General features: G+C 62.9%; 453 protein-coding genes and 3 pseudogenes (2 of these 456 only partly in view). 239 read left to right on the top strand and 217 right to left on the bottom strand.

All coding sequences use genetic code 11. The features are described 5' to 3' along the window. Together LMTR3_RS11950 and LMTR3_RS11945 are read right to left on the bottom strand one after the other, a co-directional pair. Window positions 1-3,015, bottom strand: partial view of a multidrug efflux RND transporter permease subunit gene (locus LMTR3_RS11950; RefSeq protein ID WP_065745216.1) — the 5' portion only. The gene continues 132 nt to the left of window position 1, outside the view; 3,015 of the gene's 3,147 nt are visible here — the first part of the coding sequence; the start codon lies at window positions 3,013-3,015; its stop codon lies off the left edge, out of view. Further along, window positions 3,012-4,184 carry an efflux RND transporter periplasmic adaptor subunit gene (locus LMTR3_RS11945; RefSeq protein ID WP_065745215.1) on the bottom strand — a complete coding sequence of 391 codons (1,173 nt, stop codon included), beginning with the start codon at window positions 4,182-4,184 and terminating at the stop codon, window positions 3,012-3,014. The genes LMTR3_RS11950 and LMTR3_RS11945 overlap by 4 nt, the downstream gene beginning before the upstream one ends. A gap of 357 nt (window positions 4,185-4,541) precedes the next feature. Between LMTR3_RS11945 and LMTR3_RS11940 the strand changes: the two are divergent. The 4 genes and pseudogenes from LMTR3_RS11940 to LMTR3_RS11925 all read left to right on the top strand — a co-directional run. After that, window positions 4,542-4,867: pseudogene (locus tag LMTR3_RS11940) on the top strand (PKHD-type hydroxylase); the annotation flags it as partial. Between the two features lie 5 nt (window positions 4,868-4,872). Beyond that, window positions 4,873-5,829 carry a tonB-system energizer ExbB gene (gene exbB / locus LMTR3_RS11935; protein ID WP_141686561.1) on the top strand — a complete coding sequence of 319 codons (957 nt, stop codon included), beginning with the start codon at window positions 4,873-4,875 and terminating at the stop codon, window positions 5,827-5,829. Window positions 5,830-5,832: 3 nt separating this feature from the next. Beyond that, window positions 5,833-6,300: a TonB system transport protein ExbD gene (exbD, locus tag LMTR3_RS11930; RefSeq protein WP_065745213.1), complete on the top strand. Its 468-nt coding sequence runs from the start codon at window positions 5,833-5,835 to the stop codon at window positions 6,298-6,300. Then, the gene (locus LMTR3_RS11925; RefSeq protein WP_065745212.1) at window positions 6,297-7,088 is read left to right on the top strand and encodes a TonB family protein; all 792 of its coding nucleotides are present in this window, start codon (window positions 6,297-6,299) and stop codon (window positions 7,086-7,088) included. The genes exbD and LMTR3_RS11925 overlap by 4 nt, the downstream gene beginning before the upstream one ends. A gap of 181 nt (window positions 7,089-7,269) precedes the next feature. Here the strand turns inward: LMTR3_RS11925 and LMTR3_RS11920 are convergent, their stop codons facing one another. From LMTR3_RS11920 to LMTR3_RS11895, 6 genes are read right to left on the bottom strand one after another with little or no spacing between them, the layout of a single operon-like run. Further along, the gene (locus LMTR3_RS11920) at window positions 7,270-8,721 is read right to left on the bottom strand and encodes an aldehyde dehydrogenase (RefSeq protein WP_065745211.1); all 1,452 of its coding nucleotides are present in this window, start codon (window positions 8,719-8,721) and stop codon (window positions 7,270-7,272) included. Window positions 8,722-8,741: 20 nt separating this feature from the next. Further along, a complete protein-coding gene (locus LMTR3_RS11915; protein ID WP_065745210.1) occupies window positions 8,742-9,476 on the bottom strand; it encodes an ABC transporter ATP-binding protein in 735 nt (244 codons plus the stop codon). Then, window positions 9,469-10,218, bottom strand: a complete 750-nt coding sequence (locus LMTR3_RS11910; RefSeq protein WP_065745209.1) for an ABC transporter ATP-binding protein — start codon at window positions 10,216-10,218, stop codon at window positions 9,469-9,471. Before LMTR3_RS11910 ends, LMTR3_RS11915 begins: the two co-directional genes overlap by 8 nt. Beyond that, window positions 10,215-11,159, bottom strand: coding sequence for a branched-chain amino acid ABC transporter permease (locus LMTR3_RS11905; protein ID WP_065745208.1), 945 nt, complete (start codon window positions 11,157-11,159; stop codon window positions 10,215-10,217). Before LMTR3_RS11905 ends, LMTR3_RS11910 begins: the two co-directional genes overlap by 4 nt. After that, window positions 11,156-12,025: a branched-chain amino acid ABC transporter permease gene (locus LMTR3_RS11900; protein ID WP_245319831.1), complete on the bottom strand. Its 870-nt coding sequence runs from the start codon at window positions 12,023-12,025 to the stop codon at window positions 11,156-11,158. The genes LMTR3_RS11905 and LMTR3_RS11900 overlap by 4 nt, the downstream gene beginning before the upstream one ends. Before the next feature lie 30 nt (window positions 12,026-12,055). After that, the gene (locus LMTR3_RS11895) at window positions 12,056-13,282 is read right to left on the bottom strand and encodes an amino acid ABC transporter substrate-binding protein (protein ID WP_065745619.1); all 1,227 of its coding nucleotides are present in this window, start codon (window positions 13,280-13,282) and stop codon (window positions 12,056-12,058) included. 185 nt (window positions 13,283-13,467) lie between these two features. Here LMTR3_RS11895 and LMTR3_RS11890 point away from each other — a divergent pair, with 185 nt between their 5' ends. Further along, complete coding sequence (locus tag LMTR3_RS11890; RefSeq protein ID WP_065745207.1) at window positions 13,468-14,376, top strand: helix-turn-helix domain-containing protein; 909 nt, start codon at window positions 13,468-13,470, stop codon at window positions 14,374-14,376. Between the two features lie 94 nt (window positions 14,377-14,470). Here LMTR3_RS11890 and LMTR3_RS11885 read toward each other — a convergent pair whose 3' ends face one another. From LMTR3_RS11885 to LMTR3_RS11875, 3 genes are read right to left on the bottom strand one after another with little or no spacing between them, the layout of a single operon-like run. Then, the gene (locus LMTR3_RS11885) at window positions 14,471-14,905 is read right to left on the bottom strand and encodes a hypothetical protein (protein ID WP_084029543.1); all 435 of its coding nucleotides are present in this window, start codon (window positions 14,903-14,905) and stop codon (window positions 14,471-14,473) included. A 34-nt stretch (window positions 14,906-14,939) separates the two neighbouring features. Then, window positions 14,940-15,620, bottom strand: a complete 681-nt coding sequence (locus LMTR3_RS11880) for a site-2 protease family protein (protein ID WP_065745206.1) — start codon at window positions 15,618-15,620, stop codon at window positions 14,940-14,942. 10 nt (window positions 15,621-15,630) lie between these two features. After that, window positions 15,631-16,542 carry a LysR family transcriptional regulator gene (locus LMTR3_RS11875; protein WP_084029542.1) on the bottom strand — a complete coding sequence of 304 codons (912 nt, stop codon included), beginning with the start codon at window positions 16,540-16,542 and terminating at the stop codon, window positions 15,631-15,633. A gap of 92 nt (window positions 16,543-16,634) precedes the next feature. Between LMTR3_RS11875 and LMTR3_RS11870 the strand changes: the two genes are divergently transcribed. Next, a complete protein-coding gene (locus tag LMTR3_RS11870) occupies window positions 16,635-17,549 on the top strand; it encodes a DMT family transporter (protein WP_065745205.1) in 915 nt (304 codons plus the stop codon). On the opposite strand, the gene LMTR3_RS11865 is transcribed toward LMTR3_RS11870, so the two are convergent. From LMTR3_RS11865 to gntR, 4 genes are all read right to left on the bottom strand, one after another. Further along, window positions 17,546-18,292, bottom strand: a complete 747-nt coding sequence (locus LMTR3_RS11865) for an SDR family NAD(P)-dependent oxidoreductase (protein ID WP_065745204.1) — start codon at window positions 18,290-18,292, stop codon at window positions 17,546-17,548. The genes LMTR3_RS11870 and LMTR3_RS11865 overlap by 4 nt on opposite strands. Window positions 18,293-18,426: 134 nt before the next feature. Further along, window positions 18,427-19,161, bottom strand: a complete 735-nt coding sequence (locus LMTR3_RS11860; protein WP_065745617.1) for an SDR family oxidoreductase — start codon at window positions 19,159-19,161, stop codon at window positions 18,427-18,429. Between the two features lie 123 nt (window positions 19,162-19,284). After that, window positions 19,285-21,102, bottom strand: coding sequence for an IlvD/Edd family dehydratase (locus tag LMTR3_RS11855; RefSeq protein WP_065745203.1), 1,818 nt, complete (start codon window positions 21,100-21,102; stop codon window positions 19,285-19,287). 160 nt (window positions 21,103-21,262) lie between these two features. After that, window positions 21,263-22,321, bottom strand: coding sequence for an HTH-type transcriptional regulator GntR (gntR, locus tag LMTR3_RS11850; RefSeq protein ID WP_065745202.1), 1,059 nt, complete (start codon window positions 22,319-22,321; stop codon window positions 21,263-21,265). A gap of 193 nt (window positions 22,322-22,514) precedes the next feature. Between gntR and LMTR3_RS11845 the strand changes: the two genes are divergently transcribed. From LMTR3_RS11845 to LMTR3_RS11785, 13 genes are all read left to right on the top strand, one after another. Continuing rightward, window positions 22,515-23,582: an ABC transporter ATP-binding protein gene (locus LMTR3_RS11845; protein WP_065745201.1), complete on the top strand. Its 1,068-nt coding sequence runs from the start codon at window positions 22,515-22,517 to the stop codon at window positions 23,580-23,582. A 57-nt stretch (window positions 23,583-23,639) separates the two neighbouring features. After that, window positions 23,640-24,959 (top strand): ABC transporter substrate-binding protein, encoded by a 1,320-nt coding sequence (locus tag LMTR3_RS11840; RefSeq protein ID WP_065745200.1) that lies wholly within the window; start codon window positions 23,640-23,642, stop codon window positions 24,957-24,959. 122 nt (window positions 24,960-25,081) lie between these two features. Then, window positions 25,082-26,041, top strand: a complete 960-nt coding sequence (locus LMTR3_RS11835; protein WP_065745199.1) for a carbohydrate ABC transporter permease — start codon at window positions 25,082-25,084, stop codon at window positions 26,039-26,041. Further along, on the top strand, window positions 26,034-26,969 hold the full coding sequence (locus tag LMTR3_RS11830; protein WP_057846281.1) for a carbohydrate ABC transporter permease: 936 nt from the start codon (window positions 26,034-26,036) through the stop codon (window positions 26,967-26,969). Before LMTR3_RS11835 ends, LMTR3_RS11830 begins: the two co-directional genes overlap by 8 nt. Before the next feature lie 46 nt (window positions 26,970-27,015). Then, the gene (denD, locus tag LMTR3_RS11825; protein WP_065745198.1) at window positions 27,016-27,999 is read left to right on the top strand and encodes a D-erythronate dehydrogenase; all 984 of its coding nucleotides are present in this window, start codon (window positions 27,016-27,018) and stop codon (window positions 27,997-27,999) included. A 33-nt stretch (window positions 28,000-28,032) separates the two neighbouring features. Then, entirely contained in the window at window positions 28,033-28,992 is a 960-nt protein-coding gene (locus LMTR3_RS11820) for a sugar kinase (protein WP_065745197.1), read from the top strand. Beyond that, complete coding sequence (gene eda / locus LMTR3_RS11815; protein WP_065745196.1) at window positions 28,989-29,639, top strand: bifunctional 4-hydroxy-2-oxoglutarate aldolase/2-dehydro-3-deoxy-phosphogluconate aldolase; 651 nt, start codon at window positions 28,989-28,991, stop codon at window positions 29,637-29,639. The genes LMTR3_RS11820 and eda overlap by 4 nt, the downstream gene beginning before the upstream one ends. 56 nt (window positions 29,640-29,695) lie before the next feature. Further along, a complete protein-coding gene (locus LMTR3_RS11810) occupies window positions 29,696-30,865 on the top strand; it encodes an acetyl-CoA acetyltransferase (RefSeq protein ID WP_065745195.1) in 1,170 nt (389 codons plus the stop codon). 132 nt (window positions 30,866-30,997) lie between these two features. Further along, window positions 30,998-31,198 (top strand): hypothetical protein, encoded by a 201-nt coding sequence (locus tag LMTR3_RS11805; protein WP_065745194.1) that lies wholly within the window; start codon window positions 30,998-31,000, stop codon window positions 31,196-31,198. Window positions 31,199-31,457: 259 nt separating this feature from the next. Beyond that, window positions 31,458-32,660 (top strand): CaiB/BaiF CoA transferase family protein, encoded by a 1,203-nt coding sequence (locus LMTR3_RS11800; protein ID WP_065745193.1) that lies wholly within the window; start codon window positions 31,458-31,460, stop codon window positions 32,658-32,660. Between the two features lie 9 nt (window positions 32,661-32,669). Continuing rightward, window positions 32,670-33,836: an acyl-CoA dehydrogenase family protein gene (locus LMTR3_RS11795; protein WP_065745192.1), complete on the top strand. Its 1,167-nt coding sequence runs from the start codon at window positions 32,670-32,672 to the stop codon at window positions 33,834-33,836. 127 nt (window positions 33,837-33,963) lie between these two features. Further along, window positions 33,964-35,100: a thiolase family protein gene (locus LMTR3_RS11790; protein ID WP_065745191.1), complete on the top strand. Its 1,137-nt coding sequence runs from the start codon at window positions 33,964-33,966 to the stop codon at window positions 35,098-35,100. Beyond that, window positions 35,097-35,456 carry a Zn-ribbon domain-containing OB-fold protein gene (locus LMTR3_RS11785; protein ID WP_065745190.1) on the top strand — a complete coding sequence of 120 codons (360 nt, stop codon included), beginning with the start codon at window positions 35,097-35,099 and terminating at the stop codon, window positions 35,454-35,456. The genes LMTR3_RS11790 and LMTR3_RS11785 overlap by 4 nt, the downstream gene beginning before the upstream one ends. Before the next feature lie 85 nt (window positions 35,457-35,541). Here the strand turns inward: LMTR3_RS11785 and LMTR3_RS39780 are convergent, their stop codons facing one another. Then, the gene (locus LMTR3_RS39780; protein WP_283809278.1) at window positions 35,542-35,667 is read right to left on the bottom strand and encodes a hypothetical protein; all 126 of its coding nucleotides are present in this window, start codon (window positions 35,665-35,667) and stop codon (window positions 35,542-35,544) included. 313 nt (window positions 35,668-35,980) lie between these two features. Here LMTR3_RS39780 and LMTR3_RS11780 point away from each other — a divergent pair, with 313 nt between their 5' ends. After that, entirely contained in the window at window positions 35,981-36,508 is a 528-nt protein-coding gene (locus tag LMTR3_RS11780; protein ID WP_065745189.1) for a carboxymuconolactone decarboxylase family protein, read from the top strand. A gap of 28 nt (window positions 36,509-36,536) precedes the next feature. Here LMTR3_RS11780 and LMTR3_RS11775 read toward each other — a convergent pair whose 3' ends face one another. After that, entirely contained in the window at window positions 36,537-37,793 is a 1,257-nt protein-coding gene (locus LMTR3_RS11775; RefSeq protein WP_065745188.1) for an Hsp70 family protein, read from the bottom strand. Between the two features lie 226 nt (window positions 37,794-38,019). Here LMTR3_RS11775 and LMTR3_RS11770 point away from each other — a divergent pair, with 226 nt between their 5' ends. Then, complete coding sequence (locus tag LMTR3_RS11770) at window positions 38,020-40,356, top strand: Tex family protein (protein ID WP_065745187.1); 2,337 nt, start codon at window positions 38,020-38,022, stop codon at window positions 40,354-40,356. 172 nt (window positions 40,357-40,528) lie between these two features. Here LMTR3_RS11770 and glsA read toward each other — a convergent pair whose 3' ends face one another. From glsA to LMTR3_RS11750, 4 genes are all read right to left on the bottom strand, one after another. Next, complete coding sequence (glsA, locus tag LMTR3_RS11765; protein WP_065745186.1) at window positions 40,529-42,388, bottom strand: glutaminase A; 1,860 nt, start codon at window positions 42,386-42,388, stop codon at window positions 40,529-40,531. 22 nt (window positions 42,389-42,410) lie between these two features. Continuing rightward, a complete protein-coding gene (locus LMTR3_RS11760; RefSeq protein ID WP_065745616.1) occupies window positions 42,411-44,477 on the bottom strand; it encodes a TRAP transporter permease in 2,067 nt (688 codons plus the stop codon). 51 nt (window positions 44,478-44,528) lie between these two features. Next, a complete protein-coding gene (locus LMTR3_RS11755; protein ID WP_065745185.1) occupies window positions 44,529-45,692 on the bottom strand; it encodes a TAXI family TRAP transporter solute-binding subunit in 1,164 nt (387 codons plus the stop codon). Window positions 45,693-45,853: 161 nt separating this feature from the next. Continuing rightward, window positions 45,854-46,075: an acyl-CoA carboxylase biotin carboxyl carrier protein subunit gene (locus LMTR3_RS11750; protein WP_057846297.1), complete on the bottom strand. Its 222-nt coding sequence runs from the start codon at window positions 46,073-46,075 to the stop codon at window positions 45,854-45,856. 140 nt (window positions 46,076-46,215) lie between these two features. Between LMTR3_RS11750 and LMTR3_RS11745 the strand changes: the two genes are divergently transcribed. Together LMTR3_RS11745 and LMTR3_RS11740 are read left to right on the top strand one after the other, a co-directional pair. Continuing rightward, window positions 46,216-47,193, top strand: a complete 978-nt coding sequence (locus tag LMTR3_RS11745) for an IclR family transcriptional regulator (protein ID WP_065745184.1) — start codon at window positions 46,216-46,218, stop codon at window positions 47,191-47,193. Then, a complete protein-coding gene (locus LMTR3_RS11740; RefSeq protein ID WP_065745183.1) occupies window positions 47,123-48,682 on the top strand; it encodes an acyl-CoA carboxylase subunit beta in 1,560 nt (519 codons plus the stop codon). The genes LMTR3_RS11745 and LMTR3_RS11740 overlap by 71 nt, the downstream gene beginning before the upstream one ends. Before the next feature lie 101 nt (window positions 48,683-48,783). On the opposite strand, the gene LMTR3_RS11735 is transcribed toward LMTR3_RS11740, so the two are convergent. Together LMTR3_RS11735 and LMTR3_RS11730 are read right to left on the bottom strand one after the other, a co-directional pair. Further along, window positions 48,784-50,064: an MFS transporter gene (locus tag LMTR3_RS11735; RefSeq protein WP_065745182.1), complete on the bottom strand. Its 1,281-nt coding sequence runs from the start codon at window positions 50,062-50,064 to the stop codon at window positions 48,784-48,786. Between the two features lie 183 nt (window positions 50,065-50,247). Then, complete coding sequence (locus LMTR3_RS11730; RefSeq protein ID WP_065745181.1) at window positions 50,248-51,018, bottom strand: enoyl-CoA hydratase; 771 nt, start codon at window positions 51,016-51,018, stop codon at window positions 50,248-50,250. Between the two features lie 135 nt (window positions 51,019-51,153). Here LMTR3_RS11730 and LMTR3_RS11725 point away from each other — a divergent pair, with 135 nt between their 5' ends. Together LMTR3_RS11725 and LMTR3_RS11720 are read left to right on the top strand one after the other, a co-directional pair. Continuing rightward, window positions 51,154-51,690, top strand: coding sequence for a PaaI family thioesterase (locus LMTR3_RS11725; protein WP_065745180.1), 537 nt, complete (start codon window positions 51,154-51,156; stop codon window positions 51,688-51,690). 62 nt (window positions 51,691-51,752) lie between these two features. Next, complete coding sequence (locus tag LMTR3_RS11720) at window positions 51,753-52,370, top strand: TetR/AcrR family transcriptional regulator (protein ID WP_065745179.1); 618 nt, start codon at window positions 51,753-51,755, stop codon at window positions 52,368-52,370. A gap of 97 nt (window positions 52,371-52,467) precedes the next feature. Here the strand turns inward: LMTR3_RS11720 and LMTR3_RS11715 are convergent, their stop codons facing one another. Further along, window positions 52,468-53,382, bottom strand: coding sequence for a LysR family transcriptional regulator (locus LMTR3_RS11715; RefSeq protein ID WP_065745178.1), 915 nt, complete (start codon window positions 53,380-53,382; stop codon window positions 52,468-52,470). Between the two features lie 103 nt (window positions 53,383-53,485). Between LMTR3_RS11715 and LMTR3_RS11710 the strand changes: the two genes are divergently transcribed. The 8 genes from LMTR3_RS11710 to LMTR3_RS11675 all read left to right on the top strand — a co-directional run bounded on the left by LMTR3_RS11710 (window position 53,486) and on the right by LMTR3_RS11675 (window position 63,116). Further along, window positions 53,486-54,982, top strand: coding sequence for a CoA-acylating methylmalonate-semialdehyde dehydrogenase (locus LMTR3_RS11710; RefSeq protein ID WP_065745177.1), 1,497 nt, complete (start codon window positions 53,486-53,488; stop codon window positions 54,980-54,982). 21 nt (window positions 54,983-55,003) lie between these two features. Next, window positions 55,004-56,149 carry an isobutyryl-CoA dehydrogenase gene (locus LMTR3_RS11705; RefSeq protein ID WP_065745176.1) on the top strand — a complete coding sequence of 382 codons (1,146 nt, stop codon included), beginning with the start codon at window positions 55,004-55,006 and terminating at the stop codon, window positions 56,147-56,149. After that, window positions 56,146-57,219, top strand: a complete 1,074-nt coding sequence (locus LMTR3_RS11700; RefSeq protein WP_065745175.1) for an enoyl-CoA hydratase/isomerase family protein — start codon at window positions 56,146-56,148, stop codon at window positions 57,217-57,219. The genes LMTR3_RS11705 and LMTR3_RS11700 overlap by 4 nt, the downstream gene beginning before the upstream one ends. Window positions 57,220-57,251: 32 nt before the next feature. Continuing rightward, window positions 57,252-58,139 (top strand): 3-hydroxyisobutyrate dehydrogenase, encoded by an 888-nt coding sequence (gene mmsB, locus LMTR3_RS11695; RefSeq protein WP_065745174.1) that lies wholly within the window; start codon window positions 57,252-57,254, stop codon window positions 58,137-58,139. Between the two features lie 10 nt (window positions 58,140-58,149). Beyond that, window positions 58,150-59,874, top strand: a complete 1,725-nt coding sequence (locus LMTR3_RS11690) for an AMP-binding protein (protein ID WP_065745173.1) — start codon at window positions 58,150-58,152, stop codon at window positions 59,872-59,874. A gap of 174 nt (window positions 59,875-60,048) precedes the next feature. Then, a complete protein-coding gene (locus LMTR3_RS11685; RefSeq protein WP_028346616.1) occupies window positions 60,049-60,528 on the top strand; it encodes a MaoC family dehydratase in 480 nt (159 codons plus the stop codon). A gap of 275 nt (window positions 60,529-60,803) precedes the next feature. Beyond that, on the top strand, window positions 60,804-61,721 hold the full coding sequence (locus LMTR3_RS11680; RefSeq protein WP_065745172.1) for an SDR family NAD(P)-dependent oxidoreductase: 918 nt from the start codon (window positions 60,804-60,806) through the stop codon (window positions 61,719-61,721). A gap of 162 nt (window positions 61,722-61,883) precedes the next feature. Continuing rightward, window positions 61,884-63,116: a BaiN/RdsA family NAD(P)/FAD-dependent oxidoreductase gene (locus LMTR3_RS11675; RefSeq protein ID WP_065745171.1), complete on the top strand. Its 1,233-nt coding sequence runs from the start codon at window positions 61,884-61,886 to the stop codon at window positions 63,114-63,116. Window positions 63,117-63,231: 115 nt separating this feature from the next. Here the strand turns inward: LMTR3_RS11675 and LMTR3_RS11670 are convergent, their stop codons facing one another. From LMTR3_RS11670 to LMTR3_RS11660, 3 genes are all read right to left on the bottom strand, one after another. Further along, a complete protein-coding gene (locus LMTR3_RS11670) occupies window positions 63,232-64,314 on the bottom strand; it encodes a D-TA family PLP-dependent enzyme (protein WP_065745170.1) in 1,083 nt (360 codons plus the stop codon). Window positions 64,315-64,467: 153 nt separating this feature from the next. Then, on the bottom strand, window positions 64,468-66,282 hold the full coding sequence (locus LMTR3_RS11665) for an ABC-F family ATP-binding cassette domain-containing protein (RefSeq protein WP_065745169.1): 1,815 nt from the start codon (window positions 66,280-66,282) through the stop codon (window positions 64,468-64,470). Between the two features lie 3 nt (window positions 66,283-66,285). Then, a complete protein-coding gene (locus LMTR3_RS11660) occupies window positions 66,286-66,780 on the bottom strand; it encodes a YaiI/YqxD family protein (RefSeq protein ID WP_065745168.1) in 495 nt (164 codons plus the stop codon). A gap of 149 nt (window positions 66,781-66,929) precedes the next feature. Here LMTR3_RS11660 and LMTR3_RS11655 point away from each other — a divergent pair, with 149 nt between their 5' ends. Then, the gene (locus LMTR3_RS11655) at window positions 66,930-67,724 is read left to right on the top strand and encodes a hypothetical protein (protein ID WP_065745167.1); all 795 of its coding nucleotides are present in this window, start codon (window positions 66,930-66,932) and stop codon (window positions 67,722-67,724) included. Between the two features lie 154 nt (window positions 67,725-67,878). Here the strand turns inward: LMTR3_RS11655 and LMTR3_RS11650 are convergent, their stop codons facing one another. Next, entirely contained in the window at window positions 67,879-70,254 is a 2,376-nt protein-coding gene (locus LMTR3_RS11650; protein ID WP_065745615.1) for a xanthine dehydrogenase family protein molybdopterin-binding subunit, read from the bottom strand. A 219-nt stretch (window positions 70,255-70,473) separates the two neighbouring features. Between LMTR3_RS11650 and LMTR3_RS11645 the strand changes: the two genes are divergently transcribed. Then, window positions 70,474-71,517, top strand: coding sequence for a Ppx/GppA phosphatase family protein (locus tag LMTR3_RS11645; protein ID WP_065745166.1), 1,044 nt, complete (start codon window positions 70,474-70,476; stop codon window positions 71,515-71,517). 297 nt (window positions 71,518-71,814) lie between these two features. On the opposite strand, the gene LMTR3_RS11640 is transcribed toward LMTR3_RS11645, so the two are convergent. Next, window positions 71,815-72,444: a phasin family protein gene (locus LMTR3_RS11640; protein WP_065745165.1), complete on the bottom strand. Its 630-nt coding sequence runs from the start codon at window positions 72,442-72,444 to the stop codon at window positions 71,815-71,817. Between the two features lie 217 nt (window positions 72,445-72,661). Between LMTR3_RS11640 and LMTR3_RS11635 the strand changes: the two genes are divergently transcribed. From LMTR3_RS11635 to LMTR3_RS11625, 3 genes are all read left to right on the top strand, one after another. Next, window positions 72,662-73,609, top strand: coding sequence for an alpha/beta fold hydrolase (locus tag LMTR3_RS11635; protein WP_065745164.1), 948 nt, complete (start codon window positions 72,662-72,664; stop codon window positions 73,607-73,609). 86 nt (window positions 73,610-73,695) lie between these two features. Then, window positions 73,696-74,379 (top strand): RlmE family RNA methyltransferase, encoded by a 684-nt coding sequence (locus LMTR3_RS11630; RefSeq protein WP_057846319.1) that lies wholly within the window; start codon window positions 73,696-73,698, stop codon window positions 74,377-74,379. A gap of 241 nt (window positions 74,380-74,620) precedes the next feature. Then, on the top strand, window positions 74,621-75,439 hold the full coding sequence (locus LMTR3_RS11625) for a Crp/Fnr family transcriptional regulator (protein WP_084029541.1): 819 nt from the start codon (window positions 74,621-74,623) through the stop codon (window positions 75,437-75,439). A 104-nt stretch (window positions 75,440-75,543) separates the two neighbouring features. Here LMTR3_RS11625 and LMTR3_RS11620 read toward each other — a convergent pair whose 3' ends face one another. Beyond that, window positions 75,544-77,022: a DHA2 family efflux MFS transporter permease subunit gene (locus LMTR3_RS11620; RefSeq protein ID WP_065745163.1), complete on the bottom strand. Its 1,479-nt coding sequence runs from the start codon at window positions 77,020-77,022 to the stop codon at window positions 75,544-75,546. Window positions 77,023-77,159: 137 nt separating this feature from the next. Here LMTR3_RS11620 and LMTR3_RS11615 point away from each other — a divergent pair, with 137 nt between their 5' ends. From LMTR3_RS11615 to LMTR3_RS11600, 4 genes are all read left to right on the top strand, one after another. Further along, complete coding sequence (locus LMTR3_RS11615; RefSeq protein ID WP_028346604.1) at window positions 77,160-77,408, top strand: hypothetical protein; 249 nt, start codon at window positions 77,160-77,162, stop codon at window positions 77,406-77,408. 222 nt (window positions 77,409-77,630) lie between these two features. Beyond that, complete coding sequence (guaB, locus tag LMTR3_RS11610; RefSeq protein WP_065745162.1) at window positions 77,631-79,121, top strand: IMP dehydrogenase; 1,491 nt, start codon at window positions 77,631-77,633, stop codon at window positions 79,119-79,121. A gap of 217 nt (window positions 79,122-79,338) precedes the next feature. Further along, window positions 79,339-80,364, top strand: a complete 1,026-nt coding sequence (curA, locus tag LMTR3_RS11605) for an NADPH-dependent curcumin/dihydrocurcumin reductase (RefSeq protein WP_065745161.1) — start codon at window positions 79,339-79,341, stop codon at window positions 80,362-80,364. Window positions 80,365-80,470: 106 nt separating this feature from the next. Then, window positions 80,471-80,737, top strand: a complete 267-nt coding sequence (locus LMTR3_RS11600; protein ID WP_065745160.1) for a hypothetical protein — start codon at window positions 80,471-80,473, stop codon at window positions 80,735-80,737. Between the two features lie 6 nt (window positions 80,738-80,743). Here LMTR3_RS11600 and LMTR3_RS11595 read toward each other — a convergent pair whose 3' ends face one another. From LMTR3_RS11595 to LMTR3_RS11585, 3 genes are all read right to left on the bottom strand, one after another. After that, window positions 80,744-81,577 carry a metallophosphoesterase family protein gene (locus tag LMTR3_RS11595; RefSeq protein WP_065745159.1) on the bottom strand — a complete coding sequence of 278 codons (834 nt, stop codon included), beginning with the start codon at window positions 81,575-81,577 and terminating at the stop codon, window positions 80,744-80,746. Between the two features lie 196 nt (window positions 81,578-81,773). After that, window positions 81,774-82,742, bottom strand: coding sequence for a dienelactone hydrolase family protein (locus LMTR3_RS11590; RefSeq protein ID WP_065745158.1), 969 nt, complete (start codon window positions 82,740-82,742; stop codon window positions 81,774-81,776). A gap of 119 nt (window positions 82,743-82,861) precedes the next feature. Further along, window positions 82,862-83,554, bottom strand: coding sequence for an acriflavin resistance protein (locus LMTR3_RS11585; protein ID WP_245319830.1), 693 nt, complete (start codon window positions 83,552-83,554; stop codon window positions 82,862-82,864). A gap of 175 nt (window positions 83,555-83,729) precedes the next feature. Between LMTR3_RS11585 and LMTR3_RS11580 the strand changes: the two genes are divergently transcribed. From LMTR3_RS11580 to LMTR3_RS11560, 5 genes are all read left to right on the top strand, one after another. Further along, window positions 83,730-84,152: an MAPEG family protein gene (locus LMTR3_RS11580; RefSeq protein ID WP_065745157.1), complete on the top strand. Its 423-nt coding sequence runs from the start codon at window positions 83,730-83,732 to the stop codon at window positions 84,150-84,152. Window positions 84,153-84,162: 10 nt separating this feature from the next. Next, on the top strand, window positions 84,163-85,461 hold the full coding sequence (locus LMTR3_RS11575) for an RsmB/NOP family class I SAM-dependent RNA methyltransferase (protein WP_065745156.1): 1,299 nt from the start codon (window positions 84,163-84,165) through the stop codon (window positions 85,459-85,461). 255 nt (window positions 85,462-85,716) lie between these two features. Further along, window positions 85,717-87,312: a glutamine-hydrolyzing GMP synthase gene (guaA, locus tag LMTR3_RS11570; protein ID WP_065745155.1), complete on the top strand. Its 1,596-nt coding sequence runs from the start codon at window positions 85,717-85,719 to the stop codon at window positions 87,310-87,312. Between the two features lie 11 nt (window positions 87,313-87,323). Continuing rightward, window positions 87,324-88,328 (top strand): hypothetical protein, encoded by a 1,005-nt coding sequence (locus LMTR3_RS11565; RefSeq protein WP_065745154.1) that lies wholly within the window; start codon window positions 87,324-87,326, stop codon window positions 88,326-88,328. A gap of 485 nt (window positions 88,329-88,813) precedes the next feature. Next, window positions 88,814-90,073 carry a serine hydrolase domain-containing protein gene (locus LMTR3_RS11560; RefSeq protein WP_065745153.1) on the top strand — a complete coding sequence of 420 codons (1,260 nt, stop codon included), beginning with the start codon at window positions 88,814-88,816 and terminating at the stop codon, window positions 90,071-90,073. Window positions 90,074-90,154: 81 nt separating this feature from the next. Here LMTR3_RS11560 and LMTR3_RS11555 read toward each other — a convergent pair whose 3' ends face one another. From LMTR3_RS11555 to LMTR3_RS11545, 3 genes are all read right to left on the bottom strand, one after another. Continuing rightward, window positions 90,155-90,559, bottom strand: coding sequence for a PIN domain-containing protein (locus tag LMTR3_RS11555; protein ID WP_065745152.1), 405 nt, complete (start codon window positions 90,557-90,559; stop codon window positions 90,155-90,157). Further along, window positions 90,549-90,779 (bottom strand): AbrB/MazE/SpoVT family DNA-binding domain-containing protein, encoded by a 231-nt coding sequence (locus LMTR3_RS11550; protein ID WP_065745151.1) that lies wholly within the window; start codon window positions 90,777-90,779, stop codon window positions 90,549-90,551. The genes LMTR3_RS11555 and LMTR3_RS11550 overlap by 11 nt, the downstream gene beginning before the upstream one ends. 172 nt (window positions 90,780-90,951) lie before the next feature. After that, a complete protein-coding gene (locus LMTR3_RS11545) occupies window positions 90,952-91,410 on the bottom strand; it encodes a DUF3237 domain-containing protein (RefSeq protein ID WP_065745150.1) in 459 nt (152 codons plus the stop codon). A gap of 244 nt (window positions 91,411-91,654) precedes the next feature. Here LMTR3_RS11545 and LMTR3_RS11540 point away from each other — a divergent pair, with 244 nt between their 5' ends. Together LMTR3_RS11540 and LMTR3_RS11535 are read left to right on the top strand one after the other, a co-directional pair. Beyond that, window positions 91,655-92,155 carry a styrene oxide isomerase gene (locus tag LMTR3_RS11540; RefSeq protein WP_065745149.1) on the top strand — a complete coding sequence of 167 codons (501 nt, stop codon included), beginning with the start codon at window positions 91,655-91,657 and terminating at the stop codon, window positions 92,153-92,155. Window positions 92,156-92,327: 172 nt separating this feature from the next. After that, window positions 92,328-92,963: a class I SAM-dependent methyltransferase gene (locus LMTR3_RS11535; RefSeq protein ID WP_065745148.1), complete on the top strand. Its 636-nt coding sequence runs from the start codon at window positions 92,328-92,330 to the stop codon at window positions 92,961-92,963. A 54-nt stretch (window positions 92,964-93,017) separates the two neighbouring features. Here the strand turns inward: LMTR3_RS11535 and LMTR3_RS11530 are convergent, their stop codons facing one another. Next, entirely contained in the window at window positions 93,018-93,908 is an 891-nt protein-coding gene (locus LMTR3_RS11530; RefSeq protein WP_065745147.1) for an AraC family transcriptional regulator, read from the bottom strand. Between the two features lie 137 nt (window positions 93,909-94,045). Between LMTR3_RS11530 and LMTR3_RS11525 the strand changes: the two genes are divergently transcribed. After that, window positions 94,046-94,801: an SDR family oxidoreductase gene (locus tag LMTR3_RS11525; protein ID WP_065745613.1), complete on the top strand. Its 756-nt coding sequence runs from the start codon at window positions 94,046-94,048 to the stop codon at window positions 94,799-94,801. A gap of 483 nt (window positions 94,802-95,284) precedes the next feature. Here the strand turns inward: LMTR3_RS11525 and LMTR3_RS11520 are convergent, their stop codons facing one another. Then, window positions 95,285-95,923, bottom strand: coding sequence for a TetR/AcrR family transcriptional regulator (locus LMTR3_RS11520; protein ID WP_245319829.1), 639 nt, complete (start codon window positions 95,921-95,923; stop codon window positions 95,285-95,287). A 191-nt stretch (window positions 95,924-96,114) separates the two neighbouring features. Here LMTR3_RS11520 and LMTR3_RS11515 point away from each other — a divergent pair, with 191 nt between their 5' ends. Continuing rightward, window positions 96,115-97,122: an alpha/beta hydrolase family protein gene (locus LMTR3_RS11515; protein ID WP_245319828.1), complete on the top strand. Its 1,008-nt coding sequence runs from the start codon at window positions 96,115-96,117 to the stop codon at window positions 97,120-97,122. Between the two features lie 29 nt (window positions 97,123-97,151). Then, entirely contained in the window at window positions 97,152-97,967 is an 816-nt protein-coding gene (locus tag LMTR3_RS11510) for a DUF3313 domain-containing protein (RefSeq protein ID WP_084029540.1), read from the top strand. Between the two features lie 583 nt (window positions 97,968-98,550). On the opposite strand, the gene LMTR3_RS11505 is transcribed toward LMTR3_RS11510, so the two are convergent. The 5 genes from LMTR3_RS11505 to LMTR3_RS11485 form a co-directional block, all read right to left on the bottom strand. Next, window positions 98,551-98,916: a hypothetical protein gene (locus tag LMTR3_RS11505; RefSeq protein ID WP_065745143.1), complete on the bottom strand. Its 366-nt coding sequence runs from the start codon at window positions 98,914-98,916 to the stop codon at window positions 98,551-98,553. 273 nt (window positions 98,917-99,189) lie between these two features. After that, window positions 99,190-99,582, bottom strand: a complete 393-nt coding sequence (locus LMTR3_RS11500; RefSeq protein ID WP_065745142.1) for a VOC family protein — start codon at window positions 99,580-99,582, stop codon at window positions 99,190-99,192. 120 nt (window positions 99,583-99,702) lie between these two features. Next, entirely contained in the window at window positions 99,703-100,179 is a 477-nt protein-coding gene (locus LMTR3_RS11495; RefSeq protein ID WP_065745141.1) for an RES family NAD+ phosphorylase, read from the bottom strand. 2 nt (window positions 100,180-100,181) lie between these two features. Then, entirely contained in the window at window positions 100,182-100,616 is a 435-nt protein-coding gene (locus tag LMTR3_RS11490) for an Xre family toxin-antitoxin system antitoxin (RefSeq protein WP_065745140.1), read from the bottom strand. A 50-nt stretch (window positions 100,617-100,666) separates the two neighbouring features. Then, window positions 100,667-101,557, bottom strand: coding sequence for a LysR family transcriptional regulator (locus tag LMTR3_RS11485; RefSeq protein ID WP_065745139.1), 891 nt, complete (start codon window positions 101,555-101,557; stop codon window positions 100,667-100,669). Window positions 101,558-101,655: 98 nt separating this feature from the next. On the opposite strand from LMTR3_RS11485, the gene LMTR3_RS11480 reads away from it, so the two are divergent. The 4 genes from LMTR3_RS11480 (at window position 101,656) to LMTR3_RS11465 (ending at window position 105,216) form a co-directional block, all read left to right on the top strand. Continuing rightward, on the top strand, window positions 101,656-102,717 hold the full coding sequence (locus LMTR3_RS11480) for an aldo/keto reductase (protein ID WP_065745138.1): 1,062 nt from the start codon (window positions 101,656-101,658) through the stop codon (window positions 102,715-102,717). Between the two features lie 32 nt (window positions 102,718-102,749). Then, window positions 102,750-103,265, top strand: a complete 516-nt coding sequence (locus LMTR3_RS11475) for a nuclear transport factor 2 family protein (RefSeq protein WP_065745137.1) — start codon at window positions 102,750-102,752, stop codon at window positions 103,263-103,265. A gap of 31 nt (window positions 103,266-103,296) precedes the next feature. Beyond that, the gene (locus LMTR3_RS11470) at window positions 103,297-103,653 is read left to right on the top strand and encodes an Atu4866 domain-containing protein (RefSeq protein WP_065745612.1); all 357 of its coding nucleotides are present in this window, start codon (window positions 103,297-103,299) and stop codon (window positions 103,651-103,653) included. Between the two features lie 114 nt (window positions 103,654-103,767). After that, entirely contained in the window at window positions 103,768-105,216 is a 1,449-nt protein-coding gene (locus LMTR3_RS11465; protein WP_065745136.1) for a carotenoid oxygenase family protein, read from the top strand. Window positions 105,217-105,287: 71 nt separating this feature from the next. Here the strand turns inward: LMTR3_RS11465 and LMTR3_RS11460 are convergent, their stop codons facing one another. Then, window positions 105,288-106,214 carry an arginase family protein gene (locus LMTR3_RS11460; RefSeq protein WP_065745135.1) on the bottom strand — a complete coding sequence of 309 codons (927 nt, stop codon included), beginning with the start codon at window positions 106,212-106,214 and terminating at the stop codon, window positions 105,288-105,290. A gap of 226 nt (window positions 106,215-106,440) precedes the next feature. Between LMTR3_RS11460 and LMTR3_RS11455 the strand changes: the two genes are divergently transcribed. Further along, complete coding sequence (locus LMTR3_RS11455; RefSeq protein WP_065745134.1) at window positions 106,441-107,652, top strand: MFS transporter; 1,212 nt, start codon at window positions 106,441-106,443, stop codon at window positions 107,650-107,652. A gap of 100 nt (window positions 107,653-107,752) precedes the next feature. Here LMTR3_RS11455 and LMTR3_RS11450 read toward each other — a convergent pair whose 3' ends face one another. The 7 genes from LMTR3_RS11450 to LMTR3_RS11420 all read right to left on the bottom strand — a co-directional run bounded on the left by LMTR3_RS11450 (window position 107,753) and on the right by LMTR3_RS11420 (window position 112,539). Further along, window positions 107,753-108,250 carry a peptide deformylase gene (locus LMTR3_RS11450; protein ID WP_065745133.1) on the bottom strand — a complete coding sequence of 166 codons (498 nt, stop codon included), beginning with the start codon at window positions 108,248-108,250 and terminating at the stop codon, window positions 107,753-107,755. A 45-nt stretch (window positions 108,251-108,295) separates the two neighbouring features. Beyond that, a complete protein-coding gene (locus tag LMTR3_RS11445; RefSeq protein ID WP_065745132.1) occupies window positions 108,296-108,997 on the bottom strand; it encodes a class I SAM-dependent methyltransferase in 702 nt (233 codons plus the stop codon). Next, window positions 108,987-109,451, bottom strand: a complete 465-nt coding sequence (locus tag LMTR3_RS11440; protein WP_065745131.1) for an Rrf2 family transcriptional regulator — start codon at window positions 109,449-109,451, stop codon at window positions 108,987-108,989. Before LMTR3_RS11440 ends, LMTR3_RS11445 begins: the two co-directional genes overlap by 11 nt. A 204-nt stretch (window positions 109,452-109,655) precedes the next feature. Continuing rightward, a complete protein-coding gene (locus LMTR3_RS11435) occupies window positions 109,656-110,636 on the bottom strand; it encodes a thioredoxin family protein (RefSeq protein WP_065745130.1) in 981 nt (326 codons plus the stop codon). A gap of 2 nt (window positions 110,637-110,638) precedes the next feature. Further along, the gene (locus LMTR3_RS11430; RefSeq protein ID WP_065745129.1) at window positions 110,639-111,340 is read right to left on the bottom strand and encodes a cytochrome c biogenesis CcdA family protein; all 702 of its coding nucleotides are present in this window, start codon (window positions 111,338-111,340) and stop codon (window positions 110,639-110,641) included. 34 nt (window positions 111,341-111,374) lie between these two features. Then, entirely contained in the window at window positions 111,375-111,776 is a 402-nt protein-coding gene (locus LMTR3_RS11425) for a cupin domain-containing protein (RefSeq protein ID WP_065745611.1), read from the bottom strand. A gap of 67 nt (window positions 111,777-111,843) precedes the next feature. Continuing rightward, complete coding sequence (locus tag LMTR3_RS11420) at window positions 111,844-112,539, bottom strand: VOC family protein (protein WP_065745128.1); 696 nt, start codon at window positions 112,537-112,539, stop codon at window positions 111,844-111,846. Window positions 112,540-112,728: 189 nt separating this feature from the next. On the opposite strand from LMTR3_RS11420, the gene LMTR3_RS11415 reads away from it, so the two are divergent. From LMTR3_RS11415 to LMTR3_RS11405, 3 genes are all read left to right on the top strand, one after another. After that, window positions 112,729-113,253: a MarR family winged helix-turn-helix transcriptional regulator gene (locus LMTR3_RS11415; protein WP_065745610.1), complete on the top strand. Its 525-nt coding sequence runs from the start codon at window positions 112,729-112,731 to the stop codon at window positions 113,251-113,253. Between the two features lie 63 nt (window positions 113,254-113,316). Next, complete coding sequence (locus LMTR3_RS11410; protein WP_210184688.1) at window positions 113,317-114,288, top strand: SDR family oxidoreductase; 972 nt, start codon at window positions 113,317-113,319, stop codon at window positions 114,286-114,288. Between the two features lie 37 nt (window positions 114,289-114,325). Further along, window positions 114,326-115,024: a GNAT family N-acetyltransferase gene (locus LMTR3_RS11405; protein WP_065745126.1), complete on the top strand. Its 699-nt coding sequence runs from the start codon at window positions 114,326-114,328 to the stop codon at window positions 115,022-115,024. Between the two features lie 35 nt (window positions 115,025-115,059). On the opposite strand, the gene LMTR3_RS11400 is transcribed toward LMTR3_RS11405, so the two are convergent. After that, entirely contained in the window at window positions 115,060-115,515 is a 456-nt protein-coding gene (locus LMTR3_RS11400; protein WP_065745125.1) for an SRPBCC family protein, read from the bottom strand. 117 nt (window positions 115,516-115,632) lie between these two features. On the opposite strand from LMTR3_RS11400, the gene LMTR3_RS11395 reads away from it, so the two are divergent. The 7 genes from LMTR3_RS11395 to LMTR3_RS11365 all read left to right on the top strand — a co-directional run bounded on the left by LMTR3_RS11395 (window position 115,633) and on the right by LMTR3_RS11365 (window position 120,664). After that, the gene (locus tag LMTR3_RS11395; protein WP_065745124.1) at window positions 115,633-116,721 is read left to right on the top strand and encodes an adenylate/guanylate cyclase domain-containing protein; all 1,089 of its coding nucleotides are present in this window, start codon (window positions 115,633-115,635) and stop codon (window positions 116,719-116,721) included. A gap of 71 nt (window positions 116,722-116,792) precedes the next feature. Continuing rightward, complete coding sequence (locus tag LMTR3_RS11390; RefSeq protein WP_176721861.1) at window positions 116,793-117,158, top strand: ArsR/SmtB family transcription factor; 366 nt, start codon at window positions 116,793-116,795, stop codon at window positions 117,156-117,158. Window positions 117,159-117,162: 4 nt separating this feature from the next. Beyond that, window positions 117,163-117,696: an SRPBCC family protein gene (locus LMTR3_RS11385; protein ID WP_065745122.1), complete on the top strand. Its 534-nt coding sequence runs from the start codon at window positions 117,163-117,165 to the stop codon at window positions 117,694-117,696. 53 nt (window positions 117,697-117,749) lie between these two features. Beyond that, complete coding sequence (locus LMTR3_RS11380; protein ID WP_065745121.1) at window positions 117,750-118,499, top strand: DUF899 domain-containing protein; 750 nt, start codon at window positions 117,750-117,752, stop codon at window positions 118,497-118,499. Next, a complete protein-coding gene (locus LMTR3_RS39125) occupies window positions 118,496-118,762 on the top strand; it encodes a hypothetical protein (protein ID WP_084029536.1) in 267 nt (88 codons plus the stop codon). Before LMTR3_RS11380 ends, LMTR3_RS39125 begins: the two co-directional genes overlap by 4 nt. A 209-nt stretch (window positions 118,763-118,971) precedes the next feature. Then, window positions 118,972-119,688, top strand: coding sequence for an IclR family transcriptional regulator (locus LMTR3_RS11370; RefSeq protein ID WP_065745119.1), 717 nt, complete (start codon window positions 118,972-118,974; stop codon window positions 119,686-119,688). A 121-nt stretch (window positions 119,689-119,809) separates the two neighbouring features. After that, window positions 119,810-120,664 (top strand): NAD(P)H-dependent oxidoreductase, encoded by an 855-nt coding sequence (locus tag LMTR3_RS11365; protein ID WP_065745118.1) that lies wholly within the window; start codon window positions 119,810-119,812, stop codon window positions 120,662-120,664. A 63-nt stretch (window positions 120,665-120,727) separates the two neighbouring features. Here the strand turns inward: LMTR3_RS11365 and LMTR3_RS36200 are convergent, their stop codons facing one another. Further along, a complete protein-coding gene (locus LMTR3_RS36200; RefSeq protein WP_084029535.1) occupies window positions 120,728-121,294 on the bottom strand; it encodes a putative glycolipid-binding domain-containing protein in 567 nt (188 codons plus the stop codon). Window positions 121,295-122,132: 838 nt separating this feature from the next. On the opposite strand from LMTR3_RS36200, the gene LMTR3_RS11355 reads away from it, so the two are divergent. Both LMTR3_RS11355 and ilvD read left to right on the top strand, forming a co-directional pair. Beyond that, window positions 122,133-122,483: a Lin0512 family protein gene (locus tag LMTR3_RS11355; protein WP_065745116.1), complete on the top strand. Its 351-nt coding sequence runs from the start codon at window positions 122,133-122,135 to the stop codon at window positions 122,481-122,483. 69 nt (window positions 122,484-122,552) lie between these two features. Then, window positions 122,553-124,274, top strand: a complete 1,722-nt coding sequence (gene ilvD, locus LMTR3_RS11350) for a dihydroxy-acid dehydratase (protein WP_065745115.1) — start codon at window positions 122,553-122,555, stop codon at window positions 124,272-124,274. 52 nt (window positions 124,275-124,326) lie between these two features. Here the strand turns inward: ilvD and LMTR3_RS11345 are convergent, their stop codons facing one another. Next, window positions 124,327-124,833: a GNAT family N-acetyltransferase gene (locus LMTR3_RS11345; protein ID WP_065745114.1), complete on the bottom strand. Its 507-nt coding sequence runs from the start codon at window positions 124,831-124,833 to the stop codon at window positions 124,327-124,329. A 3-nt stretch (window positions 124,834-124,836) separates the two neighbouring features. Next, the gene (locus LMTR3_RS11340; RefSeq protein ID WP_065745113.1) at window positions 124,837-125,139 is read right to left on the bottom strand and encodes a type II toxin-antitoxin system TacA family antitoxin; all 303 of its coding nucleotides are present in this window, start codon (window positions 125,137-125,139) and stop codon (window positions 124,837-124,839) included. 122 nt (window positions 125,140-125,261) lie between these two features. On the opposite strand from LMTR3_RS11340, the gene thpR reads away from it, so the two are divergent. Next, on the top strand, window positions 125,262-125,804 hold the full coding sequence (gene thpR, locus LMTR3_RS11335) for an RNA 2',3'-cyclic phosphodiesterase (protein ID WP_065745112.1): 543 nt from the start codon (window positions 125,262-125,264) through the stop codon (window positions 125,802-125,804). A 41-nt stretch (window positions 125,805-125,845) separates the two neighbouring features. On the opposite strand, the gene LMTR3_RS11330 is transcribed toward thpR, so the two are convergent. Together LMTR3_RS11330 and LMTR3_RS11325 are read right to left on the bottom strand one after the other, a co-directional pair. Continuing rightward, window positions 125,846-126,481, bottom strand: a complete 636-nt coding sequence (locus tag LMTR3_RS11330) for an HAD-IA family hydrolase (protein WP_065745111.1) — start codon at window positions 126,479-126,481, stop codon at window positions 125,846-125,848. A 21-nt stretch (window positions 126,482-126,502) separates the two neighbouring features. Beyond that, a complete protein-coding gene (locus tag LMTR3_RS11325; protein WP_065745110.1) occupies window positions 126,503-127,375 on the bottom strand; it encodes an SDR family oxidoreductase in 873 nt (290 codons plus the stop codon). Window positions 127,376-127,453: 78 nt separating this feature from the next. Here LMTR3_RS11325 and LMTR3_RS11320 point away from each other — a divergent pair, with 78 nt between their 5' ends. Next, window positions 127,454-128,158, top strand: a complete 705-nt coding sequence (locus tag LMTR3_RS11320; protein WP_065745109.1) for a glutathione S-transferase family protein — start codon at window positions 127,454-127,456, stop codon at window positions 128,156-128,158. Here the strand turns inward: LMTR3_RS11320 and LMTR3_RS11315 are convergent. Both LMTR3_RS11315 and LMTR3_RS38430 read right to left on the bottom strand, forming a co-directional pair. Beyond that, the gene (locus LMTR3_RS11315; RefSeq protein ID WP_065745108.1) at window positions 128,155-128,712 is read right to left on the bottom strand and encodes a disulfide bond formation protein B; all 558 of its coding nucleotides are present in this window, start codon (window positions 128,710-128,712) and stop codon (window positions 128,155-128,157) included. The genes LMTR3_RS11320 and LMTR3_RS11315 overlap by 4 nt on opposite strands. Before the next feature lie 7 nt (window positions 128,713-128,719). Next, window positions 128,720-128,878 (bottom strand): DUF5993 family protein, encoded by a 159-nt coding sequence (locus LMTR3_RS38430; RefSeq protein ID WP_176721860.1) that lies wholly within the window; start codon window positions 128,876-128,878, stop codon window positions 128,720-128,722. A 111-nt stretch (window positions 128,879-128,989) separates the two neighbouring features. Here LMTR3_RS38430 and LMTR3_RS11310 point away from each other — a divergent pair, with 111 nt between their 5' ends. Beyond that, on the top strand, window positions 128,990-129,361 hold the full coding sequence (locus LMTR3_RS11310; RefSeq protein ID WP_065745107.1) for an ArsC family reductase: 372 nt from the start codon (window positions 128,990-128,992) through the stop codon (window positions 129,359-129,361). Here the strand turns inward: LMTR3_RS11310 and LMTR3_RS11305 are convergent. Beyond that, window positions 129,358-129,960, bottom strand: a complete 603-nt coding sequence (locus LMTR3_RS11305) for a PAS domain-containing protein (RefSeq protein ID WP_065745106.1) — start codon at window positions 129,958-129,960, stop codon at window positions 129,358-129,360. The two genes, LMTR3_RS11310 and LMTR3_RS11305, sit on opposite strands and share 4 nt — an antisense overlap. Before the next feature lie 375 nt (window positions 129,961-130,335). Here LMTR3_RS11305 and LMTR3_RS11300 point away from each other — a divergent pair, with 375 nt between their 5' ends. The 7 genes from LMTR3_RS11300 to LMTR3_RS11270 all read left to right on the top strand — a co-directional run bounded on the left by LMTR3_RS11300 (window position 130,336) and on the right by LMTR3_RS11270 (window position 136,944). Then, window positions 130,336-131,091, top strand: a complete 756-nt coding sequence (locus tag LMTR3_RS11300; protein WP_065745105.1) for an ABC transporter ATP-binding protein — start codon at window positions 130,336-130,338, stop codon at window positions 131,089-131,091. Then, a complete protein-coding gene (locus tag LMTR3_RS11295; protein ID WP_065745104.1) occupies window positions 131,084-131,827 on the top strand; it encodes an ABC transporter ATP-binding protein in 744 nt (247 codons plus the stop codon). Before LMTR3_RS11300 ends, LMTR3_RS11295 begins: the two co-directional genes overlap by 8 nt. Window positions 131,828-131,864: 37 nt before the next feature. Next, window positions 131,865-133,082, top strand: coding sequence for an ABC transporter substrate-binding protein (locus LMTR3_RS11290; RefSeq protein ID WP_065745103.1), 1,218 nt, complete (start codon window positions 131,865-131,867; stop codon window positions 133,080-133,082). Between the two features lie 87 nt (window positions 133,083-133,169). Next, complete coding sequence (locus LMTR3_RS11285; RefSeq protein WP_028346539.1) at window positions 133,170-134,057, top strand: branched-chain amino acid ABC transporter permease; 888 nt, start codon at window positions 133,170-133,172, stop codon at window positions 134,055-134,057. A 1-nt stretch (window position 134,058) separates the two neighbouring features. After that, complete coding sequence (locus LMTR3_RS11280) at window positions 134,059-135,027, top strand: branched-chain amino acid ABC transporter permease (RefSeq protein ID WP_065745102.1); 969 nt, start codon at window positions 134,059-134,061, stop codon at window positions 135,025-135,027. A 252-nt stretch (window positions 135,028-135,279) separates the two neighbouring features. Next, the gene (locus LMTR3_RS11275; protein WP_065745101.1) at window positions 135,280-135,924 is read left to right on the top strand and encodes a DUF47 domain-containing protein; all 645 of its coding nucleotides are present in this window, start codon (window positions 135,280-135,282) and stop codon (window positions 135,922-135,924) included. Window positions 135,925-135,939: 15 nt separating this feature from the next. Continuing rightward, a complete protein-coding gene (locus LMTR3_RS11270; RefSeq protein ID WP_065745100.1) occupies window positions 135,940-136,944 on the top strand; it encodes an inorganic phosphate transporter in 1,005 nt (334 codons plus the stop codon). On the opposite strand, the gene sugE is transcribed toward LMTR3_RS11270, so the two are convergent. After that, the gene (gene sugE / locus LMTR3_RS11265; protein WP_065745099.1) at window positions 136,945-137,259 is read right to left on the bottom strand and encodes a quaternary ammonium compound efflux SMR transporter SugE; all 315 of its coding nucleotides are present in this window, start codon (window positions 137,257-137,259) and stop codon (window positions 136,945-136,947) included. It abuts the gene before it with no gap. A 156-nt stretch (window positions 137,260-137,415) separates the two neighbouring features. On the opposite strand from sugE, the gene LMTR3_RS11260 reads away from it, so the two are divergent. The 6 genes from LMTR3_RS11260 to LMTR3_RS11235 all read left to right on the top strand — a co-directional run bounded on the left by LMTR3_RS11260 (window position 137,416) and on the right by LMTR3_RS11235 (window position 143,429). Further along, window positions 137,416-139,035: a peptide chain release factor 3 gene (locus LMTR3_RS11260; RefSeq protein ID WP_065745098.1), complete on the top strand. Its 1,620-nt coding sequence runs from the start codon at window positions 137,416-137,418 to the stop codon at window positions 139,033-139,035. Window positions 139,036-139,100: 65 nt separating this feature from the next. Beyond that, window positions 139,101-139,652, top strand: coding sequence for a TetR/AcrR family transcriptional regulator (locus LMTR3_RS11255; protein WP_065745097.1), 552 nt, complete (start codon window positions 139,101-139,103; stop codon window positions 139,650-139,652). 71 nt (window positions 139,653-139,723) lie between these two features. Next, window positions 139,724-140,326, top strand: coding sequence for a UCP034077 family protein (locus LMTR3_RS11250; protein WP_065745096.1), 603 nt, complete (start codon window positions 139,724-139,726; stop codon window positions 140,324-140,326). Window positions 140,327-140,410: 84 nt separating this feature from the next. After that, window positions 140,411-140,995, top strand: coding sequence for an NnrU family protein (locus LMTR3_RS11245; protein WP_065745095.1), 585 nt, complete (start codon window positions 140,411-140,413; stop codon window positions 140,993-140,995). A gap of 1 nt (window position 140,996) precedes the next feature. After that, a complete protein-coding gene (gene panB, locus LMTR3_RS11240; RefSeq protein ID WP_065745094.1) occupies window positions 140,997-141,818 on the top strand; it encodes a 3-methyl-2-oxobutanoate hydroxymethyltransferase in 822 nt (273 codons plus the stop codon). 15 nt (window positions 141,819-141,833) lie between these two features. Next, window positions 141,834-143,429, top strand: coding sequence for a class I adenylate-forming enzyme family protein (locus LMTR3_RS11235; RefSeq protein WP_065745093.1), 1,596 nt, complete (start codon window positions 141,834-141,836; stop codon window positions 143,427-143,429). Here LMTR3_RS11235 and LMTR3_RS11230 read toward each other — a convergent pair. Further along, on the bottom strand, window positions 143,426-144,283 hold the full coding sequence (locus LMTR3_RS11230; RefSeq protein WP_065745092.1) for a hypothetical protein: 858 nt from the start codon (window positions 144,281-144,283) through the stop codon (window positions 143,426-143,428). The genes LMTR3_RS11235 and LMTR3_RS11230 overlap by 4 nt on opposite strands. A 243-nt stretch (window positions 144,284-144,526) precedes the next feature. On the opposite strand from LMTR3_RS11230, the gene LMTR3_RS11225 reads away from it, so the two are divergent. The 4 genes from LMTR3_RS11225 to LMTR3_RS11210 are packed head-to-tail and all read left to right on the top strand — an operon-like array spanning window position 144,527 to window position 148,401. Beyond that, window positions 144,527-145,180: a tetratricopeptide repeat protein gene (locus LMTR3_RS11225; RefSeq protein WP_065745091.1), complete on the top strand. Its 654-nt coding sequence runs from the start codon at window positions 144,527-144,529 to the stop codon at window positions 145,178-145,180. 29 nt (window positions 145,181-145,209) lie between these two features. Further along, window positions 145,210-145,725: a hypothetical protein gene (locus LMTR3_RS11220; RefSeq protein ID WP_065745090.1), complete on the top strand. Its 516-nt coding sequence runs from the start codon at window positions 145,210-145,212 to the stop codon at window positions 145,723-145,725. Window positions 145,726-145,780: 55 nt separating this feature from the next. Further along, window positions 145,781-147,163, top strand: a complete 1,383-nt coding sequence (gene der, locus LMTR3_RS11215) for a ribosome biogenesis GTPase Der (RefSeq protein WP_065745089.1) — start codon at window positions 145,781-145,783, stop codon at window positions 147,161-147,163. Next, window positions 147,160-148,401, top strand: a complete 1,242-nt coding sequence (locus LMTR3_RS11210) for a TCR/Tet family MFS transporter (protein ID WP_084029533.1) — start codon at window positions 147,160-147,162, stop codon at window positions 148,399-148,401. The genes der and LMTR3_RS11210 overlap by 4 nt, the downstream gene beginning before the upstream one ends. Window positions 148,402-148,509: 108 nt before the next feature. Here LMTR3_RS11210 and LMTR3_RS11205 read toward each other — a convergent pair whose 3' ends face one another. From LMTR3_RS11205 to LMTR3_RS11170, 8 genes are all read right to left on the bottom strand, one after another. After that, window positions 148,510-149,736 carry an ABC transporter substrate-binding protein gene (locus tag LMTR3_RS11205; protein WP_065745088.1) on the bottom strand — a complete coding sequence of 409 codons (1,227 nt, stop codon included), beginning with the start codon at window positions 149,734-149,736 and terminating at the stop codon, window positions 148,510-148,512. Window positions 149,737-149,998: 262 nt separating this feature from the next. Beyond that, complete coding sequence (locus tag LMTR3_RS11200) at window positions 149,999-150,739, bottom strand: SDR family NAD(P)-dependent oxidoreductase (RefSeq protein WP_065745087.1); 741 nt, start codon at window positions 150,737-150,739, stop codon at window positions 149,999-150,001. 160 nt (window positions 150,740-150,899) lie between these two features. Beyond that, window positions 150,900-152,405 carry an amidophosphoribosyltransferase gene (gene purF / locus LMTR3_RS11195; RefSeq protein ID WP_065745608.1) on the bottom strand — a complete coding sequence of 502 codons (1,506 nt, stop codon included), beginning with the start codon at window positions 152,403-152,405 and terminating at the stop codon, window positions 150,900-150,902. 30 nt (window positions 152,406-152,435) lie between these two features. Beyond that, window positions 152,436-153,065 carry a CvpA family protein gene (locus LMTR3_RS11190; RefSeq protein WP_065745086.1) on the bottom strand — a complete coding sequence of 210 codons (630 nt, stop codon included), beginning with the start codon at window positions 153,063-153,065 and terminating at the stop codon, window positions 152,436-152,438. Window positions 153,066-153,229: 164 nt separating this feature from the next. Then, window positions 153,230-154,693: a DNA repair protein RadA gene (gene radA, locus LMTR3_RS11185; protein WP_065745085.1), complete on the bottom strand. Its 1,464-nt coding sequence runs from the start codon at window positions 154,691-154,693 to the stop codon at window positions 153,230-153,232. Window positions 154,694-154,786: 93 nt separating this feature from the next. Further along, window positions 154,787-156,184, bottom strand: a complete 1,398-nt coding sequence (locus LMTR3_RS11180) for an adenylate/guanylate cyclase domain-containing protein (RefSeq protein ID WP_065745084.1) — start codon at window positions 156,182-156,184, stop codon at window positions 154,787-154,789. Window positions 156,185-156,421: 237 nt separating this feature from the next. Beyond that, window positions 156,422-157,318 carry a prohibitin family protein gene (locus tag LMTR3_RS11175; RefSeq protein ID WP_065745083.1) on the bottom strand — a complete coding sequence of 299 codons (897 nt, stop codon included), beginning with the start codon at window positions 157,316-157,318 and terminating at the stop codon, window positions 156,422-156,424. A gap of 133 nt (window positions 157,319-157,451) precedes the next feature. Further along, window positions 157,452-158,174 carry a sulfite exporter TauE/SafE family protein gene (locus LMTR3_RS11170; RefSeq protein WP_065745082.1) on the bottom strand — a complete coding sequence of 241 codons (723 nt, stop codon included), beginning with the start codon at window positions 158,172-158,174 and terminating at the stop codon, window positions 157,452-157,454. A gap of 278 nt (window positions 158,175-158,452) precedes the next feature. On the opposite strand from LMTR3_RS11170, the gene LMTR3_RS11165 reads away from it, so the two are divergent. Beyond that, complete coding sequence (locus tag LMTR3_RS11165) at window positions 158,453-158,902, top strand: cupin domain-containing protein (protein ID WP_057846393.1); 450 nt, start codon at window positions 158,453-158,455, stop codon at window positions 158,900-158,902. Window positions 158,903-158,953: 51 nt separating this feature from the next. Here the strand turns inward: LMTR3_RS11165 and LMTR3_RS11160 are convergent, their stop codons facing one another. Next, a complete protein-coding gene (locus LMTR3_RS11160; protein WP_065745081.1) occupies window positions 158,954-159,721 on the bottom strand; it encodes an exodeoxyribonuclease III in 768 nt (255 codons plus the stop codon). Between the two features lie 48 nt (window positions 159,722-159,769). On the opposite strand from LMTR3_RS11160, the gene LMTR3_RS11155 reads away from it, so the two are divergent. After that, complete coding sequence (locus LMTR3_RS11155; protein ID WP_065745080.1) at window positions 159,770-159,991, top strand: cysteine rich repeat-containing protein; 222 nt, start codon at window positions 159,770-159,772, stop codon at window positions 159,989-159,991. A gap of 81 nt (window positions 159,992-160,072) precedes the next feature. On the opposite strand, the gene alr is transcribed toward LMTR3_RS11155, so the two are convergent. Together alr and LMTR3_RS11145 are read right to left on the bottom strand one after the other, a co-directional pair. Continuing rightward, the gene (gene alr, locus LMTR3_RS11150) at window positions 160,073-161,308 is read right to left on the bottom strand and encodes an alanine racemase (RefSeq protein WP_141686559.1); all 1,236 of its coding nucleotides are present in this window, start codon (window positions 161,306-161,308) and stop codon (window positions 160,073-160,075) included. Window positions 161,309-161,356: 48 nt separating this feature from the next. Next, window positions 161,357-162,856 carry a replicative DNA helicase gene (locus LMTR3_RS11145; protein ID WP_065745079.1) on the bottom strand — a complete coding sequence of 500 codons (1,500 nt, stop codon included), beginning with the start codon at window positions 162,854-162,856 and terminating at the stop codon, window positions 161,357-161,359. Window positions 162,857-163,431: 575 nt separating this feature from the next. Between LMTR3_RS11145 and LMTR3_RS11140 the strand changes: the two genes are divergently transcribed. Then, window positions 163,432-163,632 carry a hypothetical protein gene (locus tag LMTR3_RS11140; protein WP_065745078.1) on the top strand — a complete coding sequence of 67 codons (201 nt, stop codon included), beginning with the start codon at window positions 163,432-163,434 and terminating at the stop codon, window positions 163,630-163,632. 19 nt (window positions 163,633-163,651) lie between these two features. Here the strand turns inward: LMTR3_RS11140 and LMTR3_RS11135 are convergent, their stop codons facing one another. Beyond that, window positions 163,652-164,902 (bottom strand): cyclopropane fatty acid synthase, encoded by a 1,251-nt coding sequence (locus LMTR3_RS11135; protein ID WP_065745077.1) that lies wholly within the window; start codon window positions 164,900-164,902, stop codon window positions 163,652-163,654. A 269-nt stretch (window positions 164,903-165,171) separates the two neighbouring features. Between LMTR3_RS11135 and LMTR3_RS11130 the strand changes: the two genes are divergently transcribed. The 3 genes from LMTR3_RS11130 to LMTR3_RS11120 all read left to right on the top strand — a co-directional run bounded on the left by LMTR3_RS11130 (window position 165,172) and on the right by LMTR3_RS11120 (window position 167,478). Beyond that, the gene (locus tag LMTR3_RS11130; RefSeq protein WP_065745076.1) at window positions 165,172-166,317 is read left to right on the top strand and encodes a hypothetical protein; all 1,146 of its coding nucleotides are present in this window, start codon (window positions 165,172-165,174) and stop codon (window positions 166,315-166,317) included. A gap of 94 nt (window positions 166,318-166,411) precedes the next feature. After that, entirely contained in the window at window positions 166,412-167,017 is a 606-nt protein-coding gene (locus tag LMTR3_RS11125; RefSeq protein WP_065745606.1) for a TetR/AcrR family transcriptional regulator, read from the top strand. Continuing rightward, window positions 167,014-167,478 (top strand): PaaI family thioesterase, encoded by a 465-nt coding sequence (locus LMTR3_RS11120; RefSeq protein WP_065745075.1) that lies wholly within the window; start codon window positions 167,014-167,016, stop codon window positions 167,476-167,478. Before LMTR3_RS11125 ends, LMTR3_RS11120 begins: the two co-directional genes overlap by 4 nt. 46 nt (window positions 167,479-167,524) lie before the next feature. On the opposite strand, the gene rplI is transcribed toward LMTR3_RS11120, so the two are convergent. The 6 genes from rplI to rpsF form a co-directional block, all read right to left on the bottom strand. After that, window positions 167,525-168,124 (bottom strand): 50S ribosomal protein L9, encoded by a 600-nt coding sequence (gene rplI, locus LMTR3_RS11115; protein WP_065745074.1) that lies wholly within the window; start codon window positions 168,122-168,124, stop codon window positions 167,525-167,527. A 50-nt stretch (window positions 168,125-168,174) separates the two neighbouring features. Further along, window positions 168,175-169,146, bottom strand: coding sequence for a hypothetical protein (locus LMTR3_RS11110; RefSeq protein WP_065745073.1), 972 nt, complete (start codon window positions 169,144-169,146; stop codon window positions 168,175-168,177). Window positions 169,147-169,499: 353 nt separating this feature from the next. Further along, window positions 169,500-171,386 (bottom strand): TRAP transporter permease, encoded by a 1,887-nt coding sequence (locus LMTR3_RS11105; RefSeq protein ID WP_084029532.1) that lies wholly within the window; start codon window positions 171,384-171,386, stop codon window positions 169,500-169,502. Between the two features lie 10 nt (window positions 171,387-171,396). Continuing rightward, window positions 171,397-172,386 (bottom strand): TAXI family TRAP transporter solute-binding subunit, encoded by a 990-nt coding sequence (locus LMTR3_RS11100; RefSeq protein WP_084029531.1) that lies wholly within the window; start codon window positions 172,384-172,386, stop codon window positions 171,397-171,399. Between the two features lie 425 nt (window positions 172,387-172,811). Beyond that, a complete protein-coding gene (gene rpsR / locus LMTR3_RS11095; protein WP_002711478.1) occupies window positions 172,812-173,051 on the bottom strand; it encodes a 30S ribosomal protein S18 in 240 nt (79 codons plus the stop codon). Window positions 173,052-173,056: 5 nt separating this feature from the next. After that, the gene (rpsF, locus tag LMTR3_RS11090) at window positions 173,057-173,530 is read right to left on the bottom strand and encodes a 30S ribosomal protein S6 (RefSeq protein ID WP_065745071.1); all 474 of its coding nucleotides are present in this window, start codon (window positions 173,528-173,530) and stop codon (window positions 173,057-173,059) included. A gap of 386 nt (window positions 173,531-173,916) precedes the next feature. Here rpsF and LMTR3_RS11085 point away from each other — a divergent pair, with 386 nt between their 5' ends. The 10 genes from LMTR3_RS11085 (at window position 173,917) to gmk (ending at window position 183,157) form a co-directional block, all read left to right on the top strand. Beyond that, window positions 173,917-174,642 (top strand): TetR/AcrR family transcriptional regulator C-terminal domain-containing protein, encoded by a 726-nt coding sequence (locus LMTR3_RS11085; RefSeq protein ID WP_065745070.1) that lies wholly within the window; start codon window positions 173,917-173,919, stop codon window positions 174,640-174,642. Further along, complete coding sequence (locus LMTR3_RS11080) at window positions 174,639-175,664, top strand: fatty acid desaturase family protein (protein ID WP_065745069.1); 1,026 nt, start codon at window positions 174,639-174,641, stop codon at window positions 175,662-175,664. Before LMTR3_RS11085 ends, LMTR3_RS11080 begins: the two co-directional genes overlap by 4 nt. Window positions 175,665-175,717: 53 nt before the next feature. Continuing rightward, window positions 175,718-176,344, top strand: coding sequence for a LysE family translocator (locus LMTR3_RS11075; protein WP_065745068.1), 627 nt, complete (start codon window positions 175,718-175,720; stop codon window positions 176,342-176,344). Window positions 176,345-176,456: 112 nt separating this feature from the next. Further along, on the top strand, window positions 176,457-177,410 hold the full coding sequence (gene fabD, locus LMTR3_RS11070) for an ACP S-malonyltransferase (protein WP_065745067.1): 954 nt from the start codon (window positions 176,457-176,459) through the stop codon (window positions 177,408-177,410). 22 nt (window positions 177,411-177,432) lie between these two features. Then, complete coding sequence (fabG, locus tag LMTR3_RS11065) at window positions 177,433-178,170, top strand: 3-oxoacyl-[acyl-carrier-protein] reductase (protein ID WP_065745066.1); 738 nt, start codon at window positions 177,433-177,435, stop codon at window positions 178,168-178,170. A gap of 303 nt (window positions 178,171-178,473) precedes the next feature. Further along, entirely contained in the window at window positions 178,474-178,713 is a 240-nt protein-coding gene (locus LMTR3_RS11060) for an acyl carrier protein (protein ID WP_008969609.1), read from the top strand. A 96-nt stretch (window positions 178,714-178,809) separates the two neighbouring features. Beyond that, window positions 178,810-180,075, top strand: coding sequence for a beta-ketoacyl-ACP synthase II (gene fabF, locus LMTR3_RS11055; protein ID WP_065745065.1), 1,266 nt, complete (start codon window positions 178,810-178,812; stop codon window positions 180,073-180,075). 126 nt (window positions 180,076-180,201) lie between these two features. Beyond that, entirely contained in the window at window positions 180,202-181,482 is a 1,281-nt protein-coding gene (gene mltG, locus LMTR3_RS11050) for an endolytic transglycosylase MltG (RefSeq protein ID WP_065745064.1), read from the top strand. Window positions 181,483-181,609: 127 nt separating this feature from the next. Further along, the gene (locus tag LMTR3_RS11045) at window positions 181,610-182,497 is read left to right on the top strand and encodes a YicC/YloC family endoribonuclease (RefSeq protein ID WP_065745063.1); all 888 of its coding nucleotides are present in this window, start codon (window positions 181,610-181,612) and stop codon (window positions 182,495-182,497) included. Window positions 182,498-182,500: 3 nt separating this feature from the next. Then, the gene (gene gmk, locus LMTR3_RS11040; RefSeq protein WP_065745062.1) at window positions 182,501-183,157 is read left to right on the top strand and encodes a guanylate kinase; all 657 of its coding nucleotides are present in this window, start codon (window positions 182,501-182,503) and stop codon (window positions 183,155-183,157) included. Between the two features lie 18 nt (window positions 183,158-183,175). On the opposite strand, the gene LMTR3_RS11035 is transcribed toward gmk, so the two are convergent. After that, on the bottom strand, window positions 183,176-184,297 hold the full coding sequence (locus tag LMTR3_RS11035; RefSeq protein ID WP_210184686.1) for a hypothetical protein: 1,122 nt from the start codon (window positions 184,295-184,297) through the stop codon (window positions 183,176-183,178). 139 nt (window positions 184,298-184,436) lie between these two features. Between LMTR3_RS11035 and LMTR3_RS39970 the strand changes: the two genes are divergently transcribed. After that, window positions 184,437-185,012: a hypothetical protein gene (locus LMTR3_RS39970; RefSeq protein WP_176721859.1), complete on the top strand. Its 576-nt coding sequence runs from the start codon at window positions 184,437-184,439 to the stop codon at window positions 185,010-185,012. A 9-nt stretch (window positions 185,013-185,021) separates the two neighbouring features. Here the strand turns inward: LMTR3_RS39970 and LMTR3_RS11025 are convergent, their stop codons facing one another. Both LMTR3_RS11025 and LMTR3_RS11020 read right to left on the bottom strand, forming a co-directional pair. Beyond that, complete coding sequence (locus LMTR3_RS11025) at window positions 185,022-185,525, bottom strand: hypothetical protein (protein WP_065745059.1); 504 nt, start codon at window positions 185,523-185,525, stop codon at window positions 185,022-185,024. 34 nt (window positions 185,526-185,559) lie between these two features. Continuing rightward, complete coding sequence (locus LMTR3_RS11020; protein WP_084029603.1) at window positions 185,560-186,909, bottom strand: caspase family protein; 1,350 nt, start codon at window positions 186,907-186,909, stop codon at window positions 185,560-185,562. A 977-nt stretch (window positions 186,910-187,886) separates the two neighbouring features. Between LMTR3_RS11020 and LMTR3_RS11015 the strand changes: the two genes are divergently transcribed. Next, window positions 187,887-188,648 (top strand): class I SAM-dependent methyltransferase, encoded by a 762-nt coding sequence (locus LMTR3_RS11015; RefSeq protein WP_065745603.1) that lies wholly within the window; start codon window positions 187,887-187,889, stop codon window positions 188,646-188,648. Between the two features lie 191 nt (window positions 188,649-188,839). Then, window positions 188,840-189,193 carry a hypothetical protein gene (locus tag LMTR3_RS11010; protein WP_141686556.1) on the top strand — a complete coding sequence of 118 codons (354 nt, stop codon included), beginning with the start codon at window positions 188,840-188,842 and terminating at the stop codon, window positions 189,191-189,193. Between the two features lie 299 nt (window positions 189,194-189,492). Here LMTR3_RS11010 and LMTR3_RS11005 read toward each other — a convergent pair whose 3' ends face one another. Further along, window positions 189,493-189,714 (bottom strand): hypothetical protein, encoded by a 222-nt coding sequence (locus tag LMTR3_RS11005; RefSeq protein ID WP_065745057.1) that lies wholly within the window; start codon window positions 189,712-189,714, stop codon window positions 189,493-189,495. A 286-nt stretch (window positions 189,715-190,000) separates the two neighbouring features. Here LMTR3_RS11005 and LMTR3_RS36195 point away from each other — a divergent pair, with 286 nt between their 5' ends. Beyond that, window positions 190,001-190,309, top strand: coding sequence for a hypothetical protein (locus LMTR3_RS36195; protein ID WP_141686555.1), 309 nt, complete (start codon window positions 190,001-190,003; stop codon window positions 190,307-190,309). Here LMTR3_RS36195 and LMTR3_RS11000 read toward each other — a convergent pair. Continuing rightward, window positions 190,306-191,244 carry an AEC family transporter gene (locus tag LMTR3_RS11000; RefSeq protein WP_065745056.1) on the bottom strand — a complete coding sequence of 313 codons (939 nt, stop codon included), beginning with the start codon at window positions 191,242-191,244 and terminating at the stop codon, window positions 190,306-190,308. The genes LMTR3_RS36195 and LMTR3_RS11000 overlap by 4 nt on opposite strands. Window positions 191,245-191,814: 570 nt before the next feature. Here LMTR3_RS11000 and LMTR3_RS10990 point away from each other — a divergent pair. After that, window positions 191,815-193,605, top strand: a complete 1,791-nt coding sequence (locus LMTR3_RS10990; protein WP_065745054.1) for a vanadium-dependent haloperoxidase — start codon at window positions 191,815-191,817, stop codon at window positions 193,603-193,605. 575 nt (window positions 193,606-194,180) lie between these two features. Then, window positions 194,181-195,209 carry a fatty acid desaturase gene (locus tag LMTR3_RS10985; protein WP_065745602.1) on the top strand — a complete coding sequence of 343 codons (1,029 nt, stop codon included), beginning with the start codon at window positions 194,181-194,183 and terminating at the stop codon, window positions 195,207-195,209. A gap of 3 nt (window positions 195,210-195,212) precedes the next feature. Here LMTR3_RS10985 and LMTR3_RS10980 read toward each other — a convergent pair whose 3' ends face one another. Beyond that, a complete protein-coding gene (locus LMTR3_RS10980; RefSeq protein WP_065745601.1) occupies window positions 195,213-196,160 on the bottom strand; it encodes a LysR family transcriptional regulator in 948 nt (315 codons plus the stop codon). Between the two features lie 112 nt (window positions 196,161-196,272). Between LMTR3_RS10980 and LMTR3_RS10975 the strand changes: the two genes are divergently transcribed. From LMTR3_RS10975 to LMTR3_RS10960, 4 genes are all read left to right on the top strand, one after another. Next, window positions 196,273-197,082 (top strand): SDR family NAD(P)-dependent oxidoreductase, encoded by an 810-nt coding sequence (locus tag LMTR3_RS10975; protein WP_065745053.1) that lies wholly within the window; start codon window positions 196,273-196,275, stop codon window positions 197,080-197,082. A gap of 77 nt (window positions 197,083-197,159) precedes the next feature. Further along, entirely contained in the window at window positions 197,160-197,693 is a 534-nt protein-coding gene (locus LMTR3_RS10970) for a YkgB family protein (RefSeq protein WP_084029602.1), read from the top strand. 49 nt (window positions 197,694-197,742) lie between these two features. Next, the gene (locus tag LMTR3_RS10965) at window positions 197,743-198,198 is read left to right on the top strand and encodes a carboxymuconolactone decarboxylase family protein (protein WP_028346476.1); all 456 of its coding nucleotides are present in this window, start codon (window positions 197,743-197,745) and stop codon (window positions 198,196-198,198) included. Window positions 198,199-198,359: 161 nt separating this feature from the next. Beyond that, window positions 198,360-198,572, top strand: coding sequence for a hypothetical protein (locus LMTR3_RS10960; protein ID WP_245319827.1), 213 nt, complete (start codon window positions 198,360-198,362; stop codon window positions 198,570-198,572). Window positions 198,573-198,584: 12 nt separating this feature from the next. Here LMTR3_RS10960 and LMTR3_RS10955 read toward each other — a convergent pair whose 3' ends face one another. The 7 genes from LMTR3_RS10955 to lptF all read right to left on the bottom strand — a co-directional run bounded on the left by LMTR3_RS10955 (window position 198,585) and on the right by lptF (window position 207,313). Next, window positions 198,585-199,643 carry an alcohol dehydrogenase gene (locus LMTR3_RS10955; RefSeq protein ID WP_065745051.1) on the bottom strand — a complete coding sequence of 353 codons (1,059 nt, stop codon included), beginning with the start codon at window positions 199,641-199,643 and terminating at the stop codon, window positions 198,585-198,587. 35 nt (window positions 199,644-199,678) lie between these two features. Then, entirely contained in the window at window positions 199,679-200,536 is an 858-nt protein-coding gene (rsmA, locus tag LMTR3_RS10950) for a 16S rRNA (adenine(1518)-N(6)/adenine(1519)-N(6))-dimethyltransferase RsmA (protein WP_065745050.1), read from the bottom strand. Next, window positions 200,533-201,537: a 4-hydroxythreonine-4-phosphate dehydrogenase PdxA gene (pdxA, locus tag LMTR3_RS10945; RefSeq protein WP_065745049.1), complete on the bottom strand. Its 1,005-nt coding sequence runs from the start codon at window positions 201,535-201,537 to the stop codon at window positions 200,533-200,535. Before pdxA ends, rsmA begins: the two co-directional genes overlap by 4 nt. A gap of 3 nt (window positions 201,538-201,540) precedes the next feature. Further along, entirely contained in the window at window positions 201,541-202,482 is a 942-nt protein-coding gene (locus LMTR3_RS10940; RefSeq protein WP_065745599.1) for a SurA N-terminal domain-containing protein, read from the bottom strand. Window positions 202,483-202,554: 72 nt separating this feature from the next. Continuing rightward, window positions 202,555-204,951, bottom strand: coding sequence for an LPS-assembly protein LptD (locus LMTR3_RS10935; RefSeq protein WP_084029527.1), 2,397 nt, complete (start codon window positions 204,949-204,951; stop codon window positions 202,555-202,557). A gap of 98 nt (window positions 204,952-205,049) precedes the next feature. After that, the gene (gene lptG / locus LMTR3_RS10930) at window positions 205,050-206,147 is read right to left on the bottom strand and encodes an LPS export ABC transporter permease LptG (RefSeq protein ID WP_065745048.1); all 1,098 of its coding nucleotides are present in this window, start codon (window positions 206,145-206,147) and stop codon (window positions 205,050-205,052) included. Next, window positions 206,144-207,313 (bottom strand): LPS export ABC transporter permease LptF, encoded by a 1,170-nt coding sequence (lptF, locus tag LMTR3_RS10925; protein WP_065745047.1) that lies wholly within the window; start codon window positions 207,311-207,313, stop codon window positions 206,144-206,146. The genes lptG and lptF overlap by 4 nt, the downstream gene beginning before the upstream one ends. Before the next feature lie 348 nt (window positions 207,314-207,661). Here lptF and LMTR3_RS10920 point away from each other — a divergent pair, with 348 nt between their 5' ends. The 3 genes from LMTR3_RS10920 (at window position 207,662) to LMTR3_RS10910 (ending at window position 210,291) form a co-directional block, all read left to right on the top strand. Continuing rightward, the gene (locus LMTR3_RS10920; protein ID WP_065745046.1) at window positions 207,662-209,164 is read left to right on the top strand and encodes a leucyl aminopeptidase; all 1,503 of its coding nucleotides are present in this window, start codon (window positions 207,662-207,664) and stop codon (window positions 209,162-209,164) included. A 14-nt stretch (window positions 209,165-209,178) separates the two neighbouring features. After that, window positions 209,179-209,631, top strand: a complete 453-nt coding sequence (locus LMTR3_RS10915) for a DNA polymerase III subunit chi (protein WP_065745045.1) — start codon at window positions 209,179-209,181, stop codon at window positions 209,629-209,631. 123 nt (window positions 209,632-209,754) lie between these two features. Further along, window positions 209,755-210,291: a hypothetical protein gene (locus LMTR3_RS10910; protein ID WP_065745044.1), complete on the top strand. Its 537-nt coding sequence runs from the start codon at window positions 209,755-209,757 to the stop codon at window positions 210,289-210,291. 22 nt (window positions 210,292-210,313) lie between these two features. On the opposite strand, the gene LMTR3_RS10905 is transcribed toward LMTR3_RS10910, so the two are convergent. Both LMTR3_RS10905 and LMTR3_RS10895 read right to left on the bottom strand, forming a co-directional pair. After that, window positions 210,314-212,176 (bottom strand): ABC-F family ATP-binding cassette domain-containing protein, encoded by a 1,863-nt coding sequence (locus LMTR3_RS10905; protein ID WP_065745043.1) that lies wholly within the window; start codon window positions 212,174-212,176, stop codon window positions 210,314-210,316. Between the two features lie 457 nt (window positions 212,177-212,633). Then, complete coding sequence (locus LMTR3_RS10895) at window positions 212,634-212,906, bottom strand: sulfur globule protein precursor (protein ID WP_065745041.1); 273 nt, start codon at window positions 212,904-212,906, stop codon at window positions 212,634-212,636. Window positions 212,907-213,235: 329 nt separating this feature from the next. Between LMTR3_RS10895 and ndk the strand changes: the two genes are divergently transcribed. The 6 genes from ndk to LMTR3_RS10865 all read left to right on the top strand — a co-directional run bounded on the left by ndk (window position 213,236) and on the right by LMTR3_RS10865 (window position 218,528). Beyond that, a complete protein-coding gene (gene ndk, locus LMTR3_RS10890; protein WP_065745040.1) occupies window positions 213,236-213,658 on the top strand; it encodes a nucleoside-diphosphate kinase in 423 nt (140 codons plus the stop codon). Window positions 213,659-213,719: 61 nt separating this feature from the next. Next, window positions 213,720-214,556: a TerC family protein gene (locus LMTR3_RS10885; protein WP_065745039.1), complete on the top strand. Its 837-nt coding sequence runs from the start codon at window positions 213,720-213,722 to the stop codon at window positions 214,554-214,556. Between the two features lie 272 nt (window positions 214,557-214,828). Next, window positions 214,829-217,177 (top strand): xanthine dehydrogenase family protein molybdopterin-binding subunit, encoded by a 2,349-nt coding sequence (locus tag LMTR3_RS10880; protein WP_065745038.1) that lies wholly within the window; start codon window positions 214,829-214,831, stop codon window positions 217,175-217,177. A 116-nt stretch (window positions 217,178-217,293) separates the two neighbouring features. Further along, on the top strand, window positions 217,294-217,608 hold the full coding sequence (locus tag LMTR3_RS10875) for an ArsR/SmtB family transcription factor (RefSeq protein WP_065745037.1): 315 nt from the start codon (window positions 217,294-217,296) through the stop codon (window positions 217,606-217,608). Between the two features lie 2 nt (window positions 217,609-217,610). After that, entirely contained in the window at window positions 217,611-218,075 is a 465-nt protein-coding gene (locus LMTR3_RS10870; protein WP_065745036.1) for an SRPBCC family protein, read from the top strand. A 36-nt stretch (window positions 218,076-218,111) separates the two neighbouring features. Further along, complete coding sequence (locus tag LMTR3_RS10865) at window positions 218,112-218,528, top strand: GFA family protein (protein WP_065745035.1); 417 nt, start codon at window positions 218,112-218,114, stop codon at window positions 218,526-218,528. A 41-nt stretch (window positions 218,529-218,569) separates the two neighbouring features. Here the strand turns inward: LMTR3_RS10865 and LMTR3_RS10860 are convergent, their stop codons facing one another. After that, complete coding sequence (locus LMTR3_RS10860) at window positions 218,570-219,526, bottom strand: LysR family transcriptional regulator (RefSeq protein ID WP_065745034.1); 957 nt, start codon at window positions 219,524-219,526, stop codon at window positions 218,570-218,572. Window positions 219,527-219,650: 124 nt separating this feature from the next. Here LMTR3_RS10860 and LMTR3_RS10855 point away from each other — a divergent pair, with 124 nt between their 5' ends. The 3 genes from LMTR3_RS10855 to LMTR3_RS10845 all read left to right on the top strand — a co-directional run bounded on the left by LMTR3_RS10855 (window position 219,651) and on the right by LMTR3_RS10845 (window position 222,892). Next, window positions 219,651-220,607: a hydroxymethylglutaryl-CoA lyase gene (locus tag LMTR3_RS10855; protein ID WP_065745033.1), complete on the top strand. Its 957-nt coding sequence runs from the start codon at window positions 219,651-219,653 to the stop codon at window positions 220,605-220,607. Beyond that, complete coding sequence (locus tag LMTR3_RS10850; protein ID WP_065745032.1) at window positions 220,604-221,821, top strand: CaiB/BaiF CoA transferase family protein; 1,218 nt, start codon at window positions 220,604-220,606, stop codon at window positions 221,819-221,821. The genes LMTR3_RS10855 and LMTR3_RS10850 overlap by 4 nt, the downstream gene beginning before the upstream one ends. Before the next feature lie 75 nt (window positions 221,822-221,896). After that, entirely contained in the window at window positions 221,897-222,892 is a 996-nt protein-coding gene (locus LMTR3_RS10845) for a Bug family tripartite tricarboxylate transporter substrate binding protein (RefSeq protein WP_065745031.1), read from the top strand. A gap of 183 nt (window positions 222,893-223,075) precedes the next feature. Here the strand turns inward: LMTR3_RS10845 and LMTR3_RS10840 are convergent, their stop codons facing one another. Beyond that, the gene (locus LMTR3_RS10840) at window positions 223,076-223,438 is read right to left on the bottom strand and encodes a hypothetical protein (RefSeq protein WP_065745030.1); all 363 of its coding nucleotides are present in this window, start codon (window positions 223,436-223,438) and stop codon (window positions 223,076-223,078) included. A gap of 307 nt (window positions 223,439-223,745) precedes the next feature. Here LMTR3_RS10840 and LMTR3_RS10835 point away from each other — a divergent pair, with 307 nt between their 5' ends. Further along, the gene (locus tag LMTR3_RS10835) at window positions 223,746-223,976 is read left to right on the top strand and encodes a DUF6894 family protein (protein WP_065745029.1); all 231 of its coding nucleotides are present in this window, start codon (window positions 223,746-223,748) and stop codon (window positions 223,974-223,976) included. 17 nt (window positions 223,977-223,993) lie between these two features. Here LMTR3_RS10835 and LMTR3_RS10830 read toward each other — a convergent pair whose 3' ends face one another. After that, window positions 223,994-224,197, bottom strand: a complete 204-nt coding sequence (locus LMTR3_RS10830; protein WP_065745028.1) for a hypothetical protein — start codon at window positions 224,195-224,197, stop codon at window positions 223,994-223,996. A 134-nt stretch (window positions 224,198-224,331) separates the two neighbouring features. Between LMTR3_RS10830 and LMTR3_RS10825 the strand changes: the two genes are divergently transcribed. Together LMTR3_RS10825 and LMTR3_RS10820 are read left to right on the top strand one after the other, a co-directional pair. Next, complete coding sequence (locus tag LMTR3_RS10825) at window positions 224,332-225,066, top strand: Crp/Fnr family transcriptional regulator (RefSeq protein ID WP_065745597.1); 735 nt, start codon at window positions 224,332-224,334, stop codon at window positions 225,064-225,066. 211 nt (window positions 225,067-225,277) lie between these two features. Further along, the gene (locus LMTR3_RS10820) at window positions 225,278-225,493 is read left to right on the top strand and encodes a hypothetical protein (RefSeq protein WP_065745027.1); all 216 of its coding nucleotides are present in this window, start codon (window positions 225,278-225,280) and stop codon (window positions 225,491-225,493) included. Between the two features lie 20 nt (window positions 225,494-225,513). Here LMTR3_RS10820 and LMTR3_RS10815 read toward each other — a convergent pair whose 3' ends face one another. From LMTR3_RS10815 to LMTR3_RS10780, 8 genes are all read right to left on the bottom strand, one after another. Beyond that, window positions 225,514-225,975, bottom strand: a complete 462-nt coding sequence (locus tag LMTR3_RS10815) for a DUF1801 domain-containing protein (RefSeq protein ID WP_065745026.1) — start codon at window positions 225,973-225,975, stop codon at window positions 225,514-225,516. A 16-nt stretch (window positions 225,976-225,991) separates the two neighbouring features. Beyond that, window positions 225,992-226,435 (bottom strand): DUF1801 domain-containing protein, encoded by a 444-nt coding sequence (locus LMTR3_RS10810; protein ID WP_065745025.1) that lies wholly within the window; start codon window positions 226,433-226,435, stop codon window positions 225,992-225,994. Window positions 226,436-226,440: 5 nt separating this feature from the next. Next, a complete protein-coding gene (locus LMTR3_RS10805) occupies window positions 226,441-226,668 on the bottom strand; it encodes a hypothetical protein (RefSeq protein WP_065745024.1) in 228 nt (75 codons plus the stop codon). Between the two features lie 36 nt (window positions 226,669-226,704). Next, window positions 226,705-227,136: an SRPBCC family protein gene (locus LMTR3_RS10800; protein ID WP_065745023.1), complete on the bottom strand. Its 432-nt coding sequence runs from the start codon at window positions 227,134-227,136 to the stop codon at window positions 226,705-226,707. After that, a complete protein-coding gene (locus LMTR3_RS10795) occupies window positions 227,133-227,456 on the bottom strand; it encodes an ArsR/SmtB family transcription factor (protein ID WP_028346443.1) in 324 nt (107 codons plus the stop codon). Before LMTR3_RS10795 ends, LMTR3_RS10800 begins: the two co-directional genes overlap by 4 nt. A gap of 293 nt (window positions 227,457-227,749) precedes the next feature. Beyond that, window positions 227,750-228,814 carry a cysteine desulfurase family protein gene (locus LMTR3_RS10790; RefSeq protein ID WP_245319868.1) on the bottom strand — a complete coding sequence of 355 codons (1,065 nt, stop codon included), beginning with the start codon at window positions 228,812-228,814 and terminating at the stop codon, window positions 227,750-227,752. Between the two features lie 87 nt (window positions 228,815-228,901). Then, complete coding sequence (locus tag LMTR3_RS10785) at window positions 228,902-230,161, bottom strand: MFS transporter (RefSeq protein WP_065745021.1); 1,260 nt, start codon at window positions 230,159-230,161, stop codon at window positions 228,902-228,904. Then, complete coding sequence (locus LMTR3_RS10780) at window positions 230,158-230,898, bottom strand: MBL fold metallo-hydrolase (RefSeq protein WP_065745020.1); 741 nt, start codon at window positions 230,896-230,898, stop codon at window positions 230,158-230,160. The genes LMTR3_RS10785 and LMTR3_RS10780 overlap by 4 nt, the downstream gene beginning before the upstream one ends. A 117-nt stretch (window positions 230,899-231,015) precedes the next feature. On the opposite strand from LMTR3_RS10780, the gene LMTR3_RS10775 reads away from it, so the two are divergent. Then, the gene (locus tag LMTR3_RS10775; RefSeq protein WP_065745019.1) at window positions 231,016-231,684 is read left to right on the top strand and encodes an ArsR/SmtB family transcription factor; all 669 of its coding nucleotides are present in this window, start codon (window positions 231,016-231,018) and stop codon (window positions 231,682-231,684) included. 1 nt (window position 231,685) lies between these two features. Here LMTR3_RS10775 and LMTR3_RS39115 read toward each other — a convergent pair whose 3' ends face one another. Together LMTR3_RS39115 and LMTR3_RS10770 are read right to left on the bottom strand one after the other, a co-directional pair. Next, complete coding sequence (locus LMTR3_RS39115; RefSeq protein ID WP_084029525.1) at window positions 231,686-231,895, bottom strand: GDCCVxC domain-containing (seleno)protein; 210 nt, start codon at window positions 231,893-231,895, stop codon at window positions 231,686-231,688. 41 nt (window positions 231,896-231,936) lie between these two features. Next, window positions 231,937-232,341 (bottom strand): four-helix bundle copper-binding protein, encoded by a 405-nt coding sequence (locus LMTR3_RS10770; RefSeq protein WP_065745018.1) that lies wholly within the window; start codon window positions 232,339-232,341, stop codon window positions 231,937-231,939. A gap of 222 nt (window positions 232,342-232,563) precedes the next feature. Between LMTR3_RS10770 and LMTR3_RS10765 the strand changes: the two genes are divergently transcribed. The 5 genes from LMTR3_RS10765 (at window position 232,564) to LMTR3_RS10745 (ending at window position 238,775) form a co-directional block, all read left to right on the top strand. Further along, the gene (locus tag LMTR3_RS10765; protein WP_065745596.1) at window positions 232,564-232,938 is read left to right on the top strand and encodes a hypothetical protein; all 375 of its coding nucleotides are present in this window, start codon (window positions 232,564-232,566) and stop codon (window positions 232,936-232,938) included. Window positions 232,939-233,015: 77 nt separating this feature from the next. Next, a complete protein-coding gene (locus LMTR3_RS10760) occupies window positions 233,016-233,423 on the top strand; it encodes a FixH family protein (RefSeq protein WP_065745595.1) in 408 nt (135 codons plus the stop codon). After that, window positions 233,420-234,823 carry an efflux RND transporter periplasmic adaptor subunit gene (locus LMTR3_RS10755; RefSeq protein ID WP_065745017.1) on the top strand — a complete coding sequence of 468 codons (1,404 nt, stop codon included), beginning with the start codon at window positions 233,420-233,422 and terminating at the stop codon, window positions 234,821-234,823. Before LMTR3_RS10760 ends, LMTR3_RS10755 begins: the two co-directional genes overlap by 4 nt. Beyond that, window positions 234,820-238,011, top strand: a complete 3,192-nt coding sequence (locus tag LMTR3_RS10750) for an efflux RND transporter permease subunit (RefSeq protein ID WP_065745016.1) — start codon at window positions 234,820-234,822, stop codon at window positions 238,009-238,011. Before LMTR3_RS10755 ends, LMTR3_RS10750 begins: the two co-directional genes overlap by 4 nt. 50 nt (window positions 238,012-238,061) lie before the next feature. Then, window positions 238,062-238,775, top strand: coding sequence for a c-type cytochrome (locus tag LMTR3_RS10745; RefSeq protein WP_245319826.1), 714 nt, complete (start codon window positions 238,062-238,064; stop codon window positions 238,773-238,775). A gap of 519 nt (window positions 238,776-239,294) precedes the next feature. Here the strand turns inward: LMTR3_RS10745 and LMTR3_RS10740 are convergent. After that, window positions 239,295-239,924, bottom strand: coding sequence for a cation efflux transmembrane domain-containing protein (locus LMTR3_RS10740; RefSeq protein WP_065745015.1), 630 nt, complete (start codon window positions 239,922-239,924; stop codon window positions 239,295-239,297). Window positions 239,925-240,117: 193 nt separating this feature from the next. Here LMTR3_RS10740 and LMTR3_RS10735 point away from each other — a divergent pair, with 193 nt between their 5' ends. Continuing rightward, window positions 240,118-240,729 (top strand): class I SAM-dependent methyltransferase, encoded by a 612-nt coding sequence (locus LMTR3_RS10735; RefSeq protein ID WP_065745014.1) that lies wholly within the window; start codon window positions 240,118-240,120, stop codon window positions 240,727-240,729. Window positions 240,730-240,734: 5 nt separating this feature from the next. Here LMTR3_RS10735 and LMTR3_RS10730 read toward each other — a convergent pair whose 3' ends face one another. Continuing rightward, on the bottom strand, window positions 240,735-242,843 hold the full coding sequence (locus LMTR3_RS10730; protein ID WP_065745013.1) for a methyl-accepting chemotaxis protein: 2,109 nt from the start codon (window positions 242,841-242,843) through the stop codon (window positions 240,735-240,737). A gap of 534 nt (window positions 242,844-243,377) precedes the next feature. Here LMTR3_RS10730 and LMTR3_RS10720 point away from each other — a divergent pair. The 4 genes from LMTR3_RS10720 to LMTR3_RS10705 all read left to right on the top strand — a co-directional run bounded on the left by LMTR3_RS10720 (window position 243,378) and on the right by LMTR3_RS10705 (window position 247,369). After that, a complete protein-coding gene (locus LMTR3_RS10720) occupies window positions 243,378-244,484 on the top strand; it encodes a TRAP transporter substrate-binding protein (protein WP_065745011.1) in 1,107 nt (368 codons plus the stop codon). Window positions 244,485-244,587: 103 nt separating this feature from the next. Continuing rightward, window positions 244,588-245,151, top strand: a complete 564-nt coding sequence (locus LMTR3_RS10715; RefSeq protein WP_141686552.1) for a TRAP transporter small permease subunit — start codon at window positions 244,588-244,590, stop codon at window positions 245,149-245,151. Continuing rightward, complete coding sequence (locus LMTR3_RS10710; RefSeq protein WP_065745009.1) at window positions 245,148-246,572, top strand: TRAP transporter large permease; 1,425 nt, start codon at window positions 245,148-245,150, stop codon at window positions 246,570-246,572. Before LMTR3_RS10715 ends, LMTR3_RS10710 begins: the two co-directional genes overlap by 4 nt. 332 nt (window positions 246,573-246,904) lie before the next feature. Further along, a complete protein-coding gene (locus LMTR3_RS10705) occupies window positions 246,905-247,369 on the top strand; it encodes a hypothetical protein (protein ID WP_065745008.1) in 465 nt (154 codons plus the stop codon). 116 nt (window positions 247,370-247,485) lie between these two features. Here the strand turns inward: LMTR3_RS10705 and ppx are convergent, their stop codons facing one another. The 4 genes from ppx to LMTR3_RS10685 form a co-directional block, all read right to left on the bottom strand. Continuing rightward, window positions 247,486-248,988, bottom strand: coding sequence for an exopolyphosphatase (gene ppx / locus LMTR3_RS10700; RefSeq protein WP_065745007.1), 1,503 nt, complete (start codon window positions 248,986-248,988; stop codon window positions 247,486-247,488). A 12-nt stretch (window positions 248,989-249,000) separates the two neighbouring features. Next, the gene (locus LMTR3_RS10695) at window positions 249,001-251,193 is read right to left on the bottom strand and encodes an RNA degradosome polyphosphate kinase (RefSeq protein ID WP_065745006.1); all 2,193 of its coding nucleotides are present in this window, start codon (window positions 251,191-251,193) and stop codon (window positions 249,001-249,003) included. 165 nt (window positions 251,194-251,358) lie between these two features. After that, on the bottom strand, window positions 251,359-252,036 hold the full coding sequence (locus LMTR3_RS10690) for a P-loop NTPase family protein (RefSeq protein ID WP_065745005.1): 678 nt from the start codon (window positions 252,034-252,036) through the stop codon (window positions 251,359-251,361). A gap of 96 nt (window positions 252,037-252,132) precedes the next feature. After that, window positions 252,133-252,675 (bottom strand): CDP-alcohol phosphatidyltransferase family protein, encoded by a 543-nt coding sequence (locus LMTR3_RS10685; RefSeq protein WP_028346428.1) that lies wholly within the window; start codon window positions 252,673-252,675, stop codon window positions 252,133-252,135. Between the two features lie 149 nt (window positions 252,676-252,824). Here LMTR3_RS10685 and purM point away from each other — a divergent pair, with 149 nt between their 5' ends. From purM to LMTR3_RS10670, 3 genes are all read left to right on the top strand, one after another. Further along, on the top strand, window positions 252,825-253,898 hold the full coding sequence (gene purM / locus LMTR3_RS10680; RefSeq protein ID WP_065745004.1) for a phosphoribosylformylglycinamidine cyclo-ligase: 1,074 nt from the start codon (window positions 252,825-252,827) through the stop codon (window positions 253,896-253,898). Then, on the top strand, window positions 253,895-254,548 hold the full coding sequence (gene purN, locus LMTR3_RS10675; protein ID WP_065745003.1) for a phosphoribosylglycinamide formyltransferase: 654 nt from the start codon (window positions 253,895-253,897) through the stop codon (window positions 254,546-254,548). The genes purM and purN overlap by 4 nt, the downstream gene beginning before the upstream one ends. A gap of 64 nt (window positions 254,549-254,612) precedes the next feature. Continuing rightward, on the top strand, window positions 254,613-255,344 hold the full coding sequence (locus LMTR3_RS10670) for a glutathione S-transferase family protein (protein WP_065745002.1): 732 nt from the start codon (window positions 254,613-254,615) through the stop codon (window positions 255,342-255,344). A gap of 64 nt (window positions 255,345-255,408) precedes the next feature. Here the strand turns inward: LMTR3_RS10670 and LMTR3_RS10665 are convergent, their stop codons facing one another. Further along, entirely contained in the window at window positions 255,409-255,612 is a 204-nt protein-coding gene (locus LMTR3_RS10665) for a cold-shock protein (protein WP_065745001.1), read from the bottom strand. A gap of 354 nt (window positions 255,613-255,966) precedes the next feature. Between LMTR3_RS10665 and LMTR3_RS10660 the strand changes: the two genes are divergently transcribed. Further along, complete coding sequence (locus tag LMTR3_RS10660; protein ID WP_065745593.1) at window positions 255,967-257,100, top strand: autotransporter outer membrane beta-barrel domain-containing protein; 1,134 nt, start codon at window positions 255,967-255,969, stop codon at window positions 257,098-257,100. 46 nt (window positions 257,101-257,146) lie between these two features. Here the strand turns inward: LMTR3_RS10660 and rnd are convergent, their stop codons facing one another. Together rnd and LMTR3_RS10650 are read right to left on the bottom strand one after the other, a co-directional pair. Next, window positions 257,147-258,295 (bottom strand): ribonuclease D, encoded by a 1,149-nt coding sequence (gene rnd / locus LMTR3_RS10655; protein ID WP_065745000.1) that lies wholly within the window; start codon window positions 258,293-258,295, stop codon window positions 257,147-257,149. Between the two features lie 595 nt (window positions 258,296-258,890). Beyond that, a complete protein-coding gene (locus LMTR3_RS10650) occupies window positions 258,891-260,363 on the bottom strand; it encodes a protein adenylyltransferase SelO (RefSeq protein WP_065744999.1) in 1,473 nt (490 codons plus the stop codon). 193 nt (window positions 260,364-260,556) lie between these two features. Here LMTR3_RS10650 and aspS point away from each other — a divergent pair, with 193 nt between their 5' ends. Beyond that, window positions 260,557-262,332: an aspartate--tRNA ligase gene (gene aspS, locus LMTR3_RS10645; protein WP_065744998.1), complete on the top strand. Its 1,776-nt coding sequence runs from the start codon at window positions 260,557-260,559 to the stop codon at window positions 262,330-262,332. A gap of 12 nt (window positions 262,333-262,344) precedes the next feature. On the opposite strand, the gene LMTR3_RS10640 is transcribed toward aspS, so the two are convergent. Beyond that, on the bottom strand, window positions 262,345-264,327 hold the full coding sequence (locus tag LMTR3_RS10640) for an aq_1923 C-terminal domain (RefSeq protein ID WP_065744997.1): 1,983 nt from the start codon (window positions 264,325-264,327) through the stop codon (window positions 262,345-262,347). 255 nt (window positions 264,328-264,582) lie between these two features. Between LMTR3_RS10640 and LMTR3_RS10635 the strand changes: the two genes are divergently transcribed. Together LMTR3_RS10635 and LMTR3_RS10630 are read left to right on the top strand one after the other, a co-directional pair. Next, window positions 264,583-266,892: an NADP-dependent malic enzyme gene (locus LMTR3_RS10635; protein WP_065744996.1), complete on the top strand. Its 2,310-nt coding sequence runs from the start codon at window positions 264,583-264,585 to the stop codon at window positions 266,890-266,892. A 287-nt stretch (window positions 266,893-267,179) separates the two neighbouring features. After that, entirely contained in the window at window positions 267,180-267,632 is a 453-nt protein-coding gene (locus LMTR3_RS10630; RefSeq protein ID WP_065745592.1) for a DoxX family protein, read from the top strand. Window positions 267,633-267,640: 8 nt separating this feature from the next. On the opposite strand, the gene LMTR3_RS10625 is transcribed toward LMTR3_RS10630, so the two are convergent. From LMTR3_RS10625 to LMTR3_RS10595, 8 genes are all read right to left on the bottom strand, one after another. Beyond that, window positions 267,641-269,059: a TRAP transporter large permease gene (locus LMTR3_RS10625; RefSeq protein WP_065744995.1), complete on the bottom strand. Its 1,419-nt coding sequence runs from the start codon at window positions 269,057-269,059 to the stop codon at window positions 267,641-267,643. Further along, the gene (locus LMTR3_RS10620; protein WP_065744994.1) at window positions 269,056-269,649 is read right to left on the bottom strand and encodes a TRAP transporter small permease subunit; all 594 of its coding nucleotides are present in this window, start codon (window positions 269,647-269,649) and stop codon (window positions 269,056-269,058) included. Before LMTR3_RS10620 ends, LMTR3_RS10625 begins: the two co-directional genes overlap by 4 nt. Before the next feature lie 75 nt (window positions 269,650-269,724). Next, window positions 269,725-270,516, bottom strand: coding sequence for a TRAP transporter substrate-binding protein (locus LMTR3_RS10615; RefSeq protein ID WP_065744993.1), 792 nt, complete (start codon window positions 270,514-270,516; stop codon window positions 269,725-269,727). Then, entirely contained in the window at window positions 270,444-270,959 is a 516-nt protein-coding gene (locus LMTR3_RS39775; RefSeq protein ID WP_176721858.1) for a type 2 periplasmic-binding domain-containing protein, read from the bottom strand. The genes LMTR3_RS10615 and LMTR3_RS39775 overlap by 73 nt, the downstream gene beginning before the upstream one ends. Window positions 270,960-270,978: 19 nt before the next feature. Continuing rightward, entirely contained in the window at window positions 270,979-271,488 is a 510-nt protein-coding gene (locus tag LMTR3_RS10610; protein WP_065745591.1) for a dihydrofolate reductase family protein, read from the bottom strand. A gap of 68 nt (window positions 271,489-271,556) precedes the next feature. Next, window positions 271,557-272,501: a polysaccharide deacetylase family protein gene (locus LMTR3_RS10605; RefSeq protein WP_065744992.1), complete on the bottom strand. Its 945-nt coding sequence runs from the start codon at window positions 272,499-272,501 to the stop codon at window positions 271,557-271,559. 150 nt (window positions 272,502-272,651) lie between these two features. After that, on the bottom strand, window positions 272,652-273,224 hold the full coding sequence (locus LMTR3_RS10600) for a glutathione peroxidase (protein WP_065744991.1): 573 nt from the start codon (window positions 273,222-273,224) through the stop codon (window positions 272,652-272,654). 72 nt (window positions 273,225-273,296) lie between these two features. Continuing rightward, complete coding sequence (locus LMTR3_RS10595; RefSeq protein ID WP_502686618.1) at window positions 273,297-274,847, bottom strand: L,D-transpeptidase; 1,551 nt, start codon at window positions 274,845-274,847, stop codon at window positions 273,297-273,299. A 271-nt stretch (window positions 274,848-275,118) separates the two neighbouring features. Here LMTR3_RS10595 and LMTR3_RS10590 point away from each other — a divergent pair, with 271 nt between their 5' ends. Further along, window positions 275,119-275,667 (top strand): CreA family protein, encoded by a 549-nt coding sequence (locus LMTR3_RS10590; protein ID WP_065744990.1) that lies wholly within the window; start codon window positions 275,119-275,121, stop codon window positions 275,665-275,667. Between the two features lie 51 nt (window positions 275,668-275,718). Here LMTR3_RS10590 and LMTR3_RS37430 read toward each other — a convergent pair whose 3' ends face one another. Continuing rightward, window positions 275,719-276,108 (bottom strand): hypothetical protein, encoded by a 390-nt coding sequence (locus LMTR3_RS37430; protein ID WP_141686550.1) that lies wholly within the window; start codon window positions 276,106-276,108, stop codon window positions 275,719-275,721. A gap of 288 nt (window positions 276,109-276,396) precedes the next feature. On the opposite strand from LMTR3_RS37430, the gene LMTR3_RS38420 reads away from it, so the two are divergent. From LMTR3_RS38420 to LMTR3_RS38885, 3 genes and pseudogenes are all read left to right on the top strand, one after another. Continuing rightward, a complete protein-coding gene (locus tag LMTR3_RS38420; RefSeq protein WP_176721857.1) occupies window positions 276,397-276,558 on the top strand; it encodes a hypothetical protein in 162 nt (53 codons plus the stop codon). A 34-nt stretch (window positions 276,559-276,592) separates the two neighbouring features. Continuing rightward, window positions 276,593-276,991: a hypothetical protein gene (locus LMTR3_RS10585; RefSeq protein ID WP_065744989.1), complete on the top strand. Its 399-nt coding sequence runs from the start codon at window positions 276,593-276,595 to the stop codon at window positions 276,989-276,991. Window positions 276,992-277,029: 38 nt separating this feature from the next. Next, window positions 277,030-277,143: pseudogene (locus LMTR3_RS38885) on the top strand (nuclear transport factor 2 family protein); the annotation flags it as partial. Between the two features lie 14 nt (window positions 277,144-277,157). On the opposite strand, the gene LMTR3_RS10575 reads toward LMTR3_RS38885, so the two are convergent. Further along, on the bottom strand, window positions 277,158-277,418 hold the full coding sequence (locus tag LMTR3_RS10575) for a DUF6719 family protein (protein ID WP_065744987.1): 261 nt from the start codon (window positions 277,416-277,418) through the stop codon (window positions 277,158-277,160). Between the two features lie 87 nt (window positions 277,419-277,505). Beyond that, complete coding sequence (pdxR, locus tag LMTR3_RS10570; protein WP_065744986.1) at window positions 277,506-279,011, bottom strand: MocR-like pyridoxine biosynthesis transcription factor PdxR; 1,506 nt, start codon at window positions 279,009-279,011, stop codon at window positions 277,506-277,508. 75 nt (window positions 279,012-279,086) lie between these two features. On the opposite strand from pdxR, the gene LMTR3_RS10565 reads away from it, so the two are divergent. Continuing rightward, entirely contained in the window at window positions 279,087-279,812 is a 726-nt protein-coding gene (locus tag LMTR3_RS10565; RefSeq protein ID WP_065744985.1) for a pyridoxamine 5'-phosphate oxidase family protein, read from the top strand. Window positions 279,813-279,869: 57 nt separating this feature from the next. Continuing rightward, the gene (locus tag LMTR3_RS10560; RefSeq protein WP_065744984.1) at window positions 279,870-281,147 is read left to right on the top strand and encodes an ArgE/DapE family deacylase; all 1,278 of its coding nucleotides are present in this window, start codon (window positions 279,870-279,872) and stop codon (window positions 281,145-281,147) included. A gap of 132 nt (window positions 281,148-281,279) precedes the next feature. On the opposite strand, the gene LMTR3_RS10555 is transcribed toward LMTR3_RS10560, so the two are convergent. Next, window positions 281,280-282,071, bottom strand: coding sequence for a cobalamin-binding protein (locus tag LMTR3_RS10555; RefSeq protein ID WP_065745589.1), 792 nt, complete (start codon window positions 282,069-282,071; stop codon window positions 281,280-281,282). A 124-nt stretch (window positions 282,072-282,195) separates the two neighbouring features. Here LMTR3_RS10555 and LMTR3_RS10550 point away from each other — a divergent pair, with 124 nt between their 5' ends. Then, window positions 282,196-282,594, top strand: a complete 399-nt coding sequence (locus tag LMTR3_RS10550) for a PaaI family thioesterase (protein WP_065744983.1) — start codon at window positions 282,196-282,198, stop codon at window positions 282,592-282,594. Window position 282,595: 1 nt separating this feature from the next. On the opposite strand, the pseudogene LMTR3_RS10545 reads toward LMTR3_RS10550, so the two are convergent. The 3 genes and pseudogenes from LMTR3_RS10545 to LMTR3_RS10535 all read right to left on the bottom strand — a co-directional run bounded on the left by LMTR3_RS10545 (window position 282,596) and on the right by LMTR3_RS10535 (window position 285,790). Beyond that, window positions 282,596-283,645: pseudogene (locus tag LMTR3_RS10545) on the bottom strand (phenylacetaldoxime dehydratase family protein). Between the two features lie 31 nt (window positions 283,646-283,676). Next, window positions 283,677-284,690 carry a carbon-nitrogen hydrolase family protein gene (locus LMTR3_RS10540; RefSeq protein WP_065744982.1) on the bottom strand — a complete coding sequence of 338 codons (1,014 nt, stop codon included), beginning with the start codon at window positions 284,688-284,690 and terminating at the stop codon, window positions 283,677-283,679. 146 nt (window positions 284,691-284,836) lie between these two features. Next, on the bottom strand, window positions 284,837-285,790 hold the full coding sequence (locus LMTR3_RS10535; protein WP_065745588.1) for an AraC-like ligand-binding domain-containing protein: 954 nt from the start codon (window positions 285,788-285,790) through the stop codon (window positions 284,837-284,839). Window positions 285,791-286,050: 260 nt separating this feature from the next. Between LMTR3_RS10535 and LMTR3_RS10530 the strand changes: the two genes are divergently transcribed. Next, window positions 286,051-286,683, top strand: coding sequence for a GNAT family N-acetyltransferase (locus LMTR3_RS10530; RefSeq protein WP_065744981.1), 633 nt, complete (start codon window positions 286,051-286,053; stop codon window positions 286,681-286,683). A gap of 178 nt (window positions 286,684-286,861) precedes the next feature. Here LMTR3_RS10530 and LMTR3_RS10525 read toward each other — a convergent pair whose 3' ends face one another. Next, a complete protein-coding gene (locus tag LMTR3_RS10525; protein ID WP_028346396.1) occupies window positions 286,862-287,164 on the bottom strand; it encodes a hypothetical protein in 303 nt (100 codons plus the stop codon). Window positions 287,165-287,306: 142 nt separating this feature from the next. After that, window positions 287,307-287,993 (bottom strand): DUF2161 domain-containing phosphodiesterase, encoded by a 687-nt coding sequence (locus LMTR3_RS10520; protein ID WP_065744980.1) that lies wholly within the window; start codon window positions 287,991-287,993, stop codon window positions 287,307-287,309. Between the two features lie 191 nt (window positions 287,994-288,184). On the opposite strand from LMTR3_RS10520, the gene LMTR3_RS10515 reads away from it, so the two are divergent. After that, a complete protein-coding gene (locus LMTR3_RS10515; protein WP_065744979.1) occupies window positions 288,185-288,898 on the top strand; it encodes a hypothetical protein in 714 nt (237 codons plus the stop codon). Here the strand turns inward: LMTR3_RS10515 and fabG (LMTR3_RS10510) are convergent. Further along, entirely contained in the window at window positions 288,895-289,575 is a 681-nt protein-coding gene (gene fabG, locus LMTR3_RS10510; protein ID WP_065745587.1) for a 3-oxoacyl-ACP reductase FabG, read from the bottom strand. The genes LMTR3_RS10515 and fabG (LMTR3_RS10510) overlap by 4 nt on opposite strands. A 258-nt stretch (window positions 289,576-289,833) precedes the next feature. Here fabG (LMTR3_RS10510) and LMTR3_RS10505 point away from each other — a divergent pair, with 258 nt between their 5' ends. Continuing rightward, window positions 289,834-290,034, top strand: coding sequence for a hypothetical protein (locus LMTR3_RS10505; RefSeq protein WP_028346392.1), 201 nt, complete (start codon window positions 289,834-289,836; stop codon window positions 290,032-290,034). Between the two features lie 199 nt (window positions 290,035-290,233). Then, window positions 290,234-290,791, top strand: a complete 558-nt coding sequence (locus LMTR3_RS10500; RefSeq protein WP_245319825.1) for a hypothetical protein — start codon at window positions 290,234-290,236, stop codon at window positions 290,789-290,791. Between the two features lie 5 nt (window positions 290,792-290,796). Here LMTR3_RS10500 and LMTR3_RS10495 read toward each other — a convergent pair whose 3' ends face one another. Continuing rightward, a complete protein-coding gene (locus LMTR3_RS10495) occupies window positions 290,797-291,543 on the bottom strand; it encodes a tyrosine-protein phosphatase (protein WP_065745586.1) in 747 nt (248 codons plus the stop codon). Between the two features lie 86 nt (window positions 291,544-291,629). Here LMTR3_RS10495 and LMTR3_RS10490 point away from each other — a divergent pair, with 86 nt between their 5' ends. Further along, entirely contained in the window at window positions 291,630-291,947 is a 318-nt protein-coding gene (locus LMTR3_RS10490; protein ID WP_084029520.1) for an MliC family protein, read from the top strand. Between the two features lie 93 nt (window positions 291,948-292,040). On the opposite strand, the gene LMTR3_RS10485 is transcribed toward LMTR3_RS10490, so the two are convergent. Beyond that, window positions 292,041-292,244, bottom strand: a complete 204-nt coding sequence (locus LMTR3_RS10485) for a DUF2735 domain-containing protein (protein WP_065744977.1) — start codon at window positions 292,242-292,244, stop codon at window positions 292,041-292,043. A 566-nt stretch (window positions 292,245-292,810) separates the two neighbouring features. On the opposite strand from LMTR3_RS10485, the gene LMTR3_RS10480 reads away from it, so the two are divergent. From LMTR3_RS10480 to LMTR3_RS10470, 3 genes are all read left to right on the top strand, one after another. Then, window positions 292,811-293,848: a glutamine synthetase beta-grasp domain-containing protein gene (locus LMTR3_RS10480; RefSeq protein WP_065744976.1), complete on the top strand. Its 1,038-nt coding sequence runs from the start codon at window positions 292,811-292,813 to the stop codon at window positions 293,846-293,848. 187 nt (window positions 293,849-294,035) lie between these two features. Next, a complete protein-coding gene (locus LMTR3_RS10475) occupies window positions 294,036-294,740 on the top strand; it encodes a GrlR family regulatory protein (RefSeq protein ID WP_065745584.1) in 705 nt (234 codons plus the stop codon). 6 nt (window positions 294,741-294,746) lie between these two features. Beyond that, window positions 294,747-295,433, top strand: coding sequence for a substrate-binding domain-containing protein (locus LMTR3_RS10470; protein ID WP_065744975.1), 687 nt, complete (start codon window positions 294,747-294,749; stop codon window positions 295,431-295,433). Between the two features lie 3 nt (window positions 295,434-295,436). Here the strand turns inward: LMTR3_RS10470 and LMTR3_RS10465 are convergent, their stop codons facing one another. After that, the gene (locus tag LMTR3_RS10465; RefSeq protein WP_065744974.1) at window positions 295,437-295,880 is read right to left on the bottom strand and encodes a DMT family transporter; all 444 of its coding nucleotides are present in this window, start codon (window positions 295,878-295,880) and stop codon (window positions 295,437-295,439) included. Between the two features lie 137 nt (window positions 295,881-296,017). Between LMTR3_RS10465 and LMTR3_RS37425 the strand changes: the two genes are divergently transcribed. Together LMTR3_RS37425 and LMTR3_RS10460 are read left to right on the top strand one after the other, a co-directional pair. Beyond that, a complete protein-coding gene (locus tag LMTR3_RS37425) occupies window positions 296,018-296,167 on the top strand; it encodes a hypothetical protein (RefSeq protein ID WP_141686549.1) in 150 nt (49 codons plus the stop codon). Window positions 296,168-296,249: 82 nt separating this feature from the next. Further along, a complete protein-coding gene (locus LMTR3_RS10460) occupies window positions 296,250-296,954 on the top strand; it encodes a GrlR family regulatory protein (RefSeq protein ID WP_065744973.1) in 705 nt (234 codons plus the stop codon). Here LMTR3_RS10460 and LMTR3_RS10455 read toward each other — a convergent pair. The 3 genes from LMTR3_RS10455 to LMTR3_RS10445 form a co-directional block, all read right to left on the bottom strand. After that, window positions 296,951-297,151 (bottom strand): hypothetical protein, encoded by a 201-nt coding sequence (locus LMTR3_RS10455; protein WP_065744972.1) that lies wholly within the window; start codon window positions 297,149-297,151, stop codon window positions 296,951-296,953. The two genes, LMTR3_RS10460 and LMTR3_RS10455, sit on opposite strands and share 4 nt — an antisense overlap. Further along, entirely contained in the window at window positions 297,148-298,251 is a 1,104-nt protein-coding gene (locus tag LMTR3_RS10450) for a PepSY-associated TM helix domain-containing protein (RefSeq protein ID WP_245319824.1), read from the bottom strand. The genes LMTR3_RS10455 and LMTR3_RS10450 overlap by 4 nt, the downstream gene beginning before the upstream one ends. Window positions 298,252-298,313: 62 nt before the next feature. After that, window positions 298,314-300,563, bottom strand: coding sequence for a TonB-dependent siderophore receptor (locus tag LMTR3_RS10445; protein WP_065744970.1), 2,250 nt, complete (start codon window positions 300,561-300,563; stop codon window positions 298,314-298,316). 318 nt (window positions 300,564-300,881) lie between these two features. Between LMTR3_RS10445 and LMTR3_RS38415 the strand changes: the two genes are divergently transcribed. The 3 genes from LMTR3_RS38415 (at window position 300,882) to LMTR3_RS10435 (ending at window position 302,443) form a co-directional block, all read left to right on the top strand. Next, entirely contained in the window at window positions 300,882-301,052 is a 171-nt protein-coding gene (locus LMTR3_RS38415; protein ID WP_176721856.1) for a hypothetical protein, read from the top strand. A gap of 117 nt (window positions 301,053-301,169) precedes the next feature. Beyond that, window positions 301,170-302,069 carry a S1C family serine protease gene (locus LMTR3_RS10440; protein ID WP_065744969.1) on the top strand — a complete coding sequence of 300 codons (900 nt, stop codon included), beginning with the start codon at window positions 301,170-301,172 and terminating at the stop codon, window positions 302,067-302,069. Then, window positions 302,066-302,443: a response regulator transcription factor gene (locus LMTR3_RS10435; RefSeq protein WP_065744968.1), complete on the top strand. Its 378-nt coding sequence runs from the start codon at window positions 302,066-302,068 to the stop codon at window positions 302,441-302,443. Before LMTR3_RS10440 ends, LMTR3_RS10435 begins: the two co-directional genes overlap by 4 nt. A gap of 27 nt (window positions 302,444-302,470) precedes the next feature. On the opposite strand, the gene LMTR3_RS10430 is transcribed toward LMTR3_RS10435, so the two are convergent. From LMTR3_RS10430 to LMTR3_RS10405, 5 genes are all read right to left on the bottom strand, one after another. Next, on the bottom strand, window positions 302,471-302,695 hold the full coding sequence (locus LMTR3_RS10430) for a hypothetical protein (protein WP_065744967.1): 225 nt from the start codon (window positions 302,693-302,695) through the stop codon (window positions 302,471-302,473). Between the two features lie 26 nt (window positions 302,696-302,721). Next, complete coding sequence (locus tag LMTR3_RS39110; RefSeq protein WP_245319823.1) at window positions 302,722-303,219, bottom strand: hypothetical protein; 498 nt, start codon at window positions 303,217-303,219, stop codon at window positions 302,722-302,724. Continuing rightward, window positions 303,216-303,440 (bottom strand): hypothetical protein, encoded by a 225-nt coding sequence (locus LMTR3_RS10415; RefSeq protein ID WP_057846514.1) that lies wholly within the window; start codon window positions 303,438-303,440, stop codon window positions 303,216-303,218. The genes LMTR3_RS39110 and LMTR3_RS10415 overlap by 4 nt, the downstream gene beginning before the upstream one ends. Window positions 303,441-303,455: 15 nt before the next feature. After that, a complete protein-coding gene (locus LMTR3_RS10410; RefSeq protein WP_065744966.1) occupies window positions 303,456-303,638 on the bottom strand; it encodes a hypothetical protein in 183 nt (60 codons plus the stop codon). A 97-nt stretch (window positions 303,639-303,735) separates the two neighbouring features. Further along, complete coding sequence (locus LMTR3_RS10405; protein WP_028346376.1) at window positions 303,736-304,185, bottom strand: DUF2267 domain-containing protein; 450 nt, start codon at window positions 304,183-304,185, stop codon at window positions 303,736-303,738. Between the two features lie 260 nt (window positions 304,186-304,445). On the opposite strand from LMTR3_RS10405, the gene LMTR3_RS10400 reads away from it, so the two are divergent. After that, window positions 304,446-306,068, top strand: a complete 1,623-nt coding sequence (locus LMTR3_RS10400; protein ID WP_065744965.1) for an ABC-F family ATP-binding cassette domain-containing protein — start codon at window positions 304,446-304,448, stop codon at window positions 306,066-306,068. 3 nt (window positions 306,069-306,071) lie between these two features. On the opposite strand, the gene LMTR3_RS10395 is transcribed toward LMTR3_RS10400, so the two are convergent. Further along, a complete protein-coding gene (locus LMTR3_RS10395; RefSeq protein ID WP_065745582.1) occupies window positions 306,072-307,052 on the bottom strand; it encodes a glycerophosphodiester phosphodiesterase family protein in 981 nt (326 codons plus the stop codon). 154 nt (window positions 307,053-307,206) lie between these two features. Beyond that, window positions 307,207-309,288 (bottom strand): methyl-accepting chemotaxis protein, encoded by a 2,082-nt coding sequence (locus tag LMTR3_RS10390; protein ID WP_065744964.1) that lies wholly within the window; start codon window positions 309,286-309,288, stop codon window positions 307,207-307,209. Window positions 309,289-309,449: 161 nt separating this feature from the next. Between LMTR3_RS10390 and LMTR3_RS10385 the strand changes: the two genes are divergently transcribed. Next, window positions 309,450-310,205: an SDR family oxidoreductase gene (locus LMTR3_RS10385; RefSeq protein WP_065744963.1), complete on the top strand. Its 756-nt coding sequence runs from the start codon at window positions 309,450-309,452 to the stop codon at window positions 310,203-310,205. 301 nt (window positions 310,206-310,506) lie between these two features. On the opposite strand, the gene LMTR3_RS10380 is transcribed toward LMTR3_RS10385, so the two are convergent. Further along, a complete protein-coding gene (locus LMTR3_RS10380; protein WP_065744962.1) occupies window positions 310,507-310,758 on the bottom strand; it encodes a hypothetical protein in 252 nt (83 codons plus the stop codon). A gap of 217 nt (window positions 310,759-310,975) precedes the next feature. Between LMTR3_RS10380 and LMTR3_RS10375 the strand changes: the two genes are divergently transcribed. Then, window positions 310,976-311,215: a hypothetical protein gene (locus tag LMTR3_RS10375; RefSeq protein ID WP_141686548.1), complete on the top strand. Its 240-nt coding sequence runs from the start codon at window positions 310,976-310,978 to the stop codon at window positions 311,213-311,215. Between the two features lie 18 nt (window positions 311,216-311,233). Here LMTR3_RS10375 and LMTR3_RS10370 read toward each other — a convergent pair whose 3' ends face one another. Further along, window positions 311,234-311,665 (bottom strand): hypothetical protein, encoded by a 432-nt coding sequence (locus tag LMTR3_RS10370; protein WP_065744961.1) that lies wholly within the window; start codon window positions 311,663-311,665, stop codon window positions 311,234-311,236. Between the two features lie 154 nt (window positions 311,666-311,819). Here LMTR3_RS10370 and LMTR3_RS10365 point away from each other — a divergent pair, with 154 nt between their 5' ends. After that, window positions 311,820-312,608, top strand: coding sequence for an SDR family NAD(P)-dependent oxidoreductase (locus LMTR3_RS10365; protein ID WP_065745580.1), 789 nt, complete (start codon window positions 311,820-311,822; stop codon window positions 312,606-312,608). A 114-nt stretch (window positions 312,609-312,722) separates the two neighbouring features. On the opposite strand, the gene LMTR3_RS38410 is transcribed toward LMTR3_RS10365, so the two are convergent. Both LMTR3_RS38410 and LMTR3_RS10360 read right to left on the bottom strand, forming a co-directional pair. Next, entirely contained in the window at window positions 312,723-312,881 is a 159-nt protein-coding gene (locus LMTR3_RS38410) for a hypothetical protein (protein ID WP_176721855.1), read from the bottom strand. Between the two features lie 9 nt (window positions 312,882-312,890). Beyond that, a complete protein-coding gene (locus LMTR3_RS10360; RefSeq protein ID WP_065744960.1) occupies window positions 312,891-313,124 on the bottom strand; it encodes a DUF6894 family protein in 234 nt (77 codons plus the stop codon). A gap of 251 nt (window positions 313,125-313,375) precedes the next feature. Here LMTR3_RS10360 and LMTR3_RS10355 point away from each other — a divergent pair, with 251 nt between their 5' ends. After that, window positions 313,376-313,561 (top strand): hypothetical protein, encoded by a 186-nt coding sequence (locus tag LMTR3_RS10355; protein ID WP_028346367.1) that lies wholly within the window; start codon window positions 313,376-313,378, stop codon window positions 313,559-313,561. Window positions 313,562-313,618: 57 nt separating this feature from the next. Here LMTR3_RS10355 and LMTR3_RS37420 read toward each other — a convergent pair whose 3' ends face one another. Then, a complete protein-coding gene (locus LMTR3_RS37420) occupies window positions 313,619-314,704 on the bottom strand; it encodes a hypothetical protein (protein ID WP_141686546.1) in 1,086 nt (361 codons plus the stop codon). A gap of 383 nt (window positions 314,705-315,087) precedes the next feature. Further along, complete coding sequence (locus LMTR3_RS10345; RefSeq protein WP_065744959.1) at window positions 315,088-315,321, bottom strand: DUF6894 family protein; 234 nt, start codon at window positions 315,319-315,321, stop codon at window positions 315,088-315,090. A 322-nt stretch (window positions 315,322-315,643) separates the two neighbouring features. On the opposite strand from LMTR3_RS10345, the gene LMTR3_RS10340 reads away from it, so the two are divergent. After that, complete coding sequence (locus LMTR3_RS10340; protein ID WP_051379232.1) at window positions 315,644-315,973, top strand: hypothetical protein; 330 nt, start codon at window positions 315,644-315,646, stop codon at window positions 315,971-315,973. Window positions 315,974-315,989: 16 nt separating this feature from the next. On the opposite strand, the gene LMTR3_RS10335 is transcribed toward LMTR3_RS10340, so the two are convergent. Further along, a complete protein-coding gene (locus LMTR3_RS10335) occupies window positions 315,990-316,175 on the bottom strand; it encodes a hypothetical protein (protein ID WP_065744958.1) in 186 nt (61 codons plus the stop codon). Between the two features lie 45 nt (window positions 316,176-316,220). Between LMTR3_RS10335 and LMTR3_RS10330 the strand changes: the two genes are divergently transcribed. The 3 genes from LMTR3_RS10330 to LMTR3_RS10320 all read left to right on the top strand — a co-directional run bounded on the left by LMTR3_RS10330 (window position 316,221) and on the right by LMTR3_RS10320 (window position 317,610). Continuing rightward, on the top strand, window positions 316,221-316,811 hold the full coding sequence (locus LMTR3_RS10330) for an NADPH-dependent FMN reductase (RefSeq protein ID WP_057845185.1): 591 nt from the start codon (window positions 316,221-316,223) through the stop codon (window positions 316,809-316,811). 149 nt (window positions 316,812-316,960) lie between these two features. Beyond that, window positions 316,961-317,314 (top strand): hypothetical protein, encoded by a 354-nt coding sequence (locus LMTR3_RS10325; RefSeq protein ID WP_065744957.1) that lies wholly within the window; start codon window positions 316,961-316,963, stop codon window positions 317,312-317,314. A gap of 116 nt (window positions 317,315-317,430) precedes the next feature. After that, window positions 317,431-317,610, top strand: coding sequence for a hypothetical protein (locus tag LMTR3_RS10320; protein WP_028346363.1), 180 nt, complete (start codon window positions 317,431-317,433; stop codon window positions 317,608-317,610). A 200-nt stretch (window positions 317,611-317,810) separates the two neighbouring features. On the opposite strand, the gene LMTR3_RS10315 is transcribed toward LMTR3_RS10320, so the two are convergent. Continuing rightward, entirely contained in the window at window positions 317,811-318,035 is a 225-nt protein-coding gene (locus LMTR3_RS10315) for a J domain-containing protein (protein WP_065744955.1), read from the bottom strand. Window positions 318,036-318,159: 124 nt separating this feature from the next. Between LMTR3_RS10315 and LMTR3_RS10310 the strand changes: the two genes are divergently transcribed. Continuing rightward, window positions 318,160-318,339, top strand: a complete 180-nt coding sequence (locus LMTR3_RS10310; RefSeq protein WP_245319822.1) for a hypothetical protein — start codon at window positions 318,160-318,162, stop codon at window positions 318,337-318,339. Between the two features lie 123 nt (window positions 318,340-318,462). Continuing rightward, window positions 318,463-318,915 carry a pyridoxamine 5'-phosphate oxidase family protein gene (locus LMTR3_RS10305; RefSeq protein WP_065744953.1) on the top strand — a complete coding sequence of 151 codons (453 nt, stop codon included), beginning with the start codon at window positions 318,463-318,465 and terminating at the stop codon, window positions 318,913-318,915. A gap of 18 nt (window positions 318,916-318,933) precedes the next feature. Here LMTR3_RS10305 and LMTR3_RS10300 read toward each other — a convergent pair whose 3' ends face one another. Next, window positions 318,934-319,851 carry a ketopantoate reductase family protein gene (locus LMTR3_RS10300; RefSeq protein ID WP_065744952.1) on the bottom strand — a complete coding sequence of 306 codons (918 nt, stop codon included), beginning with the start codon at window positions 319,849-319,851 and terminating at the stop codon, window positions 318,934-318,936. A 462-nt stretch (window positions 319,852-320,313) separates the two neighbouring features. Between LMTR3_RS10300 and LMTR3_RS10295 the strand changes: the two genes are divergently transcribed. Next, window positions 320,314-320,664 (top strand): septal ring lytic transglycosylase RlpA family protein, encoded by a 351-nt coding sequence (locus tag LMTR3_RS10295; protein WP_349643796.1) that lies wholly within the window; start codon window positions 320,314-320,316, stop codon window positions 320,662-320,664. 3 nt (window positions 320,665-320,667) lie between these two features. Here the strand turns inward: LMTR3_RS10295 and pdxY are convergent, their stop codons facing one another. After that, a complete protein-coding gene (gene pdxY, locus LMTR3_RS10290; RefSeq protein ID WP_065744951.1) occupies window positions 320,668-321,516 on the bottom strand; it encodes a pyridoxal kinase PdxY in 849 nt (282 codons plus the stop codon). Between the two features lie 110 nt (window positions 321,517-321,626). On the opposite strand from pdxY, the gene LMTR3_RS10285 reads away from it, so the two are divergent. The 6 genes from LMTR3_RS10285 (at window position 321,627) to LMTR3_RS10255 (ending at window position 326,137) form a co-directional block, all read left to right on the top strand. After that, window positions 321,627-321,896 carry a DUF2312 domain-containing protein gene (locus LMTR3_RS10285; RefSeq protein WP_065744950.1) on the top strand — a complete coding sequence of 90 codons (270 nt, stop codon included), beginning with the start codon at window positions 321,627-321,629 and terminating at the stop codon, window positions 321,894-321,896. A gap of 570 nt (window positions 321,897-322,466) precedes the next feature. After that, window positions 322,467-322,736: a hypothetical protein gene (locus LMTR3_RS10280; protein WP_065744949.1), complete on the top strand. Its 270-nt coding sequence runs from the start codon at window positions 322,467-322,469 to the stop codon at window positions 322,734-322,736. A gap of 293 nt (window positions 322,737-323,029) precedes the next feature. Beyond that, complete coding sequence (locus LMTR3_RS10275; protein WP_065745578.1) at window positions 323,030-323,671, top strand: FMN-binding negative transcriptional regulator; 642 nt, start codon at window positions 323,030-323,032, stop codon at window positions 323,669-323,671. A 265-nt stretch (window positions 323,672-323,936) separates the two neighbouring features. Further along, a complete protein-coding gene (locus tag LMTR3_RS10270; RefSeq protein WP_065744948.1) occupies window positions 323,937-324,650 on the top strand; it encodes an ROK family protein in 714 nt (237 codons plus the stop codon). Between the two features lie 489 nt (window positions 324,651-325,139). After that, the gene (locus LMTR3_RS10260; protein ID WP_065744946.1) at window positions 325,140-325,499 is read left to right on the top strand and encodes a hypothetical protein; all 360 of its coding nucleotides are present in this window, start codon (window positions 325,140-325,142) and stop codon (window positions 325,497-325,499) included. Window positions 325,500-325,876: 377 nt separating this feature from the next. Continuing rightward, window positions 325,877-326,137, top strand: a complete 261-nt coding sequence (locus LMTR3_RS10255; RefSeq protein WP_065744945.1) for a PepSY domain-containing protein — start codon at window positions 325,877-325,879, stop codon at window positions 326,135-326,137. A 64-nt stretch (window positions 326,138-326,201) separates the two neighbouring features. Here LMTR3_RS10255 and LMTR3_RS10250 read toward each other — a convergent pair whose 3' ends face one another. Next, window positions 326,202-326,552 carry a zinc ribbon domain-containing protein YjdM gene (locus LMTR3_RS10250; protein ID WP_065744944.1) on the bottom strand — a complete coding sequence of 117 codons (351 nt, stop codon included), beginning with the start codon at window positions 326,550-326,552 and terminating at the stop codon, window positions 326,202-326,204. Window positions 326,553-326,739: 187 nt separating this feature from the next. Further along, entirely contained in the window at window positions 326,740-326,913 is a 174-nt protein-coding gene (locus LMTR3_RS38405; RefSeq protein WP_176721854.1) for a hypothetical protein, read from the bottom strand. Between the two features lie 395 nt (window positions 326,914-327,308). On the opposite strand from LMTR3_RS38405, the gene LMTR3_RS10245 reads away from it, so the two are divergent. After that, a complete protein-coding gene (locus LMTR3_RS10245) occupies window positions 327,309-328,229 on the top strand; it encodes a DMT family transporter (RefSeq protein WP_065744943.1) in 921 nt (306 codons plus the stop codon). Between the two features lie 142 nt (window positions 328,230-328,371). On the opposite strand, the gene LMTR3_RS10240 is transcribed toward LMTR3_RS10245, so the two are convergent. Beyond that, window positions 328,372-328,764, bottom strand: coding sequence for an MAPEG family protein (locus tag LMTR3_RS10240; protein ID WP_065745577.1), 393 nt, complete (start codon window positions 328,762-328,764; stop codon window positions 328,372-328,374). Window positions 328,765-328,962: 198 nt separating this feature from the next. On the opposite strand from LMTR3_RS10240, the gene LMTR3_RS10235 reads away from it, so the two are divergent. Both LMTR3_RS10235 and LMTR3_RS39105 read left to right on the top strand, forming a co-directional pair. Further along, complete coding sequence (locus LMTR3_RS10235; RefSeq protein ID WP_065744942.1) at window positions 328,963-329,379, top strand: winged helix-turn-helix transcriptional regulator; 417 nt, start codon at window positions 328,963-328,965, stop codon at window positions 329,377-329,379. Next, complete coding sequence (locus LMTR3_RS39105) at window positions 329,376-329,585, top strand: hypothetical protein (RefSeq protein WP_065744941.1); 210 nt, start codon at window positions 329,376-329,378, stop codon at window positions 329,583-329,585. The genes LMTR3_RS10235 and LMTR3_RS39105 overlap by 4 nt, the downstream gene beginning before the upstream one ends. A 34-nt stretch (window positions 329,586-329,619) precedes the next feature. Here the strand turns inward: LMTR3_RS39105 and LMTR3_RS10225 are convergent, their stop codons facing one another. Then, complete coding sequence (locus LMTR3_RS10225; RefSeq protein ID WP_065745576.1) at window positions 329,620-329,895, bottom strand: DUF3551 domain-containing protein; 276 nt, start codon at window positions 329,893-329,895, stop codon at window positions 329,620-329,622. A gap of 599 nt (window positions 329,896-330,494) precedes the next feature. Then, complete coding sequence (locus LMTR3_RS10220) at window positions 330,495-330,689, bottom strand: hypothetical protein (protein WP_065744940.1); 195 nt, start codon at window positions 330,687-330,689, stop codon at window positions 330,495-330,497. Between the two features lie 115 nt (window positions 330,690-330,804). On the opposite strand from LMTR3_RS10220, the gene LMTR3_RS10215 reads away from it, so the two are divergent. Next, on the top strand, window positions 330,805-331,050 hold the full coding sequence (locus LMTR3_RS10215) for a DUF6894 family protein (protein ID WP_065744939.1): 246 nt from the start codon (window positions 330,805-330,807) through the stop codon (window positions 331,048-331,050). A 413-nt stretch (window positions 331,051-331,463) separates the two neighbouring features. Here the strand turns inward: LMTR3_RS10215 and LMTR3_RS10210 are convergent, their stop codons facing one another. Both LMTR3_RS10210 and LMTR3_RS38400 read right to left on the bottom strand, forming a co-directional pair. Continuing rightward, complete coding sequence (locus LMTR3_RS10210; RefSeq protein ID WP_065744938.1) at window positions 331,464-331,655, bottom strand: hypothetical protein; 192 nt, start codon at window positions 331,653-331,655, stop codon at window positions 331,464-331,466. Between the two features lie 36 nt (window positions 331,656-331,691). Then, entirely contained in the window at window positions 331,692-331,838 is a 147-nt protein-coding gene (locus LMTR3_RS38400; protein ID WP_176721853.1) for a hypothetical protein, read from the bottom strand. Window positions 331,839-332,017: 179 nt separating this feature from the next. Here LMTR3_RS38400 and LMTR3_RS10205 point away from each other — a divergent pair, with 179 nt between their 5' ends. The 5 genes from LMTR3_RS10205 (at window position 332,018) to LMTR3_RS10190 (ending at window position 335,224) form a co-directional block, all read left to right on the top strand. Next, window positions 332,018-332,260, top strand: coding sequence for a DUF2934 domain-containing protein (locus tag LMTR3_RS10205; RefSeq protein WP_065744937.1), 243 nt, complete (start codon window positions 332,018-332,020; stop codon window positions 332,258-332,260). Between the two features lie 398 nt (window positions 332,261-332,658). Further along, the gene (locus LMTR3_RS37410; protein ID WP_141686545.1) at window positions 332,659-333,006 is read left to right on the top strand and encodes a hypothetical protein; all 348 of its coding nucleotides are present in this window, start codon (window positions 332,659-332,661) and stop codon (window positions 333,004-333,006) included. A gap of 421 nt (window positions 333,007-333,427) precedes the next feature. After that, window positions 333,428-334,402 (top strand): tripartite tricarboxylate transporter substrate binding protein, encoded by a 975-nt coding sequence (locus LMTR3_RS10200; protein WP_065744936.1) that lies wholly within the window; start codon window positions 333,428-333,430, stop codon window positions 334,400-334,402. A gap of 106 nt (window positions 334,403-334,508) precedes the next feature. Next, a complete protein-coding gene (locus tag LMTR3_RS10195; RefSeq protein ID WP_065744935.1) occupies window positions 334,509-334,697 on the top strand; it encodes an EamA family transporter in 189 nt (62 codons plus the stop codon). Window positions 334,698-334,810: 113 nt separating this feature from the next. Then, window positions 334,811-335,224: a hypothetical protein gene (locus LMTR3_RS10190; protein WP_065744934.1), complete on the top strand. Its 414-nt coding sequence runs from the start codon at window positions 334,811-334,813 to the stop codon at window positions 335,222-335,224. A 16-nt stretch (window positions 335,225-335,240) separates the two neighbouring features. Here LMTR3_RS10190 and LMTR3_RS10185 read toward each other — a convergent pair whose 3' ends face one another. From LMTR3_RS10185 to LMTR3_RS10165, 5 genes are all read right to left on the bottom strand, one after another. After that, window positions 335,241-336,107 carry a hypothetical protein gene (locus LMTR3_RS10185; protein ID WP_141686544.1) on the bottom strand — a complete coding sequence of 289 codons (867 nt, stop codon included), beginning with the start codon at window positions 336,105-336,107 and terminating at the stop codon, window positions 335,241-335,243. 114 nt (window positions 336,108-336,221) lie between these two features. After that, window positions 336,222-337,106: a toll/interleukin-1 receptor domain-containing protein gene (locus LMTR3_RS10180; RefSeq protein WP_065744932.1), complete on the bottom strand. Its 885-nt coding sequence runs from the start codon at window positions 337,104-337,106 to the stop codon at window positions 336,222-336,224. Window positions 337,107-337,126: 20 nt separating this feature from the next. Beyond that, window positions 337,127-337,969 carry a DUF7946 domain-containing protein gene (locus LMTR3_RS10175; RefSeq protein ID WP_065744931.1) on the bottom strand — a complete coding sequence of 281 codons (843 nt, stop codon included), beginning with the start codon at window positions 337,967-337,969 and terminating at the stop codon, window positions 337,127-337,129. Between the two features lie 19 nt (window positions 337,970-337,988). Continuing rightward, complete coding sequence (locus LMTR3_RS10170; RefSeq protein ID WP_141686543.1) at window positions 337,989-338,753, bottom strand: hypothetical protein; 765 nt, start codon at window positions 338,751-338,753, stop codon at window positions 337,989-337,991. A gap of 72 nt (window positions 338,754-338,825) precedes the next feature. Further along, complete coding sequence (locus LMTR3_RS10165; protein WP_065744929.1) at window positions 338,826-342,572, bottom strand: vitamin B12-dependent ribonucleotide reductase; 3,747 nt, start codon at window positions 342,570-342,572, stop codon at window positions 338,826-338,828. 795 nt (window positions 342,573-343,367) lie between these two features. On the opposite strand from LMTR3_RS10165, the gene LMTR3_RS10160 reads away from it, so the two are divergent. Further along, on the top strand, window positions 343,368-344,267 hold the full coding sequence (locus tag LMTR3_RS10160) for a DMT family transporter (protein WP_065744928.1): 900 nt from the start codon (window positions 343,368-343,370) through the stop codon (window positions 344,265-344,267). A 101-nt stretch (window positions 344,268-344,368) separates the two neighbouring features. Further along, a complete protein-coding gene (locus LMTR3_RS10155) occupies window positions 344,369-345,433 on the top strand; it encodes a ketopantoate reductase family protein (protein ID WP_065744927.1) in 1,065 nt (354 codons plus the stop codon). A gap of 18 nt (window positions 345,434-345,451) precedes the next feature. Here LMTR3_RS10155 and LMTR3_RS10150 read toward each other — a convergent pair whose 3' ends face one another. The 3 genes from LMTR3_RS10150 to LMTR3_RS10140 form a co-directional block, all read right to left on the bottom strand. Further along, window positions 345,452-345,790, bottom strand: coding sequence for an HNH endonuclease (locus LMTR3_RS10150; protein ID WP_065744926.1), 339 nt, complete (start codon window positions 345,788-345,790; stop codon window positions 345,452-345,454). A gap of 104 nt (window positions 345,791-345,894) precedes the next feature. Further along, a complete protein-coding gene (locus tag LMTR3_RS10145) occupies window positions 345,895-348,129 on the bottom strand; it encodes a CHASE3 domain-containing protein (protein ID WP_065744925.1) in 2,235 nt (744 codons plus the stop codon). A gap of 5 nt (window positions 348,130-348,134) precedes the next feature. Beyond that, window positions 348,135-348,542, bottom strand: a complete 408-nt coding sequence (locus LMTR3_RS10140; RefSeq protein WP_065745575.1) for a response regulator — start codon at window positions 348,540-348,542, stop codon at window positions 348,135-348,137. 178 nt (window positions 348,543-348,720) lie between these two features. Here LMTR3_RS10140 and LMTR3_RS10135 point away from each other — a divergent pair, with 178 nt between their 5' ends. Further along, entirely contained in the window at window positions 348,721-349,626 is a 906-nt protein-coding gene (locus tag LMTR3_RS10135; protein ID WP_065744924.1) for a DMT family transporter, read from the top strand. Between the two features lie 62 nt (window positions 349,627-349,688). On the opposite strand, the gene LMTR3_RS36165 is transcribed toward LMTR3_RS10135, so the two are convergent. Then, the gene (locus LMTR3_RS36165; protein WP_084029512.1) at window positions 349,689-350,378 is read right to left on the bottom strand and encodes a BA14K family protein; all 690 of its coding nucleotides are present in this window, start codon (window positions 350,376-350,378) and stop codon (window positions 349,689-349,691) included. A gap of 254 nt (window positions 350,379-350,632) precedes the next feature. Between LMTR3_RS36165 and LMTR3_RS10125 the strand changes: the two genes are divergently transcribed. Continuing rightward, window positions 350,633-351,043, top strand: a complete 411-nt coding sequence (locus LMTR3_RS10125; protein ID WP_028346327.1) for an NADH:ubiquinone oxidoreductase subunit NDUFA12 — start codon at window positions 350,633-350,635, stop codon at window positions 351,041-351,043. A 500-nt stretch (window positions 351,044-351,543) separates the two neighbouring features. On the opposite strand, the gene LMTR3_RS10120 is transcribed toward LMTR3_RS10125, so the two are convergent. Further along, window positions 351,544-352,248, bottom strand: coding sequence for a DJ-1/PfpI family protein (locus LMTR3_RS10120; RefSeq protein WP_065745574.1), 705 nt, complete (start codon window positions 352,246-352,248; stop codon window positions 351,544-351,546). A gap of 127 nt (window positions 352,249-352,375) precedes the next feature. On the opposite strand from LMTR3_RS10120, the gene LMTR3_RS10115 reads away from it, so the two are divergent. Then, complete coding sequence (locus LMTR3_RS10115; protein WP_065744922.1) at window positions 352,376-353,314, top strand: GlxA family transcriptional regulator; 939 nt, start codon at window positions 352,376-352,378, stop codon at window positions 353,312-353,314. 14 nt (window positions 353,315-353,328) lie between these two features. Here LMTR3_RS10115 and LMTR3_RS10110 read toward each other — a convergent pair whose 3' ends face one another. From LMTR3_RS10110 to LMTR3_RS10085, 6 genes are all read right to left on the bottom strand, one after another. Continuing rightward, window positions 353,329-353,814 carry a hypothetical protein gene (locus LMTR3_RS10110; RefSeq protein WP_065744921.1) on the bottom strand — a complete coding sequence of 162 codons (486 nt, stop codon included), beginning with the start codon at window positions 353,812-353,814 and terminating at the stop codon, window positions 353,329-353,331. Between the two features lie 176 nt (window positions 353,815-353,990). Further along, window positions 353,991-354,833, bottom strand: coding sequence for an endonuclease/exonuclease/phosphatase family protein (locus tag LMTR3_RS10105; RefSeq protein WP_065744920.1), 843 nt, complete (start codon window positions 354,831-354,833; stop codon window positions 353,991-353,993). Window positions 354,834-354,919: 86 nt separating this feature from the next. Further along, entirely contained in the window at window positions 354,920-355,801 is an 882-nt protein-coding gene (locus LMTR3_RS10100; protein WP_065744919.1) for a hypothetical protein, read from the bottom strand. Window positions 355,802-355,956: 155 nt separating this feature from the next. After that, window positions 355,957-357,177, bottom strand: coding sequence for an SLC13 family permease (locus LMTR3_RS10095; RefSeq protein ID WP_065744918.1), 1,221 nt, complete (start codon window positions 357,175-357,177; stop codon window positions 355,957-355,959). Window positions 357,178-357,238: 61 nt separating this feature from the next. Continuing rightward, window positions 357,239-358,186, bottom strand: a complete 948-nt coding sequence (gene lipP1, locus LMTR3_RS10090; RefSeq protein WP_065744917.1) for a LipP1 family hormone-sensitive lipase — start codon at window positions 358,184-358,186, stop codon at window positions 357,239-357,241. A 134-nt stretch (window positions 358,187-358,320) separates the two neighbouring features. Beyond that, the gene (locus LMTR3_RS10085) at window positions 358,321-359,100 is read right to left on the bottom strand and encodes an SDR family NAD(P)-dependent oxidoreductase (protein WP_065744916.1); all 780 of its coding nucleotides are present in this window, start codon (window positions 359,098-359,100) and stop codon (window positions 358,321-358,323) included. Between the two features lie 389 nt (window positions 359,101-359,489). On the opposite strand from LMTR3_RS10085, the gene LMTR3_RS10080 reads away from it, so the two are divergent. Further along, the gene (locus LMTR3_RS10080; RefSeq protein ID WP_065744915.1) at window positions 359,490-360,473 is read left to right on the top strand and encodes a DUF2155 domain-containing protein; all 984 of its coding nucleotides are present in this window, start codon (window positions 359,490-359,492) and stop codon (window positions 360,471-360,473) included. 33 nt (window positions 360,474-360,506) lie between these two features. Here the strand turns inward: LMTR3_RS10080 and LMTR3_RS10075 are convergent, their stop codons facing one another. Next, on the bottom strand, window positions 360,507-361,466 hold the full coding sequence (locus LMTR3_RS10075; protein WP_084029511.1) for a LysR family transcriptional regulator: 960 nt from the start codon (window positions 361,464-361,466) through the stop codon (window positions 360,507-360,509). Between the two features lie 103 nt (window positions 361,467-361,569). On the opposite strand from LMTR3_RS10075, the gene LMTR3_RS10070 reads away from it, so the two are divergent. Then, window positions 361,570-362,751, top strand: a complete 1,182-nt coding sequence (locus LMTR3_RS10070) for an MFS transporter (RefSeq protein ID WP_065744913.1) — start codon at window positions 361,570-361,572, stop codon at window positions 362,749-362,751. A gap of 26 nt (window positions 362,752-362,777) precedes the next feature. Further along, window positions 362,778-363,812, top strand: a complete 1,035-nt coding sequence (locus tag LMTR3_RS10065) for an aldo/keto reductase (RefSeq protein ID WP_065745573.1) — start codon at window positions 362,778-362,780, stop codon at window positions 363,810-363,812. Window positions 363,813-363,817: 5 nt separating this feature from the next. On the opposite strand, the gene aat is transcribed toward LMTR3_RS10065, so the two are convergent. Then, window positions 363,818-364,492 carry a leucyl/phenylalanyl-tRNA--protein transferase gene (gene aat, locus LMTR3_RS10060; RefSeq protein ID WP_065744912.1) on the bottom strand — a complete coding sequence of 225 codons (675 nt, stop codon included), beginning with the start codon at window positions 364,490-364,492 and terminating at the stop codon, window positions 363,818-363,820. Between the two features lie 127 nt (window positions 364,493-364,619). Between aat and LMTR3_RS10055 the strand changes: the two genes are divergently transcribed. Further along, window positions 364,620-365,561 carry an AEC family transporter gene (locus tag LMTR3_RS10055; protein ID WP_065744911.1) on the top strand — a complete coding sequence of 314 codons (942 nt, stop codon included), beginning with the start codon at window positions 364,620-364,622 and terminating at the stop codon, window positions 365,559-365,561. Window positions 365,562-365,775: 214 nt separating this feature from the next. Here LMTR3_RS10055 and LMTR3_RS10050 read toward each other — a convergent pair whose 3' ends face one another. The 6 genes from LMTR3_RS10050 to LMTR3_RS10025 are packed head-to-tail and all read right to left on the bottom strand — an operon-like array spanning window position 365,776 to window position 370,412. After that, complete coding sequence (locus tag LMTR3_RS10050; protein WP_065744910.1) at window positions 365,776-366,660, bottom strand: amidohydrolase family protein; 885 nt, start codon at window positions 366,658-366,660, stop codon at window positions 365,776-365,778. Window positions 366,661-366,684: 24 nt separating this feature from the next. Beyond that, window positions 366,685-367,068 carry a RidA family protein gene (locus LMTR3_RS10045; RefSeq protein WP_065744909.1) on the bottom strand — a complete coding sequence of 128 codons (384 nt, stop codon included), beginning with the start codon at window positions 367,066-367,068 and terminating at the stop codon, window positions 366,685-366,687. A gap of 29 nt (window positions 367,069-367,097) precedes the next feature. Further along, entirely contained in the window at window positions 367,098-367,901 is an 804-nt protein-coding gene (gene hpaH / locus LMTR3_RS10040) for a 2-oxo-hept-4-ene-1,7-dioate hydratase (RefSeq protein WP_065744908.1), read from the bottom strand. A 3-nt stretch (window positions 367,902-367,904) separates the two neighbouring features. Then, entirely contained in the window at window positions 367,905-368,759 is an 855-nt protein-coding gene (locus tag LMTR3_RS10035) for a fumarylacetoacetate hydrolase family protein (protein ID WP_065744907.1), read from the bottom strand. A gap of 46 nt (window positions 368,760-368,805) precedes the next feature. Beyond that, window positions 368,806-369,423, bottom strand: a complete 618-nt coding sequence (locus LMTR3_RS10030; RefSeq protein ID WP_065745572.1) for a flavin reductase family protein — start codon at window positions 369,421-369,423, stop codon at window positions 368,806-368,808. A gap of 11 nt (window positions 369,424-369,434) precedes the next feature. After that, window positions 369,435-370,412 (bottom strand): Bug family tripartite tricarboxylate transporter substrate binding protein, encoded by a 978-nt coding sequence (locus LMTR3_RS10025; protein WP_065744906.1) that lies wholly within the window; start codon window positions 370,410-370,412, stop codon window positions 369,435-369,437. A gap of 171 nt (window positions 370,413-370,583) precedes the next feature. Here LMTR3_RS10025 and LMTR3_RS10020 point away from each other — a divergent pair, with 171 nt between their 5' ends. Further along, window positions 370,584-371,372, top strand: a complete 789-nt coding sequence (locus LMTR3_RS10020; protein ID WP_065744905.1) for an IclR family transcriptional regulator — start codon at window positions 370,584-370,586, stop codon at window positions 371,370-371,372. A gap of 1 nt (window position 371,373) precedes the next feature. Here LMTR3_RS10020 and LMTR3_RS10015 read toward each other — a convergent pair whose 3' ends face one another. The 9 genes from LMTR3_RS10015 to LMTR3_RS09975 form a co-directional block, all read right to left on the bottom strand. Then, window positions 371,374-372,465 (bottom strand): sensor histidine kinase, encoded by a 1,092-nt coding sequence (locus LMTR3_RS10015; RefSeq protein WP_065744904.1) that lies wholly within the window; start codon window positions 372,463-372,465, stop codon window positions 371,374-371,376. Next, window positions 372,462-372,902, bottom strand: coding sequence for a response regulator (locus LMTR3_RS10010; protein ID WP_065744903.1), 441 nt, complete (start codon window positions 372,900-372,902; stop codon window positions 372,462-372,464). Before LMTR3_RS10010 ends, LMTR3_RS10015 begins: the two co-directional genes overlap by 4 nt. Beyond that, on the bottom strand, window positions 372,899-374,431 hold the full coding sequence (locus tag LMTR3_RS10005) for a sensor histidine kinase (protein WP_141686542.1): 1,533 nt from the start codon (window positions 374,429-374,431) through the stop codon (window positions 372,899-372,901). Before LMTR3_RS10005 ends, LMTR3_RS10010 begins: the two co-directional genes overlap by 4 nt. A 127-nt stretch (window positions 374,432-374,558) precedes the next feature. Beyond that, the gene (gene accC / locus LMTR3_RS10000) at window positions 374,559-375,911 is read right to left on the bottom strand and encodes an acetyl-CoA carboxylase biotin carboxylase subunit (protein ID WP_065744902.1); all 1,353 of its coding nucleotides are present in this window, start codon (window positions 375,909-375,911) and stop codon (window positions 374,559-374,561) included. 87 nt (window positions 375,912-375,998) lie between these two features. Further along, window positions 375,999-376,496, bottom strand: coding sequence for an acetyl-CoA carboxylase biotin carboxyl carrier protein (gene accB, locus LMTR3_RS09995; protein WP_065744901.1), 498 nt, complete (start codon window positions 376,494-376,496; stop codon window positions 375,999-376,001). 88 nt (window positions 376,497-376,584) lie between these two features. Beyond that, the gene (gene aroQ, locus LMTR3_RS09990) at window positions 376,585-377,064 is read right to left on the bottom strand and encodes a type II 3-dehydroquinate dehydratase (RefSeq protein ID WP_065744900.1); all 480 of its coding nucleotides are present in this window, start codon (window positions 377,062-377,064) and stop codon (window positions 376,585-376,587) included. A gap of 255 nt (window positions 377,065-377,319) precedes the next feature. Further along, a complete protein-coding gene (locus LMTR3_RS09985) occupies window positions 377,320-378,108 on the bottom strand; it encodes a DUF1236 domain-containing protein (protein WP_065744899.1) in 789 nt (262 codons plus the stop codon). Window positions 378,109-378,295: 187 nt separating this feature from the next. Next, window positions 378,296-379,063 (bottom strand): DsbA family protein, encoded by a 768-nt coding sequence (locus tag LMTR3_RS09980; protein ID WP_065744898.1) that lies wholly within the window; start codon window positions 379,061-379,063, stop codon window positions 378,296-378,298. A 164-nt stretch (window positions 379,064-379,227) separates the two neighbouring features. Then, window positions 379,228-380,631 (bottom strand): M48 family metalloprotease, encoded by a 1,404-nt coding sequence (locus LMTR3_RS09975; RefSeq protein WP_065744897.1) that lies wholly within the window; start codon window positions 380,629-380,631, stop codon window positions 379,228-379,230. Between the two features lie 227 nt (window positions 380,632-380,858). On the opposite strand from LMTR3_RS09975, the gene LMTR3_RS09970 reads away from it, so the two are divergent. Continuing rightward, a complete protein-coding gene (locus LMTR3_RS09970) occupies window positions 380,859-382,046 on the top strand; it encodes a pyridoxal phosphate-dependent aminotransferase (protein ID WP_065744896.1) in 1,188 nt (395 codons plus the stop codon). A 67-nt stretch (window positions 382,047-382,113) separates the two neighbouring features. Next, complete coding sequence (locus LMTR3_RS09965) at window positions 382,114-382,716, top strand: biotin transporter BioY (RefSeq protein WP_502686630.1); 603 nt, start codon at window positions 382,114-382,116, stop codon at window positions 382,714-382,716. A gap of 67 nt (window positions 382,717-382,783) precedes the next feature. Here the strand turns inward: LMTR3_RS09965 and LMTR3_RS09960 are convergent, their stop codons facing one another. Then, a complete protein-coding gene (locus LMTR3_RS09960; RefSeq protein WP_065745569.1) occupies window positions 382,784-385,885 on the bottom strand; it encodes an Rne/Rng family ribonuclease in 3,102 nt (1,033 codons plus the stop codon). A 724-nt stretch (window positions 385,886-386,609) separates the two neighbouring features. Here LMTR3_RS09960 and LMTR3_RS09955 point away from each other — a divergent pair. The 8 genes from LMTR3_RS09955 to LMTR3_RS09920 all read left to right on the top strand — a co-directional run bounded on the left by LMTR3_RS09955 (window position 386,610) and on the right by LMTR3_RS09920 (window position 397,761). Then, window positions 386,610-387,938 carry an N-acetylmuramoyl-L-alanine amidase gene (locus tag LMTR3_RS09955; protein ID WP_065744895.1) on the top strand — a complete coding sequence of 443 codons (1,329 nt, stop codon included), beginning with the start codon at window positions 386,610-386,612 and terminating at the stop codon, window positions 387,936-387,938. A gap of 241 nt (window positions 387,939-388,179) precedes the next feature. Continuing rightward, window positions 388,180-390,687: a penicillin-binding protein 1A gene (locus LMTR3_RS09950; RefSeq protein ID WP_065744894.1), complete on the top strand. Its 2,508-nt coding sequence runs from the start codon at window positions 388,180-388,182 to the stop codon at window positions 390,685-390,687. A 203-nt stretch (window positions 390,688-390,890) separates the two neighbouring features. Further along, window positions 390,891-393,377, top strand: coding sequence for a penicillin-binding protein 1A (locus LMTR3_RS09945; RefSeq protein ID WP_065744893.1), 2,487 nt, complete (start codon window positions 390,891-390,893; stop codon window positions 393,375-393,377). Window positions 393,378-393,504: 127 nt separating this feature from the next. Further along, a protein-coding gene (gene prfB, locus LMTR3_RS09940; RefSeq protein ID WP_141686541.1) for a peptide chain release factor 2 occupies window positions 393,505-394,636 on the top strand; the annotation gives its coding sequence in 2 pieces (ribosomal slippage) (window positions 393,505-393,573 and window positions 393,575-394,636; 1,131 coding nt in all). A gap of 3 nt (window positions 394,637-394,639) precedes the next feature. Beyond that, the gene (locus LMTR3_RS09935) at window positions 394,640-395,512 is read left to right on the top strand and encodes an NAD(P)-dependent oxidoreductase (RefSeq protein WP_065744891.1); all 873 of its coding nucleotides are present in this window, start codon (window positions 394,640-394,642) and stop codon (window positions 395,510-395,512) included. An 84-nt stretch (window positions 395,513-395,596) separates the two neighbouring features. After that, complete coding sequence (locus LMTR3_RS09930) at window positions 395,597-396,502, top strand: DMT family transporter (RefSeq protein ID WP_065744890.1); 906 nt, start codon at window positions 395,597-395,599, stop codon at window positions 396,500-396,502. A gap of 84 nt (window positions 396,503-396,586) precedes the next feature. Continuing rightward, the gene (locus tag LMTR3_RS09925) at window positions 396,587-397,270 is read left to right on the top strand and encodes a helix-turn-helix domain-containing protein (protein ID WP_065744889.1); all 684 of its coding nucleotides are present in this window, start codon (window positions 396,587-396,589) and stop codon (window positions 397,268-397,270) included. Further along, on the top strand, window positions 397,267-397,761 hold the full coding sequence (locus tag LMTR3_RS09920; protein ID WP_210184685.1) for a cupin domain-containing protein: 495 nt from the start codon (window positions 397,267-397,269) through the stop codon (window positions 397,759-397,761). Before LMTR3_RS09925 ends, LMTR3_RS09920 begins: the two co-directional genes overlap by 4 nt. Window positions 397,762-397,791: 30 nt before the next feature. Here LMTR3_RS09920 and LMTR3_RS09915 read toward each other — a convergent pair whose 3' ends face one another. The 4 genes from LMTR3_RS09915 to LMTR3_RS36160 form a co-directional block, all read right to left on the bottom strand. Beyond that, entirely contained in the window at window positions 397,792-399,960 is a 2,169-nt protein-coding gene (locus LMTR3_RS09915) for a carbamoyltransferase C-terminal domain-containing protein (protein WP_065744888.1), read from the bottom strand. 239 nt (window positions 399,961-400,199) lie between these two features. Continuing rightward, a complete protein-coding gene (locus LMTR3_RS09910; RefSeq protein ID WP_065744887.1) occupies window positions 400,200-400,649 on the bottom strand; it encodes an SRPBCC family protein in 450 nt (149 codons plus the stop codon). A 214-nt stretch (window positions 400,650-400,863) separates the two neighbouring features. Next, complete coding sequence (locus LMTR3_RS09905; RefSeq protein ID WP_176721852.1) at window positions 400,864-402,216, bottom strand: M23 family metallopeptidase; 1,353 nt, start codon at window positions 402,214-402,216, stop codon at window positions 400,864-400,866. Window positions 402,217-402,328: 112 nt separating this feature from the next. Continuing rightward, complete coding sequence (locus tag LMTR3_RS36160) at window positions 402,329-403,102, bottom strand: peroxiredoxin (RefSeq protein WP_084029598.1); 774 nt, start codon at window positions 403,100-403,102, stop codon at window positions 402,329-402,331. A gap of 216 nt (window positions 403,103-403,318) precedes the next feature. Here LMTR3_RS36160 and LMTR3_RS09895 point away from each other — a divergent pair, with 216 nt between their 5' ends. Continuing rightward, a complete protein-coding gene (locus tag LMTR3_RS09895) occupies window positions 403,319-406,987 on the top strand; it encodes a YhdP family protein (protein WP_065744885.1) in 3,669 nt (1,222 codons plus the stop codon). A gap of 71 nt (window positions 406,988-407,058) precedes the next feature. Here the strand turns inward: LMTR3_RS09895 and LMTR3_RS37405 are convergent, their stop codons facing one another. Together LMTR3_RS37405 and bla are read right to left on the bottom strand one after the other, a co-directional pair. After that, complete coding sequence (locus tag LMTR3_RS37405) at window positions 407,059-407,313, bottom strand: hypothetical protein (RefSeq protein WP_141686540.1); 255 nt, start codon at window positions 407,311-407,313, stop codon at window positions 407,059-407,061. A gap of 175 nt (window positions 407,314-407,488) precedes the next feature. Next, window positions 407,489-408,382 (bottom strand): class A beta-lactamase, encoded by an 894-nt coding sequence (gene bla, locus LMTR3_RS09885; protein WP_245319867.1) that lies wholly within the window; start codon window positions 408,380-408,382, stop codon window positions 407,489-407,491. A gap of 113 nt (window positions 408,383-408,495) precedes the next feature. On the opposite strand from bla, the gene LMTR3_RS09880 reads away from it, so the two are divergent. Further along, complete coding sequence (locus LMTR3_RS09880; protein ID WP_065745566.1) at window positions 408,496-409,398, top strand: LysR family transcriptional regulator; 903 nt, start codon at window positions 408,496-408,498, stop codon at window positions 409,396-409,398. On the opposite strand, the gene LMTR3_RS09875 is transcribed toward LMTR3_RS09880, so the two are convergent. Next, on the bottom strand, window positions 409,399-410,646 hold the full coding sequence (locus LMTR3_RS09875; RefSeq protein ID WP_065744882.1) for an MFS transporter: 1,248 nt from the start codon (window positions 410,644-410,646) through the stop codon (window positions 409,399-409,401). It abuts the gene before it with no gap. A gap of 69 nt (window positions 410,647-410,715) precedes the next feature. Further along, entirely contained in the window at window positions 410,716-411,969 is a 1,254-nt protein-coding gene (tyrS, locus tag LMTR3_RS09870; protein WP_065744881.1) for a tyrosine--tRNA ligase, read from the bottom strand. Window positions 411,970-412,145: 176 nt separating this feature from the next. Here tyrS and LMTR3_RS09865 point away from each other — a divergent pair, with 176 nt between their 5' ends. After that, entirely contained in the window at window positions 412,146-413,246 is a 1,101-nt protein-coding gene (locus LMTR3_RS09865; protein ID WP_065745565.1) for an anhydro-N-acetylmuramic acid kinase, read from the top strand. Between the two features lie 118 nt (window positions 413,247-413,364). Then, complete coding sequence (locus LMTR3_RS09860; RefSeq protein WP_065745564.1) at window positions 413,365-414,045, top strand: glutathione S-transferase family protein; 681 nt, start codon at window positions 413,365-413,367, stop codon at window positions 414,043-414,045. 199 nt (window positions 414,046-414,244) lie between these two features. Here LMTR3_RS09860 and LMTR3_RS09855 read toward each other — a convergent pair whose 3' ends face one another. Continuing rightward, window positions 414,245-414,892, bottom strand: coding sequence for an alpha/beta hydrolase (locus tag LMTR3_RS09855; RefSeq protein WP_025589847.1), 648 nt, complete (start codon window positions 414,890-414,892; stop codon window positions 414,245-414,247). Window positions 414,893-415,167: 275 nt separating this feature from the next. Between LMTR3_RS09855 and LMTR3_RS09850 the strand changes: the two genes are divergently transcribed. The 9 genes from LMTR3_RS09850 (at window position 415,168) to LMTR3_RS09810 (ending at window position 423,293) form a co-directional block, all read left to right on the top strand. Further along, entirely contained in the window at window positions 415,168-416,322 is a 1,155-nt protein-coding gene (locus LMTR3_RS09850) for a cysteine desulfurase family protein (protein ID WP_065744880.1), read from the top strand. A gap of 91 nt (window positions 416,323-416,413) precedes the next feature. Next, window positions 416,414-417,910, top strand: coding sequence for a Fe-S cluster assembly protein SufB (gene sufB, locus LMTR3_RS09845; protein ID WP_065744879.1), 1,497 nt, complete (start codon window positions 416,414-416,416; stop codon window positions 417,908-417,910). A 125-nt stretch (window positions 417,911-418,035) separates the two neighbouring features. Then, on the top strand, window positions 418,036-418,788 hold the full coding sequence (gene sufC, locus LMTR3_RS09840) for a Fe-S cluster assembly ATPase SufC (RefSeq protein WP_065744878.1): 753 nt from the start codon (window positions 418,036-418,038) through the stop codon (window positions 418,786-418,788). Between the two features lie 17 nt (window positions 418,789-418,805). Then, window positions 418,806-420,131, top strand: coding sequence for a Fe-S cluster assembly protein SufD (sufD, locus tag LMTR3_RS09835; RefSeq protein WP_065744877.1), 1,326 nt, complete (start codon window positions 418,806-418,808; stop codon window positions 420,129-420,131). Then, on the top strand, window positions 420,128-421,375 hold the full coding sequence (locus LMTR3_RS09830) for a cysteine desulfurase (protein WP_065744876.1): 1,248 nt from the start codon (window positions 420,128-420,130) through the stop codon (window positions 421,373-421,375). Before sufD ends, LMTR3_RS09830 begins: the two co-directional genes overlap by 4 nt. Further along, window positions 421,372-421,743, top strand: coding sequence for an SUF system Fe-S cluster assembly protein (locus LMTR3_RS09825; protein WP_028346267.1), 372 nt, complete (start codon window positions 421,372-421,374; stop codon window positions 421,741-421,743). The genes LMTR3_RS09830 and LMTR3_RS09825 overlap by 4 nt, the downstream gene beginning before the upstream one ends. A gap of 9 nt (window positions 421,744-421,752) precedes the next feature. Continuing rightward, on the top strand, window positions 421,753-422,166 hold the full coding sequence (locus LMTR3_RS09820; protein ID WP_065744875.1) for a VOC family protein: 414 nt from the start codon (window positions 421,753-421,755) through the stop codon (window positions 422,164-422,166). Window positions 422,167-422,305: 139 nt separating this feature from the next. After that, complete coding sequence (locus tag LMTR3_RS09815; protein ID WP_065744874.1) at window positions 422,306-422,692, top strand: HesB/IscA family protein; 387 nt, start codon at window positions 422,306-422,308, stop codon at window positions 422,690-422,692. Between the two features lie 148 nt (window positions 422,693-422,840). After that, the gene (locus LMTR3_RS09810) at window positions 422,841-423,293 is read left to right on the top strand and encodes a TfoX/Sxy family protein (protein ID WP_065744873.1); all 453 of its coding nucleotides are present in this window, start codon (window positions 422,841-422,843) and stop codon (window positions 423,291-423,293) included. A gap of 99 nt (window positions 423,294-423,392) precedes the next feature. Here LMTR3_RS09810 and LMTR3_RS09805 read toward each other — a convergent pair whose 3' ends face one another. Next, entirely contained in the window at window positions 423,393-424,460 is a 1,068-nt protein-coding gene (locus LMTR3_RS09805) for a GGDEF domain-containing protein (RefSeq protein WP_065744872.1), read from the bottom strand. A gap of 127 nt (window positions 424,461-424,587) precedes the next feature. Next, window positions 424,588-426,072: a DEAD/DEAH box helicase gene (locus LMTR3_RS09800; protein ID WP_065744871.1), complete on the bottom strand. Its 1,485-nt coding sequence runs from the start codon at window positions 426,070-426,072 to the stop codon at window positions 424,588-424,590. A 385-nt stretch (window positions 426,073-426,457) separates the two neighbouring features. Between LMTR3_RS09800 and LMTR3_RS09795 the strand changes: the two genes are divergently transcribed. The 3 genes from LMTR3_RS09795 to LMTR3_RS09785 all read left to right on the top strand — a co-directional run bounded on the left by LMTR3_RS09795 (window position 426,458) and on the right by LMTR3_RS09785 (window position 430,390). Continuing rightward, window positions 426,458-427,954 (top strand): caspase family protein, encoded by a 1,497-nt coding sequence (locus tag LMTR3_RS09795; RefSeq protein WP_065744870.1) that lies wholly within the window; start codon window positions 426,458-426,460, stop codon window positions 427,952-427,954. Window positions 427,955-428,166: 212 nt separating this feature from the next. Then, a complete protein-coding gene (locus LMTR3_RS09790; protein WP_084029508.1) occupies window positions 428,167-429,423 on the top strand; it encodes an FAD-dependent oxidoreductase in 1,257 nt (418 codons plus the stop codon). Window positions 429,424-429,604: 181 nt separating this feature from the next. Next, window positions 429,605-430,390, top strand: coding sequence for an outer membrane protein (locus LMTR3_RS09785; protein WP_065744868.1), 786 nt, complete (start codon window positions 429,605-429,607; stop codon window positions 430,388-430,390). Between the two features lie 91 nt (window positions 430,391-430,481). Here the strand turns inward: LMTR3_RS09785 and LMTR3_RS09780 are convergent, their stop codons facing one another. Together LMTR3_RS09780 and LMTR3_RS09775 are read right to left on the bottom strand one after the other, a co-directional pair. After that, window positions 430,482-431,252, bottom strand: coding sequence for an SDR family NAD(P)-dependent oxidoreductase (locus LMTR3_RS09780; RefSeq protein WP_065744867.1), 771 nt, complete (start codon window positions 431,250-431,252; stop codon window positions 430,482-430,484). 142 nt (window positions 431,253-431,394) lie between these two features. Then, window positions 431,395-431,580 (bottom strand): hypothetical protein, encoded by a 186-nt coding sequence (locus tag LMTR3_RS09775; protein WP_065744866.1) that lies wholly within the window; start codon window positions 431,578-431,580, stop codon window positions 431,395-431,397. A gap of 170 nt (window positions 431,581-431,750) precedes the next feature. On the opposite strand from LMTR3_RS09775, the gene LMTR3_RS09770 reads away from it, so the two are divergent. Beyond that, window positions 431,751-432,296: a hypothetical protein gene (locus LMTR3_RS09770; RefSeq protein ID WP_065744865.1), complete on the top strand. Its 546-nt coding sequence runs from the start codon at window positions 431,751-431,753 to the stop codon at window positions 432,294-432,296. 320 nt (window positions 432,297-432,616) lie between these two features. On the opposite strand, the gene LMTR3_RS09765 is transcribed toward LMTR3_RS09770, so the two are convergent. Next, window positions 432,617-433,441, bottom strand: coding sequence for an outer membrane protein (locus LMTR3_RS09765; RefSeq protein ID WP_065744864.1), 825 nt, complete (start codon window positions 433,439-433,441; stop codon window positions 432,617-432,619). A 205-nt stretch (window positions 433,442-433,646) separates the two neighbouring features. Further along, on the bottom strand, window positions 433,647-435,701 hold the full coding sequence (gene parE / locus LMTR3_RS09760) for a DNA topoisomerase IV subunit B (RefSeq protein WP_065744863.1): 2,055 nt from the start codon (window positions 435,699-435,701) through the stop codon (window positions 433,647-433,649). 369 nt (window positions 435,702-436,070) lie between these two features. Here parE and LMTR3_RS09755 point away from each other — a divergent pair, with 369 nt between their 5' ends. The 5 genes from LMTR3_RS09755 to LMTR3_RS09735 all read left to right on the top strand — a co-directional run bounded on the left by LMTR3_RS09755 (window position 436,071) and on the right by LMTR3_RS09735 (window position 440,459). Further along, a complete protein-coding gene (locus LMTR3_RS09755) occupies window positions 436,071-436,601 on the top strand; it encodes a DedA family protein (RefSeq protein WP_065744862.1) in 531 nt (176 codons plus the stop codon). A gap of 194 nt (window positions 436,602-436,795) precedes the next feature. Then, on the top strand, window positions 436,796-437,785 hold the full coding sequence (locus LMTR3_RS09750) for an MBL fold metallo-hydrolase (protein ID WP_065744861.1): 990 nt from the start codon (window positions 436,796-436,798) through the stop codon (window positions 437,783-437,785). Between the two features lie 332 nt (window positions 437,786-438,117). After that, entirely contained in the window at window positions 438,118-438,804 is a 687-nt protein-coding gene (locus LMTR3_RS09745; protein WP_065744860.1) for an FMN-binding negative transcriptional regulator, read from the top strand. Then, window positions 438,804-439,856: an N-acetyl-gamma-glutamyl-phosphate reductase gene (argC, locus tag LMTR3_RS09740; RefSeq protein ID WP_065744859.1), complete on the top strand. Its 1,053-nt coding sequence runs from the start codon at window positions 438,804-438,806 to the stop codon at window positions 439,854-439,856. The genes LMTR3_RS09745 and argC overlap by 1 nt, the downstream gene beginning before the upstream one ends. A gap of 9 nt (window positions 439,857-439,865) precedes the next feature. Continuing rightward, entirely contained in the window at window positions 439,866-440,459 is a 594-nt protein-coding gene (locus LMTR3_RS09735; RefSeq protein WP_065744858.1) for a class I SAM-dependent methyltransferase, read from the top strand. Between the two features lie 126 nt (window positions 440,460-440,585). On the opposite strand, the gene LMTR3_RS09730 is transcribed toward LMTR3_RS09735, so the two are convergent. Both LMTR3_RS09730 and LMTR3_RS09725 read right to left on the bottom strand, forming a co-directional pair. Next, window positions 440,586-440,984 carry an MAPEG family protein gene (locus LMTR3_RS09730; RefSeq protein ID WP_065745563.1) on the bottom strand — a complete coding sequence of 133 codons (399 nt, stop codon included), beginning with the start codon at window positions 440,982-440,984 and terminating at the stop codon, window positions 440,586-440,588. Between the two features lie 82 nt (window positions 440,985-441,066). After that, window positions 441,067-442,872, bottom strand: coding sequence for a PHA/PHB synthase family protein (locus tag LMTR3_RS09725; RefSeq protein ID WP_065744857.1), 1,806 nt, complete (start codon window positions 442,870-442,872; stop codon window positions 441,067-441,069). 291 nt (window positions 442,873-443,163) lie between these two features. Here LMTR3_RS09725 and LMTR3_RS09720 point away from each other — a divergent pair, with 291 nt between their 5' ends. Further along, on the top strand, window positions 443,164-443,457 hold the full coding sequence (locus LMTR3_RS09720; RefSeq protein ID WP_065744856.1) for a hypothetical protein: 294 nt from the start codon (window positions 443,164-443,166) through the stop codon (window positions 443,455-443,457). Between the two features lie 263 nt (window positions 443,458-443,720). After that, window positions 443,721-444,893 carry the 5' portion of an LL-diaminopimelate aminotransferase gene (locus tag LMTR3_RS09715; RefSeq protein WP_065744855.1) on the top strand. It continues 48 nt past the right edge of the window, so the window shows 1,173 of its 1,221 coding nt (coding positions 1-1,173); the start codon lies at window positions 443,721-443,723; the stop codon falls past the right edge of the window.

The raw sequence follows: 444,893 nt of genomic DNA, 5'->3' as shown, positions 1-444,893 counted from the left end.
CAGCGTCAGCGCCTGGCTGACGAGCAGGCCGCCGACCATGGCATAACCGAGCGGCTGACGAATTTCCGATCCCGTGCCGGTACCGAGCATTAGCGGCACCCCGCCGAGCATCGCCGCCATCGTCGTCATCATGATGGGGCGGAATCGCAATAGCGCCGCCTTCCGGATCGCGGCTTCGGGCTCGAGCTGCTCGTCACGTTCGGCCGTGATCGCGAAGTCGACCATCATGATGCCGTTCTTCTTCACGATGCCGATCAGAAGCACGATCCCGATCAGGGCAATCAGGCTGAAATCGAATCCGAACAGCATCAGGATGGCGAGCGCACCGACGCCGGCGGACGGCAGCGTGGACAGGATCGTGATCGGGTGGATGTAGCTTTCGTACAGAATGCCGAGGATCAGGTACACCACCACGAGCGCTGCGAGGATCAACAGCGGCACCGTGCCGAGCGATTGCTGGAATGCCTGCGCCGTGCCCTGGAAGCTCGAATTGAGCGTCGTCGGCGCGCCAAGCTCGACCATCGCTTTTTGAATCGCGTCGGTCGCCTGGCCCAGTGCCACGCCCTGCGCGAGATTGAAGCTGATCGTGGTTGCCGGGAATTGGCCCTGATGGCTGATCGACAGCGGCCGCACCGGCACGCTGGTCCAGGTCGCAAACGTCGACAGTGGCACCTGGTCGCCGGTCGCGGGTGACTTTACGTAGATCTTGTTCAGCGTGTCGAGGCTGCCCTGCAATTCCGGCAGCACTTCGAGCACCACCTTGTAGGTGTTGAGCTGGGTAAAATACTGGGTCACCTGGCGCTGGCCGAACGCGTCATAGAGCGTGTCGTCGATCAGTTGCGGCTGGATGCCGTAGCGCGCGGCGGTGTCGCGGTTGATCTTAAGCTCCAGCGTGGTGCCGTTGGTCTGCTGGTCGGTGGCGACGTCGCGCAGTTCCGGCAGCGTCTGCATCTTCGCCAAAATCTTCGGCGCCCATTCGTTCAGCTCGGCCAAGTTCGCGTCCTGCAGCGTGAACTCGAACTGGGTTCGCGTCGGCCGGCCGCCGAGCCGAACGTCCTGCGCTGCCTGCATATAGAGACGGGCGCCGTCGACTTTCTCGAGCTGCGGACGCAGGCGCGCGATGATTTGCTGCGCGGATGCCTTGCGCTCGTCGCGCGGCTTCAGCGTGATGTAGAGATTGCCGTTATTGCCGGCCCGGCCGCTGCCGCCGATCACCATGGCGACCGTGGCTACATCGGGATCGGCCTGCACGATCTTTCCAAGTTCCTCCTGACGCCGCTTCATCTCGGCAAAGGAAATATCCTGACCGGCCTCAGAGGTGGCCGTGATCAGGCCGTTGTCCTGCTGCGGGAAGAATCCCTTGGGAATGATGACGAACAGGTAGACCGACAATCCCAGCGTTGCGAAGAAGACCATCAGGGTCGCGAACTTCCAGCGCAGCGCAAGGTCGAGGCCGCGTTCATAGAAGCGCAGCATTGCGTCGAAGCCGCGCTCGCTCCACTGGTAGAGCCGGCCGTGCCTGACTTCGCCATGCGCGCGCAGGAAGCGCGAGGCCATCATAGGCGTCAGCGACAGCGACACGACCATTGACACGAAGATGGTCATTGCGAGCACAACCGCGAATTCGCGGAACAACCGGCCGATGATGCCGCCCATCAGCAAGAGCGGGATGAGCACCGCGATCAGCGAGATGCTGATAGATACGATGGTGAAGCCGATCTCTCTGGCGCCCTTGAAGGCGGCGGCCATCGGCTTCTCGCCTTTCTCGACATAGCGCGTGATATTTTCCAGCATCACGATGGCGTCGTCGACCACGAAACCGACGGCGATGGTCAGCGCCATCAGCGAGAGATTGTCGAGCGAATAGCCGCACAGCCACATCAGCGCGCAGGCGCCAAGCAGCGCCAACGGCACCGTCACCGCCGGGATCACCGTCGCCCAGAAATTGCGCAGGAAGATGAAGATCACCATCACGACCAGCGCGATCGTGAGCAGCATGGTGAATTGCACGTCCTCGACCGCGGCGCGGATCGTCGTGGTGCGATCACTCATCACCTCGACCTTGATAGCCGGTGGGAGCGCAGCGAGCAGCCGGGGCAGCGTCCCCTTGATCTGGTCGACGGTCTCGATGACGTTGGCGCCGGGCTGCTTGAATATCACCAGGAATACGCCGCGCTTGCCGTTGGCCCAGCCCGCCTGCTTGGCGTCCTCCGGGCCGGTGACGGCCTGGCCGATATCGCGGATCCGCAACGGACCGCCATTGCGATAGGCGATAATGACGTCGTTCCAGTCCTTGGAATCCGTTAGCTGATCATTGGCGTAAATGGTGTAAGCACGCCGCTCGCCGTCGATATTACCCTTGGGGCTGTCAACGGTCGTGATCGCGATCTGGCTGCGCACGTCCTCCAGTGACAGGCCCTTGGCGACGAGTTTCCCCGGGTCGATCTGAATGCGGATCGCCGGCTTCTGCTGGCCGCCGATGATGACCTGGGCGACGCCTGAGATCTGGCTGATCTGCTGCGCGAGCTGGGCGTCCACGGAGTCGCTGACTGTCGTGAGCGGCAGCGTGTCCGAAGTCGCCGCCATGATCAGGATCGGCGAATCCGCCGGGTTGACCTTGCGGTAGATCGGCGGCGAGGGGAGGTTTTTCGGCAACTGGCCGCTGGCCGCATTGATCGCGGCCTGCACGTCGTTGGCGGCCGCGTCGATCGAGCGGTTGAGATCGAACTGGATGTTGACTGCGGTCGTGCCGAGATAGCTCGTCGACGTCATCTGCGCGACGCCCGGAATCTGCGCGAACTGGCGCTCAAGCGGCTGCGCCACCGACGAGGCCATGGTTTCCGGGCTGCCGCCCGGCAGGTTGGCGGTCACCTGGATGGTCGGGAAGTCGACTTGCGGCAGGGGGGCGACGGGCAACAGCGGGTAGGCGACGAGGCCGATGAACATGATGCCGGCCATCATCAGCGAGGTGCCGATCGGGTAGCGAATGAAGGGCGCGGAGATTCCGCCGCTCATTCCTGGGCAACCTTGGCTTGGGCCGGATCGGAGCTGGCGACCGCCGTGGTCACGAGCGAGCCCGGCTGAACCTTGAATTGGCCTGCCGTGATCACCTGCTCGCCGAGCGAAAGTCCCTCATCGACCACCGAGCGGCCGTCGACTGAGCGCGTCACCTTGATCTTGCGAAGCTCGGCCTTGTTGTCCTGGTTGACCGCGTAGGCGTAGAGACCATCGGCGCCATGCTGAACAGCGTCATCCGGAATCACGGTGGCGTTTTTCAGCGTCGCAACGAGCAGCCGCGTCGAAACCGACTGGCCGGGCCACAGTGCGTGATCCTTGTTGTCGAATACCGCCTTGAGCCTGATCGTCCCGCTCGACGTGTCGACCTGGTTGTTGATCAGCGAGAGCGTGCCGGTGGACAGCACCCGCTTTCCGTCGGTGGAGAGCGCGATGGTCCGAGGAGGAGCGGTGGCCAGCGCTGCCTTGATATCCGGCAACTGGTCTTCCGGCGCGGTAAAGATCACCGCGATCGGCTCGATCTGGGCAATGGTGACGATGCCGGTCTGGGTTGCGGCATTGACGATATTGCCGACATCGACCTGGCGCAGCCCGGCGATACCGGAAATCGGTGCCTTGACGGTAGCGTAATCAAGCTGGGTTTGGGCGTTGGAGATCGCGGCCGTGTCGGCCTCAACCTGCGCCGTCAGTTGCGCGACGGTCGAGCGCTGCGTGTCGGTCTGTTGCCGGGTCGCGAATTCCCCGAGCCTGGTAGAGCGCTGCAGATCGAGACTGGCATTGGCGAGATTGGCTGCGTCCTGCGCCTTCTTGGCCTTGGCCTGATCGAGCGCGGCCTGGAACGGCCGCGGATCGATCTCGACCAGGGTATCGCCCTCCTTGACGAACTGGCCCTCCTGAAAGGCGATCCTGTTGATCTGGCCGTCGACGCGGCTGCGCACTACGACGGTGTTGAAACCTTGCACGGTGCCAAGCCCGGTCAAATAGACCGGAAAATCGGCCTTCTCGACCGGGGCAGTCTTGACGGGGACGGCGGTGCGGGCCGGCGTGCGCTTCCCGACGTCAGCCTGCGCCGGGTGTTCCTCGCCGTGGAATCGCTGCCAGCCCAAATAGCCCAGCCCGGCAATCGCTGTGACCAGCAATACCCAAATGATGGTGCGTGATCTCGACATGCCGACCTACTTGTTTCGGAAAACAGGCAATGGCACCCAGAACGGTTCCCTGCGGAGACAGATATTGTCTCGGCGCCCTCGGGGCGTACATGCACGAGCGCTTGAGAATCCTAAACAATTGGAAAGGTTGCGGCAGCGCACGCGTGAGGACCGGCATGACGACGGCGTGGCTCGAAGCTCATTCGCATCACCGACTGTCGAACGACTTTGGAGCAAAATTAGAATCGTTTTGATCTGGATGGATTCAAGCGACGTCTCGTCCCAACCGCGTTGACCCCGAAAGTTTCGCTCGGTACCTACGGTGCAGGATTTGTCCTGCCGCCGGTCGGTTGCTGCGAGCTGAGTCAGCGGCACGTCCTATCGGAGCCGGATGAATGCGACGGCGGCGAGCTGGTGGTCGCGGACCTCCACGGTTCCCACCAGATCAAGCTCGTGGCCTGCGCCCTCGTGCCTTAGTCCTGCGTCCAGTTGCATCTGGTCACGCCGGTCGCACTGGGTGCGCGTGTGGCATCTTTTTTCAGGCTCCAGAGCATGGTACGGGATGTCTACGCGCCCGCAGCCTGATCTTCGATCTCGACACCTCGATCCAGGCCCTGGTGGAGCGGCCTGGGCGAGACGACCCCGAAACGGTCAAATTGACCGGTATCTATTACAACCTGATCCGCTACTGGGCCGAAGTATGAACAACATGTCTCTTTTTCGCGTTATGCTATTTGCGGTGATGTCGGCGCTGGCGATGCTGTCGCTGGCGGCGACGTCGTCGGCCCAGCAGGGCACGCTTCCTGCGGCGCCGTCCGCATCTGCGGCCCAGCAGGCGCCCGCCGTATCGCAGGTCCCGGCCACGTCGCCCCAGCCAGCGGCTGCGCCGGCCGCCCCTTCGGATTCAGCCGCGACGCCTGCGGAACGCGAGAGCAAATCGCTGAAGTCGGCTGCCGCCGAACTTCGCGAATTGTCGCCCTGGTCGATGTTCATGTCGGCCGACGTGGTGGTCAAGGCGGTCATGATCGGTCTCGCCTTTGCTTCGCTAGTGACCTGGACCATCTTCATCGCCAAGATGATCGAGCTCGCCGTCGCTCAGCGCAAAGTGCGCCGGGCGCTTGCCAAGATCTCCGACGCGAGGTCATTGGCGGAAGCGCAATTCGCGCTGGGTTCCAAGGGGAGCGTGCTGTCGTCCTTGCTCGCGGCAGCGATGCGCGAGGCGCGTCTGTCGGCAGGCATTTCCAGCGACGCCGGCATCAAGGAGCGCGCCGCGTCGAGCTTTTCGGAAATCGTGCGCGCCGAGGCGCGTCGGATCCGGCTCGGTATGGGCGTGCTCGCGACCATCGGCGCGACGTCGCCCTTCGTCGGGCTGTTCGGCACGGTCTGGGGCATCATGAACAGCTTCATCGGCATTTCGAAATCGCAGACCACGAACCTCGCCGTGGTGGCGCCCGGCATCGCCGAAGCGCTGCTCGCGACCGCGATCGGCCTCGTCGCCGCGATCCCGGCCGTCATCATCTACAATCACTTCGCGCGCGTCACCAAGGGTTACATGGAACTGGTCAGCCGTGCATCGGGCGCCGCGGGACGGCTGCTGTCGCGCGATCTCGACCGTACCCACGTTAGTTCACACGGCGGCTCGCATGCCCGAGCGGCGGCGGAGTAGGCGATGGGCGCGTCAATCGCAGAACACGACCTCGATGACGACAGCGATTTCGCGGAATCGCACGAGATCAACGTCACGCCGTTCATCGACGTCGTTCTGGTTCTCCTGATCATCTTCATGGTTGCGGCGCCCCTGTCGACCGTCGACCTGCCGATCGATTTGCCGACTTCGACCGCAACCCCGCAGAAGAAGCCGGACAAGCCGACCTATGTCAGCATCAAGCCGGATCTCTCGGTGGCGATCGGCGAGAACATGGTCAAGCGCGTCGACCTGGTGCGCTCGCTCGATGCGATGCCGGACAGCAGCAAGGAGCGCCACGTCTTCCTGCGCGCTGACCGCGCCGTGCCCTATGGCGAATTGATGGACGTGCTCGAAATCCTGCGCGCCGGCGGCTATTCCAAGCTCAAGCTGGTGGCGCTCGAAGGCGTTCCCGAAGCAGCAGCGGCGCAAGCGGCGCCGGCAAAGCCTTGACCGGCCTCGACGAGCAAAAGCCTTCGCGGCGGCTCTGGATTTCTGCCGCGGTGATTGCGCTTGCGCTCCACATTGGCGGCGCGGCGCTGGCGATCGCGCATTTGCAGACCGAAGAAGCCGATGACGCCCTCGGCGCGTCGGCAATCGAGATCGGGCTCGAAATGGCCTCCGTTCACCGCGAGGTGACCGATCTGCCGCCGGGTCCGGATACCGATGCTTCCGCGGCGTCGCCGCAGCTCGCCGAGCAGAAGGCCGAGGTCAAGGAAACCGAGCTGCCGCAGGACAAGCCGACGGAGCCCGAAGAGGCCGACCGGGTGGTGACGGAGAACGAGGCGAAGAAGCCGGAAGAGGACGACCCGAAGATCGCGGCGGTGCAGACGCAGGCGTCCACCGAGTCGGTTGCCTCCGAGGCGACCGCGACGCCGAGCTCAGAGGCCATTCCGGAAGGGCAGCGTTCCATCGCACCGGTGATCGGCACCGGCGAGAGCGCACGTCGCGTGCGCGCGACCTGGCAAAAGGAGCTGGTCGCGCATCTCGACAAGCACAAACGCTACCCGAAGGAACGGCAGCAAAAATCCGCCGAGATCCAGATTCGCTTCACGCTCGACCGCATGGGCCGCGTGCTCTCGACCGATATCGAAAAGGGGTCGGGCGATCCGGCCTTCGACGAGGCGGCGCTGGCGATGGTGCGCCGCTCCGATCCGGTGCCGATGCCGCCGCCTGTCGTCGCCGACGAAGGCCTGACATTCACGCTGCCGGTGATCTTCCGCGTCAAGAACAAGAGCTGACGCCCGCTCCGTTATGCCGTTCAAACCCTCATCCAGAGGAGCCCGCGAGAAGCGGGCGTCTCGAATAATGTAGGCCACAGACGGGGCCTCATGGTTCGAGACGCGCGGAGCCTGTCATCGGGCGCGCATTCGCGCGACCCGTTGGCGCTCCTCACCATGAGGGTCTTGTGACGCAGCAGATCTAGATCGGATAATGCTGCGGCCCGGTCTCGATCGTGATCCAGCGCAATTCGGTGAATTCGGCGATGCCGGCCTTGCCGCCGAAGCGGCCATAGCCCGACGCCTTGACGCCGCCGAACGGCATCTGCGCCTCGTCGTGCACGGTGGGCCCGTTGACGTGACAGATGCCGGAATCGATGCGCTTGGCGACCTCGAACGCGCGCGCGATGTCGCGTCCGAATACCGCTGCCGATAACCCGTATTCAGTGTCATTGGCGACGCGGACGGCTTCATCGGCGCCGTTGACGCGCACGACGCAGACCACCGGACCGAACGACTCCTCGCCGTAAATCCGCATCGACGAGTTGACGCCGTCGATCACCGTCGCCGACATCAGCGTGCCCTCGCTGCGCCCGCCTGCGACCACCTTGGCGCCTTTGCTGACGGCGTCGTTGATCAAGGCCTGGATGCGGGCCGCGGCATCGGTGCCGATCAGCGATCCCAGCGGCGCGTTACCCCTGCGCGGATCACCGGCGACAAGCGATCCGGCTTTCGCCGCGAGCTTCGTTACGAAGGCATCGGCAATCTTCTCGTCGACGACGAGGCGCTCGGTCGACATGCAGATCTGGCCCTGGTTCATGAAGGCACCGAACGCTGCTGCGGCAACGGCAGCGTCGATGTCGGCATCATCGAGCACGATCATCGGCGCCTTGCCGCCGAGTTCGAGCAGGGCCGGCTTGAGATATTTGGCTGCCACCTGCGCGATGATGCGGCCGACGCGTGTCGAGCCGGTGAAATTGACGCGCCGCACGGCTGGATGGCCGATCAGCATTTCGATCAGCGCAGGGGCATCTTCCGGCGCGTTGGTGATGACGTTGAGGACGCCCGGCGGCAGGCCGGCGTCGCGCAGGCATTCGGCGATCAGCCGGTGGGTGCCCGGGCAGATTTCGGAGGCTTTCAGCACCACGGTGTTGCCGCAGGCGAGCGGCAGCGCGATGGCGCGAACGCCGAGAATGACCGGCGCGTTCCATGGCGCCATGCTCAGCACCACGCCGGCGGGTTGGCGTACCGCCATCGCGATACAGCCGGGCTTGTCGGAGGGGATCACTTCGCCCGAAATCTGTGTCGTGATGGCCGCCGCTTCGCGCAGCATGCCGGCGGCTAAGTGAACATTGAAGCCGGCCCAACCGGCCGTCGCGCCGGTCTCCGCCGCCATCAGTTCGATGAACTGGGGTGCCTTCGACGCCAGAAGATCGGCAGCCTTCAACAGGATCGCGCGCCTCGCGTTCGGACCGGTAGCGGACCATGCGGGGAAGGCAGCGGCTGCGGTGTCGGCCGCGCGCTTCGCATCCGCGATCTGGGCTGCCGCGGCGCGGCTTGCGAGATCGCCGGTGACCGGGTTGAGACGATCGAAGGTCGCGCCGTTCGACGCCGGGACATCCTTGCTGTCGAGCAGCAGCGAAATTTCATACATGGCTTTCTCTCCTCAAGGCTTTACGATGATGATGCGGTGGCCGGCGGCACGCCGCCGAGATAGGCGCGCTGGACGGCGGGATCGGACTTCAGTTGATCGGCGGTGCCGTGTCCGACGATGACGCCGTTTTCGAGCACATAGCCGCGATCGGCGATCCGCAGGCTCTCCTGCGCGTTCTGTTCGACGAGCAGAAGCCCGACGCCGGCCTCGCGCACCCGCAGCAAGGTGGCGAACAACTCCTGAACCATGGCGGGCGAGAGCCCGAGCGACGGCTCGTCGAGGAGCAGGATATCCGGATTGGACATCAGCGCGCGGCCGATGGCGAGCATCTGCTGTTCGCCGCCGCTCATGGTGCGCGCGATCTGGGCGGCGCGTTCGCGCAGGCGCGGAAACAGCGCAAGCACCTGCTCGCGCCGCGCCGCTTCGCCCTCGCGGGCGCGCTTCGGATTGGCGCCGAGCAGGAGATTTTCCTTCACCGTGAGGTCGCCAAAGATGCCGCGGCCTTCCGGAACCAGCGCTAGCCCGCTTTCGACGATGTCGTGGGCGGCAAGCGCGGAGATATCGCGGCCGCCGAGCCGAACCTGCTTGCCGGGAAGCGTACGCACGACGCCTGCGATGGCTTTCAGGAGCGAAGTCTTGCCGGCGCCATTGGCGCCCAGGATCGTTACGATCTCACGGCGGCCGACGTTGAGGGCGACGCCGTCGAGCGCGCGATGCAGGCCATAAGCGAGGCTGAGATTTTTGACCTCAAGCATCGGCGGCTACCCCGCCAAGATAGGCCTTCACGACGGCCGCATCGCTCAGCACGTCCGCGGTCGCGCCTTCGGCGATCTTGCGGCCGCTGCTCATGACGATGCAGCGGTCGCACAGCGCGCGAACCGCACTCATCACATGCTCGACCAGCACGATGGTGATGCCGTCAGCCCGCAATGACCGGATCAGGTCGATGCCGATCGCAAGCTCGGATGGATTAAGTCCGGCGAGCCATTCGTCGAGCAGCAGCAGTCGCGGCTTTGCCGCGAGGGCGCGTGCGAGTTCCAGGCGCTTGCGGTCGATATAGGTCAGGTCGGCTGCCGGGCGCCGGTCGTGCCCAGCAAGACCGACGCGGTCGAGCAGGGCGCCGATCCGAACCTCGGCGTCGGCCGCGGACAAGTGAGGCCGCTGAAACGCCAATCCCGCCTTGATGTTCTCGCGGCAATCCATGCCGTCGAGCACGCGGACGAGCTGGAACGTCCGGGCAAGGCCGAGCCGCGCGATCCGGTACGACGCAAGGCCCGCGATGTTCTGGCCCATCAGGCGGATGGTGCCGGCATCGGGGCGCAGCACGCCCGAGATCAGATTGAGCGCCGTCGTCTTGCCCGACCCGTTGGGGCCGAGCAGGCCCATGATTTCGCCCTGGGCGACCGCGAAGCTGAGGTCGTTGACCGCGACGAGCCCGCCGAACGCGCGCCGCAACCCGTTGATCGTCAGCACGGGTGTTCCGCTGCCCTGGCTCATGCGGTTGCCCGTTGCCTGGTTTTGCCGCCCGCCGTCGTCGATAGCTTTTCCAACAATCCCGCGACGCCCCGCGGCAGCATGTAGACGATCAGCAGGAAGATGCAGCCGAGGATGATCGTGAACGTGTTCGGAAACCGCGCACTCAGCAGTTCGAACAGGAGCGTTAGCGGCACGGCGCCAAGTACCGGCCCCCACAGCCGGTGCGCGCCGCCGAGCAGCGCCATGATCAACACCTGAAACGAGATCATCGAATTGAAGGCGATCGACGGTTCGATATAGGTCCAGCGCGGCGCCATGATGGCGCCGACCAGCGTCATGACCGTGGCGCTGATCGTGAACAGGGCGACCTTGGCAAAGGTGGTGTTGATCCCGCAATGTTTGGCGACGGTCTCGTCTTCGCCGATCACCCGCAGCGCAAAGCCGAGGCGCGAGCGCGCGATCAGCCAGCCCAGCAGGAATACGGCGGCCGTGAGCGCCAGCAATTGCCAGTAAATATCGGCTTGTGTGATGTCGACGAAGACGTAGCGCCCGAGCACGCGCGACTTGTTGACCTCGAACCAGACCACGAGTTGGCGGATCAGTTCGGTCAATCCAAAGGTGAAGATGACGAAGTAGACGCCGCTCAAGCGCAGCGTCGAGAGCCCAACGATGCCAGCCACAATGGCGCCGAGCGCCGCTGCGATGAGCAGCACGAGCGGCCATGGCAATATCTCGCCGAGCACGGCAACGGTATAGGCGCCGACACCGAAAAAGGCGGTGGTTGCCAATGAGACGTAGCGGGTGGGCCCAGAGAACATGCCCCAGGCCGTCGCCAGCACGGTATATTGCAAAAGGCTGATGGCGAGCGCGAGGTAGTAGGCATTGCCGAGGCGCGGAACGAGCGCCAGCAGCGCAAGCGCTGTGAGCGCTGCGGCACCGAAGCCGGCGACACGCGCGGTCATCGCGTCGCCCTGCCAAACAGGCCGGCGGGCTTCACCAGCAGCACGGCGAGAAACAGTGCGAAATTGACTGCAAGCGTGAGCCCGGGATCGACATAGGAGGCAACCAGCGCCTCGCTGAGACCAAGCGCCAGGCCTGCGACCAGGCAGCCCAGCATGTTGCCGACGCCGCCCATCACGACGACGATCAAGGCCTTCATCGTGAAGACGACGCCGGATGACGCGCTGAAGGTGAGAAAGGTGCTGACCAAGACTCCGGCGGCGGCGACCAGCGCCCCACCCAATGCAAATGTCAGGGCCGAGGCCTGCGGCACATTGATGGCGACAAGCTGGGCGGCGAAAGGATCGACGGCGACGGCGCGTACCGCCGTGCCGGCGCGGGTCCGCGTCAGCGCGGCATACAGCGCCAGACCGAGCAGGATGGTGATGCCGAGCGCGGCAAGGCGGTTGGCAGCGACCGTCTCGCCGAGAAACTGCACCGGGAAGGCGAGGAACGAATAGCTGTAATAGGCGCCGCCGAACAACGCGAGCATCGAGCCCTGAATGATGAAGGTGAGACCGAAGGTTGCGAGAATGCTATCGACCTCGAGCGCGTCTCGGTTGGGCGCGCGTCGCACCAACGGCGTCAGCAGCAGTTTGTAGATTGCAAAGTTCAGCACGAAGGCGAGCGGGACGACCAGCGCCAGTCCGACAAACGGACTGATCGCCCAGCCCGTGAACAGCCAGTGCGATGCAAAGGCGGCGGCGATCAGGAACTCGCCGTAGGAGAGGTTCATGATGCGCGCAACGCCGTACTGGAGCGTGAGCCCCATGGCGATGAGCGCATACATGCCGCCCAGCATCAGGCCGGTCAGAATGGCGTTGGTCATTGGCGTGCTGGCCGCGTCTTTATCTTGACGTTACGGCGCCACCCACGCCGGCTTCGGGACGATCGCGGTGCGCGCGCCTTCGTTCTTCGCCGGTGCGATGCCATAGAACTCGCCGCCCTGCCACTGGCCGACCCACCAGTACCGCGTGGGCATGTTGTTCTCGAGCTTGACCTTGCCGATCACGGTGTCGAACGTGCCGGTCTGCAGATCCTTGATCACGGCGGCGCGGTCGATCTTGCCGACGCGCTCGATCGCCTGTTGCAGCATCTGCAGGCTGGCATAAGTGACCGCGCTCGCCCAGCGGTCCGGCTCCGCCCCGTTGGCGGCGGCTGCCTTGTGGCGGGCGAGATAGTCCTTGATCGCCGGACTGTCGCCGCTCCAGCCGCCGATGCCCATTACGCCTTCGGTGTTCTTGCCGAATTTTTGCCGATAGAGCGGGAAGGCGGTGCCGACCCCGGTATAGAAAACCTTCGGATTGAGGCCTGCGATCCGCGATTGCTCGGTCAGCGCCAACGTATCCGGCGGATAGCTGAAGGCAATGAAGACATCCGGGTTGAGCGCCTTGATCTCGTTCACGATCGGCGCCAGATCCTGCGTGCCGATCGGATAGCTCTTGTCGTAGGCGAGCTTGAACTTCGCGTTGGTGAGTGCCGGCCGTGCCGCCGACGACAGATCGATCCCGAATCCGTCGGCAATGCTGACCATCGCCACGGTGTCGCCGATCTTCTTTTCGTCGCGCAATTTGTTCAGCAATTCGACCAGCGTTTTTGCGGCGTCCGCGCTGGTGCCGAGCAGCCAGAAACTGTTGGGCCAGCGCTTGGCGAGTTCGGGCGCGCGATCGGTCACGGCTGTGGCGGCGAGGTGCGGATAGCCTTCGCGATTGAGCGTCGGACCAACCGCCAAATTGAGGCCGGTGCCCCAAGGCGGCAGGATGAAATCGACCTTGTCCTGGTTGATCAGCCGCTCGAGCGCGCGCACCGCCTCTTCGGCATTGGAGCGGTCATCATACTGCACGACCTCGATCGGGACGCGCTTGTCGCCGAGCTTGATGCCACCGGCGGCATTTACCTCCTTCACCCACAATTCGTAGTTGGGAATGGTGGTAACCGCGGCGCCTCCGGTGTTGGGGCCGGTGCGCGAAATCGCGTAGCCGATCTTGATCGAGGTTTGCGCCTCGGCGATGGCGGTCAGGCCGAGCGTAGCGGCGCAGGTGGCGGCCGCCAGCAGGGCGGTGCGCCGTGTCAGGAATGTCGTCATCTTATCCTCCCAGGGTGCGTCGACCGGCGCCATTGAACTGGCGCTCGTGATCGCCCTGACGTTAGGGGAGGTTACCGGAAGCTTGGAATTGGACGAAGCCGGGGAAAGATTGTACTTTTCTGGCAAATCTTCCGCTTCACTGGCGGCGGATTGTCTCAGGAGCGAATTACTTAAGAGATTTGGGCATGTCGGCATCACCAGGGCTGAACGGACTGCCGGTCGGCGTCGCGCTGGCGGTACGTGCGGAGGCTTTTTCGGCCGCCCTGGCGGTTCGATCGTGGGTTATCCGCCAGAAGGCGGAGCGCCGGGCGCATCTCTTGTTGCTGCAATCGGACCGCGGCCGGGCTTCGTGGCACGGAACCGGTGTCGCGCTCGAAGCGCCGGCGCTGCTCTGGCTGCCTGGCAGCACCGACGCAGCGCTGCACGTTGGTCCCGGCGCGCGTGGCTTCCTGTTGTCGGTAGACGATGCCTTCCTGATCAAGATTATCGCGGGCAGTGCCGAGGCGCTGCATCTGCGCAGAACCACCGAGCGCGTTGCGCTGGTTGCCGGCGAGACGCTTCCTCCGCATCTCGACACGATCGCCGAATCCTGCCGCGCGATCGTGGCGGAGTTGCGCGCGCCCGGCTTTGGCGGCGCGACGCTGATCGCCTCACATCTGCTGTTGCTGTGTCTGCAACTCTGCCGGCTCAGCGCCTCGCATGATGAGCGTCACGAGGTTGCAGCGCGTGGCGGTCCTGCGTTGGTCGGCAATTTCCTGCAAATGGTCGAACTGCATTACCGCGACGGCTGGCCGGTGGCGCGCTATGCGGACGCGCTCGGCGTCACGTCCGACAAGCTGCACGCCCATTGCCAGCGGGAGAAAAACTGCGGCCCGCGCGCGATCGTCCACGAGCGCCTGGTGCGCGAAGCCTGCACGCGTCTGCAGCAGCTCGATCTTCCGGTCGAGCAGATCGGATATGGCTTGGGCTTCCGCGATCCCGCCTATTTCAATCGCTTCTTCCGCAAGTATTGCGGCGCCTCACCGGGCAGCTATCGCCGGCAGATCCGACTGGAGCACGCACGCAGCGGTCCGTCCTACGCGGCGTGGCCGTGAAGGCCGCGGCCTCTCTCCAAACGGGACAGGGACATTCGGCGCCATGATCGCCGCGTCAATCCAGCGCGGCCGACGCAATCATTTCGTTGGAAGCTCAGCGCCAGAAGTAGCGGATGCTGACGTAGACGATGGCGAGGCAGATGAAAATCAGTGCCACCGGCAGCCGCGGTTTTGCCGCCGGTCCCGAGACAGCCTGTTTCGGCCGGGCGGGCGGGCGGCGAAACGCGGTGACGTTGCCGCTATCAGTGGCCGGCTCGCTCGCGCGCGAAGGAATCTCGGGTGGCGTTCCGGAGCCGCCCATCTCCGCATAGTAGCTCTTGTACATGAGCTGGATGGTGGCCTCGGAAGCGTCCGCCTCGGTCATCCTCGCAAGGAGCAACTGCCTGTAGCCTTCAAGAAAGTTTTGCGCTTCAGCGGGCAGGGCGGTGAAGCCGTTGAGCTTGGCCAGCATTTTCCATGTTGCAAAATCTGCCCTCGCGCGGGTGTCGGCGCGTCGTGCGATCAACATGTCGGCAGCTTTTGTCGCCATGGCCCCGGTCGGTTCTTCCCTGAATTATTCTAACTTAAGCGTTGCCGGTGATGAAGAGAAGCGCGTTGATCACATAACCGGTCAGTGTCCGCAGTATCGCCGAAATAACATCAAGATTTAGGCCGAGCTGCGCGCCGATGATAGGAAGCAGGATCAGAAGGCCGATCAAAATCAGCATCCCATACGGTTCCAGCCGCGACAGCGGGTAAGCCAGCACCCGCGGCAAGAGTCCGACGGCGACCCGGCCACCGTCCAGCGGCGGGATCGGCATCATGTTGAAAATCGCCAGCACGATATTGATCAGGAAGGCGTTTTTGAGGTTGTCCGCCGTCCATTTGGCGGCTTCCGCCGGCACCAGAGGCAGGGCGTGGAAGGCCAAAGCCGTGACAAGCGCCAAGGCGATGTTGGTGGCGGGGCCGGCCAGCGCCACCCAGACCATGTCGAGCCGGGGATGGTTCAGGTTCCGGAAATTCACCGGGACCGGCTTGGCATAACCAAACACGAACGGCGAATGCGACAGCAGCAGAACGCCGGGGAGAATGACGGTGCCAAAGGGATCGATATGCTTGAAGGGGTTGAAGCTGACGCGGCCGAGCTGCCAGGCGGTGTTGTCCCCGAGGCGGTATGCCACGAAGGCGTGGGCGGCCTCATGGAAGGTGATCGCGATCAGGAGCGGGAGCACCCAGACGGAGATGGCATACAATGAAATGTTCACGAGATACCGCTCAGTTGAAGGCGATCGGAATGGCGTCGCGCGTTGCACGCCGCACCGAAACTTCATCAAGATGGTTTGAGATGGTCGAGCGCAAGTGATCCGCGAGCAGCGCGCCCGCCCGTGATAGATTCGCGGTGCGATGCAGGCAAATGTCCGCGGCCGGCAGTCGCGGCATGCCGTCGCGCTCTGACAAGGGACGCAGCTTCGGCGGAAATGTACCTGCCTTTACGATCGTCACCGCAAGCCCCTGCGCCGCAACCGACTCGACGGCCGCAAGGCTGTGGCTGACGAAAGCCAACCGCCAGGGCCGCTTGGCGGCATCCAGTGCCTCAATTGCCCATTTTCGGAACAGGCAGCCCTGCGGATAAAGCGCAAGCGGCAACGGATTCTGCTGCTCAACGGGGTGAAACGCACCGGTGGCCCAGGCAGCCTGTTCGCGGCGCAGGAATTCACCCTCGCCATGCCCCTCCGGGTGCATCGCAATGACGAGGTCATAGGCTTTGCCGAGGCGCGCGGGCATGGAAGAGGTGAGCCCTATCTCCATCTCGACATGGACCAGTGGGTAACAGGCGGCAAAGCTCGCCAGCACGGGCGGAACGATCAAGGTTCCGTAGTCGTCCATTACGCCCAGGCGCACAACGCCTTCGATCTTGCGTTCCCGCAGCTTGCCGACAGCCTCGTCGTTTAGCGTCAGGATGCGCCTTGCGTATCCGAGCAACCCTTCGCCTGCGGAACTCAAATCGACATTGGCTTTGGTGCGATTGAACAGTTCGACGCCGAGGCGTTCCTCCAGGCGCTTGATCTGCATGCTAACCGCGGATTGGGTCCGATTAAGTTGGGTAGCCGCGCGCGTGAACGAGCGGCTGTCGGCCACCGCCACGAAGGCCTTCAAGAGATCCGGATCGAGGACGGGTGCGCTCATAACCGAACGTTATTTCCTCTATCATGCAAATTCCATTTCTTGATTACTAAACCCTCCCTACCTTGCACGCAAGCTGGAAGGGGGGAAAGTGTATGAGCGAGACATGGGGCGTGTTGGCGGCAGTCCTATCGAGCGGGCTGGGCGGGACTTCGATCGGGGCAACGCGCTATCTGGTGAATGCGGTTGATCCGCTGGCGATCGGTTCGTTTCGGTTCGGCATCGGCTTTCTGTTGTTGTTGCCGGTGGCCTTTCTGCCAGGCGCGCAGTGGCCGCGGCGTCCCGACTGGTTGAGCGTTGCCGGGTTGGGTGTGCTGTACTTCGCCCTGTTCCCGATCTTGTTCAATGCGTCTCTGATTTTCACGACAGCGGCGCGGGGCGCTCTTGCCTTGTCGACGCTTCCGTTGCTGACGATGGTGGTGGGAGCGGCGCTCGACAGCGAGGCCCTTACGGTACGCAAATCGATCGGCGTCGTGATCGCAACGCTTGGGGTCGCCCTGGCGCTTCTGTCCAACCTTGCTTCCGCGCCGCCGGGGGCCTGGCGCGGCGATTTGCTGATGGTCGCCGCGGCCCTGTGCATGGCGCTCTACAGCATCTGGTCCAAGCCGTTCATTGCTCGCTCCGGGCCAATTCCCTTCACGACCGTATCCATGGGCGTCGGGGCTGCGTGTCTTGTCCTGATCTCATACTGGCGCGGCAGTTTTGAGCCCGTCGCAGCGTTCGAGGTCCCGCAATGGCTGGCTGCCATATATCTCGGTGCCTTCGGCAGCGCGCTGACGTTTTATCTTTGGGCGTTCGCGCTGGCGCGCACAACGCCGACCCGCGTCGCGATCTCGGTCACCGTCAATCCGATCACCGCCTCGCTCGTTGGCGCCGCGTTGCTGGACGAACCGCTCCGCTGGAATCTTGTTGCCGGCATCCTCGCGGTGTTCGCTGGCATCTGGATCGCTACGACTTCGGGCCGGTCTCCTGCACCGGCAACGCGATTGTCCCGAGTGCCTATTGACTAGTACGTCGCGCGGCCGCCCGAGATATCGAACACCGCGCCCGTCGAGAACGCGCAATCTTCCGACGCCAGCCACGCCACCATCGCCGCGAGTTCTTCCACCAGCACAAACCGTCCCTTCGGAATCTTCGACAGCATGAAATCGATGTGTTGCTGCGTGAGCTGGTCGAAGATCGCGGTTTTCGCCGCCGCCGGCGTCACCGCGTTGACGAGGATGTCGTGCTGCGCGAGCTCCTTGCCGAGCGACTTGGTCAGCGCGATCAGGCCGGCCTTCGAGGCCGAATAATGCGCCGCGTTGGGATTGCCTTCCTTGCCGGCGATCGAGGCGATGTTGACGATGCGGCCGTACTTTTGCTGCAGCATCGCAGGCACCACCGCCTTGCAGCAGATGAAGGGGCCGTCGAGATTGATGCGCAGGACCTTGCGCCATTCCTCGAGGTCGGTCTCCCAGACCGTCTTGTTGATGCCGGCGATGCCGGCATTGTTGACGAGGATGTCGATCCTGCCGAGCGCCTTCAGCGTTTCATCGCGGGTCTTCTCGACTGCGGCGAGGTCGGAGACATCGACCTTGAAGGCGGATACCGCCGGGCCGATTTCCTTCGCGGTTCTTTCCGCGAGCGGCAGGTCAAAATCCCAGATCGCGACCTTCGCACCCGATGCGACGAAGCGCTCGGTGATCGCGCGGCCAAAACCCTGCGCCCCGCCGGTGACGACGGCGCAACGGCCGTTCAGATCGATCTTGTTCATGAAGGTGATCCTTTCCCTCGATGTTCCTCATGGTGAGGAGCGCTCTTGCGCGTCTCGAACCATGAGGCCCCGTCTGTGGCCTACATCCTTCGAGACGCCCGCTTCTCGCGGGCTCCTCAGGATGAGGATTGCGTTTACAACGTCCAGCCGCCGTCGATGACGTGCGCGACGCCGGTGGTGAACGCGCTTTCGTCGCTGGCGAGATAAACGGCGAGCGACGCGATTTCCTCGGCGGTGCCGAGCCGCCCCATCGGCTGCCGCGCGATGAACATCTCGCGCCCGTTTGGGCCTGCTGCCGCCGCACGCTCCAGCATCGAGGGCGTCTCGATCGTGCCGGGGCAGATGCAGTTGCACCTGATGCCTTTGGCGACGAAGTCGGTGGCGACCGAGCGCGTCAGCGCCGCAACGGCAGCCTTGGTCGCACCATAGACGTAGCGGTTCGGCGCGGCCTTGAACACTCCGGCGGCAGAAGAGATGTTCACGATCGCGCCACGGCCGTTTTCCAACATGCCCGGCAGGAATGCGCGGATCGTGCGGTGCATCGACTTGACGTTGAGGTCGAACGAAAAGTCCCAGTCCTCGTCGGAGCAATCCAGCACGGTGCCGTGATGCACGAAGCCTGCGGCGTTGAGCAGGATGTCGGTCGTGCCGGCGCGCTTGGCCATGGCGGCGACGGCCACGCTGTCGCGGACGTCGAGCCTTGCCACTTCGGCGATGCCTTCGCTCTTGAGCGCGGCGAGCTTGGCCTCGTCGATGTCGGTGGCGAACACCGTCGCCCCTTCACGCGCAAAAGCCGCCGCGCAGGCGCGGCCGATTCCAACGGCCGCCGCGGTGACGAATGCGCGCTTGCCCTTCAGGCGGTCTGACATGCTTTCTTCCCTGAGCGATTGATGATTGTTTCTCGACGTCATACGCGGGCTTGACCCGCGTATCCATCTTCTTCGCAAAAGGATGGATTGCCGGGTCAAGCCCGGCAATGACGACCTTGCTAACTAATGATTGTCCCGCGCCACGCCGACCGTGCCGGCAATATTCTGATAGCGCGTGGCGAGCTCCATGCAGGCGCCGGTGGCCTGCTGTCCGACGGTCGAGCGGTAGAGCTCCTGCCACGGCGTCTGGTGGGCCGGGTAGGGGAAGCCGCCCTTGTCCTTTAACTCGGCGCGGCGCTTCTTCAATTCATCGCTCGAGATCAGGATGTTGGCGTCGCCCGTGTTGAGGTCGATGCGAACCTTGTCGCCGGTCCGCAAGATCGCCAGTCCGCCATCGGCGGCGGCCTCGGGTGAGGCGTTGAGGATCGAGGGCGAACCCGAGGTGCCGGACTGCCTTCCGTCGCCGATGCAGGGCAGCGAAAGAATGCCGCGTTTGATCAGCGCCGCCGGCGGCTGCATGTTGACGACCTCGGCGCCGCCGGGATAGCCGATCGGCCCGGCGCCGCGGATGAACAGCACGCAGTGCTCGTCGATTTTGAGCGAGGGATCGTCGATCCGGTGGTGATAGTCCTCCGGTCCCTCGAACACGATGGCGCGGCCCTCGAACGCATTCGGGTCTTTCGGATTGATCAAATAGCGGTCGCGGAATTCCTTCGAAATCACGCTGGTCTTCATGATTGCGGAATCGAACAGGTTGCCGCGCAGCACCAGGAAGCCCGCATCTTTCACCAGCGGCTTGTCGTAGCTCCAGATCACGTCGCCGTCGGGCTTTGGCGCCTCGCGGCAGTTGTCGCCGATGGTGCGGCCGTTGACCGTGACGGCGTCTTCGTGGACGCGCTTGTGCGCCATCAATTCGCGCACCACCGCCGGCACGCCGCCGGCGCGATGGTATTCCTCGCCGAGATAGAAGCCGGCCGGCTGCATGTTCACCAGGAGCGGGATGTCGTGGCCATGTTTCTGCCAGTCGTCGATCGAGAGCTCGACGCCGATATGCCGCGCCAGCGCGTTGATGTGGATCGGCGCGTTGGTCGAGCCGCCGATCGCCGAATTCACCACGATGCAGTTCTCGAACGCCTTGCGGGTCAGGATGTCGGAGGGCTTGAGATCCTCCCAGACCATTTCGACGATCCGTTTTCCCGTCTCATAGGCGATCTGGCCGCGCTCGCGGTGCGGGGCGGGGATTGCCGCGCAGCCGGGCAGTGACATGCCGAGCGCTTCGGCGAGCGAGTTCATGGTCGAGGCGGTGCCCATGGTGTTGCAATGGCCGACCGACGGGGTCGAGGACGCCACGAGTTCGATGAAGCCGTTGTAGTCGATCTCGCCGGCGGCCAGCATCTCGCGCGCTTTCCAGACGATGGTGCCCGAGCCGGTGCGCTCGCCGTTGTGCCAGCCGTTCAGCATCGGACCGCCCGACAGCACGATCGCGGGCAGATTGACGGTCGCCGCCGCCATCAGGCAGGCCGGCGTGGTCTTGTCGCAGCCGGTGGTCAGCACCACGCCATCGAGCGGATAGCCGAACAGGACTTCGACCAGGCCTAGATAGGCAAGGTTGCGGTCGAGTGCTGCCGTCGGCCGCTTGCCGGTCTCCTGGATCGGATGCGTTGGGAATTCCATCGCAATGCCGCCGGCCGCGCGAATGCCTTCGCGTACCCGATGCGCCAGGTCGAGATGGTGGCGATTGCACGGGGAGAGGTCATTGCCGGTCTGGGCGATGCCGATGATCGGCTTACCCGATTGCAATTCCTCCCGGGTCAGGCCGTAATTGAGGTAGCGCTCGAGATAGAGCGCCGTCATTCCCGGATTGTGCGGATTATCGAACCACTCGAGGGAACGTAGTCTTCGGCCCTTGCCATTGGTGACAGTCTTGTCGTTCTTTTTCATTGGTTCCTCCCGCACTGCAAGCTCGTGGGCGGCTAAATTCACGGCGGCGATTGCACCATGCTGAAAATTTCATCCGCTGCAACGCGCTTGGCCCGTGTCCTGCCGAGCAACCCGATCTTAGTTCGGGCCAAAAGATAGCGCTACCATTTTCTATCCACGTTCAATCTATGCCCACAGACCCGGCCATTACGGTGCTTTGCCGCATTGAGCTTTCACGGACCACCAACTGAAAGCCGAGGTCGAGCACCGGCGTCTGGGGGCGACGGCCCTCGATCGCGTCGATCACCATGGTGATGGCGTGCCGGCCCATTTCATAGCGATTGGTTCGCACACTGGTGATCGAGGGGACCGCGGCGGCGGTGAATTCCAGGTCGTTGAAGCCGACAATGGCCAAGTCACCGGGAATCGATATCTGCCGACGCTGGCATTCGAAGAGAACGCCGAGCGCGAGGTCGTCATTGACGCAGAAGACCGCGTCGATATCGGGCGTCTGGGCAAGGAGGTCGGCGAACAGCGTTCCGCCAAGCGTGATGGTCGTGGGTACGGAAGTGGTGACGATGAGGTTCGGGTCGAACAGCGAGGCCGCTTTCATGGCATCACGATACCCTTCGAACCGCCGCTGCACGCGGGGATCCATTCGCGCACCGAGAAATCCGATGCGGCGGCGTCCCTGCTCGAGGATATGCGAAATCGCCGCAGAAGCTGCATCGTAGTGCGAAAAGCCGACCATCATGTCGACAGGACTGTCGCCGATCTCCATGATCTGCGTGACCGGGCAATTCATCGACTCCAGGATCGTGCGAGATTCCGCGGTTTGGTTGATGCCGGTGACGATCAATCCCGCAGGCTTCTGCGCCCGAAACAGGCGCAGCAGCTTTTCCTCCTGCAGGATGCTGTAGCGCGTATTGGCAAGTTGAATGGTGTAGCGGCTACCTTCGGAGGAATCGTAGATGCCGCGCAACACATCGGCGAACACGTTGTTGGTGAGAGAAGGAATGACGACGCCGATGACTTCGGTACGGTGCGAGGCCAGCGCCCGCGCAGCGAGATTGGGTACGTAACCCAGTTCCTTCACGGCGCTGTCGACGCGTTCCCGCTTGCTAAGCGACAGCGCTTCGGGGTTCCTGAAAAAACGTGATGCCGTGATTGGGCTGACGCCAGCGAGCTTGGCGACCTCGGTGAGGCGGATTTTGCCAGACTTTGTCTGTTTTCGTCCCATCTTGCGCTCATATCACAACAAATTAGACGTTTGAACAATTATTGACAGCGCTACCATCGGATTGCTAAAAGCCGCCAAACTGCGGATGATAATGACCGTTGAATTCGACTTCCGGCATTAGAGTCGAAAAGACAGCATGGCGTCGTCGCCCATCTATGGCGCCACAAAGCAGAAATTGAGGGGAGAGAGTTCGATGTCGTCGGTACAGATTCGCGACGTGCGCAAGTCGTTCGGAAACTTTGAAGTTTTGCACGGCGTGTCGATTCCGATCGAGGATGGCGAGTTCGTCGTGCTCGTCGGCCCCTCCGGCTGCGGCAAGTCGACCTTGCTGCGGATGCTCGCGGGCCTCGAAAACATCACCTCCGGTACGATTTCGATCGGCGATCGCGTGGTCAACAATGTCCAGCCCAAAGAGCGCGACATTGCCATGGTGTTTCAGAACTACGCGCTCTATCCGCACATGACGGTCTCCGATAATATGGGCTTTTCGCTCAAGCTGCGCGGCGCCAGACCTGAGGAAATCTCGACTGGCGTCAAGCGCGCCGCGGAAATCCTGGCGCTGACCCCGCTGCTCGACCGCTATCCCCGGCAATTGTCGGGCGGCCAGCGCCAGCGCGTCGCCATGGGCCGCGCCATCGTGCGCGACCCGCAAGTGTTCCTGTTCGACGAGCCCTTGTCCAACCTCGACGCCAAACTGCGCGTTGCGATGCGCACCGAGATCAAGGAACTGCACCAGCGGCTCAAGACCACGACGGTCTACGTTACCCACGACCAGATCGAGGCCATGACGATGGCTGACAAGATCGTGGTGATGCATGACGGCATCGTCGAGCAGATGGGCACCCCGCTCGAACTCTACGACACCCCGGCGAACCAGTTCGTCGCGGGCTTCATCGGCTCGCCGGCGATGAATTTCCTTAAAGGCAAGGTCAAGTCGAACGGCGTCGCCGGTTTCGAAGGCCCGAACGGTGTCAAGCTGCCGCTGAAGACGGCGCCCGCCAACTCCGAAGGCCAGCCGGCGGTTTACGGCGTGCGGCCTGAGCATTTCACCATCGCCGATGACGGCGCCGAAGCCGAGATCGTCGTGGTCGAGCCGACCGGTTCGGAAACCCAGGTCTTCGCCAAGCTCGGCGGAGAGCAGGTGGTCGCCGTGTTCCGCGAGCGGCATCAATTCAGTCCGGGCGACAAGGTCCGGCTCAAGCCGGATCCGGCGCTCGTGCACCTGTTCGACGAGACGACCGGCAAGCGACTGAATGGCTGAGCGATAACTAGAAGTGGCTGAGCAATAACCAAAAAATACTCAAAGGGAGGATGGACTATGCAAGACTTTACCCGCCGCTCTCTGCTGCAGGGTGGCACCGCGCTGGCGGCCGCCGGCGCGCTGACCGGACCCGCACTGCTCGATTTCGCTAAGGCTTGGGCGCAGGCCTCGCCGTGGAAGGCGGAGCAGGGCGCCAAGCTCACTGTGATGCGCTGGAAGCGCTTCGTGCCGGCGGAGGACGATGCGTTCAACGCGATGGTCGCCGCGTTCAAGACCGCGACCGGCACTGAAATGAACGTATTCTCGGAGTCGTTCGAGGACGTGCAGCCGAAGGCGTCCGTTGCCGCCAATACCGGCTCGGGCCTCGACCTCGCCTGGGGCCTGCACACGCTGCCGCAACTGTTCCCGGCGCAGGTGCTGCAGTTGAACGACGTTGCCGATTATCTCGGCAAGAAATATGGCGGCTGGACCGATGCGGCGGCGGTGACCTGCAAGCAGGGCAACAACTGGCTTGGCATTCCCGTCGCGACCATCGGCGGCTACATGACCTACCGCAAATCGTCGATGGAAAAGGCTGGTTTCAAGGAATTCCCGAAGGACTTCCCGGGATTCCTCGAGATGTGCAAGGCGTTGAAGAAGAACAACACGCCGGCTGGTTTCCCGCTCGGCCACGCCTCGGGCGACGCCAATGCCTGGCTGCACTGGATCCTCTGGGGTCACGGCGCCTACACCGTCGACAAGGACAACAAGGTCATCATCAACTCGCCCGAGACGGTGAAGGCGCTCGAATACTGCAAGGCGCTGTCCGAAACCTTCATCCCCGGCGTCGCGTCCTGGAACGATTCGTCTAACAACAAGGCGTTCCTGGCCGGCGAACTGCATTGCACCGCCAACGGCATCTCGATCTATGTCGCGGCAAAGGACGATGCGAGCAAAAAGGAACTCACGGAAGACACCTATCATGCGCTGTGGCCGGTCGGTCCCATCGGCAAGCCGACCGAACTGCAGCTTTGCGTTCCGATCCTCGCGTTCAAGTTCACCAAATATCCGAACGCCGCGAAGGCTTTCGTCGCCTTCATGCTGGAGAAGGAAAACTACGACAAGTGGCTTTCGGGCGCGCGCGGGTATCTCACCCACACGCTCAATGCCTACGACAACTCGCCGGTCTGGACGGCGGATCCGAAGAACCAGGTGTTCAGCCAGGCCAGCAAGCGCGCGCTGCCTGCGTCCGGCATCGGTACGCCCGGCGAGAAGGCGGCGACTGCGATCGCCGACTTCCTTGTGGTCGACATGTTCGCCAATTACGCAACCGGCGCCAAGGATGCCAAGACGGCGATCGCGGAAGCCGAACGGCAATTGAAGCGCATCTATCGCTGATGAACCGGAGCGGACGGCGGCTGCCGCCGTCCGCTCCGTCAATACAGGCGTGATCCGGAAGAGCGGGGGGCGGCTTTTCGGCAAGTCACGCGCAGCAAGAAGCAGTAATCGGGACATCAGGCATGGCTGACATCGCAATCGCGCCACGACGCGCCAAGACGGAGATCCGCGAGGCCAGCGCGTGGGACCAGCTCAAGCACAACCGTAACTGGCTGGGCTTCTGGTTCATGGTGCCGGCGCTGGCGTTCCTGATCTTCTTTCTGGCCTATCCGCTTGGCCTCGGTATCTGGCTCTCATTCACGGATACCCGTATCGGCCGGGTAGGGCATTTTGTCGGGTCCGAGAACTACGAATGGCTGTGGGATGACGCGATCTTCTGGCTTTCGGTATTCAACACGCTTCTCTACACGTTTATCGCGAGCGCCATCAAATTCGGAATAGGGCTCTATCTGGCGCTGCTGTTGAACGAGAACATGCCGTTCAAGGCGATGTTGCGCGCGCTGGTGCTGATCCCCTTCATCGTGCCGACGGTGCTGTCGGCGCTGGCATTCTGGTGGATATTCGATTCACAATTCTCGATCATCTCGTGGTCGTTGAAGCAGATGGGCCTGATCACCGAGAACATCAATTTCCTTGGCGACACGACCTGGGCCCGCATTTGCGTGATCTTCGCCAATATCTGGCGCGGCGTACCCTTCGTCGCGATCACGCTGCTCGCCGGCCTGCAGACCGTGCAGCCGTCGCTCTATGAGGCCGCGACGCTCGATGGCGCGTCGCGCTGGCAGATGTTCCGCTTCATCACCTATCCGCTGTTGACGCCGATCATCGCCGTCGTGATGACGTTCTCGGTGCTGTTCACCTTCACCGACTTCCAGTTGATCTGGGCAATGACGCGGGGCGGTCCGGTCAATGCCACGCATCTGATGGCGACCCTGTCGTATCAGCGCGCGATCATCGCGGGTCAGTTGGGCGAGGGCGCGGCGATCTCGAGCGCGATGATCCCGTTCCTCCTCGCCGCCATCATGGTGTCTTGGTTCGGCCTGCAGCGCCGCAAGTGGCAGCAAGGGGAAAACAATGACTGATCTCCCCACCTCACGGATCGATCTCAAGGCCGTCCTGCATAGCTCGGCGCCAACGATCGCGAAGGACGATCACAGCGAGGGCATGAGCTATCTGCAGTCGGTGCCGCGCCGGCTGGTGACGCTCTATCTGCCGCTGTCGATCATCGTCATCGTGCTGCTGTTCCCGTTCTACTGGATGGGCCTGACGGCGATCAAGCCGGACGAGCAGTTGCTCGATCTCGACAAGTACAACCCGTTCTGGACCTGGAATCCGACCTTCAAGCACTTTTACAAGCTCCTGTTCGAAAGCCACTATCCAATGTGGCTCTGGAACACGATGTATGTCGCGGTCTGCGCCACCATCCTGTCGATCATCGCCAGCGTGCTCGCGGCCTATGCCATCGTCCGGTTACGCTACAAGGGCGCCAATATGGTCGGCGGCCTGATCTTCCTGGCCTATCTGGTGCCGCCGTCGATCCTGTTCATTCCGCTGGCGACCGTCGTATTCCAGTACGGCCTGTTCGACTCGCCGATGGCGTTGATCCTGACCTATCCGACCATCCTGATTCCGTTCTCGACCTGGCTGCTGATGGGCTACTTCAAAACCATCCCGTTCGAGCTGGAGGAATGCGCGCTGATCGATGGTGCCAGCCGTTGGCAGATCCTGATCAAGATCGTGCTGCCGCTGGCGATTCCGGGACTGATCTCGGCGTTCATCTTCTGCTTCACGCTGTGCTGGAACGAGTTCATCTATGCGCTGACGTTCCTGCAATCGACCTCCAACAAGACGGTGCCGGTCGCAATCGTCAACGAATTCGTCGATGGCGACATCTATCGCTGGGGCTCACTGATGGCGGGTGCGCTGGCGGGCTCCTTGCCGCTGGTCATCCTTTACGCCTTCTTCGTCGAGCACTATGTGTCGGCCATGACGGGAGCCGTGAAAGAATAGGCGCTGGAGGCCCGTGTAGATAACAGGGTTCAAAAGGAGACGGGTCTTGCACATTCTGATTCTCGGCGCCGCCGGCATGGTGGGCCGCAAGCTGACCGAACGGCTGCTGCGCGACGGTCGCCTCGGCAAGCACGACATCACTCGAATGACGCTGCAGGACGTGGTGGCGCCCACCAAGCCCAACGCGTCGATCCCGATTGAAGTCGTGGCTTCCGATTTTGCCGATCCCGGCGCAGCGGAGCCGCTGATCGCGCGCCGACCGGACGTGATCTTTCACCTCGCCGCGATCGTTTCCGGCGAGGCCGAGGCCGAATTCGACAAGGGCTACCGGATCAATCTCGACGGCACGCGATACCTGATCGATGCCATCCGCCACGCCGGCGGCGGCTACAAGCCGCGGCTGGTATTCACGTCCTCGATCGCAGTGTTCGGCGCGCCGTTCCCGGAAAAGATCGGCGATGAATTCTTCCATACCCCGCTGACGAGCTATGGCACGCAGAAGTCGATCTGCGAACTCCTGATCAACGATTACACCCGCAAGGGCCTGCTCGACGGCATCTCGATCCGCCTGCCGACGATCTGCGTGCGGCCGGGCAAGCCGAACAAGGCGGCCTCCGGCTTCTTCTCCAACATCATTCGCGAGCCGCTCGCCGGCGAGGAGGCCGTGTTGCCGGTCTCCGAAGACGTGCGGCACTGGCACGCCTCGCCGAAATCGGCGGTGGGCTTTCTGGTCCACGCCGGCACCATGGATCTCGACGCGATGGGGCCGCGGCGTAACCTCAGTATGCCCGGTATGTCGGTGACGGTCGGCGAACAAATCGCGGCGCTCGACCGCGTTGCCGGCAAGAACGTCACCGCGCGCATCAAGCGGGTGCCCGATCCGACCATCATCGGTATCGTCTCTGGCTGGCCGCGCGATTTTTCTACCGACCGCGCACTCAAGCTGGGCTTTACCACTGCCGAGAAGACGTTTGACGACATCATCCGAATCCATATCGAGGATGAACTCGGCGGCAAGTTCGCGGCCTGAGTTGATTTCTCGCCCGTTCATGCGTATGCGGTCATGAGCAAGGTAGCCTGCATCGGCGAGTGTATGATCGAGCTGAAGCAGGCCCAAGGGACTCAGCAAGGGGCTGAGGCTGGCCTGTATTCTCGCGGCTATGGCGGCGATACGCTCAATACCGCCGTCTATCTCGCGCGCCTCGGCGCCAGTGCCGACTACATCACCGCGCTCGGCGACGATAGCCTTAGCGATGAGATGATAGCAGGCTGGGCCGCGGAGGGTGTCGGGACGGCGCGCGTGGCGCGGCTGCCCGGCAAACTGCCGGGTCTCTACATGATCGAGACCGACGACAAGGGCGAGCGCCGGTTCTTTCACTGGCGCGACAGCGCCGCCGCGCGCAGCCTGATGGATTTGCCGCAAACGCCGGAGCTCCTGAGTTCGCTGGCCGGCTATGACGTCGTCTATCTCTCCGCGATCACGCTCTCGCTTTACGGCGGCGAGGGACGGGCACGGCTGTTCGCAGCGCTCAAGGGTGCGCGCGAGGCCGGGGCGCGTTTCGCGTTCGATACCAATTTCCGGGCCCGCGGCTGGCCCGATCTCGATGTTGCGCGCGCCGTTTTCCAGGAGGCCCTTGCCGCGGCCGATATCGTGCTGGCGTCCACCGAGGACCTGCTGCCGCTCTATCCCGGCGAAAGCAATGTAGCCTTGCTGGCGCGGATTCCGGGCACGGAGGTGGTGTTGAAGCTTTCGGAGCCGGCAAGCATTCTACGTCTTCAGGGCGCGCTTCACTCGGTCCAGGCGGAGCCCTTGAAAGCGTCCGTCGTCGATACCACGGCGGCCGGGGACAGTTTTGCCGCCGCCTATGTTGCCGCACGCCTTGCCGGCGCCGACCCGATCGAAGCTGCGCGGACGGGACACCGCCTCGCCGGCGTTGTGGTATGCCATCCCGGGGCCATCATCCCGCGTGCGGCGATGCCGCCCGACCTCATTCCCGCTATCTCTCGCAAGGCACCTCCATGACCGCAGCCACAAGGCAGGAACAGCTCGCCACGATCTTCAAGTCCGCGACGGTGGTCCCGGTGCTCACCATCGAGCGGCTGGAAGATGCGGTGCCGTTGGCGCGCGCGCTGGTGGCAGGCGGGGTGCGCGTGCTGGAAGTCACCCTGCGGACGCCGGTCGCCGCGGACGCCGCCAAGGCCATGATTGCAGAAGTGCCGGAAGCCATCGTTGGTATCGGCACGATCCTGAACGCGGACGACTTGGCGCGGGCGCGCGCGCTCGGGGCCAAATTCGGTATCAGCCCGGGCGCGACGCCGGAGCTGTTGAAAGCCGCCGCCGCAAGCGACCTGCCATTTGCCCCGGGGATCGCGACCGCTTCCGAGCTGATGCAGGCGCTGGCGGCCGGCTTCGATATCGTGAAATTCTTCCCAGCGGAGCAGTCCGGCGGTATGAAGGCACTTCGGGCGCTGGCGGGGCCGTTTCCGAATGTCAGGGTTTGCCCGACTGGCGGCATCGGGGAGGTCAATGCAGCCTCTTGGCTGGCTGAGCCGAATGTCGTGGCGGTGGGCGGTTCCTGGCTTTGTCCGGCGGCGGATATCCGGTCCGGGAACTGGGTCGGCATAACCGCCATGTGCGCGCGGACCATGAAATCGCTGAAACCGGCGTGAAGTCTGTTCCCCGATAGGCTACATAAGCCTTCAGAACCGAAATAGGGAGAACGACCATGACAACCAGCATCGTCGGATGGGCGCACACGCCATTCGGCAAGTTCGACGCGGAAACCGTCGAGAGCCTCGTGGTCAAGGTTGCGACCGATGCGCTTGCCGACGCCGGCCTATCGGCCGAAGACGTCGACGAGATTGTGCTCGGGCATTTCAATGCCGGCTTCTCGCCGCAGGATTTTACCGCCTCGCTGGTGCTGCAGGCCGACCCGAAACTGCGCTTCAAGCCGGCTACGCGGGTCGAAAATGCCTGCGCCACCGGCTCGGCGGCGGTGCACCAGGGTATCCGGGCGATCGCCTCGGGCGCCGCCAGGATCGTGCTGGTGGTCGGTGTCGAGCAGATGACGCGAACGCCATCGGCCGATATCGGACGTTACCTCCTGAAGGCGTCCTATCTGCCCGAGGATGGCGAAACCGTCGGCGGCTTTGCCGGCGTGTTCGGCAAGATCGCGCAAAGCTATTTCCAGAAATACGGCGACCAGTCGGACGCGCTGGCGATGATCGCGGCCAAGAACCACAAGAACGGCGTCGCCAACCCCTATGCGCAGATGCGCAAGGATTATGGCTTCGAGTTCTGCCGCGCCGAGAGCGAGAAGAATCCCTATGTCGCCGGCCCCCTGAAGCGCACCGACTGCTCACTGGTGTCGGACGGCGCGGCAGCGCTGGTGCTGACGGATTCCGAAACCGCCAAGACGATGGGCAAGGCGGTGAATTTCCGCGCCACCGCGCATGCGCAGGATTTCCTGCCGATGTCCAAGCGCGATATCCTGCAGTTCGAAGGCTGCACGGTGGCTTGGCAGCGCGCGCTGGCACAGGCCGGCGTACAGCTCTCCGATCTCTCCTTTGTTGAGACCCATGACTGCTTCACCGTCGCCGAACTGATCGAATATGAAGCGATGGGCCTGACGCCGCGCGGGCAGGGCGCCCGCGCCATCAAAGAGGGCTGGACCCAGAAGGACGGCAAGCTGCCGGTCAATCCGTCCGGCGGCCTGAAGGCCAAGGGCCACCCGATCGGCGCCACCGGTGTCTCCATGCACGTGATGAGCGCAATGCAGCTCGTCGGCCAGGCGCCCGAGGGAATGCAGCTCAACAATCCAAAACTTGCCGGCATCTTCAATATGGGCGGCGCGGCGGTGGCGAACTACGTCTCCGTGCTGGAGCCCGCGAAGTAGGCGCGAACGTGCTATCGTAGGGTGGGCAAAGGCGCGCCTGCGCCGTGCCCACCATTGGTTCGTGAGTCCGAGAGATGAGACTGGTGGGCACGCTTCGCTTTGCCCACCCTACAGTTTTCCGGAGCGTGCATCATGAGCAACGAAAGTTCGATGTCAGAGGCGGAACTGAACAACCGGATCAGAATTCTGGAAGACAACATCCGCCAGTTGATCGAACAGGCTGCCGCCGCTTCCGGCGAACGGAACGAAGCGCGCATTGCCGACCGGCTCAGTCAGCAGAATGAAGAGTTGGAACGGCTGACCCGGGAACGCGACGCCAGGTCGAAAAAGTAACCTCCAACCAGCACTACTCTCGTCGTCCCTGCGAACGCAGGGACCCATAACCACAATGTGAGGCTGGAGGCACCCTGTTAGGGCGAAAGTAACTAAAGCTTCCCGCAATCACCGCCTACACGGCGTATGGGTCCTGCGTTCGCAGGGACGACATCCATTGTTGGTGTCCCGTGCATACGTCCATACGCCGGGCGCGCTTGATCTTCCCAATCCGCTGCCGTTACTTGGCCGGAACGACAATTCGGGAGCAGGCTGATCCATGGGACCATTGGCGGGCATCAAGGTCATCGACATGACGACCGTGCTGATGGGGCCCTATGCCACCCAGATGCTCGGCGATTACGGCGCTGACGTCATCAAGGTGGAATCGCTCGATGGTGACGTGACGCGGCAGATCGGGCCGACCCGTCATCCCGGCATGGGGCCGGTGTTCCTCAACACCAACCGCAGCAAGCGCTCGATCTGCCTCGATTTGAAGAAGCCGGCGGGGCGGGACGCCGTGCTACGGCTGATCAAATCCGCCGACGTGCTGGTTTACAATGTGCGCCCGCAGGCAATGGCGCGGCTGAACCTCGGCTACGACGTGGTCGCGAAAATCAATCCGCGCCTGATCTACGCCGGCGTATTCGGCTTCGGCCAGGATGGGCCCTATGCAGCAAAACCCGCTTATGACGACCTGATCCAGGGCGCGACTGCACTGCCGGCGCTGATGGCGCAGACCGCGGACGGCGTGCCGCGTTATGTGCCCAATGCGCTCGTCGACCGTATCGTCGGGCTCACCGCGGTGGGCGCGATCTGCGCCAGTCTCGTCGATCGTAACCGGACCGGGCGCGGCCAGCGCGTCGACATTCCGATGTTCGAAACCATGGCCGGTTTCGTGATGGGCGACCACATGGGTGGGCTCACCTATGAGCCGCCGCTCGACAAGGGCGGCTATGCCCGGCACCTGTCGCCGGACCGGCGGCCCTACAAGACCTCCGACGGCTATATCTGCGTCATCGTCTACAACGACAAGCAGTGGCAGAACTTCTTCGATGCCACCGGGCGCGACGACCTTCGCGTCCATCCGAAATTTGCGACCTTCGCCGGCCGCGCCGCCAATATCGACGCTGTCTATGCCGAGCTGGCGCGCATCCTCGAGACCAAAACCACCGCCGAATGGTCGGCGATCCTGGAGAAGGCCGACGTGCCGGTCATGCCGATGCATGATCTCGAGAGCCTGCTCGGCGATCCCCACATCGTCGCGACCGATTTCTTCCCGGTCGTCGTTCATCCGACCGAGGGCCGCATCCGCAACATGAGGCCATCGGCGCGATTTTCCGAAACGCCGGTCGAAGCGAAGCGGCTGGCGCCGCGCCTCAGCGAGCACAGCGCCGAAATTCTCAGCGAAGCGGGGTTCTCGGCGGACGAAATTGCCGCTTTGGTGCGCGAGGGTATCACCAAGGCCGTGCCAAACACATAGGACGGACACATGGATTTCGCGCTATCCGCCAACCAGGAATCGATCCGCGACGCGGTCGGCAAAATCTGTTCGCGCTTCGACGATGCCTATTGGCTGAAGAAGGACAAGGAGGGCGGCTACCCCGCCGACTTCCACCGCGCGCTGGCGGACGCCGGCTGGCTCGGCATCTGCATCCCTGAGGAATATGGCGGGTCGGGGTTAGGCATCACTGACGCCGCGATCATGATGCGGACGATTGCGGAATCCGGGGCCGGGATGTCGGGTGCATCCGCCGTGCACATGAACGTGTTCGGGCTCAATCCCGTCGTCGTGTTCGGCACCAAGGAGCAATGCACGCGCATGCTGCCGCCGATCATCGACGGCCGCGACAAATCCTGCTTCGCGGTGACCGAGCCCAATACCGGCCTCAACACCACGCAGTTGAAAACCCGGGCGGTGCGGAAGGGCGACAAATATGTCGTCAATGGCCAGAAGGTCTGGATTTCAACGGCACAAGTCGCCAACAAGATCCTGCTGCTGGCGCGCACCACGCCGTTGGAAGAGGTGAAGAACCCGACCCATGGTCTGAGCCTCTTCTACACGGACTTCGACAAGCAGCGCGTCACCGTCCACGAGATCGAGAAGATGGGCCGCAAGCCTGTCGATTCCAATGAACTGTTCTTCGAGAATTTTGAAATTCCGGTCGAGGACCGCCTCGGCGAAGAGGGCCGTGGCTTCGAATACATCCTGCACGGCATGAACCCCGAGCGCATCCTGATCGCGGCGGAAGCGGTGGGCCTCGGCCAAGTCGCGCTGTCGCGGGCCGCGGCCTATGCGAAGAACCGTGTCGTGTTCAACCGTCCGATCGGCATGAACCAGGGCATCCAGCACCCCTTGGCGAAGAATTGGATGGAGCTGGAGGCCGCGTGGCTGATGGTGCTCTCGGCCGGCTGGCAATACGACCAGGGCATGCAGTGCGGACCGGCCGCCAACGCCGCGAAATATCTCGCCGCCGAAGCCGGCTTCCACGCCTGCGAGCAGGCGGTGATGACGCACGGCGGTTTCGGTTACGCCAAGGAATATCACGTCGAGCGCTATTTGCGGGAGTCGCTGATCCCGCGCATCGCACCGATCAGCCCGCAGCTCATTCTCAGTTTTATTGCCGAGAAGGTGCTGGGGCTGCCGAAGTCGTATTGAGGATGGGAAGGAGGCCTCTCCACAACGTCATTCCGGGGCGGCGCGAAGCGACGAACCCGGAATCTCGAGACTCCGGGTTCGCGTCTTCGACGCGCCCCGGAATGACCGTGGGGGAGGCAGCAGAACCATGAGCTTCATCACCGGCGTCGGACTGACCTCCTATGGCAAGCACGAAGGCTCATCCTCGCTCGATCTCATGAGCAAGGCGGCCGAGCTTGCCATCGCCGACGCCGGGCTGAAGCGGTCCGAGATCGACGGCATTCTTTGCGGTTATTCGACGGTCTCGCCGCACATCATGCTCGCAACCGTGTTCGCCGAGCATTTTGGAATCCAGCCGTCCTACGCACATGCCGTGCAGGTCGGTGGCGCTACCGGGCTTGCGATGACCATGCTGGCGCATCATCTGGTCGACGCCGGTGTCGCAAGGCATATGCTTGTGGTCGGCGGCGAAAACCGTCTCACCGGCCAGAGCCGCGATGCCTCGATCCAGGCGCTGGCGCAGGTCGGCCACCCCGATTACGAGGTGCCGCTGGGGCCGACCATCCCCGCCTATTACGGCCTCGTCGCCTCGCGCTACATGCACGAATACGGCGTCACCGAGGAAGATCTCGCCGAGTTCGCGGTTCTGATGCGCGCCCACGCCCTGACCCATCCCGGTGCGCAGTTCCACGAACCAATCACCGTCGCCGACGTGATGGCCTCGAAGCCGGTGGCGATGCCGCTGAAGCTGCTGGATTGCTGCCCGGTGTCGGATGGCGGCGCGGCGTTCGTCATTAGCCGCGAGCGCACCGGCTCGACCGGCATTCGCGTGCGCGGCTGCGCGCAGGCGCATACCCATCAGCACGTCACGGCTGCGCCGCGCTTAAGCGAACTCGGTGCCGAAATCGCTGTCGCCAAGGCCAAGGCCGCATCCGGTCTTTCGACCTCGGACGTGCGTTATGCCGCGGTCTATGACAGCTTCACCATCACGCTGGCGATGCTGCTGGAAGATCTCGGCCTTGCCCGGCGCGGCGAGGCGGCCGCGCGGGTGCGGGCAGGGCATTTTGGCCGCAACGGCGCCATGCCGCTCAACACCCATGGCGGGCTACTGAGCTACGGCCATTGCGGCGTCGGTGGCGCGATGGCGCATCTCGTCGAGACGCATCTGCAGATGACCGGACGTGCCGGCCCCCGGCAGGTCCGCGATGCCTCGATCGCGCTGTTGCATGGCGATGGCGGCGTGCTGTCGTCACACGTCAGCATGTTCCTGGAGCGGGTGCGATGAGCGAAAAACTCGCCGACTGGACCAAGGGCACTGAAGCCATTGTCTATCAATCCTGCGGCGCCTGCGGGAAGGCGCAGTATTTCCACCGCAGCTTCTGCGCCGCCTGTGGCGCACCTGATCCGGTCGAGAAGCGCGCCAGCGGGAGAGCGATGGTCTATGCGACGTCGCTGGTCTGCCGCGCCGCGACGCCGGAAACCCGCGCCCACGTTCCCTACAATATCGTGCTGGTCGATGCGGCCGAGGGCTTTCGCATGATGGCCCACGGTGCCAATGATCTCGCCATCGGCGATTCCGTTACTGCAAGCTATCGGCCGTTTGCGGGAAGGCTGGTCCCGTATTTCGAGAAAACGAGGTGAGTGTCAGGCGCAATGCTCACGCAACGAAGCAACCCAGAATTACGCGGAACGGGTTAAAAATCTGAGTGCTTCGACGCGTCAACATTCAGTGCCAGTAGAACACAACGCTGGCGATGACGAGCATCGCTGTTACCGCCAGCATCTGCGCAAGCGCTTCCGAGGCCGCCTTCCTGGTGGCTTCCTTCATGCCGAACTCCCTAGACTTGGGCATGAGTCATCCTTGCCCGTGAAGGCCTGATGAGCTCAGTTTGGTTTTACTCGGAACACCCCGCGACGAGTATTCGCTCTTTTGAGTCCCCACTCAGCGAATATCGACAGTCCCGAGAATCGACCAGCATTGAGGCGGCAATTTGGCTCGCTCGCAGCCGGTTTGTGCACGAGAAGGGGAGTTTTTTGGAGCGTGTTTGACGGCTTGAGCGTAGGCCCAACCTGCTACCGCAACGTTTCGACGGTTGATCGGCTCCCTGCTGCAGTGCATGATCTCTCTGTCAGCAAATCAGAAAATCCAAAGCCCAAGGTGACGAATGGCCCGCATCGAATACAGCGATCCTGCCAAGCACAACGATCGCACCCGCGAACTGCTCGGCAAAAACCGCAATGCGAACATCTTCCGGATGATGGCGCACTCGCCGAGCTACCTCGAACAATACTGCCGGCTGGGCGGGGCCATCAGGCACAAGGGCGAACTGGACCCGATCGTGCGCGAGCTCGCCATCACCCGCACCGGCATCCTGTGCGAGGCGCCTTACGAGATCGTCGCCCATAAGCGAATTGGGAAGAACGTCGGCGTGACCGACGAGCAGAACGACGCGCTGGAAAACTGGGAGGCGGCGACCTGCTTCAACGACGTGCAGCGCGCCGCGCTCGCCTTCACCGACGAGATCGTCCGGCGTCACAAGCCGACGGACGCAACTTTCAACGCGATTGCCACCAAGCTGACGCCGGCTGCATTGGTCGAACTGCAGCTTTCGGTCGGCTTCTACATCATGACGTCGAAGTTTCTGGAAACCTTTGCCATCGACATGCAGCCGGTGACGGAAGTGGTGGGGTGAGCGGCGGTTGTTCCATCAACCGCTGGTCTCAATTCACAGGGCCGTATCGCCTTAGCGCCTCCAGCGTCAGCCCCTTGCCGACGGCGCCAAAGATGTCGCCTTCGACGATGCGGGCCGACGGCACGGCCTGGGTGATCGCCTTGTGGACGTGGGCGAGTTTTACCGAGCCGCCGGTCAGGAACACGGAGTCGATATCTTCAGCGGCCAATCCTGCCTGAACGAGGCAGTTCCTGATACGTGTCGCGATACGATCGGCCAACTGCCTTGTATGGCTCACGAGATCGGGACGGCCGATGTTGGCGCTGAGACCGGGGACAATCCACTCCAGCGGAATGTCCGCCCGCCGCTTCTCGGACAGGGCGATCTTGGCGTCTTCGACTTCCATTGCCAGCGTATGGCCGCGCTGCTCGTGGACCACGCGGATCAGCCGGTCGAGAAGTTCCGGCTCGGCCGCCTGCTGCCGCACCTGGCGGATATCGGCCATCACGCGCGGCTCATACATGCGGTTGATGTTCGACCAGGTGGCGAGGTCGTGAAAATAGCTCGAGGGCACGTCGAGCCCGGCGCGCTTCATGGCGCTGCGGAATCCGAACAGCGGCATGACCACGCCGAGACTGAGCTGACGGTCGAAATCGGTGCCACCGATGCGGACGCCATCATTGGCGAGAATATCGGCTGTACGATCGGCCTGGCCGTGGCGTTCGGGACCGAGCCGCACGATCGAGAAGTCGGATGTGCCGCCGCCGATATCGGCGATCAATGCCAGTTCCTCGGAAGTGATTTGCCGCTCATAGTCCAGCGCCGCAGCAATCGGCTCGAACTGAAACGTGACCTCCTCGAAACCGATCCCCTGCGCAATCGATCGCAAGGTTTGCTCCGCCTTGCGGTCGGCGTCTGGCGCATTATCAACGAAATGCACGGGACGGCCATGGACGACATGGCGCAGTTGGCGGCCTGTAGCCTGTTCCGCACGTCGTTTGACCGCGCCGAGGTAATAGGCAATCACGTCGCGGAAGCTGACCCGCGCTCGGCCCAGCCGGGTGGTTTCCTCGATCAGCGAGGTGCCAAGCACCGATTTGAGGCTGCGCATAAGGCGGCCGGCCGTGCCTTCGACATAGGCTTCCATGGCCCTGCGGCCGATCAGAACGCCGCCATCCGCCTGATAGAAGATTGCGCTGGGAATCGTGCTGTGCGCCGCTTCCAGCGCGACCAGAAGCGGCGCCCGGCCTTCCATGGTGCCGAGCGTCGTGTTCGACGTTCCGAAATCAAGGCCGCAAATCGACATGGGAGCTCCGGGAGGGAGCGCCCGTTTACACATAACAGGGCCATCAATCCACCCTTATCTCGTTGTGCTTCTTTTGCGAATCTCGCGTGCCTGGCGTTGACCGATGGGCCCGATCCACAGATCAATTTCTTTCGTGCGGCGGGTTGGCAAATCAATCCGAGATGGTCCATAAGCTGCGTCCCCGCGGCCGGTCCTCCCGCCGCAATCGGCTTTGGAAAGAGGTCGCGTGGCAAATATCAATCGACAGATCGCGCAAGAGCTTGGTGTCCGCGAGGAGCAGATCGCGGCGACGGTCGAACTGCTGGACGGCGGCGCCACGGTGCCGTTCGTGGCGCGCTACCGCAAGGAAATCACCGGCGGGCTCGATGACGCACAGTTGCGCACCCTCGAAGAGCGCCTGACTTATTTGCGCGAGCTCGAAGCGCGGCGGGTGGCGATCCTTGATTCGATCCGCGAGCAGGGCAAGCTCGACGCCGCGCTGGAAGCCCAGATTATGGCGGCCGACACCAAGGGCCGCCTGGAAGACATCTACCTGCCGTTCAAGCCGAAGCGCCGCACCAAGGCCGAGATTGCCAAGGAAGCTGGGCTCGAGCCGTTGTCCGAGCTGTTGCTGACCCAGCCGCAGAACGATCCGCAGGTCGTCGCTGCCAGCTTTGTCGACGCCGAAAAGCAGGTGGCGGACGTCGCAGCCGCCCTCGAAGGCGCCCGCGCCATTCTGGTGGAGCGATTCGCCGAAGACGCCGACCTGATCGGACGGCTGCGCGAGGAGATGTGGACCAGCGCGCTGATGATCTCCACGGTGCGCAAGGGCAAGAAGCTCGAAGGCGAGAAGTTCAAGGACTATTTCGATTTCAACCAGTCGCTGCACAAGCTGCCTTCACACCGTATTCTCGCGTTGTTCCGGGGCGAAAAGGAAGAGATTCTGGAGCTGCAGATGCAGCCCGAGGCCAATGTGCCCGAGGCCGGCGTCCCCAGCGCCTATGAACTGAAGATCATGCAGCGCTTCGGCATCGCCGATCAGAAGCGCCCGGGCGACCGCTGGCTGGTGGAGACCGCGCGCTGGGCGTGGCGCACCAAGATCCAGGTGCATCTCAACATCGACCTGCGGATGCGGTTGTGGACGGCCGCCGAGACCGAGGGCGTGCGGGTCTTTGCCTCGAACCTGCGCGACCTGCTGCTGGCAGCGCCGGCCGGCGCCCGCGTCACCATGGGGCTCGATCCCGGCTACCGCTCCGGCGTCAAGACCGCGATCGTCGATGCGACGGGCAAGGTGGTGGCGACCACGACGATCTATCCGCACGAGCCGCAGCGGCAATGGGATGCGGCACTGGCGACGCTCGGAAAACTCGCGGTCGCGCACCGCGTCGAGCTGATCGCGATCGGCAACGGCACCGCCTCGCGCGAGACCGACAAGTTGGCGACCGAGCTCGTCAAGCTGCTGCCGGATCTCAAGATGTCGAAGATCGTGGTGTCGGAGGCCGGCGCATCGGTCTACTCCGCCTCGGCCTTTGCATCGGAAGAGCTGCCGGAGCTCGACGTCACCTTGCGCGGCGCGGTGTCGATCGCGCGGCGTCTGCAGGACCCGCTCGCCGAACTCGTCAAGATCGATCCGAAGGCAATCGGCGTCGGCCAATACCAGCACGACCTCGGCGAGGCCAAGCTGGCGCGTTCGCTCGATGCCGTGGTCGAAGACTGCGTCAACGCCGTCGGCGTCGATGCCAATACCGCTTCCGCGCCGCTGCTGGCGCGGGTGTCGGGCATCGGTGCGGGGCTCGCGCAAAGCATCGTGCAGCATCGCGACGCCAACGGCCCGTTCAAATCGCGCAAGGAGCTCAAGGAAGTGCCGCGGCTCGGGCCCAAGGCGTTCGAGCAATGCGCCGGCTTCCTGCGCATCAACAATGGCGAAGACCCGCTGGATTCCTCCGGCGTGCATCCCGAAGCCTATCCGGTCGTGCGCCGGATTCTCGCCGCGACCAAGAGCGACATCAAGGCGCTGATCGGCAATGCCGATGTCGTGCGCCAGTTGAAGCCGCAGGCCTTTGTCGACGAAACCTTTGGTCTGCCGACGGTGACCGACATCCTGCGCGAACTGGAAAAGCCCGGCCGTGACCCGCGCCCGGCGTTCAAGGCCGCGGTATTCAAGGAAGGCGTCGAGGAGATCAAGGATCTCAAGCGCGGCATGATCCTGGAAGGCACGGTGACGAACGTGGCGGCGTTCGGCGCTTTCGTCGACATCGGCGTGCACCAGGACGGCCTGGTGCACATCTCGGCGATGTCGAAGAACTTCATCAAGGACCCGCGCGAGGTGGTGAAGCCCGGCGACATCGTCAAGGTCAAGGTGCTGGAAGTCGAGGTCGCCCGCAAGCGCATCGCGCTGACCCTGCGGCTCGACGACGAAATCGGCGACAAGGGCCCCAAGCTGTCGGACAGCAAGATGCGCGAGTATTCCAAGGCGTCGATGACGTCGTCGTCACCGCGCAAGCCGCAGGAGCAGGGCGGTGCCCTGGCGGAGGCGCTGCGCCGCGCCGCGGAAAAGAACGGGCGAGGCAAGGCGGGGGCGTAGAATAGGCTGCGTGCCGGGCTTCATCCTTCGAGACGCATCGCGTTGCAATGCTCCTCAGGATGAGGTCTCGCAGTGTCGAATCCGGATACGAATCCATGATCCTCATGGTGAGGAGCCCGGCAGCGCCGGGCGTCTCGAACCATGCGGCCCGTGAACCTCTACCCAATCCAGTCTATCCCGCCGTCAACAAATCCAGCTTGGCGTTGGCGAGGATCAGCCGATCGGCCAGCAATTGCGCAAGATTGCGCATGATGCGCTCGCCGGCGCGCGGATGCTGTTTCCGGAAGCGCTCGAAATCACTGAGTGAAACTTCATACGCGGTCGCGGCCATGTCGGCCAGCACGTCGGCGGAACGCTGCGGCTCCAGCAGCGCCATTTCGCCAAAGGGCATGCCTGCCGTCAACGTCGCCAGCCTCACTCCGTCGGGCAGGGTGACGTGGACTGCGCCGCTCCGCAAGAAGAACAGCGATGCGGCGGGATCGCCGGCGGAGATGATCTTCTCGCCGGTTTGATAGGTCCGGATTGACGCGTGCGCAGCGAGACCGGTCAATTCCTCCTCCGTCAATCCGGTTAGCAGCGATTGCTCGGAGAGTTCGGTCGCCTCGAAGAAGTCGATGGCGCCGCCGTAGCGATAGACGAGCTGGTCTTCCGCCCATTCGATGGCGGCGTCGAGCAGATAATAGTTGCGGATATTGGTGAGACCTTCGGTCCATTCCGCGATCGCTTTCCAGTCCGGCGACGAGCGCCTGATGCCGGACAGAACCACCGTGACGTGGTGCGCGGCGAGCTCGCGGAATTCCTCGGCGAGCAGGCGGGCGCCGGCGCGGGTCATGGCGGTGACACGGCGCAGGTCGAAGATGACCAGTTGCGGGCGTGGCCTGGCCGCAAGCTGGCGCGAGACGTAGTCGACGTTTGAAAACGACAGCGTTCCGACCAGCTCGATCACGCGAACCTCCTGGTGGTGCGCGGCAAGGATGTTCTGCTCCTGCGCGCGCCGCACGCGCCGCGAGGGGCTGTTGCCGATGTCGTAATCGGCGATGATGCTGGTCCGCGCATCGTCGCTGCGGTTGAGCATGTGAAGATCGTAATGTGACGATAGCGCCTCGCAGACCTTGATGCCGCGCACGCTGTTGCCGTGCTTGTCGAGTTTTGGCGAATAGCTGCCGAGCCCGAGCCGCGCCGGGAGCGCCGCGAGGATGCCGCCGCCAACCCCGCTCTTGGCGGGGATGCCGATCCGGTAGATCCACTCTCCCGCATAATCGTACATGCCGGAGCTCGTCATCACCGAAAGCGTGCGCGAGATGGCATAGGGCGTCATCACCTGCTCGCCCGTCACGGGATTGATGCCGCGGTTGGCGAGCGTCGCCGCCATTACCGCGATATCACGCGCCGTCACCAGGATGGCGCATTGCCGGAAATAGACCTCCAGCACGGCGGCCACGTTCTCCTTGATCACCGCGTTGGTGCGCAGGAGGTAGCCGATCGCCCGGTTGCGATCGCCGGTCGCGCTTTCGGAAGCATAGACGGCATCGTCGACGTCGAGCTCGCGCCCGGCAAACCGGCCCAGCGCCTGCCTGATGTATTCGAATGCCGCGTCGCCCTTGGCCTCGTGGATCAGGCCGGAGCAGGAGATCGCGCCGGCATTGACCATCGGGTTGAAGGGACGGTTCTCGGCGTTGAGGCGGATCGAGTTGAAGGGATCGCCCGACGGCTCGACGCCGATGACGCTCTCGACCCGTGCCGCCCCCAGCGTGTCGAGCGCCAGCGCGAAGACGAAGGGCTTTGACATCGACTGAATGGTGAAGGGGACCTGCGTGTCGCCGACTTCGTAGACATGGCCGTCGAGGGTGGCGAGGCTGATGCCGAAATGGGCAGGATCGGCTTTGCCGAGCTCAGGGATGTAGTCGGCGACCGCGCCACCCGCCTCTGAGGTGAATTCGGCGTGGCAGGCTTTCAGGAACCGCAGCAAAGGCGGTATCGAACCGGTCCAGGCTGTGGGACCGGTCGTGAACGGAAGCGGCGACTGTTTCATCGCCTCTTGTTGTGCAACGCAATCAGGGTGCGTGCAACCGGTTCGACGGCGCCAGCGCCTGGCGGCGCACCAGCAGCAGCGCGACCAGCGCCGCAGGAATGAGAATGGCGAGACCGAGCAGGGTCACCTGCATCTGCGACAGCGGCAGGATTCCGCCGCCCGGCGTCGCTACCACGAAGCCGCCAATTACGAACAGCACCCGCAGCGGCCACTCCAGCGCGCCGGCGGCTCTGAGATCGCCGACAAAGGCCTGATAGCCCTGGATGCCGCCGCAGATGAACAGCGTGCCGAACGCGACAAGCCCCATCAGTCCCAGGCATTCGAGATAGGGATTTGCTCCCTGCAGCACGAGCGCCGGGTTCAATACGAAGAAGAACGGAATGAAATAGATGATGCTGCCCACCCACATCGATTCCCACCCCGTCTTCATCGCTGGCGATCCGGCAATGCCGGCTGCGGCAAAGGACGCAATGGCGACCGGTGGCGTGATCGACGACAGCATGCCCCAGTAAAAGATGAACATGTGCACGGCGATACGGTTGAGGCCGAGCTTCTCCAGCGCAGGAGCCACCAGGATGGCAAGGAAGATATAGCAGGCCGTTGTGGTCAGCCCGAGCCCGAGAATGAGGCTGGTGATGGCGCACATGCCAAGCAGCAGGAGCGCGTTGTCGCCGGCGATCCGCAACAGATCGTTGGCAAGGCTCGACACCACGCCGGTCATCGAGAATGCGCCGATCAGGAGCCCGCAGCCGGCGAGAATGCCGACCAGCTCGACAAAGGTACGTCCGTTGATCTCCAGGAACTTAGTGATTGTCGTCGGCGTCCAGCGGGTATCCTTGGAGAAGAGCTGGTTCAGCACCAAAAGCAGCGCAGTGGCGTAGAACGGCGCGTGGCTCTCACGCTTGAAGTAGAGCAGCATCACGATCAGCAGCACGATGACGAAAACGTAGTACCAGCCGTCCTTGATCGTGTCCCATACCTTCGGCAGCTCGGCGCGCGGTATGCCCTTCAATCCGTGGCGGGCGGCATAGGAATCCACCTGCATGAACAGGCCGATATAGTAGAGGGCCGCCGGAACGATCGCAGCGAGCGCGACGTCCGCGTAGCTCACGTTGAGGAACTGCGCGATGACGAACGCGGTCGCGCCCATCACCGGCGGCGCCAGTACCGCACCGGTCGAGGCGCACGCCTCGATTGCAGCGGCATAGGAGGCGCGGAAGCCGCTCTTCTTCATGACGGGAATGGTCATGGTGCCGGCGGTCAGCACGTTGGAGATGATCGAGCCCGACATCATGCCGAGCAGGCCGCTGGCAAAGATGCAGACCTTGGCGGCGCCGCCGCGGAAGGTGCCGCACATCGCAAACGACAGGTTGATGAAGAATTTCCCGGCGCCCGTCATCATCAGGGCCGTGCCGAACACCAGAAAGCCGATCACGGTATCGGCAAAGGCCTGGATCGGAATACCGAGGAGGCTTTCGCCCGAAAGCACGTGATAGGACGTCGCCTGTTCCAGCGTCGATTGGGTGCCGCGAAACGGCCCAAGCCACGTCGCATCGGCGAACAGGGGATAGACCGTAAACGGCAGCACGCTCAGCAGCAGGCTCCAGCCGCCCGTGCGCCGCAACGCCTCCATCAGCACGACCCACATGATGACGCCCGCAACGATGACGTCGGTCGGCGCGCCGCCGAATTCCCAGCCGGCTTCCGCCGCCTTGCGGACGCTGCGCATCAGAAGGATTGCGCAGGCGAAAGTGGCGACAAAAAGCAGGATGTCATACCAGGGAATTCGATCGAGCGGCGCGCTCCCGGTTCCCGGAAAGATCAGGAACGTGAACGGCAGCATCAGCGCGATCAGGAGATAGAAATACTCGGTGTTGAGCTGGGTGTAGCCGAGGAAGAAGCGCAGGGAGAATTGCTGGTTGATGCACAGCAGGATGGTTACTGCCGTTGCAACCACCAGCGCCCAGCGCCACGCCCCGCGCAATGTCCGCACCCGCGTGACTTCGGCTTCCTGCATGTTGGCATGCGGGTCGTCGAACTCAATTCGTTTTGCAGGCGCGGCTACGCTATCACTCGCAGCAGGTGACATCATTCCCCCTAGACGGTATTCGCCTTAGACCCCGAGGCGAGTGAGGCAGCGCTATTCAAAGCCGTTGGGCATGTTCGCCTTTGCCAGCGCCGCGGCCCGCGCCTTCATCCAGCCTTCGAGAAACGCCTTGTCATCCGATGGCGGGCTGGACTTGCCGTAGTCCGTCCATGCGGCGGCCAGCACTTGCTGGCGCTTCAGCAATTCCTTGTTGTAGGCTTCCTGCGCGTCGGTCCATTGGCCGGCTTCCTTTAGCGCCCTGGCGGCGCCCGGATGCACCGGAACTACCCAGTTCTTGGTCTGGCGGTCGGCCGCAAGACCGGCCGCGCCCGGCGCGGAATCCTTGTAGGCGTCGTAGCCCGTGATCATCGCCTTGGTGATGGCATAGACCTCGTCGGCGGGCAGCGTCCCGTATGCCATGAAAATCGGGTAGGGATAGTTGCCGAGCTCGATCGGCTTGTCCTTGGTGATGCCGGCGCCGCAGGTCGCGACGTGCGGGAAGAAGAACGAGCCGACCTTTTTCACGCGCTCCCAGCCGGCCTTGTCGTTGTGGGGCAAGGGCGGCCAGATGATGCCGCGCGGTGATGTCTCGAGTTCCTTCGCCGGACCGGTGATGGTGGTGGCGAAAGCAGCGTCGACGTCGTTGTTGATCATACCCTTCCACATCGCGCCGTAGCTCGAAAACTCGACGACCTTGACGTCGCTTTGCTTGAGGTCGCCGAAAGCCAGGATGGCGAGCGCGTTCTGATTCAGCGCCGGCGAACCGACCACAAAGCCCACGCGCTTGCCCTTGAGTTGCTTGATCTCGGTCACACCGGAATCCTTGGCGACGCCGAGCGTGGCGGCGTTGCAATCGACCGTGGACAGCACGAGTTGCAGCGGCTGCGGACCCCATTCCTTGGTACCGAATTCGAACACGCCTTCCTGGGCGAAATAGGTGCCGGAACCCATCGCGGACATGGCCGCGCGCTTGGCGCGCAGCGGCGCCAGTCGCGCCACGTCGTTGCCGGCCGGCAGCACGCGAACATCGGTGCCGTATTTGTCCTTCATCATCTTGCCGACGCCGACGGCGATGTTGAAGCCTGCCGTGCCGGTGTCATAGGCGGTGACCACCATCGTCGGCGGCAGCTTGACGTCTTCCGCAGAAGCCGCCGGCAAGGTCAGCCATGAGATGCCTGCAAGGGCGAGTGGCGCGAGCGCCTTAAAGCGGTAAGTCATATTTTCCCCTCAGATTGTTTCGCTATGCGAAAATTCTCTCGTTAGCGTCGATCATGTCATATCGCGGCTGGCGATGGCAACGTTACGTGCGTACACGTCAATACCAGAGCTGGACAGATTGTCGCGGAACTCGTTCCAAAAAAGTTTATGCCGTGATCCGGTTAAGCTTCGATGATCGCGACAACCTGTCCTTCGGCGATAACGTCGTCGAGTTTGACCAGGATGGCCTTGATCTTTCCGGCCGTCGTCGACGTGACCGGAATTTCCATCTTCATGGCTTCGACGAAAGCGATCTCGTCGCCGTCGCCGACATTGCCACCAGTTGCGACGGGAAGCGCGCACACGCGTCCGGCGACTTCGGTGACAATCTTGATCTCTGGCATTTCCGTTCTCCCGGGACCGTCTGACGGACAGGCTGTCCTCGTGAACGGCTTTTTGTTGTCGCCGCAGATTGCCTGAGGTAGTTTGTTCTGCAAGTGGAATTTTGTTCCGCAGGGCGGAATTAGGCCATGGAGCCATAACAATGGGAAGACGCTCGGAAAGGCTTAGCAAACAAGGAATGCTCGCCAGCGATCTGGCGGGCGAGGGTGATGTGATCCAGGTGGTGTCGCGGGCGTTCGACGTCTTGCGCTGCTTCGAAGGTCATGAAGCGAGACTAGGCAATCTGGAAATTTCCAGCCGCTGTGGTCTGCCGCGGTCGACGGTATCGCGGCTCACCCACACGCTGACGCGGATGGGCCAGCTCGTCTATCTGCCGCGCGACCAGAAATACCGCATCGGTCCAAGCGCGGTGGCGATGAGCACCTCGATGATGAAGGGGTTGCAGCTTCGCAATCTGATCAGGCTGCGTCTGCAGGACGTCGCCGATCAATTGCCGGGCACCGTCGGCTTCGTGATCCCCGATCGCTATCACCTCGTCTATCTCGAATTCGCGCGCGCGGCGAACGCGCTCGGCCTGCACGAAGGCACCGGCAGCCGCATCTCGATGACGAGCACCGCGGCCGGCTTTGCCTACACCGCAGCGCTCGACACCGACGTCGGCGACGCCCTGATCGCCGAAATGGAGCGCGAGATCCCGGCAGACGCGGCGCTGTTGAAGGCGCGCATCGAGGATAACCGCCGCCATTTGCGCGAACACGGCTATGTCGTGGGCTGCGGCACCTGGAGCCCGCATATCAACGGCTGCGCGGTGCCGGTGTGGTCGCCGCAATATCAAACCTTTGTCGTCGTGACGATCGGCCTTCTCGCCGCGATGTTCGACGAGAAGCGGTTGCACCAGGAAGTGGCGCCGCAGATGCTCGAACTCAGCGTTGCGATCGGCGGCCTGCTGGAAGGCGCCGAGGGCGACATCTTCGCCAACCGGATCGAAAGAAAGCCGCTTCCGGCGCCGGCCCATAATAACAACAAGATCATCAAGACGGAGGATACGAATGAACTGGAAGCCGGAGCTCGACGAGCTCGCTCGGCGCGAAGCGTTCGCGCGCGAGATGGGAGGCGTTGACAAGGTCAAGCGCCAGCATGACCAGGGCCGGCTCACGGTTCGTGAGCGCATCGACAAACTGATCGACCAGAATTCCTTCCACGAGATCGGCGCGATTTCCGGCATCGCCGAATACGACGAAAACAGCGAACTCAAGCACCTGACGCCGGCAAACTGCGTGTTCGGCCGCGGCAGGGTTGACGGCCGCACCGTGGTCGTGGTCGGCGACGATTTCACCGTGCGCGGCGGCTCGGCCGATGCCTCGATCTCGGCCAAGCCACTGATGGCCGAGGAGATGGCACACGATTTTCGCCTGCCGATCATCCGCGTCATCGAAGGCTCGGGCGGCGGCGGATCGGTAAAGACGATCGAGACGCGCGGCGCTGCGAATCTGCCGGGCGGGGTCGGCGGCACGCGTTGGTACTGGTTCACGACGGCGAACATGGCGCGGGTGCCCGTGGTCGCGCTCGGGCTCGGTTCGGTCGCGGGCCTTGGCGCGGCGCGGCTTGCCGCCAGCCACTATTCCGTCATGACCCGAAATTCCGCGATGTTCGTCGCAGGCCCGCCGGTCGTAAAACGCCTCGGCCAGGACCTGACGAAGCAGGAGCTTGGCGGCGCCGAGATCCAGACCCGCGCCGGCGGCGTCGATGATGCCGTCGATACCGAGGAAGAGGCGTTCGAACGCGCCAGGCGTTTTCTGTCCTATCTGCCGTCCTCGGTATATGACCTGCCGCCGACCACGGCCTGTAGCGACGATCCCGAACGCGCGGAAGAATTGCTGTTGAAGGCGGTGCCGCGCAATCGCCGCCAAGTCTACAAGATGCGCCCGATCATCGACGCCGTCGTCGACAAGGATTCGTTCTTCGAAGTGAACGCTAATTTCGGCCGGCCGATCATCACGGGCCTTGCCCGGTTCGAGGGCCGCGCGGTGCTGCTGCTGGCGAGTGATCCCTTTCACTATGGTGGGTCGTGGACGGCGGAAGCCTGCCAGAAGGTGGTGCGCTGGGTCGATTTCGCCGAGACCTTCCATCTGCCGGTCGTCTATCTGATGGATTGCCCCGGCTTCATGATCGGGCTCGAGGCCGAGAAGTCGGCGACCATCCGCCACGGCGTGCGGGCGATGGCGGCGGTCAACCAGTCGACCGTGCCCTGGTGCACCATCATCGTGCGCAACGCGTTCGGCGTCGCCGGCGTCGTGCACCAGCCGGCCAACCGCTATTCGATGCGCTATGCCTGGCCGTCGGCCTATTGGGGCTCGCTGCCGCTCGAAGGCGGCATCGAGGCTGCCTACCGCGCCGATATCGACGGGTCGGATGATCCGGCCGCGAAGCTGAAAGAGATCGAGGATCGCCTCAACAAGCTGCGCTCGCCGTTCCGCTCCGCCGAGAAATTCTGGGTCGAGGAGGTGATCGACCCGCGCAAGACGCGTTCGCTGCTATGCGAGTTCGCGCGACTCGCCGAACCGGTCCGCACCGTCGGCCCGCCGAGCAACATGTCGACGCGGCCGTGAGCTTGTAGGGTGGGCAAAGCGAAGCGTGCCCACCATAGATGGCGACGATGCGGAGAGATGGTGGGCACGGCGCAAGCGCCTTTGCCCACCCTACGGTCGCGTTACGCCGTCACAGGCTTCGGCCGCGAGATCGCCAGCACAATCAACGCCGCCACCACGCAGAGCGCACCGGCGACAAAGAACGCCGGCAGATAGGTCTGCAGCACCGTCCGCGACAGGCCGGCGCCGAAAGCGGCGACGCCGGCTCCGAGTTGATGACCGGCAAAAATCCAGCCGAACACCAAATTGGCGCGTTCGGGGCCGAACCGCTGGGTGGTGAGCCGCACCGTCGGCGGCACGGTTGCGATCCAGTCGAGCCCGTAGAACATCGCAAACAGCGAAAGGCCGTAGAGCGTGAAATCGGAGAACGGCAGGAACAGCAGCGACAGGCCGCGCAGCCCGTAGTACCAGAACAGCAGCCAGCGATTGTCGTAACGGTCCGACAGCCAGCCGGAAGCGATGGTGCCGACGAAATCGAATATGCCCATCGCAGCCAGCAGGCTCGCCGCCTGCACTTGCGGAATGCCGAAATCGAGGCACATCGGAATCAGGTGAACCTGGACCAGACCGTTGGTGGAGGCCCCGCAGATGAAGAAGGTGGCGAACAGGATCCAGAACACGCCCGACTTCGAAGCATCGCGCAGCGTGCCGAGCGCCGCCGCCATGATCGGGGTGTTGTTTGGGAGAGGCGCCGGCAGCGGTTCGGTGCCTTCGTCGCCAAATGGCCTTAAACCCACATCGCTCGGGCGGTCGCGCATGATCATCAGCACGGCGAAAGCGGCAACGCCGAGCATCACGCACACCAGTCCCAGCGCGATCCGCCAGCCGTAAGCTTCGGTCAGGCTTGCCAGCAGCGGCAGGAAGGCGAGCTGTCCGGTGGCGACGCTCGCGGTCAGGATGCCGACGACGAGACCGCGGCGTGCCACGAACCAGCGTGCAGCGATCGTGGCGCCCAGCACCAGCGCCGTCATGCCGGTGCCGAGCCCGATCACCACGCCCCATAGCAGCATGAGCTGCCAGACCTGTGTCATCGCCAGCGACGCCACCAGGCCGGAGACGACGATCAGCAGCGCCAGCAGCGTGACATTGCGCAGCCCGTAGCGGTTCATGAGCGCCGCGGCAAAGGGCGCCATCAGCCCGAACAGGATGAAGCGGATCGAGAGCGCGGAAGAAATCTCCGCCGTCGTCCAGCCGAATTCCTTCTGCAACGGCACGATGAAGATGCCGGGCGCGCCGACCGTGCCGGCCGAGATCAGCGCGGTGAGGAAGGTCACGGCGACCATCACCCAGCCGTAATGAATATTGCGGCGGGCGAGGGCGGCTGACAGCCAGTTCGAGATCATTGGGCCTCGGAGGATTCGGGTGGGAAGGTTTGCAGTATTCTGACGTGATGGTCGTCTGACTTGAATGTCGTACTTCCCTCATTTCAGGACACGACGACGTCAGCAGCGATCCGTGTGGGGCTATATTGAATTATGAATATAGTATTATACGTACTCGCCGGCAGGCCTCATGCGTCCCTCCGTCTACTTCTTGCGGTCGAGAAATCCCTGCATCAGCCGCTGCGGCTCGCCGGTCAGAAAAGACTTTCCGAATACGCCGACGCTCAAGTTGACGGATTCGGTCAACGGCAGCTCCTCCCATTGCCGCAGCAGCTCCTTCTGCGAACGCAGCGCTTCGGGCCCGCATTCGAGCAGCGCCGTCACCGTATGCTCGACCGCGGCATCGAGCCTGCCTTCCTTCGCGACCACGTCGACCAGGCCCCAGGCCAGCGCGGTGGGCGCGTCGATATTTTCCGCCGTCATGACCAGCCAGCGGGCGCGGCCCCAGCCGATCAGCCGCGGCAGCAGCGCAGCGTGGATCACCGAGGGGATGCCGACGCGCACTTCCGGCATGCCGAATTTGGCATCGTGGGCCGCAATCCGGAAATCGCAGGCGGCGGCGACTTCCAGTCCACCACCGAGGCACCAGCCCGGAAGCCGCGCAATCACCGGCGCTGGAAAGTGGCGTACGGCCTCACAGAGGTCGCGCAACCGCGTGATGAAGGCTTCCGCCGACTTCTGGTCGAGGCGTGCCATCTCCTTGATATCGGCGCCGCCGATCATGCTCTTCTCGCTCTGGCCGGCGAGGATGACCGCGCGAATGGTTTGGTCGCCAGCGAGCCTCTCGAACCCCTCGCGCACGCCCTCGGTGACGGCGGAGGAGAGGATGTTGAGAGCGCCCGCATTGCAGATCGCGAGGCGAACGACGCCTCTGTCGTCGCGGTCGATGCCGCAATGAGGATTGAGCATTTCCATTCTGTTTTTCCGGGCTTGTTCTGGTCGTTGCTATCACTTCCGGGACATTGCGCCGGCTTGTCAAGGGCGGGCGAGGGGCATTGCTCGACAGCTCGCATCGATATAGAATTATGATCGTCATCTAAAGGAGACGACATGACTGTGACCGAGACCGTCGATCTGTTTTCGTTCGATATGCGCAGGCATCGGGTAGTGGAATGGCAGGCGCCGGGAGCTGTCGCGAAGGCCGCCGTCGGGATGTCCGGGCTCGAGACCATGTGCGCGATCCGCGACGGCATCCTGCCACCGCCGCCGATGGCGCGGCTGATCGGTTTCGAGATGCGCATCGCCGAGCCCGGCCGAATCGTGATGGAACTGGATCCGGATGAAAGCCTGGAGAACACCATCGGACTGCTCCACGGCGCGACGGCCGCGGCGCTGCTGGATACTGCCATGGGTTGTGCCATCACCACCATGCAGCCGGTGGGGCAGACCTCGGTCACGCTGGACCTCAAGCTGACCTATCTGCGGCCGTTGTCGGTGCGGTCGGGCGCGATCTCGGCGGAAGGCAAAGTGATAAAGGTCGGCCGCCAGACCAGCTATGCCGAAGGCTTCGTCCGTGACCGTGCGGGCAATCTTGCAGTGCACGCGACCGGAACGTTCACGATGATCGGCGTTGAAAAGGCGAATTAGGTGCAGCTTTTCCCGCGCACAACTGCTATTATATGACCAGGGACATTTAATGGGATGCGTTGATGCGTTATTCGAAAGAGCACAAGCAGGAAACCCACGCACGGATCGTGAAGAAAGCCTCGGTGCGGCTTCGCGAAAAGGGTGCGCATGGCATCGGCGTCGCCGACCTGATGAAGGAAGCGGGCCTGACCCATGGCGGCTTCTATGCGCATTTCGATTCCCGCGAGGCGCTGGTCATCGAGGCTTTTGCCTATGCGATGGACCGCTCGGTCGAGCACTGGCGAAAAATCGCCGCTGAAACGCCGCCCGAGAAGCGGCTGTCGACGATCATCGATTCCTACGTCTCGACGGTGCATCGCGACGATCCCGGCCGCGGTTGCGCTGTTACGACGTTAGGTGCCGAGATCGCCAGGGAAAGCGCGAAGACGCGCAAGGCCTTTGCCGCCAAGCTGGAGCAATTGATCGATGTGATGGCCGATCAGATTCCGGATGTGCCGCGCAAGGCGGCCCGCAGGCAAGCGATGGGCACGCTGGCGACGATGATGGGTACGCTGGTGATGTCACGCGTGGCAGGCAGCGGCGAGCTGTCCGACGAAATTCTCCTCGCCGGCCGCGAGGCGGCGCTGACGCGCGCCGAGGCGAAGCCGGCCGCGAAGAAGACGCGGGCGAAGGTGAATTGAGCGGAGAATCGTAGGGTGGGCAAAGCGCAGAGTGCCCACCATTCCAGCCAAAGCGCGGAAAGAGGGTGGGCACGCTGCGCTTTGCCCACCCTCCAGCTCACCGCCCGCCAAACAGCGCGCGCTCGCTTTCCACCGTCTCGTGGATGTAGTCGGCCACCGCCCTGATCCGCGCCAGGTCCTTGCTGTCGGCGTGCATCAGCATCCAGAACGTGCGCGAGATCCTGACCTCGTCGGGTAGCACTGGGCGCAGTTCGGGATGCGCCTTCGCCATGAAATGCGGCAGCACCGCAATGCCAAAGCCGGCAATGGTGGCGTTGAGCTGCGCGATCAGGTTGGCGCTGCGGAATTTGGCCGAGATCTTCGGCGAAACCTGGGGCAGGTAATCCAGCTCGGGCGTGAACAGCAGTTCCTCGATATAGCCGACGAAGCGATGCCCTGGCAGGTCGCCGCGTGATACGATTTTCGGTGTCCGGTCGAGATAGGCCGGCGCGGCATAGAGCCCGAGGCTGTAGTCGAGCAGCTTGCGCCCGACGATCCGGCCCTCCTTGGGCATGGAGAGGCTGATCGCGATGTCGGCCTCACGCTTCGACAGGCTGAACAGGCGCGCGGTGGCGACGAGCTGCAGGTCGAGATCGGGATACCGCTCGGTGAATTTCAGAAGCCGCGCCGCCAGGAAATGGCTGCCGAACCCGTCGGGGGCGCCGATCCGGACCGTGCCGGTGAGCTGGGCGCGCGATCCGCCGACCGCCTCCTGGTTGGCGACGATGGTGGATTCCATCGCTTCGGCACTGTCGGCGACGCGCTGGCCGGCTTCGGTCAGGAGGTAGCCGGTCTTGCGGCGGTTGAACAGTTTTGCGGAGAGATGCCGTTCCAGCCGGTCGACACGGCGGATCACGGTGGCATGGTCGACCGATAGCTGCTTGGCGGCAGCGGAAACCGAGCCGCCGCGCACGATCGCCAGCACGAAACGGAAGTCATCCCAGTCGATCGTCTTGGTGCCTTGATCCAGCATTTCCGCACATCTATGGTGCAATATATCGGACTTGTATCCCAAGAAATGCAGGTCAAAAAGGGGCTCGAAAGCGATCCCAGACGGGACCTTAGGGAGATCATTCATGCGCTCAATCGGACACTTTATCGGCGGCAAAGAGGTCAAGGGAACGTCCGGCCGGACGGCCGACGTGTTTGAGCCGATGACCGGCGACGTCCAGGCCAAGGTGGCGCTGGCCTCAAGAGCAGAAGTCCGCGCGGCCGTCGAAAACGCCGCGCTTGCCCAGCCCGAATGGGCCAACACCAATCCGCAGCGCCGCGCGCGGGTGATGATGAAGTTCGTCGAACTGGTGCAGCGTGACTATGACAAGCTCGCCGAACTCCTGGCGCGCGAGCACGGCAAGACCGTTCCCGACGCCAAGGGCGACATCCAGCGCGGCCTCGAAGTGGCGGAATTCGCCTGCGGCATTCCGCATTTGCTGAAGGGTGAATACACCGAAGGCGCCGGTCCCGGCATCGACATCTACTCGCTGCGGCAGCCGCTTGGCGTCGTCGCCGGCATCACGCCGTTCAATTTCCCGGCGATGATCCCGATGTGGAAGTTTGCGCCCGCGATCGCCTGCGGCAACGCCTTTATCCTGAAGCCCTCGGAGCGCGATCCCGGCGTGCCGATGCGGCTGGCCGAGCTGATGATGGAAGCGGGGCTGCCGCCCGGCATCCTCAACGTCGTCAACGGCGACAAGGAAGCCGTCGACGCCATTCTCGACGACCCCGATATCAAGGCCATCGGCTTCGTCGGCTCGACGCCGATCGCGCAATACATCTATGAGCGCGCCGCCCAGACCGGCAAGCGCTGCCAGTGTTTTGGCGGCGCCAAGAACCACGCCATCGTGATGCCCGACGCCGACATGGACCAGACCGTCGACGCGCTGATTGGGGCCGGCTACGGCTCGGCCGGCGAGCGCTGCATGGCGGTCTCCGTCGCCGTTCCCGTCGGCAAGACCACCGCCGACCGCCTGATGGAAAAGCTGATCCCGCGCGTGGAGTCGCTCAAGATCGGCACCTCGGTCGATCCGTCGGCCGATTACGGCCCGCTGGTGACGCGCGAGGCGGTCGAGAAGGTGAAGAACTACATCGATATCGGCATCAAGGAAGGCGCCACGCTCGCGGTCGACGGCCGCGGCTTCAAGATGCAGGGCTATGAAAAGGGCTTTTATCTCGGCGGCTCGCTGTTCGACAACGTCACCAAGGACATGCGGATCTACAAGGAAGAGATTTTTGGCCCGGTGCTCTCGGTGGTGCGCGCCCACGACTACAAGGAAGCCCTCGCACTGCCGTCCGAACATGACTACGGCAACGGCGTTGCGATCTTCACCCGCGATGGCGATGCGGCGCGTGACTTTGCCGCCAAGGTCAATGTCGGCATGGTCGGCATCAACGTGCCGATCCCGGTGCCGATCGCCTACTACACCTTCGGCGGCTGGAAGAAGTCGGGCTTCGGCGACCTCAACCAGCACGGTCCGGACTCGATCCGCTTCTACACCAAGACCAAGACGGTGACCTCGCGCTGGCCGTCCGGCGTCAAGGAGGGCGCGGAGTTCTCGATTCCGTTGATGAAGTAGCATTCATTGCTGGACAGCGGGATGCAGTTCGCTCTCAACGAGGACCAGGTGGCGGTTCGCGACATGGCGCGCGAATTCGCCGCGGAGAAGATCGCGCCGCATGCGCTGCGCTGGGACGAAGAAAAGCATTTTCCTGTTGATGTGATGCGCGAGGCCGCGAGCCTCGGCATCGGCGGCATCTACATCAAGGATGATGTCGGCGGCTCCGCCATGACCCGTTTCGACGCCGCCCTGATCTTCGAGGCGTTGGCGACCGGCTGCCCGACGGTGTCGGCCTTCATCTCGATCCACAACATGGCGTCGTGGATGATCGATGCCTATGGCAATGACAGCCAGCGGCAAAAGTGGTTGCCAAAGCTCTGCACCATGGAGCTCTTGGCAAGCTATTGCCTGACCGAGCCGGGATCCGGCTCGGACGCCGCGGCGCTGCGCACCCGCGCGGTGCGCGATGGCGATCACTACGTGCTCAACGGCCAGAAGCAGTTCATCTCCGGCGCCGGTGGCGGCGACCTCTATGTCGTGATGGTGCGGACCGGCGGCGATGGGCCCGGCGGCATCTCGACGCTTGTGATTCCGGCTGATACGCCCGGCGTCTCGTTCGGCGCCAACGAGCGCAAGATGGGCTGGAACGCGCAGCCCACGCGCGCTGTGATGTTTGAGAACGCCCGCGTGTCGGTCGAGAACCGGCTGGGCGAGGAGGGCATCGGCTTCAAGATCGCGATGGCCGGGCTCGACGGCGGCCGCCTCAACATCGCGGCGTGCTCGCTCGGCGGCGCGCAGAGCGCGCTCGACAAGTCGCTCGCCTACATGAAGGAGCGAAAGGCCTTCGGCAAACGCCTCGATGAATTCCAGGCGCTGCAGTTCCGCCTCGCCGACATGGCGACCGAGCTGGAAGCGGCGCGGACCTTTGTCTGGCGCGCGGCCGCTGCGCTCGACCGCAAGGATGCGGACGCCACCATGCTGTGCGCGATGGCCAAGCGGTTCGGCACCGATGTCGGCTTCGAGGTTGCCAACCAGGCGCTGCAACTGCATGGCGGCTACGGCTACTTGAGCGAATACGGCATCGAGAAGATCGTGCGCGATCTGCGCGTGCACCAGATCCTGGAAGGCACCAACGAAATCATGCGGCTGATCGTGTCGCGCAAGCTGATCGAGGGCGCGCGATGACGGATACGGCCATTGCAGACGGTGACCTGATCGCGCGCAAGGAAGGCTCAGTCGGCATCCTCCGATTGAACCGGCCGAAGGCCATCAATGCCGTGACGCTGGAGATGTTTCACGACATCGACAAGGCGCTTGATGTCTTCGAGGCGGATCCCGATGTTGCCGTGATCGTACTTGAAGGCGCCGGCGAGCGCGGGCTGTGCGCCGGCGGCGACATCCGTGCGCTCTGGGAAAGCTCCAAGGTTAGAGGCGATCTCGGCAAGATCCTGTGGCGGGACGAATACATCCTCAACGCCCGCATCAAGAAGTTCCCAAAACCCTATGTCGCCTTCATGGATGGCATCGTGATGGGCGGCGGCGTCGGGCTGTCGGCGCACTCGAGCCATCGCGTCGTCACCGAGAAGACGAAGCTCGCGATGCCTGAGGTCGGCCTCGGCTTCTTCCCTGACGTCGGCGGCACCTGGCTGTTGTCGCATTCGCCGGGCGAGATCGGCACCTATTTTGGATTGACCGGGCAGACCATGAACGGTCCGGATGCCATCCATGCAAGATTTGCCGATGCGGTGGTGCCGTCATCAAAACTGCCGGCCTTGCGCGAGGCCTTGACGAAGGTTCAATCCGGCGCGACATCGGCTGACATCAGGAAGCTGATCGAGGGCTTCTCGACCGGCGAGACGGCCGGTCCGGTCGCCGCGCAGCAGGCAAAGATCGATGCATTGTTCTCGCACGAGCGAATGGAAGACATCATCGCGGCGCTGCAGCGCGATGGTTCTGACTTTGCGCAGGCGACGTTAAAGACGCTGAACGAAAAGTCGCCGCGCGGCATGGTGGTGACGCTGAAGCTGCTGCGGCTGGCGCGCAGCGCGCGCTCGCTGGAGGAATGCCTGGTGCGGGAATATCGCGCCGCGCTGGAAGTATTCGCGAGCGACGATTTTCGCGAGGGCGTGCGCGCGGCCGTAATCGACAAGGACCGCAATCCGAAATGGTCGCCGCCGAGAATCGAGGACGTGACGCCGGAAATGGTCGCGCCTTATTTCGCCGAGATCGGCGCTGACGAACTGAAGTTTCCCTGATCAGAACAAGAAAGTTTAGCGGAGGATTCGAGATGGCAAATATCGCATTCATTGGCCTCGGCAATATGGGCGGCCCGATGGCGGCCAATCTGGTCAAGGCCGGCCGCAAGGTGACCGCGTTCGATCTGGTCGAAGCCTCGCGCGATCAGGCCAAGGCGGACGGCGCAGGGATCGCCGAGAGTTCGGTCGCTGCCGTCAAGGGCGCTGATGTGGTCATCACCATGCTGCCGGCGGGCAGGCATGTGCTGACGGTCTGGAACGAAGTCGTCCCAGTGATGACCAAGGGCACGCTGATCGTCGATTGCTCGACCATCGACGTCGAAAGCGCCAAGCAGGCGCACGCGCTGGCGGCCAAGCACGGCATGCTTTCGGTGGATGCGCCGGTATCCGGCGGCACCGGCGGCGCCAAGGGCGCGACGCTGACTTTCATGTGTGGCGGCGAGGAAAAGGCGTTTGCGGCGGCAAAACCCGTCTTGGAGAACATGGGCAAGAAGATCGTCCATTGCGGCGGCGCCGGCGCGGGGCAGGCGGCCAAGATCTGCAACAACATGATCTTGGGGATTTCCATGATCGGGGTCGGCGAGGCCTTTGCGCTCGCCGAAAAGCTTGGGCTGTCGCATCAGGCGCTGTTCGATGTCGCCTCGACCTCATCGGGGCAATGCTGGGCGCTGACGTCCTATTGCCCGGTGCCGGGGCCGGTGCCGACTTCGCCGGCGAACAACGGTTACAAGCCGGGCTTCGCGTCGGCCCTGATGGTGAAGGACCTGACGCTGGCGCAGGATGCGGCCAAGGCCGCGGGCGCGGCGACGCCGCTCGGCAAGCACGCGCAGGAGATCTACAAGGCTTTTGATGCCGCCGGCCATGGCGGGGTGGATTTTTCCGGGATTATCCAGCACGTTCGGAGCCTCGCTGCGAAATAACGGAGACCTGATGACGACCTTTCAGGAAGCGCGCGCCTTTCTGCTCAAGCACCGCACCGATTACGATGCGGCAGTGAAGGGATTTCGCTGGCCGGCCCCTGTTCCATTCAACTGGGCGCTCGACTGGTTCGACGCGGAACTCGCGCAAAATCCTGAAAGTCGGGACCGCGCCGCGCTCTGGATCGTCGATCCCGGCGACAAGGAAACAAAGCTTTCCTTCGCGACATTGTCGCGCCGCTCCAACCAGGTCGCAAACTTCCTGCGCGCGCAGGGCCTGAAGCGGGGCGATCATCTGCTGCTGTTGCTCGGCAATGTCGTGCCGCTGTGGGAGACCATGCTGGCCGCGATGAAGCTCGGCGTCGTCGTGATCCCCGCCACCACGCTGCTTACCCCCGATGAGCTGCGCGACCGGCTCGATCGCGGCAAGGCGAGGGTGGTGATCGCCTCGCAGGACCAAGTTGCGAAGTTTGCCGGCCTCGGCAGCGACAGTCTGGTGCGCATCGTGGTCGGCGCGACCTCGAAGCACGACGGCTGGCTTTCGTTCGAACAGGCGGCGGGCGCTTCCGAAGCGTTTACGCCCGAGGGCCCCACCAACGCCGACGACCCGATGCTGCTTTATTTCACCTCGGGCACCACGGCCAAACCAAAACTGGTGCGGCACAGCCAGCGCAGCTATCCGGTAGGCCACCTCTCGACCATGTTCTGGCTCGGGCTGCAGCCGGGCGACGTGCACCTGAACATCTCTTCACCCGGCTGGGCCAAGCATGCCTGGAGTTGCTTCTTCGCGCCGTGGAATGCGGGAGCCGCCGTGTTCGTGGTCAACCAGCCGCGCTTCGACGCCAAAGCCCTGCTCACCACGATCGGCCGCTGCGGCGTCACCACGCTGTGCGCGCCGCCGACGGTGTGGCGGCTGTTCATTCAGGAGAAGCTCGCGGATTTCAAGGTAAGCCTGCGCGAGGTCTGCGGCGCCGGCGAGCCGCTCAATCCCGAAGTGATCGACCAGGTGAAGGCGGCGTGGGGTCTCACCATCCGCGACGGCTATGGCCAGACCGAGACCGCGGCGCTCGCCGGTAACTCGCCGGGCCAGAAGGTGAAGGTCGGCTCGATGGGCCGTTCGTTGCCGGGCTACCGGGTGCGAATCACTGACAATGACGGCCATGTCACCAAAGAGGGCGAGGTGACGCTGGTGCTCGGCGCCGACCGCCCGGCGGGCCTGATGCAGGGCTATCAGGGCGGGGACGGCAAACTGAGCGGCGCGGACGGCGATCTCTACCGCTCAGGCGACGTGGTGTTTGCCGACGACGAGGGCTATCTCACCTTTGTCGGCCGTTCCGACGACGTCTTCAAGTCATCCGACTACCGCATCAGCCCATTCGAGCTGGAGAGCGTGCTGCTGGAGCATGAATGGGTAGCTGAAGCGGCGGTTGTCCCAAGCCCCGATCCGATCCGGCTCGCGATCCCGAAGGCCTATGTGCTGCTGGTTTCGGGCGTGGAACGCTCGCCTGAGACCGCGTTGTCGATCTTTAGGCATCTGCACACCCGGCTGGCGCCGTTCAAACGCATCAGGAAGATCGAGCTGGTGACCGAACTGCCGAAGACGATTTCCGGCAAGATCCGCCGCGCGCAGTTGCGCCGGCTCGAACATGAGAATAATCGCAGTGATGCGTTGCGCGGCGCCGAGTTCCGCGAAGAAGAGTTTCCGGAGCTGCAGAAAGTGCGGACCGCCGGGACCTAGTGCCGCCGATTTGAAGTTCCTGCACTGGTGCCGCGAGTCCATCTCAGGAACTTCAAATCGATGAGCGGCACTTGAGTAATAATATTTGCTAGTGCCCCTCTTGTTTCCGAAGTTCGTATCAGGGGTGCCGCGATGGTTTACGAACTTCGGAAACGGGGCACTAGGAGCTAATCAATGAATGAAGTCTGGAAGAAGCCGCCGGTCTCGTTTGAGGCCTATCAGGCCATGGTCGGCAAGGAGATCGGCGTGTCGTCGTGGCACCTGATCGACCAGAGCCGGATCAACCTCTATGCCGACGTGATCGAGGACCATCAGTTCATTCATGTCGACCCGGAACGGGCGAAAAAGGAAACCGCGTTCGGCAATACCATCGCGCACGGCTTTCTCACCATGTCCTTGATGAGCATCATGTCCTATGAGGTGATGCCGGTCATCGAAGGCACGGCGATGGGCGTGAACTACGGTTTCGACAAGCTACGTTTCCTCTCGCCGGTCCGCGCCGGCTCGCGTGTCCGCGGCCGCTTCACGCTTGTTGAAGCCAAGCTGCGCAAGCCCAAAGAGCTGCAGTCACGCACCAATGTCACGGTCGAGATCGAGGGCGAGGACAAGCCGGCGTTGGTCGCCGATTGGATCGGGCTGATCTATTTCAACTGATCGCCGCTGTCATTGCCGGGCAAAAGCGCGAAGCGCGTCTTCAAACCAGTTGACCCGGCAATCCATCGCTGATCAAGAATTGTCAATCTCCGCGGGGCCGCTGTACCCTCTCCCCTTGTGGGAGAGGGTGGCTTCGCGAAGCGAAGACGGGTGAGGGGTTCTCTCCGCGGAGACAGACCCCTCATCCGGCACGGACTTCGTCCGCGCCACCTTCTCCCACAAGGGGAGAAGGTGAAGAAAACGGCCTTGGATCGACACATCAGGAATCGTAACGCATGGCAATCAGGTTTGACGGACGCGTCGCAATCGTCACGGGCGCGGGCAATGGTCTGGGACGGGCGCATGCGCTGGGGCTGGCGAGCCGCGGCGCCAAGGTAGTGGTCAACGATTTCGGCGGCGCGCGGGACGGCACCGGCGGTTCGCTGACGCCGGCCGAAGCCGTGGTCGAGGAAATCCGTAAAGCCGGCGGCACGGCGATGGCCGACGGCGCCGATGTCTCCAAGTTCGGACAAGTCACGGCGATGGTCGAACGGGCTACGAAAGAGTGGGGCAGCGTCGATCTGCTGTGCGCCAATGCCGGCATTTTGCGCGACAAGTCGTTTGGAAAAATGGATGTCGCTGACTTTGCCAAGGTGCTCGATGTTCATCTCGTCGGCACCTTCTATTGCTGCAAGGCAGTGTGGGAAGGCATGCGCGAGCGCAACTACGGCCGCATCGTGCTGACCACCTCGTCGTCGGGCCTGTTCGGCAATTTCGGCCAGGCCAATTACGGCGCGGCGAAAGCCGGCATGGTCGGCCTGATGAACGTGCTGGCCGAAGAGGGCCGCAAGAACAACATCCGCGTCAACACGATCTCGCCGACCGCGGCCACCCGAATGACGGAAGAACTGCTGCCGCCGCAGGCGCTGGCGCTGATGAAACCCGAAGCGATCACGCCCGCGGTGGAATATCTCTTGAGCGAGGACGCGCCGACCCGCACCATCATGGGCGCGGGCGCGGGTTCGTTTGCGGTGATCAAGATCATCGAGACCGAGGGTATCAACTTAGCCCAGTCCGACTGGACGCCCGACGCCATCGCGGCGCATTTCGCTGAAATCGACGACGTATCGAAGGCGAAGGCGCTGCAGGGCGCATTCGAGCAGACGCAGAAGTATGTCGCCCAGGCCGCGGCGAGGGCGGGGATTAAGCTTTAGCGCACGGACTCGTAGGGTGGGCAAACGCGCATGGCGCCGTGCCCACCATGCCTCGGCGACGTGAATAATGGTGGGCACGCTTCCGCCTTCGCTCATGGAGCTACGGCGGACGTGGTCGCTTTGCCCACCCTACGCACCCTCAATTCGACCTACACTCTCGCCATGTCATCGCCTTCCAAAAACGCAGCGATCATCGGCGCCGGCCCCGCCGGGCTGATGGCCGCCGAAGTGCTCGCGCAAGGCGGCGCCGGCGTCACCGTCTATGACGCAATGCCGTCGGCGGGGCGCAAATTCCTGATGGCCGGGCGAGGCGGGCTCAACCTCACGCACAGCGAGCCGTTGCCGCAATTCCTTGCCCGCTATCGTGAGGCGATGCCGCACCTGAAAGCCGCCATCGAAGCGTTTCCGCCGCAGGCGTTGCGCGACTGGAGCGAGACACTGGGGCAGGAGACTTTTGTCGGCTCCAGTGGCCGGGTGTTTCCGAAAGCCTTCAAGGCCTCTCCATTGCTGCGGGCATGGTTGCGGCGGCTGGACTCGATGGGCGTCAAATTGGCGCTACGCCATCGCTGGGTCGGCTGGGATGAGCAGGGCCGCCTGCGCTTTGAAACGCCTGATGGATCGCTCGTCGTCGAGCCGCGCGCAACCGTGCTGGCGCTCGGCGGCGCAAGCTGGCCGCGGCTTGGATCGGATGGCACGTGGACAGAAACGCTCGCCGCTCTGGGTGTGAAGATTTCTCCGCTCCGGCCCTCCAATTCCGGCTTCACCGTCGCCTGGTCGGAGATTTTTCGCGACCGTTTTGAGGGTCAACCGCTCAAGGGTGTGGCGTTGAGGTTTGGAGCACATACCCAGCGCGGCGAGGCCGTCGTCACGCGCACCGGCATCGAGGGCGGCGCGATCTATGCGCTTTCGGCTGAGCTGCGCGAGGCCATTATGATTTCAGGGCAGGCAGCCCTGCACATCGCGCTGCGGCCTGATCTCGAGCAACGAGAGCTGATCGCGCGGCTGTCGGAACCAAAGGGCAAGCAATCCCTGTCCAACTTCCTGCGCAAGGCCGTGGGTTTGTCGCCTGTTTCGATCGGCTTGCTGCAGGAGGCCGCCAAGGCATCCGGCGCTTCGCTGGCGTCGATGTCGTCGGCCGATCTCGCTCACCTCATCAACGCCGTCCCGCTCGAACTCACCGGCACAGCCCCGATCGCGCGCGCGATCTCGACGGCGGGAGGGATATCGTTCGACGAACTCGACGGTGAATTCATGCTCAAGCGCTTGCCCGGCGTGTTCGCCGCCGGCGAGATGCTCGATTGGGAAGCGCCGACGGGAGGTTACCTGCTGCAAGCGTCGTTCGCGACCGGCGTGGCCGCGGGGCGGGGCGCGCTTAAGTGGCTGTCGGAATCGTAGGGTGGGCAAAGCGACCACGTCCGCCGTAGCTCCATGAGCGAAGGCGGAAGCGTGCCCACCACTTCTTGCGTCGCTCGTAATGGTGGGCACGCTGCGCTTTGCCCACCCTACGAATTCACCGCAACTTCCCCCTTGCTGCGACCGGCAGCGTGCCGATGATCTCATCGCCGCGCACCATCACCACTTCGTCCATCATGTTGACGACGACGCAGACATGGTTGGGCACGATCCGGACGACGTCGCCGATATTCGGCCGCGTGTTGCTGCGGGCCAGGTCGAGAAAGCCGTGCTCTTCCGCGAAGCGCGCGATCTTGGCTTCCGGGTGCTCCAGGATCAGCCCGTAGCCGTCGAGGCTGCCGCCGGGATCCGATGTCAGCGTCTTGGAGCCGGCGTCCAGAATGCCGCGGTCGGGTCCGGCGCGGCTCACGACGGTGGAATAGATGTTCAGCGCGCAGTCATCCCATTCGGCGACGCCGGCCGCGACCTGCATGCGGTCGTTGTAGATATAGGTGCCGGGCCGATGCTCGGTCGCGCCCTTCAGCTTGCCGAGATTTTTCAGATTGGGCGAGCCGCCGGTCGAAACCATCGTCGCATCGAGCCCGTGCGCGCGGACGCCCGCCAGTGCCTCGTCGAAAAACTGCTGCGCCTCGGCCCAGCCGGTCTCGGTCGGGTACAGCATGAAGCCCGCAAATTGCAGCCCCTTCGAGCCCGCAATCTCGCGCGCCAGCGCAATCGCCTCGCCGGGCGTTTCGACGCCGGCGCGCTTGCGCCCCGTATCGCACTCGACCACGACCGACAGCGGTCGGCCCGAAGCTGCGGTGGCTTGCGGCAGGCCAGCGATCACGGTCGAATTGTCGGCAGCGACCGTCATGTTGGCCTTGGCCTGCAGCGCCGCGAGCCGGGCCATCTTCTCCTCGCCGATCAGATTGTAGCTGATCAGGATGTCGTCGATGCCGGCTTCGGCCATCACCTCGGCCTCGCCGAGCTTCTGGCAGGTGATGCCCTTCGCGCCGGCCGCGACCTGCATCTGTGCGAGCAGCGGGCTCTTGTGGGTCTTGATATGCGGCCGGTTGGCGACGCCGGCGGTATCGCAGGCCACCTGGATGCGGGCGATGTTGCGCTCGACGCGGTCCATGTCGATGACCGCGCAGGGCGTGCCGTATTCACGGGCGATTTTTGCGGCGAGGGGCGTTGTCATGCTCTTCTCTCTGTTGGAGTCCGTATGAACCCGTGGGATCGGTGGAGCCACCGGGTCCGGCCTCCGGCCGGCCCGATGATAAACTCCGCGAAACCCATCAAATCCCGTCGATGCATCATGATGGGTATCGCTGCGCTCCACCCATCCTACGAATTACGCTTGTTCTATCTCTTCCCGCAAAACTTCCAGCTCCAGCCACCGGTCTTCGGCGGCCGAAAGCTCTTCCTGCGCTTTTGCAATCGCCGATGACGCCGCGTCGAACTTTTTACGATCCTTGGCGTAGAGGTCCGGATCGTCAAGCAGCTTCTGCTGCTTTGCGATGTCGGCCTGCAATTTCGCGATCGTTTTCGGTAGCGTCTCCAGCGCGTGCTTCTCGTTGAAGTTCAGCCGACGTTTTGGGGTGACGGAAGGCGCCGTAGCTCTGGTCTCCTTCTTTTCCTCAATCGGCGCCGGTCCATTGACAGATTCCCGCGACAAATCCTCGCCGCGCTGAGCCAGCATGTCGGTGTACCCGCCGGCATACTCGATCCAGCGGCCATTGCCTTCAGGCACGATCACCGACGTTACCACGCGATCGAGGAAATCGCGGTCGTGGCTGATCAGGATCACGGTACCCTCGTAATCGCCAAGCATCTCTTCGAGCACATCGAGCGTTTCGAGATCGAGGTCATTGGTCGGCTCGTCCAGTACCAAGAGGTTCGACGGCTTTGCCAGCGCCCGCGCCAGCATCAGCCGGCCGCGCTCGCCGCCGGAAAGCACCTCCAGCGGCGTGCGCATCTGTTCTTGCGCGAAGAGAAAGTCCTTCATGTAGCTGACCACGTGTTTCGGCTTGCCGCCGACCATGACGTGGTCGCCGCGGCCGCCGGTCAGCGCTTCCGCCAGCGTCGATTTCGGATCGAGGCTTTCGCGGTGCTGGTCCAGCGTCGCCATTTCGAGATTGGCACCGAGCCGGATCGTGCCGCTATCGGACGGATCGTTGCCGATCAAAAGATGAACCAGAGTGGTCTTGCCGGCGCCATTCGGGCCGACGATGCCGATGCGGTCACCGCGCTGGACCCGAATTGAGAAGCCATCGACGATCTTGCGGTCGCCATAGGCCTTGGCGATGTTCTTCGCCTCGATGACCAGCCGGCCAGATTTTTCAGCTTCGGCGGCCGCGAGGTTGGCATTGCCGGCAGCACCGCGATAATTGCGCCGCTGGTCGCGCAGCGCATGCAGATTGCCGAGCCGCTTGACGTTGCGCTTGCGGCGGCCGGAGACGCCATAGCGCAGCCAGTGTTCCTCGTTGACGATCTTGCGGTCGAGCTTGTGCTGCTCGCGCTCTTCTTCCGCCAGCACCTCGTCGCGCCAGGCTTCGAATGCGGAGAAGCCGCGGTCGATCTGCCGGATCTGGCCGCGGTCGAGCCAGGCGGTCGAGCGCGACAGGTTGGAAAGGAATCGGCGATCGTGACTGATGAGGACCAGCGCGCATTTTCGGCTCGCCAGCTCGCCTTCCAGCCATTCGATGGTGGGAAGGTCGAGGTGGTTGGTCGGTTCGTCCAGCAGCAGGATATCCGGCGAGGGCGCCAGCACCCGCGCCAGCGCCGCGCGGCGGGCTTCGCCGCCCGAGATATGCGCGGGGTCTTCGTCGCCGGAGAGCCCGAGCTGTTCGACCAGATAGCGCGCCTGGTAGTGATCGTCGCCGGGGCCGAGGCCTGCCTCGACATAGGCCAGCGTCGTCTTGTGGTCGCCGAAATCAGGCTCCTGCGGCAGATAGCGGATGGTGGCGCCGGGCTGCACGAAGCGGCTGCCGCTGTCGGGCTCGACCAGGCCGGCGGCGATTTTCAGCAGCGTCGATTTGCCGGAGCCGTTGCGCCCGATCAGGCAGACGCGCTCGCCCGACGACACCGACAATTCCACGCCTGATAGCAGCGGCGTGCCGCCAAACGTCAGCCCTATATCTTTCAACTGGATCAGCGGCGGCGCCATCGTTCAACCTTGGTTTGGCGCAGGCTGCTGCGCCCGCTGGCGCTGGATGCGGCGGATGGTCTGGTCGAGCGCAGACAAAAACGTCGAGCGGTCGCGCGGTGCAAAGGACTTTGGACCGCCGGTCACTTCGCCGGACGAGCGGAGATCGGTCATCAGATTGCGCACCGCGAGCGTCATGCCGATCGATGCTTCAGTAAACGGCCTGCCGTTCGGCGCGATCACCTCGGCGCCGGCCTTCACGCAGCGGCTGGCCAGCGGGATATCCGATGTGATGACGATGTCGCCGCGGCTGGCGCGCTCCGCGATCCAGTCGTCGGCGGCATCCATGCCGGAACCGGCGGCGATGCGCTCGATCAGCGGATCCTGCGGCACGCGGATGAAATTTCCCGCAACAACGCTGACCGGCAGGCCGTGGCGGATCGCGACGCGATAGATCTCGTCCTTCACCGGGCAGGCGTCGGCATCGACATAGATGCGGGTCTGGTTCACGTCAGGCATATCGGTTCGACAGCGGTTCTCTTGCCCGCGCGTGGTAACCTATTCGATGCGGGAATGCGAGGGAAACAGGGGTGGGAACAGGCTTGCCTCGGCACATTCTTCGCGTACCATAACCGGCGAAAAACAACCAAAAACAACAGGAAACCGGCATGCCCATCGAGCCGTATCGCGTCCAGGCCTACAACACCGCCAAACAATCCGAAAACAAGATGCATGACGACACCGTGGCGAAGCGGTTCGGATTTTCGGGTGGGCTGGTCCCTGGCGTCGACGTGATGGCCTACATGATGCATCAGCCGGTGACGAAATGGGGCCGCGCATTTCTGCAACGCGGATTGATCGAGGCGCGTTTCGTCAAGCCGGTCTATGACGGCGAATTCGCGGAGCTGACGGCGGAAGAAAGCAACGGCGTGCTGTCGATCGAGGTGCAGAGCCGTGGCCAACTTTGCGCCGCCGGCACCGCGTCGTTGCCGGTCTCCGCACCGGCTGTTTCGATCGCAGACTACCAGGAAGTTGCTGTTGTCGCGGAGCGCAAGCCGGTCAACGCTGCGTCCTATGAAGTCGGCAAATGGCTCGGCACCACCCCGCGCGAGTGGGCAGGTGAGGCGGCTACGGGATATCTGGCCGATATAAGGGAAGCCGATCCGATCTATGCGAAGGACGGCCTCGGCCATCCCGGCCTGCTGCAGCGGGTGATGAATCGGGTGCTGGTCGACAATGCCATCCTGGGTCCGTGGATTCACGTCGGCAGCCGCATGCAACTGCTTTCAGCGGCAAAGGCCGGCGATGTCATCACCGCGCGTGCGAAGGTGGTCGGCAATTACGACAAGAAGGGCCACCGTTTCGTCGAGCTCGACGCGCTGGTCGTCGGCAACGGCAACACGCCGCTGGCGCATTGCCACCACATCGCGATCTACCAGCCGCGCGAGCAGGCGGCGGCGTAGGGGTAAGGCGGCCGCGCCCGCTCTCACCCGTCATTCCCCGCGAAAGCGGGGAATCCAGTACGCGGCGGCTTCTCGGCTCTACAACGAGCGTCTCTACTGGATCGCCCGCCTTCGCGGGCGATGACAGTTGTAGATGTGATGGGCAGTGCGGGCCCTACGCCGCCGCCTTCGCCTTCGCATCCTGAATCGCCCGCCACACCCGTTCCGGCGTCAGCGGCATGTCGATATGGGTGATGCCGTAATCCGACAGCGCGTCGACCACCGCGTTGACGATGCAGACGAGGCTGCCGGCGCAGCCGGCTTCGCCGCAGCCCTTGGTGCCCAGCGGATTGGATTTCGCCGGTGAGGGGTGGTCGCCGATCTCCATCGGCGGAATGTCTTCGGCCCTGGGCAGCGCGTAATCCATGAATGAGCCCGTGATAGGCTGGCCGCTGGCATCGTAGCTGACCTGCTCCATCAGCGCCTGGCCGATACCCTGCGCGACGCCGCCATGCAACTGGCCGGCGACGATCATTGGATTGACCACGGTGCCGAAATCATTGACGGCGAAATAGCGCATGATTTGCACGACGCCGGTTTCGGGATCGATTTCCACTTCCGCGACATGACAGCCGTTGGGGAAGGTGGACGGGGTGTCCTTGGTGGCATGGTCGACGTCGAGCGACAGCGGCACGCCTTCGGGCATCTTGCCCTCGCGCAGGCGCTTCGACAAATCCATGATGCCGATCGAGCGGTCGGTGCCGGCAATGGTGAAGCGGCCACCAGCGAATTCGATGTCGCCTTCGGACGCTTCCATCAGATGCGCGGCCGCCTGCTTGCCTTTTGCGATCACGAGCGCGGAGGCTTCCACGATCGCCTGGCCGGTCGCCGTGATCGAGCGCGAGCCGCCGGTGCCGTTGCCGAAGCGGACGAGATCGCTGTCGTTCTGCTCGATCGTGATCTTCTCGAAGGGGACGCCGAGCTGTGCCGACAGCACCTGGGCGAACGGCGTGGCGTGGCCCTGGCCGTAATCGAGCGTGCCGGTGGTCAGCTTCACCGAACCATCCGGCTCGAAGGTGATCTTGCCGAGTTCGCCGCTCGGCGGCGCGGTGACTTCCAGATACGACCCAACGGCGATGCCGCGCAGCTTGCCGTTCTTCTTGCTCTCCTTCTTGCGCCTGGCAAAATTGGCGTGGTCGGAAATCTCCAGCGCCTTGTTGAAGACGCCTGCGAAATCGCCGCTGTCATAGGTGACGCCAGAAGCCGCCGCGAACGGCAGTTGCGACGGCTTGATGAAGTTGCGCTTGCGCAGCGTCAGCCGGTTGATGCCCATCTCGTCGGCGGCGCGGTCGATCAGCCGCTCCATGTAGTAGTTCGCCTCGGGCCGGCCGGCGCCGCGATAGGCGCCCATCAGCGTGGTGTTGGTCAAAACCGTCTTGATGTCGACGCCAAGCAGCGGCGTGCGGTAGACGCTGGCGAGGTTCTTGCCGGTGTTGAGCGACAGCGGCCCCGGCGCGACGCCCGTGATATAGGCGCCGAGATTGCCGTAGCCCGAGATCCGCACCGCGAGAAACTTGCCGTCGGTATCGAGCGCCAGTTCGGCGTGGATGAGCTGCGCGCGGCCGTGGCTGTCTGAGAGAAAGCTGGTCGAGCGCTCGTCGGTCCATTTTACCGGACGGCCCAGCGCCTTCGCCGCATGCAGGATGCAGGTGTATTCGGGATAGCTCACGTTCTTCATGCCGAAGGAGCCGCCGACATTGGCGGTGAGGATACGGACCTTGTCGTTCGGCACGTTGAGGATTTTTGCCAGCGTCACCTTGTTGCCGGAGACGCCTTGCGTCGGCACCTGCAGCGTGAAGCGTTCGGCCGCCTTGTCGTAGGCTGCCAGCGCCACGCGCGGCTCCATCGACACCACGGCCACGCGGGTGTTGACGATGTCGAGCCTGGTTACATGGGCGGCGGCAGCGAACGCGGCGTCGATCTTGGCAGCATCGCCATAGTGATAATCGAGCGCGACGTTGTTCGGGATGTGATCGTAAAGCTGCGGCGCGCCGGGCTTTGCGGCTTCCGCCGCATCGGTCACGGCGGGCAGCGGCTCGATGTCGAGCTCTATGGCCTCCGCCGCATCGCGCGCCTGCGCCAGCGTTTCGGCGACCACGAAGGCCACGGGGTCGCCGACGAAGCGCACCTTGTCGGTCGCCAGCGCGGGACGGTTGGTCTGCAACAGCGGCGAGCCATCCCGGCTCTTCAACGGCAGGCCGCAGGTGAAGGGGCCGTAGCCGGCGGCCTCGAGGTCCTTGCCGGTCCAGACGCCGAGCACCCCCGGCATCGCCTTGGCGGCGGCCGTCCCGATCCCCCTGATGATTCCGTGGGCATGGCTGGAGCGCACCATCCAGCAATAGGCCTGGCCGGGCAGGGTGAAGTCGTCGGTGTATTTGCCCCTGCCGCGCACCAGCGTGTCGTCTTCCTTGCGGCGCACCGGCTGCCCCACCCCGTATTTTTGCAGTGCGATAGCGTTGTCCAAAGAGGAGGCCGACGTGTGATCTTGCATCGAAAACACCTGAAATGCTTGGGATTCTCTTGGATTTCTTGTTGGATTTTGGTTCCGCGAGTTCCCGCTCAGATAACGCACCGCGTCATGCACGACAACGCCTGATTGGGCATAGTCCTATGTGATGGGTTGTTGCGTAGCCCCTTGGCGCTGCTAAAGTTTCCGTGAACGGTAATTTTTCTTCGGCGGCCCGACGGGGCCTGCGGAAAGACAGTTTTGATGAACCACGATACGCGGCTGCGCGAAGCCCTTGAGGCCCGCGCCAGCCCGTCAGGGGCGGTTGCGGCGGCCACGGCAAACGGTGTCTACGCCGCTCTGGACCTTGGCACCAACAATTGCCGGCTCTTGATCGCCAGCCCGGCCGGCGACGGTTTTCGCGTGGTGGATTCGTTTTCACGGATCATCCGGCTTGGCGAGGGCATTTCCGCAACCGGTTCCATCAGCGAAGCGGCGATCGAGCGCGCCATCGCAGCGCTCAGCATCTGCAGCGACAAGATCCGCTACCGCAAGGCCAAGCGCCTGCGGCTGATCGCAACCGAAGCCTGCCGAGCCGCCGCCAATGCCGACAGCTTTCGTGCCCGCGTCGCGAGCGAGACCGGCATCCGGCTCGAGGTGATCGATCGCGAGACCGAAGCAACCCTGGCCGTGATCGGCTGCTCGCCGCTGCTCGACGCCAAAGGGCGGGGCGCGATCCTGTTCGACATCGGCGGCGGCTCCACCGAGCTGGTGCGGATCGAGCGCGATCCGGAAGAGCAGAACGCCGTGCCGCGCATCAAGGCGTGGATGTCGGTCCCGCTCGGCGTCGTCACGCTGGCCGAGCATTTCGGCGGACGTGACGTCACGGCGGAATCCTATGCCCGGATGGTGCGCGAAGTCGCGCATTATGTGGCGCCGTTTGCGGCCGAGCACGGCAACGATCTGCGCGACATGCATATGCTGGGTACCTCGGGCACCGTGACGACGCTTGCCGGCATCCATCTCAATCTGGCGCGCTACGACCGCCGGCGCATCGATGGCATCTGGATGAACGGACCCGACGTCACGGCGGTGATCCAGCGGCTGCTCGGCATGAGCTATCAGGAGCGGGCCAACAATAATTGCATCAGCGTCGAGCGCGCCGACCTGGTGCTGGCCGGCTGCGCCATTCTCGACGCGATCCGCGATGCGTTCCCATTGCCTCGGCTCCGCGTCGCCGACCGGGGCCTGCGCGAGGGCATGCTGGTGGAGATGATGCGCGAGGACGGCGCGCTGCGGCCGTGCTGATGTGTGGGGTCCTGGGCTATGCCCGATCAAGGGAAGAGCGGCTGAAAAGCCAACCGCTCTTGCCTGAAAGCTGAGCCGGAAGGCCGCGCTATTTCTACAGCGTATAGCCTGTTCAAACCCTCATCCTGAGAAGCCCGCGAGAAGCGGGCGTCTCGAAGGATGTACGCCACAGATGGGGGCCTCATGGTTCTCCCGGCGATGCGAAGCATCGTCCGGAGACGCGCGGAGCCTGTCATCGGGCCGCGCTATGCGCGGACCCGTTGGCGCTCCTCACCATGAGGGGCTTACGCAGTAAATCTAGGCGGCACGCCGTATCTCTTCCATATTCTGCTTAATCTGCTTTCCGGCATCGTCGGCCAATTTGAGCGACATGTCGGCGATCCGACGGCTGCTCTCCAGAACAGATCCCACGGTCTCACGTACTAGGTCCGTCTGAACGGCTGCGACCTCCTGAGGGGTTCGGCAGGCCCACAGTTCATTCATGCGGTCCATGCTCGTCTCGACCTGATGCCGAACCAACTGCAGGTATTCTTGCGAAATGCCACCCATCACTTTGGCAGCCGTTGTGCCGGTGTAAAGGATGGTTTGCGCGTTGCGGGCCGATCGTTCGGTTGCCTGTTGCACTCCGTCTCCTGACAGGCCGAGCGTGCGACCGAGTTGCTCCGTCGACCGCCCCATCACGGTCGTCGCCATATCCAGGCCGAAGCGCCAGGTGTTCTGCAGGGTCTCGGCATTTTGCTGGAATAGGGTGGCACTGGCCCGGGCCACTTGTTCGCCGGCTTCGGCCGCCGCTTGTCCGGCGCGCGTCGTCTGCTCGGCTGCAGCTTGTCCGAACCGGCTGGCCTGTTCAGCAGTCCTCTCGCCGGCGCGGCGTGCTGCGTCTTCCATGCCTTGGGTAGACTTTTCCTCTTGGCGTGGGTTTGCCATCTGACTTCTCCGCTGATTGCAGGTTGATGACTCCCCCAGCTCCGACCCGAGCAACGCAATCGTTGTGAGACCGTTCCACGCCTTCCGATTTTTTCCGCCCTTCTCGTTTAGGTCGCAACGACTGCTTAGGAACGTCTGCAACATGTCGCGGTTATGCCGCAGACTGGCTCTTCACCCGCCGCAATTCATATCGCTACGCACGGCATGAGGCTCAGCGATGTCCACTGCCGAAGTTATCTTAGCCGTTTGGGGTGTCCTTCTTGTTCTGGTGATTGGGAATATAGTGTTCTCGTTCTTGACCGAACGAAAGAACCCGCCGATCGGCCGCTTCATGGAGTGCGATGGAGTGCGGCTGCATTACCTCGAACGGGGTGACCCGACAGCTCGGTGCGTCGTGCTGTTCCATGGCAACGGCGCGATGATTCAGGATTTCATCATCAGCGGACTTGTGGATCGTCTGGCCAGCCGCAGCCGGGTCATATGCTTTGATCGGCCGGGCTTCGGATACAGCCAGCGGCCGCGTGCGCGGATCTGGACAGCAACGACCCAGGCGGCGCTGTTCGTAAAAGCCCTTGATCAGCTCGGCGTGCGCGATCCCGTCGTGCTCGGCCACTCCTGGGGTGCGCTAGTCGCTGCTGCGATCGGATTTCAAAAGGAGTACCCGATCCGAGGTCTTGTGCTTGCTTCCGGATATTACTTCCCAACACCTCGGTGGGACTTCTGGATGGTGGCAGGTCCAGCGGTACCGGTGTTTGGGGATCTGCTCCGCTACACGGTCGCACCGCTTATCTCATGGGCCATTTTGCCGGCCCTCATTCGCAAGCTCTTTGCGCCCCGCTCTGTCCCGGAAAACTTCAAGCATGGCTTTCCCGCGTCCCTGACGCTCAGGCCAAAGCAGCTAAGGGCGGCCGCTGAGGAAAGCGCGTTCCTCATTCTGGAAGCAGCGCGGTTCCAGTCTCGTTATCCGAGCATTCGGTGCCCGGTCCATATCTTCCATGGAACGGCGGACCAGATTATCGAGCCCGAGCAGGCTAGCCGTCTACATGAGGTGCTGGGTCGTTCCGACCTGCATCTCATCCGGGGTGCTGGACACATGGTAACCTATGCTGACAGCACCTCTATTGCTCAGGCTGTCGAGTCCCTGGAAATCGCGATGGTCAAATAGGGGCTGGCGCTTCAATGCGCATCCACTTCCGTGCTACTGATTCCAGGCTCCGGGTCCGGGCTGGCATTTTCAAGACAAGTATCGATATGGCGAAAGACACCACCGGACGGCTGCACGTCACGGTCAAGAGCGCGGGCAAGCGCAAGTTGTCGTCAAAGCTCTGGCTGGAGCGGCAGCTCAACGATCCCTACGTGGCGAAGGCCAAGCGGGAGGGCTATCGCTCGCGGGCGGCGTACAAGCTGATCGAAATCGACGACAAATATCGGTTTCTCAAGCCCGGCAACGCCGTGGTCGATCTCGGCGCTGCCCCCGGTGGCTGGAGCCAGATCGCGGCCAAGCGCGTCGGCGCGATCAATGGCAAGGGCAAAGTGGTCGCGATCGATCTGCTGGAAATGCCGGAAATTCCCGGCGTAGATTTCGCGCAGCTCGACTTTCTGGCCGAGGACGCACCCGAAAAGCTGATCGCAATGATGGGCGGGCGCGCCGATGTTGTGATGTCCGACATGGCGGCCAACACCACCGGCCACCGCAAGACCGACCAGCTCCGCATCATCGGCCTCGTCGAGACGGCCGCGGCCTTTGCCGCCGAGGTGCTCAATCCCGGCGGGACGTTCCTGGCAAAGGTCTTTCAAAGCGGCGCCGATGCCGAACTCGTTGGCCAATTGAAGCGCGACTTTTCCAGCGTGCGTCACGTCAAGCCGGCCTCGAGCCGGCAGGACTCCTCGGAGCGCTACGTGCTGGCGATGGGGTTTCGAGGGCACCGCAACTAGCCTGCCAAGCACAACCTGGACGGCGCAAGGACTGGACAGCGTCTCCAGCGGTTGCAGCCTCGGGCCGGATTCCTGGGCCGGATCACGCGTCGAATCCCTGGAACTTTCTCCCGTAGCGGCGTATTTCAATACTCAGTATTTCAGTACTCAGGCGCGGTCTGTTTGTCGCATGCAGCCCCAACGCCGCCGGGAATTTTCTGCAAGCGAGCCGCGCCTCCGTCTGGGAAGGAGTATTCCCGTGATGGAGCAGAGGGCCAGAGTTGGCAATCGATTGTTAGCTGCGTTGCCGCCGGCAGACCTCGATTTGCTTGTGCGTCATTTCCGACTGGTTACCCTCGAACGTGACGCCGTGCTGGTGCGGTCGGGCGATCCAATAGAACGGATTTATTTCCCGCTTAGCGGCCTGATCGCTTTCGTGATGGATATGCCGAGCGGACAAACCGTCGCGACCGCCGTCGTTGGCAATGAAGGAGCCGTGGGCGTCCTGACGACGCTGGGACCTTCCCGCTCTCCGATGACGGCGGTGGTGCGGGTGGCGGGGACCGCGCTGCAGATTTCGCCGGCACAGTTTCAGGCGGCGCTCGAACGCAGCAACGCCTTGAGGGGAACGGTTCAAATCCACACCAGGGCGCTAATGGCCCAATTCCAGCACGTCGCAGCCTGCAATGCGCTGCACTCGGTGACGGCGCGCTTGGCAAGATGGTTGCTGCAAATCCGCGATCGTGCCGCCGGCGACATCCTGCCGCTGACGCAACAGACGCTTTCGGAATTGCTCGGTGTGCGGCGCCCGACGGTGACGCATGTCGTATGCAAGCTGCGCGCCTCGGGTGGAATCCGATCCAATCGGCGGGGCTCGATCGAGATTGACCGGCCGCGGCTCGAAGCGGCCACATGCGAGTGCTACCAACTCATGCGCCGTAGGATCGATCGCATCGTCCTGACGGAAGACATGAAAGCGCCGCCGCTTGGCGCCGAAGCTTCCCTCTCTGACAACGCGGACAAAGTGCGGCAGCGCACTCCGACGCGGGGAGCGACCGGCCAACGGCCAAGGGGTCATTGAGAGGTCGTTGACCGGATTGCTGGGCCTCAACGGCTCGACGGGTGCAGGAAGTTCGGCGCGGAATCGGGAAGATCCGGCATTTGGGCGTGAAAGTGCGCCGCGTGTTACCCTAGCCGCTGATCCCGCGCGTCCTCAGTGCCTTCGCTGGCGGCCTTCTTGGTCGCTGCTTTTTCCGCACCCTTGCGGCTGGAGATCTCGACGACCTTGCGCCCTGAAATCTCGTGGCCGGCGTCGTCGGGCATCTGCCAGAAGAAGTATGCCGACGCCGCCGAGATGATCGCAACCACGAGGAAAGCGGGCGGGAATACGCCGGCACTCAGTTCCGTGACATGCTGGTACAGCATGGTCGATTCCACCGAGAACGCGCCGACGGCGACGCCTGCCGATATCGCCAATTGCTGATTGACGCTGACGAGCGTGGTGGCGCGGCTCATCTGCGCCGGCTCGACCTCGGCATAGGCGACGGTGTTGATCGCGGTGAACTGCAGCGAGCGGAAGAAGCCGCCGACCACCAGGATGATGAAGATCAGCAATAGCGGCGTCGTCACCGTGAACAATGCGCAGGCCGCCAGAAAGACTGCGCTGATGACGGCGTTGACCGTCATCATGTAGCGGAAGCCGAAGGCGCGGATGATGCGTGCGGCCAGTGTCTTCATTCCCATGGCGCCGACGGCCGAGGCAAACGTCACCAGGCCGGACTGGAACGGCGTCAGCCCAAAACCTTCCTGCATCAATAGCGGCAGCAGGAACGGCAGCGCGCCGATGCCGAGCCGGAACAGGAAGCCGCCGATGATGCTGGCGCGCATGGTGGACAGCCGCAGCAGCGAGAAATCCAGCACCGGCGAGCCGGTTCGTTTCGCGTGCATGACATAGAGCGTCATCGAGATGGTGCCGACCGCGACGAGGCCTGCGATAATCGGCCAGGGCAACAGATTGAGACCCGCGACCGAGAGACCGAAGGCGATGCCGGCTAGCCCAATCCCGGCCAGCACCAGCCCATAGAGATCGAAGCGCTCGGGATCCTCGCTCTTGATCGGGTCGATGTACTTCATCGCCATGAAGATGCCGAGCAGCCCGATCGGGACGTTGATCAGAAAAATCCAGTGCCAGGAGAAGTAGGTGGTGATGAAGCCGCCGAGCGGGGGGCCGATCACCGGCCCGACCAGCGCCGGCACCGTTACCCACGTCATCGCGTTGACCAGCGCGCTCTTGTCGATCGAGCGCAACAGCACCAGCCGCCCGACCGGCGTCATCATCGCCCCGCCCATGCCCTGCAGAATGCGGGCGATGACGAAATGGGTGATGTTCTGCGACAGCGCGCACCCGATCGACCCGATCATGAACACCCCGATGGCAATCGAGAACACCATGCGCGCACCGAAGCGATCGGCGGTCCAGCCGCTGGCCGGAATGAACACCGCGAGCGAGAGCAAATAGGACGTGATCGCCAGCTTCAGCGTCAGCGGGCTGGTGCCGATGTCAGCCGCGATCGCCGGCAGCGAGGTTGCAATCACCGTCGAGTCCATGTTCTCCATGAACAGCGCGGTGGCGACGATCAGCGGGATCAGGCGTTGCTTATCCATCGGGATCGGGGGGACTGGAGAGAGGCAGGCGAGGGCGCTGTACCATCCCGCCGTCACACAAGCCATTGCGAAACCGGGCAAACCACCTAAATCCTGCGTGACGCTGGTATGCACCGCGCCAGCCGCTGGAGGTCGTGATGATCTACGTTCTCGCTGCGCTGCTGCCGCCGCTCGGGCTGCTCCTGAACGGGCAGCCGTTTTCGGCGATCTTCAACCTGGTCCTGATCGTGTTTTGCCTGGTTTTCGGGTTGATCTTCCACGTCCTGCTCCTGGTGCCGTCGGCGCATGCGCTGATCGCGGTTCACATGAAGCGGGAGGACCGCCGGCACCGCGAGGTGGTGGAGGCGATCCGCCAGCACGGGCCGCCGCCGGGCTATCGGCCGTAAGGCCTTCCCGTAAACTCTTCCCCTAAGCCCTTGGGATTGCGGCGTTTCCCGAAAAGTTTGTGCATCGCCGTCAAACGCTTTGATTCGGCGTGCTGCCATGCTATCGACCACCGTCAACCCCACCGATGGGCTTCGATTCGACGGCGATGCCGGTAGCATCGCCGAAGGCGGCGTTCATCCATAGAACTGATCGCGGCGGCGAGCCGCCGAAAGGAGTTGGCAATGGCGCAGGGACTTCAGGGTATCCGTGAAGCCTTCACGTTCGACGATGTGCTTCTGAAGCCCGGTCTCTCGGATATCTTGCCCTCGGAGGCCGATATCCGCTCCCACGTGACCCGCGCGATTCCGCTGAACATTCCGATTATCGCGTCGGCGATGGACACGGTCACCGAAGCGCGCATGGCGATCGCGATGGCGCAATCCGGCGGCGTCGGCGTCATCCACCGCAACTTCGATCCCGAGGGGCAGGCCGCCCAGGTGCGGCAGGTCAAGAAGTACGAATCCGGAATGGTGGTCAATCCGCTGACCATCGGTCCCGATGCGATGCTGTCGGACGCGCTGGCGCTGATGAAGGACCACGGCTTTTCCGGCATTCCCGTCGTCACCGGCGCCGGCAAGAATTCGCCCGGCAAGCTGATCGGCATTCTTACCAACCGCGACGTTCGCTTTGCGACCAATCCCAAACAAAAAGTCTCGGAGCTGATGACGCATGAGAACCTCGTCACGGTTCGCGAAGACGTCAGCCAGGACGAGGCGAAGCGGATGCTGCACACGCACCGCATCGAGAAATTGCTCGTTGTCGACGACCAGTACCGCTGCGTCGGGCTGATCACCGTCAAGGACATGGAGAAGGCGGTTGCGCATCCGCTTGCCTGCAAGGACGAGCATGGCCGCTTGCGTGCCGCCGCCGCGACCACGGTCGGCGAGGGCGGCTTTGAGCGCACCGAGCGGCTGATCGATGCCGGCGTCGACCTCATCGTGGTCGATACCGCACACGGCCATTCCTCGCGGGTGCTCGACGCGGTCAACCGCATCAAGCGGCTTTCCAACGCGGTGCAGGTGATTGCCGGCAACATCGCAACGAAAGAGGGCGCGCAGGCGCTGATCGATGCGGGTGCCGACGCGATCAAGGTCGGCATCGGCCCGGGCTCGATCTGCACCACGCGCATCGTCGCCGGCGTCGGCGTGCCGCAGCTCACCGCGATCATGGATGCGGTGGAAGCGGCGAAGAAGGCCGACGTGCCCGTGATTGCCGATGGCGGGATCAAATATTCCGGCGATCTGGCCAAAGCGCTCGCCGCGGGTGCCGACATCGCCATGGTCGGCTCGTTGCTCGCAGGCACCGACGAGACGCCCGGCGAAGTGTTTCTGTGGCAGGGCCGCTCCTACAAGGCCTATCGCGGCATGGGGTCGGTCGGCGCGATGGCGCGCGGCTCCGCCGACCGCTACTTCCAGCAGGACATCAAGGACACGCTGAAACTGGTACCTGAAGGCATCGAGGGCCAGGTGCCCTACAAAGGCCCGGTCGCCAACGTCATGCACCAGCTCGCCGGCGGCTTACGCGCCGCGATGGGCTATGTCGGCGCACGCGACCTCGCCGAATTCCACGCCAAGGCTCAATTCGTCCGGATCACCGGCGCGGGCCTGCGCGAAAGCCACGTCCACGACGTGACGATCACGCGGGAGAGCCCGAATTATCCGGGCGGGGCGTAAGGCATTCTCCGTCATTCCGGGGCGATGCGAAGCATCAAACCCGGAATCTCGAGATTCCGGGTTCGCTTCGCGCCCCGGAATGACGGCGTTGGTGAGACGTCATTCTCCCTCCACCGTCATTGCGAGCGCAGCGAAGCAATCCATTTCGCCGCTTGCGGAGCTATGGATTGCTTCGCTACGCTCGCAATGACGAAGAACAAAAACCGGAGGAACATCCATGTCCGCATCAGGCAAACGCATCGTTCTCGCCTCGCGCCCCGTCGGCGAACCAAAACCCTCCGACTTCCGCCTCGAGGATTGCCCCGTCCTCACGCCGGGCGCCGGCGAGGTGCTCCTTCGCACCATCTGGCTGTCACTCGATCCCTACATGCGTGGGCGCATGAGCGACGGGCCGTCCTATGCCCAGCCGGTGCCGATCGGCGGCGTGATGGAAGCAGGCACTGTCAGCGAAGTGATCGCCTCGAACAATCCCGGCTTCGCCAAGGGCGACATCGTGCTGTCGCGCGCCGGTTGGCAGACGCATGCGATCTCCGACGGCAAGGGTCTTGCAAAAATCGATCCGAAAATCGCGCCGATCTCGACCGCGGTCGGCGTGCTCGGCATGCCCGGCATGACGGCGTATACGGGCCTGCTCGACATCGGCAAGCCGCAGGCGGGCGAAACCGTCGTCGTCGCGGCCGCTTCCGGCGCGGTCGGCTCGGCGGTCGGTCAGATCGCAAAGATCAAGGGCGCCCGCGCGGTCGGCATTGCCGGCGGCAAGGACAAATGCGCCTATGTCAAGAACGAACTCGGCTTCGACGATTGTCTCGATCACCACGAAACCGATCTCGCCGCGAAGCTGAAGTTTGCCTGCCCTGATGGCATCGACGTCTATTTCGAAAACGTCGGCGGCGCGGTGTTCGAAGCGGTGTTCCCGCTGCTCAATGCGTTTGCGCGCGTTCCCGTCTGTGGGCTGATCGCGCATTACAACGACACGCAGGCGGTGGCGCCGAAATGGGCGCCGTCCCTGATGCGCGCGGTATTGACCAAGCGCCTGACCATCCGCGGTTTCATCGTCAGCGATTTCGCTGCGCGCCACGGCGACTTCCTGCGTGACATGTCGGGGTGGGTGCGCGAGGGCAAGGTCAAGCACAAGGAGTTCGTCACCGAAGGCCTCGAGAGCGCGCCGACTGCGTTCATGGGCCTTCTGAAGGGCGCCAATTTCGGTAAGCAGCTCGTGCGCGTCGGACCCGACAAAGTTTGAGGCTCGCCCCCGGGTTGCGGGGAACTCACCTCACGCTCACTTGAGGCTGATGGAGGAACGTCCTTCCGAACGCGTCGTTGGCCCTGACATCTGATGGAGAAGCCAAATGACGATCTTCAAGAAACTATCGCTCGGCCTGGTTGCCGCCACGATGCTGGCCACTCCTGCGATGGCTCAAGCGGTTTATCAGGAACCCGGCATGATCGGGTTTAACTATCCGAACTCCTCCTACACCACGGGAGGCTACGTAACGCCCGGACCAGGCTACTATTACGGTAACCGGTTTCAGCCGGTTCCACGCGTAGGTGCCTTTGCTACAGCACCGTGGACCGATGGCGGTTCCTACTACGGCTACGTTGAGCGGGAATACTGAGGTGCTCTAGGATTTCCTGCCAATCAGTGAATCCAGATCAACATCGGTTTGTCCCGGCGCCTTGACGTGCCGGACTTCAAGGGCGTCGGGCTGGAAACGATACTCCACCAGCCCGACTTCCTTTATGCCGATGACCAGCTGAATTCGTTCGGGAAGGATGAAGCCTGTCGACGGCGCCCAGATGTGGCGGGTGTGGCCAAAGGTAAAGTCGCGACGCTGGTGGACGTGGCCTGAGGCAACGAGCCGCAGATCGACCTTCGAAAACATTTCGATCAAATTTCTGCGCCGCGGCTGCGGCACATAGCGGATGGCCGTGTCTGATGTTTCGGGGTCATCAGGTGCGTTCAGAAACAGCGGCTTGTGCAGGAACAGCGCGACCGGCTTGCCGTTCACGCGACTGAGCTCTGACGCCAGCCAGCCGAACTGCTCGGCCTCGCTCTCGATCCCGGTGTTCATGATCAGCGAGTTCAATCCGATGAAACACCAGCCGGCCGCATCGAAGCGCCAGCGGTCTTCGCCGATCACGGAAAGATAGTTCTGCCGTTCGTTCTCTGTCGCCAGATCCTTCGGCGCAGGGGCGACTTCCGTCGGGTTGTCGCCGACATCGTGATTGCCCGGCAAGTACCTGCACGGCACCGGCAGCGCGTTGTGCAATTCCCTGGCAAATATCAGATCGTCCCGGCTGGTCGGCGCATCGAAGGCCAGATCGCCAGTGTTGACGACGAGGTCCGGCCGCGTCGCGTCGATATGCTCGCTGACGCGGTGAAAGTTGTCGGTGAGTTCGTGCAGTCGGCGGGCGAGGTGGGTATCGGAAATTTGCGTCAGGCGAAATTCGGACATGCACTATTCCTTTTCGTGCGATCATAGCGGGGCCTGACGTCGAAAGGATGACGCATCCGAACTCTCGCCCCATACTCACTCGTCATACCCCGCGAAGGCGGGGTACCCAGTACGCCGCGGCCTATCGATTCAGACACTGGCGTCTCTGGAATACTGGGTCACCGGGTGACGACAGTTTTCGGGATGGCAACGATCCTCACCCCAACGTCCGTCGCCAGAACGCCAGCATGTCCTCGCGAAACAATTCGGCATCGCCGTCGCGGCTTCCGATTCTTGCGCCCTTGCGGCCATAGCCGGCCTTTAGCGCGTAGATCATCAGGTCGCGGTCGGTGAGCTTGCTCTCCGCGACGCCCTGAAGCGGATGGATGAAGGCGCCGTCATTGGCGATATAGGCCGTCGGCGCGGCGGGGGAGACGGACGCGTCAGCGACGTTCTCGATGGCGGTGCCGCGGTCAAAACTGTGCTGCGCGCCGCCGATCAGCCGCATCGTCGCCTTGCCGCCGGAGAGGCGGATGGCCTGGCAATGGCCCTGCACCTGCATCGGCGAGCACCATTCATCGGCATCGCCCATGATGACGCGGATTTCGGTTTCGTCGACGGACGGATCGAGGAACTGATGACCGCTCCAGGGATAAGCGGCGAGCACGCTTCGAAAACCGGCGCCGGCGCCGACCACCGCATCGGCAAAGCGACGCGTCGCAGCCGTCAGCACGGCCGAGCCGCCGCGGCTGTGGCCCTGCGCGCCGATCCGCGATGCGTCGATCTCCGGATGGGCTGACAGCACCATCCAGGCCGCCAACACGTCATAGGCGCTGGCGGCGAATGAGAACTGGGTCTGGTTGGCGACCGTCGAGGTCACGTCACGCGCGCCGAAACTGTCGAGAACAAACGCCGCAAAGCCGTCACCAACCACCGTTTCGGCATGCGCCAGGTGCGAGGCCGCAACGCCGAGGCTGCCTGGCACCACCATCACCAGTGGAAGCTTTCCGTTGCGTTTGCGAGTATCCGAGGCCGGCAGGAACAGCTTGCCGTCGATCACAAGTCTGGGCAGCTCGGCCGAATTGCTGATGACGTGGAAGTAGTTGAGCGGATTGGCGGTGAGAATGTCGAAATTCTGCCCTTTGGCCCCGGTGGCGAAGACAATGTCCTGGTCGCGAAATCGCAAAGTTGCACTCCTCCCGCGGCTGCTCTCTTTCGGCGACCGTCAGGGATACAGTAGAGCGCTGGTTGTTGGCGTCAAAGCAAATGTGCCCGGCGGTCCGCCATCTTTATATCTCAGTGGCGTCAGAGCACGCGGTATCGGATCGCGAAGGCGTCATGAATCTCCGATGTCACCGTGCCGCCATTGGCGGGGACGATGCCGTCGGCCAGATGCCACGGCCCGAACTGCTCCGAATGCGAGGGGCTTGGCGGCAGCCGCAGGCGGAACGTGCTTTGGGCCCGGCCGGGCAGGTTCAGCACCATCATGCGCTCGGTGGTGCGGTAATCGAGCGTCACAGTCCCGCGCAAGATGCTGCGGCCGTCGGGCGCGGAGGCCAGCGCCTCCTGGACCTTCGCCAGCTTCTGGTTCCGGTCGGTGAGGAGCTCGATCTGGATGTCCGCGGTGGTCGTCAACGTCGCCTTCGGCAGGAGGATCTCAAATTCCACCGAGGGCTTTGCCGGATTGAGGCCGAGATAGGCCTGCGCCGCGTGCCTGATGTCGGAGATCGCGAAGGCGAGCAGGACCAGCACTGCGGAAGCGGCAAGCCCGTGTTTGAGCAGATCGTGGCGACTGCGGTGGCCACCGTGGAAATAGACCGAGAGCATGATCGCGACCGCCAGCGCCGCGGCGATGCCGGCCAGGGCCGACATGACGATGCCAAGGCCGCCGTCGGGGCCGTCGCTGAATCCGACCGCCCGAAGCAGGGAGGTCACGGAATCGCCGGGCAGCTCGGCGGCGCGGCCGGCGCCGGTCAGGATCGGGGAGGTGATGTTCATCGCCTGCTCGCGGGTGCTTTCCAAGGCCGGTTCGAGACCAGAACCATCGGAATTCTCGCTAGTTGGTCGTCTGGGTTCTCCTTGTGGTTCAAGCGAGCCAGGTTAATGCATTTGTCAGGTGAGGGGCGTCTCGTTATTGCTTTAGGACCTCAGGCAGGCTTCGGGGGAGATTCTCATGTCGGTTCAAATGGTTTTGCTGCCGGTCTTTGTTCTGATCGGGCTCACATTCTTGCTGATGTTCTGGATGGTGACGGCCCGCACCAAGGCGGTGAAGGCCCGCGAAACCAGCCTGAAGGACATCGCGCTCGGACAGCCGAAATATCCGGCCCGCGTCGCCCAGATCGGCAATTGCTTCTCCAATCAGTTCGAAGTACCCCTGCTGTTCTACCTCCTGATCGCGCTGGCGCTGCCGCTGCGCCGGGCCGACCTCTTCATCGTGCTGATGTCCTGGGTGTTCGTGGTGACACGATTTGCCCATGCCGGCATTTTCGTCACCTCGAACAACATCCAGCAGCGCAGCCTGGCGTGGTTTGCCGGCGCGCTGGTGCTGCTCGTGATGTGGATCTATTTCGCGCTGAAGCTTCTGCTTCTGATCTAGAAAGCCCTGAATGACCCCCGCTGCCCGCCTTTCCGCTGCCATCGAACTGATCGACACCATCGACGCGCAACGCGTTCCGGCGGCAAAGGCGCTGAAGGAGTGGGGCACCGCGCATCGTTATGCCGGCTCGGGCGATCGCGCAGCGATTTCCGGCCTGATCTGGGACGTGCTGCGGCGGCGGGCATCGAGCGCCTGGCTGATGGACGCCGACACGCCGCGGGCGCGCGTGCTCGGCATGCTGAAGCTCGAGCGAAAGCTCGATGTCGAGGCGATATCGGCTCTCTGCGACGGCGGGCGTTTTGCGCCGGAGCCGCTGACCGGGGCCGAGCGATCAGCGCTCACCTCGCGGACCCTCGACGACGCGCCGCCGCACATCGCCGGCGACTATCCGGAATGGCTGGATGCGCATCTGGCCGCTGTGTTCGGCGACGATCGCGTGGCGGAGGCAACTGCAATGGCAAGCCGCGCGCCGCTCGATCTGCGCGTCAATACGCTCAAAGCCAAGCGCGAAAAAGTGCTGGCGTCGCTCGGCTATCTCGGCGCGCAACCGACGCCGTGGTCGCCGATGGGCTTGCGCATCGAACTCGGCGCTGACGCCCGCAATCCCGGCATTCATGCGGAAGAGGATTTCATCAAGGGCGCGATCGAAGTGCAGGACGAGGGCTCGCAGCTTGCGGCGATGTTCACCGCTGCAAAGCCCGGCGAGCAGGTGATCGATCTCTGCGCCGGCGCCGGCGGCAAGACGCTGGCGCTGGCGGCGATGATGCAAGGCAAGGGGCGATTGATCGCGACCGACCGCGACAAGCGCCAGCTCGCCCCGATCTACGAGCGGCTCTCACGCGCCGGCGTCCACAACGCCGAAATTCGCGCGCCGAAGGGCGACACTGATCCATTGGCCGACATCAAGGCATCCGCCGATCTCGTGCTGATCGACGCGCCCTGCACCGGCACCGGCACCTGGCGCCGCAACCCCGACGCCAAATGGCGGATGCGCCCCGGCGCGCTGGAGGTTCGCTTGAAGGACCAGGCCGAAGTGCTTGATCGCGCAAGCCGCCTGGTCAAGCCCGGCGGCCGCATCGCCTATGTCACCTGTTCGGTGCTGCCAAGCGAAAACGGCGAACAAGTCCGCGCCTTCGTGGCACATCATCCCGAGTTTTCGATTCAGCCATTGAACGAGACGGCGAGCGTGCTGTGGGACAAAGCGGAGGATTTTGCGAAGGCTGCGCTGCGCTCGCCGGAGGGCTGGTTGATGACGCCGCGAAGGACGGGCACGGATGGATTTTTTGTGTCGGTGCTGAAGAAGGCGTGAGGAGGTCCCCGTCATTCCGGGGCGATGCGAAAGCATCGAACCCGGAATCTCGAGGTTCTCAGGTGCGCAATTGCGCACCTGAGTTCGCGCTTTGCGCGCCCCGGAACGACAGCGCGTTAGTTGCGCGCCCCGGTAATCGGCGCAAATTAGGTCAATAATACTTACCTAATATCGATCTGTCCATGCCCGAGAAAGAATGTGGGTCAGCCCTTTGCCGCGGTTGCGAGGCCGCGCCTCGTCGCGTAATTCCTGTCCATGACAGCAGCACAGAAAGCCCGCGAGTCGACGCCCTCGGTGGCCTCGGCGCATGACAAGATTCTGATTGTCGACTTCGGCAGTCAGGTGACGCAACTGATCGCCCGCCGGGTGCGCGAGGAGGGCGTCTATTCCGAAATCGTGCCGTTCCAGAAGGCCGAATTAGCCTTCAAGGAGATGAAGCCGAAGGCGGTGATCCTCTCCGGCGGGCCGGAGTCGGTGCACGAAGAAGGCTCGCCGCGCGCGCCGCAAGCAATCTTCGATTCCGGCGTCCCCGTGCTCGGCATCTGCTACGGCCAGATGACGCTCGCCGCCCAGCTCGGCGGCGAGGTCGAGGGCGGCCACCACCGCGAATTCGGCCGCGCCGATGTCGAGGTGAAGACGGCGAGCAAACTGTTCGACGACACCTGGTCGATGGGCGAACGCCACCCGGTGTGGATGAGCCATGGCGACCGCATCACCAAAATGCCGCCGGGCTTTACGGTGGCCGCCGTCTCGCCGAACGCGCCGTTCGCAGTGATCCAGGACGAGAAGCGCAAATATTACGGCCTGATGTTCCACCCCGAAGTGGTGCATACGCCTGATGGCGCCAAACTGCTGCGCAATTTCGTCCGCAAGGTCGCAGGCTTCACCGGCGACTGGACCATGCGCGCCTTCCGCGAGGAGGCGATCGAAAAAATCCGCGCCCAGGTCGGCAAGGGCAGGGTGATCTGCGGCCTGTCCGGCGGCGTCGATTCCGCGGTCGCCGCGGTGCTGATCCATGAAGCGATCGGCGACCAGCTCACCTGCGTGTTTGTCGACCACGGCCTGCTGCGGCTCAACGAAGCGGAGACGGTGGTCGACCTGTTCCGCCATCACTACAACATCCCGCTGGTGCATGTTGATGCGTCAAAGCTTTTCCTCGGCGAGCTCAAAGGCGTCAGTGATCCCGAAGCGAAGCGCAAGACGATCGGCCGCCTGTTCATCGACGTGTTCGAGCAGGAGGCCAAGAAAATCGGTGGCGCCGAATTTCTGGCGCAGGGCACGCTCTATCCCGACGTGATCGAAAGCGTCTCCTTCACCGGCGGCCCTTCGGTGACCATCAAGTCGCACCACAATGTCGGCGGCCTGCCGGATCGCATGAACATGAAGCTGGTCGAGCCCTTGCGCGAACTGTTCAAGGACGAAGTCCGCGTGCTCGGCCGCGAGCTCGGCCTGCCCGAAATCTTCGTCGGCCGCCACCCGTTCCCCGGCCCGGGCCTCGCGATCCGCTGCCCCGGCGACATCACGAAAGAAAAGCTCGACATCCTCCGCAACGCCGACGCCGTCTACATCGACCAGATCCGCAAAGCCGGCCTCTACGACAAGATCTGGCAGGCCTTTGCCGTGCTGCTGCCGGTAAAGACGGTCGGCGTGATGGGCGACGGCCGCACCTACGAATACGTCGTGGGCCTGCGCGCCGTGACCTCCACCGACGGCATGACCGCGGACTTCTATCCCTTCGACATGAGCTTCCTCGGCGCCACGGCTACGCGCATCATCAACGAGGTGAAGGGGGTGAACCGCGTGGTGTACGACGTGACGTCAAAGCCGCCGGGGACGATTGAGTGGGAGTAGGGGAAATTCCAATGGACGGTGCCACAGCGGGACCGAGAAAGGGCTGGAAAGATCACCTGCTGAAATCTGGCGTGCCGCTGGAGTACGAAGTTGCCGCATTAATGTCGAGTGCGGATATGGCTGTCGATGCCGACTTCTGCTTTCTCCGCAGAGATGTGGCTGGAGTTAAGGAATGGTCCGTTGATATCGCGGCAAATTGGTACGGGCCAACGGAAAACGATGTGGCATTCGGCCTTTACGCGCTCGTCGAGTGCAAGTACCGGTCTCCTGAAAAAACGCTACTCCTATTCGAAGAGCCAAATGAGGATTTTTCAACCGCGACATTAGGAGGGACGGTAGCCAGTTTCGACGCCTTAGCTCCGTTTGAGCTGCCCGCTAACGCGTTCGTCGAAATGGAGCGGCGTCTAGACTTCGTTTATAAAGGTATAGAGATTTTTGGTAATGGCGCGGTCGAAGAGGACATCCGGCACGGAATCCAGCAGCTAAGATATGCTGCTCCGGCGCGCCTGCGGCAAGTGTTTGACATCGTCTTGTCGTCTCATCCTGATGACAGACTGGCAATTTTCTTCGTCAAAATACTTGTGACTAACGCACCGCTTCGATTGGTCAATCGAGATGTGAAAATAGAAACAATTAGGTCGGCGTCAACGCTGGACGATATTTCAGCGCCTATTGATACTGCGATCCTATTCTCTGACTATGGTCCCGATTTCGAGGATCACGTTCGTTCGATCTTCGAAAGCGGCGCCGAAGATCGGATCAAAGCGGCCGAGTCAATAAAGCGGCAACTCGCGGCCGTCGGTAAGAAGTTCAAGTTTTACTCCGATCCCATGCGGCTTGCGCAAGACTTTGCACAAGGAGGTGGACGGGTTTGCAGGCATATGGGAACACAATTCTTTATCACCACTTTGCATGCTCTCCCGAATCTTCTTGCATCAATTAAGAACGCTTCAGCGGAAGCTTACGACTCGCGGACTAAATTGAAACGTCAACGCAAGACGACTAAGTCGCGTTGAGCGTTCGGTCGTCCGGCTTGCTCGCCTTGCTGGTGACGTTTCCGCGCGAACGGTATTTCAGCCGACGATGCGCGTAGTTCAGCGTCATCGGCTACTGATCAGAGTCGATCAGATCGCGCCAAGGCGACCGAAGACAGCGAGAAAGGCTTTGTACCCACGGCCGAGGCCATGGAGGCGATGGGCAGATTTGATGACGAGCTGCGCGATGCTGGCATCTTCCGCGCCCGGCCGGTACCAGTCACCGCCTGGCATCGCGATACGCGCATTGATGCGCGGACCTTCGAGTGGGCGAGTGGCGTGGATTAGCCGAAAGCGTAATCTACCGTGTTGTCGGGCGAGATCGGCGGGTTGCGCTAATCGCTACCCCCGCTCCACGTGCTGCTCCGCAACCGCTTGCAACGACGGTCACCCCGGCGCAAACGCGGGGTGTGCGGTGGGTGACCGCATGGTACGACATCGGGATCACCTCCTGAGAGGAAGCCTCGATGCCTGTCGCGATCGCCGCCAGCCAACAGCCTGCAACCGCCGCCGAGACCGATCCGCAAACACTCGGCTGGATGCAAGGCTTTCCCCCGTCGCCGGACAAGACCATTACCTTCCATAGCGGCTCGTTCCGCAGCTTTCCCGAACTCCGCTGGGCCTGGAGCAACATCCGCCAACTGGTGCCGACCGTAAACGTCTGGCGCGGGGCAGGGCCCGCGTCGGTGCTGCCGCGCGAGGAGCACGATATCGGCGCGTCGGCTTCGGTCACGATGGACGGGCGTCCCATGACGTTTGCGCGCATGCTCGAGGAGACCTATGCCGACGGCATCGCCGTGCTGCACCGGGGCAAATTGACCTACGAGCGCTATTTCGGCGCGCTGAAGCCGCACAAGCCGCACATCGCGATGTCGGTCACCAAATCGTTCACCGGCACGCTCGCGGGCATTCTGGTGGCGGAGGGCAAGATCGATCCGCAGGCGCCGGTCACGGATTATGTGCCGGAGCTTAAGGCCAGCGCGTTCGGTGATGCGCGCGTGCACGAGGCGATGGATATGACCACCGGCCTGGAGTACACCGAGGTCTATACCGACAAGAATTCAGGTGTGTTTGGGCTGCGGCGGGCGAACGGCATGGCGCCGATCGAGCCGGGCTACGAGGGCGCGACCAATATTTTCGATTTCCTCTGTGCGCAGCGCAAGCGGGGCGAGCACGGCAAGGCCTTCGCTTACAAGACCGTCAATTCAGACGTGCTGGCCTTTATTTGCCGGCGGGCGAGCGGGATGACGCTGTCCGATCTGCTCTCGGAGCGCATCTGGATTCCGACGGGTGCGGAAGAGGACGCGCATTATCACGTCGACCGCATCGGCACCGAAAGCGGCGGCGGCGGGCTTTCGACGACGCTGCGCGATCTCGCCCGCTTTGGCGAGACGATCCGCAATCACGGCCGCTTCAATGGTCGCCAGATCGTGCCGTCTCAAGTGGTCGAAGACATCGCGCGCGGCGGCGATCCCGAAAAATTCAAGCCGGCCGGCTACACAACATTGCCCGGCGCCTCGTACCGGAACCAGTGGTGGGTGACGCATAATGCGCACGGCGCCTTCATGGCGCGCGGCGTTCACGGGCAGGGCATCTATATCGATCCGAAGGCCGAGATGGTGATCGCTCGCTATGCCTCGCATCCCGCCGCCGGCAACGCCGCCAACGACCCCGTGACGCTGCCGGCTTACATGGCGCTGGCGAAGGATTTGATGGCCGGCGGCTGACTTATTCAAAATCTGGATGCCGTCACCACGACGATGACGATCAGCAGCGCTGAGGGTAGCGCAACGCGCTGCGCCGCCGCGCTATGCCCCGCGAAACGGATTGACGATACGCAAGCCTTCATCGAACGCCATCCCGTGCTGCAAATCCTCGGACCAGAGTGTGTCGCAACCAGCGTGAAGCGCCGAAGCGGCTATCATCGCGTCATAGATTGAAAGGCCGTATCGCTCGGCGAGGCGGAGTCCCGTTTCGTGGGTCTCAACGGTGAGGGGATGAACCGTCAGCAGGCCGCGCAACATGTTCAGGAACGCGTGCGTCTCGTCCCAGGACATCCGCATCTTGCGGCGCGCAACGTTGGTAAGTTCGTTGAGAACCTGCACGCTGATCGAGCCGCCATCGGCAATGGCGGCCTCCGCCCGATCGGCTTTGGCGGCATCGCCGGACGCGATGTAGACAAGGACATTGGTGTCGAAAAAACTAGCGGGCATTCGCCTCGTCTCTGTCGAATTTGAAATCGGCAGGGAGGCGGCCGCGGAAGGCGCGAAGGCGTTTCAATAGTTCGTCGCGCCTTGGCTTGCGCGCCACGCCAAACTCTCGCTCGGCAGTCACGTGGATTTCGATTTCATCGCCTTCCTTGAGCCCAAGCGCTTCAACCACGGCGGCGGGAAGGCGAACCGCCAGGCTGTTTCCCCATTTGGCGACCTGCATGCTGGTCTCTCCATCGATGGATATACACATTAAAAATGTATATCCAATGATGACGAAGGTCAAGGAGGCAGCGAAGGGCGGAATAGTTAGTTGGCCGACTTGTCCGCCGTAGCTCGAAGAGCGAAGGGGGAAGCATAATCCACCGTATTCGAGGTGCTCGGGCGCGCAGCAATCAGGTGACGCGGTAAATGCGGTACTCGATCTGGTCTCTTCCGGTGAGACGGCCTTCGGCCAAAAATAGATGCTGGTTGAGCCAGGCGTATTTCGGTGCGCCGGCATCGAAGCGCATCACCATCCGCATGTAGTGATCTTCAAAGCGCGTGGCGCTGGCCGCCTCGGCGGCCTTGGTGAAAGCGTCATTCATCTGCACGAGGCCGGTGTAGTGCAGCAGAATAACCGCGTCGTCATCTGTGATGAATTGGACGCGGACATCGGGCCGGCCAAAGCCATCCGCGCCCGGCCGGTACCAGTCACCACCCGGCATCGCGATACGCGCCTTGATACGCGGACCTTCCAGTGTGCCCTCGCTCATCTCCCAGTAGATGCGCTCGCCGACGGGCGAGCCTTGCGTCGCCGGCATCGGACCGCGCACGCGCAGACGATAGGTCATCTCTTCGGCAACATCGGTCAACGACGGCGCAGGCGCGCCGTTCCCGGCGAAGGACGGCCTGGCTGGCCGGGATCACCGAGGATTTTCCGGTTCCAGACATGCCCGTGATCAAGACGCGCTTCATGCATTCGTCGCATTACGCCCGACCCGCAGGGATCCATCTTTCGATATCGGCGCTCCAGCCCTATCTGCTCCTCGTCGCGGAGGGGGAGTGCGATAGCCGAATGCGCTAGACATCACGGTGACAGCCGAAAAGGAGCAACGCATGAGCGCGACAGCACTGGCCGTCCAGGGTCACCGGCTGATTCAGATCGGCGTGGCCCTGTTCCTCTTCACGAGCTTCCAGGGATTTGCGGTGCCGTATTTCGCCGCACCCAATCTCGGCCGTTCGGTTCACACGCTCAGCGGATTCACCGGAGTGTTGCTTGTGGCCGTGGGTCTGGTCTGGCCGAAGCTGAAACTCACATCGATGCCGTCACGGCTGGCATTCTGGTTTCTCGTCTATTCCGCGCTTGCAACGATCGCCGGTTTCGTGATCGCGGCTCTCCTGGGAGCCGGTGGTTCGATCATTCCGATCGCGGCGGCCGGCGCTCGTGGCAGCGACGCTCAGGAGATGCTGATCCAACTCGTCATGTACCCAGCCGCCCCAACGGGAATCATATCCTTTGCGCTGATCCTCTGGGGGCTTCGCGGCAACGGGGTTCATGAGAACGCTGTAGGACGCGCGAGAAGCTCTGCGGCAACTGAAGCTCGCAGGGTGGATTAGCTAACTTGTCCGCCGTAGCTCGAAGAGCGAAGGAGGAAGGGGTAATCCGCCGCATTGTCTCATTGTGACGAACTGGTGAACGGCGGGTGATACCAACCCCACGGGCCTGCGCCGCCGTTAGCGTTTCCATTTCCCGCACATATGCTAGAAGCGGCCGCGCAGGAGGGACGCCATGTTTCGTGTTGCAAATGACGCGCAATTCTGGGATCGCGGTGCACGCAAATATGCCGCCGACCCGATCGCCGATGTGGCGGGCTATGAGCGCACGCTCGAGCGGACCCGCCATTACCTTAAGGGGAACGAGACGGCATTCGAGTTCGGATGCGGAACGGGAACGACGGCGCTGAGACTTGCGCCATCGGTCGGGCGCATCGTGGCGACCGACTTGTCGGGCGAAATGATCGCGATCGCGCGCGAGAAGGCGAAGGCCGAAGGCTGCAGCAACGCCACGTTCGAAGTGGTGCGGCCCGAGGCGGCGCCGTGGCCGGATGGGAGTTTCGATATCGCTTTCGGCTTCAACGTTCTGCATCTGGTGGCGGAGCGCGAAGCGGCGCTCCGAGCCGTTCATCGGCTGCTGCGGCCCGGCGGGCTCTTCATTTCCAAGACGCCGTGTCTGAAGGAGATGAATCCGCTGCTGCGCATCGCGCTGCCCTTGATGCAGCTCGTCGGCAAGGCGCCCTATGTGGCGTACCTGTCAGCGGAGGATCTGGAGCACGAGATTTCGGCGGCGGGATTTGAAATCATCGAGCGCGCCCGCCATGCCTCACGTGGCAAGGACGCGCGGCCGTTCGTTGTGGCAAGGAAGTAATAACCGGCTTGGTGTTCTCATCGTGCCCAACTGGTGAACGGCGCGTCGGGTGAATCAAGCCGCCTCGACATTCCCTCTGGCTGCCTTGGTCTCCCGGCCCGGCGGCAAGCCGAAAAGGCGGCCGTATTCCCGGGTGAACTGCGACACGCTCTCGTAGCCGACCGCAAAGGCTGCGCTGGTTGCGGCCATCCCTTCGGACAACATCAGGCGTCGCGCCTCGATCAGGCGCAATTGTTTCTGGAACTGCAGTGGCGAAAGCGACGTCACTGCCCGGAAATGCTGATGGAAGGACGACGGGCTCATCCCGGAAACAGCCGCCAGTTGCTCGACCCGTAATGGCTGAGCGAACTTGGCCCGAAGCACTGCGACCGCGCGCGCCACTCGCCCAATGCGACCGTCCGGCCAGCCGAGACGCCGGATCGCCTCGCCGTGCCGTCCGGCCAGGAGCCAGTAGTGCATCTCACGCACCAATTGTGCGCGCAGCACCGGCACGGATGCCGGGCGCTCAATCAGGCGCATCAGCCGAAGGGCCGCGTCGGTGACCTCGGCATCGGTCGGCTCGCAGCGCACGGGCGCGCCATCGGCGGCCGGCGCCGCTTTCATCTCCACGGCGAGGTCTGCGATCACCGCCGGGTCCAGGTCCAGCACGAGCGAGCAGTAGGGCGAGGCGATGCTCGCTCGCTTGACCTGGCTCACCGTCGGCACGTCAGCCGTGATCAGCAAAGAGTCACCAGCGCGGAACGTGAAGGCCCGATTGCCCATCGTCACGTGCTTGGTTCCCTGCAGCACGAGACAGGCGAGCGGTCGCGAGATCGCGTAGTCGAGGCCGCTGGGTGCAGTCGCGCGAATGGCCGTCAGCCCGGGAATGGGAGTCCGGGCAACCCCGGCCGGATCGGCATTGGCCTCCGCATAGCGGCAAACAGCCTTGAGGAGAGTGTCGGTCATGCGGCGATCCTATCGCGCTCAGATCGATGCGTAAATTCGATCTGGAGGATTAGGCAAAGATCGCCGAGGTTCAGGCAATCAAGGCGGGTTCACGTGCGCCATATCGGCGTGGTCACTCACCCAACAGGAGCATGACCATGACCAAGATCGCCCTCATTACCGGTGCAAGCCGCGGGCTCGGCCGGAACACGGCGCTCAACATCGCCCGCAAGGGCAGCGACGTCATCATCACCTATCAAAGCCGGCAGCAGGATGCCGAAGCCGTCGTCGCCGAGATCGTAGCGATCGGCCGCAAGGCGGTTGCCCTCCAGCTCGACGTCAGCGATGTCTCTACTTTCGCCTCGTTCGCCGATCGACTGCGGACGATGCTTCGGAAGACCTGGCAGCGCGACACATTCGATCATCTCGTGAACAATGCCGGCCATGGCGACATGGCGTCGATCACCGAGACGACCGAGGCGCAGTTCGACAAGCTGGTCAACGTTCACTTCAAGGGCGTGTTCTTCCTCACCCAGGCGCTGCTGCCGCTGATCGCCGATGGCGGCCGCATCGTGAATCTTTCCACCGGCCTGACCCGCGTGTCCTTCCCCGGCTTCTCCGCCTATGCGGCGGCGAAAGGTGCGGTGGAAGTGCTCAGCGTTTACATGGCAAAGGAGCTCGGCAGTCGCGGCATCGCGGTCAACACGGTGGCACCGGGCGCGATCGAGACCGACTTCCTCGGCGGCGCCGTCCGCGATACGCCGGATCTCAACAAGACCTTCGCGGGCATGACCGCTCTCGGCCGTGTCGGCCAACCCGATGACATCGGTCCGATGATCGCGGGCCTGCTGAGCGAGGACAATCGCTGGATCAACGCCCAGCGGATCGAAGTCTCCGGTGGCCAGGTCATCTGACCGGTATGCCGACGCGCGTTGACGTTCATGTTGGTGCGGGGGCGCGCACGCGCCCCCGAGCGGAAGTGAAAGTTCGCGGAGGAATGCGCGCCCCGATGACAGTATCCGCGACACTCGGGACCACTATCCCCGCATATCACTATGCTCATGCAGGCTACAAATCCGCAGCGCCCCTGGGACAAACTGGCACGACGGGCAAATCACTCCAAACCTGTCCAGCTCACGGCGAGATGAGGGGCGTTTCGCGATCGTCACGAACGTGCGGCGAGATGCCGTGGACGCTGAATGCGCGCTTGACGTACGCGCAGGGAGCGTACGGCGAAGTCGTGCGGTTCGGGCGCCGCGGTGCTGGCGCTAAGTCCTTTGGAAGCGAAGCGTCTCGGGGCGACGGAGGCAAAAGAGCCCTTCTCCGGGAAGAGCAGAGTGCTGGTTCGAGCATTAGGCCACACTGGTTCCCGCTGACGCATTTCGCAGGATCGGCCGTCAGTCGAGGACAACGCCCTTTCCAATCTCCGATTTCAAGCCGGCAAAAGCCTCTCTCAGGTAAATGGCGATAGGTCGCTTCCCCTGGTCGCGGTTCCAGTTATCGATCGCAAGACGTAGTGCTCCGACCGAGATCATGGCGACGATGCGGAGCGCAGGTTGCCGCTTGGGCTGCGGCCACATCTGGCAGAGCGCGTCGAATACCGCTTGTTCTTTCTCTACATATCTCGCCTGGTGTCGTATGCGAAGCGACTCGTTCGCGCACATCAGGTGTTCGATCACCTTGGTTTGCTTGTAGTCGGCCTGAAAGCGGACCGTCAGCTCCAATAAGGCATTCTTTACGGCGTTGAGTGGTGACTGTTTGGTCGATTGCTCCAGCACGGCGGCTCGCAGTGTCTCGGTGAAACCGCCGTCCTGCCACGCCAGCAGAATCTCTTCCTTGGACTTGAAGTAGTAGAAGAACGTCCGCCGCGAGATCCCCGCTGCCTCCGCGATCGCGTCGAGCGTGGTGGCCTCGTAGCCTTGGGTCAGAAACAGTTTCAGGCCTTGCTCGGCGATGCGATGCAGCGTTTCGCGCCGCTTCCGTTCGCGCAGGCCTTCCTCCTTCGGAGACGAGTCTTCCATGGCCTGTTCTGGCACGAATCTATTCTCTTGCAAAATTGCACTCAGTGCAATAAAAGATTACACCCAGTGCGAATTTTGTTCAAGGTGTGTTCATGGAGAGCAGGGTGGGCGGCGATACTCCCTCGTGGCATGTTCAATCCGCTCTCGCCGGTAGCCGGGTCGACGCAGTCGTGGCGGGCAACATGACGCGACGGCGCCTCGGTGCCATGCTGCTCGCCGTTGCAGTCACAGCCGCCGCTCCCGTAAATCCAGCGCGAGCGCAGTCCGCCACGCCCGCTTTCATTGACTTCGACTGGGTCGATCCCGCGCGTTCGCGGGCCGTTCCGGCGCGCCTGCATTGGCCCACGAGTGTCGCGCCGGGGTCGCGCGTACCGCTCATCGTGTTCTCCCATGGCATGGGTGGCTCCCGCCGGGGCTACAGCTATCTGGGGCGATATTGGGCTGCCCGTGGCATTGCGAGTTTGCATGTTCAGCATGCGGGTAGCGATTCGTCGCTCTGGGTGGGCAATCCTCTCACCGTCGTGGACCGTTTGCAGCAAGCGGCTCATGAGAGCGAGGCGCTGGCGCGGGCCTGGGATCTGCGCTTCGCCCTGGACTCTGTGCTGTCGAGCCCCTACGGCGCTCAGATCGACCGTCGGCGTATCGTAGCGGCCGGACATTCATATGGCGCGAACACGGCCCTTCTTGCGGTTGGCGCCCGCGTGATGCGTGAAGGGCAGTGGGTCGAGGCCCGCGACGCGCGCTTTGCGGCGGCGATCGTGATCTCTGCACCGCCGTTCTACGGCGAGTCCGATCTTGCCTCGGTGCTGAGCAAGATCGCGGTTCCGAACCTGCACGTGACTGCGACCAACGACGTCATCCAAATCCCCGGATACCACTCGCCCGCTGCCGATCGATTAGCCGTCTTCAACGCCCTTGCCACACCGCGCAAGCTGCTTGCCGTGTTTGAGGGCGGCTCGCACAGCATCTTTACCGATCGCTCGTTCACAGGTGGTCCGGCTCTAAATCCGAAAGTGAAGGCTGCGACGGCGGAACTCACTTTGGCTTTCCTCGACCTGGCCTTCGACGGCAACGGGACGACGCTGACGCGTTGGAATGCGACTTGGCAGCCAATCCTGGCATCGGCGCCCGTCGCCGCGCCTTCTCCCGTTCCGGTCGCGCGTTCCCGGCGCATGGTCCAAGAGGCGGCGATCGGTCTTGTTCCCTCGCCGTGAGATGGTCTGTGGTAGTGACGTTGAGCTTGATGGCTGCTGGTTGCGCGACCGCACCGCTGGAGCGGTCCGGGTCGTTCGTCTCTTACGACAATCTGACGCCGTCCGATGGTCTTCTGACCAAGTCGCAGGTTCGGGTCAGCAAGGCTGATGTTCTCGCCGCGAAGACCGCGCGTATCGAGCCAGCCGCGTTCACGGTAGCCGCGGCAAGCCAGCCGTTCTCGGACCAGCAGCGCAGCCTGATCAAGAATGCGGTAAACAGAGCGATGTGTTTTGCGTTGAGCGAGCGCTTCCGAATTGTAGCACCGACAGAGGCGGCGGACTTGAGTGTCCGGGCGGTCATTACCCACATTACGCCGACCGATGCGACGGCAGCCGGCGTCTCCAAGGTCGCGAGCATTGTACCGTCTGTCGTTGCTCCCGGTGTGCCTATCCCTGTGCCGCGGCTTCCGATCGGACTTGGGAGCCTGTCCGTAGAGGCCGAGGCCCGTGATCGCAGTGGCAACCAAAAGGCTGCCATGATCTGGGCGCGCGGAGCGAATTCCTTCACCAGCGCTCCGCGCGTATCGAGCGACGGGGATGCCTATGATCTTGCCGGCGCTTTCGGAGACGATTTCGGGAAATTGCTTGTTACCGCCGAGAGTCCGTTCGGGAAGGTCTCGGCGCCGCCATCCGTCGGCAGTCTGAAGGCCTCTCTCGGTGGCGCGCCGAAAGAGGCGATTTGTGAAACATTCGGGCGATCGCCGGGACTGATTGGTATGGTCGGAGAGAGGATTGGGCTGCCGCCGGATTGGACCGACCGGGGTGCGCCGGCGAACGCAGTGTCGGAAGCGCTGGTCACCGATTAAGCTAGCACCCCCGCAACACGGCGCGTACGTCATCGAAGAAAACTGGAAAGGCAACTTCGACGACGTAATCCGTGACAAAGCTTTATTGCAAGAAGCCCGGCTGCTTTTGTCCATCTGCGCAACACTATTTGCCATGAGCATGATCTCGGCGGAGAAATTGCAGCGCATCAAGCAGGCTACGCGGGACTGGTTTAGGGTGGTGGCGCCGTAGCTCATGCCGGCATGAGGACAATTGTCGAGAGATGCGCGACACGCATGATGAGCCCAGGTCCGTGGAACTGTCATTGCAAGAAGCTCAGTGACGCAATCCATCTCGCGGCCGGCGGCGCTATGCAGATGCAAACCTCGGACAGTTCATGTCGCGAGATCGTGGACCCATACTCACTTGTCATCGCCCGGCCTTGTGCGCAATTGCGCACTGGGACCGGGGACCCAGCATTCCAGAGGAGTCAATAATTGAACCGAGAAGCCGCGGCGTACTGGATCCCCGCCGGAGCCTGTCATCGGGCGCGCATTCGCGCGACCCGTTGGCGGGAATGACGGTCGAGTGTGCGTCGCTATCGGACCTTACGAACTCTCAGCACTAGTATCGCGGCGTATTGAACTGCGGACAGCGATGCACGTAGTCCCAGGGAATGTCATAGACGCAGGTGAAGCGGAGATCGTCGGACTGTTTGAGCGGCGGGGCCTCGACGACGACCGGTTGCTCGACCTCGGTCGGCAAACCATAGAACACGCCGCCGACGCCCGGAAAGAAGCCGCCGCCGCGATGGTGGTGATGATGCATCGATCGGAATGCGGGGAAAGCCGGACGCGCCGGCGCTACGCCCGGACGCGACGGCGCAACGCCTGCGCCCCGCGCCACGCCCGGATCGGCCAATGCCTCGCCCGCGGCAAGGACAAGCGCGACTGCACTGAGAGACGCGATCAACGTCGTTCTGTAGGTCATGGCACTCACCCATCGTAGGTTACTGAGCAGCATTGCCAAAACGCTAAGCTGAGCCTTTCGTGCCGGCAAAGCCATAATTAATTATTGGTTAAGGCGTAATCTTAATGCGGGGAACGCTCGCTTCGCCGGTGGCGTGGATGCCCGGGCGTCGCCAGCCGCAAGGTCGCGCTGATGGATTGATGGCATGAATGCGCGACCGGATGATTTCGGTCTCGAAGTCTGGCGTGATGAGAAGCGCTTGGCGCGCAGGTAGAGCGTAGGCAGCCCGCGCCGTCAGGGATTCCAGCCGCCGCTACCGTACTCGCGGGTTATAACTTCAAGAAGGTGCCCGTTCTTCTCCTTGAAGTAGACGCCACGCCCGCCGTCATGGTGGTTGATCTTGCCCGGTTGCGTTTGTCCAGGGTCGGCCCAGTAGGGAAGCTGCCGTTCCCGGACGCGGCCGAGGATCTCGTCAAACTCGCTTTCGCTGGTCAGAAATGCATAGTGCTGCGGAGCAATGTCGCCGTCGACATCCATGTAGTCGAGGTTGGCGCCGTTTTCAGTGGTGACCATATAGAACGGCCCCCACTTCCGTGGGGCTGGGAGACCGAGCATCTCGGCCAGGAAGGTTGCCGATGCCTTGCTGTCGTGGGTCGAAAGGATCGTATGATTGAAGTGGATGGCCATCGCGATCTCCCAGGCTGGAACAGCTTCATCGTTCTGCGACGTGGAGCTGGTTAACTGGGGCGCAGGTTGTATCGTTCCATTGACGAAACGACAGCCCGTAGGGCGAAGGAGCAGAGGTAGCTACCGCCCATAAAGCCGCTCATCCCACCACACCGGTTCGGGCAGGGTGTGCGTGATGTCCTTGGCTTCCAGATGAGCCGGGTTGATCAGAAAGTTGCGCTCCCGCCGCGCCGGGATTGAGGGGACGATCAGGAGCGCCGAACGCTTCTCCTCGCACCATTTCTGGCCGAAGCCCTTGCAGATGGTCTCGTTTCGCGAGTCCCAGCCGGGATGCGCCGCAGCTTGGAAGACTTCATACGAGACGCCGTTTGGTATCGTGATCTCGATGAAGTGCTGGTTGGCGGGCGTCACCAGATTGGCATGCACCAGCTTCTCGAGCATGGCGGTGGAATAGTGCTCGGATGCGTAGATCATCGGGCTGGTACGCGTATTCCACCGGCCCGGGTAGAGGCGCGATCCCTCGGCATCGTACACGGGGTAGGCGCCGTCCGGGTCCCCGATGCGATAACATGTCAGGACACGATCGCTCTTCGGCACGCCTAGACGCCGCCGCCATAGGCTGTACGCCCCAGCAGGTTGACGACGGCGTCCGCCCCGGGGCCGGTTGCCAACGCCAGTTCGAGCGGGGTCTTGTCTTCAAGCATAGGGTGCGGCCGGTTGAGAAAATCGCGCACCTTGGCCTCGTCGCGAAACACTTCGAGGCCGAAGGCGAACACTTTTGCGACGCGCGCGAGCCGGTCGCTCTCTTCGGTCGTGAGATGCTGCTTTTCCTTGCGGCGCCGTTCCAGCGTCGGCTTCGGCACCACGCGATAGGTGAAGTGACGGACGTCCTGCGGGGATACGCGGCCGGCGAATTTATCCAACGCCGATACCGGCAGGCCCTTCTCCACGGAACGGGCGAGGGTAAGCGTCGTCTCTGTGTTCTTCGGCTTGACGCCGAGCAGGCCGGCCAGGATCGCGGCTTGATGGCTCACGGGAACCTCTAAATCAGGTGAGACAAGAATATGCCTCAGATGAGACCTAGTCAAGGGCGATATCGAACGTGGTCGATCAGCGCGCGCAGCTTTGGCGGCAGATTTCTTCGGTCCGCGAAATAGAGGAAGAAGCCCTGAAAGGGCGGGCAATACTGCTCCAGCAGCGGCACCAGCTCGCCGCGCTTGATATAGGGCCTGAACGTCTCCTCCATGCCGAACGTCAGGCCGCCGCCGGCGCAAGCGGTCCGTACCATGACCCACATGTCATTCGTCGTGATCCTGGGATTGACGGCGACGTCGAACTCGCGGCCGTCTTCTTCGAACTCCCAACGATAGGGCGCCACGTGAGGCGCCGGACGCCAGCCGATGCAACAGTGCCGCGAAAGCTCGGTCGGGTGCGTGGGCGCGCCAAAGCGCGCCAGATACGACGGTGCGGCGACGACCATCTGGCGCTGGTCGCCCGAAACCGGCACGGCGATCATGTCCTGCTCGATCACTTCGCCAAGGCGAACGCCAGCATCGTAGCCCTCGGCGACGATATCGAACTCCTCGTCGGTGACGGTGATGTCGATCTGCACGGCTGGATAAGCGTGCGTAAAACTCGCAAGCAGCGGCCCGCAGATGAAGCGCTCGGCGATCGAAGATACCGCGAGCCGTAGCTGTCCTGTCGGCTTGGCGTCGCGGTCTCGCGCGGTGTCGAGGGCGAGGTCGATTTCCGCAATGGCTGGCGCGACGCGCTGGTGGAGTCGCACGCCGGCCTCGGTGAGGCTGACGCTGCGCGTCGTCCGCTGCACGAGCGCCACGCCCATCCGGTCTTCCATTCGCCTGATTGCCTGGCTCACCGCCGAGCGCGTCACGCCCAGCCGCTCGGCAGCGCCGCGGAAGCTTTTCGCTTCAGCGACCACCAGGAAAATCGAAACGAGGTTCAGGTCTGCCATCATTGGTTAGCGAATCTTACCAAGCCGGTCATGATTGAGCAAATTGTTTCACCGATGGCCTCGTCGTATGTGCGTCTCGACAGAAGTTGGAGGCACCGACGATGACGTCTCTCGATCATTACCGTTTGCTCGGACGGTCCGGATTGCGGGTATCCCCAATCGCGCTCGGCTCGATGACCTTTGGTCCGGACTGGGGCTGGGGCGCCGATGCGGGCGAGGCGCGTCGGATCTTCGATCTTTACGCCGATCGCGGTGGCAACTTCGTCGATACCGCCGTGAACTACACTGACGGTGCCTCCGAGCGCATCGTCGGCGAGTTCATCAAGGACAAGCGCGACCGTATCGTGCTCGCGACCAAATTCACCATGGCGCGCGAACCGGGCAACCCGAACTCGGGAGGCAACCACCGGCTCAATATGCTGCGCTCGGTGGAGCAGAGCCTGCGGCAGCTCAACACCGACCGCATTGACCTGTTCTACCTGCACGGCTGGGACATGACCACACAGTGCGATGAGGTGATGCGCGGGCTCGACGATCTGGTGCGATCAGGCAAGATCCACTACATCGGCATCTGCAATACGCCGGCCTGGCGTGTCTCCCAGATGCAGACGATCGCCGATCTCCGCGGCTGGTCACCTTTCGTGGCGCTGCAGATCGAATACAGCCTGGTCGAGCGCACGGTCGAGCATGAACTCATTCCGATGGCAGAAGCGCTCGGCATGGGCGTGCTGCCCTGGTCGCCGCTCGGCGGTGGCGTGTTGACCGGCAAGTACGCGCGTTCGGATATTGCGGACTCGCGCGACACAAGCATCTCGCCGACGCGCAAGGGCGTCATTGCGTCGTCCGGCCACCTCAATGAGCGGTCCATCGAAATTGCCGATGTGGTCCGTGCCGTGGCCGAGGAAGTCGGCGCGAGCGCCTCGCAGGTGGCGATCGCCTGGACGCTTGCGAACCCTGCCGTCACGTCGCCTGTCATGGGTGCGCGCACAGTTGCCCAAGCAGAGGACAATCTCGGTGCGCTCGGGGTCGTACTGTCGCCTGCGCATCTCGATCGGCTCAATCAGGCGAGTGCGGCCGACCCGATCTTTCCCATCCGCTTCGTGGGCCGTCCCATGGTTCAGCAGCTCATCTTCGGCGGCGCGTCCGTCGCCCTGCGGAATTGAGAGAAGGAACTGCAGCAGCAAAGGAGAAATTCATGAGAGCCCTGGCAACTCGCGCACTCGCATGGTGCCTGTGCGCCGCAATGTTCACCGCTTCCAGCCTGACCACGGCTGCCCCCTGTGGTCAGACGAGCACGGCGGAAGATGATAACAAGCGAGTGGTCACCGAAGCCTTTCATCGCTGGGCGGCGGGCGGAACGTCCTTCTTCAAGGACGTGCTCGCCGAGAATGTCATCTGGAGGATCAAAGGATCGAGTCCAGGCGCCGGGGAGTTCAAGGGACGTGAGGCCTTTCTGGAGCGAGCTGTTCGCCCATTCGCGGCGAGATTGTCCAGGCCCGTCCGCCCAACAGCCGTGCGGATCTTTGCCGATGGCGATCATGTGATCGCTCACTGGGAGGGGAGCGGGGTCGCCCGCGACGGCAGGGGCTACAGCAACAGCTATGCCTGGATCTTCCGCATGCACGACGGAAAGGCAACTGATGTGACGGCCTATCTCGACCTCGCTCCATACGAAGATGTCCTGCGGCGTATTCCCGTACCTCAGCAGTAAGACGCCAGCCGATCATTTGGAGGAAAACGAGATGACCTGTCGTGCGCTGATCGTGGGATCCCTTTGTGTCCTCGGACTATCGGTGGCTGTCGCTTCCGGCGAGGCCGCACCAGCCAGCAAATCCGAACAGCAGTCCATGGAGAAAGCAATGATACAGCATCCCTATGTTGGCATGTGGGTGACCGATGGCGGCCACATTCGGCATGAGCTTCTTCCGAACGGCCGCTACGACGAAGCCCGCGGCACGCGCAAGAGCGCCTATCAAGGGCGCTACGAGATCAAGGGCGATCACATCGATTATTGGGATGACACCGGTTTTACCGCTGACGGCAGGTTCGTCGACAAGGATACCCTCCATCACGGCGGGATGATCTTTCGCCGCCAGTAGTATCGTTTGCCTCGAATAGACTCGCCGCAGCTCTAATTCTTTCTCGGCAGCAATTGGTCGAGCGCGGGACCAAATCGCGCGCCGGTGCGTTAGCCGGTAGACCCGGATAACGCCATGACCGCCATGTTTGCCAAAGGCTTTGCCGATCTCGACCGCGAGGTTGCGGTCGAGAGCCTTCCCGTCGTCGGCACCGTACCGATATGGCTGTCGGGCGCGTTGCTCCGCACGGCGCCGGCCAAATTCGACCTCGGTAAGCAAACCGTGAACCACTGGTTCGACGGGCTCGCCATGCTGCACCGGTTTGCCTTCGTCGACGGCAGGGTCTCCTATGCGAACCGGTTCATCCGTTCGGCGAACTATCGGGAGCAGCGGCGATCCGGCCGCTTGAGCCGTGGCGAGTTCGCGAGCGACCCCTGTCGGACGCTGTTCGGCAGAGTGCTCTCCAGATTTTTCGATAAGCCGACCGACAATTGCAATGTCAGCGTCAACGCTCTTGGTGGGTCGTTGGTGGCGCTCACGGAAACGACCCTGCCGGTGCGGTTCGATTCCGAAACTCTCCAAACATTGGGACATTACGAATACGGCAAGCAGCTCGGCGGCCAGATTTCGGTTGCTCATCCGCACCATGATGCAACCCGCCGCTGCCAGTTCAGCTATGTGGTGGAATTCGGCCGGCGAAGTCGGTACCGGCTGTTTCGCGTGGCGGATGAGGACGGCGCTGAAACCACGATCGCCGATTTACCGGTGGATCGGCCCGCGTACATGCATAGTTTCGCGATGACCAAGCGTTATCTCGTCCTGGCGGAGTTTCCGCTGGTGGTCAGCCCTTTGCGGTTGCTCCTGAGCGGCGAGCCGTTCATCAAGAATTATCGCTGGCAACCGGAGCGCGGGCTGCGCTTCCAGGTCGTCGAGAAGGATACTGGCCGACGGATCGCCACCGCGGAAGCCGAAGCGGCTTTCGCCTTTCATCATGTCAATGCCTACGAGCGAGGCGGCGAACTCGTGCTTGACCTCGTCACTTACCCCGACGCCGGTATCATCGATCAGCTCTACCTCTCGCGTCTGCGCGCCGGCAAGCCGGTCGACGCGGTGGGCTCCCTCTCGCGTTATGTCGTTCCGCTCGGCACCGCAAATTGCGCCGCGCAGAAGCATCAGATCACCACCACCGCGATCGAACTGCCGCGGATCGACTATGGCAGGGTCGCTGGAGAGTCCTACCGTGTGGTCTGGGGCACGGGGAATCGACAGCCGGGGAATTTTCTCGACAGCCTTGTCCGGATCGACGTGGAGACGGGCGAGTGCACTGTGTGGGCGGAACCTGGATGCTATCCGGGAGAGCCCGTGTTCGTCGCCGCGCCGGATGCTGGCAACGAAGCTGAGGGTGTGTTGCTTTCGGTCGTTCTGGACGGGCTGAACGACAGGTCGTTTCTCCTCGTTCTCGATGCAACTCGCATGGCCGAGATCGCTCGGGCGGAATGCCCCCATCAAATCCCTTTTGGCTTCCACGGCAATTTCTTCCCGACCAGCAATGGTGGATTGACCTTGCGAAATGCTCACCGCTGAGAAGTTTGGGGCACGGGATACACGGCCAACTCGTAATTTGCGGCCTGGCACATACTCCGATCGCGTAGTTCCTACCTATCGGCGGCTGCAACGGGCGCGAGCGCCTGCGTCAGCATAGCAATGAGGCTGCCAAATGCGGCGGTCTCATCAGGTGCGTGATCTGGATTCAACTCGGCTATGGTAAGTGCACGCCAGTTCGGTGCTGCCAGGAGGATGCCAAGTATCTTGCCAAGCTCCTCCAATTCGAGACCGGTGCCGCGCGCGCCGTAGCGGACGTTCTCGGCAATCGGAAACGATGTGAAGGCAAGCACATCGATGTCGATATGAACGAGCAGACGATCAAAGCGGCGCCCCCAGGTCCTTGCTTGTTCGGCTGCAGCCACCGGGTCTGCTTTGATCTCCGCCAGAACAATGTGTCCAATGTCATTGATGGCGATCGTTCTTGACTCGGGCGCTGTGATCTCATGAGCGCCGAATAGCAGCACCTCGGAGGGACGAAGCATTGGCCGTCGCGATGCGAGACCGCTCAGATCAGGAAGCGCGCCGGGCAGGTCAAGCATGTGGGCGATGCCAGTCCAGTCGAGTGAGCCTTCGGCGGTTTCTGGCACGTTGAGATCTGCGTCACCATCGATATAGATCAATCCAACCGAAGCATCGTCGATCAGCGTGCCGGCAACGACCCCTAATTCGATGGTGCAGTCGCCGCCAAGGACGAGCGCCGCCTCGCTATCCGCCATAGCGCGCGCGACGCGCTGGGAGAGGGCTCTCGCGGCTTCACGCACGGCTCCCAGGTTCATCGAATTCGGATTGCCGGGGTCCGGACGCCAACGAAAATAGGGAATGTTGCCCATGTCACGAACTTGCCATCCGACCCGCTCCAGGGCGGGAATCAATCCATGGCGTCGAAATGCTTCGGGTGCTTTTTCCTGCCCAGGGGCATATGCCCCGGCGCTTGTCGGGGCTCCAATAACGGTTAGGCGGTTGCTCGTAGCTCGCACGGTGCCTTCTCCGGACGTTTTGAGCTTGGGCGTAGCCCCGTCACACCAAATGTCCGTCGTGTTCCGCAGGGCACTCGCTGGCAAGCGGTAAGATATGGAAGCCCAGATGTATCAGCAGAACGAATCCGCCTCGCTCGCAAAAAAGTGAGCTGCGGCGGCCCTCGGCCTGTCGGCTCCGGCCCATTCCGTTCGTCTTCCAGCCGAAGAGGCTGTCAGGAGATCAGGAATGACCAATTTTCACTATCGCTGGGTGATTGTCGCGGCCGGGGGCCTGCTTGGCTGTGTCGCGATCGGGGGAATGTTTTCGCTGCCGGTGTTTTTGCAACCGATCGCGCGGGATACCGGCTGGTCGGTGACCGGCGTATCCAGCGCGATGACGATCGGCTTTCTCGCGATGGCCTTCACCAGCATGATCTGGGGCAACTTGTCCGACCGGCTTGGGCCGCTGCCGGTGGTGCTGACCGGTTCGGTCGTGCTCGCGGCAAGCCTGGGGCTGGCGAGCCTTGCGACCTCGCTGGTCGTGTTTCAATTCGTCTTCGGGCTGATGGTCGGCGCCGCGACGGCTGCGATCTTCGCGCCGATGATGGCTTGCGTGACCGGCTGGTTCGATACCCATCGCAGCCTTGCGGTGTCGCTGGTCTCCGCCGGCATGGGCATGGCGCCAATGACGATGTCGCCGCTCGCCGCCTGGTTGGTCTCGAACCATGACTGGCGCACCTCGATGCAGATCGTGGCGCTCGTCGTTGCCGCGATCATGATCCCGGTTTCGCTGCTGGTGCGCCGCGCGCCGGCGCTCGAGAGCGGGGCGTCCGCGCCATCCAGCGCCCCGGCAGAACCGGAGATGACGCTGGCGCAGGCGCTGCGCTCGCCGCAATTCATCATCCTGCTGCTGACGAATTTCTTCTGCTGCGCCACGCATTCAGGCCCGATCATCCATACCGTGAGCTACGCCATCAGTTGCGGCATCCCGATGATCGCCGCCGTCACCATCTACAGCATCGAGGGTCTGGCGGGGATGGGCGGCCGTATCGCCTTTGGCCTGCTCGGCGATCGCTTTGGCGCCAAGCGCGTGCTCGTCTTTGGCTTGCTGGCGCAGGCGTTCGGCGCACTCGGTTATGTCTTCGTGCGCGATCTCGCTGCGTTCTACGCGGTCGCCGCGCTGTTCGGCTTCCTCTATGCCGGCACCATGCCGCTCTATGCCGTGCTCGTGCGCGAAAACTTTCCACTGCGGATGATGGGCACCGTGATCGGCGGCACCGCGATGGCCGGCAGCCTCGGCATGGCGACGGGACCCTTGGCCGGCGGTTTGATCTACGACACGTTTGCCAGCTACGCCTGGCTCTATATCGGCTCGTGGATCATGGGACTCGGCGCATTCCTGATCATGATGACGTTCAGGCCGATGATGGTGGCGCGGCCCGTGCCGGTCCCGGCGTAAACTCCCTGTCATTCCGGGACTCGCGAAGCGAGAACCCTGATGTGCAATTGCACATCAGAGTTCGATGCTTCGCATCGCCCCGGAATGACGGCGTTTCTTCTCAACCCCGGGAGAGCTTCTCGAAACGCTTGATCAACCGCTCGCGCTTCAGGCGGGACAGTCGCTGGATCCAGAACAGGCCATTGAGCTGATCGATCTCGTGCTGGTGACAGACGGCGCGGAGCCCATCGGATTCTTCGGTGTGTGAATTGCCGTCGACGTCGTGATAGCTGATCCGAACGCGCGCATGACGCCGAATTTCGTCGTTAACTCCGGGCATCGAGACGCTGCCTTCCTGATGCATGATCATTTCGGGCGAGGCCCAGATGATCTCGGGATTGATATAGGTGCGCGCGCCATTGATGGGGTCGAGGTCAAGCACCACGACCCGCAGGAAGACGCCTATATGCGGTGCGGTGATGCCGATGCCGGGCGCAGCGTGCATCGTCTCGAGCAGGTCTCTCACCAGGTCGCGCAGCGCGTCGTCAAACACGGTCACCGGCTGCGCCGGGAGCGCAAGGCGAGGGTCGGGATATCTGACAATCGGACGGATGGTCATGATTTGTTGCTGGACAACTGAATCAGGACGCCTGACTACCAAGTTTCACGCATACGCAATCCAGCCGCGCCAGGTAAAGGCGGCGTAGAACAACTCCACATCCCGGAACCCGGCCTCACGCAGAATCTGCGCATCCTGCTCTGGACCGAGCACGGGCAAGCGCGCCTCGACCGCCGCACGCGCCGTGTTGGCCTGGTTCGGATCGGCGCCGGAGGCGATCGCATAGGCGGCATAGCGCGATAGCCATCGCGTCCGCTCGCTGTCCTGCTGCGGAAAACTGGAATGGGCGGCCACAAACGGCGCTCCGGGCCTCAGGCGGCGGTGGATTTCCCAGGCCGTCCGCCGCCGTTCGTCGACATCGAGGAAATGCAGCGTGAGTAGACAGGCGGCGGCATCGAACGGTCCATCGGGCGCATCGTCGATATAGCCCTGCTGCAACTGCACGCGCGCATTGAGTGGCCCCAGCGACTGCTCGGCCAGCTTCAGCATCTCGGAGGCGGGATCGACGCCAACGAATTGCCAGCGCGGCTCTGCCTCCGCCAATGCCTTCAATTCCAGGCCGCCACCCGCGCCGAGCACCAGGACCCGTGCGTCTTGCGCAGCCTGCTCGGCCAGCAGGATGCGGGTCATGCGGTGAAGGTCCGCAAAGCCGGGTACGAAGCGCGGCGGTCCATGCGCATAGCGCGCGACCGCCTCGGGATCAGAGAAGTGGGCCAACAAGGCGTTGGCGGCCGCGTCATGATGCATGGGCGGTCTCCAGACGATGACGGTTGCGCCGGTCGCCCAGGCGCTTCTGAAAATCGGCGCTCAACATTGCAAGCGTCACGGCACTCAGGCGCGAAAGCAACAGCGCCTCCGCCTCGTCGAACGTCCGGTCCAGCGCGGCATTCACGGCCTGCTCGACAAGACAGCGGGGTGCTTCCGTTCTGTTCCCGATGGCGAACAGCGAAGGCTGGCCGAGCGCCTGATAGACATCCCGCAGCGATATCGTCGCGAGGTCGCGGGCGAGGGTCCATCCGCCGCCGTGTCCTTTCTCCGATCGCACGTAGCCCTGATCGCGCAGGCCGGACATGATCCGCCGGATCACAACGGGATTGGTGTCCATGGCCCGTGCGAGCGCTTCGGAAGTCACCGGTTCCTTCCGCTCGGCCATGTGCAGCAGCACGTGGAGTACGCCTGAAAGTCTACTGTCTCGCTTCATGTAACTATTTATATTGCATGAAGGCGCAGCAGGTCAAGTCGTCTGTCATTCCGGGGCTCGCGAAGCGAGAACCCGGAATCCATAGGACCGCATGCTCAGTGGTGAAATGGATTCCGGGCTCGATGCTTCACATCGCCCCGGAATGACGATGCGTGGTAGCTCCACGCACACTGCGCTCACTCCACTAGGGCCGCTCGATCACGTTCAGCCGAACGTAAAGGTGTACGCGCTCAGGCCAGCCTTGGGCGCTTTCAGGCGCAACACGTGCTCGCCGCCGGTGCCGCTGTAGAGGGGATAAAGCCTGCTTCCATCGATGGTGACTGGCGGCTGGGGCGTCCCGTCGACAGTCACGGACAATGTCTGCGGCGACGCACTGCCAGCGACCAGATTGACTTTGGGCGCGTTGAAGCGAAGCAGGATTTCGTCGCCGTCTGCCGAGGAGGTGGCGCGATCGCCCGTCACGTTCCAGACGCCGGAGAGGGCGAACCGGTTCGGCGGCACGTTGTCCGGCAGCGCGTAGGCCCGTTCGCCGCGCGCCGCTTCTTGCGTCTCGACGATGGCGCCATCGTTCTTCTCAGAACCGAGATACAACTCGGGCGTTGCGACAGCGCTCAAATCCGGATCCGTTATTTGCGCGGTGGGCATGGCTTCGCCGACAAGGCGCGCGATGGCGTTTTCGATTTGCTGATAGCCGCCCTCGCCGAACTGCGTCGCGACAATCGTTCCGGACCTGTCGATCAGATACGCGGCTGGCCAGTACTGATTTCCGAAGGCGCGCCAAGTGCGATACTGATTGTCTTGCGCCACAGGATAATGAATGCCCAGGCGCTTGATGGCGGTCTCGACATTCGCACGCTCCTTCTCGAAGGCGAATTCGGGCGTGTGCACGCCGACCACGACAAGGCCTTTGTGCTTGTATTGCTCATGCCATTTGGTGACGTCGGGCAACGTGCGAAGGCAGTTGATGCAGGAGTAGGTCCAGAACTGAACCAGCACGACCTTGCCGCGGAGGCTCTCCACCGTCAGCGGCGGCGAATTCAGCCAGGCGGAAATCCCGGAAAACTCCGGCGCGGGCCGGGAGTCCTGCCGCGTGGTTTCGTTGCTGAGCAGCGCGGAGGGGCCAAATTGCGCGATGGCAAGAACGGCAACGAAAGCGAGGACAGTCAGGCTGAGAAGCTTGCGCATTGTCATAATCCCAGTTGAAGATTCGGATAGAGCACCGAAAACCAGACGGCGACGATGCTGTCGTATTGCGTGTAGAAGGCCAGCGCGACGAGGAGCACCGCCGCGCCAAATGTTCGCTGCAAGGCGACAGTGTAGGGCGCAAGCCTACGCACTTGCGTGGTCGCGTATTGTCCGCCGTAGGCGATCAGGAGGATCGGAATGCCGGCTCCGACAGCGTAGATGACAAGCAGCAGCGCAGCGCGTGTCAGGTTTTCAGATGTTGCGATCAGCGTGAGAATGGAGCCGAGCACCGGCCCGGCGCACGGCGTCCAGAGCACGCCGAGCGCCAGTCCAACAACGAGACCCCCTGCATTCCCTGATCCGGCGCGCGCGACGATGTTGTCGGCGAACGAGAGCAGGCCGTGAAACCTCGTCATGAGCCGCTCGTATGGCTGCGGCCACAACAGCAATACGCCGAAGCTGCCGAGCAGGACGACGGAGACGGTCCGCAGCGTGTCGTGCGATAAGCCAAGCACGGTCGAGAAGGAGCCGAACAAGATCGCGAAACCGGAGAAGGCGATAATGAATCCGGCCGCGAGAAAGAGCGGTCGCCAGCGGTCCTCCCGGCCGATGGAGGCGCCCAGCAAGACCGGAAGCAGTGGCAGGATGCAGGGGGCCGCCGCCGTCAGGAGGCCTGCCGCAAATGCCAACGCAATCTCGATCATGTCGGGCTCTCCTCGTAGGTGCAGGCTGCTACGGTCACTTCACCAATGTGAGGAGGGGCTTGCCCTTCTCGACGATGTAAGTAGCGAGTTCACTGCCTTTGACGCTGCCGGGATTCCTGGCCGAATGCACCGTTCCGGCTGGAATGAAGAGCACGTCGCCGGCCTTCAGCGTGACCGGCGGCTTGTCCTCGATCTGATATTCGAGCTGGCCTTCGAGGACATAGATCACCTCTTCGCCGGGATGGGCGTGTTTGCCGAACGCCACACCGGGGGCGAGATCGACGCGGACCTGAATGGCCTCGCGCCCCGGCGCGCTGAGATCGTGCCGCTGCAGATCGGTTCGGGTAACTCCGTTCTGCTGCGCCTGCGCACTGAACGGCGCCAGAACGGCCCCGGCGACAAGCGCTGCCATTGCCGCGATTTGAAAGTTCTTCATCCTGGTCATGTTGATCTCCTTGATTTGGAAATTCATCGAACTTGCGTGCAACGATCGCGACGCCAGCTCATGCCGCCTGCTGCTGGCCACTCTGCTCGCGGACGATGTATTCGGCGTACCAGTCCGGCCAGTTCTCATCGTGCTGGCCGCCGTTGCGCTTCTCGTACTCGCCATGGGCAGCGGCCGCACGGCGCAGTGCGCTCGCGAGATCAGCCGACGAATTGAAGGCCGTCGCGTTAGCGTCGACGCGCCCGGGCAATCGCGTGGTGACTTCCTGCAGCAGCCAGCCATTGCCGTCGGGATCGCTGAACGAGGCATAGGAGCGGTAGCTGCCGCGTTCCGGATCCGGGCCGCTCAGCCGGACCCGCCCGAACAGATAGGGCTCATCCGAGCCGACATGCACGTTGCCGCCGGCGTGAAACGCTTCACTGATCGCAACACCGCGGCCGAGCAACTCGTTGCGGGCGGCCTCGATGTCCGAGACGATCAGATAGAGGCCCTGCGCGGAGCCGGGCGCGGCAGGGGTGACGTTCTTGCCGAAGATGACCGAGGCGTTGGAGCCGGGCGGCGTGAACTGGATCACGCGGTAGTCGTCAGGGCCGGCGAAATCGGCGTCGAGCCTCCAGCCGAGGTTTGCATAAAACTGCTTGGCGCGTTCAACGTCGGAAACCGGGATGACGATGACTTCGAGCTTCAGGTCAACCGCCGAAGCGGCCTTGGTCTCGGGGGAAGTGGTGCTGGTGCGTTCCTTGAGGTCTGACATGGTTCTCTCCTTGATGTTGTGGTGGCGGGAATGTTTCCCTCGCACCGTGTTTAAATATCGTGTACGATAAGATCGTATGCGATGTATAAAGCGCGCCTCAGGCCTGTAATGTCAATCCTTCCGATTTAATCGGATGCGATATATATGGGTGCGAGACTTCACATGTTCGTGTCGGAAAGGACGACTTCCATGAAACTGAGCGACGGGCCCCGGACCGGTTCCAGGGGCAATTCGAGAGATAATTCAAAGGCCAGCCAGAAGCCGAAGCCGGCCGCAGGCGAGCGGCGGCTTGGCGATTTCCTCTGTTTTGCGATCTATTCGGCCAACCTTGCCTTCGGGCGGGCCTACAAAAAGGGCCTCGACGAACTCGGCCTGACCTACCCGCAATGGATCGCGATCGTGGCGTTGTGGGAGCAAGATGGCCAGACCGTGAGTGAGCTTGGCGAGAAGATGTTCCTGGAATCCAACACGCTGACGCCGATCCTGAAAAAGCTGGAGCAGATGGCCTATCTGCGCCGCCAGCGCGATCCCTCGGACGAGCGGCAGGTGCGCATCAGCCTGACCGAGGCCGGCCGCCGGCTGCGCGAGAAGGGCATGCACATGAATCTCGTGGCCTCTACCGGACTGAAGCCCGACGAGTTCGCGCGGCTGCAGGAAAACGTCGTCACGCTCCGTGACAATCTGATCAGGGCGACGGCAGAGAAAGCGGAGTGATGCGCGCAGGCGCTTCGATGCAATCGGACTGCATCGGCGCGTGAAGGTGAGGGGAGGATGAGCATGGTCTCACATGAAGGCGTGCTTGCCGGACGTATCGCCGTGGTGGCGGGCGCGACGCGCGGCGCCGGCCGCGGCATTGCCGCCGCGCTGGGAGAGGCAGGTGCCACGGTGATCTGCACGGGGCGCAGCAGCGCTCGCGCCGATGCTCCAACCCGATCCGATTATGACCGGCCGGAGACGATCGAGGAGACGGCCGAGCTCGTGACCAGCCTCGGCGGCAAAGGCGTCGCTATCGCCGTTGATCACCTCGAACCTTTGCAGGTCGCGGCGTTGGCCGAGCGTATCCGCGCCGAGCATGGCCACATCGACGTGCTGGTGAACGACATCTGGGGCGCCGAACGGCTGAAGGGCGGGCCCGCCGAATGGAATACGCCGATCTGGAAGCTCGACCTGCAAAAGGGATTGCGGATTCTGCGGCTCGGCATCGAGACGCATCTGGTGACATCGCATTATCTGCTGCCGCTGCTGATCGCGAAAGCAGGCGGCCTGCTCGTCGAAGTCACCGACGGCACCGCCGACTACAATGCGCAGCACTATCGGATCTCGGTGTTCTACGACCTCGTCAAGCAGAGCGTGAACCGTCTCGCCTACTCGCAAGGTCATGAACTCGCGCCGCACGGGGCCACGACGGTTGCGATCACGCCTGGATGGCTGCGCTCCGAGATGATGCTGGAGAATTTCGGCGTCACCGAAGCGACCTGGCGCGAGGCGCTGGCGGAGCGGGGAGGCGGCAGACATCAGGCGCCGCCCGATTTCGCGCTGTCGGAATCGCCGCGTTATGTCGGCCGCGCCGTGGCTGCGCTCGCCGCCGATCCCGATCGCGGCAGGTGGAATCAGAAATCGGTCAGCTCCGGCGAACTCGCCCGTCACTATGGCTTTACGGATATCGACGGCTCGCGCCCGGACATCTGGCGCTACACCGCCGAGGTCCGGGAGGGCGGCAAGGTGGCCGACTTCAGTGATTACCGCTAAAGTTGTCGTGCCATTGAGTGAGAACGAAGGTAGTCTGATGTCCGTTCACGACAGCTCCAGCCACCCCCTCGATTATCCGATCTGGACTGCGCTCACGACCACGCAGCAGGCATTGGCCGAAGGCGATGCCCGCGCGCGGCGCTATCCGACCGAGATCACGCCCTTCGCAGCGATGGCGGACATGTCGCCTGAAAGCTTTGCTGTGCTCGCCGGGCTGATGTCGCCGCAGGACATCGCCGTGCTGTTCACGCCGGATCCCGTGAACCCGCCTGCCGAATTCAAGATCGCGCTGGCGGACACCGGCGAACAGATGATTGGAACGCCGGTTGAAACACCAGCCAATGGCGTCGATATCGTCACGCTCGGTGTCGACGACGTTCCCGCGATGATCGAGCTGACCGCGCTGACCAAGCCGGGCCCGTTCAGCGCGCGGACCCATGTGCTCGGCACCTTTCTCGGCATCCGCGTCGATGGCGAGCTTGTCGCGATGGCCGGCGAGCGGATGAAGCCGGCTCAATACACCGAGATCACCGCCGTCTGCGTGCATCCGTCCCATCGCGGCCGCGGCTACGGACAGATGCTGCTATCCGCCATCTCGCGCCAGATTGTATCGCGTGGCGAAATTCCGTTCCTGCACGTCTTCACCAACAATCACTCGGCCATCGCGCTCTACCGGCGGCAGGGGATGGAAATCCGGCGCCGTCTCCACGTGACGGTGTTGAAGAAACAGGACTGATCGTCCAGCGATGCACGCCTTCGCCGACATCGTCCTTACACGTTGCGTGTGCCACTCGGTCCCCGGTCCGGTCCGGGGTCCTGGCCGGCGGCTACTTTGGTCAACCTGTCGAGATAATGCGCCCAACCCTTGGAATGGGCGTCGCGGGTTGACTCGGTGGGCAGGCCGCTATGGGTCATGCGCAACAGCGTGCCACCGTCCCGTTCGATCAGATCGATCTCGATCAGGCTCGATCCCGGCGGCACTTCCTCGTTGCCTTCCCAGCCAAAGCTGTAGGCGAGGCGGTGAACCGGCACGACCTCGCGGAACGCGCCGCGCGCCGTGGAGCTGCCGACCCCTTTCAGGAGGTACATGCCGCCCGGATGCATCTCCGTCACGGCCTCGCTGCCCATCCATTGCACGATCTTCTCAGGGTCCGTCAGGAAGGCGAACACGCTGGCGCGGGGTGCGGCGATGTGGGTCTCGCGCTGGAGCACAAACGATTCAGTCATCGAAAACCTCGTGGGTCGTTGGCAGGACACGCTGATGCAACCAGCGAGTGCCTAAGGCGAGTGCATAAGGTAAGTGCCGTGGGTGACAATGCAACGTCGCTGCCGCATGATCGATCCATGCAACTTAGTCCGACGCTGACATGGCTGGTCGATGCAGCCAGCGCTTCGCCGGGCGCCGACCGGTTCCTGGCCGAACTCGGCACGCGCCTGATCGAGGACGGCGTGCCGCTCGCCGGCGGTGCGTTGACGCTCGCCGTGCCGCATCCGATCGTCGCCCGCCGGACCTGGTTATGGCGCGCCGGGAATGGGGCAGTGATCGAGGCCGTAGGGTTCGCTCCGGCGGGATTCGGCGCGGCGGGGAATTTGTCCGGCGACGCCGGCCGGAGCTGGTTGGCCGGGCTCGCGGGCGGAGCGGTGCATGAAGATAAAGTGAGCACGGCATCGGACGAGCCGATGCTTGGCTGGATTGGACCGCGGCCGTTCACGCAATCGGAGTCTGATCGCCTGCGCGATGCCGCCCGCTTCGCTGCGGCGCCGCTTGCCGCGCTTTCGGCGCGCGCGACCGTGACCGCTGCGCTCGAAGCCTATCTCGGCAAACGGAGCGCCGCGCGCGTGCTGGCGGGGCCGCTGCGGCGCGAGGTCGGCGAGACGATCCGGGCCGCGCTGCTGTTTGCCGATCTCCGCGGCTTCACGGCACTATCCGAGGCCGAGCCCCCCGCGGCGGTGATTGCCGCGCTCGGCGCCTGGTTCGATTGCATTGCCGGCGCTGTCCATGCCTTTGGCGGCGAGGTGCTGAAATTCATCGGCGACGGCGTGCTGGCGATCTTTCCGGTTACCGGTCCATCTCCCCGCGATGCCTGCGACGCTGCGCTCCGGGCCACAGCTTCCGCGCAGGCCGGAATGGCGCATCTCGGCGACGCACGGAGAGAGCAGGGGCTGCCGCCGCTGTCGTTCGGCGTGGCATTGCATCTCGGCGAAATTCTGTGGGGCAATGTCGGCGCGGCCGACCGGCTGGATTTCACGGCGATCGGTCCCGCGGTCAATCTGGTGAGCCGGCTGGAAGGGCTTTGTCGGCCGCTCGGCCGAACGGTGCTGATATCAAGCGCACTCGCCGCCGAAACCACCACAAAACTGATCCCGCTGGGAACGCATGCGCTGCGCGGCATTGCGTCGCCCTGCGCCGTGTACACCGTGCCGGACGGCTAGGCCCAAACTTCATCACGAAAACGTTAAACCGATTGGTTGACAATTAGCGTCGCGCGACTATGTTAAACTACATGGTTGAACGTGGTGCCCATCTCGACGCCGTTTTTCACGCCCTCGCGGATCCAACGCGGCGGTCGATGCTTGGTCGTTTGGCAGAACGGGAGCTGACGATCGGGGAACTGGCGACGCCGTTTCACATGAGCTTCGCCGGCGCCTCGAAACACGTGCGGGTGCTGGAGAACGCTGGTCTCGTCAAACGCACGATCCGCGGCCGCTCCCATCTCTGCCGCCTCGAGGCGGCGCGGCTCGCGGAAGCCGATGCATGGCTGAAGCGTTACGAACGTTTCTGGACCGCAAACCTCGACAGGCTGGAAGCTCTGCTGCGCGAAGAAGACCGGGCGAAAGCAAAATCCAAATCAAAGTCGGCGACGGAGTAGAGCGATGAATTCAACGACAAAGCCCGACGCGTACGGCAGCCTGCCCGAGCCCACGACGCTGAAAATCCAGCGGCTGCTGCCCGGCCCGATCGAGCGTATCTGGGCCTATCTCACCGACAGTGAGTTGCGCCGCAAATGGATGGCGGCAGGCGACATGGATACGAAGGTCGGCGCGCCCTTCGAGCTCGTCTGGCGCAACGACGAATTGACGGACCCGCCGGGCGAGCGCCCGGCCGGCTTCGGCGGCGAGCATCGCATGCAGAGCCGGATTACCGAATTCGATCCACCCCGAAAATTGTCGATCACCTGGAACAGTACCGGTGACGTCACGTTCGAACTGGAGCCCAAAGGCAAGGGCGTGCTGCTCACGGTCATCCATCGGCGCTTCCCCGACCGCGCCACGCTGCTCAAGCACATGGCCGGTTGGCACATGCATCTCGATGTTCTGGTCGCCCGTGCGAGCGGAGAGGAGCCGGCGCCGTTCTGGGATGGCTGGAGCGGCCTCATGAAGGAATACGACGCGCGTCTGCCGGCCTGACGCTGCAAGTCGAAGCTCAAGTAACAGACGTCCCAACAAACAGGAGGTTAGCCATGCAGATTCACACCGTTTCGGCACAGGAATGGGAAGCGGCCCGCCAGCAATTGCTCGTGAAGGAAAAGGCCACGACCCGCGCCCGTGACGCGCTCGCCGCCGAGCGCCGGCGGATGCCGTGGCTGGCCGTGGAGAAGGAGTACAGGTTCGAGGGGCCCAACGGCCAGGCGAGCTTGCGCGACTTGTTCGAAGGCCGTCATCAGTTGATCCTCTACCGCGCCTTCTTCGAGCCCGGCGTGTTCGGCTGGCCCGACCATGCCTGCCGCGGCTGTTCGATGGTGGCCGACCAGGTCGCCCATGTCGCCCATCTCAACGCCCGCGATACGACGCTCGTGTTCGCCTCGCGCGCGCCGCAGCCGGACATCGCGCGGCTGAAGAAGCGAATGGAATGGGAGATGATCCCCTGGTACACCATCACCGACAGTTTCGACGCCGACTTCGACGTCGGCGAATGGCACGGCACCAACGTGTTCTTCCGCGACGGCAACAAGATCTACCGCACCTACTTCATCAACAACCGCGGCGATGAGCAGATGGGAGGCACCTGGAATTACCTCGACATCACACCGCTCGGCCGCCAGGAGGTCTGGGAGGACTCGCCCGAAGGATATCCTCAGACTCCGACCTACAAATGGTGGAATTGGCACGACAGCTACATCGAAGGCGCAGCGCCCGACAAGAGGTGGGTCGAGGTGTCGGACGCCGGAGAGGCCGCGTTCCGCAAGCAGAGCGCAGGCACGAAGGGATGAGCGAGGCCTCTCACAGCAACCAGAGAGGCGCTGCGAGCTGTGACCAAGACGGCGCCGCGGCCGGCATAGCCAGATGGCTATCGCTTGCCGCCGCGCCGACCTTCGCAATCATGGCGCTGCTTACCGCCGTGGTTGGCGGTGGTCCGCTGGATCCGCTTTGCTCGGCTGCAAACGCATCGCCGGTGGGCGGCATGGTACCGATGTACTTGCTGATGAGCGCCTTCCATTCAGCGCCCTGGCTGAAGCTGATTTCGCGCCGATGAAGCGGGCAGCGCGACGTCATCAGGTGCGCGAAATTCCTGCGGCCTCTAACATTCCATTGACAGTGATCTCGATCCGGCGGCCACGAAATTCGCCAAGATGGGCCGCGTTGAGCTGCTGCCCAGCCGCAAATAATCAACATGGATGGACTTGTCGTCCGGGTGCACCACGCCGATGTTAGCGGACCATATCTGTCACTAACGAATGCGTGATGTCGGAAGTCAGGCTAATTCAATCCATCGAGCGCGCGGCCGCAATCCTCGAGATTATCGCAGAGGAAGGCGGTGCCGCGCGACTGCAGTATATTGCCGAGCAGGCGAAGCTCGGCAAGACGACCGCGCACAACCTTCTTAAGACGTTGGACGAGCTTGGTTACGTGCACCGCCGCGTCGGGGATTCGCGCTATCATCTTGGCGGCCGCATTCTCAATCTGGCGCGGATTGCCGGAGACGATGGTGCGCTTCGCGGCCGACTGCGCCCAGTGCTCGAATCGGTGGCAAAGCGCACGGGCGAGATGGTCTATCTGGCCGTGCCGAGCGGAGATGAAGTCTATTACCTCGATGCGATAGAATCCTCCCACGCATTGAAGGCAGGCGCATGTCCTATCGGCGTACGCGAGCCGCTGGAAGGATCGGCGGTCGGGCTCGTGTTCCTCGCCTTCATGCCCGGGCTTGGTAAGCGCGTCCTCGCCAGCCGTGCCGACGCGCTCGGTCCGCATATTCTGTCCGAGATCAAAACGGTCGCCACGCGGGGCTTCGCGCTCGATCTCGAGAATTACCAGCCGGGCCTACATTGCGTCGCTATTCCCTGGCGCGAGGGTGGTGAGGTTCGTGCGAGCATCGGGCTCAGTGGGCCAGCCACGCGCTTGTCGCCGCAAGCGTTGACGGACATGGCCTGGATGATGATGAAGGAGGTCGAGCGCGCCTGAGTTCAGCATTGCTGAACATATGACGTTTCCGGGGTTTGATCGTTCGCCTTCGTGATTTTGCCCACCATGTTGAGCCTATCGCGCCACAAGCGCGTTTCTAGCCTCAACAGGAGCAACGTCTTTGAGCAACGTCCTTATCGTTCATGCCCATCCGGAACCGAAATCACTCACCAGCGCCTTGAAGGATCTAGCGGTTGAAACTCTCGCCGCACAGGGGCATGCGGTGCAGGTCTCCGATCTCTATGCGGCCAACTGGAAGGCGGTCGCCGATCGCGGGGATTTCCTCGAGCAGGCGCAACCGGGTCGCCTCAGCTACGTCGCGGAGTCGCATCATGCGTTCACGACTGGTACCCAGTCACCCGATGTTGAAGCCGAGCAGCAGAAGCTTCTGTGGGCCGACGCCGTTGTGCTGAGTTTTCCAATGTGGTGGTTCGGCATGCCGGCCATCTTGAAGGGTTGGGTCGACCGCGTCTTCGCCTACGGTTTTGCGTATGGCGTCGGTGTCCATGGCGGCGAAAGATGGGGTGACCGGTACGGCGAAGGTACTTTAAGCGGGCGCCGCGCGATGCTGTCAGTCACGATCGGTGGACGCGCGCCGCACTATGGCGAGCGCGGCGTGAATGGGCGGCTTGACGACCTGCTGTGGCCGATCCAGCATGGTATGATGTTCTACCCGGGCATCCAGGTCCTGCCACCCTTCGCCGTCTATCAGAGTGACAGGTTGACCGAGGCCGAATGGCCCGCCGTCGCCGAGGCCTATAAGTGTCGCATCACGGGACTCTTCAGCGACCAGCCGATCGCGTACCGCACCCAGAATGGCGGGCATTATGATGGTCAGCAGATCTTGAAACCCGGTCTGGGCGCAGGCGAGAGCGGCACGCGTATCCACCTCGTCCAGCCAGGCGATCCGAAGGAGGTTCTTGAGCGGACCGGCCGTGAAGCCGCGCGCAAAATGGAGGCCTGCTCGGGCTCGTGATGGCGCTTCGCTGATTGATCAGCTCGGCAGGATGTGGTGTTTTTCGGTAGGCTGACGCCTTCGTCAGACAGGTGTCACGCGTTCGAAAAGGTGCTGATAGCGAAGCACCAGACCCCGATTATCTACCTCGAGGTCCGCCTCAAAGCCTGCCGAGACCCCGAGATCCACGTAACGCACCCGATCCGGACCGAGACGGTCGTATCGTTGACGGGAGCGCTGTACCGTCATAGCCGCTCCGTCAACGAAGCAGGTGTCGAGTGTGCGGCTCTGTCCGGCGCCGGCAGGTGTCCGGCGGATAGGGAAGGTGTTGCAGAAGGGGGTGACCGAAAGGTCGGGCTCTTCCGCACCGTCGAGATCGGGACGTTGTTGGCCGTTAACGCACCACCCGCCATCCGTCCGCTCAAGGGTGAGGTGAGTATGGCCGGCCGGGCCCCATCGGTCTACGTCCAGCGATTGAGCTCGCCAGTCAGACGTCAGTCTCCATCGGTGGTCGAGGCGAAAGCCGCCGTCCTCCACGCAGATCACAGTCGATTCTGCCAAGACCGCGTCAGCGGAAACATGGAGCCTCAATCGCTCCAGGCCGACGACGTCCGTTCGGCGCCAGAACAGAATTTCAGAGTCGCCTTGCAAGACTGATCCTCGAATTGGACCCCGACCGAAAACGATTTTGGCCGATATCGGTTCCTGCACGAATTAGGGGTGACATCCGAGGGGCAAATCACTTCTGTTTTTCAGAAATCACGTCAAGCCCTGGAATCAAAAATATTCCGCTTCGCGCCAGACCCAAATCACCGGTAAAACTCCGGCCATCCCGTCCCGAAGAAGAGGGGCGTTGGCCATCGTCACTGACGTTGGGGCGGGTTGCGGTGGACGCGGCAGCGTCGGGCGCGTGGATGTGATCGCAGGGCGGTTACCCGTGAGCGATCGACAGCGCGCAGACGTACGGCGCTTAAACGCCTCCGCCAGAATTTCGGCTGGCAAGCACTTGGCTGGTTGAAATCTCTGGCAGAGGAAGCTGCGTACGGCAAAACCGTGTGGTCCTGGCACCCGTGGCTGGTGTCAAGCCGGCGGAGGTTCTTCGAAACCCGACCGGGTTCGATGAACCGCTAATTCGTCGGTGATGGAGGCAAAAGGAATTCGTCTCCAGGGAGAGCTCGGCATAAGCCGTCAAACCATCGCGCAGGGAATGCCGGGCTGCTCCGGCTGTACCTGTATGCTCGTGTGCGCACTTCCTAAGTGCATTTGCACACGAGACCGCGGGTGCAGCAAAGCACCCGGCATTCCCTGCGCCCTCTGATTTTCCGGGCGCCGAGATTTCCGCATATCTCGGGCGAAATCACGCCGCGAGATGCATACGCACGTCCGTCGTACACTTCTGCGCCGCGGCTTGACGTCGTGGCCGTAAGCGAGGATTGAGAAAGGGGCTTGGCCGAAAACGACCACGCGACAAACGACAAGAGGAAACCCGATGGCACGCGTTCGCTGTATCACCGAAATGGGCATGGGCGTCGACGTTCACGGACGCGATGCGACCAAGGCCGCCAAGCGCGCCGTCTCGGACGCCATCCGCCACTCCAGCCTCGGCTTCTTCCGGATGCTGGGAAAGACCGCCAACGATATGTTCGTCGACGTCACGATTGCCGTGCCGGACCCGAGCGGGGTGGATACGGCAGCGGTGGCCAAGGAGCTGCCGTACGGGACGGTGAACGTGACGGCGGTCACTGGCGGGCTGGAAATTCCCGCCGAGAGCGGAAGCGACTCCATCATCATCGCCAACGCTGCTGTGATCGTCAGTTTTGACGACGGCAAGACGGGCTGAATTCGTTTCAGTGTCCATCAGGCCGGACGCCAACGTTCGTGCAGTCAATCAGAAGACCTGGAGCGCCCGATGACAACGCAGGACAGCAGCACCTATTGGAAGCGATCGCGTGTCGAACTGCGCGCCGCCGGATTTGATCCGGACCGTGCCGCGCAGACCAGTGCGGTGGTGACCATCGCCAGCGCCTGGACCAACGCCCATCGCTGCAACAACCGCGTTCGCGCCATCACCGATCTCCTGGTGGAAATTCTTGCCGAGCGCGGCGGGCAGGGGCTGGTCGTCGGCGCGCCGGCGGTGTCGGATGCGTTGACGCAGGGCACGCCGACGGCGGGCTATAGCCTCGCCTCACGCGATGTCGTCGCCGACTGTTTTGAGATCGGTCATTACGCGCACCACGGCGATGCGATGATCGTGATCTCCGGCTGCGACAAGACGGGAGCCGCCGCGCTGATGCCGCTGGCGCGCACCAATGCTTTCGGCCTCGTGCTCTATCCCGGCACCAGCACGCCGGGCCGCGTTTCGTTCGGCGCATGGGCGAACAAAGGTAGCAATCTGACGATCATGGATTACGCCGAGGCGCGCGCCGCCAAGGAGTCCGGCCGCCTCTCCGGCGAGGAACTGCTGGAAGTCGAGCGCAACGTGATGCCGGGCAGCGGCACCTGTGGCGCGATGTTTACGGCCAACACCATGAGCACGATCGCGGAATCAATGGGCATGATGCTGCCGCGCGGCGCCTCGCATCCCGCTGACTATAATGCCGGCAGCGATATTCACGCCGATGTCCGCGCGCAGGCCCGCGCCTCGGTCGACGCGCTGTACCGGCTGATGCAGGCGGGCATCCGGCCACGCGACATCATGACCGCGCGCGCCTTCGAAAATGCGATCACGACCGTCTATGCGATGGGCGGCTCGACCAACATGTACCTGCATCTGCTCGCGGTCGCGCGCGAGGCCCAGGTGCCGATCACGATCGAGCGCATCCAGCAAGTCGGCGAGCGCGTCCCGCTGCTCGCCAATTTGCAGCCGCACGGCCCGTTCGCGATGGGCAGCCTGCATGCGATCGGCGGCGTGCCTGTCGTCATGAAGGAACTGCTGCGCGCGGGCCTTTTGCATGGCGACGTCATGACGGTGACCGGCAAGACGCTGGCAGAAAATCTCACCGATGTTCCGACGCTGGAGCAAATGCCGCCGCAGGAGATCGTTTCTCCGGTGTCGAAACCGATCGCGCCGGCGAACAATCACATCAGCGTCTTGAAGGGCAATCTCGCACCGGAGAGCTGCCTGCTCAAATTATCGGGCAAGACCCTCGAGAAGGAGCAGTTTCGCGGCACCGCGCGCGTATTCGAGTCCGAGGCCGATACGATGGCTGCGATCCGCGCCGGCGAGATCGTGCCGGGCAACGTCATCGTCGTGCGCAATGTCGGCCCGGTGGGCGGTCCCGGTATGCCGGAAATGGTAATGCTGACCATTCAGTTGCAGGGACAGGGTCTCGGTGAGGACGTCGCGCTGATCACCGACGGCCGCTTTTCCGGCGTCTCGCACGGCATACTGATCGGCCACGTCTCGCCGGAAGCTGCGCGCGGCGGTCCGATCGCTGCGGTGCGCGACGGCGACACCATTGTCATCGACCCAGGCGCCCGCACCGTGAATCTCGAAGTGTCAGCGGAAGAGATCGCCCGCCGCATGGCCGACTGGCGCGCGCCGGCCTCGTTGGCCGCGGTGCGACCGGGATCGGTGCACGACAAGTACATCCGGCTGGTTTCCTCGGCGCATCATGGGTGCGTGCTGTAAAGCGTTATGAGAAGGGGGTGCTACGTGAATGCCGATGATGAATTTCCGGCGGTCAATCCGCAGACCGGATCGACGCTGCTATGTCGGCGATCGACCTGACCAGGATCAGCGGATGATCCTTTGAGGGAACAAAACCGCGCCGCTTCCAGAAATCCGCGGCCTCGATGTCGACTGCATTGACGATGAGCGCTCGGCCGCCAATCAGGCTGGCCGCTGTTACGCAACGTTGCAGCGCATGCTTAAGCAACCCGGTACCAATTCCTTTGCTCGCGTAATTTTGATCTGCCGCAAGCTGTCCCAGCAACAGGCAAGGAACGGGGTCGGGCGGCTGACCGGTGCGGATCGATCGTGGCAGCGTAGCGGGAAGGACCGCCGTCGGCGCAAGGCCGTAATAGCCGACGACTCGATTGGCTTCATGCACGACCATGACGGCCGTGAAACCCTTCTCTTGATTGGAGAGCGCGCGTGTTTTCAACCATCGATCCAGCGACGGCTTGCCACAGGAAAACTCGGAGGCATCGTGATCGGCGGCAATCGGTTCGGGAGCCGAAATGACCACCTTCTATTTCTCGGCTTTTGTATTCCTGGATTCCCACGGAGCCTTGCGTTGCAAGAGTTCGACCATTTCAGGTACGGGGCGCGCAGGTTGCGAAAGAACTTCGACAAAAGCCCTGAAACCCGCCGGACTCATCCGAATGGGCGCAGTTTCCATCAAAATATCCTCAGCAGCGCGGACCGCTGCTTCGCGCACGAAATCGGTGCGCGAACGGCCGCGCAACGTAGCCGCACGATCGATAATCGCGATGTCCGTTTCGGGCAGTCGCATCGACAGTGGATAGTCTTTCCGTTTTACAGCGCGCGCCATCAGGGAATCTCCGGAGGAAGGAAACAGTAATCATTTGTAGCGTGTTTTACAATACAACGATTTTTCGCTCGACACCCTTGCTAAGGGGGGCGTGTTCATGGTCTGTTCTAGTCTAGTCTACCATGGACAAGTTTGCAAGCACTGGTAGTGCCCGATTATTTCTCGCAGTCGTTCCCGACGCGAGTACGGCGGAACGGATCCACCGTGTGGCAGGCGTCCTCAAACGCGCTCATAAATTCGATGGCAAGCTCATGGCGCCAGACCGGCTGCACGTTTCGCTATTTTCGCTGGGTGGGTTGCCGGAACGCCAGCTTTGCGCCGCGTGCGAGGCGGCCACGGAATTGCGGACCGAACCGTTCGAGGTCTCGTTTGATCGTACAGCAAGCTTTCGCGGGCGAACGGGCAATCGTCCGTTTGTCCTGATTGGCGCGAAGGGATTGCGCCGGCTGCAGTCGTTTCGGCAAATGCTTGGTGTCGCGATGGCGCGCAGAGGATTAAGGCGGCTCGCCAGCACGAATTTCACGCCGCATGTAACGTTGCTGTATGACGCGCGCAGCGTGGATGAGTATCCGATCGAACCGGTTGCCTGGACCGTAACGGAGTTCGTGCTCGTGCACAGCCAGAGGGGCCATCAGCATCTCGCGCGATGGTGCCTGTGCCGATGATGGCCACTGGCAGCGAGAAACAGCGGAGGTTCCCAGCGGCGCTATTTCGTCGCCGCAAGCGTCTGCGTCATCTCCCCGATCGAGTTGAACAAATGCGTTGGTCCAGCCGCTTGCAGCGCGGCGGGGATGGCATAGCCCCACGCCACCGCGCCCGAATCCATGCCGGCCGCCTTGGCGGCTTCGATGTCGCGGATCTCGTCGCCGATGCAGATCGTTTCCGCGGGGCTTGCCTCCAGCCGTCGCGCGACCCGTCGAAACTTCCGGTGCTTTCCGAACACTGCGGCGCCACAGTCAAAGCGGCTGATCAGGCTCGTGGTGGGGCCGAGCACCTGCCGGACGGATGCTTCGCTGTCGGAGCTGACGATCGCGGTCTTGACGCCAAGGCGCTGAAGGTCGGCGAGCATCTCCGGGATGCCGGCAAACAGCGATGTCTCGTTCGCCGCCGCAAGCTTGCGCTTTCGCATGTCGTTCACAATGGCCGGAAGCTGCCACGTGGACACGCCAAGCCGGGCCATGATTTCCCGCGCGGACAGCCCGCGCATTCCTTCCAGCTCCCCCGGGGTGACCGGTTTGAGATTGAAACGCGCGACCACGTCCTGAAAGGAGGCACGAAACCAGTCGATCGTGTCGGCAAGCGTGCCGTCAAAGTCGAAGATGGCGAGGCGATAGCGTGTCATGAGAATCCGGCTTTCAGCGTGTCACTTGTCCTCGCCGCCGAAATACGCCGGCTTGCCGGTGGTCCAGGTTTCGCCCCAGAGCTGACCGCCGCCGTCCACGGTCAGCGTTTCGCCGGTGACGAATTTGGCCGAAGGACCAGCGAGAAAGACAGTGGCTTCGGCGACGTCCCAGGGCGAGCCTGTGCGCATCATCGGGTTCGAGCGCGGGTAGGCAGCGCGGGCCTCCGGCGAATACACGTTCCAGCCTTCGGTTTCGATCGCGCCGGGCGCCACGCAATTGACCCGAATGTTCAGCGGTGCCCATTCGACCGCGACGGCGCGCGAGAGCCCGATGACGCCGCTCCGTGCAGCGATCGTGTGCGCGATGCCGTAGAGGCCATGCGTCGTCACAACCACGATGTTGACGATGCTGCCAGGATGCTTGTGGTCGCGCCAGCGTTGCGCGGCGGCCTGCATCATGTACCAGGTGCCGTTCAGATTGGTGTTGATGACGGCATTCCAGCCCTTCACGGAAAAATCGATCGCGGCTTGGGGAAATTGTCCTCCGGCGCTGTTGATGAGGCAGTCGAGGCGGCCTCGCGCGGCCCAGATCGTGTCGAACAGGGCATTGACCGCGTCGGGCTCCCTGATGTCGGCGACATGCGCGGATGCCTTGAGGCCTCGGCCCGTCAATTGGGTGACGAGCGCGTCGAGCTTGCCGCCGTCGCGCCCGACCACGGCAACATGCGCGCCCAGCCGCGCAAACAGCCAAGCGATCGCCCGCCCGATGCCGCCGGCGCCGCCCGTTACGACGACGACCTGATCCTTCAGCGCATCGGCCGCGAACAGGGTCGGGTGAGCCGCAAGCTCCTCATCAGTCAGGCCGAGCTTCGCCGGAGACGGTTGATCGGTCATGAACGGCGCGAACCCTTGTTATATGCGGCATCAGCCGTACATTAGCCACGCAGCAACAACCATGCAAAACGAGTTTTGATGTCCGATCTTTCCGCCTTCCCGATCACCAAACGCTGGCCCGCCAAACATCCCGACCGCCTTCAGCTCTATTCGCTGCCGACTCCAAACGGCGTGAAGGTTTCGATCGTGCTCGAAGAGATTGACTTGCCCTACGAGGTCCATCTGGTCGACTTCAACAAGGATGACCAGAAGACGCCGGAATTCCTGTCGCTGAATCCCAACGGAAAGATACCGGCCATCCTCGATCCGGATGGTCCCGGCGGCAGACCGCTGCCGTTGTTCGAGTCCGGCGCGATCCTGCAATATCTCGCCGAGAAGACCGGCAAGCTTCTGCCGGCCGATCCGGCGCGACGATACCAGACCATCCAGTGGCTGCACTTCCAGATGGGCGGGATCGGGCCGATGTTCGGGCAGGTCGGCTTCTTCCACAAATTCGCCGGCAAGGACTTTGCCGACAAGCGGCCGCTCGAGCATTATGTCGCCGAGTCGAAGCGCCTGCTCGATGTGGTGGAAACGCGGCTCGCCGGGCGGCAATGGATCATGGACGACGAATATACCATCGCCGACATTTCCATGCTCGGCTGGGTGCGCAACCTGATCGGCTTCTACGGTGCGCGCGATCTCGTCGCGTTCGATGCGCTGAAGCAGGTGCCGGCATGGCTGGAACGCGGGCTCGCCCGGCCGGCGGTGCAGCGCGGGCTGGACATACCCAAGCGGCCTTAAGCGGCGCGCTTGAGCAGTTCGTACACCACCGGGTTATCGGCGCAGGCGCCGAAGCCGCATTCGAGCAGCGTGGTCACCACATTGGCCGCCGTGAGCGCGATCACGAGCCACACCGCGGTTTGCGCGAAGGCGCCGCCGGTGGCCGGCAGAACGGAGCGGTCTTCCTCGAACTGGCGGTCGAACAGCAGGATCGCTGCAAGCAGGACGATCGCCGTAACGAAGCCGATCAGCGCCCAGGTATAATAGTGATAGCCGAGCAACGCGGAACCATAGCCGGCGTCGCCGGGCAGGATATGCAGCAGCACCTGCCGGGTCGACGCGACAGCGCCTGCCACCGCCGCCAGCAGCGACATCGCATAATGGCTGGGACGGGGGCCGAAGCGGATATTGAGGATCGGGCCGACGGCGAGAGCCGCGAACAGAATGCGCTGCAGCAGGCAGAGCGGGCAGGGCAGCTCATGAAGAATGAACTGCGCCGCATAGGCCGCCGCCAGCACCAGCGCCACCGCGTAGAGGCTGAGTGCATTCAGCGTAATGGCACGGGCCTGGGTCATGCGTCCCTCAGAACGACAATTTCAGCGTATCGGTCGCGTGATGCAGATAGGTGGCGATGCACGCGATCAACAGGGCCCCGAACAGGCCGAGCGCCAGCGGACGCCGACCGCGCCAGGCGACCAGCATCACGACGACTATGGCCAGAAACAATACGGTGAATTCCATCGGCTGGTCCGGGCGCGGAATGATGTATCAATCTATGATAGATTCGGCCGATCTGCTTTACTCTAATCCGGTCCGGCAGGACCAATAACGACATTTCGGAATGCAACGACAATGCCCATCACCATCTACGGCATCAAGAACTGCGACACGATGAAAAAGGCGCGCGCCTGGCTCGACGACCACGGCATGGCCTACGACTTTCACGACTACAAGCTTGCCGGAATCGGCAAGGACAAGCTCAAGCAATGGTCCGACGATGTTGGCTGGGAAACGCTGCTCAACCGCGCCGGTACGACGTTCAAGAAGCTGCCCGACGGCGACAAGGAAGGCCTGAACGAGCGCAAGGCGTTGGCGCTGATGCTGGCGCAGCCCTCGATGATCAAGCGGCCGGTGCTCGATCTCGGTGGCAAATTGCTGGTCGGGTTCAAGCCGGAAATCTATGCGAGCGAGGTCGCGTCGAAGCCGCGCGGGCGGAAGGCCTAGTCGAATTCGAGTTCATCGCCGGATGGAATGCGGCCGGGCGCGCGATGGAAGAGATCGCGGTCGATGATGGTGCGAAGCTTCGGCACCGGCAGTTGGTCGTTTCCGCGCATCAGATTCTTGATCTCGAAGCCGCCATCCTCGCTGATGGTTTTCAGCGAAGCGATGATATGGGTGACGCTGCCGTCGTCCGAGAACGGCAGCAACAGCCGCTCATAGGCGACGATTCGCCCGTAGATATCGTCGATATTGGCGATGGTATAGGCCGGCAGGCGGCGCGCGATGCATTCATGATAGACGGGCATCACGATCGGAGCGAGCCTTGCGCCGAGATACTCGTCGAGATAGCGGCCTTTGCCGGTATTTCCATAAGCCGTCGACATCCGCGTGCCGTCGCTCTGGATGGTCAGGCGCGGCGGCCGGGTGCTGGCATCGACGGTGTAGAGGACCAGGTCGGGAAGTTCGTCCTCGATCCGCGCCGGCTGGTATTCCGCCGTGCGCGGTATCGATTGGTCGCGGGCGTATAGCCGCAGCCAGGTGTTCAGCAGGTCACGCTGCTTGATAGATTTGATGACCGACGGTCCGGCGCTTTCAAATTTCAAGGCGGCAATTCCTACGCGATCTAAATCGCTAGATGATGCGTCCCGAGGGGAAAATATTGTGTGAAAGCGCGCCCGATTGCAGCAAAACACCGTTAATGATGGCTTGCCGGCGCGAGGGTTACGGTCGAGCGTGGCTTGTGGCCCGGCCGAGCCGAGCCGGCGCACCATTCGACTTATGGCGCATCCGGAACCGCAAGCGCGCGGTCGGCCGTGGCAGCATTCCGCCTTGCCTAATCCATCGCGTTGACGGCATATTCCGGCCGGAGGCGGCGGGCTCGGGACGGTTTCCATGACGTCCAGGAGAGCCTGCCCGAACAGGGAAAAAATTGGCCGCGCGCGGGCGAACTCGCGGAGACGGCTAAGGGGGAAATTTGTTTGGCTGATGAGTTCATTCTCGAAACCCACGGATTGACCAAGGAATTCGCGGGTTTCTTCGCCGTTCGCGATGTCGCCCTCAAGGTACGGCGCGGCAGCATTCATGCGTTGATCGGGCCGAATGGCGCCGGCAAGACGACGTGCTTCAACTTGTTGACCAAGTTTCTGAAGCCGTCTGCAGGGCAGATCCGGTACAAGGGGCAGGACATCACCGCGATGGCGCCGGCCGATGTGGCCCGCCTCGGGTTGGTGCGTTCGTTCCAGATTTCGGCGGTGTTTCCGCACCTGACGGCGCTGGAAAACGTTCGTGTCGCGCTCCAGCGCCAGCATGGAAGCTCGTTCGATTTCTGGCGCTCCAAGCGCGTGCTTGACCGATTCAACGGCCGCGCCCTCGACCTGCTGAACGACGTGGGCTTGAGCGAATTCGCCAACACACCGGCGGTCGAGATGCCCTATGGACGCAAGCGCGCGCTGGAGATTGCGACGACACTGGCGCTCGACCCGGAAATGATGCTGCTCGACGAGCCGATGGCGGGCATGGGTCATGAAGACATCGACAAGATCGCGGCGCTGATCAAGCGCATCTCGGCGAGGCACACCATCCTGATGGTCGAGCATAATCTCTCCGTGGTTGCCAACCTGTCCGACATCATCACGGTGCTGACGCGCGGCCAGGTGCTGGCGCAAGGCAACTACGCCGAATTGTCCAAGGACGAGCGCGTCAAGGAAGCCTATCTGGGGGCCGGTCATGCCTGAGTTGAAAATGGCCGAAGCCGCCGCCAAGCCGGCGGGCGCGGAGATTCTTTCCGTTTCCGACCTGCAAGCCTGGTACGGCGAATCCCACATCCTTCACGGCATCAACTTCAATGTGAAGGCCGGCGAGGTGGTCACGCTGCTCGGCCGCAACGGCGCCGGCAAGACCACGACGCTGAAGTCGGTGATGGGAATTATCGGCAAGCGTACCGGTTCGATCCGTTTTAACGGTCAGGACATCACGCGCGCCTCGTCCGACAGGATCGCGCGCCTGGGTATCGCATTCTGTCCCGAGGAGCGGGGCATTTTCGCAAGCCTCGACGTGCGCGAAAACCTGCTGCTGCCGCCGATCGTGCGCAGTGGCGGGCTGTCGCTCGACCAGATATTCGAATTGTTTCCGAACCTGAAGGAGCGCCTCAACAGCCAGGGCACCAAGCTCTCAGGCGGCGAGCAACAAATGCTCGCAATCGCAAGAATCCTGCGCACCGGCGCGCGGTTTCTGATGCTGGACGAGCCGACCGAAGGCCTGGCGCCCGTCATCATCCAGCAGATCGGTCACACCATCGCGCGGCTGAAGTCGGAAGGCTTTACCATCCTGCTCGTCGAACAGAATTTCCGCTTCGCCTCCACGGTGGCCGACCGCTACTACATCGTCGAGCACGGTAAGGTTATCGACGGTTTTGCGAATTCGGAGTTGTCGGCCAATATGGACAAGCTCCACACTTATCTCGGCGTTTAATCGGTACTTTGCTGCACTCTGGAATAATGGAGATACTATGAAACATCGGATTTCAGCGCTCTTCCTCGGCACCGCCCTGGCACTTGCCGCAGGCAGCGCCGTGGCGCAGGACAAGACCGTCAAGATCGGCGTGCTCACCGACAATTCCGGACTTTACTCCGACCTCGGCGGCGCCGGCTCGACGGTCGCCGCCCAGATGGCAGTGGAGGATTCCGGTCTTGCGGCCAAGGGCTGGAAGATCGACATCGTCTCCGCCGACCACCAGAACAAGCCCGACATCGGCACCACCGTCGCCCGTCAATGGATCGACGTCGACAAGGTCGATATCTTCGTGGACGTGCTGAACTCCGGCGTGGCGCTGGCGGTCAACAATCTGGTGAAGGAAAAGAACGCCATCATGATCAATACCGGCGCGGCGACGTCGGATCTCACCAATACGCAGTGTTCGCCGAACACGATTCATTGGGTTTACGATACCTACATGCTCGCCAACTCTACAGGCCAGGCGCTGGTGAAGGCCGGTGGCGATACCTGGTACTTCCTGACTGCGGACTACGCGTTTGGCCACGCGCTGGAACGCGACACTTCCGCGGTCGTCGTTAAGTCGGGCGGCAAGGTTATCGGCACCGTCAGGCACCCCCTGAATTCGTCGGACTTCTCCTCGTTCCTGCTTCAGGCACAGGCGTCCAAAGCCAAGATCATCGGCATGGCAAACGCCGGCGGCGACACCACCAATACCATCAAGCAGGCTGCGGAGTTCGGCATCGTCTCGGGCGGCCAGAAACTCGCGGGACTGCTGCTGTTCATCAATGACGTTCATTCGCTGGGCCTCAAGGTGGCTCAGGGCCTGAACTTCACGGAAACCTTCTACTGGGATCTGAATGACGGCACCCGCGCGTTTTCGAAGCGTTTCTCCGAGCGCATGAAGAACAAGGCGATGCCGTCGATGGTGCAGGCAGGCGTGTATTCGGGCCTGATCCACTATTTCAAGACGATCGATGCAATGGGCGGCAATCCGCACGACGGCGTCAAGGTGGTGGCGAAAATGAAGGAAACGCCCACCGATGATCCGCTGTTTGGCAAGGGTACAATTCGTGCCGACGGGCGCAAGCTTCATCCGGCCTACCTGTTCGAGGTCAAGAAGCCCTCCGAATCCAAGGGGCCGTGGGACTATTACAAGCTGATCGGCACCACTCCGGGCGAGCAGGCCTTCCGGCCGCTGTCGGAAAGCGCCTGTCCGCTGGTAAAGAAGTAACAACGATGGCCCGTCGGCGTCATGCCGGCGGGCCTTCTCTCGCAGCCCAAGCTACCCCGCATCATAACGAGATTGAGTGCGAAACCGATGCAAGCTCTCTACGCCCAGCTTTTGGTGGGATTGATCAACGGATCGTTTTACGCGCTGCTCAGTCTCGGGCTCGCCGTGATCTTCGGCATGCTCAACATCATCAATTTCGCCCATGGCGCGCTCTACATGATGGGCGCGTTCTGCGCGTATTTTCTGCTGCATCTCACTGGGATTGGATACTGGTGGGCCCTGATCATCGCACCGATTGTCGTCGGCATCTTCGGCATGATCCTCGAACGGACCATGCTGCAATGGTTGGCGGGTCTCGACCACCTCTACGGGCTGTTGTTGACGTTCGGCATCGCGCTGATCGTGCAGGGCGTGTTCCAGAATTACTTCGGCTCGTCCGGCCTGCCGTACGCGATTCCTGATTATCCGGAGGTCGGTGGGTTCCGCGGATTACAGGGCGGCATGAACCTCGGATTCATGTTCCTGCCGATCTACCGCGGCTGGGTCGTCGTCTTCTCGCTCGTGGTGTGCCTTGCGACCTGGTTCCTGATCGAGAAGACCCGGCTCGGCGCCAATCTGCGCGCGGCGACTGAAAACCCGACCCTGGTGCGCGCGTTCGGCATCAACGTGCCCAGGATGATCACGCTGACCTACGGCCTCGGCGTCGGCTTGGCGGCGCTGGCCGGCGTATTGTCCGCGCCGATCAACCAGGTGCGGCCGTTGATGGGCGCGGACCTGATCATCGTCGTGTTCGCGGTGGTGGTGATTGGCGGCATGGGATCGATCATGGGATCGATCATCACCGGATTTGCGCTCGGCGTGATCGAGGGACTGACGAAGTATTTTTATCCCGAAGCTTCCAACACCGTGGTGTTCGTCCTGATGGTGCTGGTGTTGCTGGTGAAGCCAACGGGACTGACTGGACGGGCTGCCTGACATGAGCGCATTGACTGACGACACACTGCCGGTAACGCCGCAAGCGATGCGCGACGAAATGATCGTGTTCGCTGGGATGGCGGTGCTGCTGGGACTCGTACCCCTGACGGGCATCTATCCGTTCTTCGTGATGCAGGCGCTGTGCTTCGCGCTGCTTGCTTGCGCTTTCAACCTCCTGATCGGCTATGGCGGCCTGCTGTCGTTCGGCCACGCCATGTTTCTGGGGACCGCGGGCTACTGCTCGGCGCATGCGCTCAAGGTCTGGGGTGTAACGCCGGAAATCGGAATTCTGGTCGGCGTCGCCGGCGCCGCCGCGCTTTCCGTCGTCACCGGCTTCATCTCGATCCGCCGCCAGGGCATCTACTTTTCGATGATCACGCTGGCACTCTCGCAGCTCCTGTATTTCATCTATCTGCAGGCGCCGTTCACGCATGGCGAGGACGGCATCCAGGGCATTCCGCAGGGCTACCTGTTTGGAATATTCAATCTCTCCAAGCCTACGGTGCTTTACTACGTGGTGCTCGCCGGGTTCCTCGGCGGCTTCCTCCTGATCTACCGCACCATCAACTCGCCGTTCGGCGAAGTGCTGAAGTCGATCCGGGAGAACGAACAGCGCGCGATCTCGCTGGGCTACAAGACTGACCAGTACAAGCTGCTCGCTTTCATCCTCTCCGGAACGATTGCGGGCTTTGCCGGCTCGCTGAAGGTGTTCGTGGCGCAGAACGCTTCGCTCACCGATGTGCACTGGACGATGTCGGGTGAAATCGTGCTGATGACGCTGGTCGGCGGCCTCGGCACGGTGTTCGGTCCGGTCGTCGGGGCCTTCGTTATCATCGCCATGCAGCAATATCTGGCCGGTTTCGGCCAATGGGTGACGGTGATCCAGGGCGTCATCTTCGTGGCCTGCGTGTTGACGTTCCGCCGGGGCATCATCGGCGAGATCGCGCATTATTTCCGCCGATCCCTCTAAAATCTCGCGTCTCGGACGCGGTGCAGCGTGCAACGCTGCTCCGCAGTGCCGGGACCCATCTTTCCGCGGCGGGGATGGACCCCGGCTCAGCAGCGCAGCGTTGCACGCCGCGCTGCGTCCGGGGAACGCACGACAAAGTGGTGGATGACCCGGTTCCCGGGACCCGACGTCGAGCGCTTTTCCCTCGAATGGTCTATGACAGTTTTGTGACAGCTCGCTCCGCGGCTGTTTCTGAACGACGGAAAAATGCTCATGCTGCGCTGGTTTCGTGCCTTTTTGCCCAAGGAGGAGCGGTTTTTTGATTTATTTGCCCGCCACGCCCAGACGGTCGTGCAGGGCGCGCTGGCGTTGCAGGACATGATGCGCGGCGGCGAGGAGACGCCGGTATTCTGCCAGCGAGTCAATCAGTTCGAACACGACGCCGACGGCATCACCCGCGAGGTCCTGACCGCGGTCCGCCGCACCTTCATTACCCCGTTCGACCGGGGCGACATCAAGAATCTGATCACGTCGATGGACGACGCGATCGACCAGATGCAGCAGACCGCGAAGGCGGTGGTGCTGTTCGAGGTCCGAACGTTCGAGCCTCCGATGCGCGAAATAGCTACGCTGTTGGTCGAGTGCGCCAATCTGGTCAGCCGTGCGCTTCCCCTGATGAAGTCGATCGGGAGTAACGTCGCAATGCTGACCGCCATTACCGAGGAAATCGGAAAGCTGGAGGGCCGTATCGACGATCTCCACGACATCGGGTTGAAGGAGCTGTTTCTCAAGCACCGCAACGGCAATTCGATGGATTTCGTCGTCGGCGCCGAGATTTACAAGCATCTCGAAAAGGTGTCCGACCGCTTCGACGACGTCGCCAACGAGATCAACTCGATCGTCATCGAACAGGTATAGGGCAGGGTCAATTCAGTGGACGCCACCCTGGCTTTTCCAATTCTGGTCTTCTTAATTGGCGTCGCGCTGTTGTTCGATTTCCTCAACGGCCTGCACGACGCCGCCAATTCGATCGCCACGATCGTATCGACCCGCGTGCTGCGGCCGCATTATGCGGTGGCGTGGGCGGCGTTCTTCAATTTCATTGCCTTCCTCGTCTTTGGCCTGCACGTCGCCAATACCATCGGCAAGGGGATTATCGAACCCGACGTCGTGGACGCTACCGTCATCTTCGCCGCGCTGGTCGGCGCGATCGTCTGGAACCTGATTACCTGGGGGCTCGGCATTCCATCGTCGAGTTCGCACGCGTTGATCGGCGGACTGGTCGGCGCCGGCATGGCGAAGGCCGGGATTTCGGCCGCGGTCTGGAGCGGGCTGTCCAAGACGCTCTTGGCGATCGTGTTGTCGCCGCTGGTTGGATTCCTGTTGGCGCTGGTGCTGGTCGCGATCGTGTCCTGGCTGTCGGTGCGCTCGACGCCGTTTGCGGTCGATCGCGCCTTCCGCATTCTGCAATTCGTCTCGGCGTCGCTCTATTCGCTCGGCCATGGCGGCAATGACGCGCAAAAGACCATGGGCATCATCGCGGTACTTTTGTATTCGCAAGGCCATCTCGGGGCGGATTTCGCCATCCCGTTCTGGGTCGTGATTTCCTGCCAGGCGGCGATGGGACTCGGCACGTTGATGGGGGGCTGGCGGATCGTCCGCACCATGGGATTGCGGATCACGAAATTGACGCCGATGCAGGGCTTTTGCGCCGAAACCGGTGGAGCTGCGACCCTGTTCATGGCGACCTATCTCGGGGTTCCCGTATCCACAACCCACACCATTACCGGCTCCATTGTCGGCGTTGGCGCGGCGCGGCGGGTCTCGGCGGTGCGCTGGAACGTGGCGAGCTCGATCGTCTACGCCTGGGTGATCACCATTCCGGCTTCAGCATTCGTGGCGGCGCTGACCTATTGGGCGGTGCTGTTGCTGCGCTGATCAGGTGACCAGCTTGAGCCCGATAATACCAGCCACGATCAGTCCGATGCAGGCGAGGCGAGCCGCGGTCGCTGGCTCGCCGAACAGCGCGATACCAAGGATTGCCGTTCCGACCGCACCGATGCCGGTCCATACGGCGTAGGCGGTTCCGATCGGCAGCGCTTTCAAGGCAAGGCCAAGCAGGAGGATACTGCCTGCCATGCAGGCAAGCGTCAGGACGGATGGAGTAAGCCGTGTGAAACCCTCGGTATATTTGAGGCCGATCGCCCAGCCCACTTCCATAAGACCGGCGACGAACAACACGATCCAAGCCATGACAACCCTCCGAACCCCGGCAGGGTCGTCCCCGCGGATGAGCTGCAAAATTGGAAGGCCGTCCTTCCGCTGCCGATATGGGACTGGCCAGGAGCCCTCGCAACCACCAAATGAGGCTTGATCAGCCCGGTTTTCCCTGCCAAACGCTCGAGCCTCATGTCCGACATTGCCGTTACAGCCGAATCGCCGTCCCGCTCGCCGCTCTCAGATGAAGTGGCGCGTCGGCGCACGTTTGCGATCATCTCCCATCCGGACGCCGGCAAGACCACGCTGACAGAAAAGCTGCTGCTGTTCGGCGGCGCCATCAACCTGGCGGGCCAGGTCAAGGCCAAGGGCGAGCGGCGCAATACCCGTTCCGACTGGATGAAGATCGAGCGCGAGCGCGGCATCTCGGTCGTAACCTCGGTGATGACGTTCGAATTCCAGGACCTCGTCTTCAACCTCCTGGACACGCCCGGCCACGAAGACTTTTCCGAAGACACCTACCGGACGCTGACCGCGGTCGATTCCGCCGTCATGGTGATCGACGCCGCCAAGGGCATCGAGGCGCGGACGCGAAAGCTGTTCGAGGTGTGCCGGCTGCGCGACATTCCGATCATCACCTTCATCAACAAGATGGACCGCGAGAGCCGCGACACGTTCGAACTGCTGGACGAGATCGAAAAGACGCTGGCGCTCGACACCACGCCGATGACCTGGCCGGTCGGCCGCGGCCGCGACTTCCTCGGCACCTATGACGTCGTCAACGGCGGCGTGCGCCTGCTCGAAGGCGGCGGTGCCAAGACCGGCGCGACCGAGCAGATCGACATCGCCGATCTCGCCGGCCGCAACCCCAATCTCGACGTCGCCGAGATCAAGGACGAACTCGCGCTGGTGTCGGAAGCCTGCAAGCCGTTCGAGCTGGACGCGTTTCGCGAGGGCCATTTGACGCCGGTCTATTTCGGCAGCGCGCTGCGCAATTTCGGTGTCGGCGACTTGCTGGAAGGTCTTGGCAAGTTCGCGCCGGCGCCGCGGGCGCAGGACAGCAATTTGCGCAAGGTCGAAGCAGCCGAGCCGCGCATGAGCGCCTTCGTGTTCAAGATCCAGGCCAATATGGATCCGAACCACCGCGACCGCATCGCGTTCGCGCGGCTGTGCTCCGGCAAGCTCAGCCGCGGCATGAAAGCGAAGCTGGTGCGGACCGGCAAAAACATGTCGCTGTCGTCGCCGCAGTTCTTCTTCGCGCAGGATCGCTCGGTGGCCGATGAGGCCTTTGCCGGCGACGTCGTCGGCATTCCGAACCACGGTACCTTGCGGATCGGCGATACGCTGACGGAAGGCGAGGAGATCACCTTCGTCGGCGTGCCGAGTTTTGCGCCGGAAATCGTCCGCCGCGTGCGGCTGACGGATGCGATGAAGGCCAAGAAGCTGAAAGAGGCGCTGCAGCAGATGTCGGAAGAGGGCGTGGTGCAGGTATTCCGGCCCCGCGACGGCGCGCCGGCGCTGGTGGGCGTCGTCGGTCCGCTGCAGCTCGACGTGCTGAAGGCGCGGCTCGATGCGGAATATTCGCTGCCGGTGGAATTCGAGGTTTCGGAATTCCAGCTCGCCCGCTGGGTTTCGTCCGACGACCGCAAGAAGCTCGACGCTTTCATCGCGGCCAACGGTTCGGGCATCGCCGATGACGTCGACGGCGATCCCGTGTTCATGGCCAAGAACGAGTTTTACCTGGGCTATACCCGCGAACGGGCTGAGGGGATCACCTTCTCCAACGTCAAGGACGTGAAGAAGAAGGCGTAGTCGGGCTCGCTTTTTGCGCCAAGCTCCGCTGTCGTCCCCCGCGAAGGCGGGGGATCCAGTACGCCGTGGCTTATCCGCGGGCGACCTATCGCCATGGCAATCTGAAATCGGAAGCGCTGAAGGCCGCCACCCGTTTGGTGGCCGCGGCCGGCCATGAGCAACTGAGCCTGCGCGAGGTCGCGGAGGCCGTCGGCGTCGCGCATCGCCCGCTGTACAATCATTTCACTGACCGTGAAGCGCTGCTCGACGCGGTAGCGGCCGAGGCCTACACGAGGCTCGCCGCCATCCTCGTCAAGGCAGAGACGCCACTGGACTACACCGCGAAATATGTCCGCTTCGCGCTCGCCAACCGCGCGCTGTATGCCCTGATGACCAGCCGCCCGCACGCCACCATGAAGCACAATCCGCCGCTGCAGGCCGCGGTTCATAAGGTCATCGCCCAGGCCATGCGGATATTCTGCCAGGATATCGAGAGCCCGGCCGAGCGTCGCCGCGCGGTGATGAAGGTCTACATTACGCTCTATGGCGGCATCTCGCTCTATACGGCCGGCGTGCTCGACCAGCCCAGCGAGAAGGCCCTGATTGCGGAACTGTCCGCCATGAACGCAGGGATGTGAACACCGTCCGCCTTGATACGGGACGAACCGTGCATCAGCTTAGTTGGGTCGCCTCTTAGGACTTAGGCCGCATGTTCCGGTGCATCATCGTTTGCCTGGTCACCACATTCGTCGGGATGAGCGCCGCCGATGCCCAGTCGCGGCGCCAGATCGACGCCACGCCCTTTTCGCATGCGCCCTGCAGCGTGCTCGACGGCCAGCCCTGCACGCCGTCATTTTGCAGCGTGTTCAACGAAGGTCCCTGTATTCCCGAGATCGATTATCCGTACGGCCAGAATCTGCAACTCACGATCGAAAGCGTGCCGCCACAGGATCAGGCCGCGAAATACCGGAAGCCGGATCATGATCTCGATACGATCGGCGAGCTCTTTGCGGCGTTGCGCTCCTGTTGGTCGCCGCCGCCTTCCGACAACGCGCGCCAGGGCATGCAGATGTCGGTTCGGTTCAGCTTCAAGCGCTCGGGCGAGATCATCGCTACGCCCCGCGTGACCTACGCCACGGCAGGCGTTCCGGCCGACACCCGCGCTACCTACTTGAAAGCGATCAACGCGTCGCTTGCAGGTTGCACGCCGCTCAAGTTCACGTCCGGGCTCGGCGGCGCGCTTGCCGGGCGGCCGATCGCGATTCGCTACGTCGACAACCGCGATCTAGGCAAGCAGGCGGAGAAGCCGTAACGGCCGCGTGGCGCATTGCGCACCAAGCCCTTAAAATGATACGCGGATAATCCGGAAAACCAGCCGCGCAACGGGAGGCACGTCATGGGACTGCTGGTGTTGATCCTGGGCCTGATCCTGTTCTTCGGCGTCCACACGCTCACCACGCAGCGCAAGCTGCGCGCGCAGGTGATCTCCGCGACGGGCGAGAGCGGCTACAAGATCGGCTATGCGCTGGCTTCGTTCGCTGGTCTGGCGCTGATCATCTGGGGCTTTGCGCTTTATCGCGCGACGGGATGGTACAACGTCTGGAACCCGCCAGTGGCGCTCAAGCACATCACCACGGCGCTGATGCTGCCCGCGGTCATCATGGTTGTCGCGTCCTACATCCGCGGCCGGATCTATACGACACTGAAACACCCGATGCTGACGGGCATCAAGCTGTGGGCGGCGGCACATCTGCTCGCCAATGGCGATCTCGGCTCGATCATCCTGTTCGGCTCGTTTCTCGCGTGGGCGGTGTACGATCGCATTTCGCTGAAATATCGTTCCGACGCCGGGGCCCCGCCGATTCCCGTCGGCGGTCCCGGCAACGATTTGATCGCGGTCGCGGTCGGTCTCGTCGCCTATCTGGCGCTCGCCTTCGCGTTCCATCCGGTCGTGATCGGCGTCCCCGTGGTTGGAGCCTAACATGTCCGTACAATCTTCCATCAAGCGCAAAACGGCGCCGGATATCCGTGCGCGCAAGCACGGCGAGCCGATCGTGATGCTGACGTCCTACCATGCGCATACCGCGGCGCTGGTCGATCGCCACTGCGACGTCATTCTGGTCGGCGATTCCCTCGGTAACGTCATGCACGGTTTCGAGACCACGGTGCCGGTGACGCTCGACATGATGATCCTGCAGGGCCATGCGGTGATGCGCGGCTCGAAGCATGCCCTCGTCGTTGTGGACATGCCCTTCGGCTCCTATGAGGCTTCGAAGGAGCAGGCGTTTCATTCCGCGGTGCGGATATTGAAGGAAACCCACTGCGGCGCGGTGAAGCTCGAAGGCGGCGTGCGCATGGCGGAAACCGTCGCGTTCCTGTCCGAGCGCGGCGTGCCGGTCATGGGCCACATCGGACTGACGCCGCAATCGATCAACACGCTCGGCTCGTTTCGCGCGCAGGGCCGCGACGAGGGCAGTTGGGATCCGATCCTGAAAGACGCCCAGGCGATCTCGGACGCTGGTGCGTTTTCGGTCGTGGTCGAAGCGGTCGCCGAGCCGCTGGCGCGCAAGATCACGGAGACCATCGCCATTCCGACCATCGGCATCGGCGCCAGCGCGGCCTGCGATGGCCAGGTACTGGTGCTCGAGGACATGCTGGGTCTGTCGCCGCGGACGCCGAAATTCGTGCGCCGCTATGGTAATCTCGGCCCCGCGATCGAAACGGCGATCCAGGGTTACGCCAGCGACGTGCGCTCGCGCGCTTTCCCGGGACCCGAGCACGTCTACGAGATGAAGAAGAGCTGACGGGGCGCGCCATCCATGGACTGGTCGCAGCACTCTATCCCGGCGATGCGGCTCGAGCCGCGCTTTGGCGACCGAATTGTTTCGGTCTTTTGTGAACGGCCCAAGAGCATTCCGGCGATGGTGGCCGAAGCGGTTGCGACCAACCCGGACGGCGAGGCGCTGGTCTGCGGCGCCACGCGAATGACATGGCGCGAGGTCGCGCAGCGATCGGCGCAAATCGCAGCAGGATTTCAAAAACTCGGCCTGCAGCGCGGTGACCGCGTCGCGCTGCTGCTCGGCAATAGAATCGAATTCGTGCTGACGATGCTGGGTGCGGCCCATGCCGGGCTGGTGACGGTGCTGCTTTCGACCCGCCAGCAGAAGCCCGAGATCGCCTATGTGCTCACCGATTGCGGCGCAAAGCTCCTGATCCACGAGGCCTCGCTCGCCGATCGCGTGCCGGATGCGGTCGATATTCCTGAAGTCACGCATAGGATCGCGGTGGACGACGATCCGCGGCTGTCGCGCTTTTCGGAGCTCTTGCAAAACGCGCCGCTGGCCGCACCAATCGAGGTCGGCGAAGAGGACACTGCCATGATCCTCTATACGTCGGGCACCACGGGGCGACCAAAGGGCGCGATGCTCGCCCATTGCACCATCATTCATTCGGCCATGTTGTTCGTCTTGTGCATGAAGCTCACTGCCGCGGATCGCTCGATCGCCGCGGTGCCGCTCGGGCATGTCACCGGCGTGGTCGCCAACGTCATGACCATGGTCCGTTGCGCCGGCGCGCTGATCATCATGCCGGAGTTCAAGGCGGCGGAATATTTGAAGCTCGCCGCGCGCGAGCGGGTCACCTACACCGTGATGGTGCCGGCGATGTACAATCTCTGCCTGCTGCAGCCGGATTTCGACAGCTACGATCTGTCGAGCTGGCGGATCGGCGGTTTTGGCGGTGCGCCGATGCCGATCGCCACCATCGAGAAGTTGGCAGCGAAAATTCCGGGGCTGAGACTCGCCAATTGCTACGGGGCGACCGAGACCACCTCGCCGTCGACCATGATGCCTGCAGAATTCGTCGTGAGCCATATCGACAGCGTCGGGCTGCCGTGCCCGGGCGCCACCATCATCGTCGTCGATGCCGAAGGCCGCGAACTGCCGCGCGGCGAGATTGGCGAAATCTGGATTCACGGCGGGTCGGTCATCAAAGGCTACTGGAACAATCCGAAGGCGACGGCGGAGAGTTTTACGGCCGGCTTCTGGCATTCCGGCGATCTCGGCTCGATCGACCAAGAGAATTTCGTGCGCGTGTTCGATCGTCAGAAGGACATGATCAACCGCGGTGGGCTCAAGATCTATTCCGCCGAGGTCGAGTCGGTGCTTTCAGGCCATCCTGACGTGGTCGAGAGCGCGATCATCGCAAAACCGTGCCCGGTGCTCGGCGAGCGCGTGCATGCCGTCGTCGTGACGCGGAATGCCGTCAGCGGCGAGGCGCTGCGCGCCTGGTGCGCCGAGCGGCTGTCCGACTACAAGGTGCCGGAAACCATGGATCTGCGGACGGACCCGTTGCCGCGCAACGCCAACGGCAAGGTGATGAAACGGCAGCTCCGCGAGGCTTTCACGGCGGCTTAGAGCTTCGGCGCGCTGCCTTTGGGCATCGCGCTCTCGCTTGGCCCGGCGGCGAGCGCGGCACTGTCGATCGCGGCGGCGCTGACGAGCTGCTTGACGTCCAGCAGGGTGAACTGGGCGATACCGACACGGTCGGCCTGTGTGCCCGGAACGAGCTGCACACTCAACACGCCGTCGCAGTTCGCGCCCTTGGCCTCGGTGAGCATGGCGCCCGGTTCCTTGGCCTTGGTCTGGGCGCGCTTGACGACCGCCACGCAACTGCCGCGCACGGTGTCGCCGTTGAGCTTGACGGCGGCCCTTGGGTCGAGCGGCTTGCCGATGGCCTCGATCGCAGTTGCTTCCTTGTACTTGCCGCCGACCGACATGATCGAGCCCTTGCGATAGATGTAGTACAGATGCTGGTCGCCGACGATGGTCGGCACGCCGTATTTGCCCATGATCTCCTTGATCATGTCCGCCTTCGACGGCTGCTGGTCCGGTGCGAAGGTCAGGTTGCGGGCAACGAAATAGGCGCGGTTGGCGCTCGCGGGTGAGGAGAAGCTGGTCGAGAGCATCTCGCCGTTCTGTTTCGAACCGGCGGGGAGGGTGAAATTCAAGGCGGCGACGTAGCTGGCACCACCGAACTTCTGCTGCTGGATGTCGGTCTTGGTGTCGGTCCGGCCCTTGAACAGTGAATCAAAAATGGCGCGGGCGGATTCGGCGTTCGATTCGGTCGAGATACCCAAAATGTCGGGGCGCAGCTTGCCCGAGAAGGCCGTCTCGGGCGCCTTCGGCTTGAAGTCGTCGGCCAAAGAGGCTGCGGCCAAGGGTACCTGGCCGATGGCAAGCAGCATCGAAACCAGCACGTGACGAGGCATGAAACACCTGAAAAATCGGGTACGGATCGACAATGGAAGCGGCCGGGATTACGCCAAACTTTGAACTGCGATGTCAACATTGCCAGCCGATTTCGGAGGCGGTTGCGAGCCGTTGTTAACGCTTTGATCCGCCTCGCTTTGCCTTGCCACCGCCATATCGATAGGCTACGCCCCGGCCATGCGGGATCGGGCGCGCGAGACTGCCGCCCAAGCTGCGGTTCCCCGGGGATGGGATATCTTTAAGTGTCTGAATTATTTGATGAAGTAGACGAGGAGGTCCGTCGCGAGCAGCTCAAAAGGCTGTGGGACCGATATTCGCTTCTGATCATCGCCGGCCTGATTTTAATCATCGCCGCCGTGGGCGGCTGGCGCGGCTACCAATATCTGGAGTCCAAGAAGGCTGCCGAGGCGGGGGCGGCGTTCGACAAGGCCGTCGAGCTTTCGGAAGCCAACAAGCACGCCGAGGCCGAAGCGGCGTTCGCCGATCTCGTTGCGAAGGCGCCGTTTGGCTACCGCGTGCTGGCACGGTTACGTATGGCGGCTGAAGTCGCCAACCGCGATCCGCAGGCCGCGGCAAAGCTGTTCGACGAGATTGCCGCTGACCGCAGCGTCGGTGTCGCCGAGCAGGATCTCGCGCGGATTCGCGCGGCCCAGTTGCTGTTGGAAAGCACCAGCTATCCCAACATGAAAGAACGCCTCGAAGCCGCTGCCGCGCCGGGTGCCACGTTCCGCCATACCGCGCGCGAATTGCTGGCGCTATCGGCTTGGCGTGCCAATGATGCCGCAGCGACACGGCAATGGCTGGATATGATCGCCAATGACGGCGAAACACCGCCGAGCCTGCGCTCGCGCGCCGAAGCGCTACAGGCCTTGCTGCCGCCGGTCGCCAAGAGCTGACGCCAGCAAAACGAGTTGGGAAACCCACTATGCGCCGCCCGCAACGTTTGATCGCAACCGCCGTCCTTATCGCCCTTTCAGGCGCGCTGGCAGGCTGTGGCAGCATGGGCAATTTCGATCCGTCCGATCTGCTCGACTTCCTCGATACCAAGAAGAAGCTGCCCGGTGAGCGCAAACCGGTGTTCCCCGACGGTGTGCCGGGCCTTGAGCAGGGCGTGCCGAAGGATCTCTACAGAGGCGCCAACCAACAGGTTGATGACCCGAACGCGCAGGCTGCCGCTGCGGCTCCTCCGCCGGAAGAACCGAAATCGAAGCGTGGCGCGAAATCCAAGGGCAAGCAGGCTGCCGCACCCGCCGCTGCGGACGCCGACGCCGCGCCCGAGGAAGAGGGCAGCACCGCCGCTGCGCCGCCGGCGCCCAAGCCGGCCAGGATCGTGCGCAAGCGCACCACGGCTCCACCGCCCGATCAATCGGCCGCGCCCGTGCAATCCTCACAACAATCGGCTTTCCCGGCTCCGATGCCAAGCGGCAGTTTCTCGCGCTGATTTGTTGTTTTCGTTCGATTGACACGCCCTTCAGAAACGGGCGTTTGGATCATTTATGTCCTTTACGATCGCCATCATCGGCCGACCCAACGTCGGCAAGTCGACGCTGTTCAACCGGCTGGTCGGGCAGAAGCTCGCGCTGGTGGACGACGAGCCCGGCGTCACCCGCGATCGCCGCGAGGGAAGCGCGCGTCTCGGCGATCTCGAATTCACCGTGATCGATACCGCCGGCCTCGACGAGGGCGCCAAGGGCTCGCTCACGGCACGAATGCAGGAGCAGACCGAAGCCGCGATCGGCCTGGCCGATGCGCTGATGTTCGTGATCGACGCCCGTGCGGGCCTGACGCCGAACGATCGCGCTTTTGCCGATTTCGCGCGCCGCGCCAACAAGCCGGTGGTGCTGGTCGCCAACAAGAGCGAGGGCAAGCACGGCGAAATCGGCGCGATGGAATCCTACGCGCTGGGGCTCGGCGATCCCGTGCAGATTTCGGCCGAGCATGGCGAGGGCTTGAGCGATCTCTACGACGCGCTCGCCGCACTGATGCCGGAGCCGGCTGAAGAGCGGGAAGAGTTCGACGACGACGATATCGTATCGGACGAGGATCTCGCCCAGCGTCCGATCCGCGTCGCCATCGTCGGCCGTCCCAATGCCGGCAAGTCGACGCTGATCAATCATCTGCTCGGCGAGGAGCGGCTGTTAACCAGCGCCGAGGCGGGCACCACGCGCGATTCCATTTCGGTGGAGATCACCTGGCAGGGGCGCGACTTTCGCGTGTTCGATACCGCGGGCTTAAGGCGGCGCTCGCGGATCGAGGAGAAGCTGGAAAAATTGTCGGTGGCGGATGCGCTGCGCGCCGTGCGCTTTGCCGAAGTCGTCGTGATGATGATGGATGCGCAGAACCGGTTCGAGGAACAGGATTTGCGCATCGCCGATCTGATCGAGCGCGAGGGGCGGGCGATCGTGCTGGCGGTCAACAAATGGGATTTGATGGAGCGCAAGCCGCATCTGATTTCGGCGCTACGCAGCGATGCCGATCACTGGTTGCCGCAGGTGAAAGGTGTCCCCATCGTCGCCGTGTCCGGCTTGCTGGGCGAGGGCATCGATCGCCTGATGACCGCAATCCAGGATGCCTACGCAGTCTGGAACAAGCGCGTGCCCACGGCCGCGCTCAATCGCTGGTTCGAGCAGGCAGTCGATGCCAACCCGCCGCCCGCAGTGTCGGGCCGCCGGCTGAAGCTGAACTACATCACGCAGACCAAGGGACGCCCGCCGAGCTTCGTGCTGTTCTGCTCGCGTGCGGACGCCGTGCCGCAATCCTACTTGCGCTATCTCACCAACAGCCTGCGCGAGGCCTTTGACCTGCCGGGCACGCCGATCCGAATCACGCTGCGCGAAAAGGCCAATCCGTTCGCGCACAAGCGCAAGCGGCCCTCATGAGCGAACAGGCGTCCACCGCTGCTGCCGACGATAGGCCGCCGGTACGCAGCGGCGCGGCGGCCTTCATCTTCGTCACCATCCTGCTCGACATGCTCGCGCTCGGCCTGATCCTGCCGATCCTGCCCAAGATCGTGGAGAGTTTTGTCGACAACGACACCGCGACGGCGGCGCGGATCTTCGGCCTGTTCGGCACCGCATGGGCGCTGATGCAGTTCCTGTTCTCGCCGATCCTTGGCGCGCTCTCGGACCGCTTCGGCCGGCGGCCGGTGGTGTTGCTATCGAATTTCGGGCTGGCGCTGGATTACGTGTTGATGGCGCTGGCGCCGTCGCTGACCTGGCTGTTTATCGGGCGGGTGATCTCAGGCATCACCTCGGCCAGCATCTCCACGGCCTTTGCCTATATCGCCGATGTGACGCCGCCGGAACGGCGCGCCGCGGTGTTCGGCAAGATCGGCGCGGCCTTTGGCGCCGGATTCATTCTCGGCCCCGCCGTCGGCGGCCTGCTCGGCGGCATGGATCCGCGTCTGCCGTTCTGGGTCGCGGCGGGCCTGAGCTTTGCGAACGCGCTATACGGCTGGCTGATCCTCCCCGAGTCGCTGCCACAGGACCGGCGCGCGCCGTTCCACTGGAAGAGCGCCAGTCCGCTCGGGGCATTGCATCTGTTGCGCTCGAATCGGATTCTCGCGGGCCTGTCGCTGGCGAATTTCTTTGGCCAGGTCGCGCATGTGGTGCTGCCTTCCACCTTCGTGCTCTACGCCACCTATCGGTATGGCTGGGACACGACAACGGTGGGGCTCACGCTGGCTCTGGTGGGCGTGTGCGCCATGGTGGTGCAGGGTGCGGGCGTCGGGCCGATCGTCACGCGCCTCGGCGAGCGCCGGGCGCTGTTGCTCGGGCTCGCTTGCGGCGGGCTGGGATTCTTCATCTATGGCGTGGCGCCGACCGGGCCGTTGTTCTGGACCGGCATTCCCGTCATGGCGCTGTGGGGCGTGGCCGGCGCGGCGATCCAGGCGCTGACGACGCAGCTCGTTGCACCGGATCAGCAGGGCCAGTTGCAGGGCGCGACCAACAGCGTCAACAGCATCGCCCAGATGGCGGGGCCGTTCCTGTTCACGCTGACCTTTGCCTATTTCATCAGCGACCAGGCGCCGGTGAAATTGCCGGGCGCGCCGTTCCTGCTGGCGGCGGCGCTGTTGGGGTTCGCGCTTGCGATCGCGTGGCGGACGCTGAAAAAGTAGGAAAGGTAGGGTGGGTTAGCCGAAGGCGTAACCCACCGCTCGCTTGCGTGAAAGAGGTGGGTTACGCTTCGCTAACCCACCCTACATTCTTAAACCCACCCTACATTCTTATTTCTTCACCAGCGGACACTCGCTGGCTTCGAGTGGCTTGGCGGCGTCTTCCGCCGAGATCGTGGCGATCTGCTTGTAGTAATCCCACGGTCCCTTCGACTCTTCCGGCTTCTTCACCTCGAACAGATAGGCCGGAATGAGACGGCGGCCGTCGGCACGCAGCGGGCCCTTGCCGAACAGCGGATCGTCGGTCGGCAATTCCTTCATCTTGGCGACGACCTTGGCGCCGTCATGCGGATTGCCGCCCAGCGCTTCCATCGCCTTCAGGTAATGCAGGATCTCCGCATAGAGGCCAGCGACGGTCATCGAAGGCATCGAGCCCTTCGGCGAGAGCTTCTGGAAGCGTTTCGACCATTCGCGGGTCTTGTCGTTCAGATCCCAGTAGAAGGATTCGGTGAAGGTGAGGCCCTGCGCCGTCTTCAGGCCGAGCGCATGCACGTCGTTGATGAAGAGCAGAAGCGCGGCGAGTTTCTGGCCGCCCTGGACGATGCCGAATTCGGCCGCCTGCTTGATCGAGTTGGTGGTGTCGCCGCCGGCATTGGCAAGGCCGATGACCTTGGCCTTCGAGGACTGCGCTTGCAGCAGGAAGGACGAGAAGTCCGAAGTGTTAAGCGGATGCCTGACCGCGCCCAGCACCTTGCCGCCGGTCTGGGTGACCACGTTGCCGGTGTCGCGCTCCAGCGCGTGGCCGAAGGCGTAATCGGCGGTGAGGAAGAACCAGGTGTCGCCGCCGGCCTTGGTCAGCGCCTTGCCGGTGCCGTTGGCGAGCATGTAGGTGTCGTAGGTGAAGGAGATGGTGTTGGGATTGCAGGCCTTGCCGGTGAGGTCGGCGGTGGCCGCGCCCGAATTGAGCAACACCGAGTTCTTTTCCTTCACGAGATTGCTCACCGCGAGCGCGACGCCGGAGTTCGGCGTATCGGCGATGACGTCGACCTTATCGGCATCGATCCACTGCCGCGCGATGTTCACGCCGATGTCGGGCTTGTTCTGATGGTCGCCGCTCACCACCTCGATATTCCAGCCCTTGGCCTTCAGGCCGGAATCTTCAACGGCCATCTTGACTGCGGCGACTGAGTTCGGGCCGCCAATGTCGGCATAGAGGCTCGACATGTCATTCAGCACGCCGATCTTGACGGTCTTGTCCTGGGCCAGTGCTGGCGTCGCGAGGGCGAGTGCGGCAAGCGCCACGGAAGCGGCGAAGCGCCGCGCAATCCTAGTCGTCATGGTATTCCTCCAGAAATGTTGTTCGCCGGCTCTCTTTTCGGAACCTGCCAGCGGTCCTGCGATAGTCCTTCTCGAAACCGCGGGCAATGCACCTATCGTCGCGCGTCCGACGTCAGCTTGAACTTCTGGATCCGCCTTAACGAAGTTCCATCTTTCGCTGAGGTATGGTTGTTGGTCCGATCGCAGACATAGCAACCCAACATTGGCCAGCTTCACCCAATGCACGGGGTTGGCGAATTGCCGCGGGACCGGCCCGTTGGCGCTAAGCCGGTGGATGAAAACTCATCAGCGTACGCGTCTTGTAGTCATAGAGCTTGCCGGTCTCGGTCCATTCCGGCGCGCACATCGGCACGATGAATTCCGCGGCCTGTTCCGGCGTATCCAGCGTCATCGGGTCTTCGCCGGGAAAGACGCTGGCGCGCATGCGGGTGCGGATCGGGCCGGGGCTGAACAGGTTGACGCGCAGCTTCGTGCTTGCGGTCTCGTTGGCCCATGAGCGCACCAGCGTATCCAGCGCCGCCTTCGATGCAGCGTAGGGGCCCTGATAGGCGTTCGCCTTGCTGGCGGCGCCCGAAGTGACGAACACGGCGCGGCCGGCGTCCGAGGCCTTGAGCAGCGGATCCATGCAGCGGATGAGCTGGAAGTTCGCGGTGACGTTCACTGCCATCACGTCGTTCCAGGGCTTCAACTCGATATGCCCGAGCGGTGAGGAGGGACCGGCGACACCGGCATTGCCGACGAGAATGTCGAGCTTGCCACGGCGTTCATGCAGCGCCGCGCCGAGCCGCGCGATGCCGTCGAAATCGGTGAGGTTGAGCGGCACCAGCGTGGCGCTGCCGCCATCTTTGCGGATCTCGTCGTCGAGTTCCTCAAGGCCGCCTTGCGTACGCGCGACGGCGACGATATGCGCGCCGGCCTTTGCCAGCGCGAGCGCCGTGGCATAGCCGATGCCGCGGGAGGCACCAGTCACGAGCGCAATGCGGGAGGCGAGGGGTTTGGTCATTGAAGTAGCTCGATCATCGTCGTCGTCCCTGCGAAAGCAGGGACCCATACGCCGCGGCGCTCATGAGGTGAGGAGGTGTCAATAACTGATGGCATCCGGAAAAACGAAGGCCTGTGGTTATCGGTCCCTGCTATCGCAGGGACGACACCGTTGGGTGTTGTCAGCTCGCCTCTGCCAGGAGCGAGAGCTGGCGCGGCTGCGGCTCGACCTGAGTCTGGTCGGTAAGGTGCGTCGGATAGGCGCCGGTGAAGCAGTGATCCGAGAATTTCGGATTGGCGGGATCGCGCCCCGGTTCGCCCATAGCGCGGTACAGGCCGTCGATCGACAGGAACGCCAGCGAGTCCGCCCCGATGATATCGCGCATTTCTTCCAGCGAATGGGTGGCTGCGAGCAGTCCGCCGCGGTCCGGCAGGTCGATGCCGTAATAGTCGGGATAGAGGATCGGCGGCGAAGCGAGCCGGAAATGCACCTCGCGCGCACCGGCATCGCGCATCATGCGCACGATCTTCTTCGACGTGGTGCCGCGTACCAGTGAATCGTCGATCAGGATGATCCGCTTGCCCTCGATCGCGGCGCGATTGGCCGAGTGCTTCATGCGCACGCCGAGCTCGCGCACGCTCTGCGTCGGCTGGATGAAGGTGCGGCCGACATAGTGGTTGCGGATGATGCCGAGTTCGAACGGCACGCCGGAATGCTGGCTGTAGCCGACCGCCGCCGGCACGCCGGAATCCGGCACCGGCACCACGACGTCGACTTCGACATGGCTTTCGCGGGCGAGCTGCGCGCCGAAGGCCTTTCGGACCTCATAGACCGAACGGCCGCCGACGATCGAATCGGGCCGTGAAAAGTAGATGTACTCGAAAATGCAGGGCCGCGGCGGTTTCGGCGGAAACGGCTTGTGGCTGTGGGCGCCCTCTTCGTCGAATACGACGATTTCGCCGGGCTCGACGTCGCGCACATATTTCGCGCCGATCATGTCGAGCGCGCAGGTCTCCGAAGTCAGGATCGGACAGCCGTCGAGATCACCAAGCACCAGCGGACGGATACCGAGCGGATCGCGTGCGCCGACCAGCTTCTTGTTGGTCAGCGATACCAGCGAATAGGCGCCTTCGATGGCGCGCAGCGCCTCGATGAAGCGGTCGATAAAGCGGCTGCGTTTGGACTGTGCGACCAGGTGCAGGATCACTTCGGTGTCCGTGGTCGACTGCATCATGGCGCCGTTCTTCACCAGCTCGCGGCGCAGCGTCAGCCCGTTGGTGAGATTGCCGTTATGGCCGACCGCGAAACCGCCGGCATTGAGCTCGGCGAACAGCGGCTGCACGTTGCGCAGAATGGTCGCGCCGGTCGTGGAATAGCGGACATGGCCGACCGCTACGATGCCGGGCAGGCGCTCGATCACCTCGCGACGGGAGAAGGTATCGCCGACGAGGCCGAGGCGGCGTTCGGAATGGAAACGGCTGCCGTCGAAGGAGACGATGCCGGCGGCCTCTTGGCCGCGATGCTGGAGGGCGTGTAGTCCGAGCGCCGTGATGGCAGCGGCTTCGGGATGGCCGAAGATGCCGAACACGCCGCATTCCTCGCGTAGCGTGTCGCCTTCGAGATCGTCCTGCAACTCGATGCCAGGATTTAGATCGAGTTGCCCGGCGGGATCGGAAGGGTTTTGCATCGCGTCCATCGCCTCTCTATTTGGCCAGAATTAGCGGCCCGCGGGTTTTTCGATCAGCTTTTTAAGACTGTCGCGGGCAGGTTTGCTGTAGCCATCGCCGGATGCAGGGGCTGCCTGCTCGGCGTCAGTTTGATCGTCTTCCGGTTTATTCTTCTTGAATCTCTTTAAAATGGTGTTCTCGGGGTCATCAGGCAAGAGCGACATTAACCAATCCCCGGTTCCCTGCAGCACCACGCGGGATTTTGCACCGGTGATCCAGTCCGGCCGCTGCTTGTCCGGGACCAGCCAGCTAAAGAACAGAAAGGCGACCACCACGATCAGCAGCCCGCGGCCGAGCCCGAACAGGAAGCCGAGCGTGCGATCCAGTGCGCCGATCCGGGAATCCAGGATCATGTCCGAAATCCGCACCGTGATCACGGAGACGACGATCAGGGTGCCGATGAAGGTGCCGGCCACGACCGCGACGGCTGCGACCGTATCGTTGTTGAAATAGGCCTTAGCGGTCGGCAGCAGCTTCGAGAAGGCGTAGAGCGTCACCAGCGCCGCCGCGCCCCAGGCCGCGATCGACAGGATCTCGCGCATGAAGCCGCGCACCATGGCGAGCAGCCCCGAAATCAGCATCACTCCGAGCAGGACGAGATCGAGTATCGTTATCGGCATCGGCTGGTCAGGTCCGCTCGTAAGTCCTTAGGCAGCGAATCGGCGGCTCAGGGTCACCCCAAGTGAGGGGCAGACGGCGTATCCCGCAAGGCCGGAAATCGTGCCATCCCGCCCGCCTTTCGCGCGCGTTGTATAGCGGCGAGGGGCGGTCGCGTCACGCCGCTTTAGCTGTTTTCACGACGGAATCGCGCTGGTGTGGCATTTTTCTCTGCCGCACCCTCGCGACCGGTGTCGCGGTCGCCTCTCGGGCTACCGCGCGCCGCGATTTCGGCCACCAGGCTGGTTAGTCCGCCAATGCTGTTCAGTGCAAGCCCCCCATCGCCGCCGACCTCGCCGCGCGCCGATTCGGGTAGAACGGCGCGGCCAAAGCCCAGTTTCGCGGCCTCCTTCAATCGGGCCGAGGTCTGCGCCACCGGCCGGACCGCGCCCGAGAGCGAAATCTCGCCGAAATAGACCGCGTCCGTCGGTAACGGCGCATTTACCAACGACGACACCAGAGCGGCGGCCGCCGCGAGATCGGCCGCGGGCTCCTGGATTCGCAGGCCGCCAGCCACGTTTAGATAGACGTCGTAGCCGGACAGTTTGACGCCGCAATGGGCCTCCAGCACCGCCAGCACCATCGACAGTCGGCTCGGATCCCAGCCCACCACGGCCCGCCGGGGGGTGCCGAGCGTGGTCGGCGCCACCAACGCCTGCAATTCCACCAGCACCGGGCGGGTGCCTTCGATCCCGGCGAAAACCGCGGTTCCCGGGCTGCCCAGATCGCGTTCAGAGAGGAACAATTCCGAGGGGTTGGAGACCTCGCGAAGGCCGAGCCCCGTCATCTCAAACACGCCGATTTCATCGGTCGGGCCAAAACGATTCTTCATCGCGCGCAAAATGCGGAAATGCTGCGAGCCTTCGCCTTCGAACGACAGCACCGCGTCGACCATGTGCTCGACCACGCGGGGACCCGCGATTTGGCCGTCCTTGGTGACGTGCCCGACCAGAATGATCGCAGCGCCGGTTTTCTTGGCGAAACGAATGAGCGCCTGCGCGGAGGCACGCACCTGCGTCACCGTTCCCGGCGCCGACTCCACCGTGTCGGTCCACATGGTCTGGATCGAATCGATCACGATCAGCCGCGGCACCGCACCTTCCGACAGTGTCGAGACGATATCTTCCACCGAGGTTTCGGCGGCGAGCTGCACCGGCGCGTCCGCCAGACCCAGCCGCTCGGCGCGCAGCCGCACCTGTGCGACGGCCTCTTCGCCCGAAATATAGACCGCGCGGTGGCCTGCGCGCGCCAGCATGCTGGTAGCCTGCGTGAGCAACGTCGATTTTCCGATGCCGGGATCGCCGCCGACCAACAGCACCGAGCCGCGGACAAAACCGCCGCCGGTGACGCGATCGAGCTCCGTCATGCCGGAGGGCAGGCGAGGGGCGTCGTTGCTTTTTCCTGTCAGCGATTCCAGCGCAAATGTCCGGCCCTTGCGCCGCGAGCGGACCGAAACCGGCATCGAGGTCGCGCCGGTCGTGTCTTCCTCGGCAAGCGTGTTCCACTCGCCGCAGGAATCGCACTTGCCCTGCCAGCGATTATACGCCGCGCCGCAGTTCTGGCAGACGAAGGAGAGGGTGGATTTGGCCATGAGGGGGAAATAGCAGAGTCGGAGGAGTGGCGGCACTTCTTAGCACGAAAAGAAGCGGTGGGCGCGATGAGTGCCATCGCGTCCTTCAGGGCATCAGGAGGCCACGTTGGCACACGTCCAGATGCCAACCGGTTGCTCGAGACCACGAATGATCTGCGCCGGCTGCTCGACAAGCAATGCGAAGTCGGCGCTCGAATGGTTCGATTCGGCCCGCGCCTGCCGCACCAGTACATCGCTGACGACGATGGCGCATCCGAATTCGCGGGTGAGGGCCTCGAGGCGGCTCGCCGCATTCACGGTGGTGCCGATCACGGCGAATTCGAGCCGGTTGAGGCCGATGTCTCCCAGCACGACTGGACCATAGTGCAATCCGACGCTGACCTGGATCGGCGGCTCGTTGCGGTCCTTCCGTTCCTTGTTCAGCTCGGTGATCGAGGCGATCATTCCCCGCGCACAACGCAAGGCGTTCAGCGCGTCGGAATCGCCGGCGAACGGCGTACCGAACGTCGCCATCAGGCCATCGCCGAGGTATTTGTCGAGCGTTCCGCCGTGCTGGAACACTTGTCTTTCCATTCGTTCATGGAATTGCCGCAGCGTGTCGATGACCTCTTTCGGGTCTCGTCCGTCGGCGTAGGCGGTGAAACCCACGATATCGGCGAACAACACTGCGACGTCTTGCGTGCGAACGCGCGTGAGCGGCTCGTCATTGCCGGACAATTCATTGACGACATTGGGCGAAAAATAACGCGCCAAGTTGGCGCGCTCGCGTTCGATGCCGGCGTGGCTGATCAGAAGCGCATTCGAACGGCGTACCGCCAGTGCCAGGATCCCGGCCACGATGATGAACACCGTCACTTGCTGAAAACGGGCGCCGAAACCGATCGACGAAGGATCGATGATCTCGAACAAGCGAACATCGGCGCCGACAGCTTCCCGGACGCGCTCCGACAGCGCGGCATGGGTTTCGGGCTGCAGATACGCCCAACCGACGGCAATGGCCCACAGGGCAGCGGTCCATCCGCCCATCGCGACAACCGTTCGCCACGAATAGGCGAGGGTGGCGGTAGAAAGGAAGATGAAGAAATAGATGAAGCTGTCGAACCGGAATTGCATTCCGATCGGCCAGTGAACGTCACTCCACGGATTGGGGACGACGCTGAGGAAGGTCAGCAGTGCGAGATCGCAAATGATCAGGAAAACCTCAAGCGGCGAACGGCCGACCTTGCCGACTTTGAGTTGGGCCCAGCCGATCAGGGCAAAGAAGCCGAGCATCAGGACGTAGTAGATCACGTCCCAGTTCGGATTGACGATCGGCAGGGTAACGGCAGTGACGGCCAGCGCGACCCAGCGGGCGCGAACGGCGAGCAGCAGGCCTTCACGCTTGCTCTCGACAAGGGCGGCTTCCGCGAATTTCAGGGTGTCTTGCCGGGCTGCGGTTCGTCCGGTTCGCTGATCACCCAGATAGGGGACATCAGCCGCTTCTGCCACCATGCTCAAGACGCATTCTCCCCAATCGAGAACCAGGCCGCGCAACCTGCACGGTATGGTCGGTCAAGGTGGCACGTCTGAGAACCTGCGGCCACCGATCGATGGGCGTCATAGCGGATAATAGTTGCGCCAGTCAGGCCATCGAGCAAATTTGAACGTCAGCCTGCCGCGCGGTCCGGATCGGAACGGCGAAGTGCGATACCGCTTCCGCGCGGTATCGCCCTCCCGACTATTCGGCGCTCACTTCACCGAAACGAACGGCACCGATGAGCCCGGCACCATCGTGGTCGGTAGCACGCCGTTCCAGCGTTCGGCCTGCACCAGCGTGACGAGGTTCGGATTGGTGCCGAGCGCCTTGGCGCGGGCTTCGATGGCGGCGGCTTCGGCCTCGCCGGTGATCCTGATATTGGTGGCGCGGGCTTCGCCATTCAGCCGCAGCGCGTCGGCCGCGGCTTGCGCCTCGGCGCGGACGGCATTGGCCTTGGCGGTCGCCTGGGTGACGGTAATCTGCGCCTGCACCTTCTCGCGCTCGGCATTCTGCTGCAGCTTCTGCACCTCGACCTCGGCCAGCATGCGCTGCTCGATGGAATGCAGATAGTTTGCGCTGAACTCGATGTTTTCGAGCTGGACGCTTTCGATCGTGATCATCGGATCGTCCTTCAGCGAAGCGGTGATGGCGTCCTTGATCGCGGAGTTCAGCGGCCCGCGCTCCTGGATCGCTTTCACGGCCGTGTAGCGGCCGAACACGATTTTGACCTGCTGATTGACGGCCGGGCTGACCACTTGTTTGACCGCGGTGTCCAGCCCGCCAAACTTGGCATAGAGATCGGCCACCTTGTCCGGCGAGGCTCGCAAGGTGACGCTGATCTTGAGGTCGGCCGGCTGCTGGTCGTATGAATACGAATTCATCTTGTCCCAGGTATAGGTGAAGGTCTTGACGCTGACCTTTTCGACGCTGTCGATCAGCGGGACCTTGAAGCCAAGGCCCGGCTGCGCGGTGCCGATGACCGCCCCATACCGCAGCTTCACGCCGCGCTCGGTTTGATCGACGGTGTACCAGCTTCCCGCGGCGATGATGGCGACGACAATGACGGCGACGATGGCGCCGATGATTCCGCCGATGTTTCCTTTGGGCATTTCAGTCTCTCCAGACGTGGGTGATGCGATTCCATGCCCGGCACTGATCTATGGTCACCTGCCGAATGGATGTGAGACGCGTCACTTGGTCGGCCGCTGATGGGGAATGGTTCAGGCGGTGCGCGCCGAATCCTTACGAAAATGCCGTCCATAGCAGGGTAAGGCCGGCTGCCAGCATGATGCCGTCCATCAACAGCCGAAATACGTCGGGCTGAAGACGCAGCACGAAGCCTTTGGCGATGAAGGCGCCGAGCATGAGGGAAGAGCCCGCAATCAGGCCCTTCAGCGCAACATCCAGCGTCAGCGCGCCGAAGCGTTCGAAGGTGACCGACTTGCTCAGGTAAAGCCCGAGCGAGCTTGCGGCTTCGGTGGCGAGGAAGGCTCCCTTGTTTAGACCGTAAAACAGAAACAGTGGCACGCTGAGCGGCCCGGTCGAAACCACGATGCCGGTGAGAAAGCCGATAACGGCGCCACCGACCGCCAGATGCCAGAGCTGCGCTTTGAGCTGATGGCGGGCCAGCCAATGCCGAACCGGCACCATTGCGATGAGAAACATGCCGATCGCGATATCGACGGCGTGCGAGGGCAGCGCGAGCAGCGTCCGCGCGCCGAGGGCTGCGGCCGGAATGCCCGTAACCGAATAGGCGATGCAGGCGCGCCAGTCGACCTCGCGCCACCAGGCGAGAATGCGCGAGAAGTTCGCCATCACGGCCGCAACCGCCATGATCGGCACCGCTTCTTTCGGCCCATATTGATAGACCAGTACCGGCATCAGCATGATCGACGAGCCCGTGCCGACAATGCCTGAGATGGTGCCGGCGAGTAGGCCGATAATGAGGACAAATAGGAAGCCCACGCTGCAGTCTTTCGCGATTCCCTGATGCCGACATCATGGTGCCGGCAGCCTCGGGTTACGAGGCCTAAATATCACTCGGAAGGGAGCCGATCGTGCTGAAGGGAAGCTGCTATGCGATGACAGCAGAACCGCCAGCCCACACTAGGCGACGTAAAGCTCAATCGGGACGTCAAATCCCTTGAGCTGGAATGCCTTGATGGGCTCTCTTTCATATCCGGCTGGCGGGGAGAGGCAAAGCTGCTAGGATCGCGTCAAAACAAGCAGAACGGAGGATCGCCATGGACGCTGCGACGCCGGCGAATGCGCAGACTGCAGGCACGCATTCCCATCTGGTTCGCCCGGACAGCATGGAATGGCAGAAGACCCGCTTTCCCGGCTGCGAGGCCAAGACGTTGCTGTTCGATCGCAAGACAGGCCTGATGACCGCGCTGATGCGGTTCGCGCCGGGTGCGGTGCTCCCCGACCACGAACACGTCAACATCGAGCAGACCTACGTGCTCGAAGGCTCGCTCGTCGACAAGGAAGGTCCGGCGCAGGGCATCGAATGCAAGGCCGGCGAGTTCATCTGGCGCGAAGAGGGCAGCCGCCACGTCGCGTGGTGTCCGCAAGGCGGGCTGATGCTCGCAATCTTCCAGGTGCCGAACAAGTTCTTCGAGGCTGACGGCCGCGTCATCGATGCTGCGGGCGAAGACTGGGACGCGGCGTGGGGTCACACACGAAAGGGCTGAACAGTCGCCGTCCGGCGCGCAGGAAATTCGGGCGGTAGGGCTTGCGAGGAGCTACTTCAACACGATCCACGCCGGCGCATGGTCGCTAGCGCCTTCCTCCCCGCGGATCTTTCGATCGACGCCGGCCTTGAGCAGACGCGGCGCTATCGACGGGCTCAGCAGCAGATGATCGAGGCGCAATCCGGCATCGCGTGGCCAGCGGTTGCGCTTGTAGTCCCAGAACGTGAACATCGGCTTAGACGGATGGAGCGTCCGGATCGCATCGGTCCAGCCTTGATCCACCAGCGCCTTGAACGCCGCGCGGCTCTTCGGCTGGATCAGCGCGTCCTTGTCCCAGGACTTTGTCGGGTAGATATCGAACTCGGTCGGCGCGACGTTGTAGTCGCCGGCCAACACCACGGGGATGTCCTGCTTGAGCAGCTTGCCAGCGTGGGACCGCAGTCGCTTGAACCAGTCGAGCTTGTAGTCGAATTTCGGTCCCGGCTGCGGATTGCCGTTCGGGAGATAGATGCTGGTGACGAGGATGCCGTTAATGGCGGCTTCGATATAGCGGGCCTCGACATCCCCTTCGCCGGGGAGCGCGGTCCGGGTCAATACCGGCTCGGTGTTCCGCGCCAGGATGGCGACGCCGTTCCAGGTTTTTTGTCCGCGCCACACCGCGCCGTAGCCGGCTTTCTCGATTGCCAGAATCGGGAACTCAGAGTCGGTCGATTTCAACTCCTGCAAGGCAACGACGTCGGGCTTCGCCGCGCGCAGCCAGTGCAGCAGGTTCGGCAGACGTCGGTTGACATTATTAATGTTGAAGGTCGCGATCTTCATGTAGAGCTGGCTGGCATCACTGTGCTTCGCCCGACAGTTGGAGATTCCATGTCGAAACTACGCTTCGCCATTCTCGTGCTCGCCATCGGATGCTCCGGATCCGCAGCCGCCCAAGCCGTTGAGCAGCGCGGCGCCTGCAAGGCGGACTATGACAAATATTGCGCCGGTACGCTGCCCGGCGGCGGCCGTGTCGTCGCATGTCTGAACAAGCAGCAACACCAACTCAGCGACACCTGCAAGCAAGTGTTGGCAGGCCGGAAGAAACGGTAGGGCCGGTAAGAAAGCTATGGACGACAAAGCTATGGACGGCTTCGACAAGATGCGTCGCGAAGGAACACCTGGAACGAAGAACTAGGTGGGAACTGCAGCCGGCTCCGCTGGAGGCGAAGCAGGGGGGGCTGCAGTGGCATTGCCGCCCTTGTAAACCCGCGCGTAGCGCTTGCCGAGGCTGGTCAGCACTTCGTAGCCGATGGTGCCGAAATGATGGGCAAGTTCGTCGGCCGTGATGCCTTCGCCGATCAGCGTCACCCAGTGGCCGCGCCGCACCGCATTCTTGTCGAGATCAGTGACGTCGACCGCCGTCAGGTCCATCGAAATCCGTCCCGCGATCGGGCAGCGCTTGCCGGCGACTATCACCTCGGCGCCTCGGGTGCCGTCATTGGCGCTGGCCGCGCGGAAATACCCGTCGGCATAGCCGGCGGAAACGACCGCTATTCTGGTTGGACGCCGCGCCGTCCAGGTCCCGCCATAGCCGACGGTATCGCCGCGCTCGACGTTGCGGATCTGCACGATGCGCGCCTTCAGCTCGACGACCGGCTGCATCGGGTTGTCGGCTTCGGGCGTCGGGTTGATGCCATAGAGGGCGCAGCCCGGCCGCACCAGATCGAACTGGAACTGGGCGCCCAGGAAGATGCCGGACGAGTTCGCGAGCGACGCCGGGACGCCGGAGAACAGGCTCGCGATCTCGCGGAAGGCCGCGAGCTGCCTGGCGTTGGCGGGATTGTTGAGCATTTCCGCGGAGGCAAGATGGCTCATCACGAGCGTGATGCCGTGATCTCCGGCATTGATGCGTGGGATGATGCCCTGCGCCTCGGTGACGGTGAGGCCGAGCCGGTTCATGCCAGTGTCGATGTGAATGGCAGCGCCGCCGGACCAGCCGGAACGGCGACAAAACACGTCCCATTCGGCGAGTTCGTTGAGGTCGCCGATGACGGGCTTGCAGTCAAACTTGGCGTAGGCGTCGCCGGTGTTCTGGAAGAAGCCGCCGAGCACGTAGATCGCGGCCGCAGGCGCCGCGGCGCGAACCACGCGGGCCTCGTCGAGGGTGGCGACGAAGAACGTCTTGCAGCCGGCGCCCGCAAGGGCACGCGCGACCTGTTCGGCGCCGCAGCCATAGCCGTCCGCCTTGACCACGGCCGCGCATTCGGCCGGCACCGCCGTCTTCTCGAGCTTGCGCCAGTTGGCGATAATGGCGTCGAGATCGACCGTCAGCACGCCGGTTGCGGCCGCAAGCGCGGCGGCCTGCTTCGCCTCGGGCGAGAGCAGGGTGCCTTGCGGCATGGACTTGGGATCGGGGGCCACGTTCATGCCACAGTTCTACGCGGCGGAACGCTGCGGTTCAACCGTCGCCGCGCTTTAATAGCCGCCGGTCGGCTGGTTGCCGTCCTGCGCCAGATCGCTGAACCGGGTGAACTGGCCCTCGAACTGCACTTCCACCGTTCCGGTGGGGCCGTGGCGCTGCTTGCCGATGATGATTTCGGCCTTGCCGTGCACCAGCGACATATCGAGCTGCCATTTTTCGTATTCGGGGGTGCCGATCCGCGGCTCCTTGTTGGCGAGGTAATACTCCTCGCGGTACACGAAGATCACGACGTCGGCGTCCTGCTCGATCGAACCGGATTCACGCAAGTCGGCCAGTTGCGGGCGCTTGTCGTCGCGGTTTTCCACCTGACGCGAGAGCTGCGACAACGCGATGATCGGAACGTTGAGTTCCTTGGCGAGCGCCTTGAGGCCCGTGGTGATTTCTGTCACTTCCTGCACGCGATTGTCCGAGCGCTTGCCCGAGCCCTGCAGCAACTGGATGTAATCGATCACGATCAGGTCGAGGCCCCTCTGCCGCTTCAGCCGGCGCGCACGGGCCGTGAGTTGCGAGATCGACAGACCGCCGGTCTCGTCGACATAGAGCGGCAGCGACTGCAGTTCGATCGAATAATCGCGGATCTTCTCGAAGTCGGCCTCGGTAATGCCGCCGCGTCGGATCATGCTGGAGGCGATGCTGGTCTGTTCGGCCAGAATACGGGTGGCGAGCTGTTCGCCGGACATTTCGCAGGAGAAGAAGCCGACGATGCCACCATTGACGGTCTTCATCGTGCCGTCGGCTTGAACCTCGGCGCGGTGCGCTTTGGCGATGTTGTAGGCGATGTTGGTGGCAAGCGACGTCTTGCCCATGCCGGGGCGGCCGGCGACGATGATCAAGTCGGACGCCTGCAGCCCGCCCATCTTGGTGTCGAGGTCGCGTAAGCCGGTGGCGATGCCCGACAGACTTCCGTCACGCTGGAAGGCTTTGGCCGCCATATCGACGGCGGTCGTCAGCGCCTGCGAGAAGCGCTGGAAGCCGCCGTCATAGCGGCCGGATTCGGCGAGCTCATAGAGCTGGCGCTCGGCGTCCTCGATCTGCGCGCGCGGGGCAAAATCCACCGGCGCATCGAAGGCGACGTTGACCATGTCCTCGCCGATCCGGATCAGGTCGCGGCGCAGTGACATGTCGTAGACCGTGCGGCCATAGTCCTGCGCGTTGATGATCGTGGTGGCCTCGGCCGCGAGACGCGCGAGGTACTGACCAACCGTCATGCCGCCGATATCGGTATCGGCCGGCAGGAAGGTCTTCAACGTCACGGGCGTTGCGACCTTGCCCATCCGGATCAGGCTGCCGGCGGTCTCGAAAATGGTCTGGTGGATCGGCTCGAAGAAGTGCTTCGGCTCCAGGAAGTCGGAAACCCGGTAGAACGCGTCATTGTTGACCAGAATGGCGCCCAGCAAACTCTGTTCTGCCTCGATATTGTGCGGCGCGCTCCGGTAGGCCGGAGTTCCCGCGTCCGGGGCGAGCTTGAGGACGTTCGAATCAGTCAGAGCCATAGTTTGCAATGTTCTTTAGGTTTTTGGTTTTGTCAGGTCGCTTGCGGAAGTGGGGCAGCGATAAAGCGCCACGTGCAGCCGATCCGAAAGTCCGAGTAGGCCTTATGCCCGATTCACACAATGCGATGTGTGAATCCTGAGCTGGCCCCTTGACGGATTTGGACCAAAAAGCGGCGCCCGTCCGGCGGCGCCGGAGCGGCTTTTGTGAAAATGCCAGGCAGGATCTTAGGGGAGTCTGAACCCTGCCGCGACTTGGGCCGACATATTCGAAGGCAGGAGGCGTTTCGCGCCCTGATCTTAAGCGTTGATCAAACCAGGATCAGATAAACGAACGCGAACAGGGCGGCAGCTACGCCGATTGCGATCAAGGCGTAGTCGATCCTGATGTCGGAATCGAACGGGGCTGGGTAGGTCTGCCGGCTCATGGCCGGAGATGTACGACGGACCGCCGAGCGGCTCTGTGAAGTAGATCACATCGGATGTGATTTTGTTCGCTAAGGATGGATTGGTTACCAACTCGGGAACGGGCCGGCGATTTTCGAGTTGCCAGTTGCACCGACCAAAAGGAATAGGCGATGGGTCAGCAACTCCAGGGATGGCGATCGGCAAGCGCCCAGCGTTTGTGGCTGTCGATGCTGATCGACGCCATGGAAGAGATTTCGCGCCCGGAACGGCGTAACGAACCCTGTGATGCCCAGTTGCTTGCCGCTGTGCGAGCCCAGCTCGCCCGGCCGGCATTGGCCAACACGCCATTCGCCTCGAGCCTGAGAAACTGACTCCGCCCGCCTTTGCGGCCTATTCGCCCGCCAACTGCAGCCGCGGCTGCTTTCCGATTTCCATCCCGCGCAGCCTTGCTTCTTCCCGGGTGATGTAATCGCGCGTCATCGGCACAATTCCTTGCCGCCTGGTGAGCTGGATCTGGAAATTCATCAGGTTCTGCTTCCGGAACGACATTTCCGATGCCGCCAGATAAAATTCCCACATACGGGCGAAACGCTCGTCATAGAGGCGCACCGCCTCTTCGCGCCGCGCCATGAAGCGCTCCCGCCAAGCCTGTAGCGTTTCCGCATAATGCAGCCGCAGGATTTCGATGTCGCAGACCAGAAGGCCGGCTTTCTCGATCGCGGGGATGACCTCTGACAGGGCGGGGATATAGCCGCCCGGGAAGATGTATTTCGTGATCCATGGGCTCGTCACATCAGGCCCCGTGGAGCGGCCGATCGAGTGCAGCACCATGATGCCGTTGTCGCTGAGAAGTTCGGCACAGCGCCGGAAGTAGGTTTCATAGAAGTCGATGCCGACATGCTCGAACATCCCGACGGACACGATCCGGTCGAACGGGCCGGCAATATCGCGGTAGTCGCTCAGCAGGAATTTTGCCGACCCCGTCAGGTTCTTCTCGGTGGCTCGGGCATTCGAGGCCTGCAATTGTTCCGACGACAGCGTGATTCCGGTGACATGGGCGCCCGTCATTTCGGCCAGGTAGAGGCCAAGGCCACCCCAGCCCGAGCCGATGTCGAGCACGCGGTCGCCGGGCCCAACGAGAAGCTTGGCAGCAAGGTGACGCTTTTTGGCGAGCTGGGCGTCGTCGAGCGTCATATCCGGCGCTTCGAAATACGCGCAGCTATACTGCCGGTCGGCGTCGAGGAAGAGGGAATAGAGCCGACCGTCCAGATCATAGTGGTGGGCGACATTGTTTTTCGCCCGGCCCCGCCAATTGAACTGTCTCGCGTGCCTGCTGAAATAGCGCAGCCACCATTGCAACTTGGCCCAGCGTGGCAACATTTCGGGCTGGCCGAGCAGGATTTCCAGCACGTCGGCGATCGAGCCGTCCTCGACCACGAACGAGCCGTCCATATAGGCTTCGCCAAGCGCCAGTTCGGGATTGAGGAGAATTCGGAGTTGCGTCCGCTCACTCAGGAACCGCGCCGACACCAGGCGGCCGGTTCCATCCCCGCAGGTAAATCTCGCCCCGGTCGCGGATGTGAAATTCATCGTGCCGCGGCGAATGAACTGACTAAGGAAATAACGCAACAAACGATCCATCGAAGCACCAATGGAACGACCAGCCCGTTACATCAATGCACCTCGGAACGGACGGTTCCATGTGCACCAGGAACATCATAAGTATGATGATGCCGCAGCGCTACTGCGTTGGTGTCAAAGCGAATGTTCTCAAATGCCACAGTCACGCACAGTCACGCAGATGCGCAATAAGCGCGCTTCCATTCGCGTCACAATCGGCTAAAAGGTGACCCCGCCGCCGGCGACGTTGTGCGTCGCAAGCAGCGATTCCACGTCTGGAGAAACAGGGAATGTTGAGCCGAGCGCTCAGTTTAGCGACGGTGACGCTCCTGATCGGCTGCCTCACAGCAGACGTGGCATGGGCCGTAGAAAATCTCGACGCCGGCAAGAGCCCTTCCCAGATATTTTCGAGCACCTGCAGCGCCTGCCACAGGAGCCCGCGTGGCCTGTTGAAGAACACGACGGCTTCATCGTTGCCGGGCTTTCTGCGCCAGCATTATACCACCGGCTCCAACATGGCCTCGGTGCTTTCTTCCTACTTGATATCCAATGGGGCTGCAGATCCCCGGTATCAAGCTAAGGATCAGTCCAAGCAGAAGGACGCCAAGCAGGATGGAAGGTCGGATCAGCCCGACCGATTCGGTCGCCGGCAGCCGTCTGCCGCACCGGCCCAGGAGGCTGCCCGGCCGGGTTCCGACCGGCCGGGTTCCGACGGATCACCGCCGCAAGGTGAGGGCGCGCGCCCGGGCCGCGACGCGAAGCGGCTGGCACGGCCGCACACGGCGCCCGAGGCTGCCAAGCCCGCAGATGATGGGCAGGCCGCTACCGACAGCAAACCGGGCGTCAGGCAGAAGCAGGGCAGGCGTGCCAGGCCTGCCGCCGAAGAACCGCCGAAACCCGACCAAGCCGCCCGCGGCGACGCCGCAAAGGAAGACGCCGCAAAGGAAGATGCGTCTCGGGATGCCGCCAAATCCGAAACTGCGAAGCCCGGAACAGCCGAGCAGCCTGATTCTGCCAAGCATGATCCTGCCAAGACCGATCCTGCCAAGACCGATTCTGCCAAGACCGATTCTGGCGGGCCGGATCCTGGCAAGCCTGATACCGACAGGACCGACTCCGCCAAGGGTGAGGCCGACAAGCCGGCCACCATGGAGGCCGCGAAGCCGGCCGGCGAGTCGGAAAAGCCGGCCAGCGAAGGCGGATCCGAGACCCCCAAGGTCAGTGCCCCCAAGGAGAGCGCCGACAGCGAACCGACCGCGCCCCGGCCCGACCCGGTGACGCCTGCGCCGCCAGCTCCCGCCGCAACTGCCCCTGAGCCGGCCGCGAGCCCCCAGGCGGCAGCACCCGCGACGTCACCGCCGGTGACAGCTACTGCGGCGCCCGCAACGCCGCCGGCCGGGCCCGTCGGTCCCCCCGCGCCACCCATCTCGCGATAGGACGCAGATTTCCAAATGCCCGCCGGTGACGCGCTTGACCGTTTCTAGAGTATCACTCTAGAGTGGCGGTCTAATGGAGCGAAAGGCGGCGCAGGTGGCCACGGCACGGGACGATCTGCTGGCGGCGGGGTTGGCGGTGTTCGACCGCGACGGTTTCGAGGGCGCCACGGTGGCCGCCATCAGAACTCGTGCGCGAGCGTCCAACGGCAGCTTCTTCCATTTCTTCGGATCGAAGAAGGAACTGGCCGGTACGCTGTTCCTGGAAATCCTCGCCCGTTATCACGCAGCCATCGTAGCGGCGGTCGATGAATCCTGCGGCGCGCCGGAAGGCGTGGCGCGGCTGATCCGCGCACATCTGGACTGGGTCGTCAATTCCCGGCGCGAGGCGCGATATCTCTTCGAGATTTCCCGCAGCGAATGGACCGAAGCGATCCGCGGCGCGCAGCGCACGCAGAATTCGCGGCTTGCGGAAGCCGTCGAACGATGGCGCGCGCCGCTGGTTGAGCGCGGCGAATTGCTGCCGATGACTTCGTCGGTTTTCTTCAGCCAGATCATCGGACCGGCGCAGATTTTTTGCCGCGCATGGTTGTCGGGCCGCGACCGCACCGATCCGCGAGAGCAGGCCGAAATCCTGATCGCCTGCGCCATCCGCGCGGTGGTCGCGCCCGATGCGATCCAGAAAACCGGAGAAACTGCATGAATGCGAATGCCGACCCAGACTTCGCTCCGATCGCCACACACATTCGCGACAATGTCGGCCGCCAGGGCTTCATGACCCATGTCGGGGCGGAATTGTCCGAGTTGACGCGTGGCACCTGCACGCTCGCGGTCGACCGCCGGCCCGAACTGCTGCAGCAGCACGGCCTGTTCCATGGTGGCGTTACGGCCTTCCTGGTCGACAACGCCACCACGATCGCGGCCGCGACATCGCGCGGGCAACCGGCGCTGACGGCGGAATACAAATTGAATCTGCTGTCGCCGGCGATCGGTGAGCGATTGATCTGCCGGGCGCGCGTGATCAAGCCCGGACGTCAGGTCGCTGTGGTTGCGGCCGACGTGTTTTGCGTAACCGATGGCGTCGAGAAGCATACCGCAACTGCGCTGGCCTCGATCGCAATGCTCGACGAGAAGACGGCCGCTAAAATCCCAAGCCCGGCCTGATTGGGGCCGGGCTTGAAGGTCGTCAAAACGTTTGGAGCGAAGCGCCTTACTTCTCGGTCGCAGCCGGCGCCGGCGCGGCTTCCTCGTGCTGGGCTTCCGGATCGAAGAATTCGCCGGCGGCGGCGAGCGCTTCGGCGGCGGCGTCCTGGTCTTCCTGACGGGTCGAGATGTCTTCGCCGCGGTTGATGCGCTCGGCTTCATCGGCGCTACGCGCGACGGTGACGCTGACGCTGATTTCGACTTCCGGGTGCACGGCGATGTTGATCTCGTGCTTGCCGATGGTCTTGATCGGCGCGTCGAGCAGGACCTGGCTGCGGTTGATGGTGACGCCGTCGGCCTCGAAGGAGGCGATGATGTCGCGAATGCTGACCGATCCGAACAACTGGCCGGATTCCGACGCCTGGCGCAGCACGATCACGTTGCGACCGCTGATCTTCTCCGCGACTTTGGTCGCTTCGCCCTTGGCCTTGAGGTTGTTGGCCTCGAGTTCGGCCTTCATGCCGTCGAACTTGGCACGGTTGTCGGCGGTGGCGCGCAACGCCTTGCCGCGCTTGAGCAGAAAATTGCGGGCAAATCCGTCCTTGACGCGGACGACTTCGCCCATCTGACCGAGCTTGACGACGCGTTCCAGCAAGATGACTTCCATTTTCGTTCTCCTATTGCGTGTTCGGTATGATGTTAGTGGATGGTTAGATTTCAGGCTGCGGGCAAAGGCGGCGGCTTTCCGCGCAGGTAACGTTGTCGCAATCCGAAAATTGCGTCAGTAAGGCCGATGGCGATCATCAGAACGATCGTCCATGGCAACAGCACCAAGATCCCGTAGGTGCAACTCAACCAAACTGCGCGGCTCTTCAACGCCAGCGTCAACGTGTGAACGGCGGCAAGGCCGACCAGCGCGTAAGCCATGAAGAGCGCGGCTGTCATGATCTGCGCCGCTATCGAAAACGCTCCACCGGCAAAACAAAATGCCAATGTCGCGCACAGTGCTACGAGCGTCATCGGCGGCAACGCTGTGCTCTTCAAGTCTGGCCAGGGGCGACGCAGCCGGCCCGACGTCGCTGAAATCTTCGCGGCAAGCCAGAGGTTGAGCGTAAGCGTCGTCACGACGAGCATTGCCGACAAGCCGCGAAAGATCGTTACAAGCGCGTCAGCCAAGCGCTCGATGTCGCCCGGCGATAGCCCTTCACGGTCAGAAAGAACTTTCGTCAGCCCGCTTCGCAGGGCCGCAGCGATGGCATCGGCATCCTTGCCGAAGACCAGCCACGACGCGAAGGAGGACAGGATGGCAAAGCCGGCGATCCAAAGCAGGATCCGCCCGGTCGGATACCACTCGAGATTCTCTGCCGTAGGACTCGTGCTGTTGTCGGTTTCGGCAGCAGCCGTTGGCCGTCCCAGCAGCGCGAGATGACCAAGCCACCAGGCCGGCAGCGCCACGGCAACCGCAAAGGCGAGGCAGAAGCGCAGACCGAAAATTGCACCGAAGGCGGAAGCCGCCGCGATGCCGCCGATGGTTGCGCTGAGTGGTCCCCAACTGAGCGCCGTCACCATCAGCGGTAGCGGCGCCAGCAAAGAGAGCAGCAACGAGACCGGCGCGCCCGAGACGACCGAGACGAACATCAGCGCCGACGCGCAGCCGGCCGCAAGACCAATGAGGATAATCGCGATCATAAGCTGTCCCGCCCCTTTCGAGCGGTTAGATAGAGGTCAGCAAAAATGCCGCCTTTACCAACTAGTTAGGGATCCGAGGGCTTATCGGTACCGTGGTACCGAGCGCAGTTGGGCCCTCAAACGTTCACGGCCCCAACGGGGCTATGATGACTGGCGGCCTTTTAGATCAAGAGCCTCACCCGATCAAGGGCGTTTGGCCGAAGCTGCCAGCACAAGTTCCCGGCGTTCTATGCCATAGGGGCGTGATGTGACGCCCCGCCTGGCTTAGGCGTAGATACGCAAAACACCGAAAGCCACGGTGCCAACGAGGAGGGCGGCAGCGATAAGCGTCAGTGCGGCGAGCTGTGTGCGGGTCACGTGCTGGTTTCCGGCGCTATCGTTGGTCGTATCGTCCGTACCTTCTGCACCAACAGGCCGATGGCGAGCAGGCCCAAGCCGATGACATCGGTGATGGCATTGGGGTCAATCAGCAACATTGCGGCCACGAAGAAAAGCCCCCGCTCGAACCAGTTGGCGACGCGCAGGAAGTAGCCCTCGAGACTGGCTGCGAGCGCAATCACGCCAATCGTGCCGGTCAGCACCGCGCGAAGGATGTCGGGCCATGGGCCCTCGAACAGCAGTGCCGGGTTGTAGATGAAGAAAAACGGCACGATGAAGCCGGCGGCAGCGAACTTCATCGCCTGCACGCCCGAGGCCCACAGGCCAGCCCCGCCGATTGACGCCGCAGCATACACGGCCAGCGCCACGGGCGGCGTCACGGCCGACAGGCAGGAGAAGTAGAACGCGAACATGTGCGCCGCCATGGGCTCCACACCGAGCTTCATGATCGCGGGCACGAGCAGCGCCGCCTGCATGATGTAGGCGGGGGTGGTCGGCATGCCCATGCCGAGAATGACGCCGGCGACCATCGTGATGAGCAGTGCAGGCAGCAGAGAGCCGTAGGTGAAGTCGATGAGAAAAGCCGTGAACCGCAGCGCCAGCCCGGTTTGCAGCACGATTCCGATCACGATACCGGCGGACGCACAGGCCATCGCCACCGGCACGGTTTGCACCGCCCCGTCACGCAAGCCCTCAAGGCACGCGCGCCAACCCAACGCCGTGGAAGGTCGAAGCCACGAGATGGCGACCAGCGCGAATGTGGCGATGATCGCGCCATAGGTCGGCGTGAAGCCGAACAGAAGCAGCGCCAGAAGCACGATGACCGGCAGGAACAGGTGCCCCTGGCGCAGCATGATGTGGCCCAGGACGGGCAGTTCTTCGCGCGGCAAGCCCTTGAGCCCCGAGCGCACGGCGTTGAAGTGGATCGCAGCGAACAGCGCCCCATAGTAGAAGAGCGCGGGTATCGCCGCCGCGATCATCACCTGCGTGTAGCTGACGCCCTGAAACTCGGCCATCACGAACGCCGCCGCGCCCATGATCGGCGGCATGATCTGCCCGCCCGTGGAGGCGACCGCCTCGATGGCCGCTGCCGCCTCCGGCTTGAAGCCGGTCTTCTTCATCATCGGAATCGTCAGCCAGCCGTCAACCATGACGTTGGCTACCGCGGAGCCGGAGATCGTGCCGAACAGGCTGGAGGAGACGACCGAAACCTTGCCGGGACCGCCGCGCGCGCCGCCGGCGATCGCGTTTGCGAAGTTCATGAAGAACTGACCTGCCCCGGATTTCTCGAGGAACGTGCCGAAGATGATGAAAAGAATGACGTAGGTCGCGGCCACCGTCATCGGCACCCCGAAAATCCCCTCCGTGGTGAAATAGGTCTGATCGATGGTGAGCTCGAGGCTGAGACCTCTGTGGTAGAGCCAGCCATACAGCCAGGGGCCCGCGAACCCGTAGAGCAGGAAGACGATTGCCACGATCGGCAGCGACGCGCCGATTGTGCGTCGCGTCGCCTCCAGAACCAGCAGGGTGGCGGTAATTCCTACCGCCATGTCCATTCGGGTCAGAGAATCGGCGGTGGGAAAACGGTTCACGATGTAGTCGTAGTTCGCGAACATGTAGCCAATGCAGGCAAGCGAAAGACCCGCCAAAGCGAGATCCTCCCACGGCACGCGCCCCAGTGTTGCGTTCTTGCTGCGAGGCCACAGCAGGAACGACAGCACCAGGCTGAAGGCCAGCGTTATGTAGAGCAGGGCCTGCTGATCGGGGGCGTAGACCGTCAGTCGCGCGTAAACGTGGTACACGGACATTGCGACCGCAACCACGCCGACGACCAGCCCCGCATAGCCTGAGAGCTTGCGCACGGCACGCCCTCTACTGCTTGAGCAATCCCGCTTCGCGGTAGTATTTCTCTGCGCCGGGGTGATACGGCATGCCCAGGCTTTCAGCCATGTCGGACGCCTTCACGCCCTTCATGTCACTGGTGACGTTACCGAACTCGTCCCGCCCTTCGACGATGGCCTTGGTGATCTTGTAGATCACCTCGGGAGACGTCTTGGACGATGCAATCAGCACGGTCGGCGACTGGAAGGTTTGAACAGCGTCGGTCACGCCCTGGTCCTTGTAGGTGCCGGCCTTGATGGTGTACCGCACAAAGCCCGAATTGAGCTTGCGCAGTGCAGCGAACTCCTCGTCGGTAACCGGAAGCACCCGCAGCGGCATCGCCGAGCCAAGGTCCAGCACGAAGGATGCCGGCACCACGGTGAACCATCCGGCCGCCATCGCCTGCCGGTTCTTGACGGCCTCTGCATTGGACGACACCGGGCCGTAGCTCTTCGCGCCCAAGTCGTTCAGCGTCATGCCGTTCACCTTGAGCAGGTACTCCCAGCCGGCCGCCAGGCTGGTGTTGCCGCGTGCCGGCAGCGCCACCGGGTGGCCCTTCAGATCCTTGACGCTCTTGATGTCGCTGTTCGCCGGCACCACCAACTGCCAGACGTTGGGATAGAAATTGGCCACGAACAGGCCCTTGTCAGTCGCCTTGCCGGCAAACTGACCTTCGCCCTTTTGCGCATCGGCCATGACGGTCGTCATGGACCAGCCGATATCGGCCTTGTCGTTGCGAATTTTCTCCATGTTGACGAGGGCTGCACCCGGCTCGACCTGCACGTTCAGCTCGGGATATCGCTTGTTCACGACTTGCGACGCTGCAGCCGCCATTGGTGTCCAACTGCCGCCGGTCGGACCGGCGCTGAAGATGACATCGGTTTTCTGTTGAGCTTGTGCAGCGCCTGCTGCAGCCACGGTCAGTGTGAAAATAGCGGCCAAGCGTACGACTGGCCACAGACCACGGATGTGGACGGACATCGTTTGCACTCCCTTTGGCGGTTGCGCTCGTTGGCGCCGCTTATTGGGGCTCGTGTCCGCACGTGATTGGCGGCAACTTCGACACCCGTAGCATGCGGGAATTTGGCATCCGTCCTGCTGTCGGGCAGCGTACGTGCCCGCCGCAGCGATTGTCAACGAGGTGTGCTTCCTTCATGTGCAAGGAGCCGCGGGCGGGGATTTATCAGGGGGAGGGCGCACCAGTTACGTACTAGAACTAAAGACGTACCGGAAAGCCGTACACGATGCGAACGGGCGGCATCGGGCGCATTGAATGGGAGAAAAACTTGCGGGTTCGACGGGCGACCAGAGGTTGTTTCGACCAACCATCGGCGACCGGAGCCTTATGAAGAATAACGACCGGTGAAAATAACGACCGGCGGCGCGGACGCCGCCGGTCGAAGATATTAGCGAATGACGTAGGGCAGCAGGCCGAGGAAACGCGAGCGCTTGATGGCGCGGGCGAGCTCACGCTGCTTCTTGGCGGAGACGGCGGTGATGCGGCTCGGCACGATCTTGCCGCGCTCGGAGACGTAACGCATCAACAGCTTGGAATCCTTGTAGTCGATCTTCGGCGCATTCGGACCCGTGAACGGACAGGTCTTGCGGCGACGGAAAAACGGACGGCGTGCACCAGCTTCAGCCATGATTCTTACTCCTCTACCGCTGCTGCAGCTTCGTCTTCACGCGGACGGCGCGGGCCACGGTCGCCGCGGAAGCCACCGCCTTCACGATCGCCACGGAAGCCGCCCTCGCGGTCGCCGCGGAAACCGCCGCCGCGATCGTCGCGCTCGCGGTCACGATCGGCCTTGCGCATCATCGCCGAGGGACCTTCCTCGTGTTCTTCGACGCGGACGGTGAGGTAGCGGATGACGTCTTCAGAGATCCGCTCCTGCCGCTCGATCTCGGTGACCGCGGCAGACGGCGCATCGATGTTCATCAGCACGAAATGTGCTTTGCGATTCTTGTTCATGCGATAGGTGAGGGAGCGTACGCCCCAGTTCTCGGTCTTGGTGACCTTGCCGCCGAGCCCTTCGACGATGCCCGTCATCTGGGTGGTCAGCTCTTCGACCTGCTGGGTGCTCGCATCCTGACGCGCGAGAAAAACATGCTCGTAAAGAGGCATGGGTGTCCTTTCCTAGTGTTGGCGCGGTCCCCGGCGGCAAGCCCTTCGAGGCCTTCGGAAAGGACTCGGGGATAAGCTCAGAAGGCGGAAGCACGGGACGACGGGCCGACTGGCCCTGCCACATCAATAACGCCTGCAAAGGTGAGATTGCTGAGACCGTCCGTTCAGCTCCCGGCCGGGATCCACGGATGCGCGGTTTATAAGGATTTTGGCCGGGATGGCAAGGGACGGAGATGCCGAGACAGCCCGGCGAGGGTGAAGACGGTTCCATTCTCGTTTTTTTGGAAAACAACCCCATGCACAGTAGCCCAAGGCTCCGCAAGGGATGTGAATACCTATCTTGCAGTATTTGTTTGTATGACATACAAATAACGCAGGAGGGAGCGATGGGCCCGAGGCGGACCGAGACGGCGGCCGAGCCGATTTCCGGCGATCCCAAGCACGCCGTGCGCGCCACGCGTACGGCTGGGCGCAGGATGCGCTCGCTGCTGCTCGACAGCGCGAGCCGGCTGTTCAAGGAGCGGGGCCTCGCCGGGACCTCGATCTCGGATATCGCAGCGGCCGCCGACGCTTTCCCGAGCCAGATCACCTATTACTTCCGCACCAAGGAGGCGCTGTTCGTCGAGGCCGCCTGCCGCGACATGCTCTACGTCGCGCGCGCCACCGAGCAGGCTGCGCTGCGGGCGCAGACGCCGCGCGACTACACCCGCGCGCTGGTCGAGACCGTCACCGCAACCGATTCTGTTGCCTTCTTCGCCGAGGCGCTCACCCTGACGCGGCGCAGGCCCGATCTCGCGCCGCTGGTGGAGCGCACCATCGAGCGGCTGCATGCCGAGGGCATGCGCGCCTATGCGGAGCAGATCGAGCGGCACGGCTGGAGCAGCTTGCGCGATCCCGATGCATCCTCGCGGCGCTTCTGGGCACTCGCCATCGGCGTGATGGTCGAGGGATTTGCGATGGGCCGCTCGTCCGAGGAAATGGCCGCCGAGATGCTACGCGTGCTCGGCGACCAGGCGACGACGAGGCCGGCCGGCGACACCGCACGACTGCATCTCGTCAGCGGCGGCGAAGTTTCCGATTCCTATTCATCCGACGGGGAGAAATCGCCATGACGGCGTTGCGCATGCGTGCCCGCGACTTTCTGACCGAAGATCAACTGGTCGCTGTACGCCAGCGCGTGACATGGAAGGGTGCAGCCCTGATCGCACATGCGTGGGCGCTGATATTGGGATCGATTGCGCTGGTAGCGTGGTGGCCCAATCCGCTGACCTTTCTGCTGGCGGTCGGCATCATCGGCTCACGCCAGCTCGGGCTTGCGATCCTGATGCATGACGGCGCCCATGGTTGTCTGTCAGCCGACGAGAAAATCAACTTGACGCTCAGCCAATGGTTCTGCGCCTATCCGGTCTTCGCCGAGACCCGAGCCTATCGGCGCTACCATCTGCAGCATCATGCGCGCACCCAGCAGGACGACGATCCCGATCTGATTTTGTCGGCGCCGTTCCCGATCACCAAGATGAGCTACCGCCGCAAATTCTTCCGCGATATCACCGGGCAGACCGGCTATCAGCAGCGCAAGGCGCAATTGTTGAATGCGCTTGGCCCAAAGGAATGGCCGCTTGCGCGGCGCGCCGCCCATTTCTGGGAAAAGCTCGGCCCGCAATTTGCTGCCAACGCGGTGTTGTTTGCCGGCCTCGCCGCCGCCGGCATATGGTGGGCCTATCCGCTATTGTGGCTATTGCCGCTGCTCACCTGGCAGATGGTCATCACCCGCATTCGCAACATCGCCGAACACGCCGTCGTTCCCGATTCGAGCGATCCCTTGCGCAACACCCGCACCACACGCGCGGGTTTTCTCGAGCGGTTGTTCATTGCACCGTATTACGTCAACTACCATCTCGAGCATCATCTGTTGTTCTACGTGCCCTGCTATAATCTACCGCGCTTGCACCGCATCCTTTCTGAAAGCCGATACGCGGATCGGATGGAGGTGCAGCCGAGCTATGCCGCCGTGCTGCGGCTTGCGACCGCCAAGCCCGACCACGAGGACCGGCCCGGCAAGCTGGTAAGCAGCGCACGCCGCGCGCGGGCCGGCGCCGAAGTCGGTGGCGACCAGGCGGCGGGCGGCTTCTAGTGCGGTGATCGACGGTGGTGTAGCTTCCGTCGGCGACCAAGCGGAGCCAACGAATGATCGATCCGACCACATTGATTACGTATGTCGCGGTTGTGCTTGGCTTTGTGTTCATTCCGGGCCCCGCGACGCTTCTCACGGTTGCGCGGGCAACGACTTCAGGCACCCCGGTCGGCATCGCCACGGGCGCCGGAATCGCGGCCGGCGACATGATTCACACCTTTATGGCGATCGTCGGTATCTCGGCGATCATTGCCGCTTCGGCCATGCTGTTCAGCGTCATCAAGTACCTCGGCGCGGCCTATCTCGTTTACCTGGGCATTCGTGCCGTCCTCGAAAGGACGCCAGCAAATCTCGCGGCCCGCGCACTGCCGATTTCAGCAGGAAGGGCATTTCGGCAAGCGATTTTGGCCGAGGTGCTAGACCCGAAGACGGCGCTTTTCTTCCTCGCGTTTCTCCCCCAGTTCGTACGGCCCGAAAATGGTTCGGTCATGCTTCAGCTCACGATTCTGGGGATCATCTTTGTTTTATTGGGGTTCGTCAGTACGACGGTTTTTGCAGCAGGCGCCGGAGGTCTCGGGACGTTCCTCCGCCGCAATCCTGCGGTGCTGAAATGGCAGGGGAAGGCAATCGGCGGTCTCTACTGCGCTCTGGGTATCCGACTGGCGCTGCAAGAACGCTGACCCGCTCCGGCCCTTTGATGACCCCGGCAACGGCCCGGCGATACCGCACCGCGGCTTGACATCCCGGCCCGCGTCAGTGTCTTACGGCCCCAATCTTACGAGGGAGCACCGGATGACGGCTGCATTTACATTTCCGGGGCAGGGTTCCCAGGCGGTCGGTATGGGCAAGGCCCTGGCGGAGGCCTTCCCGGCTGCGCGGGCGGTGTTCGATGAGGTTGATTCGGCGCTCGGCGAAAAGCTGACCGCGATCATCTGGGACGGCCCGGCCGAAACCCTCCAGCTCACTGAAAATGCCCAGCCGGCCCTGATGGCGGTTTCGATTGCCACGCTGCGCGTGCTGGAGACCGAGGCGGGCTTTTCCGTCGGACGGGATGCGGCCTTTGTCGCCGGCCATTCGCTTGGCGAATATTCCGCGCTGGCCGCGGCCGGCGGCCTCAGCATCAGCGATACCGCGCGCCTGCTGCGCACCCGTGGTCTTGCAATGCAAAAGGCCGTGCCAGTCGGCGCTGGCGCGATGGCGGCACTTCTTGGGCTCGACTATGAGGCGGCGATGGCCGTCGCCAACGAAGCCGCGCAAGGGCAGGTCTGTCAGGCGGCTAACGACAATGGCGGCGGGCAGGTGGTGGTGTCCGGCGACAAGGCCGCTGTCGACCGCGCCGTGGAAATCGCCAAAGCCAAAGGCGCCAAGCGTGCAATGCTGCTGCCGGTGTCCGCGCCATTCCATTGCAAGCTGATGCAGCCTGCCGCCGATGCAATGGCAGAGGCGCTTGCAGGTGTAACGATCAAGACGCCGGCTGCGCCGCTGGTGGCGAACGTACTGGCCGCGCCGATCACCGATCCCGACGAGATTCGCCGCCGCCTGATCGAGCAGGTCACCGGCACCGTGCGCTGGCGCGAGTCGGTGGCCTATATGGCAGCGCATGGCGTCACGCGGTTCTTCGAAATCGGTGCCGGCAAGGTGCTGAGCGGGCTGGTCAAGCGGATCGCCGACGGCGCGGTCGGCGTGGCGGTCGGGGGACCCAACGATATTACCGCCGCAAAGGACGCATTGGCGGCGTCGGCCTAAAAGCTCCCGGAAGGAGACATTGATGTTCGATTTGACTGGCAGGACGGCGTTGGTGACCGGCGCAACCGGCGGCATCGGCGGTGCGATCGCGCAGGCGTTGCATGGTCAAGGCGCGACGGTGGCGATCTCCGGCACGCGTCGCGAGGTGCTGGATTCGTTTGCCGGCAAGCTTGGCGAACGCGTCCACGTGCTGCCGTGCAACCTTTCCGACAGCGCGGAGGTCGAGGCGCTGGTGCCAGCGGCGGAAGCCGCGATGGGGCAGGTCGATATCCTGATCGCCAATGCGGGCATCACGCGCGACAATCTGTTTGTCCAGTTGCGTGACGAGGATTGGGACGACGTCATCAACGTCAACCTGACTGCGACCTTCCGTCTTGCCCGCGCCGCAACCAAATTGATGATGCGCAAGCGCTTTGGCCGGATCATAGCAATCACCTCGATCGTCGGCGTGACCGGCAACCCCGGCCAAGCCAACTACACCGCGTCGAAGGCCGGAATCATCGGCCTGATCAAGACGCTCGGTGCGGAGTACGCCAAGCGCAACGTGACCGCCAATTGCATCGCGCCGGGATTCATCAAGACGCCGATGACCGATGCGCTCAACGACAAGCAGCGCGAGACCATCCTGGCGAAGGTTCCTGCGGCGCGGCTGGGGACACCGGAGGACATCGCGGCGGCAGCCGTCTATCTCGCCTCCAACGAGGCGGCCTACGTCACCGGCCAGACGATTCACGTCAACGGTGGAATGGCCATGATTTGAGCGAGTTATTGCCCCGATCTATGCGGCCAAAGGCCGTTGTCCGGGGCGGGTGAGGCTTGTAGTCAAGGCTAGGGAAGTATGGTAACCGAACCCCCGACGGATGGGCAAACAAGGCCATTGCAGGATTTTGAAACCCTGTATATTGGCGTGGCGACGCCTGCCGTTCGCCGGGGCTTTGTCGGCTACCACCGGGCCGAATCAAGACTATGCGCGATAGCGAAGGAAGTTTAACGACCACGATAGCTCGTAGCGTCTCTGTAGCGTCTTGGGGTCGGGTCCAATGGAACAAGCACGAGGTTAAAGATGAGTGAGATTGGCGAGCGGGTTAAGAAGATTGTGGTCGAGCACCTCGGTGTTGAACCCGACAAGGTTGTCGACAACGCAAGTTTCATCGACGACCTCGGCGCCGACAGCCTCGACACCGTCGAGCTTGTGATGGCATTTGAAGAAGAGTTCGGCTGTGAAATCCCCGATGACGCCGCCGAGACGATTTTGACCGTCGGCGACGCGACGAAGTTTCTCGAGAAGAACGCTAAGAGCTGACGTCCCGGGCGGATAGAGACAGAGCCGGACGGGCCGTCATCAAACGGTCCCCCGGTTTCTTGTTTTGGGCCATCGGTTTCGGGCTGGAGTTTTGACATGAGGCGGGTTGTCGTCACGGGGCTGGGCATGGTTACGCCGCTCGGCTGCGGCGTTGACACAACGTGGGCGCGCATCCTCAACGGCCAGAGTGGCGCCAAGAAGATCGACACGTTCGAAGTCGCCGATCTCGCCAGCCAGATCGCCTGCGTGATTCCGCGTGGCGACGGCTCTGATGGTACTTTCAATCCCGACCAGTGGATGGAGCCGAAGGAGCAGCGCAAGGTCGACGACTTCATCATCTTTGCGATGGCTGCGGCACGCCAGGCGCTCGACGACGCCAACTGGCATCCGGCGACCGAAGAAGACAAATGCTCCAGCGGCACTCTGATCGGTTCGGGGATCGGCGGCCTGTCCGGCATCGCCGAGACGTCGCTGCTGTTAAAGGAGCGCGGGCCGCGCAGGGTTTCGCCGTTCTTCATTCCGGGGCGGCTGATCAATCTCGCTTCCGGTTATGTATCGATCGAGCACGGCCTCAAGGGCCCCAATCATTCCGTGGTCACGGCCTGTTCGACCGGCGCGCATGCGATCGGCGATGGTGCCCGTCTCATTGCGCTCGGCGACGCCGACGTGATGGTCGCGGGCGGCACGGAATCGCCGATATGCCGGCTGGGGATGGCTGGATTCTGCGCGGCGCGCGCGCTCTCGACCGGCTTCAACGACGCGCCGCAAAAGGCCTCACGGCCCTACGATAAGGACCGCGACGGATTCGTGATGGGCGAGGGCGCCGGCGTCGTGGTGCTCGAGGAATATGAGCACGCGAAAAAGCGCGGCGCGCGAATCTATTGCGAAGTGATCGGCTATGGCCTGTCGGGCGACGCCTATCACATCACCTCGCCGTCGCCGGATGGCGATGGCGGCTTCCGCAGCATGAGCGCCGCCCTCAAGCGCGCCGGCATCGCGGTATCGGATATCGACTACATCAACGCCCACGGAACTTCGACGCAGATCGGCGACGAGATCGAACTCGGCGCGGTGGAGCGGCTGCTCGGCAACGCCGCCTCCAAGGTGTCGATGTCGTCGACCAAGTCGTCGACCGGGCATCTGCTCGGCGCTGCCGGTGCGATCGAGGCCATTTTCAGTATCCTTGCGATTCGCGATAACATTGCTCCACCCACCATCAATTTGGAAAATCCGTCGGTGCAAACGGCGATCGATCTGGTGCCGCAGACCGCGCGCAAGCGCGAGATTAACATCGCGCTGTCGAATTCCTTCGGTTTCGGGGGGACCAACGCCTCCGTGATCGTTCGGCGCGTGGCCGACTAACAAGTGTTTAGAACGACTCCACCGTTTTGCCGTATTCGGCGATGACTTCTACATACGGGCGTATGCTATCGGCTGGGCAAGGGATTGCCGAGTCGCGATTGAACCGACAGGATTCAGGTTGCATCGATGAGTGAGAGGCCGCCCATTTCACCACGAAGCCCGCGCGCTGCGTTGGAGCCCGAGCAGGTGCCGCCGCCGCCGAAGCGGTCAGATCGCGCCCGCAATCCATTCGTGGTGGTCGGCAATGCCATCTTTACCATCCTGATCATTCTGATGATCGGGGTGGGAGCGGTGTACTATTACGGCAGACAAATCCTGGAAACGCCCGGTCCGCTGAAGGAAGACAAGATCGTCAACATTCCCTCGCGTGCCGGAAAGCGCGACATCGCCGACGCACTGCTGCGTGAAGGCGTGATCAACGTCAATCCCTGGGTATTCATCGGCGGCGTGTTTGCGCTGAAGGCGAGCTCCGACCTCAAGCCCGGCGAATATTCCTTCCAGAAGAGCGCCAGCCTGCGCGACGTCATCGCCACCATCGTCGAAGGCAAGGTGGTGCAGCATGCCGTCACGATTCCGGAAGGTCTGACCTCCGAACAGATCGTGACGCGACTCCTCGACAACGACATCTTCGCCGGCTCGGTTCGGGAAATACCCCGCGAAGGCACGTTGCTGCCCGAAACCTACAAGTTTCCGCGCGGCACCACGCGCGAGCAGGTGATCCAGCGCATGCAGCAGACCCAGAAGCGGGTGCTCACGGAAATCTGGGAGCGCCGCAATCCGGACGTTCCGGTCAGGTCGCTGGATCAGCTCATCACGCTGGCCTCGATCATCGAGAAGGAAACCGGCCGGGCCGACGAGCGCAGCCGCGTGGCGGCGGTATTCGCCAATCGCCTGCGGCAAAGGATCAAGCTGCAGTCGGATCCGACGATCATCTATGGCCTGGTCGGCGGCAAGGGAACGCTGGGCCGGCCGATCAAGCGCTCCGAGATTACGCAGCCGTCGCCCTACAATACCTATGTGATCGACGGTTTGCCGCCCGGGCCGATCGCCAATCCGGGCCGCGCCTCGCTCGAAGCCGCCGCCAACCCGGCACGCACGCGCGACCTGTTCTTCGTGGCTGATGGAACGGGTGGGCACGCCTTTACCGAGACCTACGACCAGCACCAGAAGAACGTTGTCAAGCTGCGGTCGTTGGAAAAGCAGATTCAGAACGACACTGTCGAACCATCGGAGGACGCGCCGCCGCCTACGGGGGCCGGAGCACCGGCCGATACCAATCCAACCGCGACGACGCCGCGGCCGGCAGCGCCGGCTAAAAAGCCGCCCGCCCGCCCTCCGGCACCTGCAACCGCGCCGGCCCGCCAGGGCGCGCAATCGACCACGACGCCGCCGGTGGTTCAGCGCTGACGCCCGCCGGTCGCGAAGGCGTTCCAGGCCGCAGCCGGAACGCAATTCCACTTTGGCGGAAATCGGCTTATGGTCCCGCCATTCATTTCGAGTCTCGAAATCCCTGTCTTTTGGAAAGTGTTACGCGATGGCGCTATCGAGCATGACCGGTTTTGCCCGGAGCCACGGCGCCAGCGGCCCCTACACGTTCGAATGGGAACTGAAGTCCGTCAACGCCAAGGGCTTTGACCTGCGCCTGCGCCTGCCGGCCGGTTGGGACGAACTGGAGGCCTTTGCCAAGAAACGCGCCGGCGAGGTGCTGTCGCGGGGCACGGTTTACGCCAACCTCAACGTCAAACGCGCCAACGCGGTTTCGACCGTGCGCATCAATGAAGACGTGCTCGCCTCGATCGTGAAGGTCGCAGGCGTGCTCGCCGGCAAGATCGACGCGGTGGCGCCCAGCATCGACGGACTGCTCGGCATCAAGGGTGTCATCGAGGTGGTCGAACCCGACAGCGACGAGGCGGAGGACAAGGCGGCAAAGGATGCGGCGGCGGCCGCCTTCGAGCAGGCGCTCGGCCATCTCGTCGAGATGCGCCGCCGCGAGGGCGTGACGCTCGGGCAAATCCTGATCCAGCGCATGGATGAAATCGAAAGGTTGGCGAAAAAGGCCGAGGCCGCGCCCGGCCGCAAGCCGGAGGCGATCAGGGCCCGCCTCGCCGAACAGATCGCGGCGTTGCTGGAGACGTCCGAACGCTTCGATCCTGACCGGCTCAATCAGGAAGCGATCCTGATTGCGACCAAGGCCGACATTCGCGAAGAGCTCGACCGCATAGCCTCGCATGTCGCGCAGGCCCGCGAGATGATCGGCAAGGGCGGCCCGGTCGGGCGGCGGCTCGATTTCCTCGCCCAGGAATTCAACCGCGAGGTCAACACCTGCTGCTCCAAATCGAACGATCTGGAATTGACCCAGACCGGGCTCGAGATGAAAAACGTGGTCGAGCAATTCCGCGAGCAGGTCCAGAATCTGGAGTGACTGATGACGGCTGGTGGTGGTTTCGACGGAGTTGAACGGCGCGGGCTGATGTTCGTGCTCTCCTCGCCCTCGGGCGCGGGCAAGACCACGCTGTCGCGCCTCCTGATCGAGCGGATGCCGGGTTTGAAGATGTCGGTATCCGCCACCACGCGGCCGATGCGGCCGGGCGAAGTCGATGGCCGCGACTATTTCTTCGTCGACAAGCCCAGGTTCGAAGCGATGGTCGCGCAGGGCGAATTGCTGGAGTGGGCGACCGTGTTCGACAACCGCTATGGCACGCCGCGTGCGCCGGTCGAGACCGCCTTGTCGGCCGGGCAGGACGTGCTGTTCGACATCGACTGGCAGGGTACGCAGCAATTGCGGGAAAAGGCCCGCGCCGACGTCGTCAGCGTATTCATCCTGCCGCCCTCGGCAGCCGACCTCGAGAAACGGCTGCACACGCGGGCGCAGGATTCCGATGAGGTCATTCGCGGTCGCATGAGCCGCGCCACCCATGAACTCAGTCACTGGGCGGAATACGACTATATCGTCGTCAACCAGAACGTCGATGACGCCTTTGCCGAAGTGCAGTCGATCCTCAAGGCCGAGCGGCTCAAGCGCGAACGCCGCACCGGCCTGACCGAATTCGTTCGCAAGCTGCAGCGCCAGTTGGAAAAATAACTGCCGCGTAGGCTTCGGTTACGTCTGCGCGCTGCGCGCGAGCCGGGCCAGCATTTCCGTAACCTGCTGATCGCGCTCTCGCTCCTGAGGGACGCGCGCTCGTTCCTGCAGTGTCCGCACTCGCTCCTGGGGCATGCGCGCTCGTTCTTGCGGTATGCGTACTCGTTCCTGGGGTACGCGGGCGCGCTCCTGCGGCACGCGGGGCCGCTCCTTGGGCACGCGGGTATGCTGCACGGCAGCGGTGCGCCGCAGCCGGGCGTCTTCATCGTGGAATACCGGCGGCGCGGGACGTTTGGTGCGCGCGGCATCCCACATCGCGCGTCGCTTGCGGCGCATGGCGCGGCGCGCCCGCATGCGCCCGATCCTGACGATCGCGCTGACCGTGAGGCCGGCGAGCGCCAGCGCTGCCGCCATCACCAAAAGCAGCTTCTGCAGCGATGCGGTCGGCTTTGCCGGTTCTGCCACGAGAGGCGCAACCTGTTCTGCTGCCGGCTGCTGCACTTCGTCAGCCTGCGGCGGCTGGTCTGCGGGCGTGGCGGCGGCAGCGACTTGGAGATTGGTCGGATTGGTCGAAGCGCTCGCGGCGGGCGCGTCGTTCCACCGCATCGTCGCGAGCGGCGCCGGTGCCAGCACGTTCGGCATGTTTGCGCGTGGGCCGTTCTGATCGGCGGACGCGGGCACGGCGCCAGTTGTGCGCGGCTCGGCTTTGGCGGGCGGATTTTGCTCGGCGCGGGCTTGCTGGGCAACCCATTCGGCGCGCGCGTCATCGAACGACTTGCGCGTCTCCGTTTGCGGCGGCACTTCGGTCGAAGACGCCGCCGGCGCCGATTGCGGCGGCGCGGCACGCGCGAACTTGTCGTCGGCCTTCTCGTTCTCCTCGCGCAGATACCAGCATTGACGTTTTGTCGTGCGGTCGATGCGATAATACCAATGGCTGCCCGAGGGGGTGGCCCCCTTCGGCGCGGACAGGCAGTTGTCTGCTGCGGCCTGGTTCGCTCGCGTGCCGGCTTCCGCTACCTGTTGCTCAGCCGACTGCGCCCGAAGATCCGTCACGGTGGCCAGATTTGTACCCGCCACAACACCGGCAAAGAGAGCCGGAACGAATTTCACGGAACGGTACGACATCTGCATCCCCGGCAACGCTACGCTACTCGACGCTTGATGCCCCCAATCTGGTCAGAGACTTGGGTCGCAATGAGCCGCAATTTCGGAGCGGATGCGGTATAATTGCGGCTCGCGCGCCGCCTCACATGTGGCGGGCTAAGGCCATGAAAAAGCGGTGGAAAACAGCGGCCTTTCGGCTGACGGGAAACTCTATTGTTTAGAAGCTGTCCAGCGTCCGGTGCATCCGTCAGACCGGACGAATGAACCGGAGCCGCTGCGGCCTGAAAAACGGCCGGTGTTGGTCCAACTCAAACCTTGGATCGATCCGCCGCTCCTCGTAGAGCCATTGGGGCTGACTGACCCGGAGCTCAGGTCGCCCGAAATCCTGCCGCCGGAGATGACAAATCTCTCGGTGCTGCTACCGCAAGGCGTGCCCACGGCGACGGCAACCCATGAGCCATCGAAGTCGCCGCCGCCACCTCCGCCGCTTTTTCGCGACGCGCGGCGCGGCTCATCCGCTTCAGGCTTGTTGCGACGCGCCGGCTTGGAAGATTCGACCTCGCGCGGCGCTTCGCGTGAACCGGACAGCGACTTCTCGTCATTGCCGATGCTGCCGCCGGCGCTGCCGGACTGCGTCACGGCCGGGCCGCTTATGACGGCCGAGATCGCGAGCGAGAGGAGCCCAATTCCGATCGAATGTCGAGCCGGGTATTTCATAATGAAATCTTCCAATATTTCCCGGCCGTGGTGAGCAGCCGCGCTATTGCTTCGACGCCGTCCATGTCCCGGTGCAGCCATCCGATTGCCGGAACGTCCCGCCGCCGCTGCGACCGGACAGGCGGCCCGTGGTGATGACCGTAATGCCGTTGCCGTTCGAGGTGCCGTACACCCGGCCCTCGGAACTGATGGTGCCTCGGGCGTTCTGACCGATGATCTTGCCGCTGGTGACGATGACCGCGTTGCTGCTGCTACCCTGACAGGTAACGCCCCGGGAGTGGACGACCCAGGCGCCATCAAAATTGTTGCCGCCGCCTCCGCCGCTCTTGCGTCCGGCGCGGCGCGGCTCGTCTGTATCGGATGGATTGCGTCGCGAGGATTCAGCCGGTCGCGGCGGCTCGCGTGAGCCGGACAGCGATTTTTCATCGTTGCCGATGCTGCCGCCGGCGCTGCCGGATTGCGCGTGCGCAAGGCCATGCCCGAACGCGAGCGTGATCGATATCGCGAGGAGGACGGTCCGGTTCAAACGTCGGGCGGCGTTTAGCATCAGCAGGTGCTTCCAATATCGCGAACAACAAATTTCAGCGGCCCGAGCCATCGGCACAGACCGCACCAATAATCCGGCAGGATTTGCCAGCCTTGCCGCACTCGTCAAGCGCGGCCTCCCTGGCGCGCTGAACGGTATCGCGCTGGACCAGTGACCAGGACTTTCCCGAGATCGCAAACGCGCCGCATCGCGAGCCGTAGAAGCTCAACTCGATCGGACATTTGCTGCCGCCGCAATTCTTGAGCGCGTCGTCGATCGCCGCTCGCCGCGAAGAATGATTCCAGGACATGCCCCATTTGTCGCTTTCGGGTCCGTAGACGATCGAACCCCACGGCTTCAAATCTTCCATCTTGCGCAGCCGTGTCAGCACGCCTTCGGTCGGTTCACCGGTCGGCGTCATCCTGGCCTTCTCCTGAAACTTGCTGATCGCCAGCCGCATGCCGTTCTTGCTGTCGAGCGGCTCCGGATCGTAATTGAGCTCGAACAGACGGTCGCTCAATTCGCGCAGCAGCACGGGATCCTTGATCGGAATGCGATCTGGATCCCGACGCAGCGTCGAGGCCAGTGGTTCGGGCTGCGGCGCGACGGCGACCTGTTGCGGTGCCGGGGCAGGGGGCACGAAATAGAAATTACCGTCGATCGGCGAGGAGGACACCCAGGGCTGTTGCGATCCGCCGGTCTGACGTTTCACGGCAAGACCGACCTGGTTGAAAGTCTGGAAGATGTCGAGCCCGGTCTGCTTGATCGTCGCGGCCAGCGCCTTGGTGTAGGGACTGTGGCCATCGGTACCGTCCTGCGCAACATTGCCGGGCTGCGTCGCATAGGAGATCAGCGTGCCCTCCGGCGCGCGCATCTGCGCGAGACCGCCGTCGGAGGCGCGCAAGCCGCGCGCGCCGAACGGATTGTTTCGGCAGGCATCGAGGATCACCATGTTGAGGCGCGTGCCCGAGCCCTGCATCTGGCGCAGCACGAGGTTGACGTCCACCATCTGGAAATCGACGTCGGCCTCGCGCGTCGGATTGGCGCTGACCGGAACGAGATAGTTCGATCCGGAGACCTGCACGCCATGCCCCGCATAGTAGAACAGCGCGACGTCGGCGCCCTGCACCTGACGGCCGAAATTCTGCACGGCGGTGTCCATCGCCGGCTTGTCGAGATCGAGCTGGGCGCGGCCGCCGATCAGGGTAAAGCCGAGACTCGAAAGCGTCTCCGCCATCAGCATCGCGTCGTTGCGCGGATTGTCGAGCCGGGTCACGTTTTGATAGGCGGAATTGCCGATGACAAGCGCGACACGCTTCTCGGCGGCGGCAGGCGTAACGAAGAGCAGCGCGATCAGGAGCACCAGCGCCGAATATCTGCAGCTCCCCTCAAAAGCCCCGCGCATCTCCAATAAAATCCTATAATGAAATAACACCAGATTATCAGTCCGCGTGTTCTGCGAAAAGCGGTACGGCGCCGCAAACAGGGGCGGGCGGGGCAGTCTTATGCCGGTGCTCGGATACGCATGGTTGTTTTCGACAGATGCGGCCGGCGCCGGATATGACATTGCGATCTCGCGGCGCGGGGTGCGCCCGAAGTTATGCATCGACGAAGCCCTCGGGAAACGAGGGCGCAGGGAAAGCCGGGTGCCCATGACACCCGCAGTCGTGCGCAAGAATGCACACGGTGGACCGCAGGTGCGCCGGAACACCCGGCTTTCCCTGCGCGGTGGTTTTAACGGCTTATGCCGCGTTCTCCCCGGAGCCGAATTCCTCTGGCCTCCGTCGCCGACGGATTGGCGATTGATCGAACGCCCGGTTGGGCCCGACAATCTCCATCGGCTTGACACCAGCAACGGGTGCCAGGACCGCGCGGTTTTGCCGTCCACGGCTTCCCCGGACAAAAGCGCTTCGACCGGCCCGTATGCTGCCAGAAGAAGTTTTCGCTGAGGCGTTTAAGCGCCGGTCGTCTGCGCAGGTCGTGCTCGCTCACGGAAAGACCGCCCTGCGAACACATCGCGCGCCCGAACGCTGCCGCGTCCACCGCAACCCGTCCCAACGTTAGTGACGCTGGCCATCGCCCCTCGAGCGGAACGGGATGGCGGAGTTGTAGGATTGATTTGGATGTCGCGTTAAGCGAAAAATTTTAAGCGGGCGTGGAATAAGTTTCTTGCCAGGATTGGCAAATCAGTGATTGGGGGCGCGGGGAAAATCGCGCGAGCGCGGGAAACACTGGCGACGTATTTCTATCGCCGTAATGCCACTGCACGATAACGACGACGGCTCGCGCTACAACTTCGTCGACCGATCCTCAGCAGTGATCACGATGGAAGAGTATCGAGACGGAAAGCTGTTCCGACCTGCCTCCATTATGGAGATAAACGTGGCACAGAATATCTACGACAATCCCGATTTCTTCGCTGGCTACAGCCAATTGCCTCGCCAGGTGCATGGGCTGGACGGTGCGCCTGAATGGCCGGCTGTTCAGGCCATGCTGCCCGCGCTAACTGGCAAGCGCGTGGCCGATCTGGGCTGCGGCTTCGGCTGGGCCGCGCGCTGGATGCGCGCGCAGGGCGCGGTCTCGGTGCTTGGCTTCGATCTGTCGCAGAACATGATCGCACGCGCCAAGGTCGATACCTCGGACCCGGCCATCGAATATTGGCTCGCCGATCTCGAGACACTGGAACTGCCCGAAGCGGCTTTCGACCTCGTCTACAGCGCGCTGACCTTTCACTATGTCGAGGATTTCGAGCGCCTCGCGCGCATGATCCACAAGGCGCTGGTCCCCGGTGCAGATCTGGTCTTCACGATCGAGCATCCGATCTTCATGGCTGCGGCGCATCCGCAGTGGATCGCCGATGAAGACGGCCGCAAGACCTGGCCCGTCAATGGCTACTCGGTCGAGGGCGAGCGCCGCACGGACTGGTTCGCCAAGGGCGTGCTGAAGTATCACCGGACGCTCGGCACGACGCTCAACACGCTGATTGATGCGGGCTTCGAGTTGCGCCGGGTCGAGGAATTCGCCCCGGCGCGCGAACAGATCGAGCACTTGCCCGAACTGGCCGAAGAGCTGGAGCGGCCGATGATACTCCTGATCTCAGCGCGAAAGACAGAAAGGCGAGTTGAGCTGCCCGCATTACGATGAGTCCGGCACTGCCGCCGTAATTCCTAAGGCCCAAATAGCGCACATAGCTCGAGGTTTTGTGTGAGCCAACGACGGTGGAGTCCTGCCGTCACGTTAGCGTTACGCCCCAGTGTGAACCAGTTCATACACGCTAAAGTTTAGCCGGTGTAAGAGAAGATCTTCCGCGACATTTCCAGTCAATGGAGGGTCTGATGAAGCAGTTTTCTCTCTCGCTTCCGGCATTACTGTTCGGCATCATTCTCTATACGCCCCAAGCTTACGCCCAGGCGAAATGCACTCAAGGTTATGTTTGGAGGGAAGCTACTCGCGGCGATTACGTGTGCGTCACGCCACAAACCCGCCGGCAGGCCTGGAACGACAATGCGCAGCAGGACGCTCGGCGGGCAGGGCGCGGACAGTACGGATACGAGACTTGCAAGCAAGGTTACGTATGGCGCGAAGCAACGACGGACGACAAGGTCTGCGTCACGCCGGCGACGCGCGACCAGGCGCGCTACGACAATTCAAGGGCGCGGCAGCGTGTCCACGCGCAGCGCATTGATTAGTTTATAGCTTCCAGCCAATAGCTACCGAAGGCTTCGTAAAGGCGTCGAAGGCTCGCCCACATCTTGCAGCGATTGCGTTCTGCCACAACGCCATGACGAAGATTTTCGCAGCGGGTGCGATGCTGACCCGACTGGCAGCATCCAAGAAACGCAAGAAGGGCTCCAGCGGCGCTGAGGCCCTTCTTTTGCGGGAACGGTGTCGCAGGGAGGTGCGACATCGCACCAATTCTTGAGCTACCGATCGGTCCAGCGTCCCAGCCGGACCCCGATCTGATCGTCGCTAACCGTCGATTGCGTGTTTAGTCGCAGATGCGCTCGCGGATCCTGACGCGTTCACCAAAGCGGTTGGTGCGTTCGCGGATAACGATCCGGCAGTCATCTCCGTAATCACGGTAGTAGGGGCGATCATAGCCGGGACCAACATAGACGCCGCCAGGACCGACGCCGAACTCGATAGCGTTGGCCGTAGCGATGGTTCCGACCGTAAGCAGTGTCGCAATCGCCAAGATAGATAGCTTCATAGATACCTCCTCTTGTCGATCAAAACCAAAGGCTTCGGAAGGCATTCGTTCCGCTCGGCGGAGATTTTGATGGCGCTCTCATCTTAGGTTCCGCGAAAGAATATTGCAGTGAACCGACCAGGTTTCGATGCCGATCGCTCATCGCGATAGCGGCAGAACTCGTTGCTGTTGTCGTACTCGGTCCAGGTTCTCGCTTGCGGTCGCGAGCGGAGGAACTTGACGCCTTTCTGAACGGTTGACCGATTTTCTACGCGCCCCTCCGGTTCCGTACTCGGACGAGGACACCATGACTTCACTTGCGAAACTTCTCGCTCAAAAGGAACAACTGCTGGGCAGGTTGCAGGAGGACCCGGGGCCAAATGAGCGCGCCGAACTAGAACGCCTTTTGGAGAAAGTCGATGCAGCATTGAGTTCGCTGGAGCCTGCACCCAGCGACATGGCCGAGGAAAACTTGGCCGAGGATCATGACAGCCGTTCGAAACCGACTGGACCTAAAGCGGAAATGATCTCTGGCAGCCAAACTCCGTCTAGCGTAGTCCCGCATCGTCTCCCGTTAAAAACTGACGAATTTCGCTTGTCCTCTTGGCGCTTTTAGCCCGCCTGTGCCGCGAGGGCGTAGAGCCAGCCCATCAGCGTCGCTACCGACACCAGCGTTGTGATCGAGACTGTGGCCGCGACCAGAGGTTCTTCCATCTTGTACTCGCCTGCCAGGATATACACCGTCTTGGCGGTCGGCACGGCGGCACAGATGACGGCGGCGATCGTGTAGAGCGGATTGAGGCCCGACGCCAAACAAAGCCCGTAGACGATCAGCGGCATGATTACGAGCTTCACGACCGCGAGGGCGACGGATGCCATGACGTTCGAGCGTATTGCTTCAACTGACAGGCTTAGTCCAATGGCGAAGAGCGCGCACGGCGTTAGAGCAGCCGCCAAGATGTTCATATAGGCCGCGAGTGAGGCCGGCATTGGCAGGCCTGTGGTCGACCACGCAAGACCGATCAGAGTCGATAGTACCATCGGATTGAGCACGATCTGCTTCACCAGCATTATCGAACCTGCCGTCCTCGCGTGCGCGCCGCGCCCCTCGCTTTCCAGGAGAATAACCGTCGCGGGGAACATCACGCCCGCCACGAACAAGGTTGCGATGGCGGCGGGCAGAACGGCAGGCTGTCCGTAGATGGAGTGCAGGATTGGCAGTGCTACGAATCCAGTATTGGTCATCGCCGCTGCCATTCCATAGAGCGTGCTGCTGGCGCGGTCGCGTCCCCACCGGACGCGGACTGTCAGAAAGACCACCGCGAAGCACAGAATGGAGCCACCGCCGAACGCCAGCAGAAAGCGCCATTCGAGAAGATTGCGTGCCGGCTCCTGCGCGATGGTGACGAATAGCAGCGCCGGCATCGCGACGTTATAGGCGAAGTGCACAAGCCCGTCGGCCAACGACCGCGAAATGTAGCCGAGCCAACCTGCCAGCCAACCCGTGACGATGATCGCAAACACAGGAAGGACCAGGTCGGCGACTGCCATCTTGCTTTCCCCTTGACGGTCCTTTGATCAGGCGCGTTGTGAACACATGGCAAGTCATACATTTCCGGCGCACATAGCAATTTTGACTATGAAGCGATCGCGGTGAAATAATTCAAGTCTGGCAGAGTCTCGCCAAGTTAAGCTGATTGGCCACGGAAGCCAATTGACCGAATGGCCGCTTCTGGGCACCTTTGAGACATGCCCGCCTATTCTGAGAATGTCCGTAGAAGTGGTAGACCGGAAGCGGCTGACAGATCGTCAAACCGATGCGAATGACCCCAAAGCGGAAGCTTCCAAAGGTCAGACGTCTTTTCAGGACGCAGGAGATCGTGTACTCTTTGAATAGCTGTCGTCGCAGGCGGGAAATGCCGAATTCCTCGCGGGACTGAACGGACAGCGGTCGTGCCATCGGCAAGCATTGCACTCGTATCACCGACTTCCTTTTTCGCCGGTCCTTCAGCATTCGCATTCCAACGCGGGTGCGCGTAAGCGCGCCCAGATGCCCATTTGAATCCTGTGAATCCTGAAAGCGCGGGCCCTAGAGCGGTGCCTGCGAGGGAGGAGATCTCCATGGCTGACCAGCCCACCATTTCGACTGAATCTGACCTGGCATCGCCGACCCTGCCGACCACCGCGGTCACTCGCCGCTCGCTCCTCGGCGGGGTCGGCATCGCAGTCGGCGCCGCCGTGCTTGCGTCTCCGCCGAGCATGCCCGGAATCGCCCCGGCAGCAGCACAGCCTGTGAGCGCGGACCCGCGACCGCTCGACGCGGCGTTCAAGCGCCGCGCCTTCGAAGTCCGAGAGGCCTGCGCGAGAAACAACGAGAAAATTCCCATCGCGCCCCACCCGACGAATGGCGATGAGGCGCGCTACACCAACAAGATCGGTTCGGATTCACGGGGCCTGCCGCACGATAAACGCGGCGAAGTGGAGCAAGCGGCATGGCAGGCGCTCTATGCCGCTTGCCAGTCGGGCGATCCCGCAGATTTCGAGAAAATCCCGCTCGGCGGCACTCGCAAACTGGTCAATCCCGTAGGCACGCAAGCCGTCAGTCTCAGCGGCATGAACCCTACTCAGATTGCGATACCGACGGCTCCGGCCCTTGCAAGTGCGGAGCGCGGCGGCGAGGCGGTCGAGGTATATTGGCAATCGCTGCTTCGTGATGTTCCGCTTACCGAGTTGCGCGACGACACCTCCAATCGCGACGTGCTTGCAGCTACCGAGGAACTCAACAAGCTCGCCGATTTCCGGGGGCCGAAGTCTGGTGGGCGGGTAACACCCGGTACGCTGTTCCGTGCCAATGCGCTTTATTTCGACCCAACTGACTTGAAGGGCCGCTCGGTCACGCCTCCAGGCGTTTTGGACGGCCCGCTGATCTCGCAATTCCTGCTCCGGGACGTGCCCTATGCCGCACAGTGGATCAGTGCTCAAATTCGCACCGTGTTGCCCGCCAACGAATTCCTGACCGAATACGAGGAGTGGCTGGCGATCCAGAACGGCGCCGCACCGAAACGCCGGTTGCAGTTCGACGCGACACCGCGATACATAACGACAGGAAGAGATCTCGCGGAGTATATCCACGCTGGCCCTGCACTTGGATGGGCGGCAGCACTGATCCTTGCAACCCCCGGCGGTGGAGCGGATCAACGGTACGCCGGGATGTATCCACCGGCAGAGCCCGTGTCCTACCCATCGAATCCGTATCGGAGATCGAAGACCCAGAGCCCTGCGGGTGCCACCTTCGGGTTGCCCTATGTGCAGGCACTACTCGCCACGGGGATCCGTAACTCCGTCCGCGCGTCCTATTGGCAGAAGTATTTTGTGCACCGGGCTGTGCGACCGGAAGCCTACGGCGCTCTGGCGCATCATCGCCTCGCCAATGGCGTGAGCGACTACCCGTTGCATGATAACTTCCTGAAATCGGAGGCCCTCGATCGCAGTAAAGCCAAGTATGGCACCTATCTTTTGTCACAAACTTATCCGGAGGCCGCGCCCACTCACTCCACCTATCCCGGCGGTGCCACGAGCGTTGGTGCCGTCACGGCTACCATATTGAAGGCGTTTTTCGACGAGAGCCGCGTCATCGCCAACCCGGTACAGCCCGATCCGGCTGACCCGACGAGGCTCGTGCCCTATAGCGGCCCGCCGCTCACGGTTGGCGGAGAGTTGAACAAGCTCGCGGTGAATTTCGGTTTCGGACGGAATTGGGCAGGCATCCACTGGCGTTCCGACGCTTCGGCCTCAATGGCGATCGGCGAGGAGGTGGCGATCGGCATGCTGCGGGACGAGCGCATTACCCTCCGCGAATCCTTCGACGGCTTCTCCTTGACGCGCTTTGACGGCAGCCGCGTCACGATCTGACAGCAGTCGGGCGACGCCCCTGCCGTGGGGCGCCGGCCCGGTCCTGTGCAGAGTAGCGGAAGCGTTTATGCCCGACAGCCTATTGGTGGAAGCTGAGCGCGGCGCCTGCTCAATCAACGAGGACCCAAGCCCGGGGGCGATCCTCGTTCTGATCATCTCACGATGCCCGTGCGGGCGAGGTGATCGAGTAGGCACAGTCCACTTCCGGAATTGGCATCTTTGAGACGTGCCGACCGGCCGTGACGGTGTCCGTTTCCGGCGGAAGACCGGAAGCGGTCACCGACGACCAAATTGACGCGATTGCACCCATGAGACACGGGTAACGCGGTGCTGCAGTCCTTGACGTTCCCCCAATTTGTGTCCATATGCGGGGTAATCGACACTTGGCCGAACGACTGGGCTCGCTTTGCCTTGCTGCTGACAGGCACGCACGTTTCAGACCCTTCTCCAAAAATCGATCAACGGACGTAGGTGCCGATCCATCGGTGCCTCGATCTTACGTGCACTGTCAGAAGGGGATATCTGTGCATAAGAGAACTGTGCAGTGCTCTAACACGCAAGAGGGCCTTGGCTTCATTCAACCTCCCACTCGCAGCGATGACGTCCCCGACGCACGGCGTTGGAAGCGCATTTTGGGCAACTACAGCACCCCAAGTCGGCCGCGGAGCCTGGCCGAGTTGGCGATCACGGCTTTGCCGCTCGTGATGCTGTGGACCGCGGCTTGGTTCACGTTCTCCCTTGGCTATGCCTGGGCTTCATTGCTTATCGCGTTTCCGGCCGCCGGCTTTCTCTTACGCCTGTTCATGATCCAGCACGACTGCGGTCATGGCACCTTTTTTGCCGGCCGCCTGGCGAATGACTGGGTCGGCCGCGTCATTGGTGTGCTCACGCTCACGCCTTACGACTATTGGCGCCGCACGCATGCGATTCATCATGCCACCACCGGCAACATCGACCGCCGCGGCATCGGCGACGTCGATACGCTGACCGTGCGCGAATACCGGGCGCTTCCTTGGTGGGGTCGTCTGAAATACCGTCTTTATCGCCACCCGCTGATCATGTTCGGGCTCGGACCGGCCTATCTGTTTCTCTTGCAGCAGAGGATTCCGGTCGGCCTCATGCGCAATGGTTGGCAGCCTTGGGCCAGTACGATGGCAACCAATCTCGCGATTGCCGTCGTCGTCGCCGCGCTCACATGGTTTATCGGGATCAAGGCGTTCCTGCTCGTGCACCTTCCGATTACGCTGCTGGCCGCCACGGCCGGCGTATGGCTGTTCTACGTGCAGCATCAATTCGAGCACACGACATGGGATCGCGACGAGAGCTGGAACCTGCATCAAGCCGCTCTGTACGGCAGCTCGCATTACGAACTGCCGGCGCTGCTGCGCTGGTTTACAGCCAACATCGGGATTCACCACGTGCATCACCTCTCCAGTCGAATTCCCTATTACCGGCTGCCGCACGTGCTGCGTGACCACCCGGAACTGCGCGATGTCGGCCACATAACGCTCCTTGCGAGCTTCCGCTGTGTACGACTTGTGTTGTGGGACGAGGCGCAGCGCCGTTTGGTGTCGTTCCGGGAAATCAGAGCCCGGGACTTTTAGGCATTACGGTGACAGTGGAGGCCCGGCTCGGCCTCGCGGCGCGGCGCGTTTCGGCAGATCGGCGATGCGTGCTTTGAGGCGTGGCAGCGCGAAGTCCAGGAAGGCGCGCAACTTGACCGGCATGAAGCGATTGGGCGGATAGACTAGGCTGACCGGTATCGGCGGCGGCTCGAAATCCTGCAGCAGCAGCGCAAGCTCTCCGGATTTGACCGATTCTGCTACCTGATAGGAGAACACCGTCGCGATCCCCATGCCGCAGCGCGCGGCTTCGCACGTCGATTCAAGATGGTTCAACACCAGGCGCGACCGCACCGGCACGACGTAATCGGTCTGGTCTTTCTTGAACGTCCATTCGGCTGGTGACTGCAACGGCACGAAACTGATGCAGTCGTGCTTGGAGAGGTCGTCAAGCGATCTCGGCGTCCCGCGCGATTTCAGATAGGCCGGGCTCGCGCACAGCATGCGGCGGATTTCGCCGATCCGGATCGCGATCAGGCTGCTGTCGGCCAGCGTTCCGATCCGAAGCGCGACGTCGACATGCTCCTCCAGAAGGTTGACCGGCCGGTCCAGCAGGTCGAGGCGAACGTCCACCTCCGGAAACATCGCCGCGAAATCCGCCAGCACCGGCACCAGGTGTAGCCGGCCGAACGCAAAGGGCGCCGACACGCTCAGCTCGCCGCGCGGCGTCGCGTACTCGCCGGATGCAGCGCGTTCGGCTTCGGCCACGTCGGCGATGATCCTTTTTGCCGCGGCGATGTAGGAGCGGCCTGCCTCCGTCGGGACGAGCGCGCGGCTCGAGCGGTTGAACAGCTTGGTGCGCAGGTGCGCTTCGAGCTCGGATACTTTTCGGCTCACGGTGGCCAGCGGCATTTTATGCCGGCGCGCCGCAGCCGACAGGCTTCCGGCCTCCGCGACCGCCAACACAATCGACATGGCTTCGAGACGGTCCATCGGATGCTTCCATTTTTTGGAAGGATACATCTCGATTTTGCCAGATACCCATCAATTCCGGAAGGGCCTATCCATCAGCGCGAGGCAACGCACCCAACCAACGGAGATGGATATGACCCAGACCAAAGGCACTGCCCTTATTACCGGCGCATCAAGTGGCATCGGCGCGATCTACGCCGATCGACTGGCGAAGCGCGGCCACGACCTCATTCTCGTTGCGCGCAACAACCAGCGGCTTGCATCGCTGGCGCGCCGGCTCGCCAACGAGACCGGCCGGAACGTCGAGACGGTCGAAGCCGATCTCACGTCCCCGGCGGACTTGCAGCGCGTTGAGAATATTCTCAAAGCCAATGCGGATATCTCCTTGCTGGCCAACAACGCCGGCGTCGGCGCGGCAGCCCCGCTGCTCGCTTCCGACGTCGACAAGATGGAGGACATGATCCGCCTGAACGTCACTGCGCTGACGCGGCTGACCTATGCGGCGGTGCCGGGATTTGTTGCCCGCGGCAACGGCACGATCATCAACATTTCGTCGGTCGTCGCGATCGCGCCGGAGGTGCTGAATGGCGTCTATGGCGGCAGCAAAGCGTTCGTGCTCGCATTCAGCCGCTCGCTCGTTCACGAGCTCGCCGACAAGGGCATCCGCGTGCAGGCGGTGCTGCCGGGCGCCACCGCCACCGAATTCTGGGACGTCGCCGGCACGCCGGTTCATCAGCTTCCGGCGCAGATCGTGATGTCGGCCGACGACTTGGTCGATGCCGCGCTGGCCGGTCTCGACCTCGGCGAGACCGTGACCATTCCATCGCTGCCGGACAAGGCAGAGTGGGACCGTCATGAGACGGCGCGCCAAGCCATGTCGGACAGGCTTTCGAGTGCCATCCCGGCCCCTCGCTACAATTTGCGCAAGCGCGTGAATGCGTGAGCGCTCGGCCGCCGCACGACAAGTCGTGCGGCCGGATATCGGATTTCAAACCTTGACCCATGAAAACGGAGATTACCATGTCACGCATTATCACCCAGCTCCCGGCGCCGATCCTCGCATCGGGCTCCATCATCCCTTGGCGCGATCAAGCCGAACGCCTGATCGCCTACGCAGAGCCGGTCAGCCGAGCCGGTCTCTATTTGTCGCTCGGGATCATCTACGCCTGGTTCGGCGGGATGAAGTTCACCGATTATGAGGCCCAGGGGCTGGTGCCGCTGGTGGAGAACAGTCCGCTCGTGAGCTGGTTCTATGCTCTGCTTTCGGTCCGCGGCTTCTCCAATTTCCTCGGCTTCGTCGAACTCAGCATCGGGCTGCTGATCGTCCTCAGACTGGCAAGCCCGATCTTTTCTGCAGCAGGCGGCCTTCTCTCGGCCGGACTCTTCGTCACGACAATAAGCTTCATGATCTCGACGCCAGGCGTCGTGGTGCCGGAGCTCGGGCTGCCCGCGATCACGGTCGCGCCGGGTCAGTTCCTCCTGAAGGACGTCGGTCTGTTCGCCGCTTCGTTCTGGGTATTCGTCGACTCGCTGAAGGCGGTGGTTCGCAGATGAGCGGCCGCTCGGCGCGCCCCAGCAAGAACAGTCATCAAGGAGCAAGAAAATGAGCAAGCGTCTCGACTATAACCAGATCGCGCCGGCAGGCGTCAAAGCACTGGGCGGCGTCTACGGCTACGTCATGCAGAGCGGACTTCCTCCTGCGCTGGTCGAACTGGTTTACCTGCGAATTTCCCAGATCAACAACTGCGCCTATTGCCTCGACATGCACACGCGCGACCTGCTCAAGAAGGGAGAGAAGATCGAAAAACTCGCGCTGGTGCAGGCGTGGGCGGAAGCCGGCAATCTCTTCGACGAGCGTGAACGCGCCGCGCTTGCATGGGCCGAGACGGTGACGCGCGTAGCCGATACCGGCGTGCCGGATCAAGCCTATCAGGCCGCCCGTGCCGTGTTCGAGGAGCGCGAGCTCGTGGACCTCACGATCGCGATCGGCCTGATGAACGCCTACAACCGTATGGCAATCAGCTTTCGCAACACGCCGCAGGCGGCGCTCGGGAAGTAGGCATCAGGCATACCATCCGGGAAGTTTGCAAGGAGGGCACGTCGCCTCTCGGCGAGGTGCCTTCCGCTATTCCCGCTTTTTCCCGAAAGTGCTATCATTCAATGATCGTTGTACTCGCAAGGGATGTCGGTTGGCTTTGTTCACCCCGGGGAGGTGACGTCGTGGCTAAATTGGATGACCGCACGATTGCAAACATGGAAGTAGCGTTGGAAAAAGCCTGCAGCCGCTTTCCCAACGGCGGCGATCATGAAAGCCGCAAATACGTCGCCCGAAAGCTGATGCAGAGTGCAGAGGAGGGAAACACCACCTTGGGCGGACTGGACGTTGTCGCGCACCGGGCCGTTCAAGAACTGTCGAAGCCAAAGTCGGCGTAACGGTCGTCCGCCTCAGTTCTTCAGCACGATACGTCCCACGACCTTGCCGGCGCGCAGCTCGTCGATCCATTTCTGGACGTCGGCCATCGGCTCCTCCTTCATCGGCGTCGGCTTGATCTTGCCGGCGCGGGCGAGGGCCATCAATTCCTTGGCCTCGGCGAGGGTGCCGACCATAAAACCTTCGACGGTCATGCGCTTGTAGACCCACTGCACCATCGGCAGGCTGAAATTGCCGCCCATCAGGCCGGACACCACGATCTTGCCGCCGCGTGCGACCGTCGCAACGGCGAACGCCATCGACTTCTCATTGCCGGCAAAATCGACGACGCCGTCGAAGCCGCCCTCGGTTTCTTTCAGGATGCGCCTTATGACCTCGGGCTCGGCCGGATCGTAGGCAACCGCTGCGCCGTTCTGCAGCGCGGTCTCGCGCGCGGCAGGAGAGAGGTCGGCGACCGTGATGTTCTGCTTGAACATCGCCTGCGCGAATGAAAGCCCCATCATGCCGACGCCGCCGAGCCCGATCAGCAAAAGGTTGCGCTGCCGCGGGCGGTCGACCAGCCGCTTCAGCGCGCCATAGGCGGTGACGCCCGAGCACATCAGCGTCGCCGCCTGGTTGACCGGCAGCGGATCGTAATCCAGCAGATATTTGGCGTTAGGCACCAGCACGTGAGTGGCAAAGCCACCATCGATGGAGACACCGAGGAAGCGCTGCTTGACGCAGAGGTTTTCGTCGCCATTGGCGCAGTCGCGGCACTGGCCGCAGCCGATCCAGGGGAATACCGCCTGCTTCTTTCCGATCAGATCCGTCGAGACATCGGGACCGACTTCATCGACGATGCCGGCAATCTCGTGCCCGAGCGTGAACGGCAGCGTCATGCCGCGCGTGGTGTCGAGCCGCTTGCCGCCGCCGAGATCGGCATAGCCGTCCTGGATGTGCAGGTCGGAATGGCAGAGACCGCAGCGCTCGATGCGGACGAGGACTTCGCTGCCTTTCGGCTTCGGCGTGTCGACGATGGTTTCGCACAACGGCGCATCGAACTTGACCAGGGACTGGCGACGCATCAGCGCCATGGCATCATCTCCTCGAGCAGTTTCTTCGGGGCGTTTTAGGTTTTTATGCTTCGTATATCGGTCAATTCGCGGGCCATGGCAACAAAGCCGGAGATTGGAATGGTTTCGGCGCGCCTGGTCGCGTCGATATGCGCGGCCTCGGCCAGCCGGGCCGGATCGACCGAGAGCGATTTCAGGCTCTGCCGCAGCATTTTCCGGCGCTGGCCGAAGGCGGCGGCTGCCACCTGTTCGAGCGCGCGGCGGTCACACGGCTCGGGTGCCTCACGCGGCACCAGCCGCACCACCGAGGAGGTCACTTTCGGCTGCGGCACGAACGCGGCGGGGGAAATGTCGAACAGGATTTTGGTCTCGGAGCGCCAGTTGGCGAGCACCGCGAGCCGGCCGTAGGCCTCGTCGTTCTCCTTGGCGACGATGCGCTCGGCCACCTCGCGCTGAAACATCAGCACCATCATGTCGTACCAGGGCGGCCATGGCTCGATCGAGAGCCAGTCCACGAGAAGCGCGGTTGCGATATTGTAGGGCAGGTTGGCGACGATTTTTGCCCGCTCGCCGCCCAGCATGGGGCGGGGATCGAAGCGCTGTGCGTCAGTGTGCACGATCTCAAGCCGGCCAGGGTAGCGCTTGGAGATGTAATCGAGTGGAGCCAGCGCACGCTCGTCGCGCTCGACCGCGATGACGCGTTTGGCGCCGAGCGCCAGCAGCGCGCGCGTCAGGCCGCCGGGGCCGGGGCCGACCTCGATGATCGTTGCGCCTTCGAGCGGGCCGGCGGCGCGTGCAATCCGGGCGGTGAGGTTGAGGTCGAGCAGAAAATTCTGGCCGAGCGATTTGCGGGCCGACAGGGAATGTTCGCGGATGACCTCGCGCAGCGGCGGCAGATCGTCGATCGCGCTCATGAAGGTTTCGTCGCCGCCATGCGGGCGGCGAGCCGCAGTGCTGCGGCGAGACTTGACGGGTTGGCCTTGCCGGTGCCGGCAATGTCGAAAGCGGTGCCGTGGTCCGGCGACGTCCGGATGAACGGCAATCCGAGCGTGACGTTGACGGCGTCATCGAACGCAATGGTCTTGATCGGGATCAGCGCCTGGTCGTGATACATGCAGATGGCGCAGTCATAGGTCTTGCGCGCCGCGGCGTGAAACATGGTGTCCGCGGGCAGCGGGCCCCTGGCGTCGATGCCTTCTGCGCGCAGCGCTTCGACGGCGGGTGCTACGATGTCGATGTCTTCGCTGCCGAGCGAGCCGTCCTCGCCGGCATGCGGGTTGAGGCCCGATATTGCAAGGCGTGGCTGGGCAAGGCCGAAATGGGCTTTCAGATCCGCAACCGCAATCCGGGCCGTCGTGACGATCAGCTCGGCCGAAAGCTTTGCCAGCGCCTCGCGCAGCGAAAGATGGATGGTCACGGGTACGACGGCGAGCGCCGGCGACCACAGCATCATCACCGGCTGCGGCACGCGGCCGCCATCGGCGGCAAGCTCGGCGAGAAACTCGGTGTGGCCGGGATGGCGGAATCCGGCGCGGTAGAGCACGCTCTTGGCGATCGGGTTGGTGACGATGGCGCCGGCGCGTCCGGACCTGACATGGTCGACCGCATGGCGAATCGAGGCAAGCGCCGCGCTCGCGCTGGTCTGGTCGGGCTGTCCGGGGCGCGCGGTTGCGATTTCGCCGGTTGCGACCACGGGCAGGGCTCTTGCAAATGCCGTGCTCGCTTCCTCGGGCACGGCGTCGGCGAGGTCGATCGGCAATCCCAGGATCTTCGCTCGCTCGGCGAAGAAGGCGCGGTCGCCGAGCAGGTAGAACGGCGGGAGGTCCAGCTCACTGCGCCGCCGCCACGCTTCAAGGGCGATGTCGGGGCCGACGCCCGCAGGCTCGCCGGATGTCAGCGCGAGGGGCTTTGCCATGCATCAACGATATTCGATCATCGCGGCTTTGCGGATGTCGGCCAGGTAAGCCTTCGACTTTGCCTCGTACTTCTGCGTGTACATCTTTTCCCGGATTTCCCGCTTCTTCGGCGTATCGATCTTGGTCGGCTTGCGGTCGCACAACGCCACCATCTCCACGCCCTGTTTGGTGATTTCGGGCGGGGTCAGGCGACCGATCGGCGTCTTGTCCAGGAGCTCGCGAAGTGGGCCGGGAATGTCGGCCGAAGTCTTGGTGACGATGCCGCGGATCGCGGCATTCTGCATCGACTTGAAGTAAGAGTTGGCCTGCTCGCAGCTCTGGACGCGCTCGCGCAAGGACTCCGCCTCCTTGCGCCGCAAGTCGATCGCGCTTGGCGCCGAGCCGCGCGGCACGATCAGCACGATCGGCTGCAGCCTGTATTCGAACGCGTCCGCCTGGGTCGCTTCGCCGCTTTGCTGGGCGGCGTCGGCAACGTCCTTCTCGCCGACCTGGAGGCTCTCCTTGAAACGGCCGCGCACCAGGCTGCCCCAGACCATCTCGGCCTTGAGGCGGGCCTTCAGCGTTTCCGGCCGGACCCCCTGGCTCTCCAGCGACTTGGTCAACTGTTCGGGCGAGATACGCATCCGCTGGCTCATCCCGGCAAAGGCCTGGTCGATATCGCTCGCCGTAGGGTCGACGCCGAACCGCTTGGCTTCCTTGATCTTCACCTTTTCGTCGATCAGTTCCTCGATCACCTCCTTCCGCGGCATCTGCTTCCGCGTGGTCAGGAAGTTGAGCTTGGTGCGCTGCTCTATATCGAGAGTGGTGATGGGTTCACCGTTCACCATCACCGCCACGGACTGCGCTTGCAGCGGTGAAGCGCCGCCGGCCAGAACGGCAAGCGCAACGGCGCCGCCGGCGATCAGGGACCAAAATCGGCAAGGAAGGAGCTTAATGGTCGTCATGGTCATATCAGTCGTATCAACCAATTCGTACCGCGCGGCGCTGGGTATTCTCCGGCAAGGTCGGGCCTCACGCTACTGAAGGCCGCTGGTGCCGGTCGACGAGGACGAATTCGCAATGGTCCGTAGGCCGATCTGCACCATGAACGCGTGATTGAGCACCGGCGGCGTCGTCCCGGCGGAGTAGCTATAGGACGTGACGTAGTTGGCGGCCAGCACGAAGCAATCGTCCACATAGCCGGCGCCGATGATGTACTGGTTCAGCTTGTTGGCTTCAAGATCCCAGCGAGCGGCTCCCGAAACGACCCAGTTCGACGCCAGTTTGATTGATGCGCTGCCGAGCAGGCCTTCGCGGCGGGTCAGATACCCGAGTTCCGGCTGGGCGGCATAGTTGCCGTACATCATGCTGACCGACCAGCGGTCGAACGAGGCGCGTCCTTCGGCTTCGAAGCGATTGACGTTCAGCGTCGCCTCATCCATGCGCGAGCGCACGCTGAACGTATAGGTCCGGTTCGGCGAGTAATTGACGCGGGCGACATAGTCGGACCGGGTGTTCTGCAGGCCGGATTCGAGGCCGGTATTGGTCGGGTCCTGCACCGCATACGAATTCAGGCCGAACAACTGGTAGGACTGGCCGAACAGCACGTTGACGCTGCCGCCGCGATCGAACTGCGTGGTCGCCTGCACGCCGACATTGGCGCGGCCGCCGCCCTCGACGCGGTCGTAGCCGGAGAACTTGTCGATCGCGAACAGGTTGCTGGCGTCGAACACCATGCTCTGCGCATCTTCGTTCGGCAGCCGGCCGGCGAAGGTCTCGTTCGGACGCGCAATGATTTGCGCAATCGGCTCGATCGTGGTGGTGCCCCAGGGCTGAACGTTGATGAAGGGGTAGCGATATTCGAGGCCGACCGCCGGCATCGGGCGCAGCGCTTGGGTGTCGCCGACAGGAAGGAAATTCGAAACACCTGGTTGGTTCGAAACCGAGGCATTGATCGCGTCGGCGCGCAGGATCGCAAACGGCGTCCAGATCTGACCGAAGGGATCGGTGAACGACTTTCGCCATTGCGCCTCGGCCGTCACGCGGGTGTAAGTGCCGGGGAAGCCGCGCATCAGGCATTGCGACGGCGTCCGCGCCAGTGGATCGGCGGACGTCGTCGTGCACAGGCTGGCGGTGTTGGCCAATGTCGTGATCGGATCGAAGGTCGCCGTTTCACGCGAGAGGCTGGTGAAGTTCGTCTTGTAGCTGAATTCGCCGCCGAAGATCGGGTGGTTGATGACATTGGAGTAGTCAACGACCGGATGAATCACCGGGACCTGATCCTGGTTCCCGGAATAGCTCAGATAATAGATCGTGCGCGCGTCGAAGAAGCTGCGGTTGCCAACACCGGTCAGATAGAGCTGCGAAATCGCTTCCGTCGGCAGGGTCAGGAACGAGCCCAGCGGATCCCTGTATTGGGCCAGCCGGTAGTCCGAGAAGAAGAAGTAGTCCGACAGCAGGACGCCGTCCCAACCCCAGACCCATTTGTCGTTGAGGGCGAACTGGCCCTTGGTGTCGACGCCGCCGCGGAAGTCACGATCGCCGGGCAGGCCGGCGAACGCGCCAGGATCGAGCTGATTGATGCCGTAGGCGCGGATCTGGTACGAGCCGTTGATCAGCCGCTGGCGGAATTCGCCCTGTAACAGCACGCCTTGCCGCGTCGTGAAGCGCGGATTGAACGTCGCGTCATAGTCCGGCGCGATCGCCCAGTAGAACGGGGTCTCGACGGCGTAGCCATAGGTCGAGTTTGAGCTGTAGGCGGGCATCAGGAAGCCCGTCTTGCGCTTGACGGTCGGATCGGGCGTCGAAAAATACGGCAGATACGCCATCGGCACGCCGAAGAATTCGAGCTGTGCGTTCTCGAAGTACAGCATCTTGTCGGTCTGGTCGTGGATGATGCGCGCACCCTTGACCTGCCACAGCGGCGGCTTCTTCGGATTGTCCTTGCACGGCGCGCAGGCGGTATAGACGCCGTTTTCGAACACGGTGTAATTGCCGGCGGAACGGTCGGCGCGCGTCGCCGCCATGCGCGTATCGTCAGCCGTATCGACGCGCAGCGAGTCGACGAAACCGTCACGGTAGTCGTCGCTCAGATCCATGATGTTGGCGTAGGTGACTTTGCCTTCCGCATCGGTCAGGCGGATGTTGCCTTCTGCATGCAGCCGCTTGGTCTTCTGGTCGTAGATGACCTTGTCGGCCTCCACGCTGGTGCCGTTGTAGAACATCTGCACGTTGCCGACCGCCGACACGCGCTGGTTGTTGTAGTCGTAGTCTACCTCGACGGCTTGCACGAGCATCCTGCCGTCGTTGTTGACAGGGCGCGGCGGCGGCTTGGGCGGACGCGGATTGTAGGTGAAGCTTTGCGCCGCGGCGGGAGCCGTCAGGGCAAGCTCGATTGTGCCGCCGAAAACCAGTCCGGTGAGCAGGGCAAACATAGGTACGCCAACGGCGGCCAAGCGGGCTCGATAGCGGCGCACGGTGGTGCGCCGCCTGAACGCAGGCGACCTCAACTGGCGGGCGGCGACAACGGCCACTACCCGTCCTCCTGGTACAGCAAGGCTAAGAAGCCGGTGAGGCCGCCCACACATACAGGCAACCACGCCGCAGCGATGGGATGCATCAACTCAGCCTTGCTCAAATCCTCAGTAACTTTCGATAGAACGTAGAGCAGAAACCCTGCGCCCACGCCACTTAAAACCATCTTTTGCACGCCGCCCATCCGGAAGAAGCGAAGGCTGACGGAAGCCGCCAACATCACCATTGCAGCCAGCAAAAATGGCTGTGCGATGAGCTTATGGTACTGCAATCGGTAGCCTGCAGTCGCGAAGCCGGAGCTTTCGGACGAACGGATATAGCCGGGCAGTTGCCAAAAAGACACGGTTTCCGGGGTCGAGAAACTGTTGCGAACCTGGGCCGGGGTGAGGGTGGTTGAGAGGTAATAGTTCTCCTGATCAACCGGAGGTTTATCCAAGGAGTATCGGCGTACCGATTTGAAGGCCCAGCGGCCCTCTTCGAGGGAGGCTTCGCGCGCCTCGATTCGCTCCTTGAACTGGAGATCGGTATCGAATCGGAACACGGTCAGTCCCGTCAGCCGGACACCTTGCTGCTCGCTCCGCGCCGCATTGATGATCGACTGGCCGTCGCTGTTGACCTGGTTGAGCCAGAAGCCGGATGCATCCTGAATGCCGCCGCCGGGCGTCGAGCCGAACAGTTCGGCCTCCATCCGCTTGGACAGTTCGCGCAGGTTGGCCGACATCGGGTTGTAGGCAACCGTCGCCAGGGTGCCGAGGATGATCGAGCTTGCCAGCGCCGGCGAAATGAACTGCCAGGCGGATACGCCGGCCGCACGCGCCACCACCAGCTCCAGCCGCCGCGACAGCGCGAGATAGCAGGTCATCGCGCCGATCAGCACACAGAACGGCATCAGCTTTTCGAGCAGTTGCGGTACCCGGTACAGCGACGTCTGCGCCACCGTGATCGCCGATGCCGACACCAGCCCGGAGGTCTTGCGGACCATTTCGATGTAATCGACCAGCACGAGCAGCACGAAAATGCTCGCAAACACGCCCACCGCCGAGATCAGGAAGCGGCCGGCAAAATATCGCCCGAGCGTGTTGGTCATCATGCTCATGCGGTGGCGGGCCGTCCAAAGAGCCGAGCGAGGCGTGCGTTCGACCTGTTGATGGCCTCCATCAGCGCGGCCGGCGGCTCCACCACGATGCCGCCGATGATCATCCACAGCCCGACGCCGATCGCGCCGAACAGCATCGAATACTGCACGAGAGCCATGCTTGGCGTCTTCACCGTCATTACGGAACAGGCGAATCCCGCCATGCGCAGGCCAAACACCGCCACGATGGAGCCGCCGATCGAAAAATTGCGGCTCTGGCGCGTGGTGCGCGGCGTGCCGAGGAAGGCAAAGGTCAGCACCGCGAAGGCGAAGGGATAGACCGGCGCCAGGAAACGGTCATGCAGCTCGGCGTGAAACTGTCCGGACAATTGCTTGAAAACCGGATCGTTCTCCGAGGGCGAGATCAGCTCCCAGAGATAGCGTTCGCGAATCCCCAGCGCGACGTCGCGGCCGCGATTGGAGAATTTCGACATGTCGAAAGCGTAACGAACGAACGCCACAAAGGCCGGATCGCGTTTTCCCGTCTCGAAACGTTCGAGATTGCCGTCCTCGAGCACCAGATAGGAGCCGTTCTCGTTCTTCAGCACCGTGCCGTGGTCGGCGATGATGGTGACGCGCTCCTTGGGATCGCGGCGGTCGTCGACGAAAATGCCGGCGAGCACGCCGCCCGGCTGGCGTTCGCGGATCCGAATCGTCAGGTTCTGGTCGAGCTGGGCGAAGCGGCCGGGCTGCAGGATATTCGTCAGCACGTCGGCCGTGATTTCGGCATCCCATTGCTTGATCCGGCGCATGCCGTCGGGGGCGAGATAGGAGCCGATGAAGGCAACCATCAGCGCCACCACGCACGTGGCATAGAAAAATGGGCGGAACAGCCGGAAAGGCGAGAAGCCGGCGGCGCTCATCACGATGATTTCAGAATCGGTGGCGAGCTTGTTCAGCGTGTGGGAGATCGCGATCATCAACGCGATCGGAGCGATGATCAAAATCAGCGCCGGGATCACCAGGCTGGTGATGCCGAGAAAGGTGATGATGGTCTGGCCTTGGCTGGTCATCAGGTCGATGCCGCGCAACGCCTGCGTAATCCAGATCACGCCGGTGAGGCTGACCAGGACCAGCGCAAACGACGCGAGCGTCGTGCGGAAAATGTACCTGTCGATCGACCCCATCGTTACCGCACGATCCCACCCTTGCACGCCCAAAGGGCAGCTTCCGACCAATCCCTATTGAGGGTTCCCCATTGGTCGGGCCGCCAATCGTCAGCCATCTACATTCTCACTACCATCCCTTTGATCCGTCAACAAAATGGCCGGGCCGTGGCGTCCCCCAGATACGGTTAAGAATTCATCTCATGTGGCCTTCCAGCCACTGCGGCGCTTGGCAGCGGCGCGGCAGACAGGCCATAGTGCCAAAAACATCAGGTCCTGAACGATTTGGGCCATTACCGAAGAGAACATTCCATAATGCGGACCGATTCCGGCCGCGCAAGACAGCCCTGAATTCTGGAGGATTTACCTATGACCGACGCCGTCAAGGTCGGCTTTGTCGCTTTTTCCGCTGCCCCCCGCGCCGTTCTCGTGGTGTTTTGCGACGAGGCATTGAAGTTCGGCGAGGCGACGCGGAAGGCGCTGGGGAAGGCGGCCGATACGGTCAAGCGGGCGGCGGCGGCCAATCAGTTCAAGGGCAAGAGCGGATCGACGCTCGACATTCCGGCGCCGGATGGAATCAAGGCAGAGCGCCTGATCGTCGTCGGTGTCGGCAAGACGGCCGATATCAAGGAGAAGGATTTTCTCAAGTTCGGCGGGGTGACGGCGGGCAAGCTCAACACCGCCAGCACAGCGGTCACCGTGATCGCCGAACTGCCTGAGGGGGCGATGCAGCCCGATTCGGTCGCCGCGATCGCGTCGGGCATCCGGTTGCGCGCCTATAAGTTCGATCGTTACAAGACCAAGAAGAAGGACGGCGAGAACGGCGCGCTGCGCGCCGACGTTTCGATTGCCGTTGACGATGTCGCCGCCGCGCGAAAGGCGCTTGGGCCTGCGTCCCATGTCGTCGACGGCGTGATCATTGCGCGCGAACTCGTCAACGAGCCGCCGAACGTACTCTACCCCGTGGAATTCGCGCGCCGTGCGAGCCAGCTCAAGAAGCTTGGTGTCGATGTCGAGGTGCTCGACGTCAAGGCGATGAAGAAGCTCGGCATGGGCGCCTTGCTCGGCGTCGCGCAGGGCTCGACCCAGCCCGGCCGCACCGTGATCATGCGCTGGAACGGCGGCAAGAAGGGCGATCAGCCCGTTGCTTTCGTCGGCAAGGGCGTCTGCTTCGATACCGGCGGCATCTCCATCAAGGGCGCCGCCAGCATGGAGGACATGAAGGGCGACATGGGAGGCGCGGCCTGCGTGGTCGGGCTGATGCATGCGCTCGCGGCGCGCAAAGCGAAGGTCAACGCGGTCGGCGCCATCGGCCTGGTCGAGAACATGCCCGACGGCAACGCCCAGCGTCCCGGCGATATCGTCACCTCGATGTCGGGGCAGACCATCGAAATCATCAACACTGATGCCGAAGGCCGGCTCGTGCTGGCCGACGTGCTCTGGCACGTGGCGAAGAAGTTCAAACCCAAATTCATGGTCGATCTCGCAACGCTCACCGGCGCGATCATGGTCGCGCTCGGAACCGAGTATTCCGGCATGTTCTCCAACAACGATGAGTTGGCGGAACGGCTGAGCAAGATCGGAAATGAAACCGGCGAGCGCGTCTGGCGCATGCCGCTCGGCCCTGAATACGACAAGCTGATCGATTCGCAGTTTGCCGACATGAAGAATACCGGCGGGCGCCACGGCGGCTCGATCACCGCCGCACAGTTCCTGCAGCGATTCGTCGACAACACGCCGTGGGCGCATCTCGACGTTGCGGGAACCGCGATGGGCGCGCCGAAGACCGACATCAACCACAGTTGGGGATCCGGCTACGGCGTTCGTCTGCTGGACCGGCTGGTCGCGGAATATTACGAAGCCACGAAATAGTTCGGTTGCAGGCGATGACGGAAGTCCTGTTCTACCATTTGCAGGCCATGTCGCTCGAAAGCGTATTGCCGCCGCTGTTGGAAAAATCGCTCGAGCGCGGCTGGCGCGTGGTCGTGCAATCGACTTCGCCGGAGCGCACCGAGGCGCTCGATGCGCATTTGTGGACCTACAGCGACGATTCGTTCCTGCCGCACGCCACATGGCGCGCCGGCGATGCCCAGGACCAGCCCATCATTCTCTCGATCGAGGAGAGCAATCCGAATGGGGCCAATGTCAGGTTCCTGATCGACAACGCGGCGTTGCCGGCCGACTGCGACAGCTACGAGCGGGTGGTGCTGGTCTTCAACGGTGACGATGCCGATGCGCTGACGGCTGCGCGCGGGGCCTGGGCCGATTGCAAGGCGCGGGGACTAGAGGTCACTTACTGGCAGGCCGACGAGCGGGGCCGGTGGCAGCGGCGGCAATAGCGATCCACAGGAATTAATGATAATCAGCGGTTTCTGCGCTGGACCTTGCGGGTAGCCATGGTCGTGCCGCAAAGTGATGGTCGGACAAATGGTTACAGTAAGGGGTGGGAGCCTGGGTTTAGCGTGCGACGCGGAACAATCGATCGAAAGCCACTGCTGACGTTGTTGCTGCTCGGGCCTGCGCTGGCGGGCTGTGCGGGTGGGGCGGACCTGCTGTCGAAGGATGCGGACTGGTTTCAGCGCTCAGGACGCGTCTTTATCCGCAACGTCTCGATCGAAACGCCGCCGCTGACCCCGACCAAGCCGGTCACGCCCGACGAACTCGTCAGTGCCGACGGCGCTTGTCCGGGAATGGCAGCGCCGGGCACCGACGCCAATGCGCTGGCGAATGGCGCTGCAGGCAGCCCGCCTCCATCGACGACGGGAACGGTGGCGCTCGGCCATACCGAATGCGACGTCGTGCGCGGCATCGGTACGCCCGACAATGTCGGCCTTTCCAACAACCCGCGCGGCGACCGCGTGGCTGTCGTCAACTATTCGCGCGGCCAGCGGGCCGGCATCTACACCTTCACCGCTGGACGCCTGACGTCGATCGAGCGTGCACCGGAGCCGGTGGCGCCGGCGAGGGGCGCCAAGCCGAAGAAGAAGCCGGCGGCGTAAATTTCGCCGAAGACGATCCGTTTTATCCCGCCGCTTCGTCGAATTCCGAACTGGCCTCCAGCCAATCTTCCTCGGCGCGGCGCAACGCGCTTTCGGCGCCGGCGCGCGCCTTGCTGAGCTGGGCGGCCTGCTTGGGATCGCGCGTGAACAGATCCGGCAGGGCAAGCGCAGTGTCGATCTTGGCGATGATGCCGCTGATCCGCTCGATTTCGGCCTCGGCTTCGACGATCCGCTGCTTCAGCGGCGTTCGCCTTTCGCTCCTGGCGCGCTCGGGTTTTGCGCTTTCCTTGATACGCTCGCTGCCGCGCTCGCGCTTATCGCCGATCGACAATACCATTCGCCTGTAATCGTCGAGGTCGCCGTCATAGGTTGTCACCGTCTGATTGGCGACGACCCACAATTGATCGGCACAAGCTTCGATCAAATAGCGGTCGTGCGAGACCATGATGACGGCGCCGGGGAAATCGTTGATCGCTTCAGCCAGCGCCGCGCGGCTGTCGATGTCGAGGTGGTTGGTCGGCTCGTCGAGGATGATCATGTTCGGGCCAAAGAAAGTGGCGAGCCCGAGCAACAGCCGCGCCTTCTCGCCGCCCGAAAGGCTCTTGATCAGGGTATCGCCGGCCTTTCCGGAAAATCCGATCGCGCCGGTGCGGCCGCGCACCTTGGTTTCCGGCGCATCGGGCATCAGCCTGCGGACATGATCGTAGGGCGAGGCATCGAGATTGAGCTCGTCGATCTGGTGCTGCGCGAAATAGCCGACCGAGAGCTTTTCCGCCCGTGTGATTCGGCCGGAGAAGGGTTGCAGCTTGCCCGCCAATAGCTTGACCAGCGTCGACTTGCCGTTGCCGTTGGAGCCGAGCAGAGCGATGCGGTCGTCGGTGTCGATGCGCAGCGTGACGCGGTTGAGCACCGGCTTTTTCGGGTCGTAGCCGACAGAGACTTCGTCGACGGCGATGATCGGCGGCGACAGCATCTTCTCCGGCGTCGGAAACGTGATTTCGCGCACATCCTGGGTTACCAGCGCGGTAACCGGCTTCATCCGTTCCAGCATCTTGACGCGGGATTGCGCCTGTCGGGCTTTCGAGGCTTTCGCCTTGAAGCGATCGACGAAGGCCTGCAGCCGCTTGCGCTCGTCGGCCTGGCGCTTGGCGTGCTTGGCGTCCAGCATTTCGCGCATGGCGCGCTGTTCCTCGAAGGAGGAATAGGTCCCCTTGTAGAGGGTCAGCTTGCCGCGATCGAGGTGCAGGATCTGGTCGACCGAGGTGTCGAGCAGGTCACGGTCGTGGCTGATGACGATGACGGTGCGTGGATAGTTCGCAAGATGGTCTTCCAGCCACAGCGTGCCTTCGAGGTCGAGATAGTTGGTCGGTTCGTCCAGCAGCAGCAAATCCGGCGCCGAGAACAGCGTCGCCGCCAGCGCCACCCGCATGCGCCAGCCCCCGGAGAATTCCGAGCATGGCCGCGCCTGGTCCGCAGCGGAAAATCCGAGGCCGCTCAGGATTGCCGCGGCGCGCGCCGGCGCGGAGTGCGCGTCGATGTCGACCAGCCGGGTCTGGATTTCGGCGATGCGGTGCGGATCGGTGGCAGTTTCGGCCTCACCGAGCAGCGCATCGCGCTCCAGATCGGCCTTCAGTACGACATTGATGAGACTCTCCGGACCGTCCGGCGCCTCCTGCGCCAGGCTGCCGATGCGCCAGCGCGGCGGTAGCGTAATGCGGCCCGACTCGGTCGGCAGGTCGCCCCGGATCGCATGAAACAGGGTCGATTTGCCGACGCCGTTGCGCCCGACGAAGCCGACCCGAGCACCCGGCACGATCTGCACCGTGCTGTCGTCGATCAGGAGCCGCCCGGCAATCCGGATCGAAATATCTGTGATGGAAAGCATGCGGCGTTGTCACCGGAGCCGGTGTCAAACGCAACCCATTTATCGGTAAAATCAGCTACCCAGCGGCCCTCAATGCAGCTCGTTGTCGCGGCGGCGCAGCTCGTCGACGAGTTGTCGTAGCCGCGGTGGAAGTTCAGTTTCGGGACGCAAGTTTTGCTGAAGCCGTTCGCCGATGGCGTCGCAGATCGATACGCACGTCTTATGATCGAGTTGTTCGAAATCTCTGATGGTTCGGCCATCCATCGGCGGTCTCTTCGCGAGTTCCACCTCGCGGCGTTCGCAAGGCTTGAGTGACAACAATGATGAAGGATCAAGTCACAACCGCGAAATTTGTTTCCCGTGCAGAGCCCCATGCGTTCGCGTGCAAGTGGTCGAATCACGGCTGGCTGTTCGCTTCCGCACAAAAAAAGCCCCGGCGCGGCGGCCGGGGCGTCAGTCAGGGAGAAGCTCAATCAGCTCAGTAGCAGCGGTTCACCAGCCGCCAGCGCGGGCCCCAGGGGGTCGGAACCAGACGCCGCACGTAACAGCCGCCATAGCCACCGAAATAGGCCGGGCCGCCGATGACGACGCGCGGGCCCCAGCCGTGATGGCGATGATGCCAGCCGTGATGGTGATGATGATGATGGTGCCAGCCGTGACGCCAGCCGCCGGCCGAGGCCGATGTCGGCGCCAGCGCAGCCGCGCCCAGCGACGCCGCGGCCACTGCAACGAGCGAGAGTTTGCGTAACATGATCGTCTCCTCAAGGTTCAGGCGCGAAAATGCGCGCCATCGGTGAGATCGCCTCCCGTAACGCCCCGGGGCCTCGCGGATGCGCGCCCGGTGTCCGATCGTCGAAAAGTCTACGGCCGCGAAGCTGAACGGCGGCGTGACGAAGGTTACAGAGTGGGTTCACCTTCCTGAAATTGCGGCAATCTTCGCCCCAACGGGGTGACGTGCCGCACGAAAAGGCGCCCAAAATCGGGGGCAGGCGCGTCACCGGGTCGCTTGCCGTCGCGAGGTGGCGCCGATATAAGCCCCCGCAACTCTCCAAATCAGCGTGTTTTGCAAGGACGTAAACAATGGCGATTGAACGCACTTTCTCGATCATCAAGCCGGACGCGATTGCGCGCAATTTGACCGGCGCCGTCAACGCGTTGATCGAGAAGGCCGGCTTGCGGATCGTCGCCCAGAAGCGCATTCGCATGACCCGCGAACAGGCGGAAACCTTCTATGCCGTTCACAAGGCGCGTCCGTTCTTCGGCGAACTGGTCGACTTCATGACCTCCGGCCCGGTCGTCGTGCAGGTGCTGGAAGGCGAGGGCGCTATCGCCAAATACCGCGACGTCATGGGGGCCACCGATCCGTCGAAGGCGGCGGAGGGTACGATCCGCAAGGTCCATGCGAAGTCGATCGGCGAGAACTCGGTGCATGGTTCGGACGCGCCGGAGACCGCCGCGATCGAAATCGCGCAGTTCTTTTCCGGTAACGAAATCGTCGGCTGAACAACTTGAATAGCGGCCAATGGCCGTGCGAAACGGCTGAACAGGCCGAGGGGGGAATGCTGTGAACTGGCTGTTGCAAATCTTCGATCCGGCGACGATCTCGGCGTTCTTCACCCAGTTCCAGGCCGAGATGCAGCAACCCGCCTTCTGGGTCGCGCTCGGCAAGATCATGTGGATCAACATCCTGCTGTCGGGTGACAACGCGCTCGTCATCGCGATGGCGTGCCGCGGGCTGCCGCCGCGTCAGCGGTTCTGGGGCATGATCCTCGGCGCCGGCGTTGCCGTGCTGCTGCGCATCATCTTCACCGGCATCGTCGTGACGCTGATGGGGCTGCCGTTCCTCAAGCTGGTCGGCGGCCTGGCGCTGCTCTTCATCGCGGCAAAGCTTCTGGTGCCTGAACACGAGGACGAGGGCGACGTCGATGCGGCTGCGCATCTATGGGCAGCGGTGCAGATCGTGGCGATCGCCGACATCGTCATGAGCCTCGACAACGTCATCGCGGTCGCCGCGGCCGCCAATGGCAGCATTCCGCTGCTCGTCATCGGCCTTGCCATCAGCGTTCCCCTGATCGTCGCAGGCGCTGCGCTGATCATGGCGTTGCTGACGCGTCTTCCCGCGCTGGTGTGGGCCGGCGCAGGCTTGCTGGGCTGGGTCGCGGGCGAGGTGATGGCAACCGACCCGGCGCTGCAACCGTCTCTGCACGCATTCTTCAACGGTCCGGTCGGTGTCGGCCTCGATGGTGTCCTCAAATCGATCGGCATGGCGCCGCAGTTCGCCAATGGCGGCCATGGCGGCGAGGTGATCCTTGGACTCATCGGCATCGCCGTGGTGCTTTTGGTGGGCTCGGTCTGGCGCAAGCGCAGGCTGCAGGGCGCGGAGCACTCGGCGACGGCGTAGGCAAGACCCCGTGGCAAGACCTGCGATCTCGCAGCCTGGATGGCGAGGTCGGCACAGTCATTGTATCAGATGAGAACAGAAGGCTGCCGGGTGCACGGTGCACCCGCAGCCCGTAAGCAGGCGGTACCGCGCCGGAACGCCCGGCATTCTCCTGCAACGGCTCTGTAGTAACTAGTTGATTTTATTAAAGATATTTGTTTCGGGCCGATGCCTTGCGTGATGACGGGGGCTTCCGATTGCCTTTGCCGCCGCCTAATTCCATACAGCTTCACATGACCGAACCGTTATTGGGGCGCAGCCTCGACCGCCTTGAAGACGCGCGCTTCGTGCAGGGGCGCGGGCGCTACGTCGCCGATCTCGTGGCGCGAGAGGCGCTTCATGGCGTCGTCGTTCGCTCGCCGCACGCGCATGCACGCATCACCGCGATCGGCATCGAGGCGGCGCGCAGCACGCCCGGCGTCGCGGCCGTGCTCACGGGGGCCGAATTGGCATCCGACGATATCGGCCCGTTGCCGTGCGCGGTGACCAGCATCCCGATGACCACGCCGCTCGTGGTGCCGCCCTATCACGCGCTGGCGCGCGGCGTGGTGCGCCATGTCGGCGAACCGGTCGCGTTCGTGGTTGCGGAAACCACTGAGGCCGCGCGCGATGCCGCCGAGGCTATCGTCGTCGACTATGAGCCGCTGCCACCGGTGGTCTCGATCGCAGCGGCGATTTTGCCGGATGCCCCGTCGATCTGGCCGGAGGCTACTGGCAACATCGCGTTCCAGTTCAACCGCGGCGAGACCGGTCCGGTGGAAGCGGCGATCCGCGCCGCCGCCCACGTCGTGGAATGCGAGCTGGTCAACAACCGCGTCGTTGCCGCGCCGCTGGAGACACGCGGTGCGATCGGGCAGTTCGATGCCGCGAGCGGCCGGCTGCACCTGACCGCCTCGGCCGCCGGCGCGCATGCGATCCGCGACCTGCTCGCCGACCGTGTCTTTCGCGTCAGTCGAGAAAAACTTCGCGTCAGCATTCCCGATGTCGGCGGCGGCTTCGGGATGAAGAACGTGCTCTATCCGGAATGGGTGCTGGTGCTGTGGGCGGCGCGCAGGCTCGGCCGCCCGGTCACGTGGATCGGCGATCGCAGCGAGGACTTTACCGGCTCCGCGCATGGCCGCGACAGCGTCATTAGGGCCCGCCTGGCGCTCGATCGCGATGGCCGTTTCCTGGCGCTCGACACGAAAGTTTTCGCCAATCTCGGCGCCTATGTCTCGACGGTGGCGCCGGCCGTGCCGACCATGGCGATGGCGAGCGCGATGGGCGGCGTCTACGACATTCCGCTGATCGCATTCGAGACCAAGGGCGTGTTCACCAATACGACGCCGGTCGATGCCTATCGCGGCGCGGGCAAGCCGGAGGCGAATTATCTGATCGAGCGCTGCATCGATATCGCGGCCCACCGGCTCGGGATGGATGCACTGAAGCTGCGGCGCAAGAACATCATGCGTCGCTTCCCTTACAGCAGCGCGATGGGACTTTCGGTCGAGCAGGGCAGCTTTGCCCACGCGATCGATCACGCCGCGACTGCCGCGGAGGGTTTCAAGGCGCGCCAGAAAAATTCACGCAAGCTGGGCCGGCTGCGTGGCCTCGGGCTTGCCTGCTTTCTCGAGACCGCGCGCGGCCAGCCCAATGAAGTGGCGGAAGTGCAGTTCGGTGAGGATGGCCTGATCGACCTGAAGGTCGGCACGCATTCCAACGGTCAGGGCCACGAGACCACCTACGCCCGGATCGCGGCCGATGCGCTGAGCTTGCCGCTGGAGCGCTTCCGGTTTCGGCAGGGCGATACGGACGATCTTGATTCCGGCGGCGGGCACGGCGGCGCGCGCTCGATGCACCAGGGCGGCACCGCGCTGTTGATGGCGGCGGAAGGCCTGATCGAGAATGCGCGGCGGCTTGCCGCGCGCCTGCTGCAGGTCGGCGTGGATGCGGTTCAGTATGAAGCCGGCCAGTTGCGCGTTGCTGCGACCGGGCAAGAGATCAGCCTTGATGAGGTGGCGCGCGCCTCCTATCAGCTTGCCGGCGACGACGTCGCGCCCGGACTGGCGCATAGGGCGACCCATCTGTGCGACCGCTACACGTTTCCCAACGGCTGCCATGTCGCGGAAGTCGAGATCGCCCCCGAAACCGGCGAGGTGAGGCTCGACCGCTACGTCATCTTTGATGACTACGGCCGCCTGCTCGATCCCCGCCAGACGCTGGGGCAGGTGCATGGCGGCGTGACGCAAGGCATTGGGCAGGCGTTGTTCGAGCACGCGCTGTTCGATGCCGAGACAGGGCAGATTCTATCGGGCTCGCTGATGGATTATGCGCTGCCGCGCGCAGGCGATCTACCCGCGTTCGAGGGCGATCTCACGCCTGATTTTCCAAGCCGTGCCAACCGGCTCGGCGTCAAGGGAAGCGGTCAGGCCGGCGCCATCGCAGCACCCGCCACCATCATGAATGCCGTGATGAACGCGCTCGCGCCGCTCGGCGTGCGCCATCTCGACATGCCCGCAACGCCCTCGCGCATCTGGCAGGCGATCCAGGCGGCAGAAGCGCGATCGCGTCAACGCACGGACACCACGTCCGCCGATCAATAGTTCTGATCGTCCTTCCCTAATCACAGCAAGGTGACGAATGACCTGATGACGCGTTGCCCTCTTGCTTGACATGCAGGTATTTACCTGCATATTATGTTCTTCGTAGAGTGAGACCGATGCAGGCCGACAAGGTTTTCAAAGCGCTGGGCGACCCGACACGCAGAAAGCTGCTTGATCTTCTCTGTGAAAAGAACGGGCAGACGCTCGGCCAGCTTTGCGAAAACCTGGACATGGCCCGGCAATCCGCCACGCAGCACCTCGAAATCCTGGAGGCGGCCAATCTGGTGAGCACGGTCAAGCGCGGCAGGGAAAAGCTGCATTTCATCAACCCCGTGCCGCTTCATGAGGTCTACGAGCGGTGGGTGCGGAAATTCGAACGACAGCGGCTCAGCCTGCTGCACGATCTGAAGAAAGAACTCGAAGGAGAATGACAATGACCAAAGAGACGACCAGCTTTGTCTACGTGACCTATATTCGCTCGACGCCGGAAAAGGTGTTCGAGGCCATCACGAAGCCGGAGATCGCAAGGCGCTACTGGGGCCACGAGAACGTCTCTGACTGGAATCCCGGATCGAAATGGGAGCACATCCGCGCCAATGATCAACGGACCGTCGAACTGGTCGGCAAGGTCGTCGAGGTCTCGCCGCCGACCCGTCTCGTCATCACCTGGGCGAATGCGTCGCAGGCCTCCGATCCTTCCGCCTACAGCCGGGTGACATTCGAGACCGAGGAATACGAGGACATGGTCCGGCTGACGGTCACACATGACGAACTCGCAGCCGGCAGCGGGATGGCGAACGGCATCAAGAAAGGTTGGCCCGTCGTTCTCGCCAGCCTGAAATCCTTGCTGGAAACCGGCCACGGCCTCGACGTCTTCGCCAAGCCGAAATCGGCCTGATCCCCTGCCGTGTCAATCAGAAGCGGGAGAATGACCATGGCCAAGCCCTTTATCGGCGGGTGTGCGTGCGGCGCGATCCGTTACGAAACGAGCAGTGAACCTCTCGTCGAAAGCCACTGCCAATGCCGCGATTGTCAGAAGCGAAGCGGCACGGGGCATGGATCCTACCTGGTCTTCCCCCGGCGAGCCGACGTGGCAATTACGGGCGAAGCGAAAGAATGGCGGGTGGCGGACGACAACGGGAATGAAAAGGTCCACGCCTTCTGCCCGACCTGTGGAACGCCGGTCTACCTGACATTCGTTGCCAACCCGGAACCGATAGCAGTCCACGCGACCAGCCTGGACGACCCAAGCCAATTCAATCCGCAACTCGTCACGTACGGCGTCCGCGGCCATGCGTGGGACATCATGGATTCCTCGTTGCAGAAATTCGAGCGAATGCCGCCCAGATAATTTCGCGGGAAGAGGCCCTCGTGTTGCAGAGTGTCCCGAACCTAGATCGCGGCGCGCTTGCTCCGGCGGCCGTTTCCCTTTGCCGGCCATCGCCCTGCGTTGACTGCTGAGCGGACCACCTCGACCATTGTCTTGCGTACCTCGAGAAAGGCTTTTGTTTGCGGACGGTCAGCGAGCGAAACCAGCGCGCATGAACGCGTCAGCGGCGGATCGATGATGCGCCGTGCGTGATATTTCTCCGCCGCCAAATCGGCGAGAACGGTTGCGCGGGAGAGGATCGCGCATCCTAAACCGGCCTCGAGCGCCATTCGCAATGCCGACAATGAATCGACTTCGAGCGTTTCGCTCGGCGTGATCTGATTGCGGAGAACCTGGGTCTGGATGATGGCGCGCGATGTCGGCATCGGCGTCAGTCCAACCACGCTTCGTTGCGGGATCGCGGAGAAGGCGATCGGACTGGAAGATTTTCCGATCAGACTCGGATGCCCGACGAGATAGAGATCTTCCTCCTGCAGCCACTCGACGTCCAGGCGGGCATCCCGGGGCGGATTATAGGCGAGTGCGAGATCGACTGTCCCTGAGAAGACGCGCTCGATCAGCGCCGGTGACAACGCCTCGACGACCGTCAGGTGTACGCCTGGGGAATTTTTTCGCACCGCCTTCATCACGTCGAGCGCGACCATGGAGATCGCGGTATGGCTGAGGCCGAGGCAAACCGGACCTGTCGCGGCCTCATTGAAAGTCCGCACGTCCTCTTCCGCCTTGCCGAGCGCCGACAGCACGGCGCTGGCGTGCTCGTAAAGCCGCCGGCCGGCCGCGGTCAGCGCGATGCCGCGTGGCCTGCGTTCCAACAGCTTCACGCCCAGATCGGTTTCGAGCGCGGCGACGTGATGGCTCAACGCCGACTGGGCGACGTTGAGTGCCTCCGCAGCCCGCGACAATACGCCGGCGTCGGCGATGGCGATGAAGTAGCGAAGCTGCCGCAATCCGAGCGCCATCGAACCGCTCCCTGTCATCTAATTATTAGAACATAATGATCTTCATATTATATTTGTCAGATACCGATGCGCACGGCAAGCTCGCCCGCAATCAACAAGGACGACCCCCGAGGAGCGCTGGCGCATGGACCTGCCTGATAGCGTCGTCATCAGCGAGGAGGGGCCGCGCGAAGGCTTTCAGATCGAGCCGGGCCCGATCGCGACCGCCGACAAGATCGCGCTGATCGATGCGCTCTCCGCATGCGGGCTTCGCCGGATCCAGATCGCCTCCTTCGTCAATCCCAAGCACGTCCCGGGTTGGGCCGACGCCGAGGCCTTGATTGAAGGGTTCACCCCGCGTGAAGGCGTCGAGTACTCCGCATTGTGGTTCAACGAGAGCGGCTTGCAGCGCGCGCTGGCGTTCAAGGGGAAGCTGACCCTTGCCGGGTTTATCTCGCTGAGCGCATCCGAGCCGTTCGCAATCAGGAATCTCAACCGGGACCGCGCCGGACAGATCGAAGCCATGCGCAAGTACGTGCGTGTGCATCGGGAAGCCGGCGTGCCGATCGCCAAGATCATCGTCATGGCCGCGTTCGGCTGCAACTTTGCAGGCGACATCTCACCGGCAGAGGTCGTAGCGACAGTTTCGGACGCGCTCGCCATCGCGCGCGAAGCCGGCGTAGAGGTGCGCGACGTTGCGCTGGCGGATTCCATGGGCTGGGCCACGCCGAGGCGGGTCGCTGCCGCCATCGGCGCCGTTCGCGACCGCTGGGACGATTTGCGGATCGCGCTTCACCTCCACGATACGCGTGGGCAGGGCATCGCCTGCGCCTATGAGGGCCTGCGGCTCGGAGTCACGGCTTTCGATGCGGCGGTGGCGGGGCTCGGCGGCTGTCCGTTTGCCGGCCAACCCGGTGCGCCGGGTAACATCGCCACCGAAGAGCTCGCTTTGCTGTGCGAGGAGATGGGCATCTCCACCGGCTTGAACATCACAGCTTTGATCGAGGCCGGGCGTCTTGCCGAGCGGATCGTCGGACACCGGCTGCCGAGCGCGGCGCTGCGATCAGGAACGCTCGCCGCCTTCAGGAGACCGGCTGCATGACGACTTCCTCCAGACCGCTTGCAGGGCTGAAGGTGCTCGACTTCGGTCACACCATCATGGGGCCGTGCGCGGGTGTCCTGTTTGCCGATCTCGGCGCCGACGTGGTGAAGATCGAGCCGGCCGAGGGCGATCCGACGCGGCGGCTGCCGGGTTTCGCGGCCGGCTTTTTCGCGACCTACAACCGCAACAAGCGCTCGGTCGCGATCGACCTGAAGCGGCTCGAGGGACAGGCGATCGTGCATCGGCTGGTGAAGGACGCCGATGTCGTGCTGGAAAATTTCGGCCCGGGAACGATCGAGCGGCTGAAGTGCGGTTGGGAGGATCTGCGCCGGATCAACCCGCGTCTTGTGTACCTCTCGATGAAGGGATTTCTGAAGGGACCCTACGAGAACCGCGGCGCGCTCGACGAGGTGGTGCAGATGCAGTCCGGGCTTGCCTATATGACCGGGCCGCCGGGGCGGCCGCTGCGCGCGGGCGCGCCGGTCATCGACATTCTCGGCGGCGTGTTCGGCGTGGTCGCCGCGCTGGCCGCGCTTCGCGAGCGCGACGTTACCGGCGTGGGGCAGAAGGTTGCGAGTTCGCTGTTTGAAAGCGCTACCTTCATGCTCGGCGCGGTCGTCGTTGGCAGCGTCGTCACCGGCGGGCCAATGCCACCGATGCCGGCACGTAAAAACGCCTGGGGCGTCTATGACGTTTTCACGGCTTCCGACGGCGGCCAGGTCTTCATCGGCTGCACGTCGGACGGACACTGGCAGCGCTTCTGCGACGCGTTCGGCTTCGATGACTGGCGCGATGATCCGAGGCTCGTCGGCAACGCCAATCGTTGCGAGGCGCGCGAGTGGATGTTGCCCGAACTGGAGCGGCGGATCACGAAACTGCCGCTGAACGAAATCCTCGAAAAGTGCGAGGCGGCGCGGGTCGCCTATTCGCGCGTAGGGCGGCCCGACGAATTGTCGACCGATCCGCATCTGCTTGCCAATGGCGGCCTGCTCGCAACCGCCGTTTCGGCATTCGGTGGTGGACCGCTGGTTGGAATCCCGGCGCTGCCGGTGGAGTTCGGCGAAGCGCGGGAAAGACCGGGGCTTGAGCGCCAGCCGCCGCAGGTCGGTGAGCATGCCGATGAAATTTTGCAAGCGGCCGGATACTCGGAGCGTGAAATTGCCGATCTGCGCTCGATGGGCGTACTGGGCCCGGCTGCGAGCGTGCCTGCATAGAAGCGAAAAAAGCGAACAATGAAAAGAGCGGTTCGACCGCCTTCATAACGCCAATGGTCAGGGAGGAGACGGAACATGATTTCCGATAGACTGTTTCGAGTGAAGGCGCGCATTCTCGGCGCCGCGGTCGTTGCGGTGGCGCTGGTTGCGATGGTGCCGAGCGCCAAGGCGCAGCCATACCCGTCGCGGTCAATCACCATCCTGGTAGGCTATTCCGCGGGCGGACAGGCCGACGCGCTGGCCCGGACCATCGGCAAGCAACTCGGCGAGAACCTCAAAACATCCATCGTCATCGAGAACAAGACGGGCGCCAACGGCATGATCGCGGCGCAGGCGGCGGCACGCGCCGAGCCTGACGGATACACGATCCTGATGGTGACGGATGCGATGGTCACCATCGATCCGCACCTCGCCACCAGCAACCATTTCGACCTTTCGACCGCTATGGAGCCGGTCGTCAACGTCGCGTGGTCGCCGCTTCTGCTTGCCGCGGCCAACAATTTGCCGGCGAATTCGGTTGCCGAGTTGGTTGCTTTGGGCAAGCAGAAGACTCAGAATTTGAGTTTCGGCACCTCCGGCAGCTCGACGCCGCACCGCCTCGCCGGCGAGATGCTGCAGAAATACGGCGGCTTCACCATGACCCACATTCCCTACAAGGGAACGGCGGCGTCGGTGAATGATCTCCTGGGCGGGCAGATCCCGCTGCTGTTCGGCGCACCCACGGCGGTGGAGCCGCTGGCTGCAGCCGGCAAGATCAAGCTGCTCGGCGTCACGTCGGAGAAGCGCTACGCGTTGCTGCCCAACGTTCCGGCCATCAGCGAAACCTTCGCGGGGTTCAAGATCATCAGCTATATCGGGTTCATGCTGCCCAAGACGACCCCAACGCCCGTCATCACGACCTTGAACAAGGAAGTGAATGCGGTGCTTGCCACGGACACGATGCGGGCCTGGCTGGACAAGCAGGGCATGGTCGCCGTCGGCGGCACGCCTGATGATTTCAAGCGCCAGATCGGGATCGACTATCAAGCGCGGGGTGAACTCGTTCGTGCGCTCGGCATCACCACCGAGTGAGCGCGGGAGTGCCGCAGCGTGCGGAGCTGTGAGGAGAACGGCGACGGCTTCCGCGTTGATCGGGCCATGGCCTAGAGCCCGGTTCTGAACCGGGCTCTAGATTCCTATTTTGACGCGTTTTCTTGACGCGAACCGGTGCCCACCCCGGATCAAGTCCGGGGCAGGCTTTCGCTCGAAAACGCTCTAGTACAGCCGCATCGGCAGCGGCAACTGGACGTCCCGATAGCGGCCCTCATGGCGATCGACAAAATCCTGCAGGAAAAACGGAATGTCGCGTAGCTGGAGATCGCAGCGTCGCCGTAGCTCGTGCGCGACATCCACCGAAGCGTCACGACACCACCCTTGGGCCACGTTGAAAGCAATCACCCGGATCGGATTGGTGTACTGGCCGGTGAGCAGGTCTATCACAACCGGCTCAAATCCCGAAGCCTCGGAACTGACTTCTGCCCAGATCTGGCCGTGCTCGCGGGAGTCATGCTCGACGACATAGACGTCGTGCTCGTCACCGTGTGGCACAATCGACGGACCCGAGCCGGCGGTACGCATCAATAACTCCCGGACTGCAGAACGGGGAATTAAGCCCGCTTTTTTCAATTCGTTCCATGTCGGGCAGAGAGGCGGACGGCCGCACAGCCCGCCGCTGTTCTTGCTCAATCGCAAGCATGCGCCGCGCTCCGGCGACTGCGTTCCGGCGTAGGAACATTTAGCAGGGTCGTGACTTCACTACTGCGTCATGCAGCCGACACAGAAAACGGACATGGCGGTGAGGAAGCCAGCCCGAAAAGAAGCGACCGCGAAGCTCAAAGGCGTACGGATCGAGCGAAAGGCCGCCCGCCATTAAGGAACAGTCCGCATGCCGCGCTACTTCTTTAACGTGTATCACGACAGAGCTGAACTGGACGAGGAAGGGGAGGAACTGCCCGATCTGCAAGCCGCCTGGCGGGAGGCGACCGTGACGGCGGGGCAGATCATCCAGGATCTCGATGGGAGGCTGCGTCCGGGCAAGGACTGGCGGATGGAAGTCACCGACGAATTCGCAAATCCGCTGTACGTCATTCACGTTTGTGCCGGCAAATCCAGATAGGCCGGAAGACCGCAGCGCTATTTCGGGCGCTGCAATCCAGGCGACGTCAGCCAGCGTTCGAGGGCCGCTGCCGACTCGGTCGCGACCGCCGCCCGCATCAAACGATCACGCTCCTGTCCTGGCGGTGAGCTCTCGGCCTTTTCGCGGGCGCGAAGGGCAATTTGCTTGAGGCGCTCCTGAAGCGGAAGGGCTGGGCGGCTGCGATTACGTTTTTTCTTCATGGACGGATCTCCTTGCTGGCTTCGACCCTTCCACGTCCCGGCAATCCTATCCTTAACCTTTGTTTGGAACCGGCATCGGGCAGATTTCGTTTCACTCAGAGGCAGAAGATCATTCAATCGAACAGGACAGGCGCGTGGATCGGGCTTCGGTGTTGGCAAGCTTGTTGCGGCGGCTCGATACCGTCTCGAAACTCGATCCGGCTGATATTGCCGCGATCCGTTCGCTTCCGATTGCGGTTCGCCACTGGGAAGGCGCAAGAGCCATCGTATCTGACGGCGAACGTCCGTCGGAATGCTGCCTGATCATCGAGGGCTTCTGTATTCGTTCCAAAACGACAGAGGCCGGCCAGCGGCAAATTCTCTCGATTCACATCCCCGGCGAGATACCCGACCTTCAGAGTTTGCACCTGCGCAGGATGGATCATGATCTCGCTACGCTGGTCCCCTCGACGCTAGGGTTCATCAGTCATGCCTCGCTGCTAGACCTGACGCATGTGAGACCGAATGTTGCGGACGCGCTCTGGCGCGATACCTTGATCGATTCCGCGATATTTCGGGAGTGGATCGTCAATGTCGGACAGCGGCCGGCGCCGGCCCGGCTTGTCCATATCGCGCTCGAACTTCGCGAGCGTCTTCTTGCAATCAGGGGAGGCACGGCGCCTGCCACGTTCGAATTTCCGCTTACCCAAGAGCAGATCGGCGAGGCGCTGGGCATCACGCCAGTGCATGCGAACCGCATCATCAGGCAACTGCGCGAGGATGGGATCGTCGACGTCAGCCGGGGGCAAGTGCACGTGCTCGACGAAACAAGGCTCGCGGAGTTGGCGCAGTTTGACGACCGTTACCTGCACCAGGATCCGGCCGTCTGAACGTCCGATCGTGCGGTGGCGGCGGTCCAGCCGCTGGTCCAGCCGCGCTTGGGTCGATCGGACGCAGCGATTTTGTTCGCGTCATTGGAACGATCCAGGCCCGGGAAAATTATGCAATCTGTGTCAGGGATAGACACATGAACTCGAGCGGCTCCCGATGCAGTCCCGTTTACATGGCGCATCGGCGACCGCTTTCTTTTAGCCGCCGGCCATGAAGGATTTTGCAAACGCGTCGTTCCCGCCCGAGGTCATCTCGGTGATGGAGCAGGCGCTTGACGCCGCCGTCGCTACGCTCCCAGAGCCCGTCCATTCCCACCACGTTCAGTTGATCGCGGAAGCGATCCTGCGCGCCGCTCACAGCGGAGAGCGTGACCCGATTGTCCTGCAACGGCTCGCATTGCTGGAGCTGCAGCTTCATCCCCGGTGATAGCCAGCTCCTCCGTTTGCTCAAGCGCTCCTTGATTTCTTCCGAGCGCTGGCGGGTCGTGCGGCCGCTCGCTTCGACGTGTTCAGTGCCACGGCCTCGCGAATGAGCGCCTTCAATGCCTTTTCGTCGATCTTGTCGCCTTCGTGGAAATCGATGGCGCGCCGGGTGTTGCCCTCCAAGCTGGAGTTGAAGAGGTCTGACGGGTCCTCCAGCGAGGCGCCCTTGGCAAAGGTCATCTTCACGACCGCCTTGTAGGTCTCTCCGGTGCAGATGATGCCGTCGTGCTCCCACACCGGAACGCCGCGCCACTTCCACTCCTCGACCACTTCGGGATCGGCCTGCTTGATGATGCTTCGGATCTGCGCGAGCATCTCGCCGCGCCAATCGCCCAGCTCCTTGATTCGCCCATCGATGTGCTGAGAGGGAGAGCTTCCGCCTTTTCCTTCGCTCGCGCCGCTCTTCTTCGTTGTTGCTTTCTTCATGGCTATTATCGTTTGCTCACAATCGTTCGCCGGGCAACTGGCTCGCTTGCTTCACCCAGGCAACAAGCTGCGCTTCGTCAAGGCCGTCCTCATAGATGTCGAGATAGCGCACTTCCTTGTGCTTGGACTCGCCGGGCGGGATAGGGTGGAGCGACGTGCCGCGGAAGAAAGTCACTTTGACGTACTTGGTGAAGCAATGGAAGGCGAGGAACCAGCCGCCCTGATCCTCGACGCCATAAAAAGGCGTATTCCATTTGACCGCCTTGTGCACGCCGGGAACGGTGCGGACGATCAGCGCGTCGAGGTGGCGCCCGACGTCGCGTTTCCAGCCCGGCATGGCCGCGATGTAGGCCTGCACGGGGGCATCGCCGTATCCCTTCGCGATCTGAGGATTGCCGCCTGAGAGAAGGACGGGCTTTGCAGTCTTTTTCGCCGACTTCGCGGACGTCCTGCCGGCCATTGGGTTCACTCCAATCCGCTGATGCCTCGCACGCTACGCCATTTGGCGGCATGGGGCAGCGCGAACAAGTACAGACCGGTGAGCAGCAACAGAATGAGCGGGAACAGCGCCAGAAGGCCGACCCAGATTGCTTGTTTCTCTTGCGCCATGGCAACGACGTTGATGATCACGGCCACCGTAAAGGCAATGGACAGCCAGCGGTGGATTTGCCGAATACACGTATTCCAGTTCAATGAAACCTCCCTTGAAACGAACGCGACGCGGCAGACTCAGTCCGTTCGCGCCAGAACCTCCTCCAGCTTCGCAAAGAACTGCTTCCATCCGGCGTGGGCGCCGCCATAGGCCTGCTTCTGATCGGGCCGGAAGCCTGTCTGCTCCATGCGCAGCCTGGTGCCCGTGCCCGTTGGGGTGAGCGTAAAGGTCACCACGCTCTGCAGATCGTAGGCCGCATCGTCGTGCTTGAAATTCCAGGTGTAGGAGAGCGTCTTGTTCGGCTCGATGGCGAGGACCTCGCAGTCCAGCACGCCGCCCCATTCGCCGCGAAGATTGAAGCGATGGCCCACGGCCGGCTTGAAGTCGTTCTTCATCAGCCACTCCTCGATCAGGTGCGGTTGCGTCAGCGCACGCCACAGCTTTTCCGGCGAATGAGCTATTTCGCGTTCGACAACGACGGAACGCGTTTCGGTCGCACGATCGGTCATTGGTCCATCCGTTTGAGCAGGTCTTCGAGATCGTCGAACCGCCTCTGCCAGAACCCGGCCATCTCGCTGGTCCAGTCGATCAGCGGGGCGAGGGCGCCGAGCTGCGCGCTATAGTGCGTCTGGCGGCCTTCGTGGCGGTCGCGCACCAGCCCCGCCTGTTTCAGAACGCCAAGATGCTTCGAGACGGCCGGCTGCGAGATCCCGGCCCGGGCGGTCAGGGCCCCGACCGTCTGCTCTCCTTCGCGGCACAGCCGCTCAAAGATCGCCCGGCGGCTCGGGTCGGCGAGTGTTCTGAACAGCACATCATGAGCGTTGGGCATTCGAAATCGATAGCTCGATGGTTATTGATTGATACATAACCGTCGAGGTATTGATTAGTCAAGCTGGAATGTGGCAGCGCCTGAGGGTCTGGCCGCGGCATTGGAGGTGAGGGTGCAGATTGGCGTCATTCCCGCCTGCCATGTCGTCGAATGGTTTAAGCCCTCGGCAACAACCATAGTCTGCTAGTTATAGATTATCGTTGGCTCAGGCCGTTCCTGACGACCAGCGCCGGTGTTCGGTGGGTCGACGCGCTGGATGAAGGCCTCGCGCGATGACGGGCTCCGTGGATTCGTCATTCCTCACGGTCGAGTATTTCGATCAGACGTTCGACCACGGTATCGATCTCGCTCCGCGTCGTCCCTCGCCCCAGGCTGAACCGGACCGCCCCCATGCCGACTTCTGGAGCAACGCTCATGGCTTGCAGGACCGGCGAGAGCTCAATCCGGCCGGAGTGGCACGCCGATCCGGTCGAGGCCGCGATACCGTCCAACTGCGTCAATATCTCGGTGCCGATGCGGCCGACAAAGGAAGCATTGAGCGTGTTTGGCAGCCGATGGACTGGATGCCCATTGAGCGCCACGCGATTTCCGAACTGCTGCTGCAACCGTTGCCAGAAATGATCGCGCAGGATGCGCACCTGATCCAAAGGCGCAAGATTGCGCGCAAGCTCGCAGGCTTTCCCAAGGCCCACCGCAAGCAGCGCGCTTTCGGTGCCGGCTCGCCGGCCGCGTTCATGCCCGGCACCGTGGATCAGCGGCTCGATCGACAGGCCGCGACGCACGTACAGGGCGCCAATTCCCTTGGGGGCATAGACCTTGTGGCCGGCGATCGAAAGGAGATCGACGCCGAGTTGGCTTACGTCGGTCGGCACTTTGCCAACGGATTGGGCGGCGTCGGTATGAAAGGCGATGCCGCACTCATGAGCGATGCGCGCACAATCCTCGATCGGCTGGAGCGTGCCGACCTCGTTGTTGGCGTGCATGATGCTGACAAGGATCGTGCGCGATGTGATCGCCTTGCGAAGATCGTCGGGGTCGATCCGACCGGCGCTATCGACGGGCAAATAGGTGACCCTTGCGCCCAGGCGTTCGAGAAACCGGCACGGTTCTGTTATCGCCGGGTGCTCGATCCGGGTGGTGATGATGTGATCGCCTTTGTCGCGGCCGACAAAGAACACGCCCTTTATCGCGAGATTGTTCGCCTCGCTGCCCCCACTCGTGAAGACAATTTCGTCTTCATTGCAGCCGAGCAGGGCGGCGACCTGGCCGCGCGCGGCCTCGAGCGCGGCCTTTGCCTCGCCGGACGCCCAATGACCGCTAGATGGATTGCCGTAATGATTCTCGAGAAGCGGTGTCATTGCGGCGGCAACGGCCGGGTCGATCGGCGTGCTCGCGTTGTAATCGAGATAGATCCGTTGCGAGTTCATGATCTCTATGAGTCAGAGTTACGGAACTGAGCGCTCGCGCATGAACACGGCCACCACCACACCCGAGAGGAAGGTCAGCGCCGCGACGATCCCGATTGCCCATGCGAATCCCAGAACGTCTGCAATGATGCCGGCAGAGAGTGCGCCGATCGCATAACCGAGGTCGCGCCAGAAGCGATAAACGCTAAGCGAGCGGGCGCGCCATGTGGGATGCGAGGCATCGGAAACGGCTGCGATCAGGCTTGGATACACCATCGCAGTGCCGATCCCGAGCAGGAGGCTGCCGATCAGCCAGTACTCGAAGTGACGGGTAAGGGCCGTGAGAAACAGGCCGGCAGCCTGCACCCACATGCCGGCGACGATCAGTCCCTTGCGGCCCCATCGATCGCTCAGCGGACCGGTCGCGACCTGCAGGATGCCCCAGGTGGCGGGGTACACAGCCTTGAGGATGCCGATGCGCTCGACACCGAGGCCGAAAGACTGGAAGAACAGCGGAAAGATTCCCCAACTCATGCCGTCGTTGAGATTGTTGACGAGCCCCGCCTGCGAGGCGGCGAACAGATTCCGATCGCGCAACGAGGTGAGCGTAAAGATTTCCCAGAAGCCGATCGTGGGGCTCGGGCGCGCAGTGTTGCCTATCTCCAGTCGAACGTGATCGCGCGTATCCCGGACCAGAAAAATGGAGAGCAGCGCGCCGCAGACCGCATAGCCGACACCCAGGTAGATCGGCGCCGGCCGGAGACCGTAGTTCGCCGCGATGTAGCCGGTGAAGAAGGCCGTCAAGCCGACCGCCAGATAGCCGGCAAACTCGTTGAGGCCGACGGCCAGGCCCCGCGATTTTGGGCCGACGAGGTCGACCTTCATGATGACGGTCATCGACCAGGCAAGCCCTTGATTGATGCCGAGCAACACATTGGCGGCGATGACCCAATTCCAGCTCGGCGCCCACATGATCATGAAGGGTACGGGCAGGCCGAACATCCAGCCCAGGATCAGCACGCGCTTGCGGCCCCAGACATCGGCCAGTTGCCCTGAAACAAGGTTGGCGCAAGCCTTGACGACACCGAAGCTGACAATGAACGAGACGACAAACGTCGTGGAAGAAAGATGGAATTCGTCCGCGCCGATCAACGGCACGACGGTACGTTCGATCCCGACCATGCCGCCGACAAAGGCGTTGATCAGAACCAGCAATGCAAATTGACGCCAGTTGGCGCCGAGCCCAAGGGCGATGCCAGCCGCCGGAGACTGGACTGGATCGTTACTGGTCGCGCTCACTCCGCCGCTGCCATCATGCCGGAATTGATGGCGCGGATCTGTGCCGCCTGCGGCGGCGCCAGCGGAACGTCGGCGATCATGGCACGCACGAAGGCGTCCTCGTCCTCGATCCGGAACGCGTTGTTGTAGCGTTTTTCGAACCCGATCGTGGACGTCGGCTTGCCACTGAGGCTGCGTCCGCAGACGGAGCCTGAATAGGCGCCGGGCAACACCTCCAGATGGTCCGGCAGCGATTTGAGCCTTTGCGCGCTTTGGAACAGAGCGCGCGCGCCTTGCTCAGCGCTGGTAGCCAGTTCGGTTCTGCCGAGGTCGCCGACCATGAGGGTATGGCCCGTCAGAACGAACCATGGTTCATTCGCGCGCGGTCGGTCGGTGACGACGAGCGAAATGTGCTCCGGCGTGTGTCCCGGCGTGTGTAGGACCTGGATCGAGACGTTGCCTAGTTCGAGCAACTCGCCGTCGCGAACGCCGCGGAACGGAAATTTCACCGCCGCTTCGGCAAACAGCACGTATTGGGCACCGGCTGCTTCAGCGAGCGCACGTCCGGCGGAGACGTGATCGGCATGAAGATGCGTATCGATAACATAGAGAATGCGCATTCCCGTCTCTTGCGCGCCGCGCAGGTAGGGGGCGATGTCGCCGATCGGGTCGACCACCGCTGCGGCGGCGCGCCCGCCGCATCCAACCAGGTAGGAGAGGGCGACGGGATCGGAGTGCAAAAACTGGCGCAGGATCATGGAGAACTCCCATATTCAGGCCGGCAGCGACGTCGAAAAAGCTCGACTTTGAGAACAGCTTGACAAGCTGCCGATCTCATTCAATTATTCCATTGAATGATAGTTTCATCGTGAGCGATGTCAAGCCAAGGACCGAAGCAGGTTTTGTTCGCCCAATTCGCGGTCGTCGCGAAAACGCTTGGGCATGCGCACCGCCTTGAGTTGCTGGAGCAACTCGCGCAGGGGGAGCGCAGCGTCGAAGTTCTGGCGCAGAAGACCGGCCTTTCGATCGCCAACGCCTCGCAACATCTCCAGCAAATGCGTCGTGCCGGCCTGGTGGCAAGCAGACGTGACGGCAAATTCGTCTACTACCAGCTTGCGGACGACAGCGTTCTCGACGTGCTGGCAGCGTTACGCGTCGTTGCCGAGCGAAGCGTCGCCGAAGTCGAGCAGGTCGTGCGCAGTTATTTCAATGAGCGCGACGCCCTCGAAGCCGTCTCGCGCGAAGAGCTTTTGCAGCGATCCCGCGTGGGAGCGGTTACGGTTCTCGACGTTCGTCCCGAGGATGAATTCGCGCTGGGGCATCTGCCGGGCGCCGTGAATATTCCCCTGCGCGTGCTCGAAAGGCGGCTTGCGGAGCTTGATCCCGCCAACGAGATCGTCGCTTACTGCCGGGGACCCTACTGCGTGTTGTCCTACGAAGCGGTAGCCGCACTGCGCGCGCGCGGCTTCAAGGTCCGTCGCCTGGAGGACGGGTTGCCGGAGTGGCGAGCCGCCGGCTTGCCGGTCGTCAGTGGGAGCGCCTGAATCACATAGAGCATCCTGGCTTGCCCCCTTGTTGAACTGGCGGGCAAGCCACGGAGCCGAATGAGCAGAATACGCAGCAATCGCCGGGGAGCGGCTTGAGCCTCGCACCGCAACCCTTGCAGTCATCGAAGAACTGACACGCGTCTATCGGCATCCGCTCGATGGCCGTGTGATGGCATTGCGGACAGGTTACGGTCGACTCAAGTTGCATCAGCGGCTCGTGAGCCTCAGAGGAGGCCGCCAGACTGTACCCTAATGCGCCATGCCGCGTGAGACCTCCTGGCAAGCTTCCATGCAGCGGCGGCAGCTTTCCGCACAGATACGGCAATGTTCGTGCATGGCTGCGTGCCGCTGGCATTCCTCCGCGCAAAGCCGGCAGGTGGCGGCGCAGACGCTGAGCATGCGGCGCATCACTTCGTCGTCGAAACCCGTTCGGCGAGTCATGATGCGGCCGGTGATATTGCAGATATCGGCGCAATCCAGGTCAAGCCGGATGCACTGGGTCAGCTCCTGAACCATGCGCTCCGACAGGCAGGCGTCGGCGCAGGAGGTGCAGGTCTGGGCGCAGGAGTAGCATTCCTCGATGCAACGGATCAGGGCGTCGCTGATCTGGCCTTGGACGGCCGGGTGGGTACCAATCATTTCGCGGGCGTGCATGGCGGGATTCCTTGCTTGAGGACAGACCACCGCCGGGGGGGCGGTTGCTAGCTCAAGTCGCGGCCTTGAAAAATGTTCTGGGCAGCCGGCCAATATGAATTGGGGCAGGGGCTTGATTCATCGCAATGCGATCTTCGTCCGCTGGCATACGTTAACGAGACCCGCGGTTTCGTGATGGAACTCCGCTTCCCATCATGGGCCGGGATGTGCGAAACTGGACCCGTGAAATACTCGATCCACCTTTGCCGGCTGCTGGCGATTTTTGTGATCGTCGGGCTCGTGGTCGCCCCGCTCACGGCGCGGGCGAATACGAGCGCCGTGGCTCCAATGGCCATGACGGCGACGTCCGATGGCGCGGTTGTCATGTCCGACGACATGCCGTGCTGCCCGGAGAAGTCGGCGCCGGTCGATTGCGATCAGTGCCCGCTGATGGCGCTGTGCGTGTCGACGACGTTGCAGGCACCGCTGCCGGCCGGGATTGCTGAAATCCGGCCCGTGACGCTTCGGACGCTGCTGCCCGGCAGCGATCCGGAAGTGGATAGCCTCGGGTATTCGCCCCCGCCAAAACCTCCCCGGCTCCTGGTCCATTCGGCGTAACGCCGAATCCGCGGCGCTTTGCGGCGTCCGCGCCCATGCCGCCAATGGCGGCTGACCAGTAGATCGAGGATACTATGATGAAGGCAATTCAGTTTTCGCGCGGCCTGCGGGTCGCGCTGAGCGCCGCTGTCCTGACATGCGCCGCGACCATCGCGCTCGCCGATATCAAAAACTACGAGTTCAGGCTCGTCGAACCGACGGTGAAGACCGGTCGCGACAAGACCTTCGCCGTCAAGCTCGTCGACAAGACCACCGGCAAGGCCGTTCCGGACGCGGTGATCTTCGCGACGCGTCTCGATATGGCGCCGGATGCGATGCAAGAGATGGTGACCGAGCTCACGCCGCTGCCGGGATCGGAGCCGGGCACCTACCGCTTCAAGGCCGATTTCAGCATGGCCGGGCGCTGGCAATTGTCGCTCGGCGCAAAAGTGCAGGGCGAAACCGGCACGGTCGACAACAAGCTCGTCATTCAGGCCGACAAATGAACCGGTCAGCTCAGATCGCGCTCGCTGCTGCCGTCACCGCTGCCGTGATCGCCGGCGTTCTCGCGCGTCCCTATCTCTGGCCGAGCGGCGAGGCGAAGCATGCCCACGTCATGGCCCAGGCGAGCGAACCGGCCGGCGCCGCGATCTACTATCAGGATCCGGACGGCAAGCCGTTCTACTCGCTGACACCGAAGAAGACGCCCGATGGCCGCGACTACCGGGCCGTCCTCCGGGGCGCCGACATCAGTTTTGACGATCCGCCGGAGGAAAGCGCGGCCGCTCCGCCCACCGACCGCAAGATCAAGTATTACCGCAACCCAATGGGGCTGCCGGACGTTTCGCCGACGCCCAAGAAGGATTCGATGGGGATGGATTACATCCCCGTCTATGAGGGCGAAGACAGCGACGACGGATCGGTCAAGGTCTCGCCGGGAAAGATTCAGCGCACCGGCGTCAAATCGGAGCCGGCCGCCGCCCGCCCGATCCGGACGGTCGTGCGGGCGCCAGGCACGATCCAGCTCGACGAGCGTCGAGTCTCAGTCATCGCGATGCGCGCGGAAACCTACCTGCAAACAGTTGCCGACGTCACGACTGGCACTTTTGTCAAGAAGGGGCAGCCGCTGATGCAGGTCTACAGTCCGGCAGTTTCCAGTGCGGCCGCCGAGTATGTGACGACATTGACGTCCAAGACTACGGCGGGCGAACCATCCTACGGACGCGGTTCACGGCAGCGGTTGATGAACCTTGACGTGCCCGACGCGGTAATCAGCGAGGTCGAGAGAACGCGGGTGGTCCCGGTGACTGTCGCCTGGTCGGCCCCACGGGACGGCATCGTGCTGGAACGCAACGCCGTCCAGGGTATGCGAGCTCAACCGGGCGACGTGCTCTTCCGCGTTGCGGATACGTCGGTGGTCTGGGCGATAATTGACATAGCCGAGCGTGACCTCGGCTCGCTTGCGATCGGACAAGGCGTAACCGTGCGCGCGCGCAGCTTCCCGGGGCGGGACTTCTCCGGAAAGATCTCGGTCATTTATCCCCAGGTCAACCGCGAGACACGGACAGCCCGTGTTCGCATCGAACTCGCAAATTCGGACCTCGCATTGCTGCCGGACATGTATGTGGACGCAGACGTCGAGATTGGCGGCACGGAGCCTGTTTTGGCCGTTCCCGACAGCTCGGTGCTCGATACGGGGGCGCGCCAGGTCGTTTTGGTCGACAAGGGCGAGGGCCGATTCGAGCCCCGCGAGGTCAAGATCGGCCGTCGGGGAGAGGGGCTGGTCGAAATCCGCAGCGGGCTGAAAGACGGCGAGCCCGTCGTCATCTCGGCCAATTTCCTGATCGATGCGGAAAGCAACCTGAAGGCGGCACTCAAAGGGTTTGCCGAGGGAGCTCAGCCATGATTGCCCGCTTGATTGCTTGGTCGGCTCGTAATCTCCTGCTGGTGCTATTCGGCAGCGGCTTCGCCGCTGCGGCCGGCATCTACGCGCTCGTCCATCTGCCGCTGGATGCCATTCCCGACCTCTCCGACACCCAGGTGATCGTCTACACGGAGTACCCGGGCCAGGCGCCTCAGGTGATCGAGGACCAGGTCACCTATCCGCTCACCACCGCGATGTTGACGGTGCCGAAATCGAAGGTGGTGCGCGGCTTTTCCTTCTTCGGCGTGTCGTTCGTCTACGTCATCTTCGAGGACGGCACCGACATCTACTGGGCGCGCTCGCGTGTGCTGGAGTTTCTCAACAGCGCCGCTTCGCGATTGCCGTCCGGGGTCGCGCCGACCATCGGTCCCGACGCGACCGGAGTGGGATGGGTGTACCAATATGCGGTGATGTCCAAGGAACTGAATCTCGCGGACACCCGGGCCATCCAGGACTGGAACTTGAAATTCGCGCTAGCGAAGGCCGAGGGCGTGGCCGAGGTCGCGAGCGTCGGCGGCTTCGTCAAGCAGTACAACGTGATACTCGACCCGCAGCGGATGCGCGATCGCGGCATCACCATGCAGAAGATGCGCGAGGCGATCCGCGCCTCCAATGCCGATGTGGGTGGCCGCACCGTCGAGCTCTCGGAATTCGAGTACGTGATCCGCGGGAAGGGGTACCTGAAGAGCATCAATGATCTCGGCAACATCGTGCTGAAGACCGACAACGGAACGCCGGTGCTGTTGCGCGACGTTGCGCGCGTCGAGCTTGGTCCCGACGAGAGGCGCGGCATCGCCGAGCTCAACGGCGAGGGCGAGGTGGCGAGCGGCATCGTGCTGCAGCGCTTCGGCGTGAATGCGCTCGATGTCATCGAGAACGTCAAGAAGCGGTTCAAGGAGATCGGGGCCAGCCTGCCGAAATCGGTCGAGATCGTGCCGGTCTACGACCGCTCCGACCTGATCTATGCTGCGATCGATACGTTGAAGCATACGCTGGTCGAAGAAAGCATCGTCGTCGCGCTGGTGTGCATCGTCTTCCTGCTGCATGTCCGAAGCGCTCTGGTCGCGATCCTGATGCTGCCGGTCGGCGTGCTGATGGCGTTCGGCGCGATGAAGCTTCTGGGCTTGGGCTCCAACATCATGAGTCTCGGCGGCATCGCGATCGCAATCGGCGCCATGATCGACGCAGCGATCGTCATGATCGAGAACGCGCACAAGCATCTCGAGCGAGCCGAGCCGGGCAAATCACGCGTCGCAATCCTGATCGAGGCGGCCACCGAGGTCGGCCCTGCGCTGTTCTTCAGCCTCTTGATCATCACCGTGTCCTTCATGCCGATTTTCACGCTGGAATCGCAGGAAGGCCGGCTGTTCAGTCCGCTCGCCTTCACCAAGACCTTCGCGATGGCGGCGGCAGCATTGCTATCGATCACGCTGGTGCCGGCGCTGATGGTGATCTTCGTTCGCGGCAAGATCGTCCCCGAGCACAAGAACCCGATCAACCGCTTCCTGATCTGGGTTTATCGACCCGTGATCAAGACCGTGTTGCGTGCCAAGACGCTGGTGGTCCTGCTTGCGCTTGGCGTGCTCGCTGCCTCTATCTGGCCGGCGCGCCAGCTCGGCACCGAGTTCATGCCAAACCTCAACGAGGGCACGCTGCTCTACATGCCAACGACCCTGCCGGGGATCTCGGTGACGAAGGCGTCCGAACTGATGCAGACGCAGGACCGGATCATCCGATCGTTTCCCGAGGTCGCCTCGGTCTACGGCAAGGCTGGACGGGCGGCGACCGCGACCGATCCGGCGCCGTCCGAAATGTTCGAGACGGTGGTCAATCTCAAGCCGAAGGAGCAGTGGCGCAAGGGCATGACGATCGACGGCCTGATCGCCGAGATGGACAAGGCGCTGCAGTTCCCGGGCGTTTCCAATGCCTGGACCATGCCAATCAAGGCGCGCATCGACATGCTCTCGACCGGCATCCGCACGCCGATCGGCGTGAAGGTCATGGGCACCGATCTCGCCGGAATCGAAACGCTCGCCAAACAGATCGAACAGGTGCTCAAAGCCGTCCCGGGCACGTCCTCGGCCTATGCCGAGCGCGGTCTCGGAGGCTACTACCTCGAGATCACGCCGAACCGCGAGGCGCTGGCGCGCTACGGCATCATGGTGCAGGACGTGCAGGACACCATCGCGACCGCACTCGGCGGCCAGACCGTGACCACGACCGTGGAGGGCCGCCAGCGCTTCTCCGTAAACATGCGCTACCCACGCGATCTCCGCGACAATCCAAAGGCGATCGCAAGCGACATCCTGGTGCCGATGCCGGCCGGCGGGGCGGTCCCGCTCGGCGAGGTCGCCAGCGTTACGCCAGCGCGCGGGCCAAGCTCGATCCGGACCGAGAACGGCCAACTGGCGACCTACATCTATGTCGACATCCGCGACCGCGACCTTGGCGGCTACGTCGCCGAGGCGCAACGCGCGGTGCAGGCGAGCATTGAGTTTCCGCCCGGCTATTACGTAGTTTGGAGCGGCCAATATGAATATCTGGAGCGTGCGATCGCGCGGCTCAAGATCGTCGTACCGGTGACGCTGCTCACCATTTTCCTCCTGCTCTATCTCAATTTCCGCTCGGTGACCGAGACCATGATCGTCATGCTGTCGCTGCCGTTCGCGCTGGTTGGCGGGCTGTGGCTGATGTGGTGGCTCGGCTTCAACCTCTCGGTCGCGGTCGCGGTCGGTTTCATCGCACTCGCCGGCGTCGCGGCCGAGACCGGCGTCGTCATGCTGATCTATCTCAATCAGGCGCTGGCCGAGATCACGAAGCTACGTCAGGCTCAGGGCCAGGCGCTGACGCGCAACGATCTGTATGTCGCCATCATGGAGGGCGCGGTCGAACGCGTGCGGCCAAAGATTATGACGGTGGTGGCCATCATGGCAGGCCTGCTCCCGATCATGTGGAGCACCGGCACCGGGTCGGAGACCATGCAGCGCATCGCGGTGCCGATGATCGGCGGCATGATCTCCTCGACATTGCTGACGCTGATCGTGATCCCGGCGGTATTCGGTATCGTCAAGGGCTTTGGATTGCCCCGCGATCCCGAAAGCGGCAAGTCAGTCGCGGCGATTGCAAAGCCATCGAAGAAAGTTTCACGCGTTGTGGAGCCAGCCGAATGAGGTGAACCATGACTTACGCAGCGATCTCCGGCACGATGCCGAGCTTCAGGTTGGCGGCTGCTTCGGTCGTTATGGCTGTTCTCAGCTTCTCTTCTCTCCATGCGCAACAAGGCAATGCAACTCGCGGCGAACGTAATTTCAGGGTCTGCGCGGCATGCCATTCGCTGGAGCGCGAGCGTAACATGACGGGACCGAGCCTTGCCGATCTGTGGGGACGCAAGGCCGGTACGCTGCCAAGCTTCGAGCGCTTTTCCGATGCGTTGAAATCGTCCGGATTGACGTGGGATGACCGAACGCTCGATCAATGGCTGACCGATCCGAAGCATCTCGTTCCGGGCAACGAGATGACCTTTGAAGGGATCAAGGAAGCTCCGGCCCGAGCAGACCTCCTGGCATTCCTGAAAGAAGCCACCAAACCCGGCGCAGCGCCGAGCCAAAGTGCGCAACAGGGCCAGAGGGGCGGCATGGGAGGGATGATGGGTGGCATGATGGGCAGCGGTGCCGATCCAAATCTCAAGAAGCCTGAGCCGGACATTCAGGTTAAAACCATCAGTTATTGCCGCGACACCTATCGTGTCACCACAGCCGACGGCAAAACACGCGCCTTCTGGGAGCGTAACCTCCGCTTCAGGACCGATACCAGCAAGGATGGGCCGGAGAAGGATGCGCCGGCTCTCTTGGGCGCGGGAATGATGGGTGATCGGGCAGCCGTGATCTTTTCGGCGCCGGAAGAGATCATGAAGTTCGTCGAGCGCCGATGCTAAACCTCTGGATAGACAGTTGCACCGTTCGGCCCCGGCTTTCCTTAGTCACGATTTCGAACAAAAGCGTTCGTGGCTGTAACCGAGCGGGTGGCACGATTGCGTTATGCACGTTGGCAGGCGCGGTGTTTGGGCCGCGACTGTCGCGCTGGGTAACTCACAGCACTTCAGCCTCAATGGGAGCGAAGATATTTAACCGCCGCAGCGATCCCAAGAATCAGAAAAACAACGACGAGAAGCCAGATCAGGCCCATGCCTATCATCATTCCGCCGGACATCTGATCCATCATGACCGGACTCCAAATGCGATGAATGTCGCAGTACGAGCAAGATGAGTGACCCAGCCCTTTCCGCTAAATAACCGCGTCTAACGAGCACCCGGGAAAAAGGTTCCTCTTCGGTACCTCCGCGGTGTTGGACGACGCAGGGGGCTTTATCGCGACGCACTCTCACGTCGCTGTGAACCTGTAACCATCTTTCCGAAGCTGCCGCCCGTCGACAGACACTTTGCACGCCGCTTTTCTACGTTGGCTGAGCCTTCAATTCTCCAGCGGATTGGCGCACCACCACGAATGCGCCTTGAAGCGCAAGTCCGGCCATGCAGGAAGCGACAATCACATCCGGCCAACCGGTACCGGTGCCAAACACACCGAGCGCGGCCAGCAGTACCGCGAGATTGCCCAGGACGTCGTTACGCGTACAAATCCAGGCCGAGCGCATGTTGGCGTCGCCGTTGCGATAGGCCCATAACAGTCCGAATGACGCAACATTGGCGGCAAGGGCCATGACGCCGATCGCACCCATGGTGAATGCACTCGGCAGCGTCCCTTGTGCGGCGTGCCAGATGGCCATGGCAATCACCCACAAGCCGAAAGCTCCCATGGTGGCGCCCTTGGCGAGCGCTGCTGACGCGCGATAGCGCAGTGCCATCCCAACCACAAAGAGGCTGATCGCATAGTTTCCCGCGTCGCCGAGAAAATCGAGCGCGTCGGCCTGGAGCGAAGCCGAGCCCGCCGCCAAGCCTGCGCCGACTTCGGCGAGGAACATGGCGGCATTAATGCCAAGGACCACCCAAAGAACCCGGCGATAAGCCGGATTGCCGCGGTTCCGGTCCAAGTTCAGGGGCGGAGGTGTGCAACAAGCATCGGCCATCCACGGAAAGTAGGACGCAAGTTCGTGTTACACAATTGCATCACCAGTAGAGCGACAGTCGACCCTGGAGCAGTGCGAGCGTTGCGTTGCATATTCATTGGCCAACCACGATCCTGACAAGCATCGTGAAATCCATCATCGGAGTTGCGCGCCGGCCTGATGGACTCGCGACCAGAACTGATGGAGACGAGCTATGGGCTTCTACAACGACGTCATCCTGCCGCGGGTTTGTGATCTTGCGATGCGAAACAAGCAGCTTCGGCCATATCGCGAGCGGGTGATCGGCGCGGCCGAGGGTCGCGTGCTCGAGATCGGGATCGGTTCGGGCCGCAACTTGCCCCTCTATCGGCCGCCGGTGAGGGAGCTCTTGGCGCTGGAGCCGGCCCCGAAGCTCATCGCAATGGCCCGCGATGCTCTGCATCCGGGTACACCGGTCAACTTCATCGAAGCTTCGGCGGAGGCCATTCCGCTCGATGACCGCAGCGTCGATACGGTGGTGACGACCTGGACCTTGTGCAGCATTCCGGATGCCGCCATGGCGCTCACTGAAATGCGGCGCGTGCTTCGCCCTGGCGGCAGGCTCCTGTTCGTGGAGCACGGCATGGCGCCGGACAAGAATGTGAGGCGATGGCAGGACTGGCTGACGCCGGCCTGGAAATGCATCAGCGGCGGCTGTCACCTCAATCGACCGATCGGCACGATGATCGAAGCTTCAGGCTTCAGGATTGATCGGGTGGAGACCGGCTATATGCCTGGACCGAAGGCGATGACCTTCATGTATGAAGGCAGCGCCCGGCCGAACTAGCCAGCCTATGCCGCGCGCACCTGACCAAGAAACGCGTCGACCTGCTCGCGCAATTGCTGCGACTGCCGCGACAGATTGCCGGCGGCGGTCTCGACCTGGCTTGCCGCTGCGCCAGTCGCTGCCGCGCCCTCGGTGACGCCGCCGACATTGGCGGACACTTCCTGGGTGCCGGCCGCAGCCTGTTGCACATTGCGCGCGATCTCCTGGGTCGCCGCGCCCTGTTGCTCGATCGCAGAGGCGATGGTTGTTGCGATCTCGCTGATTTCGCCGATGGTCTTGCCGATCGCCTCGATCGAGACGACGGATTTCTGCGTGGCTCCCTGGATCGCCGATATCTGTGACGCGATCTCCTCGGTGGCTTTTGACGTCTGCTCGGCCAGGCTCTTGACCTCGGCCGCGACCACGGCAAAGCCCCTGCCGCTGTCGCCGGCACGCGCCGCTTCGATGGTGGCATTGAGCGCCAGCAGATTGGTCTGCGAGGCGATGTTGTTGATCAGCTTGACGATGTCGCCGATCCGCTGCGCCATCGCCGCGAGGCCCTGAATTTCGGCGTTGGTGCCCTGTGCTTCCTGCACGGCCTTTGCCGCGATCGCCGCCGACTGGCTGACCTGCCGGCTGATCTCGGTGACGGAAGCGGACAGCTCTTCCGTGGCGGTGGCCACCGTCTGGACGTTGCTCGACGTTTCCTGCGCGCCCGATGCCACGGCCGAGGCCTTGTTGGTATTTTCGGTTGCGACCGCCGCCATTCTTTCGGCGGTGGCGCGCATTTCGACGATCGATGTCGCGACGGCATCGAGCACGCGGCTGGCGCTCTGGTCGAAGCCTGAAGTCAGCGTCTCCATCACCTGTTGACGTTGCTCTTTCTTCTGTTGTTCCGCTCGCTGTTCGGCAGCCAGTGCGTTCGCCCTGACGGCATTGTCGCGGAAGACCGCGACCGACCGCGCCATCTCGCCAACCTCATCAGCCCGCGCCAGCGCAGGAATGTCGATCGACAGATCGCCGCCGGCGAGGCGCTGCATGGCGGCCGTCATGGCGGTCAAGGGGCGGATCACGCGCCTGGACAGTACCCAGATCGACCCCATGCCGACAACGATACCGAGCAGCGTGACGAGGGCGACGAGAATGAGCTGGGTTCTTGCCGCCGCAGCCTTGGCCGCCGCGTGGACATTGGTGACTTCGACCGCGGCATCCTTGATCCGGACGATGGATTCCAGCGCGGGGTTCGACGCGTCGTACCATTGCTGGACCGTCATCGGATAGCCGGCGCCCGCGATGCCTGCCTTGTAGATCGTATCGGTTTGAGCCTTGAAATTGCCGAGGAAGTTTTGCTCGGCGGCGGCAACGGCAGACACAAGCGGCGACGCCGCACCAGAGGTTAGATCGCGTATCGTCTGCCAGTTCGACTGCACCTGCCCGCGCCAATTGGCGATGTCACGCTGCTGATCGGTCGATAGCGCGCGGCCGGCCGAGATGTTGCCGGCGTGAACGGCGCGTTCGCGGCCGGCATATTCGCGCATCAGGAAGGCGCTCTGCTTGACCATCGTAAGCTCGCCGACGATGGCGTCCTCCCTGCTGATTTCGCGCGAGGCAATGGTCCAGAGCGATTGAATCCGGGTCAGGAGGTCCGAGACGGCCGGGTACCAGGATTTGAGCAGTTCGGCATCGCGCTGCTCCTTCGGAATTTGAAGGGCGGAATCGGCGCTGCGGCGGAGCTGCCTGACGCGTTCATAGGCCTGCTCGACGTCGGTAATCAGCTTCTTGCCTTCCGGCGTCGCGGTGGCGGCAATCTCCCGGAGCGCCGGCGCCAGCACGGCATCGCCCTGCGAACGCCGCTTCTGGATCACTTCGCCGGTCTGAGCATTTGCCGGGGCAGGCGCCTGCAGGGCCGTATTGGTCTGACCGCGTTCAAGCTGAATGTTCTCCAATCCCTTGAGCAGGTGATCGGCGTTTGCATTCACCTCGGCAACGCGGACGGCGGCCGTGTAGCTGCGCCAGGCATCTGCGCCGGTAATGGCGCAGGAGATCAGGACCAGTACCGCGAGCACCCCGACGATCACGGCGAGGGTGGTCTTGACGGTGAGCGTGCCCGAAAGGGCCTCGCGCTTCGAATGCATGGGGATACCTTCCGGCTGGCGGCCCCTTGATGACGGCCTCTTTCGTTAATACCAGCCGGCCGTTACCAAGCCGCTAATCCTGGTATCCGGAGTTGTACTGCCAAGGCTCTGTCTGAAAAGCCCTTTTGACAGTTTCTGATGTCTACGCGGACTCGTCACATTCTTAAAGTTGCAGTCGCGGGCAGAGTGGATGGTATGCGGCGAGAGATGAAGACCACTGATGCGGAAATGCGCCGCGGGCAACGCGCCGGTGCGCGCCGAGATCAGATGTGCGACGCGGAAGGCGGCTGGCAAGTGCAGCTATAGCGCGGGCGGCGCCTCGCGTGGCGAGATCGATCCTTTCGCTGCGGCGCAAGCCTTCCACTTCTGGAGTTCGTGCGCAGCATGCCGGCTCCGCTGCGGCCAGAAACCAAGATGACAACCTGAGGCGATGGTGGCACAATGGTGGCAGACGTGGTTTCAAGCTTGGCCACTAACAAGAAACAAAAGAAAAGCGATCGCCAAGGTCACGTTGTCCAAGGGAGGAGATTGCTCATGAAACGCTTGTTTCTGGGATTGGTCGCCGTTGCCCTGATCGCATCGGCGTTCGTCGGATCCACCACTGCCGTCATGGCGCAGACGAAGGTGCTGAAGATGCAGGCCACATGGCCGGCGTCGCTTACGCTCTATGATAACTTCACCTACTTCGCAGAGCGGGTGAACAAACTATCGGCCGGCACGCTGAAGATCGAAGCGATGCCCGCCGGCCAAGTCGTGCCGGCGTTCGAGGTGCTGGATGCGACCAACAAGAAGGTGCTCGACGGAGCGCATGCGTGGGCCGGCTACTGGACCGGCAAGAACAAGACCGCGATTCTGTTCACCGGCGGTCCCGGCGGCACCTTCGGCATGGACTACATGGACGTGATGGGCTGGTTCTATCACGGCGGCGGCCTCGATCTTTACAACGAGTTCTATCAGAACGAGCTCAAGCTCAACGTTGTCGTGTTCCCCATCCTGCCCGCTGGGCCGCAGGCGTTCGGCTGGTTCAAGAAGCCGATCCAGACGGTTGAGGACATGAAGGGCATGAAATGCCGCCAGACCGGCATGGCCGGCGAAGTGTGGCAGGCACTCGGCTTCACGGTGGTCAACATGCCGGGCGGCGAAATCATTCCCTCCGCGCAGCGCGGCGTGATCGATTGCGCGGAATGGGTCGGTGGCATCGAGGACATGCAGCTCGGCTTCCACAACGTCTGGAAGTATCACTATTCACCCGGCTTGCATGAGAACGTGACCGTCGGCGAAATCGTGATCAACGGCGACGTATGGAAGGAGCTCAACACTCAGCAGCAGGAGATCATCAAGTCGGCTGCCAACGAGACATTCCTCGTCTGGTGGACCAAGTGGCAGCGCCAGAACGCCGACGCTCTGAAAGAGATGCAGGACAAGCACGGCGTACAGATCCTGCGCACGCCGACCGAGATCCTGCTGACCTTCATCAAGAAGTGGGACGAGATCGCGGCGGCCGAGAGCGCCAAGAACCCGTTCTTCAAGAAGGTGCACGACTCGCAGAAGGCCTATGCCAGCGCCGTGGTGCCGTACAAGCGGTCCTATTTCCCGCCATACTCCTTCATGGCGAATTACTACTTCCCCGTCGAGAAATAGGGCTTGGTCCGAGGGCGGCCGGTTTCGGCCGCCCCATTCACGCGCGGCCGGCCTGCGTCGCGCCGCAAGGCGCGCCGCAGCGACGTCGGCGGTAGGGGGAGGGATGGCTGAGATAACTGACAGACAGTCGCCGGTGCTGCTGGCTGCAATCCGGGTCATCGACGGCTTCACCGACCGGACCGGCACGATCATCTCGTGGCTGTCGGTGCCGCTTGTTCTCGCCGTCGCCTACGAGGTTACAGCGCGCTATTTGTTCAACGCGCCGACCATTTGGGCCTACGACGCAACCTACATGCTCTACGGCTCGCTGTTCATGCTGGGCGCTGCTTACGCGCTGCACAAGGGCGCTCATATACGCACCGACTTCTTTTGGGAGAAGTTCTCCGTCCGCAGGAAGGGCTGGATCGATACGATCTCCTATATCGTCTTCTTCTTCCCGAGCCTGATCATGCTGTTGCTGATTAGCTGGAACGAATTTCACTACGCCTTTCAGATCAACGAGACCTCGGACCAGACGCCATGGCGACCCGTGCTGTGGCCGTTCAAGTTCGTCGTGCCGCTCGCCTGCTTCCTGCTGCTCATCCAGGGCGTGTCCGAGTTGATCAAGAGCATCTACATGATGCGCACCGGTGTCGAGCTCGAGCACAAGGAGAAGGTCGAGATATGACCGCAGAAGCGCTCATCGGCCTCATCATGCTTCTGGTTCTGCTTGGAGCGATCTTCATCGGCGTGCCGATCTCGTTCACATTGCTGTTTCTCGCCTTTTCGTTCGGCTACTGGGGGATGGGCGGGACAGTCTTCGAACTGGGCTACTTCCAGACCATCGGCATGATGAAGGAGGAACTGCTGGCCGCCGTGCCGCTGTTCATCTTCATGGGCTTCATCACCGAGCAGGCGGGGCTCATGGAGCGTCTTTTTACGGCGTTCCGCATGCTGCTTGCGCCGGTGCGCGGCGCGCTCTTCCTCGTCGTCATCCTGACCTCGACCGTGTTCGCGATGGCGACGGGCATCGTCGGCGCAGCCGTCACCGTTCTTGGCATCATGGCCTCGCCGATCATGAACAAGGCGGGGTACGACGCCAAGCTTTCAGCGGGCACCATCACCGCGGGCGGCACGCTCGGCATTCTCATTCCCCCGTCGGTGATGCTGATCGTGATGGGGCCGGTGCTCGGGGTCTCGGTCGCCGATCTCTATGCCGCAGCCTTCGGGCCGGGCTTCCTGCTGGCCAGCACCTACATCGCCTATCTGATGATCCGCGCCTTCTTGAACCCCAAACTCGGGCCGCCGGTGCCCATGGACGAGCGGATCTACTCGGCGTGGCACATTGCGCGCGAGGTGATCATCGGCACGCTGCCCCTGCTCGGGCTTATCACGGCGACGCTTGGCTCGATCATTGGGGGGCTTGCGACGCCGACGGAGGCTGCCGGCATCGGCAGCGTCGGTGCCCTGATCCTGTCCATTGCATATGGCAGGTTCTCGCTCGGCGGACTGCAGCGTGCGCTGATCTCGACGATGGCGACATCGAGCATGGTGCTGCTGCTCGCGGTCACGTCGAATATTTTCGGTGCTGTGTTCGCTCGCCTCGGCTCGGCGAACTGGATCACCGAGACGATGCTCGGCCTCCAGTTGCCGCCAAGCCTCATGCTGATCGTCGTGCTCGTGCTCATTTTCCTGCTCGGTTGGCCGTTCGAATGGCCAGCCATCATCCTGGTGTTCCTGCCGATCTTCTACCCCGTCGTGAAGGGCATGGGCATCGATCTCATATGGTTCGGAGCGCTGGTTGCAGTGGTGCTGCAGACCGCCTTTCTGTCGCCGCCGGTCGCCATGTCAGCGTACTATCTCAAGCAAGTGGTCAAGGGCTGGAGTCTCGCGACGATTTACGCCGGCATGTTCCAGTTCATGATCCTGCAGGTGATCTGCGTTGGGCTGATGATCGCCTTCCCCGGCATTGCGACCTGGTTCCCGCACACGCTGCACGAGGCGTCGCGCAGTCAGGTGATCCCCGAGGAGTACAAGAAAATCCTGGAGCAGCAGAAGCAGGCTCCGTCCCTGGAAGACGAAGACTGGCTGACACCAAAAAAGAAGTAGCGGGGTGTTGTGCGTGCCGGTTGGTGTCCGCGCGGCTCGAAAGGCAAGCTGTGGAAGGGCGACGAGCGCCATCAGCATTCTCGTGGCTCATAAAAGAATGAATGAGGCCAATAACCGCTGTTAGCTTCACGCGGCCCGCAGGCATAAGGAAGATATCTGTTCCGCCCGCTGTATCGAGCACATCTGGCTGTTCGAGGAAGCGCGCAAACGCCCGGCAATCCCGGCAAGCGGAAGATTCCTTAGGTCTTGCGTCATGAGACGTGACTCGCTGATCGTGTCACAAGTGCTCCTTCTCTATAATCTTGCGCAGTCGATGGTAAGGAGCACGCATCATGTTCGAAGCAGGGAATGCGCTTCAGGAATTCGAGAAAGTTCTAAGCGGCAGGGGCCTAAGTGAGCGCGCGCTTGGTCTGGTCGACGGCTGTGATGCACTTTTCGATTTCTACAGGGACAGTAGGGCAGGCGGCACCGTATTCGAGCAGCATGATGACGCCGATATGCTTCTATTCCAATGGGGAACCTACGACTGGGGAGCGGGCGAGCACTTTTCGCTCAATCTGACACGGCAACTTATCTGTTGCGAGCAGGCGGAGGACGAGGATATCTGGCAATTGAGTCTCACGTTTGAGTTCGAACCAAACGAGGAGCTAAGGGCATTGGGCAGCGGCACCAAATGGTGCCATTCATTGCCGGAGTTGCCTCAGTTTCGAGAGTACGTGCATCGATCCGCCGCATTCAATATCTGCACGCAGCATCAAATCCGGCGAACCGTTCTTGATTATGCGCTCGCAGGTTGACGTCCGCGTTGCGCTAGTTTCAACCGATTCATTCGGCTGTACTTGCCGATTGATGTGTTCGCGGGACGGCGGGCTCGAGGTGGAAACTGCGGCAGTGGACACCGCCTTTTTCGGTCTCACTTCCGCACGATCGATCCAGCGCGCCCGACGAGCCGCGCGAGTTGTTTGAAGCGGCTGCCGACGCGGTCGGCAACGAGATCGACCATGCGATGCTCGAACACCAGCATCAGCTTGCGGCCGCTGGTGCGGAAATGCGTCGCGGGTAACACGCCGGTGCGGGCCGCCGTTATCAGGTGCGCGACGCGGAACGCCGCGCCGAGAAGGCGGGCGCGCTCATCCATCGCCGGCGGCACCAGCCCGCGGACGCGCTCCGGCGGCTCGTTCTCTTCGCTTAAGCCCGCATAGCGATAGAACACCGACAGCGCGACAAAGGCGCGGCCCTGATGGCTGATCGAGCCGAAATTGCCGTTGGTGATCAGGCTCAGCGTTTCCTCGCCGCGGTGGTCGGGGTGCACCCGCCATCCGATATCGGAAAGCAGGCAGGCGGCGTGGCGCAGGCGGCGGTCCTCCTCGGTCTCGCGCAGCTTCACGACCCGCACCAGCCGATCGGTCCATGCGACCAGTTCCTCGGCGTGGCGTGCGGAGCGCGACAATAATCCATTCAGGGTTTGGGCTGCGCAGATGAATCCGTCCTTGGCGCGCTCCTGCGGCGGCAGCATTTCGTAGAGCAGGCCTTCGCGGACGCCAAAGGTGGAAAACACGATCGTCTTCGGCCGGCCGACGCGGATGATGTACTCGAGCACCAGCGCCGCATAGGTCAGGAGCGGGCGCCGGGCATCCGCGACGACTTCGATGTCCGCGAGCATGTTGGCGGCCGCCAGCCGGCGCAGGCGGCGGGCGAAATCGAGCGCGTCGGCGGCAGGTAACGAATAGCCATGCATCACGCGCAGCGGATAGCCGCTCTGGACGATATGAATACGCGCCAGCGCGCGCCAGGTGCCGCCGACCGCATAGAAGGTGCGGCCGTGGCCGGCCTTGAGCTGGGCGACGCCGGACAGATCGTCGCGAACGATGCGCTCGGCGCGCTTCAAGGATTTCTCCGACAGATCCTGCAGCGCCAGGCTTCCCAGCGGCAGCGTGACGCCGCTGTGGACCCGGTTTTTCTCCACATCGATCAGTTCGAGCGAGCCGCCGCCGAGATCGCCGACGATGCCATCGGGATTGTGGATGCCGGAGATGACGCCGAGCGCGGACAGTTTTGCCTCGCGCGGACCGGACAGAATCTGAATCGGCGCGCCGCAGATGCGCTCCGCCTTGGCAATGAAGTCGGGACCGTTCTTGGCGTCGCGGCAGGCGGCGGTGGCGATGGCGAAGACGCGCTCCACCTGCTGGATGCGGCACAGCGCGCGAAATCGCCGTAGCGCCGTCAGCGCCTTGGTGACCGCATCCTCGGCCAACAGGCCGGTGCTCTGCACCTCGCGGCCAAGCCCACACAGCGCCTTTTCGTTGAAGATGGTGACGAGGCTGCGCGCCATCGTCTCATAGACGACGAGACGAACCGAGTTCGAACCGATGTCGATGACGGCGACGCTGGAAGCGCGCTTGCGCTGCCGCTTCACAGCGGCGCTCCGTTATGACGATTGCTGACGCTCGGTACGGCGCGTGAGGCGGCGCGGCGAAGATTCCTTGAGAGACTTTCCACGTCCAGACAGGCTCGGATTCGTCATGAAATAGTTGTGCAGGTTGAACGGCTCTTCGCCTTTCGCGGCCTTCATACGCGTTGAGGACCCATCCGGCAACAACTGCCAGCTCTGCTCGGTATCCTTCAGGTTCGCGACCATGATTTGTTCGAGAACCTGCTGATGTACCGTGGGATTTTGCAATGGACAGAGGACTTCGACGCGGCGGTCGAGGTTTCGCGGCATCATGTCGGCGGACGAGATATACACAGCCGCCTTCGGGCCGGGCAGGCCTTGCCCCATACCAAAGCAGTAGATTCGGCCGTGCTCTAGGAAGCGGCCGATGATCGACTTGACCCGGATGTTCTCGGAAAGCCCTGGAATACCCGGCCGCAGGCAGCAGATGCCGCGTACCACCAGTTCGATCGACACGCCGGCCTGTGACGCCTCGTACAGCGCGTCGATGACATCGGGATCGACCAGCGAATTCATCTTCATCCAGATCGCCGCCGGCTTGCCGTGTCGAGCGTGATTGGACTCGCCTCTGATGTGTTCGATGACGCGCTTGCGCAGCGTCAGCGGCGACACCGCCATCCGCTCGATGTCGCTCGGCTCCGCATAGCCGGTGATGTAGTTGAACACCCGCGCCGCGTCGCGGCCGATGATCGGGTCCGACGTGAAATAGGAAAGGTCGGTATAGATGCGCGCGGTGACCGGATGATAATTGCCGGTGCCGGTATGCACATAGGTCGTCAGGCTGCCGCCCTCGCGCCGCACCACCATCGACAGCTTGGCGTGCGTCTTCAGTTCGAGAAAGCCGTACACGACCTGCACGCCGGCGCGTTCGAGATCGCGCGCCCAGCGGATGTTGGCTTCTTCGTCGAACCGCGCCTTCAGCTCGATCAGCGCGGTCACGGACTTGCCGGCCTCCGCGGCTTCGGCAAGGGCACGCACGATCGGCGAATTGTTCGAGGTGCGGTAGAGCGTCTGCTTGATGGCGACGACGTCGGGGTCGCGGGCGGCTTGCTGCAGGAACTGCACGACGACGTCGAAGGATTCGTAGGGGTGATGGACGATCAGGTCCTTTTGCCGGATCGCCGCGAAGATGTCGCCGGCATGGTCGCGCACCCGTTCGGGATGCCGCGGCACATACGGCGTGAATTCGAGGTCGGGCCGGTCGAGCCGGGTGAGCTGCGAGAGCTCGTTCATCGCCAGCACACCGTCGACCAGAAACACCTCGTCGTCGGCGGCGGAAAGCGCCTGCTGCACGAAGGTGCGCAACGCTTCCGGCATCTTGGCCTCTATCTCCAGCCGGATAACCGAACCGCGCCGCCGCCGCTTCAGCGCAGTCTCGAACACGCGGACCAGATCCTCGGCCTCTTCCTCGATTTCGAGTTCGGAGTCGCGGATGATGCGGAAAGCGCCCTGGCCCTTGACGGTGTAGCCGGGGAACAGGCGGCCGATGAACAGGCCGGTGGCCTGCTCCAGCGGGATCAGGTGCACCGCGCCGTCCTTGGGCATGCGGATGAAGCGGTCGATCTTGCCGGGCATGCGGATCAGCGCGTTCATCGCCTTGCCGTCGGAAGTCCGCAACAGTTGCAGCGCGATGGTGAAGCCGAGGCTCGGGATGAATGGAAACGGGTGCGCGGGATCGATCGCCAGCGGCGTCAGCAGCGGGAAGATGCTGCGGAGGAAGTGATCCTCGAGCCAGCCCCGCTCCGCCTTGGTGAAGTCGTGGCCGTCGACCAGCATGATGCCGGCGTCCGACAGGGTGGTGCGCAGATCGCGCCAGATCGCCTGCTGATCGGAAGCCAGTTCCGAAACCGTCTTGTTGATGAGAGTGAGCTGCTCGGACGGCGTCAGGCCATCGGGGCTGCGTTCAGCGATGCCTTCACGGACCTGCGCCTTGATGCCGGCGACGCGAACCATGAAGAACTCATCAAGGTTATTGGCCGAAATCGACAGGAACCGCACCCGTTCCAGCAATGGATGGCCGGGATTGACCGATTCCTCGAGCACCCGGCGGTTGAAATGCAGCCAGGATAGTTCCCGATTGATGAATCGCTCCGGGCTCGTGACGATCGTGGGCAGAGCCTCGGCAATCGGCTCTTTTTCTTTTATTTCAACGGCTTGTACCAATTCCATAAGGCTTTGATCCATCGCGAGCGAGGCAGGGCCGACTTTAGAGGCAAGGCCGACTTTAAGGGAATGCGGCCCACAGCATGTGATACGCCGATGACGTTTCAATGACATTGATGTTCCGTGCAGAGCCGGCGTCAAGGCGGCAGGACGCAGCAGGAAACTGCCCGATCAGGCGTTGCGCAAGAGTTCCGCGGCCAGCGCCCGGGTGACCGGCCGGCCAAGCCGCAACGCCTCGGTATCCAGGAGCTCGATCGCCTGGCGGGCAGCGGCATAGGAGCGCTCGATTCGGGTGGCGAGGTAGCTCACCACCGTCTCGTCGATGCTCAATTGGCGGTCCGCGCAGAATTTGACGATCAGGCCACGAAACAACAGGTCATCCGGCGGCAATAGCGACACGAGGGGGGCGGCGCGCAGCCGCGACCGGAGATCGCGCAGCTCGATCTCGAACGCCGCCGGTGGAACGCGTCCCGTGATCAGGACGAAGGCCCCGTCCTCGCGCGCCAGGTTCAGGAGGTGAAACAAGGCGCGTTCGTCGAAGTCGGCCGGTCTCAGATCCTCGACCACCAGTGCGCCTGTGGCAAGCGCGCCGGGGACGGCAGCGGCGTTGAGCGAGTGGGCCGAGATCGAGCGGGCGCCCGCCTGTTCGGCCCAGATCGCGGCGAGATGGCTCTTGCCCGAGCCCTCCGGCCCCGCCAGCAGCATGATGCGGTTCGGCCAGTCCGGCCAGCTTTCGATCAGCGAGAGTGCGGCTTCATTGGCCGGACCCTCGAGGAAATTGTCGCGGGTCAGGCTCTCCGCATGCGGCAGCGCAAAGGCAAGCTGACGAGGTTGAACGCGAACGACCACGCAAATCTCCAGGCCGGATCTTCAGGCCTTCATAGCGTTTTCAAGCGAAATCGCCACCGGTTCGTGTGAAGAAAACGCGTCAAAGCAACGAACAACCTAGCGCGCTTCGATCGTGCTCATGTGCCGCACCCATTCGACGAGATAGAGCGAGACGGAAACCAAAGTAAAGACCGTAACAAAACCCATCAGGATCACGTCATAGGGCGCCGGCTTGAAGTTGAAACCGAGTGACGCCAGCACCAGCGCCGCGAACGCCACCTGCGCCACCGTGTTGAGCTTCGATACCATCAGGGGCTTCATCGGGATCGGCTTGTCGAACAGCCATGACACGATCACGGCCGTCACGATCATGATGTCGCGCGACACAACGAGGATGACGAGCCAGCGCGGCACCGCACCCCAGATGCCGAGCGCCACGAAGATCGAAACCAGAAGTGCCTTGTCGGCAAGCGGATCGAGCAGGGCGCCCAGTTCGCTCGACATGTTGAAGCGCTTGGCGAGGAAGCCATCGACGGCGTCGCTGACCCCGGCAATGACAAAAATCGCAAACGCGATTTCCATCTGGCTGGAAACGATCGCCCAGACGATGACCGGCACCAGAATGATGCGCCCCAGCGTAATGATATTTGGAATGCTCAACTCGGTCGCTTCCCGGCTCCCGGCCTAAATCCGGCCCCTGGCGGGTACAGCCGGCTCTTATCTACATAGTATATGCGCCAAGCGCTTGCGAGCCATTGCAGGATCGCGGAATTCCTCGTAACCAGCCGTCATCATACTGGAATTTGGGCATGAACGACCGCAAAAACGGGCTGACTTACGCGGATTCGGGCGTCGATATCGATGCGGGCAACCGCCTGGTCGATCTCATCAAGCCGATGGTGCGCGCCACCGCCCGGGCCGGCGCCGATGCCGAAATCGGCGGTTTTGGCGGCTTGTTCGACCTCAAGGCGGCGGGTTTCAAGGACCCGGTGCTGGTGGCGGCGACCGACGGCGTTGGCACCAAGGTCAAGATCGCGATCGAGACCGGCCTGCATGGCGGTATCGGCATCGACCTGGTGGCGATGTCGGTCAACGACCTCGTCGTGCAGGGCGCGGAACCATTGTTCTTCCTCGACTATTTCGCCTGCGGCAAGTTGGACCCCGACGCCGCGGCGGCCATCGTGGCCGGCGTCGCCGAGGGCTGCCGGGAGTCCGGCTGCGCCCTGATCGGCGGCGAGACCGCCGAGATGCCGGGACTCTACAAGGATGGCGACTACGATCTGGCGGGCTTTGCGGTCGGGGCTGCCGAGCGCGGCACGCTGTTGCCGACCGCGGACATTGCCGTGGGCGACGCCGTGATCGGATTGGCCTCATCCGGTGTGCATTCCAACGGCTTCTCGCTGGTGCGCAAGATCGTCGAGCAATCGCGCGTGGCCTTCGACGCCCCGGCGCCGTTCTCGCCGGTCATGACGCTGGGCGGCGCGCTGCTGACGCCGACGCGGCTCTATGTGAAATCCTGCCTGCGCGCGATCCGCGAAACCGGCGCGATCAAGGGGCTTGCCCACATCACCGGCGGCGGCTTCACCGACAACATCCCACGCGTGCTGCCAAAGCACCTCGGCGTCGGCATCGATCTGGCGCGGCTGCCGGTGCTGCCGGTGTTCAAGTGGCTTGCGGAGCAGGGCGGCATCGCCGAACTCGAAATGCTGCGCACCTTCAACTGCGGCATCGGCATGGTCGCCATCGTCAAGCCGGATGCGGTCGAGAAGGTGACGCAGATCCTGACTGAAAGCGGCGAGACCGTCGCCTTGCTCGGCGAAGTGATCCCGGTAGCAGGCGAACATCGCGTGGCCTACAACGGCCATCTCGATCTCGCGCAATGAAGCGCCGGGTCGCCATCCTGATCTCGGGGCGCGGGTCGAACATGGCCGCGCTGATCGATGCGGCTAAGGCTGCGGATTTTCCGGCCGAAATCGTCGCCGTCATTTCCAACCGGCCCGATGCGCCTGGACTGGAGAAGGCAGCCGCGAGCGGCATCCCGACACTGGTCGTCGAGAGCAAGCCGTTCGGCAAGGACCGCGCGGGCTTTGAGGCTGTCCTGCAGCGGGCTCTGGATGAAAAGAAAGTCGAACTGATCTGCCTCGGCGGATTCATGCGGCTGTTCACCACCGAATTCGTGCAGCGCTGGTACGGAAAAATGCTCAATATCCATCCCTCGCTGCTGCCATCTTTTCCGGGTCTCGATCCGCACGGGCAGGCGTTGCGGGCCGGGGTCAAGATCTCGGGCGCGACCGTGCATTTCGTGATTCCCGAAACCGACGCCGGCCCGATCGTGATGCAGGGCGCGGTGACGGTGGCCGACGACGATACGGCAGAGACGTTGTCGCAGCGCATTCTCGGCATCGAGCATCGCATCTACCCCGAGGCGCTGCGCTTGCTTGCGAGCGGAAAGCTTCGCCTCGAAGGCGACATCTGCAAGGTCGCCGACGGGGCCGACCGCGATGGCACCCTGATTTCGCCGCGGACGATCTGATATTATCCGTAAGGTGCGCGAACGAGCGCGGCGACCGCGCTCGGCTAAATCCATCGAGGTTGCTATGATCACGCTCTATGGCTCCGGGCCCAATTTCGGCCTTCCCGACGCAAGCCCGTTCGTGACCAAGGCCGAGACCTTGCTACGAATGTCGAAACTGCCGTTCAGAAAAGCGCCGATGAGCTTTTCGAAGGCGCCCAAGGGCAAAATTCCCTACATCGAGGACGACGGTCAATTGCTCGGCGATTCCACGCTGATCCGCTGGCACTTAGAAAAGAAGTACGGCATCGATTTCGATCAGGGCCTCACCGCAGAACAGCTCGCCATCTCCTGGGCGTTCGAGAAGATGGCGGAGGACAATCTCTACTGGGCCAGCGTCTACTTCCGCTGGATGATCGAGGATAATTTCCGCAAAGGCCCGGTCAATTTCTTCAGGGGCGTGCCGGCGCCGGTCCGGCCGGTCGTCGTTTCGATGGTCCGCCGCCGCCTGCGCAAGACGCTGCACGGCCAGGGAATCGGCCGTCACTCCAAAGACGAGATCACCGCGATCGGGATCCGCTCGATCGACGCGATCGCGGCCTATCTCGGCGACAAGCCGTTTTTCATGGGCAGGGAGCCGGCGGGCATCGACGCCACGATGTTCGCCTTCGCGGTTAGTGCGATTTGCCCGCTGTTCGAGTCGGATTTGCAGCGTGCGGCCGCAAGCCATGCCAACCTGCGGCGGTATGTCGGCCGGATGACCGCACGATTCTATCCGGAACTCAGCGAGATCGCTGGCTGCGAGGCGGCGGCCTGAATTCCGGGGCAGGGTGCAAACAAAATCCCCCGGCGAGGCCGGGGGCAATTTGCGTGGACGAAGTCTACGTAACCTTGAGGTTTTCCGCGGACGTCTTGCCGCGGTTTTCGACAAGGTCGTACTCGATGTGCTGGTTCTCGTTGAGAGTGGTGAGCCCCGCACGCTCGACGGCCGAGATGTGGACGAACACGTCCTTCTCGCCGACCGCCGGCTTGATGAACCCATACCCCTTGGTGGGGTTGAACCACTTGACGTTGCCCTTGTGCATCGCCTGTCTCCAAGTTTGGTCTAGATATAAAAAAGACGCGGCCACGTTTTCCACGTGCCACGCCACAAACGGGCTTCCCGGTAGCTGCTAGATTTCCTGCTCGCGAAACGCACAGTCGAACGGCCTGAATCCGATTGCGCTTGGGATTGCAACACGAAATTTGGGCGTTCGCAAGGTTCTGGCGCGCTCCCCACAAATCGTCCTGGTGTCGCGGGCTGTGGCAGCCGAACCACAATGGCGCGTATTCGGCAGCGCGCCGATTGACCGTTTGCGCGAACTAGGGGCAAATCGTTACGGTTTATCGGCATTTGCGCATTTTTCGAGCTGGCGCTTTCGCCCTCTGGAATGGACTACATGCGCGGCTCACGGCGGCCTTCGCGAGCATGGAAACTCGGAACCGGGCGCGCGCTTGCGTGTCTGGCCGCGATTGCGTTCGCTCTCATCACCGCCATGTCCGCCGCGCACGCGCAATCGCCCACACCCACCCCGACACCCACGCCTTCGCCGACGCCTAGCCCGACTCCGACCGTGATCAATTCGACGGTCTCATCGGCTGCGGCACTGACCAATCTGGGCAGCAATTTCCTGGAACGGCTGGGCAGCCAGTCGAGCAATGGCTTCAACCGCCTGCAGCGGACCAATCCGGGCGGCGGCGGCGCCTCCGAGAACACGGAAGCGCCGCGCTACCGGACCTGGTTCGAAGGCTACGGCAACTGGACCAAGAATGGCGCGGTCGGCGATTTCGTCGGCGACAGCAGAAAGACCTGGGGCGGCGTGGCCGGCATTGGCGCGCGGGTGATGCCGGGCGTCAATATCGGGTTCTCGGTCGACCAGAGCCGCTCGGCGATCGATATTCCGCTGGCGCTGCAATCGGCCACCATCGACCTGACTCAGCTCGGTTTCACGGCCTCCGTCGACAGCGGGCCGTGGACCTGGGCCAGCGCAGTCGTGCACGGCTTCGGCAACATCAATTCGCGCCGAGACACGGGGCTCGGGATTGCGAGCGCCGGATACAGTGCGCGGCTCCACGGCGTGTTGAGCGAGATCAGCTACTACTGGTCCAACGACCAGGGCCGCGTCGTGCCCAAGGCCGCGTTCGAATATGTCCGCGCCCGGACCGGATCGCTGCAGGAGATCGGCGGCCTCGATCCCGTGGCGGCAACGGGCGCCACCGTGGAGCGCGCGCGGTTGCTGATCGGCGCGGAGATCGGCCATTACTGGATCTTCGACGGCAAGATTTTCGACCTGTCGGGCTACGGCAAGTTCGTCGACAATGTCGTGCAGAATTTCTCCGACATCACCGTCAGCCTTGGCGCCCAAAGCCTCACGCTGCAGGGCATCGGCGAGAGCCGGTATGGCGCCGACGCCGGCGCCTCGGCCTCGTTGAGCCTGACCAATACCGCACGGCTCTACGTCAACTACGACGCCAAACTCCGCGCCGCGATGCAGTCGCATCAGGGCACGGTCGGGATTGAGTTGAAGTGGTAGCTACTTCTCCCTCGCCCCGCTCTTGCGGGGAGAGGTATGAGACGACCTACGTCCGATCCACTCTGACGACCCGGCCTTTTTCGATCGCGAGCGCCAGTCTGCCGTGCTTCAGCGCCAGCGCGGCTTCGCCGAATAATTCGCGACGCCAGCCATGCAGGGCGGCGACGTCGGCGTGGTCGTCGGCGGCGATCTGGTCGAGATCGTCGACGGTCGCGATCACCTTGCTGGCGACGGCGTGGCGCTCCGACGTCATCCGCAGCAGCACTTTCAGGAGCTCGACGGTCGCGGCGCCATTCGAACTGCCGCGCGGTTTTTCGATCTTCGGCAAGGTAGCGTGATCGCGGGCGAGGCCGCGCTGCACGGCGGCGATGATGTCGCTGCCCCATTTGGAGCGGTCAAAGCCTTTCGGCAGCGAGCGCAGGCTCGCGAGACGCTCGAGCGAGGTCGGGGCGTGGGTGGCGATGTCGCCGACTGCATCGTCCTTCAGCACGCGTGAGCGCGGCACGTCGCGGCTTTGCGCTTCCTGCTCGCGCCAGGCCGCGACTTCCATCAGCACGGCAAGCTCCTTCGGCTTGCGGACCCTGCTCTTGAGCCGCTCCCAGGCGCGCTCGGGGTGGAAATCGTAGGTCCTCGGCGAGGTCAGGACTTCCATCTCCTCGCTGACCCAGTCGCTGCGGCCGCGCTTCTTCAAATCGGCGTCGAGGGCGGCAAAGACGTCGCGCAAATGGGTGACGTCGGAGATCGCGTAATGCATCTGCTCCGGCGTCAGCGGCCGGCGCGACCAGTCGGTGAAGCGATGGGTCTTGTCCGGCCGGTGGCCGGTGACGCGCTCGACGAGCTGGTCGTAGGCGATGCTGTCGCCATAGCCCAGCACCATCGCCGCGACCTGCGTATCGAAGATCGGATGCGGAATGGTGCCGGACTGGTGCCAGACGATTTCGATGTCCTGGCGGGCTGCGTGAAAAACCTTCAGCACCGCCTCGTTCCCCATCAGTTCGAAGAACGGCTTGAGGTCGATGCCGGGCGCCAGCGTGTCGATTACGACGGCTTCGTCCGCGCTCGCCATCTGCACGACGCAGAGCAGGGGGTAGTACGTCGTCTCCCGCAGAAACTCGGTATCGACAGTGATGACCTTGTGTTGGGCGAGCCGGGAGCAGGCGGCGGCGAGGTCGGAAGTGGTGGTAATCAGATCCATGAACAATCCATGACGCGTCCGACAGGCGTTCTGCCGAAAACGCTGATATGTCAAGGGTGTCGCGGAGGATTTGAGCCCTGCATTTGAGCCTGAACACGGCTTTTTTGCGTCGTTTTGGCGGGCCGGACCCCGGAATGTCATCGCCCGGCTTGACCGGGCGACCCAGGATCCCAGAGACGCTGGTGATTAATCGAGAGGCCGCGGCGTGCTGGATACCCGCCTTCGCGGTATGACGGTGCTGCCTGGAAGTCGATCACTCGTAGCGCACATGCCGCGGCCGGCGCCGACCCGACGGTATCGCGAGCACGATGAGGCAGAGCGCAATCATCGCCAGTCCCATGAGTTCGAAAGCAAACGCGTCCACGGCAATTCTCCCCAGTAATCCATTAGAATTGTGGGGCGGACGTTGACCGTTTCTTAATCTATGGAACTGTGCAGGGAAGCACGTCGGCAGATGGTGGACGGGCGCTTAAGGAGTTGGGTTAACGGCAGCGCGTAGGATGGGTAGAGCAAAGCGAAACCCATCGGCACCATGCGAGCTATTGATGGGTTTCGCTTTGCTCTACCCATCCTACAATCCGTCTCCGCGAGATATCTACGTCCCGCAGAACGTCCGCAGCACGCGTTGGTCCGGCAGTGGCGGATCGGCATAGGCCGCAAACTCGGGCTGATCCTCATACGGCTTCGACAGCACCGTCAGCAATTCCTCGAATGGCCCGTAGTCGTTGTTGACGGCCGCTGCGATCACGGCTTCGACGCGGTGGTTGCGCGGGATGAAGGCCGGGTTGACCGCGCGCATCGCGGCTTGTCGCTCGGCGGCGGATTGCGGTTCGTCGGCGAGGCGCTGGCGCCAGCGTGCGGCCCACTCATCGAAGGCGGTGGGATCGGTGAACTGGGCCCTAACGCTGTCGTCGTCGGCATCTCCGGCGGCATCTGCAAGCGTGCGGAAGGTGAGGGTAAAGTCGGCGGTGTTCTTCGCCATGGCGTCGAGCAGATCCTGGATCAAGGCTTCGTCGCCGTCGCGTTCGGCGAACAGGCCGATCTTCCTGCGCAATCCGGCCTGATAGGCGGCGGTGAACTTGTCGGCGAATTCGCCGAGGATGAATTGCGCCTGCTCGATCGCCTTGTCCTGCTCATCGGAGAACAGCCGCAGCAGGCATTCGGCGAGCCGCGTCAGATTCCACAAAGCGATGCGCGGCTGGTTGGCATAGGCGTAGCGGCCCATCTCGTCGATCGAGGAGAACACCTGCGCGGGATTGTATTCGTCCATGAAGGCGCAGGGGCCGTAGTCGATGGTCTCGCCGGAGATCGAAGTGTTGTCGGTGTTCATGACGCCATGGATGAAGCCGACCAGAAGCCAGCGCGCGACGAGATCGGCCTGGCGGGCGACGACGGCTTCGAGCAACGCATGATAGGGACGCTCGGCCTTCGCGACATCGGGATAGTGCCGCGCGATGACATGGTCGGCGAGCGCCCGCACGCCATCAGTGTCTCCGCGCGCGGCGAAGAACTGGAAGGTGCCGACACGGACATGGCTTGCGGCGACACGCGTGAGCACCGCGCCGGGCAGCATGGTCTCGCGCATCACGCCCTCACCGGTGATCACGGCGGCGAGCGAGCGGGTGGTGGGGATGCGGAGTGCATACATCGCCTCGCTGACGATGTATTCGCGCAAGACCGGCCCGAGCGCGGCGCGGCCGTCACCGCGGCGCGAGAATGGCGTAGGCCCGCTGCCCTTGAGCTGGATGTCGCGGCGCACGCCGTCCTTGTCGATGACCTCGCCGAGCAGGATGGCGCGGCCATCGCCGAGCTGGGGCACGAACTGGCCGAACTGGTGGCCGGCATAGGCCATGGCAATCGGATCGGCGCCCTCAGGCACGCGCTTTCCGGCGAGGATTTCCGCGCCTTCGGGGCTCTCCAGCACATCGGGATCGAGGCCGAGCTGGACGGCCAGCGCCCGGTTCAGCTTGATCAGCCGGGGGGCGGCGACCGGGGTTGGGGCGACGCGTGCGAAAAAGTTCGCCGGCAGCGCCGAATAGGTGTTCTGGAACGGGAAATGAATGGTCATGACCTAAAGATAGGCGCAGCCCCGGAATAGGCAAACGGCCCGGACGCCGACCTGCCGAAATGGCCGTTTTTGAGCCGAAAACAGCCCCGCCATTGGTTGCCGCCCCCGGCTGCGTCGGGTAAACCCCCTCCGCAACTTCGGACTGGCTTTGGCCTCCGATTCTGACCTCCGACATCTGTTTTTTGGGACTTCCATGCATCGCTACCGGTCACATACATGCGGCGCGCTCCGTGAGAGCGACATCGGGCAGATCGCCCGTCTTTCCGGCTGGTGCCATCGCATCCGCGACCATGGCGGCGTGCTGTTCATCGATTTGCGCGACCATTACGGCATCACCCAATGCGTCGCCGACCCGGACTCGCCGGCGTTCAAGGAAGTGGAAAAGTTCCGCTCGGAATGGGTGGTCCGGATCGACGGCAAGGTGCGCCGCCGTCCCGAAGGTACCGACAATCCGGAACTGCCGACCGGCAGGGTCGAGGTTTACGTCAGCGAGATCGAGGTGCTGGGTCCGGCCGGCGAACTGCCGCTGCCGGTGTTCGGCGAGCAGGAATACCCTGAGGACATCAGGCTCAAGTACCGCTTCCTCGACCTTCGCCGCGAGAAGCTGCACCAGAACATCATGACCCGCGGCGCGATCGTCGATTCCATGCGCCGGCGGATGAAGGAGCAGGGCTTCTTCGAGTTCCAGACCCCGATCCTGACGGCGTCCTCGCCGGAGGGCGCGCGCGACTTTTTGGTGCCGTCGCGCATCCATCCGGGCAAGTTCTATGCGCTGCCGCAGGCGCCGCAGCAGTACAAGCAGCTCCTGATGATGAGCGGCTTCGACCGCTACTTCCAGATTGCGCCGTGCTTCCGCGACGAGGACCCGCGCGCCGACCGGCTGCCGGGCGAGTTTTATCAGCTCGATGTCGAGATGAGCTTCGTCACGCAGGAGGATGTGTTTGCGGCGATGGAGCCGGTTGTCACCGGCGTGTTCGAGGAGTTTGCCAAGGGCAAGCCGGTCACCAAAGGCTGGCCGCGGATTCCGTTTGCGGAAGCCCTGCGCAAATACGGCACCGACAAGCCGGACCTTCGCAACCCGATTGTGATGCAGGACGTCTCCGAGCACTTCCGCGGCTCCGGCTTCAAGGTGTTCGCGCGGATGCTGGAAGACCCGAAGAACCAGGTCTGGGCGATCCCTGGCACCGGCGGCGGCAGCCGCGCGTTCTGCGACCGCATGAACTCGTGGGCGCAAGGCGAAGGCCAGCCCGGCCTCGGCTACATCATGTGGCGCGAGGGCGGCGAGGGCGCAGGTCCGCTCGCCAACAACATCGGTGCGGAGCGGACGACGGCGATCCGCGGCCAGCTCGGCCTGAAGGAGGGCGACGCCGCGTTCTTCGTCGCGGGCGATCCGGAAAAATTCTGGAAGTTCTCTGGCCTCGCCCGCACCAAGGTGGCCGAGGAATTGAACCTGATCGACAAGGACCGGTTCGAGCTCGCCTGGATCGTCGACTTCCCGATGTACGAGTACAACGAGGAAGACAAGAAGGTCGACTTCTCGCACAACCCGTTCTCGATGCCGCAAGGTGGACTGGACGCGCTCAACGGGCAGGATCCGCTGACCATCAAGGCGTTCCAGTACGACATCACCTGCAACGGCTACGAGATCGCCTCCGGCGGCATCCGCAACCACAAGCCGGAAGCCATGGTGAAGGCGTTCGAGATCGCGGGCTATGGCGAGAAGGACGTGGTCGAGCGTTTCGGCGGCATGTATCGCGCATTCCAGTACGGCGCGCCGCCGCATGGCGGCATGGCGGCCGGCGTCGATCGCATCGTGATGCTGCTGTGCGGCACCACGAACCTGCGCGAGATCTCGCTGTTCCCGATGAACCAGCAGGCCGTGGACCTCCTGATGGGCGCGCCATCGGAGGTCACCACCAAGCAGCTCCGCGAACTCCACATCCGGCTGAATTTGCCGGACAAGGGATAGGCACGCGACGGCTCAGAGCGCCGTCGCAGCCTCCAGCCGAAACTGCGACAAGGCAATCAGCGGATCGGTCTGAAGCATCTGGAAGAGCTGCATGGCCGGAACCTTGCCGAGCGGTGTAAGCTTGATCGTGAGGGTTGTTCCCGGCGTCTCGATGAAGCGCGCCAGCGAATCCACCACCGCCTCCGTGTCGGGATTGCTGGCCGCCGTCTTGGCGCCGCTGTCCCTGACGTCGTTGACGATCGCCTGCCGTGCCGCGTCGCGGCTGATGTTTTGCGTCCTTGCATAATGGGCGATCGCGCGATCAACGACACCGAGATCGCGCACCGTGAGCTCGATTCCGCCGGCCTCGATTTGCGTTGCCATGGCGGCTGCCTGAATCGGATTGATCGAGAAAACCTCGCGCGGCACGTTGGCGAGCGAAATTCGTGCCGACGCTTTCAGCATGCCGCCAAGCTCGACCGTGGCCGGTTCCAGCACGAATGAGCGTGATGCTTCGGTCCATACCGTGCCGAGATCGAGATCGAGCGCCAACTTGTCGAGGCCCGTGGCAATCAGCATTCGCTGGCCGGGATGCGTCGTGTCGAGGGGACCGGACATCTTCGCGATCAGCCGTGCCTTGCTCGGAATCGGTCCGACGAACTGCCCCCAATCCAGGCTGACGAGGTCGACGTTGATCGGCTTGCCGGTGTTCTTGTAGGGAGCGGCGAGGCCCTTGAGTTCGGCGCCCTCGAGCAGGGCGATCATGCCGAGCGCCTGGTCGGGCGGCGGCGGTTGCGCCGGATTTGAGAACTGCGCGGTCATGCGCAGCAAGCCGGCGACATCCACCCCCTTGAGAGCAAAGCGGGCGAGCTTGATCGGACCCTGCGGCGAACGGCCGTCAAAACCCTCGACTGCGAATTCGCCCGTCTTTCCGTTCTCCAGACTGAAGCGCATCGACGCGAGCTTGAAGCCGCCCTCCGGCATATCCATCGAAAGGCCGCGTATCTCGGCGTTTCCTACGCGCACGCCCTCGTAGATTTTGGCGGCCCGTTCCATCATTTCGCGCGCCTGCGCCGGCGTGGGCTGGGCCGTGCCGGACGGTATCGTTGCCAGCAGCGCAGCCAACTGCAGCCGCGAGGGCCGCGCCCCGATGTCGTCGGCCGTCAGTCCCTCGATACGCACCGCCGGACCTTGCCCTGAGGTGATCGTATAGGCGCCGGCGCTAATCTGCCGGTAGACGCGGTAGTATTGGTCGTCATTGGCGCGCTGTGGGTCGAGGATGGCTGCGGCGGCTACCATATCGACGTCCTGCGCAGCGAGATTGGCCAGGTCGCCGGTGACCTTCTCGGGCTTGCTCTTCGGTTGCGAGGTCGCGGTGAATGTCATTCGGTCGAGAGTGACAGCGGAGATCTTGCCAGCCTTCATGTCGCGCAGCGCAAGGTTGGAATAGGCGAATTCTCCCTTCCCCAGCGCCGGGTTTCCGGAGTTCATGGTGCCGGCAACACTGGGTGCCGTGATCGAGGAGGCGGTGAGTGCACCAAACTGTTCGATAAGCAATCGATACAGGTCTATCGTCGACGAGGACGCCGGTGGCCGCGGCAGGCTTGCCGGACCGGAAAAATCCTTCGCCGCGATCCGCGGCACCTTGTAGGTGACTTGCCAATCCGCCCCTGCCGGCACGCTGGCATTGATTTCGAGGTCGATCGCCTCGATCGCATCGGCCGAGAAGCGCGTCGCATCCGGGTGGCCGAGCCCGGAGGCTGTGATGCCGGCAACCTTCACGCGAACCGGGGGCTGCGATGCCGACTCGGTGGCAATATCGTCTATCCTGAGCGTGCGGCTCCTCAGGTCGAACGAGACCTTGCCGTGGTTGGCCTTGCCGCCGCTGGCTCTGATCTGCTCGAACGCGGCCTCGACCTCGCGCGTGATTCGATGCTGGGTGTAGTACTCGAAGCCGAAGAAGCCGCCCACCGCGATCACGACCGCGGCGACCAGACCCAGCAATATCTTTACCATTAGTTGTGCTCCGGACGCCGACGTTGCAGGAGGCAAATTTGCCACATTGTCGGCCAGGGGGATGGGGTAGGGAGACGAATATGCTACCGGATTTGCCGCGCTTCGTCGATGAGCCCCTGTTGACGGCGGCGTTCTCGGATGTTGCATCCAAGTGGTCGCCCGTGCTTCACATCCCCCTCATTTTGCCGGAAAACTGACCCTGATCTGGAAGTATCAATAAGACAAGAGTTCGGGACCGGAAACGCGGGAGCCTACATGTCGTCCTATTCTGAAGATCTGCGTTCTGCGGCGCTGGCGTATCATCGGCTGCCGCGGCCCGGTAAGCTCGAGATCCAGGCGACCAAGCCGCTCGCCAACCAGCGCGACCTCGCGCTGGCCTATTCGCCGGGAGTGGCGGCGGCCTGCACCGAGATCGCCAACAATCCGGCTGAAGCGGCGTCGCTGACCTCCCGTGCCAATCTGGTCGCCGTGGTCTCCAACGGTACCGCGGTGTTGGGGCTCGGCAATATCGGTCCCCTGGCTTCCAAGCCCGTGATGGAAGGCAAGGCGGTCCTGTTCAAGAAATTCGCCGGGATCGACGTGTTCGACATCGAGATCGCCGCCGACACCATCGAGCGCGTGGTCGAGACGGTGGCGGCGCTGGAGCCGACTTTCGGCGGCATCAATCTCGAGGACATCAAGGGACCGGAATGTTTTGAGATCGAGGCGCAGCTCAAGGAACGCATGAAGATCCCGGTATTTCACGACGACCAGCATGGCACGGCCATCATTGTGGGAGCCGCCATCGTCAACGGGTTGTTGCTGAACGGCAAGAAATTGCCCGATGTGAAGATCGTCTGCTCCGGCGCCGGTGCTGCGGCGATCGCGTGCCTCAATCTGTTGGTGTCGATGGGCGCACAGCGCAAGAACATCTGGGTCTGCGACATCGACGGCGTCGTGCATGAGGGGCGCAACACGCTGATGGACCGCTGGAAGGCGGTCTATGCGCAAAAAACGAGTGCACGCGTGCTGGCGGACGTGATCGGCGGCGCGGATATTTTCTTAGGTTTATCCGCGCCCAACGTGCTGACATCAGACATGGTAAAGTCGATGGCGGACCAGCCGCTGGTCATGGCGCTGGCCAATCCGACCCCGGAGATCATGCCGGACGAAGCCCGGAAGGCGCGCCCCGACGCGATGATCTGCACCGGGCGTTCCGACTTTCCGAACCAGGTCAACAACGTCCTGTGCTTTCCGTTCATCTTCCGCGGGGCGCTCGACGTCGGCGCCACTGGGATCAACGAGGAAATGAAACATGCCGCCGTCGACGCCATCGCGCAGCTCGCGCGCGATCCGCCGTCGGATGCGGTGGCGCAGGGTTTTGACAGTGGTGAGACGCAGGGCTTCGGCCCGGGCTCGTTGATCCCGAGCCCGTTCGATCCGAGGCTGATCCTGCGCATCGCGCCGGCAGTGGCGCGAGCCGCCATGGAATCCGGCGTGGCGACGCGCCCGATCACGAATTTCGAGGAATATACCGCGCTGCTGGAACGCTTCGCCTTCCGCTCCGGCCTCGTCATGAAGCCGGTGTTCGCCAAGGCCAAGACCCAGCCGGTCCGCGTGATATATGCCGAGGGCGAGGACCAGCGTGTGCTGCGCGCGACGCAGGTCGTGCTGGAAGAGAAGCTGGCGCGGCCGATTCTGGTCGGGCGGCCTTCCGTGGTCGAAGCCAGGATCAAGCGGTTCGGCCTCTCGATCAAGGCCGGGCAGGATTTTGACCTCGTCAACCCGGAAGACGATCCGCGCTACCGCTCCTACGTGCAGACCTATATCGACGTGGCTGGAAGGCGCGGCGTCACACCCGAGGCTGCGCGCACCGTGGTTCGCACCAACAACACCGTGATTGCCGCGCTGGCGGTGGTGCGCGGCGAGGCTGACGCCATGATCTGCGGCGTCGAAGGCCGCTATATGAGCCATCTGCGCCATGTTCGCGAGATCATCGGCTTCTTGCCCGGCGTCAGCGATTTTTCCGCGCTGGCGATGATGATCACCAGCAAGGGTTCCTATTTCATTGCCGATACCCAGGTGCGTCCGAATCCGAGCGCCGAGGAGTTGGCGGAGGTAGCGTCGCTGGCGGCAACCCATGTCCAGCGGTTCAACATGAAGCCACGCGTCGCCTTCGTGTCACATTCCGACTTCGGCAGTTATGATACGGAATCCTCGCGCAAGATGCGCCGTGCCACCACGCTGTTGAAGGAAAAGCATCCGGAGCTCGAGGCCGACGGCGAGATGCAGGGCGATACCGCGCTCTCGGCCGCCGCGCGAAAACTCGTGCTGCCGCATTCCAACCTGGAAGGCGATGCCAACATCCTGATCATGCCGAACCTCGACACCGCCAACGTCGCCTACCAGATGATCAAGACGCTGGCGGATGCGCTTCCCGTTGGTCCGATCCTGATCGGCCCGGCGCGCCCGGCGCACATCCTCACCCCGGGGGTGACGGCGCGCGGCGTCCTCAACATGACGGCGGTCGCCGCCGTCGAAGCCCAAGAGCGCGCTGGCCGCCAGCAGCCAACTCTGTTCGGATAGATCCGCCTTCAGACTGATTCAAAACCGGGATCCAGCCTTTTGTTCTGACGCGCTTTCTTCACACGGGTCGCTACCGGCCCCCGGATCAGGCCGGGGGCATGCTTCGCTTGAAAAGCTATGATCAAGAAAGCGCCTTGGTTCTGCTTCTATCGGAAGGTCTGGTTGGGGCGCGCGCAGCCTGCTGCGCGGATGGTTTCGATTTGAGCGTTTGAAAAGCGGAGACGAAATGCCCATAATCGTTTCGCGCCGCCTGCTATCTTTGCATGCCATTCAGTGAGGCCGATCCCATGCCAGCGTTAGTTACCTTCGGGCGAGTCCTGTTCGCCGTGCTCTTCATGTACACGGGAGCGACCAAGCTTTTCGCGATACAGCAGACGGCAGACTTCATCGCATCCAAGGTGACGATTCCGGCGCTGCTCGTGCCCTATGCCTCGCAGCTCGAAACCATGGCGGGCATGCCGATGCCGCAATTGCTGGCGGTCGGCGTCGGCGGTTTTGAGATCCTCGCCGGCCTGATGATCGCGGTCAATTTCGCCGCGCGCTTCTTCGCGATCCTCTTGATCTTCTTCGTGCTCGCCACGACCTTCTACTTCCACGATTTCTGGAATCAGCCGGCGCCCGAAAATGCCAAGACGCTGATCGACGCCCTCAAGAACCTGTCGATCATCGGTGCCCTGTTCATGATCGCGGGCTACGGCAAGGGTCCGCGGCCGAACGAGCCGGCCTACGGGGACATCTAAAATCGCGGTCAGAAATTCCGGATCGCAATGCGTGGGCCATCGAGCGCTGCAGCCGCATTCTGCGGCGGTGCGACGTACTCGATCTGTGCGGTTCGTGCGGCCAGCCTGCGCGCCTGCAACCACTGCGGGAACCACATCGCGATCGCAGGGAAAGCCAGCACCAGGACCACGCAGACGCACTGGATGACCATGAAGTCGGCCATGCCGCGGTAGATCAATCTCAGGTTCCACTCCTTGACGACCTGCTTAAGATAATAGGCTGACATCGCGACCGGCGGAGACAGGAAGGCGGTCTGCAGCACGACCGCGACGAGGCAACCGAACCAGACCATGTCGTAGCCCAGGCCCTTGGCCACCGGCGCCAGCATCGGCAGGAAGATGAACACGATGGCCGGCCACTCGAATGGCCAGCCGAGCAGGAAGATCAGGCCCAGGAGCAGAGACATGGTGCCCCAGGCCGGCAACGGCGAGGCCAGCAAGGCATTCGTCATCCAGGTTGCCGTGCCGAGCCATGAGAAGACCGAACCGAACACGTTGGAGGCTACCGCGAGGAGGAGCACCATGCTGGTCGTTGCAAGCGTGCCGTAGCAGGCATCCAGCAACCCGCGCCACGAGAACCGGCCGTAGGCAATGACGAGGACGATTGACCCCAGTGCGCCAAACGCCGCGGCCTCTGCCGCCGTTGTGATTCCGGCGAGGATGGCGCCGAGGGTCAGGATCGTCAGTACTGTAACCGGCACAAGACCGACCACACACTCCCACAGCACGATCCGCATCGAATCGGGCCGGTCCTCGATCGGCACGGGCGGGCCGAGCTTCGGATTGAAGTGAGAGCGTATCAACGTGTATGCAATGAACATGGCGGACAGCAGGAAGCCCGGGCCAAAGGCGGCTGCATAGAGATCGATAATCGAGATATCCAGCACGGGCGCCATGACGACCAGCATCACCGACGGCGGGATCAGGATGCCAAGCGTGCCGCCGGCCGCAATTGCGCCGGCCGACATCCGCACGTCATAACCCGCCCGGATCATCATCGGCCCGGCCATGATGCCGAGGAGCGTAACCGTCGCGCCGACGGTTCCGGCGGCGATGCCGAACAGCGTCGCTGTGAGGATGACGACCACGTAGAGCGCGCCATTGATCGGTGCAAACAGGTCGCGGAACGCTTTGAACAGTCGCTCCATCAGTCCGGCCTGATCGCAGATGAACCCCATCAGAATGAACATAGGAACCGCGACGAGTTCGTCCTGCTTCATGAGGCCGATGGTCTGCAGGTAGGCGAGGTTGAAGACCCGCTCGCCCATGCCGACGTAGCCGAACATCAGCGCCAGGAACAGCAGCGTGAAGCTGATCGGCAGGCCGATGAAGATCGCTCCCAGCATCACAAGGAGCATGAGAAGTCCGAGAAGTTCGAGTCCCGTCATATCTCGATCTTTTCTCTGTGCACGAACTCGCGCCCGAACTGGACCTGGTACCAGCACTTCAGTACCTCGGACACGCCCTGGATCATGAGAAGAAGGGCTGCCAGGGGGATCGTGGCCCGGAACGGCCACATGATCGCGCGCCAAACGCTTTCCTGCGAGCGCTCGCCGGTGTCATAGGAGTGCAAGGCGTCGTCAATGCTGATCAGCATGAATGTGATCATGGCCGGATAAAAAAATAACGAGTAGGAGATCAGGTCGACGACACCCTTCTTTCGCTCGGAGTAATTCTCCCAATAGATGTCGGTGCGAACGTGTGCGCCTTTCAACAGCGCATATGCGGCTCCGAGCATGAAGGCCGAACCATTGGCCATGAAGCTCGACTCATAAACCCAAACGGTCGGCGCGTTGAATCCGTAGCGCATGACGACCTCGTACGAGATCGTCACCATCAGAAACAGCATCGTTAGAGCAATGAGCCTGCCGGTCACGTCGGTGAAGCGGTCGATCGCCCGTATGATCGCATAAAAGGCGCGCGGGAACTCGCCGCCCGGATTGCCCGAGACCGAAGCACTGCTGGTGTCCGCCGACATGATCACTCCTCTTCATACGGTGCTGGCGTCCGGCGGTACGGACACCAGCACCTCCGCTTCATGCGGCAAGAGAGATCACTTCTTGGTCAGGTAGATCTTGTTCTTCCAGTAGTACTCGCCGGCGAAATTGTACGGCGGGAACCAGGAGAGCTTGAACGGCACGATCTGCTCGGCGTAGGCCTTCTGGCTGTCGATCACCTTCTTGTAGAAGGGGTTCTTCGACGCGTGCTCGGTCTGGATCTTCTCCCACTCGTCGAGGAAGTTCTTCAGGATCTCGTCGGGCGTGCGATGCATCTGAACGCCCGCCTTGATCAGGTCCTGGCAAGCATGCGCCGTCTCGCGATTGAAGGCGAAGTTACGTTGCGTCGTGGCATAGACGCTCGCCACCTTGATGATCTCCTGCAGGTCAGGCGTGAGCTTCTTCCAGACGTCACCGTTGATCATCAACTGGCCGCCGGTGACGGGCTCGTGCATGCCCGGCGTGTAGTAGTGCTTGGCCACCTGATGCAGGCCGAGCTTCTTGTCTTCCTCGCAGTTGATCCATTCGGCGCCCTCGATCACGCCGCGCTCCATGGCTGGCACGATTTCGCCGCCGGGAATGGTGACGACCGACACGCCGAGCCTGCCGTAGGTTTCCGCGCCGATGCCGTAGATCCGGTACTTCAGGCCCTTGAGATCGCTGAGGCTGTTGATCTCCTTCTTGAACCAGCCCATTCCCTGCGGATAATCGGTCGGGATCGGGAAGCCGACGACGTTGAGCTTGAGAACGTCGCGATAAAATTCGTCGAGCAGCTTCATGCCGCCGCCGTCATAGTACCAGGCCCAGTAGTCCGAGCCGTCCATGCCGTACAGCGGACCATGCGACATCGGAATCGTCGCGGTGTTGCGGCCGAGGATGTAGCCGAACGGCCCATGCCGACATCGAGAACGTTCTTGGACGTCGCGTCGAACACCTCGAACGGGGGCACGATCGCTCCGGCCGGCAGCGTCTCGATCTTGAGGCGTCCGGCCGTCATCTTTTCGACGGTCTCGGCCCAAAGCTTGAAGATGAGATGGAAGTTCGAGGATGCAGGGTGGGTCGATTGACCCTTCAGCACTAACGGCTTTTCAGTGGTTTGGGCCTGAACCGGCCCGGTCAAAGCAGTGACGAACCCAAGAGTCACCGCTGCAAGCATGGTTGAAGCGCGCCTCAACATGTCGTGGTCCTCCCGATGATGACGTTTGTTTTTCTTTTTTCTTTTCAGGTTGGAACCGCGCCTGCACGCTGTCAAGCAATCTCTGGCCACGGGTTGGCTTACGGCGAGATTCATTGGACGAAAGGATGACGCCCTATGCGCCGCGCCGCCATGGCCTGACGGTGACCTCGTGCGCTGCATCGAGCATCTGCGGCTCGCCGGCGCGCAGTCCGTGCGCGGCGAGGATTTCCTGCGGCGAACGGGCGGGGACTCCGGGGAAGCAGGGTTCGCCGCCGGGCAGCCGGACATGCGGCGCTTGCGATAGCCAGAACACGTCGTAGCGGTCCATGAACATGCCGAACACGCCGGGGCCGCCGATTATGGCGACGGTGCCGGTATCCACGCCTGCATGATGGCAGGCGGCTTCGAACGAAGCGCCCGCGGGATTCCACAGCGTAGCTTTCGGATTGGACGGGTCGGGAGCAATCGCCTCGACGTTGCGCGTCAGGATGACCCGCTTGCGCCGCGGCGAGTTCGGCTGATCCTCATAGGAATTGCGCCCGTGCAGGATCAGGTCGGCGCGGTCGAGGGCGGCGGTGAAAAACGCCTTGTCGCCCTCAAACTTCAATTCGTCCGGCATGACGTTGCGCGCGTCCGCCAGCATGCCGTCGGCGGAAACGATGACATAGCCTTCGATGCGTAGCGCCGGCACGGGCCTGCGTCGCGCCGCTACTATTCCGAGATCGTCTGGACGACGCTGGAAACCGGGCGCGAGCTCACGGTCGGCAGCTTCAGATCCTTGACGATGTCTTCGTCATACTGGGCGATGGTCTGTACCGGCGTCTTGGCGCGCATCGCCACCACCTTGTAGCCGCCGGCCTTCAGTTTCTTCAGAAGCTCGGGCAGGGCTTCCGCGGTGTGCTTCTGGAAGTCGTGCATCAGGATGATGCCTTTGCCGTTCTTCTCGACCTTGCGCATCACGGTGTCGATGATGGTCTGCGCCTTGCTCGCCTTGAAGTCGAAGGAATCGAGGTCGCAGGAGAAAATCCCGACGTTGCGGTCGCCGAGATAGGTCACCATCTCCGGCGGGTGCTGCAGCGCGGGGAAGCGGAAGAACGGCGCCGGCGCCTTGCCGCCGAGTGCCCATTTCACGGCGCTGAAGCCCTTCTCGATTTCATCCTTGCGCTGCTGCTCGTTCAGCTTCTTGTTGACGAGGGCGGCATGCGACCAGGTGTGCGATCCAATCGAATGGCCCGCCGCCATCACCTGCCTGAGGATTTCGGGATAGTAGGTGGCGTGCTTGCCGATCGGGAAGAAAATGCCGGTGGTGCATTCCTCCGCGAGCGTCTTCAGGACCGCAGGCGTATTCACGGGCCACGGGCCGTCGTCGAAGGTCAGCACCACCTCCTTGTCGCGAAGGAAGTCGAGCTCCTTGAAATGCTCGAAGCCGAAGCCGGGTCCGCCAGTCGTGTCGATCTCGACCGTGCGGCCGATGCCAAGCGCGTTCGGATTGTTGCAAGGCGGACGGGTCGAGACGGGCGCTGGCGGCGGAGCAGGAATTGGTGCCGCTGCTGCCTGAGGCGCGGTCACGCCTTTGGCGGGTGGAACCTGCGACCACGCCGCGCTTGATGCCAGCAGCGAAACCGCTGCAACGATCACCCCCGCCCCAATACGCATCCTGTTTTCCCCAAATTAGAATCCCGCACCCGGTCGGTGGCGCTGCCGTCGTCCGGTCTGCCTCCATCCCCCGACGCACAGTAGCCTAGTTGGAGCAGGCGCGCCAATGCAACCGTTGCGACGCAGCGGATTTGTCCCCGAGGGGTTAATTCAGGAAGCAGCCAAGGCCCGTGCGACCGCGGTTTTCACCCGTGTATCTACGGGTTCGATGGATTCCGGGAAGACGTCGGCGATATAGCCGTCGCGGCCGATCAGGTATTTGTGGAAGTTCCAGCGTGGAACTTCCTTCGGTCGTGCCTCTGCCGCCCATCTGTAGAACGGATGCGCGTTCGGTCCCTTGACGACCGCCTTCGCGGCGATCGGAAAGGTGACATGGTGGCTCTGCGCCGTCGCTGTGATTTCGGTCGCGCCGCCCGGCTCCTGGGCGCCGAAATCATTGGAGGGAACGCCGATGATCATCAAGCCGCGGCTGCCAAACTCGGTCCACAATTGCTGCAGGCCGCCATATTGCGGCGTGAAGCCACAGAGCGAAGCGGTGTTGACGATCAGGATCGGCCGGCCGGCAAATTCGGAAAGCCTGATGTCGCCGCCGGCCAATCCCGGAAACGAAAACGCGTAAGCCGTCATCCGGCTCATGGCGGCCTGCGCCAGGGATTGCCTGCTAGAGGCCATGCCTGCGATCGCGGCCAGCGCCGCGGTCATCACGCTCCTGCGGTCCATCATGAAAAGCCTCGGGCTGCGGTTTGGTGACCGAAGCATAGCGCAATGCGCGGGCCTTCGCGCCTCAACAAGCCGTTATGGCTGGACCATGCGCAGCGGGACGATGAAGTCGGTGCCTTCGCCGGTTTCGCCGCCCGTGTTGATGCCGTGATCGGACACCACGATCGAGCTGCCGGTGGTCAGCATCTCGGCGATCCGCGCAATCGCCTCGGGAGCGACGGCGATGCGGTCCAGTGCCTCGGCCGGACTGTTCGCCGTCAGCAGCAGCTTTGCCTCGGCGGGCGCTGCGCCGGGTATCCTGCCGCGCCGCGCAGCAGGGGCGGTGTTATCGATCCGCGCAGCGTTGCGGGCCGTGACCGGCAGCGAGACCACCGACCAGCGCAACAGGTTGGGATCGTTCTTATCGGCCTCGACGGTGAACACATGGGTGCCCAGCGGCCGGTCGCTCGGCGCAATCGTCACCGGCAAATCGAACTGCGGCTTGAAGCTCTCGCGGACGTACAGCTTGGAATCCTTGCGGCTGACGAACACCGCGATCTGGCCGGGACGCCTGGGCGGTTCGACCCTGGCAGCCTTGTCCGCGCCGGGCAGACGCGCGGTATCCTTCTTGATCTCAGGCGCGACGGTCGGCGCAGCCGGTGTATCAGCAATCGCCTTCGTGGGCTCGCCGGCTGCCGAGATAGCTGGCTCGGATTTCGGCGCGTCCGCCTTTGCCTCCGCGCTCGACGTATCGCCGGCAGGCTGGACCTGGGCCGCAGACGGCGTTGCGTCGGACATGGTCACGACGGCGCTCGTCGGCAGAGCGCTGCCGGCATCCGCCGTGTGGGTCTGTTCGCGCAACGGCGCCGCGTGGCCGACGGTCGATCGGAGTTCGAGGCTTGGCTCCGCGCGGCCCGCGTCCGCGCCCTTGTCGCCCTTCACCGCGGGCGCATCGGTCGTGGGATCGTCGGCGATGAGCGGCTGCGGGACGACTTTCTGCGCCACCAGCAGTGGGTGCGAGAAACTGGCAGGCGTGATCTGGCCGGGCGTGATGATGACGCGCGCGCCCATCCGGGTCCAGTTCCACATCTTCACGGCGAAGGCGGTTGGCATACGAATGCAGCCATGCGACGCCGGATAGCCCGGCAGCACGCCGGCATGCAGCGCAATCCCCGACCAGGTAATGCGCTGCATGTAAGGCATCGGCGCGCCGCTATAGATGTTGGAGCGGTGCATCTTGTGCTTCTGGATGACGCTGAATACGCCCATTGGGGTCGGATGATCCTTCGTGCCCGTCGACACCGGGCTTTCGGCAAACAACCCATTGGCGTCGTAGACGCGGACCTTCTGCTGCTCGATCGAGACGGCGATGATCAGCGGCCCCTGCGGTTTGGCGTTGGTTTCCTTGACGGCCGCCTCGGTCTTGGCTGACGGACGGCGCACCTTCGGCTTGCGCGGCTGCGTCGGCGCCATCGGCCGGTAATAATAGCCGGCGTCGGAATCGTGCCAGTAGAACATGGCGGCGGCATCCGCTTGGGAAGCGGCGGCAAAGGAGCCGGCGGCGGTCAGTATCGCAATCTGCCAAAATCGCCGTTTTGAAATCGTCGCGCCCGCAATCCTCGCACTGAACGCTCGATGCCTGCTCACGCGCATAATCCTCAAATCCGGATACTCGAATCCACCGTCTTGCTTATTCGTTTGTTGTCGCAAGGGCGAAAAGCGTTCACCAGCGTAAGCCTTCTAATTCCAGCGCTTTTCGCCCCGATCGTAGCAAAAAAGCCTCACATTCCGTTAAACCACGCCTGCTCGATCTGACGCCATCGATAAGGCGGTAGTGCGGCCTTCCAAATCATCCTGCAGCCTTCCTGTTCCACTTTCCGGCACTACATAGGCGGCGAGCCCTTCAGCGGAGATATCAATGACATCCAAGGCCATCGTTAAGCGTGACAAGAAGTGGAGAAGTCTGGCCTTGGTGGTGCTCGCGCTGACATTGTGGCAGGCAGGCCCGGCATCGGCCGCAGAAGAGCCCGACTTGATCTTCCGTCGCTCGACGGTCTTCAAATGGCTGAGCCCCAACGACAAGCTCGCGACCTACGCGGTCGACGACCCCGAGGTCGAAGGCGTCGCCTGTCACTTCACGGTGCCGGAAAAGGGCGGCTTCAAGGGCTGGCTCGGCCTCGCCGAGGAAGTCTCGGATATCTCGCTGGCGTGCCGCCAGGTCGGCCCCATCAAGTTCAAGCACAGACTGGAGCAGGGCGACGATATGTTCCGGCAGCGCCGCTCGCTGTTCTTCAAGAAGATGCAGATTGTTCGCGGCTGCGATGCCAAACGCAATGTGCTGGTCTACATGGTCTATTCGGACAAGCTGATCGAAGGTTCACCCAAAAACTCCACCTCCTCGGTGCCGGTCATGCCCTGGGGTGCCACTGAGGCCGCGGTTCAGAAATGCGGTGAATTCATCCAGTAAGTCCGATGCCGGCCGGGATCCGAGATCGGATCCGGGATGAGGGCATCAAGCTTACCGCTTGAGCGGATTGGAATATTGGCGGGCCTCCAGGCCGGGCTCGACCTTGCGGTCGCGGCAGCCGACCAGATGCACGAATTTCTGCGGCGCAGAGACATTGCCGCGAAATTCGCCGCCTTGTTGCGACATCGCGCCACAAAGGCTCGCAGGATGCTCTGAGGCTTTTCCGCGGCGCTCTGTGTTCAGGGAAGGATTGATCCGCTGTTCGGAGCCGTCACTTCCAGACAAATTTTCACCCCCCGGCTGGCCGGGTTTGCGGGTCGGGGGTGCACTGTTGCCATTGCCCACGACTGCTGTCCTTTGTTGAGGAAGGGTCACAACGCACAGGCATGCGGAAGGTTGCGTGGCATTCGCTGAGTCGGCCGGATCGAAGTCTCGGTTCATCCGATCTGCCAGCGAGCGAGGCGGTTCTCGTCCATTGGACGGGGGCCAAAGTGGCCGTAACGGCCAGCTTGCGGAGTTCAGCCTGAGCATCTCAAGTACGAGCGTCCCGGCTGAATTCATTGGATTTTTCCCGCTATTGTTTCGTCCGACAGGGACGACGAAACAATTCTCCTGTGCGACGAAACCATTTTTCGTTTTTGGCGCAGATGTCTGGAAACAGCCGACAGTTATCAGGTGACCAACGAGACGGCGGGAACCGCCGGCCACTGATAACCGGAGACAAGTCAGATGCGGACCACCAGCTTCATCCTCGCCCTGGCCGTCATTCTGGCTGGTTCCTCGATGGCTGGTTCTTCGGATCAGGGCCTGCCGGGGGTTGGCACCTTCGCCTATAACGGCTCGCCGGTTGCGGCCCCGGCGCCGCTACCGATGGTCATGGCTGCCAACTAAGCGTAGCGGATTCTTTTACCGATAAAGGCTCGGTATGTTCGTACGCATCTGTTTTGCTGTCATCTTTGCCTCCCTTCTCCTCGGCGGCGCGGCACAGGCTCAAGTCCAGTTTCAGCCGCCGCAGACCTCGTTCCGTTCGCTCTTCAAGGTGCCCGATCCGCGCGGCGAGTTCGTGCGGCTCTGCGCGCCCCACATGGTCGGACGCTGGGCGCATCCCGAACGCGTTTGCGGCTGCCTGCACGACTACGCCGCCGCAACTGTGGAAGATCCCGACCTCCGCGAAGCGCTGCTGCGCGGCATTAGCGAGACCGGTGTGCCGACGATCGAGACCGCATGGGTGCCGGCATCGAAGCGATCCGAGATCGGCCCGACCTTCACCAAGATCGCCAAGCCGACGCTGCAATGCATGTTCGAGCCGGCGACGAACCAGTAAGCGCGGCTCCTCAAAATATTTCTCCGCAGCGCCCCACGCTCGGCCGCGCCATCGTCGACATTTTCAGGCTGGAGAACGGCAAGATTGTCGAGCACTGGGACGTCGTGCCGGAAATTCCCGAGAAGGCCGCCAACACCAAAGGCATGTTCTAGGCTGGCTGGCGCTGCTAGCGCTTCTTCGTTCCCAGCCGCGGAATGCACTTGCGGGTGCGGAGCACGCCTGACGTCGTCATCTGCGAGCCCTGGACTTCCTTGATTTGTCCCGTCGGACACGATCCATCATCAACCAGGACGCGCTGGCCGAGCCGCAGGTCGACAATGTCCTGCTCGCGCGAGACCGTCTGAGCGAGGGCCGCCGTTGCATAGCCGAGCACGCCTGCGATGAATGCACCGATGACGAGATACGAGGCGTTGCGATGGCCGGGCATTGGGTATTTCCGTTCGTGAATTTGATTTGAGCATCGAGCTTAGTGACGCGGCCGCGATTCTGATAGGGTGCCGGCCGGCGTGAGTGTTCACGTCACGGCCTTCAGCCGTTTGACCTTGCCAGTTCCACCCTTGTTCGGTTTGCCATTTGCCTGCAAGGCGGCCAGCGATGACTTCGCGAGTCGCTCGGCCGACGCGATCAGTTGTGGCAGCTTGTGGCCGGCAAAGCCGAGGACAAAGCCTGGAAGCGGGCGTGCGCGGAAATAAGTTTCCGCCAGCAGCCAACCTGCGACGCCGGCCTCGGCCTTGGCCTGCGCGGCGATGCGGGGATCGGCTGATGGATCGAACCGCGCGACCAGATGCAGGCCCTGCGAGGGTATCGGCACCGAGAGCCTTCCCTGCGATGTCGACGAGAGGGTCGAAGCCAGCACGTCCCGCGCTTCGCGATAGATCCCGCGCACCCGGCGCAGGTTGGCCGCGAACGCGCCGGAATTCAGCATGTCTGCGACGGCGCCTTCGAGCAGCGTGCCGGGAAAGCGGTCGAGCGCGGCACGGGCTGTCGTCACCGGCCCGACCAGCCGTTCGGGTAGCGCGCAGTAGCCGATGCGCAATCCGGGAAACAATGTCTTTGCAAACGTGCCCATGTAGATGACGCGCGAGAGATGATCGATGCCGGCGAGCGACAGCAGCGGCGCGCCGTCATATCGAAACTCGCTGTCATAGTCGTCCTCGATGACGAAGGCATCCGCATCCCTGGCCCAGTCGAGTAATTCCAGCCGCCGCGGCATCGACATCTGCACGCCGAGGGGAAATTGGTGCGACGGTGTCACATAGGCCGCGCCAGCCGAAGGAGCGAAGGCCCGGCCCCTGGCCGCGATCAGGCCCGAAGCGTCGACCGGCACCGAGATGGGGCGCAGGCCGCAATGCTCGATCGCCCTTCGAGCGGCGGGATAACCGGGGTCTTCGCACCAGATCTGATCGCCGGATTTCAGGATCGCACCCAGCACGATCCGTAAGCTATGCTGCGTTCCCGACGTCAGCATGATCTGGTCGGGATCGCAGCGCAGCCCACGCGCCGACAGCAAATGATCGGCGATCGCGGCGCGAAGTTCGCGGCTGCCCCTGGGGTCGCCGTACTGAAGGTGCTCGGCGCCGAACGCGCGCAGGCGCCGGCCGGCAAACGCCCGGAAGCGCTGCAGCGCTCTTTCATCGATATGCGTGCAGCCGAGCGCCAGCGGGCCTTGCTGCGGCGGCTCGATCGCGATCTTCGTCCCTCGCGTGTCATGGACGCGGGCGGGAATGCGCGCGGCGACAAAGGTGCCGGAGCCGACGGTGGCTACCGCAAATCCGTCCGCGATCAGCCGCTCATAGGCCGACGTGACGGCGTTGCGGCGAAAGCTGGTCTGCTTGGCCAGCATGCGCGACGGCGGCAGCGGCTCGCCGGGCTTTGCAATTCCGCCCGTGATGGCGTGGCACAGCGCCTGATAGAGCCGGTGCGGGGCCGAGGCACCCGGCGTCACGTGAGGGCCGGAGAGATCGAGCGCGAGCTCGGTCTTGCGTCGCGCCGGCGGCGAATTGGTCGGAATTTTTCGCATGGAATTGGCACTATCGCAGACCAAATTGGCCGGTACAACTCTCAACGAACCGCCACCGATCCAACAGGAGCTGCCGTGACCGACGCCGTGACTGCCGATGTGTATCCGTTATCGCCGCGCAATCAGGTGAAGCGCCGCCATGATCGCGGCTTCTACGACCACGCCACAGTGCACAGCCTGCTCGACGCCTCGATGCTGTGCCACGTCTCCTACGTGATCGACGGCCAGCCCTATTGCACGCCGACATTCTTCTGGCGGGAAGGGAGCAGGCTGTACTGGCATGGCAGCAGCGCCAGCCGCATGCTGCGAAACCAGTCCGAGGGCGAGAGGGTTTGCCTCACGGTTGCGCATCTCGACAGCCTGGTGCTGGCTCGCTGCGGCTTCAACCATTCGGCGGATTACCGCGCCGTGATGGCTTTCGGCACCGCCTATCTTGTTACCGATCCGGTCGAAAAGGAGCGCGCGCTCGTCGCCATGGTCGACCGCTTCTTCCCTGATCGGACCGCGACGTTAAGGCAAAGCACGGCGCAGGAGATCAAGGCGACATCGGTGATCGCGATGGAAATCGAGCAGGCATCCGCCAAGATCAGGTCGAAGGGTGTCGCCGACGACGAGGAGGACTATGAGCTGCCTGTTTATGCCGAGCGCATTCCGGTGCACACGGTGCTGGGCCGGCCGGAACCCTGTACGCGGCTTCTCGACGGCGTCGAGCGACCGGCCTCGCTGAGCGGCTATTCAGAAGGCCGCCTGCTCGAAGATGCATTGCGGGATGCGCATTTTGCGCATTACGCCGGCGGCTGAGATCGGGGTAGGGTGCGCACTCCCGACTTCCCCGAATTCCTTCACTGGAGCTGCCGCATGACGACCGATACGCAACAAAGAATCCTCGACGCCGTCGACGCCGGCTTTGATGCCCAACTGGCGACGACGAAGGATTTCGTTGCGATCCCCTCGACCCGGGGCGCCGAAGGACCGTGCCAGGACATGATCGGCGATCTCCTGCGCCAACGCGGCTACGAGGTCGACGACTGGCATATCGACGTCGAGGATTTGAAGGATCTGCGCGGCTTCGGCCCGATCGAGCATGATTTTTCCAAGGCGCGCACGGTGGTGGGTACCTATCGTCCCGCGAGCAATGCCGGCAAATCGCTGATCCTGCAGGGCCATTGCGACGTGGTGCCGGCAGGACCCCTCGACATGTGGGAGACGCCGCCGTTCTCGCCCGCCATCAAGGACGGCAAGATGTACGGCCGTGGCGCCTGCGACATGAAATCAGGCACGATCGGTGCACTCTATGCGCTGGATGCGATCAAGGCCGCTGGGCTGAAGCCGACCGCGCGTATTCACTTTCAATCCGTGATCGAGGAGGAGTCGACCGGCGTCGGCGCGCTCTCGACTTTGCAGCGCGGCTATCGCGCGGACGCCTGCTTCATCCCGGAGCCGACCGGCGAGACCATGGTGCGCTCGCAGGTCGGCGTGATCTGGTTTCGCCTGAAGGTGCGCGGCTTCCCGGTGCATGTGTTCGAGGCCGGCGCCGGCGCCAACGCGATCATGGCGGCGTATCATCTGATCCACGCGCTGCAGAAGCTCGAGGCCGACTGGAACGAGCGCGCCAAGGCGGACCGCCATTTCAAGGCGGTCGCGCATCCGCTCAACTTCAACCCCGGCATCATCAAGGGCGGCGACTGGGCTTCCAGCGTGCCGGCCTGGTGCGACGTCGATTGCCGCATTGCGGTTCTGCCGGGCTGGTCGATCGCCGAATGCCAGAAGGAGATTTTGGCCTGCGTGTCGGCGGCGGCGCGCGATCATCGATTCCTCTCCAACAACCCGCCGCAGGTCGAATGGTCGGGCTTTTTGTCGGAGGGGTATGAACTGACGAACTCGACTGAGCCGGAAGCCGCTTTCGCAAAAGCGTTCGACGCCGTCTATGGCGGCGCGGTGCCGGATCGCGCGTTCACCGCGCTGACCGATACCCGGTTCTACGGGTTGAACTACAATATCCCGAGCCTCTGCTTCGGCGCGAAGGGCGCCGCGATGCACGGCTTCAACGAATATGTCGAGGTCGACTCGCTCCGGAAGTCGACCAAAGCGACCGCGCTGTTCATTGCGGAATGGTGCGGGGTGGAGAAGGTGTAAGCTTAGCCACAAAGTTCGATGTCGTCCCTGCGAACGCAGCTACCGTAGGGTGGGCAAAGCGAAGCGTGCCCACCATCATTTTTCGCCGCGGGCTGGAATGGTGGGCACGGCGCTGACGCGCCTTCGCCCACCCTACGGATTCGACGAAGCCCACAACGCCCTAACGATCGCATCGAGCCCATCCGTCAGCGCCGCCGGGCCCGGCTGCAGGATGATCGTCGACTTGATCTCGACAATGCGGTTGCTGCGCACCGCCGGGATGTCGCCCCAGCCCGGACGCTGCCGGATACGCTCAGGCACGACTTTCTTGCCGCACCAGGACGCGAGGATAACGTCCGGCGCGGCGTCACGTACCGTGTCAGGCGAAATGATCCGGTCCTTGGCCGCCTGCTGAAACCGTAGCTTCGGCAGCGCGTCCTCGCCGCCGGAGATCTCGATCAGTTCGGAAACCCAGCCGATGCCGGAGATCAGCGGATCGTCCCATTCCTCGAAATAGACTTTGGGCTTCGGTGCGGCCCGGGGCGTCGCGGCGACCCGCGCGAGGCGCTCTTCAAAGCCGCGCGCGAGTTGATCTCCGCGCTCCGCCGCACCGACCATAGCCCCCAGCATCCGGATCATCGCGAGGATGCCCGCAATGTCGCGCTGGTTGAAGACATGGACGGCGACGCCCGCGCGCACGAGGTCGGCAACGATGTTTGCCTGCAGATCGGAAAAGGCGAGCACGAGGTCGGGCTCAAGCGCCAGAATCTTTGGAATGTCCGCCGATATGAAGGCCGAGACCCGCGGCTTCTCGCGACGGACGCCCGGCGGGCGCACCGCATAGCCGGAGACACCGACGATGCGGTCCTGCTCGCCGAGCAGGTAAAGCGTTTCCACGGTCTCCTCGGTCAGGCAGACGATCCGGCGGGGCGGGAAGTAGCGCATGCCGACGGTATGCCGAATTCCGCGCGCCATGTCACGGCCGCCATTACCTTGGAGGTCATTGCCTGATTTACCGGCAGCCTCCATCCTGTTCAGGAAGCCACTTCAAAGAAAAGCCGGAGGACGAATGACGCCGCTCGAAAAGATCCAGTCGATGAAGATGCCGTTTGCGGAACTGAAGGGGGTAACCTTCACGGAAGCCGGAATGGATCGGGTGGCCGCCAGGATGCTGGTGCGGCCGGACCTCTGCACGCTGCGGAACACCATTCACGGCGGCGCGATCATGGCCCTTGCGGATTCGGTCGGCGCGGCCGCGACCTTCATCAATCTGCCCGAGGATGCCAAGGGCACCACCACGATCGAGAGCAAGACCAATTTTATCGGCGGCGCCAAGGAAGGCTCTACGGTGATCGCCACCGCGACGCCGGTGCATCGGGGACGGCGCACGCAAGTCTGGCAGACGCGACTGGAGACCGAGGACGGCAGGCTGGTTGCGGTCGTCACGCAAACCCAGATGGTACTGTAGCTCAGGCCGCCTCCACCGTCTGCACGGCGTTCAGCATTCCGGTTTGTGGATGACAATCCGCATATTCGAAAAGCTGTTCGTCGGCGCGGGCGATGGTGACCTCGTGGTAGAGCCGCAGTTTTGCGGCCGGTCCGAGCGTCGACAGATACTTCATGGCGGCGCCGAAAATCCTGACATGGGTCGGATGCGATTAAGCCCAGCGCTCCAGCGCCGCCAGGCTTTTCCACCAGCTCATGCCGTAGGACTTTTCGGCTGTCGCGCCGCCAGCGCCGACGACGGTCATGTAACGGTTGGAGTAGCAGCCGATCGAACGTCCCTGGTCGCGGAGGAAATCCATGCCTTCGCGCAGCACCGGCTCCACATCGTCAAGGTACATCTTGCGCTCTGCGGCTTCGGTATCGCCCCAATCCTGGCCCGACCGGATCAGGCAGATATTGTCATGCGGGATGATCCGGATACGCGCGCCGTCGCGAATGGCTCGCGCGGAGCCTGAGGGCGCCATCTCGCTGGTTTGGGACAACGGGACGCGGTCGCGCATGCCGCCCCAATAGGCGTGCTCCAAAACCTCGCCGCTCATGCCGTCGGCGAGAACGGCGACGCCTTCGGGCCTTCCGAGCGAAGAGAACAGCGTCTCATAGCCGTGCACGGACGGGTAAAGCGCCTCGATGAAAGTCCCGCACCCGTTACTGGTCCGTTGCTCGCCGGTCCAGCGCTCACGCACGGGCGGAAACCAGCGATCGAATTTTTGCCGCTCGTCCCAATAGGCCACGGTGACGAGATTGGTGAAGCCGGCCTCGTCGATATAGCTAGCGCGGTCCCAATGGGACGGGCCGTCGATGCTTGCGAAATCCGAAGCGAGCCGCACTATTGCTTGCTCCGCGGCGGCCGGGAGCGCGCCGCGGGATTGGATACCGAAATAGGCCATCACCACCCGCGTCACGCTTGGCTTGTGCCGCGCCACGAAAGACGGGTAGGGCGGCGCATAATCGTCGCCGACGCGGCGGTGACGCGTTCGCGCGGTTTGCAGATGCGCAGGGATCGCGGATTCCATGGGCCTGCTCCTTCTCGGAAAATGAAGTGCGTCAGGCCTGCAGCCTGATTTCGCTCATGACCTCGGCATCGACGGGAAGCGAGAAATGCTCGACGCGGTTGGCGCGCGTGGTGTTGAGCAGCAGCCGCGTGACGTCGGGCCGCGAATAATGCCCGGCCGGATCGGCGGCGTTCTTCGCTACCCCAATCATGCCGAGGTCGATGTCGGCGTACAGAATGCCTTCCTGGTCGGGCGGAAGTTTCTCGGCGAGCGAACTGCCGTCCGGCCCGTAGATCACGGCGTGACCGCCGCCGGCATGCAGAAAGGCATGTTTTTCGGGAGAGTCGCAGAGCTCGTCGATCATGGCCTGCGAAACGACAGCGCAGGGGCCGAGAAAGAAGCACGAGCCTTCGACCGCATAGACCTTGCTGGCGGCGTTGTTGACCTCATGGCCGAGCGCATGCGCGAACGGATCGTACAGCGAAAAACTCGGCCAGGCGCCGACATGGACCTGTTCGTTCTGGGCGTACATCGCGTATTTCGAGAGCGGCTGCAGATGCTCCCAGCAGCACAAGGCACCGAGCCGTCCGACGTCGGCGCGGTCGTGGACGGCGAGATCGCTGCCGTCGCCTTCACCGAACACGGTCCGTTCGGCATGGGTCGGCCGCAGCTTTCGACGCTTGGCGATGGTCTCGCCGTCGGGACCGATCAGCCATTGCGCGATATAAAGGCTTCCGCCGTCGCGTTCGGACAGCCCGAGCACGGCCGTCAGCTTGGCGCGCTTCACGGCTTGGCGGATCTTTTCCGCCTGTGAGCTGTCGAAGGCGAGCGAGTTGTCAAAATAGCGCTGCACGAAACCGCGGCCGATCGCCCAGGCGGGCGCTCCGAGCCAGATCTGCCACGGATAGCCGGGAATAAAGGTCTCGGGAAACGCGATCAGCTTCGCGCCTTTCGCGGAAGCTTCCTCGATCAGCGCGATCGTCTTGTCCACGGTTGCGTCGAGATCGAGAAAGACCGGCGCCGCCTGAACCACCGCTACCTTGTATTTCTGATGAACCAGACCCATCGCATCAATCCTTTCGCATTGGCAACCGACGTTCGCTGGCGTCGAGCCTATAGCCGTGGCCGTGCGCGCCGCTTGTCCGCGGCGGAACAAAAACTTGTCGTAACCGGCACATGGATGGCTGAGGGGCGGAGAGGAGAGGGCTGGCGTTATTTACTGGGCTGCTCGCGCCATTCGCGCGGGGAGATGCCGAAGCGCTGCTTGAAGATGCGGCTGAAATGGGCGAGGTCGTTGAAGCCCCAGGCGAAGGCGATCTCGCCGATGTGCCGGGCCTGGTAGGCGGGGTCGGCAAGATCTCGCTTGCAGCGCTCCAGCCGTTGCGCCTGCACGTAGCTGCGGAACGAGGACTGTTCGGCGGCCATCAGATCGCTGGCGTAACGCGGCGAGATTCCGATCGCCGCCGCAGCGCGCGGCAGCGATAATTCGGGGTCGGAAAGATGCGTCAGGATATGGTTCTTGAGGCGATAAAGCAGCGCCGACCGGTGGGCCGACTGGTCCGGCAAGCGGGCATGCAGCCGGTCGGCGAGCGTCATCGCGAGCAGGTCGAGCGCCTGGTCGAGCAGGCGCGTCGCGGCGGCGGGATCAACCAACTCGATCGTCCTGCTCACATTGCGCGCGAAATCATATGTCAGCCGTTCGAGCGGGCGATCGCCTGCAAACGTCGTCGCGGTCAGACTATCGAACGAGCCGACGCGTTGTTGCAGCAGTTTGCGCGGCATCTGGAAGATCGTCTGCGAAAAGCTGTCGTCGAAGCGCAGCTCGTAGGGGCGGGTGGTGTCGTAGATGACGAATTGTCCCGCGGAGACGACAGCCTCGCGGCCATCCTGGAACACGCCGTTCACGCCATTGTTGCCCAGCGCCATCAGCACGAAATCTTCGCTGGCGCGGGCTATTCGCGACGGCGTGCGGAATACCCGCTGTGCCGTGGAATCGACCTGCGTGAGCGCAACCTGTCCGATTCTGGATTGCGACACCGAGCCCCAAAACGCGCCGCGCATGTCCGATTTGCAGTCGAGCCCGACGAAGGTGTCGCACACGATGTCCTGCCACACCGCAAGCCGGCGCTCCGGAAGGCAAGATCTGGTGTCGAGCACGACAGCCACAATGGGTCTCCACGAACCATCCGGGTGCGTTGCCTGGGCTTGGCGCATCCAAAAATAAGCAAGCTCCATGCCCACTTTGCGTCGGGTGACGAACCTTAACAATTGGTTACTGGTAGGTCGGCTAAATTGCTGGAAATGCTGCCGTTATTTAAGGCAGTATACGGAGCGATCCGGTCTTGAATTCGATGCTGCGCCGCACAATATGGGTGGTCTAGGGATTCGACGCCTCCTCGAGGGTTTTCTCAGAGGAGTTTTGGACTATGTACCTCACCGTTATTGCGGCTGCGCTTGCCGATAGCAGCGTGCGCACGCTGAGCCAGCAGGAAGAACTGCCGCTATTGCGCGATCACCTGCTGCGGCTCGACCGCACTAGCCGCCGCGACCGCTTCCATGGCTTCATGGACGACAGCTTCATCGAGCGCTACGCCGAGAAATGCGCCAATGACGGCACGACGATCATCGCCTTCTTTGAAAACGGCGTGGTTCGCGGAGCGGCGGAGCTGCATCCGCCGGACCAGTCACCGGATTCGCTTCCCGAGATCGCCTTCAGCGTCGAAACGTCCGTGCGGCGTCGCGGCGTCGGCAGCATCCTGTTCCGCAAGCTGATCAAGGAAGCACGCGCCAAGGGCTATAAGAGCCTGCGGATCACCACCGGCGCGCAGAACGAGGCGATGCGGGCGCTCGCTAGCAAGTTTGGCGCGCAGCTTGTATTCCGCCACGGCGAATCCACCGGCACGATCGATCTGACGAAGTATGATCAGGCCGAACTTGCGACGTCCTGGATCGAGAGCGTGCTGAAGACGACGCGTGCGGTGGTGGCTTTCAACCGGGCTTATCGGCGAATGCTGCTTCGTATGGCCGGGACCGCCCCGTCGGAGTGGGGTGCGTCTTAAGCTCAGGCCAAATAGCGGACGACTGTCTTCGTCATTCCGGGGCTCGCGAAGCGAGAGCCCGGAATCCATCACGCCTCACACTTTGCGGTCCAATGGATTCCGCGCTCGCGCTTCGCACGCCTACGATGTGCAATTGCACATCGGAGAATGACAAATCAACCGGCGAGTTGCTGCCTATTCAGGTGCCGGTACGCTTGTCGTTGCCGAAGCGCCTGACGACGCGGCGCTCGACCACGACCGAACGCTGCGCGCCTTGCTCGCCCGCGATGACGCGGGTGGCCGATCGCGCCAGCGCGCGGCCGGTCTTCTTCACTTCAGCCAGCACTTCCTCGTAGGGCAGGCCCATCAGCGCCGCGGCGATTTCCGCCTGCTGCTGCTGATCGTCGGTGATCCCCACCGCGGCGAAGATTGCCTCCTCCAGCGTCGGCGGATCCCGCCGGACGCGTCGTGTGCCGTATTTCGTGTTCCAGTCTTCGCTCATAAGGGCCTCGCATTTGATTGCGGAGATACCTAGGTGCCCCAATGTTGCATTGCAATATGAATTTCGCTTGGCAATACAGCCATGCGTCTAAAATCTTTCAAGTCCGGTAGCGCCGTACGGTTCGGTGTCACCGTGCTTGCCATCATGGCGAGGGATTGCCGGCGGCAGCCAGATCCAGCGGCTGCTGTGGCCAGCGCTTCAGCGCGGCATGGCCGGCATCAGTCAGCACGTAGATGCCGCGCTCGGCGCGATCGAACCAGCCATAAACGTTGTGCAGCAGGATTTTTCCGGCATCGGGAATCTCCGCCCGCAAATCCCTGACGCGCCGCGGCCCGCCGGACAGCGCGGAGGCACAGGCCAGCGCCTGCTGGCGGTACGCCGTCATGATCGGCGCGCGCGTCGATCCACCCATGACGGGATCGCCCTTGCGTTTCTGGTGCTCCGCGATCAGCCGCGAGCGCTTTTTGGGATCGCGGCGGGGCGCTGATGTCGGCGGCTTGACGAGCACTTCGACATCGCCGGTACTGGTGACAGCGAGCATGCCGAAGCCAAGCCGGCGGCAGAGATTGCGATACCGCGCGTCGCTTTCGCGGCCCTTGCCGCGGGCGGATAATTTAGCCGCAAGCCAGACCTCGTCGGCGGCGCCGGCGCGATCGACTGCCTGCAGGATCAGTTCCAGGTTGAAGGAAAGCTTGAGTTCGCCGATCACGACGATCGGCGGATCGTCGCCACTCAGCGCCACGAGATCGCAGCCGCCGACCTCGCCTTTGACGGTGAAGCCGAGCTTTTCGAGGAAGCGTTTGACGGGAAGATAAAGTGCGGTTTCCAAGGCAGGCTCCGGCGGCGCTGGCTGCCGCGACTCAACATGCCGACTTTAGCTGAATTCCGGCTAAGCGTTTGATCGGATGGCCCCGGAGCGGCTATTGTCGGAGCGGGGACAAGGCCGGCGGCAATTTGAGGGAACCTGCGAATCGATCGTTCGCGGGCCAACAGCATTTGCCGCTCCCGCAGCGAGTAGGCGTGTTGCAAGGGCTATACAAATTCCGTTTCACCACGGCGCGCGGCACGGGCAGCGGCGTCATGTTTGCGACATCGGGCGGCAGACTGTATGGCGGCGATTCCGGCTCTTCCTTTGTCGGTCACTTCACCGAAGCCGATGGCATTGTCTCTTGCGAGGTTACGATGTCGCGCCACTATCACGATCCCAAATACGTTCCGATGTTCGAAGTCGAACATGCCGTGATGAATTTCAGGGGCGTGCTCCGCGGCGAGGAGTTTCATTTTGAGGGCGGCAGCGTGGCCTTGCCCGGCATCCATTTCACGACCGTTCTGAGCCCTATCGATGATACCGACGCGCCGCCGCCCGGTGCGGTCGGCGCTGACGGGATCGGCAACGGACTGTATTCCATCCACATCCGTATGCTCGACGGGATCGATGCCGGCAACACCGGTGTCATGATGCTGCAGGACGGCCGCATCAGGGGCGGCGACGCGTACTTCGACTATGTCGGGGCGTACACGGCGGCGAACGGCAAATGGAAGGGCGAACTCGTCAACCGCGAGCATACCCCGGCCCAGGGCGAACGGCCTGTGTTCGGCGGCCATGAAGTCGGCATCGGCTTTTCCGGCACGTATGACCGCGACGGTGCGGAAGGCGAAGCCACCGCGCTCGCCGGCAAGCGCAGCATCCGATTCAAGGCCGTGCTGCGAAAACTGGTGGAGGTAGAGGGTTAAACCCTCCCGTTCACCGGCAGCAGCGCGCCGGTGACGGCGCTGGCGGCGTCGCTGGCGAGGAACAGGATCACGTCGGCCAGTTCCTTCGGCGTCACCCATTTGGTGAAATCGGCGTTCGGCATGCTGGCGCGGTTGGCCGCGGTGTCGATGATCGACGGCAGCACGGCGTTGACCGTGATCTTGCCCTTGAGCTCGGCGGCCAGCGCCTCGGTGAGGCGGTGTACGCCGGCTTTTGAGGCAGCGTAGGCGCCCATGCCACTGCCTGCCTGCAGCGCGCCCATCGCGCCGATATTGACGATGCGGCCTGCGCCCGATGCGGCGAGATGCGGGATCGCCGCGCGCGAGGCGTTGAGCGCGGTCATCACGTTGAGCGCATACATCCGTTGCCAGGTCTTCGGATCGCCCTCCGCCACCGTCTCGAAGGCAAAGCCGCCGGCGATGTTGATCAGCGCGTCGAGCTTGCCGAAATGCGCGGCGGCGGCGTTGATGGCTTTCTTGGCTACCGCGGCATCGGTGAGGTCGACGCCGCCGAGTTCGAACAGGTCCGCCGTGGCCGGAGCTTGCGTCGGGGCATGATCGACGCTTGCAATCCTGGCGCCCTGCGCCAGCGCTTCGTCCACGACCACCCGGCCGAGCGCACCCAGCGCGCCCGTCACGACAATGACTTTTCCGTCCATGAAGGGCCTCCGCATGCGGATGAGGGAGCGCACCTTATCAGGAGATTTTCAATCCTAATGCGGCGAATTTCTGCATGACCGTCGGTCTCGCCAGCCCAAATTGTCGCGGCCCACGTCTGACCGGAGGTGGCGAGCTACGTAGAATTACGGGAGACCATGGCATTGGGCTAATCGATAAAATTTGCCGGAGTTCTGTAAGCCGTTTGCAGAATCCATTCGGTACAACGGGACTCCAACAAGAAGGCAGGGGGATTTGTCATGGGTTTGCCGGATCATGGTTTACCGCTTGTTCAGCTTAAGGAGCAGCGGCGCGACCTGGTTGTAGCGCTGCAGAATCGCAGCGGTCCGGTCTCGAGCTGGGAATTGATGCAGATCGCAGCGATCCAGCAGGCGATCTCGGCGTTCGAGGACGTCATCGCCGACCTCGATGCCGAACTGGAAATGGAAGCGGCGGCCTGAGCCGATAAGCGCCGCCTTCCGAGCCGCTCTGGCTCGCTTTACGGCGGACGTCTACCAGATAAGATGGCGCATGCGTCGCGATCTGGCATTTCGACTCGCGCTCCTCGCATTGTGTGTTCAGCCAATGGCTGGCGCCTATGCGCAGGCCTGCGTCGCCGATCAACATGGCAGCCTCGTATGCGGCGGGGGGAAGGACGCGATGCGCGTCTTCGCCGACACCATCTCGCCCTCGAAGAATTACGCCTTCGCCTGGCGAACCGCGCAGGGGCTGCCGTCCGGCCAGGATACTCCCAGCGACGTCGAAAACGTCCTCATCCGTGTCACCGATGGCGCGGTGCTAACCGCACTCGGCGGCACCTATTGGGAGACGGGTGAAATGCGGGCGAACCGCTACGAACTGATTGCGGCCTGGTCGCCGGACAGCCGAGCCGTCGTCGAGGTCGCGAACAGTCGTTGGGAGAGCGATTCCTTTGCCTATTACCTGATCGACGGTGCGGCGGCGACCAAGCTCGATCTGCGTGCGCTGGTCGAGCCTGTCATGACGGCCAGGCTGCCGCCGCGAAACCGCCAGGGCAATTCATTCCGAGTGCATGAAGATCTGCCGGTGACACTCGATGCGCGCGGCCGCGTGCGCTTTACGGCGATGCTCTACGCGCCCAAGGGCGAAACCAGCAACGACTACAAGGTGCAGGTCAACGTCAGGGCGAGAGGTGGCAAGCTGTCCGCGCAGGTCGTGTCGATGCAGCGGGTGAGGTAAAGGAATCAGCGCTGCAGATAGCGCGCTTCGAGATGGGCGCGTTCGGCTTTGCCGAGACCGAGACCATCGCGGAGATAGCTTTCGAGATCACCGTAGTCGGCGTCGATGGCCTCGAAGGCGGCGGCGAGAAACGAGGCCTGCACCGAGCCGAGCACTTGGCTGACGTTTTCGGGCAGGTCGCTGCTGTGATTTGGGTCCCGTCGGTAGAAGCGGTTGGTCAGGAGATAGTCTTCCGAGATGACGTCCTCGGAAACGCCGAGCGTATGCAGGATCAGCGCGCACGCAAAGCCGGTGCGGTCCTTGCCGGCGGTGCAATGGATCACCAGCGGCGCGCGATCTTCCAGCAAATGCGCAAACAGCGTCCGGAAGTGTTGCGTATTCTTCTGCACATAGTTGCGATAGGAATCGCGCATCACCTCGACGGCGTGGTCCTTCGACAGCGGCGTGCCGGCGGCCGCGATGGCGCGCAGCGCCGCGACCACCGTCGGCTCAACCGGCAGCGAATGAACTGATATCTCGGGCATGCCGCATAGGGCGGCGACGCGCTCCTCAGCGCCGCGAAAATCGAACGCGCTGCGGACGCCCAGCTCCCGCAGGACGGAGACATCGCTTTCGGTGAGATGGCCAAGATGGTTGGAGCGAAAAATCTGCCGCCAGCGTACGGTCCGGCCGTCGCTTGTGGGATAGCCGCCGAGATCGCGAAAGTTGCTGGCGCCGGCAAGATTGAGATGGCGGGCAGGGGAATCTGACATCATGCAGCAATGGTTCGGACGGAGAACAAGGGATGGGTGTCGTTCGACCCCGTCTCGTCTATACTGAACTCGCAAGAGGGCGAAGCATGAATTGGCGGAACATCACGATTTTTGGCGCGGCGCTAGGCTTCTGCGCGGTTGCAACCATGCCTTCACAGGCATCGGCGCAGTCCAGATTCCAGAATTATCGTTGCGCCGACGGCTCGCAGTTCACGGTTGGATTTTTTCAATACGACAAGCGTGCCCATCTACAACTCGACGGCAAGGCGGTGACGCTGCCCAAGCGTTGGACGCTGTCAGGGGCGCGTTATCAGGGGAAGGGCGTGACCTTACGGATCACCAAAGCCGGGATCACCACGCTCAAGCACGCCAGACGGCGGACCACGACGTGCGAGCAGGCATGAAAAAGGGCCGAAACGATTTCGTTCCGACCCTTTTCTAGTTCTCCGTCCGCGCCTCGTTTGCCGGGCGCGTCCCTGCCAAACACCTCCCAGGCATCAGTGATCCCGCTCGGTCTTGGCGTCCTCGATCGCCGCGGCGTGATACCAGCTATCGCAGCAGTCCGCGAGATTGACCGGCTGGGCCGCAAACTCGGTCACGGCTTTGGTCTCGCCATAGCTACGTCCCCCGAGAGCCGCCCGGCCCCCGGCTGGGAATTGGTAGATCGTGGCTGACCCGTGATGCAAACTCGGATTCATCATTGCAGTCTCCTTTTGTCGAAGCGCGAGCCTCCATGGTGCGCCCGACTCGTTCTCTAGTGGTTACGTAAGGCGATATTGTCGGTGCCCCGGGCGGGTGCAAGTGACCAAGAGAGCGGCAGATTTTGTCTATTTCGTAGGCAGTTTTGGCGGTGCATTCTGCGAGGCAGCGTTTGCGTGACCAACGCGTGGGCCAACGGGATGGTTGCTTAGGTGAGCCGGCGTCCGACCTGGGGACCTCATAAGGATGCCGCACCTTTAAGCGCTTAGCGGCGGCGAAGCGAAAATGCCGGAAAAATGTGCTGGATTCGGACCGCTGCGCCACCCCCAGACCGCCCGATTTGCGGGCCGGCCGCGCTCCTATGTCGCAGCTTCTATTTTAGGCCGCCGCCGCCGTGCGCTGTGGATGGCCGTTGCCGCACTGCAGCGATTGGCACGCTAAATGCTTAGAAAGAAGTGGCCTGACGTGGCCGGGTACACGTATGCGGAGACCTCCAGGGGCTGGGCGTCAAAATCCAGAATTCAAGGTTTCGGTTTTCCGCATTTCATAGCAACTCAAGAGAGGCTCAATGACCAAGTACAAGCTCGAGTATATTTGGCTCGACGGCTATACGCCGACGCCGAGTCTGCGCGGCAAAACGCAGATCAAGGAATTCGACAAGTTCCCGACGCTCGAACAACTTCCGCTGTGGGGCTTCGACGGCTCGTCCACCATGCAGGCCGAAGGCCACAGCTCCGATTGCGTGCTGAAGCCGGTCGCCGTCTATCCGGATGCTGCGCGGGAAAACGGCGCGCTGGTGATGTGCGAAGTCATGATGCCCGATGGCAAGACCCCGCACTCCTCGAACAAGCGCGCAACCATCCTCGACGATGAAGGCGCCTGGTTCGGCTTCGAGCAGGAATATTTCTTCTACAAGGACGGCCGTCCGCTCGGCTTCCCCTCGGACGGTTATCCGGGTCCGCAGGGCCCGTACTACACCGGCGTTGGCTACAAGAACGTTGGCGATGTCGCCCGCAAGATCGTGGAAGAGCATCTCAACCTCTGCCTCGCCGCCGGCATCAACCACGAAGGCATCAACGCCGAAGTGGCGAAGGGCCAGTGGGAATTCCAGATCTTCGGCAAGGGCTCCAAGACCGCTGCCGACCAGATGTGGATGGCTCGCTACCTGATGCTGCGCCTGACCGAGAGCTACGGCATCGACATCGAATTCCACTGCAAGCCGCTCGGCGATACCGACTGGAACGGCTCGGGCATGCACGCCAACTTCTCGACCAAGTACATGCGCGAAGTCGGTGGCAAGGAATACTTCGAGAAGCTGATGGCTGCCTTTGAGAAGAATCTCATGGACCACATTGCCGTCTACGGCCCGGACAACGACAAGCGCCTGACCGGCAAGCACGAGACCGCGCCCTGGAACAAGTTCAGCTACGGCGTGGCTGACCGCGGCGCCTCGATCCGCGTTCCGCACTCCTTCGTTAACAATGGCTACAAGGGCTATCTGGAAGACCGCCGCCCGAACTCGCAGGGCGACCCCTACCAGATCGCGTCCCAGATCCTGAAGACGATCGCGGAAGTCCCGACCGGCGCCAAGGCGGCCGCGGCCTAAGGGACCGACGATACAATCCGGGCTTTCCGGGTTGCAAAGCTGATCCGCCAGGGCACCGTCTTGGCGGATCATTGCGTTTTGATGACACGACGCCTTGATAAGTTGATTCAAATACGTTCGTTCAAGGCCGTTTCCCTGCGTTATGAACCGCGCTAGACAATGAGCCGGGTTTGCCGGGGTGACGGCATTGTTTGAGGGATTTTACAAAGTCAGGTTTCAGCTTGGCGCGGCGGTCGGCCGTAGCGTGATGTATGCACGCGGCGGCAAGATGCTGGGCGGCAATTCGGCCTTTGCCCATATCGGCAGTTACGAAAAGCGGGACGATGGCGTCGACATCGTGATCCAGACCGTGCGCCACAACCCGGACCCGAATTACCGCGCGATGGCCGGCACCGACGATGCCACCCTGCTGGCGAAAGGCAGGGCAGACGGCAATCTGTACCGCTTCGAAGGGGGCTTGAAGGAGTTGCCCGGCGTGGCGTTCCAGTCGGTGATGACGCCGATCGAGCAGGAGGCCATCCCGATCGCCGGCAGCGTCGGCGAGGGCGGCATCGTCAACGGCCTCTATTCCATCCACGTACGCCTGCTCGACGGCGTCGAGGGCGGCCTGACCGGCGTGATGCTGCTCAATGACGGGCGCATCCTCGGCGGCGACGCATCCTTCTACTATCTCGGCACGTACACCTCGGAGAACGGCCGCTGGAAGGGCCAGATCCTCAATCAGGAGCACACGCCCGCCATGGGCGAGAACCCCATCCTCGGCGGCCATGAAGTCGGCATCGGCTTTTCCGGCTCCTGCGACGAACAAGGCGCGCTCTTGGAGGCGACCGCGCTCGCCGGCAAGCGCAGCCTTCGCATGACCGCGGTGCTCAAGCTGATGCGCCGGGTATAGCGGCCGATGGCTGATACCGTGCGCATGCTCTCGACGCTGGCGTTGAAGGGCGCCGTGCAAAGCCTGGCCGGCCAGTATCAGGCTGCCGGCGGCGTACGCATCGACGCCGATTTCGCGCCCACACTGGCGCTGTTGGACCGGCTGCGCGCGAGCGAGGCCGCGGACGTCGTCATCCTGACTCGCGACGGGCTGGACGAAGTCGTGCGCGAGGGGCGGGTGGTCCCGCAGACTTGCGTGGACCTGGCCCGCTCCTTTGTCGGCATCGCCGTGAAGGCAGGGACGGCCCATCCCGACATCGCGACCGAGGCGGCGCTGCGCGCGGCGCTACTCGGCGCGCGCACGGTGGCCTATTCGCGGCTCGGCGCCAGCGGCATTCTGTTCGCAAAACTGATCGAGCAACTCGGCATTGCCGCCGAAGTCAATGCGAGGGCGCAGATCATCCCGCAGGGTTTTACCGGTGAGAAGCTGGTGACCGGCGAGGCCGATCTCGCCGTCCAGCAGATCAGCGAGTTGAAGCAGGTCGGCGGCATCGAGGTGGTTGGAGCCATTCCACGCCAACTGCAAACGCCCGCGGTGTTTTCCGCCGGGCGTATGGTAGCGAGCAACAAGCCGGCCGAAGCGGACCGGCTGCTGCGATTTCTTGCGTCGCCTGCGGTCGCACCGGCGTTGCGCGAGAGCGGGCTCGAGCCCTGAATTTCAATCCCGGATCAATACGACACCGGCGATCAACAGCACTGCGCCTGCGAGCCGCGCGGCGCTCACGGGATGCGGCGTCAGCCCGAACGCGCCGAAATGGTCGAGCGTCACTGCAGCGAGCACCTGGCCGGCAATGACCAGCGCAAACAGCGTCGCTGCGCCGAGCGAGGGCAACAACAGGATCGCCAGCAGGATGAAGGCAGCGCCGAACACGCCGCCCGACCACGCGTACCACGGCACATCGACCATTGTTTTCCAGGACGGCACGCGCTCGCCGAGCGCGATCACCGCGACGATCATGGTGATGAGGCCGCCCGCATAGCTGATCAGCCCCGCCCAGGCCGGCGAGCCCAGCGCGGTGCGCAAACTGCCATTGAGCACCTGCTGGGTCGCGACGCTGACGCCAGCGCCGAGCGCAAGGAGATAGAGGAAGAAATGTTGCACGTGATCCCCCGTTCATTCCACGCCGGCCGAACGATCCCGGCATTGCAAGGCCAGACAACGCGAATAGCCGGAGCGGAACAAGGGGACCCGTGGCGTCATTATTGCGGACGGGGGCTCGCAAGAAAGCGGTGCTGGCCATGATCCGAAAACTGCAATCGGGCGAATACCGGCTCTATTCCCGCAAAATCAATCCGAAAACCGGCAAGCGCCGTAACCTCGGAACGTTCAAATCGCGTGCGGCGGCGGAAAAGCATGAACGCGCCGTGCAGTATTTCAAACGGCATTGAAACTGCGATAAAACGCGCGCTGGTTCCATCGTGGTGTCGGTGCTAAGTCCGGCGGACGATTCGATAGCGCAGGACATTTTCATTGCTGAACGGGCTCTACAAGGTCGAGTACGGCGTGAACGACGCGTTCGGCCGCAGCATCATGTGCATGCACAATGGCAAGCTGTTGGGCGGCAATTCCGCCTTTGCCCATCTCGGCACCTACCAGGAGACGGCTGGGGAAATTATCGGCGAGGTCATCACCCAGCGTCACAATGACGATCCCCACTACAAGCCGCTGATGGATACCGACGTCGCCGCCATCAGCGTGCGCGGCAAGCTAAAGGGCAACAAGATTCGTTTTGAAGGTAGCGCCGCGCCGCGGCCTGGCGCCTTGTTCTGGGCCGAGTTGACGCGGCTCGACGACGAAGCGCTGCCGCCGGTCGGCACCGTCGGACCGGGCGGCATTGTCAACGGGCTCTATTCCCTCCAGCTCCGCGCGCTCGACGGTATCGAGGCCGGTCTGTCCGGCGTCATGCTGCTGCTGGACGGCCGCATCCTCGGCGGCGATGCTTTCTTCTATTACCTCGGGTCCTACGCGTCGGCCGACGGCCGCTGGAAGGGCGAGATACTGAACCAGGAGCATACGCCGGCGAAGGGCGAAAACCCTGTATTCGGCGGCCATGAGGTGGGCATCGGCTTTACCGGCACCTGCGACGAAGCGGGGGCTGAATTGGAAGCCATTGCGCTCGCGGGAAAGCGCAGCTTGCGGCTGGCTGCGACGCTCAAGCTGATGCGGCCCGCTTAGCCACGCTTGCGCCGCGCGAAAAACCACACGGTTAGTGCGACGGGCGCGCCGAGCGCGAGCCAGGAAAAATAGCGGCCGGGTCCCTCGGACAATAGCGCGCTTATTAGCCCAGCGACCGACAGCACGCCGATCAGCAGCGGGCCGCCGTATACGGTCCACCAATTGCCGCTGGATCGCAATTTGCGGGCGGCGGTCATCGCGACGGCTGCGGGGAAGGCTGCCCCGCTATCGCGTGGCTGCGATGCTTGCGGCGTTTGACGATCCACAGATAGAGCCCGCTGACGATGACGACGATGGTCATGATGTCGAGCAGGGCCCAGATGATCTTCAGCGGCATGCCGCCATAATCACCGAAGTGCAGCGGCTGCGAGACCAGCAGCGCCTTGAGATAGATCGGAAGATCGCGCGTGTCGGAGACTTCTCCGGTTTCGCCATCGAGCAGCACCGGCTTTAGCAGCCGCGACGTCAGCGGCGTGTCGCCGCGCATGAACACCGCGAAATGATGCGAGCTCGTGAATGGGGTGCCGGGAAAGGCGATGAAGGAGATGTTCATGCCCGGCGCTGTCGTGCGCGCTCTTTCGATCGTTGTATCGAGCGAGGCCAGATGCACCGGCGGCGGCTTGCCCGCGTAGGGCTTGACCATGTCGGCGATTTCGTTGGCCTTCCACTGGCTCAGCATCACTTCCGCAAGCGTATTGATGACGCCGGTAGCGCCGACCACCAGCGCCCACGCGATGGTCACCGCGCCCAGAAAATTGTGCCAGTCGAACCAGGCAATGCGGCGCGACTTGTCCCTGAGGGTGCCGAAGCTCAGGCGCCGCGTAAACGGCCAGTACAGCACGACGCCGGAGACGATGGCGACAAGAAATAGGAATCCCATGGCGCCGAGGAACAGCTTGCCGGGCTGGCCCGCAAACATATCGACGTGGAGTTTGAGGAAGATCAGCATCGGGCCGCCGCCGACCGAGCCGAGCGGCTTGGCGGTGTGTGCATCATAGGCCCTGAGCGTCGCAGCATCCGGATCGCCGTCGACCTTGTTGTTGGTGAAGGCGACCACCGTGTTCGGTTCGTCCTTGTCCCACAAGATATATTGCAGGACGCGACCGGGATCGTTCGCAAGCGCCGTGCGGGCGATCTCGTCGATGCTCCGTTTCATCGCGCCCGGCTGTGCGATCTCGGGCTTTGGATCGTAGCCGAGCAGCTCATCGATCTCGTGATGGAAGATGAGCGGCAGGCCGGTGATGCACAGCAGCAGCAGGAACAGCGTCGATATCAGGCTGCTCCAGGTGTGGACCACCGTCCAGATGCGAACCGTCCTGGCTTTCAGGGCTGCCTCCCTTCAAGTCGATTCAGAGCGCTCTACCATTTGTACGACAGGCTCGCCGTCGCCCGGCGCCGATCGCCGTAGAAGCAGGCGTTCGACGACGAACAGTTCGCCACATAGACCGTGTCTGCGACGTTGATGACGTTGAGCGCTGCGCGCCAGTTCTGCCATTCGTAGTGAACTGTGACGTCGCCGAGGACGACAGAGGGGACCGGCATCGTATTGATGTTGTCGGCAAAGGAGCCGCCGATATAGCGCACGCCGCCGCCGAGGCCGAAACCGGTCAGCGGTCCCTCCTGGAAGGTATAGTCGACCCAGCCGGAGGTCAGTGTCTGCGGCGTGTTGGTTGGGGCCTTTCCGATCAGCGCCGGATTCAGGTCCTTGCTGACGAACAGATCGTAGGTCGTAAACGCGCCGACCAATTTGAGCCCCGGAAGCGGATTGGCGACGGCCTCGAGCTCGAAGCCGCGCGACGTGACCTCGCCGTTCTGGGTCGGCAGGAATACGTTAGTCGGATCGGTCGTCAGCGCGTTCTGACGCTTCAAGTCGAACCATGCGAAACCGAAGTGACCATTGAAGCCGTTCGGCTGAAATTTGAATCCGACCTCGGTTTGTTGACCGGTCTCCGGCAACAGCAACTGTCCGGCATTTTGGCCAATGACCGGATTGTAGCTGGTTGCATAGGAGACGTAGGGCGCAAGGCCGAAATCGAAATTGTAGATCAGCCCGGCGCGTCCGCTGAATTTGCTGTCCTCGCGGCTCTGACTGGGGCCGATATGGTTGTCGTTGTTGGTGGCCACCCAATCGTTGCGGCCGCTGAGCACGAGCGTGAAGCGATCAAGCTTGATCTGATCTTGAGCATAAAAGCCGAGCTGCTTCTGGGTCAGTGTCGTATCCGCGATGATATTGCCGCTGAAGGGGGCGTTGTAACCGTAAACCGGATTCAACAGATTGAGTGAAGGAGCGCCGCCAAAACCCTGCCAGTCGTCGATGCGGTAGTGCTTGAGGTCGAGACCGAACAGCGCGGTGTGTCGGAGAATGCCGGTGTTGAAGCGATATTCGAGCTGGTTGTCGAGATTGGCTTGATTGGCGATGCCATGGGTGAGGAAGTAGCCTCGCGAGAGGGTCGCGGTGGAAGCATCCCCGTTGTTGATATAGCCGAGACCAAACAGCGTCGACAGCGTAACGTCGACATGGGCGAACCGGGCATTCTGCCGGAAGGTCACGTCGTCGGAGAGGTTGCGCTCGAACTGGTAGCCCAGCATCTCCTGTTCGCGCTTGAAGGTATCGACGCTAGGATCGCTGGCAAACAGACTGGTCGGAATCCGGCCGAATGGCGCGGCGGTGACGGTGCCAACATAGGGCAGGAAGTTGAGGCTGCGGGTCTCATTCTTCGAGGCGGAGGCGAGCACCGTGAAGGTGGTGTCGGCGTCGGGTTTCCAGGTCAGCGACGGCGCGATGAAGTAGTTATTGTTGGGCGTGAAATCGACCTGGGTGCCGCCGTTCTGGATCTGACCGACCACACGGTAGAACAGCTTGCCGTTTTCGGGTGCGGTTGCGACCGGGCCGCCAAAATCAAACCCCAGATAGGCATTTCCAAAATTGTTGACGCCGGTCTCGAGATAGCGGATCGGCTCCACTGGGGGCGTCTTGCTGACCGCGTTGACGATGCCGCTCGGGCTGGAGCCGCCATACAGCACGGCGGACGGGCCGCGCAGCACCTCGACACGTGCGAGGTTGAATGGCTGCAGCTTCCAGCTCGCGTAGGAGGTGTAGAAGAGCTGCAGCCCGTCGAGGAACAAGCCGACATCCTCCGACTTGAAGCCGCGGATCAGAAACCAGTCGTTGCGGTTGTCCGCGCCGAACGTTCCGGCGACGACGCCCGGAGTGTAACGCAATATCTCGTCGAACTTGCCGGGCTTCTGGTCGCGAATTTGTTCGCTGCCGATGACTGACAGCGATTGCGGCGTCTCCATGATCGGCGTGTTGGTCTTGGTGCCCGCCATCGAGCGGCCGGCGACATAGCCTTGGACGGCGCCGCGCGGGTTTTCGACGAAGCCGACGCCGCGCTGCGGCGGCGGTCTGTTGGTTTGCGCTGCCTGCGTTGCACGCCTTGTCTGCCGCCGCTCCGGCGATGTGACGCGACGGCGAGCCTCCGGCGAGGCTACGACGACGGGGGGCAACGACTGTGCCCCGGATTGCGACGAAGAGCTTGACTGCGCGAACGTCGACTGTGGCCACAGCGCCAATACGGATACGGTCGCCAACGCGGCGACCCGCAACAAATCACAAGACTTCAAGGTTCACCCCAACCTGCGAGCACTCACGCCGCGCCCTTCAGGAAGTCGGGCAGCGCGACGCGGTGACGCATACGCGAGGGATTACGATTCCTCCAATGGAATGGTTCTTAGAGAGGCTCTTAGAAAGCTTCCAGCAAACGCCCGAAAAATTGATTGATGCAGCATCAACACTCGGAAGCTGTAACACGGGAACGCGCTGCAATGCTGGTTCCGTGGCGTGCGTCTGATCAGGAATAGGAACAGGTGTTCTGCTGAGGCATTAACAGCGTGAGCTGATGTGCGAAGGGAGAGACCCGTTCAGCCATGACCCGATATCGCGAGCCCAATGGCGTCGAGCCCGAGAAGTCGGAAGACGATATTCAGCGAGAGCAGCTCGGACCGCGCGGCGTGCCTGGCGCCCCCGATCCTGCGAGGATGACACCTCAACGGGAGAAGAAGACGCCAAAGTACATCGATCCCGGACACACGGCATAGCGTGAAGCGGGAACGCTCGCGTTCGAGGCTAAAAACTCCCGCGGCCTGCCCATCAGGCTAGTTCCCGAACGCAATCTGAACTCCCAGATTGGATTCAACCGATCCAGGAGTTCTGCCATGCCCGAGCCGACCGCAACTATCCTTCCGTCGTTATCCTCCGCCCTTGCCGATGTCGTCGCCCGGACAAAGTCCGCGATCGTCTCGGTGCATTCGCACCGCTCGCGGGCCTCGGGCTTCATCTGGAAACCCGGCCTGATCGTGACGGCTGATGAAGCGCTGGCCGACGAAGGCGAAGTCTCGGTTAAATTTGCCGACGGAACGACGCAGTCGGCCAAGATCGCAGGACGCGATCACACCACCGATGTCGCGCTGCTGCGGCTCGATACCAGGAGTGATGGCGGTGAGACCATCCCTGATACTGCCTCCGTCGCGTTCTCGCCTGTCGTTCCGGATCTTGGCTCGCTGATAGTCGTCGTCGCTGCCGAGCATGGCGTTCCCACGACGGCGCTCGGCGTCGTCTCGCTGATCGGGAGCCGCTGGCGCAGCCTTCGTGGCGGTGAGATCGATGCCAGGATCGAGCTCGACGTACGGCTGCGCAGCAGTCACGAGGGGGGACTTGCCGTCAATGCCTCCGGCGAAGCGATCGGCATGGCAGTCCAGGGGGTGCGACGCATTCTCGTGATTCCCGGCGCGACGATCGACCGGATCGCGGGAAGGCTTGAAACCCATGGCCGGATTGCGCGGGGCTATCTCGGGGTTGGATTGCAGCCGATCAAGCTCGACGATGGCGTCGGAGCGATGGTGATGAGTGTCGACAAGTCAGGTCCCTCGGCCGCCGCCGGTATCCTTCAAGGCGACGTGATCGTCGGCTGGAACAACGAGAAGCTGACCGGCATGCGCTCGCTGATGCGGTCGCTTGGGCCGGATAGTATCGGAACGGTCATCGACATCACGATTCGCCGCGCCGGCCAACCGGTGCAGATCAAGCTTACGGTCGGCGAAAGGGCAGAAGCGTGAACGAGGAGGCCTCACCGGTCATTGTGGTAGCCATCGAGATCGCCGATCCGGTGCTGGCGGACCGGCTCGCGTCTCTGCTCGGCGTCGTGTCCGGGCTTCGTCTGGCGGCGCCCGGAGAGGCAGCAACGGTCGCGCTCATATCACGCGACGCGCCGATGGCCGTCGACGCGTCCGATATCGATCTCACGCCACGCGAGCGCGACGTGCTTGTTCTGATGGCCGAAGGTGCATCCAACAAAGCCATTGCGCGCCAGCTCGGAATATCCGTGCATACCGCCAAGTTCCATGTGGCTTCGCTGCTTGACAAACTTGATGCCACCGGCCGCACCGATGCCGTGGCACATGCCGCGCGACTTGGCGTGATCAACCTGTGATCTCCATGCGGCCGGCAAATTTTTGCCTTATCCGCGGCCCTTGTTTGCGGCGTGGTCTTTCAACTGCTCGGTTTGGGACCATTTGCTGTCCTGACCACGATCGCGCGAATGCTCGGTCTTGTCGCGGTTGGAAAGCACCGCGTTGTCGCCGATTAGATCGTTCTGCACGTCGGTCATGGCGCCGGTCCCGGCGCCTTTGCCCTTCGCGCCAGGGCCGAGATGCTTGCCGTCTCCGTGTGCTCCACGTGTCATGATACTTATCCCTATGATACTTATCCCTATGGCTTTTGAGGCTTGTGGCCGGACTGGCCCGGACGATTGTGCTTGTTGTGCTGGCTTTCCTGGTTGAGTCCGCCGCGGCTTACGGGAAATTCCGATTGACGTGCCTCGCGTTTCGCCGTTTTGGCGCCGCCAGCGTGCTGGGTCTGCGCGATCCCCTCCATCTGTCTCGCGTCGGGCACATCGGGCTTCCGTTCAAGAATCCGCATTTGCTGCTCGTGCGTCTTCTTCCCCTGCAGCGGCATTCTCCGTGGACCGCTGTCCCGATCGTTTTGCGGCGGTCCGCGGCGGCGGTTGCGAACCTCTGCCTTGTCGATGCCGCCCTGGGCATTAGTGTCATTCTCGATATCGCCCTCGAAGGTATTGGCGCCCTCGAACTCGTCGAGTTCGTCGGACGTTACCTGCGCCATCGTCGTTCCCTTCGAGCCCCCGATCAGCGGATTGCGAACAAGATCGACGTTAGTCGGTCTGTTCAGTTTCACATGCTTGGTGCTCATGACGCGTCCTTCGATGCGGGATGGGTGCCGCCGCCCTTTCGTTCCGGCTCGTGAGTGTGGTGGGTGTCATGTTCGCCGCCACCGCCGGACACTTGGCTGTGCCGGCGCTGCGGATCGTCGGCGGGTGGCTTGCGGGCGTGAAGCGGCGCCTTTGCGTTCTCGTGGGAAGCACCCGGGCCGCCCTGGCGAATGCTCGCTGGCGTCTTGGTTGAGGTCGACATGGTGCTCGCTCCTGACTAGCGATCCTGCTGATAGCCCTGATGTGTCGTGTTCTGTGCGGTATTGCCCGGCTGGCCCTGCTCACGGGGATTTTCAATGTGGCCGCGGCCCTTCCGAACTTCATGGGCGTTGCCGGATTTGGGATCGCCGGTACCCTTGTGGCTTTGATTGTCCTGCGGCACGGGCGGAGTTCTGGTCATTGCTGACTCCCGTCGTTGATTGCTTTTGTGCTGCAAGACAACGCCCGGCGAACATCAGGGTTCTTGTCGATGCTCGGAACCGCGATCAGATGCCGCATCAGGCCGCCGATGAAACCCGGTTGTTACGGGGCCACAACGCCTGAACGTCTTCCGGAAGCGCGTGGCGCACCTTCTCGACCTGATTGGGATCGACATGATGGTTCAGAACACGGAACACCGCCTGCGCTGCATCTTTGGAATCGACCGGTTTCTGCGAACTGAGCTCTGCCGAGACGATGGAGAGAAACTCATCTGCCGATCGCCACGCCTTCGGCGTTTCACTCGGCCGCCACTGGTCGTAATAGGTGCCGCGCACCAGTAGTGGAAGCTGCGCGCCGAGATGTGCGGCAAGATTGACCGGAACCCGGTCGCGGATGGTTCGCAATACCGATCCCAGAATATGCCACGCCAGCTTGCGATCGCGCGGCAGGTTTGTCATCACTTCGTCCAACCACGTGTTGGTAATCTGGAGCGTTCTGTCGAATACTTCGAGACCCGTTGCGCTCATGGGAACTCTCCGTCGGTTCAATTGGAGATGACGGGCTAACGATGCTGGTACGGATCGGTTCGCAGCGCTGAAAAGGTTTAATCCTCAAACGCGAATTCATTCGGCCACCGGATATGTCCCCTGGGATGCAGTTGCAGCGACAGTTCGGAACACCGTCAGGTAGCGTGGTTTGTTGCGGCGAGGGATATTCGGAACCGCTTCCACAAGCACGCCAGATGTCCTAAGCAGCGGCCACAGCGATTTCCTTCCCTCAGGGCCCAATGATCCGTCTCGACAACGTCAGCAAGCAAGTCGGCCACCAGATCCTCTTCATCGAAGCCTCCGCAGCTCTTCAGAAGGGCGAGAAGATCGGCCTCGTCGGCCCGAACGGCGCGGGCAAGACCACGCTTTTCCGGATGATCTCGGGCCAGGAACTACCCGACGAGGGCCAGGTCTCGCTCGATCGGGGGATTACTATCGGCTATTTCAGCCAGGACGTCGGCGAGATGTCGGGTCGCAGCGCCGTGGCCGAGGTGATGGACGGCGCCGGGCCTGTCAGCGTCGTGGCAAACGAGCTCAGGGAGCTCGAGGCCGCGATGGCCGATCCGGATCGCGCCGACGAGATGGAAGATATCATCGCGCGCTACGGCGAGGTGCAGCACCGCTTCGAGGAGCTCGACGGCTATGCGCTTGACGGCCGGGCCCGCGAGGCGTTGTCGGGCTTGGGCTTCAGCCAGGAGATGATGGAGGGCGACGTCGGCGCGCTTTCCGGCGGCTGGAAGATGCGGGTCGCGTTGGCACGCATCCTCCTGATGCGGCCTGACGTGATGCTGCTGGACGAGCCCAGCAACCATCTCGACCTCGAGAGCCTGATCTGGCTCGAGCAGTTCCTGAAAGGATACGAGGGCGCGCTGTTGATGACCTCGCATGACCGCGAGTTCATCAACCGTATCATCAACAAGGTCGTCGAGATCGATGGCGGGACGCTCACGACATATTCCGGCAATTACGAATTCTACGAGCAGCAGCGCGCGCTGAACGAAAAGCAGCAGCAGGCGCAATTCGAACGCCAGCAGGCGATGCTGGCGAAGGAGATCAAGTTCATCGAGCGCTTCAAGGCACGCGCCTCTCACGCAGCTCAAGTGCAGAGCCGGGTGAAAAAGCTCGACAAGATCGAGCGCGTCGAGCCGCCGAAGCGACGGCAGACGGTGGCGTTCGAATTCCTGCCGGCGCCGCGCTCGGGCGAGGATGTCGTCAGCCTGAAGAACGTCCACAAGGGCTATGGCAGCCGCACCATCTATCAGGGCCTCGATTTCATGATCCGCCGCAGGGAGCGGTGGTGCGTGATGGGCGTCAACGGCGCCGGCAAGTCGACGCTCTTGAAGCTGGTGGCGGGCTCCGCCGAACCCGACGATGGCACGGTGGCGATCGGCGGCAGCGTCAAGATGGGCTACTTTGCCCAGCACGCCATGGACCTGCTCGACGGCGAACGCACGGTGTTCGACTGGCTGGAAGATTCCTTTCCGCAGGCGGGACAAGGTTCGCTCCGCGCGCTCGCGGGCTGCTTTGGCTTCTCCGGCGACGACGTCGAGAAGAAGTGCCGCGTGCTCTCGGGCGGCGAGAAGGCGCGGCTGGTGATGGCAAAAATGCTCTACGATCCGCCGAATTTCCTCGTGCTGGACGAGCCGACCAACCACCTGGACCTCGCGACCAAGGAAATGCTGATCAATGCGCTGTCCGAGTTCGAGGGTACCATGCTGTTCGTGTCCCACGACCGGCATTTCCTCGCGGCGCTCTCCAACCGCGTGCTGGAGCTGACGCCGGAGGGCATCCACCAATTTGGCGGCGGTTACACCGAATATGTCGCGCGCACCGGGCACGAGGCGCCGGGATTGCGAAGCTAGCGGCTAGTTTCGCTTGCCGGCGAGCGGCGCGATGGCCTCGATCTCATTGGTCCAGATGCCGCCGGAATAGTTTTGCGGCAACCGCGCAAATTGTTCAGGCGTATCTATTCCGGTCGAGAATTCGCCGCCGCGATAGGGGCCGAGCACGAAAACATCGCTGTTGGCCGCCTTCATGCGGCTGAGGAAGCGGTCGGGCCAGCCCCACAGCCATGGGGCGACGTTGATCGGCACCATCACCATCGCGTTGTGGCAGGCTTTCGGCACCACGCCGCTCCAGCCATAGCCGATGTAGCCGAGCAGGCAGCTCTTGATCGTGGCGCGCGAGATCGTCCGGACATCCGGAAGGCGCTGGCGCACGATCCCGACCGGCTCATCGCCGCCATAGACCATGATCTTCGCCCGGCGTTCGGCGGGAAGCTTGTCCAGCAGGGCCGCCAGCTTCTCCCCCTCGGACGGGTCCCGGCCCTTAACGTTGATCAGGAGCCGCTCTCGCGGAAAGGCCGCCAGCACCTCAGTGAGTGTCGGCATCAGGCCGATGCTCTTGCCGCGAAACGGAAAGGTCTTGCCACCATCGGTTGTATAGCCATGGCCGATATCGAGCTTCTTCAAATAGGCCATGGAGTGTTCGCGCGTGACGCCGCGCCCGTCGGTGCGGCAATCCAGCGTCCAGTCGTGAAACACCGCGAATTCGCCATCGGTCGTCGGGTGAACGTCGAGCTCGACGACATCGGCGCCGGCCGCCAGGCTGGCTCGCATCGAGTCGACCGTGTTCTCCAGATATTGATGGCTTGACGGCAGCATTCGCGCCGCCGTGCAGGTGTCGTTCTTCAGCTCGCGCTCGTCGAAGCGCTGGGCAATGCCGCGATGCGCGAGCAGGACGGGCTTGCCCTCCTGATGGGCGGCGAGATGATTGGTGTTGTTGAGATAAATGGCTGCGCCAAAGACGGCGATCGCCGCCGCCGCATATTTCAGTTTCTTGTTCAAGGCTTGTCCCCACATGCGAGGCGCAGTGGCTAGACACAATTTCTGGTCGATTTGCGGCGGCGGATGGGAGAGGCGCGAAACGCACGCGTTGCATCGCGCCGGAGCCAACCGCAATTTCGTCCGCTATGTCGGCTTTGCCGACTGACAAGCGAATTTAGGCTGCCCGCACCTCCGAGAGGAAGCGGTTGACCTGCCCGGCGATATCCTTGGACTGCGAGGACAACTGCTCGGCCGCGCCGAGCACCTGATTGGCGGCAGCGCCGGTATCGTCGGCGGCCTTCTGGACGCCGGTGATATTGGAATTGACCTCCTGGGTGCCGCGTGCGGCTTCCTGCACGCTGCGGGAGATTTCCTTGGTCGCGGAGCCCTGTTCCTCGATCGCGGCGGCAATCGCCGTTCCGATCTGGTCGATCTCGGCGATCACGTTGGCGACGTTCTGGATCGCCGTCACGGTCTGATCGCTCGCCGCCTGAATGGACGCGATCTGCTCGGAGATTTCGGTGGTCGCCTTGGCAGTCTGGCCGGCCAGCGATTTGACTTCGGAAGCGACGACCGCAAAGCCACGGCCGGCATCGCCGGCACGCGCGGCCTCGATGGTCGCGTTCAGCGCCAGCAGGTTGGTTTGCGCGGCAATGCTCTGGATCAGCGTCACGACGTCGCCGATCTTCTGCGCGCCCTCGGCGAGCGAGCGGGCGGTCTCACCGGTGCGCCGCGCATTATCGACAGCGCGGGCGGCGATTTCGGTCGATTGCGCGACCTGGCGGCCGATCTCGGAGATCGAGGAGGTCAATTCTTCGGTGGCGCTGGCAACCGTCTGCACGTTAGCCGAGGTCTGCTCGGAAGCGGCGGCGACGATCGCCGCCTGGCGGTTGGTGGCGGTCGCCGTCGACGACATCGACTGCGCGGTGTCTTCCATGACGGACGAGGCGGCCGAAAGTCCGCCCACCAATTCGGTGACCTTGGCTTCGAACGCGCGGGTGAGTTCGTCGAGCACCTGGGCGCGACGCATCTTACCGTCGTTCTCGGCGGCCTTCTCGGCGGCAAGACGTTCCGCCTCGATCATGTTGTCCTTGAAGACGCGCACCGCCGATGCCATCGCGCCGATCTCATCGCCGCGGCCGGCGCCGGCGATTTCACCGGATACGTCGCCGCTGGCCAGCCGCGACATGGTGGCGGTGAGCTCGACGATCGGCATGCAGACGCGGCGGCGCACCATCACTATCAGCGTGGCGCTGGCGGCGACAACCGCGATCAGGCCGGCCAGCGCGATCAGGAAGCTGAAGCGCGCGGAGGAATAGGCCTCACCGAGCACCTGCTCGGCGTTGTCGTAGAACGCGTCGCGGACCGTAATGATGGACGCAAGACCGAGTTGCGTCTCCGCGTAGTAGGTCTCCATATCATGTTCGTACTTGCCGCTGATGGCGCCATCCTTGACGAGCTTCAGCTCTTTGCCGAAGCGATCGACATAGGCCGCGTTCATCTTGTCGAGCGCCGCGGCCACATTGGCCGGCGTAGAGGGATTGCCGCGCAATTCCTGCAGCGACATCAGAATCTGATCGTTTCGCCCCTGCGAGCGGCTGATCTCCATCTTCTCGGCTTCAGTGGCTACCCGGTTGGCACCGATGAGATTCTTGTGCAGGCTGGAGTTGAGACCGCCGACGTCGCGTAGCGTCCAGGCGACATTGGCGTAGCTTGCCTGCCGGTAGGCCGTGCCGTCGAGCAGCGCGATCTTGCGCACCTGCTCGTCGAGCAGCGTCGTGACAGCCTTGTTGAAGACGGAGTTGTCGGAGACGATTTTCCTGGCCGCATCGCGGCGGGCTTCCGGCGGACCGGTGAGGGCCTTGTCGATGGCTGCGCGCAGTGCCGCGAACTGGGTATTCAGGGCATCGATGCTGCTCCCGACGGCAGCACTGTCTTCGATCGCGCCCGCCAGGGTCGCCTTGACCCGGTTCATCTTGTCGCGCGCCCCATCGGTGTTCTTGCGATATTTGTCGAGTTCGGCCAGCAGTTTCGGATCCACGGTAGGAGGTCCGAACATGATGTTGGTGGCAAAGCCGCGCTCGGGATTCATGTAGCGCGGGATGTCGCCGACCGCGCGCACCACCTCCAGCCGGCTCTGCGCGACCGAGACCTTGTCCATGGTCTGATACTTCGAAACCGCCACATAGACGGCGAGCCCGCCGCCGACGGCGGAAAGCGAAACGATGGCAGCGGTGAGGAGGGTACCGATTTTCATGGGATTTCAGGCCATTTGCGCTGGTAACGGATGTGCGGACTGCCAGTATAGGTGGTGCAAATTAATCCGGGGTTACGGTTGCACGTGTCACGCCGGCCCGTTCCAGTTGATCTTGACGATGGCGCGTGGTGCCGCGGCCTTAGGGACAGAGGAGCGAGGAAATGAAGATCGTCATCATCGGCGGTACAGGTCTGATCGGTTCGAAATTGGCCCCGTTGCTCGCCTCGCGCGGTCACGAGGTGCTGCAGGCGTCCCCGAGCAGGGGGATCAACGCCGTGACCGGGGAGGGGCTGCAACCGGCACTGGTGGGCGCCGACATTGTCGTCGACGTCTCGAATTCGCCCTCGTTCGAGGACAAGGCGGTGTTGCACTTCTTCGAGAGCGGAACACGCAACCTGATTGCGGCGGCGAAACGGGCCGGTGTGCGGCACTGCATTGCACTGTCGATCGTCGGTACCGACCGGCTCGAGAGCAGCGGGTATTTCCGCGCCAAGCTGGCGCAGGAGCGGCTGATCGACAATTCCGGGCTGGCCTACACGATCCTGCGCGCCACCCAGTTCTTCGAATTCGTCGGCGCGATCGCGGATTACGGACGCAGGGACGGCGAGGTCCACGTTTCCAATCAGTTGATGCAGCCGTTATTGTCCGACGAGGTCGCGGAAGCGCTGGCCGACGTGACGCTCGGCGAGCCCGCCAACAGCATATGCGAGGTCGCGGGTCCCGAAGCGGCGCCGCTTGCGGATTTCGTCGGCCGCTGGCTCCGCAAGCAGGGCGATACCAGCAAGATCGTGGCGGGCGTGGACGTGCCGTATTTCGGCGCGCCACTCGCGTTGCGTACGTTGGTGCCGGACGACGGCGCGCGGATCATGCCGACGCGTTTTGATGACTGGCTCGGTGGGGCTGCCAAAACGGCATGAGCCGCCCGAAGTTATCATTTCCACGAAGGCGGCGTGTTGAGTACGCCCGGCTCCATCCCCGTCATTGCGAGCGAAGCGAAGCAATCCATCTTTCCGCGCATGAGGTGACAATGGATTGCTTCGCTGCGCTCGCAATGACGGGGAGATAGTGATGCACACACCATCGTCATCCCCGCGCATGCGGTGATCCAGTACGCTGCGGCCTATCGGTTCGATTATTGACGTCTCTGGAATACTGGATCGTCCGCTGGAGCCTGTCATCGGGCTCGCCGAAGGCGAGACCCGGTGGAGGGTGATGCACTCAGCGCGTTTCCTCTTCCGCGTTCTTCGATGCGGATTTCGGCTGCGGCGCCTTTGAACCCATTTCCTGACAGGGCAGTTGCGTCCATGAGCCGTCGGCCGCCTGCTGATAGGCATGGCAGGAGGCGGAAGCGGGCGCCTCGCTCGTCTTTGCCGGTTGGGAATTCGCGTTGGAGTTCCTGGCGAGCGTCGGCGCTGCCAAAGTGAGGAGGGCGGCCGCCGAACCGAAGAAGATCGCTTGCCCTAACCGCATGGAAATTCTCCTTTGTCGAACACGATGTGTTCTTCCTAAAAAGGATTGTGGAATTTTTTGGGAATGCTGATGGACGTACCGCCACTTGCTTAACGTTTTGCAAACGCCTGAAGGCCGCCGACGCGCTGCAGCGCAAGCCGGATTCTATTCTCGCGGTATGGAACCAGTTTCTTCGGCCGTGCGTTGGCTTGGCATCATGCCGGGAGGCACGACCTCCATGCGTCGGGAAAAGTCACTCTTCAATGCACTGCTCACCCATTTTCTGATGGGCGTGGCGCTTGGACTAACGCTGGTCCTGTTGCTCGGCCTCATCGATGCCTTCCATGTCAGAGACCTCGTCGCCAAGAGCGACGCACCTATTCAGACCACGGTGATGCTGGTGACGACCTACGGGTTAATGTTCGGCATCGGCGCAGCGCTGACTGGTTTGGTGTTGACGCTGGAAGAAGAGAGCTGAGGTCGGACGGCTGCCCGATCAGCGGCGCAGGCGGGCGATGGTGCCGGCGGTGATCTGCATGGCGACGCCGACCACCCATCCGGCCATGATCATCCAAATCCATCCAAAATGCGGATCGTGGCGCAGCACGATTAGGCCGACGCAGGCGAACGCCGAGAACGCCGCGAGGAAGGTCCCGATCGAGCTTAGCAGGTCCGGTGTGTCCACTCTGTCGATCCAGGCGTCATCGGGAGGCCGGTCGTTCGATGCGGTGAAGCGCAGCGGCGTATCGATTCCGAGATAAAAGCCGATGGCGCCACCGACCATCATCAGCAGCAGGAACGCCTGATTGGTGAGTGCAGCGTGGCTCGTCCCTACCAGAGCCGCCACAAACAACCCGTTCGCCGCGCCTGCCATGGCAAGCCCGAGGCGTTCCAGAACGTGGGCGACTTTTCGAACGCCGGTTTGCATGACGGTGAGCCCGCCGGTTATGAAAGGGAGCTTAGGACGGTTCCCAATAAGGTGGAAGCAACCTAGCGGTGCAGGTAGTGCGCCGAATTGATACAGCGCAAGATGCGGTCGGCCCGTAGAATTGGATGTACCTCTTTCGATGGGAGACGCGAACATGAGCCTATTGAGTACGCCATTCGATCCCGCGCGCGAGGCCGCGCTCGTCACCGGCGCGGGTAACGGGATCGGCCGCGCAATTGCGCAGGCGCTGGTGGGCGAGGGCGTCCGCACGGTGTTTGCCGATGTGAACCGGGACACGGTCACGGCGGCAGCCAGCGCGTCGCCGCGGCCGGAGCTGGCGCTGCCCTGGGTCGGTGATCTCGCCGATCCCGCGGCGCGCGAGGCGCTGTTGGCTGACGCCGCGTCTGCCGTCGGGCGCGTGACGCATTTCGTGCACAGCGCCTCGCCGCCGCGGCGCGAAGCCGATCATGCGCTCGGCGTCACCACGGAGATTTGGGCGCAGATGCACGCGGTGAATCTGGACGCCGGATTCCACCTCTCGCGCGAACTGGCGCGCAAGCTGATCGCCGACAAAACGCCCGGCTCGTTCCTGCTGCTGACCTCGCTGCATGCCGGCACGCCGCGCAACCTGCCGCATTACTCGACGGCGAAGGCGGGGCTTTCCATGCTGGTGAAGGAATTGGCCAAGACGTTCGGCCGCTTCAACATTCGCGTCAACGCCTTGGTGCCGGGCGCGATTGCTGCCGGCGGCTTCGTCGCCGATCCCGCGCTCGCAAGACACATTCCGCTCGGCCGGCTCGGCCAGGCCGAAGACCTTGCGCCGCTGGCGCTGGCGGTGCTGTCGAACCGGATATCGGCCTACGTCACGGGCGCGGCGATCGCGATCGATGGCGGGCTGTCGCTGACGAACTGGTTCGAGCCGCCGGAGTTGGGGGATTTGTAGGGATTTGTAGGGTGGGCAAAGGCGCTCTTGCGCCGTGCCCACCTTCTCTCGGATATCGCTGTCGTGAATGGTGGGCACGCTACGCTTTGCCCACCCTACGAAACTACGCGACTCCTAAATAGCGCCGCCGTGATGCTTCGCGTGCCATTTCGGACCAGGGCCGCGCATGTAGTGCAGCTCGGGGCGATAGCGGTTGCGGGCAAGGTCGAGCAGGACCTGCCATCGCGCTGCGACCTGGTTCAGGTATCGAAGAAGCGGTTGCATGGCCACCATGGCGACCTCTCAATGCGGCTTGCCGAGCACGGACGAAAACGGCAGGGCGAAGATTTCGACGTTGAGATCGTCGCTCGCATGCAGAGTCCAGTCGCGCCAGTCTTCCGGGCACTGCGCCGTAACCAGCGACTGCACGACGCGGGCGGCGTGGTCACGCGCTTCGGCCAGATTTCCGACGGCAAGGCCACGCTGAACGATGCTTACGCCCTCGGAATTGGAGCAGTGGAAATAGATCCGTGCCATGTCCGACTCCCACGATTGCGATTCACCCCGAAAAAATATCAGGCGGAAGACCGGCTTGATATTCGGGGAGATTGCGGGGCGGGATATTACGGAGGAGAGCGGCCTCGGGTGGAACCGCGCGATCCCTGGACGTGTCCTAAAATTATCTGCTGCGGCAGGAGGAACGAGATTTTCGGTTCGGCCGTTTTGACGAGGAAGCCGCGACATTCGAATCGCTGCGGCGAGGACGGATGCAACCCCGGGAGAGCAACATGATGTCGGAAATGCAGATCCACACGATTGCACGCCAGATGATGGAAAAGCACGGCCTCACCGCGATCGCACAAGCCGCACACAATGCACAGGCTTGCGAGAGCAGTGGCGACATCGAGGAAGCCAAGGAATGGCGTCATATCGAAGACGCCATGAAGCTGATGCGAGGCCCGCATCAGAGCTAGCGGATTTGTCCCGGATACGGCGCGGCACAGCGCGCGGCATCCGGGACACGCAGCTACTTACCGCAGCGGCATCGGCGGACGGACCACCGGCTCGCCGTCATCAGCCATGGTTTGCTGCGGCGGTGCCGGCGGCAGCGGCGCGGGGGCGGTGGCTGGCGGCGGGGCATAGGCGGCTTGAGCCGGTGGATAGTAAGCCGGCTTCGGCTTTCGGACAGGCGCGACAGACGCATTCGCGGATCGGGGCGGCGGCGGCGCGGCTGTTACCCTCGGGCGAAAATTCTGTTCGGGTCGGACCTCGGCAGCCCTCGCTTCCGAAGCTTTCATTTCGGCAGCCTTGTCGGAAACCTTGGCAAATTCACGCGCCATTTGTGCCTGGCTTGCCTTGAGCTGCGCGATAGTCGCCTTCAGCTCCTCGACCTGCTGGCCCATAGCGGCGAGATCCTGCGCCATCGACTGCAACTGGGCCGATTCCGCGGAGGGAGTAGCCGCGGCCGAAGCTGTGGGTTCGGGTTGAGCCGGTGCTGCCGTTGCCGCCGGCTCCGTTGCCGCCGGCTCCGCTGCGGCCTGATCGGTTGCGGCGGCGGGAGCGGCCGGCGCGCTCGGTTGCTCGGCCACGGCGGGCTTGGCTGCCGAAGGCAGGGCTGCCAGCACGAAGGGCGGCGCCCACTCGGCAGCCACCGCCTTGGCCTGATCGCCATAATGCTGCCAGGCAGCAGCAGCAATGGCGCCGACAAGGGCCAACAGCGCCATCACCACGCGCTTCGTCCACTTGGCCATCGGCCGCGCGCCGGCGGCGTTCAGGCCATCCAGCTTGATCTCCTCGCCCGGTCTGATGTTGTCGACCTGGACATTGCGCATCTGGACATCGCGCATGTCGGTCGCGCGAAATGTCGGTTCGACCTGCGCCGTTGGCGCGCTGATCGAAATCGCGGGCGCGACGTGAACCTGCGGCCTGGCCGCGGCTTGGACTTGCGGCTTTGCCGCAGCTTCAACTTGCGGCGCGACATGAACCTGCGGCGCTACAGGAGGGGTGGCCGGATCGTGGGCCAGCGGCGGCGCCTTGTGGGCGTGCGCGGCCAGCACCGTTTCGATCGCAAAAACGTCGTGCGGATCGGCCTCTTTCAGTGTTGGCGTGGATTGCATTGGCGGTCCCTTGCTCAGTCCAATGTCACCCGGATCGGGGCGGCAAGCATGCTCTGCTGCGTGGAAAACCTCTGCCCTGGCCACCACACGGCCAGCGAGGTTTGACCAAAGCAAGGCAAGAGCGTGGAGAGGTTGGGGCTACGGCTTCCGCGGACTGGAACCCGGGCGCAGAGATCATAGGATTGGCGCAGAGCGCGTTGGGTGCGCGGTTGGCCGGGGCTTAGAGGGCGGCGCGTGCCCCGCTAGGCGGATGCCGGGCGTGCCACTTTGGGCCGGGGCCGCGCATGTAGTGCCGCTCGGGACGATAAGGGTCGCAGGCGCGCTCGATCAGGTGATGCCACCGTGCCATGATCGCATCCAGGCGGCGGAGCAACATGGCACCCTCAATGCGGCTTGCCGAGGACGAAGGCGAAGGGCAGAACGAAGATCTCTTCGTCGAGATCATCGCTGACATGCACGACCCAGTCGCGCCAGTCTTCCGCGTCCCGACCCATGATGAGCGATCGAACGATGCAGGCGGCGCGGTCGCGCGCCTCGGCGAGGTCGCTTACCGCTTCGCCGGATCGGTCGAGCCGGACTTCCCGGGAGTTTGAGCAGTGGAAATAGACCTGGGTCATGTCGGGCCTCCTCTTGCAGGCGATCTCTATTGTTGGTCGCAAGTTAGCCGGACAAGGTTCTGGCACTCTGTGAGGCACATCACGGTTGTTGCTTAAGATTTTGTTAAGACTGTAGTGGTCAAATTTTAGGCATGGAATCGCAGCGGAACCGGACCTCCCGAGCCGGCAGTTGCAAGAGGAGGCCGGCGGCGTAACGCCCGTCGGCCTTTTCTCTTTGGACATGCAGCAAATCGTCGCGATATTCACAGCGCTGTGAATTCGTCCCCGGAACCAAGCATCTTACCTGCCCGTTCGCTCTTCATGTTCACATGGAGAATGAGCGATGACGAAACTGACACTGCTCGGCGCGGCCGCCATCCTTGCGATGGGGCTCGCGACGCCTGCGCTATCGCAGGAAGCCACCCAAGAGCCCGGCATGATCGGGTTCTCCCACCCGAACTCCGACTACTTGCTCGGCGGATACGGCGTGCGCACGCCGAGCCGTTATGATTACAGCTATTACTACGGTCCGCGCGTGTATGGCCCGCGCGTGTATTATCGCCCGGGCTACGTCGGCGGACCGGTTGGCGTGGCAGTCGGAACGGCGGCTGCAATCGCGGGTGCGCCGTACGTCGATTCATATGCCTATTATGACGGGCCCGGCTATTGGTAGAGCCGGACCAGCAATTTCAAAAAAGGCGGCCGCAAGGCCGCTTTTTTGTGGACTGCTTGGACCTTCTGCGGGTGGCTGCGGCATAGGACGACAGCAGCGCGAGGAAGACGATCTTGTTCAGCACGGTCGCACCGAGGACGAGCACGAGCGCTGGTCCGAGGCCATCGAGATGGCTCAGGCCTTGCACGAGAATGGCGCGCATGGTTCCAGTGTCATCATCATCCAATGTCCTGAGGGGTGAGGTCTCATGAGCAACCGTATTCTCGTCCTTTACGGCTCCTATCGTTCCGACCGCATGGGCATTCGTCTCGCGCAATTCGTCGTCGAGGGGTTTCGCGCGCGCGGCGATGATGTCGAATTGATCGACGCCAAGGCGATCGGCCTGCCGATGCTGGACCGGATGTACAAGGAATATCCGAAAGGCGATGCGCCCGCGGCGCTCGAAGAACTTGCGGGAAAGATCCGCAGCGCCGACGGCTTTGTGTTGGTGACCGGCGAATATAATTGGGGCATGCAGCCGGGGCTGAAAAATCTCACCGACCATTTTCTGGAAGAATGGTTCTGGCGGCCGGTGGCGATCGCGAGCTATTCGGCCGGTCGCTTCTCCGGCGCACGTGCCGCGCTCGCCTGGCACGGCACGCTTTCGGAAATGGGCATGGTGGTGATTTCGAGCTCGGTCGCGGTTGGGCCGATCGCGCAGACGCTGAGTGAAGACGGCAAGCCGATCGGCGAGGGCGGCAAGGCGCTGGCGCACGCGTTTCCGCGCTTCGCCGATGATCTCGTGTGGTGGATGGAGGCGGCAAGGGCGCAGCGGGAGCGCAAGAAGCCGCCATACTGAGGCATGCCCCGAATGGAGCGCAATGTTGGCGAAAACGCACCCACTTTTCGCCACGGCTGGACAGCAGATTGCGAATTGTCTGCCATCTTCCGCCTTTCTTGAGCTGCCGCAGACAGCTCGTCCATTTGCTTCATGCACGGGTAGAATTGATGTCGCCAACGAAAGCGCGCTGCGGCCTGCTTGTTCTTGTGTTGATGGCCGCGCTCTCCGGTCCGGCGGCTGTCGCGCAGAATCTCGATCAGGGCAAACCGGCGTCGAAACTGTTTGCCGAAGGTTGCGCGTCCTGCCATCGCAGCCCGCGTGGGCTCGCCAAGGGCCGCTTTCACCTCACTCTCTATTTGTTTTTGCAAAAGCACTACTCCACCGGCGCGAGCTCGGCCTGGGCGCTGACGTCCTATCTGGAATCCATCGATAGCGGAAAGCACGCCGCGGCGAAGCCGCAGGCAGCGTCAGCCGCGTCGCGATCGTCGATGCGTCCGCCGGCGCCGGTGCCGTCGCGATAGGCCGCGTCGCCATCGCTTGCTCACGGCAACGCTGCGAAATCTCCCCGACGCGGCCATCTTTTCGACTTTTGCCGGCATAGCATCATGATCATGTGTGGTGGCGGGGAGTAATGACGATGGTAGTGGCTGAACTTCAGACCAAGGTGGAGAAGTACGAGAGCCGGGCCGGCAAGTGCGAAGCAAAGGCCAAGGAGGCCACGGACAAGGCGCAGCAGGCCTTCTACGAGGGGCTGGCCGGCTATTACGCCAGCCTGGCCACGGATTTCCGCAAGATCCTCGAGAAGCGAACCGCGTAGGCGGGCACGATGTGTAGGGCGGATCGAATTCTACTGCGTCATAGGCGCTCGAAGCCCTCATCCTGAGGAGCCGCGTAGCGGCGTCTCGAAGGATGTAGGCCACAGACGGGCCACATGGTTCGAGACGCGCTTCGCGCTCCTCACCATGAGGGGCTTATGATGCAGCACGGTTGAATACGCCCTACGAGACATACGCGCGTTCACGCCCCACCGATGGCGCGCGTGATCGTTCCGCCGCCGCCGCAATTGGGGCAGGGAGAGCCGTTGATGCGGCCCTTGCCGTGACATTCGGGGCAGATGTCGTCGCCGGTGCCGGGCGTTCCGGGAGCTGCTTCATCGCCGGGATTGAGCATTGAATTCGCCGCCTGCATCTGGGCGTTCGAGCGCGATTTGGTGCTTTGCGAATTTGGCGCCTTGTTCCGCATGGTGCGTGCCTCCTTGAGAGATTTGCGACAACGCCGTTGCGGGGAGGAGGTTGCGAAGGATGCGCAACCTTCGCCGCTGCGAAAACGTTAGAACGACATGACGGAACACCCGACGATGCACCCCATGGCGGGCTTCAACCCATCGGAGCCCGCAGTCCTGCACGACCGCGCAAGCGACCAGATCATCACCTGGATCGGCGATGAGGCCGACGACTTCCGCCGCTTCAGCCGCGCGCGCGACGACGGCACGGTGGCGTGGCGGCAATATGTGTTCGACGGCTGGGGGAATGTGATGGGTGGGTGAGAGCGCCATCCGCCGATCCGTCGCGAATGACGAAGCTTCGCCCCAACGAGGGTTGACGCGCATCAACATCATCGTGCGAGCCGCCGCTATCGTTTCCACGGAAGCCGGATACGGAGGCGCTCGATGGACGACGCAATCAGACAGAAAATCCAATCGCTATTGGATTCCCACCGCACGATGCGGATCGCGACCTTGCGGCCGGACGGTTGGCCACAGGTGACGACCGTCGGCTATGCCAACGAAGGTTTCACCATCTACTTCCTCTGCGGCTCCGACAGCCAGAAGGCGGCGAACATCGCGCGCGACGATCGGGTATCGCTGGCGATCGATGACGATCCCGCAGAAGTGATGGAGATCGCCGGTGCTTCTATGGCGGCACGGGCCCGCGCCGTGACCGACCCCGCCGAGCAGCAGAAGGCCATCGGCCTCGTGATGGCGCGGTATCCGGAGCAGAAGGCCATCGGCCTACCAATGCCGAAGCCCTCTGAGGTTCGGCTGTTTCGCCTGACACCGACGGTGATTTCCTTGCTCGACTATTCGAAAGGGTTCGGACACACCGACCTTGTGACGTGCTGAGCGATCCTTGGAGGCAGGCTACTTGCTGTGTCGCTCGCCGGAGATCTCCTTGCCTCGCTCGGCGAGCTTCACCATCACCTGCAGCGCCTGATTGGTCGGCGTCGCTATGCCGAGCTCGGCGCCCTTGCGCACCACATGGCCGTTGAGGAAGTCGATCTCGCTGGGCTTGCCGCGGGCAAGATCCTGGGCGGTGGACGACATCTGGTTCGGCATCATGGCGGGGATGTTCTGGATATGCTCGAGGAGGTCGTCGGGAATCGAAACACCGCTGGCGCGGGCGACGGATATCGCTTCCTGCACCGCGCTTGTGACGACATCCCGCGTGCCCGCGACTTCCAGCATCGGCCCGTAGGCGATACCCGCCACCGCAGACAGCGCGTTGAAGGCGCAGTTGATGATCAGCTTGCTCCACAGCGTCCGGTCGATGTCGTCGGCGATCGTGATTCCGATGCCGGCGGCCTGAAGCATTTCGGCCAGCGCGGCGCTCGCGGCCGAGGGGCCGATGGCGAGATCGCCGCCGCCGTGATGCCTGACGTGGCCGGGGCCGGCCATCTCGCTGCCGACATAGACGACGACGGGAATGACGGCGTGGCCGATAATGGCAGAGAGGCGCGGTGCATTGTCGACGCCGTTCTGCAGGCTGAGCACGGATGTATCCGGCCGCAGTCGTCCGGCGAGCGCCCGGCCCGCCTCTTCGGTATCGGCCGACTTCACGCAGGCCAGCACCAGATCTGGCGCGGCGAGGGCGGTCGTGTCGGTCGCGGCGCGGGCGGGCAGGTGCTCCCTGAAACTCTTGGTATCCAGCAGCAGGCCATGGGCGTTGATGGCGTCGACATGCGGCTGCCGGCCGATGAAGGTCACGTCATGTCCCGCTTTCAGCAGCAGTCCCCCATAATAGCATCCGACCGCTCCGGCACCGACGACTGCGACTTGCATGGTTTTCTCTCCCGTTCGGCTGACTGGGTCGGGTAGCTGATCTGAGCCGATGCCGCAATTCTGCGGCTGACCTCCTAATTCCTGTGACCCAATCACCACACCCGAACCGAATTGCGCTGAGGAAGCCTTGCCTGATCGGGGCCGGCCACGCTTCCGCCCGGATTCGGTCCCGCGATCACCCCGTGTTGATTTTCGGCTTGGGCTGGGGCGCGAGCGGGGGATTGCAACATGTCTTTTATTGGCTGCACCAGTACTTCGTGCGTCGACGTCAGAGCAGGCCGTACCCGATTTGAAGCGCCATCAATCACGGCCGCACGCGCAAGGAAATTCATACGGCTCCTTATGGTCACGCTGGGAGCGGCATCGCTCGCGGCTTGCGCGCAGTCTTCGGTCGTCAGCCAAAAATCCGAGCTTCGCGCCAGCCGGCAGGCGTCGCTCAATCAGGATCGAACGACATCATCCATGATGAAGCGGCGCGTAGCCGCGGTGAGAAAGCACACCGTGTCGCGCAGGGATACAGGCAGCATCAAGACGGCCTCGCATGGGGTTGCCAGCTTCTACACCGAGGGAACGAAGACCGCGAGCGGCGAAAAGTTCAACACGATGGAAATGACCGCCGCCCATCCGACATTGCCGTTCGGCACCAAGTTGCGCGTGACAAACGTCGCGAGCGGCCAGTCGGTGACGGTACGGGTCAACGACCGCGGTCCCTATGTTCGGGGGCGCGTTGTCGACGTCTCCTATTCCGCAGCCGACGCGCTGGGAATGGTGGGGAAAGGTGTTGCCAAGGTCAAACTCGACGTCGTGCAGTAGCGGCTACCGGATAATCGCAATACACTTGAATTTGCGCGGCGGATGCGTCAGCAGTTCGGCGCTCTCGACGATGCGCATTTCCTCGGTTCCGCTCTTCGCGGTGCGTTCCAGCACGGCGAAGATGGCCGACGCCGCGTGGCTGAGCGCTTCCGCCGTGTCGGCGCCGCGGAGGCGGGCGGCGACCAACAGCGCGGCAAAGAGATCGCCGGTGCCGTTCGGGCTGATCGGCAGTTTCGGCGTGCGCACGCGCCACGCCTTTGCGCGCTCGACGGCCAGCGTCTCGATCTCGCCTTCGGGCGTATCGGCCAGCTCGGCGCTGGTGACGACGACCGTCCCGCGCGCCATGAACGCGCGCGCTGCCTTTACCACCTGATCGATCGCCGCGGCTTTCGTTCCGCACAGCCATTCGAACTCGAAATGATTGGGCGTGATGATGTCGGCGAGCGGACACAGAAGATCGCGCACCAGCGGCGGGATGTCGGCGTGAACGAACAGGCCGCGGTCGCGATCCCCGAGCACGGGATCGCAGCAATAGCGCAGCGCGGGATTTTTCGCCTTGGCGCGCGCGACAAAGTCCGCAACCACGTTGGCGTTCTCGGCCGAGCCAAGATAGCCCGATAAAATCATGTGAGCGCTATCGGCCGCGCCGCGCTCCTCGATCCCGCGCAGGAGATCGGCAACGAGATCTGCATCGAGCACGCGGCCGCGGATGGTCGGATAGCCCGGCCGGTTGCTGAGCAGCGTGGTCGGCACCGCCACCACGTCGATCCCGTGCATCTGCATCGGAAACACCGCGGCGCTGTTGCCGACATGGCCGAAGGCGACCTGCGACTGAATCGAAATCACGTTCATGCGGATAAATCTGGGAAATGCCGAATTGCCGGGGCGGGAACCTGCCGAGGTTAACACATTGGTTATTTGTTTGCGGGCATTTTCACGATCCTATTCAAAAGGGAGTCACCATGTCTGACGTCACCATTCCCGGCGGCCGGATCCGTTCCTTCGTTGAGCGGATCGAGAACATCGACAGCGAATTGCAGGAGCTGAACGAGCAGAAGAAGGAAGTGTTTTCGGAGGCCAAGGGCGAAGGGTTTGACGTGAAGATCCTCAAGGAGATCATCAAGCTGCGAAAGCAGGACCAGGACGAGCGCGACGAGCGTGAAAGCCTGCTCGATCTCTACATGCGCGCCATGGAAACCGCGCCGCCGGAGAAGGAAGCGAAGGCGGCGTGATACAACGCTGAATACGACTTCGTCGTGGCCTGGCATAGCTGTCCAAAGGACGGCGTCGCTTGCGCGCGCCTATGCCCGGCCATCCACGTCCTTTATCGCGCAATAGTGCTGCCAGCGAAATCACAGGGCGCAGCGCGAGTCGTAAGCTCCATCAGCAACGGAGCAAGCGGCACCCCTCTCCCTAACCCCTCTCCCGCAAGGGGAGAGGGAACCCATCCGCGTTGCGTCCCTGACGGTGCAGGCCAAGAAGGAGCCGTATGGTTCTGTTGGGTGAGCACGCTAGCCGGGCTCCTCTCCCCTTGCGGGCCCCTTGCGGGAGAGGGTTGGGGAGAGGGGGTAAGCCACGAACTCCGCCCTCTCATGCCGCGTAGCCCGCTGCTCTCACGACAAATTGGGGAGCGGCAACCTGCAATGCGGCGAATTCCAGCGAACCAATACGGCTGATCGATCATGCGACCAACAGCCGGTTCCGCATTCTATCATCGCATGTGTGCATTGCAACAATGTACTATTGCAGTGCAGCAAAATGACTATTAGCTCCATGTTTCAAGCTACCTATGGAGAATTGAAGTGAAGAAGATTTCGCTGTCCATCACTGCCGCCGCTCTGCTCGCGATGACGGCTGCAACTGGCGCTGTCGCAGCCGAGTTGCCGGCCTATGAAAGGGCGGGCTTGCCGGTTTCGGCCGTGCAGGTTCAGGTGCTGGGCGCTGAAAACGTCCGGGAAGCATCGCCGGTCGCCAATTCGGCCACGCCGTTTCAGCTCAGCGTCCTGACGCCGCGGAACAGGATCGCGACCGCGCAAGGCCAGACCGACACCACCGGTCGCGCCATTCGCTGAGCACAGACGTTTGATCGGCGCTTGATCTCGCGCCGACTGAGCGCCTTGCCCGAGTTTCAAAAGCCCGCGATGTCCTCGCGGGCTTTTTTTGTGATGAGCGCGTTCTCCAAGTCATCCGCGCGCAAGCGCGAAGCGAACGTGTTGTTAAGAATTGGCTCGCGCTGATTTGCACGATTCCGATTCGTTCTTTGCGAACAAATTGGAGTCGGATGGAGAACAACCGCATCCTTGGTGATGTCAGGCCGAATAGGCTAGCCTCGCTCGAGCCGACATCCTTCAGCGAGCGCTTGGCCATGCACATTCTTCGCCCCCAGTTTCGTATCGAGGAGAGCCGCGCGCTCGCGTTCGCGGCCGAGCGCGGATTTGGCGTGATCGTCGCCGCGGACGAGCGTGGCCCGCGCGCCTCGCATGTGCCGTTTGTGCTCCAGCAGCGCGAGGATGGCGCGATCGTCCAGATCCACCTCACGGCCAAAAATCCGCTTGTTCAACTCGCCGACGGCGTCAGGCGCTTCCTGCTGATCGTCTCCGGTGACGATGCCTATATTTCCAACGACTGGTATGCCTCGCGCGACAATGTCTCGACCTGGCTCTACGAGGCCGTGCATCTCTCCGGTGTCGCGCAGTTGCGCGAGCGCAACGAGAACCGCGCCCACGGCGACGCGCTGCTCGCGGCCGCCGAGGCGCGCCTGCCGAAGCCGCCCTGGGAGCTCGCGCGGATGGAGCCCACCAAGCGCGAGATGATGCTCGCTTCGATCCGCGTCATCGACCTCGTCGTCGATAAGATCGAGGGCCAGGCAAAGCTCAATCAGCACAAGAGCGATGAGGACCATGTGGCGGTCGCGGACCAGCTCGCGCGCGCGGAGGAGACGGGGAGCAGGAGGCTGGCCGCGAGAATGCGGGCGTCGCGGCCGGAGCTGGGGTATGACGTTGAGTAATGCGTAGGGCGGGTTAGCGAAGCGTAACCCGCCGACTCGGTCGTGGAGAACGGCGGATTACGCCTTCGGCTAATCCGCCCTCCGCCAAAACACCAAGCAAACACGTTGTTAAGAATCGGTTCGCGCTGATTTGCACGATTCCGATTCGTTCCTTGCGAACAAAATAGAGTCGGATGCAGAACAAAGCTGTGACGCCGCTTGTCTCTCTGCTTCAGGTGCGTATCGGCTGGAGTTATGATCATCCGACCGAGCAGGGCGCGAATTCATGGCGAAGAAAACGGGCAAGCGTGTATCGCGACATACGGTCCTCGTGATCGACATTGGTGGTTCGCGCGTGAAAGTCATGACCAGCAGGGAGCGAACCAGGCGCGCGTTTGCGTCCGGTCCCGAGCTATCAGCGAAAATGATGGTGAGGAGGGTCAAGGCGCTGACGAAGGACTGGTCCTATGACGTCATCGCGGTCGGGTATCCGGGACCTGTGGTCAACAACCGGCCCTTGTCGGAGCCTCACAATCTCGGTCTCGGGTGGGCCGGTTTCAATTTCGAAAAGGCTTTCGGTCGCCCGACGAAGGTCGTCAACGATGCGCTGATGCAGGCGATCGGCAGCTACCAGGGCGGCCGGATGCTGTTCCTTGGCCTGGGAACGGGTCTTGGCTCCGCGATGATCGTGGATGGCATTCTGGAACCGATGGAGCTGGCTCACCTGCCGTACCGCAATGGCAAGACGTTCGAGCAATGCGTCGGCGCCGCAGCCCTCAAGCGCCTTGGCAGGAAGAAATGGCAACGTGCCGTCGATGACGTCTTGAAGCGTCTGCTCGCGGCGCTGGAGCCGGATTACGTCATGCTGGGCGGCGGAAACGCCGACAAGATCGACAAGCTGCCGCGCAAGGTCCGGCTCGGCGCCAACACCAACGCGTTCGAGGGAGGATTTCGGCTGTGGAAGAAGGGCGTAGTCAAACCGCGCGGTGCACGCCGATAGAGAATGCCGTCCTGGCGGCGTCAGCAAGTAGGGGCAGGCTATTGAGGGTCAGGGTCCGGTCGTTCGGTCGATTGTTCGACCTCTTGCCCACAAGCGTCCTCAAACGGCCGGGACACTGCCGCCGCCTGGTTGCCTCGGATGTCGGATGGCCGCGTGATCCTGCGCTCGTAGTGGGAGGCCAGTTGCAGCAGCCGCCTCTTGACCAACGGGTCGGCTTGCTCGGCGAGGGCCCTGACGGTCCTTGCCCTTTCCCTGCAAAACTCGTCGTCCATATCCGTCCCCGGAACTCGAGCACGATGGGCGAAAGTGTAGGGTAGGTGGTTTGAACCGCGTATGGGCCAGATCACAGATCCGGGTCGAGTGTGGCCGGAACTTTGCGTATTGCGCCGTCTGGCGTTGGCGGCGCATGACGCTTGCGCCAATCTGATATACGAGCTTTGCACCTGGATTTGAATCGTCCCTCAACAGCCGACTGTCTATGGTTTGCCTATGTCGCGTCTAATGGTTCTATCGATGGCTCTCGTCCTGTCGCTGTGGTCCGTCGCCGCTCCGGCAGGGCCGGTTCATAAGCGGCCGGCTCCGCGCTGGCATGGCTACGGCTTCCTGCCGGGCTACCAGCAGCCGCTCAACAACAGCCTTCCACCTTACGCTCAGAAAAATGCGATGCGGCGGTCGGCACAACGCGACCGGCGCCCTTGGTACATTGACCCGGTTCCCAGCTACTACGGATATGATGGCAACTGGCGCTATTTCGGCCGTCCCGGCTTCTACGGCGGCCGCTACAATGGCGGCAGCTTCGGCCCGTGCTGGACACGGACACCGATCGGGCCGGTCTGGAATTGCGGCTGATCAGGTCAACAGGGCGCAAGAGCCAGCGCGTCGCGCGATTGCGCGCCGATGATAAATTCCGCGTACTGCACTGTCTGGCGTGTTGGTGGCGGATTACGCTGCGCTAATCCGCCCTACGCTTGCTAATCCGCTCTGCGAACCGCGAACCAATTGTTAGGAATTGATCCGCGCCGATTTGCGCTGATGCGATTCGTTCTTTGCGAACAAAGTGGAGTCGGATGGAGAACGAAGTTGCGGAGTGATTGCGTGGGAACGGCCACAGAATCGCCCCAACTGCCGAAGTTTCATGCTGTTTCATGATCTCCGGTGCGGAACGCGTGTCTACGCCGCTCGTTCTAAGTGGCGTAACAGCTCAACGCGTTCGACAGGAGTGCTTCATGCGACATGTCATTCTTCCAATCGTCACCGCCCTGGCGCTTGGCGCAGCGACACCTGCCATGGCCTACGATTCCGGCGGCCAGATATCGATGCGGGTCGCGCTCGACGTTGCGACCGATCTCGGCCTCATGACGGTGTCCCACACCAATTTCCTCGGCGATAAGTGGGAGATCGAAGGCCGCGACCGCGCGGGCCGCTGGATGGAGGTCTATGTCGACTCGCGAACCGGCGAGGTGCGCCACATGAATCGCGGATGGTAGTCGCGTTCTTCACCTCCTGCGTCAGCGAGTAGCCCGCATGAGCCAACGGGTCGCGCCCACTAGCTTACGCCTTCTTCACGAACTCCGATTTCAGGTTCATCGCGCCGATGCCGTCGATCTTGCAGGCGATGTTGTGGCCGTCTGAGCCTTCGGTCAGGCGGATGTTCCTGACCTTGGTGCCGCCTTTGACGACCGACGACGACCCCTTCACCTTGAGGTCCTTGAGGACGATGACGCTGTCGCCGTCCGAGAGCGCGTTGCCATGGGCATCGCGCACGCCCGCCTCAGGCGAGGTCTCCGCAGCGGTGCCGGCCTCGGCGCTCCACTCATGGGCGCATTCCGGGCAGACCCACAGGCTGCCATCCTGATAGGCATGTTCGGAATTGCATTTCGGGCAGTTCATCGCGTCGTCCATTGTCGTCCTTTGGCCGTGTCCAGGCGAAGCGCACCGTAGGTTCATGTCCTGATAACGCAAGGGAAAATGCTCGGTCCCAAGGGCAAAAGGAGCCCGTGCGCGCAATAGCGCAAGCATTGGAGCGCGGACAGGGGGTGGCGGAATACGCTGTCGCCAAGCCGCGCCTCGCGAACTGGCGTAAGCCGGATCACTTGAACAGCGCGAAATAGATCACGTAGAGCCAGCCCAGGATGCCGTGGATGATCGCCCACAGGATCGAATGGTTGTTGGCATAGGAGATCGCGATGGCGAGCGCCGAGCCGAAGCCAACGCCGTATTTCGCGCCCTCGACGCGAACCCCGTAATATCGATTTCCGTTCATGTCGATCCTTCCGATGCGTGCATCTTAATCGATTTTGTGGCTGATCTTGGGGATGGATCAAGTAGGGCGGGTTAGCGAAGCGTAACCCGCCGGCTCAGTCGCGGAGAACGGCGGATTACGCCGGAGCCTGTCATCGGGCCGCGCATTCGCGCGGACCCGGTGGGCTAATCCGCCCTACGCTTGCTCGTCGGGGCTGCTTGCTGACGATATCGCCTCCCGGACCCGGTGCAGATACGCTTCCGCAGTACACCGCAGGGCCCAGACACAAAATCGCGAAAACAACCCCATGCAAAGTAGCGAGCGCAGCGGAATCCGGTGCGGCTTGCGGCGGCGCGCCCGTCAGCCCTGCATGGGTGTGGGTTGAACCGTGGTGTGGGCCAAGTTAAGCGTCCGCCATGAACCAGCCGACCAGCGGCGGCGATGCTCCAGCCCAAAAACCTGACACGAAGCCGGCCCTGCTTGGGGTCGCGTGCGGCGCTGGTGCGGCGCTGTTCTGGGCGCTTGGCTTTGTCGCGACCCGGCATGGGCTGAAGGTCGGCTTCACGCCGCCGGACTTGCTGATGCACCGCTTCGTGTGGTCGGGGCTGGTGTTCCTGCCGCTCGTGCTTCGCGCCGGCATCGCTGATCTCGGCGGCATCGGATGGCGCCGCGGACTGGTGCTGATGGTGCTGGGCGGGCCTGTGATGTCGCTCATCAGCTATACCGGCTTCCTGTTCGTGCCGCTCGGCCATGGCAGCGTCATCCAGCCTTCCAGCGCGACGCTCGGAAGCCTGCTGCTCGCCGCGCTGTTCTTGCGCGAGCGGGTTCCGCCCTCGCGCGTAGCGGGGGCGGTCGTCATCGTCGGCGGGCTTGCGGTGATCGGCGCCGAGTCGATCGGCCATATCGGCGCCGACGGCGTGCTGGGCGATTTGCTGTTCGTGATGACCGGATTGATGTTCGCCGTGTTCGGCACGCTGCTGCGCCATTGGCGCGTCTCCGCGTTCTCGGCCGCCACCGTCATCAGCGTAGTGTCGCTGGCGCTGCTGCCGCTCTATGCGGCCTTGGGCGGGTTCGCCCGCGTGGCGGCGCTGGGCCTTGGCGAAAATGCGCTGCAGGCGCTGGCACAGGGCATCCTGGCCGGCCCCGCCGCGCTGTATCTGTTCGCACTCTCGATCCAGACCATCGGTGTCGCCCGCGCCGCGGTGTTCCCTGCGACCGTGCCGGCGCTGACGATCCTCGCCGGCTGGCTCCTGCTCGGCGAACCCCCGACCGCGCTGCAGGCGGCGGGCCTGGTCACGGTGCTGTTCGGCTTCTATCTGGCGCAAAGGCAGCGGTGAGGTGTGGTCGGCCGTTCCGGACTACGGTGACAGTGCAATTGTTTTGGCCTCGACAACCCTCCCGGCGTGCGCAGATATCGGCCAGCACGAGTAGGACGCGAAAGAGACATACGTGCGCGCGTGCGACGTTTATTGCGACAAGTCAGGCCGCAACAAACGACCGCCAAAGGATCCAAGCAGCAAATCCCAACATCGCAAGAAAAGTCATTATCATGCCGCTAGATCGGCCGATGCCCCATCCTGTCCGGAGGATTTCCACTGCGTGAGCGGTTCGGCCGGCGACAAGGAGGGCGCCTCCGGCCCAGAGCGCCGCACTCGGCATCCCGAGAAACTCCGCGCAACCCATTGCGAGCAGCGTGATCGGCACAGTTTCGGTGTAGTTGCCATGCGCCCGCATCCGCCGCAGCAAGACATCGTCATCGCCGCCGAAGAAGCGAATTCCGGTTTGAAGCCGGCGCATGCCGACGATCCAGGTCAGCGGCACCTGCGCGACCACGAGCAGGGCCACGAAGATTGGCGTGATAACAATCGGCACGAAAGCGCCTCCCTTCCTGGACTTCGCGCAGTAACCGACGATTAGTCCCGCTTCCAAAGCGCGAAGAGGGTGCCGCCCGGATCCTTCACAATGACGTACTCACCCTCTCGATCGCACTTGCTATTTGCAAGTGATTTGTGCGCTTAGCATTGGAGCTTGCAAATTGCAAGCGCGTTCGAACGCCGTTATGTTGCGGCTATGGCGAAGAAGCTCGAAAACTGGCATGGCTGCCCGATCCGCTACGCCGCGGCGATGATCGGAGACCGGTGGAAGCTGGTCATACTGCGGGACCTCGCGTTCAAGGAGGCGCGACGCTACGGTGAATTCGCCGCAGAGGAGGGCGTTGCGACCAACATTCTTGCGTCGCGACTGGTCGAACTCGAGGCTGACGGACTCATCGAGCGCACGATCGATCCGGAAAATGGCCGGCCAATGTACCTCTTGACCGAAAAGGGGCGCGATCTTGTCCCGGCGTTCCTGGCACTCATTGGCTGGTCCTACAAATGGGATTCCGAATCCGAGGTGCCGAAAAGCTTCGCTCATGATCTCAAGCGAGATCCGGACGAGGTTGCGCGCCGGATCATGAGTCGTCTTGAGGACGAGTCAGCGGTGTGAGGCGCCATAGTCAGCGGCCTGCCGTTGCGCTTGCGTTCGGCGGGTTCGCCCGCGTGGCGGCGCTGGGCCTTGGCGAAAACGCGCTGCAGGCGCTGGCACAGGGCATCCTGGCCGGCCCGGCCGCGCTGTATCTGTTCGCATTCTCGATCCAGACCATCGATTACGGTGCCAGTGCACTAAACAGCACTTCGCCTTCGGCAGATTAGGTGCAGTCCAGCACTGTCACCGTAATCCCGTAATCTAACGCCACATGCCGCGCATGCGCTCACGAATGTGAGGCCGCCGATAACCCGCGGGCTCTTGCGCGCTCGCGAAATATGGATTGATGACGCACTGCGCCGGGCGGCCCGATGCCGATGCGTTGCACTGAGGCAGCGACGTGTAGCGGCATTCGTAGTAGATCGTCCGGTCATACAAGCGCAGACAAACCGGAAAAGCTGGATCGTACATCTGGGCGGCGGCGGGTCCTAATGAGGCTAACCCGATTGCCAAAATCGCTAAGGCCAGAATGCGCATCAGAGCCTCCTTCGGCATTCACTCCAAGACCTCATACTCAAAGGCCACTTCTTCAGGGGTCGTTTTCGTCGAACCAGTTTTGCGCGGCGTCCGCACTTGCGAAGACCTTGACGTGCTCGGGGTCGTTAACGTCTTTGCTGGTGTCGACGTAGACAAAAACGGTCATTGGTCTCTCTTCAGCTTGCGCTTGCCCCAATGATGACTTTTGCGATCGGGATTAAAGACCCGTTCGGATTACGGTGACAGTGCACTAAACAGCACTTCGCCTTCGGCAGATTAAGTGCATTGTCACCGTAATCCCACTAGTCTCAAAACAACACGCCGCCGGGATCAAAATGGATCGCCCGGCGGCGTTTATTCCTGAACTGGGACGCTGAAATCCCCAGCAACGGACAAATTGCATTATCCGTGCCACGGCGATGTGACACCTTCGGCCCGCCGGTTCACGCTGGCGGGCCTGGCCTTTGTCAGCGGCCGTACAGACCGCGCCGACAACGGCGGCTATTCTGTAAGTCCCCCGGCTGCATGCCCCCAAGCCCCTAGCCGGGGGTATCTCCAGGTGCGGCGGCCCCGGTGCGTTGCGTATTGCCGGGGCCGCTTCATTCCACGAGCCGCATGGTCCGGCGCCGTTTCATGCGATCGAGAGCCTGGACGACATCGTCTCGATCGAGAACGGCTATTAGCCGGTGCACCGTTGCCGTGGCGTCGCGCGGACCGGGTGCGATGTATTCCCCGAGGATGCGCCTGACATCCTCCATGGCCCGCAGGATGATGTCTTGATCCGGGGTGTTCATGGTACGCGTCTTACTAAGCGCGACTCAAATTCAGAAAAATGGACTTCGTTCCTACTGGTTGCGCGAACAACTTCCGAGTTTCATGGTTCTACCCTCGGGGCGAAGGCCGGTGACGATGCGACGGTACTACTTTGACTTGAGAGCGGGTGACGATCTCTCTCCTGACGAGGAAGGGCTGGAACTTCCCAGCATTGAGCGAGTGCAGGAAGAGGCCGCCCGCTCACTGGCCGACATGGTGCGGGACGCGGTCAGAAAGAACCGCGACGGGCCGGGGCACCAGATGGCAATCGAAGTCCGTGACGACCACGGCCCGGTTCTACAGGTGAAGTTCACCTTTGAGATTGATCGGCACATGGACTGAGACCGGGTATTTAAGAGTGGCGATCGCAAGCGGCCGAGCGCATAATGGGCCTATGGCTGAATCACATCATAGGTCGTGCAGGTGCGGCGCGGTTTATAACCGCACCGAATCCATGGCCTCGGGCAGACAGGTCAGCAGCTTCGAATGCTCGGTTTGCGGGGCCACGATGGAAAGCTGGAACACCGCTTGGGTTCCGGCCTTCCGCTTAGTTGTCGGGCCAGTGATACTTCCTCAGCAGTAGGGCCTCAGCGGGCGGCCTCTTTCATTCGAGCACTTCATACTCGAAGGCCGTACCTTCCGGGTCGTTCTCCTCGAACCATTTTTCCGCGGCGTCCTCGCTCGCAAACCGTGTCACCAACTTGATTGCTTGTGCGGACAAGTGGAGGCGGGAGCCTGCCGGAGTGCCTTACTTTTTAGCTGACAATCTCCCTGACCTTGATGCCGCGCAAGGCCTCGATGCAGTCAGCGACCAAATGCAAGAACTCTTGCCGCTTTATGCGCTTCACCTGACGCCCTTCCATATTAATTAGAATGAACTTCGCCATGTCGTGGGCGACTTCAAACTGCGATTTGCCGGTAACCTCAACGTCTATTCTCTCAGCCATTTCGCTCTCCGCTAGTTGTAATTGGAAGGCAGCGGTTCACTCCAAGACCTCATACTCAAAGACTACGCCTTCAGGATCGTTTTTCTCAAACCACTTTTCTGCAGCGTCCACATTGGCAAACACCTTGATGTGCTCGGGATCTCCCACCTGCTTGCTGGTGTTCACGTAGACAAAAACGGTCATTGGTCTCTCTTCAGCTTTCGCTTGCCCCAATATGGCGTCGGTTAGCGCGCCGTCGAAGGCGGCCTTATCCCGGCGGGCCTTACAACGACCTGAGGATCAGCAATTGGTAAGATTTCGTTAACCTTACGAGAGCAAGACTTTGCCTGCCGGGGCTGGGCGCATCATGAAAGGAAAACCCCATGCCAAATCTGGAAGAGGCCATCCGCGAACGTGCCTACCACCTGTGGATGGCCGACGGTCAGCCCGAGGGCCAGGCAGACATCTATTGGCTCAATGCTCAACGCGAAATTCTCATGACGTCGCTTGAAAGCTCGGGCAGCAACGCTCCCGCCACAGCACCCCTCGACACGGGATTTGTTGCGACGAAATCCGCTAAGGCAAAGACTGCCCGATCGGGAAAAAGCAAAACCCGCGCCGCATAGTTTCCCTGCGAGCATCGTCACCCGGACCCTAACGACGACTCCGTCGTCAGCAAGTAGGGCGGGTTAGCGAAGCGTAACCCGCCGGCTCAGTCGCGGAGAACGGCGGATTACGCCTTCGGCTAATCCGCCCTACGCTTGCTACGATTACGGCGACCGCGCACTAAACTGCACCTCGCCATCGGCAGATTAAGTGGACCGTAATTCCAACGGATCGCGCAAATGCGCGCTCGGCGATATTACGGTTCGGCATGGAAAAGCGGCGATGCGCAAACAAGATACCTTGAATTCAACTACAAATGGGTCTCAAATTGGCGGAGACTATCTGCCAGAATGGCCTTACTTTCTGATGCGAATTTTTAGATGTTATTTGCGCGTGCCGAGACACGCTGGAGACGACGATGCATCCGCATTACTTGGGCAAAGAGGGAAAACAGCGACGGATCGAAGGGTTCAAAAACCAAAGGCTAATAGGGCCGGATAATGTTGATGTAGCCATCGAATTTTCAGAAGTGGCAGACGTTGAGGAGTACGTCGCGGGTCAGCAACTGTTCTCCGAAAAGAACCGTTCGTACAAGGTCTATTTTGTATTTTCGGGAAGAGTGGATTTGCTCATAGGGAATAGGCGCATCCTGCCATTGTCTGGCGGAACCTTGCAAGGATACTTGCTTCTCGTATCAGAGAAAGAAATGAGACCTCTACTGATTGGATCGGAACGATTGCCGACCTCAAGGTCAGCAACGTTGTGAAGATCATCGGCACGGCTTCCCCAGCATTGAAGTTTGCTGCTTTAGCGTTCGGCGGTTTGGCCGCCCTCGGTGCCGGATATAACTGGCTATGGAGCGCCGCGAACAGTGTCGCGAAGGTTCCTTGACGAAAAAGCGCGGTGGCAGGAAGTTGAATCAGCGAAACGTTGGCTTAGCGAGTAGGGCGGGTTAGCGAAGCGTAACCCGCCGGCTCAGTCGCGGAGAACGGCGGATTACGCCTTCGGCTAATCCGCCCTACGCGTACTGCACTGGTTGATGGCGGATTAGGCTGCGCTAGCCCTACGCCGCTACGCCGCGTCCCCTTGACATGTCAGCGCTCCACCGCACGAATGGCGAACAGCGCATAAGCGCGCGTCGCGGCGTCTCACGCGGCGCATAATAAACAAAGCGGGAGGGTTTGCGAATGTTTCGCCATGTCAGAAATTTCGCGCTTGCGGCGCTTGCGGCCGCAAGCCTGCTCGGTGCCGGAAACGCGCAAGGAGCCTTCCCGGAGCGGCCGATCACGCTGATCGTGCCGTGGGCCGCCGGCGGCGGCACCGACGCGGTCGCGCGCCAGATCGCCCACATGCTGGAACGTGATTTCAAGCAGCCGGTGAACGTCGTGAACCGCACGGGCGGCTCGGGCGTGGTCGGCCACCAGGCGATCGCCACCGCCGCGCCTGATGGCTACACGTTCGGTCTCATCACGCTCGAGATCAACCTAATGCACTGGGTGGGACTGACCGATCTCACCTTCGAGAAATATACGCCGATCGCGCTGGTCAACCAGGACCCCGCCGCGATCCACGTGAAGGCGGACTCGCCCTACAAGAACGTCAAGGAGCTGTTCGCGCATATCAAGGCGAACCCGAACAAGGTTGTGGCCTCGGGTACGGGGCAGGGCGGAAGCTGGCATGTCGCGCTTGCCGGCCTGATGCAGGCCGACGGCGTCTCGCCCGGTTCGATCCGTTGGGTGCCCTCCACCGGCGCCGCGACCGCGCTGACCGATCTCGCGGCCGGTGGCATCGATTTCGTGTCGTGCTCGATGCCGGAAGCCGAGGCGCTGATCAAGGCGGGGCGTATCCGCAGCCTCGTGTTCTTCTCACCCAAGCGCGCGCCGAATTTTCCTGATGTGCCGACCACCGAGGAGGCGACGGGTCATAAGTGGCACAAGGGCGTGTGGCGCGGCTTTGCGGCGCCCAAGGGCCTGCCGAAGGAGATTGCCACGCAGTACGAGACCGCGATCAAGAAGATCTGGGACAGCGCGGAGTTCAAGGAGTTCATGAACAGGCGCGGCTTCGACATGATCTATCTGGATTCGGCTGGCTTCGCGGAGTTCATGAAGGCGGACAACGAAGACAACGGCAAGGCGCTGAAATCGCTCGGGCTGGCGAAGTAAGTGAATGAAGTGAGTGGATGGTGAGTAGGGCGGGTTAGCCAAGCGTAACCCGCCGACTCGGTCGCGCAGAACGGCGGATTACGCCTTCGGCTAATCCGCCCTACGCTTGCTGTATCTGTTCGCATTCTCGGTTCAGACCATCGGCGTCGCCCGCGCCGCGGTGTTCCCCGCGACTGTGCCGGCGCTGACGATCCTCGCCGGCTGGCTCCTGCTCGGCGAGCCCCCGACCGCGTTGCAGGCGGCGGAATTGGTCACGGTGCTGTTCGGGTTCTATCTGGCGCAAAGGCAGCGGTAAGGCAGAAACCCAGAGCCTGAACGAGAGGAGGCCTCGCAGCGACAAAGGTTTATCGGGTTGGCGAGAAAGCATCCCGGCAAGTCCGAAAAGGAAATCGCTGCCATGGTGACCGCATGACAAGGCTTCGGCTTTTTGCCGTCCTCGGGCCGTTTCTTGCCTGGCTCTACTGCATCGCGTTTCTCGCCGCCCGGACTGACGGGCCGATTTTCGAGGATGGGCGGTATTGGCTGCCGTCGTTCATGGTCTGCTACGCGTTCTCGATTCTTCCCATGCTGTTTACCGCGTGGGTGGACCGCCGACTGTCAGACAGATGGTGGCGTTCACTCGCCTGTGGCCTGGCGGGCTTCGGAATCGCCTTCGTCCTGTACTACGGCCTCATGCACGAGGGCCCCTCGGCGGCAGAGAATGCGAAGATCTTCCGGCAGGAGTGGTTCTATGTGGCACTTGTGTGGGGGTTACCCGCCGTCGTCTGTTCGTGGGTGATGGGACTGATGAACCGTAAGGAAAGCATAGATGCATTACGGTGACAGTGCTGGACTGCAGTCACCGTAATTCTGGGTTACTCGCTATGCTTGCTGCAGCGATTGAAGGACGTTCGACTGTTAAGAACTCATTGTCGAGTAGATAGCGAGCTTTTTCATAGATGTCACTTGTCATTGTGTCGTTGCTAAGAAGGCCATCGAAGCATGTCGCATAGGCGGCCACACTTACGTCGACAAAATCGTTGGGAAGTCTCTCGACGTTCTTTGCTGGACCGCGTGCGATAACGTATAATGCCTGAAGACGCGCACATAATGCAAAGCGGAATGTATATGTATAGAAGACATCGTCCTTCGGCGGCCACGTCGGTCGATCCGGATGGATTTCAAAAAACTGTTGTGTCATCTCCATCGTTTGGTTGCGAATTTTTTCTATAAGTGTTGGCGTAAATGGCGCGCCGTTGCGAAAGGCTGCCAGTTCTTCGTCAGTGTAACGCTTTCTTATCTCGTCCAGATTTGCTTGGAAAGTTTCGGCATCTTGGCGCATGTCGGCCAATTGTGCGCGCGCATTGGTGGCGCTTCGCATGATGTGCTCGTTTGCCCGTTTGTCGCCAGCTCTTGCTCGCTCGCGCGTGTGACGGCTCCATTTGCGGAATGCTGAAGTCCGTCCCCCTCCTGTCAGGCGTTTTTTCATCCCCTTGCCACCTCCCTTGAGACGAGCAACGCTATTCGAATCCTTAGTTAGAGCGACTTGCTTACAGTGTGCCGCAAGGATCGACGTGGATTCGAGGATGTTGACTGGCGCGTCTCCTTTCAGCATCTCCATCTCGACGAACGGAGTGACCACTGCGATATTGTTTAACGATTCTGCAAAGTAATCCTGCAGCGCTTTGCTTTGGAGGTAATTGGTGTCAACCACCATGCGCGTCATGTGACCTCTGTGTAAGTCTTCGAGAGTGCGCTGCCTATTGCGAACTAGCCATTGCCCAGTCTGGCGAGATTTGGCCAAGGCTTGGTGCTGCATTCTTGTAGGATTTATGAATGTTTATGAGCTGGAACCGAAGGCTTGAATAATGGACTGTGTCGTTGCGGTGCCTGTGAGCACAGCCTGGAGCTCCTTCACATAAGCTGAAAAGCGTCCGATCATCTGACGTGCGTTTCGCTTTTCCCGAGCATCCAAAAGATCAACGTACCCAGTTAGCTCGTGCTCCAGCTTTCCCCAGCGGCCGCACAAAGCTAAGACGAGGTCTCTCTCTTTCTGCACGAGGCGAATTGCCGTTCCGTCAGGCTCACGAGTTAATCGAAGTAACAGCGCCAAAATCTCCTCACCAACGAGTCCTGCTGGATTCGACAGAATGCGGCTTTGCTGCCTTCCCAGTAGGAGGAGTTCTTCAAGAATACGATCGCGTTCAAGTTGCTTCTGCTGGTGCCTTGGCAACGTGCTTCGGAGCTTTGCTAGTTTTGGTTTGATGGCTGTCTCCAATCTCGGCCAGAAGGATTCGAAAACTGTAGCTAGTTGTCGTTCGTCTCTAGCGCTGGCGCCAGCGGCAAAGTTGATCGACTTTACAACTCGAAAGATGTCCTCTTTCTCGAAGAGGGCAGATTGAAACATCGAAAGCGGTTGGTGCACGTCCGAGTGCTTAAGTTCAAACAGGATGGGCACAACGCGGCCTTCTTCGACTGATTTAGCGATGGCGCCAGCCTCAAAGTGCAGCCACGTAGATTCAATATTTTCTGCCGTTAGGATGACGATACCGAAGGCGCTTTGCTCTAATTCGCGGCGTATCGTGGATGACCAATGAGCGCCTTTGTCAGTATCTTCTTCTGACATAAAGGGCTCTATGGTTTGATTTATCAGTGGTAGCCATTCGCGAAACTCTTGTGCGATTTGGCGGCTAACGTCTTGAGACCAACTCACAAATAATTTCATTTCGGAGCCTCGGCGAAGTCTCAATTATTTAAGTCAAGGAGTTCATGTCGCGCCTTCAAGATTTTGATTTTCTTTACTCTGTCATCGGCCGATAAAACTCGAGTGTATCGAACTGCGACGCTCGACCGAAGGGTATCTCCCTCTCTTCGAAGGGCGTAGGACGTTATACTCTTCAGGATTTCCGCAACTGTTGTTCGGTCTGCATCTCGTGAAATACTGAAAGGTATCGTTTTGCCGAGCTCGTAGTCAAAGGCGCGTCCCTCGCGGGAGTTCGCATTATAGCTAGCTATGCCAAGAAGCTTTTCATGTATTTCATCATCAGGAATTGAAGACCATACGTATTGTTTGGTCGCGGCGTTGAGCGCCGCTAATTCCGCTCGTTGGGTTAGAAGTTCGATTGCTCCAGCGCCGTGATTAATCACGGTGTGAGCGGATCTCATTGCCGGCTCAATCGCATCGACAAGTGCGCTTGTGTCTCCGGTGTTAAGCGAGTCAATCGCCTCTAATTCTTCGATCGTTGGATCGGCCGCTTCGCCAACTGATCGGCGTACCGTGCTCGCTAAGAACTTCTCTACAAACTCGGCTGACGCGTAAGCACCAAGACTACCAACAATAGTCATCATGCCAGGATTGGTGATGATCTCAAAAATTGCTTCGAAGCTTCCGCGGCGGCTTTCGATCAAGTTAATCTGAAAGCCACGAGGGGAGAAATCTCTTCTTCGAACGCGTCCCTCTGCGAGATAGTTGAGAGTAATCAGAGCCGATCGCGAAATGCCGTATAAGCTTTGGGCTCCTTCATACGCTGGTAGCTGGTGACTTTCCGCCATCCCTCCGGAAAATCTTGCCTTCATGAGAAAGCTCATAAAATCCCCATATAGAGCATTATCTTTTCTTCATGTCAGTCACGCTTCTTTCCGAGCGTATGGCTTTGACTTCGTCTTTCGACAAAAAGGAAATGACGTGATCATTCGCTACAATGAATCCACTTGATGATGAGCGAATTAGATTTACCCCGTATACTACGCCAGATTTAGTGAGGAAAGTATACAACTGCTTAGGTTGTGAAATTTGTTGCTCGGCTACGGCCTTGCCTGCGCTTAAATCGGCGGAGACTAGTGCAATGATTCCGAGCATTATCTCGGAGAATTTGATGTCCCCGCTCGACTTATAGCGAAGAAGAATCTTAATGAGTGCCCAAATGAACAGAAGCGAAAATAGGACGGAGAAGTACGCCTCGGCCGTAAAGAAATCCGGTCTATAGGGAGTCGGCAAGCCCACCAATATTGTGGCAGCAAGTGCCAAAATTCCGAAGAAAAGTCGTAAGTTTCGACGGAGATTACCAATCGCTTTGGCTTCTCGGGCAAGCTTGATAAGAATATCGATTACAGCGCCAAGAACGTTCGCAACTAAGATCAATCCGCCAAACACAAGGCCAATGGAATAAACGATGTTGGTAAGGTCTATCAGTCCAAGAAAGTGAAGGCCTATGTTTGAGAAATAGCCGATATTGAAAACTGACACCAAAACCAACGAGATTATGGAAAGCAGTGGCAGAAGATCGCCGAACTTTTTAAGCTCCGGCGCGCCGATTGATGCATTTCGCGAATCGGTCAGTGAATTCGGTGCATCGCCAGGCTTCTTGCTCAATTGAGCCCTACCGCTAACGTTGGGGCAGACGCCAGTGCTTGTCTATCGCAGCTGGCGTCTGCAAGTTTTTGTTTAGCTACACCCAGTCGTGCTTCCACACGTATCGCACTTCATGCACGTGCCGTTCCTCACCAAGGTAAAGTTACCGCACTCGCTGCACATCTCGCCCTCGTAGCCCTTGGCTTTGGCTTCCGCCCGGCGCTCCGCCTTGGACGGCGCAACCGCCACCGCCGCTCTGCCGGACTTGCTCCATTGCAGGGCTCCGAGCTTTTCTGTCGGCGACAGGTCGTGCTGGGACTCCTGCCTTAAGGCCACCGCGCCTTCGTGCGCGTCGGAGACGCGGGCGGTGGGGCCGTGGCCGCCGATTGCGGTGACGTTGTGGGAGCCGCGGGCGTCCGTATCGCCGCCGCGCATCACGACCAGATTATCCGTGCGCGAGCGGGTCAGGCCCTTGGACAGATACTTGGTGGCCTGCTGGCCGCCGTCGGATGGCTCCTTGCCTTCTTCGACGCCCCGGCCGAGCGCGTCGAAATTCGACTCGGTCGGATCGACATGGGCGAGATCGAAGCGCGACATGTAGCTGACCGCGAGTTCGCGGAACACATAGTCGAGGATCGAGGTCGCGTACTTGATCGAGTCGTTGCCCTGCACGGGGCCCGCCGGCTCGAAGCGGGTGAAGGTGAAGGCGTCGACATATTCCTCCAGCGGCACGCCGTATTGCAGGCCGAGCGAGACGGCGATCGCAAAATTGTTGATGAAGGAGCGGAGTGCTGCGCCTTCCTTGTGCATGTCGATGAAGATCTCGCCGAGACGGCCGTCGTCATACTCGCCGGTGCGCAAATAAACTTTGTGGCCGCCGACAACCGCCTTCTGGGTGTAGCCCTTGCGTCGGTCCGGCATCTTCTCGCGCTCGCGCATCACGACAATGCGCTCGACCAGTTTTTCGACGATCTTTTCCGAGACCTGGGCTGCACGCGCCGCCATCGGCTTCTCGTAGAGCGCCTCCACCGCATCGTCCTCGTCGTCATCGTCGGCGATGAGCTGCGAGTTCAAGGGTTGCGAGAGCTTCGAGCCGTCGCGGTAGAGCGCGTTGGCCTTCAGCGCGAGCTTCCAGGACAAGAGATACGCCGCCTTGCAGTCCTCGACGGTGGCGTCGTTCGGCATGTTGATGGTCTTCGAGATCGCGCCCGAGATGAACGGCTGCGAGGCCGCCATCATGCGGATGTGGCTCTCGACCGAGAGGTAGCGCTTGCCGATCTTGCCGCAGGGGTTGGCGCAGTCGAACACCGGGTAGTGCTCGGCCTTCAAATGCGGCGCGCCTTCCACGGTCATCGCGCCGCAGATGTGCACGTTCGCGGCCTCGATCTCGCGTTTTGTAAATCCGAGCGCGGCGAGCAGGTCGAAGCCGGGGGCTGCAATCGCTTCCGGCGCAAGGTTCAGCGTGTCGCGCAGGAAATCCTCGCCAAAGGTCCACTTGTTGAAGGCGAACTTGATGTCGAAGGCGGTCGGCAACGCCTTTTCCACCTTGGCCAGCGCTTCGTCGGTGAAGCCCTTGGCCTTCAGCGTGGTGGCGTTGATGCCGGGCGCGTTGGAGAGCGAGCCGTGGCCGACGGCGTAAGCCTCGATCTCGGCAATCTCGCTTTCGCGGTAGCCGAGCGCGCGCAGCGCCTCCGGCACGGCCTGGTTGATGATCTTCCAGTAGCCGCCGCCGGCGAGCTTCTTGAATTTCACCAGCGCGAAATCAGGCTCGATGCCGGTGGTGTCGCAATCCATCACGAGACCAATGGTGCCGGTCGGCGCCACGACTGTCGTCTGCGCGTTGCGGAAGCCGTTGGCTTCGCCGAGCGCGAGGGCGTCGTCCCAGGCCTTGGTCGCATGGGCGATGACGTCTCCTTGCGGGCAGGAGGCGTGGTCGAGCGGCACCGGGTTGACCGACAGCGCCTCGTAGCCCGAAGCGTGGCCGTGGGCGGCGCGGCGGTGGTTGCGGATCACGCGCAGCATGTGCTGGGCGTTCTTCTTGTAGCCGGGGAAGGTGCCGAGCTCGGCCGCCATCTCGGCCGAGGTCTTGTAGGCGATGCCGGTCATCACGGCGGTCAGCGCGCCGCACAGCGAGCGGCCTTCCTTCGAGTCGTAAGGAAGCCCCATGGTCATCAGGAGGCCGCCGATGTTGGCAAAGCCGAGGCCCAGCGTGCGGAACTCGTAGGAGAGTTCGGCGATCGCCTTCGACGGGAATTGCGCCATCATGACGGAGATTTCGAGCACGATGGTCCAGAGCCGGCAGAGGTGCTCATAGGCCTCGACGTCGAAACGCTTGGTCGTGGTGCTGTAGAAGGTCAGCAGGTTGGCGGAGGCGAGGTTGCACGCCGTGTCGTCCAGGAACATGTATTCCGAGCACGGGTTCGACGCGCGGATGTCGCCGGACGCCTTGCAGGTGTGCCAGTCGTTCATGGTGGTGTTGAAGTGCAGGCCGGGATCGGCCGAGGCCCAGGCGGCGTGGCCGATCTTTTCCCAGAGCTCGCGCGCCTTCAGCGTCTTGGTGATCTTCTTGTTGGTGCGGCCGATCAGATTCCATTCGCCGTCGGTTTCGACGGCGCGGAGGAAATCGTCCTTCAGCGAGACCGAGTTGTTGGAGTTCTGGCCGGAGACGGTCAGGTACGCTTCCGAATCCCAATCGGTGTCGTAGATCGGGAAGTCGATGTCCTTGTAGCCCTGCTTTGCAAATTGGATCACCCGCTTGATGTAGTTGTCGGGCACCAGCGCGCGGCGCGCGAGCTTGATCTCGCGGCGGAGGGCAGGGTTCTTCTCGGGATCGAAGCAGTCGTCACCACTGCCTTCGCAATTGACGCAGGCCTTCAGCACCGCTTTCAGGTGCTTCTGGTTGATCTTGGAGCCGGTGACCAGCGCCGCGACCTTCTGCTCCTCCTTCACCTTCCAGTCGATATAGGTCTCGATGTCGGGGTGATCGACATCGACCACGACCATCTTGGCCGCGCGGCGCGTGGTGCCGCCCGACTTGATCGCGCCCGCGGCGCGGTCGCCGATCTTGAGGAAAGACATCAAGCCGGAGGAACGGCCGCCGCCGGACAGGCGCTCGCCTTCGCCGCGCAGGCGCGAGAAGTTCGAGCCGGTGCCGGAGCCGTATTTGAACAGGCGCGCCTCACGCACCCAGAGGTCCATGATGCCGCCCTCGTTGACGAGGTCGTCCTCGATGCCCTGGATGAAGCAGGCGTGCGGCTGCGGGTGCTCGTAGGCCGACTTGGATTTCGTCAGCTTGCCGGTCTTCCAGTCGACGTAATAGTGGCCCTGGCCGGGGCCATCGATGCCGTAAGCCCAGTGCAGCCCGGTGTTGAACCATTGCGGCGAGTTCGGCGCGACCATCTGCTTTGCGAGCTGGTAGCGCAGCTCGTCGTAGAACGCTTGCGCGTCTTCATCGCTGGAGAAATAGCCGCCCTTCCAGCCCCAATAGGTCCAGCAGCCGGCGAGGCGATCGAACACCTGTTTTGCGCTGGTCTCGCCGACATAGCGCTCGCTTTCGGGCAGCAGGGCGAGGGCCTCGGTGTCCGGCACCGAGCGCCACAGCCAGGACGGGACGGTCTCTTCCTCGACCTTCTTCAGGCGCGCGGCGACGCCGGCCTTGCGGAAATACTTTTGGGCCAGCACGTCGGAGGCGACCTGCGACCAGAACTGGGGCACTTCGACATTCTCGAGCCGGAACACGACCGAACCGTCGGGGTTGCGGATCTCCGATGTCGTCAGCCTGAAATCAATCCCTGCATAGGGTGACTGGCCGGAAGTGGTGTTGCGCCGCTCAATTCGCATTTTAGTGCCCCGTATTCTTTGCCGGTCCCACTTTTCGCGGGTTGCCGGATGTTTCAGTGAGCGGACTTTCGGCACCAAGGTTGAGGACAACCTTGGGCCTGAGATCCGCTAGCTCTACCGGTGGACCCGGTCCTGTTTCTGCTTTCGCCACCCCAAGGGCTCGTCCCGCCGATTAAGCGAGGCCAACCCCATCCCTTGGCTTTGAGCCTGATCGGTTCGGAATGCCGCCTACCCAGCCGGCTTCCGGATCATGCTCGAACTCAACGCCGCAACTCGTCAGCCGGGCCAGTTTCGGCCCATTTTTAGCGCCCCGGATCACCCCGGATTTTGGGCAGACGAGCCCTCGATCCGTGCCTCAACCGGCTGACGGAGTGCTCGTTCGGAACCCGTTTGGGAGTGATCGGCGGGACCCAGAACTTAACTCGCGCCGTCCAGCAATAAGGCTAGGCCAAACCCGTTGCGCCCGTCAAGGACTAGTACGAGTTCCTGAATCAAATACTAAATATGGTGGAAAGTGCGGGAAAACAGGGGTCGGTGCCGCGCCTGTGATGCTGCCAAGTATCGGTGAGTCCTCAGGGATTCCCAACCCAAAAATTTGTTCCTCGCATGTGGAAACAGGCTTCGTCCCGCTGTTCACAGGGCAGGTATTTTTTCGCCCTTCGGGATTGCGTTCGAAAGACTCACGTAACGCTACGGAGCGGGGAGGGCTGGCATGTCCGCGAGCCCGTGGTCGCAGGAGCGGATACGCGGCAAGGTGAGGCCGATTCCACCGCTTTTCCGTCCCCGCCGGGCTCCATGACAGAATCAAAACCGACCAGCGCGCCGATGCGGATCGCGCCCGCAGGCCTGATGTTCCTCGCCATCACCTCGGTGGGCTGGGGGTTCAACTGGCCCGTCACGAAGTACCTGCTGAGCGAGTTGCCGCCGCTGACGCTGCGGGGCTCGACCGGCGTAATCGGCGCGGCGCTCCTGGCGGTGCTGGCGCTGGCGCGCTCGCAGAGCCTCAAGGTCGAGCGGCATTTGTGGCCGCGGCTGATGCTGTCCGCCCTGCTCAACGTCACGGGCTGGATGGTGCTGATGGGGCTGGCGCTATTGTGGCTGCCGGCCAGCGAAGCCGCGCTGATCGCCTACACCATGCCGGTCTGGGCCTCGCTCTTGGCCTGGCCAGTGCTCGGCGAGCGTCCGACTATTTTGCGCACGGTGGCGCTGGTGATGGCGTTCGCAGGCCTCGCCGCCATCATGGGCGGCAACGGTTTTTCCGCGACTGCTGCAAAGCTGCCGGGCATGGTGATGGCGCTGGGCGGCGCGTTCGGCTTTGCGCTCGGCACGGTGCTGGCGAAGAAGCTGCCGGTGCCGCTGCCGCCGATCCCGGCCGCGGCCTGGCAGATCGGGCTCGGCTGTTTTCCGATCGTCATCATCGGTCTCGCCGTCGAGACCACGCACGTAGAGAAGGTGACACAGCTCGGCTGGTGGCTCCTGATCTATTCGACCGTGATCCAGTTCTGCATCGCCTATGTGAGCTGGTTCGCCGCGCTCGCCCGCCTGCCGGCCTCAGTCGCCGCGATCGGCACCATGGCAGTGCCGGTGATCGGCGTCGTGGCGTCAGCCATCGCGCTCGGCGAGCCGCTCGGCCTGATCCAGATCGCGGCGCTGGTGTTCACGCTCGCCGGCGTCGTGCTGGCGACGCGGTCGTAACGGCGGTCTATCCGATTGAAATGCCTGCCGGTTTGCGCTAGCCGTCGGGGCGGGATAGTTCTGGTATATCTGTATCTGGCATAATCGGCGAAAGAGAGAGTATGGCGCGCAACATTCTGATCCTTGGGGCCTCGTACGGCTCCTTGCTGGCGACGAAACTTTTGATGGCGGGGCACAACGTGACCCTGGTGTGCCGCAAGAAAACGGCTGAGCTGATCAATCGCGACGGCACCGAAGTTCGCATCAAACTGCGCGACGAGGCGGTGCACCGCGCGATCTTCTCGCGCGATCTGCCGGGCAAGCTGGACGCGACGACGCCCGCCGAGGTCGATCTTTCCCGCTATGACCTGGTCGGCCTTGCCATGCAGGAGCCGCAATACACCAACCACACGATCCGCGTTCTGATGATCAAGATCGCCGAGGCGAAACTGCCTTGTCTGTCGATCATGAACATGCCGCCGCTGCCTTATCTGAAGCGGATCCCGGCGCTGGCGGACATGGATTTGGAGGAGGCCTATACCAATGCGCAGGTGTGGGAACGCTTCCAGCCCGGCCTGGTGACGCTGTGCTCGCCCGATCCGCAGGCCTTCCGCCCGCCGGAAGAGGCGGCAAACGTCCTGCATGTCGGCCTTCCCACCAACTTCAAGGCGGCGGCCTTTGCCGACGACAAACACAACAAGCTGCTTCGCGAGCTGGAAGCGGACATCGATGCGGTGACGCTGGACGGCCATGACGTCCCGGTGAAGCTGAAAGTGTTCGACTCGCTGTTCGTGCCGCTCGCCAAATGGTCGATGCTCCTGACCGGCAACTACCGCTGCATCACGCCGAGCGATCCGCAGTCGATCCGCGACGCCGTGCACGGCGATCTCAAGCTGTCGCAGTCGATCTACGATCACGTCGACGGTATCGCCCGGCGTCTGGGCGCCGATCCGCAGGACCAGGTGCCGTTCGGGAAGTACGCCAAGGCGGCCGAAAGCCTGCTCAAGCCGTCATCGGCGGCCCGCGCGGTCGCCGCCGGCGCGCCGTTCATCGAGCGCGTCGACCTGCTCGTGAAGCTGATCTCGCACCAGCTCGGCGCGCCCAGCGCCGAGATCGACCGCACGGTCGAGATCGTCGACCAGAAGCTGAACGAGAAGATCGTGGCGGGAGGATCGGGCGCGCAGTGAAGACGCCCTGGGTGCGGATCACGCCCCTACGGCAAGCTGCTTCACCAGTTCGGGAATAAGCTGTTTGAGCTTCCCGTGACTGATCAGCGGCGAAGCGGCGATCTCGGCGAGGCGCTGTTCGACGTGCTGCCATTGATTGGTCTCGCGCGGGTCGGTGTCGCCCTTGGCGAGGTTGCAGGGATAGCAGGACAGCACGCGGTTGCTCCTGCCGTTCTGACCTCCCTTTGCGAGCGGGATGAAATGGTCGATGCTGGCCTTGACGTTGCCGCCGGTCTTTTGCCGGGAGAGTGCAACATCGCAATAGGCGCAGCGTCCGCCCCAATCGAAATAGAGGCGCTTGTAGATCACGTCGGCCATTAGCCTTGGCTCTTCCCCCGAATCTGTTCGTCCAAGTCTCACCCTTTCATACATCAAGTTGGCATTGAAAACGACGCCCGCAGGAGGAGAGGCTTGCGCCGTGTTTACCACGACAGCGCGCGCCGCACCATGTTCGCCAACTGCGACTGCCGGTACGGCTTGGTCAGCAGCAGCACGCCGGGATCGAGGCGGCCCTGGTGCACGATCGCGTTGTCGGTATAGCCGGACGTATATAGCACCTTGATGCCGGGCCGGAGCTTCAGCACCTTGTCCGCGAGTTCGCGTCCGGTCATGCCGCCGGGCATGATGACATCGGTGAACAAGAGATCGAACGCCTGACCGCCTTCGATCAGGTTCATCGCCGCCGGCCCGTTGGCGGCGGCTACCGTGCGGTAGCCGAGGCTCTGCAATTGCGTGGTGACGAAGTTGCGCACCAGCGCGTCGTCCTCCACCACCATGATGGTCTCGTTGCCATGCGGCAGCGCCGCTGCCGCCGGCGGCGCGGCCTCGACCTGGCCGCGGGCAGGGGGCAGATAGAGCTTGATCGTGGTGCCGTGGCCGACCTCGCTGTAGATCCGGATGTGCCCGCCGGACTGCTTGACGAAGCCGTAGACCATGCTCAAGCCGAGGCCTGAGCCCTTGCCGACCTCCTTGGTGGTGAAGAACGGCTCGAACACCTTGTCCAGCACGTGCTGCGGCATGCCGGCGCCGGTGTCGCTGACCGCGAGCATTACATAGGGACCGGGCTTTGCGTCAGGGTTGGCCTGCGCATAGGCCTCGTCGAGCACGACGTTGCGCGTCTCCAAAAGCAACTTGCCGCCGTTCGGCATCGCATCGCGCGCGTTGATCGCCATGTTGAGCAGCGAGTTGGCGAGCTGCGATGCGTCGATATGGGCAATCGCCACTTCCTGTTCGAGAATGGAGTTGACCTCGATCTGCTCGCCGAGCGTCGGGCGAAGCAGTTTTGCGATATCGAGCACGGTCGCGTTGATGTCGACATTGCGTGGCTGCAACGGCTGGCGGCGGGCGAAGGCGAGCAGATGCTGGATCAGCTCGCTGCAGCGCTCCGCCGCCTGATCGATCAGTTCGGCGGTCTTCTGCAAGGCCGGCTCGTGCGCAAGGTTGGCTACCAGCGTTTCGGTGGTGCCGGTGATCACGGTCAGCATGTTGTTGAAGTCGTGCGCGACCCCGCCGGTGAGTTTGCCGATGGCGTCGAGCTTTTGCGCTTGCTGCAGCTTGTGCTCGGTTTCGCGCGACCCCGTGATGTCGTGGTAGACCAGCGCCGCGCCGCTGATGGCACCCGAGGCATCGCGCAGCGGCCGGCCGCTGATCACGAGGTGAACCGGCGGATCGCCGCTGACCGGGCGCAACACGATTTCGCTGGCGTCGAACGCTTCGCCGCGCAGCGCACGCGAGGCGGGCATGTCATGGACAGGTAGCAGCGTGACACCGTCGGCATGGAAAACCGCGCTGAGCGACCGTATGTGCTCGACCGTCATGCCCGGCCGGTAGCGCAGCATCTTCTCGGCGGCCGGGTTCGAGAGCAAAACCTCGCCCCTGGTGTCGATGACGAGCACGGCCTCCGCCATGCTATGGAAGGTGCTGCGCAAGACGGCGGCCGAAAGCCTGAGTTCCTCATGCGCGGCGACCAGATGTTCGGTGCGCTCGGCGACCGCGGCCTCCAGCGCCTCGTTGGTGGCCTTGGTGGCGCTCAGCGAATCCTGCAGTTCCCGGCGCGAGCGGCGGGTTGAGACCGTCAGAAGAGTGGCGAGGAACAGAATCAGCAGGACGCCGGCGAGATCGATCGCCAGCAGGAGCGTCCCGTTGGTTTCGGATTCGGCGCGTCTGGCAAAAAGCAGCCTGCGCTCTTCCGCGACCGCTTTCTCGAGGTTTCCGGTGATTGCGGCCGTCGCCGCGCGGTCCTCCCGGTTGACGAGCGCCGCGGCAGCGGCGCCATCTCCCGCGGTTCTGAGCCTGATCAACTCGCCATTGACGGCAATCTGCCGCTCGACAAGCGCCTTGGTTTCCTCGATCAGCCGCTTTTCGGTGGGATTATCCTTGACCGCCTCGACCAGTGCCGCCAGCGCCGGCAGGGTCGCGTCGCTGGCCTCGCGGTATTCCCTGGCGAATTCCTGATCGCCCGATAGCGCAAAGGCGCGCGCCGCGCTTTCCGTCCGGCGCAGCAGCGGGCGCATATCCGAGATTTTGCTGAGAATTCCAAGCGCACGGTCGACCGAGGCGGCGTCGGACCGCGACTTGAGGTCAAGACCGATCGACGCAGCGCCGATAATGAGGAGGATAGCGAGGCCAATTCCAAGAATGATACGCTGCGAGGGCATTTACTTCACGATTTCGACTGCTGCGCGGAAGCTTTCGGTTTGGTGATGCTTTGATTGACCGAGGTCAACAACGCGTCCGGCGTGAACGGTTTGCGCAGGCAGCATGCCGCGCCGAGCTCGATGGTCATCCGAAGGAAATCCGGTGCGCGTTCGGTGTTGGCGAAGGCGTAGCCCGACATCGCGATGACAGGTACGTCCGGCTTGCGCTCGTGGAACATCCGGATCGATTCGAAGCCGCGCATATGCGGCATGAACACATCGATCAGCATGACGTCGAAATCGGAAGTTTCGAGCGCGCGCATTCCCGCTTCACCACCGTCGGCAACGGTGACCTCGAAACCCTTGCGCGTCAGACAAACCTCGATGGCAACGCATACCATCGGGTCGTCATCGACCACGAGAACGCGCGGCACGATGATTCCTTCTTCCTCGGGGCGGGCGGCAAGTCGCACGTCCCATGTGACGATTAAGTCGAAACGTCGACAGGTCGTCTGCATGGTAGAGTGCCCATAAAAGTTGCCGAGGGCAATTCCGTTTCGCTGTATCAGAACGATAACAAATTCAACCGCCGGTTCCGGACCCAATCCCGTCATGTCGCCAGTCAACCATGCGAGGCGCGCCGCTGCCGCCCGGCTGTCGCCATTCGGGCTCATCCTGCTCGCCGTTACGTCAGTGGGGTGGGGCCTCAACTTTCCGATCATGAAACACTTACTGACCGAATGGCCGCCATTGTCCTCGCGCGGCCTGTGCGGCATCGTCGGCGCCGCGGCATTGGCGCTGTTTGCGATCGCGCGGCGGCAGAAATTGAGCGTGCCGCGTCTCATGTGGCTGCGGTTGCTCCTGGTCTCGATGCTCACGATCGGCGGCTGGGTCGCGTTCATGGGGCTGGCGCTATTGTGGCTCAACGCCAGCGAAGCCGCCGTGCTCGGAATATCGATCCCGGTCTGGGTGGCGTTTCTGGCTTGGCCGATCCTCGGCGAGCGGCTGTCGCCGCTCCGCGCAGTCGCGCTGATGGTCGCGCTTGCCGGCATCACCGTGCTGATTGGCGGCAACGGCATCGAGGCTAGCGTTGAGAAGCTGCCGGGCATCGCCTGCGCGCTGGCAGGCGCTGTGTGCGTTGGGCTTGGCACCGTATTGACCAAGCATTTTCCGCTGGCGATGCCGCCGCTATCGCTGGCCGCCTGGCAGATCGGGCTGGGCTGCCTGCCGATCGCGATCGTGGGTCTTGTGGTCGAGCAGCCGCAACTGGCTGATCTGTCATCCGTCGGCTGGGCGTCGCTGCTCTATATGACGCTGGTCCAGTTCTGCCTGTGCTACGTGTGTTGGTTCGCCGCGCTGGAGCGGCTGCCGGCGGCGACGGCCTCGATCGGAACCTTGCTGGTTCCCGTCATCGGGGTGCTCGCAGCGGCAGCGATGTTGCGCGAGCCGCTCGGCGTGCGGGAGGTCGCGGCACTGGTGTTTACGCTTGGCGGCGTCGCGGTGGCACTGCGCTCGTGAGTAATTTCAAACGAAAAAGCGGCGCACCGGAATGCGCCGCCCTTCGAAATCACGATGTCCTGCTATTGCGCCGGGCAGGGATGACGTTGCCCGTCATAGCCGAGATACGTTCCTGACGCCGGGTCATAGGACTTGTACCTTCGCATGCAATACGCCACGGCATCATCACCGGCCGGGGGCGCTGCGGCGACTACGGTGTCGTCGTAATAATAGGGGTCATCGTAATAGGTGCTGCCGTAATAGCCATAGGCCGACCCGATACCGGCACCGATCGCAAAGCCCGGCCAGAAGCCGTGACGATGGCGATAGTAATGACCGCCGTGCCAGCGGCCGCCAGCATAATAATTCCCCCGACCACCGCCGCCCACGACGGCTGGGCCGCCGACGCCTGGACTCGGGCGGAATCCGGCAGAAGGTGCGCTTGGGGCAACAACTCTATCGCCCCCAATCGCAGCGCCGCCGGCTCGAACGCCGCCGCCACCGACCGCCACGCCGCCACCTCTAAAGCCGCCGCCTCCACCAATAGCTGCGCCGCCGCCGGCGGCCGCCATGCCACCGCCACCTCTCATACCGCCGCCGCCACCGATAGCTGCACCGCCACCGCCGATGGCTGCACCGCCACCGCCGCCGCCGGCTCGAACGCCGCCACCACCGCCTCTATCCTGCGCCTGAACGGCGCTGAGGCTTGGCGCGACCACCGGCAAGACAAGCGCCATCGCTGCCGCGGTACTCAAAACCTTTAGACTGATCATTTTAGGCTCCATTTGCGGGATATAGGCCCTAACCCGCTCAAGGGGCGGACGTTCCAGAGCCCGCGCGTTGATTGCACGCGAATTCAGCCTATAGGATCGCGGAACTGTATCCGGGATGAACGGATTGCGCCGATTCCGCGGCCATTGACGGGCCGCAAGCCGCACGTCCGGCAGGGCAGATCAGCCTCTGTCTGGACAATCGGTCCGGCCGGTGGCATCAGAGCGGCACGATATCTCGAACCGGCCGAGCCCTCATGAAGCTGTTTCTGCTGAAATTTTTCACTTGGTGGAACGGCCAAACGTTCGGCACGCAGTTGTGGACGTGGCGGTTCGGCGAATTGGTCGGCCAGGACGAGCAGGGCAACCGCTACTACCGCACCAAGGGCGGCAAGATCGATCCGACGCTGGGTTTCGAGCGGCGCTGGGTGATCTACAACGGGCTTGCCGAGGCGAGCCGGGTGCCGCCGTCATGGCATGGCTGGCTGCATCACGTTGTCGATACCGCGCCGACCGAAGAGAGCTACACGCCGCGCGAGTGGGAGAAGCCACACGTTCCGAACCTGACCGGCACGCCCGCGGCCTACCGCCCCTCCGGCTCGACGCTGGCAAGCGGGCGCCGCCCCAAGGCGACCGGCGACTATCAGCCCTGGACGCCGGGAAGCTGAGACGACCGTCATTCCCGCGCGTCGCGGTGATACCGCGGTTGCATGCACCTTAGACCACAATCATCGACCCTGTGGATAACGGGATCAGCGGGGACATCCGCCGCAGCCGCCTTGCGTCATCCGCGTTATCGCGGCTCAATGGAGCCATCTTACGGAGATGGGAAACCATCGCGTCGGTGTCGGGCTCCAGTCGCGACTGTCCCGATTTGCAGCGGCCACCGAGTAGGACACGGCCGGGAGATAGGCCCCCGGTGCAGAGGTTCTGAAATCGCCCGCTAATGTGTGGCTGCCGTAGGACAGGAAAGGCCGTCTGGGAAACCAGGCGGCCTTTTTCTTTGTGACGGCGGTCACGTGTCCCGGACGCGGTGCAGCGTTCTCCCGGCGATGCGAAGCATCGTCCGGTACGATGCACCGCAGAGCCGGGAACCACACGCAGATGGGTCCCGGCTCTGCAGCGCGCCACTTACGTGCCGCACTGCGTCCGGGACATGAGTGGGAGCCTACCCCAGCCGTGCGGCGGCGCGGTCGATCATCTCGCCGCGGCGGATCTGCGCTTGCGCAATCCTATCCTTCATGAAGGCAAGCACTTCCGGCGGGGCGGTGTCGGGTGAGCCGGAATTGAACGGCGGCGCCGGGTTGTATTCGAGCCGGAGCTGGATTGCCTCCGCGGTCTTCCGATCGTGCAGCAGCGCGACCAGCGTCAGCGCGAAATCGATTCCCGCGGTGACGCCGCCGCCGGTGACGCGGTTGCCGTCGACGCAGACGCGCGTTTTGGTCGGGATCGCGCCGAACGCGCTCAGAAAATCCATCGCCGTCCAGTGCGTCGCTGCGCGAAAACCCTTGAGCAGGCCGGCGGCGCCGAGCACCAGCGATCCCGTGCAAACCGAGGTGATGTATTTTGCACCCGGCGCCTGCTTGCGCAGGAAAGCCAACATCTCCTCGTCGTTGATCATATCGTCGGTGCCGAACCCGCCCGGCACGCAGATCACGTCGAGCTGCGGACAGTCGGCAAAGGTCGTGGTCGGCGTCAGCACCAGCACGGAATCGCTCGTCACCGGCTCAATCCGTTTCCAGATCAAATGTACGTTGGCGCCGGGCAGGCTGGAGAACACCTGCAAGGGACCGGTGAAGTCGAGCTGGGTGACGCGCGGAAACAGCACGAGACCGATCTGAAGCGGCATGGACGGTTGAGATGGCGCGGACATCGTGACCTCCGGAAAATTTGGCTTGACGAGGGGTATCCTGCCATGGTCGCCTTGCGTCCGAAATGGCATATTTCCCTCATTTCAGGACATCGGCCAAAACAGGTCAGCCCCAAAACAGGCAAGCATCATGATCGGCGTTCTCGTGTTTCCGGATTTCCAGTTGCTCGACGCGGCCGGGCCGATATCGGCGTTCGAGATCGCGGCGCGCTTTGCCGAGGGGGCGCCTGCGATCCGTGTTCTGGCGGTGACGCCGGGGCCGGTGCGCTCGTCGTCGGGCGTCGAGATCGTTGCGAGAGGTTTGAAGTCGGCATCTGCGATCACGACGCTGATCGTCGCCGGCGGCGAGGGCGTGCGGCAGGCCGCCGCCTGCGAGAAGACGATCGGCTTCGCGCGCACGATTGCCAAACGCGGCATCCGCATCGCCAGCGTCTGCTCCGGCGCTTATGTCCTCGCAGAAGCCGGCCTGCTCGACGGCCGCCGCGCCACCACGCATTGGCAGCGCACGCGGCATTTTCTGAAAACCTATCCGCAGGTGAAGCTGGAGCCCGATCGCATCTTCGTGCGCGACGGCGACGTCTGGACCTCGGCGGGGATATCGGCCGGCATCGATCTGTCGCTGGCGATGATCGCGGAGGACTATGGCGACGAGATCGCCCAGAAGACCGCGAAGCAGCTCGTGCTCTATCACCGCCGCAGCGGCGGCCAGTCGCAATTTTCCTCGCTCCTGGAATTGAAGGCGCCGAACGGCCGCTTCGGGCCGCTGCTGGCCTGGGCGCGCGAAAACCTCGATGCGCCGCTCACCGTCGAGGATCTCGCCGAGCAGGCCGGCATGAGCTCGCGGCATTTCACCCGCGCCTTCATGGCCGAGACCGGTACCACGCCGTCAAAGGCGGTGGAGCGGCTGCGGATCGAGGTGGCACGGCAACGCGTGCAGTCCTCCAGCGAGGCGATCGAGCGCGTCGCGCAGACCACCGGCTTCCGCGACCCGGAGCGGATGCGCCGCGCCTTCATCCGCGCCTTCGGCCAGCCCCCGCAGTCGCTGCGCCGCGCGGCGCGGGCAGGGTAGGAGAACGGAAGCCGCTACCTCCGGAAATCTACCCGGCCTTGCGCAAAGTAACCGTCTATTCGCTGATCGCTCACCGCCAGGCCGACCCAGGGCACCGTGATCTCCGGGTTGTTCAGGTTGACATACCTTCCCACCAGCCGCCTCGGACCTTCGCGCCGTGCCTCGATCAGTCCCCGGCGCGCGCCGGAATTCCAATCGAACAACAGGTACACGCGGTCTCCCACGGTTCTTGCTTCGCCCCGGCCTCGTTTCCATTTGTCGGGAGCGTCGCCCGGTATCGTTGGGTCTGCGGCACCCTTCCAGCGGCTCGACCACTCACCATCGATCGTGCCGCGCTGGTAGCTCGCATCTCCAGGGCTCCATGGCTTTGCATTCTCGTCGGTGGCGGATTCTTCCGGCATCGTGATGCGGGCGAACTGCATCACGTCGTCATCACCGGGATTTGGAACGTCCATGACGCCGAACGGATTTCGGGTCGTCAGTTCGCTTTCGGATTTCATTGGCCTTCTCCAACTGCAATCGCCTCGCCTTGGTTCAGCGGCACGGCTTGGTTCGTGAGCGTTCGGGATCGCAGGATGAAGGCGTCGCCGCCACCCGATTCCCGAAGGAACCGTGGTGACGATGCTGCCAGAGTCCATTTCAAACAGGGCCCGGCTGCAACGGCCAGGTAACCTCCTCACGCGGAGGGAGCGGCGCTGATTTCCAGATCGGCCACGACGCCAAAATGATCGCTGGGCCAGATGCCGTCGACCGCCAGGTCGAATGCGAGCGAGGCGGCCTGAATCTCGCAGCTCGCCTTCGGGTGGGCGTCCCAGGAGCCCACGAAGACGTAATCGACCCTGCGCCGATGACGCGGCTGACGGACGATCCTGCCGATCTCCGACCGTGCATTTGGATTGTCGACGCTCCAGGTATAACCCTGACCTTCGCCTGCGACTTCCCAGGCGTCGTGATACTTGACGCTTCGTCCGCCGAGCGACTGCAGTCCGGTAAGGTAGCGAATGCTGGCCGCGTCAGGCGTTGCGTTGAAGTCGCCGGCGATGATGGTGGGAAGCGGTTGCCGGTGACGCGCGTCGAGATCCGTCAGCGCAACGACCTGCCGTTCCCGGGCCGATTCCGCGGCGAGCCGCCACGAGGTCGCAGCGGCGATGAACAAAAGATCGCCTTCGCCGGGTAGCGGCACCGTTACTGCCAGCGAACACCAGGGGACATCGTTCGCATCCGACATGCGCAGATCGAGGACTTCCTCGACGCGATGCGGCCATCGCGTCGCGATGGCGCTTCCGCCAAAACGATCGGCATGGGGCGGGATGGTGCGCAGCACGTCAGCCTGATGCGTTCCATGCAGACCGGTGTCGTGGATCAACTCGTCGAGTTGCGAATGGTCCGGCGACTTGAGCACTTCCTGGAGTGACACGAGATCGGGAGCCAGCCGGCGCAGTTCCAGATTGATCAGATCGATGCGTTTCGGATCGCCTTGCCGATTCCAGACGTTGAGCGTGACGACGCGTAACCGCATCCTCGTAAGCCGGCTTCATGAACGCATCAGGACAACGTCCGCCGGAGCGGTTGGTTCAGCGCCGGTCGGCGGCCGTCAGCGCTGGCTCATGCAACGTCGGCTTGCGCGCTCTGCGTTTCCTCGGTGAGCAAAGTGTCCAGATCGACGAGCTGCGGATCGTCGTCCTGCGGTTCGCCGTTTCCTGCGCTGCCGTGAAGATGCATCAACGTCTGCACGCGGCGGGCATTGAGATGGTCTACGTGCTGATGCTGCAGCGCTACCGGCAGCAGCGCCTTGGGCAACCCGACCAACGCAAAGGCGGGAACTTTGCGCACCTTGCCGTCCTCGCGCCAACGCAGGGGATGGAGGGTGTACATCAATTGCCGTTCGGTCTCTGCCGATCGCGGCTCCTCCGACAGGGATGGCGCGGGGTTGGCGAGGTTGGCGTTGCCCGCGCGCGTGCGCACCGCGGCGGAACGCAGCTCCCAGCAGATCAAGTCCGCCGCCGCGCGGACTTCGCTACGCACCGCATCCACGCTGGCCGAGAACCGGGTGGCTTCGGGGATCGACAGCGAGCTTTTTGTAACGGCTTCGACGAGCGTTGTGGCGCCGGCTTCGAATCCGGGCGCAGCCCGCTCGATCGCCGCAGCCATCGCCTCGATCTCGTCAGCCAGCGCGTCGCGGTCTCGCTGGGTCTTGGCATCAGCGAGCGCGCGCTCGGCCGAGGCCACCTGATCGTCAAATTCCACCAATTCGGCGCGCAACGTCTTGGCGCGGTCTTCGACGGCGCGCATGCTGGCTTCGGCCCGATCGAGCCGGGAATTGTCGGCACCGGCTACCGCCAGCCGTTCGGCAGCGGCACGCTTTTCTGCAAGTTCCGATTCGGCGACGCTCAACCGATCGGCCAACTTCTGCCGCGCCGTCAGCTTGTCCTTCAGCGCAACCTCGAAGCGCTCGATCGGGCCGAGCTCGCGCCTGAAAAATGCCATTGCAATCACCTCGCGGATTGCTGCCGAATCACCGGCAGAGTTGTTGCGTGCGAGAGCTAGTCGGAAACTTGGATAACATTGCGGCCTGAGTCGGTACAGCCCAGCCGGCCAATGGATGATCGCCGACACGAGGCCGGCAATCACCTTCGACCGCGCTAAACCCGCGCGTCGGGATGCCAGCCGAGGATAGCGAGCATCACCAGGAAACCGGCGACGTAGGCCACCGCCACCGGCCAGCCATGGCTAACCCAGCGGCCGACGGACTTCGCCTCCGGATACATGTTCGACAAGGCGACGCCGGCCGATGAGCCGAACCAGATCATCGAACCGCCGAATCCGACGGCGTAAGCCAGGAAGCCCCAGTCATAGCCGCCTTGTTTCAGGGCGAGCGCGGTGAGGGGAATGTTGTCGAACACCGCGGAGACGAAGCCCAGTCCAAGCGCGGTCGGCCATGACGCCACCGGCAGCCGCTCGACCGGCATAAGGGAGGCCGCCGTGACGAGGGCGAGCAGGAAGATGGTTCCCTTGAAGGTTTCCGGCATCACCTTCCAATCCGGCGCGCGTAATCCTGACGTGAGCAGGATGGCCGCCCAGACCGCGATGCCCAGAACCGGAACCGTATCAAGCAGCGCGGGAAATTTCAGGTTTGCCGTGACATTTGCCACCAGCGCTGCGGCGAGGATGACCGCGACAATGAACACCCGGGTCGGATCGATCCTGAGCCCTCTCGGCGCGTCTTTCTGAATTGGCGAATAGCGGTGCTGCTGGATCGACGCCGGCACCGCAAAAATCAACATCGCGACGATGGCGGCGATGTAGGCTTCGACAACGGCGAGCGGACTGACGCCGGCGATCCACATCATAGTGGTGGTGGTGTCCCCGACGACGCTGCCGGCGCCGCCGGCATTGGAGGCCGCGACAATCGCGGCGAGATAGCCGATGTGAACCTTGCCCCGGAATACGTGCCGCGCGACGGTGCCGCCGATCAGCGCGGCGGCGATGTTGTCGAGGAAGCTCGAGAGCACGAACACAAGGACGAGCAGCACGACGCCGCCCTTCCAATCGTCCGGCAGCAATGCCGGCATCTCGTCCGGAATCCGGCTTTCTTCGAAATGTCGAGACAGCAACGCAAAGCCCATCAGCAGCAGGAACAGATTGCCGAGCGTAACCCACTCATGGACCATGTGGTGGCCGAGGCCATTGAGACCCGCACCGTATTTGAAGCCGGTGAAGATCAGCTTGTAGATCACGATGGCGGCCAGTCCCGTCAGCGCAACGCGCAGCGTGTGATGATGGAACAGCGCGACGCCGAGCAGCGTCAGCGCGAACAGCAGAAAATCGACGGGTATGCCAAATAGGAGAATTGGTTCGATCACAGCGGCCCCAAATGTGCGCAGGAGAAAGTCAGGGTTTACCGATAGCGCGGCGCAATGTGCATTATTTCAGCGTTTTCAGCCAGCCGGCGATTTCGCTGACGGCGACGTTGGCCTGCTGCAGCAGCTTGCCCATGGTGAAGAAGCCGTGGAATTGGCCCGGGAAATGCCGGTAGGTCATGGGCACGCCGGCTTCCTTGAGCCGCGCGGCATATTCGGCGCCCTCGTCGCGCAGCGGATCGGCGCCTGCAGTCAGCACATAGGCCGGCGGCAAGCCGGCGAGCGTTTTCGCGCGCGCGGGCGAGGCTTTCCAATGCTCGATGTCGGCTGCGCCGTTCAGATAATGGTTGCAGAACCATCTGACCACGGAATGCGTCAGCAGGATGCTGGTCTCGGGCTCGCTGTGCGAAGGATGCGTCATCGCAAAATCGGTGGCGGGATAAATCAGCACCTGGCCGGCGAGCTTCGGGCCGTCGCTGTCGCGTGCGGCGAGCGCCACGACGGCGGCGAGATTGCCGCCGGCGCTGTCGCCGCCGATCAGCAAGTGGGCGGCGTCGATGCCGAGCTGGCTGGCATTGGCGGCAACCCACTTCGTCGCCGTGATGGCGTCGTCGGCGGCGGCGGGAAATTTGTGCTCCGGCGCCAGCCGGTATTCGACCGAGATCACGATCAACTCGCCTTCATGGGCAAGCTTCTGGCAAACCACTTCATGGGTATCGAGATCGCCGATCACCCAGCCGCCGCCGTGAAAGAATACCAGGCACGGCGCAAGGCCGTTGCTCGTGCGCAGCGTCTTCGGCTTGTAGATGCGTGCCGGAATCGTGCCGTGCGGCGCGGGAATCGCGAGCGACTTGGTCGATTCGAGCGCGGGCGGTTCGGGATTACTGACGACGCGGGCGCTTCGATAATATTCGCGCGCTTCCGGCGCGGTCAGCGTCTCATAGGCGGGACGGCCCGCTTCCTGGAAAGCTTTGTAGACGGCGGCGGCATCGGGATCGAGCGTGACGGGCATGGTTGGGAATGACCTTTTTTGGTTAGCTGTCATTCCGGGGCGGTGCGCAGCACCGAACCCGGATCTCGAGATTCTCAGATGTGCAATTGCACATCATAGTTCGCATCTCCGATGCGCCCCGGAATGACGGTTCGTCAGGCGGCGGTGCGGCCGCCATCGACGGTATAGGCGGAGCCGGAAACGTAGCTCGCCTCATCCGAAGCCAGGAACGCAACGATGGAAGCGACTTCGGTAGCCTGACCGAGCCGCCGCGCCGGAATCCGGTCGACGATCTTTTCGGTCGGCGGCGGCTCATTGCCGGGATTGCGGCCCTGCAGGATCGTGCTCAGCATCCGGCTGTCGATCAGGCCTGGACAGACGCAGTTCACCCGCACGCCGGTGCCGGTGCATTCCCAGGCGGCGCTCTTGGTGAGACCGATCACGGCGTGCTTGCTGGCGCTGTAGACGGCGATCATCGGCGAGCCGATCAGGCCGGCGATGGAGGCGGTGTTGATGATGCTGCCCTTGTTCTGCTTCAGCATCACCGGCAGCACGTGCTTCATGCCGAGAAAGACGCCGACCACGTTGACGTCGAGCACGCGCCGAAAACTCTCCAGCGAATATTCCGGGATCGGCTTGATATCGCCCTCGACGCCGGCGTTGTTGTAGAAGACATCGATCGTGCCGAACCGGTCGACGCTGGCGCGGACGTATTCCGCGACTTCTTCCTCCCGGGTAACGTCGGCGGTGACAGCGAGCGCTTCGGCCGAGGCCGGCAGGTCCTTGATGGCGGCCGCAAGATCCTGCTCCTTGCGGTCGATGGCGACGATGCGGGCGCCGCGCTCGGCCAACAGGCGGATGGTCGCGGTTCCAATGACACCGGCCGCGCCGGTCACGACGGCAACCCGGCCATCGAGGCGAATTCGATCGGGCATAGCTTGAGGTTTCCTTTGGGTCGTCCGGTTATCCCGGATTTTGGTGGTTTTCGCGCGTGGCCGCGCGACGGGAGCGACTATTTCATCGGAAACGGGGCGTGGCTAGATCATGGGGCCGCTATCGGAGGACTGGTTTCCGCCTTTCCGGGCCATGATCGGGATCATGGGGCGAGGACCGGGACAGTTTCCGCCTTTCCGGGCCATGATCGAGATCATGGGGCGAGCTTCCGGGGACGGTTTCCGCATTTCCGGGCCATGATTCACTGCGGCCGGATGGGGGCAAACCGCCCTTTCCCCGCCGTATTCACCGTGTTAACCGGGAGGGACGCGAGCGGCGGACAAGTCTGTACTATGTCACGAGCCCGATTCGCCTGTTAAAGCCGCGCGAGATGCTTCGAACCATTGCCCTGACCGGTCTTGCGGCCCTGATTGCCGCCACCACGACCTCGCTTGCGCCGCCCGCGCAGGCGCAGATCGGCAATATCTTTTCCGATCCTCCGCTGCGGCCGCCGGGCGCGATTCCCCGCGGCAATCAACAGCAGCAACAATTCCCCGACGACGACGAGGAAGTGCCGGAGCTGCCGCGCGGCCGCCTGCTGCCGACCCCGAACCGTCCGCCGCCGGGGCAGGGTGCGCCGCCACCTGGAAGCTTCCAGTCGCAGCCGCTGGCGCCGCCGCCCGGCACCACCGCCCCTCCGCAGGGGACGCAGCCGGGCGTCGCGGTTCAGCCGCCGCAGCCCGGAGGTCCGGGCGTCGCCAACGCGCCACCGGGTCAGCGCCAGCCCCCGGCCAAGGGCGTGCCCAATTCGCCGGCGACCCTGCAGCCGGGCGACGAGGTCGTGTCCGAGCCGCCGGCCACCAAGATCACCAACAAGAAGGCGAGCTTCTCCGGTCTCGACAAGATCACCGGCCGCATCATCAATTTCGACGAGGACATCGGCGAGACCGTGCAGTTCGGCGCGCTGCGCGTGAAGACCAGCGCCTGTTACACGCGTCCATCGACGGAAGCTGCCAACACCGATGCGTTCGTCGAGGTCGACGAGATCACGCTGCAAGGCGAGGTGAAGCGGATATTCTCGGGCTGGATGTTCGCCGCGAGTCCCGGCCTGCACGGCGTCGAGCACCCGGTCTACGATATCTGGCTCACCGACTGCAAAGGCCCTGACCAGACCATCGTCAGCGCGCAGCCCGATCCGGCCAAGTCGGCCGCGCCGCCGCAGGCTGCGAAGCGTCCGCCGCCGCCGAAGCAGGCGGCGCCGCGCCCGCCAGGACCGCCGCAGCAGCCGCAATTCCAGCAGCAGCCGCAGCAGGCCCCACCGCCTCCGCCGCAGCAGCGGCCGGGCGGGTTGTTTGGCGGGTTGTTCGGGAATTAGAGGCGTCCATGCCCCGCGGGGCACTCAATACACTTAGTATCCGCCGTGCAGCTTCCACTTGCCGTCGGCCGTGCGCCTTAGGGTGGGGTCGCCCATCCGGATGTGCGTTGCGAGGAAATCGATGAAGGTGCGCACGCGCGTTGGCAGCGGCCCGGCGTGGCCGACGTAGATCGCATGGATGTCTTCGCGGTCCCCGGGATTGTAGTTCTGCAGCATCGGGACCAGGCGCCCGGCCTCGATGTCGGGACCGATGTGGAATAGAGCCAGGCGTGCGCAGCCAACGCCGCCGAGCGCGAGCCGGCGGACCGCTTCGCCGTCGCTGGCGCGCGCGGCCGGCGGCGGCAGCACCTCCTCGATCCGCTCGCCGCGACGGAATGGCCAGCCGCGAATGCTGCGCGGAAAAGTCCAGCCGATGCCGCGATGGCTGGCGAGTTCAGCCGGCGTCGTCGGCTCGCCGAAACGGGCAAGATAGGACGGCGCGGCTACCACCGCCATGCGGCTGGTCCCGAGCTTGCGCGCGACGAGGCGCGAAGCCCCCAGCGGCCCGACGCGGATAGCTACGTCGGCGCGCTCCTGCATCAGGTCGATGATTGTATCGGTGAAGACAATGTCGACCGTGATCTCCGGATGCTCGACGAGGAAGCGCGGCAACAGCGGCATCACGTGCTGCATGCCAAAGGGGATGTTGCTGTTCACCATCAGATGCCCGCGCGGCGCTGCACCGGAGCCGGCCTCGCGCTCGGCCTCCTCGATCTCGCCGAGGATGCGCAGCGAGCGCTGGTAGAAGGCTTGGCCTTCCTCAGTCAGTTGGAGTTTGCGCGTCGTCCGGTTGACGAGCCGCGTGCCGAGCCGGGCTTCCAGGCGGGATACCAGCTTGCTGACGCCGGATGGGGTCAGGCGAAAGCTCTTTGCCGCGGCGGTGAACCCGCCGAGGTCGACGACGCGAACGAAGACCTCCATCTCGGCGGAACGATTGGTGTCGAGTCGGGCCATGTTGATTTCATGTCACAAATGATTGGACTGCCGGCACTCTAATTCTTCTGCCGCTCTTCCGCTATTTGCGTTGCAGCAACCCTGTCCTGATCCGGAGCAACGCATGCCTGCCGCCGTCCTTGCGCTGACCGCCGGTGCCTTTGGCATCGGCACCACTGAATTCATCATCATGGGTCTTTTGCTGCAGGTCGCCGCCGACATGCAGGTCTCGGTGTCCGCGGCAGGTCTCCTGATCTCCGGCTATGCGCTCGGCGTGTTCGTGGGCGCGCCGATCCTGACGCTGGCGACGCGGCGGATGCCGCGCAAGGCGGTGCTGCTTGCTCTGATGGCGATCTTTACCTTCGGCAACGCCGCCTGCGCGCTGGCGCCGGATTACGGGCTGTTGATGGCTGCGCGGATCCTCACCTCTCTTGCCCATGGCACATTCTTTGGCGTCGGCTCGGTGGTGGCGACGAGCCTCGTCACCGAGGACAAGCGTGCCTCCGCGATTGCCACCATGTTCATCGGACTGACGGTGGCTACTCTGCTCGGCGTGCCCTTTGGTGCGTGGTTCGGCCTGATGCTGGGATGGCGCGCCGCCTTCTGGGCGGTAACCGCGATCGGGGTGGTCGCCTTCGCCGTACTGGTCGTTCTCGTTCCCGGCAACGTGGGCGGCAATGAGAAAGCCACTTCACTGCGCGAGGAACTGGCGGTGGTCGGCCGTCCGCAAGTCCTGCTCGGCCTCGCCATGACGGTGTTCGGTTTTGCGGGCCTGTTCGTGGTCTTTACCTATGTTCAGCCAATCCTGACTCGGCTGACCGGCTTCTCTGAAGCGGCGGTCTCGCCGATCCTTCTCGTGTTCGGCGTCGGCCTGTCGATCGGCAATGTTGCGGGTGGGCGGCTCGCCGACCGTGGTCTCGGACGCGCCCTGATCGGCACGCTTGCCGCGCTTGCGCTCGTCCTCGTCGCGCTTGCGGCGGTGCTGTCGATCAAAGGTCTCGCCGTGGCCTTCATCTTCCTGCTCGGCATCGCCGCCTTCGCCACCGTGGCGCCGCTGCAGCTTCGCGTGCTCGAAGCGGCCGGCGCGGAGGGGCGCACGCTTGCATCCAGCCTCAACATCGCGGCCTTCAATCTTGGCAATGCGCTCGGCGCCTGGGCCGGCGGGCTTACGATCGATCGCGGCCTGGGCCTTGCCGCGCTTCCGCTCGTCGCGGCGGCGATCACCGCGGCGGGACTCCTGCTGGCGCTATGGAGCATGCATCTGGACCGGCCGGTATCTTCCGCAGCGGCGTGCCCGGCGGAATGAAAGAAGGATCAAAAGGGAGCACAATGATGGAATATCGCAGCCTGGGCGCCTCGGGCCTGAAGGTCCCCGTTATCAGTTTCGGTACTGGCACGTTCGGCGGACAGGGGCCGCTATTTTCGGCCTGGGGCCGGAGCGGCGCCGAGGAGGCGAGGCGGCTAATCGACATCTGCCTCGAGGCCGGCGTCAACCTGTTCGACACCGCCGACGTCTATTCGAACGGCGCGTCGGAAGCGATTCTGGGCGCCGCGATCAAGGGCCGCCGCGACAGGGTGCTGGTCTCTACCAAGACGAGCTTGCCGACGGGTGACGGTCCATTCGACGCCGGCTCATCGCGACATCGCCTCGTGTCGGCGGTGGACGCCGCCTTGCGGCGGCTCGGGACCGACTACATTGACTTGCTGCAGCTCCACGCCTTCGATGCCTTCACGCCAATCGAGGAAGTGGTGTCGACGCTTGACGGGCTCGTCCGTGGCGGCAAGTTGCGCTATGTCGGCGCCTCCAACTTCTCTGGCTGGCAGTTGATGAAGTCGCTTGCCATTGCCGAGCGTCACGGCTGGACGCGCCATGTGGCGCACCAAGTCTATTATTCGCTTGTCGGCCGCGACTATGAGTGGGAGCTGATGCCGCTCGGCCTCGATCAGGGCGTCGGCGCGCTGGTCTGGAGCCCGCTGGGTTGGGGGCGTCTCACCGGCAGGATACGACGCGGCCAGCCGCTGCCGGCGGGCAGCCGCCTGCGCGAGACGGCGCAGTTCGGTCCAGCAGTCGACGAGGAACTGCTCTATCGCGTCGTCGATGTCCTGGATGCCGTCGCGACCGAGACCGGTCGCACTGTGCCGCAGGTCGCGATCGCATGGCTACTCACCCGCCCAAGCGTGTCGTCCGTGATCATCGGCGCGCGCGACGAAGCGCAACTGCGCGACAATCTCGGCGCCATCGGCTGGTCGCTGACCGCCGAGCAGGTCGCGCTCCTGGACAAAGCGAGCGCGGTGATGCCCTGCTATCCCTACTATCCCTATCGTGTCCAGGAAGGCTTTGCGCGATTGAACCCACCGCCGGTTTGAGCCGATCAACTGCGTTTGGTGATGATCGCGAGTGCGTCGGCGCCGCTGACGCTGGGCGACAATCGCATAAAATCCGCTGGCTCGCCCGTGATCGCCTTGTCGAGCAAGGCGCGATAGCGGCGCCTTGGAATTTCGACCGCGCCGAAGCTGCGCAGATGTTCGGTGACATACTGCGTGTCGAGCAGCTCGAACCCGCCTGCGATCATCCGCGCCACCAGATGCACCAACGCCACCTTGGAAGCGTCGCGGGCGCGGTGAAACATGCTCTCACCGAAGAAGGCCCGCCCCAGGCTGACACCGTAGAGGCCGCCTGTGAGGTCGCCGTCCTGCCAGACCTCGACGCTGTGGCAGTGTCCGAGCTCGTGCAGCCCGAGATAGAGATCGCGGATGCGCTTGTTGATCCAGGTGTCGTCGCGGCCCGGCTGCGGCGCCGCGCAGCCCGCGATGACCGCCTTGAAGGCGGTATCGACGGTGACGCGGAAAGTGTCCGAACGCACGGTGCGGGCAAGCCGCGAGGCGATGCGGAAGCCGTCGAGCGGAATGACGCCGCGCATTTCCGGCTCGACCCAGAACAGCGTCGGATCGCCGGCACTCTCGGCCATCGGGAAGATGCCGCAGGCATAGGCCCGCAGCAGCACTTCGGGCGTGATTTCGGAAGCAGCAGACTCGCGCGAGGTCATGTGCCGATGATAGCAGCACGCACGGGGCGTATGCTACGTTCCATGACAAATTGGTGCGCAGCATAGCCGCATCGAAACGGATGACGGCGGGGTATTCGCCCGGCCGAATTTCCAAGATGAGTGCGGCATGAGCGCAGTATTGATCGTCGTTCCGGTGTTCGCCTTGATTGCGGCGGGCTATGCGGCAGTCGCGCTGCGTTTCATCTCGCCGACGGCGCATAAGGGCATTGCCGAGTTCGCCTTCAGCATTGCCATTCCGGCGCTGCTGTTCCGGATCGTGGTCGTCGCGGAATTTCCTGCCGTCAGCGCCTTCTCGGTATGGGGCGCCTATTATGGCGCAACGGCGGTCACCTGGATCGCCGCGCTGCTGGCATCATCGCTTCTTCGGCAGTCCCGGGCGGATGGCGTGGTGCTTGCGATCGGCTCGATCTACGGCAACATCGTGATGCTCGGCATTCCCCTGACGTTGTCGGCGCTGGGAAGTCAGGCCGCCGGCTCGATGGCCTTGATCCTGTCGGTCAACACGCCGCTGCTCTGGCTTTGCGGCACGCTGCAGATGGCGTGGGCGGAACGAAAATCTTCCGAGACCGCGCCGCTGCTGGTGCTGCGGGCGGTGCGCGAAATCGCGCGCAATCCGATCATGCTCGCGCTCGGCTTCGGCTTTCTCTGGCGCCTCACCGGATTGGGGCTGAACCCCGTCGCGGACAAGACCCTGGAACTGCTGGCGCAGGCGGGCTCGCCCACGGCCCTGATCGCGCTCGGCATCAATCTCTTTGGTTTCAGAATCAAAGGCCAGGCGCTCGGCATGGCGGTGATGTGCGCGCTCAAGCTTTTGGCGATGCCGGCCGTTGCGGCGGTCCTCGCGTTCCACGTCCTGGCCTTGCCGCCGATTTCCGCGGCCGTGGTCGTGCTTTTCGCCGCGATGCCGACCGGCGCCAATGCCTACATCTTCTCGGCTCAGTACGGACGGCTCACCGAAGCCGTCTCGGGCGCCGTCGCGCTCGGCACGACGCTGGCGGCGGTGACGTTGCCCGTTGTCGTGCTATTCGTGACGGCCGCCCTGCGCTAGGGGCTATACGGCCTAACCATGCTGAAATTAGATTTGATTTGGACCACGAAGAAGGTGGGCTCCCTCTCCCGCTCGCGGGGGAGGGGTGGGGTGGGGGTGTCTCCACGGGCGACACTGCCTGAGTGGAGAGAGCCCCCACCCGGAGCTCCGCGCCGACCTCCCCCGCGAGCGGGAGAGGTGAAGCATCTAACTAAGAGTCATCAGGCGATGGGCGCTATACGGCCTGATCCTCGTAGCCGAACAGTTTGGCCGGGTTGGTGACCAGGATCTTCTTCAGCTCCGCTTCATCGGCCACATAGCGGTAGAGCAGCTCGAGCAGGTCGGCATCGTTAGGCGGCTGCACCACCGAAACCGGGTGCGGCCAATCGCTGGCCCAGACGCAACGGTCCGGCGCCGCCTCGATATAGGCGCGCGCGATCGGGATGACGTCGTCCCAGGGCGGGCCCTTCTTCGAGGTCTTTTCGCCGAGCGACAGCATCACCCAGAAATTGCCCTTGGACAGGAGCTCCAGCATCTTCTGCAGGTTCGGGTCCTCCTTGCCGCGCGTCGGGTCCGGGCGCGCCATGTGATCGATCAGCACGGGGACGTCGAGGTTTTCGTACTTCGCGACGCTGGAGACGATGCCGTCTTTCTCCGGCTGGATTTTTGCGTACCAGCCGAGTTCGCGAATCTTCGCGATGGCGCGGGCAAAATCCTTGTCCGAGAGCACCGCGCCGAGTTCCTGCCGGAAGCTGAAGCGGGCGCCGCGGACACCGGCATCGTGCAGCTTGGCGAGATAGGCGTCATCGGCTTCGGCAAACACCAGCGCGTTGGCGCAGCCGCGATAGTTCGGTCCCATCGCGGCGAGGCCGTCGAGCACTACCGAATGATCGGCGCCATAGGTCGTGGTCTGCACGATGATGCCGCGCTCGATGCCGAGCGCCTTGTGGACGCGAAGCGCTGCCTCCCAGGTCGCAGTCGGCATCTGGTAGGCGGCACCCGGCCGCACCGGATATTTTTCCAGCGGCCCCAACACGTGAAACTGGCTGTCGACGCTCTTCGGCGGCGGCAGTTTCGAGGGACGGCGCGGGTTCGGATCGAACGGAAGATAGGTCGGCATCTCGGGTTCCTTGTCTGATCGCGGTCAGCCGATCACGGCGGTGAAATCGCATTGCACGAGCGCGCCATTCTCCATGTCCATCTGCAGCGCATGGCGGGCAGGGCGGGAATGCTCGTCGGGAAACATCTTCAGCCATTCGGTATTGACCGGCGCGCGCTGCTTTCGATCCTGCAGCCACACCGTCATCTTGATGATATCGTCGGTCGTGCCGCCGCCGGCTTCGACGATTGTCTTCATATGCGCGAACATATTGGCGCACTGGTCCTCGATGCGCTCGGGCATTGCGCCGGTCGCGGGATCACGGCCGAGAATGACGCCGGACATCAGGAGATTGCCGATGCGGCAGGCGTTCGGAATCGGATTGGCGTGCTTGAATTCGCCGATATGAATGCTCTTGCGCCTTGTCATCGCTGCTCTCCCTCCGGGATGCTTCTTGTTTAGACGAACTGGCAGGACACCGATCCGAACCGGCCGTAATCGGCATGGAATGTATCGCCTCTGATGATCTCGACCGGGCGTGTAAACGATCCCGCCAGCACCACTTCGCCGGCCTCGAGATACTCGCCTTGGGCGGCCAGCCGATCGGCAAGCCAGGCCACGCCGTTGGCAGGGTGATTGAGCACGCCGGCGGCGATGCCGGTCTCCTCGATCTGGCCGTTGCGAAACAACAGCGCGCCGATCCAGCGCAGGTCGGCGTCGAGCGGACGAATGGGCCGGCCACCGATGACCAGTGCGGCATTCGCGGCATTGTCGGAGATCGTATCCATCACCTTGCGCGGCGCCTTCGTCTCGGGATCGACGCGATGCATCCGGGTTTCCAGGATTTCGAGCGCCGGGGTTACGTAATCGGTGGCGTTGAGCACGTCGAACAGTGTGCAATCCGGGCCCTTCAGCGGCGTCTTCAGCACGAAGGCCAGTTCGACCTCGATACGGGGTGCACGGAAGCGGTCGAACGGGATCGGCGACGCGTCGGGGTAGAACATGTCGGCGAACAGCACGCCGTAGTCCGGCTCGGAAATGCCGACGGCGTTCTGCATCGCTTTCGATGTCAGGCCGATCTTGTGGCCCCTGACGATGCGGCCGCGGGAGAGCTGCAACCTGGTCCAGGCGCGCTGAATGGCGTAGGCGTCCTCGATCGTGAGATCAGGATATTCGCGCGTGAATGCCGGGATCAGCGACTTGTTGCGTTCGGCGTCATCGAGGCGCTGCGCCAGCCGCTCGATAGTTTGTTGATCGAGCATCTTCTATTGCTCCGCCGCCACGGTGTTGCGAAGGATGCCGATCTTTCCGGACTCCACTTCGACAACGTCCCCGACTTTGAGCCAGCGCGGCGGCGTGAAGCGGGCGCCGGCCCCCGTCGGGGTGCCGGTCGCGATCATGTCGCCGGGTTTTAAGGTGGCAAAGGTGGAGAGGTAGGCGATCAGGTAATCGAACGGGAACATCAGCCGCTCGGTGGAATCGCTCTGCCGCACCTCGCCGTTGACGCGGGTGATGATGTCATGCGGGCCGCGCGGATCGCACTCGTCCGCCGTGACGATCCACGGGCCGATGCTGCCCGAACGATCGAAATTCTTTCCTTGCGTGACGTTGAACTTGCCGTGGTGCAGCCAGTCGCGAACGCTGCCCTCGTTGCACAGTGTCATGCCGAAGATGTGCTCCCATGCACGCTCGCGGGGAATGTGCCGGCCTTCCTTGCCGATAACGATTACCAGCTCGCCTTCATAGTCGAGCTGTTCGGAGATCTTCGGCTTCTCGATCGACTGGCCGGAGCCGACGACGGAGGAGGAATTGCGTACGAACAGGCTTGGATATTTCGGCAGGTCCGAGTTGTCCTTGTACTCGGCGTTGCGATCCCTGTAGTTCACGCCGATGCACCAGAGTTTTTCTGGAGCCGGTATCGGCGGCAGCAGCACGAGATCATCGAGCGCATGGTCCGGCTTCTGCCCGGCAATCGCCTGGCGCGCGATGTCCAGCCCGTCGCCGGCGATCAGCGCCCGCAGGTCGGCGAACTTCGTCCGCTCGGTCAGGTCGACGACCCCGCCCGGGATGCTCGCGCCGAAGCGCGGCTTGCCGTTTGCAAGATAGCTCAGAAGATGCATGAGATCGGTCTCCGGATCAGCGCGGCGCGCGATGGCGCGGCACGCTTCAGGATTCAGTTTTCGACGTCTGGAACACGGATTTTAAGGTGACGATCTCGCCGAGCTTGGCGTAACGCGGGCCGGCGATGCGGGCGATCGGGTCGAGCGCTTCGGTTTCGATCTTGCCGTTGTTCAAAAGGCCATCCCTGATGTGGAAGACCAGCACTTCGCCGACGATGAGCCGGCTGCGGGTCTCGCCGAATTCGAGGCACTGCCGGAAGCGGCATTCCATCGCAATCGGTGCGGCCGCAAGACGAGGCACCTTGATCCGCTCTCCAGGCAGCGTCGAAAGCCGCAACTCCTCGACCTCGCTGACGTCAGGCGGATGTTCGGTGGAGCTCTCGTGCACCGCCGTCATCAGGCTGGAGTCCGCGATGTGAACGACATACTCCTCGTTGTTGAGGATGTTCTGCGCGGTGTCCTTGTAGATTCCACCCTTGCGGCCGACGCTGATGGCCAGCATCGGCGGCTTCGGCGAGACGAACGTAAAGGCAGAGAATGGGGCGAGGTTGAGCACACCGCCGCCCGACAGGCTGGTCACCCAGGCGATCGGGCGGGGCACCACGACGCCGGTGATCAGCCGGTAGGCCGTCTCAGCGTCGAGATATGCAGGATCGATCCGCATCGGGATGCGCTTCAATCAGCCTTGATATTCGCCTTGCGGACGACGGGAATCCACTTGGCGTCCTCGCGTTCGAGGTAGCTCGTGAACTCTGCCGACGTCATCGATACGGCCTCGGCGCCGAGCGCGTTGAACTTCTCGACGACGGCGGGATCTTTCAGGATCTCCGCGAGGGTATCGTGGAGCTTGGTCACGATCTCGGGCGGCGTGCGTGCAGGCGCGAACAGGCCGGTAAAGGTCTGGCCGTCAAATTCCTTGTGGCCGAGTTCGGTGAAGGTCGGGACATCTGGCAGCCAGGAGGCGCGGCGGCTGCCGGTGACGGCGAGCGCGCGCAGCATGCCGCTCTTGATCGAAGGCAACCCGACCGAGATCTGGTCCAGGGCAAACTGCACCTGTCCGCCGATCAGGTCGTTGAGAGCGGGCGCGTTGCCGCGGTAATGCACCGTCAGCCATTGCAGACCCAACGTCGACTGCATGAGTTCGCTGAGCAGATGGTTGGTGGTGCCCTGGCCGGGCGAGGCCATCGTCAGCTTGCCCGGATCGCGACGCGCGAGCTCGATGAATTCCTTCAGGTCCTTGGCCTGCACCGACGGATGCACTTCGAGCACCAGCGGCGTCATCGTGATCGAAGTAATGGGAACGAAGTCCCGCTTCCAGTTGTAGGCCTCGCGCTTGGCGATCTCGGGTGCGAACAGCACGGGACCATTGGCGCCGACGAACAAGGCGTAGCCGTCGGGCGGCATTTTCGCGAACGCCTCGCCGGCGATCAGTCCGCCGGCGCCAGCCTTGTTTTCCACGATGAACGGCTGGCCCAGCTTCGCCTGCAGCCTGTCGGCGATGACGCGCGCAGCGCTATCGACATTGCCGCCTGCCGGGTAAGGGACGATCAGCTTAACCTGACGCGCCGGCCATTGCTGGGCGTCTGCCGGTGTGTTCAACGCTGCTGTGAATAGTGTCGACAGAGCGACGCCTGCGATCGCGAAAAATTTCATCGCATTCTCCCGAAAAGCGGCACATCTGCCGCTACATTCTTGCTTTGCGCGAGCCCCGTCCCGAGCGGCGTGCGCGTGTATTGTTCCGCGCCAGCGATCTTGCGCGCAGCCCTTCCGCTGTCGACCAAATTGTGGTGTTTTTGTCCACATTGTGGACAGCGGACAGGGCGTATGACGAATGGTCGGTTAAAGACACGAGGGCCGCGGCAGGGTGGGCAGGCGATCCGCCGCGCGTTGGCGGTGCTGCGGACGCTTGCGGTTGGTGGGGAACGAGGCGTACCGCTGGCTGAAGTCGTGCAGGCGACCTCGCTCGCTCGCCCGACGGTCCATCGCATCGTGCATGTGCTGATCGAGGAGGGGATTGTCGAACGCAGCGAGCGGACGGGAAATTATGTCGTCGGCCGCCAGGTGCCCGAACTGGCGCTGGCGCGTCCATCGCGTTCGCCCCTGATGGTTGCAGCCGAGCCGCATCTGGCGGCAGCGTCGGCGCAACTCGGCGATACCTTGTTTCTCACGGTGCGCACCGGCCTCGATACGCTGTGTGTGGCGCGCCGTATCGGTAGCTATCCGATCCAGGTGTTGTCGATCGAGGTCGGCGTCCGGCGTCCCTTGGGCGTCAGCAGCGCTGGCGTGGCGATCCTGGCCGCCATGCCGTCAGCCGAGGCGCGCAAGATCGTGCTCGCCAACGAAACGCGGTTTGGCGCTTACCGGACCGATACGGCCACCGTGCTCGGGCAGATCCAACTCGCGCGGCGCCGAGGCTACAATCTGCGCGATGTCGGCCTCGTGCAGGGAACGAAGTCGCTTTCGGCCTGGATCCGGACTCCTGACGGCCAGCCCGCCGCCGCGATTACGCTCTCCGCCATGCGCAACAGATTGGGCCCACGCCGCGCGATCGAGGTGGCGGACGTTCTTGTCTCGGCTGCGCGGGCGATCGAAGCGGCGACGGCGAGGGACTAGCCTAACTAGCCGCGGCGTTGGTCGATTTCGGCGCCGCTGCCGCGACGCGGCGGAAGCGCAGTACGATCCTGGTGCCGTGGTGGTTGGGATCGCGCTCGGCACTGGCATCCAGTTTGGCGGCCATTGCGCTCACGATGCGTTGTCCCATGCCGGTGGAGCGCGGGTCCGACTTGGCGTTGAGGCCGACGCCGTCGTCCGCGATCGAGACCACGAGGTCTTCGCCCTCGGACTTGAGCTCGACGTGAATGGGACCGGCGCCGTCGGGATAGGCGTATTTGACGGCGTTCATCACCAGTTCGTTGACAATGATGCCGATCGCCACCGCGCGGTCCGGGTCGATCTCGATCGGTTCGGCCCTGAGCGTCAGCCGCGACATCCTGTTGCCCTCGGCCGAACGGCGGAGATCTTCCAGCAGAGCTTCGAGATACTGGTTCAAGAGCACGCTCTTGAGATCGTGCGAGGTGTAGAGACGGCGGTGGACCTGGGCGACCGCCGCGACGCGGCCCATCGCATTGGTGAGTGCCGCCTTGACGTCGTCCTGGGTCGCCGAATTGGCCTGCAAGTGCAGCAGCGAGGCAATGATCTGCAGGGAGTTGCCGACGCGGTGGTTGACTTCGCGCAGCAGCACTTCACGTTCGGCGGCGAGCGCCGCATAGCGGTCGCGCGAGGCGTGAACCTCGGCTTCGGCCTCGTCGCGGGCCCGTTGAAGCTCGGCCTGCCTGAGTGCGCCGTCGATGGCGACCTGAAGCAGCGGAATGAAATCGCCCCGCGTATCCTTGACGAGATAGTCGGCGGCGCCGGCCTTCAGCGCCGTGACAGCGATCGCCGAATCCTGCGCGGCCGTGACAAACACCACCGGCGGGGCGTCCGGTATCGCCATGATGCGTTCGAGCGTTTCGAGGCCGTCGAGACCCGGCATGTACTGGTCGAGCGCAATCACGTCGATACCGCCTTGCGCCAGCCGCGCCAGTCCTTCTTCGCCGCCCGCCGCGTGCACGACCTTGAAGCCTGCCCGCGTCAGGCCGCGGTCGACCAGCCGGGCGAGGCCGGCGTCGTCGTCGATATAGAGCAGCGTCGGCGTCGCGGGTTTCATATGGCGGCCGGAGGGACCTGAATGACGGAGAAGAACAGACCGAGTTGGCGAATGGCGTTGGCGAAGCTTTCGTAGTTCACCGGCTTGGTAATGTAGACGTTGCAACCGAGTTCGTAGCAGCGCTTGATCTCGTAGGAGTCGTCGGTCGTGGTCAGCACCACGACCGGCGTGGTCTTGAGATACTGGTTTTCCTTCACCCGCTTCAGAATGTCGATACCGGACGTATCGGGCAAGTTGAGATCGAGCAGGATCAGGAGCGCGCCGCCCTTGTGGTCGAGGCCCGTCCCGTCCTTGCCGAACAGGTAGTTCAGCGCTGCTGTACCGCTGGTGAACGGTATTATCTCATTGTTTACGCCGGATCGGCGTATGTTCCGTTCGATCAGGCGAGCATGGCCCTCGTCGTCCTCGATCATGATGATGGTGACTGGATTACTCATATCCGTATGTTCCGGTTACCTGCTGGCCAATTAATGGGCAGTGTGATCGTGAACGTGCTGCCCTGGTGAAGTTCCGATGCGACCGACATGGTTCCTCCCAAGCGGCGCACCAATGCGCGGACATGAGCAAGCCCGATGCCTTGTCCCGGCTTGTCCTGGGTTCCCGCGCGGCGGAACAAATCGAAAATGCGCTGATGGTCCTTGGGATCGATGCCGCGGCCGTTGTCTGATATCTCGAATACCGCAAAGCCGAGCTTGGTGCGGCCGCGAACCGTGATTTCGCCGGGCACGCCGGTCCTGAGATATTTGAGCGCATTATCGATCAGATTGGAGAATATCTGCTCCAGCGCAAGGCGATCGCTGACGATATTCGGCAATGCGTCGATCCGGATCTCGGCCTGGGCCTCGGCGGCCTGGTGCGCCACGGTCGCCGCAATTCCCTCGATCAGCTCCTTGGTATCGATCCAGACCGGCTCGAACTCGCGCCGCCCCTCGCGGGTGAGATTGAGGATCGCCGATATCAGCCGATCCATCTTGCCGATCGACGATTTGATGAAGCTGAGTGCCTCGGAGAAATCCTCCGAGAGCTTCTGGTCGGGACCTTCGAGTACGGGCTCGGCGGTATCGGTGGCATTTTCCGGGGCGAGCGTCGCTTCGGATTGCACGCGGGAAAGCGCTGCGATCCGTTTGAAGATGTCGCCGCGCAATTCCTCCAGCTCGCTCGTAAAGCCCATGATGTTCACCAGCGGCGAGCGCAGATCGTGGCTTACGATGTAGGCGAAGCGCTGGATCTCGTCATTGGCTTCGCGCAGGTCCGCCGTGCGCTCGTCTATGGTGGCCTCGAGGTTGAGGTGGCTGTCGCGCAGCCTGGCGTCGGCCTGGTCGCGTGCGCGCGACGAACGGCGGACGAGGAAGATCGCGATGCCGGCCAATACGACCACGAAACCCGAGCCGATGCCCGTGATCGAGGCCGCCAGCGTCTGGCTGCGATCGGCGTTGGTCGTGCGCTCGACAAACAGACGGTCCTCCTCGGTCCGCATCCGCACGGCGAGATCGTCAATGTGTTTCATGGTGTCGCGCCCGATGCCCTCGCGCACGATCTTGGAGGCATCGTTCAGGCGCTGGGACCGGGCCAGCTCCATCGTCGTACGGAATTCTTCGATGCGCTGGTCGTAGAGCGGCATAATTTCGTTCATGAGCCCCCGTTGAACCGGATTGTCGCTGACAAGCCGGCCCAACCGCGTCAGCGCCGGCGCCAGTTCGGACATGGCTTGCTCGAAGTCGGTCCGAAAGTCGGGGCGCAATGTCGCGAGGTAGCCGCGCTGCGCGCTTTCGGCACGCCGCAGTTGCAGTTGGACGAGCGATATCTGGTTCTCGACCTCGACGGTGCGCTGCACCGCGCGCGCGTCCTCGCGCGCCTTGTTCACGAGATGGACCGAACCCGCGCTGATGGCGGTCAACACCAGTAGCCCGGCCGCAAGCAGCAGGATGTGGCCCATGGCGCGCTTGCGCTGGACATCAGCGATCACGGTGATCTCGCGTCATGGACAAGCGGAATACGCGCCCCTCGCAACCCCCTATACATTCCAACGCGCGACGGAACCCATCGGTTCCATCGACCGTCGAAAATTTCAGGCGATTTTCGTGCCCAGAGGTCTAGCCGTCCGCGGGTTGGCCGGCGAGGTACTGCTCGAGCCAGTGAATGTGGTAGTCGCCGTTGATAATATCGGCCTCCCGGACCAGTGCCCGGAACAGCGGCAGCGTGGTTTCGATGCCGTCAACCACCATTTCGTCGAGTGCCCGGCGCAGCCGCATCAGGCATTCGGCGCGAGTCTTGCCGTGCACGATCAGCTTGCCGACGAGTGAATCATAGTAGGGCGGAATGACGTAGCCCTGATAAACTGCGGAATCGATCCGCACGCCGAGCCCCCCGGGCGGATGGAATTGCGTGATCTTGCCGGGCGAGGGGCGGAAGGTCTGCGGGTTTTCCGCATTGACGCGACATTCGATGGCATGCCCGATGATAGCGATCTCTTCCTGCTTCGCGGGCAGGTCGCCGCCGGCGGCGATACGGATTTGCTCCAGCACGAGGTCGATGTCGGTGATGCTCTCGGTGACGGGATGCTCGACCTGGATGCGGGTGTTCATCTCGATGAAATAGAACTCGCCATCCTCATAGAGGAATTCGATGGTGCCGACGCCGAGATATTTCATGTCCCGCATCGCCTTGGCGCAGGTCTCGCCGATCTTGGCGCGGGCGGCGGCGGCGAGAACCGGCGAGGGGCCTTCTTCCCAGACCTTCTGGTGACGGCGCTGCAGCGAGCAATCGCGCTCGCCGAGATGGATCGCACCGCCGCGGCCGTCACCGAGAATTTGGATCTCGATGTGGCGCGGCTTCTGCAGGTATTTTTCGAGATAGACCGAGGCGTCGCCGAATGCGGATTTCGCCTCGTTGGAGGCCGTGGACAGCGCCAGCATCAGGTCGTCGGCGGTGCGCGCCACCTTCATGCCGCGTCCGCCGCCGCCGGCGGCAGCTTTCACCAGCACCGGAAAACCGATCGCCTTGCCGATCGCCATTGCATCGTCATCGGAAGAGACCGCGCCGTCGGAGCCCGGCACCACCGGAATGCCGAGCCGCTTTGCGGTCTTCTTGGCCTCGATCTTGTCGCCCATCAGGCGGATGTGTTCGGCCTTCGGGCCGATGAAATGCAGATTGTGCTCGGCGAGGATTTCGGCGAAGCGGGCGTTCTCGGAAAGAAAGCCGTAGCCGGGATGCACGGCATCCGCGCCCGTTATCTCACAGGCCGCGAGCAGCGCCGGGACGTTGAGATAGGAATCCTTGGAAGGCGGCGGCCCGATGCAGACGCTCTCGTCGGCGAGCCGCACGTGCATCGCGTCGGCGTCGGCGGTGGAATGCACGGCGACGGTGGAGATGCCGAGCTCCTTGCAAGCGCGCAGCACGCGCAGGGCAATTTCGCCGCGATTGGCTATGAGGATCTTGTCGAACATGCGGCTCCCGCCGGCGAGTAGCGAGTGGCGAATGGCGAATGGTCAGCGCTGAAGACCAATCGCTATTCGCCACGCGCCATTCGCCATCTACTCAATAATGACCAATGGCTCGCCGAATTCGACCGGCTGGCCGTCCTCGACGAGAATTTGCGTCACCGTGCCGGCGCGCGGCGACGGGATCTGGTTCATCGTCTTCATCGCTTCGATGATCAGGAGAGTCTGGCCGGCCGAAACCTTGGTGCCGACCTCGATGAACGGCTTGGCGCCGGGCTCGGGGGCCCAATAGGCGGTGCCGACCATCGGCGAGGGGACCACGCCCGGATGCTTGGCCAGGTCGGCAGCCGCCGCGCTCCCCGCAACGATGGCTGCCGCCGCAGCCGGCGCCGGCTGGAAGCCTGCCGGCATCGCCGCCGACACGCTGATGTTGCGAGCGACACGCACGCGCAGCCCGGCGCGCTCGATCTCGATCTCGGTCAGGCTGGTCTCGTCCAGCAGCAGCGCGAGTTCGCGAATGAGCGCGCTGTCGTCGCTCTTTAGATTTGCGGCTGATTTGTCCGCTGACTTGTTGTCGGGCTGGCGGGCCATGCTCTTGATCCGGAATTCTCGATGTGGGTGACGGCTTAAGCGTCAGGTGTCGTTCGACGTCAGATTTTTGAGGTCAGTTTTTTTGAAGTCAGTCTTTGGCCCTGGCGCCGAGTTTGGCGGCCAGGCCTGATATTGCGAGCCGGTAGCCGTCGACGCCGAAGCCACAGAGCGATGCAAAGGCGGCCATGGCCGTGAAGGAGTGGTGACGGAAGCTCTCGCGGGCGTGGATGTTGCTGATGTGCACTTCCACCGTCGGGATTTTGACCGCGACCAGCGCATCGTGCAACGCGATCGAGGTGTGCGAATAACCGCCGGCGTTGATGATGATGCCGGCCGCCTTCTTCGCATGCGCCTCATGGATGAAGTCGATCAACTCGCCCTCGCGGTTGGACTGGCGGCAATCGGCCTTCAGGCCGAACTGTGCTGCCGTATCGACGCAAAGTTTTTCGACGTCGGCGAGCGTCGCATGGCCGTAGGTTTCGGGCTCGCGCGTCCCCAACATGTTGAGGTTCGGGCCGTTGAGCACATAAATCGTCGCAGCAGAGGCTTGGGCGCTTCCTTGGGCCATCCGGATTCCAGCAAAAAGGGGCGGGCAGGTCGCGGGGTTATAGGTAACAACGCGGCCAAGGGGAAGCCTTTAGGCCGCTCCGGGAGCCTTTCAAGGGCCTTACCCTGTTCATAAAAAGGCGGATATAACCCGCTGAATTTATTCATTAACCAATGGAGTGAATCGATTGCCGGGCCTGCTGCGGCCTGGTCATGCCCTTGATCAGCGAAAAGGGCGGGCATTACTGCCCGCCCTGATCTCTGCGAAAGGCCGCTTTTAGGCGTCCAGAATCGCCACGATCTCGTAGGTGTTCGGATCGACGATCACGATCTGCTCCTTGACGAGGATGTACTTATACCTGCGCCATTCCGGATAGATCGTCACCACGCGCTCCGGCAGCGTGTGGAAGGTCACGTCGCGCGGTATGCGCGTGCCGACCGAAACCGAGAAGTTCACGTTCGTCACCGGCTGAACGCGTGTCTCCTTGATCACGCTGGTGATCTGGGTGCGCTGCTCGGTCGAGAGCTTGGCGCCCGCGCCGGCCTGACCTGTCGTGGTCGTTTGGCCTGCGGCTCCGCCCTGCGTCTGGGTCTGCGTGCGGTCGCGGTCCTGCTGACCTTGGACCTTCTGGTCACGCTGCATTTTCTGGTCACGCTGCATTTGGTCACGGCCCTCACGGCCCTGGGTCGTGGTCTGGTCACGGTCACGCTGGGTCGTGCCCTGCTCACGCTGCATCCCTTGGCCGGTCGTCTGGCCCTTGTCGCCCTTCATGCTGCCGCGGTCCTCTTTGCCCTCGGCCTTCATGCCTTTGTCGCCCTTCATGCGGTCTTCGCTGCGCTGGGCCTTTTCACCGCCCATCGACTTCTGCTCGGACTGTCCCTGGCCGGTAGTGCCGCCGGGTTCGCGCTGCATGGCACCGCCCCTCTCAGAAGGCGCGCCCTGCTGCGCCGCAGAACCGGCCGACCCTGCGTCGCCGCGTCCCGTGCCGGTGCCTTGCGCATTCGCAAAGCCGGTTCCGGCGATCAGGGCCGCCGCGGCGACCGTCATCAGAAAGCGATTACTCATCTAATGTCTCCTCACGTATCTGCATTGCCCGCGCCAACAACGAAAGGAATTGCCTGGTGTTCCTGATAGTTGCCGGTTCCGCCGTCTTTGTTTTGTGAACGCGGGATGAACCGCTGCGCCACATAGTGCCGCAACGAAAAAGGCCGGCTGTCGAGCCGGCCTTTCACTTCATGCGCGAAGCGTCGCCTCAGCAGGTCGCCTTGCCGCAGCGGGCGTTGCTGATCTTTTCGCGTAGGGCTTCGACGCCGACCGCGCCGATCACGACCTGCTTGCCGATCACGTAGCTCGGCGTGCCGTTCATGCCCATGGCCTCGGCGAGCTTGAAGTTTTCCTCGAGCGTGCCGCGCACTTCCGCGCTGTTCAGATCCTTCTCGAGCTTCGCCATGTCGAGGCCGACTTCCTTGGCAACGGCCATCGCGCGTGCCTTGTCGGCGGCGCCGCGGCCGGTGAGCAGCTTCTGATGGAAGTCGAGATATTTCTTGCCGGTCGGATCCTGCATGCGCACGGCGACGCCGACCTGAGCGGCTTCGACCGAGCCCGCGCTCAACACCGGAAACTCCTTGAGCACGACCTTGAGCTTCGGGTCGCTCTTCATCAGCTCCATCATGTCCAGCATCGCGCGCTTGCAATAGCCGCAATTGTAATCGAAGAACTCGACGAAGGTGACGTCGCCGTCCTCGTTGCCGACCGTAACGTTGCGCGGCGAGTTGAAGATCGCGTCCGCATTCTTGGCGACGCCGGCTTCGTGCTTGGCGGCTTCGGCTGCGGCCTGACGCTTGCTGAGTTCGGTCATCGCCTCTTCGAGCACCTCGGGATGCGCGATCAGGTAATTGCGGACGATGGCCTCGATGTCGCCGCGCTGGGTGTCGGTAAAACTCTGTGCGGAGGCGGACAGCGGCGCACCGCAGAGCGCCAAAGCGAACAGTGCGGGGATGAGAAGACGGAACGAGGGCATCGGTTAATCCTTGTGCGGCGAGTTCCCGGGCAATTCTGCTGAAGGCCGGCTCCGAGAATATCTTGGATCGGGCCAAATCCTTGATAGCGAAGTCCTTGATACCAAGTCCTTGATGATCGAGTCTTTGGTGACCAAGTCCGATTATAGCCGAATACGGCTTAATTCTAGTTGCCCTTCTCGCCGGGCAGCGGCTTGGTGTTCACGATGTCGTCAGCCTTGACCCATCCCGGCGTCCCGACCGCGAAGCGTGTTTTTGCCCGAGAGGCCAGATCGCGCGCCGTCTTGCTGTCGCCGCGCAAATAGGCGGCCTGGGCCGACGCCAGATCGGCCTGCGCATAATCTCCTTTTCGGCCATAGGCCATCGCAAGCTGCATATAGCCGATCGGCGCCTCGCTCTCGCGCGCTACCGCCGCGCGCAGGATGGCAATCGCCTCGTCGGTGTAGGCGTTGTTGCCGGTTGCCACGAGGGCCTGCCCAAGCAGCATCTCGATGAGGGGCGAGTTGTTGGAAAGCGCTACGGCCTTGCGAAGCGGCGCGATCGCCTCCTGCGGCTTGCCGCCCTCCAGCAGCGCCTGGCCGCGCACCTCGTGGAAATAGGGATTGTTGGGCTGCTGCTGAATCAGCGCGTCGATCTGCGCGAGCGCGCTGCGCAGGTCGCCGTGCCGGTAGGTCGCGATCGCATGGGCGTAGCGCGCAGGCAGGCTGTTGTTGGACAATGGATAGCGCCGGTACACAGTATCCTGCCGCTCCATGAAGGCCGAGATCTTGGCGCGCACCATGTCGTGGCGTAGCTGCAGGGCAGGGTCGTCCTTTTTGTCCCAATAGGGGCTCGACCGTGCCAGTTCTTCCAGCGCGGCGACGCGCTGGGCCGGCATCGGATGCGACTGAACGTAAGGGTCTGTGCCGCGCGCGGCGAACAGGCTCTCGTCGGTGAAGCGTTTGAAGGTCTCGTGCATGCCCCTGGCGGACTGGCCTGTGGCGGTCAGAAACTTGACGCCGGCCTTGTCGGCGTTCTCCTCTTGCTGACGTACATAGGAGAGCAGGTTGCGGCGGATCATTTCTCCCGGCGCGGAAAACATCGCCGCGCCGGCGTTGGCCAACCCGCTGTTGCTGCCGCCTTGCGCACCCGCGACCATCGCGCCGGCGCCAAGCAGCATGGCGATGATCATCTGCGTCTGGGCCCGCGCCATCTCCTGGCGCATCTTGGCGAGATGGCCGCCGGCAAGATGGCCGGTTTCGTGCGCCATCACGCCGATGATCTGATTCGGTGTCTCCGACTGCATGATCGCGCCGTAGTTCACGAAGATGCGTCGGCCGTCGGCAACGAAGGCGTTGAAGACGCCTTGGTTGATGATCACCATCTGGATATTTTGTTTTTCCAGACCGGCGGCGCGCAGGATCGGGCGCGTATATTCGCGCAGCAATTGTTCCGTCTCGGTATCGCGGAGCACCGGTGGGCCCCTGTTCGCCTGCGCCAGCGCAGCCATCGGCGCGACGGCAAGGGCGACCGCAGTCGTCAACGTGGTCAACTTCAGTGATTTCTTTCGTGGGGCGATGCGGAGCAGCATGAACAGTCTTTGGCGATTGGCGGTGCATCCGGATTTGCCCGGACGCCGGTTCGGTTTCCGATTAGATCAGAAACGGGTCCCAGGTTGTTGTTTCAACGCGTTTCTTCACCGAACCGGTATCACTTCGCTTGAAAACGCTATAACAAGCCACCGAATACGGCCAGTCTGGGGCGCTTACCGGCTCGGGAACCCGAATTCGGACGGCGCCCGTGCAATAGCAGAGATCGATGCTGGAATCGACACTTAGAGACCGCGCGACAGCGCTGCTGACCCCCTCGGCGCGGAGCGACGTTCCGCCCTTCATGGTGATGGACGTGATGGCGGCCGCGGCCCGCATCGAGGCGGCCGGCGGCCATGTCATTCACATGGAAGTGGGCCAACCGGCAGCGTCCGCACCCAGAACCGCGATCGCGGCCGCGCACGCTGCGCTTGATGAGGCGCGGATCGACTACACCTCGGCACTCGGCATGCCCACGCTGCGTGCGCGGATTGCCAGGCATTACCGCGACATTTACGGCTGCGCGGTCGATACCGACCGCATCGTGATCACGACCGGCTCGTCCGGTGGATTCATTCTGGCGTTCCTGTCGATGTTCGAACCGGGGGATCGCGTGGCGGTCACGGTGCCGGGTTATCCGCCCTACCGGCATATTCTGACCGCGCTCGGTTGCGAGCCGGTGCTGATCGAGACCTCGAGCGCGACGCGCCATGCGCTGACGGGAGAGGCGTTGCTAGCGGCGCACCGCAAGGCGCCGCTGAAGGGCGTGCTGGTCGGCAGCCCCGCCAATCCGACGGGAACGATGATGTCGCGCGAAGCGCTCACCGGCCTGATCAACGCGGCAGAAGGTGCGGGCATCCGCTTCATTTCCGACGAGATCTATCATGGGCTAGATTATGCGTTTCCGGCGGTGACGGCGGCGGAGCTTTCGCCGCATGCGCTCGTGATCAACTCGTTCTCGAAATATTTCTGCATGACCGGCTGGCGGGTCGGCTGGATGGTGGTGCCGGAGTCTCTGGTGCGCCCGATCGAGCGGTTGCAGCAGAACCTGTCGATCTCGGTGCCGACGCTGTCGCAGATCGCGGCCGAAGCGGCATTCGAAGGCCGCGAGGAGATGGAGGCGATCAAGCGCGGCTATCAGGAGAACCGTCGCATCCTGATCGAGGGATTGCCGAAGGCCGGTCTCACCAAGTTCCTGCCGGCCGATGGCGCGTTCTATCTCTACGCCGATGTTTCGGATTTCACGTCCGACAGTTTTGAGTTTGCCGGCCGTATGCTGGAGAAGGCGCATGTGGCGGCGACGCCGGGCGTCGATTTCGATCCGATCCACGGCCGCAGCTTCATTCGCTTCTCTTATGCGCGCTCGGCCGACGAGATGCGCGAAGCGGTGACGCGCATCGCGCGTTGGCTGCGATAATACCTCCGGCCTGTCACACACCTCATCCGCACCTATAACCAACCAGGAGCTATCCGTGTCCAGAACCATGACTGAAACCGTCGCGCCGTCGCATTTCCCGCTCGCCGCGCTGTTGTGGCCGCATCGTGCCGATGGATCGTCGGGCCTGTTGCGCAGCGTGATCCTGGTCGCGCTGGGAACGGCGCTGCTGACCTTGTCGGCGAAGGTCAATCTGCCGTTGCCCTATGTGCCGATGACGCTGCAAACGCTGGTCGTGCTGGTGATCGGCGCAGCCTATGGCTGGCGGCTCGGCAGCGTTACACTCATGGCCTATCTCGCGGAGGGGGCGATCGGATTTCCGGTATTCGCAGGCCCGGTCGGCGGCCTCGCGCCGCTCGTCGGTCCGACAGCCGGATATCTCTTCGGATTCGTGGCAGCAGCCTTGGTGACGGGATGGTTGAGCGAACGCGGCTGGGATCGATCCGTGCTCCGGCTGTTCGTGGCGATGGCGTTCGGACACGTTCTCATTCTTGCCGCCGGATTTGGTTGGCTTGCGTTCGGCATGAAGCTCGGCGTCGAAAAGGCGTGGCTGGTCGGCATTGTGCCATTCATCGCGGCATCGCTGATCAAGAACGCGCTCGGCGCTGCTCTCGTGCCGGCGATCCGGCGGATTTTCGATCCGCGCGGTTAAGCCATCGCGTCAGACAACAAAAACCGCCCGGTTTTCGCCGGGCGGTTTTTCTTTTTTGTTCGATTCCTTACTCGCCGCTGCCGAAGCGCCGTGACCACCAGCCTGCCTTGCGTGGCGCGGCTTCGCCCGATGAGGCGGGCGCAGGTTCGGCTGGAGCGGGCGCGGGATGCGCGATCGACTCTGGCGCGTTCTGGCTGACGGCGGGCGCCGGCTCAGTCGGAGCGCTGGTTAAGAAGCTGACTTTCTCGCGCACGGTCGAGCGCCGCCGCGCCGCGGCGCGCTCGGCCTCTTGCCCGGTTTCCTCAGCGGTTGGTGCCGGCGCACTCGCAACCGGCTCAGGCTGGGCATCGGCAGCAGGCTGCATCTCCGCCGGCGGTGAGACCGGTTCGGGCTGAGCGTCGTCCTGCACCAGTGACGGCGCGGACTCGGACGCGCCGCCGTCGAAATCGGCAACCGCGCTGGTCGCCTCCGGAGCTGGGGGCGGCCCGAGTTCGTCTGCGATCGACCCGGCAAGACCGTCTTCCAGTCCGGTACCGCGCCGGCGGCGTCCGCCGCGACGGCCGCGGCGGCGCGGGCGCCGCTCGCCACTGGCAAGTTGATCGCCACGGACCGTGCCGGCCTGTTCGTCGCCTTCGTCCTCGTCGGCTTCGCCATCCTCGGCGATCGCGCCTTCGATGGTCTCGCTTGCGACGCGCATCGCGTCACCGTCCTCGCGCGGGGCACCACCTTCACGCGGCTCGCCACGGCCGCGCCGGCGCCGGCGCCGCTTGCGGCGGTGACCGTCTCCTTCGCCTTCGGCCACCGCTGCCTCGGCGCCATCGTCGGTCAGCCCCTCGGTCTCCTCGGTTTCGATCTCGGATTCGGTCTCGATGTCGAACGCCTCGTCGTCATCATAGGCTTCCTCGACCTGCGGCGGGAAGGCGGCAGCCTGCGCTGCCAGCAACGCCTTGGCGGCTTCCAGCGTGTGGACCTGCTCGCCGCGGTCGATGACGTATGATTGCTGGCCGCTCACGGTGGCGTCGGCTACGACGGCGAGCGTGACCTTGAAGGCGTTTTCGAGATCGCGCAGGTGGCCGCGCTTGTGGTTGAGCACATAGAGTGCCACGTCGGTGCGGGTGCGCACCACCAGATTGTGGGTCGCGCCCTTCATCAGGATTTCCTCGATGCCGCGCAGCAATTGCAGCGCGACCGAGGAGACCGAGCGCACATGGCCGCTGCCGCCGCATTGCGGGCAGGGCTCGGTCGAGCTTTCCAGCACGCTGGCACGGATGCGCTGGCGCGACATTTCCAGAAGACCGAAATGCGAGATGCGTCCGACCTGGATGCGCGCGCGATCCTGCCGCAGGCAGTCGGAGAGCTTGCGCTCGACCGCGCGGTTGTTGCGCTTCTCGTCCATGTCGATGAAGTCGATGACGATCAGGCCGGCGAGATCGCGCAGACGCAACTGCCGGGCGACTTCCTCGGCCGCCTCGAGATTGGTCTTGAGCGCGGTGTCCTCGATGTGATGTTCGCGGGTCGAGCGGCCGGAGTTGACGTCGATCGAAACCAGCGCCTCGGTCTGGTTGATGACGATGTAGCCGCCGGAGCGTAGCTGCACGGTCGGCGAGAACATCGCGTCCAATTGGCTCTCGACACCCATCCGTGAGAACAGCGGCTGGCCATCGCGATACTGCTTCACCGCCCGCACGTTCGAGGGCATCAGCATCTTCATGAAGTCGCGCGCTTCCTGGTATCCGGACTCGCCGGCGACCTGGATCTCGTCGATTTCCTTGTTGTAGAGGTCGCGCAGGGAGCGCTTGATCAGCGAGCCTTCCTCGTAGACGAGGGTAGGGGCCTGCGACTTCAGCGTCATGTCGCGCACGGTCTCCCACATCCGGATCAGATATTCGAAGTCGCGCTTGATCTCGGGCTTGGTCCGCGAGGCGCCGGCGGTGCGCAGGATGATCCCCATGCCCTCGGGCACGTCGAGGTCCTGCACCACTTCCTTCAGCCGCGAACGGTCCTGGGCAGAGGTGATCTTGCGGCTGATGCCGCCGCCGCGGGCGGTGTTGGGCATCAGGACGGCATAGCGGCCGGCCAGCGAGAGGTAGGTCGTCAACGCCGCGCCCTTGTTGCCGCGCTCTTCCTTGACGACCTGAACCAGCATCACCTGGCGGCGCTTGATGACTTCCTGAATCTTGTACTGGCGGCGTGGCCGGAACGGGCGCTCCGGAACTTCCTCCAGCACGTCGTCGCCGCCGACGGATTCGACGACGTCCTCTTCGGCGTCCTCGCCATCGTCCTCATCGTCATGGCCGTCGTCGGCTTCCAGAGCCGCGGCGGGTTCATCGGGAGGGGGAGTATAATCACCGACATGCTCGACGTGCGGCACGTCGTCGGCATGGGCGGCGTTTTCCTGCGCGCGCTCCTCGTCATGACGGTCGTCATGGCCGTCCTCGGCCTGCACCTCGGCAGCTTCGACCGAAGCAGGGGCAGGCGCATCGGATTGCACCTCCGCGACCGGAGCTTCGCTCGCGGCGCGAGCCTGTTCGGGCTCATAGTGTGCGGGGCGGTCGGCGTCAGGCGCCCGCTCGTCACCATGCGCCTCACGGTCGTGCGCATCACGATCGTGAGGAGCCGCTTCGGCGTGATGTTCGGCGTCATGTGCCGGCGCATCGCCGGCCTGCACGGCCTCAGGCTCGTGCAGATGTTCTTGAAAATCTTGATCTTGAAAATTTTCCTGGCGCTCATAGGGCTGGGCGGCCTGCGAGGGATCCTCGCTGCTACCCTCGACCACGTCGCTCTGGACGCGGTCGCCATGGCCGCGGCGGCGCGCATTGCGGTGGCGCGAGCGGCGGCGATGGCTGGAGCGGCTCTCGCTCTCTTCCTCGGCCTCGCGATGGGCGCGCTCGTCGGCCTCGATCAGCGCCTGACGGTCGGCGACCGGGATCTGGTAGTAATCCGGGTGAATTTCGCTGAACGCCAGGAAGCCATGGCGGTTACCGCCATATTCGATGAATGCCGCCTGCAGCGACGGTTCTACGCGCGTGACCTTGGCGAGATAGATATTGCCGCGGAGCTGCTTGCGTTGGGCGGTCTCGAAATCAAATTCTTCGACGCGGTTGCCGCGAACCACAACGACCCGGGTCTCTTCCGGGTGGGTGGCGTCGATCAACATCTTGTTGGGCATTTTGGAACTCTTGACGGGGGCGGGCGCGGTGCATGGCGCGCGCAAATTGCGCGGCCCGGTGACGCGACGGTCCACCTGATTCGGGGGTGAGGGGAAGGCCAAAACGCACTTCTTGGCGCCGCGCCGAACGGGGGGCCACCAGCGCGATGCGACGCGCGAAGCTTCCGCCTCGCGTCGGCGCGATCGTTCCGTGGATCTTGGTCGGCAACACAGTCTGGCGCATCAAGCGTCGGCCCGTCTGAACATGTTGGCGGAAAGGGATACCGCCGTATTTATCGCTGAAGGCCCGGTTCGGCGCCTAGACGCCCGCCGGCCATCGCATATCGGACCGTTAGGGTCCGGATAATCAGTTTTGCCGTGTCTTAAACCGCCCCTGGAAAAAGGACCTGGGACCGGACGCCGCTCGGGCTCGAAACCGCCTCTCCGTGTCAGCCGCGCGCGGCGCTGGCTGTGGAGGGATCGGGAAAGACGCAGGTTCCTCCGGGCTTCGGAGGTTCCGGCGCTGCACCGGGAGGCTGAACGCGACACAACCGGGAGTATTAGCCGTCAGCACCTCGTACATACGTGGATCGGGGGCTGGGTGCAAGGGAAGCTCAAGGGAACCCGCCGCCCGGCGTCGCTGCATGGCAACACATGCTGTTTTTTCGGTGGTTAAACGTTAAGGTTCGATTAACCCTGCGGTTCTAATGCGGTAAGGGAAGGCTCCTCCGGAGGCACCGAATCGTTGGCGAGCCGCGCAAATCACCTTGTTTTGCTGGGATGTGGGCTATTGTGCACCGCAGCATTGCTGTGCACCCAGATGATTGGCTCGTGCGCGGCCCAGGGAGGAGCTTCTCAACCACCGGCTTCTGTCGCCGCCGTTCCCGGCCCGGCGGCCGTATCGAATTTCCCGATCGCGTCTGATGCCCGGCTGGCCGGCGATGCCAGGCAGACCCGTTTCATCCTCGATCTGGACAAGCCGGTGCAGTTTCGCGCCTTCGCGCTGGCGGACCCCTATCGCGTGGTCGTCGATTTTCCCCAGATCAGCTTCAGTCTTCCCGCCGGGATCGGCGCCGGAGGACGGGGGCTGGTCAAGGCGTTCCGTTATGGTCTCGTCATGCCGGGCGGATCACGGATCGTGTTCGACCTGACGGGGCCGGCCAAGATCGCCAAATCCTACATACTGGAAGCGGCCAACGGCCAACCGCCGCGGCTGGTGATCGAATTCGAACAGATGGATCGCACCGCCTTCGTCCAGTCACTGCCGCCGGAAAGCCGTCCCGAACTGCGGCCCGCAATCGCCGAGGCCAACGCCACCGCCCAACCGGATTCGTCAATCGCCCAGCCGCCGCAAACGCCCGACAAGCGTCCGGTGGTCGTGATCGATCCCGGTCATGGCGGTGTCGACAACGGTACCCAGGCCGGCGGCGGCGATATCATGGAAAAGAACTTGGTGCTGACCTTCGGCCTGGCGCTGCGCGACCGGATCGAGAAATCGGGCAAGTATCGCGTCGTCATGACCCGGACGGACGACACTTTCATACCACTTGGCGACCGCGTGAAGGTCGCGCGCAACGAGGCGGCGGCACTGTTGGTCTCGATCCATGCCGACGCTTTGCCGCGCGGCGAGGGCGACGCCCATGGCGCCACCATTTACACGCTTTCGGATAAGGCCACCGACTCCGAGGCCGAGCGGCTGGCCGATATCGAAAACAAGTCGGACGCGATTGGTGGGGTAAGCCTCGTCGACGAGCCAACCGAAGTCGCCGACATCCTGATCGACTTGGTACAGCGGGAGACCAAAACCTTTTCAAACCGGTTTGCACGGACGCTGATGAGTGAAATGAAGAATACCGTGCGGATGCACAAGCATCCGTTGAAATCGGCCGGTTTCCGGGTTCTGAAGGCCCCGGACGTGCCGTCGGTGCTGGTCGAGCTCGGCTATGTCTCGAACAAGGGCGACCTCGAGCTCCTGGTGTCGGAAAACTGGCGGAACAAGACGGTCGGCGCGATGGCGCAGGCAATTGATGCGTTTCTGGCCAAACGGCTGGCAACTGCCGGACCGGCCAAGTGAAAAGCCCGGTACGCATGGCGTAAGGGTGGATTGAAAAGGGGGCCGTCCGATGGACCAAGCCCTAGTTTGGCCACAGCGGCAACGGTATAGAAAACAGACTGCTGGTCTTTGGAATCGGTCAATATTGTCCGCCGGACCTTTTTATTGTTCGACCGCGTAGCGGCAACCCGTCCGGCGGGATTGCCGTGTCTGGATAGGCGCCGCAGATGACGGCGCACAGGGTTGGAACGGAACTTCGATAATGCGCTTGCTGGTCCGGTTTTTGGGTTTCCTGTTTGCGGCCGGCACCGTGGTGTTCCTGGTCGGCGTGGCTGGCGTCGCGGGCGCGATCTGGCATTTCTCCAAGGACCTGCCCGACTATTCGCAGCTTCAGGATTACGAGCCGCCAGTGATGACGCGCGTGCATGCGTCTGACGGTGCGCTGCTCGGCGAATATTCCAAGGAGCGCCGGCTCTATCTGCCGATTCAGGCGGTGCCAAAACTCGTCATCAACGCGTTCCTCGCGGCCGAGGACAAGAATTTTTACGAGCATGGCGGCATCGACTTCACTGGCATGGCGCGCGCGGCCGTGCTCTATGCGCAGAATTTCGGCTCCAACAAGCGTCCGCAGGGTGCGTCGACGATCACCCAGCAGGTCGCAAAAAACTTCCTCCTGACCAACGAGGTCTCCTTCACCCGCAAGATCAAGGAAGCCTTGCTGGCGATGCGCATCGAGCGGGCCTACTCCAAGGACCGTATCCTCGAGCTCTATCTCAATGAGATCTATCTCGGTCTCGGCGCCTACGGCATCGCGGCGGCGTCGCTGGTCTATTTCGACAAATCGGTGAACGAGCTCACCGTCGCGGAAGCCTCCTATCTGGCGGCGCTGCCGAAGGCGCCCGCGGCGCTGCACCCGGTGCGTAACCGCGATCGCGCGGTGGAGCGGCGCAATTACGTGATCGATCGCCTCGTGGAAAACGGCTGGATCAAACAGGCCGACGCCGAAAAGTCCCGCAAGGAACAGCTCAACGTCACCAGCCGCGGCAACGGCGCGCATATCTTCGCCGGCGAATATTTCGCCGAGGAAGTCCGGCGCGACATCTTCGAGCGTTACGGCGAAAAGAAACTCTATGAAGGCGGCCTCTCGGTTCGCGCCACGCTCGATCCCAAGATGCAGGTGATGGCGCGCAAGACCATGGTCGCCGGTCTCGTCAGATATGACGAAGCCAGCGGCTGGCGCGGCGCGCCCTCCAAACTCGACATTTCCGGCGACTGGGGCGTGAAACTCGCCGACGTCAAATCGCTCTCTGATATCTCGCCCTGGCGTATGGCCGTGGTGCTGGAGACATCCGACCAGTCGGCGCGGATCGGTTTCCAACCGGGCCGCGAACTCGGTGGCGCCGTCAGCAAGCAGCGGCAGACCGGCATCATTACGCTCGATGGCGTGCGCTGGGCCAAGGCGGCCTCGGGACCTAGCAAGGGCAGGACGCCGAGTTCGGTAGCGCAGGTGCTGTCGCCGGGCGACGTGATCTATGCCGACCCGCTGTTCGATAAGGAGGGCAAGCCGGTCGAGGGCCAATACCGGCTGCGCCAGTTGCCGGAAGTGTCCGGCGCGTTGGTCGCCATGGATCCGTGGACCGGCCGCGTGCTGGCGATGGTGGGCGGCTTCTCGTTCGACCAGAGCCAGTTCAACCGCGCGACGCAAGCCTATCGACAGCCGGGTTCGTCGTTCAAGCCGCTGGTCTACTCGGCGGCAATGGACAACGGCTATACGCCGTCGACCGTCGTGGTCGACGCGCCCATTGAAATCGACCAGGGGCAGGGCGCCGGAGTGTGGCGTCCGGAGAACTATTCGTCCGGCAAATACGGCGGTCCGACGACGCTGCGCAACGCGCTCCGGCAATCGCTGAATACGGTGACGGTGCGGCTCGCGCAGGACATCGGCATGCCCTTGATCGGCGAATATTCGCGGCGTTTCGGCGTCTATGACGAATTGCCGAATTACCTGTCCTATGCGCTCGGCGCGGGTGAAACCACGGTCATGCGCATGGTCACGGCCTATTCCATGTTCGCCAATGGCGGCCGCCGTGTGAAGCCGACCCTGATCGACCGTATCCAGGACCGCTACGGCCGCACCATCTTCAAGCATGACGCCCGCGAATGCCGCGGCTGCGACGCGCCCAGCGGCTGGAAGAACCAGGCCGAGCCGCAACTGGTGGATCGCCGCGAGCAGGTGCTGGATCCTATGACGGCCTACCAGATCACCTCGATGATGGAATATGTGGTGCAGGCCGGTACCGCGACGGTGGTCAAGGAAGTCGGCAAGCCCATTGCCGGTAAGACCGGCACCACCAACGATGAAAAAGACGCGTGGTTCATCGGCTTTTCGCCGGACCTCGTGGTCGGCATCTATGTCGGCTTCGACAAGCCGCGCAATCTCGGCCGCGGCATGACCGGTGGTCATCTCGCCGCGCCGATCGCCAAGGATTTCCTCAAGCTAGCGCTCGCCGACAAGCCGGCGGTCCCGTTCAAGGTGCCCGCGGGCATCAAGCTGGTTCGGGTCGACGCCAAGAGCGGCATGCGCGTCGGTCCGGGCGAGGGCGGCCGCACCATCCTCGAAGCGTTCAAGCCGGGCACCGCGCCGCCGGACAATTACTCGGTTATCGGCGTTGCCGACATGGACGGCCGGGTGCCGCAGGGATACCCGCAAGGCTACCAGCCTGATAATGCGGGCAACATCATGCGGCCCGGGACCGGCGGACTTTATTGATCCGGGCGAATCGTCGGCAATCTCAAGATGTATCCTTGGACATTGCGTGATACACGCGTCTGGACCCGGGCAGGTCCCGATGGTTGGTATCGCGGCAGAGCGAGATGCCCGAGGTCGAGATAGGCGTCCGAGGGTAGCGCAAAGCCTTCGCACGAGGGCAAACGCTGCTGTTGCGGCGCAAGGGTTGGAATGGAATTTCGGTAATGCGTTTGCTGGTGCGGTTTGTGGGTTTTCTGTTTACCGCCGGCACCGTGGTGTTTCTGGTCGGTGTCGCAGGCGTTGCAGGTGCAATCTGGCATTTCTCCAGGGACTTGCCCGACTATTCGCAGCTTCAGGATTACGAGCCGCCGGTGATGACGCGCATCCATGCATCGGACGGCGCGCTGCTCGGCGAATACGCCAAGGAACGGCGTCTCTATTTGCCGATCCAGGCGATGCCTAAACTCGTCACCAACGCCTTCCTTGCGGCCGAGGACAAGAATTTTTACGAGCATGGCGGCATGGACTTCACCGGCATGGCGCGCGCGGCCGTGGCGTATGTGCAGAATTTCGGCTCCAACAAGCGTCCGCAGGGTGCGTCGACGATCACCCAGCAGGTCGCGAAGAACTTCCTCCTGACCAACGAGGTCTCCTTCACCCGCAAGATCAAGGAAGCCTTGCTGGCGATGCGCATCGAGCGGGCGTATTCGAAGGATCGCATCCTCGAGCTCTATCTCAACGAAATCTATCTCGGCCTCGGCGCCTACGGCATCGCGGCGGCGTCGCTGGTCTACTTCGACAAATCGGTGAACGAGCTGACGGTGGCGGAAGCGGCGTATCTTGCAGCGCTTCCGAAGGCACCGGGCACGTTGCACCCGGTGCGCAACCGCGACCGGTCGATCGAGCGGCGCAATTACGTGATCGATCGCCTCTTGGAAAACGGCTGGATCAAGCAAGCCGACGCCGACAAGGCCCGCAAGGAACCGCTGGTCGTGGCCAGCCGGTCCAACGCCGCGCATACTTTTGCCGGCGAATATTTTGCCGAGGAAGTCCGGCGCGACATCTTCGAGCGCTACGGCGAAAAGAAACTCTATGAAGGCGGCCTGTCGGTCCGCGCCACGCTCGATCCGAAGCTGCAGGTGATGGCGCGCAAAGCGATGGCCGCCGGTCTCGTGAATTTCGACGAGGCCCAGGGTTGGCGCGGACCTGTGAGCAAGCTCGACATTTCCGGCGACTGGGGCGTGAAGCTCGCCGACGTCAAATCGCTCTCTGACATCTCGCCCTGGCGGATGGCCGTGGTGCTGGAGACGTCCGATCAGTCGGCGCGGATCGGTTTCCAGCCCGGCCGCGAACTGGGCGGCGCCATCTCCAAGGACCGGCAAACCGGCCTCGTCACGCTGGACGGCATCAGATGGGCGAGAGCGGCCTCCAGTTCGGCGCGCAGCAAGACGCAAGCCTCGGTCTCGCAAATTTTGTCGCCGGGCGACGTGATCTATGCCGATCCGCTGTTCGACAAGGAGGGCAAGCCAGTCGAAGGCCAGTATCGCCTGCGGCAATTGCCTGAAGTGTCCGGCGCCATGGTCGCGATGGATCCGTGGACCGGGCGCGTGCTCGCGATGGTGGGGGGCTTCTCGTTCGACCAAAGCCAGTTCAATCGCGCGACGCAGGCCTATCGGCAGCCGGGATCGACGTTCAAGCCGCTGGTCTATTCGGCGGCGATGGACAATGGGTATACGCCATCGACCATCATGGTCGACGGGCCGATCGAGATCGATCAGGGGCCGGGGGTCGGCGTCTGGCGTCCCGAGAATTTTTCGGTTGGCAGCTACCGGGGTCCCATTACCCTCCGTGAAGCCCTCAAATGGTCGGTTAACACCGTGACGGTGCGGCTGGCACAGGACGTCGGCATGCCCTTGATCGGTGAATATGCCAAACGCTTCGGCGTCTATGATGAGTTGCCGAGCTACCTTTCCTATTCGCTCGGCGCCGGTGAAACCACAGTGATGCGGATGGTCACGGCCTATTCGATGCTCGCCAATGGCGGCCGTCGCGTGAAGCCGACCTTGATTGACCGCATCCAGGACCGTTATGGCCGCACCATCTTCAAGCATGACGCGCGCGAGTGCCGCGGCTGCGATGCGCCCGGCGGCTGGAAAAACCAACCCGAGCCGCAATTGGTGGATCGCCGCGAGTTGGTGCTCGATCCGATGACGGCCTACCAGATCACCTCGATGATGGAAGGGGTGGTGCAGGGCGGCACAGCATCGGTGCTGCGGCAGGTGGGCAAGCCGATCGCCGGTAAAACCGGCACCACCTCTGACGGAAAAGACGTCTGGTTCATCGGCTTTTCGCCCGATCTCGTCGTCGGTCTCTATCTTGGCTATGACAAGCCCCGCAGTCTGGGCAGAGCCGCGCAAGGCGGCCATACCGCCGCGCCGATCGTCAAAGATTTCATGAAGCTCGCGCTCGCGGACAAGCCGGCGACCCCGTTCAAAGTGCCGCCCGGCATCAGGCTGGTGCGCGTCGACGCCAAGAGCGGGATGCGCCCCAATCCGGGCGAGGGCGGCCGCACCATCCTGGAAGCGTTCAAGCCGGGCACTGCGCCGCCGGACAATTACGCCGTCGTCGGCGTGGTCGACGACGGAGGAATGCCGATGCAGCCGGGAATCCCGCCTGATGCCAATGTCATGCGCCCAGGCGGGCTGTATTAGCCCGCCGGCATCAAACAAAACCCGAGTTCACTGGCCTGAGCCGATTGCGCTTTGCGGCGTACGCCGCTACATCCGGCCCGTTGAACATCTATCCAATAGCGGGTTCCATCCGCAGACAGAAGAGACCATGCGCGCCGAAGTCGAACGCCTTGTTGAAGAGATCAAGCAGTCAGTCGGGCTGCTGAGGAGGCATCTTTGACGTCGAGAAATCGACGGCACGGCTGGCCGAGCTGAACAAGCTCGCCGAAGACCCCAACCTCTGGAACGATCCCCAGAAAGCCCAGAAGCTAATGCAGGAGCGCACCTCGCTGGTGGATGCGCTCGAGGGCATCGGCAAGGTCGAGCGCGAGCTCGACGACAACGTCGAAATGATCGCGCTCGGCGAGGCCGAGAACGATGAAGGCGTGGTCGTCGAGGCCGAGAACGCGCTAAAAGCCCTGAAGAAAGAGGTCGCCCGCCGCGAGTTGGAAGCGCTGCTGTCCGGCGAGGCGGACAAGTTCGATTCCTATCTGGAAGTGCATGCCGGCGCCGGCGGCACCGAAAGCCAGGACTGGGCCGCGATGCTCTTGCGCATGTACACGCGCTGGGCCGAAAACCACGGCTTCAAGATCGAATATCTGGAAGAAACGCTTGGCGAAGAGGCCGGCCTGAAATCCGCCACCATCCAGATCAGCGGGCACAATGCCTATGGCTGGCTGAAGACCGAAGCGGGCGTGCATCGCCTGGTGCGGATATCGCCGTTCGATTCCAACGCGCGCCGGCACACCTCGTTTTCTTCCGTCGCGATCTTTCCGGTCGTCGACGACAGCATCAAGATCGACATTAAAGAATCCGACGTACGCACCGACACCATGCGCTCGGGCGGCGCCGGCGGCCAGCACGTCAACAAGACCGAATCCGCGGTGCGCCTGACGCATATTCCGACCGGCGTCGCGGTGGTCTGCCAGGCCGGCCGCTCGCAGCACAAGAACCGCGCCCAGGCGTGGGACATGCTGCGCGCGCGGCTCTACGAAATCGAGCTGAAGAGGCGCGAGGAGCAAGCCGCCGCCGATCAGGCCGCCAAGACCGATATCGGCTGGGGCCATCAAATCCGCTCCTACGTCCTGCAGCCCTACCAGATGGTGAAGGACCTGCGCACCGGCGTGCAGACCTCGGATACGTCGGGCGTGCTCGACGGCGACCTCGACGAGTTCATGGCGGCAACCCTGGCGCAGCGCGCGTTCGGCACCACGCCCGGCCAGGTCGAGGACGTGGACTAATCCATGACCAACGTCGCCTTCATCGGGCTCGGCCGCATGGGCCACGGCATGGCCGGCCGCTATCTCGATGCAGGTTTTGCGGTTGCAGTGTGGAATCGCAGCAGGGCCAAGGCGGAGGACCTGATCGCGCGCGGCGCGCGCTGGGCTGCGTCGCCGGCGGAGGCCGCCGATGGCGCTGACGCTGTCGTGACCATGGTCGCCGACGACGAGGCGTCGCGGTTCGTCTGGCTCGGCGAGAATGGCGCTGCAGCGAAGATGAAGGCGGGAAGCCTCGCCATCGAATGTTCGACCGTATCGCACCAGCACGCGCTCGACATGGCGCGCGAACTGCGCAGGCGCGGCCTGATCTATATCGATTGTCCGGTCACCGGTCTGCCGCAGGCAGCGGCTGCCGGGAAGCTGACGCTGCTCGTCGGCGCGGATGCCGCTGATCTCGATCGGGCAAAACCCTATCTCGCGCCGATCGGCGACGTGATCCGGCATTTCGGCCCCGTCGGTACCGGCACGGTCTTCAAGCTGATCAACAATCTGATGGGCGCGGTGCAGATCGCGAGCCTCGCCGAAGGCATCGCGATGGCCGAGCAGGCCGGCCTCGATATGAACCTGGTAGCGGAAGCGATGGCGACCGGCGCGGTGGCAAGCCCGCAGGTGATCCGGCACTCGAAGCGCATGGTGGCGCGCGATTTTTCCGGCGCGTCGTTCACCTCGGCACTCCGCTACAAGGACGCGGCTTACGCGGTGAGGCTGGCCGAGAGCCTGCTCGCCGACGCACCGCTACTCGGGCGTGCCGCAGTCGACGCCTACGCCCGCGCAAAAGCCGAGATGCCCGACGATGATGAGGGCAGGATGATCGAGATCGTGTCGCGGCCGACATAGCGGCTGCACAATCGTATTCGGGAATCGGGTGGCAAAGTCCAGCGCGACTTAATAGACCCGCCTGTCTTCCCGATTTGAACCGCCATGACCACCAACGACACCTCGATCGACGCGCGCGACTGGTCGCTGCTCGGCCTGCTCTCGATCCTCTGGGGCGGGTCGTTCTTCTTCAACGGTGTGGTGCTACGCGAGCTGCCGCCGTTCACGCTCGTGCTGTTGCGCGTGCTGCTGGCCGCCATGATCCTGTTGCCGGTGCTTTGCGCGCAGCGACTGCCGTTTCCGAAGGGGTGGATAGGTTGGAGGCCGTTCTTTCTCGTCGCCTTGTTCAACAATGTGTTGCCGTTCTCGCTGATCGTCACCGGACAGACCTACATCCCGAGCGGGCTGGCTTCGATCCTCAATGCCACCACGCCGCTGTTCACGGTGGCGGTGATGGCGGCGGCAGGCGAGGAGAAACTCATCGTCAGGCGTGTAGCCGGCGTGATCGTCGGCCTTGTCGGCGTCGTGATCCTTCGCGGCAGCGGATTAGGCTTTGCCAGCGGGCAGGAGCTCGGCGTCCTGCTTTGTCTCGCGGCGGCGCTGAGCTACGGCATCTCCGCGCTGATAGCGCGGCGCGTGCTATCGGATTCGCCGCCGCTTGCCACCGCCACGTTTCAATTGATGGCATCGAGCCTGATGATGATTGTCGTCGCCGGCATTTTCGAGCGTCCCTGGCAATTGCCAATGCCCGATACGGTGACATGGTTCGCGGTGATTGGCCTCGCCGGCTTGTCGACGGCGCTGGCCTATATCGTATTTTTTCAGATCCTGCGGCGCTCCGGCGCTACCAACGTCATGCTGGTGACGCTGCTTGTGCCTGTCACAGCCATCCTGCTCGGCTCGCTCGTGCTCGGCGAGCAGATTTCGTCGCGTGAAATCGCGGGCGCACTGGTGATCGGCAGCGCGCTGCTGTTGATCGACGGCCGCGTGCTGAAGTTTCTCGAACGTTAGTTCGCTCGCGCAGGCGACGCGAGCCGGCTTGACATTTGCCTATAGAGCAATAGGATTTGCCTCATAAGCAAATGGGAGAGCGGCGTGGTTTCAGCAGAAGCTGGCCGGCGCGCCCGCGAGGCGGCGCGCCTTGCCGGGATTGGAGCCGTCATTCGCAGGGCCCGTTCGGCGCGCGGATTGACGCTCGATGAACTTGCCGGAATGGTCGGCCTCTCCCTGACATTTCTCTCGCGGATCGAGCGCGGACTCATCGCGTGTTCGATCGGCAATCTCTTGGAAATTGCCGGCGTCCTTCAGTTGCCGCCGGCCGAATTGTTTGCCGACATCGAAGGAGAGGACCGAACGCGCGCGTATCGCGTGGTGCGGTCAGTCGATGCCGTTCCATCGAATGGCGCTGATGCAAATTATGCCTGGCGCAAACTCGCTTCGGGCGTGGGCGAGCAGCGGCTGGAAAGTTTCCTGCTCGAATTGTCGGCAAAACCACGCAAGCCGACGCTGGTCGCGCATCCAGGCGAAGAAATGTGCTTCGTTCTCGAAGGCAGTGTCGAATTTCAGGTGGGCGACGAAACCATCGCGCTGGAACGCGGCGATTCAATTCATTTGCGCTCAGACGTACCGCATATGGCGTGGGCGCGCGGGTCCGGCAGTGCGCGCCTGCTCATGGTGACATCAATCGAAAATCAGTCGGCCATCGCGGTCGAGTGGTGGAGCGATATTGCGGGCAGGAAAGGCGAACGAGAGAAAACTGCAAAAGGGAGAGAGAAATGAGCGTCAGGAGCAAGGGGATTCCCGATACGGCGGCCGCAAATGCGGAATTGACGACCGCGCGCGAAGCGTCGCGAAAGGACCACAAGCCTTACGAGACGCGCCATTTCGACGAAGTCGATTGGGAGACAATCCGGTGGCCGGGAGAAACAGGAAAAATGCTTTTTCATCCGCGATCGGAACGCCCGACCGAACCCAACGCGGGAATTCTGCGGCTTGAACCCGGCGCCTATCATCCCGAGCACTATCATGGCTTCGCACAGGTCTGGCATATCCTGAAAGGCGAGTTTTCAATCGACGGAACGCTGCATGGTCCGGGAACGGTGCTGTTCCATCCCGACCCGCACTTCGAGGGTGAATTCCGTACCGAAACGGGCGGGGAGATATTCATCGTCCAGTATCCTGGTCCGACGACCGGTGAGCGCCCGATCTATAGCGGCCGGTTCAACATGGCGGAACGCAAGGCGGTTGCGAGCGAACGCGTCGATCTCTGAGCCGGCGGATCACCCGAAGGAAGAAGCGAATTATCGCGTAGGCTGACTGGAAGCTGATGTCTTCTTCCAGTCGGCAAGCCAGTTTCTGAACCTTCCGCTGTCGCGCTCGCCGCCGTGCCAGGCTGCGGTGACTGTGCCGTCGCCGGCCACCAGCACCACGACATCGAGCCCCTTGGAACGGCGCAACGTATCGATCGCCTGCTGCGGCGTCTGCGCAATCGGCCCTGCGACATTGAAGGAGGTGTTGACGGACAGTTCGACGCCGATGTGGCGGCCGAGCGCCTTTAAGTACGCATAGGTGAGGGGATCGTCGCCGGCGCGCACGATCTGGATGCGGCCGGTGCCGTCGGCGTGGATGACCGCCGGGATTTTTTCGCGCGCATGCGGCTTTGAATGCGCTGTCAGCACCATGTAATTGTAGGCGTTGCAATCGGCATCCGCAGCGCCGGGCAGCAGTTCGAAGTAATCTTTCGCAGCCTCCAGCGTCGCCATCGGCGCCAACGGGCGGATGGCCTCGCGGTATTTGACGCGCGCGTTGAGCAGCTCGCGCACCGCCGGGTCGCAGGGGTTGGCGAGGATCGAGCGGTGGCCGAGTGCGCGGGGCCCGGTCTCGGCCGCGCCTTGATACAGCGCGATCACGCCGTTTTGGGCGACCATCAACGCCATCAGATCGGCGATCGCTTCAAGGCCTTCAGGCGTGGAGATATCGCCGATCCTTTGCGAGGCGATGTCGTCGGCCGCAACCGCGTGGACGATGTCGCCTTGCGACGGCGGCGTGCCGCAATAGAAAGCATGCGTCATCGGCGCGCCGCGCGGAGCGCCCGCCAGATGCGCGAACAGCCAGGCGGCACCGATGGTGACGCCGGGGTCGCCGGGCACCGGCGGCACCCACAGATGCAGCCGCGCATTGCGCCGCTGCGCCTCGGCGAACCACGCTGCATTGAAATGTTCGAGCAGCCGCATATTGCCGACCGCGTTCAGCGCGACGCCGCCGGTCAGCACCAGCCGGTTGGCGCCGGTCGTGCGCAACAAATGATCGACGACGTGGATCATGGCGTCCTCGAACACCAGTTGCGTCGCGGCCGCCTTGTCGAGACGATCCTTGGTATCGGGACGGTGGTGGATGTCCTCGACACGCAGTACCGCATCCGGATTCCAGAGCTGGTCCGGCTTAAGCGGTTCGCCGAGAATTTTGGTGAGCGCTTCCTTGTAGGGATGGTCGAACGGGTCGCAATACCAGTTGGCCAGCGCACGATTAAGCCTGATATCGCCGTTCGCCCCAAAATGCAGAACGTCGCGCAGCCGCGCGTAATAAGGATTGCTGGCGCGGTCCATATCGCCCCAGGCTGCAGCGCCCATGTAGCGGCCCTCGCTGGACAGCCAGGTCCAGCCGCCCTGCGTCGACGAGATCACGCTGTAGAATGCGCCGAGTGAATCGAACATGCTGTCGTTGCAGTAGAGCCGGCGCATCGCGCCGTTCTCAACTGCATAGAGCGAGATCGAGCCCTGATCGCCGGTGCCGTCGAGCACCGCAATCGCGGTCGGCGCGCCGTCGTCGGCGAATGGCGAGGCGGCGTAGGAAAACCACGCATGGTTGTCGTGATGCGGCAGGCAGATCAACGGCACGCGTTCGGCAAGCCCGAGCTGGCGGGCGAGAATCTTTGGCGTCCGCGTCATCTGGTCGAGGCGGCGGCCGTCGAAGCCTGCGGCCTCGGTGGTGCGCACGAGTTTAATGCTCTGCGGTAGTTCCTCGAGCACCGAGCGCGCCAACGTGCCGGCGAGCGTCGGGTAATCCCAGCTCGTGAGCCAGGCATCGATGTCGCCGATGTCGCGGCCCATACCGCGCAGCGTTCCTACCGCCGCGTCGATCGACAGCCTCGGATATTCGGTGGTGTGCTTGTTGCCGGAAAAGCGTTCTTCCTCGTTGTTGACGATCAGCCGCGGCCCATGCGCCTGCGTCACCTCGACCAGCGCCAGACCTGAATTATGCGTGCCGGGCGCGCCGAGACCTGCGAGATATACCGTTTCGCCCCGCGCAAGCTTGTCGCGCACATGCGCGATCCGCGCATCGGCGAATTCAGAGCCAAGCTGATGAAATCCCGCAGCACCCATGGTCTTTGCAGCGAGCCAGCGCGCAAAGCGAAATCCACCCGCCGCGAGTTTTGGGTGTCGCGGACCAATTCGTGTGTTCGGTTTCAAGCCTTAGTCCAACCTCTGGGCCTGCCATCGCGCTAGGTCATGTCTGCAGCCCGCATCAATCACAATTGGCGCCGGGCAACAATGCCGTTTCGTCATACGGAATAGGTATATGCTTGCAAGCGCTGAAGCGGCTTGCGAGACAACGGCGAGGTATGGGAAGTATTCGGCGACACCGTCACCGGCGAGGTTGGGCACTAGAGGATAAGGCACCACAGCGTGGTGCCTCTCCTCGACCGTCACTATTCCGGAATATCCGGCTCCACGAGCAACGCGAGTTGGGCGAGCGACTGTTGCCAGCCGAGATAGCAGGCTTCGACCGGGATCACCGTCGGCAAGTTTGTCTGTTCGATGTTGATCTCGGTTCCGACCGAAACCGCTTTCAGGGTCACCGTAACCTCGATGACGCCGGGCAAATTGGGGTCGTCGAAACGATCGGTATAGCGGATCCGCTCGTTGGGCACGATCTCCAGATATTCTCCGCCGAACGAATGGCCGGCGTTCGTGGTGAAATTCGTGAACGACATCCTGAACGTGCCGCCAACCTTCGCCTCGAATTGGTGGACCTTGCAGGTGAAGCCGTAGGGCGGCAGCCACTTGGCCATGGCATCCGGATCGAGGAAGGCGCGAAAGACCTTCTCCGGCTTGGTGGCGAGGACACGATGCAAACGAACGGTATTGCCTTGGGACATGACGCTATTTTCTCCATTACTGAGCGGAGTATATCGCGGGATTGGGTTGGGTTCGCTCAGTCTCTGCCACAAGGACGCCGGGCGTCCATGCGAGCCGACATAGGCCCAGAAAAAATTTCACCGACGCGGGCGCGCCGGTTCCGTTCACATGCCGGTAGACCGCCGACGTATTCCGCGATCAACAAGCGAGCACGCCAGTTCTGACGGCGGGATGCTAGCCTGAGCTGAGCCGCACGCCCGCGCGCAGGAATTTCTGCGGGTCGACGGCATCGCCGTCGATCCGCGTTTCATAGTGCAGATGCGGACCGGTGGAGCGGCCGGTTGAGCCAACCGCACCGATCACCTGGCCGATCTTGACGAAGTCGCCGACCCTGACGTGAATCTCCGACAGATGGCCGTAGCGGGTCGACAGGCCGTTGCCATGATCGACCTCCACCATGCGGCCGTAACCGCCCATCCATCCCGACGACACCACCTTGCCGTTCGCGGTGACGCGCACCGGATCGCCGGTCGCAGCGCGGAAATCCAGGCCGGTATGCATCGCGGGCCGGCCGAGGAATGGATCGCTGCGAACACCAAAGCCCGAGGTGAATTCGACCTCGCCGACGACAGGTTTGCGATAGGGCACCAGTGCGAGCGTCGCGTTGAGGCGCTGCATCTGGGCGCGGGTGAGGTTGATCCGGTTGAGCTGGCGTTCGAACGGACCGGCATCCGCCGGCAGCTTCACCGGCACGAACGGGCCACCAATGGCCGAGCGCGGCGTTGCGGCCTCTAACTGCGCCATATTGAGGCCGAGATCGGTGAACACGCCACGCATACGGCGCAGCCGCGATTCCATGCTGTCTTCGACCGAGCTCAAGGCCGCCATCTGCCGCCGCTCGACGGTGTCAAGCGAGGTCTGCAGGCGGACCAGGACATTGTCGACACCCTGAACCTTGGCGAACTGATTTGGCTGCGGCTTGGCGACGGCGGGCGTGCGCGATTCCAGCCGAGCCTCACGATCCGGCGGCGCCACGAAGATCACGGTGTCGCTGATCGGGGAGGGTTTTAGGCTGCCGGAAGCAGGCGTCTCCACGCCCGCGCCGCGCGGCGGAGGCCGAATGGAACCGGTGGCCGCGACATCCGGCATCGCGCCAAGGGCAGTGGCGCGCGATTCGAGCGCGGTCTGGCGGCGCATGATCTGGTCGAGCTTCTGGTCGAACTGTTCCTGATCGAGCAACTGGCGGCTGGTCGTGCGGTCGACCTTGGCGCGCAGCTCAGCGATGCGGTCTTCATAGGCGTATTGCATCTCTGCCTGGCGAGCGATCAGCCGGGTCAGGACGTCGTCGCGAAACGCGAAATAGGTGGCGGTGGCCGCCGACCACATGCCAAGCAGCACGATCGTGCCGACAACGATCCAGAACACGACCGGGCCGAGCCTGACCTGCTTGCCGGCATGGACGATGGTGTAGCCGTTGCCGTCCAGCACTGCGGCTTTTGTCGCATGGGGTGCCGGACGGCGGGGCGGCGTCCGGCCATGATCGTGGGGATGGTGGTGATCGGAATAATGACCGGAACGGTACGACATCGGCACTCCCGCGCCGGCCGGAAATCAGCTCCGTTCGGCTCAACTTGCGTGCCGATTTGACCCATTCATGGTTAATTTTTGGGAAAGGGAACCTGCCGATCAAACCTGCCGATCACATGGTGCGAACGGCAGCCAGCACCTCGTCGGCATGGCCATCGACCCGCACATTGCGCCAGATTTTGGCGATCCGTCCGTCCGCGCCGATCAGAACCGTCGTTCGAATGATCCCCATGAAGGTCCTGCCGTACATCGATTTTTCGCCCCAGGCGCCATAGGCCTCGAGCATCTCATGCTGCTCGTCCGAAATCAGAGGAACCGAAAGCTGGTGCTTGTTCCGGAAGGATTCCTGGGCCTTTACGGTGTCGGCTGAGATACCGACCACCACCGCTCCCGAATCGGCAAACTCGCTATCGAGCCGCGTGAAGTCGATCGCCTCCCGGGTGCAGCCGGGCGTGTCGGCGCGGGGATAGAAGAACAGCACCAGTTTCTTGCCGGCATAGTCCGCCAGCGAAACACTGCCGCCGCCGTCGCGCGGCAGGCTGAAGGCGGGCGCCATGGCGCCTTCGACCAGTCCGGTTCCGGTCACTGGCTTGGGCGTATCCGATAGATTGGATTTTATTAACTGTTTCGATGTCGGCTTGTGCGACGCTTTGGCTGAAGGGGTCTTGGCCGTCTTCGCCGGCTTCTTGGCCGGTTTCCTGGCGGCGGTTTTGGCGGCCGTGCTGGCTGCCTTGGCGGCAGGCTTTTTGGTCGATGCCGGCGTGCTGCGGCGGGCGGTCTTGCTGGCGGTCTTGGCGGCAGTCTTGGCCGCGGCGGGTTTTGCGGCGGAAGCCTTGCGGTTCTTGGGAGATGGCATGGAGGATTTCTTGCGCGTTTTCTTGGACATACGCCTTCCTTTCGTCGCTTTCCGCAGATCAACCATTAGGGTATTGCGGGTCTCGCCTTTGACCGCCGGATTCGCTCCGGCTGCTGGGCAAGTTTGATGACCCCGGAGTATGGTTACAAGGAATTCGACGCTACCCCCGTCCGCTCGTCGATGGGACCGCCCAATCAATCCTTGGGCCCGACCACGAGTAACAGTATTAATCGAGGATTGGCAGCGATGCCGGCACAGGAGCGCTCGATAACGATCGAAGAGCGTGCCCTTGGCGGCGATCAACCTCAGCGCCGGCACCGAGAGGCAATGGCTAGGAATACTTCGCCCAAGGGGTCGAATCCGCGTGCCGAGGCCCAGCAATGGGATGACGCGGCGGGCTGGGAGCAGGACGACGCGGCGGGCTATCGTGCGCGACGGCTGTTGTCACGCTCCAATTCCCGATTCCATCGGTTCGGCGACAAGTTCTCAGCGCTGCAGCAATGGATGACCGGCGAGCGCTGGGTCAAGCGCCTGGCGATCGTGATCGCCGTACTGGCGGTAATCTTCACCGGTTGTTTCGGCGGTCTGTGGTGGCGGCTCGGCGCCGGGCCGATCAACCTCGACGTCGCGACGCCGTGGCTGGCGGCCGCGATCGAAGACAATATCGGCCATGGCAACACGGTCGAGGTCGGCGGTACGCAGATCGAGCGGGCCGGACGGATTCGAATCGCGGTGCGCATCCGCGACATCGTGGTCCGCGACCGTGACCAGGTCGTCGTTGCCACCGCGCCGAAGGCCGAGGTGAAACTGTCGGGCATGGCGCTGCTGATGGGACGGCTGCGCGCCGAAAGCCTCAATCTGGTCGATGCCGAACTTTCGGTGCGAATCACGCCCGATGGCCAGGTGACGGTGTCTGCCGGCGATACCGCCAAGCCGCTGGCGACCGGCGTTGCCTCCAAGCGCGATGCCGGCCTGGCGCCGACATTCCCCCGCCAGCCGCCTGCGCCGCCGCAAGGTGCTGCTGCGACGGCTCCCGATACCGCGCAGAACGGATTGCTGGCCGGCCTCGACTGGCTCGACAGCCTCAGCCTGACCGGCCTCGACGGCCAGAACCTGAACGAGATCGGCCTCAAGAACGGCAATCTCATTGTCGACGATCAGCAGCGCGGCAACAAATGGAATTTCGAGAATATCAGCCTCAGCATGCGCCGCCCCAGCGGCGGCGGGGTTGCGGTGAGCCTTGGCGAGCAAGGTGCGCATCCCTGGTCGCTCAAGGTCGTGGTCGGACCACAGCAGAACGGCGTGCGCTCGGTCGATCTTCGCGCCGACAAGGTGCCTGCCGCCAACATCCTGCTTGCGATGCGGGTCAAGGACCTGACCTACAGCGCGGAGCTGCCACTTTCCGGCGAGCTGAAAGGCGAACTGGGCCGCGACGGTCTGCCGACCTATTTCCGCGGCAAGATCACCGCCGGCGCCGGGAACCTGATCGACAGCGATACGCCTGACTATCCGATGCCGATCGATTCGGCGGAGATGAGCGTCGAATGGGATGCCGGACGGCGCGTGCTGGTCGCGCCCTTCAAGGTCATTTCCGGTTCGAACCGGATTACGCTGCTCGGCCATCTCGAACCGCCGAACGGCGCCACCACCGAATGGCAGGCCGGCCTTAGCGGCGGCACCATCCTGCTGGCCGGCACCGACAACGAGCCGCCGCTGATCTTCAACCGGATCGCGATCGGGATGAAGTTCGACACCGACCGCAAGCGCGTGCTGCTCACCCAGGCCGACATCAGCAATGGCGAGATCGGCATCGCCGGTACGGGAAGCATCGACTATTCGGGCGAGGCGCGGCTGCAGCTCGGTTTTGCGGGCACGCCGATGTCGGCATCCGCGCTGAAACGGATGTGGCCGATCCTGATCGTGCCCGAAGTGCGTGAATGGGTGATCGAGCGGATCGAGCGCGGCACGCTCCAGCGCATCGAGGTCGGCGTCAACTCGCCGGTGCGCAATCTGTCGCGCAAGGGGCCGCCGATTCCTGACGATGGCCTGGCTGTCAACATCGTCGCCTCGGGAGTCACCGCGCGTCCGGTCGACGACATGCCCGCGGTACGCGATGCGGATTTGAAGGCGCGGGTTACCGGGCGAACGGCAACGGTGACGATCGGGCAGGGAATTGCCGACACGCCCGCCGGCCGCAAGATCAACATTTCCGATTTCACCTTCGAGGTGCCGGATATGGCGCCGAAGCCGTCGCCCTCACGGGTGAAGTTCAGGGTCGATGCGTCCGTGCCGGCAGCGGCTGAGATTTTGGCCTCCGACCGCATCAGCGATCTCTCCGGCACGCTGATCGATCCGAACGCCAGCAAGGGAAACGTTGCCGCTATCATCACGCTTGGCATGCCGGTCAAGGGCTCGATGACCAAGGCCGATACCACCTACACCGTGATTGCCGATCTGGCCGGGTTTGCCGCCGACAAGCTCGTGATGAACCAGAAGCTGGAATCCAATACGCTCAAGGTGCTCGCCAATAACGCGGGCTACCAGGTCAAGGGCGACGTCAAGATCAACGGGCAACCGGCTTCGCTGGACTATCGCAAGCCGAGCGAGGGCGACGCCGATATCAGGCTGCAGGCGACGCTGGATGATGCCAGCCGCGCGCGCCTCGGGATCGATTTCGGACCGGCTGTGAGCGGCTCGATCCCGATCAAGGTGGTCGGCAAGATCGGCGAGAACGACAGCCGCGTCGGCATCGAAGCCGATCTGACCTCGCTGCGGCTCGACAACATCCTGCCGGGCTGGGTCAAGGTGCCCGGCAAGTCGGGCAAGGCGACGTTCAATGTCGTCAAGAAGGAGCAGTCGACGCTGTTCCAGGATATCGTGGTCGAAGGCGGCGGCGTTTCGATCAAGGGGTCGCTGGAAGTCGACCAGAACGGCGACCTGTTGAACGCGAACTTCCCGACCTACGCGCCGTCGGATGGCGACAAGACGACGTTGAAGGCCGAGCGCGGCGCCGACGGCGTCGTGAAGGTTACGATGCGCGGCGACGTGTTCGACGGCCGCGGCTTCCTCAAGTCGGCGATCACGGGCAAGGACACGGACCCCAAGAGCAAGTCCCGGAACTTGGACCTCGATATCGACGTCAAGCTCGGCGCGGTCGCCGGCTTCAACGGCGAGGCGTTGCGCAGTGTCGACAGCAAGTTCTCGCGCCGCAACGGCATCGTCAAAAACTTCACGCTCTCCAGCAAGGTCGGGCGCGACACATCGTTGACAGCCGATCTGCGCGGTCGCGGGGCGGGACAAGGCCGCGACATCATTATCCTGCAGACCAATGATGCCGGTGCCTTCTTCCGTTTCACGGACATGTACTCGAAGGTAATTGGTGGCCAACTCTCGCTCGCGATGGAGCCGCCAACGGTCGAACCGAGCGCTAAGGAAGGCCTGATCAACGTCCGCGACTTCTCCGTCAAGGGCGAGGCTTCGCTTGACCGTGTGGCAGCAGGTGGTTCTACCGGCACTCAGAGCGGCGTTTCCTTTACGGCATTGCGGGCCGAATTCACGCGGCAGAATGGACAGCTCACGATCCGCGATGGTGTCGTGAAAGGGCCGATGGTCGGGGCGACAATCGAAGGCAGCATCGATACCGTCGCCAATCAAGTTCGGATGAGCGGCACCTTCGTTCCGATGTACGGATTGAACAATATGTTCGGCCAGATTCCGGTGCTCGGGCTGTTCCTCGGCGGCGGCAGCAACGAGGGCCTGATCGGCGTCACCTATGAAGTGGTCGGCACCCCCGGCCAGCCGGTGCTGCGCGTCAACCCGATTTCGGCCGTGATGCCCGGCGTGCTGCGCAAGGTCTTCGAGTTCAACACCGGCAAGCAGAACAACACTCCGATCGAACTGCCGCCGAATAATTAGTCAGGCACGGTCGCAGGCTGGTGGATGATCGAATGGAAGCTTCGGGATGGGAAGCTTTCTCTCGGTAGAAATCACTGCTCTGGTCTGCTTGCCAGACAAGGATCCAAGAGGACATGGTTGGCGTCGCGTCGTCGATATCCGCCTCTCACGATGACCCTGTCGCCAACCGCCACGCCGTTGGATTGGTAGGTCACGCACATGATCCTGATATCCGGCGGTGAGCACAGCACGAGATACCACAAGACTTGATCCGTCTGCACCGCTGTGAGATTGCCGACCACCGAGAGATCGATCCGATAGTCGAGTTCAGGAATACCGTCCGCCATCCGCCTGACATCCTTGCAGTCGGCTGGCCTCCGCGCAGGCTGCTCTGCTTCGGAAAATGCCGGACGGTCGGCAAAGACATCGTTCGACGCGATTGATGGAGTCGAGTTCGGCACTGCAAAGCACAGGACGATGGCCGCGACCGACAAGCCGGCAGTTAGAGTTTGCATTCGGCACCTAGCCAGAGGCCATGGCCGAGACCGCCCGCGCGACCGAAGCCAAGGTGGCGTTTTGCTGAGCGGCAGAAACGGTGGCGCCGGTCAGATAGGCGGTGATCACGATGGGCGCCTTGCCGGGCGGCCAGATCACAGCGACGTCGTTGTTTGTGCCTCGGGCACCGGTACCGGTCTTGTCGCCGACGCGCCAGTCTTTCGCAAAACCTGCACGCAGTCGCGCGTCGCCGGTCTTGTTGGCGACCAACCATGCCGTCAGTTGCTCGCGCGATGCTGCCGACAGCGCTTTAGTCCCAAGGATCAGCGCTTGCAAATTCGAAGCCATCGCATTCGGTGTCGTGGTATCTCTGATATCGTCGGGCAAAGCCTCGTTGAGCGAAGGCTCATCCCGGTCTAGCCGCGTGACCTGGTCGCCGAGGCTCCGCACGAAGGCCGTCAGCCCCGGCGGGCCGCCGATGCCGGCAAGCAGGAGATTGCCGGCCGTGTTGTCGCTCAACGTCACCGCCGCTTCGCAAATCTCGGCGAGCGTCATGCCGTCGCCGCCGACGCGCTTCTCGGTTACGGGTGAGTACACGATGAGTGCGGATGCGTCGAAGGTCACGCGCCGCGTCAATTGTTCCTTGCCGGCATCCACCCGCGCCAGGATCGCGGAGGCTGCCAGCATCTTGAAGGTGCTGCACATCGGAAAGCGCTCGTCACCCCGATGGGCATGACGAGTGTCCGTTGCCGTGTCCAGGACGCAAACACCGAGCCGGCCGCCGCTCCCGCGCTCCAGACGCCTGATCTCGTCGATCAGTCGTTGATTTGCGGTCGAGGCGCGTATCGCTTGCCGGGCGCTCAAGGCGGTCGTTATCAGCGCTGCACCGCATCCAAGCTGGAACTGTCTTCTCGTGATCACCATGAATCCCTCCTTGCTACGCGCAGGAAGGTGCCGATCGGTCGCTGTCTTGACAAACGATGAGTTCTGCGGGCAGGCATAAGAAAAACTAGGGACGAGCAATGCGGCGCCGGATGAAGCTTTCGCACCTTCCGCTCAATGCGCTAAGGGCCTTTGAAGCGACGGCGCGCCACCTCAGTTTCACCCGTGCTGGCCTGGAGCTTCGGGTTACACAGGCGGCCGTCAGCCAGCATGTGAAAGTGCTGGAGAACCGGCTAGGCGTACAGTTGTTTCGCCGGCTGCCCCGCGGCGTTGCGCTCACCGATGAAGGACAGCTGCTGCTGCCGAGCATTGTCGAGGCTTTCGGCCGGCTCACCGAAACGCTCAATCGGTTTGAAGACGGCCACTACCAGGACGTCATCGCGGTCGGGGTGGTCGGTACCTTCGCTTCCGGATGGCTGTTGCCGCGGCTCGATGCTTTCAGGAAAGCCTATCCACGGATCGATTTGCGCCTGTTCACCAACAACAATCGTATCGACATTGCGGGTGAAGGCCTCGATTACGCGATCAGGTTTGGCGATGGCCTTTGGCATGGCACTGAGGCGACCCAGTTGATGGCTGCGCCATTTACCCCATGCTGCGCGCCTTCGCTGGCTCGCAGGCTGAGCCGGCCGGCCGATCTCAAGCGCGAGGTGCTGCTGCGTTCCTACCGACAGGAGGAATGGCCGCGATGGTTTGCCGCGGCGGGACTTCAGAGTCCGGTCCTCAAGGGAATGGTATTCGATTCATCCATCACGATCGCCAGTGTAGCGGCGCGCGGTTTCGGCGTTGCGTTGTTGCCGGCGGCATTGTTTCAGGACGAGATCCGCCAGCGGCGGCTGGTACGTCCTTTCAAGGTCGAAGTAGCGCTCGGCGATTATTGGATCACGTCGCTGCACTCCCGGCGCCCGACAGCCGCGATGCTCTCATTCAAGAGCTGGCTGCTTGAAACGATCGCAGCAACAAAGAGGAGCCCGGGCAAGCAGGCCGGGACGTAGCTACCGCCGCAGCGCCGGTACGACCAGGAACGGAATCATTCCGAGCACAACGGCCACCAGCGCGAATGCGATCACGGGGTTGTAGCTGTGGGTCCAGTCGTGGATCAGGCCGCCGGCCCAGGCGCCGAGCCCCGAGCCAAGGCCGCTGCCGATCGAGATCGTGCCGTAGATGGTGCCGACCCGTTCGCCGCGAAAGATCTTCATTGCGGTTGACGTGATCAGCGGGCCGCGCGAGCCGATCATGCTGCCGAAGGTCACGACGAAGGCGCCGAGCAGCCAGAAGTTCGGATAGAACTGCAGCAGCCAGAGCAGGATGATGCCGATGATCGAGATGGCATAGCTGAGCAAAACCGACGGCCTTCGTCCGATCATTGCATCGAGCTGGGTCACGCCCAGCATGCCGAACAGCAGCACGACGCCGGAAAAGCCCCAGGCGGTCGCGGCCTGCAGGGGCGGGAAGCCGGCATCGATCAGATAAGCGACGATCTGCGCCGCAAGCGCATACATCCCGACGGCCGTAAAGAAGAAGGTCGAAAACAGCGCCCAGAACGCGTGGTGACGCATCGCGCTGCCGAGCGTCCAGCCGCCGTCGACGAAATCGGGATCGGCCTTTTTCGCGATGTGCGGCGAGCCCATGGAGAACAGCCGCCATGGCAGCAGCAACAACGGCAGCAGCAGGCAGAGCGCAATGATACCGAACGTCTGGTAGGCGCCGCGCCAGCCGATGTGATCGATCAGAAGCTGCGACGCCGGCAGCAACAGCAGCACGCCTACGCCGGCCGCGGAATAGACCACCGCCATCGCGGTGGGCAGCCGCGGGCCGAACCAGCGGCCGAGCAGGATCGAGTTCGGCACGTTGCCTATGAATGCGATGCCGATCCCGACGGAGACGCCGACGCTCAACTGGAATTGCCACAGCGCCTGCGCGCGCGACGCCACCAGAAACGCCGCGCCGAGCAGCAGCAGTCCCAGCGAATAGACGGCGCGGGGGCCGTAGCGGTCGAACAGCCGCCCCACCACCGGCGCCGTCAGCCCGCCCGCCAGCCATGTCAGCGAATAGACCGAAACCACTTCCGCGCGGTCCCAGCCGAAATTCTCCGAGATCGGTTTGAGGAAAACCGTAAAGCTCTCGCCGAGGCCGCGGCCGAGCAGCGCCAGCGTGAAGCACAGCGCCAGCACATTGAGTGCAATGCGCCCCGGCTTGAGCGGCCTCGCTAACGCGTCTCCCTCTGACGTCTTGTTGTCCATGGGACGCAGGGAGCGCGTTTCCGCTGGCCCCCGCAAGCGTCAAAAACGAATGCGCCCATGCAAGCCAGATCAGGCTGGCTTGAGCAGCACGTGCTTTTTCTTACCCATGGAAAGCTTGATGACGCCTTCCGGGGTGAGGTTGGACGGCGTGAGCACCATTTTCTCGTCGGTCACGGCGGCATCGTTGACGCGCAAGCCACCGCCCTTGATCTGGCGGCGTGCCTCGCCGTTCGAGGTTACGAGACCTGCTTTCACGAACAGCCCCACTACACCGGCGCCCGCTTCGAGCTCACCGCGCGACACTTCCACGGTGGGCAGGTTCTCCGCGATCGCGCCTTGCTCGAACGTTTGGCGGGCGGTTTCGGCGGCGGTGTTCGCGGCGTCGCGGCCATGCAACAGCGCGGTCGCCTCCGTCGCCAGCACCTTCTTGGCCTCGTTGATCTCGCCGCCCTGCAATGCCGCGAGTTTCTCGATCTCGCTCATCGGCAGGGTCGTGAACAGCTTTAGAAATTTCACGACGTCGGCGTCCTCGGCGTTGCGCCAGTATTGCCAGAAGTCGTAAGGCGAGAACTGGTCGGCGTTGAGCCACACCGCGCCCTGCGCGGTCTTGCCCATCTTGGCGCCCGACGCGGTCGTGAGCAGCGGCGTGGTCAGCGCGAACAATTGCGGCGTGCCCATGCGGCGGCCGAGATCGACGCCGTTGACGATGTTGCCCCATTGATCGGAGCCGCCCATCTGCAGCCGGCAGCCGGTGCGCCGCGCCAGCTCGACGAAATCATAGGCCTGGCAGACCATGTAGTTGAACTCGATGAAGCTCATCTCCTGCTCGCGCTCGAGCCGGAGCCTGACCGAATCCATCGTCAGCATGCGGTTGACCGAGAAGTGCCGGCCGACGTCGCGCAGCATTTCGATATAGTTCAGCTTCGTCAGCCATTCGGCATTGTCGAGCATGATCGCGTCGCTCGGGCCGTTGCCGTACCGCAGCACCTTCGCGAACACGCCGCGGATCGAGGCCTTGTTGGCCTCGATCTCCTCGACCGAGCGGATGGCGCGCGTTTCATCCTTGCCCGAGGGATCGCCGACCATGGTGGTGCCGCCGCCCATCAGGGTGATCGGCTTGTTGCCGCTCTGCTGCAGCCAGTGCAGCATCATCATGGTGAGGTAATTGCCGATATGGAGCGACGGTGCGGTGCAGTCGTAGCCGACATAGGCGGTCGCCTGGCCCCTGGCGGCCAGCGCGTCGAGGCCCTCGAAATCGGAGCATTGGTGGATGAAGCCGCGTTCCTGTAAAATGTTCAGGAAATCTGATTTAAATTTGGTCATGGGCGGGCGCTTTGATCATTCTATTTTCACTGTAATTGTAGCGAGTTGCGGAACCACGGCGGAACAGGGTGCCGCAAGGCCGGGCGCTGTGGCATTATAAGATGTGCGTGTTTGGCACAAGCTGGTCGTCGTCGGCGGGACGTATCGAGCAGGGCGTTTCAAAGGCACAATCGACCATGATGTTGACGGCACTAGGTTTGATGAGCGGCACCTCGCTCGACGGGGTCGATGTCGCTTTGATCGAAACCGACGGCCGCCGGGTGAATGCGCTCGGACCGTCCGGATACCGGCCCTATACCGATACGGAGCGCGGCCTGTTGCGCCAGGCGCTGTATGAGGCCACCGACCTGGCCGATCGCGCGGCGCGGCCCGGCTGCCTGCGCGAGGCCGAGCGGGTCGTCACATCTGCGCATGCCGAGGCGGTGGCCGCCTTTACCGCGCAACACCGGATGCGCTTCGATGATATCGACATCGTCGGCTTTCACGGCCAGACCGTGCTGCACCGGCCCGAGAAAAAACTGACGGTCCAGATCGGCGATGCAGTGACGCTCGCCAGGACGATCCACATTCCGGTCATGTACGATTTCCGCGCTGCCGATGTCGAAGCTGGCGGGCAGGGCGCGCCCTTTGTGCCGGTCTATCACCGCGCGCTCGCCCAATCGCTGGAGTGGGAGGGCCCGACCGTCGTGGTCAATATCGGCGGGGTCGCCAACATCACCTATATCGACGGCGACACGCTGATCGCCTGCGATACCGGGCCAGGCAACGCGCTGCTCGATGACCACATGTTCCGCCACTTGAACCAGCGCTTCGATACCGAGGGGCGAACCGCCGCGCTGGGCAGGGTCGATGCGGCCTGGATCAACCGTGCGCTGGAGATGCCGTTCTTTTCGCTGCCGCCGCCGAAATCGCTCGATCGCAACGATTTTGCGGGGCTGAAGCTTCGCGATATGCCGCCCGAGGATGGCGCGGCGACGCTGACCGCCTTTACCGTCGCTGCGATTGCCCGGCTGGTGCCGTTGCTGCCGAAGGAACCCAAGAACTGGATCGTGGCCGGCGGTGGCGCCCGCAACCTGACCATGCTGCGAATGCTGCGTGAGTGTCTGGCGCCCGCGACCGTCCGGGCGGCGGATACCCTGGGCTGGGCCTCAGACGCCATCGAGGCGCAGGCTTTCGGATTTCTGGCGGCGCGAGGCCTGAAAGGCCTGCCGCTGAGCTATCCCGCCACCACCGGGGTGCCGCTCCCGATGACCGGCGGCATCATCGCGCGACCGTGACGCGGTTCAAGATATGTTGATGCAATTGCATTGAGCTTGACGACTGCATGCAAGCGCATCTAATTTAGATGCAAATGCATGGAGCGGAGGCCGGCCGGCCTTCGCGTTGGAGGTCGTCATGGCGCAGAAGCTCACTTTGATCAGCCACAAGCTTTGTCCCTACGTGCAGCGCGCCGTGATCGCGCTGAGCGAGAAAGGCGTTCCGTTCGAGCGGATCGACATCGATCTCTCCAACAAGCCGGACTGGTTCCTGAAAATATCGCCGCTTGGCAAGGTGCCGGTGCTCGTCGTGACCAGCGACTACGGCAAGGAGGTCGCGCTGTTCGAAAGCAACGTGATTTGCGAATACATCGAGGACACCCAGGGCGGCGCAAAGCTGCATCCGCAGGATGCGCTCCAGCGCGCGCAGCACCGCGCCTGGATGGAGTTCGGGTCGACCATTCTGAGCGCGCTCTGGGGCCTGGAGACGACGGGTGATCCCGCGATCTTCGAGAGCAAACGGCAGGCGGTCGCCGCAAAATTTGCGCGTGTCGAGGAGGCGCTGGGCGCGGGGCCATTCTTTGCCGGCGAAAATTTCAGCCTGGTGGATGCGGTATTCGCGCCGATCTTCCGCTATTTCGACGTGTTCGATGAGTTGACCGATCTCTCGGTCTTTGCCGACACGCCGAAGGTCCGCGCATGGCGGGAGACGCTGGCGAAGCGGCCGAGCGTACGCACGGCGGTGGGTCCCGACTATCCGCAATTGCTGCACGCGTTCCTGGCGCGCCATAACGCGCATTTGCTGAAGCTGGCGGCTTAGCGCTTGCCGGGATGGTAGGCGTGGGCCGTGTCCCGGGCGCGACGCAGCGCCATAAGCGCGTTCACGCGCGTCTTCGACACGCTATGGCGCTGCTTCGCAGGACCGGGACCCATTGTTGGTTACGGGAACGGTTGAGAGATAGGCCCCGGCTCTGCGGTGCACCACTTCGTGATGCACCGCGTCCGGGGCACGAGCAGGACTAGCGGACGTTGGCAAGCCGCATGTCGAGATAGCCGGTCACCGTCTCCATCAGCGGCTCCAGCTTGCCATCGAAGAAGTGATTGGCGCCCGGGATGATCTGCTGATCGATCACGATGCCTTTCTGCGTCTTCAACTTCTCGACCAGCGTGTTGACGTCCTTCGGCGGCACCACCGCGTCCTTCTCGCCATGCACGATCAGTCCCGAAGACGGGCAGGGCGCGAGGAAGGAGAAGTCGTAGAGATTGGCGGGCGGCGCGATCGAAATAAAACCCTCAACCTCGGGCCGGCGCATCAGAAGCTGCATGCCGATCCAGGCGCCGAACGAAAAGCCTGCGACCCAGCAGGCGCGCGCTTCGGGATTGATAGTCTGCGCCCAGTCGAGCGCGGAGGCCGCGTCCGAAAGCTCGCCGGTGCCATGATCGAACGAGCCCTGGCTGCGGCCGACGCCGCGAAAATTGAAACGCAGCACCGAGAAGCCGCGATGCGCAAACGCGTAGTAGCACTGGTAGACGATCTGGTGATTCATCGTGCCGTGAAACTGCGGATGCGGATGCAAGATCATCGCGATCGGCGCGTTCTTCTGCTTGGCCGGATGATAACGGCCTTCGAGGCGGCCTGCGGGGCCGGTGAAAATTACTTCAGGCATTGATGATCCCTAGGCAACGGACGTGATCCGGGCGGAAAAGAATGTGATCATGCGTCGTTGGGCGATGCGCGAACGGGCGCTCCCGTGAACTGGTTGCGGCCTTCTAGCATGAGGCGAGGGGCAAAAAGCAAGCATCTTGAACATCTCGAAGGCTGTTCAAGGCGTTAGCTTGCGATTGCACGAGACGGCACGATCCCCAATTGCCATAAGGCATTTGGGAAAGCACAAGGCCCTAGCTCGCTGGCCGTCTGCGGCTGTAGGTAATATCATACAGAATGTCCGACCGGATCTATCTCGATTGGAATGCGACGACGCCGCTTCGCTCCGAGGCGAGGCAGGCGATGGCAGCCGCTTGGGACCTGGCCGGCAATCCGTCCTCGGTACATGCCGAAGGGCGTCAGGCGCGCCGGCTGGTCGAGGACGCACGGGCCGCGGTCGCCGCGGCCGTCGGCGCCCGTCCACAGGATGTGGTGTTTGGTTCCGGCGGCACCGAAGCCAATGCAATGGCTCTGGCGCCGGGATTGCGCCGGGCCACGGGCTCGCCGGTCCAGCGACTGGTGGTGTCGGCCATCGAGCACCCGTCGGTGCTATCAGGCGGACGGTTTCCGGCCGATACGATCACGGCCATTAAGGTCTCCGGTGCCGGCTTGGTGGACCTCGCCCATCTGCGTGCGTTGCTTGCCAAAGGGCCGCCAGCGCTTGTGTCGGTGATGCTGGCCAACAACGAGACCGGTGCCATTCAACCGGTCGGCGAAGTCGCCGACATCGTGCATGAAGCAGGCGGGCTGCTGCATGTCGATGCGATCCAGGCTTTCGGTAAAATACCGTTCGATATCAAATCGATACGCGCCGATCTGATCACACTGTCTGCGCACAAGATCGGCGGCCCCAAGGGAGTTGGTGCGCTGGTTCTGGCCGAGGAGGTGCAGGGGCTGGAGCCGCTGCTCCGCGGCGGTGGGCAGGAGCTGGGCCGCCGGGCGGGAACCGAGAATGTCGCTGGTATCGCGGCCTTTGGCGCAGCGACCAAGGCGGCCATGGCCGAGCTGCCGGCTAGTGCCATCCGGCAGCAGGATCTGCGTGAGCGCCTTGAGAAAGGGTTGAACCAAGCGCCTGAAATCATTGTATTTTCAGAGGATGCGCCACGTCTGCCCAATACGACGCTGTTTACCGTTCCCGGGCTTCGGGCCGAGACGGCGGTGATCGGCTTCGATCTCAGCGGTATTTCGGTATCGTCCGGTTCCGCCTGTTCCTCTGGCAAGGTACAGCCGTCCCACGTTCTGGCCGCCATGGGGTTCGACGGCGAGCTGGCGCAGGGAGCGGTGCGACTCAGTCTGGGCTGGTCTACCACGGAGACAGACATTGATTTGGCCCTTGAGGCTTGGCGAAAGCTTGCCGATGCCTTACTTAGAGGGCGACGAAACACGGCTTGAAACGTTCTAAGTGGGTTTCGCCGGAACGTTTCGTCAGACTGATTTTGCGATTGTTCCACCGCGGTCCTTGAAACCGCGAGCGGAGGATGGAATGCCAGCCGTACAAGAGACGGTCGAGCGCGTGAAGCGCATCGACGTCGACCAATATCGATATGGTTTTGAGACGCTGATCGAGTCCGACAAGGCCCCCAAGGGTCTCTCGGAAGACACCGTCCGCTTCATTTCCGCCAAGAAAAGCGAACCGGCCTGGATGCTGGAATGGCGTCTGGAGGCCTATCGCCGCTGGCTGACCATGACCGAGCCGACCTGGGCGCGCGTCAACTATCCCAAGATCGACTACCAGGACATTTATTACTACGCGGCGCCCAAGCCGAAGAAGACGCTGTCGTCGATCGATGAAATCGATCCCGAAATCCTCAAGACCTACGAGAAGCTTGGCATTCCCTTGCGCGAAGTCGCCATTCTCGAAGGCGTCGAGCCCCCGCCCGGCGGCGAGCCGTCGGCCAACCGCAAGATCGCGGTCGACGCGGTGTTCGACTCGGTTTCGGTGGCGACCACCTTCCAGAAGGAGTTGAAGGCTGCCGGCGTGATCTTCATGCCGATCTCGGAGGCGATCCGCGAACATCCCGAGCTGGTGAAAAAGTATCTCGGCTCGGTCGTGCCGACCTCGGACAACTATTTCGCGACGCTGAACTCGGCGGTGTTCTCCGACGGCTCGTTCGTTTACGTGCCGCCGGGCGTGCGCTGCCCGATGGAGCTGTCGACCTATTTCCGCATCAACGAGCGCAACACAGGCCAGTTCGAGCGCACGCTGATCATCGCCGACAAGGGCTCCTACGTCAGCTATCTCGAAGGCTGCACCGCGCCGCAGCGCGACGAGAATCAGTTGCATGCCGCTGTGGTCGAACTCGTCGCTCTCGATGACGCCGAGATCAAGTATTCGACGGTGCAGAACTGGTACCCCGGCAATTCCGAGGGCCTGGGCGGTATCTACAATTTCGTCACGAAGCGTGGCGACTGCCGCGGCAACCATTCGAAGATCTCCTGGACCCAGGTCGAGACCGGGTCGGCGATCACCTGGAAATATCCGAGCTGTATCCTGCGCGGCGACAATTCGCGCGGCGAGTTCTATTCGATCGCGATCTCGAACGGTCACCAGCAGGTCGACTCTGGCACCAAGATGCTCCACCTCGGCAAGAACACGTCGAGCCGGATCATCTCCAAGGGCATCGCGGCCGGCGTCTCGCAGAACACCTATCGCGGCCTCGTCACCGCCCATCGCAAGGCGACCGGCGCACGCAACTATACTGCCTGCGATTCGCTTCTGATCGGCGACAAATGCGGCGCGCATACCGTGCCTTACGTCGAGGCGAAGAACTCGTCCGCGACCTTCGAGCACGAAGCGACGACGTCAAAGATCTCCGAGGATGTGCTGTTCTACTGCACCCAACGCGGCCTCAGCCAGGAAGAAGCCGTCGGCCTCGTGGTCAACGGCTTCGTCAAGGACGTGCTGCAGCAACTGCCGATGGAGTTCGCGGTTGAGGCGCAGAAGCTGATCTCGATCTCGCTCGAAGGATCGGTTGGATAGCGACCTCATCCTGAGGAGGCCGCGCAGCGGCCGTCTCGAAGGATGAGAGGAAAGATTGTGGCCACGTCCTTCGAGACGCGCCTGGCGGCGCTCCTCAGGACGAGGGGTGAAAACGGAAAAACAACATGTCATTGCTTGAAGTGAAAGACCTGAAGGTTCGTGTCGAGGAGCGTGAGATTCTCCATGGGCTGACGCTCACCGTGAACCCGGGCGAGGTGCATGCGATCATGGGGCCGAACGGTTCCGGCAAATCGACGCTCTCGCACGTCATCGCCGGCAAGCCGGGCTATGAAGTGACCGATGGCCAGATCCTGTTCCGGGGCGAGGACCTGCTGGAGATGGACCCCGACGAGCGCGCCGCCAAGGGCGTGTTTCTCGCGTTCCAGTACCCGGTCGAAATTCCTGGCGTCGCTACCATGAACTTCCTGCGCACCGCGCTGAACGCGCAGCGCAAGGCGCGTGGCGAGAGCGAATTCTCCACGCCCGACTTTCTCAAAAAGGTCCGCGAGGTCGCAAAGTCGCTCAACATCCCGCAGGACATGCTCAAGCGCGGCGTCAATGTCGGCTTCTCCGGCGGCGAGAAGAAGCGCAACGAGATATTGCAGATGGCGCTGTTCGAGCCTGCCGTCTGCATCCTCGATGAAATGGATTCCGGCCTCGACATCGACGCGCTCAGGATCGCTGCCGACGGCGTCAACGCGTTGCGTTCGCCCGATCGCGCCATGGTCGTCATCACCCACTACCAGCGGCTGCTCAACTACATCGTGCCGGACTTCGTGCACGTGATGTCGAAGGGCCGCGTCGTGAAGAGCGGCGGCAAGGATCTGGCGCTGGAGCTCGAGGCTTCCGGCTACACCCAGTTCGAAGACGCAGCCTGACTGCGGACGGATTTGTGATGAATGTAGTTCTGGCAAAAAACGAGACCGGGCGCGCGCTGAGCGAGAGCTTTGCGGTGGCGCGCGATCGGCTGCCGGGCGGCGGCAAGGTCGCCGAGGCGCGGAACACCGCCTTCGAGGCCTATGAGCGCGTCGGGCTGCCGCACCGGCGGCTCGAGGAATGGAAATACACCGATCTGCGCGCGCTGATGCGCGAGGTGCTGCCGCTGGCGGCCGCACCGGATGCGGCCGCGCTGAAGCAGGCTGCCGCCGCCGTGAAGCTGCAGGCGATCAAGGGCGCCCGTCGTCTGGTGCTGGTGGATGGCGTGTTCGCGCCGAAGCTTTCCGAACTGGAGGGGCTGGAGAAGGGCGTTACCGTCCGCACCCTGCGCGACGTGCTGGAAACCGGGGACGCCGCGCTGCAGACGCAGTTATTCACGCCCGACAATGCCAATCCGATGGTCGCGCTCAACAGCGCGATGATGACCGATGGCGTGGTGATCGAGATCGCCAACGGCGTCGTGCTGAAGCAGCCGCTGCAGGTCATTCATGTCGCGAGCGGCGCCACGTCGGCTGCGATGTTTACCCGTTCGCTGCTGCGTCTCGGCAAGGATACCGGCGTGACGCTGGTCGAGAGCTACATCGCGGCCGAGGGTGCGAAGGCCTATCAGGCGCATGACTCCATGATCGTCGCAATCGGCGATAATTCGCGGCTCGACCATGTTCGACTGGTCGAGGATGGCCGCGACGCGTTCAACATCTCCTCCGCCGTCATTACGCTGGGCGCGCATGCGCATTTCAACACCTTTGGCATGACCTCGGGCGCCGCCGTCAGCCGCTATCAGGCGACCATCACCTTTGCCGGCGAGGGCTCCCGCGTCGAGACCAACGGCGTCAATCTGCTCAATGGCCGCCAGCACGCCGACACAACGTTGTTCATGGATCACGCGGTGCCGCATTGCGCCAGCCGTGAAGTGTTCCGCGCCGTGGCCGACGACCGTGGCCATTCGGTGTTCCAGGGCCGCATCATCGTGCGTCCCGATGCCCAGAAGACCGACGCCAAGATGATGACGCGGGCACTGCTTTTGTCCGACGACGCCGAGGCCGATAACAAGCCGGAGCTCGAGATCTTCGCTGATGACGTTACCTGCGGCCATGGCGCCACGACCGGCGCGCTCGACGAGAGCCTGCTGTTCTATTTGCGCGCCCGCGGCCTCTCCGAGAAGGAGGCCCAGGCGCTGCTGATCCAGGCCTTTGTTGGTGAGGCCATCGAATCCATCGTCAACGACGATCTGCGCGAGCTCGCAATCGCCGCCGCGCAGCGTTGGCTGGAGGCACGGGCATGACCCAGCATCCGGCGGTCAAGAATGGGGCCTATGACGTGGCCCGCGTGCGGGAGGATTTCCCCGCGCTGGCGATGAAGGTCTATGGCAAGCCGCTGGTCTATTTCGACAACGCCGCCTCCGCGCAGAAGCCGACCGCCGTGCTCGATCGCATGACGGAAGCCTACAGAAGCGAATACGCCAACGTACATCGCGGCCTGCATTATCTCGCCAATGCCGCGACGGAAGCCTACGAGGGCGGCCGCGCCAAGGTGGCGAAATTCATTAACGCAGGGCGTAGTGAAGAAATTATCTTCACCCGCAATGTCACCGAGGCCATCAATCTGGTGGCATCTTCCTGGGGCGAGCCCAACATCAAGGCAGGCGACGAGATCGTGCTCTCGATAATGGAGCACCACTCCAACATTGTGCCCTGGCACTTTTTGCGCGAGCGCCATGGCGCCGTGATCAAATGGGCGCCGGTCGACGACGACGGCAATTTCCTGATCGAGGAGTTCGAGAAGCTGCTGACACCGCGGACCAAGCTCGTCGCCATCACTCAGATGTCGAACGCGCTTGGCACCTTCGTCCCGGTCAAGGAAGTCGTGAAGCTCGCCCATGACCGCGGCATTCCGGTGCTGGTCGACGGCGCGCAAGGCGCTGTGCATTTGCCGATCGACGTGCAGGATCTCGATTGCGATTTCTATGCCTTCACCGGCCACAAGATCTATGGTCCGACCGGGATTGGCGCGCTGTACGCCAAGCATGAGCACCTGGTCGCGATGCGGCCCTATAATGGCGGCGGCGAGATGATCCGCGAGGTGGCAAAGGACTGGGTCACCTATGGCGATCCGCCGCACAAGTTCGAAGCCGGGACGCCGCCGATCGTCGAGGCGATCGGGTTGGGAGCCGCAATCGATTACGTCAACTCGATCGGCAAGGAGCGCATCGCCGCGCACGAGCACGATCTTTTGAACTACGCCCAGGAGCGGCTGCGCGAAATCAATTCGCTGCGCCTGATCGGCACCGCGCGCGGCAAGGGGCCGGTAATCTCCTTCGAGATGAAGGGCGCCCATCCCCACGACGTCGCAACCGTGATCGACCGGCAGGGAATCGCGGTGCGCGCCGGCACCCATTGCGTGATGCCGCTTTTAGAGCGGTTCAATGTCACAGCTACCTGCCGGGCGTCGTTCGGGATGTATAATACCCGGGAAGAAGTCGACCATCTGGCACAGGCGCTGATCAAAGCGCAGGATTTGTTCGCATGAGTGACACGGCCGAAGTCAAAACCGCCAACATGGAAACCAACTCGGCGTTGCCGCCGGAGGAGACCGAGCGGCTGGGCACCGAAATCGTCGCCGCGCTGAAGACGGTGTTCGACCCGGAAATTCCGGCCGACATCTACGAACTCGGCCTGATCTACAAGGTCGACCTCAAGGACGACCGCAGCGTCGACGTGACGATGACGCTGACCACGCCGAACTGTCCGGCGGCCGGCGAACTGCCGACCATGGTGGAGAACGCGATCGCCAGCGTGCCCGGCGTCGGTGTCGTGAATGTCAATCTGGTATGGGATCCGGCCTGGACGCCGGATCGGATGTCCGACGAGGCGCGCCTCGTCCTCAACATGTGGTGAAGGGATCCGTTGCCCAAGCTATCCGGCGTCATCGAGACTGCACTCTATGTCGATGACCTCGACCGCGCCCGCGCGTTCTACGAGGAGGTGCTGGGTCTGGAAGCGCTGACGGCGGATCCGCGGTTCGCTGCTTTCGATGTCGGTGGACGAAGCGTGCTGCTGCTGTTTCGCCGCGGCTCGGTGCCTGAGACGATCCGACTCCCCGGCGGCACCATTCCGCCGCATGATGGCAGCGGCCCCATTCATATGGCCTTTGCCATTCCGGTGGCCGAGCTGCCGCTGTGGGAAAAGACACTCGGCGAGCACGATGTCGCGATCGAAGGCAGGACGGACTGGCCGCGCGGCGGGAAAAGCATCTACTTCCGCGACCCGGATAACCATTTGCTGGAACTGGCGACGCCGGGAATTTGGAAGATTTACTAGGAAGCCCGCGGAGCGTTTCGAGGGGTTCTGAGTGAGTTCATGACGAGAGACCTTCACAGTGGGAATTTCGTTGTTACTTTAATGGCATTATAGTTCGTCATAGTTGGTCGCTACCCTGCGACGCCGGAGATCGACTGCAATGGATACCACCGTCCAGTCCAAGCCGAAGCCGCGGCCGCGCCCGCAGGTGATGAAGCTGACCGAGGCCGCCGCCGCGCGGATCACGGAGCTGACCAAGCGTGCCGATTCCGAGATCGTGGGCTTGCGCGTTGGCATCAAGAACGGCGGCTGCGCCGGGCAGTCCTATACGGTGGAATACGCCCACGAGATCCGCCCGACCGACGAAGTCGTCGAGGACAGGGGTGTCAAGATCCTGGTCGATCCCAAGGCGGTCCTGTTCCTGCTCGGCACCGAGATGGACTACAAGGCCGACAAGCTCCAGGCGCAGTTCATCTTCAACAACCCGAACCAGGTTTCCGCCTGTGGCTGCGGCGAGTCGGTTCAACTGACCCCGGCGAAAGTGTAGGTCTCGCCGCATGCGCGGACCTCATCCTGAGGAGCGCGCATTGCGCGTGTCTCGAAGGATGGCCGCGGGCGAGATAGCGGCCTCATGGTTCGAGACGCCGCTACGCGGCTCCTCACCATAAGGGGTGAGGTCTAGGGCAGGCGCCAATATGGATCGCGATTTCCTGATCGACCTGTTCGCCGATTTCGGCCCGGTTACCATCCGCCGGATGTTCTCCGGGTACGGCATTTCTGCCGATGGCACCAATTTCGCGCTTTCGCTGCGCGCCGGGCTTTACCTTCGCGCGGACGAGCAAACCATTCCGCAATTTGAAGCGGAAGGTTCAACGCCGTTTCAGTATCAAACTCGGGCCAAGACCGTTACCGTGAACTCGTACTGGCAATTGCCGGCGCGTCTGTTCGACGACTCCGAGGAGTTGGCCGAATGGGCGCGGGCTGCACTGGCAGCGGCGCAACGCGCGGCCCTGCTTAAGCGGCCGAAGGCGCGCAAGGCGGCGAAGCCGAAGGTTTCGAGCAAGGCCGTGGTCGCGCAGAAGCCGAAGAAGACTGTGACTAAGAAGGCTGCAACCAAGAAGAAGCCAAAGAAAAGATCCTCATCCTGAGGAGCCCGCGAGAAGCGGGCGTCTCGAAGGATGTAGGCCACAGGCGGGGCCTCATGGTTCGAGACGGCGCGTTGCGCCTCCTCACCATGAGGAGTGAGATCACGCGACCTGGCTGCGGGTCTCGGCGGCGTATTCGGGGTCGACTTCGCAGACCACACGGTTGCGGCCGTTGCGCTTGGCGGCGTAGAGACAAGCATCGGCGCGCTCGATCAGCGAATCCGTGTCGTCGTCCGGCTTCAGCATGGAGACGCCGACCGAGATGGTGACGCGGCCAAGAATTTCGCCGGTCGATTTCTTCTTCAATTCCTTGGCCATGACGGCGCGGCGGACGTGGTCGGCGACCGTCAGCGCCTGACGCAGCCCGGTATTCGGCAGCACCACCGCGAACTCCTCGCCGCCATAGCGGGCGGTGATGTCCTGGCCCTTGATGGTTTGCTTCAGCGACATTGCCACCAGCCGCAGCACCTGATCGCCGGTCAGATGGCCGTAGGAATCGTTGAACGATTTGAAATGGTCGATGTCGAACATCATCAGCGACAGCGGTTCACCGCTCGCCATCGCCGTCCGCACCGCCATCTCGATCGAGCGGTCGAAATATTTCCGATTACCCAATCCGGTCAGCGGATCGGTCAAGCTCTCAGCGCGGATCGCTTCGAGGCTGTGCTGCAGATTGCTGATCTCGGTCCTGGACAGCGCGAGCCGGCTCTCCAGCGCCTTGTTGGTCCCGCGCATCTCGCGCGTCGATTTCACCAGGCCGTCGACGATCGCCTTGATCTGATCGCGGCTTTTGGCGTTCCTGAGTTTTTCGTTCGCGCCGCTCAGCTTGGCGTCATAGCTCTCCGACATGCTGAGTGCCTCGGTGATGAGGCCCATCACGTCGTCGATCTCGCCGATCACACGCGCGCCGACCTTGTCGATGCGGTCGGAGGCCTTGATGTGGGAGAGATAGGTTTCGTAGATCTGTTCGAGATCGGACTCGCTCAGCTTGCCGTTGCGCGCCAGCGTCTCGTTGATGATTTTGTTGAGGGGAGCATTGTATCCGGTCGCGTAGACGTACCAGATTTCATAGTTGCGCGGGACGGCGGTCTGCCTGAGGGATTTGATCTGGCCCAACGCGACTTCGGCAAACGCCATCGTGCGTTCGTGCTCGTCCAGCAGCTTGACCACTGATCCCGTCCCCAATAGCGAGCAGCGCCGGTCGTTGCCGTGCAGCAATGATTAAATTATCGCCGCAGGTTAACGGAGGAGGATGAACGGCCGGTAAACAGTTCCGGCCGCAGCAAATCGACGGTTGTCAGACGCGAGCGCGAATGGGCCGCAACAGGAATGCGGGAAGGTGCGAGTGATCGGCGGGCTCCGATTCGACCTCGCGGTGGGCGCGCCGCGGTTCGGGTCGCCCGATCGAGGGCACGCGCGAAGGCTGCGCAGGGGCGGACGACGAGAAGGCGGCGGCCTCCGGCTGCGGCCTGGCACTGCGGCCCGTGCCCTTGGCATGCCGCGGTTCGCGATCGGCGCTCTTGTCACGGCGCTTATCAGGATCCCTGGCGTGTCGCGGCTCGCGTTCGCGCCGCGGCTTGCGCCCGCCGCGCGAGCCTTCCCTCGCGCGATGTTCGCGCGGCTGATCGGACTCCTCGGACGAGTCCGAATGTACGGCGTAATCACCTTCGGCGGGGGGAATGGTTTGCCCGATCAGCCGTTCGATTGCAGCGATCGATTTGCTGTCGAGCGGCGTCACGATCGAGATCGCGGTGCCGGCGCGTCCGGCGCGCCCCGTTCGGCCAATGCGGTGCACGTAGTCGTCGGCGTGATGCGGCACGTCGAAATTGAAGACGTGGCTGACGGCGGGAATGTCGAGGCCGCGGGCGGCGACATCGGAGGCCACCAGCAGCGGAATCTCGCCCTTGCGGAATTGATCGAGCGCCGCGGTGCGCGCCGACTGGTCCATGTCGCCGTGCAGGGCGCCGACGCTGAAGCCGTGCTTCTGCAGCGATTTGTGAACGACGGCGACTTCGCGCTTGCGGTTGCAGAAGATGATCGCGTTGTTGAGGTCCTTGGCGTCGCGCAACAGACGGCGAAGGAGCTCGCGCTTCTCGTGCGGCTCACGGCCGCCGTTGACCTTGAACTGCGACACGCCGGTCGCCGTGGTTGCCGGCCGCGAGACTTCGATTCGTTCAGGATTGTGCAGGAAGGTTTCGCTGATGCGGCTGATTTCCGGCGGCATCGTCGCGGTGAAGAACAGGGTCTGGCGCGTGAACGGCACCAGCTTGCAGATACGTTCGATATCGGGGATGAAGCCCATGTCCAGCATGCGGTCGGCTTCGTCGATGACCAGCAGTTCGACGCCGGTGAGCAGGAGGCCGCCGCGCTCGGTGTGGTCGAGCAGCCGGCCGGGAGTTGCGATCAGGACGTCGACGCCACGGGTCAGCTTGGAATCCTGGTCGCCGAACGAGACGCCGCCGATCAAAAGCGCAACGTTGAGTTTCTGGCCGGCGCCATACTTGTCGAAGTTCTCTTTCACCTGTGCCGCAAGTTCGCGGGTCGGTTCGAGGATCAGGGTGCGGGGCATCCGTGCCCTGGCGCGGCCCTTTTCCAGCAAAGTGAGCATGGGCAGGACGAAGGCGGCGGTTTTGCCGGTGCCGGTCTGGGCGATGCCGAGGACGTCGCGGCGGGCCAGAACGGGGGGGATTGCCTGTTCCTGGATGGGAGTAGGGGTGGTGTAACCGGTAGCCGCAACTGCGGCGAGGACCTTATCGGAAAGACCGAGATGGGAAAAAGACATTGAGCCTCTAGTCGACACCGCCGTTCGGAATCGAAGGTAAAAAGGCTGTCGCGTTTTGCCCCGAAACGGCGCGCTTTTGAAAAGCTGGGGGCTCTGACTTACGCAGACGAGCGGCTAACCTAAGGAATCGCGTTTCGATCCAAGGCCGCGTTGAGCGCGAACATAGGGTCGAAATGGCCAAAGTCAATCTGGGAACTGACCATATAGCGAAAAAGCTTAATGTTTTCGCACAAATAACGGCGAAAACCGTCATTTGGCCGTCAAACCGAGCCGCTGTATTCCTATCAACCGGAGCCGTTGAACCGTGGGCATCGGGGTGCCGACTATGGCATGAAGCGGCTTTGCACGGCCCAAACCAGGACCATTCGTGCGCTGGGGGATTTCGATGAAGGGTTGGCTTTCCAGATTGCTCGCGGTGACGAGCCTTGCGGCGTGCATGGCGGCCTTCGCCGTCCCGGCCTGTGCCGAGAAGCGCGTTGCACTCGTGGTCGGCAACAACGACTACCGGAACGTGCCCAAGCTGCAGAAGGCGGTCAACGACGCCCGCACCATGGGCGATACGCTCAAGCAACTCGGCTTCACCGTGATGGTGGCGGAAAACCAGAACCGGCAGGCGTTCAGCCAGACGTTGCTGGCGTTCGACAAGGCGGTCGACGCCGGCGACACCGCGTTCTTCTTCTATGCCGGCCACGGCTTTGAAATCGCGGGCCAGAATTTCCTGCTGCCGACGGACGTGCCGGCGGCGACCGAAGGCCAGGAAGAGCTCGTGCGCGATGCCTCTGTTCTCGCTGACCGCATCATCGAGCGGATGCAGAACCGCAAGGTGCGCACCGCCATCCTGGTGTTCGATGCCTGCCGCAACAATCCGTTCGAGCGCGCCGGCACGCGTGCGGTTGCCGGTGGCGGCGGTCTCGCGCCGATGACGCAATTGCCCGAAGGCGTGTTCTCGATCTTCTCGGCCGGGCCGCGGCAGACCGCGCTCGACCGGCTTTCCAATGACGACGCCAACCCGAACTCGGTGTTCACGCGAACCTTCGCGAAGGAATTGACGCAGCCCGGCGTCAATCTCGTGCAGGTCGCGCAGCGCACGCGGCGCGCGGTCAGCGAACTGGCAGAGACCGTCCGCCACAAGCAGATCCCGGTTTACTTCGACCAGATGGTCGACGACGTTTTCCTGAATGGTTTGGCGAAGGCCCAGCCCGAGGCGGCGAAGCCCGCCGAGCCGCTGCAAAAGCTTGCAGCTTTGCCTCCGGTACAGCGCCTGCAGCCGCAGAACGATTCCGTCAACGCGCCGATCGCGATGTTCTCGCGCCACAATGGCGGCTGGACCGTGGTGTTTTCGATCGCCGATCCGACGCTCGGCATTTCCTGGCGGATCGGCGATAGCGGCGATTTCCGCGAGACCGGCTTCATGGATACGCTCGATCCGCGGACCCGCAAGCGGATGCCCAACCCGTCGGTCGAGCTGCCGGCCGATGCAGCGGCGGCCGTCATCCAGGTGCGCTATGTCGACGCCAATGGAGAGTTGCAGGGGCCGTTCCCGATCCGGTTCGATCCCGAGGCTGCGCTGATCCGCGACCAGCGCAAGATCCTCGATATGACCGCGACGAGCTGGCTGTCGTTCCGCGAGTACAACGGGCTTCTGGTCTACTATACGCACCTGATGTCGTACCGCTGCGCGATCCGCGAAGTGCGCGTCGGCATCGACAGTGCAGTGCCCGACAAGGTGCTGAAAATGCCGCCTTGCAACACGCGCGATCCCAGCGTCATTCCACACGATGCGCAGCCCTATTTGAAGCTCGCGCCGGCGACCAAATCGGTTTCGGTGGAATTGACCTATCGCGACGGCAGCGTGTCGGAGATCAAGAGTTTTAGGCGGTAGCGACGCACACACCATCGTCATCCCCGCGCAGGCGGGGATCCAGTACGCCGCGGCTTCTCGGTTTCATCATTGACGTCTCTGGAATACTGGATCACCCGCTTTCGCGGGTGACGACAAGTGAGTGCGTGTTGGTGTTCTCGCGACCACATTGCGCCCGAGGCGCCGCGCTTTTCCGGCACCACAGTGTATTGCCGATGACGCGCCAATGATCGATGCTGCCTCGCCGGGCAAATCGGCGACAGGAGCGAGCGGTGAAAGTACGTTGCTGTATCGTCGGCGGCGGGCCGGCCGGAATGATGCTCGGATATCTGCTGGGCCGCGCCGGCATCGATGTCGTGGTGCTGGAGAAGCACGCCGACTTCTTTCGCGATTTTCGCGGCGACACCGTGCATCCCTCGACGCTGCAGGTGATGGACGAACTCGGGCTGATCGACGGCTTCCTGAAACTGCCGCACCAGCGCTTGCAGAAGATGCAAGGCATGTTCGGCGGGGAAACGGTGCGGATCGCCGACCTGAGCAGGCTTCGCGTCAAATATCCTTTCATCGCCTTCATGCCGCAGTGGGATTTTCTCAATTTCCTGCGCGAAAGCGGCAAGCGGTTCGCCTCGCTCAAGGTGATGATGTCGACGGAAGCGATCGATCTCGTTCGAGACGGCGAGTGCGTCACGGGCGTGAAGGCGAAGACGCCGGATGGCATCCTCGACATCGAGGCCGACCTGACCGTTGCCTGCGACGGGCGCCATTCGCTGGTGCGCGAACGCGCCGGCCTTGAGATCGAGGAAATCGGCGCGCCGATGGACGTCTTGTGGTTTCGCGCCGGCAAGCGGGAGAACGAAAACGAGAGCCTGTTTGCCCGGGTCGATCCCGGCAAGATGATGGTGACCTTCGACCGTGGCGATTATTGGCAATGCGCGTTCGTCATTCCCAAAGGAGAATACGACGCGGTCAAGGCGAGGGGACTGCCCGCGCTGCTCGACGACATCGCGCGCATGGCGCCGATCCTGAAACCGGGACTTGCCGAGGTGAAGAGTTGGGACGACGTCAAGCTGTTGACGGTAGCGGTCAACCGGCTGAAGCGCTGGACGCGGCCGGGGCTATTGTGCATCGGCGACGCCGCGCATGCGATGTCGCCGATCGGCGGCGTCGGCGTCAACCTCGCGATTCAGGATGCCGTGGCGACGGCGAACCTGCTGGCGTCGAAGCTGGTAAGTGGCTACCCGTCCGAAGACGAGCTCGACGCGGTGCGCCGGCGGCGCGCGTTTCCGGTGCGGATGACGCAGCGGATGCAGGTCGTCGTGCAGAACAACATCGTGAACGCGGCGCTGCAGCCGGGCAATCAGCCGCTGAAGGTCCCGCTGGTCATGCGGCTGGTCACCGCGGTGCCCTGGCTGCAGGGCATCACGGCGCGGTTTGTGGGCTTAGGCGTGCGCCCTGAGCATGTGCATTCGCCACGCAGCGCCGGCAATTGAGCTGCGGCCCTGCCGAAACAACCAGTTGTAGGTATTTTGGTATCCTCAACCGGAGATAACATTGCGCGCAACTGTAGCAATCGGGTGACAGCCAAGGGGCTGGAATCCGGGTAATTTAGGTCATCGATTTGATCCTCACCGCTGCTCATCCGCGCAGTGCTCAGTACAAGGGGCAAATGCAATGAAGAAACTGGTACTCGCTGCTTCCATCCTTGCCGCCAGCGCGGCGAGCGCGTTCGCCGCAGACATGCCGGCACGCATCGCGAAGGCGCCTGTGGTGCCCCCGGTCGTTGTCTATGATTGGTCCGGTATCTATGTCGGCGGCGCGGTTGGCGGCGCCTGGCATGACACCGCCGGAAACTTCTTCAATGCTCCGCCCTTCCTCTGGAGCACCGGTAACAGCGACACCGCTTTGATTTACGGCGGCTTTGCCGGAATCCAGAAGCAGTGGGGCAATTTCGTCCTCGGTATCGAAGGCGGCTACAATGCCCTCGACAACGGCTTCAACACCACCGCTGGCACTGGCGTCCTCGGCGCCTGCAACTTGGTCGTTGGCTTATCCTGCCAAAGCCGCGTCAATGACATCTGGTATATCGGTGGTCGGGTCGGTTATGCTTGGAACCGCTTCATGGTGTATGGCCAGGGCGGCTACGCACAGGCTGACATCGACACCCAGGTCCTGATCAACGGAACCGGCCTTACGGCGGACCATGCCGGCGCTTCGCATGGCGGTTGGTATGCCGGCGTTGGTTTCGAATACGCCGTTCTCGACAACCTGATCCTCGGCGTCGACTACAAGCACTACGAGTTCGACAGCAAGCAGCACAATTGTAATCTGGCGTTGATTACCTGCACTGCTGGAGGGGTGAGTTTCCGCAACGTCGATGCGGATGTCGACGCTGTGATGGCTCGGGTGAGCTACAAGTTCAATCCGTGGCCGACCGGGCCGGTCGTCGCCAGGTACTGATCCAAGTACTGAAATCCAGAGAAGATGGAAAAGCCCCGGCCTTGGCCGGGGCTTTTTTGTTCAGGCGAAGGATCCGGCAAGCTCTCTTTGGCTACCCCATAACAGAATACCCGCCGTCGACGGGAATCGCCGTGCCGGTTATGAAGTCGGAGGCGGGCGAGGCTAGGAAGACCGCGATGCCCGCAAAGTCGTCTATCCCGCCCCAGCGCGCTGCGGGCGTGCGCGCCAGCACCCGATCGTGCAGGCCGTCGATCTCCTTGCGGGCGCGCTTGGTGAGATCGGTGTCGATCCAGCCCGGCAGCACGGCGTTGGCCTGGATGTTGTCGGCTGCCCAGGCACAGGCGCAGGAGCGGGTGAACTGCACGATGCCGCCCTTGCTCGCGGCATAGGCTGGCGTGAAGCTGGCACCAAAGATCGACATCATCGAGCCGATATTGATGATCTTGCCGCCGCCGGCCGTCTTCATCGCCGGATAGACCGCCTGCGAACATAGGAAGGCGCTGGTGAGGTTGGTTTGGATCACGCTGTTCCATTCGGCGATATCGAGCGCATGCGGCGGCTTGCGGATATTGATGCCGGCATTGTTGACGAGAATATCGATGCGGCCGAGATCGCGGACGACGCGCTCGGTCATGGCGGCGACCGCGGCCTTGTCGGTGACATCGGCGGCAACCGCAATCGCCTTGGCGCCGCCTTGCGTAAGTTCCGCGACCGCGTCGGCCGACTTGGCTTCGTTGCGGCCCACCACGGCGATCGCCGCGCCGGCCTCTGTGAGGCCCCGGGCCATGCCGAGCCCGATGCCGCCATTGCCGCCGGTGACGATGGCTACCTTGCCGGTGAGGTCGAAGAGTTTTGCTGCCATAGTAGTCCTGCCTCCTTGAAGTGTCAGACCTCATCCTGAGGAGCGGCGTCTTCGCCGCGTCTCGAAGGATGAGAGCCGGGCCTCACGGTTCGAGACGGCGCAAGCGCCTCCTCACCATGAGGGTCTAAAAGTTTATACGAATCTAGCGGTTGCCTTGCCAGATCAGGATCAGGCCGACGGCGATGAGCACCGCGCCATATCCGGCCCATTGTAACTGGTCGATCATGAAGCTCGATGGCGGCCAGCGAATGGCACCGGTGCCCTGGCCGATCCACAAAAGGCCGATCGCAAGCGCCAGAAATCCGATGATCGAAAGGGATCTGGCCATTGCTTCCTCCCTTGCTACCGCTTTGCGCGGGGACGCGGCGCGGCTTCGTCTTCGGCTCGCCGCAGGAAACCAATGCCGCCGGCGGCCGTAGCTTCCGATCGAATAGAAAGCCGGTCGGTTCCGCAAGGTCGGAAGTCGCCGCGCCGCCACCTCAAGGGCCACATCGCCGAATGGTCTGTCTCGCGCTCGCGTTGGTTCTGGTTGCCATCGGTGCCCATGTCTCGTGGCCGCGGAACGCTGATTTGCGCGCCTTCGACCCGGGTGAAATCGCGCGGCTGGAGACGGCGATGTGGCGCGACTATTACGACAAGCGCTATGCCGCGCTGTTCTATCACCTCTACGAGCTGTCGCGGACGCAGTTCGGCTTCTCGCCGCTCGACAGCTTGCGGATCGCCTTGGCGGCGGCCAGGGCCGCGAAAGCCTTCCAGCCGACGCGCTCCCGCGAGGCCGCCAACGCCGCGCTGCCCGCGCTCGTGACCTACTACCGTTTACTCGCGTCCGCCACACCCGGCGGCTTCGACGTCGAGGAAGCCGCGCGACTCGAGCTCGATTGGTGGCAGGCAAGGCGCGAGGCCGTGGGCCCCGCGCAGTACGGCGTGACGGTCGCGCGCGTTGCCGCCATCACCTACGGCAAGCATCCCGACGATCCGTCGCTGGTGATGTCAGGTGTCGGCTGCGCCGAGGCGATGGCCTGGCGCGACGCGCGCGGGCGATGACGGATCAGGACTGGTCCGAGATCGAGTGTCGGTTGCGGCGGGCCTATTGGTCGCTGAAGGCGGCGGTGGCAGGGGGCTGAGAGGATGATCGTCAAGCGCAAGACTCGTGCCCCGGACGCAGCGCAGCGCGTAGCGGTGCGCTGCAGAGCCGGGGCCTATGGTCGAACGGAGACATGGGTCCCGGCTCTGCGGTGCAGCGTACCGGACGACGCTTCGCATCGCCGGGGGCACGCTGCACCGCGTCCAAGACAAGGTCTGTATCGAGCAACAAAAAAGCCCCGGACAATGCCGGGGCTTTTGAGCTGTCGAGTTAGCAGAGATCAGTACCTGGCGGCGACCGGAGCGCCGCCCCAGTTGAAGCGGTAGACCAACGAGGTGCTGATGGTCTGCGTCCAGGGCTTGAAGGTAACGGCTGTGCCGGTCGGGCCCGCAAGGCCACTAGCCGGAGCAAACGTCCCGGGCAGGGTGGCACGATCATAGAATGCAGAGCGATATTCCGTCTTCATGAACCAGCCGGGAGCCGAGATGCCGAAAAGGTCCAGGTTGTTCTCGACACCGCCGCCAATGAACCATCCGTGACGGTCGAAGGACTCCGTGGTGTAGAGTCCAGGACCACCGGGCGCGAAGACAGTGGATTGAGTAGTACCCGACCATTCTGAACCAGAGTAACCAGCATTAACGTAAGACAACACATTGGGCGCAACCAGATAGCCCAGTCGCACGCCAGCGGCATAGCTCGTCTCAAGCTTCATGCGGCCTTCGGTGCCGCCGATGAAGGTGAAAGGATCGCCGACGGAGCCCCGGATATCTCCGAACTGCGCGTCACCGAAAATACCGGCCACCCACCGGCCGCCGAACTGCCAGTCATAGCCGCCACCGACCGTTCCGAACCAGCCACTGCCGCCAAAGCGCTGGTCGCGGGTTATCACAGTGCCAGCTGGCCCAAAGCCGCCGGTGCTCACCACGTTGCTATCAGCGCTCCACAGCCCGCCGCCGCCACCACCGAAGATGTAGAAACCGGTCCAGTTGTATGCGGCAGCCACCGGAGCCGGAGCCTTGGCATAGGGACGTGCCCCGAGGTCAGCCGCAACGGCCGATCCAGTCATTGCTGCCACCGCTGTCAGAGCGAGCAGTACCTTTTTCATTTTCAAGTCCCTTACCTAGGTGCGCGAGCGCCGATTCCCAAAATCCAGTAGCGTGACTATACGCAGTTCCGACTAAATTGCTGTTGCGGGGGGAGCACACTGGGCCGAAAAGGAACGACTGGCAAAAGCTCGAAAGACGGGCAGATTTGCCAATTACCGACCAGAATGGCCGGAAATTGCTCGAAAATCGCCTGTTTCCGATGAATCAGACGTCCAGCAGCTCGTCGCTGGCGAACTCCGCCTTGTCGGAGATGAAGGCGAATCTGGCCTCGGCCTTGGTTCCCATCAGCCGCTCGACGGAATCAGCCGTGCCTTCGCGGTCGTCGGCCAGCAGCACCACGCGGAGCATCGTGCGCTTGGCCGGGTCCATGGTGGTTTCCTTGAGCTGAGCCGGCATCATCTCGCCGAGGCCTTTGAAGCGGTTCACCTCGACCTTGGCGTTGGCGTTGAACTCGCTCTTCAGGAGCGCATCCTTATGTGCATCGTTGCGGGCATAGACCGACTTGCTGCCGTGGGTCAGCTTGTAGAGCGGCGGCACCGCCAGATAGAGATGGCCTTCGTCGATCAGCCGCGGCGTCTGGCGGTAGAAGAACGTGATCAGCAATGACGCGATATGCGCGCCGTCGACGTCGGCGTCCGTCATGATGATGATGCGCGAGTAGCGCAGATCCTCTTCGCGATAATGCGCGCCGGTGCCGCAACCGATCGCCTGCATGAGGTCGGAAAGCTGCGCGTTAGCGGTGAGCTTGTCCTTGCCGGCAGAGGCGACGTTGAGGATTTTTCCGCGCAGGGGAAGCACGGCCTGGGTCTTGCGGTCGCGCGCCTGTTTGGCGCTGCCGCCCGCCGAGTCGCCCTCGACGATGAAGAGCTCGGAGCCTTCAGTCGCCGTGTTGGTGCAATCGGCGAGCTTGCCGGGCAGCCGCAGCTTCTTCACCGCGGTCTTGCGCGAAGTTTCCTTTTCGGCGCGTCGGCGCAACCGCTCGTCGGCGCGCTCGATGACGAAATCCAGGAGCTTGTTGGCCTGCAGCGGATTGCCCGACAGCCAGTGATCGAACGGGTCCTTGATCGCCTGTTCGACGATCTTCTGGGCTTCTGCGGTAGCGAGACGATCCTTGGTCTGGCCCTGGAATTCCGGCTCGCGCACGAACACGGACAGCATCACGGCAGCCCCCACCATGACGTCTTCCGACGTGACGGGCGCGGCGCGCTTGCCCTGGCCGATGCGCTCGGCGTGGTCTTTCAGGCCGCGCAGCATCGCGCTGCGCATGCCGGATTCGTGGGTGCCGCCGTCCGGCGTCGGCACGGTGTTGCAGTAGGAGGAGAGGAAGCCGTCGGCATCCGCCGTCCAGGCGACCGCCCATTCGCAGGCGCCATGGGCGCCGTTGCGGCCCGACTTGCCGGAGAAGATATCCGGATGCACCAGCGTATCGGCGTGAATGGCGGCGGCGAGATAGTCCTTCAGGCCGCCCGGGAAGTGGAAACTGTCCTCGGCGGGCACGTCCTCGATGCCCTTGAGCAGCGCGGGATCGCAGCGCCAGCGGATCTCGACGCCGCCGAACAGATAGGCTTTCGAGCGCGTCATCTTGAACAGGCGCTGCGGCTTGAAGGCCGCCTTGGTGCCGAAGATGTCGGTGTCCGGCTTGAAGCGGATGCGGGTGCCGCGGCGGTTGTTGATCTTGCCGAGGTCCTCGAGCTTGCCCTTGGGGTGGCCGCGCTCAAAACTCATCCGGTAGAGCTTTTGGCTGCGCGCGACTTCGACCTCAAGCCGCGAGGAGAGGGCGTTGACCACGGAGACGCCGACGCCGTGCAGGCCGCCCGAGGTCTCGTAGACCTTGGAGTCGAACTTGCCGCCGGAATGCAGCGTGCACATGATGACTTCGAGCGCCGACTTCTTCGGAAACTTCGGATGCGGATCGACCGGGATGCCGCGGCCATTATCGGTGACGGTCAGAAAGCCTTCGGCGCTCAGTTCCACCTCGATGAACGAGGCATGCCCTGCCAGCGCCTCGTCCATGGCATTGTCGATGACTTCGGCGAACAGGTGGTGCAGCGCCTTTTCGTCCGTGCCACCGATGTACATGCCGGGGCGTCGGCGCACCGGTTCCAAGCCTTCCAGCACCTCGATGTCGGCCGCGGTATAGCCCGCCTCGGCGCTGGTTCCGCGCGACGCGGCCTTGGGCGCTGCGCGGCCTTTGCCTTCCGCTCCGAACAAATCGTTGGCGGATTTTGGTTTTGTAGCTGATTTCAATGACTTGGACATGGCTCTTTAGGTGTTGCGCGCGATCTCGCGCGAGCGAATCGGTCGCTGTGACTATGCCACGGATGGGCTGAAAAGGTGACGGCGGGGCAAGCGCGCGCGCTTATTCCCTGCTGTGGCACCGGATTGCAAGGCCGTACCAGTCTCGCGCGGCTCTGAACAGAGGACCGCAAAGGCCCTCGGCTATAGCCCGGACAGATCATGGTTTTTCGTGGGCATCGATCGCGGTTGCGGCAGCCGGCACGGGGGCAATCACATGCCGTGCCAGCCCTTGTGACTTGAAGTCATGCAAGCGGCTGGCTTAGCTGTCGCATAGCCTTGAATCAGACGAAAGTTCAGGGGTGTGAACGGGGCGGGGAAGGCACTCAAGACATGGAAGACTATGTGCGCGCCCTGGCTGATTTCGTGCGCGACAACCAGGTGTGGGCCGCACCGATTGTCCTGGTGCTGGCATTCGGCGAATCGCTTGCCTTCGTCTCGCTGCTGGTGCCGGCCTGGGGGGCGCTGGTCGCGATCGGCGCGCTGATCGGCGTCAGCGGCATCAGCTTCTGGCCGGTCTGGCTCGCCGGCGGCATCGGCGCGGCGCTCGGCGACTGGGTCTCCTACTGGTTCGGCTATCGCTACAAGGAGCATGTCGCCGAGATGTGGCCTTTGTCGCGCTATCCCGAGATCCTGCCGCGCGGCGAGGAATTCGTGAAAAAATGGGGCGTGCCCTCGATCTTCATCGGCCGATTCTTCGGGCCGCTGCGCGCCTCGGTGCCGCTCGCCGCCGGCATTTTCGAAATGGCCTACTGGCCCTTTCAGATCGCCAATTTTGTCTCGGCGCTGGTCTGGTCGGCCGTTCTGCTGCTGGTAGGCGACGTCATGGGGAAGATCGCCGAATGGCTGTGGCGGGTGGTGTAGGACGGCTGGAATAAGCTGATGATGGGGGTGTTAGCCCACAAGACGCAGACTGCAGCATCTTCGCGTTGGCGTTGCCGGGCTGTCGTCGTGCTATCGCAGAACCGTTGATAGGTTCAGCGGCAACCGGACCAAGGGCACGCATCAGGCGGGCATCCCGCCACCTCATTCATCGTCTCAACTGGGAGGACATCACCATGGAATTGACACGCCGTCACGCACTCGCCGGAGCCGCTGCGCTCGCCGCCGCGCCGCTGTTGCCGCAGGCGTCCGCCAGGGCGGCCGCCCCAGTGGCGGACAAGCAGGCGCCGAGCTTCTATCGCTACAAGGTGGGCGATGCCCAGGTGACGGCCATCTCTGACGGCGTCAACAATTTCGCGCTGCCCGACACGTTCGTGCTCAACGTCAAGAAGGACGAAGTCAACGTGGCGCTCGAAAAGGCCTTCATGCCGAAGGACAAGATGTCGATCCAGTTCGCGCCGCTGGTCATCAATACCGGTGGCAAGCTCGTGGTGGTCGATACCGGCAACGGCGCCGCGGCCTTTGCATCGAGCAAGGGCAATGTCGGCCAGTTCGGCGCCAACATGGTCGCCGCGGGCTTCGACCCGAAGGCGGTCGACATCGTCGTTATCTCGCACTTCCACGGCGACCACATCAACGGCCTTTTGACCGCGGAGAATGCTCCGACCTTCCCCAATGCCGAGGTGCTGGTGCCGGCGGTGGAATGGAAATATTTCATGGACGATGGCGAGATGAGCCGTGCGCCGGAAGGACGGATGCAGACCGTGTTCAAGAACGCCCGCCGCGTGCTCGAGGCGGGCCTCAAGAAGAAGGTGACGCCCTATGAATGGGGCAAGGAAGTAGCGCCTGGACTCACGGCGGTGGAAAGCATCGGCCACACGCCGGGCCACACGTCCTACGTTCTCGCATCCGGCTCCGACAAGGTGTTCATCCAATCTGATGTCACCAACCTGCCGGCGCTGTTCGTCACCAATCCGGGCTGGCACCTGATGTTCGACCAGGATCCGGCATTGGCGGAAAGGACCCGCCGTCGGGTCTACGACATGCTGGTCGCCGACAAGATGCGGGTCCAGGGCTTCCATTATCCGTTCCCGGCCAATGGTTTTGTCGAAAAGGACGGCAATGGCTACCGGCTGATCCCGGCGCCGTGGAGTCCGGTGATTTAAGTAGCAGCGTCATTCCGGGATGGTGCGTTAGCACCCAGACCCGGAATCTCGAGATTCTCAGGGGCGCAAGGGCGCCCCCTAGTTCGATGCTTCGCATCGCCCCGGAATGACGGGTGCAGCTTGACGTTAGGCTGGCGCGGCCTTATAGCCGCGCCCATGAATATCGCTTCGACCATCTCCATCGCTCGCCGCCGCCGTGCCATCGTCGCGGTATGGGCGGACGTCTGCGTCTAGGATTGTCGCCCCTGCCGCCGGATCGGGTCCCGCGGCTTCTTCCTTTCCCAGAAATCGCGGTCTGAACTGGCGGCTCCTACGTCAAGCAGGAGTTTGAGATGTATACGCCACCACCGTTCAAGTCCGACCGCGCCGCGAGCCTGGCGTTTGCGGAAGCGCGCGGCTTTGGTCTGGCCTGCGCGTGGGATGGCAACAAGCCGGTCGCCTCGTCGCTGCCGTTCTATCTGACCTCGGCCAATGACGGCACGCCGCGCGCAGCCTTTCACGTCGCCCGTCACAATCCGCTGGTAAAGCTGGCGGACGGGACGACGTCCTGGCTGCTGGCCGTCAACGGCGCGGATGCCTATGTGTCGCCGGACTGGTACGTCTCGCCGGATCAGGTGCCGACCTGGCTCTATCAGGCGGTGCATCTGACCGGCCCGGTGCGGGCAATGTCTGCCGATGAGCTCGCCGAGCAGATCGAGACGCTCAGCGCCAAGTTCGAGGACAGGTTGTTGCCGAAGAAGCCGTGGCTGTCTTCGAAAATGACGGCGGGGCGGCTGGAGGCAATGAAGAAGGCGATCGTAGGCCTCGAAATGACGGTCGAAGAGGTGGAGGGCAGCTTCAAGCTGAACCAGCACAAGTCGGACGCCGACTATACCGCGCTGGCCCAGGCGCTCGCCTCGCAAGGGGACGCCGACGCGCGCGAAATCGCAGCCCTGATGCGCGCGGCACGGCCGCTGGCGTTCGCGGCGGTTACGGTACAAGACAAGCAAACGACGACGCCCGAAGAAAGGAACGTGTGATGAGCTCGAAAAAGAAGATCGGCATTCTCGGTGCCTCCGGTTACACCGGAGCCGACGCGGTGCGCCTGTTGGCGCGGCATCCGAACGCCGACATCACCGCGCTCACCGCCAACACCCACGCCGGCAAGTCGATGGGCGACGTGTTCCCGCATTTCTTCATGCTCGATCTGCCGAAGCTGGTCGAGTGGGAGAAGGTCGACTGGACCAGCCTCGACGCCGTATTCTGCGGGCTGCCGCACGGCACCACGCAGGAGATCATCGCCGCCGTCCTCAGGGCCAACCCCAACATCAAGGTGCTCGACATGTCCGCCGATTTCCGGCTGCGCAACAAGGACACCTATGCGCAATGGTACGGCCATGAGCACCGGGCGCTCGAACTGCAGGGCGAGGCCGTCTACGGCCTCACCGAATTCTACCGCGAGAAGATCGCGGCCGCGCGGCTGGTCGCATGTCCCGGCTGTTACCCGACCGCGGCGCTGCTCGCGCTGGTGCCGCTCGCCAAGGCAAAACTGATCGACGTCGACGACATCGTCATCGACGCCAAGTCGGGCGTTACCGGCGCCGGACGCGGCCTGAAGCAGAACACGCTGTTCAGCGAGGCGGGCGAGGGGTTGTCGCCCTATTCGGTCGGCACCCACCGGCACGCGCCGGAGATCGAGCAGGAGATCGGCGTCGCCGCTGGTGCAGCAGTGACGGTCAACTTCACGCCGCATCTGATCCCAATGGCGCGTGGCGAACTCTGCACGTCCTATGTCAGGCTCAACGGCGGCGCGACGCCGGACGATCTGCGGGCCGCGCTGGAGAAGGCCTACGCCAACGAGCCGTTTGTGCATGTCGCCAAGAAGGGCGTGCTGCCGCAGACCCAGAACGTGCGCGGCTCCAACTATGTGCAGATCGGCGTCGTCGCCGACCGCATCAAGAACCGGGCGATCGTGATTTCCACGCTCGACAACCTGGTGAAGGGCTCGGCCGGGCAGGCGATCCAGAACATGAACCTGATGTTCGGATTGCCCGAGGCGGCCGGGCTGGAGCAGATCGCGCTGTTTCCGTGAGGTGCCGCGGTGGACGAAACGACGCTGCAGTTTTACCGCGGTAATGCCGAGGCCTATGCCGGGCGCACGTTCACCTCGCGCCAGGCGCGGGTGACGGCGTTTCTGGCGCAGCTTCCGCCGGGCGCTTCCATTCTCGAACTTGGCTGCGGCGCCGGCGGCGATACCGCGGAAATGCTGGCGCGTGGGTTCGATGTCCGTCCAACCGATGGGTCGCCGGAAATGGCTGATATCGCCTCAAAGCATCTCGGCCGCACCGTCGAGACGTTGCTGTTTCATGACCTCTGCGAGGTCGAGGCGTATGACGGTGTGTGGGCCAACGCCTGTCTGCTGCATGTGCCAAGGCCGGAGCTTTCGGATGTTCTTGCGCGGATCTGGCGCGCGCTGAAGCCTGTGGGGTATTTCTTCGCGAGTTACAAGGAAGGCGATGGCGACGGCCGCGACACGCTCGACCGCTACTACAACTATCCCTCGCAAGACTGGCTGCGTGCGACCTACGCCGAGGCGGGGAAATGGAGCTCGTTTTCGATGGAGCGCGGCGAAGTCAGGGGATTCGACAACAAGATGGCGTCGATGCTGTTCGTTGTCGCGCAAAAGGGCTGTTGAAGATCGGCCACTACCACTTCAATTCGCTTGTTGTTGCGAAATACTGAGAGCGCTGTTTCAGAGGCCGCCAATGAAAAACCCCGGAGCCGAGTTCCGGGGTTTTGCTTTGACTTCGTGCGAAGGTTTTCAAACCACCCTGAAGATCGCCAGCGCCAGCACGGCTTGCGCCAGGAAGCCGACGGTGAAGGCGAGCGAGCGGACCACCGGCAGGCCGAGCGTGTAGAGGATCAGGTGGGCGACGCGGGCCCAGAAATAGACGGCGCAGGCCAGCACGGTCCATCTGTCGGAATAGTCGATCGCGTGCAGGATCAAGACCAGCGGCGCGAAGACGATCAAATTTTCGACAGCGTTGTCATGGGCGAACATCAGCCGGTTGGCCCAATCCGCCTGCGGTTTGTCGTTGCGCGAGGGATTTGCCATGGCGCCGGAGAGGCCGCGCACCTGACAGCGGTTGATGATGTAGGGGATCCACATCAGCCCGGTCAAAATCACGGTCAGAGTCAGCCAGAACAATTCGCGCGTTATTGGTTGCGTCATTGGTGTCCCCTCAAGCGATTTCGATTCCCGGCACGGGATGGCCAAATATACTCAACAACGCGCTTCCGTGCTACGCGCGGACCTTGACGTAACTGCCGGGCGCGTCCTCGATCGGCGGCATCTCCTCGGAACCGACGGCGCGCGCGGGTACCCGTTCGGCGTCGATGCCCTCCAGCCATTGCAGCCAGTCGGGCCACCACGATCCCTTGTGCTCGGTGGCGCTCTTCATCCAGTCGGCGAGCGTGACATCCTTGATGTTGTCGTTGGTCCAGTACTGGTACTTGCCCGCGTCCGGCGGGTTGACCACGCCTGCGATGTGGCCCGAGCCGGACAGCACATATTTGACCGGGCCACCGAAGAACTGCGAACCGTAGAGCACCGAGTCCGCCGGCGCGATGTGGTCCTCGCGCGTCGCCAGATTGTAGACGGGCACCTTGACCTTCGACAGGTCGAGCAGCGTATTGTCGAGCACCATGCTGCCGGAGGAGAGCCGGTTCTCCAGGTAGCAGTTGCGCAGGTAATAGGAATGGTTGGCCGCCGGCATCCGCGTAGCGTCGGAGTTCCAGTGCAGCAAGTCGAAGGAGGAGGGCGGCTGTCCCTTCAGGTAATTGCTGACGACATAGGACCAGATCAGGTCGTTGGAGCGCAGCATGTTGAAGGCCATTGCCATCTTGCTGCCTTCGAGAACGCCCCGTGCCTCCATCTCGCGCTCCAGCGTCGCGATCTGATCTTCGTCGACGAACACGAGCAGATCGCCGGCATGGGTGAAGTCGACCTGCGCCGCGAAGAACGTCGCCGAGGTGACGCGCTGGCGCCGCTTCTCGGCGAGCCAGGCCAGCGTCGACGCCAGCAGGGTGCCGCCGACGCAATATCCGGCGGTATGGACCTTCATCTCGCCCGTCACCTTTTCGATGACGTCCATCGCGGTCAGCGGGCCTTCCTTCATGTAGTCGTCGAAGGTTTTCTTGCCGAGCTCCTTGTCCGGATTGACCCAGGAAATCACGAACACGGTGATGCCCTGATCAACGCACCATTTGACGTAGGATTTTTCCGGCTTGAGATCGAGTATGTAGAACTTGTTGATCCAGGGCGGCACGATCAGGAGCGGCGTGCGCAACACCGTCTCCGTGGTCGGCGTGTACTGGATGAGCTGCATCAGCTCGTTCTGGAAGATCACCTTGCCCGGCGTCGTCGCCATGTTGACGCCGACTTCGAGATTCGACGGATCGGACTGACGGATGCGGAGCATGCCGCGCCCGGCCTCGATGTCCTCGGCCAGCATCTTCATGCCGCGAACGAGGTTGTCGCCGCTCGAGGCCAGCGTCTCGCGCAGCACTTCCGGATTGGTAAGCACGAAATTCGACGGCGCGATCGCATTGGTGATCTGCTGAACGTAGAACTCGGCCTTCTTGCGCGTGTGCGGGTCGACGCCTTCGGCGTTCTTCACCAGTTCTTGCGCCCATTGCGCGGTGAGCAGATAGAGCTGCAGAACGAAATCGAAGAACAGATTCGATTTCCACTCCGGATCCTTGAAGCGCTTGTCTCGCGGCGACGGCTCGATCGCAGGCTTGGCCTGTTCGCCGGCCATCCGGCGCATCGCAGAGCCCCAGAGATCGAGATAGGCTTTGCCCATCCTGGTCTGCAGAGCTTCGGCGCGCTCCTTGTCCGTCAGCCAGTATTCCGCCACCTTGGTGAAGGTCTTGATGACCTCGCCAAGCTCGCTCGGCGGCTTGTCCTTTGCTTCACCGTCCTCGCGCGGTTTGAGATAGGCCGCGAGCGCCTGGCCACTCGTCTCCATCGCCTTGGCGATGTTCATGGCGAAGGCTTCGGCGTTGAAAGTTGTCGAAGCCTGGGTTTCGGTGTTGACGTCACTCATATCAAGGACACTATAGCTTCATTTCGCATTCGTCACCGCGGCGATTGGTGACAAGAGTTTCGGTTAACCCTGTTGCACTGCGATAAAGTTTCTGTGTTCTGACCGACACATTGCAGCCGCATCGGCTCGGTTTGCTCTTTGGGCTTTAATCGTTTCGGGCGACAATGGTTTGAACGGTTCTAGCGAAATCAACGCCGCGGGACGGTTTGGCGTTGCAAGGCTCGTACCAGCGCATAGATGTCGTCGCGATGCGTGTGCGCTGCATCAGGTAGTTGGGGATTTCCGGGACGGATGCCGGTGGATCGAACGATAAGGCTGTGGTCGGTTGCCACGCTGCTTGCGGCGGCGTTTGCGCTCGGCGGCTGCTCGACCCAGATCGCCGATATGCCGGGCTTCGGCCTGCCGGCTGACGCGCCGGAGCGTCCGAAGGAAGCCGGTGGCTATCTACCGATTCACGACCTGCCGCCGGACCGCAACGAGGAGACAATGAAGCCGGCCGAGTTGGCTAAAATCCAGGCAGAATTGACCGCCGCTCGCGACCGTCAGGCGGCCGCCGCTACCCCGCCAAAACCGGCCAAGAAGTGAGATAGCCTTAGTTTGGACGCGTTTTCTTCACGCGAACCGGTCTCCACTTCGCTTGAAAACGCTATAAAAACTGGCGCTGCCGGGCTCCCATGGTAAAAGAACCCAATTCAACCGCATTGCGGGTCCAGAGCCTAGAGACCTCGCGCCTGAATTCGCTCCAAATCCTTGATTGGGCGCGATTTTTGGACGAAGCCGATCGGGTTTCGTAGCACGCGAAGGTTCCGTCCGATTCTGTCCTGCCGGTTGTCCGGAGCAAGGGTCCCATGGAAGATTTCTATCGCATTCGCCGTCTGCCGCCTTACGTGTTCGAGAAGGTCAACCAGGCCAAGGCGGCCGCGCGCAATGCCGGGGCCGACATCATCGACATGGGCATGGGCAATCCGGACCTGCCGACGCCGCCCCATGTGCTCGAGAAGCTGAAGGAGACGCTGGGCAAGCCGCGGACCGATCGCTACTCGGCCTCGCGCGGCATCAACGGCCTGCGCAAGGCGCAGGCCGCCTATTACGGACGGCGGTTCGGCGTAAAACTCAATCCGGATACCCAGGTCGTTGCGACACTGGGTTCGAAGGAAGGCTTTGCCAATGTGGCGCAGGCGATCACCGCGCCCGGCGACGTCGTGCTGTGCCCCAATCCGAGCTACCCGATTCACGCTTTCGGCTTTCTGATGGCGGGCGGCGTGATTCGCTCGGTGCCCTCGGAACCGACGCCGCAGTTTTTCGAGGCGGTGGAGCGCGCGATCATTCATTCGATCCCGAAGCCGATCGCGCTGATCGTCTGCTATCCCTCCAATCCGACCGCCTATGTCGCCGAGCTCGATTTCTACAAGGATCTGGTGGCGTTCGCGAAGAAGCACGAGATCTTCATCCTGTCGGATCTGGCCTACGCCGAAGTTTATTTCGACGACCGCAATCCGCCGCCCTCGGTGCTGCAGGTTCCCGGCGCAATCGACGTCACCGTCGAATTCACGTCGATGTCGAAAACGTTCTCGATGGCGGGCTGGCGCATGGGCTTTGCGGTCGGCAACGAGCGGATCATCGCCGGGCTGGCACGGGTGAAATCCTACCTCGACTACGGCGCGTTCACGCCCATTCAAGTCGCGGCCACCGCCGCGCTGAACGGGCCGGACGATTGCATCAAGGAGATGCGCGACACCTACCGCAGGCGCCGCGACGCGCTGGTCGAATCGTTCGGCCGGGCGGGCTGGGAGATCCCGCCGCCGCAGGCCTCGATGTTCGCCTGGGCACCGCTGCCCAAGGCATTTGAAGGCGTCGGCAGCATGCAGTTCGCGACCCTGATGGTGGAGAAGTCGGGCGTGGTGGTTTCGCCCGGCGTTGCCTTCGGCGAGCATGGCGAGGGCTATGTCCGCATCGCCATGGTGGAAAACGAGCAGCGCATCCGCCAGGCCGCGCGCGGGGTGCGCCGCTTCCTTGAAAGC

This window comes from Bradyrhizobium sp. LMTR 3 (genome assembly GCF_001693485.1).
Lineage (GTDB): Bacteria > Pseudomonadota > Alphaproteobacteria > Rhizobiales > Xanthobacteraceae > Bradyrhizobium.
Note: the sequence above shows the minus strand (reverse complement) of the source record. Positions and strands in the feature narration are given on the sequence as shown.

What these genes read in the sequence shown, in the direction of transcription:
- LMTR3_RS10760 (WP_065745595.1), top strand. Translation starts at nt 233,016, where the DNA reads ATGAAGGCAATTCAGTTTTCGCGCGGCCTGCGGGTCGCGCTGAGCGCC.
- rpsR (WP_002711478.1), bottom strand. Translation starts at nt 173,051, where the DNA reads ATGGCTGAAGCTGGTGCACGCCGTCCGTTTTTCCGTCGCCGCAAGACC.
- LMTR3_RS09755 (WP_065744862.1), top strand. Translation starts at nt 436,071, where the DNA reads ATGGAAGACTATGTGCGCGCCCTGGCTGATTTCGTGCGCGACAACCAG.
- LMTR3_RS10735 (WP_065745014.1), top strand. Translation starts at nt 240,118, where the DNA reads ATGGGCTTCTACAACGACGTCATCCTGCCGCGGGTTTGTGATCTTGCG.
- LMTR3_RS10730 (WP_065745013.1), bottom strand. Translation starts at nt 242,843, where the DNA reads ATGCATTCGAAGCGCGAGGCCCTTTCGGGCACGCTCACCGTCAAGACC.
- LMTR3_RS11075 (WP_065745068.1), top strand. Translation starts at nt 175,718, where the DNA reads ATGATCGATCCGACCACATTGATTACGTATGTCGCGGTTGTGCTTGGC.
- LMTR3_RS09800 (WP_065744871.1), bottom strand. Translation starts at nt 426,072, where the DNA reads ATGTCTTTTTCCCATCTCGGTCTTTCCGATAAGGTCCTCGCCGCAGTT.
- LMTR3_RS11810 (WP_065745195.1), top strand. Translation starts at nt 29,696, where the DNA reads ATGACAACCAGCATCGTCGGATGGGCGCACACGCCATTCGGCAAGTTC.
- LMTR3_RS11175 (WP_065745083.1), bottom strand. Translation starts at nt 157,318, where the DNA reads ATGCCCAAAGGAAACATCGGCGGAATCATCGGCGCCATCGTCGCCGTC.
- LMTR3_RS10365 (WP_065745580.1), top strand. Translation starts at nt 311,820, where the DNA reads ATGAGCCTATTGAGTACGCCATTCGATCCCGCGCGCGAGGCCGCGCTC.
- LMTR3_RS37425 (WP_141686549.1), top strand. Translation starts at nt 296,018, where the DNA reads ATGATCCGAAAACTGCAATCGGGCGAATACCGGCTCTATTCCCGCAAA.
- LMTR3_RS10410 (WP_065744966.1), bottom strand. Translation starts at nt 303,638, where the DNA reads ATGACCAGAACTCCGCCCGTGCCGCAGGACAATCAAAGCCACAAGGGT.
- LMTR3_RS09865 (WP_065745565.1), top strand. Translation starts at nt 412,146, where the DNA reads ATGATGTTGACGGCACTAGGTTTGATGAGCGGCACCTCGCTCGACGGG.
- LMTR3_RS10330 (WP_057845185.1), top strand. Translation starts at nt 316,221, where the DNA reads ATGAGCAACCGTATTCTCGTCCTTTACGGCTCCTATCGTTCCGACCGC.
- LMTR3_RS10635 (WP_065744996.1), top strand. Translation starts at nt 264,583, where the DNA reads ATGTCGTCCTATTCTGAAGATCTGCGTTCTGCGGCGCTGGCGTATCAT.
- LMTR3_RS11865 (WP_065745204.1), bottom strand. Translation starts at nt 18,292, where the DNA reads ATGAACAAGATCGATCTGAACGGCCGTTGCGCCGTCGTCACCGGCGGG.
- LMTR3_RS11260 (WP_065745098.1), top strand. Translation starts at nt 137,416, where the DNA reads ATGTCCGACATTGCCGTTACAGCCGAATCGCCGTCCCGCTCGCCGCTC.
- LMTR3_RS10030 (WP_065745572.1), bottom strand. Translation starts at nt 369,423, where the DNA reads ATGCGGATCGATCCTGCATATCTCGACGCTGAGACGGCCTACCGGCTG.
- LMTR3_RS10355 (WP_028346367.1), top strand. Translation starts at nt 313,376, where the DNA reads ATGATGTCGGAAATGCAGATCCACACGATTGCACGCCAGATGATGGAA.
- LMTR3_RS10305 (WP_065744953.1), top strand. Translation starts at nt 318,463, where the DNA reads ATGGACGACGCAATCAGACAGAAAATCCAATCGCTATTGGATTCCCAC.
- LMTR3_RS10970 (WP_084029602.1), top strand. Translation starts at nt 197,160, where the DNA reads ATGTCACGCATTATCACCCAGCTCCCGGCGCCGATCCTCGCATCGGGC.
- LMTR3_RS10780 (WP_065745020.1), bottom strand. Translation starts at nt 230,898, where the DNA reads ATGATCCTGCGCCAGTTTTTGCACTCCGATCCCGTCGCCCTCTCCTAC.
- LMTR3_RS39780 (WP_283809278.1), bottom strand. Translation starts at nt 35,667, where the DNA reads ATGCCCAAGTCTAGGGAGTTCGGCATGAAGGAAGCCACCAGGAAGGCG.
- fabD (WP_065745067.1), top strand. Translation starts at nt 176,457, where the DNA reads ATGACGGCTGCATTTACATTTCCGGGGCAGGGTTCCCAGGCGGTCGGT.
- LMTR3_RS11820 (WP_065745197.1), top strand. Translation starts at nt 28,033, where the DNA reads ATGAGCAAGGTAGCCTGCATCGGCGAGTGTATGATCGAGCTGAAGCAG.
- LMTR3_RS10740 (WP_065745015.1), bottom strand. Translation starts at nt 239,924, where the DNA reads ATGGCCGATGCTTGTTGCACACCTCCGCCCCTGAACTTGGACCGGAAC.
- LMTR3_RS10055 (WP_065744911.1), top strand. Translation starts at nt 364,620, where the DNA reads ATGAGCGCAGTATTGATCGTCGTTCCGGTGTTCGCCTTGATTGCGGCG.
- LMTR3_RS11020 (WP_084029603.1), bottom strand. Translation starts at nt 186,909, where the DNA reads ATGCGCGGGGCTTTTGAGGGGAGCTGCAGATATTCGGCGCTGGTGCTC.
- LMTR3_RS10895 (WP_065745041.1), bottom strand. Translation starts at nt 212,906, where the DNA reads ATGTTACGCAAACTCTCGCTCGTTGCAGTGGCCGCGGCGTCGCTGGGC.
- LMTR3_RS10210 (WP_065744938.1), bottom strand. Translation starts at nt 331,655, where the DNA reads ATGGCTGAGAGAATAGACGTTGAGGTTACCGGCAAATCGCAGTTTGAA.
- LMTR3_RS11220 (WP_065745090.1), top strand. Translation starts at nt 145,210, where the DNA reads ATGCGCCGCCCGCAACGTTTGATCGCAACCGCCGTCCTTATCGCCCTT.
- alr (WP_141686559.1), bottom strand. Translation starts at nt 161,308, where the DNA reads ATGAACGTGGCCCCCGATCCCAAGTCCATGCCGCAAGGCACCCTGCTC.
- LMTR3_RS11400 (WP_065745125.1), bottom strand. Translation starts at nt 115,515, where the DNA reads ATGACTGAATCGTTTGTGCTCCAGCGCGAGACCCACATCGCCGCACCC.
- LMTR3_RS11415 (WP_065745610.1), top strand. Translation starts at nt 112,729, where the DNA reads ATGAAACTGAGCGACGGGCCCCGGACCGGTTCCAGGGGCAATTCGAGA.
- LMTR3_RS11720 (WP_065745179.1), top strand. Translation starts at nt 51,753, where the DNA reads ATGCGTTATTCGAAAGAGCACAAGCAGGAAACCCACGCACGGATCGTG.
- LMTR3_RS10370 (WP_065744961.1), bottom strand. Translation starts at nt 311,665, where the DNA reads ATGCAAACCGGCGTTCGAAAAGTCGCCCACGTTCTGGAACGCCTCGGG.
- LMTR3_RS10080 (WP_065744915.1), top strand. Translation starts at nt 359,490, where the DNA reads ATGCTTCGAACCATTGCCCTGACCGGTCTTGCGGCCCTGATTGCCGCC.
- LMTR3_RS10360 (WP_065744960.1), bottom strand. Translation starts at nt 313,124, where the DNA reads ATGGCACGGATCTATTTCCACTGCTCCAATTCCGAGGGCGTAAGCATC.
- LMTR3_RS11780 (WP_065745189.1), top strand. Translation starts at nt 35,981, where the DNA reads ATGGCCCGCATCGAATACAGCGATCCTGCCAAGCACAACGATCGCACC.
- LMTR3_RS10225 (WP_065745576.1), bottom strand. Translation starts at nt 329,895, where the DNA reads ATGCGCATTCTGGCCTTAGCGATTTTGGCAATCGGGTTAGCCTCATTA.
- LMTR3_RS10295 (WP_349643796.1), top strand. Translation starts at nt 320,314, where the DNA reads ATGATGAAGCGGCGCGTAGCCGCGGTGAGAAAGCACACCGTGTCGCGC.
- LMTR3_RS09725 (WP_065744857.1), bottom strand. Translation starts at nt 442,872, where the DNA reads ATGAGTGACGTCAACACCGAAACCCAGGCTTCGACAACTTTCAACGCC.
- sufB (WP_065744879.1), top strand. Translation starts at nt 416,414, where the DNA reads ATGCCAGCCGTACAAGAGACGGTCGAGCGCGTGAAGCGCATCGACGTC.
- LMTR3_RS10875 (WP_065745037.1), top strand. Translation starts at nt 217,294, where the DNA reads ATGCAGGCCGACAAGGTTTTCAAAGCGCTGGGCGACCCGACACGCAGA.
- LMTR3_RS11685 (WP_028346616.1), top strand. Translation starts at nt 60,049, where the DNA reads ATGAATGAAGTCTGGAAGAAGCCGCCGGTCTCGTTTGAGGCCTATCAG.
- radA (WP_065745085.1), bottom strand. Translation starts at nt 154,693, where the DNA reads ATGGCCAAATCCACCCTCTCCTTCGTCTGCCAGAACTGCGGCGCGGCG.
- LMTR3_RS11465 (WP_065745136.1), top strand. Translation starts at nt 103,768, where the DNA reads ATGACCGCCATGTTTGCCAAAGGCTTTGCCGATCTCGACCGCGAGGTT.
- LMTR3_RS09950 (WP_065744894.1), top strand. Translation starts at nt 388,180, where the DNA reads ATGCGCTTGCTGGTCCGGTTTTTGGGTTTCCTGTTTGCGGCCGGCACC.
- LMTR3_RS10175 (WP_065744931.1), bottom strand. Translation starts at nt 337,969, where the DNA reads ATGAGCTTTCTCATGAAGGCAAGATTTTCCGGAGGGATGGCGGAAAGT.
- LMTR3_RS11615 (WP_028346604.1), top strand. Translation starts at nt 77,160, where the DNA reads ATGATCTACGTTCTCGCTGCGCTGCTGCCGCCGCTCGGGCTGCTCCTG.
- LMTR3_RS11600 (WP_065745160.1), top strand. Translation starts at nt 80,471, where the DNA reads ATGACGATCTTCAAGAAACTATCGCTCGGCCTGGTTGCCGCCACGATG.
- exbB (WP_141686561.1), top strand. Translation starts at nt 4,873, where the DNA reads ATGTCTCTTTTTCGCGTTATGCTATTTGCGGTGATGTCGGCGCTGGCG.
- exbD (WP_065745213.1), top strand. Translation starts at nt 5,833, where the DNA reads ATGGGCGCGTCAATCGCAGAACACGACCTCGATGACGACAGCGATTTC.
- LMTR3_RS11675 (WP_065745171.1), top strand. Translation starts at nt 61,884, where the DNA reads ATGTCATCGCCTTCCAAAAACGCAGCGATCATCGGCGCCGGCCCCGCC.
- fabG (WP_065745587.1), bottom strand. Translation starts at nt 289,575, where the DNA reads ATGGACGGAAAAGTCATTGTCGTGACGGGCGCGCTGGGTGCGCTCGGC.
- LMTR3_RS11325 (WP_065745110.1), bottom strand. Translation starts at nt 127,375, where the DNA reads ATGACCGATCAACCGTCTCCGGCGAAGCTCGGCCTGACTGATGAGGAG.
- LMTR3_RS11310 (WP_065745107.1), top strand. Translation starts at nt 128,990, where the DNA reads ATGCCCATCACCATCTACGGCATCAAGAACTGCGACACGATGAAAAAG.
- LMTR3_RS10830 (WP_065745028.1), bottom strand. Translation starts at nt 224,197, where the DNA reads ATGAAGAAAAAACGTAATCGCAGCCGCCCAGCCCTTCCGCTTCAGGAG.
- LMTR3_RS10345 (WP_065744959.1), bottom strand. Translation starts at nt 315,321, where the DNA reads ATGACCCAGGTCTATTTCCACTGCTCAAACTCCCGGGAAGTCCGGCTC.
- LMTR3_RS11805 (WP_065745194.1), top strand. Translation starts at nt 30,998, where the DNA reads ATGAGCAACGAAAGTTCGATGTCAGAGGCGGAACTGAACAACCGGATC.
- LMTR3_RS11890 (WP_065745207.1), top strand. Translation starts at nt 13,468, where the DNA reads ATGTCGGCATCACCAGGGCTGAACGGACTGCCGGTCGGCGTCGCGCTG.
- LMTR3_RS10485 (WP_065744977.1), bottom strand. Translation starts at nt 292,244, where the DNA reads ATGATGAATCCGAGTTTGCATCACGGGTCAGCCACGATCTACCAATTC.
- LMTR3_RS10325 (WP_065744957.1), top strand. Translation starts at nt 316,961, where the DNA reads ATGTCGCCAACGAAAGCGCGCTGCGGCCTGCTTGTTCTTGTGTTGATG.
- LMTR3_RS11005 (WP_065745057.1), bottom strand. Translation starts at nt 189,714, where the DNA reads ATGAAGCTATCTATCTTGGCGATTGCGACACTGCTTACGGTCGGAACC.
- LMTR3_RS10670 (WP_065745002.1), top strand. Translation starts at nt 254,613, where the DNA reads ATGATCACGCTCTATGGCTCCGGGCCCAATTTCGGCCTTCCCGACGCA.
- LMTR3_RS11430 (WP_065745129.1), bottom strand. Translation starts at nt 111,340, where the DNA reads ATGATCGAGATTGCGTTGGCATTTGCGGCAGGCCTCCTGACGGCGGCG.
- LMTR3_RS11235 (WP_065745093.1), top strand. Translation starts at nt 141,834, where the DNA reads ATGGACTGGTCGCAGCACTCTATCCCGGCGATGCGGCTCGAGCCGCGC.
- LMTR3_RS11475 (WP_065745137.1), top strand. Translation starts at nt 102,750, where the DNA reads ATGAGAGCCCTGGCAACTCGCGCACTCGCATGGTGCCTGTGCGCCGCA.
- LMTR3_RS11155 (WP_065745080.1), top strand. Translation starts at nt 159,770, where the DNA reads ATGTCGAAACTACGCTTCGCCATTCTCGTGCTCGCCATCGGATGCTCC.
- LMTR3_RS11875 (WP_084029542.1), bottom strand. Translation starts at nt 16,542, where the DNA reads ATGAGCGCACCCGTCCTCGATCCGGATCTCTTGAAGGCCTTCGTGGCG.
- accB (WP_065744901.1), bottom strand. Translation starts at nt 376,496, where the DNA reads ATGGCCCGCCAGCCCGACAACAAGTCAGCGGACAAATCAGCCGCAAAT.
- LMTR3_RS11700 (WP_065745175.1), top strand. Translation starts at nt 56,146, where the DNA reads ATGACGGATACGGCCATTGCAGACGGTGACCTGATCGCGCGCAAGGAA.
- LMTR3_RS10335 (WP_065744958.1), bottom strand. Translation starts at nt 316,175, where the DNA reads ATGCGCGCCATTCTCGTGCAAGGCCTGAGCCATCTCGATGGCCTCGGA.
- LMTR3_RS10940 (WP_065745599.1), bottom strand. Translation starts at nt 202,482, where the DNA reads ATGACGACCATTAAGCTCCTTCCTTGCCGATTTTGGTCCCTGATCGCC.
- pdxR (WP_065744986.1), bottom strand. Translation starts at nt 279,011, where the DNA reads ATGCGAAAAATTCCGACCAATTCGCCGCCGGCGCGACGCAAGACCGAG.
- LMTR3_RS10340 (WP_051379232.1), top strand. Translation starts at nt 315,644, where the DNA reads ATGACGAAACTGACACTGCTCGGCGCGGCCGCCATCCTTGCGATGGGG.
- LMTR3_RS11420 (WP_065745128.1), bottom strand. Translation starts at nt 112,539, where the DNA reads ATGTCAGACCTCAAGGAACGCACCAGCACCACTTCCCCCGAGACCAAG.
- LMTR3_RS09745 (WP_065744860.1), top strand. Translation starts at nt 438,118, where the DNA reads ATGTATACGCCACCACCGTTCAAGTCCGACCGCGCCGCGAGCCTGGCG.
- aspS (WP_065744998.1), top strand. Translation starts at nt 260,557, where the DNA reads ATGCATCGCTACCGGTCACATACATGCGGCGCGCTCCGTGAGAGCGAC.
- LMTR3_RS10490 (WP_084029520.1), top strand. Translation starts at nt 291,630, where the DNA reads ATGAATTGGCGGAACATCACGATTTTTGGCGCGGCGCTAGGCTTCTGC.
- LMTR3_RS10415 (WP_057846514.1), bottom strand. Translation starts at nt 303,440, where the DNA reads ATGTCGACCTCAACCAAGACGCCAGCGAGCATTCGCCAGGGCGGCCCG.
- mltG (WP_065745064.1), top strand. Translation starts at nt 180,202, where the DNA reads ATGAGTGAGAGGCCGCCCATTTCACCACGAAGCCCGCGCGCTGCGTTG.
- LMTR3_RS10180 (WP_065744932.1), bottom strand. Translation starts at nt 337,106, where the DNA reads ATGAAATTATTTGTGAGTTGGTCTCAAGACGTTAGCCGCCAAATCGCA.
- LMTR3_RS10665 (WP_065745001.1), bottom strand. Translation starts at nt 255,612, where the DNA reads ATGCACAAGGGCAACGTCAAGTGGTTCAACCCCACCAAGGGGTATGGG.
- LMTR3_RS10015 (WP_065744904.1), bottom strand. Translation starts at nt 372,465, where the DNA reads ATGAAACCCGCGACGCCGACGCTGCTCTATATCGACGACGACGCCGGC.
- LMTR3_RS11425 (WP_065745611.1), bottom strand. Translation starts at nt 111,776, where the DNA reads ATGAAGAACTTTCAAATCGCGGCAATGGCAGCGCTTGTCGCCGGGGCC.
- LMTR3_RS11800 (WP_065745193.1), top strand. Translation starts at nt 31,458, where the DNA reads ATGGGACCATTGGCGGGCATCAAGGTCATCGACATGACGACCGTGCTG.
- fabF (WP_065745065.1), top strand. Translation starts at nt 178,810, where the DNA reads ATGAGGCGGGTTGTCGTCACGGGGCTGGGCATGGTTACGCCGCTCGGC.
- LMTR3_RS11665 (WP_065745169.1), bottom strand. Translation starts at nt 66,282, where the DNA reads ATGGCGCCGCCGCTGATCCAGTTGAAAGATATAGGGCTGACGTTTGGC.
- LMTR3_RS11330 (WP_065745111.1), bottom strand. Translation starts at nt 126,481, where the DNA reads ATGACACGCTATCGCCTCGCCATCTTCGACTTTGACGGCACGCTTGCC.
- LMTR3_RS10835 (WP_065745029.1), top strand. Translation starts at nt 223,746, where the DNA reads ATGCCGCGCTACTTCTTTAACGTGTATCACGACAGAGCTGAACTGGAC.
- LMTR3_RS10990 (WP_065745054.1), top strand. Translation starts at nt 191,815, where the DNA reads ATGGCTGACCAGCCCACCATTTCGACTGAATCTGACCTGGCATCGCCG.
- aroQ (WP_065744900.1), bottom strand. Translation starts at nt 377,064, where the DNA reads ATGGCCCAAGGAAGCGCCCAAGCCTCTGCTGCGACGATTTATGTGCTC.
- sufC (WP_065744878.1), top strand. Translation starts at nt 418,036, where the DNA reads ATGTCATTGCTTGAAGTGAAAGACCTGAAGGTTCGTGTCGAGGAGCGT.
- LMTR3_RS11885 (WP_084029543.1), bottom strand. Translation starts at nt 14,905, where the DNA reads ATGGCGACAAAAGCTGCCGACATGTTGATCGCACGACGCGCCGACACC.
- LMTR3_RS10920 (WP_065745046.1), top strand. Translation starts at nt 207,662, where the DNA reads ATGACCGACGCCGTCAAGGTCGGCTTTGTCGCTTTTTCCGCTGCCCCC.
- LMTR3_RS11705 (WP_065745176.1), top strand. Translation starts at nt 55,004, where the DNA reads ATGCAGTTCGCTCTCAACGAGGACCAGGTGGCGGTTCGCGACATGGCG.
- LMTR3_RS10705 (WP_065745008.1), top strand. Translation starts at nt 246,905, where the DNA reads ATGTTCGAAGCAGGGAATGCGCTTCAGGAATTCGAGAAAGTTCTAAGC.
- LMTR3_RS11480 (WP_065745138.1), top strand. Translation starts at nt 101,656, where the DNA reads ATGACGTCTCTCGATCATTACCGTTTGCTCGGACGGTCCGGATTGCGG.
- LMTR3_RS11145 (WP_065745079.1), bottom strand. Translation starts at nt 162,856, where the DNA reads ATGGCTCTGACTGATTCGAACGTCCTCAAGCTCGCCCCGGACGCGGGA.
- LMTR3_RS10775 (WP_065745019.1), top strand. Translation starts at nt 231,016, where the DNA reads ATGTCAAGCCAAGGACCGAAGCAGGTTTTGTTCGCCCAATTCGCGGTC.
- LMTR3_RS11550 (WP_065745151.1), bottom strand. Translation starts at nt 90,779, where the DNA reads ATGCAGGTCGCCAAATGGGGAAACAGCCTGGCGGTTCGCCTTCCCGCC.
- LMTR3_RS10530 (WP_065744981.1), top strand. Translation starts at nt 286,051, where the DNA reads ATGTACCTCACCGTTATTGCGGCTGCGCTTGCCGATAGCAGCGTGCGC.
- LMTR3_RS37430 (WP_141686550.1), bottom strand. Translation starts at nt 276,108, where the DNA reads ATGAACCGAGACTTCGATCCGGCCGACTCAGCGAATGCCACGCAACCT.
- LMTR3_RS10205 (WP_065744937.1), top strand. Translation starts at nt 332,018, where the DNA reads ATGCCAAATCTGGAAGAGGCCATCCGCGAACGTGCCTACCACCTGTGG.
- LMTR3_RS11485 (WP_065745139.1), bottom strand. Translation starts at nt 101,557, where the DNA reads ATGATGGCAGACCTGAACCTCGTTTCGATTTTCCTGGTGGTCGCTGAA.
- LMTR3_RS11470 (WP_065745612.1), top strand. Translation starts at nt 103,297, where the DNA reads ATGACCTGTCGTGCGCTGATCGTGGGATCCCTTTGTGTCCTCGGACTA.
- LMTR3_RS11845 (WP_065745201.1), top strand. Translation starts at nt 22,515, where the DNA reads ATGTCGTCGGTACAGATTCGCGACGTGCGCAAGTCGTTCGGAAACTTT.
- LMTR3_RS11165 (WP_057846393.1), top strand. Translation starts at nt 158,453, where the DNA reads ATGGACGCTGCGACGCCGGCGAATGCGCAGACTGCAGGCACGCATTCC.
- LMTR3_RS36165 (WP_084029512.1), bottom strand. Translation starts at nt 350,378, where the DNA reads ATGATCAGTCTAAAGGTTTTGAGTACCGCGGCAGCGATGGCGCTTGTC.
- lipP1 (WP_065744917.1), bottom strand. Translation starts at nt 358,186, where the DNA reads ATGCCCGTCACGCTCGATCCCGATGCCGCCGCCGTCTACAAAGCTTTC.
- purN (WP_065745003.1), top strand. Translation starts at nt 253,895, where the DNA reads ATGAAGCGCCGGGTCGCCATCCTGATCTCGGGGCGCGGGTCGAACATG.
- LMTR3_RS10555 (WP_065745589.1), bottom strand. Translation starts at nt 282,071, where the DNA reads ATGCGCTACTTCCCGCCCCGCCGGATCGTCTGCCTGACCGAGGAGACC.
- LMTR3_RS10855 (WP_065745033.1), top strand. Translation starts at nt 219,651, where the DNA reads ATGGACCTGCCTGATAGCGTCGTCATCAGCGAGGAGGGGCCGCGCGAA.
- LMTR3_RS10430 (WP_065744967.1), bottom strand. Translation starts at nt 302,695, where the DNA reads ATGACACGTGGAGCACACGGAGACGGCAAGCATCTCGGCCCTGGCGCG.
- purM (WP_065745004.1), top strand. Translation starts at nt 252,825, where the DNA reads ATGAACGACCGCAAAAACGGGCTGACTTACGCGGATTCGGGCGTCGAT.
- sugE (WP_065745099.1), bottom strand. Translation starts at nt 137,259, where the DNA reads ATGGCTTGGATCGTGTTGTTCGTCGCCGGTCTTATGGAAGTGGGCTGG.
- LMTR3_RS38410 (WP_176721855.1), bottom strand. Translation starts at nt 312,881, where the DNA reads ATGGTGGCCATGCAACCGCTTCTTCGATACCTGAACCAGGTCGCAGCG.
- LMTR3_RS11455 (WP_065745134.1), top strand. Translation starts at nt 106,441, where the DNA reads ATGACCAATTTTCACTATCGCTGGGTGATTGTCGCGGCCGGGGGCCTG.
- LMTR3_RS10440 (WP_065744969.1), top strand. Translation starts at nt 301,170, where the DNA reads ATGCCCGAGCCGACCGCAACTATCCTTCCGTCGTTATCCTCCGCCCTT.
- LMTR3_RS10075 (WP_084029511.1), bottom strand. Translation starts at nt 361,466, where the DNA reads ATGGCCCGACTCGACACCAATCGTTCCGCCGAGATGGAGGTCTTCGTT.
- pdxY (WP_065744951.1), bottom strand. Translation starts at nt 321,516, where the DNA reads ATGAACGTGATTTCGATTCAGTCGCAGGTCGCCTTCGGCCATGTCGGC.
- LMTR3_RS11405 (WP_065745126.1), top strand. Translation starts at nt 114,326, where the DNA reads ATGTCCGTTCACGACAGCTCCAGCCACCCCCTCGATTATCCGATCTGG.
- LMTR3_RS09920 (WP_210184685.1), top strand. Translation starts at nt 397,267, where the DNA reads ATGAGCGTCAGGAGCAAGGGGATTCCCGATACGGCGGCCGCAAATGCG.
- LMTR3_RS10155 (WP_065744927.1), top strand. Translation starts at nt 344,369, where the DNA reads ATGGCGCGCAACATTCTGATCCTTGGGGCCTCGTACGGCTCCTTGCTG.
- LMTR3_RS10935 (WP_084029527.1), bottom strand. Translation starts at nt 204,951, where the DNA reads ATGTTTGCCCTGCTCACCGGACTGGTTTTCGGCGGCACAATCGAGCTT.
- thpR (WP_065745112.1), top strand. Translation starts at nt 125,262, where the DNA reads ATGGACAAGTTTGCAAGCACTGGTAGTGCCCGATTATTTCTCGCAGTC.
- LMTR3_RS10625 (WP_065744995.1), bottom strand. Translation starts at nt 269,059, where the DNA reads ATGACGGGACTCGAACTTCTCGGACTTCTCATGCTCCTTGTGATGCTG.
- LMTR3_RS10380 (WP_065744962.1), bottom strand. Translation starts at nt 310,758, where the DNA reads ATGCGGTTAGGGCAAGCGATCTTCTTCGGTTCGGCGGCCGCCCTCCTC.
- LMTR3_RS09965 (WP_502686630.1), top strand. Translation starts at nt 382,114, where the DNA reads ATGACTGAAACCGTCGCGCCGTCGCATTTCCCGCTCGCCGCGCTGTTG.
- LMTR3_RS11895 (WP_065745619.1), bottom strand. Translation starts at nt 13,282, where the DNA reads ATGACGACATTCCTGACACGGCGCACCGCCCTGCTGGCGGCCGCCACC.
- LMTR3_RS11450 (WP_065745133.1), bottom strand. Translation starts at nt 108,250, where the DNA reads ATGACCATCCGTCCGATTGTCAGATATCCCGACCCTCGCCTTGCGCTC.
- LMTR3_RS10600 (WP_065744991.1), bottom strand. Translation starts at nt 273,224, where the DNA reads ATGATGGACCGCAGGAGCGTGATGACCGCGGCGCTGGCCGCGATCGCA.
- LMTR3_RS11575 (WP_065745156.1), top strand. Translation starts at nt 84,163, where the DNA reads ATGACCCCCGCTGCCCGCCTTTCCGCTGCCATCGAACTGATCGACACC.
- guaA (WP_065745155.1), top strand. Translation starts at nt 85,717, where the DNA reads ATGACAGCAGCACAGAAAGCCCGCGAGTCGACGCCCTCGGTGGCCTCG.
- LMTR3_RS11535 (WP_065745148.1), top strand. Translation starts at nt 92,328, where the DNA reads ATGTTTCGTGTTGCAAATGACGCGCAATTCTGGGATCGCGGTGCACGC.
- LMTR3_RS11565 (WP_065745154.1), top strand. Translation starts at nt 87,324, where the DNA reads ATGGACGGTGCCACAGCGGGACCGAGAAAGGGCTGGAAAGATCACCTG.
- eda (WP_065745196.1), top strand. Translation starts at nt 28,989, where the DNA reads ATGACCGCAGCCACAAGGCAGGAACAGCTCGCCACGATCTTCAAGTCC.
- LMTR3_RS10260 (WP_065744946.1), top strand. Translation starts at nt 325,140, where the DNA reads ATGTCGCGTCTAATGGTTCTATCGATGGCTCTCGTCCTGTCGCTGTGG.
- LMTR3_RS11380 (WP_065745121.1), top strand. Translation starts at nt 117,750, where the DNA reads ATGCAGATTCACACCGTTTCGGCACAGGAATGGGAAGCGGCCCGCCAG.
- LMTR3_RS38415 (WP_176721856.1), top strand. Translation starts at nt 300,882, where the DNA reads ATGACCCGATATCGCGAGCCCAATGGCGTCGAGCCCGAGAAGTCGGAA.
- LMTR3_RS11045 (WP_065745063.1), top strand. Translation starts at nt 181,610, where the DNA reads ATGGCGCTATCGAGCATGACCGGTTTTGCCCGGAGCCACGGCGCCAGC.
- LMTR3_RS10755 (WP_065745017.1), top strand. Translation starts at nt 233,420, where the DNA reads ATGAACCGGTCAGCTCAGATCGCGCTCGCTGCTGCCGTCACCGCTGCC.
- LMTR3_RS11670 (WP_065745170.1), bottom strand. Translation starts at nt 64,314, where the DNA reads ATGACAACGCCCCTCGCCGCAAAAATCGCCCGTGAATACGGCACGCCC.
- panB (WP_065745094.1), top strand. Translation starts at nt 140,997, where the DNA reads ATGTCCGTACAATCTTCCATCAAGCGCAAAACGGCGCCGGATATCCGT.
- LMTR3_RS10115 (WP_065744922.1), top strand. Translation starts at nt 352,376, where the DNA reads ATGATCGGCGTTCTCGTGTTTCCGGATTTCCAGTTGCTCGACGCGGCC.
- LMTR3_RS11790 (WP_065745191.1), top strand. Translation starts at nt 33,964, where the DNA reads ATGAGCTTCATCACCGGCGTCGGACTGACCTCCTATGGCAAGCACGAA.
- LMTR3_RS09970 (WP_065744896.1), top strand. Translation starts at nt 380,859, where the DNA reads ATGCTGGAATCGACACTTAGAGACCGCGCGACAGCGCTGCTGACCCCC.
- LMTR3_RS10045 (WP_065744909.1), bottom strand. Translation starts at nt 367,068, where the DNA reads ATGACAAGGCGCAAGAGCATTCATATCGGCGAATTCAAGCACGCCAAT.
- LMTR3_RS09895 (WP_065744885.1), top strand. Translation starts at nt 403,319, where the DNA reads ATGCCGGCACAGGAGCGCTCGATAACGATCGAAGAGCGTGCCCTTGGC.
- lptG (WP_065745048.1), bottom strand. Translation starts at nt 206,147, where the DNA reads ATGAGCATGATGACCAACACGCTCGGGCGATATTTTGCCGGCCGCTTC.
- LMTR3_RS10695 (WP_065745006.1), bottom strand. Translation starts at nt 251,193, where the DNA reads ATGGAATTGGTACAAGCCGTTGAAATAAAAGAAAAAGAGCCGATTGCC.
- LMTR3_RS11735 (WP_065745182.1), bottom strand. Translation starts at nt 50,064, where the DNA reads ATGATCTCGAACTGGCTGTCAGCCGCCCTCGCCCGCCGCAATATTCAT.
- LMTR3_RS11795 (WP_065745192.1), top strand. Translation starts at nt 32,670, where the DNA reads ATGGATTTCGCGCTATCCGCCAACCAGGAATCGATCCGCGACGCGGTC.
- gntR (WP_065745202.1), bottom strand. Translation starts at nt 22,321, where the DNA reads ATGGGACGAAAACAGACAAAGTCTGGCAAAATCCGCCTCACCGAGGTC.
- LMTR3_RS11205 (WP_065745088.1), bottom strand. Translation starts at nt 149,736, where the DNA reads ATGACGACTAGGATTGCGCGGCGCTTCGCCGCTTCCGTGGCGCTTGCC.
- LMTR3_RS11625 (WP_084029541.1), top strand. Translation starts at nt 74,621, where the DNA reads ATGGAGCAGAGGGCCAGAGTTGGCAATCGATTGTTAGCTGCGTTGCCG.
- LMTR3_RS09720 (WP_065744856.1), top strand. Translation starts at nt 443,164, where the DNA reads ATGCCGGTGGATCGAACGATAAGGCTGTGGTCGGTTGCCACGCTGCTT.
- LMTR3_RS10585 (WP_065744989.1), top strand. Translation starts at nt 276,593, where the DNA reads ATGTTCGTACGCATCTGTTTTGCTGTCATCTTTGCCTCCCTTCTCCTC.
- LMTR3_RS10845 (WP_065745031.1), top strand. Translation starts at nt 221,897, where the DNA reads ATGATTTCCGATAGACTGTTTCGAGTGAAGGCGCGCATTCTCGGCGCC.
- LMTR3_RS10255 (WP_065744945.1), top strand. Translation starts at nt 325,877, where the DNA reads ATGCGACATGTCATTCTTCCAATCGTCACCGCCCTGGCGCTTGGCGCA.
- LMTR3_RS11130 (WP_065745076.1), top strand. Translation starts at nt 165,172, where the DNA reads ATGTTGAGCCGAGCGCTCAGTTTAGCGACGGTGACGCTCCTGATCGGC.
- LMTR3_RS11315 (WP_065745108.1), bottom strand. Translation starts at nt 128,712, where the DNA reads ATGACCCAGGCCCGTGCCATTACGCTGAATGCACTCAGCCTCTACGCG.
- LMTR3_RS10400 (WP_065744965.1), top strand. Translation starts at nt 304,446, where the DNA reads ATGATCCGTCTCGACAACGTCAGCAAGCAAGTCGGCCACCAGATCCTC.
- LMTR3_RS10640 (WP_065744997.1), bottom strand. Translation starts at nt 264,327, where the DNA reads ATGGTAAAGATATTGCTGGGTCTGGTCGCCGCGGTCGTGATCGCGGTG.
- LMTR3_RS11920 (WP_065745211.1), bottom strand. Translation starts at nt 8,721, where the DNA reads ATGTATGAAATTTCGCTGCTGCTCGACAGCAAGGATGTCCCGGCGTCG.
- LMTR3_RS10955 (WP_065745051.1), bottom strand. Translation starts at nt 199,643, where the DNA reads ATGGCGCTGATGCGTCGCCAGTCCCTGGTCAAGTTCGATGCGCCGTTG.
- LMTR3_RS10615 (WP_065744993.1), bottom strand. Translation starts at nt 270,516, where the DNA reads ATGTCGCATGGTCCGCTGTACGGCATGGACGGCTCGGACTACTGGGCC.
- aat (WP_065744912.1), bottom strand. Translation starts at nt 364,492, where the DNA reads ATGACCTCGCGCGAGTCTGCTGCTTCCGAAATCACGCCCGAAGTGCTG.
- LMTR3_RS10100 (WP_065744919.1), bottom strand. Translation starts at nt 355,801, where the DNA reads ATGGCATTTTTCAGGCGCGAGCTCGGCCCGATCGAGCGCTTCGAGGTT.
- LMTR3_RS11555 (WP_065745152.1), bottom strand. Translation starts at nt 90,559, where the DNA reads ATGCCCGCTAGTTTTTTCGACACCAATGTCCTTGTCTACATCGCGTCC.
- LMTR3_RS11100 (WP_084029531.1), bottom strand. Translation starts at nt 172,386, where the DNA reads ATGTCCGTCCACATCCGTGGTCTGTGGCCAGTCGTACGCTTGGCCGCT.
- LMTR3_RS11945 (WP_065745215.1), bottom strand. Translation starts at nt 4,184, where the DNA reads ATGTCGAGATCACGCACCATCATTTGGGTATTGCTGGTCACAGCGATT.
- ilvD (WP_065745115.1), top strand. Translation starts at nt 122,553, where the DNA reads ATGACAACGCAGGACAGCAGCACCTATTGGAAGCGATCGCGTGTCGAA.
- LMTR3_RS37420 (WP_141686546.1), bottom strand. Translation starts at nt 314,704, where the DNA reads ATGCAATCCACGCCAACACTGAAAGAGGCCGATCCGCACGACGTTTTT.
- LMTR3_RS09795 (WP_065744870.1), top strand. Translation starts at nt 426,458, where the DNA reads ATGAAGGGTTGGCTTTCCAGATTGCTCGCGGTGACGAGCCTTGCGGCG.
- LMTR3_RS11385 (WP_065745122.1), top strand. Translation starts at nt 117,163, where the DNA reads ATGAATTCAACGACAAAGCCCGACGCGTACGGCAGCCTGCCCGAGCCC.
- LMTR3_RS09985 (WP_065744899.1), bottom strand. Translation starts at nt 378,108, where the DNA reads ATGAGTAATCGCTTTCTGATGACGGTCGCCGCGGCGGCCCTGATCGCC.
- LMTR3_RS10575 (WP_065744987.1), bottom strand. Translation starts at nt 277,418, where the DNA reads ATGCCCGGCCATCGCAACGCCTCGTATCTCGTCATCGGTGCATTCATC.
- LMTR3_RS09790 (WP_084029508.1), top strand. Translation starts at nt 428,167, where the DNA reads ATGCTGCCTCGCCGGGCAAATCGGCGACAGGAGCGAGCGGTGAAAGTA.
- LMTR3_RS11540 (WP_065745149.1), top strand. Translation starts at nt 91,655, where the DNA reads ATGAGCGCGACAGCACTGGCCGTCCAGGGTCACCGGCTGATTCAGATC.
- LMTR3_RS10025 (WP_065744906.1), bottom strand. Translation starts at nt 370,412, where the DNA reads ATGAAATTTTTCGCGATCGCAGGCGTCGCTCTGTCGACACTATTCACA.
- LMTR3_RS11440 (WP_065745131.1), bottom strand. Translation starts at nt 109,451, where the DNA reads ATGAAGCGAGACAGTAGACTTTCAGGCGTACTCCACGTGCTGCTGCAC.
- LMTR3_RS11120 (WP_065745075.1), top strand. Translation starts at nt 167,014, where the DNA reads ATGAATGCGAATGCCGACCCAGACTTCGCTCCGATCGCCACACACATT.
- LMTR3_RS11505 (WP_065745143.1), bottom strand. Translation starts at nt 98,916, where the DNA reads ATGACCTACAGAACGACGTTGATCGCGTCTCTCAGTGCAGTCGCGCTT.
- LMTR3_RS11840 (WP_065745200.1), top strand. Translation starts at nt 23,640, where the DNA reads ATGCAAGACTTTACCCGCCGCTCTCTGCTGCAGGGTGGCACCGCGCTG.
- LMTR3_RS11760 (WP_065745616.1), bottom strand. Translation starts at nt 44,477, where the DNA reads ATGTCACCTGCTGCGAGTGATAGCGTAGCCGCGCCTGCAAAACGAATT.
- hpaH (WP_065744908.1), bottom strand. Translation starts at nt 367,901, where the DNA reads ATGCTCGATCAACAAACTATCGAGCGGCTGGCGCAGCGCCTCGATGAC.
- LMTR3_RS11595 (WP_065745159.1), bottom strand. Translation starts at nt 81,577, where the DNA reads ATGTCCGAATTTCGCCTGACGCAAATTTCCGATACCCACCTCGCCCGC.
- LMTR3_RS10810 (WP_065745025.1), bottom strand. Translation starts at nt 226,435, where the DNA reads ATGGCCGGCAGGACGTCCGCGAAGTCGGCGAAAAAGACTGCAAAGCCC.
- LMTR3_RS36160 (WP_084029598.1), bottom strand. Translation starts at nt 403,102, where the DNA reads ATGTCCAAGAAAACGCGCAAGAAATCCTCCATGCCATCTCCCAAGAAC.
- LMTR3_RS39125 (WP_084029536.1), top strand. Translation starts at nt 118,496, where the DNA reads ATGAGCGAGGCCTCTCACAGCAACCAGAGAGGCGCTGCGAGCTGTGAC.
- LMTR3_RS10620 (WP_065744994.1), bottom strand. Translation starts at nt 269,649, where the DNA reads ATGTCGGCGGACACCAGCAGTGCTTCGGTCTCGGGCAATCCGGGCGGC.
- LMTR3_RS38405 (WP_176721854.1), bottom strand. Translation starts at nt 326,913, where the DNA reads ATGAACGGAAATCGATATTACGGGGTTCGCGTCGAGGGCGCGAAATAC.
- LMTR3_RS09980 (WP_065744898.1), bottom strand. Translation starts at nt 379,063, where the DNA reads ATGCCCTCGTTCCGTCTTCTCATCCCCGCACTGTTCGCTTTGGCGCTC.
- LMTR3_RS11630 (WP_057846319.1), top strand. Translation starts at nt 73,696, where the DNA reads ATGGCGAAAGACACCACCGGACGGCTGCACGTCACGGTCAAGAGCGCG.
- LMTR3_RS10120 (WP_065745574.1), bottom strand. Translation starts at nt 352,248, where the DNA reads ATGTCCGCGCCATCTCAACCGTCCATGCCGCTTCAGATCGGTCTCGTG.
- LMTR3_RS11370 (WP_065745119.1), top strand. Translation starts at nt 118,972, where the DNA reads ATGTCGGAAGTCAGGCTAATTCAATCCATCGAGCGCGCGGCCGCAATC.
- LMTR3_RS10965 (WP_028346476.1), top strand. Translation starts at nt 197,743, where the DNA reads ATGAGCAAGCGTCTCGACTATAACCAGATCGCGCCGGCAGGCGTCAAA.
- LMTR3_RS38420 (WP_176721857.1), top strand. Translation starts at nt 276,397, where the DNA reads ATGCGGACCACCAGCTTCATCCTCGCCCTGGCCGTCATTCTGGCTGGT.
- LMTR3_RS10050 (WP_065744910.1), bottom strand. Translation starts at nt 366,660, where the DNA reads ATGCCGACCTATCTTCCGTTCGATCCGAACCCGCGCCGTCCCTCGAAA.
- LMTR3_RS36195 (WP_141686555.1), top strand. Translation starts at nt 190,001, where the DNA reads ATGACTTCACTTGCGAAACTTCTCGCTCAAAAGGAACAACTGCTGGGC.
- LMTR3_RS11395 (WP_065745124.1), top strand. Translation starts at nt 115,633, where the DNA reads ATGCAACTTAGTCCGACGCTGACATGGCTGGTCGATGCAGCCAGCGCT.
- LMTR3_RS10605 (WP_065744992.1), bottom strand. Translation starts at nt 272,501, where the DNA reads ATGCGTATTGGGGCGGGGGTGATCGTTGCAGCGGTTTCGCTGCTGGCA.
- LMTR3_RS10065 (WP_065745573.1), top strand. Translation starts at nt 362,778, where the DNA reads ATGGAATATCGCAGCCTGGGCGCCTCGGGCCTGAAGGTCCCCGTTATC.
- LMTR3_RS11645 (WP_065745166.1), top strand. Translation starts at nt 70,474, where the DNA reads ATGAACCACGATACGCGGCTGCGCGAAGCCCTTGAGGCCCGCGCCAGC.
- LMTR3_RS09780 (WP_065744867.1), bottom strand. Translation starts at nt 431,252, where the DNA reads ATGGCAGCAAAACTCTTCGACCTCACCGGCAAGGTAGCCATCGTCACC.
- LMTR3_RS10840 (WP_065745030.1), bottom strand. Translation starts at nt 223,438, where the DNA reads ATGCGTACCGCCGGCTCGGGTCCGTCGATTGTGCCACACGGTGACGAG.
- LMTR3_RS10870 (WP_065745036.1), top strand. Translation starts at nt 217,611, where the DNA reads ATGACCAAAGAGACGACCAGCTTTGTCTACGTGACCTATATTCGCTCG.
- LMTR3_RS10790 (WP_245319868.1), bottom strand. Translation starts at nt 228,814, where the DNA reads ATGACACCGCTTCTCGAGAATCATTACGGCAATCCATCTAGCGGTCAT.
- LMTR3_RS11355 (WP_065745116.1), top strand. Translation starts at nt 122,133, where the DNA reads ATGGCACGCGTTCGCTGTATCACCGAAATGGGCATGGGCGTCGACGTT.
- LMTR3_RS11775 (WP_065745188.1), bottom strand. Translation starts at nt 37,793, where the DNA reads ATGTCGATTTGCGGCCTTGATTTCGGAACGTCGAACACGACGCTCGGC.
- LMTR3_RS09875 (WP_065744882.1), bottom strand. Translation starts at nt 410,646, where the DNA reads ATGGACAACAAGACGTCAGAGGGAGACGCGTTAGCGAGGCCGCTCAAG.
- LMTR3_RS11295 (WP_065745104.1), top strand. Translation starts at nt 131,084, where the DNA reads ATGCCTGAGTTGAAAATGGCCGAAGCCGCCGCCAAGCCGGCGGGCGCG.
- LMTR3_RS10300 (WP_065744952.1), bottom strand. Translation starts at nt 319,851, where the DNA reads ATGCAAGTCGCAGTCGTCGGTGCCGGAGCGGTCGGATGCTATTATGGG.
- LMTR3_RS10235 (WP_065744942.1), top strand. Translation starts at nt 328,963, where the DNA reads ATGGCGAAGAAGCTCGAAAACTGGCATGGCTGCCCGATCCGCTACGCC.
- LMTR3_RS10905 (WP_065745043.1), bottom strand. Translation starts at nt 212,176, where the DNA reads ATGCTTTCCATCACAGATATTTCGATCCGGATTGCCGGGCGGCTCCTG.
- LMTR3_RS09765 (WP_065744864.1), bottom strand. Translation starts at nt 433,441, where the DNA reads ATGAAAAAGGTACTGCTCGCTCTGACAGCGGTGGCAGCAATGACTGGA.
- LMTR3_RS11160 (WP_065745081.1), bottom strand. Translation starts at nt 159,721, where the DNA reads ATGAAGATCGCGACCTTCAACATTAATAATGTCAACCGACGTCTGCCG.
- LMTR3_RS10500 (WP_245319825.1), top strand. Translation starts at nt 290,234, where the DNA reads ATGCGCGTCTTCGCCGACACCATCTCGCCCTCGAAGAATTACGCCTTC.
- LMTR3_RS09810 (WP_065744873.1), top strand. Translation starts at nt 422,841, where the DNA reads ATGGATCGCGATTTCCTGATCGACCTGTTCGCCGATTTCGGCCCGGTT.
- LMTR3_RS11835 (WP_065745199.1), top strand. Translation starts at nt 25,082, where the DNA reads ATGGCTGACATCGCAATCGCGCCACGACGCGCCAAGACGGAGATCCGC.
- LMTR3_RS11680 (WP_065745172.1), top strand. Translation starts at nt 60,804, where the DNA reads ATGGCAATCAGGTTTGACGGACGCGTCGCAATCGTCACGGGCGCGGGC.
- LMTR3_RS10250 (WP_065744944.1), bottom strand. Translation starts at nt 326,552, where the DNA reads ATGGACGACGCGATGAACTGCCCGAAATGCAATTCCGAACATGCCTAT.
- LMTR3_RS11180 (WP_065745084.1), bottom strand. Translation starts at nt 156,184, where the DNA reads ATGGTGGCAGAAGCGGCTGATGTCCCCTATCTGGGTGATCAGCGAACC.
- LMTR3_RS11410 (WP_210184688.1), top strand. Translation starts at nt 113,317, where the DNA reads ATGGTCTCACATGAAGGCGTGCTTGCCGGACGTATCGCCGTGGTGGCG.
- LMTR3_RS10650 (WP_065744999.1), bottom strand. Translation starts at nt 260,363, where the DNA reads ATGACCATTCATTTCCCGTTCCAGAACACCTATTCGGCGCTGCCGGCG.
- LMTR3_RS09750 (WP_065744861.1), top strand. Translation starts at nt 436,796, where the DNA reads ATGGAATTGACACGCCGTCACGCACTCGCCGGAGCCGCTGCGCTCGCC.
- LMTR3_RS38430 (WP_176721860.1), bottom strand. Translation starts at nt 128,878, where the DNA reads ATGGAATTCACCGTATTGTTTCTGGCCATAGTCGTCGTGATGCTGGTC.
- LMTR3_RS10405 (WP_028346376.1), bottom strand. Translation starts at nt 304,185, where the DNA reads ATGAGCGCAACGGGTCTCGAAGTATTCGACAGAACGCTCCAGATTACC.
- LMTR3_RS11290 (WP_065745103.1), top strand. Translation starts at nt 131,865, where the DNA reads ATGAAACATCGGATTTCAGCGCTCTTCCTCGGCACCGCCCTGGCACTT.
- LMTR3_RS11320 (WP_065745109.1), top strand. Translation starts at nt 127,454, where the DNA reads ATGTCCGATCTTTCCGCCTTCCCGATCACCAAACGCTGGCCCGCCAAA.
- lptF (WP_065745047.1), bottom strand. Translation starts at nt 207,313, where the DNA reads ATGGGGTCGATCGACAGGTACATTTTCCGCACGACGCTCGCGTCGTTT.
- LMTR3_RS09880 (WP_065745566.1), top strand. Translation starts at nt 408,496, where the DNA reads ATGAAGCTTTCGCACCTTCCGCTCAATGCGCTAAGGGCCTTTGAAGCG.
- LMTR3_RS10770 (WP_065745018.1), bottom strand. Translation starts at nt 232,341, where the DNA reads ATGCACGCCCGCGAAATGATTGGTACCCACCCGGCCGTCCAAGGCCAG.
- LMTR3_RS10285 (WP_065744950.1), top strand. Translation starts at nt 321,627, where the DNA reads ATGTCTGACGTCACCATTCCCGGCGGCCGGATCCGTTCCTTCGTTGAG.
- LMTR3_RS10505 (WP_028346392.1), top strand. Translation starts at nt 289,834, where the DNA reads ATGGGTTTGCCGGATCATGGTTTACCGCTTGTTCAGCTTAAGGAGCAG.
- LMTR3_RS11245 (WP_065745095.1), top strand. Translation starts at nt 140,411, where the DNA reads ATGGGACTGCTGGTGTTGATCCTGGGCCTGATCCTGTTCTTCGGCGTC.
- tyrS (WP_065744881.1), bottom strand. Translation starts at nt 411,969, where the DNA reads ATGACCAAATTTAAATCAGATTTCCTGAACATTTTACAGGAACGCGGC.
- LMTR3_RS10385 (WP_065744963.1), top strand. Translation starts at nt 309,450, where the DNA reads ATGAAGATCGTCATCATCGGCGGTACAGGTCTGATCGGTTCGAAATTG.
- LMTR3_RS10165 (WP_065744929.1), bottom strand. Translation starts at nt 342,572, where the DNA reads ATGCGAATTGAGCGGCGCAACACCACTTCCGGCCAGTCACCCTATGCA.
- LMTR3_RS11515 (WP_245319828.1), top strand. Translation starts at nt 96,115, where the DNA reads ATGCTGCTCGCCGTTGCAGTCACAGCCGCCGCTCCCGTAAATCCAGCG.
- LMTR3_RS10160 (WP_065744928.1), top strand. Translation starts at nt 343,368, where the DNA reads ATGACAGAATCAAAACCGACCAGCGCGCCGATGCGGATCGCGCCCGCA.
- LMTR3_RS11725 (WP_065745180.1), top strand. Translation starts at nt 51,154, where the DNA reads ATGACTGTGACCGAGACCGTCGATCTGTTTTCGTTCGATATGCGCAGG.
- LMTR3_RS11900 (WP_245319831.1), bottom strand. Translation starts at nt 12,025, where the DNA reads ATGACCAACGCCATTCTGACCGGCCTGATGCTGGGCGGCATGTATGCG.
- LMTR3_RS11635 (WP_065745164.1), top strand. Translation starts at nt 72,662, where the DNA reads ATGTCCACTGCCGAAGTTATCTTAGCCGTTTGGGGTGTCCTTCTTGTT.
- LMTR3_RS10590 (WP_065744990.1), top strand. Translation starts at nt 275,119, where the DNA reads ATGACATCCAAGGCCATCGTTAAGCGTGACAAGAAGTGGAGAAGTCTG.
- ndk (WP_065745040.1), top strand. Translation starts at nt 213,236, where the DNA reads ATGGCGATTGAACGCACTTTCTCGATCATCAAGCCGGACGCGATTGCG.
- LMTR3_RS10470 (WP_065744975.1), top strand. Translation starts at nt 294,747, where the DNA reads ATGGCTGATACCGTGCGCATGCTCTCGACGCTGGCGTTGAAGGGCGCC.
- LMTR3_RS10125 (WP_028346327.1), top strand. Translation starts at nt 350,633, where the DNA reads ATGAAGCTGTTTCTGCTGAAATTTTTCACTTGGTGGAACGGCCAAACG.
- LMTR3_RS10860 (WP_065745034.1), bottom strand. Translation starts at nt 219,526, where the DNA reads ATGGCGCTCGGATTGCGGCAGCTTCGCTACTTCATCGCCATCGCCGAC.
- LMTR3_RS10390 (WP_065744964.1), bottom strand. Translation starts at nt 309,288, where the DNA reads ATGAAAATCGGTACCCTCCTCACCGCTGCCATCGTTTCGCTTTCCGCC.
- LMTR3_RS09935 (WP_065744891.1), top strand. Translation starts at nt 394,640, where the DNA reads ATGACCAACGTCGCCTTCATCGGGCTCGGCCGCATGGGCCACGGCATG.
- LMTR3_RS11000 (WP_065745056.1), bottom strand. Translation starts at nt 191,244, where the DNA reads ATGGCAGTCGCCGACCTGGTCCTTCCTGTGTTTGCGATCATCGTCACG.
- LMTR3_RS11745 (WP_065745184.1), top strand. Translation starts at nt 46,216, where the DNA reads ATGGGAAGACGCTCGGAAAGGCTTAGCAAACAAGGAATGCTCGCCAGC.
- argC (WP_065744859.1), top strand. Translation starts at nt 438,804, where the DNA reads ATGAGCTCGAAAAAGAAGATCGGCATTCTCGGTGCCTCCGGTTACACC.
- rnd (WP_065745000.1), bottom strand. Translation starts at nt 258,295, where the DNA reads ATGGATCTGATTACCACCACTTCCGACCTCGCCGCCGCCTGCTCCCGG.
- LMTR3_RS10915 (WP_065745045.1), top strand. Translation starts at nt 209,179, where the DNA reads ATGACGGAAGTCCTGTTCTACCATTTGCAGGCCATGTCGCTCGAAAGC.
- LMTR3_RS10215 (WP_065744939.1), top strand. Translation starts at nt 330,805, where the DNA reads ATGCGACGGTACTACTTTGACTTGAGAGCGGGTGACGATCTCTCTCCT.
- LMTR3_RS11785 (WP_065745190.1), top strand. Translation starts at nt 35,097, where the DNA reads ATGAGCGAAAAACTCGCCGACTGGACCAAGGGCACTGAAGCCATTGTC.
- LMTR3_RS11870 (WP_065745205.1), top strand. Translation starts at nt 16,635, where the DNA reads ATGAGCGAGACATGGGGCGTGTTGGCGGCAGTCCTATCGAGCGGGCTG.
- LMTR3_RS11110 (WP_065745073.1), bottom strand. Translation starts at nt 169,146, where the DNA reads ATGATCGCGATTATCCTCATTGGTCTTGCGGCCGGCTGCGCGTCGGCG.
- rsmA (WP_065745050.1), bottom strand. Translation starts at nt 200,536, where the DNA reads ATGAGCGCGATCGACGATCTGCCGCCGCTGCGCGAGGTCATCCGCGAA.
- curA (WP_065745161.1), top strand. Translation starts at nt 79,339, where the DNA reads ATGTCCGCATCAGGCAAACGCATCGTTCTCGCCTCGCGCCCCGTCGGC.
- LMTR3_RS09830 (WP_065744876.1), top strand. Translation starts at nt 420,128, where the DNA reads ATGACCCAGCATCCGGCGGTCAAGAATGGGGCCTATGACGTGGCCCGC.
- LMTR3_RS11250 (WP_065745096.1), top strand. Translation starts at nt 139,724, where the DNA reads ATGTTCCGGTGCATCATCGTTTGCCTGGTCACCACATTCGTCGGGATG.
- LMTR3_RS10540 (WP_065744982.1), bottom strand. Translation starts at nt 284,690, where the DNA reads ATGGGTCTGGTTCATCAGAAATACAAGGTAGCGGTGGTTCAGGCGGCG.
- LMTR3_RS10975 (WP_065745053.1), top strand. Translation starts at nt 196,273, where the DNA reads ATGACCCAGACCAAAGGCACTGCCCTTATTACCGGCGCATCAAGTGGC.
- LMTR3_RS10020 (WP_065744905.1), top strand. Translation starts at nt 370,584, where the DNA reads ATGACGAATGGTCGGTTAAAGACACGAGGGCCGCGGCAGGGTGGGCAG.
- LMTR3_RS10495 (WP_065745586.1), bottom strand. Translation starts at nt 291,543, where the DNA reads ATGTCAGATTCCCCTGCCCGCCATCTCAATCTTGCCGGCGCCAGCAAC.
- LMTR3_RS10480 (WP_065744976.1), top strand. Translation starts at nt 292,811, where the DNA reads ATGACCAAGTACAAGCTCGAGTATATTTGGCTCGACGGCTATACGCCG.
- LMTR3_RS10275 (WP_065745578.1), top strand. Translation starts at nt 323,030, where the DNA reads ATGCACATTCTTCGCCCCCAGTTTCGTATCGAGGAGAGCCGCGCGCTC.
- LMTR3_RS11025 (WP_065745059.1), bottom strand. Translation starts at nt 185,525, where the DNA reads ATGCTAAACGCCGCCCGACGTTTGAACCGGACCGTCCTCCTCGCGATA.
- LMTR3_RS10105 (WP_065744920.1), bottom strand. Translation starts at nt 354,833, where the DNA reads ATGCGGTTACGCGTCGTCACGCTCAACGTCTGGAATCGGCAAGGCGAT.
- LMTR3_RS09945 (WP_065744893.1), top strand. Translation starts at nt 390,891, where the DNA reads ATGCGTTTGCTGGTGCGGTTTGTGGGTTTTCTGTTTACCGCCGGCACC.
- LMTR3_RS10720 (WP_065745011.1), top strand. Translation starts at nt 243,378, where the DNA reads ATGAAACGCTTGTTTCTGGGATTGGTCGCCGTTGCCCTGATCGCATCG.
- LMTR3_RS09775 (WP_065744866.1), bottom strand. Translation starts at nt 431,580, where the DNA reads ATGGCCAGATCCCTTTCGATCATCGGATTTCTGGCGCTTGCGATCGGC.
- fabG (WP_065745066.1), top strand. Translation starts at nt 177,433, where the DNA reads ATGTTCGATTTGACTGGCAGGACGGCGTTGGTGACCGGCGCAACCGGC.
- pdxA (WP_065745049.1), bottom strand. Translation starts at nt 201,537, where the DNA reads ATGGCAAAGCCCCTCGCGCTGACATCCGGCGAGCCTGCGGGCGTCGGC.
- LMTR3_RS11655 (WP_065745167.1), top strand. Translation starts at nt 66,930, where the DNA reads ATGCCCATCGAGCCGTATCGCGTCCAGGCCTACAACACCGCCAAACAA.
- LMTR3_RS37405 (WP_141686540.1), bottom strand. Translation starts at nt 407,313, where the DNA reads ATGGCGGACGGTATTCCTGAACTCGACTATCGGATCGATCTCTCGGTG.
- LMTR3_RS10715 (WP_141686552.1), top strand. Translation starts at nt 244,588, where the DNA reads ATGGCTGAGATAACTGACAGACAGTCGCCGGTGCTGCTGGCTGCAATC.
- LMTR3_RS11710 (WP_065745177.1), top strand. Translation starts at nt 53,486, where the DNA reads ATGCGCTCAATCGGACACTTTATCGGCGGCAAAGAGGTCAAGGGAACG.
- LMTR3_RS10660 (WP_065745593.1), top strand. Translation starts at nt 255,967, where the DNA reads ATGCGCGGCTCACGGCGGCCTTCGCGAGCATGGAAACTCGGAACCGGG.
- LMTR3_RS11445 (WP_065745132.1), bottom strand. Translation starts at nt 108,997, where the DNA reads ATGCATCATGACGCGGCCGCCAACGCCTTGTTGGCCCACTTCTCTGAT.
- accC (WP_065744902.1), bottom strand. Translation starts at nt 375,911, where the DNA reads ATGTTCGACAAGATCCTCATAGCCAATCGCGGCGAAATTGCCCTGCGC.
- LMTR3_RS11650 (WP_065745615.1), bottom strand. Translation starts at nt 70,254, where the DNA reads ATGCAAGATCACACGTCGGCCTCCTCTTTGGACAACGCTATCGCACTG.
- LMTR3_RS11860 (WP_065745617.1), bottom strand. Translation starts at nt 19,161, where the DNA reads ATGTCAGACCGCCTGAAGGGCAAGCGCGCATTCGTCACCGCGGCGGCC.
- gmk (WP_065745062.1), top strand. Translation starts at nt 182,501, where the DNA reads ATGACGGCTGGTGGTGGTTTCGACGGAGTTGAACGGCGCGGGCTGATG.
- LMTR3_RS10750 (WP_065745016.1), top strand. Translation starts at nt 234,820, where the DNA reads ATGATTGCCCGCTTGATTGCTTGGTCGGCTCGTAATCTCCTGCTGGTG.
- LMTR3_RS10035 (WP_065744907.1), bottom strand. Translation starts at nt 368,759, where the DNA reads ATGCATCTTCTGAGCTATCTTGCAAACGGCAAGCCGCGCTTCGGCGCG.
- LMTR3_RS11660 (WP_065745168.1), bottom strand. Translation starts at nt 66,780, where the DNA reads ATGCCTGACGTGAACCAGACCCGCATCTATGTCGATGCCGACGCCTGC.
- LMTR3_RS39110 (WP_245319823.1), bottom strand. Translation starts at nt 303,219, where the DNA reads ATGAGCACCAAGCATGTGAAACTGAACAGACCGACTAACGTCGATCTT.
- LMTR3_RS10820 (WP_065745027.1), top strand. Translation starts at nt 225,278, where the DNA reads ATGAAGGATTTTGCAAACGCGTCGTTCCCGCCCGAGGTCATCTCGGTG.
- LMTR3_RS11730 (WP_065745181.1), bottom strand. Translation starts at nt 51,018, where the DNA reads ATGGAAATGCTCAATCCTCATTGCGGCATCGACCGCGACGACAGAGGC.
- LMTR3_RS09850 (WP_065744880.1), top strand. Translation starts at nt 415,168, where the DNA reads ATGTCCGACCGGATCTATCTCGATTGGAATGCGACGACGCCGCTTCGC.
- LMTR3_RS11690 (WP_065745173.1), top strand. Translation starts at nt 58,150, where the DNA reads ATGACGACCTTTCAGGAAGCGCGCGCCTTTCTGCTCAAGCACCGCACC.
- LMTR3_RS09825 (WP_028346267.1), top strand. Translation starts at nt 421,372, where the DNA reads ATGAGTGACACGGCCGAAGTCAAAACCGCCAACATGGAAACCAACTCG.
- LMTR3_RS09905 (WP_176721852.1), bottom strand. Translation starts at nt 402,216, where the DNA reads ATGTCGTACCGTTCCGGTCATTATTCCGATCACCACCATCCCCACGAT.
- LMTR3_RS10800 (WP_065745023.1), bottom strand. Translation starts at nt 227,136, where the DNA reads ATGACCGATCGTGCGACCGAAACGCGTTCCGTCGTTGTCGAACGCGAA.
- LMTR3_RS11190 (WP_065745086.1), bottom strand. Translation starts at nt 153,065, where the DNA reads ATGCCGATAACGATACTCGATCTCGTCCTGCTCGGAGTGATGCTGATT.
- LMTR3_RS11340 (WP_065745113.1), bottom strand. Translation starts at nt 125,139, where the DNA reads ATGGCGCGCGCTGTAAAACGGAAAGACTATCCACTGTCGATGCGACTG.
- LMTR3_RS09930 (WP_065744890.1), top strand. Translation starts at nt 395,597, where the DNA reads ATGACCACCAACGACACCTCGATCGACGCGCGCGACTGGTCGCTGCTC.
- LMTR3_RS39115 (WP_084029525.1), bottom strand. Translation starts at nt 231,895, where the DNA reads ATGCAACTTGAGTCGACCGTAACCTGTCCGCAATGCCATCACACGGCC.
- LMTR3_RS39775 (WP_176721858.1), bottom strand. Translation starts at nt 270,959, where the DNA reads ATGAATCTCGCCGTAAGCCAACCCGTGGCCAGAGATTGCTTGACAGCG.
- LMTR3_RS38400 (WP_176721853.1), bottom strand. Translation starts at nt 331,838, where the DNA reads ATGACCGTTTTTGTCTACGTGAACACCAGCAAGCAGGTGGGAGATCCC.
- LMTR3_RS11740 (WP_065745183.1), top strand. Translation starts at nt 47,123, where the DNA reads ATGAACTGGAAGCCGGAGCTCGACGAGCTCGCTCGGCGCGAAGCGTTC.
- LMTR3_RS11830 (WP_057846281.1), top strand. Translation starts at nt 26,034, where the DNA reads ATGACTGATCTCCCCACCTCACGGATCGATCTCAAGGCCGTCCTGCAT.
- LMTR3_RS10145 (WP_065744925.1), bottom strand. Translation starts at nt 348,129, where the DNA reads ATGCCCTCGCAGCGTATCATTCTTGGAATTGGCCTCGCTATCCTCCTC.
- LMTR3_RS09860 (WP_065745564.1), top strand. Translation starts at nt 413,365, where the DNA reads ATGGCGCAGAAGCTCACTTTGATCAGCCACAAGCTTTGTCCCTACGTG.
- LMTR3_RS10880 (WP_065745038.1), top strand. Translation starts at nt 214,829, where the DNA reads ATGACCGAACCGTTATTGGGGCGCAGCCTCGACCGCCTTGAAGACGCG.
- LMTR3_RS10270 (WP_065744948.1), top strand. Translation starts at nt 323,937, where the DNA reads ATGGCGAAGAAAACGGGCAAGCGTGTATCGCGACATACGGTCCTCGTG.
- LMTR3_RS11230 (WP_065745092.1), bottom strand. Translation starts at nt 144,283, where the DNA reads ATGCCTCGTCACGTGCTGGTTTCGATGCTGCTTGCCATCGGCCAGGTA.
- LMTR3_RS11280 (WP_065745102.1), top strand. Translation starts at nt 134,059, where the DNA reads ATGAGCGCATTGACTGACGACACACTGCCGGTAACGCCGCAAGCGATG.
- LMTR3_RS10070 (WP_065744913.1), top strand. Translation starts at nt 361,570, where the DNA reads ATGCCTGCCGCCGTCCTTGCGCTGACCGCCGGTGCCTTTGGCATCGGC.
- LMTR3_RS11905 (WP_065745208.1), bottom strand. Translation starts at nt 11,159, where the DNA reads ATGACCGCGCGTGTCGCCGGCTTCGGTGCCGCAGCGCTCACAGCGCTT.
- der (WP_065745089.1), top strand. Translation starts at nt 145,781, where the DNA reads ATGTCCTTTACGATCGCCATCATCGGCCGACCCAACGTCGGCAAGTCG.
- LMTR3_RS10185 (WP_141686544.1), bottom strand. Translation starts at nt 336,107, where the DNA reads ATGACGCGCATGGTGGTTGACACCAATTACCTCCAAAGCAAAGCGCTG.
- LMTR3_RS09815 (WP_065744874.1), top strand. Translation starts at nt 422,306, where the DNA reads ATGGATACCACCGTCCAGTCCAAGCCGAAGCCGCGGCCGCGCCCGCAG.
- LMTR3_RS10550 (WP_065744983.1), top strand. Translation starts at nt 282,196, where the DNA reads ATGACGCCGCTCGAAAAGATCCAGTCGATGAAGATGCCGTTTGCGGAA.
- LMTR3_RS10110 (WP_065744921.1), bottom strand. Translation starts at nt 353,814, where the DNA reads ATGAAATCCGAAAGCGAACTGACGACCCGAAATCCGTTCGGCGTCATG.
- LMTR3_RS10850 (WP_065745032.1), top strand. Translation starts at nt 220,604, where the DNA reads ATGACGACTTCCTCCAGACCGCTTGCAGGGCTGAAGGTGCTCGACTTC.
- LMTR3_RS11750 (WP_057846297.1), bottom strand. Translation starts at nt 46,075, where the DNA reads ATGCCAGAGATCAAGATTGTCACCGAAGTCGCCGGACGCGTGTGCGCG.
- LMTR3_RS10150 (WP_065744926.1), bottom strand. Translation starts at nt 345,790, where the DNA reads ATGGCCGACGTGATCTACAAGCGCCTCTATTTCGATTGGGGCGGACGC.
- purF (WP_065745608.1), bottom strand. Translation starts at nt 152,405, where the DNA reads ATGCAAAACCCTTCCGATCCCGCCGGGCAACTCGATCTAAATCCTGGC.
- LMTR3_RS10795 (WP_028346443.1), bottom strand. Translation starts at nt 227,456, where the DNA reads ATGCCCAACGCTCATGATGTGCTGTTCAGAACACTCGCCGACCCGAGC.
- LMTR3_RS11640 (WP_065745165.1), bottom strand. Translation starts at nt 72,444, where the DNA reads ATGGCAAACCCACGCCAAGAGGAAAAGTCTACCCAAGGCATGGAAGAC.
- LMTR3_RS10135 (WP_065744924.1), top strand. Translation starts at nt 348,721, where the DNA reads ATGTCGCCAGTCAACCATGCGAGGCGCGCCGCTGCCGCCCGGCTGTCG.
- LMTR3_RS11915 (WP_065745210.1), bottom strand. Translation starts at nt 9,476, where the DNA reads ATGCTTGAGGTCAAAAATCTCAGCCTCGCTTATGGCCTGCATCGCGCG.
- LMTR3_RS10200 (WP_065744936.1), top strand. Translation starts at nt 333,428, where the DNA reads ATGTTTCGCCATGTCAGAAATTTCGCGCTTGCGGCGCTTGCGGCCGCA.
- guaB (WP_065745162.1), top strand. Translation starts at nt 77,631, where the DNA reads ATGGCGCAGGGACTTCAGGGTATCCGTGAAGCCTTCACGTTCGACGAT.
- LMTR3_RS09960 (WP_065745569.1), bottom strand. Translation starts at nt 385,885, where the DNA reads ATGCCCAACAAGATGTTGATCGACGCCACCCACCCGGAAGAGACCCGG.
- LMTR3_RS10310 (WP_245319822.1), top strand. Translation starts at nt 318,160, where the DNA reads ATGGCGGGCTTCAACCCATCGGAGCCCGCAGTCCTGCACGACCGCGCA.
- LMTR3_RS11200 (WP_065745087.1), bottom strand. Translation starts at nt 150,739, where the DNA reads ATGACCAAACCCCTCGCCTCCCGCATTGCGCTCGTGACTGGTGCCTCC.
- LMTR3_RS09910 (WP_065744887.1), bottom strand. Translation starts at nt 400,649, where the DNA reads ATGTCCCAAGGCAATACCGTTCGTTTGCATCGTGTCCTCGCCACCAAG.
- LMTR3_RS11500 (WP_065745142.1), bottom strand. Translation starts at nt 99,582, where the DNA reads ATGGCCATCCACTTCAATCATACGATCCTTTCGACCCACGACAGCAAG.
- LMTR3_RS11210 (WP_084029533.1), top strand. Translation starts at nt 147,160, where the DNA reads ATGAGCGAACAGGCGTCCACCGCTGCTGCCGACGATAGGCCGCCGGTA.
- LMTR3_RS11140 (WP_065745078.1), top strand. Translation starts at nt 163,432, where the DNA reads ATGGGTCAGCAACTCCAGGGATGGCGATCGGCAAGCGCCCAGCGTTTG.
- LMTR3_RS11525 (WP_065745613.1), top strand. Translation starts at nt 94,046, where the DNA reads ATGACCAAGATCGCCCTCATTACCGGTGCAAGCCGCGGGCTCGGCCGG.
- LMTR3_RS09785 (WP_065744868.1), top strand. Translation starts at nt 429,605, where the DNA reads ATGAAGAAACTGGTACTCGCTGCTTCCATCCTTGCCGCCAGCGCGGCG.
- LMTR3_RS10710 (WP_065745009.1), top strand. Translation starts at nt 245,148, where the DNA reads ATGACCGCAGAAGCGCTCATCGGCCTCATCATGCTTCTGGTTCTGCTT.
- LMTR3_RS11530 (WP_065745147.1), bottom strand. Translation starts at nt 93,908, where the DNA reads ATGACCGACACTCTCCTCAAGGCTGTTTGCCGCTATGCGGAGGCCAAT.
- LMTR3_RS11510 (WP_084029540.1), top strand. Translation starts at nt 97,152, where the DNA reads ATGGCTGCTGGTTGCGCGACCGCACCGCTGGAGCGGTCCGGGTCGTTC.
- LMTR3_RS11855 (WP_065745203.1), bottom strand. Translation starts at nt 21,102, where the DNA reads ATGAAAAAGAACGACAAGACTGTCACCAATGGCAAGGGCCGAAGACTA.
- rplI (WP_065745074.1), bottom strand. Translation starts at nt 168,124, where the DNA reads ATGGAAGTCATCTTGCTGGAACGCGTCGTCAAGCTCGGTCAGATGGGC.
- LMTR3_RS11285 (WP_028346539.1), top strand. Translation starts at nt 133,170, where the DNA reads ATGCAAGCTCTCTACGCCCAGCTTTTGGTGGGATTGATCAACGGATCG.
- LMTR3_RS11580 (WP_065745157.1), top strand. Translation starts at nt 83,730, where the DNA reads ATGTCGGTTCAAATGGTTTTGCTGCCGGTCTTTGTTCTGATCGGGCTC.
- LMTR3_RS10375 (WP_141686548.1), top strand. Translation starts at nt 310,976, where the DNA reads ATGCGTCGGGAAAAGTCACTCTTCAATGCACTGCTCACCCATTTTCTG.
- LMTR3_RS11910 (WP_065745209.1), bottom strand. Translation starts at nt 10,218, where the DNA reads ATGAGCCAGGGCAGCGGAACACCCGTGCTGACGATCAACGGGTTGCGG.
- LMTR3_RS11275 (WP_065745101.1), top strand. Translation starts at nt 135,280, where the DNA reads ATGCTGCGCTGGTTTCGTGCCTTTTTGCCCAAGGAGGAGCGGTTTTTT.
- LMTR3_RS10220 (WP_065744940.1), bottom strand. Translation starts at nt 330,689, where the DNA reads ATGAACACCCCGGATCAAGACATCATCCTGCGGGCCATGGAGGATGTC.
- glsA (WP_065745186.1), bottom strand. Translation starts at nt 42,388, where the DNA reads ATGAAACAGTCGCCGCTTCCGTTCACGACCGGTCCCACAGCCTGGACC.
- LMTR3_RS10525 (WP_028346396.1), bottom strand. Translation starts at nt 287,164, where the DNA reads ATGAGCGAAGACTGGAACACGAAATACGGCACACGACGCGTCCGGCGG.
- LMTR3_RS10630 (WP_065745592.1), top strand. Translation starts at nt 267,180, where the DNA reads ATGCCAGCGTTAGTTACCTTCGGGCGAGTCCTGTTCGCCGTGCTCTTC.
- LMTR3_RS11585 (WP_245319830.1), bottom strand. Translation starts at nt 83,554, where the DNA reads ATGAACATCACCTCCCCGATCCTGACCGGCGCCGGCCGCGCCGCCGAG.
- LMTR3_RS10865 (WP_065745035.1), top strand. Translation starts at nt 218,112, where the DNA reads ATGGCCAAGCCCTTTATCGGCGGGTGTGCGTGCGGCGCGATCCGTTAC.
- LMTR3_RS10980 (WP_065745601.1), bottom strand. Translation starts at nt 196,160, where the DNA reads ATGGACCGTCTCGAAGCCATGTCGATTGTGTTGGCGGTCGCGGAGGCC.
- LMTR3_RS10560 (WP_065744984.1), top strand. Translation starts at nt 279,870, where the DNA reads ATGACGACCGATACGCAACAAAGAATCCTCGACGCCGTCGACGCCGGC.
- LMTR3_RS11620 (WP_065745163.1), bottom strand. Translation starts at nt 77,022, where the DNA reads ATGGATAAGCAACGCCTGATCCCGCTGATCGTCGCCACCGCGCTGTTC.
- LMTR3_RS11560 (WP_065745153.1), top strand. Translation starts at nt 88,814, where the DNA reads ATGCCTGTCGCGATCGCCGCCAGCCAACAGCCTGCAACCGCCGCCGAG.
- rpsF (WP_065745071.1), bottom strand. Translation starts at nt 173,530, where the DNA reads ATGCCTCTTTACGAGCATGTTTTTCTCGCGCGTCAGGATGCGAGCACC.
- LMTR3_RS37410 (WP_141686545.1), top strand. Translation starts at nt 332,659, where the DNA reads ATGCATCCGCATTACTTGGGCAAAGAGGGAAAACAGCGACGGATCGAA.
- LMTR3_RS11080 (WP_065745069.1), top strand. Translation starts at nt 174,639, where the DNA reads ATGACGGCGTTGCGCATGCGTGCCCGCGACTTTCTGACCGAAGATCAA.
- LMTR3_RS11010 (WP_141686556.1), top strand. Translation starts at nt 188,840, where the DNA reads ATGAAGCAGTTTTCTCTCTCGCTTCCGGCATTACTGTTCGGCATCATT.
- LMTR3_RS10010 (WP_065744903.1), bottom strand. Translation starts at nt 372,902, where the DNA reads ATGAGTAATCCAGTCACCATCATCATGATCGAGGACGACGAGGGCCAT.
- LMTR3_RS11060 (WP_008969609.1), top strand. Translation starts at nt 178,474, where the DNA reads ATGAGTGAGATTGGCGAGCGGGTTAAGAAGATTGTGGTCGAGCACCTC.
- LMTR3_RS11435 (WP_065745130.1), bottom strand. Translation starts at nt 110,636, where the DNA reads ATGCGCAAGCTTCTCAGCCTGACTGTCCTCGCTTTCGTTGCCGTTCTT.
- LMTR3_RS09855 (WP_025589847.1), bottom strand. Translation starts at nt 414,892, where the DNA reads ATGCCTGAAGTAATTTTCACCGGCCCCGCAGGCCGCCTCGAAGGCCGT.
- LMTR3_RS10455 (WP_065744972.1), bottom strand. Translation starts at nt 297,151, where the DNA reads ATGACCGCCGCCCGCAAATTGCGATCCAGCGGCAATTGGTGGACCGTA.
- LMTR3_RS10320 (WP_028346363.1), top strand. Translation starts at nt 317,431, where the DNA reads ATGGTAGTGGCTGAACTTCAGACCAAGGTGGAGAAGTACGAGAGCCGG.
- LMTR3_RS10610 (WP_065745591.1), bottom strand. Translation starts at nt 271,488, where the DNA reads ATGCTGGCGGACGCGCGCAACGTCATGCCGGACGAATTGAAGTTTGAG.
- LMTR3_RS10245 (WP_065744943.1), top strand. Translation starts at nt 327,309, where the DNA reads ATGAACCAGCCGACCAGCGGCGGCGATGCTCCAGCCCAAAAACCTGAC.
- LMTR3_RS10315 (WP_065744955.1), bottom strand. Translation starts at nt 318,035, where the DNA reads ATGCGGAACAAGGCGCCAAATTCGCAAAGCACCAAATCGCGCTCGAAC.
- sufD (WP_065744877.1), top strand. Translation starts at nt 418,806, where the DNA reads ATGAATGTAGTTCTGGCAAAAAACGAGACCGGGCGCGCGCTGAGCGAG.
- LMTR3_RS11715 (WP_065745178.1), bottom strand. Translation starts at nt 53,382, where the DNA reads ATGCTGGATCAAGGCACCAAGACGATCGACTGGGATGACTTCCGTTTC.
- LMTR3_RS11390 (WP_176721861.1), top strand. Translation starts at nt 116,793, where the DNA reads ATGGTTGAACGTGGTGCCCATCTCGACGCCGTTTTTCACGCCCTCGCG.
- mmsB (WP_065745174.1), top strand. Translation starts at nt 57,252, where the DNA reads ATGGCAAATATCGCATTCATTGGCCTCGGCAATATGGGCGGCCCGATG.
- LMTR3_RS11755 (WP_065745185.1), bottom strand. Translation starts at nt 45,692, where the DNA reads ATGACTTACCGCTTTAAGGCGCTCGCGCCACTCGCCCTTGCAGGCATC.
- LMTR3_RS11135 (WP_065745077.1), bottom strand. Translation starts at nt 164,902, where the DNA reads ATGGATCGTTTGTTGCGTTATTTCCTTAGTCAGTTCATTCGCCGCGGC.
- LMTR3_RS09975 (WP_065744897.1), bottom strand. Translation starts at nt 380,631, where the DNA reads ATGCTGCTCCGCATCGCCCCACGAAAGAAATCACTGAAGTTGACCACG.
- LMTR3_RS11085 (WP_065745070.1), top strand. Translation starts at nt 173,917, where the DNA reads ATGGGCCCGAGGCGGACCGAGACGGCGGCCGAGCCGATTTCCGGCGAT.
- LMTR3_RS10190 (WP_065744934.1), top strand. Translation starts at nt 334,811, where the DNA reads ATGACAAGGCTTCGGCTTTTTGCCGTCCTCGGGCCGTTTCTTGCCTGG.
- LMTR3_RS09770 (WP_065744865.1), top strand. Translation starts at nt 431,751, where the DNA reads ATGGTCTGTCTCGCGCTCGCGTTGGTTCTGGTTGCCATCGGTGCCCAT.
- LMTR3_RS10815 (WP_065745026.1), bottom strand. Translation starts at nt 225,975, where the DNA reads ATGAAGAAAGCAACAACGAAGAAGAGCGGCGCGAGCGAAGGAAAAGGC.
- LMTR3_RS10085 (WP_065744916.1), bottom strand. Translation starts at nt 359,100, where the DNA reads ATGCCCGATCGAATTCGCCTCGATGGCCGGGTTGCCGTCGTGACCGGC.
- parE (WP_065744863.1), bottom strand. Translation starts at nt 435,701, where the DNA reads ATGTCCAAGTCATTGAAATCAGCTACAAAACCAAAATCCGCCAACGAT.